Annotated in this window: 401 protein-coding genes, 4 tRNA genes, 1 other RNA gene, 5 pseudogenes and 2 riboswitches; of the genes and pseudogenes, 255 read left to right on the top strand and 156 right to left on the bottom strand. The window is 64.5% G+C overall.

The genetic code is table 11. From position 1 onward, the window contains the following. Positions 1 to 39 precede the first annotated feature (39 nt). The 3 genes from ASF98_RS24495 to ASF98_RS03045 all read right to left on the bottom strand — a co-directional run bounded on the left by ASF98_RS24495 (position 40) and on the right by ASF98_RS03045 (position 2,808). Positions 40 to 894, bottom strand: coding sequence for an IS3 family transposase (locus ASF98_RS24495; RefSeq protein ID WP_055797177.1), 855 nt, complete (start codon positions 892 to 894; stop codon positions 40 to 42). Further along, the gene (locus ASF98_RS24490) at positions 891 to 1,217 is read right to left on the bottom strand and encodes a helix-turn-helix domain-containing protein (protein WP_200939284.1); all 327 of its coding nucleotides are present in this window, start codon (positions 1,215 to 1,217) and stop codon (positions 891 to 893) included. Before ASF98_RS24490 ends, ASF98_RS24495 begins: the two co-directional genes overlap by 4 nt. A 373-nt stretch (positions 1,218 to 1,590) precedes the next feature. After that, a complete protein-coding gene (locus tag ASF98_RS03045; RefSeq protein WP_055797173.1) occupies positions 1,591 to 2,808 on the bottom strand; it encodes a pyridoxal phosphate-dependent aminotransferase in 1,218 nt (405 codons plus the stop codon). Between the two features lie 275 nt (positions 2,809 to 3,083). Between ASF98_RS03045 and ASF98_RS03040 the strand changes: the two genes are divergently transcribed. The 9 genes from ASF98_RS03040 (at position 3,084) to rplL (ending at position 9,110) form a co-directional block, all read left to right on the top strand. Further along, positions 3,084 to 3,156 (top strand) — tRNA-Trp (locus ASF98_RS03040). A gap of 80 nt (positions 3,157 to 3,236) precedes the next feature. Continuing rightward, entirely contained in the window at positions 3,237 to 3,521 is a 285-nt protein-coding gene (secE, locus tag ASF98_RS03035; RefSeq protein WP_028269597.1) for a preprotein translocase subunit SecE, read from the top strand. Positions 3,522 to 3,636: 115 nt separating this feature from the next. After that, the gene (gene nusG, locus ASF98_RS03030) at positions 3,637 to 4,473 is read left to right on the top strand and encodes a transcription termination/antitermination protein NusG (protein WP_055797165.1); all 837 of its coding nucleotides are present in this window, start codon (positions 3,637 to 3,639) and stop codon (positions 4,471 to 4,473) included. A 131-nt stretch (positions 4,474 to 4,604) separates the two neighbouring features. Continuing rightward, positions 4,605 to 5,036 (top strand): 50S ribosomal protein L11, encoded by a 432-nt coding sequence (gene rplK / locus ASF98_RS03025; protein ID WP_003803853.1) that lies wholly within the window; start codon positions 4,605 to 4,607, stop codon positions 5,034 to 5,036. A gap of 198 nt (positions 5,037 to 5,234) precedes the next feature. Then, the gene (gene rplA / locus ASF98_RS03020; RefSeq protein WP_011692825.1) at positions 5,235 to 5,942 is read left to right on the top strand and encodes a 50S ribosomal protein L1; all 708 of its coding nucleotides are present in this window, start codon (positions 5,235 to 5,237) and stop codon (positions 5,940 to 5,942) included. A gap of 161 nt (positions 5,943 to 6,103) precedes the next feature. After that, entirely contained in the window at positions 6,104 to 6,514 is a 411-nt protein-coding gene (locus ASF98_RS03015; RefSeq protein ID WP_235505581.1) for a hypothetical protein, read from the top strand. A gap of 140 nt (positions 6,515 to 6,654) precedes the next feature. Then, complete coding sequence (locus ASF98_RS03010; protein ID WP_055797162.1) at positions 6,655 to 7,767, top strand: GNAT family N-acetyltransferase; 1,113 nt, start codon at positions 6,655 to 6,657, stop codon at positions 7,765 to 7,767. A 299-nt stretch (positions 7,768 to 8,066) separates the two neighbouring features. Next, positions 8,067 to 8,657, top strand: coding sequence for a 50S ribosomal protein L10 (gene rplJ, locus ASF98_RS03005; RefSeq protein WP_028269591.1), 591 nt, complete (start codon positions 8,067 to 8,069; stop codon positions 8,655 to 8,657). Positions 8,658 to 8,735: 78 nt separating this feature from the next. Beyond that, a complete protein-coding gene (rplL, locus tag ASF98_RS03000; RefSeq protein ID WP_028269590.1) occupies positions 8,736 to 9,110 on the top strand; it encodes a 50S ribosomal protein L7/L12 in 375 nt (124 codons plus the stop codon). A gap of 335 nt (positions 9,111 to 9,445) precedes the next feature. On the opposite strand, the gene ASF98_RS02995 is transcribed toward rplL, so the two are convergent. Together ASF98_RS02995 and ASF98_RS02990 are read right to left on the bottom strand one after the other, a co-directional pair. Beyond that, complete coding sequence (locus ASF98_RS02995; protein WP_055797159.1) at positions 9,446 to 9,952, bottom strand: aminoacyl-tRNA deacylase; 507 nt, start codon at positions 9,950 to 9,952, stop codon at positions 9,446 to 9,448. A 2-nt stretch (positions 9,953 to 9,954) separates the two neighbouring features. Continuing rightward, positions 9,955 to 11,154, bottom strand: coding sequence for an acetyl-CoA C-acetyltransferase (locus ASF98_RS02990; RefSeq protein ID WP_055797156.1), 1,200 nt, complete (start codon positions 11,152 to 11,154; stop codon positions 9,955 to 9,957). Positions 11,155 to 11,359: 205 nt separating this feature from the next. Between ASF98_RS02990 and ASF98_RS02985 the strand changes: the two genes are divergently transcribed. The 8 genes from ASF98_RS02985 to ASF98_RS24985 all read left to right on the top strand — a co-directional run bounded on the left by ASF98_RS02985 (position 11,360) and on the right by ASF98_RS24985 (position 24,769). Continuing rightward, positions 11,360 to 11,821, top strand: coding sequence for a hypothetical protein (locus ASF98_RS02985; RefSeq protein WP_055797153.1), 462 nt, complete (start codon positions 11,360 to 11,362; stop codon positions 11,819 to 11,821). A gap of 302 nt (positions 11,822 to 12,123) precedes the next feature. Then, positions 12,124 to 15,639 (top strand): DNA-directed RNA polymerase subunit beta, encoded by a 3,516-nt coding sequence (gene rpoB, locus ASF98_RS02980; RefSeq protein WP_028269585.1) that lies wholly within the window; start codon positions 12,124 to 12,126, stop codon positions 15,637 to 15,639. Between the two features lie 93 nt (positions 15,640 to 15,732). Continuing rightward, positions 15,733 to 19,632: a DNA-directed RNA polymerase subunit beta' gene (locus ASF98_RS02975; protein WP_011692815.1), complete on the top strand. Its 3,900-nt coding sequence runs from the start codon at positions 15,733 to 15,735 to the stop codon at positions 19,630 to 19,632. A 382-nt stretch (positions 19,633 to 20,014) separates the two neighbouring features. After that, positions 20,015 to 20,389 (top strand): 30S ribosomal protein S12, encoded by a 375-nt coding sequence (gene rpsL, locus ASF98_RS02970; RefSeq protein WP_009358312.1) that lies wholly within the window; start codon positions 20,015 to 20,017, stop codon positions 20,387 to 20,389. Between the two features lies 1 nt (position 20,390). Beyond that, complete coding sequence (gene rpsG, locus ASF98_RS02965; RefSeq protein WP_026531948.1) at positions 20,391 to 20,861, top strand: 30S ribosomal protein S7; 471 nt, start codon at positions 20,391 to 20,393, stop codon at positions 20,859 to 20,861. Between the two features lie 69 nt (positions 20,862 to 20,930). Continuing rightward, entirely contained in the window at positions 20,931 to 23,045 is a 2,115-nt protein-coding gene (gene fusA / locus ASF98_RS02960) for an elongation factor G (protein WP_055797150.1), read from the top strand. A 231-nt stretch (positions 23,046 to 23,276) separates the two neighbouring features. Then, entirely contained in the window at positions 23,277 to 24,467 is a 1,191-nt protein-coding gene (gene tuf / locus ASF98_RS02955) for an elongation factor Tu (protein WP_055797147.1), read from the top strand. Positions 24,468 to 24,643: 176 nt separating this feature from the next. Next, positions 24,644 to 24,769, top strand: a complete 126-nt coding sequence (locus ASF98_RS24985; RefSeq protein WP_268760402.1) for a hypothetical protein — start codon at positions 24,644 to 24,646, stop codon at positions 24,767 to 24,769. Between the two features lie 8 nt (positions 24,770 to 24,777). Here the strand turns inward: ASF98_RS24985 and ASF98_RS02950 are convergent, their stop codons facing one another. Next, positions 24,778 to 26,205: a GH1 family beta-glucosidase gene (locus ASF98_RS02950; RefSeq protein WP_055797145.1), complete on the bottom strand. Its 1,428-nt coding sequence runs from the start codon at positions 26,203 to 26,205 to the stop codon at positions 24,778 to 24,780. A 411-nt stretch (positions 26,206 to 26,616) separates the two neighbouring features. Between ASF98_RS02950 and rpsJ the strand changes: the two genes are divergently transcribed. The 29 genes and pseudogenes from rpsJ (at position 26,617) to map (ending at position 45,844) form a co-directional block, all read left to right on the top strand. Then, positions 26,617 to 26,925, top strand: a complete 309-nt coding sequence (rpsJ, locus tag ASF98_RS02945; protein WP_003803825.1) for a 30S ribosomal protein S10 — start codon at positions 26,617 to 26,619, stop codon at positions 26,923 to 26,925. A gap of 17 nt (positions 26,926 to 26,942) precedes the next feature. Continuing rightward, positions 26,943 to 27,593 (top strand): 50S ribosomal protein L3, encoded by a 651-nt coding sequence (gene rplC, locus ASF98_RS02940; RefSeq protein ID WP_011692809.1) that lies wholly within the window; start codon positions 26,943 to 26,945, stop codon positions 27,591 to 27,593. Positions 27,594 to 27,597: 4 nt separating this feature from the next. Continuing rightward, positions 27,598 to 28,215: a 50S ribosomal protein L4 gene (gene rplD, locus ASF98_RS02935; RefSeq protein WP_028269581.1), complete on the top strand. Its 618-nt coding sequence runs from the start codon at positions 27,598 to 27,600 to the stop codon at positions 28,213 to 28,215. After that, entirely contained in the window at positions 28,212 to 28,517 is a 306-nt protein-coding gene (gene rplW, locus ASF98_RS02930) for a 50S ribosomal protein L23 (protein WP_018773664.1), read from the top strand. Before rplD ends, rplW begins: the two co-directional genes overlap by 4 nt. A 29-nt stretch (positions 28,518 to 28,546) precedes the next feature. Further along, positions 28,547 to 29,386 carry a 50S ribosomal protein L2 gene (gene rplB, locus ASF98_RS02925; RefSeq protein WP_028269580.1) on the top strand — a complete coding sequence of 280 codons (840 nt, stop codon included), beginning with the start codon at positions 28,547 to 28,549 and terminating at the stop codon, positions 29,384 to 29,386. A gap of 12 nt (positions 29,387 to 29,398) precedes the next feature. Further along, positions 29,399 to 29,680, top strand: coding sequence for a 30S ribosomal protein S19 (rpsS, locus tag ASF98_RS02920; protein ID WP_011692805.1), 282 nt, complete (start codon positions 29,399 to 29,401; stop codon positions 29,678 to 29,680). Positions 29,681 to 29,718: 38 nt separating this feature from the next. Next, positions 29,719 to 30,084, top strand: a complete 366-nt coding sequence (rplV, locus tag ASF98_RS02915; protein WP_003803798.1) for a 50S ribosomal protein L22 — start codon at positions 29,719 to 29,721, stop codon at positions 30,082 to 30,084. Beyond that, entirely contained in the window at positions 30,085 to 30,930 is an 846-nt protein-coding gene (rpsC, locus tag ASF98_RS02910) for a 30S ribosomal protein S3 (RefSeq protein WP_055797143.1), read from the top strand. After that, positions 30,931 to 31,347 carry a 50S ribosomal protein L16 gene (gene rplP, locus ASF98_RS02905; RefSeq protein ID WP_011692803.1) on the top strand — a complete coding sequence of 139 codons (417 nt, stop codon included), beginning with the start codon at positions 30,931 to 30,933 and terminating at the stop codon, positions 31,345 to 31,347. It begins immediately after the preceding gene. A gap of 2 nt (positions 31,348 to 31,349) precedes the next feature. Next, on the top strand, positions 31,350 to 31,679 hold the full coding sequence (gene rpmC, locus ASF98_RS25060) for a 50S ribosomal protein L29 (RefSeq protein ID WP_011692802.1): 330 nt from the start codon (positions 31,350 to 31,352) through the stop codon (positions 31,677 to 31,679). Then, positions 31,676 to 31,984, top strand: a complete 309-nt coding sequence (gene rpsQ, locus ASF98_RS02895; RefSeq protein ID WP_051628707.1) for a 30S ribosomal protein S17 — start codon at positions 31,676 to 31,678, stop codon at positions 31,982 to 31,984. The genes rpmC and rpsQ overlap by 4 nt, the downstream gene beginning before the upstream one ends. 369 nt (positions 31,985 to 32,353) lie before the next feature. Further along, positions 32,354 to 32,722, top strand: coding sequence for a 50S ribosomal protein L14 (rplN, locus tag ASF98_RS02890; protein WP_003803789.1), 369 nt, complete (start codon positions 32,354 to 32,356; stop codon positions 32,720 to 32,722). A gap of 3 nt (positions 32,723 to 32,725) precedes the next feature. Then, entirely contained in the window at positions 32,726 to 33,085 is a 360-nt protein-coding gene (rplX, locus tag ASF98_RS02885) for a 50S ribosomal protein L24 (RefSeq protein ID WP_055797140.1), read from the top strand. Beyond that, positions 33,085 to 33,666, top strand: coding sequence for a 50S ribosomal protein L5 (rplE, locus tag ASF98_RS02880; protein ID WP_011692799.1), 582 nt, complete (start codon positions 33,085 to 33,087; stop codon positions 33,664 to 33,666). Before rplX ends, rplE begins: the two co-directional genes overlap by 1 nt. A gap of 86 nt (positions 33,667 to 33,752) precedes the next feature. Next, entirely contained in the window at positions 33,753 to 34,151 is a 399-nt protein-coding gene (gene rpsH / locus ASF98_RS02875) for a 30S ribosomal protein S8 (protein ID WP_011692798.1), read from the top strand. An 18-nt stretch (positions 34,152 to 34,169) separates the two neighbouring features. Continuing rightward, on the top strand, positions 34,170 to 34,706 hold the full coding sequence (gene rplF / locus ASF98_RS02870; RefSeq protein ID WP_028269576.1) for a 50S ribosomal protein L6: 537 nt from the start codon (positions 34,170 to 34,172) through the stop codon (positions 34,704 to 34,706). Between the two features lie 2 nt (positions 34,707 to 34,708). Further along, positions 34,709 to 35,092 carry a 50S ribosomal protein L18 gene (gene rplR / locus ASF98_RS02865; RefSeq protein ID WP_028269575.1) on the top strand — a complete coding sequence of 128 codons (384 nt, stop codon included), beginning with the start codon at positions 34,709 to 34,711 and terminating at the stop codon, positions 35,090 to 35,092. 26 nt (positions 35,093 to 35,118) lie between these two features. Next, positions 35,119 to 35,799 carry a 30S ribosomal protein S5 gene (gene rpsE, locus ASF98_RS02860; protein WP_197024890.1) on the top strand — a complete coding sequence of 227 codons (681 nt, stop codon included), beginning with the start codon at positions 35,119 to 35,121 and terminating at the stop codon, positions 35,797 to 35,799. Between the two features lie 3 nt (positions 35,800 to 35,802). Further along, entirely contained in the window at positions 35,803 to 36,009 is a 207-nt protein-coding gene (gene rpmD / locus ASF98_RS02855) for a 50S ribosomal protein L30 (protein ID WP_028269574.1), read from the top strand. Beyond that, positions 36,010 to 36,504: a 50S ribosomal protein L15 gene (gene rplO / locus ASF98_RS02850; RefSeq protein ID WP_055797137.1), complete on the top strand. Its 495-nt coding sequence runs from the start codon at positions 36,010 to 36,012 to the stop codon at positions 36,502 to 36,504. A gap of 187 nt (positions 36,505 to 36,691) precedes the next feature. Then, positions 36,692 to 38,002: a preprotein translocase subunit SecY gene (secY, locus tag ASF98_RS02845; RefSeq protein ID WP_028269572.1), complete on the top strand. Its 1,311-nt coding sequence runs from the start codon at positions 36,692 to 36,694 to the stop codon at positions 38,000 to 38,002. A 5-nt stretch (positions 38,003 to 38,007) separates the two neighbouring features. Further along, positions 38,008 to 38,428 (top strand): annotated as a pseudogene (locus ASF98_RS25055) (nucleoside monophosphate kinase); the annotation flags it as partial. After that, positions 38,426 to 38,874, top strand: a pseudogene (locus ASF98_RS02835) (nucleoside monophosphate kinase); the annotation flags it as partial. The pseudogenes ASF98_RS25055 and ASF98_RS02835, both read left to right, overlap by 3 nt. Positions 38,875 to 39,209: 335 nt before the next feature. Beyond that, complete coding sequence (locus ASF98_RS02830; RefSeq protein WP_055797131.1) at positions 39,210 to 40,244, top strand: 3-oxoacyl-ACP synthase III family protein; 1,035 nt, start codon at positions 39,210 to 39,212, stop codon at positions 40,242 to 40,244. A 53-nt stretch (positions 40,245 to 40,297) separates the two neighbouring features. Then, positions 40,298 to 41,071, top strand: coding sequence for a glycosyltransferase family A protein (locus tag ASF98_RS02825; RefSeq protein WP_235505580.1), 774 nt, complete (start codon positions 40,298 to 40,300; stop codon positions 41,069 to 41,071). Continuing rightward, on the top strand, positions 41,068 to 42,285 hold the full coding sequence (locus ASF98_RS02820) for a cytochrome P450 (RefSeq protein ID WP_235505579.1): 1,218 nt from the start codon (positions 41,068 to 41,070) through the stop codon (positions 42,283 to 42,285). The genes ASF98_RS02825 and ASF98_RS02820 overlap by 4 nt, the downstream gene beginning before the upstream one ends. Further along, positions 42,275 to 44,071, top strand: a complete 1,797-nt coding sequence (locus ASF98_RS02815; RefSeq protein WP_055797125.1) for a class I adenylate-forming enzyme family protein — start codon at positions 42,275 to 42,277, stop codon at positions 44,069 to 44,071. The genes ASF98_RS02820 and ASF98_RS02815 overlap by 11 nt, the downstream gene beginning before the upstream one ends. Further along, on the top strand, positions 44,068 to 44,979 hold the full coding sequence (locus tag ASF98_RS02810) for an NAD-dependent epimerase/dehydratase family protein (RefSeq protein WP_055797123.1): 912 nt from the start codon (positions 44,068 to 44,070) through the stop codon (positions 44,977 to 44,979). Before ASF98_RS02815 ends, ASF98_RS02810 begins: the two co-directional genes overlap by 4 nt. Before the next feature lie 37 nt (positions 44,980 to 45,016). Beyond that, on the top strand, positions 45,017 to 45,844 hold the full coding sequence (map, locus tag ASF98_RS02805; RefSeq protein ID WP_055797120.1) for a type I methionyl aminopeptidase: 828 nt from the start codon (positions 45,017 to 45,019) through the stop codon (positions 45,842 to 45,844). A 208-nt stretch (positions 45,845 to 46,052) separates the two neighbouring features. Here map and ASF98_RS02800 read toward each other — a convergent pair whose 3' ends face one another. The 3 genes from ASF98_RS02800 to ASF98_RS02790 form a co-directional block, all read right to left on the bottom strand. Then, entirely contained in the window at positions 46,053 to 47,399 is a 1,347-nt protein-coding gene (locus tag ASF98_RS02800) for an ABC transporter substrate-binding protein (RefSeq protein WP_055797118.1), read from the bottom strand. 131 nt (positions 47,400 to 47,530) lie between these two features. Then, positions 47,531 to 48,385: a carbohydrate ABC transporter permease gene (locus ASF98_RS02795; protein ID WP_055797115.1), complete on the bottom strand. Its 855-nt coding sequence runs from the start codon at positions 48,383 to 48,385 to the stop codon at positions 47,531 to 47,533. Then, positions 48,382 to 49,332 carry a carbohydrate ABC transporter permease gene (locus tag ASF98_RS02790; protein ID WP_200939282.1) on the bottom strand — a complete coding sequence of 317 codons (951 nt, stop codon included), beginning with the start codon at positions 49,330 to 49,332 and terminating at the stop codon, positions 48,382 to 48,384. The genes ASF98_RS02795 and ASF98_RS02790 overlap by 4 nt, the downstream gene beginning before the upstream one ends. A gap of 255 nt (positions 49,333 to 49,587) precedes the next feature. Between ASF98_RS02790 and ASF98_RS02785 the strand changes: the two genes are divergently transcribed. The 8 genes from ASF98_RS02785 to truA all read left to right on the top strand — a co-directional run bounded on the left by ASF98_RS02785 (position 49,588) and on the right by truA (position 55,022). Next, positions 49,588 to 50,595, top strand: coding sequence for a P1 family peptidase (locus ASF98_RS02785; RefSeq protein WP_055797112.1), 1,008 nt, complete (start codon positions 49,588 to 49,590; stop codon positions 50,593 to 50,595). Between the two features lie 153 nt (positions 50,596 to 50,748). Continuing rightward, positions 50,749 to 50,970, top strand: coding sequence for a translation initiation factor IF-1 (gene infA / locus ASF98_RS02780; protein WP_009358723.1), 222 nt, complete (start codon positions 50,749 to 50,751; stop codon positions 50,968 to 50,970). A 69-nt stretch (positions 50,971 to 51,039) separates the two neighbouring features. Further along, positions 51,040 to 51,153 (top strand): 50S ribosomal protein L36, encoded by a 114-nt coding sequence (gene rpmJ, locus ASF98_RS02775; RefSeq protein ID WP_009358722.1) that lies wholly within the window; start codon positions 51,040 to 51,042, stop codon positions 51,151 to 51,153. A 181-nt stretch (positions 51,154 to 51,334) separates the two neighbouring features. After that, complete coding sequence (gene rpsM, locus ASF98_RS02770; RefSeq protein ID WP_003803743.1) at positions 51,335 to 51,709, top strand: 30S ribosomal protein S13; 375 nt, start codon at positions 51,335 to 51,337, stop codon at positions 51,707 to 51,709. Positions 51,710 to 51,760: 51 nt separating this feature from the next. Continuing rightward, on the top strand, positions 51,761 to 52,162 hold the full coding sequence (rpsK, locus tag ASF98_RS02765) for a 30S ribosomal protein S11 (RefSeq protein ID WP_011692779.1): 402 nt from the start codon (positions 51,761 to 51,763) through the stop codon (positions 52,160 to 52,162). A 132-nt stretch (positions 52,163 to 52,294) separates the two neighbouring features. Beyond that, entirely contained in the window at positions 52,295 to 53,305 is a 1,011-nt protein-coding gene (locus ASF98_RS02760) for a DNA-directed RNA polymerase subunit alpha (RefSeq protein WP_011692778.1), read from the top strand. A gap of 77 nt (positions 53,306 to 53,382) precedes the next feature. Beyond that, entirely contained in the window at positions 53,383 to 54,099 is a 717-nt protein-coding gene (gene rplQ / locus ASF98_RS02755; protein WP_055797109.1) for a 50S ribosomal protein L17, sunset domain variant, read from the top strand. A 32-nt stretch (positions 54,100 to 54,131) separates the two neighbouring features. After that, a complete protein-coding gene (truA, locus tag ASF98_RS02750; protein WP_200939281.1) occupies positions 54,132 to 55,022 on the top strand; it encodes a tRNA pseudouridine(38-40) synthase TruA in 891 nt (296 codons plus the stop codon). Positions 55,023 to 55,030: 8 nt separating this feature from the next. Here the strand turns inward: truA and ASF98_RS02745 are convergent, their stop codons facing one another. Continuing rightward, positions 55,031 to 56,716, bottom strand: coding sequence for a sensor histidine kinase (locus ASF98_RS02745; RefSeq protein WP_235505578.1), 1,686 nt, complete (start codon positions 56,714 to 56,716; stop codon positions 55,031 to 55,033). A gap of 277 nt (positions 56,717 to 56,993) precedes the next feature. Here ASF98_RS02745 and ASF98_RS02740 point away from each other — a divergent pair, with 277 nt between their 5' ends. After that, positions 56,994 to 57,806, top strand: coding sequence for a response regulator transcription factor (locus ASF98_RS02740; protein WP_055797315.1), 813 nt, complete (start codon positions 56,994 to 56,996; stop codon positions 57,804 to 57,806). Between the two features lie 45 nt (positions 57,807 to 57,851). Here the strand turns inward: ASF98_RS02740 and ASF98_RS02735 are convergent, their stop codons facing one another. From ASF98_RS02735 to ASF98_RS02650, 18 genes are all read right to left on the bottom strand, one after another. Beyond that, positions 57,852 to 58,322 (bottom strand): hypothetical protein, encoded by a 471-nt coding sequence (locus ASF98_RS02735; RefSeq protein WP_055797103.1) that lies wholly within the window; start codon positions 58,320 to 58,322, stop codon positions 57,852 to 57,854. Positions 58,323 to 58,431: 109 nt separating this feature from the next. After that, positions 58,432 to 59,316, bottom strand: a complete 885-nt coding sequence (locus ASF98_RS02730) for a type II secretion system F family protein (RefSeq protein ID WP_055797313.1) — start codon at positions 59,314 to 59,316, stop codon at positions 58,432 to 58,434. A 7-nt stretch (positions 59,317 to 59,323) separates the two neighbouring features. Next, the gene (locus tag ASF98_RS02725) at positions 59,324 to 60,256 is read right to left on the bottom strand and encodes a type II secretion system F family protein (RefSeq protein WP_055797100.1); all 933 of its coding nucleotides are present in this window, start codon (positions 60,254 to 60,256) and stop codon (positions 59,324 to 59,326) included. Positions 60,257 to 60,264: 8 nt separating this feature from the next. Beyond that, on the bottom strand, positions 60,265 to 61,899 hold the full coding sequence (locus tag ASF98_RS02720) for a CpaF family protein (RefSeq protein WP_235505577.1): 1,635 nt from the start codon (positions 61,897 to 61,899) through the stop codon (positions 60,265 to 60,267). Next, positions 61,900 to 63,096: an AAA family ATPase gene (locus ASF98_RS02715; protein WP_055797096.1), complete on the bottom strand. Its 1,197-nt coding sequence runs from the start codon at positions 63,094 to 63,096 to the stop codon at positions 61,900 to 61,902. Next, entirely contained in the window at positions 63,093 to 63,872 is a 780-nt protein-coding gene (gene cpaB / locus ASF98_RS02710) for a Flp pilus assembly protein CpaB (RefSeq protein WP_055797094.1), read from the bottom strand. The genes ASF98_RS02715 and cpaB (ASF98_RS02710) overlap by 4 nt, the downstream gene beginning before the upstream one ends. A 40-nt stretch (positions 63,873 to 63,912) precedes the next feature. After that, the gene (locus tag ASF98_RS02705) at positions 63,913 to 64,956 is read right to left on the bottom strand and encodes a pilus assembly protein TadG-related protein (RefSeq protein WP_055797091.1); all 1,044 of its coding nucleotides are present in this window, start codon (positions 64,954 to 64,956) and stop codon (positions 63,913 to 63,915) included. Continuing rightward, positions 64,944 to 65,333 carry a TadE/TadG family type IV pilus assembly protein gene (locus ASF98_RS02700; protein ID WP_055797088.1) on the bottom strand — a complete coding sequence of 130 codons (390 nt, stop codon included), beginning with the start codon at positions 65,331 to 65,333 and terminating at the stop codon, positions 64,944 to 64,946. Before ASF98_RS02700 ends, ASF98_RS02705 begins: the two co-directional genes overlap by 13 nt. 120 nt (positions 65,334 to 65,453) lie before the next feature. Then, positions 65,454 to 65,693, bottom strand: a complete 240-nt coding sequence (locus ASF98_RS02695; RefSeq protein ID WP_200939280.1) for a Flp family type IVb pilin — start codon at positions 65,691 to 65,693, stop codon at positions 65,454 to 65,456. 401 nt (positions 65,694 to 66,094) lie between these two features. After that, a complete protein-coding gene (locus ASF98_RS02690) occupies positions 66,095 to 66,973 on the bottom strand; it encodes a type II secretion system F family protein (RefSeq protein WP_055797085.1) in 879 nt (292 codons plus the stop codon). Positions 66,974 to 66,984: 11 nt separating this feature from the next. Next, the gene (locus tag ASF98_RS02685; RefSeq protein ID WP_055797082.1) at positions 66,985 to 67,926 is read right to left on the bottom strand and encodes a type II secretion system F family protein; all 942 of its coding nucleotides are present in this window, start codon (positions 67,924 to 67,926) and stop codon (positions 66,985 to 66,987) included. A 3-nt stretch (positions 67,927 to 67,929) separates the two neighbouring features. Then, positions 67,930 to 69,417: a CpaF family protein gene (locus ASF98_RS02680; protein ID WP_055797079.1), complete on the bottom strand. Its 1,488-nt coding sequence runs from the start codon at positions 69,415 to 69,417 to the stop codon at positions 67,930 to 67,932. Next, entirely contained in the window at positions 69,414 to 70,613 is a 1,200-nt protein-coding gene (locus tag ASF98_RS02675) for an AAA family ATPase (RefSeq protein ID WP_055797075.1), read from the bottom strand. The genes ASF98_RS02680 and ASF98_RS02675 overlap by 4 nt, the downstream gene beginning before the upstream one ends. Next, the gene (gene cpaB / locus ASF98_RS02670) at positions 70,613 to 71,380 is read right to left on the bottom strand and encodes a Flp pilus assembly protein CpaB (protein WP_055797072.1); all 768 of its coding nucleotides are present in this window, start codon (positions 71,378 to 71,380) and stop codon (positions 70,613 to 70,615) included. Before cpaB (ASF98_RS02670) ends, ASF98_RS02675 begins: the two co-directional genes overlap by 1 nt. Before the next feature lie 58 nt (positions 71,381 to 71,438). Next, the gene (locus ASF98_RS02665) at positions 71,439 to 72,473 is read right to left on the bottom strand and encodes a TadE/TadG family type IV pilus assembly protein (protein WP_055797069.1); all 1,035 of its coding nucleotides are present in this window, start codon (positions 72,471 to 72,473) and stop codon (positions 71,439 to 71,441) included. Beyond that, positions 72,461 to 72,868, bottom strand: a complete 408-nt coding sequence (locus ASF98_RS02660) for a TadE/TadG family type IV pilus assembly protein (protein ID WP_055797066.1) — start codon at positions 72,866 to 72,868, stop codon at positions 72,461 to 72,463. Before ASF98_RS02660 ends, ASF98_RS02665 begins: the two co-directional genes overlap by 13 nt. 125 nt (positions 72,869 to 72,993) lie before the next feature. Beyond that, positions 72,994 to 73,188, bottom strand: coding sequence for a Flp family type IVb pilin (locus tag ASF98_RS02655; RefSeq protein ID WP_235505576.1), 195 nt, complete (start codon positions 73,186 to 73,188; stop codon positions 72,994 to 72,996). Positions 73,189 to 73,412: 224 nt separating this feature from the next. Further along, positions 73,413 to 74,096 (bottom strand): prepilin peptidase, encoded by a 684-nt coding sequence (locus ASF98_RS02650; protein WP_055797059.1) that lies wholly within the window; start codon positions 74,094 to 74,096, stop codon positions 73,413 to 73,415. A gap of 334 nt (positions 74,097 to 74,430) precedes the next feature. Between ASF98_RS02650 and rplM the strand changes: the two genes are divergently transcribed. The 3 genes from rplM to glmM all read left to right on the top strand — a co-directional run bounded on the left by rplM (position 74,431) and on the right by glmM (position 76,942). After that, the gene (rplM, locus tag ASF98_RS02645) at positions 74,431 to 74,874 is read left to right on the top strand and encodes a 50S ribosomal protein L13 (protein ID WP_011692756.1); all 444 of its coding nucleotides are present in this window, start codon (positions 74,431 to 74,433) and stop codon (positions 74,872 to 74,874) included. A gap of 37 nt (positions 74,875 to 74,911) precedes the next feature. Next, on the top strand, positions 74,912 to 75,421 hold the full coding sequence (rpsI, locus tag ASF98_RS02640) for a 30S ribosomal protein S9 (protein ID WP_055797056.1): 510 nt from the start codon (positions 74,912 to 74,914) through the stop codon (positions 75,419 to 75,421). A gap of 162 nt (positions 75,422 to 75,583) precedes the next feature. Beyond that, complete coding sequence (glmM, locus tag ASF98_RS02635) at positions 75,584 to 76,942, top strand: phosphoglucosamine mutase (RefSeq protein WP_055797052.1); 1,359 nt, start codon at positions 75,584 to 75,586, stop codon at positions 76,940 to 76,942. Between the two features lie 73 nt (positions 76,943 to 77,015). On the opposite strand, the gene mscL is transcribed toward glmM, so the two are convergent. Beyond that, on the bottom strand, positions 77,016 to 77,411 hold the full coding sequence (gene mscL, locus ASF98_RS02630; RefSeq protein WP_055797049.1) for a large conductance mechanosensitive channel protein MscL: 396 nt from the start codon (positions 77,409 to 77,411) through the stop codon (positions 77,016 to 77,018). 225 nt (positions 77,412 to 77,636) lie between these two features. Between mscL and ASF98_RS02625 the strand changes: the two genes are divergently transcribed. Beyond that, positions 77,637 to 78,563 (top strand): hypothetical protein, encoded by a 927-nt coding sequence (locus tag ASF98_RS02625; RefSeq protein ID WP_055797045.1) that lies wholly within the window; start codon positions 77,637 to 77,639, stop codon positions 78,561 to 78,563. 90 nt (positions 78,564 to 78,653) lie between these two features. On the opposite strand, the gene ASF98_RS02620 is transcribed toward ASF98_RS02625, so the two are convergent. Both ASF98_RS02620 and coaA read right to left on the bottom strand, forming a co-directional pair. Beyond that, positions 78,654 to 79,589 carry a M15 family metallopeptidase gene (locus tag ASF98_RS02620; RefSeq protein WP_055797043.1) on the bottom strand — a complete coding sequence of 312 codons (936 nt, stop codon included), beginning with the start codon at positions 79,587 to 79,589 and terminating at the stop codon, positions 78,654 to 78,656. A gap of 5 nt (positions 79,590 to 79,594) precedes the next feature. After that, positions 79,595 to 80,560, bottom strand: a complete 966-nt coding sequence (coaA, locus tag ASF98_RS02615) for a type I pantothenate kinase (RefSeq protein ID WP_082506671.1) — start codon at positions 80,558 to 80,560, stop codon at positions 79,595 to 79,597. A gap of 134 nt (positions 80,561 to 80,694) precedes the next feature. Between coaA and glmS the strand changes: the two genes are divergently transcribed. The 8 genes from glmS to ASF98_RS02575 all read left to right on the top strand — a co-directional run bounded on the left by glmS (position 80,695) and on the right by ASF98_RS02575 (position 93,414). Then, complete coding sequence (gene glmS / locus ASF98_RS02610; protein ID WP_055797038.1) at positions 80,695 to 82,587, top strand: glutamine--fructose-6-phosphate transaminase (isomerizing); 1,893 nt, start codon at positions 80,695 to 80,697, stop codon at positions 82,585 to 82,587. A 5-nt stretch (positions 82,588 to 82,592) separates the two neighbouring features. Next, on the top strand, positions 82,593 to 82,940 hold the full coding sequence (locus ASF98_RS02605) for a holo-ACP synthase (RefSeq protein WP_011692749.1): 348 nt from the start codon (positions 82,593 to 82,595) through the stop codon (positions 82,938 to 82,940). 54 nt (positions 82,941 to 82,994) lie between these two features. After that, positions 82,995 to 84,521: an NAD(P)H-hydrate dehydratase gene (locus tag ASF98_RS02600; protein ID WP_055797034.1), complete on the top strand. Its 1,527-nt coding sequence runs from the start codon at positions 82,995 to 82,997 to the stop codon at positions 84,519 to 84,521. Between the two features lie 89 nt (positions 84,522 to 84,610). Continuing rightward, entirely contained in the window at positions 84,611 to 86,863 is a 2,253-nt protein-coding gene (gene glgX, locus ASF98_RS02595; protein WP_055797032.1) for a glycogen debranching protein GlgX, read from the top strand. Further along, entirely contained in the window at positions 86,860 to 89,205 is a 2,346-nt protein-coding gene (gene treY / locus ASF98_RS02590; protein WP_055797029.1) for a malto-oligosyltrehalose synthase, read from the top strand. The genes glgX and treY overlap by 4 nt, the downstream gene beginning before the upstream one ends. Continuing rightward, entirely contained in the window at positions 89,205 to 90,959 is a 1,755-nt protein-coding gene (gene treZ / locus ASF98_RS02585; protein ID WP_055797026.1) for a malto-oligosyltrehalose trehalohydrolase, read from the top strand. The genes treY and treZ overlap by 1 nt, the downstream gene beginning before the upstream one ends. A gap of 125 nt (positions 90,960 to 91,084) precedes the next feature. Continuing rightward, positions 91,085 to 92,122 carry an L-glyceraldehyde 3-phosphate reductase gene (gene mgrA, locus ASF98_RS02580; RefSeq protein ID WP_055797024.1) on the top strand — a complete coding sequence of 346 codons (1,038 nt, stop codon included), beginning with the start codon at positions 91,085 to 91,087 and terminating at the stop codon, positions 92,120 to 92,122. Positions 92,123 to 92,328: 206 nt separating this feature from the next. Beyond that, positions 92,329 to 93,414 carry an inositol-3-phosphate synthase gene (locus ASF98_RS02575; protein ID WP_055797022.1) on the top strand — a complete coding sequence of 362 codons (1,086 nt, stop codon included), beginning with the start codon at positions 92,329 to 92,331 and terminating at the stop codon, positions 93,412 to 93,414. 87 nt (positions 93,415 to 93,501) lie between these two features. Here ASF98_RS02575 and ASF98_RS02570 read toward each other — a convergent pair whose 3' ends face one another. Continuing rightward, positions 93,502 to 94,125: a MerR family transcriptional regulator gene (locus tag ASF98_RS02570; protein WP_055797020.1), complete on the bottom strand. Its 624-nt coding sequence runs from the start codon at positions 94,123 to 94,125 to the stop codon at positions 93,502 to 93,504. 101 nt (positions 94,126 to 94,226) lie between these two features. Here ASF98_RS02570 and ASF98_RS02565 point away from each other — a divergent pair, with 101 nt between their 5' ends. Further along, a complete protein-coding gene (locus ASF98_RS02565) occupies positions 94,227 to 94,736 on the top strand; it encodes a DUF2306 domain-containing protein (RefSeq protein ID WP_055797017.1) in 510 nt (169 codons plus the stop codon). Positions 94,737 to 94,781: 45 nt separating this feature from the next. Here ASF98_RS02565 and ASF98_RS02560 read toward each other — a convergent pair whose 3' ends face one another. The 3 genes from ASF98_RS02560 to mshA all read right to left on the bottom strand — a co-directional run bounded on the left by ASF98_RS02560 (position 94,782) and on the right by mshA (position 98,977). After that, positions 94,782 to 95,741 (bottom strand): DUF559 domain-containing protein, encoded by a 960-nt coding sequence (locus ASF98_RS02560; RefSeq protein ID WP_055797016.1) that lies wholly within the window; start codon positions 95,739 to 95,741, stop codon positions 94,782 to 94,784. 210 nt (positions 95,742 to 95,951) lie between these two features. Continuing rightward, positions 95,952 to 97,649 carry a formate--tetrahydrofolate ligase gene (locus ASF98_RS02555; RefSeq protein WP_055797013.1) on the bottom strand — a complete coding sequence of 566 codons (1,698 nt, stop codon included), beginning with the start codon at positions 97,647 to 97,649 and terminating at the stop codon, positions 95,952 to 95,954. Between the two features lie 62 nt (positions 97,650 to 97,711). Further along, the gene (gene mshA, locus ASF98_RS02550; RefSeq protein WP_055797010.1) at positions 97,712 to 98,977 is read right to left on the bottom strand and encodes a D-inositol-3-phosphate glycosyltransferase; all 1,266 of its coding nucleotides are present in this window, start codon (positions 98,975 to 98,977) and stop codon (positions 97,712 to 97,714) included. A gap of 132 nt (positions 98,978 to 99,109) precedes the next feature. Here mshA and ASF98_RS02545 point away from each other — a divergent pair, with 132 nt between their 5' ends. Continuing rightward, positions 99,110 to 99,646, top strand: coding sequence for a GNAT family N-acetyltransferase (locus ASF98_RS02545; RefSeq protein WP_200939279.1), 537 nt, complete (start codon positions 99,110 to 99,112; stop codon positions 99,644 to 99,646). A gap of 28 nt (positions 99,647 to 99,674) precedes the next feature. On the opposite strand, the gene ASF98_RS02540 is transcribed toward ASF98_RS02545, so the two are convergent. Further along, positions 99,675 to 101,057 carry a 6-phospho-beta-glucosidase gene (locus ASF98_RS02540; RefSeq protein WP_055797008.1) on the bottom strand — a complete coding sequence of 461 codons (1,383 nt, stop codon included), beginning with the start codon at positions 101,055 to 101,057 and terminating at the stop codon, positions 99,675 to 99,677. Between the two features lie 94 nt (positions 101,058 to 101,151). Between ASF98_RS02540 and ASF98_RS02535 the strand changes: the two genes are divergently transcribed. Next, positions 101,152 to 102,243: a PfkB family carbohydrate kinase gene (locus tag ASF98_RS02535; protein WP_055797006.1), complete on the top strand. Its 1,092-nt coding sequence runs from the start codon at positions 101,152 to 101,154 to the stop codon at positions 102,241 to 102,243. 33 nt (positions 102,244 to 102,276) lie between these two features. Here ASF98_RS02535 and ASF98_RS02530 read toward each other — a convergent pair whose 3' ends face one another. Continuing rightward, entirely contained in the window at positions 102,277 to 103,014 is a 738-nt protein-coding gene (locus tag ASF98_RS02530; RefSeq protein WP_055797000.1) for a VOC family protein, read from the bottom strand. 94 nt (positions 103,015 to 103,108) lie between these two features. On the opposite strand from ASF98_RS02530, the gene alr reads away from it, so the two are divergent. The 5 genes from alr to tsaD are packed head-to-tail and all read left to right on the top strand — an operon-like array spanning position 103,109 to position 107,223. Further along, the gene (gene alr, locus ASF98_RS02525; RefSeq protein ID WP_055796994.1) at positions 103,109 to 104,347 is read left to right on the top strand and encodes an alanine racemase; all 1,239 of its coding nucleotides are present in this window, start codon (positions 103,109 to 103,111) and stop codon (positions 104,345 to 104,347) included. After that, complete coding sequence (tsaE, locus tag ASF98_RS02520) at positions 104,344 to 104,907, top strand: tRNA (adenosine(37)-N6)-threonylcarbamoyltransferase complex ATPase subunit type 1 TsaE (RefSeq protein WP_055796991.1); 564 nt, start codon at positions 104,344 to 104,346, stop codon at positions 104,905 to 104,907. The genes alr and tsaE overlap by 4 nt, the downstream gene beginning before the upstream one ends. Continuing rightward, the gene (gene tsaB / locus ASF98_RS02515) at positions 104,907 to 105,578 is read left to right on the top strand and encodes a tRNA (adenosine(37)-N6)-threonylcarbamoyltransferase complex dimerization subunit type 1 TsaB (protein WP_055796989.1); all 672 of its coding nucleotides are present in this window, start codon (positions 104,907 to 104,909) and stop codon (positions 105,576 to 105,578) included. The genes tsaE and tsaB overlap by 1 nt, the downstream gene beginning before the upstream one ends. Before the next feature lie 53 nt (positions 105,579 to 105,631). Further along, a complete protein-coding gene (gene rimI, locus ASF98_RS02510; protein ID WP_055797303.1) occupies positions 105,632 to 106,135 on the top strand; it encodes a ribosomal protein S18-alanine N-acetyltransferase in 504 nt (167 codons plus the stop codon). Beyond that, the gene (gene tsaD, locus ASF98_RS02505; RefSeq protein WP_055796986.1) at positions 106,132 to 107,223 is read left to right on the top strand and encodes a tRNA (adenosine(37)-N6)-threonylcarbamoyltransferase complex transferase subunit TsaD; all 1,092 of its coding nucleotides are present in this window, start codon (positions 106,132 to 106,134) and stop codon (positions 107,221 to 107,223) included. The genes rimI and tsaD overlap by 4 nt, the downstream gene beginning before the upstream one ends. Positions 107,224 to 107,251: 28 nt before the next feature. Here tsaD and ASF98_RS02500 read toward each other — a convergent pair whose 3' ends face one another. Beyond that, positions 107,252 to 108,403, bottom strand: a complete 1,152-nt coding sequence (locus ASF98_RS02500; protein WP_055796983.1) for a glutamate--cysteine ligase — start codon at positions 108,401 to 108,403, stop codon at positions 107,252 to 107,254. 408 nt (positions 108,404 to 108,811) lie between these two features. Between ASF98_RS02500 and ASF98_RS02495 the strand changes: the two genes are divergently transcribed. Together ASF98_RS02495 and ASF98_RS02490 are read left to right on the top strand one after the other, a co-directional pair. Beyond that, a complete protein-coding gene (locus ASF98_RS02495) occupies positions 108,812 to 110,242 on the top strand; it encodes a glycoside hydrolase family 3 N-terminal domain-containing protein (protein WP_055796980.1) in 1,431 nt (476 codons plus the stop codon). A gap of 57 nt (positions 110,243 to 110,299) precedes the next feature. Then, entirely contained in the window at positions 110,300 to 111,130 is an 831-nt protein-coding gene (locus tag ASF98_RS02490) for a shikimate 5-dehydrogenase (protein ID WP_268760399.1), read from the top strand. Between the two features lie 39 nt (positions 111,131 to 111,169). Here the strand turns inward: ASF98_RS02490 and ASF98_RS02485 are convergent, their stop codons facing one another. Continuing rightward, a complete protein-coding gene (locus tag ASF98_RS02485; protein WP_055796976.1) occupies positions 111,170 to 112,399 on the bottom strand; it encodes a class I SAM-dependent methyltransferase in 1,230 nt (409 codons plus the stop codon). Positions 112,400 to 112,466: 67 nt separating this feature from the next. Between ASF98_RS02485 and ASF98_RS02480 the strand changes: the two genes are divergently transcribed. The 6 genes from ASF98_RS02480 to ASF98_RS02455 all read left to right on the top strand — a co-directional run bounded on the left by ASF98_RS02480 (position 112,467) and on the right by ASF98_RS02455 (position 118,488). Beyond that, positions 112,467 to 112,865, top strand: a complete 399-nt coding sequence (locus tag ASF98_RS02480) for a hypothetical protein (protein WP_055796973.1) — start codon at positions 112,467 to 112,469, stop codon at positions 112,863 to 112,865. 206 nt (positions 112,866 to 113,071) lie between these two features. Then, positions 113,072 to 113,368, top strand: coding sequence for a co-chaperone GroES (gene groES / locus ASF98_RS02475; RefSeq protein ID WP_028275747.1), 297 nt, complete (start codon positions 113,072 to 113,074; stop codon positions 113,366 to 113,368). 84 nt (positions 113,369 to 113,452) lie between these two features. Beyond that, complete coding sequence (gene groL, locus ASF98_RS02470) at positions 113,453 to 115,063, top strand: chaperonin GroEL (protein ID WP_055796970.1); 1,611 nt, start codon at positions 113,453 to 113,455, stop codon at positions 115,061 to 115,063. Between the two features lie 232 nt (positions 115,064 to 115,295). Continuing rightward, on the top strand, positions 115,296 to 116,936 hold the full coding sequence (locus ASF98_RS02465) for a response regulator transcription factor (RefSeq protein ID WP_055797301.1): 1,641 nt from the start codon (positions 115,296 to 115,298) through the stop codon (positions 116,934 to 116,936). A 92-nt stretch (positions 116,937 to 117,028) separates the two neighbouring features. Beyond that, positions 117,029 to 117,376 carry a hypothetical protein gene (locus ASF98_RS02460; protein ID WP_055796967.1) on the top strand — a complete coding sequence of 116 codons (348 nt, stop codon included), beginning with the start codon at positions 117,029 to 117,031 and terminating at the stop codon, positions 117,374 to 117,376. Beyond that, positions 117,373 to 118,488: a flavin-containing monooxygenase gene (locus tag ASF98_RS02455; protein ID WP_055796964.1), complete on the top strand. Its 1,116-nt coding sequence runs from the start codon at positions 117,373 to 117,375 to the stop codon at positions 118,486 to 118,488. Before ASF98_RS02460 ends, ASF98_RS02455 begins: the two co-directional genes overlap by 4 nt. A gap of 47 nt (positions 118,489 to 118,535) precedes the next feature. Here the strand turns inward: ASF98_RS02455 and ASF98_RS02450 are convergent, their stop codons facing one another. Further along, positions 118,536 to 119,504: a DUF389 domain-containing protein gene (locus ASF98_RS02450; protein ID WP_055796962.1), complete on the bottom strand. Its 969-nt coding sequence runs from the start codon at positions 119,502 to 119,504 to the stop codon at positions 118,536 to 118,538. Positions 119,505 to 119,717: 213 nt separating this feature from the next. On the opposite strand from ASF98_RS02450, the gene ASF98_RS02445 reads away from it, so the two are divergent. The 4 genes from ASF98_RS02445 (at position 119,718) to ASF98_RS02430 (ending at position 127,515) form a co-directional block, all read left to right on the top strand. Then, positions 119,718 to 121,766 (top strand): acyltransferase family protein, encoded by a 2,049-nt coding sequence (locus ASF98_RS02445; protein ID WP_055796959.1) that lies wholly within the window; start codon positions 119,718 to 119,720, stop codon positions 121,764 to 121,766. 2 nt (positions 121,767 to 121,768) lie between these two features. Beyond that, complete coding sequence (locus tag ASF98_RS02440) at positions 121,769 to 123,832, top strand: acyltransferase family protein (RefSeq protein WP_055796952.1); 2,064 nt, start codon at positions 121,769 to 121,771, stop codon at positions 123,830 to 123,832. Positions 123,833 to 124,042: 210 nt separating this feature from the next. Next, a complete protein-coding gene (gene guaB, locus ASF98_RS02435; protein ID WP_055796949.1) occupies positions 124,043 to 125,554 on the top strand; it encodes an IMP dehydrogenase in 1,512 nt (503 codons plus the stop codon). Between the two features lie 101 nt (positions 125,555 to 125,655). Beyond that, on the top strand, positions 125,656 to 127,515 hold the full coding sequence (locus ASF98_RS02430; RefSeq protein ID WP_055796946.1) for an ABC transporter ATP-binding protein: 1,860 nt from the start codon (positions 125,656 to 125,658) through the stop codon (positions 127,513 to 127,515). 18 nt (positions 127,516 to 127,533) lie between these two features. Here ASF98_RS02430 and ASF98_RS02425 read toward each other — a convergent pair whose 3' ends face one another. From ASF98_RS02425 to ASF98_RS02415, 3 genes are all read right to left on the bottom strand, one after another. Further along, entirely contained in the window at positions 127,534 to 128,034 is a 501-nt protein-coding gene (locus ASF98_RS02425) for a hypothetical protein (protein WP_055796945.1), read from the bottom strand. After that, positions 128,031 to 128,651, bottom strand: a complete 621-nt coding sequence (locus tag ASF98_RS02420) for a hypothetical protein (RefSeq protein WP_156372249.1) — start codon at positions 128,649 to 128,651, stop codon at positions 128,031 to 128,033. The genes ASF98_RS02425 and ASF98_RS02420 overlap by 4 nt, the downstream gene beginning before the upstream one ends. Positions 128,652 to 128,892: 241 nt before the next feature. Next, entirely contained in the window at positions 128,893 to 130,821 is a 1,929-nt protein-coding gene (locus tag ASF98_RS02415; RefSeq protein ID WP_055796939.1) for a S8 family serine peptidase, read from the bottom strand. A gap of 217 nt (positions 130,822 to 131,038) precedes the next feature. Here ASF98_RS02415 and ASF98_RS02410 point away from each other — a divergent pair, with 217 nt between their 5' ends. From ASF98_RS02410 to ASF98_RS02380, 7 genes are all read left to right on the top strand, one after another. After that, a complete protein-coding gene (locus ASF98_RS02410) occupies positions 131,039 to 132,175 on the top strand; it encodes a GuaB3 family IMP dehydrogenase-related protein (protein WP_055796931.1) in 1,137 nt (378 codons plus the stop codon). Between the two features lie 144 nt (positions 132,176 to 132,319). Further along, positions 132,320 to 134,071, top strand: a complete 1,752-nt coding sequence (locus tag ASF98_RS02405; RefSeq protein ID WP_055796928.1) for a glycerol-3-phosphate dehydrogenase/oxidase — start codon at positions 132,320 to 132,322, stop codon at positions 134,069 to 134,071. A gap of 51 nt (positions 134,072 to 134,122) precedes the next feature. Beyond that, positions 134,123 to 134,611 (top strand): PTS sugar transporter subunit IIA, encoded by a 489-nt coding sequence (locus ASF98_RS02400; protein WP_055796925.1) that lies wholly within the window; start codon positions 134,123 to 134,125, stop codon positions 134,609 to 134,611. A 125-nt stretch (positions 134,612 to 134,736) separates the two neighbouring features. Further along, on the top strand, positions 134,737 to 135,618 hold the full coding sequence (locus tag ASF98_RS02395) for an SURF1 family protein (RefSeq protein ID WP_055796922.1): 882 nt from the start codon (positions 134,737 to 134,739) through the stop codon (positions 135,616 to 135,618). Next, entirely contained in the window at positions 135,615 to 136,142 is a 528-nt protein-coding gene (locus ASF98_RS02390; RefSeq protein WP_055796919.1) for a DUF3817 domain-containing protein, read from the top strand. Before ASF98_RS02395 ends, ASF98_RS02390 begins: the two co-directional genes overlap by 4 nt. Before the next feature lie 97 nt (positions 136,143 to 136,239). Further along, positions 136,240 to 137,829, top strand: a complete 1,590-nt coding sequence (guaA, locus tag ASF98_RS02385) for a glutamine-hydrolyzing GMP synthase (RefSeq protein ID WP_055796918.1) — start codon at positions 136,240 to 136,242, stop codon at positions 137,827 to 137,829. 130 nt (positions 137,830 to 137,959) lie between these two features. Next, positions 137,960 to 142,240, top strand: coding sequence for an AAA family ATPase (locus ASF98_RS02380; RefSeq protein WP_055796914.1), 4,281 nt, complete (start codon positions 137,960 to 137,962; stop codon positions 142,238 to 142,240). 38 nt (positions 142,241 to 142,278) lie between these two features. On the opposite strand, the gene cpaB (ASF98_RS02375) is transcribed toward ASF98_RS02380, so the two are convergent. The 3 genes from cpaB (ASF98_RS02375) to ASF98_RS02365 form a co-directional block, all read right to left on the bottom strand. Next, positions 142,279 to 143,007 carry an RcpC/CpaB family pilus assembly protein gene (gene cpaB / locus ASF98_RS02375; protein WP_082506670.1) on the bottom strand — a complete coding sequence of 243 codons (729 nt, stop codon included), beginning with the start codon at positions 143,005 to 143,007 and terminating at the stop codon, positions 142,279 to 142,281. A 145-nt stretch (positions 143,008 to 143,152) separates the two neighbouring features. Continuing rightward, positions 143,153 to 143,392 carry an FmdB family zinc ribbon protein gene (locus ASF98_RS02370; RefSeq protein ID WP_055796912.1) on the bottom strand — a complete coding sequence of 80 codons (240 nt, stop codon included), beginning with the start codon at positions 143,390 to 143,392 and terminating at the stop codon, positions 143,153 to 143,155. A gap of 138 nt (positions 143,393 to 143,530) precedes the next feature. Further along, positions 143,531 to 144,127, bottom strand: coding sequence for a 5-formyltetrahydrofolate cyclo-ligase (locus ASF98_RS02365; RefSeq protein WP_156372248.1), 597 nt, complete (start codon positions 144,125 to 144,127; stop codon positions 143,531 to 143,533). 112 nt (positions 144,128 to 144,239) lie between these two features. On the opposite strand from ASF98_RS02365, the gene galU reads away from it, so the two are divergent. The 5 genes from galU to ASF98_RS23980 all read left to right on the top strand — a co-directional run bounded on the left by galU (position 144,240) and on the right by ASF98_RS23980 (position 147,749). Beyond that, positions 144,240 to 145,145, top strand: coding sequence for a UTP--glucose-1-phosphate uridylyltransferase GalU (gene galU, locus ASF98_RS02360; protein ID WP_055796911.1), 906 nt, complete (start codon positions 144,240 to 144,242; stop codon positions 145,143 to 145,145). A 6-nt stretch (positions 145,146 to 145,151) separates the two neighbouring features. Beyond that, positions 145,152 to 145,769 carry a GNAT family N-acetyltransferase gene (locus tag ASF98_RS02355; protein ID WP_055796909.1) on the top strand — a complete coding sequence of 206 codons (618 nt, stop codon included), beginning with the start codon at positions 145,152 to 145,154 and terminating at the stop codon, positions 145,767 to 145,769. 143 nt (positions 145,770 to 145,912) lie between these two features. Beyond that, a complete protein-coding gene (locus ASF98_RS02350) occupies positions 145,913 to 146,878 on the top strand; it encodes a hypothetical protein (protein WP_235505574.1) in 966 nt (321 codons plus the stop codon). Positions 146,879 to 147,081: 203 nt separating this feature from the next. Beyond that, a tRNA-Ala gene (locus ASF98_RS02345) sits at positions 147,082 to 147,157 on the top strand. Between the two features lie 382 nt (positions 147,158 to 147,539). Further along, a complete protein-coding gene (locus ASF98_RS23980) occupies positions 147,540 to 147,749 on the top strand; it encodes a hypothetical protein (RefSeq protein WP_156372247.1) in 210 nt (69 codons plus the stop codon). 243 nt (positions 147,750 to 147,992) lie between these two features. Here the strand turns inward: ASF98_RS23980 and ASF98_RS25115 are convergent. The 14 genes and pseudogenes from ASF98_RS25115 to ASF98_RS02275 form a co-directional block, all read right to left on the bottom strand. Then, a pseudogene (locus ASF98_RS25115) lies at positions 147,993 to 148,823 on the bottom strand (recombinase family protein); the annotation flags it as partial. A 26-nt stretch (positions 148,824 to 148,849) separates the two neighbouring features. Next, positions 148,850 to 149,497 (bottom strand): ImmA/IrrE family metallo-endopeptidase, encoded by a 648-nt coding sequence (locus ASF98_RS02325; protein WP_055796896.1) that lies wholly within the window; start codon positions 149,495 to 149,497, stop codon positions 148,850 to 148,852. 32 nt (positions 149,498 to 149,529) lie between these two features. Next, positions 149,530 to 149,913: a helix-turn-helix domain-containing protein gene (locus ASF98_RS02320; RefSeq protein WP_055797293.1), complete on the bottom strand. Its 384-nt coding sequence runs from the start codon at positions 149,911 to 149,913 to the stop codon at positions 149,530 to 149,532. 124 nt (positions 149,914 to 150,037) lie between these two features. Continuing rightward, positions 150,038 to 150,622, bottom strand: a complete 585-nt coding sequence (locus ASF98_RS02315) for an antirestriction protein ArdA (RefSeq protein ID WP_055796894.1) — start codon at positions 150,620 to 150,622, stop codon at positions 150,038 to 150,040. 102 nt (positions 150,623 to 150,724) lie between these two features. Further along, positions 150,725 to 151,042 (bottom strand): hypothetical protein, encoded by a 318-nt coding sequence (locus ASF98_RS02310; RefSeq protein WP_055796891.1) that lies wholly within the window; start codon positions 151,040 to 151,042, stop codon positions 150,725 to 150,727. An 86-nt stretch (positions 151,043 to 151,128) separates the two neighbouring features. Further along, complete coding sequence (locus tag ASF98_RS02305; RefSeq protein WP_200939278.1) at positions 151,129 to 152,118, bottom strand: DNA-methyltransferase; 990 nt, start codon at positions 152,116 to 152,118, stop codon at positions 151,129 to 151,131. Between the two features lies 1 nt (position 152,119). Next, positions 152,120 to 153,094 (bottom strand): replication-relaxation family protein, encoded by a 975-nt coding sequence (locus ASF98_RS02300; RefSeq protein WP_055796885.1) that lies wholly within the window; start codon positions 153,092 to 153,094, stop codon positions 152,120 to 152,122. Continuing rightward, positions 153,091 to 155,265 carry a type IV secretory system conjugative DNA transfer family protein gene (locus tag ASF98_RS02295; RefSeq protein WP_055796882.1) on the bottom strand — a complete coding sequence of 725 codons (2,175 nt, stop codon included), beginning with the start codon at positions 155,263 to 155,265 and terminating at the stop codon, positions 153,091 to 153,093. Before ASF98_RS02295 ends, ASF98_RS02300 begins: the two co-directional genes overlap by 4 nt. Beyond that, on the bottom strand, positions 155,258 to 155,464 hold the full coding sequence (locus ASF98_RS23965) for a hypothetical protein (protein WP_156372246.1): 207 nt from the start codon (positions 155,462 to 155,464) through the stop codon (positions 155,258 to 155,260). Before ASF98_RS23965 ends, ASF98_RS02295 begins: the two co-directional genes overlap by 8 nt. Before the next feature lie 181 nt (positions 155,465 to 155,645). Next, positions 155,646 to 155,822 (bottom strand): hypothetical protein, encoded by a 177-nt coding sequence (locus ASF98_RS23960; RefSeq protein WP_156372245.1) that lies wholly within the window; start codon positions 155,820 to 155,822, stop codon positions 155,646 to 155,648. A gap of 26 nt (positions 155,823 to 155,848) precedes the next feature. Next, positions 155,849 to 156,376, bottom strand: coding sequence for a hypothetical protein (locus tag ASF98_RS02290; RefSeq protein WP_055796879.1), 528 nt, complete (start codon positions 156,374 to 156,376; stop codon positions 155,849 to 155,851). A 67-nt stretch (positions 156,377 to 156,443) separates the two neighbouring features. Beyond that, positions 156,444 to 156,647: a hypothetical protein gene (locus ASF98_RS02285; RefSeq protein WP_055796877.1), complete on the bottom strand. Its 204-nt coding sequence runs from the start codon at positions 156,645 to 156,647 to the stop codon at positions 156,444 to 156,446. Between the two features lie 2 nt (positions 156,648 to 156,649). Continuing rightward, positions 156,650 to 156,895, bottom strand: a complete 246-nt coding sequence (locus ASF98_RS02280; protein ID WP_055796875.1) for a hypothetical protein — start codon at positions 156,893 to 156,895, stop codon at positions 156,650 to 156,652. A 12-nt stretch (positions 156,896 to 156,907) separates the two neighbouring features. After that, the gene (locus tag ASF98_RS02275) at positions 156,908 to 157,216 is read right to left on the bottom strand and encodes a hypothetical protein (protein ID WP_055796872.1); all 309 of its coding nucleotides are present in this window, start codon (positions 157,214 to 157,216) and stop codon (positions 156,908 to 156,910) included. A 318-nt stretch (positions 157,217 to 157,534) separates the two neighbouring features. On the opposite strand from ASF98_RS02275, the gene ASF98_RS23955 reads away from it, so the two are divergent. From ASF98_RS23955 to ASF98_RS02215, 14 genes are all read left to right on the top strand, one after another. After that, positions 157,535 to 157,714: a hypothetical protein gene (locus ASF98_RS23955; RefSeq protein WP_156372244.1), complete on the top strand. Its 180-nt coding sequence runs from the start codon at positions 157,535 to 157,537 to the stop codon at positions 157,712 to 157,714. Between the two features lie 78 nt (positions 157,715 to 157,792). After that, complete coding sequence (locus ASF98_RS02270) at positions 157,793 to 158,323, top strand: DUF6879 family protein (RefSeq protein ID WP_055796870.1); 531 nt, start codon at positions 157,793 to 157,795, stop codon at positions 158,321 to 158,323. Continuing rightward, positions 158,299 to 159,150 (top strand): helix-turn-helix domain-containing protein, encoded by an 852-nt coding sequence (locus ASF98_RS02265; protein WP_082506669.1) that lies wholly within the window; start codon positions 158,299 to 158,301, stop codon positions 159,148 to 159,150. Before ASF98_RS02270 ends, ASF98_RS02265 begins: the two co-directional genes overlap by 25 nt. Positions 159,151 to 159,524: 374 nt before the next feature. Further along, positions 159,525 to 161,093 carry a type I restriction-modification system subunit M gene (locus tag ASF98_RS02260; RefSeq protein ID WP_055796864.1) on the top strand — a complete coding sequence of 523 codons (1,569 nt, stop codon included), beginning with the start codon at positions 159,525 to 159,527 and terminating at the stop codon, positions 161,091 to 161,093. Beyond that, positions 161,090 to 162,262 carry a restriction endonuclease subunit S gene (locus ASF98_RS02255; protein ID WP_055796861.1) on the top strand — a complete coding sequence of 391 codons (1,173 nt, stop codon included), beginning with the start codon at positions 161,090 to 161,092 and terminating at the stop codon, positions 162,260 to 162,262. Before ASF98_RS02260 ends, ASF98_RS02255 begins: the two co-directional genes overlap by 4 nt. After that, a complete protein-coding gene (locus ASF98_RS02250) occupies positions 162,259 to 165,303 on the top strand; it encodes a type I restriction endonuclease subunit R (protein ID WP_055796858.1) in 3,045 nt (1,014 codons plus the stop codon). Before ASF98_RS02255 ends, ASF98_RS02250 begins: the two co-directional genes overlap by 4 nt. Then, positions 165,303 to 167,186, top strand: a complete 1,884-nt coding sequence (locus ASF98_RS02245; RefSeq protein ID WP_055796855.1) for a KAP family P-loop NTPase fold protein — start codon at positions 165,303 to 165,305, stop codon at positions 167,184 to 167,186. The genes ASF98_RS02250 and ASF98_RS02245 overlap by 1 nt, the downstream gene beginning before the upstream one ends. 361 nt (positions 167,187 to 167,547) lie before the next feature. Continuing rightward, entirely contained in the window at positions 167,548 to 168,021 is a 474-nt protein-coding gene (locus ASF98_RS24480) for a hypothetical protein (RefSeq protein ID WP_200939277.1), read from the top strand. Positions 168,022 to 168,189: 168 nt separating this feature from the next. Beyond that, complete coding sequence (locus ASF98_RS02235; RefSeq protein ID WP_200939276.1) at positions 168,190 to 169,320, top strand: hypothetical protein; 1,131 nt, start codon at positions 168,190 to 168,192, stop codon at positions 169,318 to 169,320. Beyond that, complete coding sequence (locus tag ASF98_RS23560) at positions 169,317 to 170,090, top strand: TatD family hydrolase (RefSeq protein ID WP_082506668.1); 774 nt, start codon at positions 169,317 to 169,319, stop codon at positions 170,088 to 170,090. The genes ASF98_RS02235 and ASF98_RS23560 overlap by 4 nt, the downstream gene beginning before the upstream one ends. 249 nt (positions 170,091 to 170,339) lie before the next feature. Then, a complete protein-coding gene (locus tag ASF98_RS02230) occupies positions 170,340 to 171,947 on the top strand; it encodes an ATP-dependent nuclease (protein WP_055796847.1) in 1,608 nt (535 codons plus the stop codon). Then, positions 171,937 to 173,046, top strand: coding sequence for a UvrD-helicase domain-containing protein (locus tag ASF98_RS02225; RefSeq protein ID WP_055796844.1), 1,110 nt, complete (start codon positions 171,937 to 171,939; stop codon positions 173,044 to 173,046). The genes ASF98_RS02230 and ASF98_RS02225 overlap by 11 nt, the downstream gene beginning before the upstream one ends. Positions 173,047 to 173,647: 601 nt before the next feature. Next, positions 173,648 to 175,240, top strand: coding sequence for an ABC-F family ATP-binding cassette domain-containing protein (locus tag ASF98_RS02220; protein WP_055796842.1), 1,593 nt, complete (start codon positions 173,648 to 173,650; stop codon positions 175,238 to 175,240). Between the two features lie 179 nt (positions 175,241 to 175,419). Then, positions 175,420 to 176,259 (top strand): S1 family peptidase, encoded by an 840-nt coding sequence (locus tag ASF98_RS02215; RefSeq protein WP_055796840.1) that lies wholly within the window; start codon positions 175,420 to 175,422, stop codon positions 176,257 to 176,259. Here ASF98_RS02215 and ASF98_RS02210 read toward each other — a convergent pair. Continuing rightward, positions 176,240 to 176,605, bottom strand: coding sequence for a hypothetical protein (locus ASF98_RS02210; RefSeq protein WP_055796836.1), 366 nt, complete (start codon positions 176,603 to 176,605; stop codon positions 176,240 to 176,242). The genes ASF98_RS02215 and ASF98_RS02210 overlap by 20 nt on opposite strands. 152 nt (positions 176,606 to 176,757) lie before the next feature. On the opposite strand from ASF98_RS02210, the gene ASF98_RS02205 reads away from it, so the two are divergent. Continuing rightward, positions 176,758 to 179,460: a PEP/pyruvate-binding domain-containing protein gene (locus tag ASF98_RS02205; protein ID WP_055796834.1), complete on the top strand. Its 2,703-nt coding sequence runs from the start codon at positions 176,758 to 176,760 to the stop codon at positions 179,458 to 179,460. Here the strand turns inward: ASF98_RS02205 and zapE are convergent. Genes zapE through ASF98_RS02190 form a run of 3 tightly spaced genes read right to left on the bottom strand, consistent with a single transcriptional unit; the run spans position 179,457 to position 181,447 of the window. Then, on the bottom strand, positions 179,457 to 179,930 hold the full coding sequence (gene zapE, locus ASF98_RS02200; protein ID WP_055796832.1) for an AFG1/ZapE family ATPase: 474 nt from the start codon (positions 179,928 to 179,930) through the stop codon (positions 179,457 to 179,459). The two genes, ASF98_RS02205 and zapE, sit on opposite strands and share 4 nt — an antisense overlap. Before the next feature lie 11 nt (positions 179,931 to 179,941). Next, positions 179,942 to 180,937 carry a magnesium/cobalt transporter CorA gene (gene corA / locus ASF98_RS02195; protein WP_055796829.1) on the bottom strand — a complete coding sequence of 332 codons (996 nt, stop codon included), beginning with the start codon at positions 180,935 to 180,937 and terminating at the stop codon, positions 179,942 to 179,944. Between the two features lie 15 nt (positions 180,938 to 180,952). Then, positions 180,953 to 181,447, bottom strand: coding sequence for an Lrp/AsnC family transcriptional regulator (locus tag ASF98_RS02190; RefSeq protein ID WP_055796827.1), 495 nt, complete (start codon positions 181,445 to 181,447; stop codon positions 180,953 to 180,955). 178 nt (positions 181,448 to 181,625) lie between these two features. Between ASF98_RS02190 and ASF98_RS02185 the strand changes: the two genes are divergently transcribed. The 3 genes from ASF98_RS02185 to ASF98_RS02175 all read left to right on the top strand — a co-directional run bounded on the left by ASF98_RS02185 (position 181,626) and on the right by ASF98_RS02175 (position 183,988). Continuing rightward, positions 181,626 to 182,867, top strand: a complete 1,242-nt coding sequence (locus tag ASF98_RS02185) for an MFS transporter (RefSeq protein WP_055796825.1) — start codon at positions 181,626 to 181,628, stop codon at positions 182,865 to 182,867. 153 nt (positions 182,868 to 183,020) lie between these two features. Next, the gene (locus ASF98_RS02180; RefSeq protein ID WP_235505573.1) at positions 183,021 to 183,752 is read left to right on the top strand and encodes an ArsR/SmtB family transcription factor; all 732 of its coding nucleotides are present in this window, start codon (positions 183,021 to 183,023) and stop codon (positions 183,750 to 183,752) included. Further along, positions 183,749 to 183,988, top strand: coding sequence for a hypothetical protein (locus ASF98_RS02175; protein WP_055796820.1), 240 nt, complete (start codon positions 183,749 to 183,751; stop codon positions 183,986 to 183,988). The genes ASF98_RS02180 and ASF98_RS02175 overlap by 4 nt, the downstream gene beginning before the upstream one ends. Positions 183,989 to 184,092: 104 nt before the next feature. Here ASF98_RS02175 and ASF98_RS02170 read toward each other — a convergent pair whose 3' ends face one another. Further along, entirely contained in the window at positions 184,093 to 184,596 is a 504-nt protein-coding gene (locus ASF98_RS02170; protein WP_055796818.1) for an Lrp/AsnC family transcriptional regulator, read from the bottom strand. 133 nt (positions 184,597 to 184,729) lie between these two features. Between ASF98_RS02170 and ASF98_RS02165 the strand changes: the two genes are divergently transcribed. Next, complete coding sequence (locus ASF98_RS02165) at positions 184,730 to 185,893, top strand: trans-sulfuration enzyme family protein (protein ID WP_055796815.1); 1,164 nt, start codon at positions 184,730 to 184,732, stop codon at positions 185,891 to 185,893. Here ASF98_RS02165 and ASF98_RS02160 read toward each other — a convergent pair. After that, a complete protein-coding gene (locus ASF98_RS02160; RefSeq protein WP_055797287.1) occupies positions 185,890 to 187,179 on the bottom strand; it encodes an MFS transporter in 1,290 nt (429 codons plus the stop codon). The two genes, ASF98_RS02165 and ASF98_RS02160, sit on opposite strands and share 4 nt — an antisense overlap. A gap of 97 nt (positions 187,180 to 187,276) precedes the next feature. Between ASF98_RS02160 and ASF98_RS02155 the strand changes: the two genes are divergently transcribed. Next, positions 187,277 to 188,260, top strand: coding sequence for a LysR family transcriptional regulator (locus ASF98_RS02155; protein WP_055796812.1), 984 nt, complete (start codon positions 187,277 to 187,279; stop codon positions 188,258 to 188,260). A 76-nt stretch (positions 188,261 to 188,336) separates the two neighbouring features. On the opposite strand, the gene ASF98_RS02150 is transcribed toward ASF98_RS02155, so the two are convergent. Next, positions 188,337 to 189,386: a nitronate monooxygenase gene (locus ASF98_RS02150; RefSeq protein ID WP_055796809.1), complete on the bottom strand. Its 1,050-nt coding sequence runs from the start codon at positions 189,384 to 189,386 to the stop codon at positions 188,337 to 188,339. Positions 189,387 to 189,422: 36 nt separating this feature from the next. Here ASF98_RS02150 and ASF98_RS02145 point away from each other — a divergent pair, with 36 nt between their 5' ends. Then, entirely contained in the window at positions 189,423 to 190,421 is a 999-nt protein-coding gene (locus ASF98_RS02145) for an N-acetylglucosamine kinase (protein ID WP_442854024.1), read from the top strand. A 34-nt stretch (positions 190,422 to 190,455) separates the two neighbouring features. Here the strand turns inward: ASF98_RS02145 and ASF98_RS02140 are convergent, their stop codons facing one another. Further along, complete coding sequence (locus tag ASF98_RS02140) at positions 190,456 to 191,517, bottom strand: pirin family protein (protein WP_055796805.1); 1,062 nt, start codon at positions 191,515 to 191,517, stop codon at positions 190,456 to 190,458. A gap of 414 nt (positions 191,518 to 191,931) precedes the next feature. Here ASF98_RS02140 and rsgA (ASF98_RS02135) point away from each other — a divergent pair, with 414 nt between their 5' ends. The 7 genes from rsgA (ASF98_RS02135) to ASF98_RS02105 all read left to right on the top strand — a co-directional run bounded on the left by rsgA (ASF98_RS02135) (position 191,932) and on the right by ASF98_RS02105 (position 199,167). Continuing rightward, entirely contained in the window at positions 191,932 to 193,050 is a 1,119-nt protein-coding gene (gene rsgA / locus ASF98_RS02135) for a ribosome small subunit-dependent GTPase A (protein WP_055796802.1), read from the top strand. 247 nt (positions 193,051 to 193,297) lie between these two features. Further along, entirely contained in the window at positions 193,298 to 194,398 is a 1,101-nt protein-coding gene (locus ASF98_RS02130) for an ABC transporter ATP-binding protein (protein ID WP_055796798.1), read from the top strand. Further along, positions 194,398 to 195,108 (top strand): ABC transporter permease, encoded by a 711-nt coding sequence (locus ASF98_RS02125; protein WP_055796795.1) that lies wholly within the window; start codon positions 194,398 to 194,400, stop codon positions 195,106 to 195,108. The genes ASF98_RS02130 and ASF98_RS02125 overlap by 1 nt, the downstream gene beginning before the upstream one ends. Next, on the top strand, positions 195,105 to 195,851 hold the full coding sequence (locus ASF98_RS02120) for an ABC transporter permease (protein WP_055796792.1): 747 nt from the start codon (positions 195,105 to 195,107) through the stop codon (positions 195,849 to 195,851). The genes ASF98_RS02125 and ASF98_RS02120 overlap by 4 nt, the downstream gene beginning before the upstream one ends. Next, complete coding sequence (locus ASF98_RS02115; RefSeq protein ID WP_055796789.1) at positions 195,848 to 196,804, top strand: ABC transporter substrate-binding protein; 957 nt, start codon at positions 195,848 to 195,850, stop codon at positions 196,802 to 196,804. Before ASF98_RS02120 ends, ASF98_RS02115 begins: the two co-directional genes overlap by 4 nt. Positions 196,805 to 196,990: 186 nt before the next feature. Further along, positions 196,991 to 198,211, top strand: coding sequence for a pyridoxal phosphate-dependent aminotransferase (locus tag ASF98_RS02110; RefSeq protein WP_028269467.1), 1,221 nt, complete (start codon positions 196,991 to 196,993; stop codon positions 198,209 to 198,211). 101 nt (positions 198,212 to 198,312) lie between these two features. After that, positions 198,313 to 199,167 (top strand): polyphosphate kinase 2 family protein, encoded by an 855-nt coding sequence (locus ASF98_RS02105; RefSeq protein WP_055796786.1) that lies wholly within the window; start codon positions 198,313 to 198,315, stop codon positions 199,165 to 199,167. Positions 199,168 to 199,173: 6 nt separating this feature from the next. Here the strand turns inward: ASF98_RS02105 and ASF98_RS02100 are convergent, their stop codons facing one another. Beyond that, the gene (locus tag ASF98_RS02100; protein ID WP_055796783.1) at positions 199,174 to 199,404 is read right to left on the bottom strand and encodes an exodeoxyribonuclease VII small subunit; all 231 of its coding nucleotides are present in this window, start codon (positions 199,402 to 199,404) and stop codon (positions 199,174 to 199,176) included. A gap of 65 nt (positions 199,405 to 199,469) precedes the next feature. Further along, positions 199,470 to 200,756, bottom strand: a complete 1,287-nt coding sequence (gene xseA / locus ASF98_RS02095) for an exodeoxyribonuclease VII large subunit (RefSeq protein ID WP_055796780.1) — start codon at positions 200,754 to 200,756, stop codon at positions 199,470 to 199,472. Between the two features lie 185 nt (positions 200,757 to 200,941). On the opposite strand from xseA, the gene ASF98_RS02090 reads away from it, so the two are divergent. Then, a complete protein-coding gene (locus ASF98_RS02090; protein ID WP_055796777.1) occupies positions 200,942 to 201,811 on the top strand; it encodes a hypothetical protein in 870 nt (289 codons plus the stop codon). 9 nt (positions 201,812 to 201,820) lie between these two features. Next, positions 201,821 to 202,900: a 4-hydroxy-3-methylbut-2-enyl diphosphate reductase gene (locus tag ASF98_RS02085; RefSeq protein ID WP_028269462.1), complete on the top strand. Its 1,080-nt coding sequence runs from the start codon at positions 201,821 to 201,823 to the stop codon at positions 202,898 to 202,900. Positions 202,901 to 202,957: 57 nt separating this feature from the next. On the opposite strand, the gene ASF98_RS02080 is transcribed toward ASF98_RS02085, so the two are convergent. Further along, positions 202,958 to 204,169: a DNA recombination protein RmuC gene (locus tag ASF98_RS02080; protein ID WP_055796774.1), complete on the bottom strand. Its 1,212-nt coding sequence runs from the start codon at positions 204,167 to 204,169 to the stop codon at positions 202,958 to 202,960. A gap of 114 nt (positions 204,170 to 204,283) precedes the next feature. On the opposite strand from ASF98_RS02080, the gene ychF reads away from it, so the two are divergent. The 4 genes from ychF to ASF98_RS02060 all read left to right on the top strand — a co-directional run bounded on the left by ychF (position 204,284) and on the right by ASF98_RS02060 (position 210,287). After that, positions 204,284 to 205,369, top strand: a complete 1,086-nt coding sequence (ychF, locus tag ASF98_RS02075; RefSeq protein ID WP_055797285.1) for a redox-regulated ATPase YchF — start codon at positions 204,284 to 204,286, stop codon at positions 205,367 to 205,369. 320 nt (positions 205,370 to 205,689) lie between these two features. Next, positions 205,690 to 207,468 carry an ABC transporter family substrate-binding protein gene (locus ASF98_RS02070; RefSeq protein ID WP_055796771.1) on the top strand — a complete coding sequence of 593 codons (1,779 nt, stop codon included), beginning with the start codon at positions 205,690 to 205,692 and terminating at the stop codon, positions 207,466 to 207,468. 180 nt (positions 207,469 to 207,648) lie between these two features. After that, entirely contained in the window at positions 207,649 to 209,190 is a 1,542-nt protein-coding gene (locus ASF98_RS02065) for an ABC transporter permease (protein ID WP_055796769.1), read from the top strand. Then, positions 209,187 to 210,287, top strand: coding sequence for an ABC transporter permease (locus ASF98_RS02060; protein WP_055796766.1), 1,101 nt, complete (start codon positions 209,187 to 209,189; stop codon positions 210,285 to 210,287). Before ASF98_RS02065 ends, ASF98_RS02060 begins: the two co-directional genes overlap by 4 nt. A gap of 24 nt (positions 210,288 to 210,311) precedes the next feature. Here the strand turns inward: ASF98_RS02060 and ASF98_RS02055 are convergent, their stop codons facing one another. Then, complete coding sequence (locus tag ASF98_RS02055) at positions 210,312 to 210,941, bottom strand: PH domain-containing protein (protein WP_055796763.1); 630 nt, start codon at positions 210,939 to 210,941, stop codon at positions 210,312 to 210,314. Between the two features lie 77 nt (positions 210,942 to 211,018). Here ASF98_RS02055 and ASF98_RS02050 point away from each other — a divergent pair, with 77 nt between their 5' ends. The 5 genes from ASF98_RS02050 (at position 211,019) to ASF98_RS02030 (ending at position 218,512) form a co-directional block, all read left to right on the top strand. Next, a complete protein-coding gene (locus ASF98_RS02050) occupies positions 211,019 to 212,854 on the top strand; it encodes an ABC transporter ATP-binding protein (RefSeq protein WP_055796759.1) in 1,836 nt (611 codons plus the stop codon). Between the two features lie 238 nt (positions 212,855 to 213,092). Further along, positions 213,093 to 214,781, top strand: a complete 1,689-nt coding sequence (locus ASF98_RS02045; RefSeq protein ID WP_055796751.1) for a peptide ABC transporter substrate-binding protein — start codon at positions 213,093 to 213,095, stop codon at positions 214,779 to 214,781. Between the two features lie 134 nt (positions 214,782 to 214,915). Continuing rightward, entirely contained in the window at positions 214,916 to 215,845 is a 930-nt protein-coding gene (locus ASF98_RS02040) for an ABC transporter permease (RefSeq protein WP_028269452.1), read from the top strand. Next, the gene (locus ASF98_RS02035; protein ID WP_055796748.1) at positions 215,835 to 216,785 is read left to right on the top strand and encodes an ABC transporter permease; all 951 of its coding nucleotides are present in this window, start codon (positions 215,835 to 215,837) and stop codon (positions 216,783 to 216,785) included. The genes ASF98_RS02040 and ASF98_RS02035 overlap by 11 nt, the downstream gene beginning before the upstream one ends. A gap of 11 nt (positions 216,786 to 216,796) precedes the next feature. After that, entirely contained in the window at positions 216,797 to 218,512 is a 1,716-nt protein-coding gene (locus ASF98_RS02030) for an ABC transporter ATP-binding protein (RefSeq protein ID WP_055797282.1), read from the top strand. A 149-nt stretch (positions 218,513 to 218,661) separates the two neighbouring features. Here the strand turns inward: ASF98_RS02030 and ASF98_RS02025 are convergent, their stop codons facing one another. Next, a complete protein-coding gene (locus tag ASF98_RS02025; protein ID WP_442854023.1) occupies positions 218,662 to 219,408 on the bottom strand; it encodes an SGNH/GDSL hydrolase family protein in 747 nt (248 codons plus the stop codon). A gap of 472 nt (positions 219,409 to 219,880) precedes the next feature. Here ASF98_RS02025 and typA point away from each other — a divergent pair, with 472 nt between their 5' ends. Further along, a complete protein-coding gene (typA, locus tag ASF98_RS02020) occupies positions 219,881 to 221,809 on the top strand; it encodes a translational GTPase TypA (RefSeq protein WP_055796742.1) in 1,929 nt (642 codons plus the stop codon). Positions 221,810 to 221,857: 48 nt separating this feature from the next. After that, positions 221,858 to 222,220, top strand: a complete 363-nt coding sequence (locus ASF98_RS02015; protein ID WP_055796739.1) for a hypothetical protein — start codon at positions 221,858 to 221,860, stop codon at positions 222,218 to 222,220. Between the two features lie 18 nt (positions 222,221 to 222,238). Here ASF98_RS02015 and ASF98_RS02010 read toward each other — a convergent pair whose 3' ends face one another. Continuing rightward, complete coding sequence (locus ASF98_RS02010; RefSeq protein ID WP_055796736.1) at positions 222,239 to 222,484, bottom strand: putative acetyltransferase; 246 nt, start codon at positions 222,482 to 222,484, stop codon at positions 222,239 to 222,241. A 169-nt stretch (positions 222,485 to 222,653) separates the two neighbouring features. Between ASF98_RS02010 and fdxA the strand changes: the two genes are divergently transcribed. The 3 genes from fdxA to ASF98_RS01995 all read left to right on the top strand — a co-directional run bounded on the left by fdxA (position 222,654) and on the right by ASF98_RS01995 (position 225,681). Continuing rightward, positions 222,654 to 222,980 (top strand): ferredoxin, encoded by a 327-nt coding sequence (gene fdxA, locus ASF98_RS02005; protein WP_055796733.1) that lies wholly within the window; start codon positions 222,654 to 222,656, stop codon positions 222,978 to 222,980. A 10-nt stretch (positions 222,981 to 222,990) separates the two neighbouring features. Beyond that, a complete protein-coding gene (dapC, locus tag ASF98_RS02000) occupies positions 222,991 to 224,139 on the top strand; it encodes a succinyldiaminopimelate transaminase (RefSeq protein ID WP_055796732.1) in 1,149 nt (382 codons plus the stop codon). Positions 224,140 to 224,397: 258 nt separating this feature from the next. Continuing rightward, complete coding sequence (locus tag ASF98_RS01995; RefSeq protein ID WP_028269443.1) at positions 224,398 to 225,681, top strand: citrate synthase; 1,284 nt, start codon at positions 224,398 to 224,400, stop codon at positions 225,679 to 225,681. Between the two features lie 72 nt (positions 225,682 to 225,753). Here the strand turns inward: ASF98_RS01995 and galE are convergent, their stop codons facing one another. Then, a complete protein-coding gene (galE, locus tag ASF98_RS01990; RefSeq protein ID WP_055796729.1) occupies positions 225,754 to 226,767 on the bottom strand; it encodes a UDP-glucose 4-epimerase GalE in 1,014 nt (337 codons plus the stop codon). Between the two features lie 81 nt (positions 226,768 to 226,848). Here galE and ASF98_RS01985 point away from each other — a divergent pair, with 81 nt between their 5' ends. Both ASF98_RS01985 and ASF98_RS01980 read left to right on the top strand, forming a co-directional pair. Beyond that, the gene (locus ASF98_RS01985; RefSeq protein WP_055796726.1) at positions 226,849 to 227,487 is read left to right on the top strand and encodes a TetR/AcrR family transcriptional regulator; all 639 of its coding nucleotides are present in this window, start codon (positions 226,849 to 226,851) and stop codon (positions 227,485 to 227,487) included. Between the two features lie 58 nt (positions 227,488 to 227,545). After that, positions 227,546 to 228,157, top strand: coding sequence for a hypothetical protein (locus ASF98_RS01980; protein WP_055796723.1), 612 nt, complete (start codon positions 227,546 to 227,548; stop codon positions 228,155 to 228,157). 10 nt (positions 228,158 to 228,167) lie between these two features. Here ASF98_RS01980 and ASF98_RS01975 read toward each other — a convergent pair whose 3' ends face one another. Beyond that, a complete protein-coding gene (locus ASF98_RS01975; protein ID WP_055796720.1) occupies positions 228,168 to 229,019 on the bottom strand; it encodes a hypothetical protein in 852 nt (283 codons plus the stop codon). 55 nt (positions 229,020 to 229,074) lie between these two features. Continuing rightward, positions 229,075 to 230,106, bottom strand: a complete 1,032-nt coding sequence (dapD, locus tag ASF98_RS01970) for a 2,3,4,5-tetrahydropyridine-2,6-dicarboxylate N-succinyltransferase (protein WP_055796717.1) — start codon at positions 230,104 to 230,106, stop codon at positions 229,075 to 229,077. Between the two features lie 50 nt (positions 230,107 to 230,156). On the opposite strand from dapD, the gene dapE reads away from it, so the two are divergent. Beyond that, on the top strand, positions 230,157 to 231,281 hold the full coding sequence (gene dapE, locus ASF98_RS01965; protein WP_055796715.1) for a succinyl-diaminopimelate desuccinylase: 1,125 nt from the start codon (positions 230,157 to 230,159) through the stop codon (positions 231,279 to 231,281). A 77-nt stretch (positions 231,282 to 231,358) separates the two neighbouring features. Here dapE and ASF98_RS01960 read toward each other — a convergent pair whose 3' ends face one another. The 4 genes from ASF98_RS01960 to ASF98_RS01945 all read right to left on the bottom strand — a co-directional run bounded on the left by ASF98_RS01960 (position 231,359) and on the right by ASF98_RS01945 (position 234,653). Continuing rightward, complete coding sequence (locus ASF98_RS01960; protein WP_055796711.1) at positions 231,359 to 232,198, bottom strand: amino acid ABC transporter permease; 840 nt, start codon at positions 232,196 to 232,198, stop codon at positions 231,359 to 231,361. After that, positions 232,195 to 232,845, bottom strand: a complete 651-nt coding sequence (locus ASF98_RS01955; RefSeq protein ID WP_055796710.1) for an amino acid ABC transporter permease — start codon at positions 232,843 to 232,845, stop codon at positions 232,195 to 232,197. Before ASF98_RS01955 ends, ASF98_RS01960 begins: the two co-directional genes overlap by 4 nt. Positions 232,846 to 232,940: 95 nt before the next feature. Next, positions 232,941 to 233,828 (bottom strand): glutamate ABC transporter substrate-binding protein, encoded by an 888-nt coding sequence (locus tag ASF98_RS01950; RefSeq protein WP_055796707.1) that lies wholly within the window; start codon positions 233,826 to 233,828, stop codon positions 232,941 to 232,943. A gap of 69 nt (positions 233,829 to 233,897) precedes the next feature. Further along, the gene (locus ASF98_RS01945; protein ID WP_028269433.1) at positions 233,898 to 234,653 is read right to left on the bottom strand and encodes an amino acid ABC transporter ATP-binding protein; all 756 of its coding nucleotides are present in this window, start codon (positions 234,651 to 234,653) and stop codon (positions 233,898 to 233,900) included. Positions 234,654 to 234,817: 164 nt separating this feature from the next. Here ASF98_RS01945 and ASF98_RS01940 point away from each other — a divergent pair, with 164 nt between their 5' ends. The 4 genes from ASF98_RS01940 to ASF98_RS01925 all read left to right on the top strand — a co-directional run bounded on the left by ASF98_RS01940 (position 234,818) and on the right by ASF98_RS01925 (position 237,729). Beyond that, complete coding sequence (locus tag ASF98_RS01940) at positions 234,818 to 235,645, top strand: TIGR00730 family Rossman fold protein (RefSeq protein WP_055796704.1); 828 nt, start codon at positions 234,818 to 234,820, stop codon at positions 235,643 to 235,645. 23 nt (positions 235,646 to 235,668) lie between these two features. Then, a complete protein-coding gene (locus ASF98_RS01935) occupies positions 235,669 to 236,028 on the top strand; it encodes a DivIVA domain-containing protein (protein WP_055796701.1) in 360 nt (119 codons plus the stop codon). Further along, positions 236,025 to 237,308 carry a hypothetical protein gene (locus ASF98_RS01930; protein WP_156372241.1) on the top strand — a complete coding sequence of 428 codons (1,284 nt, stop codon included), beginning with the start codon at positions 236,025 to 236,027 and terminating at the stop codon, positions 237,306 to 237,308. Before ASF98_RS01935 ends, ASF98_RS01930 begins: the two co-directional genes overlap by 4 nt. A 253-nt stretch (positions 237,309 to 237,561) precedes the next feature. Then, positions 237,562 to 237,729: a DUF3117 domain-containing protein gene (locus tag ASF98_RS01925; protein ID WP_009357720.1), complete on the top strand. Its 168-nt coding sequence runs from the start codon at positions 237,562 to 237,564 to the stop codon at positions 237,727 to 237,729. Positions 237,730 to 237,775: 46 nt separating this feature from the next. On the opposite strand, the gene ASF98_RS01920 is transcribed toward ASF98_RS01925, so the two are convergent. Further along, positions 237,776 to 238,408, bottom strand: a complete 633-nt coding sequence (locus ASF98_RS01920) for an O-methyltransferase (protein WP_055796698.1) — start codon at positions 238,406 to 238,408, stop codon at positions 237,776 to 237,778. A 300-nt stretch (positions 238,409 to 238,708) separates the two neighbouring features. Between ASF98_RS01920 and sigE the strand changes: the two genes are divergently transcribed. The 3 genes from sigE to ASF98_RS01905 all read left to right on the top strand — a co-directional run bounded on the left by sigE (position 238,709) and on the right by ASF98_RS01905 (position 240,906). Continuing rightward, the gene (gene sigE / locus ASF98_RS01915; protein ID WP_055796695.1) at positions 238,709 to 239,338 is read left to right on the top strand and encodes an RNA polymerase sigma factor SigE; all 630 of its coding nucleotides are present in this window, start codon (positions 238,709 to 238,711) and stop codon (positions 239,336 to 239,338) included. 8 nt (positions 239,339 to 239,346) lie between these two features. After that, a complete protein-coding gene (locus ASF98_RS01910; RefSeq protein WP_055796693.1) occupies positions 239,347 to 240,423 on the top strand; it encodes a hypothetical protein in 1,077 nt (358 codons plus the stop codon). 81 nt (positions 240,424 to 240,504) lie between these two features. Next, the gene (locus ASF98_RS01905) at positions 240,505 to 240,906 is read left to right on the top strand and encodes a protein translocase TatA (RefSeq protein ID WP_028269426.1); all 402 of its coding nucleotides are present in this window, start codon (positions 240,505 to 240,507) and stop codon (positions 240,904 to 240,906) included. Between the two features lie 43 nt (positions 240,907 to 240,949). Here ASF98_RS01905 and ASF98_RS01900 read toward each other — a convergent pair whose 3' ends face one another. Genes ASF98_RS01900 through ASF98_RS01890 form a run of 3 tightly spaced genes read right to left on the bottom strand, consistent with a single transcriptional unit; the run spans position 240,950 to position 244,069 of the window. Next, on the bottom strand, positions 240,950 to 242,077 hold the full coding sequence (locus tag ASF98_RS01900) for an Mrp/NBP35 family ATP-binding protein (RefSeq protein WP_055796690.1): 1,128 nt from the start codon (positions 242,075 to 242,077) through the stop codon (positions 240,950 to 240,952). 11 nt (positions 242,078 to 242,088) lie between these two features. Next, a complete protein-coding gene (locus ASF98_RS01895) occupies positions 242,089 to 242,805 on the bottom strand; it encodes a DUF1003 domain-containing protein (protein WP_055796687.1) in 717 nt (238 codons plus the stop codon). After that, entirely contained in the window at positions 242,786 to 244,069 is a 1,284-nt protein-coding gene (locus tag ASF98_RS01890) for a magnesium transporter MgtE N-terminal domain-containing protein (protein WP_055796684.1), read from the bottom strand. The genes ASF98_RS01895 and ASF98_RS01890 overlap by 20 nt, the downstream gene beginning before the upstream one ends. Positions 244,070 to 244,145: 76 nt before the next feature. Between ASF98_RS01890 and ASF98_RS01885 the strand changes: the two genes are divergently transcribed. Next, entirely contained in the window at positions 244,146 to 245,027 is an 882-nt protein-coding gene (locus ASF98_RS01885) for a general stress protein (RefSeq protein WP_200939275.1), read from the top strand. A 74-nt stretch (positions 245,028 to 245,101) separates the two neighbouring features. Here ASF98_RS01885 and ASF98_RS01880 read toward each other — a convergent pair whose 3' ends face one another. Next, a complete protein-coding gene (locus tag ASF98_RS01880; RefSeq protein ID WP_055796679.1) occupies positions 245,102 to 246,688 on the bottom strand; it encodes an aminopeptidase P family protein in 1,587 nt (528 codons plus the stop codon). 85 nt (positions 246,689 to 246,773) lie between these two features. Between ASF98_RS01880 and ASF98_RS01875 the strand changes: the two genes are divergently transcribed. Further along, the gene (locus ASF98_RS01875) at positions 246,774 to 247,622 is read left to right on the top strand and encodes a PHP domain-containing protein (protein ID WP_055796676.1); all 849 of its coding nucleotides are present in this window, start codon (positions 246,774 to 246,776) and stop codon (positions 247,620 to 247,622) included. Positions 247,623 to 247,681: 59 nt separating this feature from the next. On the opposite strand, the gene ASF98_RS01870 is transcribed toward ASF98_RS01875, so the two are convergent. The 3 genes from ASF98_RS01870 to ASF98_RS01860 form a co-directional block, all read right to left on the bottom strand. Beyond that, on the bottom strand, positions 247,682 to 248,554 hold the full coding sequence (locus ASF98_RS01870; RefSeq protein ID WP_055796673.1) for a DNA-methyltransferase: 873 nt from the start codon (positions 248,552 to 248,554) through the stop codon (positions 247,682 to 247,684). An 8-nt stretch (positions 248,555 to 248,562) separates the two neighbouring features. Continuing rightward, positions 248,563 to 250,335: a DEAD/DEAH box helicase gene (locus tag ASF98_RS01865; RefSeq protein ID WP_055796670.1), complete on the bottom strand. Its 1,773-nt coding sequence runs from the start codon at positions 250,333 to 250,335 to the stop codon at positions 248,563 to 248,565. 299 nt (positions 250,336 to 250,634) lie between these two features. Then, a complete protein-coding gene (locus ASF98_RS01860) occupies positions 250,635 to 252,107 on the bottom strand; it encodes an RNB domain-containing ribonuclease (protein WP_055796668.1) in 1,473 nt (490 codons plus the stop codon). A gap of 41 nt (positions 252,108 to 252,148) precedes the next feature. Between ASF98_RS01860 and ASF98_RS01855 the strand changes: the two genes are divergently transcribed. After that, entirely contained in the window at positions 252,149 to 252,823 is a 675-nt protein-coding gene (locus tag ASF98_RS01855) for a ferritin-like domain-containing protein (protein WP_055796665.1), read from the top strand. Here ASF98_RS01855 and thiE read toward each other — a convergent pair whose 3' ends face one another. Beyond that, positions 252,824 to 253,504, bottom strand: a complete 681-nt coding sequence (thiE, locus tag ASF98_RS01850; protein WP_055796663.1) for a thiamine phosphate synthase — start codon at positions 253,502 to 253,504, stop codon at positions 252,824 to 252,826. Positions 253,505 to 253,530: 26 nt separating this feature from the next. Further along, positions 253,531 to 253,650, top strand: a riboswitch (TPP riboswitch). Between thiE and thiO the strand changes: the two genes are divergently transcribed. The 4 genes from thiO to ASF98_RS01830 all read left to right on the top strand — a co-directional run bounded on the left by thiO (position 253,643) and on the right by ASF98_RS01830 (position 256,727). Then, the gene (gene thiO / locus ASF98_RS01845; RefSeq protein WP_055796659.1) at positions 253,643 to 254,974 is read left to right on the top strand and encodes a glycine oxidase ThiO; all 1,332 of its coding nucleotides are present in this window, start codon (positions 253,643 to 253,645) and stop codon (positions 254,972 to 254,974) included. Its footprint overlaps the riboswitch before it by 8 nt. Continuing rightward, the gene (thiS, locus tag ASF98_RS01840) at positions 254,971 to 255,207 is read left to right on the top strand and encodes a sulfur carrier protein ThiS (protein ID WP_055796656.1); all 237 of its coding nucleotides are present in this window, start codon (positions 254,971 to 254,973) and stop codon (positions 255,205 to 255,207) included. The genes thiO and thiS overlap by 4 nt, the downstream gene beginning before the upstream one ends. A 5-nt stretch (positions 255,208 to 255,212) precedes the next feature. Continuing rightward, positions 255,213 to 256,034, top strand: coding sequence for a thiazole synthase (locus ASF98_RS01835; RefSeq protein ID WP_268760396.1), 822 nt, complete (start codon positions 255,213 to 255,215; stop codon positions 256,032 to 256,034). Between the two features lie 27 nt (positions 256,035 to 256,061). Next, entirely contained in the window at positions 256,062 to 256,727 is a 666-nt protein-coding gene (locus ASF98_RS01830) for a 4a-hydroxytetrahydrobiopterin dehydratase (RefSeq protein WP_055796652.1), read from the top strand. Between the two features lie 6 nt (positions 256,728 to 256,733). Here ASF98_RS01830 and ASF98_RS01825 read toward each other — a convergent pair whose 3' ends face one another. Genes ASF98_RS01825 through ASF98_RS01815 form a run of 3 tightly spaced genes read right to left on the bottom strand, consistent with a single transcriptional unit; the run spans position 256,734 to position 258,028 of the window. Then, positions 256,734 to 257,036: a hypothetical protein gene (locus ASF98_RS01825; protein WP_055796649.1), complete on the bottom strand. Its 303-nt coding sequence runs from the start codon at positions 257,034 to 257,036 to the stop codon at positions 256,734 to 256,736. Positions 257,037 to 257,083: 47 nt separating this feature from the next. Continuing rightward, positions 257,084 to 257,308: a DUF3107 domain-containing protein gene (locus ASF98_RS01820; protein ID WP_055796646.1), complete on the bottom strand. Its 225-nt coding sequence runs from the start codon at positions 257,306 to 257,308 to the stop codon at positions 257,084 to 257,086. 51 nt (positions 257,309 to 257,359) lie between these two features. Next, on the bottom strand, positions 257,360 to 258,028 hold the full coding sequence (locus ASF98_RS01815; protein ID WP_055796643.1) for a TetR/AcrR family transcriptional regulator: 669 nt from the start codon (positions 258,026 to 258,028) through the stop codon (positions 257,360 to 257,362). 84 nt (positions 258,029 to 258,112) lie between these two features. Here ASF98_RS01815 and moeB point away from each other — a divergent pair, with 84 nt between their 5' ends. Next, positions 258,113 to 259,312, top strand: coding sequence for a molybdopterin-synthase adenylyltransferase MoeB (gene moeB, locus ASF98_RS01810; RefSeq protein WP_055796641.1), 1,200 nt, complete (start codon positions 258,113 to 258,115; stop codon positions 259,310 to 259,312). Between the two features lie 3 nt (positions 259,313 to 259,315). Beyond that, the gene (locus ASF98_RS01805) at positions 259,316 to 260,347 is read left to right on the top strand and encodes an SDR family NAD(P)-dependent oxidoreductase (RefSeq protein WP_055796637.1); all 1,032 of its coding nucleotides are present in this window, start codon (positions 259,316 to 259,318) and stop codon (positions 260,345 to 260,347) included. Between the two features lie 75 nt (positions 260,348 to 260,422). Here ASF98_RS01805 and ASF98_RS01800 read toward each other — a convergent pair whose 3' ends face one another. Next, on the bottom strand, positions 260,423 to 261,763 hold the full coding sequence (locus ASF98_RS01800; protein ID WP_055796634.1) for a glutamyl-tRNA reductase: 1,341 nt from the start codon (positions 261,761 to 261,763) through the stop codon (positions 260,423 to 260,425). 158 nt (positions 261,764 to 261,921) lie between these two features. Between ASF98_RS01800 and hemE the strand changes: the two genes are divergently transcribed. The 10 genes from hemE (at position 261,922) to hemL (ending at position 272,980) form a co-directional block, all read left to right on the top strand. Next, positions 261,922 to 263,043, top strand: coding sequence for a uroporphyrinogen decarboxylase (gene hemE / locus ASF98_RS01795; protein ID WP_055796631.1), 1,122 nt, complete (start codon positions 261,922 to 261,924; stop codon positions 263,041 to 263,043). Continuing rightward, positions 263,044 to 264,498: a protoporphyrinogen oxidase gene (hemG, locus tag ASF98_RS01790; protein ID WP_055796628.1), complete on the top strand. Its 1,455-nt coding sequence runs from the start codon at positions 263,044 to 263,046 to the stop codon at positions 264,496 to 264,498. It abuts the gene before it with no gap. A 66-nt stretch (positions 264,499 to 264,564) separates the two neighbouring features. Continuing rightward, entirely contained in the window at positions 264,565 to 265,512 is a 948-nt protein-coding gene (locus tag ASF98_RS23950) for a hypothetical protein (RefSeq protein WP_156372240.1), read from the top strand. A 100-nt stretch (positions 265,513 to 265,612) separates the two neighbouring features. Then, positions 265,613 to 266,338, top strand: coding sequence for a hydrogen peroxide-dependent heme synthase (gene hemQ / locus ASF98_RS01785; protein ID WP_055796626.1), 726 nt, complete (start codon positions 265,613 to 265,615; stop codon positions 266,336 to 266,338). Beyond that, complete coding sequence (locus tag ASF98_RS01780) at positions 266,335 to 267,624, top strand: ferrochelatase (RefSeq protein WP_055796623.1); 1,290 nt, start codon at positions 266,335 to 266,337, stop codon at positions 267,622 to 267,624. Before hemQ ends, ASF98_RS01780 begins: the two co-directional genes overlap by 4 nt. Further along, a complete protein-coding gene (gene hemC, locus ASF98_RS01775; RefSeq protein WP_055796620.1) occupies positions 267,621 to 268,619 on the top strand; it encodes a hydroxymethylbilane synthase in 999 nt (332 codons plus the stop codon). Before ASF98_RS01780 ends, hemC begins: the two co-directional genes overlap by 4 nt. An 18-nt stretch (positions 268,620 to 268,637) precedes the next feature. Then, complete coding sequence (locus tag ASF98_RS01770) at positions 268,638 to 269,567, top strand: uroporphyrinogen-III synthase (RefSeq protein WP_082506664.1); 930 nt, start codon at positions 268,638 to 268,640, stop codon at positions 269,565 to 269,567. Next, entirely contained in the window at positions 269,564 to 270,547 is a 984-nt protein-coding gene (hemB, locus tag ASF98_RS01765) for a porphobilinogen synthase (RefSeq protein ID WP_055796618.1), read from the top strand. The genes ASF98_RS01770 and hemB overlap by 4 nt, the downstream gene beginning before the upstream one ends. Next, positions 270,544 to 271,623 carry an LLM class flavin-dependent oxidoreductase gene (locus ASF98_RS01760; RefSeq protein WP_055796615.1) on the top strand — a complete coding sequence of 360 codons (1,080 nt, stop codon included), beginning with the start codon at positions 270,544 to 270,546 and terminating at the stop codon, positions 271,621 to 271,623. Before hemB ends, ASF98_RS01760 begins: the two co-directional genes overlap by 4 nt. Before the next feature lie 13 nt (positions 271,624 to 271,636). Beyond that, positions 271,637 to 272,980 (top strand): glutamate-1-semialdehyde 2,1-aminomutase, encoded by a 1,344-nt coding sequence (gene hemL, locus ASF98_RS01755; RefSeq protein WP_055796612.1) that lies wholly within the window; start codon positions 271,637 to 271,639, stop codon positions 272,978 to 272,980. A 105-nt stretch (positions 272,981 to 273,085) separates the two neighbouring features. On the opposite strand, the gene ASF98_RS01750 is transcribed toward hemL, so the two are convergent. The 4 genes from ASF98_RS01750 to ASF98_RS01735 all read right to left on the bottom strand — a co-directional run bounded on the left by ASF98_RS01750 (position 273,086) and on the right by ASF98_RS01735 (position 276,907). Next, positions 273,086 to 273,928, bottom strand: coding sequence for a MetQ/NlpA family ABC transporter substrate-binding protein (locus ASF98_RS01750; protein WP_055796611.1), 843 nt, complete (start codon positions 273,926 to 273,928; stop codon positions 273,086 to 273,088). A 159-nt stretch (positions 273,929 to 274,087) separates the two neighbouring features. Continuing rightward, entirely contained in the window at positions 274,088 to 274,759 is a 672-nt protein-coding gene (locus ASF98_RS01745) for a methionine ABC transporter permease (protein ID WP_028272597.1), read from the bottom strand. Continuing rightward, positions 274,756 to 275,850, bottom strand: coding sequence for a methionine ABC transporter ATP-binding protein (locus ASF98_RS01740; protein WP_055796606.1), 1,095 nt, complete (start codon positions 275,848 to 275,850; stop codon positions 274,756 to 274,758). The genes ASF98_RS01745 and ASF98_RS01740 overlap by 4 nt, the downstream gene beginning before the upstream one ends. Before the next feature lie 298 nt (positions 275,851 to 276,148). Continuing rightward, complete coding sequence (locus ASF98_RS01735) at positions 276,149 to 276,907, bottom strand: 3'-5' exonuclease (protein ID WP_055796603.1); 759 nt, start codon at positions 276,905 to 276,907, stop codon at positions 276,149 to 276,151. 125 nt (positions 276,908 to 277,032) lie between these two features. Between ASF98_RS01735 and ASF98_RS01730 the strand changes: the two genes are divergently transcribed. From ASF98_RS01730 to ASF98_RS01720, 3 genes are all read left to right on the top strand, one after another. Then, the gene (locus ASF98_RS01730) at positions 277,033 to 277,449 is read left to right on the top strand and encodes an MGMT family protein (protein ID WP_055796600.1); all 417 of its coding nucleotides are present in this window, start codon (positions 277,033 to 277,035) and stop codon (positions 277,447 to 277,449) included. 80 nt (positions 277,450 to 277,529) lie between these two features. Continuing rightward, positions 277,530 to 280,919, top strand: coding sequence for an ATP-dependent helicase (locus ASF98_RS01725; protein WP_055797271.1), 3,390 nt, complete (start codon positions 277,530 to 277,532; stop codon positions 280,917 to 280,919). Then, complete coding sequence (locus ASF98_RS01720) at positions 280,916 to 284,467, top strand: ATP-dependent helicase (protein WP_055796597.1); 3,552 nt, start codon at positions 280,916 to 280,918, stop codon at positions 284,465 to 284,467. Before ASF98_RS01725 ends, ASF98_RS01720 begins: the two co-directional genes overlap by 4 nt. Here ASF98_RS01720 and ASF98_RS01715 read toward each other — a convergent pair. Then, entirely contained in the window at positions 284,439 to 285,674 is a 1,236-nt protein-coding gene (locus tag ASF98_RS01715; RefSeq protein ID WP_055796594.1) for a macrolide 2'-phosphotransferase, read from the bottom strand. The genes ASF98_RS01720 and ASF98_RS01715 overlap by 29 nt on opposite strands. A 278-nt stretch (positions 285,675 to 285,952) precedes the next feature. On the opposite strand from ASF98_RS01715, the gene nudC reads away from it, so the two are divergent. The 3 genes from nudC (at position 285,953) to ASF98_RS01700 (ending at position 289,814) form a co-directional block, all read left to right on the top strand. Next, entirely contained in the window at positions 285,953 to 286,930 is a 978-nt protein-coding gene (nudC, locus tag ASF98_RS01710; protein WP_235505571.1) for an NAD(+) diphosphatase, read from the top strand. A gap of 68 nt (positions 286,931 to 286,998) precedes the next feature. Next, complete coding sequence (locus tag ASF98_RS01705; RefSeq protein ID WP_442854022.1) at positions 286,999 to 289,179, top strand: ATP-dependent DNA helicase UvrD2; 2,181 nt, start codon at positions 286,999 to 287,001, stop codon at positions 289,177 to 289,179. Continuing rightward, positions 289,179 to 289,814: a M48 metallopeptidase family protein gene (locus ASF98_RS01700; RefSeq protein ID WP_055796589.1), complete on the top strand. Its 636-nt coding sequence runs from the start codon at positions 289,179 to 289,181 to the stop codon at positions 289,812 to 289,814. Before ASF98_RS01705 ends, ASF98_RS01700 begins: the two co-directional genes overlap by 1 nt. 20 nt (positions 289,815 to 289,834) lie before the next feature. On the opposite strand, the gene ASF98_RS01695 is transcribed toward ASF98_RS01700, so the two are convergent. Beyond that, positions 289,835 to 291,277: a zinc-dependent metalloprotease gene (locus ASF98_RS01695; RefSeq protein ID WP_055796586.1), complete on the bottom strand. Its 1,443-nt coding sequence runs from the start codon at positions 291,275 to 291,277 to the stop codon at positions 289,835 to 289,837. 219 nt (positions 291,278 to 291,496) lie between these two features. Here ASF98_RS01695 and ASF98_RS01690 point away from each other — a divergent pair, with 219 nt between their 5' ends. The 5 genes from ASF98_RS01690 (at position 291,497) to ASF98_RS01670 (ending at position 297,678) form a co-directional block, all read left to right on the top strand. Beyond that, entirely contained in the window at positions 291,497 to 292,660 is a 1,164-nt protein-coding gene (locus ASF98_RS01690; protein WP_055796583.1) for a YlbL family protein, read from the top strand. A gap of 148 nt (positions 292,661 to 292,808) precedes the next feature. Beyond that, complete coding sequence (locus ASF98_RS01685; protein ID WP_200939274.1) at positions 292,809 to 295,814, top strand: UPF0182 family membrane protein; 3,006 nt, start codon at positions 292,809 to 292,811, stop codon at positions 295,812 to 295,814. A 308-nt stretch (positions 295,815 to 296,122) separates the two neighbouring features. Further along, positions 296,123 to 296,196, top strand: a tRNA-Met gene (locus ASF98_RS01680). A gap of 123 nt (positions 296,197 to 296,319) precedes the next feature. Next, positions 296,320 to 296,396: transfer RNA gene (locus tag ASF98_RS01675), tRNA-Met, on the top strand. Between the two features lie 343 nt (positions 296,397 to 296,739). After that, positions 296,740 to 297,678 carry a cytochrome b/b6 domain-containing protein gene (locus ASF98_RS01670; protein ID WP_055796577.1) on the top strand — a complete coding sequence of 313 codons (939 nt, stop codon included), beginning with the start codon at positions 296,740 to 296,742 and terminating at the stop codon, positions 297,676 to 297,678. A gap of 49 nt (positions 297,679 to 297,727) precedes the next feature. Here ASF98_RS01670 and ASF98_RS01665 read toward each other — a convergent pair whose 3' ends face one another. Continuing rightward, positions 297,728 to 299,152: a cryptochrome/photolyase family protein gene (locus ASF98_RS01665; RefSeq protein ID WP_055796574.1), complete on the bottom strand. Its 1,425-nt coding sequence runs from the start codon at positions 299,150 to 299,152 to the stop codon at positions 297,728 to 297,730. 461 nt (positions 299,153 to 299,613) lie between these two features. On the opposite strand from ASF98_RS01665, the gene ASF98_RS01660 reads away from it, so the two are divergent. Further along, entirely contained in the window at positions 299,614 to 300,528 is a 915-nt protein-coding gene (locus tag ASF98_RS01660) for a hypothetical protein (RefSeq protein ID WP_055796572.1), read from the top strand. A gap of 74 nt (positions 300,529 to 300,602) precedes the next feature. On the opposite strand, the gene ASF98_RS01655 is transcribed toward ASF98_RS01660, so the two are convergent. Then, on the bottom strand, positions 300,603 to 301,394 hold the full coding sequence (locus ASF98_RS01655; RefSeq protein WP_055797264.1) for a PspA/IM30 family protein: 792 nt from the start codon (positions 301,392 to 301,394) through the stop codon (positions 300,603 to 300,605). Positions 301,395 to 301,504: 110 nt separating this feature from the next. Next, positions 301,505 to 303,550, bottom strand: a complete 2,046-nt coding sequence (locus tag ASF98_RS01650; RefSeq protein WP_055796568.1) for a TPM domain-containing protein — start codon at positions 303,548 to 303,550, stop codon at positions 301,505 to 301,507. Between the two features lie 298 nt (positions 303,551 to 303,848). Here ASF98_RS01650 and ASF98_RS01645 point away from each other — a divergent pair, with 298 nt between their 5' ends. From ASF98_RS01645 to ASF98_RS01620, 6 genes are all read left to right on the top strand, one after another. Further along, entirely contained in the window at positions 303,849 to 305,555 is a 1,707-nt protein-coding gene (locus tag ASF98_RS01645; RefSeq protein ID WP_055796565.1) for a S1C family serine protease, read from the top strand. Positions 305,556 to 305,877: 322 nt separating this feature from the next. Continuing rightward, entirely contained in the window at positions 305,878 to 306,678 is an 801-nt protein-coding gene (locus tag ASF98_RS01640) for an electron transfer flavoprotein subunit beta/FixA family protein (protein ID WP_055796563.1), read from the top strand. A gap of 13 nt (positions 306,679 to 306,691) precedes the next feature. Then, complete coding sequence (locus ASF98_RS01635) at positions 306,692 to 307,645, top strand: electron transfer flavoprotein subunit alpha/FixB family protein (protein ID WP_055796560.1); 954 nt, start codon at positions 306,692 to 306,694, stop codon at positions 307,643 to 307,645. A 4-nt stretch (positions 307,646 to 307,649) separates the two neighbouring features. After that, entirely contained in the window at positions 307,650 to 308,426 is a 777-nt protein-coding gene (locus tag ASF98_RS01630) for a PIG-L deacetylase family protein (protein WP_055796557.1), read from the top strand. A 73-nt stretch (positions 308,427 to 308,499) separates the two neighbouring features. Further along, the gene (locus ASF98_RS01625) at positions 308,500 to 309,033 is read left to right on the top strand and encodes a gluconokinase (protein WP_055796554.1); all 534 of its coding nucleotides are present in this window, start codon (positions 308,500 to 308,502) and stop codon (positions 309,031 to 309,033) included. Between the two features lie 47 nt (positions 309,034 to 309,080). Continuing rightward, positions 309,081 to 310,475 (top strand): GntT/GntP/DsdX family permease, encoded by a 1,395-nt coding sequence (locus tag ASF98_RS01620; RefSeq protein WP_055796551.1) that lies wholly within the window; start codon positions 309,081 to 309,083, stop codon positions 310,473 to 310,475. A gap of 191 nt (positions 310,476 to 310,666) precedes the next feature. On the opposite strand, the gene ASF98_RS01615 is transcribed toward ASF98_RS01620, so the two are convergent. From ASF98_RS01615 to ASF98_RS01600, 4 genes are all read right to left on the bottom strand, one after another. After that, positions 310,667 to 311,527, bottom strand: coding sequence for an anti-sigma factor (locus ASF98_RS01615; protein WP_055796548.1), 861 nt, complete (start codon positions 311,525 to 311,527; stop codon positions 310,667 to 310,669). A 1-nt stretch (position 311,528) separates the two neighbouring features. After that, positions 311,529 to 312,134 (bottom strand): sigma-70 family RNA polymerase sigma factor, encoded by a 606-nt coding sequence (locus ASF98_RS01610; protein WP_055796546.1) that lies wholly within the window; start codon positions 312,132 to 312,134, stop codon positions 311,529 to 311,531. Between the two features lie 269 nt (positions 312,135 to 312,403). Next, positions 312,404 to 312,871: a tRNA (cytidine(34)-2'-O)-methyltransferase gene (locus ASF98_RS01605; protein ID WP_055796543.1), complete on the bottom strand. Its 468-nt coding sequence runs from the start codon at positions 312,869 to 312,871 to the stop codon at positions 312,404 to 312,406. Between the two features lie 95 nt (positions 312,872 to 312,966). Then, positions 312,967 to 313,911 carry a J domain-containing protein gene (locus ASF98_RS01600; RefSeq protein ID WP_055796540.1) on the bottom strand — a complete coding sequence of 315 codons (945 nt, stop codon included), beginning with the start codon at positions 313,909 to 313,911 and terminating at the stop codon, positions 312,967 to 312,969. A gap of 124 nt (positions 313,912 to 314,035) precedes the next feature. Here ASF98_RS01600 and ASF98_RS01595 point away from each other — a divergent pair, with 124 nt between their 5' ends. Both ASF98_RS01595 and ASF98_RS01590 read left to right on the top strand, forming a co-directional pair. Further along, entirely contained in the window at positions 314,036 to 314,944 is a 909-nt protein-coding gene (locus ASF98_RS01595) for a diacylglycerol/lipid kinase family protein (RefSeq protein ID WP_055796538.1), read from the top strand. Between the two features lie 90 nt (positions 314,945 to 315,034). Continuing rightward, positions 315,035 to 315,745 carry a hypothetical protein gene (locus ASF98_RS01590; protein ID WP_326948934.1) on the top strand — a complete coding sequence of 237 codons (711 nt, stop codon included), beginning with the start codon at positions 315,035 to 315,037 and terminating at the stop codon, positions 315,743 to 315,745. A gap of 10 nt (positions 315,746 to 315,755) precedes the next feature. Here the strand turns inward: ASF98_RS01590 and ASF98_RS01585 are convergent, their stop codons facing one another. Next, positions 315,756 to 316,175, bottom strand: coding sequence for a hypothetical protein (locus ASF98_RS01585; RefSeq protein WP_055796535.1), 420 nt, complete (start codon positions 316,173 to 316,175; stop codon positions 315,756 to 315,758). An 89-nt stretch (positions 316,176 to 316,264) separates the two neighbouring features. Between ASF98_RS01585 and ASF98_RS01580 the strand changes: the two genes are divergently transcribed. Beyond that, positions 316,265 to 316,927: a helix-turn-helix transcriptional regulator gene (locus ASF98_RS01580; RefSeq protein WP_055796532.1), complete on the top strand. Its 663-nt coding sequence runs from the start codon at positions 316,265 to 316,267 to the stop codon at positions 316,925 to 316,927. On the opposite strand, the gene ASF98_RS01575 is transcribed toward ASF98_RS01580, so the two are convergent. Continuing rightward, positions 316,914 to 317,792 (bottom strand): DMT family transporter, encoded by an 879-nt coding sequence (locus ASF98_RS01575; RefSeq protein ID WP_055796529.1) that lies wholly within the window; start codon positions 317,790 to 317,792, stop codon positions 316,914 to 316,916. The two genes, ASF98_RS01580 and ASF98_RS01575, sit on opposite strands and share 14 nt — an antisense overlap. A 57-nt stretch (positions 317,793 to 317,849) precedes the next feature. Between ASF98_RS01575 and ASF98_RS01570 the strand changes: the two genes are divergently transcribed. Beyond that, positions 317,850 to 319,079 carry a cysteine desulfurase family protein gene (locus tag ASF98_RS01570; protein ID WP_055796526.1) on the top strand — a complete coding sequence of 410 codons (1,230 nt, stop codon included), beginning with the start codon at positions 317,850 to 317,852 and terminating at the stop codon, positions 319,077 to 319,079. Here the strand turns inward: ASF98_RS01570 and ASF98_RS01565 are convergent. After that, positions 319,058 to 320,308 carry an NAD(P)/FAD-dependent oxidoreductase gene (locus ASF98_RS01565; RefSeq protein ID WP_055796524.1) on the bottom strand — a complete coding sequence of 417 codons (1,251 nt, stop codon included), beginning with the start codon at positions 320,306 to 320,308 and terminating at the stop codon, positions 319,058 to 319,060. The genes ASF98_RS01570 and ASF98_RS01565 overlap by 22 nt on opposite strands. Positions 320,309 to 320,543: 235 nt before the next feature. Between ASF98_RS01565 and mnmA the strand changes: the two genes are divergently transcribed. Both mnmA and ASF98_RS01555 read left to right on the top strand, forming a co-directional pair. After that, positions 320,544 to 321,683: a tRNA 2-thiouridine(34) synthase MnmA gene (gene mnmA / locus ASF98_RS01560; protein WP_055796522.1), complete on the top strand. Its 1,140-nt coding sequence runs from the start codon at positions 320,544 to 320,546 to the stop codon at positions 321,681 to 321,683. An 82-nt stretch (positions 321,684 to 321,765) separates the two neighbouring features. Continuing rightward, the gene (locus ASF98_RS01555; RefSeq protein ID WP_235505570.1) at positions 321,766 to 323,460 is read left to right on the top strand and encodes a hypothetical protein; all 1,695 of its coding nucleotides are present in this window, start codon (positions 321,766 to 321,768) and stop codon (positions 323,458 to 323,460) included. 43 nt (positions 323,461 to 323,503) lie between these two features. Here the strand turns inward: ASF98_RS01555 and ASF98_RS01550 are convergent, their stop codons facing one another. Beyond that, positions 323,504 to 324,331 (bottom strand): caspase family protein, encoded by an 828-nt coding sequence (locus ASF98_RS01550; RefSeq protein WP_055796516.1) that lies wholly within the window; start codon positions 324,329 to 324,331, stop codon positions 323,504 to 323,506. Between the two features lie 297 nt (positions 324,332 to 324,628). Here ASF98_RS01550 and ASF98_RS01545 point away from each other — a divergent pair, with 297 nt between their 5' ends. The 6 genes from ASF98_RS01545 (at position 324,629) to ASF98_RS01520 (ending at position 331,809) form a co-directional block, all read left to right on the top strand. Further along, the gene (locus ASF98_RS01545) at positions 324,629 to 326,263 is read left to right on the top strand and encodes an ABC transporter substrate-binding protein (RefSeq protein ID WP_055796513.1); all 1,635 of its coding nucleotides are present in this window, start codon (positions 324,629 to 324,631) and stop codon (positions 326,261 to 326,263) included. A gap of 131 nt (positions 326,264 to 326,394) precedes the next feature. Next, positions 326,395 to 327,486: an ABC transporter permease gene (locus tag ASF98_RS01540; protein WP_055796509.1), complete on the top strand. Its 1,092-nt coding sequence runs from the start codon at positions 326,395 to 326,397 to the stop codon at positions 327,484 to 327,486. Position 327,487: 1 nt separating this feature from the next. After that, on the top strand, positions 327,488 to 328,510 hold the full coding sequence (locus ASF98_RS01535; RefSeq protein ID WP_055796506.1) for an ABC transporter permease: 1,023 nt from the start codon (positions 327,488 to 327,490) through the stop codon (positions 328,508 to 328,510). Next, entirely contained in the window at positions 328,507 to 330,201 is a 1,695-nt protein-coding gene (locus tag ASF98_RS01530) for an ABC transporter ATP-binding protein (RefSeq protein ID WP_055796503.1), read from the top strand. Before ASF98_RS01535 ends, ASF98_RS01530 begins: the two co-directional genes overlap by 4 nt. 135 nt (positions 330,202 to 330,336) lie before the next feature. Beyond that, the gene (locus ASF98_RS01525) at positions 330,337 to 330,780 is read left to right on the top strand and encodes a chorismate mutase (RefSeq protein ID WP_055796502.1); all 444 of its coding nucleotides are present in this window, start codon (positions 330,337 to 330,339) and stop codon (positions 330,778 to 330,780) included. 3 nt (positions 330,781 to 330,783) lie between these two features. Continuing rightward, positions 330,784 to 331,809: a hypothetical protein gene (locus tag ASF98_RS01520; protein WP_055796498.1), complete on the top strand. Its 1,026-nt coding sequence runs from the start codon at positions 330,784 to 330,786 to the stop codon at positions 331,807 to 331,809. Here ASF98_RS01520 and ASF98_RS01515 read toward each other — a convergent pair. Genes ASF98_RS01515 through ASF98_RS01490 form a run of 6 tightly spaced genes read right to left on the bottom strand, consistent with a single transcriptional unit; the run spans position 331,806 to position 337,966 of the window. Then, positions 331,806 to 332,519 (bottom strand): DUF4166 domain-containing protein, encoded by a 714-nt coding sequence (locus ASF98_RS01515; RefSeq protein ID WP_055796497.1) that lies wholly within the window; start codon positions 332,517 to 332,519, stop codon positions 331,806 to 331,808. The genes ASF98_RS01520 and ASF98_RS01515 overlap by 4 nt on opposite strands. A 28-nt stretch (positions 332,520 to 332,547) precedes the next feature. Beyond that, a complete protein-coding gene (locus ASF98_RS01510; protein WP_055796494.1) occupies positions 332,548 to 333,840 on the bottom strand; it encodes a DUF58 domain-containing protein in 1,293 nt (430 codons plus the stop codon). Positions 333,841 to 333,844: 4 nt separating this feature from the next. Then, a complete protein-coding gene (locus tag ASF98_RS01505; RefSeq protein ID WP_235505569.1) occupies positions 333,845 to 334,873 on the bottom strand; it encodes an AAA family ATPase in 1,029 nt (342 codons plus the stop codon). Beyond that, complete coding sequence (locus ASF98_RS01500; protein ID WP_055796491.1) at positions 334,870 to 336,102, bottom strand: DUF4350 domain-containing protein; 1,233 nt, start codon at positions 336,100 to 336,102, stop codon at positions 334,870 to 334,872. The genes ASF98_RS01505 and ASF98_RS01500 overlap by 4 nt, the downstream gene beginning before the upstream one ends. Next, positions 336,099 to 336,782 (bottom strand): DUF4129 domain-containing protein, encoded by a 684-nt coding sequence (locus ASF98_RS01495; protein ID WP_055796489.1) that lies wholly within the window; start codon positions 336,780 to 336,782, stop codon positions 336,099 to 336,101. The genes ASF98_RS01500 and ASF98_RS01495 overlap by 4 nt, the downstream gene beginning before the upstream one ends. Continuing rightward, the gene (locus ASF98_RS01490; protein ID WP_235505568.1) at positions 336,779 to 337,966 is read right to left on the bottom strand and encodes a DUF7847 domain-containing protein; all 1,188 of its coding nucleotides are present in this window, start codon (positions 337,964 to 337,966) and stop codon (positions 336,779 to 336,781) included. Before ASF98_RS01490 ends, ASF98_RS01495 begins: the two co-directional genes overlap by 4 nt. 498 nt (positions 337,967 to 338,464) lie before the next feature. On the opposite strand from ASF98_RS01490, the gene mtrA reads away from it, so the two are divergent. The 7 genes from mtrA to secA all read left to right on the top strand — a co-directional run bounded on the left by mtrA (position 338,465) and on the right by secA (position 348,839). Next, a complete protein-coding gene (gene mtrA / locus ASF98_RS01485; RefSeq protein ID WP_011692552.1) occupies positions 338,465 to 339,139 on the top strand; it encodes an MtrAB system response regulator MtrA in 675 nt (224 codons plus the stop codon). A gap of 97 nt (positions 339,140 to 339,236) precedes the next feature. Continuing rightward, positions 339,237 to 341,096 (top strand): MtrAB system histidine kinase MtrB, encoded by a 1,860-nt coding sequence (gene mtrB, locus ASF98_RS01480; protein WP_055797256.1) that lies wholly within the window; start codon positions 339,237 to 339,239, stop codon positions 341,094 to 341,096. Then, positions 341,093 to 342,814 (top strand): LpqB family beta-propeller domain-containing protein, encoded by a 1,722-nt coding sequence (locus tag ASF98_RS01475; protein WP_055796486.1) that lies wholly within the window; start codon positions 341,093 to 341,095, stop codon positions 342,812 to 342,814. Before mtrB ends, ASF98_RS01475 begins: the two co-directional genes overlap by 4 nt. Positions 342,815 to 342,888: 74 nt before the next feature. Beyond that, a complete protein-coding gene (locus ASF98_RS01470; RefSeq protein WP_200939272.1) occupies positions 342,889 to 343,827 on the top strand; it encodes a ComF family protein in 939 nt (312 codons plus the stop codon). Positions 343,828 to 344,004: 177 nt separating this feature from the next. After that, positions 344,005 to 344,730 carry a ribosome hibernation-promoting factor, HPF/YfiA family gene (hpf, locus tag ASF98_RS01465; protein WP_028270189.1) on the top strand — a complete coding sequence of 242 codons (726 nt, stop codon included), beginning with the start codon at positions 344,005 to 344,007 and terminating at the stop codon, positions 344,728 to 344,730. Positions 344,731 to 344,779: 49 nt separating this feature from the next. Continuing rightward, on the top strand, positions 344,780 to 346,027 hold the full coding sequence (locus ASF98_RS01460; RefSeq protein ID WP_055796482.1) for a winged helix-turn-helix domain-containing protein: 1,248 nt from the start codon (positions 344,780 to 344,782) through the stop codon (positions 346,025 to 346,027). 70 nt (positions 346,028 to 346,097) lie between these two features. After that, positions 346,098 to 348,839: a preprotein translocase subunit SecA gene (gene secA / locus ASF98_RS01455; RefSeq protein WP_055796480.1), complete on the top strand. Its 2,742-nt coding sequence runs from the start codon at positions 346,098 to 346,100 to the stop codon at positions 348,837 to 348,839. Positions 348,840 to 348,968: 129 nt separating this feature from the next. Here the strand turns inward: secA and ASF98_RS01450 are convergent, their stop codons facing one another. Continuing rightward, entirely contained in the window at positions 348,969 to 349,421 is a 453-nt protein-coding gene (locus ASF98_RS01450; RefSeq protein ID WP_235505567.1) for an Rv3235 family protein, read from the bottom strand. A gap of 61 nt (positions 349,422 to 349,482) precedes the next feature. Then, positions 349,483 to 350,244: a LysM peptidoglycan-binding domain-containing protein gene (locus ASF98_RS01445; protein ID WP_055796477.1), complete on the bottom strand. Its 762-nt coding sequence runs from the start codon at positions 350,242 to 350,244 to the stop codon at positions 349,483 to 349,485. Positions 350,245 to 350,401: 157 nt separating this feature from the next. Here ASF98_RS01445 and ASF98_RS01440 point away from each other — a divergent pair, with 157 nt between their 5' ends. After that, complete coding sequence (locus ASF98_RS01440; RefSeq protein WP_055796475.1) at positions 350,402 to 350,974, top strand: hypothetical protein; 573 nt, start codon at positions 350,402 to 350,404, stop codon at positions 350,972 to 350,974. A 63-nt stretch (positions 350,975 to 351,037) separates the two neighbouring features. Here ASF98_RS01440 and ASF98_RS01435 read toward each other — a convergent pair. Further along, a pseudogene (locus tag ASF98_RS01435) lies at positions 351,038 to 351,142 on the bottom strand (helix-turn-helix domain-containing protein); the annotation flags it as partial. Positions 351,143 to 351,483: 341 nt separating this feature from the next. Here ASF98_RS01435 and ASF98_RS01430 point away from each other — a divergent pair. The 5 genes from ASF98_RS01430 (at position 351,484) to ASF98_RS01405 (ending at position 357,217) form a co-directional block, all read left to right on the top strand. After that, positions 351,484 to 351,711: a hypothetical protein gene (locus tag ASF98_RS01430; protein ID WP_055796472.1), complete on the top strand. Its 228-nt coding sequence runs from the start codon at positions 351,484 to 351,486 to the stop codon at positions 351,709 to 351,711. A 320-nt stretch (positions 351,712 to 352,031) separates the two neighbouring features. Then, positions 352,032 to 352,241 carry a hypothetical protein gene (locus ASF98_RS01425; RefSeq protein WP_156372239.1) on the top strand — a complete coding sequence of 70 codons (210 nt, stop codon included), beginning with the start codon at positions 352,032 to 352,034 and terminating at the stop codon, positions 352,239 to 352,241. A gap of 760 nt (positions 352,242 to 353,001) precedes the next feature. Continuing rightward, positions 353,002 to 354,102 carry a tyrosine-type recombinase/integrase gene (locus ASF98_RS01415; RefSeq protein ID WP_055796465.1) on the top strand — a complete coding sequence of 367 codons (1,101 nt, stop codon included), beginning with the start codon at positions 353,002 to 353,004 and terminating at the stop codon, positions 354,100 to 354,102. Between the two features lie 533 nt (positions 354,103 to 354,635). Beyond that, positions 354,636 to 356,609, top strand: a complete 1,974-nt coding sequence (locus ASF98_RS01410; protein WP_055796461.1) for a tyrosine-type recombinase/integrase — start codon at positions 354,636 to 354,638, stop codon at positions 356,607 to 356,609. Continuing rightward, complete coding sequence (locus ASF98_RS01405) at positions 356,606 to 357,217, top strand: DUF6262 family protein (RefSeq protein WP_055796458.1); 612 nt, start codon at positions 356,606 to 356,608, stop codon at positions 357,215 to 357,217. Before ASF98_RS01410 ends, ASF98_RS01405 begins: the two co-directional genes overlap by 4 nt. On the opposite strand, the gene ASF98_RS01400 is transcribed toward ASF98_RS01405, so the two are convergent. Continuing rightward, entirely contained in the window at positions 357,214 to 357,453 is a 240-nt protein-coding gene (locus ASF98_RS01400; protein ID WP_055796455.1) for a helix-turn-helix domain-containing protein, read from the bottom strand. The genes ASF98_RS01405 and ASF98_RS01400 overlap by 4 nt on opposite strands. A gap of 138 nt (positions 357,454 to 357,591) precedes the next feature. Then, positions 357,592 to 357,708, bottom strand: a pseudogene (locus ASF98_RS23555) (helix-turn-helix domain-containing protein); the annotation flags it as partial. A gap of 153 nt (positions 357,709 to 357,861) precedes the next feature. On the opposite strand from ASF98_RS23555, the gene ASF98_RS01390 reads away from it, so the two are divergent. Genes ASF98_RS01390 through ASF98_RS01375 form a run of 4 tightly spaced genes read left to right on the top strand, consistent with a single transcriptional unit; the run spans position 357,862 to position 366,228 of the window. Continuing rightward, the gene (locus ASF98_RS01390; RefSeq protein ID WP_055796449.1) at positions 357,862 to 358,506 is read left to right on the top strand and encodes a hypothetical protein; all 645 of its coding nucleotides are present in this window, start codon (positions 357,862 to 357,864) and stop codon (positions 358,504 to 358,506) included. Then, complete coding sequence (locus ASF98_RS01385) at positions 358,503 to 359,813, top strand: AAA family ATPase (RefSeq protein ID WP_055796447.1); 1,311 nt, start codon at positions 358,503 to 358,505, stop codon at positions 359,811 to 359,813. The genes ASF98_RS01390 and ASF98_RS01385 overlap by 4 nt, the downstream gene beginning before the upstream one ends. Positions 359,814 to 359,870: 57 nt before the next feature. After that, a complete protein-coding gene (locus ASF98_RS01380) occupies positions 359,871 to 364,724 on the top strand; it encodes an NAD-glutamate dehydrogenase (protein ID WP_055796444.1) in 4,854 nt (1,617 codons plus the stop codon). A gap of 34 nt (positions 364,725 to 364,758) precedes the next feature. Next, positions 364,759 to 366,228, top strand: a complete 1,470-nt coding sequence (locus ASF98_RS01375; protein WP_028270180.1) for a sensor histidine kinase — start codon at positions 364,759 to 364,761, stop codon at positions 366,226 to 366,228. A 101-nt stretch (positions 366,229 to 366,329) separates the two neighbouring features. On the opposite strand, the gene ASF98_RS01370 is transcribed toward ASF98_RS01375, so the two are convergent. After that, positions 366,330 to 366,578 (bottom strand): WhiB family transcriptional regulator, encoded by a 249-nt coding sequence (locus tag ASF98_RS01370; RefSeq protein ID WP_003804966.1) that lies wholly within the window; start codon positions 366,576 to 366,578, stop codon positions 366,330 to 366,332. A gap of 374 nt (positions 366,579 to 366,952) precedes the next feature. Between ASF98_RS01370 and ASF98_RS01365 the strand changes: the two genes are divergently transcribed. Beyond that, positions 366,953 to 367,324 (top strand): hypothetical protein, encoded by a 372-nt coding sequence (locus ASF98_RS01365; RefSeq protein ID WP_055797247.1) that lies wholly within the window; start codon positions 366,953 to 366,955, stop codon positions 367,322 to 367,324. Here ASF98_RS01365 and ASF98_RS01360 read toward each other — a convergent pair. Next, the gene (locus ASF98_RS01360) at positions 367,281 to 371,342 is read right to left on the bottom strand and encodes an FtsK/SpoIIIE domain-containing protein (protein ID WP_055796441.1); all 4,062 of its coding nucleotides are present in this window, start codon (positions 371,340 to 371,342) and stop codon (positions 367,281 to 367,283) included. The genes ASF98_RS01365 and ASF98_RS01360 overlap by 44 nt on opposite strands. A 199-nt stretch (positions 371,343 to 371,541) precedes the next feature. On the opposite strand from ASF98_RS01360, the gene glf reads away from it, so the two are divergent. The 5 genes from glf (at position 371,542) to ASF98_RS01335 (ending at position 378,598) form a co-directional block, all read left to right on the top strand. Next, positions 371,542 to 372,729: a UDP-galactopyranose mutase gene (gene glf, locus ASF98_RS01355; protein WP_055796436.1), complete on the top strand. Its 1,188-nt coding sequence runs from the start codon at positions 371,542 to 371,544 to the stop codon at positions 372,727 to 372,729. Then, on the top strand, positions 372,726 to 374,741 hold the full coding sequence (locus tag ASF98_RS01350) for a glycosyltransferase (RefSeq protein WP_055796434.1): 2,016 nt from the start codon (positions 372,726 to 372,728) through the stop codon (positions 374,739 to 374,741). Before glf ends, ASF98_RS01350 begins: the two co-directional genes overlap by 4 nt. Next, positions 374,738 to 375,619, top strand: coding sequence for an ABC transporter permease (locus ASF98_RS01345; protein WP_055796431.1), 882 nt, complete (start codon positions 374,738 to 374,740; stop codon positions 375,617 to 375,619). Before ASF98_RS01350 ends, ASF98_RS01345 begins: the two co-directional genes overlap by 4 nt. Then, positions 375,620 to 376,345 (top strand): ABC transporter ATP-binding protein, encoded by a 726-nt coding sequence (locus ASF98_RS01340; RefSeq protein WP_055796428.1) that lies wholly within the window; start codon positions 375,620 to 375,622, stop codon positions 376,343 to 376,345. Between the two features lie 108 nt (positions 376,346 to 376,453). Next, positions 376,454 to 378,598 (top strand): acyltransferase family protein, encoded by a 2,145-nt coding sequence (locus tag ASF98_RS01335; protein WP_055796424.1) that lies wholly within the window; start codon positions 376,454 to 376,456, stop codon positions 378,596 to 378,598. Positions 378,599 to 378,602: 4 nt separating this feature from the next. Here the strand turns inward: ASF98_RS01335 and ASF98_RS01330 are convergent, their stop codons facing one another. Next, complete coding sequence (locus tag ASF98_RS01330) at positions 378,603 to 380,600, bottom strand: DUF6541 family protein (RefSeq protein WP_055796422.1); 1,998 nt, start codon at positions 380,598 to 380,600, stop codon at positions 378,603 to 378,605. Positions 380,601 to 380,656: 56 nt separating this feature from the next. Beyond that, complete coding sequence (rfbA, locus tag ASF98_RS01325; protein WP_055796419.1) at positions 380,657 to 381,520, bottom strand: glucose-1-phosphate thymidylyltransferase RfbA; 864 nt, start codon at positions 381,518 to 381,520, stop codon at positions 380,657 to 380,659. Between the two features lie 83 nt (positions 381,521 to 381,603). On the opposite strand from rfbA, the gene ASF98_RS01320 reads away from it, so the two are divergent. Next, the gene (locus ASF98_RS01320) at positions 381,604 to 382,686 is read left to right on the top strand and encodes an acyltransferase family protein (protein WP_055796415.1); all 1,083 of its coding nucleotides are present in this window, start codon (positions 381,604 to 381,606) and stop codon (positions 382,684 to 382,686) included. Here ASF98_RS01320 and ASF98_RS01315 read toward each other — a convergent pair. The 7 genes from ASF98_RS01315 to ASF98_RS01285 form a co-directional block, all read right to left on the bottom strand. After that, positions 382,683 to 383,633 carry a hypothetical protein gene (locus tag ASF98_RS01315; protein WP_055796412.1) on the bottom strand — a complete coding sequence of 317 codons (951 nt, stop codon included), beginning with the start codon at positions 383,631 to 383,633 and terminating at the stop codon, positions 382,683 to 382,685. The genes ASF98_RS01320 and ASF98_RS01315 overlap by 4 nt on opposite strands. Next, on the bottom strand, positions 383,618 to 384,400 hold the full coding sequence (locus tag ASF98_RS01310) for a hypothetical protein (RefSeq protein ID WP_156372238.1): 783 nt from the start codon (positions 384,398 to 384,400) through the stop codon (positions 383,618 to 383,620). The genes ASF98_RS01315 and ASF98_RS01310 overlap by 16 nt, the downstream gene beginning before the upstream one ends. A gap of 268 nt (positions 384,401 to 384,668) precedes the next feature. Next, a complete protein-coding gene (locus tag ASF98_RS01305) occupies positions 384,669 to 385,568 on the bottom strand; it encodes a glycosyltransferase (RefSeq protein ID WP_055796406.1) in 900 nt (299 codons plus the stop codon). Between the two features lie 12 nt (positions 385,569 to 385,580). After that, a complete protein-coding gene (locus tag ASF98_RS01300; protein ID WP_055796403.1) occupies positions 385,581 to 386,675 on the bottom strand; it encodes an NAD-dependent epimerase/dehydratase family protein in 1,095 nt (364 codons plus the stop codon). A gap of 25 nt (positions 386,676 to 386,700) precedes the next feature. Then, positions 386,701 to 387,588, bottom strand: coding sequence for a glycosyltransferase (locus ASF98_RS01295; protein WP_055796400.1), 888 nt, complete (start codon positions 387,586 to 387,588; stop codon positions 386,701 to 386,703). Positions 387,589 to 387,591: 3 nt separating this feature from the next. Next, a complete protein-coding gene (locus ASF98_RS01290; RefSeq protein WP_055796398.1) occupies positions 387,592 to 388,035 on the bottom strand; it encodes a DUF2304 domain-containing protein in 444 nt (147 codons plus the stop codon). Between the two features lie 3 nt (positions 388,036 to 388,038). Then, positions 388,039 to 388,788, bottom strand: coding sequence for a glycosyltransferase family 2 protein (locus ASF98_RS01285; protein WP_043437974.1), 750 nt, complete (start codon positions 388,786 to 388,788; stop codon positions 388,039 to 388,041). A gap of 147 nt (positions 388,789 to 388,935) precedes the next feature. On the opposite strand from ASF98_RS01285, the gene ASF98_RS01280 reads away from it, so the two are divergent. Genes ASF98_RS01280 through ASF98_RS01265 form a run of 4 tightly spaced genes read left to right on the top strand, consistent with a single transcriptional unit; the run spans position 388,936 to position 393,187 of the window. Beyond that, positions 388,936 to 389,706, top strand: a complete 771-nt coding sequence (locus ASF98_RS01280; protein WP_055796395.1) for a glycosyltransferase — start codon at positions 388,936 to 388,938, stop codon at positions 389,704 to 389,706. 50 nt (positions 389,707 to 389,756) lie between these two features. Next, the gene (gene rfbB, locus ASF98_RS01275; RefSeq protein ID WP_055796392.1) at positions 389,757 to 390,755 is read left to right on the top strand and encodes a dTDP-glucose 4,6-dehydratase; all 999 of its coding nucleotides are present in this window, start codon (positions 389,757 to 389,759) and stop codon (positions 390,753 to 390,755) included. A 3-nt stretch (positions 390,756 to 390,758) separates the two neighbouring features. Continuing rightward, positions 390,759 to 392,183: a sugar nucleotide-binding protein gene (locus tag ASF98_RS01270; RefSeq protein ID WP_055796389.1), complete on the top strand. Its 1,425-nt coding sequence runs from the start codon at positions 390,759 to 390,761 to the stop codon at positions 392,181 to 392,183. 11 nt (positions 392,184 to 392,194) lie between these two features. Continuing rightward, complete coding sequence (locus ASF98_RS01265) at positions 392,195 to 393,187, top strand: glycosyltransferase (protein WP_055796386.1); 993 nt, start codon at positions 392,195 to 392,197, stop codon at positions 393,185 to 393,187. Between the two features lie 8 nt (positions 393,188 to 393,195). On the opposite strand, the gene ASF98_RS01260 is transcribed toward ASF98_RS01265, so the two are convergent. Together ASF98_RS01260 and ASF98_RS01255 are read right to left on the bottom strand one after the other, a co-directional pair. After that, the gene (locus ASF98_RS01260) at positions 393,196 to 394,458 is read right to left on the bottom strand and encodes a lipopolysaccharide biosynthesis protein (RefSeq protein ID WP_156372237.1); all 1,263 of its coding nucleotides are present in this window, start codon (positions 394,456 to 394,458) and stop codon (positions 393,196 to 393,198) included. 119 nt (positions 394,459 to 394,577) lie between these two features. Further along, positions 394,578 to 397,004 (bottom strand): GH25 family lysozyme, encoded by a 2,427-nt coding sequence (locus ASF98_RS01255; protein ID WP_442854021.1) that lies wholly within the window; start codon positions 397,002 to 397,004, stop codon positions 394,578 to 394,580. Positions 397,005 to 397,364: 360 nt separating this feature from the next. On the opposite strand from ASF98_RS01255, the gene ASF98_RS01250 reads away from it, so the two are divergent. The 13 genes from ASF98_RS01250 (at position 397,365) to ssrA (ending at position 407,633) form a co-directional block, all read left to right on the top strand. After that, a complete protein-coding gene (locus ASF98_RS01250) occupies positions 397,365 to 398,588 on the top strand; it encodes a CpaF family protein (RefSeq protein ID WP_055796378.1) in 1,224 nt (407 codons plus the stop codon). After that, positions 398,588 to 399,442, top strand: coding sequence for a type II secretion system F family protein (locus tag ASF98_RS01245; RefSeq protein ID WP_055796375.1), 855 nt, complete (start codon positions 398,588 to 398,590; stop codon positions 399,440 to 399,442). The genes ASF98_RS01250 and ASF98_RS01245 overlap by 1 nt, the downstream gene beginning before the upstream one ends. After that, positions 399,439 to 400,380 carry a type II secretion system F family protein gene (locus tag ASF98_RS01240; RefSeq protein WP_055796372.1) on the top strand — a complete coding sequence of 314 codons (942 nt, stop codon included), beginning with the start codon at positions 399,439 to 399,441 and terminating at the stop codon, positions 400,378 to 400,380. The genes ASF98_RS01245 and ASF98_RS01240 overlap by 4 nt, the downstream gene beginning before the upstream one ends. 65 nt (positions 400,381 to 400,445) lie before the next feature. Next, on the top strand, positions 400,446 to 400,697 hold the full coding sequence (locus ASF98_RS01235) for a hypothetical protein (protein ID WP_055796368.1): 252 nt from the start codon (positions 400,446 to 400,448) through the stop codon (positions 400,695 to 400,697). A gap of 105 nt (positions 400,698 to 400,802) precedes the next feature. Continuing rightward, complete coding sequence (locus ASF98_RS01230) at positions 400,803 to 401,147, top strand: TadE family protein (RefSeq protein ID WP_055797244.1); 345 nt, start codon at positions 400,803 to 400,805, stop codon at positions 401,145 to 401,147. Beyond that, entirely contained in the window at positions 401,128 to 401,625 is a 498-nt protein-coding gene (locus ASF98_RS01225; protein WP_082506661.1) for a hypothetical protein, read from the top strand. Before ASF98_RS01230 ends, ASF98_RS01225 begins: the two co-directional genes overlap by 20 nt. A gap of 44 nt (positions 401,626 to 401,669) precedes the next feature. Then, complete coding sequence (locus ASF98_RS01220; RefSeq protein WP_055796364.1) at positions 401,670 to 402,083, top strand: pilus assembly protein TadG-related protein; 414 nt, start codon at positions 401,670 to 401,672, stop codon at positions 402,081 to 402,083. A 54-nt stretch (positions 402,084 to 402,137) separates the two neighbouring features. Beyond that, the gene (prfB, locus tag ASF98_RS01215) at positions 402,138 to 403,253 is read left to right on the top strand and encodes a peptide chain release factor 2 (RefSeq protein WP_055796362.1); all 1,116 of its coding nucleotides are present in this window, start codon (positions 402,138 to 402,140) and stop codon (positions 403,251 to 403,253) included. A 188-nt stretch (positions 403,254 to 403,441) separates the two neighbouring features. Continuing rightward, a complete protein-coding gene (gene ftsE / locus ASF98_RS01210) occupies positions 403,442 to 404,239 on the top strand; it encodes a cell division ATP-binding protein FtsE (RefSeq protein ID WP_055796358.1) in 798 nt (265 codons plus the stop codon). Next, on the top strand, positions 404,236 to 405,150 hold the full coding sequence (gene ftsX, locus ASF98_RS01205) for a permease-like cell division protein FtsX (RefSeq protein WP_028270151.1): 915 nt from the start codon (positions 404,236 to 404,238) through the stop codon (positions 405,148 to 405,150). The genes ftsE and ftsX overlap by 4 nt, the downstream gene beginning before the upstream one ends. Before the next feature lie 27 nt (positions 405,151 to 405,177). Beyond that, complete coding sequence (locus ASF98_RS01200; RefSeq protein ID WP_055796355.1) at positions 405,178 to 406,566, top strand: M23 family metallopeptidase; 1,389 nt, start codon at positions 405,178 to 405,180, stop codon at positions 406,564 to 406,566. Positions 406,567 to 406,657: 91 nt separating this feature from the next. Continuing rightward, entirely contained in the window at positions 406,658 to 407,128 is a 471-nt protein-coding gene (smpB, locus tag ASF98_RS01195; RefSeq protein ID WP_055796353.1) for an SsrA-binding protein SmpB, read from the top strand. Between the two features lie 136 nt (positions 407,129 to 407,264). Next, positions 407,265 to 407,633: a transfer-messenger RNA gene (gene ssrA / locus ASF98_RS23550) on the top strand. A 114-nt stretch (positions 407,634 to 407,747) separates the two neighbouring features. On the opposite strand, the gene ASF98_RS24980 is transcribed toward ssrA, so the two are convergent. The 11 genes from ASF98_RS24980 to ASF98_RS01145 all read right to left on the bottom strand — a co-directional run bounded on the left by ASF98_RS24980 (position 407,748) and on the right by ASF98_RS01145 (position 416,527). Further along, positions 407,748 to 407,882: a hypothetical protein gene (locus ASF98_RS24980; protein ID WP_268760395.1), complete on the bottom strand. Its 135-nt coding sequence runs from the start codon at positions 407,880 to 407,882 to the stop codon at positions 407,748 to 407,750. 79 nt (positions 407,883 to 407,961) lie between these two features. Next, positions 407,962 to 408,333, bottom strand: a complete 372-nt coding sequence (locus tag ASF98_RS01190) for a hypothetical protein (protein WP_055796350.1) — start codon at positions 408,331 to 408,333, stop codon at positions 407,962 to 407,964. Positions 408,334 to 408,428: 95 nt separating this feature from the next. Beyond that, positions 408,429 to 408,797 (bottom strand): fluoride efflux transporter FluC, encoded by a 369-nt coding sequence (locus ASF98_RS01185; protein ID WP_055796348.1) that lies wholly within the window; start codon positions 408,795 to 408,797, stop codon positions 408,429 to 408,431. Continuing rightward, entirely contained in the window at positions 408,794 to 409,210 is a 417-nt protein-coding gene (locus ASF98_RS01180; protein ID WP_055796344.1) for a fluoride efflux transporter FluC, read from the bottom strand. Before ASF98_RS01180 ends, ASF98_RS01185 begins: the two co-directional genes overlap by 4 nt. A gap of 15 nt (positions 409,211 to 409,225) precedes the next feature. After that, the gene (locus tag ASF98_RS01175) at positions 409,226 to 409,939 is read right to left on the bottom strand and encodes a metal-dependent transcriptional regulator (protein ID WP_055796341.1); all 714 of its coding nucleotides are present in this window, start codon (positions 409,937 to 409,939) and stop codon (positions 409,226 to 409,228) included. Between the two features lie 31 nt (positions 409,940 to 409,970). Continuing rightward, positions 409,971 to 410,744: a class I SAM-dependent methyltransferase gene (locus ASF98_RS01170; protein ID WP_055796339.1), complete on the bottom strand. Its 774-nt coding sequence runs from the start codon at positions 410,742 to 410,744 to the stop codon at positions 409,971 to 409,973. Positions 410,745 to 410,835: 91 nt separating this feature from the next. Then, complete coding sequence (locus ASF98_RS01165) at positions 410,836 to 412,248, bottom strand: aminotransferase class V-fold PLP-dependent enzyme (RefSeq protein WP_055796337.1); 1,413 nt, start codon at positions 412,246 to 412,248, stop codon at positions 410,836 to 410,838. 35 nt (positions 412,249 to 412,283) lie between these two features. Continuing rightward, positions 412,284 to 412,397, bottom strand: a riboswitch (SAM riboswitch). Positions 412,398 to 412,613: 216 nt separating this feature from the next. Next, positions 412,614 to 413,426, bottom strand: a complete 813-nt coding sequence (gene hisN, locus ASF98_RS01160; protein ID WP_055796334.1) for a histidinol-phosphatase — start codon at positions 413,424 to 413,426, stop codon at positions 412,614 to 412,616. A gap of 64 nt (positions 413,427 to 413,490) precedes the next feature. Beyond that, positions 413,491 to 414,606: a ribosome small subunit-dependent GTPase A gene (gene rsgA, locus ASF98_RS01155; protein ID WP_055796331.1), complete on the bottom strand. Its 1,116-nt coding sequence runs from the start codon at positions 414,604 to 414,606 to the stop codon at positions 413,491 to 413,493. Then, complete coding sequence (gene aroA, locus ASF98_RS01150; protein ID WP_055796329.1) at positions 414,596 to 415,972, bottom strand: 3-phosphoshikimate 1-carboxyvinyltransferase; 1,377 nt, start codon at positions 415,970 to 415,972, stop codon at positions 414,596 to 414,598. The genes rsgA (ASF98_RS01155) and aroA overlap by 11 nt, the downstream gene beginning before the upstream one ends. 6 nt (positions 415,973 to 415,978) lie before the next feature. Continuing rightward, positions 415,979 to 416,527, bottom strand: a complete 549-nt coding sequence (locus tag ASF98_RS01145) for a DoxX family protein (protein WP_055796325.1) — start codon at positions 416,525 to 416,527, stop codon at positions 415,979 to 415,981. A gap of 359 nt (positions 416,528 to 416,886) precedes the next feature. Here ASF98_RS01145 and ASF98_RS01140 point away from each other — a divergent pair, with 359 nt between their 5' ends. Further along, positions 416,887 to 417,678 carry a sigma-70 family RNA polymerase sigma factor gene (locus tag ASF98_RS01140; protein ID WP_156372236.1) on the top strand — a complete coding sequence of 264 codons (792 nt, stop codon included), beginning with the start codon at positions 416,887 to 416,889 and terminating at the stop codon, positions 417,676 to 417,678. Beyond that, positions 417,675 to 417,935, top strand: a complete 261-nt coding sequence (rsrA, locus tag ASF98_RS01135; RefSeq protein WP_028270137.1) for a mycothiol system anti-sigma-R factor — start codon at positions 417,675 to 417,677, stop codon at positions 417,933 to 417,935. The genes ASF98_RS01140 and rsrA overlap by 4 nt, the downstream gene beginning before the upstream one ends. A 123-nt stretch (positions 417,936 to 418,058) precedes the next feature. Here rsrA and ASF98_RS25110 read toward each other — a convergent pair whose 3' ends face one another. From ASF98_RS25110 to ASF98_RS01110, 6 genes are all read right to left on the bottom strand, one after another. Then, the gene (locus ASF98_RS25110; protein ID WP_369299106.1) at positions 418,059 to 418,133 is read right to left on the bottom strand and encodes a 50S ribosomal protein bL37; all 75 of its coding nucleotides are present in this window, start codon (positions 418,131 to 418,133) and stop codon (positions 418,059 to 418,061) included. An 83-nt stretch (positions 418,134 to 418,216) separates the two neighbouring features. Next, entirely contained in the window at positions 418,217 to 418,840 is a 624-nt protein-coding gene (locus ASF98_RS01130; protein ID WP_055796322.1) for a PadR family transcriptional regulator, read from the bottom strand. Continuing rightward, positions 418,841 to 419,668, bottom strand: coding sequence for a DUF4097 family beta strand repeat-containing protein (locus ASF98_RS01125; protein WP_055796319.1), 828 nt, complete (start codon positions 419,666 to 419,668; stop codon positions 418,841 to 418,843). Between the two features lie 77 nt (positions 419,669 to 419,745). After that, entirely contained in the window at positions 419,746 to 421,005 is a 1,260-nt protein-coding gene (locus ASF98_RS01120; RefSeq protein ID WP_055796315.1) for a serine hydrolase domain-containing protein, read from the bottom strand. Between the two features lie 137 nt (positions 421,006 to 421,142). Beyond that, positions 421,143 to 421,742: a GDSL-type esterase/lipase family protein gene (locus tag ASF98_RS01115; protein ID WP_055796312.1), complete on the bottom strand. Its 600-nt coding sequence runs from the start codon at positions 421,740 to 421,742 to the stop codon at positions 421,143 to 421,145. A 191-nt stretch (positions 421,743 to 421,933) separates the two neighbouring features. Continuing rightward, positions 421,934 to 425,743, bottom strand: a complete 3,810-nt coding sequence (locus tag ASF98_RS01110; RefSeq protein WP_055796309.1) for a multifunctional oxoglutarate decarboxylase/oxoglutarate dehydrogenase thiamine pyrophosphate-binding subunit/dihydrolipoyllysine-residue succinyltransferase subunit — start codon at positions 425,741 to 425,743, stop codon at positions 421,934 to 421,936. 330 nt (positions 425,744 to 426,073) lie between these two features. On the opposite strand from ASF98_RS01110, the gene ASF98_RS01105 reads away from it, so the two are divergent. From ASF98_RS01105 to ASF98_RS01080, 6 genes are all read left to right on the top strand, one after another. Then, on the top strand, positions 426,074 to 427,555 hold the full coding sequence (locus tag ASF98_RS01105; RefSeq protein WP_055796306.1) for a GuaB1 family IMP dehydrogenase-related protein: 1,482 nt from the start codon (positions 426,074 to 426,076) through the stop codon (positions 427,553 to 427,555). 329 nt (positions 427,556 to 427,884) lie between these two features. Further along, on the top strand, positions 427,885 to 429,222 hold the full coding sequence (locus ASF98_RS01100; protein ID WP_055797234.1) for a hemolysin family protein: 1,338 nt from the start codon (positions 427,885 to 427,887) through the stop codon (positions 429,220 to 429,222). Further along, the gene (locus tag ASF98_RS01095; RefSeq protein ID WP_055796304.1) at positions 429,219 to 430,289 is read left to right on the top strand and encodes a hemolysin family protein; all 1,071 of its coding nucleotides are present in this window, start codon (positions 429,219 to 429,221) and stop codon (positions 430,287 to 430,289) included. The genes ASF98_RS01100 and ASF98_RS01095 overlap by 4 nt, the downstream gene beginning before the upstream one ends. 124 nt (positions 430,290 to 430,413) lie before the next feature. Continuing rightward, positions 430,414 to 431,376, top strand: coding sequence for a metal ABC transporter solute-binding protein, Zn/Mn family (locus ASF98_RS01090; protein ID WP_235505566.1), 963 nt, complete (start codon positions 430,414 to 430,416; stop codon positions 431,374 to 431,376). Positions 431,377 to 431,483: 107 nt separating this feature from the next. Continuing rightward, positions 431,484 to 432,299 carry a metal ABC transporter ATP-binding protein gene (locus ASF98_RS01085; RefSeq protein WP_082506660.1) on the top strand — a complete coding sequence of 272 codons (816 nt, stop codon included), beginning with the start codon at positions 431,484 to 431,486 and terminating at the stop codon, positions 432,297 to 432,299. Beyond that, positions 432,300 to 433,178, top strand: coding sequence for a metal ABC transporter permease (locus ASF98_RS01080; protein ID WP_055796297.1), 879 nt, complete (start codon positions 432,300 to 432,302; stop codon positions 433,176 to 433,178). It begins immediately after the preceding gene. A 52-nt stretch (positions 433,179 to 433,230) separates the two neighbouring features. Here ASF98_RS01080 and ASF98_RS01075 read toward each other — a convergent pair whose 3' ends face one another. Further along, positions 433,231 to 433,695, bottom strand: a complete 465-nt coding sequence (locus ASF98_RS01075) for a Fur family transcriptional regulator (RefSeq protein ID WP_055797229.1) — start codon at positions 433,693 to 433,695, stop codon at positions 433,231 to 433,233. A gap of 119 nt (positions 433,696 to 433,814) precedes the next feature. On the opposite strand from ASF98_RS01075, the gene ASF98_RS01070 reads away from it, so the two are divergent. Continuing rightward, entirely contained in the window at positions 433,815 to 434,471 is a 657-nt protein-coding gene (locus ASF98_RS01070; protein WP_055796295.1) for an MBL fold metallo-hydrolase, read from the top strand. Here the strand turns inward: ASF98_RS01070 and ASF98_RS01065 are convergent. Further along, entirely contained in the window at positions 434,468 to 435,562 is a 1,095-nt protein-coding gene (locus tag ASF98_RS01065) for a PLP-dependent cysteine synthase family protein (protein ID WP_055796292.1), read from the bottom strand. The two genes, ASF98_RS01070 and ASF98_RS01065, sit on opposite strands and share 4 nt — an antisense overlap. A gap of 112 nt (positions 435,563 to 435,674) precedes the next feature. Between ASF98_RS01065 and ASF98_RS01060 the strand changes: the two genes are divergently transcribed. The 3 genes from ASF98_RS01060 to ASF98_RS01050 all read left to right on the top strand — a co-directional run bounded on the left by ASF98_RS01060 (position 435,675) and on the right by ASF98_RS01050 (position 438,219). Further along, on the top strand, positions 435,675 to 436,511 hold the full coding sequence (locus ASF98_RS01060) for a sulfurtransferase (RefSeq protein ID WP_055796289.1): 837 nt from the start codon (positions 435,675 to 435,677) through the stop codon (positions 436,509 to 436,511). A gap of 92 nt (positions 436,512 to 436,603) precedes the next feature. After that, positions 436,604 to 437,794: an NAD(P)-dependent alcohol dehydrogenase gene (locus tag ASF98_RS01055; RefSeq protein ID WP_055796287.1), complete on the top strand. Its 1,191-nt coding sequence runs from the start codon at positions 436,604 to 436,606 to the stop codon at positions 437,792 to 437,794. Further along, entirely contained in the window at positions 437,791 to 438,219 is a 429-nt protein-coding gene (locus ASF98_RS01050; RefSeq protein ID WP_055796284.1) for an HIT family protein, read from the top strand. Before ASF98_RS01055 ends, ASF98_RS01050 begins: the two co-directional genes overlap by 4 nt. A 61-nt stretch (positions 438,220 to 438,280) precedes the next feature. Here ASF98_RS01050 and hrpA read toward each other — a convergent pair whose 3' ends face one another. Then, positions 438,281 to 442,297 carry an ATP-dependent RNA helicase HrpA gene (gene hrpA / locus ASF98_RS01045; RefSeq protein WP_055796280.1) on the bottom strand — a complete coding sequence of 1,339 codons (4,017 nt, stop codon included), beginning with the start codon at positions 442,295 to 442,297 and terminating at the stop codon, positions 438,281 to 438,283. Positions 442,298 to 442,474: 177 nt separating this feature from the next. Next, on the bottom strand, positions 442,475 to 442,642 hold the full coding sequence (locus ASF98_RS24475; RefSeq protein ID WP_200939271.1) for a hypothetical protein: 168 nt from the start codon (positions 442,640 to 442,642) through the stop codon (positions 442,475 to 442,477). Positions 442,643 to 442,690 lie beyond the last annotated feature (48 nt).

The raw sequence follows: 442,690 nt of genomic DNA, 5'->3' as shown, positions 1-442,690 counted from the left end.
TGAAGTGGTCCCCGATAGTTGGACTGGCTAAATGGGATTCTAGGCCGCACGGGTCTGGGCACGGTATTGCACCGGACTCAGACCCTTGAGCTTTGTAGAGATTCTTTCGTTGTTGTACCAGTGGATGTACTCGTTCACTGCTGTTGCCAGGGCGTCGGTGCTGATGAACCGGACGTGGTGGAAGAGTTCTTCTTTGAGGTGGCCGAAGAAGTTCTCCATGACGGCGTTGTCGTAGCAGTTGCCCTTGCGGGACATTGACTGGGCAGCGCCTGCACCCGCCAGGAGGGTCCGCCATGAGACGTGCTGGTATTGGACGCCCTGGTCTGAATGCACCAGCGGCTGCTGGCCCGGTTCAAGACAGGCGAGGGCACTGCGGAGCGAACTGTTGGTCAGTTCCAGGTTCGGCGAGCTGCCAACGGAATAGGAGATGATCTGCCGGTCGAAGAGGTCCATGACCGGGGAGAGGTAGAGCTTCCGGTCCCCGACGCTGAATTCGGTCACGTCGGTCACCCACTTCTGGTTCGGGGCATCGGCCTCGAACTGTCGATCCAGCAGGTTCGGGGCAATCCTGCCCTGTGCGCCCGGGTAAGAGTTGTAGCGCTTCCTGCGCCGGACCTTGCAGAACAGCTGAAGTGAGCGCATCAGTTTCAGCACGGTCTTCTTCGCGACCGTCCACCCTTGCTTGACTAGCTCCGCGTGGACCCGCCGGTGCCCGTACCGGCCATGGTTCGTTCCAAAGATCTCCGTAACCGCCGCTTTGAGCTTCTCTTTCGGGTCCGGCCCCTGGAGACGGGCCTGGTGATAGAAGAACGTTGACCGGGCCAGCCCGGCGACGTCCAACAGGACCGGGAGAGGGTAGCCAGCCTTGAGGGAAACGACGGCCTGGACCTTCACCGTCGTCCCTGATCCCTCAAGGCCCGCAGTTTTCCCAGATACGCCACCTCCGCGCGGAGCCGCTCGTTCTCCCGGCGCAACCGTTCCAGCTCGGTTAACTCAGCCGGTGGAGGGGGAGCTGCGGACTTCGCGGGCCTGCCTTTGGTCTTGGGACGCAAGGCCTCCGCACCATCACGGCGATACGCCCGGACCCACTTTTGCAGCAACTGACGCGAGGACAAGCCGGCCTCCACCGCCAGGTCCGGGCCGGTCTCACCCGCGAGGAACCGTTCGACCAACGCCAGCTTGAACTCAAACGAGTACGACTTTGCCGGTTTGCTCACCAGCACTCCTTGCCCATGAATCCTCCACCGCCCATACAGTGCCCTTACCGGCACAGAAGGCGCATCCAGCAACCGGGCCGCCGCCCGATACCCAACGCCCTTCTCAAACCACGCTACCGCCGCCACACGCTGGACCTCAGACAAAGAACTATATGCACGCATAAAAACTGCTCCCCGGAAGTCGGAACTGAATTTCTCAGTCCAACTTCCGGGAAGCAGTTCATACACGCTGGACCTCAGACAAAGAACTATATGCACGCATAAAAACTGCTCCCCGGAAGTCGGAACTGAATTTCTCAGTCCAACTTCCGGGAAGCAGTTCAGAAAGTGAGAGAGCGTCTGTAGTTTTCCTGCGAAAAGTGAGAGAGGGTGCCTACTTGGCCTTGCCGAGGAAGCTCTGGAGCCGCGCCACACCGGTGGCCAGGTCGTCGTCACCAAGGGCGTAGGAGAGGCGCAGGAAGCCCGAGGGGCCGAAAGCCTCGCCCGGCACGACCGCAACCTCAACCTCGTCCAGGATGAGCGCAGCGAGCTCGGCGGAAGTCTGCGGGCGGGCGGTCCCGTTCGCCGTCTCGAATTCCTTGCCCAGCAGACCGCGGACGTCCGCGTAGACGTAAAAGGCGCCCTTCGGCGTCGGGCATTCCACCCCGTCAATGGCGTTCAGGCCGGCGACAATCGCCTTCCGGCGGCGGTCGAAGGCCACCTTCATCTCGTCCACCGCGGTGAGCGGGCCGGAGACGGCCGCAAGTGCAGCAACCTGCGGGATGTTGGACACGTTTGAGGTGGCGTGCGACTGCAGGTTGGTGGCCGCCTTGATGACGTCCGCCGGGCCGATCATCCAGCCCACGCGCCAGCCGGTCATGGCGTAGGTCTTGGCCACCCCGTTCAGGATGACCACCTTGTCGCCGAGTTCCGGAACGGCCGTGGCAATGGACGTGAAGGGAACGCCGTCGTAGGTGAGGTGTTCGTAGATTTCGTCGGTGACCACCCACAGCCCCTTGGAGGCTGCCCACAATCCGATTTCGCGGACCTGCTCAGGCGGGTACACCGAACCGGTGGGGTTGGACGGCGAGACGAACAGCAGGATCTTGGTGCGCTCGGTCAGGGCGGCTTCGAGCTGCTCCACGGTGACGAGGTAGTCCTGTTCCGGGCCCGCGAAGACCTCCACGGGCACGCCGCCGGCCAGCCGGATGGCTTCCGGGTACGTGGTCCAGAACGGCGTGGGAACAATGACCTCATCGCCCGGATCGACCAGCGTGGCGAAGGTGTTGTACACGGCCTGCTTGCCGCCGTTGGTGACCAGGACCTGTGACGCCTCGGCCTTGTAGCCGGAATCCCGCAGCGTCTTGTCCGCAATGGCCTGCTTGAGCTCCGGGAGCCCGCCGGCGGGGGAGTAACGGTGGTACTTGGGCTGGCTGGCGGCCTCAATTGCGGCCTGAACGATGTAACCGGGTGTCGGGAAGTCGGGTTCCCCGGCGCCGAAGCCGATGACCGGCCGTCCGGCTGCCTTGAGTGCCTTGGCCTTGGCATCAACGGCCAGGGTGGCGGATTCGGCGATAGCGGAAATGCGTTGGGAAACGCGGGCGGCAGGCATGGCGGGGTCCATTCTTCGCTTGCAGCTCGATGGCTGGATGTGGGATTCGACGAGATCTACTCTATGCTGTTCAGCGGATCGTTCAGCGTGACGGCCAGGAATGTGACCGTGTCCCGGTCGGCAGGCCCTGGCAGCCGCGAAGAGGGTCCGAAATGAGGCTGGTTCGACGTAAGCGCAGTTGTTGCGTAGACTAGTTCTCCGGTGTTGAAAACACGATGATGGCCTGCGCCCCGTGAAGTTTGCGGGAAGTATGGTGTGATTGGTTTTCGATCCATAGGGTAGTGGCGCAATTGGTAGCGCAGCGGTCTCCAAAACCGCAGGTTGCAGGTTCGAGTCCTGTCTGCCCTGCGCAAGCGGTTCCGGCGGTTAGCCGGAACCAGCGCAGCAACCATGGTTCAGTTCAGAGCCGGGTATCCGACTTTGCGAGGATGAGTGAGGACCAGGTGACCGAAACAGCTGCAAGCAGCTCCAAGGGCCGCCCCGCCAAGAATGCCGCCAAGGCCGGCTTCTTCGCTCGCATCGCACTCTTCGTCCGCCAGGTCATCGGCGAACTGAAGAAGGTCGTAGCACCCACCCGCAAGGAACTGATCAATTACACGCTCGTGGTGCTGGTGTTCGTGATCATCATGATGCTCATTGTTACCGTCCTGGACTTGGCTTTCGGGACCGGAGTGAGCTGGGTCTTCGGCGGCACAGGCCCCGCGGACCGCTAAGGCGATCCGTCCGCAGACTGCGTGGAATGCTCCGGGAATCCGGAAGCATTCACGGGGTGTGCGGAATTGAGCCATTTAAATAGGCATGTTAGGCAATGAGGAAGCAGGAGACCAAGTGTCTGAGCAGGAGCTCGAGGTAACTGAGACTGAGCTGGATGGGTCCACGGACAGCACAACAGACGCCGCGGCGGTAGCCGGGGAAGAGTCAGAGGTTGAGTCTGCTGCGCCCGATTCCGCAGACGATTCCTCTGAGGCCGACGCTGACGACGCCGAAGCAGACGAAGACTCTGACGAAGCCGGCTCCGAGGACGATGAGGCCGACGCCCTGGCCGCCGCGGCCGCCAAGGCTGAGGTTGATCCCGCCGAGGAATTCAAGGCCAAGCTGCGCCGCCAGGAAGGCGACTGGTACGTCATCCACTCCTACGCGGGTTACGAAAACCGCGTCAAGGCCAATCTTGAGACCCGCATCCAGACCCTGGACATGGAAGATTACATCTTCGAAATCCAGGTCCCGATGGAAGAAGTCGTTGAGATCAAAAACGCTCAGCGCAAGGTCATCAACCGCGTCCGCATCCCGGGCTACGTGCTGGTCCGCATGGACCTGACTGACGCCTCCTGGGGTGCCGTCCGGCACACCCCCGGCGTCACCGGCTTCGTGGGCAACGCCCACAACCCGGTCCCGCTGCGGCTCGATGAGGTCTTCTCCATGCTCGCCCCCGTCTTCGAAGAAGAGCAGGCCGAGAAGGGCAAGCCGATCAAGCACGCCGCCACTCCCGTGGACGTCGACTTCGAAGTCGGCGAGTCCGTCATCGTCAAGGAAGGTCCCTTCGAGACCCTCCCCGCCACGATCTCCGAGATCAAGATCGATTCGCAGACCCTCGTGGTGCTGGTCTCCATCTTCGAACGCGAGACCCCGGTCACCCTGGCGTTCAACCAGGTCACCAAGATCTAGCAACACCCCACCAGAATTCGCTCAGGGCTGCCCGCTTAGCAGCCGTGAGCGGCCGGTCGCCTCGCCATGGCGGCCACCAACCTGAGGCACGCTCCTGTGTCCCAGGACGAAATTGAGAGAAGGACCCTACATTGGCTCCCAAGAAGAAGGTCACCGGCCTCATCAAGCTGCAGATCCAGGCAGGTGCCGCTAACCCGGCCCCGCCGATCGGTCCTGCGCTTGGCCAGCACGGTGTCAACATCATGGAATTCTGCAAGGCGTACAACGCTGCGACGGAAGCCCAGCGCGGCAACGTTATTCCTGTTGAAATCACGGTCTACGAAGACCGCTCGTTCACGTTCATCACCAAGACCCCGCCGGCTGCAGAGCTCATCAAAAAGGCTGCAGGCGTCGCCAAGGGTTCAGCTACCCCGCACACCGTCAAGGTTGCCAAGCTGACCCAGGCCCAGGTCAACGAGATCGCTTCCACCAAGATGGAAGACCTCAACGCCACCAGCCTCGAAGGCGCAGCGAAGATCATCGCCGGCACCGCCCGCTCCATGGGTATCACCGTCGAGGGTTAATTCCCCACCGCTGATGCGGCGTCGGCATTCGGACACGTAAGAAACCGATGACGACGGCGGACAGCACCGCCGGGCAACCGGCACCACCTAAACATTGAAATGTTGGACATCCGGTCCGGACAAGACCGTTCGGGATTCCAACTGTGGCAGGGCCCAGCGCGGTCCGCAGACCACAACTGCACAAGGAGAATAAGCAGCATGGCAAAGCGCAGCAAAGCATATGAGGCAGCCGCCGCCAAGATCGACGCGGAGAAGTTCTACGCGCCGTTCGAGGCAGTGACGCTCGCCAAGGACACCAACCCGTCCAAGTTCGACGCCACCGTAGAGGTCGCTTTCCGCCTGGGCGTAGACCCTCGCAAGGCTGACCAGATGGTCCGCGGCACGGTCAACCTGCCCCACGGCACCGGTAAGGTTGCCCGCGTCCTCGTCTTCGCAACGGGCGACAAGGCAGAGGCAGCAATCGCTGCCGGCGCCGACTTCGTTGGTTCCGATGACCTGATCGAAAAGATCGCAGCCGGCTGGACCGACTTCGACGCCGCCGTCGCCACCCCTGACCTCATGGGCAAGGTTGGCCGCCTTGGTAAGGTCCTGGGTCCTCGTAACCTGATGCCGAACCCGAAGACCGGCACCGTGACCCCCGACGTCACCAAGGCTGTCAACGACATCAAGGGCGGCAAGATCGACTTCCGCGTCGACAAGCACTCCAACCTGCACTTCATCATCGGCAAGGTTTCCTTCGACGCCATCAAGCTGGCCGAGAACTACGCAGCAGCACTGGAAGAGGTCCTTCGCCTGAAGCCGTCCGCTTCCAAGGGCCGCTACATCCAGAAGGCCACCGTGGCTACCACGTTCGGCCCGGGCATCTCCGTTGACCCCAACGTCACCAAGGTCCTGACCGAGGTCTAATCCTCAGCAGTTCCGCATGAAAGACCGTCCCGCAGTTGCGGGGCGGTCTTTCTGCGTCTCCACCTCTTTTCGCTCGGCGGAACCTCCGTTGGCTGAGAGGCCGCCCCCGGTTAGGCTGTCCCCGTGAATGCAGCGCCGTACTCGCCGTCCTGATGTCCCGTATGAGCACGGATACGCCAGTGGGCGCCCTCAACTACGACGAGGAAACCTGGGACGTGACCCGCGTCCGCCACGTGGAGACCACGTGGAAGAAGGCCGGCCTGAGCTCCTTGGTGGCAAGTGCCCGGCATCTGGGAACGGGAGAGCTGGCCGCTTACACAGTCCTCCAAGTGTCGGACGGGAAGCCGTGGCTGGCCAACCAGGACGATACCCTCGTGGCCGGCCACCACCGCGGGCACCGCCTGGGAATGCTGGTCAAGATCCTCAACATCCGGCGGCTGCTCGCCGGCTATCCCCAGGTGGAGCGAACTGTCACGTTCAACGCCGCGGAAAACGATCACATGCTGTCCATCAATGTAGTGCTCGGCTTCCGGCCCGCGGGGTACGACGGCGAATGGCAGAAGACGCTGTGACCGGCCTGCCGATCACCGCCGTCGCCGACGGCATGGAACGCCAGCGAAAACCGGCATATGCTGGCGATTAATATTTCGCTTGGATTCAAGCCCGCCGGCTTTGAAGGTGAGTGGCAGAAACGACTGGAATGACGCCCTCTATGGTTAAAGACGTACGGATCGAACAACTCTGGATTCCCGATTCCCTCGACGGGCCCGACAGCGACGATTTCCTGGCCGCCGTCGAAGTGAGCCGGAAGGTGCGGATGCAGACATGGGGGAGTGACGATCTGGCCTACACCCCGCTGGAAAAGCTCCTGGAACTTGCCGACCCGTATGAACGCCAGATCATCCTCGTTGCCAGGGTGGACGGCGAAATTGTGGGCACGGCAGACATCGCCCTGCCTCTGGCCGATAACCTGGACCTCGCGGAATTCACGCTGGACATCCTGCCCGAGTTCCAGCGCCAGGGAGTGGGACGCCAGTTGCTGGAAGCGGCAGAGCAGTTTGCCCGAGCCGAAGGCCGGACGTCGATCCTGATCGACACCAACCATCCTGGCGTCTCGTTGAACAGCGCGGTCGATGACCAGTTGGTCCCGGGCTCCGGCCTGGGCTTCGTTCCGATGGGAAGCCGGGAAGTGGAGTTTGCCCGCAAGACCGGCTACACCCTGCAGCACATCGAGCAGTTCAGCTCGTGCCTGCTGCCGCTTGACACCAAGCTGGTCGCGGAGCTGGCGGACGAAGCGGAGCAGGCCAATGCGGGCCGCTACCGGCTGCATCACTGGACGGACCGGTGCCCGGACCAGTGGCTGGAGGGGGTGGCCGCCCTCGAAAACCAGGCAGGCGAGGACACTGAACCGTCGTCAAGGACCGAAGAGCAGATGGTGTTCGACGGCGCCATGATCAGGAAGGCGGAAGAAGCCACCATTGCGCAGGGCCGGCGCACGGTGGTCACCGCCGTCGAACATATCGCCACCGGGATGCTGGTGGGGCTGACCACCATCAGCGTTCTTTCCCAGCGGCAGGACGTCGTGTTCCAGGACGACACGGTGGTGATGCAGGAACACCGGGGCAACAAGCTGGGCCTGCTGATCAAGGTGGCAAACATGGAACGGCTCACCGAGCAGTTCCCCGATGCCAGGGTTATCTACACCTGGAACGCTCCGGAGAACCGATACCTGCTCAAGGTCAACCAGCAGCTGGGGTTCACAACGGCAGGAGTCACGGGGATCTGGCAGAAGGACCTCCCGGACCTCGGGCCCAGCAGCAGCTGAGCTGCCCGATTTGGAGTACGGGCCGCCTTGCCCGTAAGCTTGAACTACCAAAGACCGTCGGTTGTTGGAAATCCACTCTCCTGAGCATCGCTCAATTCTGCAGTTGTGTGCGGGAGAGCCAGTGGGTTTCCGGACGAAGGACCCTGAACATAGGGCGGCCGGCGCAGGTGAACGAAGCAAGGCTCCGCGGTTTGAACTGTGTTGAGCCAAGCCCCGTGCATCTGCGCGGGGCGTTTTTTAGTTTTAGCTCACCTTGAGCGGGGACCCGGAATACCGGCACTATCCCCGGAAGGAGGGTTATGGCAACGCCTGCAAAGGTTTCAGCAGTAGCTGAGATCACAAACGATTTCAAGGAATCGAACGCCGCTGTCCTGACCGAATACCGTGGGCTCACTGTTGCACAGCTCAAGCAGCTGCGTGTTTCTCTCGGCCAGGACACCAAGTTCTCGGTCGTCAAGAACACCCTGACCGCCATTGCAGCCAAGGAAGCTGGTGTCGAAGCATTCGACGGCCAGCTCGCCGGCCCCACTGCAATCGCGTTCATCAAGGGTGACGCAGTTGCGGCTGCCAAGAGCCTGACGGATTTTGCCAAGACCAACAAGCAGCTGGTTATCAAGACCGGTTACTTCGAGGGCAAGGCACTGAACGCCAGCGAAGTTGCTGCCCTGGCAGCACTCGAGTCCCGCGAGCTGCAGCTCGCCAAGGTTGCAGGCATCCTCAAGGCTCCTGCTGCCGCTGCTGCACGCATCATCGACGCCCTGCGCCTCAAGCTTGAAGAAGAGAACGGTGCACCGGCAGCTGCCGAAGCGCCCGCCGCTGAAGAAGCACCGGCCGCAGAAGCAGCAGAGACCGAAGCTCCGGCCGAAGCCGCAGCCACCGAAGAGAACTAACTCTCTTTTAGACCAGACTCCGGTGCGAGGACAACGGCCCAGGCCGCCAAGCACCACCTATAGGAAGGACGCCACACCATGGCGAAGCTCACCAACGAAGAGCTCATTGAAGCTTTCAAGGAACTGACCATCATCGAGCTCTCCGAGTTCGTCAAGCTCTTCGAAGAGACCTTCGAAGTTACCGCTGCTGCTGTTGCCGTTGCTGGCCCCGCTGCCGGTGCTGCTGAAGAAGCTGAAGAGAAGACTGAATTCGACGTCGTTCTCGAATCTGCTGGCGACAAGAAGATCGCAGTGATCAAGGAAGTTCGCGCAATCACTTCCCTGGGCCTCAAGGAAGCTAAGGACGTTGTTGACAGCGCTCCGAAGGCCGTCCTCGAAGGCGTCACCAAGGAAGCTGCCGAGAAGGCCAAGGAGCAGCTCGAAGCTGCCGGCGCCACCGTTACCCTCAAGTAACTCACGCTGCTTCACGGAAACCCCGTCCACTCCGGTGGGCGGGGTTTTCTGCGTCCGGGGCCGCACTAACAGCCCCCACGAACAGCCCCTACGAACGGCCCGCACCAACAACCGGTGAAGTTCAAAAACAGACACCAACGACGCCGACGCTGCCGGCAACAAGATCGGCATCGCCCAGGCCTCCGCCCTCATCAAGGCTATGCGGGCTGAATGCGGCGCAGCGAACACGCGCACCCTTGACGCGGCGCTGTTCAGTCTGAGCGACTGGCGGCTGGTGGTCAACGGCCAACCGTTGACGGTCATTCCCTCAGTGGTGCGAATCCTCAGCAACACACCTAGGCAGGGTCGCTGATGTCCGCGACCACGGCGCCCAGCGCCGTGGTCAGGGCGTCGGCATCCACGAAGGCGCTGTAGCCGTGCTGCCCGGCCCCCATGGAAATCCTCCGCCCCGCGATTGTCGCGTCCGCGTAGACGGGCCACGCCCTGGTGCTCCCCAGCGGGGTGATGGTGCCGCGTTCATAGCCGGTGGCTTCCAGCGCGACATCCGCCGGCGGGAGCGAGAGCTTGTTGACGCCCACCAGCCCCCTCAGTTTGGGCCAGGAGATCTGCCGGTCGCCGGGTACCAGGGCAAACAGGAAACTGCCGTCCTTGTGCTTGACCACCAGGGACTTCACAATGTCCGCTGGCGTAATGCCCAGGATGCCAGCGGCCTCCTCAAGGCTCTTCGCTGCGAGCCGCTCCACTATTTCGACGTCGAGCCCGCGCGCAGCGGCGTCGCGCAGGAAGCGCTCCCTGCCGACGCCGCTGTCAGCGTTGCCCGCCGCGTCCGCGGAAGAGGCCACGTTCAGTCCCGGTACAGCAGGAGGGCTTCGCCCTGCCCGCCGCCGCCGCACAGGGATACGGCGGCCTTTCCCGTGCCGCGGCGTTTCAGTTCATGGGCGGCATGCCCGGCCAAGCGCGCACCGGACGCTCCAATCGGGTGGCCCAGGGCGATGGCGCCGCCGTGGATGTTGCACTTCTCCAGCGGGTACTTGAGGTCCTTGAGGGACTGGACTGCCACCGAACCGAAGGCTTCGTTGATCTCAATGAAGTCGAGGTCCTCGGTGGTCCACCCCGCCCGGTCGAGGGCATTCCTGATCGCATTGGAAGGCTGCGAATGCAGCGAGTTGTCCGGCCCCGCGACCTGGCCCGGCTTGCCGACAACCGCCAGGTAGTCCAGGCCGTGGTCTTCCGCGAATTTCCGCGTGGTCAGCACCAGTGCCGAAGCCCCGTCGGAGAGGGGAGAAGAGTTGCCGGCCGTGATGGTGCCGTCGCTGACGAAGGCCGCGCGCAAACCGGCCAGCGACTCGACCGTCGTGTTGGGGCGCACGCCTTCGTCTTCTGAGACGACAATGGGATCGCCCTTGCGCTGCTTGACGCTGATGGGAGCGATCTCGTCGTCGAAGACGCCGTTCTTGGCCGCCAGCGCGGCACGCTGGTGCGACTGGGCCGCCACGTTGTCCTGGGACGCCCGGTCGATGCCGAGGACCAGGTTCTTGCTTTCGGTGGACAGTCCCATGGACTGTCCGTCGAAGGCATCCGTCAGGCCGTCATGCGCTGCCACGTCCAGTGCCTGGACGGTCCCGTAGGTCCAGCCCTGCCGGGAACCCGGCAGGATGTGCGGGGCCCGGGTCATTGATTCCTGCCCGCCGGCGACGACGACGGCGGCATCACCGCTGCGGATCATGCGGGCGGCGTCGATGACGGCCGTCAGGCCGGAAAGGCACACCTTATTAATGGTGACAGTGGGGACATTCCAGCCGATGCCGGCGCCGATGGCGCTCTGCCGTGCCGGGTTCTGGCCGGCTCCTGCCTGCAGCACCTGGCCCATGATGACCGCATCCACCTTGTCGGCGCCGACGCCGCTTGCGGCGAGGGCCGCCTTGATGGCATGCGCCCCGAGTTCCACCGCCGTGAAGCTGGCCAACTGGCCGTTGAGGCGGCCCTGCGGCGTACGTGCCGCAGCGAGGATGACAACATCGTTGTTGTCTGGGGAGTTGCTCATGGTTATCTCTTCCGATCTGTGACGATGTAGGCCAAGGCTATCGTGAGCCGGATCACCTATCCATTAAACGCCTTCGGTGCGGGGTCCATTCCACCCCTCATGGGGACTGCTGCCCATCCGGCCGACGTGCGGTACAGGAAACGGCTGCGTAGGGTGGACGGCGACGACAAACGCACAACGGCAGCAAAACACAGGGAGCAGTATCTTGAAAAAAATCCTCGCGATGGCAGCCGTGGCAAGCTTTGCAGGACTCACCGCTTGCAGCGTCTCCACTCCCGCGCCGGAAAGCACGACGTCGTCCAGTGCCGCGGCTTCTCCCGCACCTTCACAGGTATCGCCGTCGCGCCCTTCCGAAGCATCCGATCCCGGAGTTCTCGGCGTGAAAGAGGCCTGTGAGAAGTTCAACTCCCTCTACGTGCAGTACCGGGCGGCCGGGAGGGATTCCAATGCCCAGGAGGACGTCTACCTGGCGGCGGCCGACGCCAAGGACAGAGTGTCCGGAAACCTGAAGGGGCTGTTCACATCGATGGCTGTCCTCGCCCTGGACCAGGCCTCGGAGATCGAAACCGGCGACCCGGTTAGCCAGGCCGCCAAGGACGCCATCCGGGATGCCGTGTTTGCCAACGCCGGCGCCTGCACCGCCGAGGGCGTGACCCTCACGCTGTAGAACCCAACTAGGTGCCTCCGGCAACGGTGCTTGCAATAACCGAGGAAGTGGGGTAGACACGCGCGCCGCTTTGCCGTATCGTAGATATTTGCGTCTTCCCTGTTTACCTTCAGCCTTCATATAGCGGTGGGCTTTGCCTAGCAGCTGTTCCATCGACGTGCCGTCCGAGACGTGCACCAACATGAACAGCCTGGGCCCCGGGTCATATAGCGGAACCGGACTGGTAGCGCTGCGGAGTCATTCTGCAGGGCTTGCAACGGGGGAGATCTGAAAACGCCTGAAGGTCTGTGGAAGGATCCCTCTTGGTCGCCTCGAGCACCTCTAATGTAAACAACGCTACCGCTATCAATGCCGACAGCACCGATGGTGCCACTCGCCGGCTCTCATTCGCAAAGATTCACGAACCTCTTGACGTTCCGAATCTGCTTGCCCTGCAAACGGACAGCTTCGACTGGCTGGTCGGAAACGAACGCTGGCAGGCACGCGTTGCGAAGGCCGTCGAAGAAGGCGACCTCAGCGTCGCCACTAGCTCCGGTCTGTCTGACATCTTTGAAGAGATCTCCCCGATCGAGGATTTCCAGGGCACCATGTCCCTGAGCTTCTCCGACCCGGAGTTCGCTGATCCCAAATACACCATGGCCGAGTGCAAGGACCGGGACGCTACGTACTCGGCTCCGCTGTACGTTAAAGCCGAATTCATGAACAACAACACGGGCGAAATCAAGCAGCAGACCGTGTTCATGGGTGACTTCCCGCTGATGACCGAGAAGGGCACCTTCGTCGTCAACGGCACCGAGCGTGTCGTTGTCTCCCAGCTGGTCCGTTCCCCGGGCGCCTACTTCGAGCGCACCGCTGACAAAACCAGCGACAAGGACATCTTCACTGCGAAGATCATCCCGTCCCGCGGTGCCTGGTTCGAGCTCGAGATCGACAAGCGCGACCAGGTCGGCGTTCGCCTTGACCGCAAGCGCAAGCAGTCCGTCACGGTGCTGCTGAAAGCCCTCGGCTGGACCGAAGGCCAGATCCTCGAAGAGTTCGGCCAGTACGACTCCATGCGCGCAACGCTGGAGAAGGACGCCACGGAAACCCGCGAAGACGCCTTGCTGGACATCTACCGGAAGCTGCGACCGGGCGAGCCGCCCACCGTCGAGGCTGCCCAGTCCCTGCTGGACAACCTGTACTTCAACTCCAAGCGCTACGATCTGGCCAAGGTCGGCCGTTACAAGATCAACCGCAAGCTTGGCATCGACCGCTCCCTTGGCGACAAGGAAGCTTCGGTCCTGCACGTTGAAGACATCGTTGCGATGATCAAGTTCCTGGTTGCACTGCACGCCGGCGAGAAGACCCTCACGGGCAAGCGCGACGGCCAGGACCACGAGCTGCGCGTCGAGATCGATGACATCGACCACTTCGGCAACCGCCGCATCCGCGCCGTCGGCGAGCTCATCGAGAACCAGGTCCGCACCGGCCTGTCCCGTATGGAGCGCGTCGTCCGCGAGCGTATGACCACGCAGGACGTCGAGGCGATCACGCCGCAGACACTGATCAACATCCGCCCCGTTGTGGCAGCCATCAAGGAGTTCTTCGGAACTTCCCAGCTGTCCCAGTTCATGGACCAGAACAACCCGCTGTCGGGTCTGACCCACAAGCGCCGTCTGTCCGCGCTTGGCCCGGGTGGTCTGTCCCGTGACCGTGCAGGCATGGAAGTCCGAGACGTTCACCCGTCCCACTACGGACGTATGTGCCCCATCGAAACCCCTGAAGGCCCGAACATTGGTCTGATCGGTTCGCTGGCTTCCTACGGCCGCATCAACCCGTTCGGCTTCATCGAGACGCCTTACCGCCTCGTGTCCGAAGGTGTCGTTTCCGATGAGGTCCAGTACCTGACGGCCGACGACGAAGCAGAGGTCCTGATCGCACAGGCCAACGCTCCGCTGGACGAGAACAAGAAGTTCGCCGAAGAGACCGTCCTGGTCCGTGCCCGTGGTGGTGGAGGCGAGCCCGTGCTCGTTCCCGCCGCCGAGGTCGAGTTTATGGACGTTTCCCCGCGCCAGATGGTGTCCGTGGCTACGGCGCTGATCCCGTTCCTCGAGCATGACGATGCTAACCGCGCACTCATGGGTGCCAACATGCAGCGCCAGGCTGTGCCGCTGGTCCGTTCCGAGGCGCCGTTCGTCGGCACCGGCATGGAGCGCGCCGCTGCTGTCGACGCCGGTGACGTTGTCATCGCGAAGAAGGCCGGTGTGGTCACCGAGGTGTCCGCTGAACTCGTCATCATGCTCAACGACGACGGCACGGAAACCAACTACCGCATCAACAAGTTCGCCCGTTCCAACCAGGGCAACTGCTACAACCACCGTGTCCTGGTGAGCGAAGGCCAGCGCCTGGAGGTCGGCGGCATCATCGCTGACGGCCCGGCAACGGACCAGGGTGAACTCGCCCTCGGTAAGAACCTGCTCGTGGCATTCATGTCATGGGAAGGCCACAACTTCGAGGACGCCATCATCCTCTCGCAGCGCATCGTTGCCGAGGACGTCCTTTCCTCCATCCACATCGAGGAGCACGAGATCGATGCCCGCGACACCAAGCTTGGTGCCGAGGAAATCACCCGTGACATCCCCAACGTGTCCGAGGAAGTCCTTGCAGGCCTGGACGAGCGCGGCATCATCCACATCGGTGCCGAAGTTGAAGCCGGCGACATCCTGGTCGGAAAGGTCACCCCGAAGGGTGAAACCGAACTGACCCCGGAAGAGCGCCTGCTGCGCGCCATCTTCGGCGAGAAGTCCCGCGAAGTCCGCGACACGTCCCTGAAGGTTCCGCACGGCGAGTCCGGCACCGTCATCGGCGTCCGCGTCTTCGACCGCGACAACGACGACGAACTGCCCCCGGGCGTCAACCAGCTGGTCCGCGTCTACGTGGCCGCCAAGCGCAAGATCACCGACGGCGACAAGCTCGCCGGCCGTCACGGCAACAAGGGCGTTATCTCCAAGATCCTTCCGATCGAGGACATGCCCTTCCTTGCCGACGGCACCCCCGTTGATATCGTCCTGAACCCGCTGGGTGTTCCGGGCCGTATGAACGTCGGCCAGGTGCTCGAAACGCACCTCGGCTGGGTTGCCAAGACCGGTTGGAAGATCGAAGGCGAGCCCGAGTGGGTCAAGCAGCTGCCGAACCTGCCGCGCGAGAGTGGTTCAACCACTGTTGCAACGCCGGTCTTCGACGGTGCGCGTGAAGAAGAAATCACGGGCCTGCTCGACTCCACCAACGTGACCCGCGACGGCGACCGCCTGATCAACTCCTCGGGCAAGACCCGCCTGTTTGACGGCCGCTCCGGCGAGCCGTTCCCGGATCCGATCTCGGTCGGCTACATGTACATCCTGAAGCTCCACCACCTGGTGGACGACAAGATCCACGCGCGCTCCACCGGCCCGTACTCCATGATCACGCAGCAGCCGCTGGGTGGTAAGGCACAGTTCGGTGGCCAGCGCTTCGGTGAAATGGAAGTGTGGGCGCTCGAAGCTTACGGCGCCGCGTACACTCTCCAGGAACTCCTCACGATCAAGTCGGATGATATCCACGGTCGTGTGAAGGTCTACGAAGCCATCGTCAAGGGCGAGAACATCCCCGAGCCGGGCGTTCCTGAGTCCTTCAAGGTCTTGATCAAGGAAATGCAGTCGCTGTGCCTGAACGTGGAAGTGCTTTCCACGGACGGAACCACAATTGAAATGCGTGACTCTGATGACGCAGTCTTCACGGCTGCGGAAGAACTGGGCATCGATCTGTCTCGTGCAGAGCCCAGTTCCGTAGAAGAGGTCTAGCAGTACGACGGCGGGTGACTGCCCGCCGTCGTACTCCCTCTTCCCGTAACCCAAGACTTCAGAATTTAGAGAACAAGAGAGAACAGGGACCATATGTCCAGCGAATCCTCCTTCGGCCTCATGCAGATCGGCCTCGCCACCGCGGAAGACATCCGTGGCTGGTCTTACGGCGAGGTTAAGAAGCCGGAAACCATCAACTACCGCACGCTCAAGCCCGAGAAGGACGGCCTCTTCTGCGAGAAGATCTTCGGCCCGTCCCGCGACTGGGAATGCTACTGCGGCAAGTACAAGCGCGTGCGCTTCAAGGGCATCATCTGCGAGCGGTGTGGCGTTGAAGTCACCCGCGCCAAGGTCCGCCGTGAGCGCATGGGCCACATCGAGCTGGCCGCACCGGTCACGCACATCTGGTACTTCAAGGGTGTTCCGTCCCGCCTGGGCTACCTCCTTGACCTTGCACCGAAGGACCTCGAAAAGGTCATCTACTTCGCTGCCTACATGATCACGAGCGTCGACACCGACAGCCGCCACGAAGAACTGCCCAACCTCCAGGTTGAGCACGACATCGAGAAGAAGCAGCTGGTCGACAACCGCGACTCGGACATCGCCACGATCGCCCGCGACCTCGAGAACGAGCTTGCCCGTCTCGAAGGCGAAGGCGCCAAGGCTGCCGACAAGAAGAAGGCCCGCGACTCCGCGGACCGTCAGATGGCCAACGTGCGTAAGCGTGCCGACGCCGACATCGAGCGCCTTGAGCAGGTCTGGGACCGTTTCAAGAACCTGAAGGTCGCAGACCTCGAAGGCGATGAAGGCCTCTACCGCGAACTGCGTGACCGCTACGGCATGTACTTCGAAGGCTCCATGGGTGCCGAAGCCATCAAGAAGCGTCTTGAGAACTTCGACATGCAGGCCGAGTCGGACCTCCTGCGCGACATCATTGCCAACGGCAAGGGCCAGCGCAAGACCCGTGCCCTGAAGCGCCTGAAGGTGGTCAACGCATTCCTGACCACCAACAACAGCCCGCTCGGCATGGTGCTGGACGCCGTCCCGGTGATCCCGCCGGAACTGCGCCCGATGGTCCAGCTGGACGGTGGCCGCTTCGCGACCTCCGACCTCAACGACCTCTACCGTCGTGTGATCAACCGCAACAACCGACTCAAGCGCCTGCTTGACCTCGGTGCTCCGGAGATCATCGTCAACAACGAGAAGCGCATGCTTCAGGAAGCTGTTGACAGCCTCTTCGACAACGGCCGACGTGGCCGTCCGGTAACGGGTCCGGGCAACCGTCCGCTGAAGTCCCTGAGCGACATGCTCAAGGGCAAGCAGGGTCGTTTCCGCCAGAACCTGCTCGGCAAGCGCGTTGACTACTCCGGCCGTTCGGTCATCGTCGTCGGCCCGCAGCTGAAGCTGCACCAGTGTGGTCTGCCCAAGCAGATGGCCCTGGAGCTCTTCAAGCCGTTCGTGATGAAGCGCCTGGTTGACCTCAACCACGCCCAGAACATCAAGTCGGCAAAGCGCATGGTCGAGCGTTACCGTCCGCAGGTTTGGGACGTGCTGGAAGAGATCATCACCGAACACCCGGTGCTGCTCAACCGTGCACCTACCCTGCACCGCCTCGGCATCCAGGCCTTCGAACCGCAGCTTGTGGAAGGCAAGGCAATCCAGCTTCACCCGCTGGTTTGTGGCGCCTTCAACGCTGACTTCGACGGCGACCAGATGGCAGTCCACCTGCCGCTGAGCCCCGAAGCCCAGGCTGAAGCCCGCATCCTGATGCTGTCCTCCAACAACATCCTGAAGCCGTCTGACGGCCGCCCGGTGACCCTTCCTTCGCAGGATATGATCATCGGCCTCTACCACCTGACCACCAAGCGTGTCGGTTCAGCTGGCGAAGGCCGCATCTTCTCCTCGGTTTCGGAAGCCATCATGGCGTTCGACCTGCACGAGCTGCACCTGAACTCCCAAGTCAAGATCCGTCTTGAGGGCTTTGTTCCTTACGCCGGCTGGGAAGCTCCGGAAGGCTGGGAGCCGGGTCAGACCGCGCTCGTCCAGACCTCCCTGGGCCAGGTCATCTTCAACCAGACCCTCCCCGAGGACTACCCGTGGGTTGAGGCTGTTGCCGACAAGGGCGAACTGTCCCGCATCGTCAACGACCTCGCCGAGCGTTACCCGAAGGTTGTTACCGCGGCAACGCTGGACAACCTGAAGGATGCCGGTTTCTACTGGGCCACCCGCTCAGGCGTTACCGTCGCCATCTCCGACATCGAGGTTCCGGCCGAGAAGCCGGTCATCCTCGCCGGTTACGAAGAGCGGGCTGCCAAGATCCAGGGACAGTACGACAAGGGCCTGATCGACGACGACGAGCGTCGCCAGGAACTGATCGAGATCTGGAACAAGGCAACCAACGAAATCGCACAGGTCATGCGTGACAACCTGTCGCCGATGAACACCATCAACCGCATGGTTTCCTCCGGTGCACGTGGTAACTGGATGCAGGTCCGTCAGATCGCGGGTATCCGTGGCCTGGTGGCCAACCCTAAGGGTGAGATCATCCCGCGTCCGATCAAGTCCTCCTACCGCGAGGGCTTGTCGGTGCTGGAATACTTCATCGCCACGCACGGTGCCCGTAAGGGTCTGGCTGACACCGCGCTGCGTACCGCCAACTCGGGTTACCTGACCCGTCGTCTGGTGGACGTCTCGCAGGACGTCATCGTCCGTGAAGAGGACTGCGGCACCGAACGCGGCCTCGTCACCCCGATTGCCGTGGCTGATGCCAACGGTGAGCTGGTGCTGGACGAGAACGTTGAGAACAGCGCGTACGCCCGTACCCTGGCCGTGGATGTCGTTGACTCCAAGGGCAAGGTCCTGGCTGCCGGCGGCACCGACTGCGGCGACGTCGTCATTGCCGAACTGTTCGCAGCCGGCATCACCGAGGTCAAGGTCCGCTCCGTACTCACCTGTGAGTCCAGCGTCGGCACCTGCGCCCTGTGCTACGGCCGTTCGCTGGCCACCGGCAAGACCGTGGACATCGGTGAGGCAGTGGGCATCATCGCCGCACAGTCCATCGGTGAGCCCGGTACCCAGCTGACCATGCGTACGTTCCACACCGGTGGTGCTGTTTCCGCCAGCGGCGGCGACGACATCACCCAGGGTCTGCCCCGTATCCAGGAGCTTTTCGAAGCACGTACTCCGAAGGGTGTCGCACCGATTGCAGAAGCAGCCGGCCGCATCGCCATCGAAGAGTCCGAGCGCCAGATGCGCCTGGTCATCACTCCGGACGACGGCAGTGAAGAGATCGCTTACCCGGTCCTTCGCCGCTCACGCCTCCTGATTGAAGACGGCCAGCACGTCGCGGTGGGCCAGAAGCTCATCAACGGTCCGGTCGACCCCAAGCAGGTTCTGCGCATCATGGGCCCCCGTGCTGCACAGAAGTTCCTGGTGGACGAGGTCCAGGGCGTGTACCGCAGCCAGGGCATCGGCATCCACGACAAGCACGTCGAGGTTATCGTCCGCCAGATGCTGCGCCGCGTCACGGTCATCGAATCGGGTGAATCCGACCTGCTCCCCGGTGAGCTGGCGGAGCGCAGCCGCTTCGAAGACGCCAACCGCCGCGTGGTGTCCGAGGGCAAGACTCCGGCTTCCGGACGTCCTGAGCTCATGGGTATCACCAAGGCATCCCTGGCCACCGAGTCCTGGCTGTCGGCAGCTTCCTTCCAGGAGACCACCCGCGTCCTGACGCAGGCGGCCATGGAAGGCAAGAGCGACCCGCTGCTCGGCCTCAAGGAAAACGTCATCATCGGTAAGCTCATCCCCGCCGGCACGGGTCTCCCGCGCTACACGGAGGTCACGGTGGAGCCGACTGAAGAAGCAAAGGCAAACCTGTTCACAGGTCCCAGCGCATTCAGCGACTTCTCCTATGACACCCTGGGCGGCGACGGAGCTCCCGAGTTCCACGCGATCCCGCTGGATGACTACGATCTCGGCAGCGACTTCCGCTAGCCGGCAGTCATAGCCTGATCAAGGGATGGTCCCGCACCGCAAGGTGGGGGACCATCCCCGTTTAACCCGCCGATTAAGGCTTGGCGGCCGTCCATGTTAGACTGGATACCAATTGTTATTGTGGCAGTGGATGAGTGCGCCGGCTGAGCTGAAAGGCTAAGCCAGAGCGACGTTTCCGGTTTGCAGGGTTCTTGTGCAACGTATGCCACATTTTTGCATGCCTAGGGACCGATCAGGACGCAAGTCCGGGTCCCGGTCTGCGATCCGACTATTAAGGCTTCGCCTCAGCTGCTCTGGAGATTCTTCAAAGCTCGGGCGGCGGGGCAAAGCAAAAGGAGAGCGGCTGTCAGCGGCCGCTCCGGATAAAACGGAGAACACGAGAGTGCCTACGATTAACCAGTTGGTCCGTAAGGGCCGCACGCCTAAGGTCTCAAAGACCAAGGCTCCCGCGCTTAAGGGCAGCCCGATGCGCCGCGGTGTTTGCACCCGCGTCTACACCACCACCCCGAAGAAGCCGAACTCGGCTCTGCGTAAGGTTGCACGCGTGCGCCTTAACGGTGGCGTTGAGGTTACCGCTTACATCCCCGGTGTAGGCCACAACCTCCAGGAGCACTCCATTGTGCTCGTCCGTGGCGGTCGTGTGAAGGACCTCCCGGGTGTCCGTTACAAGATCGTCCGTGGCGCCCTCGATACCCAGGGTGTGAAGAACCGTAAGCAGGCCCGCAGCCGCTACGGCGCAAAGATGGAGAAGAAGTAATATGCCTCGCAAGGGTCCGGCCCCCAAGCGGCCGCTAGTACTAGATCCCGTTTACGGCTCCCCGCTGGTCACCCAGCTGATCAACAAGGTGCTGGTAGACGGCAAGAAGTCCACCGCTGAGCGCATCGTTTACGGTGCCCTCGAAGGCGCCCGCGCCAAGTCCGGCGGCGACCCCGTAGCAGCACTCAAGAAGGCCATGGACAACGTCAAGCCTTCCCTTGAGGTCCGCTCACGCCGCGTCGGTGGCGCAACCTACCAGGTTCCGGTTGAGGTCAAGCCGGGCCGCTCCACGGCACTTGCCCTTCGCTGGCTGGTTGGCTACTCCAAGGCCCGCCGCGAAAAGACGATGACCGAGCGTCTCCAGAACGAAATCCTGGATGCCTCGAACGGTCTCGGTGCCGCTGTGAAGCGTCGCGAAGACACCCACAAGATGGCCGAGTCCAACAAGGCCTTCGCACACTACCGCTGGTAATACTTCCCGGACGCCGCCGGCTCACTCGAGCCGGCGGCGAACGTGCAGTCCATCCGAAAGGGAGACACCGTGGCACAGGACGTGCTTACCGACCTTAGTAAGGTCCGCAATATCGGCATCATGGCCCACATTGATGCCGGCAAGACCACCACCACCGAGCGCATTCTGTTCTACACAGGTGTGAACCACAAGATCGGCGAAACGCACGACGGCGCTTCGACCACCGACTGGATGGAACAGGAAAAGGAACGCGGCATCACCATCACGTCTGCCGCCGTGACCTGCTTCTGGGAAAACAACCAGATCAACATCATCGACACCCCCGGCCACGTGGACTTCACGGTTGAGGTTGAGCGCTCCCTGCGCGTCCTCGACGGTGCAGTTGCCGTGTTCGACGGCAAGGAAGGCGTGGAGCCGCAGTCCGAGACTGTCTGGCGCCAGGCTGACAAGTACAACGTCCCGCGTATCTGCTTCGTCAACAAGATGGACAAGCTGGGCGCTGACTTCTACTTCACCGTAGACACCATCATCAGCCGCCTCGGTGCCAAGCCGCTCGTCATGCAGCTGCCGATCGGTTCCGAGAACGACTTCATCGGCGTCGTCGACCTGCTCTACATGCGCGCACTGGTTTGGCCCGGCGATGCCAAGGGCGACGTCACCATGGGTGCCAAGTACGAGATCCGCGAGATCCCGGCTGACCTCAAGGAAAAGGCCGAAGAGTACCGCGCAACGCTCATTGAGACTGTTGCAGAGGCCTCCGAAGAACTCATGGAGAAGTACCTTGAGGGCGAAGAGATCTCCATCGACGAGCTCAAGGCCGGCATCCGCAAGATGACGATCAACTCGGAGATCTACCCGGTCTTCTGTGGTTCCGCATTCAAGAACCGTGGCGTTCAGCCGATGCTGGATGCCGTGGTTGACTACCTGCCGAACCCGCTCGACGTCCCTCCGATGATCGGTCACGATCCTCGCGACGAAGAGAAGGAACTCACTCGCAAGCCGTCCTCTGAAGAGCCGTTCTCCGCACTGGCATTCAAGATCGCCGCGCACCCGTTCTTCGGCCAGCTCACCTTCATCCGCGTGTACTCCGGTCACGTGGAAGCAGGCGCTCAGGTGGTCAACTCCACCAAGGGCAAGAAGGAGCGCATCGGCAAGCTGTTCCAGATGCACGCCAACAAGGAAATGCCCGTTGAGGGCGCTACCGCCGGCCACATCTACGCAGCCATCGGTCTGAAGGACACCACCACGGGTGACACCCTGTGCGATTCCGCCAACCAGATCGTCCTCGAGTCCATGAGCTTCCCGGAGCCCGTGATCTCGGTTGCTATCGAGCCGAACACCAAGGGTGACCAGGAGAAGCTCTCCACGGCCATCCAGAAGCTCTCCGCTGAGGACCCGACCTTCCAGGTCTCCCTCAACGAAGACACCGGTCAGACCATCATCGCCGGCATGGGCGAGCTTCACCTGGACATCCTGGTGGACCGCATGCGCCGCGAATTCAAGGTCGAGGCAAACGTTGGCAAGCCGCAGGTTGCTTACCGCGAAACCATCAAGCGTGCTGTAGAGCGTCACGACTACACGCACAAGAAGCAGACCGGTGGTTCGGGCCAGTTCGCAAAGATCCAGATCGCGATCGAGCCGCTGGACACGTCCGAAGGCGAGATGTACGAGTTCGAGAACAAGGTCACCGGTGGCCGCGTTCCGCGCGAATACATCCCGTCGGTTGACGCCGGTATCCAGGATGCACTGAACGACGGCGTCCTGGCCGGTTACCCGGTTGTCGGCATCAAGGCCACGCTGATTGACGGCGCGTACCACGATGTTGACTCCTCGGAAATGGCGTTCAAGATCGCCGGCCGTATGGCTTTCAAGGAAGCCGCACGCAAGGCGAACCCTGTCCTGCTCGAACCGCTGATGGATGTCGAGGTCCGCACCCCTGAGGAATACATGGGTGAAGTTATCGGTGACCTCAACTCCCGCCGTGGCCAGATGCAGTCCATGGAAGATGCCCAGGGCGTCAAGGTCATCCGTGCGCACGTCCCGCTGTCCGGCATGTTCGGCTACATCGGTGACCTGCGCTCGAAGACCCAGGGCCGCGCTGTGTACTCCATGACGTTCAACAGCTACGCCGAGGTCCCGAAGGCAGTCGCCGACGAGATCATCCAGAAGAACCGCGGCGAGTAGTCCACTGGACTTTCAAAGCGACAAACTCGGGTGCGTTTCCATTTTCGGAAACTAGCCCTGTGCAGGTGGCCGGCTTCCGGCCATCTGCACGAACAGGCTCGAGGGACTAGTATTAGTTCCTGAATCTGCAATTTCACCAATCCAAAGCCCCCCAAGTAGACTTACTGAAGTTTCGGCCGCGACAAGCGCGACCGGAGGGTAAGTCATTTGAAAACGTTCTAGGAGGAACCTGTGGCAAAGGCAAAGTTCGAGCGGACTAAGCCGCACGTTAACATCGGTACCATTGGTCACGTTGACCACGGTAAGACGACGTTGACGGCCGCCATTTCCAAGGTGCTGTACGACAAGTACCCGACTCTCAACGAGCAGCGCGACTTCGCGTCTATTGACTCTGCTCCCGAAGAGCGTCAGCGCGGCATTACCATCAACATCTCCCACGTTGAGTACCAGACCGAGAAGCGCCACTACGCACACGTAGACGCTCCGGGTCACGCTGACTACATCAAGAACATGATCACCGGTGCTGCGCAGATGGACGGTGCAATCCTCGTGGTTGCCGCCACTGACGGCCCGATGGCCCAGACTCGCGAGCACGTCCTGCTCGCCCGCCAGGTTGGCGTTCCCTACCTGCTGGTTGCACTGAACAAGTCGGACATGGTCGATGACGAAGAGCTCCTCGACCTCGTCGAAATGGAAGTTCGCGAGCTGCTTTCGGCTCAGGGCTTCGATGGCGATGAGGCTCCGGTTGTTCGCGTTTCCGGTCTGAAGGCACTCGAAGGCGACCCGGTTTGGGTCAAGTCCGTCGAGGACCTCATGGAAGCTGTCGACGAGTCCGTTCCGGACCCCGTACGTGACCGTGACAAGCCGTTCCTCATGCCGATCGAAGACGTCTTCACGATCACCGGCCGTGGCACCGTTGTAACGGGCCGCGCCGAGCGTGGAACCCTCGCGATCAACTCTGAGGTCGAGATCGTCGGCATCCGTCCGGTCCAGAAGACCACGGTTACCGGTATCGAGATGTTCCACAAGCAGCTCGACGAAGCATGGGCCGGCGAGAACTGTGGCCTGCTGCTCCGCGGTCTGAAGCGTGATGACGTAGAGCGTGGCCAGGTTGTCGTCAAGCCGGGTTCAATCACCCCGCACACCGACTTCGAGGCTAACGTCTACATCCTCTCCAAGGACGAAGGCGGACGTCACAACCCGTTCTACTCCAACTACCGCCCGCAGTTCTACTTCCGCACCACGGACGTAACCGGCGTTATCACCCTGCCGGAAGGCACGGAAATGGTTATGCCTGGCGACAACACTGAGATGACCGTTGCGCTCATCCAGCCCATCGCTATGGAAGAGGGCCTCGGCTTCGCTATCCGCGAAGGCGGCCGCACCGTTGGTTCGGGACGCGTCACCAAGATCATCAAGTAGTAATACTGGATGATCAGGGATCGGAAGGCCTGACGGCCGTCTGAGACTTATCAACAGCCCCGCTGCGTATTTACGCGGCGGGGCTGTTTTTTGCCCCCATGACGTTGCCGCGGCAGCCCGACGGACCGTTCGTCGTCCGGCCTTGGTAGGGTTGCTGACAACGAAAGGACAGCATCATGGAATGGTTAATTTTCCTTCTGGTCGCCGCGGCGGTCGTGGCCGGCGTGTTTTGGGCGAAGAAGCACTTCCGCCAGGAAATCGAGCGGGCAAAGCGCATCAACCGGGCCAACAAGAACAAGTAGGCCTGAACTCAGGCCTTTCGCGCCCTGCTGAGAGCCTGGAACCAGTAGAAGGATTCCTTGGGCGTACGCTCCAGCGTGTCAAAATCCACGTGGACCAGCCCGAATCGCTGTGAGTAGCCGGCGGCCCACTCAAAGTTGTCCAGCAAAGTCCACACGTAGTAGCCCAGCAGTTTTACGTCCTCGGCGAGGCCGCCGGGTGCCGTGGCGGCCAGTGCATGGTTCAGGTGGCCGGCCAGGTAGTCGATCCGGTTGGTGTCCGGAATGGGACCGGAGACATGTTCCGGTTCCGGGAAACTTGCGCCGCTCTCGGTGATGTACAGCGGGGGCAGGGCGTCGCCGTACCGGTCCTTCATCTCGCGCAGCAGCACGCCGATGTGGTCGGGGGCCACGGGCCAGCCGAAGCCGGTCAGGTCATACTCGGGGAACGCCGCCAAATGGAAGGGCACCCGGGCCATCGCTTCGGCCGTGCCGGCAGGGCTGTCGGCCGGCCCCCGTCCCGTGGCGACCTTGACCGGGTAGTAGTAGTTGAGGCCGTAGAAGTCGATGGGCTGGTGGATGTTCCTGAGGTCCGCATCCTTGGCCCCGGACAGGATCCGGAACCACGGCCTGGCGAGCAGCGGCGGCTTCGGATACTTGCCCAGAAGGATGGGGTCGGCATACACCCGGTTCAGCATCAGGTCGAAAACCTTGGCCAGCAGCCTGTCGGTGAGCTTGCCCGACGCCGGACGCACCGGGGAGTGCAGGTTGGTTACCCCGACGGTCCCCGCAACACCGGCTGCGCGCAGGGCCTGCACGGCAAGTCCGTGGCCCAGCAACTGGTGGTGCACTGCCGGCAGTGCATCAAAGAGCAGGTCGTGGCCGGGAGCATGCACACCCAGGGCGTAGCCGTTGAGCGTCACGGAAACCGGTTCGTTCAGCGTGACCCATTGCGCCACGCGATCCCCGTACCGTTCACCGGCCGCGGCGCTGTATTCGGCGAAGCGTTCCGCCGTTGAGCGGTTCAGCCAACCGCCACTGTGCTCCAGCGGCAGGGGAGTGTCCCAGTGGTACAGAGTGGCCATCGGTGAGATGCCGGCGTCGAGCAGCTGATCGATCAGCCGGTCATAGAAGTCCAGTCCCTGGCTGTTGAAGGCGCCGCGGCCGTCAGGCTGGATCCGGGGCCAGGAAATGGAGAAGCGGTAGGAGTCAATGCCCAGGTCACGCATCAGGGCGACGTCTTCGCCTGATCGGTTGTAATGGTCGCAGGCGACGGCAGGGGAGTGGCCGTCCATGATGCTGCCAGGTTTCTCGGCGAAGGCGTCCCAGCCGGAGGGTCCGCGCCCGTCGGCCTTGAGGGATCCTTCAATTTGGAACGCGGCTGCGGCTACACCCAGAACGAAATCCGGGTCCAGCCGCTCGGCCAGGCTCTGCAACGCCGCAGAGTTCTGCACAGTCATGCCCCTATCATCCATTCGACGGTTGCTGAAGGCAATGACCCGGGAGGCGGGGAGCGCACCCTGCCTTGGATAGCGTGATTCGCTTCTGCCCGCAAAATCCGGCATACTAGATGAGTTGTTCAAGCGCTCCTTCGCGTCCCGATCCGGATAATGCCGGGTGTCAGGGTCCAAGTAGGAGCCCAAACATAACCCACTCCCCATGGAACTGCGGACGAGTACGCGTGCACAGCGCGACACGCCCGACCGCGGGGGTCGGTTACGCCGGCAGGTTGAGGAACCCGGATTCTTCCGGATTCAGCTTGTGCGGCGGGTGGTAGTTACGACTTCGAATGCTTCGGCAGCCACACAACGCGTAAGTAAACAGGGCAGCCCCAAACAGGGGAAGCACAGACTGAAAGAGAGTCAGGCGACATGGCGGGACAAAAAATCCGCATCCGGCTGAAGTCATATGACCACGAGGTCATTGACGTTTCAGCACGGAAGATCGTTGAGACGGTCACGCGCGCAGGCGCAACGGTAGTTGGCCCCGTGCCGCTGCCGACGGAGAAGAACGTGTACTGCGTTATCCGCTCTCCGCACAAGTACAAGGACAGCCGCGAGCACTTTGAAATGCGCACGCACAAGCGTCTGATCGACATCATCGACCCCACGCCGAAGGCTGTTGACTCGCTTATGCGTCTCGACCTGCCCGCCGACGTGAACATCGAAATCAAGCTGTAGGGAGGTGCTGAGAGACTATGACCGCAACCCGTAACGTAAAGGGCCTGCTGGGCACGAAGCTCGGCATGACCCAGGTCTGGGACGAGAACAACAAGCTCATCCCCGTCACTGTTGTCCAGGCTGACTCAAACGTCATCACCCAGCTGCGTAACGCAGACGTTGATGGCTACGTCGCCGTTCAGATCGGCTACGGCCAGATCGATCCCCGCAAGGTCACCAAGCCGCTGGCTGGTCACTTTGAAAAGGCAGGCGTCACGCCTCGCCGCCACGTTGTCGAACTTCGTACCGCAGATGCTGCTGAGTACGAGCTGGGCCAGGAGCTCTCTGTTGAGGTCTTCGAAGCCGGACAGAAGATCGACGTCGTTGGCACCACCAAGGGTAAGGGCTTCGCCGGTGTTATGAAGCGTCACGGCTTCCACGGCGTTGGAGCTTCCCACGGTGCACACAAGAACCACCGTAAGCCCGGTTCAATCGGTGGCGCATCCACCCCGAGCCGCGTCTTCAAGGGCATGAAAATGGCCGGCCGTATGGGCGCCGTTCGTCACACCACGCTGAACCTCACGGTTCACGCAGTTGACGTCGAGAAGTCGCTGCTCCTCATCAAGGGCGCCGTTCCCGGCGCCCGCGGCCAGGTCGTCCTCGTACGCACCGCCGTGAAGGGAGCCTAGTTCAATGACTAGCACTGTCAAGGTTGACCTGCCTGCAGAGATCTTCGACGTACAGACCAACGTGCCGCTGCTGCACCAGGTCGTCGTTGCACAGCTCGCTGCTGCTCGCCAGGGTACCCACAAGACCAAGACCCGCGCTGAAGTTTCCGGTGCAGGCCGTAAGCCGTTCAAGCAGAAGGGCACCGGCCGCGCCCGTCAGGGTTCAATCCGTGCTCCTCACATGACCGGTGGTGGCGTTGTCCACGGCCCGACCCCGCGTGACTACAGCCAGCGGACCCCCAAGAAGATGATTGCTGCTGCACTGCGCGGCGCATTGTCTGACCGCGCCCGTAACGGCCGCATCCACGTTGTCGCTGAACTGGTAACCGGCACCAAGCCGTCCTCCAGCGCCGCACTGGCAACGCTGCGCGGCGTGTCCGAGCGCAAGAACCTGCTCGTTGTCATCGAGCGCGCCAACGATGTTGCTGCACTGTCCGTGCGCAACCTCGCAGATGTTCACGTTCTGTACGCAGACCAGCTGAACACCTACGACGTGCTCGTCTCTGACGACGTAGTCTTCACCAAGGCTGCCTACGAGGCATTCGTTGCCGCCAAGGCAAAGAACGAGGAGGATGCCAAGTGAGTGCAGCCACCATCAAGGACCCGCGCGACGTCGTGCTTGCACCCGTCGTATCGGAAAAGAGCTACGGCCTGATCGATGAGGGAAAGTACACCTTCCTGGTGGACCCCCGCTCGAACAAGACCGAGATCAAGCTGGCCGTGGAGAAGATTTTCTCCGTCAAGGTCGAATCGATCAACACCATCAACCGTGCCGGTAAGCGCAAGCGCACCAAATTCGGCTGGGGTACCCGCAAGAACACCAAGCGTGCAATTGTGAGCCTCAAAGAAGGCACAATCGACATCTTCGGCGGTCCGCTCTCGTAGCGGAGACCACTTTAACGAGGAAATAAATTATGGGAATCCGTAAATATAAGCCGACTACCCCGGGCCGTCGCGGCTCGAGCGTAGCGGACTTCACTGAAATCACGCGGTCGACGCCGGAAAAGTCGTTGGTACGTCCCCTCCCGAAAAAGGGTGGCCGTAACAACACCGGTAAGATCACGACCCGTCACAAGGGTGGTGGCCACAAGCGCCAGTACCGTCTGATCGACTTCCGTCGCCACGACAAAGACGGCGTCAACGCCCGCGTTGCCGAAATCGAGTACGATCCGAACCGCACGGCTCGCATCGCCCTCCTGCACTACGTTGATGGCACCAAGCGTTACATCATCGCCCCGAACAAGCTGTCCCAGGGTGACGTAGTTGAAGCAGGTGCCAGTGCTGACATCAAGCCCGGCAACAACCTGCCGCTGCTCAACATCCCGGTCGGTACCGTAATCCACGCAGTTGAACTGCGTCCGGGTGGCGGCGCCAAGATGGGCCGCTCCGCCGGCGCATCGATCCAGCTCGTTGCAAAGGAAGGCCGCTTCGCCCAGCTGCGTCTGCCTTCCGGCGAAATCCGCAACGTTGACGTGCGCTGCCGCGCAACGATCGGCGAGGTCGGCAACGCCGAGCAGTCGAACATCAACTGGGGCAAGGCCGGCCGCATGCGCTGGAAGGGCGTTCGCCCGACCGTCCGTGGTGTCGCGATGAACCCGGTTGACCACCCGCATGGTGGTGGCGAGGGTAAGACGTCCGGTGGACGTCACCCCGTCAACCCGAACGGTAAGCGCGAAGGCCGCACCCGCCGTCCAAACAAAGAGAGCGACAAGCTTATTGTTCGTCGCCGTCGTACTGGCAAGAACAAGCGATAGGAGCCTGGACACATGCCACGCAGCCTGAAAAAAGGTCCTTTCGTTGACCAGCACCTCTTTGTAAAGGTGGACAGGGAAAACGAAAAGGGCACCAAGAACGTCATCAAGACCTGGTCCCGCCGTTCGATGATCATCCCCGACATGCTCGGGCACACGATCGCCGTTCACGACGGACGCAAGCACATTCCGGTGTTTGTCACCGAGTCGATGGTCGGGCACAAGCTCGGCGAATTCGCTCCCACGCGGACATTCCGCGGCCATGTCAAGGACGACCGTAAGGGCAAGCGCCGCTAGGCGCCTGCACTTACGTCAAAGACGAGAGAAGGAAAGCAATGGAAGCCAAGGCAATTGCGCGTCACATCCGCGTAACGCCTATGAAGGCCCGGCGCGTCGTCAACCTTGTTCGTGGTAAGCAAGCGAACGAGGCTCTGGCAATTCTGAAGTTTGCCCCCCAGGCAGCTTCTGAGCCGGTATTCAAGGTAGTTCAGTCGGCAATCTCCAACGCCCGGGTCCTCGCGGACCGCGACGGCGTGGCGTTTGACGAAGGTGACCTCATCATCAGCGAAGCGTTTGTTGATGAAGGCCCGACCATGAAGCGGTTCCAGCCGCGAGCCCAGGGTCGTGCATTTCAGATCAAGAAGCGCACGAGCCACATCACCGTGGTAGTCGCTACCCCGGAGAAAGAGGAGGCTCGCTAAGTGGGACAGAAAGTTAACCCGCACGGGTTCCGACTCGGCATCACCACCGATCACGTATCGCACTGGTTTGCTGACAGCACCAAGGCCGGCCAGCGGTACAAGGACTTCGTTCGCGAAGACATCCGTATCCGCCAGCTCATGTCCACGGGCATGGAGCGCGCCGGTATCGCCAAGGTTGAAATCGAGCGCACCCGCGACCGTGTCCGTGTGGATATCCACACGGCACGTCCGGGCATCGTCATCGGCCGCCGCGGTGCTGAAGCAGACCGCATCCGCGGCGAGCTCGAAAAGCTCACCGGCAAGCAGGTTCAGCTGAACATCCTCGAGGTCAAGAACCCCGAGATGGAAGCACAGCTTGTTGCCCAGGGCGTTGCAGAGCAGCTGACTTCCCGCGTGGCATTCCGCCGTGCAATGAAGAAGGCAATGCAGTCCGCACAGCGCGCTGGTGCCAAGGGCATCCGTATCGCTTGCTCCGGTCGACTGGGTGGCGCTGAAATGTCCCGCTCGGAGTTCTACCGCGAAGGCCGTGTGCCCCTGCACACCCTCCGCGCGAACATCGACTACGGCTTCTACGAAGCCAAGACCACCTTCGGCCGCATCGGCGTGAAGGTCTGGATCTACAAGGGTGACGTCACCTCCAAGGAACTGGCTCAGCAGGCAGCTGCTGCTCCGTCCCGCGGCCGTGGTGCCAGCGATCGCCCGGGCCGCCCGGGTGGCGCTGACCGTGGTGACCGCCGCCGTCGTACCGACCGTCCGGCAGCCGAGGCAGCACCTGCTGCCGAAGCTCCGGCAGCTGAAGCAGCTTCTGCCGCGCCGGCACAGGCAGTAGAAGGAGGACAGGCTTAAATGCTTATCCCACGTCGAGTCAAGCACCGTAAGCAGCACCACCCGGGTCGTTCCGGCGCTGCCACGGGCGGCACCAAGGTCTCCTTCGGCGAGTGGGGTATCCAGGCTCTGAGCCCGGCATACGTCACCAACCGTCAGATCGAGTCTGCCCGTATCGCGATGACCCGCCACATCAAGCGTGGCGGCAAGGTCTGGATCAACATCTACCCGGACCGTCCGCTGACGAAGAAGCCTGCTGAAACCCGCATGGGTTCCGGTAAGGGTTCTCCGGAATGGTGGGTCTCAAACGTCAAGCCGGGCCGGGTTCTCTTCGAACTCTCCGGTGTCAGTGAAGAGGTAGCTCGCGAGGCACTGCGCCTGGCAATCCACAAGCTGCCGTTGAAGGCACGCATTGTGCGTCGCGAAGGTGGTGAGTAGAAATGGCAGTAGGATCCAAGGAACTTGCATCCGCGCAGCTGGACGGTTTCGACAACGAGCGTCTCGTTGAAGAACTCCGCAAGGCTAAGGAAGAGCTGTTCAACCTGCGTTTCCAGTCCGCCACCGGTCAGCTGGAGAATCACGGTCGTCTGCGCGCGGTAAAGAAGGACATCGCCCGCATCTACACCGTTCTCCGTGAGCGCGAGCTGGGCATTCGTGCCGAGGTTGCCGCACCGGTTGTGGAAGCCAAGGAAGAAAAGAAGTCCAAGAAGGCTGCAACCAAGAAGGCTGACAAGGCTGAAACGGTTGAGACCGAGGAGGACGCCAAGTGAGTGAAAAGGACGAGAACGTGACGGAAACTGTTTCCGACGCAGCCAAGGCTGACGAGCGCGGTTACCGTAAGACGAAGCGCGGCTACGTCGTCTCGGACAAGATGGAAAAGACCATCGTTGTCCAGGTCGAAGACCGCGTGAAGCACGCCCTCTACGGCAAGGTCATCCGCCGCAACGCCAAGATCAAGGCACACGACGAAGAGAACAGCGCCGGCATCGGCGACCTCGTGCTCCTCGCCGAGACCCGGCCGCTCTCCGCTACCAAGCGGTGGCGTCTGGTCGAGATCCTCGAGAAGGCCAAGTAGCACCTGCAGAAATGCAAGAAACCCCCGTTCCCTTTATGGGAGCGGGGGTTTCTCCGTGTGCGGGCCTGCCTGCGCCGGCGCCCGGGCTGTGATATGGGGATTCGCCCAAAACGTGCTAAGATTTTGAGTTTGTATGGCGCCGTTCGTGCGCCGTCATCAACCTCGTAAACAATCGTGCCACGGCATAGTGCCCCCTTGCGCCCCGATCCGTCGGAATCGCCTGGGAAGCAAATGTTTTTGGCACGGGAGTTTAGGCCTGGTCTGGCAAAATCCAGGCAGGTCAAGAGACACCCCGATCAACCGTTCCGCAAGGCTCATTCCGTAGGAAGATTTTCGGTCTGAGAACCAGCGCGACGCAAGGAGTAAATAGTGATTCAGCAGGAGTCGCGACTCAAGGTCGCCGACAACACGGGTGCTAAGGAAATCCTTACCATTCGCGTTCTCGGTGGATCTGGCCGTCGCTACGCAGGCATTGGCGACGTCATCGTCGCTACCGTCAAGGACGCAATTCCGGGCGGCAACGTAAAGAAGGGCGATGTCGTCAAGGCTGTCATCGTCCGTACCAAGAAGGAACGCCGCCGTGCGGATGGTTCCTACATCAAGTTTGACGAGAACGCAGCTGTGATCCTGAAGAACGACGGTGACCCCCGCGGTACCCGTATCTTCGGACCGGTTGGTCGTGAACTTCGTGACAAGAAGTTCATGAAGATCGTTTCTCTGGCTCCGGAGGTGCTCTAGTCCATGGCTAAGATCAAAAAGGGTGACCTCGTTCAGGTCATCACTGGCGCCAAGGCTGAGCGCGGCGGCGACAAGGGCAAGCAGGGCAAGGTTCTGCGCGTATTCCCGGATACCAACCGCGTGTTGGTTGAAGGCATTAACCGCGTAACCAAGCACACCAAGGTCGGTCAGTCGCAGCGCGGCACCAAGACCGGTGGCATCGAGGTCGTTGAGGCTTCCATCCACATCTCCAACGTGGCCCTGGTTGACCCCTCCACCAAGAAGCCCACTCGCGTCGGTTTCCGTACCGAGACCGTTGAGCGCAACGGCAAGCAGCGTGAAGTGCGCGTACGCGTGGCCAAGAGCTCCGGGAAGGACATCTAATGACTGAGACTCTCGAGACTCCGGCAAGCAAGATCGTTCCTCGTCTGAAGACCAAGTACGCGGATTCCATCAAGAGCACGCTCATCGAGGAATTCAAGTACGAAAACGTCAACCAGGTTCCCCGTCTGGTCAAGGTCGTTGTGAACATGGGTGTTGGAGATGCCGCCAAGGACTCCAAGCTGATCGACGGCGCTGTCCGCGATCTCACCCTGATCACCGGTCAGAAGCCGCAGGTAACCAAGGCCCGCAAGTCGATCGCACAGTTCAAGCTGCGCGAAGGCATGCCCATCGGTGCACACGCAACTCTGCGTGGAGACCGCATGTGGGAATTCCTGGACCGTCTGGTAACGCTGGCACTGCCGCGTATCCGTGACTTCCGGGGCCTCAGCGGCAAGCAGTTTGATGGCAACGGCAACTACACCTTCGGTCTGACCGAGCAGGTTATGTTCCACGAGATCGACCAGGATTCCATCGACCGCGTTCGCGGTATGGACATCACCGTCGTGACCACTGCCAAGACCGACGACGAAGGCCGCGCGCTGCTCAAGGCGCTTGGTTTCCCGTTCAAGACCGAAGCTTAATCTAGCTACATAGAAGGTCCGGCCTTGCCGCGTCCCCACGGGGATGGCAGGGCGGAAACCGTTATGAGGAAGGGCAAGAGCCCAACATGACCATGACAGATCCCGTCGCAGACATGCTTACGCGTCTGCGCAACGCAAACTCGGCATACCACGACACCGTGACTATGCCGTACAGCAAGCTCAAGGCACGCGTTGCCGACATCCTGAAGGCTGAAGGTTACATCGCCTCCTGGAAAGAAGAAGACGCTGAGGTTGGCAAGAAGCTGACCCTCGAGCTCAAGTTCGGTCCGAACCGCGAGCGTTCAATCGCTGGCGTTCGTCGTATTTCCAAGCCGGGACTCCGTGTTTACGCGAAGTCCACCAACCTGCCGCACGTGCTCGGTGGCCTGGGTGTCGCAATCCTGTCCACCTCTTCCGGCCTCTTGACTGACAAGCAGGCCGGCAAGAAGGGCGTGGGCGGCGAAGTCCTCGCTTACGTCTGGTAACGGGAAAGGAAGAGAATAATGTCACGTATTGGACGTCTCCCCATCACCGTTCCTGCCGGCGTTGAGGTCAAGGTTGACGGCTCTGTCGTCAGCGTCAAGGGTTCCAAAGGCGAGCTGAGCCACACTGTGGCCAGCCCGATCGAGGTCACCCTGGAAGATGGCACCCTGACTGTCGCCCGCCCGAACGACGAGCGCGCCTCACGTTCGCTGCACGGCCTGACCCGCACCCTGATCGCCAACATGATCCAGGGTGTCACCGCAGGCTACGAGAAGAAGCTTGAGATTGTCGGTACCGGTTACCGCGTCCAGGCCAAGGGTTCTGACCTGGAGTTCGCTCTGGGCTACAGCCACCCGGTCAACGTCTCGGCACCGAACGGCATCACCTTTGCAGTAGAGACCCCGACCAAGCTCTCTGTTTCAGGTATCTCCAAGCAGCAGGTCGGCGAGGTTGCTGCCAACATTCGCAAGCTGCGGAAGCCGGACCCCTATAAGGGCAAGGGCATCCGCTACGCCGGCGAAGTCATCCGCCGCAAGGTCGGAAAGGCTGGTAAGTAACCATGGCCATCTCAATTAACAAGAAGCGTACGAACAAGAGCAAGTCTGCCCAGCGCAGCCGCCGCCAGCTTCGTATCCGCAAGCGCATCTCCGGTACGGCTGTACGCCCGCGTCTGGTCGTCAACCGTTCCGCACGCCACGTATTCGTCCAGGTTGTCGATGACAGCAAGGGCCTGACCGTAGCGAGCGCGTCCACTCTGGAAGCCGACCTTCGTGCATTCGACGGTGACAAGACCGCCAAGGCCAAGCGCGTTGGCGAGCTCGTCGCCGAGCGTGCCAAGGCTGCCGGTATCGAAGCAGTTGTCTTCGACCGCGGTGGTAACAAGTACCACGGCCGGATCGCCGCCGTCGCTGACGGCGCACGTGAAGGTGGGCTGTCACTGTGACCGAAAATAACGAAAAGGACATTCAGGTGACTGAAGCTGTAGCTGCTCCGGCAACTGAGACCGCTGCGCCTGCTACCACTGACGACCGCCGTGGTGGCGCTCGTCGTGGCGAGCGTGGCGACCGCGGCCAGGGCCGTGGCGACCGTGGTGGCCGTGGTGGCCGCGATGGTGGCCGCGAAGCCGAAAAGAGCCAGTTCGTAGAGCGCGTTGTAACCATCAACCGCGTTTCCAAGGTCGTCAAGGGTGGTCGTCGCTTCAGCTTCACCGCACTCGTCGTCGTCGGTGACGGCAACGGTATGGTCGGCGTCGGCTACGGCAAGGCCAAGGAAGTTCCCGCCGCCATCGCGAAGGGCGTTGAAGAGGCCAAGAAGTCCTTCTTCCGCGTTCCCCGCATCGGCAGCACCATCCCGCACCGCGTTCAGGGTGAAGCCGCTGCAGGCGTCGTTATGCTGCGTCCGGCTTCCGCCGGTACCGGTGTTATCGCCGGTGGTCCGGTCCGTGCAGTACTGGAGTGCGTGGGCATCCACGACATCCTCTCCAAGTCGCTCGGTTCCTCCAACGCCATCAACATCGTTCACGCGACCGTTGATGCACTGAAGCGCCTCGAAGAGCCGGCAGCAGTGGCAGCACGCCGCGGCCTCCCGCTCGACGAGATCGCTCCGGCCGCAATGGTGAAGGCACTCATGAACCAGAAGGCAGGTGTCTGAGTCGTGGCTAAGAACCTGATTCCCTCCGACACTCAGTTGGAGATCACTCAGATCAAGTCCGCCATTGGCGGCAAGCAGAACCAGCGCGACACCCTTCGGTCCCTCGGCCTGAAGCGGATCGGACACACCGTTGTCCGCACCGCCGATGCCGTGACCGTCGGAATGCTCAACACGGTTCCGCACCTGGTAAAGGTAGAGGAGGCGAAGTAAATGGCAGAGAAGAACACCGCCGAAAAGGCACAGGGCGCCGCTGCTGACAAGCAGAACGCACTGAAGGTTCACCACCTGCGTCCCGCCCCGGGTGCCAAGACCGCCAAGACCCGTGTTGGTCGTGGTGAAGGTTCCAAGGGTAAGACCGCTGGTCGCGGTACCAAGGGTACGAAGGCCCGCTACCAGATCAAGGCTGGCTTTGCCGGCGGCCAGCTGCCGCTGCACATGCGCCTGCCGAAGCTGCGCGGCTTCAAGAACCCGTTCCGGGTTGAGTTCCAGGTTGTAAACCTGGACAAGCTCAACGAGCTGTTCCCGGAAGGTGGCGCAGTCACCGTGGAGAACCTGGTCGAAAAGGGTGCCGTTCGCAAGAACCAGCCCGTCAAGGTGCTGGGCACCGGCGACATCACCGTCAAGGTTGACGTCACCGCCCACGCATTCTCGGCCAGCGCCGCAGAAAAGATTGCAGCAGCAGGCGGAAGCACCACCGCCCTCTAACAAGAGGCGGCGGAGCATACGCTCGTTGTAGGAACTCCCGGTACCCGGGGCTTCGGCCCTGCGTACCGGGAGTTTTTTCTCATTTGGACCCTCACCGATTATTCGCACGGCGCATCAACCCGTTAGACTCGGTTGTTGGGTTTATTGACCTATCTCACACGACTTTATTTACACATCAGGAGGACGCTTGCTTAGCGCATTTGGCCGGGCCTTTCGCACGCCTGATCTGCGACGCAAGTTGTTGTTCACGCTGGGAATCATCACAATCTTCCGCTTGGGTGCCTTCATCCCCTCGCCTGGTGTGAACTACCAGAATGTCCAGCAATGCTTGCAGAGCGGTCAGACCTCGGGCGGGATCTACCAGCTCGTCAATCTGTTTAGCGGCGGTGCGTTGCTACAGGTGTCCATCTTCGCCCTGGGCATCATGCCGTACATCACGGCGAGCATCATCGTCCAGCTGCTGCGCGTGGTCATTCCCCGCTTCCAGGAGCTGTACGAAGAGGGCGCGTCGGGGCAGTCCAAGCTGACGCAGTACACGCGTTACCTGACCATCGCACTGGGCCTGCTGAACGCCACGACGCTGGTGTCGCTGGCACGTTCCGGCCAGTTGCTGCCCAACTGCCAGTTGGACATCATCCCGGATGCGAGCGTCATCACCACGATCCTGATCATCATCACCTTGACGGCCGGCACCGGCCTGATCATGTGGATGGGCGAGCTCGTCACGGAGAAGGGCGTGGGCAACGGCATGTCGCTGCTCATCTTCACCTCGATCGCTGCCAGCTTCCCGACCTCCCTTGGTGCCATCTGGACCTCACAGGGTCCGGGCACCTTCTTCATGGTCCTGGCCATCGGCCTGCTGACCGTGGCCCTGGTGGTCTTCGTGGAGCAGTCCCAGCGCCGCATTCCGGTGCAGTACGCCAAGCGAATGATCGGCCGGCGCACTGTGGGCGGCACGAGCACGTACATCCCCATCAAGGTGAACATGGCCGGCGTCGTGCCCGTCATCTTTGCATCCTCGATGCTGTACCTGCCGGGCCTGATCTCACAGTTCAACCAGCCCAAGCAGGGCGAACAGATGGCACCGTGGGTTGAGTGGATCAACAACAACCTCACCCGTGGTGACCACCCCATCTACATGGCACTTTATTTCGCCATGATTGTTTTCTTCACCTACTTCTATGTCGCAATCACTTTCAATCCTGAAGAGGTTTCCGACAACATGAAGAAGTACGGCGGCTTCATCCCGGGTATCCGGGCCGGTAAGCCGACGGCGGACTATCTGCAGTACGTCCTTTCCAGGATCACCCTGCCCGGCGCCCTCTACCTGGGCTTCGTGGCATTGATCCCGCTGGTCGCCTTGGTCCTGATCAATGCCAACCAGAACTTCCCGTTCGGTGGAACCTCGATCCTGATCATGGTGGGCGTGGGCCTGGAAACGGTCAAGCAGATTGACGCGCAGCTACAACAACGTCACTACGAAGGGCTTTTGCGATGACGAGAATGCTGATTATTGGACCTCCGGGTTCAGGCAAGGGAACGCAGGCAGATCGGATCTCCGAGCGCCTCGGCGTCGTTGCGATCTCCACCGGCGATATCTTCCGCGCCAACGTCAAGGGTGAGACGCCGCTGGGCGTCGAGGCCAAGAAGTACATGGATGCCGGCGATTTCGTGCCGGACAGCGTCACCAACAAGATGGTGCGCGACCGCCTGAGCGAGGACGGGCGTCGAGGCCAAGAAGTACATGGATGCCGGCGATTTCGTGCCGGACAGCGTCACCAACAAGATGGTGCGCGACCGCCTGAGCGAGGACGACGTCGACGGCGGCTTCCTGCTGGACGGTTACCCGCGCACCACCGCGCAGGTGGACTACCTCGATGAGATCCTCGCCAACGGTGAGCAGAAGCTGGACGTCGTCCTGCAGACGCCGCTGGGCGTCGAGGCCAAGAAGTACATGGATGCCGGCGATTTCGTGCCGGACAGCGTCACCAACAAGATGGTGCGCGACCGCCTGAGCGAGGACGACGTCGAGAACGGCTTCCTGCTGGACGGTTACCCGCGCACCACCGCGCAGGTGGACTACCTCGATGAGATCCTCGCCAACGGTGAGCAGAAGCTGGACGTCGTCCTGCAGCTGACCGCCGATGACGAGGAACTGGTGCACCGCCTCCTGGGCCGTGCCAAGGAGACCGGCCGGAGCGACGACAATGAAGCCGTCATCCGCCACCGYCTGGACCTCTACCACGAGCAGACTGAAGCCGTTGTGGCCAAGTATGCCGAGCGCGGCATCCTGACCCAGGTTGACGGCATCGGCGGCATCGACGAGGTCACCGACCGCGTCATGCAGGCCATCAAGGCAGCACAGGCAGCNAGACTGAAGCCGTTGTGGCCAAGTATGCCGAGCGCGGCATCCTGACCCAGGTTGACGGCATCGGCGGCATCGACGAGGTCACCGACCGCGTCATGCAGGCCATCAAGGCAGCACAGGCAGCCTGATCCAGGATTTGCCGGAGGTCGGCGGCTGACTGCAGACCCGGCTTGCCTCCAGTGCCTTGAAGGGCGCGTCCCGTACTATCGAGTACGGGACGCGCCCTTCCTTGTTTGGAGGGGTGATTTGGGGGTGGCGCCGCGGGCCGGTGACGCCGTCAAGCACCCAGGACCGGAGCCGGATGTCACCGGACGCATTGTCTGTGGGGAGATATTGCATGAACCAGAACCTTCCGGGGGCGGCGAGAATCGCCGGCCTCGAAGTCTATGTGCCGCCGGGCCGGCTGGGCACCGCGCAGCTGGAGCAGCAGCTCGCTGCCGCCAGCCCCGGTTTCCGCGTCCCGAAGGGACTGATCGGCCGGCTGACCGGCATCCGCACAAGATCTGTGATGGCAGCGACCGAGCAGGCCTCCGACCTAGCGGCAGTAGCCGCTGCGAAACTGCTGGCGGCCCGAGGACTCCAGGCCGCCGACGTCGACCTCCTCCTATTTGCGTCGGCCAGCCAGGACATGGTGGAACCGGCCACCGGGCACATGGTGGCCGCAAAACTTGGCATGGGCTGCCCGGTGATGGACATTAAGAACGCCTGCAACAGCCTGCTCAACGGCCTGGAAGTAGCCGATGCCCTGATCGGCTCCGGACGTTACCGGCGCGTGCTCCTGGTCAGCGGGGAGTCGCCCTCCAGGGCCGTTCGGTGGTCCGTCCCGGACCAGGAGACTTTCGCCGCGGCCTTCCCGGGTTACACCATGAGCGACGCCGGCTGCGCGCTGCTGCTGGAACCGGCAGACCCCGACGACGACGCCGCGTCCCGGGTGCTGGGCACGGGGTTCGCCGCGAAGAGCAGCCACTGGGCCGTGGGAACGCTCGGCACCGGCGGCTCCGTCGCACCGAGGGACCTCGAAGCGACCTATTTCAACATGGACGGCGAAAAGCTCAAAGATGCCTTCCTGGACCTGGGGCGGGGAGTCCTGGACGAGACCCTGGAGCGGCTGGGCCTGGCATGGACGGACTTCGCAGTGGTGTGCGTCCACCAGGTGAGTGCGCCGTACCGGGACATCTTCGCCCGAGGGGCTGGCGTGCCGCCCGACAAGCTCGTCAGGACCGTGGAGGAGTACGGCAACATGGCCTCGGTCAGCCTGCCCCTGCAGCTGAAGGTGGCACAGGACCTGGGCCGGTGCGGACCTGGCGACCTGGTGGCGCTGGTGGGTCTGGCCGGCGGCGTGAGCCTGGGCATCGCCGTGGTGCGGCTGTGAGGGGACCGGAGATTGGCCCGGTTCCAGATCGGGTGCCCGAAGGCCAACCCCGGGTGCCCGGTAACGAAACCCCGGTGCGGGCGCTGTGTATCGCGATGCCGGCACTCAACGAGGAAAAGCTGATCGGCCAGTCACTGCAGGCGCTAGCCGCCCAGCTTCACAAAGACTTCACGCTCGTGGTGGTGGACAACGGGTCCACGGACGCCACCAGGTCAATCGTCGTCGACTTTGCCCGGCTACACCCGGCCATGGATATCCGCCTGGTCCATGAGCCGCAGAAGGGTACCGGCGCCGCCGCGGACACCGGCATGCGTTTCGGCGCCCTGAACGGTGCCCGGTGGCTGGCGCGCACCGACTCGGACTGCCTCCCGGCCGCTGACTGGACACTGCGCATCATGGAAGCGTTCGACGACGGCCTGGAGATGATTGCCGGCCAGCTGAACCCGCGGCTTGATGAAGGCTTGGCCCGGAACAGCCGCTGGCTGATGCTCCTGGCCGTCGAGGTCGCGTCGTTCTTCGGCCGCATCCGCCCGGGAAACAAGGGGGAGGGCTACCTTGGCCCCTACCAGATGCTGCCCGGGTGCAACATGGCCATCACCGCAGAGCTGTATCTGCGCTCGGGCGGTTTCCCGCGGACCAGCATCGAGGAGCTGCACGAGGACCGTGCGCTTTCCAACCGGGTCCGCAGGCTCACGCGCTCCTATGCCCTCCGGCGCAACGTGGTGGTGTTCGGCTCCTCCCGCCGGGTTCAAGCCTGGGGCCTGCCCAACACCCTCGCCTGGTACGCGGACCACCGGTTCCGCCCGGACCACGTGGACATCCGGTGAGTGGTGTTTCGGAACGCGCGCTGACCGAAAGGTCGTCCGCCGCCGGCGCCCTGGCCGTGTGGGAGCGGCGGCTCCACGTCGGCGCCCATCCTGTGGCCTACCCGCTGATCCGCGGGCTGGGGAAGCTCCGGCCCGTAGTTCGGCTGCCCGGGCTGGGGGTACTCGTCAGCGACGCCTCCCTGGTCAGGGAAGTGCTGATGGACGCCGGCTACTCGAAGTCCGGCGCCAGGGCCTCCGGCGCGCTGTGGACCCCGGTGGTGGGTCCCCGTGCGCTGTTGAACATGCACGGGGAAGAGCACCTTGAACTGCGGCGCCGCCTCAACGGCCTGTTCACGCCCAGGGCCGTTGAAGCCATCGTCTCTCCGGCGGGCGAGCGGCTGCGCGAGCGGCTGGCTGCAGGGCTGGAGCATGGCGGCTCGGTGGAGTTCGTCGGGCTGGTCAAGGAACTGTCCGGTGGAGTGATCAGCAGGCTGCTGGGCGTCCCGGACGATGCGCCCGGCCGCCTCCCGGACAGCGACCTCTTCACCCTGGGCACCTCCATCACCTCGCTGGTGCGGTTGGGACGGCCACGGCTGACGCCGGCTCAGGTCGCACAGGCGAAGGCCGCCGTCGAAATTCTGGCCGGACCCGTACGGAGCGCCTACCGCAGCGACGACCCCTCCACTTTTCCGGGCCGCCTCCGAGTCCTGGGACTCGGGGAGGACGAAGCGGTGGGTATTGTCAGTGCCTTTGTGATCGCCGGGACCGAAACCCTGGTGTCCTACGTACCGCGGCTCGCCGCCATGCTGTTCGACTACGGCAGGCTGCCCGCGCTGGCAGCCGACCGCAGCGGCCTCCCGGACGCCGTCAACGAGGGCCTGCGGTACACGGCGCCGTCGCCGATGATGCTGCGTGAGGCCACAACGGCCGGGCGGCTGGGCGGAGTCCGGATCAGCCCGGGGGACCGGATCCTGCTGTCGACGGTGCACGCCGTCAAGAGCCTGGGCGCTTTCGACCCGGCAACGCCGATCCCGCCGGCGGCCCGTCAGCTGTGGTTCGGGGCGGGAGCCCACTTCTGCATCGGTATGCCGCTGGCGATGGCCGAAATCAACTGCGCATTGAGCGTTCTGCTGGACGAGTACGCCCGCGGTGCGTGGCGCATCCGCTCGCGGGCCGTCAGCCGGAACGTGCTCATTCCGCACTACAAGTCCCTGGAGCTGACCCGTGCGAACTGACCTGCCGGATGACCTCATCGCCGCGGTATACGACGCCGCCGCCAAGTACCCGGACCACCCGGCCATCACCGCACCCGGCAAACGCAGCGGAAAGCCGGGGAAGACCATCAGCTACCGGGACCTTGCCGCCGGGATTGAATCCACCGCAGAGGGCCTGCGGCGCGAGGGATTCGGTCCGGGGGAGCGCCTGCTGTTTTCCGTGCGGCCGGGGCCGGCGGCGTTCACGCTTGCCTTGGCTGCCGTCCGGGCCGGCGGGGCCATCGTGTTCATCGATCCCGGGGTTGGTCCCGAACTTTTCCGGAACAGGACGGCGCTCGCATCGCCGCGGTGGGCTGCCTCCGAATCGCTGCTTTATGCGCTCAGCGCGCCCGGGCCGCAGCGGCGCCTTGCCCGGCGGCGCGGCCTGCTGCTGCCGGACTACCCAGCGATGAAGGTCCGGCACTTCCACTCCGGTCCCTGGCTTCCTGGGGTCCCGTTCACGTCCACCAACATCCGTGCCCTGTCCCGAAATGCTTCCCGTAACAGTAAGTACGACGGCGGCGTCCGCAGCGGCGCTGCTCGATACGGCGGCGCTGCTCAATACGGCGGCGCTGACGACGGCGGCAGGCCGGACGGTCTCCCGCCGGTTGAAGCCGCGCCGGGGCAGGAAGCGGTCATCATTTTCACGTCCGGCACCACCGGGAAGCCCAAGGGCGTGGTGCACAGCCGCGGGACCCTGGCGGCCGGCTTTGGCCAGCTGAGCACACGCTGCACGTTCGCGGCCGGTGACCGCATCCACTCGGAACAGCTGATGATGGGCTTGCCGGCCCTGATCGCCGGTGCCCACTGGACGATGCCGTCGTACGGGTTGTCCGCCACCATCGATCCGCTGCGGTTCGCGGCCGAGCTGGGCTCCTCGCCCGGGCATAAGGCGGCATCCCACGTGTTCCTGGTGCCTGCGCAGCTGGCCCCGATCCTTGACGCCGTGGAATCAGGACAGTTGGTGTGGCCGGAGACCCTGAAAACGGTGATGCTGGGTGCCGCGCCCGTGCTGGCCCCGTTCCTGTCGCGGGCTGCCGGACTCCTGCCCGGAGTGCGCTTCCATTGCATCTACGGGATGACCGAAGTCCTGCCCATCGCGATCGCGGAAGGGCACGAGAAACTGGACTTCGCGTCCGGACGCACCGCGGAATTCCGGACCGCGGACGGCTCCGGCGAGGGCGACTACCTCGGCGGCCCGCTTCCGGGCGTGCGCTTCCGGGTGGCTGAGGACCATGAGCTGATCGTCTCCGGGCCCAACATGTGCCTGGGTTACCTCGGCGAGGACACCATGGACGAGCACGCCACCGGCGACCTCGTGCGCGTGGACCACGGCCCGGCCGGCTCGTCCGGTACGCCGAGGCTCGTCCTGCTGGGGCGCAAGAAGGACATGATCATCCGCGGCAAGACCAACATCTACCCGGGCCTGTACGAGCCGGTGATTGCCGGCATCGACGGCGTGGCCCAGGCCGCCATGATCGGCGTCCCTGATCGCATCGGCGACGAAGCGGTGTGGCTCGCCGTCGAACCGCACCAGGGACAGGATCAGGCGGCGCTGCTGCGGACCCTCCACCGCGAACTTCCCCGGCTCATCGACGAATCGGCCCTGCCCGACCGGATTGAGGTCATGCCCAGGCTGCCGGCGTCCGGCCGGCACCGCAAGCCGGACCGCGTGGCCCTGCGGGCGTTGTTCGCGGACCGCCCGCCGGAAGCGAGCCCGCCGGAAGGCACCCCGCCGCGAGCCCGGCCCTCGGGAGGGACGCCATGAGGATCGCCGTGACCGGGGCCAGCGGTTTCGTTGGCGGAGCCGTTGCCGAAGCTGCCGGGGAACGCGGCTGGGAGGTGGTCCGCTACGGCCGGCGCCGGCTCCCCGGCGTAACGGTGTGGGACCTCAGCGCGGGGCCGCTGTCCAACCCGCCGGAAGTGGACGCCGTCGTGCATTCCGGAGCGCACGTGGCGGACTGGGGGCCGCCGCAGCTGTTCCACCGCGTCAATGTACACGGGACCGAGGCCGTTGCGGCTACTTTTCCCCGTGCGCGGCTGGTCCACATTTCCAGTTCCAGCGTCTATCCGTGGTGGCAGCCGTGCGTCGACCGGCCGGAGGACGCGGTGGCGGGCCGGTACCTGAACGCCTACGCCAGTTCAAAGGCCCTTGCGGAGGCAGCGGCAGCGAGGCACGGCAATGCGCTGATCCTCCGGCCGCACGGCGTCTACGGCCCGGGCGACCGGACCCTCCTGCCCCGCCTCATGAGCAACGTGAACAATAACAGGTTGCTCAGCGTCGGAGGTCCCAATGTCCTGCACCAGCTGACATCCATCGGCAACCTGGCCCGGGCAGCGCTCGCCGCCTGCACCTCGGACGCCACCGGTCCCGTCAACGTGGCAGACCACCGGCCCGTGGCCTTGGGCGGAGTCCTGCGGGAAGTGCTGGACGCCACTGGCCGGTCCGACGTCGAACTCGGCTTTATCCCCATGCGCGCGGCGATGACGATTGCGGCGTCGCTCGAGGCGATGGCCGGCGTGACACGCAGGCCGCCGCGGCTGACGCGCTATGCCGTTAGCCAGCTCGGCTTCGAGCGTACCTACTGCACACGCCGTCTGCGGGACGAGCTGGGAGTGGACCCTGTCCCGAGCAGCTTCGCAAGTGCGGGAGAATGGATCAGAGACCTGGGATGAACGCATCCCGCCAGCGAGACGAAGCACTGAGGTATAAATGGCATTCGGACAGCCCCGGATTGAATACAAGACCAACGCCCAAATGCGCATCATGCATGAGGCCGGCCTGGTCCTGAGCCGCGCGCTGGATGCCGCCGTGGCCGCCGCAGTCCCCGGTGCCACCACGGCCCAGCTGGACGCGGTATTCCGCGCAGTCCTGGACGAGGCGGGCGCCAAGTCCAACTTCCTCGGCTACCACGGGTTCCCGGCCACCATCTGCACCTCGGTCAACGAGGAAGTCGTCCACGGCATCCCGGGCAGCCGCGTGCTGAACGACGGCGACATCATCTCGATCGACGGCGGCGCCATTGTGGACGGCTGGCACTCCGACTCCGCCCGCACCGTGATTGTCGGGACCCCGGACCCGGAAGACGTCCGGTTGTCCGAAGTCACCGAGGAAGCCATGTGGCGTGGCATTGCCGCACTGGCCACCGGAAAGTTCGTGGGCGATATCGGGAACGCCGTGGACGACTACGTCTCTTCCGTCCCCGGCAAGCCGCTGGGCATCCTGGAGGACTACGTGGGCCACGGCATCGGGTCCGAAATGCACATGGCGCCTGACGTATTGAACTACCGCACCAGCCACCGCGGCCCCAAGATCCGCCCGGGACTGTGCCTTGCCATTGAGCCCATGCTGGTCCGCGGCAGCATTGAGACCGCCGTGCTCGAGGACGACTGGACCGTAGTCACCACCGACGGCAAGCGCTCCTGCCAGTGGGAGCACTCCGTCGCCGTGCATGAAAAGGGCATCTGGGTTCTTTCAGCGCCCGACGGCGGTGCGGAGCGGCTTGCGCCGCTGGGCGTGGTTCCGGTCCCGATCCCGTAGGCCCCCGGCACACGGCGACGCGACCGCAGCGACGCGCAAAGTTCCCTGCGACGCGCAAATTCACCTGCGACGGGCGAATTCACCAGCGACGCGCAAATTTCCCTGCGACGCAGAAAATCCCTGGCGCACCCGGAATTTCGGGTGCGCCAGGGATTTTGCGTATCGCAGGACTTTTTGCGCGTCGAGACCGCGCGTCCGGAAAGGTGCGTCAGCTCTTGAGCTTGGGCTTGACGTCCTTGGTGTAGATGCCCTCCAGCGTGGACTTCAGTGCGGTCATGGTGGCCTTCACGTCGCCCTGCTGGGTGAGGATCTTCGCCGCGGCCTTGGCCATCTCCTGGTCGGCACCCGGCAGGAACACCCGTGCGTTGTCCTGGACCTTGGTGGCCGCGAGCTGGTCCATGGCCGTCTTGATCTGCGGGGTCTTGGCCAGCACCGAGGTCATGTCGGCGGAGACCCGGGTGGGCATGTAGCCGGTGGCCGCTGAGAATTCCGCAGTGTTTTCCGGCTCGGTCATGAACTTCAGGAACGTGCCTGCTGCGAGCTGCACTTCCTTGCTCACGCCGCTGGGGATGCCCAGGCCTGCGCCGCCCGTGGGGCACACACCGCTTTCCACCTTGGGGCCGCCCGGCAAGAAGCCGACGCCCACGTTGAACTTGGCGGACTTCAGGACACCGAGCAGGGACCCGGTGGAGGAGATGGTGGAGGAAGTGATCCCGGCGGCGAAGTCGTCCGCCGCCTCCTTCGAGGAGACTCCGGCCCAGCCGTCCTTGTAGATGGAGTCCTGGGCCCACTGCAGTGCCTCGACGGATTCCGCCGAGTCGCAGTTGATGGTCCATTCATTGGACCAGCTGCCGCCCCAGCCCCAGAGGTTGTTCTGCAGGGTCCAGCCCGCGTAGCCCGCCAGTGCCGGGTAGATGTAGGCGTACTGCGCGCCCGAGCTGGCCTTCAGCTTCGGGGCCCATTCGGCGAACTCCTGCCAGGTCTTGGGCGCGCGGTCAGGCAGGCCGGCAGCCTTGAAGTGGTCCTTGTTGTAGTAGAAAAGCGGTGTGGAACGGCCGTAGGGGAGGGCCCACTGCTTGTCGTCGTACTGGTAGTCGGCCACGAGGGACTTCTGGAAATCGTCCACCTTGATGTCCAGCTGCTTGACCAGGCCGTCCAGGGGGATGATGTTGCCGTTGGTGAAGTAGCGGAACCACCAGACGTCCGAAAGCACCACAACGCCGGGCAGTGCCTCCTTGGCCGCCTGTGAGGTCTGAAACTTCTGGGCGATTTCCTCATAGTTGGCGCCTGCCGTCACCAGGTTCACCTTGATGTCCGGGAACTTGGCGTGGAATTTCGCGATGATGGACTTCTCCACGTCCTGGGACTTACCCGGGTGGCTGGTCCAGAAGTCGATCGAGGCGGCGGGCTTCACTCCGCTGAAGTCGATTTCGGCGGCTTCGCTCGCGGGGGTTGTTCCGCCGGTGGACGGGCCGCCGCAGGCTGCCAGCGCAGCGGCGCCGGCTCCTGCACCGGCAAGCCCCAGGAAATGCCTGCGGTCAAGATTCATACCCATTGTGGATCCTCTCAAGGTGATTGCTCATGCTGACTCGTTGTACGGGTTGGATGACAGGTGGTGCGGGGAAAGCTGTTGTTGACCGCCAAAGGGATGCGGCCTTGGCGGGGGATGCGCCCGGGACTGCGGCCCTAGCCGGTGACGCTGCCCTGGGTAAGGCCGGCCACGATGTAGCGCTGGAGTGCCGCGAACACCACCAGGATGGGGACGATCACCAGCACCGCGCCCGCCATGAGGATGCCCCAGCCGGAACCGTTGCCCTCGGAGTTCTGCAGCAGCGTGAGGCCCACAGGCAGCGTCATGGTTTCCGGGCGGTCCGTGATGATGAGCGGCCAGATGTAGTCGTTCCACTCGCTGACGACGGTGACCAGGGCAACCGTGGCGATTGAGGGGACGGACACCGGGACCACGATCCGCCAGAGCCGCCGCCAGTGGCCGGCGCCGTCGATTTCCGCGGATTCCAGGATGGATGCCGGCAGCGTCATGAAGTGCTGCCGCAGCAGGAAGGTGCCGAAGGCGGTTCCCAGGCCGGGCAGGATGATGCCCCAGAGGGTGTTCTTTCCACCCATCCCGGCGATGAGGATGTAGTTCGGCAGGATTGACACCTGCGGCGGGACCATCAGGGCCACGAGGATGAGCACGAAGATGGCGTTCTTGAACGGGAAGCGGACGAACACCAGGGCGTAGGCCGTGAGGATGGCCAGCAGCACCTTGATGGTGGCGCCCACCAGCGTGACGATGGTGCTGTTCAGGAAGAACTGTGCGAACGGCACCGTTGTCATGGCGATGTTGTAGTTCTCCAGGTTCACGCTTTCCGGGAGGATCTTCAGGTCCATGGTGATGATCTCGCCGGGCTGCTTGAACGAACTCAGGATCATCCAGAGCAGCGGCAGGAACACCACCAGGGTGGCCAGGATCAGCGGAATGTACCCGCCGGCAATCGTTTGGACAATGTTGGCGCGGGAGAATGGCCGGTGCGTGCTCATGAGTAGTGCACCTTCCGTTCGACGAACCGCAGCTGCAGCACGGTGATGATCAGCAGGATGGCGAAGAGCACCACCGAGATGGAGGCCGAATACCCGGCCCGGTTGAAGGCGCCGAACGCCTGGAGGTAGGCCTCGTAGATCAGCGTGCTGGTGCCGTTGCCCAGGGGCGTCATGATCCTGATCAGGTCGAACGCCTGCAGCGAGCTGAGCATGGTGGTGATCAGCAGGAAGAACGTGGTGGGGGAGAGCAGCGGGACGGACATGCTCAGGAAACGCCGGAACCCGTCGGCGCCGTCCAGGGAAGCGGCCTCCATCACGTCCTGCGGCAACGACTGGAGCCCCGCGAGGTACACCACCGCGCAGTACCCCAGGTTCTTCCAGACGTACACGATGATCACCATGACCAGCGACAGCTGCGGATCGTTGATCCATTGCGGGCTTTGCTGGCCCAGTCCCCGGAGCACCCAGGCGAGGACGCCGTACCCGGGGTCGAAGATGAACAGCCACACCAGGCCCACGCCCACGCCGCTGAGCACATACGGGGCAAACACTGCGGAACGGGCAAAGGTGGTGCCGCGGACCTTGGAGTTCAGAGCCAACGCAATCAGCAGCCCCAGCACCATCGATCCGCCCACGGTGACGAGGGTGAAGACAGCGGTGGTCCCGAGCACCTTGGCGGCATCGGCACTGGTGAAGAAGGTGACGTAGTTGTCCAGCCCCACCACGGTGGCCGACGCCGATCCCAGCGTCCAGTCCAGCGTGGAGTAGTAGATGTTGTTGATGAGCGGGAGGTACGTGAAGACCCCGATCAGCACAAGGTTGGGCAGTGCGAGGGCCAGGAAAACGAAGAAGTCCCGGCGGGTCCTGCCGGACCATTTCGGCCGGCGCCGCAGGGCCGGACCGGCTTCCGCGACGGCGGCGGGCCGGTCAGTCAGTTGTCGTGTCATTCGGTCTCTAACGGATCCGGGCCCGCGGATGGCAGGCCAATGGGCGTGGGGGTAGCTTCACTTCACCACAAGGTTGGTGGGCAGAATCCCGCACTAGCCCTCGTCAGAGGATTGTTAGTCAAGGCTTCCTTGCCCGTTAACGCCGTGTTGCTGGCAGTATTGCATAACGTTTGTTTTGGAGGCCGGAGTTGCTCCCGCGGGTCGCCGAACTTTTGGGAGCGGACACTCGCTTCCGCGCAGGCGCACAATGGAGCCATGGGAGCAATTACCGATGTCCCCGGAATCCGGGTTGGCCACACGCAGAAAATCACGTCAATAGAGGCGTCCGACGGCGGCGCGTCCGACGCCGGCTGGCTCACCGGGGTGACCGTGGTGCTGCCGCCGCCCGGCACCGTGGGTTCCGTTGACGTCCGCGGCGGAGGCCCGGGCACCCATGAGACGGATTCCCTGGACCCCACCACACTCTCGCAGCGCGTGGACGCCGTGGTGCTCACCGGCGGCAGCGCCTACGGGCTGGTGGCCGCGCACGGTGCCAAGCGCTGGTGCGAGGAAGACGGCCGCGGCTTGCCGGTGCCGGGCGGACTCGTGCCGATCGTTCCGGCCGCCGCCATCTTCGACCTCGGCCGCGGCGGTGACTTCACCGCCCGCCCTGACGAGGAGATGGGCTATGCGGCAACTGCCGCCGCTGCCGCCCAAAAGGACGGTCACGACGTCGAACGCGGCAACGTGGGGGCCGGCACAGGAGCCGTCCTCGGGCGGGGGAAATACAAAGGGGGAGTGGGCACAGCGTCCATCACCTTGGACAACGGGGTTGTGATCGGCGCGATCGCCGTGGTCAATGCCGTGGGGTTGCCCGTGGGTGTTCGTTCGGCGGCTGGCGATTTCGACAAGGTCAATCACCCCGATGCCGAAGCCCAGCCACTCAACACAACACTCGTCGTCGTCGCTACGAATGCCGTGCTGAACAAGGCCGAGTGCAAGCGGACCGCCTCCGCCTGCCATGCCGGACTGGCCCGGGCGCTGAATCCTTCCCATACCCTCGCGGACGGCGACACCGTGTTCGCGCTGGCGACGGGCGCCGTCGAACTTGACCGCAGCACCGACGCTGCCCGGACGTTCAGCCTCATCACGCTCCAGAGCGCGGCAGCCGACGTCGTGACCGAAGCCATCCTGGACGGGGTATCCCGGGCTGAAGGCGTCACAACCCCGGCGGGGGAATTTGCTGCGTACGGCCCGGTAGTGCGCTACCATGGTCCGATTTAACATTCCTGCCAAGATGGCGTAGTGTTGTCTGTTGGTTGTCTGCCCTGTTTGTGCCCTTTTGCGGTCGGAAGGCAGAAGCCAATCAATCAAAAACGTTCGCAGTCATGTCCGGTGCCAACCGGAAGGCTGTGACAACAACAGTTAGCGGAGGGTATGGCCAAGAAGGACGGGGTCATTGAGATCGAGGGCGTTGTGACTGAGGCGCTGCCTAACGCGATGTTTCGCGTTGAGCTCACCAACAAGCACATCGTTCTGGCGCACATCTCTGGAAAAATGCGCCAGCACTACATCAGGATTCTCCCTGAGGACCGGGTAGTGGTGGAGCTGAGCCCGTACGACCTGACACGTGGTCGTATCGTCTACCGCTACAAGTAAACACTGGGCGGCCAGAGCATTAGCCGAAGGCCGGGCCAGTAGACCAACTGCAACACGCAAAGGAACGCCATGAAGGTCAAGCCGAGCGTCAAGCAGATCTGCGAAAAGTGCAAAGTGATCCGCCGTAATGGCCGGGTCATGGTGATCTGCGAGAACCCGCGCCACAAGCAGCGCCAGGGCTAATTTCCTTCACGGGAAATCCTGGGTTGCTAACCCACGCAAGTAAATAAAGGCAGCACAAGCTGAACTGGGACATAAGCTCGAAAGAGCCCGGACAGCTAACCCCCGGTCGGAGGCTGGGGCCGCACTGAAAGTGCGGGTGTACTGCCTACGACCTCCGGTTTATACAAGGAGTACCGCCACTATGGCTCGTCTCGCTGGCGTAGACATTCCCCGCGAAAAGCGGCTGGAAATTGCGCTTACTTACATCTACGGCGTGGGCAAGACCCGTGCACACGAAACCCTGGCTGCTACCGGCATCAGCGCTGACGTTCGGGTCAAGGACCTGACCGACGCACAGCTGGTTGAGCTGCGTGACTACATTGAAGGCAACTACAAGGTTGAGGGTGACCTTCGCCGCGAAGTGGCCGCTGATATTCGCCGCAAGGTTGAAATCGGCAGCTACGAAGGCCTGCGTCACCGCAAGGGCCTGCCCGTACGCGGACAGCGTACGAAGACCAACGCACGTACCCGCAAGGGTCCGAAGCGTACCGTCGCCGGCAAGAAGAAGGCTCGTTAATCCCTGAGGGATTAACGCGTCTTCCCCAATAAACTTTCTGTAGGAGAAATAATGCCCCCGAAGACTCGTGGCGCGGTTCGCAAGCCGCGTAAGAAGGACAAGAAGAATATCGCGCTGGGCCAGGCGCACATCAAGAGCACCTTTAACAACACCATCGTTTCCATCACGGATCCGAACGGTGCTGTCATCTCCTGGGCTTCAGCCGGTGAGGTTGGCTTCAAGGGCTCACGTAAGTCCACCCCGTTCGCTGCCCAGATGGCTGCCGAAGCTGCTGCAAAGCGCGCCCAGGAGCACGGCCTGAAGAAGGTTGACGTGTTCGTCAAGGGACCGGGTTCGGGCCGCGAAACCGCAATCCGCTCGCTGCAGGCCGCCGGCCTGGAGGTTGGCTCCATTCAGGACGTCACCCCCGCCGCGCACAACGGCTGCCGCCCGCCGAAGCGCCGCCGCGTCTAAGACGTATTCAGCAGTTGGAGCTTGCCCGGACCTTCACGGGTCCGGGCAGGCCCAGCCGCGTTAAGTCTTCAGACCGAATTTCCACCACCTGTGTTGCGTCATATAGCGGATGCTCGCCGAAAGGAAACCTAAGTGCTCATTGCACAGCGCCCCACCCTCTCTGAAGAGGTCGTCTCCGAAAACCGCTCCCGTTTCATCATTGAACCGCTGGAGCCGGGCTTTGGATACACTCTCGGAAACTCCCTCCGCCGTACCCTGCTCTCCTCCATCCCGGGCGCTGCTGTAACCAGCATCCGGATCGATGGCGTGCTGCACGAGTTCACCACGGTTCCGGGTGTCAAGGAAGATGTCACCGAGATCATCCTGAACATCAAGAACCTGTCGGTTTCCTCCGAGCACGACGAGCCGGTTGTTGCTTACCTGCGCAAGCAGGGCCCGGGAGTCGTCACCGCCGCGGACATCGCTCCGCCGGCCGGCGTCGAATTCCACAACCCGGATCTGCACATTGCCACGCTGAACTCGAAGGGCAAGTTCGAACTCGAACTGACCATCGAGCGCGGCCGCGGCTACGTTTCGGCAGCTCAGAACAAGTCCGGCGACTCCGAGATCGGCCGCATCCCGGTCGACTCGATCTACTCGCCGGTGCTGAAGGTTACTTTCCGCGTGGAAGCCACCCGTGTTGAGCAGCGCACTGACTTCGACAAGCTGATTGTTGACGTCGAGACCAAGCAGGCCATCGCCCCGCGCGATGCCGTTGCTTCCGCAGGCACCACCTTGGTGGAACTGTTCGGTCTAGCCCGCGAGCTGAACACCGCAGCTGAAGGTATCGAGATTGGCCCGTCGCCGACTGACGCTGCCCTGGCAGCCGACATGGCCCTGCCGATCGAGGATCTGGACCTCACCGTCCGTTCCTACAACTGCCTCAAGCGTGAGGGCATCCACACCGTGGGTGAACTCGTTGCCCGCTCCGAGGCCGACCTGATGGACATCCGTAACTTCGGTGCGAAGTCCATCGACGAGGTCAAGGCCAAGCTGGTTGAACTGGGCCTGTCCCTCAAGGACTCGCCTCCCGGTTTCGACCTGGCAGCTCGCGCCGCAGCCATCGAAGAGGACGACGCCGCTTTCAGCGACGACGAGCTCTAACAAGCAGATCTTGGCCGGCTGGCTGGATGCACCACGTTGTGCGCAGCCCACCGGCTTCCATATGAGGAGAAACAATTATGCCTACCCCCACTAAGGGTCCGCGCCTCGGAGGCGGCCCGGCTCACGAGCGTCTTATGCTCGCGAACCTGGCAGCAGCACTGTTCGAGCACAAGCGGATCACCACCACGGTGACCAAGGCCAAGCGCCTGAAGCCGTACGCAGAGCGCCTGGTGACTTTCGCCAAGCGCGGCGACCTCGCTTCCCGCCGTCGTGTACTCGGCCTGATCAGCAACAAGGGCGTCGTCCACGAGCTGTTCACCGACATTGCACAGGCAGTGGAGAACCGCGATGGCGGCTACACCCGCATCACCAAGATCGGCAACCGCAAGGGCGACAACGCTCCCATGGCTGTCATCGAACTGGTTCTCGAGCCGGTTTCCGCAAAGCAGGCTGTAGTGGCTGAAGCTACTGCTGCTGCCAAGCGCGATGCAGACAAGGCTGCTCCGGCTGCCGAAGCTGTTGAGACTGAAGAGGCTGCTCCGGCTGCCGAAGCTGTTGAGACCGAAGCTGCTGAAGCCAAGTACGCCGGCTCGCACCCCGCCACGGCTGACAACGAAGCTCCCGAGGGCTTCCCCGTCAAGGGCAACGAGGACTCCATGAAGTTCCACGTTCCCGGCTCACGCTGGTACGACGCCACCACCGCTGAAGTATGGTTCGACTCTGCCGAGTCCGCCGCAGCAGCAGGCTTCGCACCTGCCGGTGGCGACGCTGCGCAGGCAGTCGAAGCTGAGTAATCAGGCTCTGACGCCGCAGTAGACTTATGTCTATGAACCACCAAAAACCCGCTGCCCCCGTTTTGGGGGGCGGCGGGTTTTTGCGTATCCGTTTGGATTTGGCGTACGACGGCGGCCCCTTCAGCGGGTGGGCAGTGCAGCCCGGCCTGCTGACCGTCCAGGGGGTGTTGGAGGATGCCCTGGCCCTCCTGGTCCGGCGCAAGGTGCGGGTGACAGTGGCCGGCCGCACCGACGCCGGTGTGCACGCCCGCGGCCAGGTGGTCCACCTGGACCTCACCGAAGGTGAGTGGCAGGGCCTGAACCGCGGCGTTGAGCTGGATCCCGCCGTCGCCCTCCTGCGGCGCCTTCGCGGGGCACTGAGCAGGGGCCTTGGCGACCTCACCGGCGCCATCGAGGTGCACAGCGTCACCCTGGCTCCCGAGGGGTTCGACGCACGGTTCTCGGCGCTGTGGCGCCGGTACAGCTACCGCATCGCCGACGGCCCGGCGCTGTGGGACCCGCTGGGCAGGTACTCCACCCTCTGGCACAAGGAGCAACTCGACGTGTCGCTGTTGAACGAGGGCGCGTCCAAGCTCCTGGGGCTGCAGAACTTCCGTTCCTACTGCAAGCCCCGGGAAGGATCCACCACCATCCGTGAACTGCAGCGGTTCGAATTCGCGCGGGGGAGCGACGGCGTCATAGTCGCCACCGTGCAGGCTGACGCGTTCTGCCACAACATGGTGCGGGCGCTGGTGGGGTCGGCCCTGTACGTCGGTTCAGGTGCAGAGAAACCGGAGTGGCTTTATGAGCGGCTGCTTGAGCAGAAACGCGATGCAAAGTCCGTGCTGTCCGCCCCGCACCCCCTGGTGCTCGAAGAAGTGGCCTATCCCTCGGACAGCGAACTGCTGGCCCGGGCCGAACTGACCAGGGCGCTCCGGAAGTAGTCCGGCCGCTAGTAGGCCGGGGAAGGATCTTCCGCCGGCAGGACAACAGTGAAACTGCTGCCCTCGCCAGGCCGGCTGGTGCACGTAATCGAGCCGTGGTGCAGATCCACGATGGCCTTCGTGATGGATAGCCCCAGTCCGACGCCGGGGATGCCGGACTGCAGGACTTCGCGGCTGCGGAAGAACCTGTTGAACACCTGCGCCGCATCGGCCGAAGTCATGCCCATCCCGGTGTCGTCCACGCGCAGGTACACCTGCTCGGCTTCTGCCCGGGCCGTGACCCGGACCGTCCCGCCGTCGGGGGAGTATTTGATGGCGTTGGATAGGAGGTTGTCCAGGACCTGGCCGAGCCGGAGCGGGTCCACCTGCGCCCACAAAGGTACCGGCACGTCGGCGAGCAGTGACACCTTTGCGGCAGCGGCATGTTCCTGCGCCGAGCCAACGCAGAAATCCACCAGCCCGGACAAATCGGTCCTTCGCGGATGCACCGGCAGCGACGCTGAGGCCGACAGCAGCAAATCCGACACGAGGGTGAGGAGCCGTTCCGTATTGCGCTGGGCCACCTCCAGCCGTTGAGCGGCCAGGGGCGGGAGCCCGTGTTCGCCGTCGAGCACCAGGTCGAGGTTCCCGATCACGGAATTCAGCGGAGTGCGCAGTTCATGGGTCACGTTGGACAGGAAGTCATCCTTCGCCGCCATCGCCTCCACCAGGCCGGTCACGTCATTGAACACCACCACGGCGCCGTTGAATTCGCCGTCGTCATTCCGGAGCGATCTGGCCGCCGTCGAAATGGCCCGGCGCTGCGGGCCCTCGCCGAACCAGACCAGGTAATCAGCAAAAGACTCACCCTGGGTAGCCCGGTAAACGGGACGTTTATCCGGGGCCAATGGTGATTTTCCGTCCTGGCTGAAGAGTGTCAGTTGCTCCTCAATTCTTGACACCGCTAATGCACCCGGAAGACCTTCCGGGGACGCCGCGGCTTCCAGCTGGGATTGCCGGACATTTGTCAGCAGGCGGTCACCGTTGGCATTCACGGCAACAATGCCGACGTCGACCGTTTCCAGGATTGTGTCCAGCAGCTTTTCGCGCTCTTTGCTCTCTTCAAAGAGCGCGCGCATTTCACGGTCCGTGGCCTCCAAAACGCGCTGCTGGAGCCTCAGGTTCACGCTGGCGAAACGGATGGCAATGGACACCGTGAGCATCATGAGCGGCAATAGCAGGGCCGATGTCACATCGGCTACTGAAACGCCCGGCAGCCGGGAGAACAGGGGAGGCAGGGAGATCAACAGGGGGCCGCAGAAGCTCAGGAAAAGGCTGCTCCGGGCAGGCAGCGAAGAGGCGGACACCCAGATCACCGGGAAAATCGCCAGGACACCGAGGCCCGGAACGCCTGGCGGCACACCGATGCGAGTCAGCCAGATGGCGATGAAATCAAACATGGGAATGAAGAGCGGAACGTACGGACCGAACTTTTCCCAAGGCAGCAGGACGCACGCCAGGAAAAGGAGGGCGTGCATCCCCAAGGACATCAGGAAGACTCCGTTGCCGAATACGCCGGGCCACGCAAAGTAGGCCGCAATAGCCACGGCAAAGACCACAAAGGAAAGCGGCAACTGACACAGGATCACCTGGGTACGAGGCCCCAGGGCACGGAAGAAGCGGTCGGCGCTGGGAGCCAGCGATGTCTCAGCCACGCAGGTGCGCCCTGGTCCCCGCCCTGAGCAAACCTCCGCCGGACCATCCACCGTGGCCGGGCGAATGCAGGTGACGAGTGGTGGCGAACATGGGCCCGGCCCTTTCTTGGACGTCATTGTTTACTGTGAAGTCATGCTAATTGACATTCATACTTCTGCCACGGAAAAAGAACCGCCAATAAGCGAGATTTCTTGTAGCGTAGTCCCTTGGGGGGTGTAACAGGCATTTGCGATGGGCAGGTGCCTGCATGGGGTCTGGGGATTTATGGGGTTGACCATGAGCGATCTGGGAGTAGCTGTGGTTGTCGAGGACGACAAGGACATACGTAACTTGTTGGAATCGGTCTTCCTTCAAGCGGGGTTTGAGGTGCACACAGCCTCGGACGGCCGCGAAGGCGTGGAATTGGTTCGACATCAAAAGGCGAATATTGTCACGTTGGATGTGGGGCTGCCAGACATCGACGGCTATGAAGTGCTGCGACGTATCCGGCAGTTCAGTGATGCCTACGTGGTGATGCTGACCGGCCGGAGCGAAGAGCCCGACATGTTGACCGGCCTGCACTCGGGCGCGGATGACTACATCACCAAGCCATTCCGTCCGTTGGAGCTCCGAGCGAGGGTGGCGGCCATGATGCGGCGGCCGCGGTACGGCGACGCACAACGGCAGGACGGTCTACGACAGGACGCACAACCGCAGGCGGCACCGGCGAAACCGGCACCGCATGCCCAACCCGGCACTGTGCACGGAACCGGACCCAGGGATGTCCTGGAGCACCGGGACCTCAGGCTCAGCCCCCGGACACGGTCTGCCGAACTGGCCGGCAAGGAACTGGAGCTGACGCGCAGCGAGTTTGTCCTCCTGGAGGAACTCCTGCGGGCCGGCGGCGGTGTGTGCACGCGGGCCGATCTGGTGAAGGTGGTCCGCGGGGACTACTACCAGGACGACACGTACATCAGCGAGGCTGACGAGCGTGCCGTGGAAGTCCACATCGGGAACCTCCGGAAGAAACTCCACGAGGACGCCCATACCCCGCAATTGCTGCAGACCGTGCGGGGCGTGGGGTACCGGCTGGGAGCCGGCAAGCTCTAGCCCGGCAGCCTACCGGGGGACCGGCGGCTACCAACGGCCCGGCAGCTACTCGGCCGAGTGGCCTGCCGGGAGGTAGCTTTGGCGAAGCTGGGCAACGGTTTCGTGGCCAAGGTCTGCGATGAGGGCCAGCATTGACTTGCCCTTGTCCCAGCACCCTGAGCGGATGATGGCCTCGACGTCTTCGGCCAGGCGGGCCAGCCGAAGGCCTCCCACCATCGCGGAGCCGATCTTTAGGCTGATCGCGGCGTCGAGGGCATTGGTGCGGTCCTGGCCGGAGATCGCGTTCGTCAGGTTCAGATAGCGCTGGTCCCAGATCTCGATGTAGTCAAGGGCAAACTTCCTTGCCACGGCAGGCTGGGCCAGCTGGCTTTCGAGGTCCTGCAGCACCAGGAGGTCCACGAGCGGGATTTCCTCAAAAGCCAGGCTGGCGTCAGTGCCCGGGGCAGCCGAGGCCGAGTAAAGGGTGCAGATGTGGTCCGCACCTTCGTCTTCGGTACAGCTGCCTGAAATGGACATATGACAACGCTACTTCCTGAATCTGTCAATTCGCTCGACCTAGGCAGATATTGTGCAAACCTTGAGTCTCTTGGGGTAACAGGCGGTGACTGGTGCCACTTTGGGCACCCTATTGACCACTGAATGTGACAACGGTGTTGATGACGGCGGGGCCCAAAATTGCGATGAACAGGACCGGAAAGATGAAGAACAGCAGCGGGAACAGGATCATCACCGGCAGTTTCATCGCTTTTTCCTCGGCGCGTTGCCGTCGCTTCACCCTCATGACCTTCGCCTGAATCCGCAGGACGCGGCTGATGGCGATGCCGTAGGTGTCAGCCTGGACGATCGCCTGGACGAAGCTGCGCAACTCGGGGAGGTTGGTCCGCTCAGCCAGTGCGATGTAGGACTCCCGCCGGCTGCGTCCCACCTGCATGTCCTGCAGCGTGCGGATGATTTCCTCGGCCAGCGGTCCCTTGCCGTTTTCTCCTGCCCGGGCCATGGCGCCCTCGAAGCCGAGGCCGGCTTCCACGGAGATCAGCATCTGGTCCAGGGTGTTGGCGAGTTCCAGCTGCATGGCCTTCTGGCGCTCCATGCCCTTGCTGTAGAGGAGCAGGTCCGGGATGAAGTAGCCCAGGAAGAGGAGAAACAGGCCAACGAGTTTGATCATCGGTTTGGGACTGCTCATGCTGATGAGGATGAAGAGGGAGGCCCCCACGAGTCCGAGGACGGGCTTTGCTGCGAGGATGCGCCCCAGAGGCCAGGCAGCGGGCCGGCCGGCAAGGGAGAGCAGACGGTCGAGTTTGCGGACATAGGCGGCGGGTGTCAGGCCATAGCCGATCCTGTCGAGCAGCCGGCCCTGGGTCTTTTCCGGGACGTCGGCGGCCCTCCTGCCGCGGTTGAGGATAGCTACTGTTGCGGTCCGGGACTTGCGGTCCACGGACAGGACGGACCACGTCAAGTAGCCGACGGGGAGGCAGACCAGGAGGAGCGAGGAGAGCACCACGGGGTTCATGTGCACCTCAGAATTTCAGATCGATGATTTTGCGCATCCACAGGCTGCCGATGGTCATGAGAACCACGGACCCGGCGATCATTGCCCAGCCCAGCGGATGGGTGAACATCGCATCCATGTAGCCGGGGTTCACCGCCATCAGCATCAGCACGATGCCGATGGGCATGGCAATCAGGATGTAGGCGGAGAACTTGCCCTCCGCAGCGAGGGCTTTGATATGGCCCTTGATCTCGGACCTTTCCCGGATCGTTTCATTGACCTGATCCAGGACCTCGGCCAGGTTACCGCCCACTTCGCGGTTGATCTGGATGGCCTGCGCGATCCAAACGAAGTCCTCGTTCTTCATGCGTTCCGAGGTGTCCGTCAGGGAGGCCAGCAGATCGCGGCCCAAGCTGGTCTCGGTGATAACCCGGCGCATCTCTTCCGAGGTGGGGCTTTGGGACTCGGCAGCTGCGGCATCGATGGCGCGGAGGATGCTGTGGCCGGCCCGCAGCCCGCCGGCGAGGAGCTGGAGGGTGTCGCCGAGCTGCTGGTCGAACTTTGTCCGCCGCTTTCCGGCCAGGAAGCCGAGCACCAGGTGACCCACGAAGGGGGCGAGGATGATGAGCAGGACGGACAGGGCGGGCACACCGATCACCAGGCCCACCAGGGCGCCCACAATTGCACCGGCGATCACCAGGACAATGAATTCGGCCTGGCTGAGCCGGACCCCGGCCGTTTCCAGTGCCTCCCGGTTGTAGAGGCGGACATTCCGGGAGGCCAGGAACCGGTCCAGGGCGCCGACGGTGATGTTTGCCAGGCGTGTCAGCCGTGAGGGCGGATCAAAGGCGAACGGCCGGCGCCGGCTGAGCGCGATCTCCGGAGCACCGGGTATCAGTATTGCCACACCCAGCAGCAGCGGTGCGAGGAACAGGAGCGCGGCTCCAAGGGTCATCAGCACGGCGCCCCCTAGGCCATTCCGTGGCCGGAGGGGGCCGCGTGGCCGCCGTGCCGGCCAGGGCCGGCGGGCCCGCTCTGCCCGGCAGGCCCGCCAGTTCCGGGACCCGCGGGCGTGGCGAAAACGGCGGGCGAGACATGGATTCCGAGGTCCTCGAAGCGGTCGATGAAGCGCGGGCGGATGCCCGTAGCAACCGGTCGTCCGAGGAAGCGGCCCTGGGCGTCGACGCCGGCCGAGTAGTCGAAAACGAAGGCGTCTTGCAGGGTCACGATGTCGCCTTCCATGCCCTGCACCTCGGTCACGTGGGTGATGCGGCGGCTGCCGTCCCGCAGACGTGAAATCTGGACGATCAGGTTCACGGCCGAGGCTATCTGTTCCCGGATGGCCCGCAGCGGCAGGTCCATGCCAGCCATCAGCACCAGGGTTTCCAGGCGCGCCACGGCGTCACGCGGGGAATTGGAGTGCACGGTGGACAGGGAACCGTCGTGGCCGGTGTTCATGGCCTGGAGCATGTCCAGCGACTCGCCGCCGCGGACCTCACCCACCACGATGCGGTCCGGGCGCATACGGAGCGAGTTCCTCAGCAGTTCGCGGATGGTCACTTCGCCCTTGCCCTCGGTGTTGGGCGGACGGCTTTCCAACCGGACCACATGTTCCTGCTGGATCTGCAGCTCCACGGCGTCCTCGATGGTGACGATCCGTTCGTCCGAGGGCAGGAACGACGAGAGCACGTTCAACAGCGTGGTTTTCCCCGTGCCCGTTCCGCCCGAGACGATGATGTTGAGCTTGGCCTTGACGCAGGCATTGAGGAGCTCCGCCATTTCCGGCGTCAAGGTTCCGTAGTCGATCAGGTTCCGGACAGTGAGAGGCACCTTGCTGAACTTTCGGATGGTCAGCGACGATCCGCCCACGGCCAGCGGCGGGATCACCGCGTTGACGCGGGAGCCGTCCTCCAGCCGGGCATCCACCAGCGGTGAGGACTCGTCAATGCGGCGGCCCACCTTGGACACGATGCGCTCGATCACCTTCCGCAGGTGTTCTTCCGAGCTGAAGCGGGAATCGGCCAGCGTGAGGTGACCCTTGCGTTCCACATAGATCTGGTCCATCCGGTTGACCATGATTTCAGTGACGGCGGGGTCGTCCAGCAGCCGCTGCAGGGGGCCGTAGCCCAGCACGTCGTCGGCAACGTCCTGTACCAAGCGCGTCCGTTCCTCGGAGGAGAGCGGCACCTGTTCGGCGTCGATGATGCGGGTGAGCTCCTCACGCGCAGACGTCCGGAGCTCCAGTTCGGTGATGGCCGAGTCGTTGAAGCGGGCACCCATGCGCTCGAACAGAGCCGTGGCCGCCCTCTCCTTCAGCGCGGCGAAGGCGTCCACGGGCTGCTGGGCTTTCGGTTTCGCCTCTTCCGCATGGTCCGTCCCGGCGGAAGGTACGACGACGGCGGCAGCCGGTGCCGCCGTCGTCGTCCGTTTGTCCGTCCGCACCGGTGCCCACGGTTCCGGTGGCGGGGCCGGCAGTTCCGGGCGTTCCCGCTCCAGCGTTGCGGTGGCGGTGCGGGAGGATGGCGACGACGCGGAAGCGGCCTGGGTGAGTGACGGCGCCTGCGACTTCGCTTGTACCGCACTGATGCGTTCTGAAAGTTTCATCTAGACCACTACCCTTCGGTGCAGTTTGCGTTGGGATTTGGCCCGCCAGGCGGGGTTGAAGCGGTCGACGAGCTGGTTCAGGCTCTTGGTTGCCGGGTCCTTGGCCGATTCCTGGAGGACGGGGATGCCGCGGTTGGTGGAAAGGGCGACGGCGCGGGAGCGCGGAATGCTGACGTCGACGGGCGCGCCGATGGTCGATTCGAGGTCCTGGACGGTCAGGCCCAGCTTGGAATCGGCCATGTTCAGCACCACGTGCCGGGTCTCAGGGAGGATCTCCAGCTGGCGCAGCACGTCCAGGCCCGAACGCAGGCCGCGGACGCTGGGAATGTCCATCCCGCTCACCCACACCACATCCGTGCACTGCTCCATGGCGGCCAGCCCGATTTCGGGAAGGCCCGGGGCTGTGTCCACCACAACGTACTGGAACTGCTCGGATAACTGTTCCAGCAGCCGGCTCACCTGTTCCGGGGTGATCTCGTCCGCATCGACGGGCGTAGGCGGAGCGCACACGGCGTAGATGCCGCCGGGGTGGACCGTCAGGAAAGCCTTCAGGACCAGTGAGTCCTGGCTCGCCGCGGGGGACACCGCGTCCGTGACCGTGTGCTGCGGGTCGAGGTAGAGCCCTGAGGCGACGTCGCCGAACTGCAGGTCCAGGTCCACGATCACCACACTCATCGGGGCGATCTTGCCCAGGCCGATGGCGATGTTGGTAGCGATGGTGGTTTTGCCCACCCCGCCCTTGGGGGAGAAGACGCCGATGACAAGGCCTTTGTTGGATTCCGTCATTGGCGGGACGGCCTGAACCCGGTACCTGCTGGCGAACGATTGGTTGGCGCGTTCCAGGAGGACCCGGATCTGGGCGGGATCGGAGCCGGGGGAGAGGATGTCCCTGATGCCGGCGCGCATTGCCTGCAGGATGAAGTCCGGGTCCGGTTCGGCGGCGAGGATGACGCTGAGTTCCGGGAACCGGACGTTCATCACCGTTGCAAACCGGAGGGCTTCATCCACGGGGACGTCGGGTCCCAGGATGAGCACTTCGGGCAGTTCCTGGTTGAGGGCTGCAAACAGGTCGTTGGGATCGGCGGGCAGCAGGCTAGTGAAGAAGGTCTGCACGCCGCCTTGGAGACCGCCGGCAACGGCCTGGCGGAGGCGGCCGTCGAAATCGGCGTCCGGAGTGATGAGTGTGAAGCGGCTCATTTGTAGACGTCCGGCCGGATCATGATGCGCGGGCCGTTGTCCTCGGCGTCGAGCGGCTCGCGGCTGAGCCAGATGGACGAGAAATCGGTCATTTCCGAGGCGAAAACGATCTTTGCCGCGTTGATGTCGTTGACCGCCACGGTGATCATCAGCGAGCCGGTCGGAAGGTTCACGTCGCGAGGATTGGGTTCGGCACCGGCGCTCGCCGACGGTGCCGGGTTTGCGGCTGCTCCCTCGGGCGCACGCTGCACGGCGGTGACCAGGACCTTATGGATGGACAGCTGGGTAGTTTCCTTGTCGGCTTTCGACTCGATGCCGCCGGAGCGCATGGTGATGAAGATGCCCACGTGGTCGCCGGGCTGGAGGCGCCCGCCCACCACACGCTGCGGCTCCAGCTGGAAGGAGACTTCCTGGAGACCGGCCGGTACCTTGACCGAACCGGAGGTCTGGAGGTCTTCGGGGTCGACGAGCTTCTCCGCCAGCAACTGTTCGCCCGGGACGAGGTCAGCGGCGGCTACCTTTCCGTCGGAATCGTCCAGGGTTTCCAGAGCGGATTTTGCGACGGCGGTGCCCGGCACCTGCTCGAGGGCCACGGAGGCTTTCACTGTGTCCACGGTTGCGCCGGCGGGGATGGCCTTGGTGACCACGAGAACGCCCACCGGGTCCAGGTCCTTGACGGCGCGCTGGTCAGCACCCTGGGCGTACGTGACGACGAGGACTGCCCCGACGATGGCTAGGAGGACTGCCACCACTCCTGCCAACAAACGTGACTTCACTGACTGCTCCTGTGCTTATGGAAATGCGGGGTGGACGAAACTATTTGCTGAAGGCAACGACGGTCGCGCCGTCGGGGTTGACGGGGCCGAGCGTGTAGCCGTCGGCCAGGGAAACATACTTGACGAAGGTTCCGATGATGCCGCGGCACGGTTCCTTGCACTCAAGGTTGGCGGGGACGTCAGGGGTCCGGTTGCGAAAGGTGTACGGAAGGCCCGAGCTGCCAACTTTCCATCCGGCAACTTTGAACGCGGCGAAAGTGGTCAGTCCGTAGATAGCGTTGGTACCGGTTCCGGTGACGGAATTGAAGATCGGCAGCAACACGAAGACGTCTTTGTTGGCGGTCATGTCCGCCGCCCAGCCGTTCAACGTGGCCTCGCAATTTGGCGGCGCATTGTTGCCGGTATCTCCTCCGGCGGTGCTCTTGGCGATGTCGATGAAGGCGCCGCACTGGCCGGTATCTTGTTTGAGGCCACCGAAACCACCCTCAACGAAGGCGCCCGATGGACCGTAATTGCAGTCGATGTTGGCGTTTTTTCCATGCAACTGGAGTAGCTGCATGATGTTCGTGCTGTTGCGAACCTGGCAGATGGACACGGTGATCGGAAAGGGTGTGGTGCCCTTCTCGGGGCTGCCCCACACCACTGTTGAAGGGGCATTGACTTCGGCGGAGTCCATGCCCAGCACACGGGCGAAGAAGAGCGAAACTTCGTTGGGAGATTTGCCGGCTTCCTGCGCTCCGGCTGTGACTGTGACGGTGCGATTGGTCGCACTGAGCGCTATGGATTTGATGTGGCTGAGGCCGTCGTTGGCGTTGCTGTTGGTGAGGGTCGCTGCCAGGGTTGACGTAGCGGAGCAGTCGGGATCAGTGGCGCTCTTCGCGCATTTTTGGGCGATGGCCAGCGCTGCCGCGTCGGCACCGTTGCGAAGCTGCGTCCGCTCGGCGTAGAGCATTCCGACGTCTACGGCGATCGCTCCGAAGCCTAGAAGCACCACCAACAAAATGGCGACCAGGACGCTCACGGCGCCGCGTTCGCCGTCGTGGTTGTTGTTCTGTTGTCCGTTCCGGGGGGTCAGCCTCCGCATAGCATGGCTCCCTTACCGGTCATGGGAAACGGGCCGGCGATGCCGGTCATGGTGGAGAGGTTGTAGCTGATGGTGACGGTGATGCGGTTACCCGGTGCGCAACTTGTGGTGCCGGTGTCGAGATTCTTGAAGACGATGTTCGTGTCCTTCAGCCCGGGCTGAAGCGATACCGCAGTATCCCTCGCAGCCTTGTTGGCATCAGAGATTTTGTTGGAGATGGCCATGACGCGCACGCCTTCGCGGGCGGCGGCGGAGAGAGAAGCCTGGGCGTTGTAGGCCCGGCTGAACTCCATGATGCCTAGGAGCAGCATGACGAGGACAGGCGCCAGGATCGCAAATTCGACCGCAACGGCTCCGCGCTCGGATGCCCTGGACATGGTGGTGCCTTTCCGTTCAGGCCAATGGGGTGGTGGTGACAGCCAAAGTGGCGGCGGCTTGGGTGCCGCCGCCACTTTGGGTTGACGCGCCTGGGGCGCGTCGGGGTTCGAGGAGGAGGGTTACGGGGCGGCCGGGGCGGCGCAGGTGCCGAGGCCGGCCTCGGCACCTGCGGTGTAGGCGCCGCCGCTGATCGAACATGACATTTGAGTGAACAGGTCGGTCAACGTTCCGCCGAGAATGGTGACGGCGACGATGATGACGACGGCGATGAGGGCCACCATGATGCCGTACTCGACGGCGGTGGCGCCGGTTTCGTCACGGCGGAGGCGGGTCATGAGGTTGGTGTAGAGAGAAAGCACGGGGACTCCTGAGCGAGTTTGGGTGGGCTGGTCCTGCACCAGCTCTGCTAGAAAGTTAGCAATCGCTACACTTCTTTTGGCGGGATCTTGGAGCATCCTGCGCTAAGCCTGCCCGACTTATGCCTAGGCCGCGCTAATCCTGCACCGAAACTGCGCAACCACTTGGATCGCTGCAACCATCGAAACGCAAAAAAGGACTCCCCCGGCGGCCTCTTGGCCGGGGGGAGTCCTTGGTGCAAGTGAGTGATGCGCTGATCTTTTTTCCCACGAAGGCCCTGAACGAGCACTCACACGCGCTCAGGGCCTTCGCCCGGTGCGAGATCCTGCTCCTCGCTGCCGGGTGGCAACGGACTCCTCGGTTCTGGGTGCCGAGGAGATCCGGGTCTGTGCATCCTGGCAGCTCAGCCCAGGGTTTCCATGATGTTGATGGCGGCCGGGCCCAGAAGGACGATGAAAAGCACCGGGAAAATGAAGACGAGCAGCGGGAAAAGGACTTTCACCGGGAGCTTCATTGCCTTTTCTTCCGCCCGTTGCCTCCGCTTGACTCGTGCTTGTTTCGCTTGTGTGCGAAGGACTTTAGCGAGGCCAATACCGTACTTGTCCGCCTGCACAACAGCGCGGACGAAGCTCCGGAGATCGGACACTGATGACCTATCGGCCATTGCTTGATAGGCCTCCTGGCGGGGGCGCCCCACTTGCATGTCCTGAAGCGTCCGCATGAGCTCTTGGGCCAGGGGCCCGTCGCCGTATTCGGCGGCCCTTCCCATGGCAGCTTCGAAGCCAAGGCCCGCCTCGACCGAGATCAGCATTTGGTCGAGCGTGTTCGGAAGTTCGAGCATTATGGCTTCCTGGCGCTTGATGCCCTTGTTATAGACCAGAAGGTCAGGGACGAAATACGCGAGCACGGTGATGAAGATCCCAATACCCACATTCTGCAGACTGGGTGAGTTGCGAAACATGAGAATCCCGAGCACTGCCCCGACCAACGCCAGCACGGGCTTTGCAATAATGAGCTTTTCCAGAGGCATGGACTCGGGACGGCCTGCCAGCGCCAACCAGCGGTCCAGCTTCGCCTCATAACTTCCCGGAGTCAGTCTCTTTGAAATGCCTAGCAACATCGGCGCACGTTGCACGGCAACGTTTCCACTTTGCGTGAAACCTTGCCCCAGATTCGTTTGGACGGCCAGCGCGCCACGTCGGTCCAGGGTGACCAGAACCCACGTGAAATAGGCCAACGGCAGCACAACTGCTGCGATGATCAACCAAGCTATTGGAGTCATGGCATTTCTCCCTAGAACTTAATCTTTACGGTGCGGCTCATCCAGAACCCGCCGATGATGAACATGACCACGCTGACGACCATCATCGTTATGCCGACTGGTCCTTCGACAAAGACACTCATGTAGCCCGGATTAATGAAAGTCAGCATGATTGCCACTGCAACTGGCATGGCCATCAGGACCACTGCAGACATCTTGCCCTCTGCGCTCAATGAACGAACCTGGCCCTTGATTTCGCTGCGCTCACGAATCGTGCCTGCCACCTGTTCGAGGACTTCGGCGAGGTCGCCACCGACCTCCCTGTTGATCTGGATGGCTTGAGCGATCCACCGGAAGTCTTCGCTGTCCATCCGGTCGGCGGTTTCTTCCAAGGCCTGGCGTGCGTCCTTGCCGATGCGAGTCTCGTTCACAATGCGTCGCAGTTCTTCGGACGTTGGCGCCTCGGATTCGAGACCCGCCGCTTCCATGGAGCGCATGACGCTGTGACCCGCCCGCAGGCCGCCGATCAGCATCTGGATGGTGTCGATGAGCTGGGACTCAAACTTGCCGCGGCGTTTGTCCGTGCGAAGTGCAAGAGCCAAGCGAGCGGCGAAGGGTGTTCCCACACCGAGCAGGATTCCGATGACGGGATTGGTCACCAAGGTCCCCAGCAAGCCGGCCAAGAACGCCGCGACTGTAACCATCACAGTGAAATCGGCCGGAGCCATCTTAACCCCTGCGTTGTAAAGAATGTCCCGGTTGTACGGCCCTCCGGACTTCCCCAGGACACCCCCCATACCGTCTACGACGGATTGTGAAACTCTGCTGAATGATGACTGCTCGGGATTGGCGTCAGGGCGCCTGCGGTCTGCCGGAATGGCGCCGAAACGTGGCTTGAGAACCACAAAGTACAGCACCATTAGCGATCCAAAGCAAAGAACAATGGCCGTGATGAAGAGGGCTGGAGACTCCACGGCTTATCGCCTCCCCGCTGGCATTGGCGCCATCGCGGCCCCAAATACTGCGGGCGACACGGAGATTCCGAGTTCCGAGAAACGATCCAGGAACCGCGGGCGTATTCCGGTGGATACCGGCCTGCCGAGGAAACGTCCTTGCGGATCCATTCCCGCGGCGTAGTCGAACAGGAACACGTCCTGCAACGTGACTATGTCGCCTTCCATTCCTTGCACCTCCGTTACATGAGTCACCCGGCGGCTTCCATCGCGGAGTCTCGTGACCTGGATGATGAGATCGACAGCCGAGGATACCTGTTCGCGGATGGCGCGGAGAGGCAAATCCATCCCGGCCATCAGGACGAGGGTCTCAAGACGTGCTACGGCGTCGCGCGGCGAGTTAGCGTGAACGGTGGACAATGAACCGTCGTGGCCTGTGTTCATGGCCTGCAGCATATCCAGGGATTCCCCGCTACGAACTTCGCCAACGATGATGCGGTCAGGGCGCATACGGAGTGAATTTCGAACAAGTTCCCGGATGCCGATGGCGCCCTTACCTTCAATGTTGGGAGGCCGGCTCTCCAAACGGACGACGTGCTCCTGCTGGAGCTGAAGTTCGACAGCATCTTCGATGGTCACGATCCGGTCTTCCTCCGGAATGAAGGACGACAGCACATTGAGCAGCGTGGTCTTGCCTGTGCCCGTTCCGCCAGAGACGATGATGTTCAATCGCGCCCGGACACAGGCACTCAGTAGTTCCGCCATCTCAACTGTTATCGATCCCCACTCAATAAGGTTCCTGACGGTCAGCGGTACGTGACTGAATTTTCGAATCGTGAGCGAAGGTCCATTCACAGCCAGAGGGGGGATGATCGCGTTGACGCGCGAGCCGTCCTCCAACCGTGCATCCACCAGTGGCGACGACTCGTCGATGCGGCGTCCCACCTTGGACACAATCCGCTCGATGACCTTCCGCAGATGATCATCGGAGCTGAACTGCGAACCTGTCAGCGTGAGATGACCGTTCCGCTCGATATAGATCTGGTCGTAGCGATTGACCATGATTTCAGTCACCGACGGATCTTCAAGCAGCCGCTGAAGCGGGCCAAGGCCCATCACCTCATCCGCGATTTCCCGGATGAGACGGCGACGTTCCTCCGGCGACAGCGGGACCTGTTCCTCGTCGATGACCGCGGACAGCTCTTCGACGGCAGAGGCTCGGAGCTCTTCTTCGGACGACGAGGAGGAGTCGCCGAAGCGTGTTCCCATCCTCTCGAAGAGGGCCAGTGCCGCCCGCTGCTTGAGTCCAGCCAAGGCATCCACAACGGGTGGGGCCGGATTGGCGTTCAGTGCGGCTAGCGGTGACGCAGAGGGTGCACGTACGGGCGCCGCCGAGGGTTCTGCAAACGGCGCCGATAGGCGAGGCGTCTCCTCTGAACCGCCGGCAGATGCCTCCGGCGAGACTGAAGAAACGTCGTTCTGTGACCTGGAGAGGCGATCTGACAGTCTCACGATACAACCACCCTTCGGTGAAGTTTGTTGTGGGTGGAGGACACCCATTGTGGATCAAAGCGGTCCACCAGCTTCTTGAGGCCTTTCGACGCCGAATCCCTCGTGGTGGCTTGCAGCACCGGAACCCCGCGGTTGGTTGAAAACGGAAGAGTTTTTGAGCGGGGCACTACAGCATCAATGGGTACACCGATAGTGGCCTCGACGTCCTGCACACTGAGCCCGCTTTTGCGGTCGGCAAAATTGAGCACCGTGTGCCGGTTCTGCGGCAACAGTTGCAGCTCCTTCAAAACACTGAAGCACTTGCGCAGGCCCCGGACGCTAGGAACGTCCATCCCGCAGACCCAGACGCCGTCCGTGGCCTGTTCGAGGGTGGCGAGGACGTGTTCGCCCAGGCCCGGTGCGGTGTCTACGACAACGTATTTGAACTCGCTGGCTAACTGGTTGATGAGCCGGCTCACGTGATCGGCGGTGATGTAGTCGGATTCCGCAGGCGTTCGTGGTGCGCAGAGAGCGTAGATGCCGGCCGGGTGCACTGTAAGGAAGGCTTTGAGAACCATGGAATCCTGTGAAGCCACGCCATGAACGGCCTCGGTGATGCAGTGCTCAGGTTCCAGCAGTAGCCCCGACGCAACATCGCCGAATTGCAGGTCCAAGTCGACGATCACCACCCCCATGGGTGCCACCTTGCCCAGGCCGATGGCCAGGTTAGTGGCGACCGTTGTTTTACCGACGCCACCCTTGGGCGACATAACGGCTATCACGCGGCCTCGCTCCTGTCCCGATTCTGCGGCCGGGGCCATCCCCCGGCGACGACTGGCAGCGGCCAGGCAGGCCCGCTCCAGGAGCACACGCAGATCGTTGACAACGATTTCCGGGGTAACGACGTCCCGGATCCCGGAATGCATGGCGCGAAGCACCAAGTCCGGAGTCGGTTCGGCAACAAGGAGCAGGCTGACCTCCGGGTATTGGAGATCGAAGACGGTCGCCAGCTTCAGCGCGTCCTCCGGCGCGACGCCGGGGCCGAGAATAAGCACCTCGGGTGGCGCGCCGTTGAGCTGATTGAACACGTCATCCGGGCCTCCGGACAGGACGTCCGGTGTGAGGGTCTGCAACTCGCCGTGTAGTGCACCGGTGATGGCCTGGCGAACGCGCCCCTCAAAATCGCGAACCGCCGTGATGGCCACAAATCGGCTCATTAGTACAGCCCTCCAAAGGTTGTTACCGGTGGGTCGCTCTTGGTGGAGGTGTCAGTCTGCTTGGCCAGCCAGATAGTGCCGAACTCGGCTCCGTAAACCAGTTTCGCCGCCTCGGCATCGCTCCTGGCCACGGTCACGAAAGCGGAACCGTTCGGCATCGCTACGCCACTGTCCGTAGAACCGGAGTTCTTCTCGGTTTCAGGTGCGGCCTTCTGGACCGCGGTGACCAGGACGTCATGGAACAGGAGGCCGGTGGACTGCTTCCATCCCTTGACCTCGGCGGGGACGTTTGCGTCGGCCGGCATGGCGTCGTCGGACTTGAAGGAGGTGTAGACAGTCACTTTATCGCCGGCTTCAAGTCGACCACCCAGGATGCGTTCGGGTGCCAGTAGGAAGGTAACTTCTTCCAGACCGTCAGGAACCGGTACGGTCCCGGGGACGAGATCCCGGGGATCGACGAGCCGCGCTGCGAGGAGCTGCTCACCGGGCTCCAGGCCAATAGAGGTGATCTTCCCCTTGTAATCGCTCAGGCTTTCGACGGCGCCATCGGGTACAGCGGCCTGGGGTATCGCCTCCAGCTGGACTTTGTTGTTCAAGTCCTCCGCTTTGGTGCCGGCGGGAATGGATTCTTTAACCACTAAGACATTAACGGGTTCGAGACCTTGCGCTGCCCTGTTGTCGGCTCCCTGAACGTACACAACTAGCAGTACGGTTCCGGTGATTGCCAACAGCAGTGCTGCGATGCCTCCCAGTAGGCGTGATTTCACTTCACTAGCTCCTTATCGATTTATTGGTGCGACGGTTCGCGTACGGAGTACTCAGTGGCTATTCCGAAAGCCAGACTGAAGTTGCTCCGTAGTTGGGGGTTCCACCGCTCGTTGACAGGCCCTCTGCAAGGGAAACGTAGCGGGTGAAAAAGCCCTGTATGCCGCGGCAATTGCCGGTGCACGAGGGCGCTGCGGGATCCAGGTTGGTGAGTGATGGACCGCCGCCAAACTTGTATCCGGTAACTTGAAATGCGATGAACCCGACCAGGCCGTAGGTAGCGTGTTGCCCATTGCCGGTCGCGGTGCTGAATATCGGGATAAGGACGGGTTCCTCCATGAGGCTGGCGATTATTCCTGTGCATTCGCTCGGGAAGTCATTGCCGGGGTCATTGCCGACTTCGGATTCGGCGATGTTGATGTCCGCCGAGCATCCGGTGTCCCGGTCCAGCCAGCCGAAGCCACCCTCGGCATAACCGTTTTGAGGTGCGCACCCTGGGTAGTCCGGGGTGTTTTCGTCGTAACGGAGCAGGATGTGGGTGGGGATAGGGTCCCCAGTGAAGCTTTCGGTTGCGTTCAACTCCGCCAGCTGACTTGGCGAGAGGTACTTCTTGAAGACACACTGGCTGATGGTCCATGGCAAAGTGGTTGCCTCAGATGGAGCTCCCCAGGAAGCCTCGGCTGCCGCATGAATGACAGCTGTTTCATTGCCCAGCACACGGGCGAAGAACAATGCGAAACTGTCGTCCGTGGATCCTGACGCCTGAGCGTTGGTCTCGACGCGAACGGTTGTGGCATTTGGTTGCGTCACGGAAAACACCCCGCTGGAACCGTCATTGGCGTTGTCGTCCGCCAAGCGGTTGGCCGGCGCTGTCATAGCGGTCGAGCAGTTGACTCCGTTGGCGCAGTCGTTGGCAATCGCGAGGGCTGTTGCGTCCGCGCCGTTCTGCAACTGGGCTTTTTCTGCGTACATGGCGCCGACATCCACTGCCAACGCGGCGAACCCGAGAAGTGCCACCATCGAGAACGCAACGATGACTGCAGTAGCGCCTCGTTCATCCGTATGCTGCTTTGACCGTCGAATCAGCCACCGCATCTCATCACCCCTACGCCTGTTAGTGTCATGGGAAAGAGGCCTGGTGAGCCGAACCAGCCGGCGTCCAGGAAGCCGGACATCGACGGCAAGGTGACGCTGGTGGTTACCGTGACATCCGCGTCCGGGCCGCAACTGCTCGCATTGTCTGCGACTGTGACGCCAAGACCATCGAGCGAGGGTGCCGCGGCCAATGCCGTACCTGTTACGTCAAGACCCGGTTTGTTGTATTTGATGGCTGCATGCCGCGCGCCTTCGCGGGCAGCCTGTGTCAACGAATTCTGGACGTTGAAGACCCGCCCGAATTCCATGGTGCCAATGAGGATCAAAAGCAGTAGAGGGAGGACAATTGCCATCTCAACGGCTACTGCGCCGCGCTCTTTCTGTTTCGGTTTCAAGACCGTCTCCCGGACTTAAGATCCCCAATGAGCTGCTTGCCCGTGGGGCGTCTGGCTAATAAGAGCTGAATGGCTCTGGCGCGGATCACTTGACCCGCGCCAGAGCCAATTGACTATGTGTCGAATTAGAGGTCGCCTTCGACTGCAACGAAGAGATCATTGATGCCGATGCCCAGAGCAGCGGCGCCGACGGCGACGATGACTGCGATGAGCGCAACCATGAGGCCGTACTCCACCATCGTTGCGCCCTTCTCTTCACCTGCGAGGCGGTTCTTGACTCCGGCGACAAAAGCGACCAGGGAGACCATTACTGAGTTCATTTTCGTGTTCCTTTTTGTGAGTGCTGAATTGGCTTCGAATTCCCCGCTCCCCCAAGAAGGTGTTGCTGGAACTTCGATACACAAAGGAATACAGGAGTCACAAATAGCCCCACAATGAGTGGATGTACTCGTCTTTTAGACATCAGAATCTGCTGTCTACTTGCTGTTACACCGCTTTACGCCGACCGCCCAAGTACGCCGCTACTTGGTGTACTCGGAAACGGTTATCGGGGGAATGCGGAGGGCAGGACGATCGGCCCGATTTCGGTTCCCCACAACACCGCTAGGACGCAGCCCATGAACATGGACGGACCGAAGGGAACTGAGGTTTTCCGCCCCGCAAATCCGCCTGTAACAAGGAGAACACTGGTAACAGCGCCCACAATAAAACCAAGGGCTATGCCCAGTATCAGGTGGCCTATCGAGAGGTAGCCCAAGTACAAACCAAGTGGTGCTGAGAGCTTTACGTCGCCCATACCCATTCCGCGGGGGGAAATGAGGGCCAAAATCAGGTAAAGCACGAAAGTTACGGCGCATCCGATGGCTGCAACCACCAGATTTCCCCATCGCTGGTTCATGCCGGCGTCCAAGAGCAGCAGCACGAGTCCTATTCCGAGCGTGGGAACAACGATCCTGTTGGGTAATAGCTTGTGCTGCAGGTCGATCCGGGAGAGCGCAAGTCCAGCTGCGCAGAGGAATAGGTAGGCGGGCAGCGCCCAAGACCAGCCGAACCGCCAGGCCATCGCTCCGAACAGCACCCCGGTGGCAACTGCGCCGGCCATACCGTGCCAGCGGACGTGCCCCAACTCGATACCGGGCACCATCCGGCGCGTGACGAGTAGGGCAGCGGGTGCCACGGCGAGGCCCAGGAGGGCGCAGGAGATTACCAACAGGGCGGCCGGGGGCATTTGAGTCAACGGGGCACCTAAGCTCGGAGTTGTTCATGATCCACGGCGCCGGACCCGAGCATCAGGACCGGCGCAGGCTGGCTACCTAGAGCCTATTTTGACCAGTGGCCTCTACACCCGCTATTCTTGATAGTCGTTGTGCGTGTCCTTTCTCGATGATGCGTGCCCGCTGAGAATCCGGTTGCAGGATAACTACTCCTCGGGCACATTCGAGACTTCTGGACCACTGGATTCTTGGAGCCCTCACCTCTGTTCCGGTAGCGCATAGATAGTAGGTGCACACGCTTACGTGACACCTAAACAAGAACGCCAGAACAAGAACGAGGCAAACACCGTGCGTACGTACACCCCGAAGCCCGGCGATATCAACCGCCAGTGGCACGTCATTGACGCCACCGACGTTGTCCTTGGTCGTCTCGCCAGCCAGACCGCAATCCTGCTGCGCGGCAAGCACAAGGCCACCTTTGCTCCCCACATGGACATGGGCGACTTCGTCATCATCATCAACGCAGAGAAGGTTGCCCTCACCGGCGCCAAGCTCGAGCAGAAGCGCGCTTACCGCCACTCCGGCTACCCGGGCGGCCTGACCTCCGTCAACTACGCGGAGCTGCTGGAATCCAACCCGGTTCGCGCCGTGGAGAAGGCCATCAAGGGCATGCTCCCGAAGAACTCCCTTGCTGCACAGCAGCTGGGCAAGCTGAAGGTTTACCGCGGTGCAGAGCACCCGCACGCCGCCCAGCAGCCCAAGACTTTCGAAATTTCCCAGGTCGCCCAGTAGTCCTGGCCACCAACAACTTATCTATACAAGGAGAATCGTGGCTCAGAACGAAGAACTGACCACCGAGGCCGTTCCGGCTGAGGAAAACCTGACCAGCTACACCTCGGAAAGCGGTCCTGCGGAAGCAGAAGCGCCGAAGAAGGAACGCCCGGCACTGACCGTTGCCGGCGCAGCTGTTGGCCGCCGCAAGGAAGCCGTCGCCCGCGTCCGCATCGTCCCCGGCTCCGGCAAGTGGACCATCAACGGCCGCGACCTGGCGAACTACTTCCCGAACAAGCTGCACCAGCAGGACGTCAACGAGCCCTTCAAGATCCTCGATCTTGACGGTGCCTACGACGTCATTGCCCGCATCCACGGTGGCGGCATCTCCGGCCAGGCCGGTGCACTGCGCCTCGGCATCGCCCGTTCACTGAACGAGATCGACACCGAGAACAACCGCGCCACCCTGAAGAAGGCCGGCTACCTGCGTCGTGACGCCCGCGTCATCGAGCGCAAGAAGGCTGGTCTCAAGAAGGCCCGTAAGGCTCAGCAGTACTCCAAGCGCTAAACCCGCTTATCGGAAGCCCGTCCCGCCACTCGGCGGGGCGGGCTTTCGCCGTTAAACGCCGTTGCGGCTTAGGTCAGGAAGGCGGGCGACACGGCGAGGCAACCATCGCCGTGGAACCAGCCAAAGACAGCCCCGGCCGGACCATCGTCTAAACTTGACCCGATGTCTAGATTATTTGGAACAGATGGTGTCCGGGGCCTGGCTAACGGCCTGCTCACAGCAGAGCTGGCGATGCAGCTGGCGCAAGCCGCCGCCGTCGTACTCGGCCACGAACGCACCATCAACGGCACCCGGCCGCGCGCCGTGGTGGCCCGCGATCCGCGTGCCAGCGGCGAGTTCATCTCGGCGGCCGTCTCCGCGGGACTCTCCAGTTCCGGCATCGACGTCTACGACGCCGGCGTCCTCCCCACCCCTGCCGCCGCCTATCTGGTGGCCGACCTCAACGCCGACTTCGGCGTCATGATCTCCGCCTCCCACAACCCGGCGCCGGACAACGGCATCAAATTCTTCGCACGGGGCGGCCAGAAGCTGCCAGACGAGGTGGAAGATGCCATCGAGGCGCAGATGGGCAAAGATCCTGTCAGGCCCACAGGCAGCGACGTAGGCCGCATCCAGACCTTCTCAGACGCCGAGGACCGCTACATCGTGCACCTCCTCGGGACCCTGCCGCACCGCCTCGACGGGCTGAAAGTGGTCCTCGACTGCGCCCACGGTGCAGCCAGCGGCTGTTCACCGCAGCTCTTTAACGACGCCGGCGCCGAGATCGTGGTCATCGGCGCTGAGCCGGACGGCCTGAACATCAACGACGGCGTGGGCTCAACCCACCTCGGTGCCCTAAAGAAGGCAGTGGTGGAACACGGTGCCGACCTGGGCATCGCCCACGACGGCGACGCCGACAGGTGCCTTGCCATCGACCATGAAGGCAACGAGGTGGACGGTGACCAGATCATGGCCATCCTCGCCCTCGCGCTGAAGGAATCCGGCAAGCTCAAGGACAACGTCCTGGTGGCCACCGTCATGAGCAACCTCGGCTTGAAGATCGCCCTCCGCAACGCAGGCATCAGCATCCGCGAAACGGCAGTGGGGGACCGCTACGTTCTCGAGGAAATGCGCGACGGCGGCTACAACCTCGGCGGTGAGCAGTCCGGCCACGTGATCTTCGCCGATCATGCCACCACGGGCGACGGCCTCCTGACCGGACTGCAGCTGGCAGCCCAGGTGGCCCTTACGGGCAAGCCCTTGAAAGAGCTCGCCACAGTGATGACCAAGCTTCCTCAGCTGATGATCAACGTCAAGAACGTGGACAAGGCCCGTGCCGGCACCGATGAGGGTGTCCTGGCCGCCGTCGCTGAAGCTTCCGCAGAACTCGGCGAGACCGGCCGCGTGCTCCTGCGGCCGTCGGGAACCGAAGCCCTGGTGCGCGTCATGGTGGAAGCTGCCGACATGCCCACCGCCGAGCGCATCTGCAAGCACCTCGCCGCCGTGGTGGAAGAGCGCCTGGCAGTAGCGCCGGCCGCCTAACTCAGACCCGGAGAAACAAAAAAGTGGTCCGCCTCCAGCCGGAGGCGGACCACTTTTTGTTATGTCCTGGATGCTAGGCCCGGGTGCTGCCGCTCCGGAGGGAATCACGGATTTCGGTGAGGAGTGCGATCTGGGGGTCCTCAGCGGCCTCTTCCTTGACCTCGGTACCAATACCGAGCCGGCGATTGCGGCGTTCGATCATGTGGTTCATCGGCATGATCACCACGAAGTAGATGGCTGAGGCGATGAGCAGGAACGAAATGATGGAGGATATGACGGAGCCATACATGAACCCCTCCCACTGCATCTCTTCAATGCCCTTGGCACTGAACAGGCGGCCGATCAGCGGAGTGAGCAAGCCTTCAACGATAGAGGTCACGACGGCGCTGAAGGCGGCACCCATGACCACTGCGACGGCAAGGTCTACGACGTTGCCCTTCATGATGAAATTCTTGAATCCGGTCAACATAGGACCAAAGCTAGCGCGGCGTTGTGAACACGGTGTGACAAGAAGGTAATTTCACGGGACGTGTCGGGCGTCACCTCGGGAGTGGGCAGCTACCTCACGCTCACCGAGTAGTCATCGTCACGAAGGGCCGGGCCCTCGCTGAAGATGGCCCTTGTCCCGGACGCTAGGTGCCGTAGACTCGCGGGTGCCGAAGGACGGTCGATGCTCGTGTGAGGACGGACGGAAATGGTGCACCACCGACTGAAGAAGCATGACTGTACTCTTCACACCGCTGATGTCGTCGACCGACTGGGACTCCTCGTGCCATGCGTCGCGGAGGAGGAAGTCGGACCGGTGCGGCCGGCCAAGTTGGCGGACTGGATCTCCGTGGAGGCCGAGGACGAACCCGAGATCGCCAAACACCGCTGGCTGGTGGAACTGGACGACGGGGTTGGTCTTCTCGTTCGCCCCGATCACGACGACCTGGCGGAGCTGTTGGGAGAGCAGGTCGGTGTCCGCTCGGTTGTCCAGCTCGACCGCGAAGTGCTAGCCGTTGACGCGCCCCGGTTGTGTGCCGATGGACTGCGCGCAGCCGTTATGCAGGCCGTCGCTGCCGCCAACAGGAGGGCCCATGACCCGCATCCCGCGGGTCAGCCGGGCGCCCCAGTCGGAGACGGGGTCACCCCGCCCGCCCCAGCCGCCACGGCTCAGACAACACAGCCGGCACAGACCGTGGAACCTCCCGAAGACGACGATCTGTGCCGGCTGGTCTCCGGGGACGCCCACAGCGACGGTCGGAAAGTTCAAATATGGGTCAACCGGAACGGCATCCTCATCCTGACCGCCGGCACCATCCCGCACGGCCCCCTGGACCACAGCGAGAATCCACTCTTTCAGCGTGCCACCGTTACGTCAGCTCGTGCGTCCGAACTTGCAAAGCGCCATGCAGGGAGATGGATTCCTTATTCCTCCCTCAGCGAGGTCCGGCTGCTCCGCCCCGGGCTGGTGCGGCGGCGCTGGAGAGCTACCGTCGTCGAGCGAAGTGGCGTTTCTGCCTCGTTGAGCTGGCGAGGTACCCGTCCACACGCCCTGCTATTCGGGGTCTACGTCGTCGCCGGGCGCGGCCGCGGACCGGTGGACGGGCCGCCCAAAAAGGACGAGCCGGGTAAGTAGGAGGCGTTGGTCGTTTACGGGATTTCTCACGATGCGTCGCCGTCATCCACAGCCGGCGTAACGGGGTTGCGGCGGCACCAGAAGCCAGCCCTACAAATACCCCGGTGCCGCTTCCAGCCCGAAGTACTCCTCCAGCGTCGCGATGCCCTTGGCGGCCATGTCCGTTGCCGCCTCCACACCGATGTACCGCAGGTGCCAGGACTCGTAGTAGTAGCCCGTGATCTGGTGGAACATCCACGGATACCGCACCACGAAGCCGAAGCGGTGGGCGTTGGCCTTCGCCCATACCGCGGCCGGCTGTTCGGCGAAACACGGCTGGAAGCCGCACGCCCCGCCGCCGTCGCCGATGTCAAAGGCCCAGCCTGTCTGGTGCTCCGAGAACCCGGGCCTGGCTGAAGCCGTGTCCGCCTCGGCCTGACCCCGAGACGCCACATAGCTGTTGTAGGTTGCCACCTGCGTGCCGTAGGACCGGTAGCCGCTCGCCAGCGTCATGGTGACGCCGTCTCCCGCAGCCGTTGCGAACATTTGCTCCGCGGCGGCGGCCGTCGTGCTGTTCAACTGCGCCGACTCGCCCGAAACAGCCAGTGCGATGTTCGGCTGGATCAGATCCGCCGGGACGTAGTCTGCGGGGGAGAGCGGCCGGTGCTTGTTGACGACCAGCCATGGGCTGGCGGGATCCGTCAAGGAGTGCTGCTGGGCCAGTCCGGCCGCGGGCGACGTGGGCGTCGGGGCGGCGCTGGGAGCCGGGGCCGCAGCCGTTCCCGGTTCGGTGGCGGCAGCGCTCGTCTCCGGCCCTGCCGACGTGGACCCAGCGGACGACGGCGTTGCCGCCTGCGAGGCTGAGGCGGAAGTTGCGGACGGGGAGGACGACGACGGCGGCCGGGTTCCGCCGTCGGGCGTGCAGGCTGCCAAAGCGGTCAGCCCGGCGCCGGCGGCCAGAAGCCTTGCGACAGCCCGCCGGCTCGGCGCCGCGGAAACAGGAACGGATTCAGCAGCCCCAAGAACCGCAGAACAGTTGTGGCACACCTGTGCTAGACCTTCCGCAGCAGCATGCGGCGGATGGAGTGGTCCGCTTCCTTGGTGAGCACCAGCTGCGCCCGGCCCCGCGTGGGAAGGACGTTTTCCTCGAGGTTGGGCTCGTTGATGCGCTTCCAGATGTCGCGGGCGGTAGTCTCGGCTTCCTCGTCGGACAGCGTGGCATAGCGGTGGAAGTAGGACTCCGGCTGGGCGAAGGCGGTGGTGCGCAGCTTGCGGAACCGGTCCACATACCATTCCTCGATGTAGGAGGTCTTGGCGTCCACATAGATGGAGAAGTCGAAGAAGTCGCTCAGCGCCAGCCCCTGCTTGCCGTCGTGGCGGGGACGGGCGGGGGCCAGGACGTTCAGGCCCTCCACGATCAGCACGTCCGGCCGGCGGACCACCACTTCCTTGCCGGGCACGATGTCGTACGTGACGTGGGAGTACCAGGGAGCCCTGACCTCTTCGGCGCCGCCCTTGATCTCACTGACAAAGCGGAGGAGCGCGCGGCGGTCGTACGACTCCGGAAAGCCCTTCCGCTCCAGGAGGTGCCGGCGCTTGAGCTCGGCCAGGGGATATAGGAAGCCGTCAGTGGTGATGAGCTCCACGTTGGGTGTCCCGGGCCAGCGGCGGAGCATCTCACGGAGCACGCGCGCAATGGTGGACTTGCCCACGGCCACCGAGCCGGCCACGCCGATCACAAAGGGCGTGCGCTGCGTCTGTTCGCCGAGGAAGGTGGTGGTGGCGGCGTGCAGCTGGCCCGCGGCCTCCACATAGAGGTGAAGCAGCCGGGACAGCGGCAAATAGACTTCGCGGACTTCCTTCATGTCCAGCGGATCACCGAGCCCTCTGAGACGGACCACGTCCTCTTCGTTCAGAGGTTGTTCCATCTGGGCTGCGAGCCGGGACCAGGTCTGCCTGTCCAGCTCCACGAACGGGGAGACGCCCTCTCCATTCGCTTCATTGCGTTGCAAAGTCACCCTAGAGATTCTGCCCTCCGCGACGCTGAGAGCGAAATGGAGGGCGTCGCATCCGCTGTAACGGGGCCTGGGAACAGCGTCGCCGGGGCCTCGCCAGACCTCAGCGGACCCCTACTCCATATAAGCTTGGCTCTATGTGTGGAATCGTAGGATACGTAGGCCATTCGTCAGGCCGGGTAAATGTTGGCCATAGCGCGTTGGACGTTGTCCTTGAGGGACTCCGCCGCCTGGAGTACCGGGGGTATGACTCCGCGGGTGTCGCCGTGGTGGCGGACGGAACCATTTCGTCCCGCAAGAAGTCCGGAAAGCTGAGCAACCTGCTCGCGGAACTGGAAGCGAATCCGCTGCCCGATTCCGTCACCGGAATCGGACACACCCGCTGGGCCACGCACGGCGGCCCCACGGACCAGAACGCGCACCCGCACCTTTCCGACGGCGGCAAGCTGGCCCTGATCCACAACGGCATCATCGAAAACTTCGCCGAGCTCAAGCTGGAACTGCTTGAAAAAGGCACTGTGTTCGCGTCCGAGACCGACACCGAGGTGGCCGCGGCCCTGCTGGGCGACATCTTCCGGAACCAGTTGAATGGCGACGCCTCCAACGGCGGCCTGACCAAGGCCATGCAGCTTGCCTGCCAGCGACTTGAGGGCGCCTTTACGCTGCTGGCCGTGCACGCTGACCAGCCCGACGTCGTCGTCGCCGCCCGGCGCAATTCGCCGCTCGTGGTGGGCCTGGGCGACGGGGAGAACTTCCTCGGATCCGACGTCTCCGGCTTCATCGACTACACCCGCCGGGCCGTGGAGCTGGGCCAGGACCAGATCGTGACCATCACCGCGGACACCGTGGAGATCACCGACTTCTTCGGTGCCCCGGCCCAGGGCAAGGAATACCACGTTGACTGGGACCCGGCCTCGGCCGAGAAGGGCGGCTACCCGTCCTTCATGGAGAAGGAAATCCACGACCAGCCCGACGCCGTCGCCAACACCCTGCTGGGCCGCTCGGACCTCGACGGCAAGCTGACACTCGATGAAATGCGCATCGACCCGGAGCACCTGAAGAAGATCAACAAGATCATCGTGCTCGCCTGCGGCACCTCTGCGTACTCCGGCCAGGTGGCCAAGTACGCCATCGAGCACTGGTGCCGCATCGCCACCGAGGTGGAGCTCTCCCACGAGTTCCGCTACCGCGACCCGATCGTGGACGAGAACACCCTGATTGTGTCCATCTCGCAGTCCGGCGAGACCATGGACACCCTGATGGCCGTCCGCTACGCCAAGGAACAGGGCGCCAAGACCCTCTCCATCTGCAACACCAACGGCTCCACCATCCCGCGCGAATCCGACGCCGTGCTGTACACGCACGCAGGCCCGGAGATCGCCGTCGCGTCCACCAAGGCCTTCCTGGCCCAGATCACCGCCGCGTACCTGCTGGGCCTGTATTTGGCACAACTGCGCGGCAACAAGTTCCAGGGCGAGATCAAGGACATCCTGGCCGACCTCGCCAAGGTCCCGGCGAAGATCCAGCAGGTCCTGGATCACGTGGACGAGATCAAGGAACTGGCCCGGTCCATGGCGGACGCCAAATCCGTGCTGTTCCTGGGCCGCCACGTCGGGTTCCCGGTGGCCATGGAAGGCGCGCTCAAGCTCAAGGAACTGGCGTACATCCACGCCGAGGGCTTTGCCGCCGGCGAGCTCAAGCACGGCCCCATCGCCCTGATCGAGGAGGGCCAGCCGGTGTTCGTGGTGGTCCCGTCCCCGCGCGGCCGGAACTCGCTGCACGCCAAGGTGGTCTCCAACATCCAGGAGGTCCGGGCCCGTGGCGCGAAGACCATCGTGATCGCCGAGGAAGGCGACGAAGCGGTCAAGGCCTACGCCGAGCACGTCTTCTACATCCCGGAGACGCCCACGCTCCTGGCACCGCTGCTGGCCACCGTGCCGCTGCAGATCTTCGCCCTCGAACTCGCCACGGCCAAGGGTTACGACGTGGACCAGCCACGCAACCTGGCCAAGAGCGTGACCGTAGAATAAGCCGCATGATTGTTGGCATTGGCGTAGACGTCGTAGACATTGAACGGTTCGGCCGGCAGCTGGAACGGACCCCCGGGCTCCGTGACAGGCTGTTCGTTCCGGCCGAGCGAGAGCTGAACACCCGCTCCTTGGCCGCGCGCTTTGCGGCCAAGGAAGCCGTGGCCAAGGTATTGGGCGCACCGGCGGGCATGAACTGGCAGGACTGCTGGATCGGCCTTGACCAGAACGGGCCCACCATCCAGGTCAAAGGCACCGTGCTGGCTGTTGCCGAGTCGAAGGGCGTCAAACGCTGGCACCTTTCGATGAGCCACGACGGCGGAATCGCCACGGCGACCGTCCTCGCGGAAGGCTGACGCGGACTTTCACCTGACAGCCCTGCCGCGGACCCTGCACCGATTGGACTGAATATGATCAGCGCCTACACCGGAACCCAAATACGGGAGGCCGAAAAGCGGTTCTTTCAGGCAAGCCTGAGATCCGGCACGGGCGCTGTTCTTATGCAACGCGCAGCCTATGGGCTCGCCAACGCCGTGGTCCGTGAGCTTGTTTCGCGGGGGATCCGCCCCTACGGCGCCAGCGTTGCAGTCCTGGCCGGCAAGGGCAACAACGGGGGAGACGGGCTATTCGCCGCCGCTTTCCTGGCTGCCCGCGGAATGCGTACGACGGCGGTGCTCACGGCCGGCGACGCCCATCCCGACGGCCTGGCCGCCTTTGAACGCGCCGGCGGCCGTACCCTGATCCTCACCGACCACAACGCGGGCGAGCTGGCAGCGGCGGCTGGCGGCGCCGACGTCGTGATTGATGCGGTGCTGGGGACCGGCGCCCAAGGAGGCCTTCGCGGCGCCACGGCGTCCCTGGTCGAGAAGATGAACGGCGGGGCCCACGGATTTGTGGTGGCCTGCGACATTCCCAGCGGCGTGAACGCGGACACCGGCGAGTCCTATGACCCGGTTCTTCCGGCGGATATCACCGTGACTTTCGGCGGCGCGAAGGCGGGCTTGCTTGCCGATCCCGGGGCCGACTATGCCGGACGCGTGCTGGTCATCCCCATCGGCATCGAAACCGAACTGCCGCTGCCGGTGCTGCGTCGCCTGGAATCCGCCGACCTTGCCCGCCTGCTGCCCCCGCCGGCGCGCCGCTCCCACAAGTACACCCGCGGTGTCCTGGGGATCGTTGCCGGCTCACAGCAATACCCGGGGGCCGCCGTGCTCGCCTGCCGGGGCGCCCTCGCGGCCGGGGCCGGCATGGTCCGGTACCTCGGCCCGCCCGAGGCAACCCGGCTCGTCCGGCAGGCATGCCCGGAGGTGGTGTGCGGGCCGGACGCCGTTGCTGACGCCCACGTCCAGGCATGGCTGGTTGGCCCGGGGATCGCCGACGGAGACGACGACCAGCTGCGCCGTGCGCGCGACGCCGTGGAGACCGGACTGCCCGTGGCTGCCGACGCCGGCGCGCTGCCGGCCCTGCCCGACGTCCTGCCACCGCATGTGGTGCTGACACCGCACGGCGGCGAGCTGGCCCGGCTCCTACAGCGCTACGGGATCGACCTGGGGCGGCAGGGCGTTGACGGCGCCACGCTCGATGCCGTGCGGCAGGCGTCCGAACGAACCGGAGCCACCGTCCTGCTGAAGGGCGCCACCACACTGGTGGCCCCGCCGTCGGGCCCGGTTTTCAGCCAGGCGGAAGCCTCGCCGTGGATGGCCACCGCCGGAAGCGGCGATGTGCTGGCCGGGATCCTCGGCTCCCTGCTCGCCCAGCATTCGGACGACGAGGACAAATTTGACGCGTGCGGGATCTCCGCGGAACAGCGCTGGGCGGCCATCGGCGCCATGGCGGCGAGCGTGCACGGCCGCGCCGGCACCCTCGCCTCGGGCGGCGGACCCGTCACCGCCGGTGCCATCGCAAGCTACCTGCCCGAGGTGATGCGGACTTTGTAATCATTTGGCGCAAGACGCAGGAAAAATAATAGTAATCCTACTTACTAGTAGTCTGTCTAGAGATTTATTCGTTCGCACGAGGAGTACACATGGAAGTCTGGCCCGGATCGGCATACCCCCTGGGAGCCACTTTTAACGGCACTGGCACGAACTTTGCGCTGTTCAGCGAAAGGGCCGACAAGGTGGAACTGTGCCTCTTCGACGACAAGGGCGCGGAAACCCGGATCGAGCTCCTCGAAGTGGACGGCTACGTCTGGCACTGCTACCTGCCGCACATCCAGCCGGGACAGAAGTACGGATACCGCGTCCACGGAGCCTACGATCCCGACTCCGGAAACCGGTTCAATCCGAACAAGCTGCTGCTGGATCCCTACGCAAAGGCCGTGCACGGCCAGATCGACTGGGACCCCGCCCTGTTCTCCTACAACATGGGCGATCCCGATTCCCGCAACGACGCCGATTCCGCCCCGCACATGATGATGGGCGTGGTGATCAACCCCTTCTTCGACTGGGACGGCGACCACCTGCCCCGTGTCCCGTACCACAAGTCCGTGATCTACGAGGCCCACGTCAAGGGCCTGACGCAGCTGCACCCCGAGGTGCCGGAGGACCAGCGCGGCACCTACGCCGGCGTCGCCCACCCTTCCGTCATCTCCCACCTGCAGAAGCTGGGAGTCACGGCGATCGAGCTGATGCCGGTGCACCAGTTCGTCAACGACGGCATCCTGGAAGACAAGGGACTCAACAACTACTGGGGCTACAACACCATCGGTTTCTTTGCCCCGCACAACAGCTACAGCTCCACCGGTGACACCGGAATGCAGGTCCAGGACTTCAAGGCCATGGTCCGCTCGCTGCACCAGGCCGGCATCGAAGTGATCCTCGACGTCGTGTACAACCACACTGCAGAAGGCAACCACCTGGGCCCCACCCTGTCCTTCAAGGGCATCGACAACGCCGCCTACTACCGTCTCATGGACGGCGACGAGAAGCACTACATGGACTACACGGGCACCGGCAACTCGCTCAACGTCCGCCACCCCCACTCCCTGCAGCTCTTGATGGATTCCCTGCGTTACTGGGTCACGGAAATGCACGTGGACGGCTTCCGATTCGACCTCGCCTCCACCCTGGCGCGCGAATTCTATGACGTTGACAAGCTGTCCACCTTCTTCGAACTCATCCAGCAGGACCCGGTAGTGTCCCAGGTCAAGCTGATCGCCGAGCCGTGGGACGTTGGCCCCGGCGGCTACCAGGTGGGCAACTTCCCGCCGCAGTGGACGGAATGGAACGGCAAGTACCGCGACACCGTCCGCGACTTCTGGCGCGGAGAGCCGGCAACGCTCGGCGAATTCGCCTCCAGGATCACCGGCTCCGCCGATCTCTACGAGCACTCCGGCCGCCGTCCGGTCGCCTCGATCAACTTCGTCACCGCCCATGACGGCTTCACCCTGCAGGACCTGGTGTCCTACAACGAGAAGCACAATGAAGCCAACGGGGAAGACAACAACGACGGCGAATCGCACAACCGCTCGTGGAACTGCGGCGCCGAAGGCCCCACCGACGATCCCAAGGTACTGGGCCTCCGCGCCCGGCAGCAGCGCAACTTCATCGCGTCGCTGCTGCTCTCGCAGGGTGTGCCCATGATCCTGCACGGCGACGAACTGGGCCGCACCCAGCAAGGCAACAACAACGGCTACTGCCAGGACTCCGAACTGACCTGGATCAACTGGGACAACGTGGACCAGCCGCTGGTGGAATTCACGGCTGCCGTGAACGCCCTCCGGCACAAGCACCCCACCTTCCGGCGCAGCCGCTTCTTCGACGGCAGGCCGGTCCTCCGCGGCGAGGGCGAACGGCTTCCGGACATTGAATGGCTGGACGTTGACGGCTCCACCATGAAGCCCGAAGACTGGGACAGCGGCTTCGGCCGCTCGGTGGGCATGTTCCTCAACGGCGACGGAATCCGCGGCCGGGACGAACGCGGCCGCCGCATCACCGACGTCAACTTCGTGCTCTACTTCAACGCGCACGACGACGAAGTGAAGTTCACGCTGCCGTCCGACGAATACGCTCCCGCCTGGGACATCATCATCGACACCGCGGGACACAACGCCGACACCGAACCGGTTGAAGCCGGAGACGCACTGCCCGTTGCCGCCAAGTCCCTCGTGGTACTCCGCGCCCACAGCGTTCCGGAGACCGAACCGGACCACTCGGTGGCGGCATCGTTGGCGGCGCTGTCGCAGACCAGCACCAGCGAGACCGAGTCGCTGACCACCCCGGCCCTCCCCGAACCCTCGCAGACCAGGAGGATAAAGGCGAAGGGCAAGGATTCATGAAGACACCGGTCTCCACCTACCGGCTCCAGATCCGCCCCTCCTTTACCCTCCAGGACGCTGCGGCCCAGGTCCCCTACCTGAAGTCGCTGGGCGTGGACTGGATCTACCTGTCCCCGATCCTGACGGCTGAGAAGGGGTCGGACCACGGGTACGACGTCACGGACCCGTCCACGGTGGACCCCGACCGTGGCGGGCCCGAAGGTCTCGACGCGGTGTCCCGGGCTGCCCGGGCCGCCGGCATGGGCGTGCTCGTGGACATTGTGCCCAACCATGTCGGGGTGGCGTCGCCTTACCAGAACCCCTGGTGGTGGTCCCTCCTCAAGGAAGGACGGAAGTCCCGTTATGCGGAAGCGTTCGACGTCGACTGGGACTTTGCCGGCGGACGCATCCGGCTCCCTGTGCTGGGGAGCGACGACGAACTGGACAAGCTGGAAGTCCGCGAGGGCGAGCTCCGCTACTACGACCACCGGTTCCCGCTGGCGGACGGCAGCTACACCGAAGGGGACGACCCCCGCGACGTCCACGCCCGCCAGAACTACGAACTGGTGGGCTGGCGCCGCGCGGACAACGAGCTCAACTACCGCCGCTTTTTCGCCGTCAACACGCTGGCCGGAATCCGGGTGGAAGTCCCCCGGGTGTTCGACGAAGCCCATGCCGAAGTGGTCCGCTGGTTCCGCGAAGGGCTGGCGGACGGGCTCCGGATCGACCACCCGGACGGGCTGGCCGACCCGGAGGGCTACCTGCGGCGGCTCCGCGAAGCGACCGGCGGCAGGTACCTGCTGATCGAGAAGATCCTGGAACCAGGGGAGGAGCTGCCGGCTTCCTTTGAGTGCGAAGGCACCACCGGCTACGACGCCTTGGCGGACGTGGACCGGCTCTTCGTGGACCCTTCGGCGCAGGCGCCCCTTGACCGGCTCGACGGCAGGCTCCGCGGCGGAGAACCGGCGGACTACGAGGAGATGATCCGCGGAACCAAGCGCCGGATCACCGACGGCATCCTGCACTCGGAGGTCCTTCGGCTGGCGCGGCTTCTTCCGGCCGGAACAGTTTTGGATGGTGAGCAGGCCGCTGATGCGATCTCCGAGATCATCGCCGCCTTCCCCGTGTACCGGACGTACCTCCCGTACGGCGAGGAAGTCCTCAAGGAAGCCTGCAGCCTGGCTACGCGTAACCGGCCCGACCTCGCACCTGCGGTGGACCTGCTGCAGCCGCTGCTGCTGGATGCCGGTTCGGCGCTGGCGCAGCGCTTCCAGCAGACCTCCGGCATGGTGATGGCCAAGGGTGTGGAGGACACCGCGTTCTTCCGCTACACCCGGCTGGGCACCCTGACCGAGGTGGGTGCCGATCCCACCGAGTTCGCCATTGACCCGGCGGAATTCCACCACCGGATGGCGCGGCGCGAAGCCGAACTGCCGCTGTCCATGACCACGCTCAGCACCCACGACACCAAGCGCAGCGAGGACACCCGGGCACGGATTTCCGTGATCTCCGAGTTCGCGACCGAATGGGAGCAGGTTCTGGCCAAGCTGCAGGAACTGGCCCCATTGCCTGACGGGCCGTTGGCCAGCCTGCTGTGGCAGGCCATCGCCGGGGCGTGGCCTGCCTCCCGGGAACGCCTGCAGCAATACGCCACCAAGGCCGCCCGCGAGGCCGGCAATTCCACCGACTGGCTGGACCCGAACGAGGCCTTCGAGCAGAAACTGGCTGCCGCCGTCGACGCCGCGTTCGACAACCCGGAAGTGCGTGCGGAACTGGAGGCCTTTGTGGCTCTCCTGGAACCTTACGGCGCCGCGAACGCGCTGTCCGCGAAACTGGTGCAGCTGACCATGCCCGGCGTCCCCGACGTGTACCAGGGCACCGAGTTCTGGGACCGCTCGCTCACTGATCCGGACAACCGCCGTACCGTCGACTTTGCCGCGCGGCAGCGGGCGCTGAACGCGCTCGACGCCGGCGAGCGTCCGGCGTCGTACCGGGACGACTCCGCCAAGCTGATGGTGACCTCACGGGCGCTCAGGCTGCGGCGGGACCGGCCTGAGCTCTTCACGGGCTACACGGCAATCACCGCTTCCGGGCCGGCCGCGGAGCACGTGGTGGCATTCAGTCGCGGCGCCGGTGAGTCTGCCGGCGCCCTGACGCTGGCCACCAGGCTGCCGCGCAGGCTGGAACAGTCCGGCGGCTGGCAGGACACGTCGGTGGAGCTCCCGGCAGCCGTGACAGACGAACTGACGGGCAACAGCTTCGGGCCCGGGCCGGTCCGCGTTGCGGAAATCCTGGCCGGCTACCCCGTTGCACTGCTCGTTCCTCCAGCTGCTCCTGCCACCCACGGATCGGAGAACCACTGATGACGATGCCCGCGAGCGGAAGCGGACGCTTCGACATCTGGGCCCCCGATGTCACCGCCATCACCTTGCTGGCTGACGGCACGGCGTACCCCATGAGCCAGCGCGACGGGGGCTGGTGGACGGCCCCGGACGCCCCGGCTGACGGGGACGTGTTCTACGGTTACCTGCCGGGGACGGAAACCACCCCGGTGCCGGACCCCCGGTCCCGCCGCCAGCCTGAGGGCGTCCACTCCCTGTCCCGTACCTTCGACCCGTCCGCCCATGAGTGGGCGGACGGGGACTGGGTAGGGCGGGAGCTCCGGGGTGCCGTCATCTACGAACTGCACATCGGCACCTTCACGCCCGAAGGAACGCTGGAGGCTGCAGCCGGAAAGCTTGGCTACCTCAAGGACCTCGGCGTCGACTTCGTGGAGCTCCTGCCGGTCAACGGCTTCAACGGCACCCACAACTGGGGCTACGACGGAGTCCTCTGGTACACCGTCCATGAGGGCTACGGCGGCCCGGCGGCGTACCAGCGCTTCGTGGACGCCGCCCACGGCGCAGGCCTGGGCGTCATCCAGGACGTGGTGTACAACCACCTTGGTCCCAGCGGGAACTATCTTCCCAAGTTCGGGCCCTACCTGAAGTCGGGGGAAGGCAACACCTGGGGTGACTCGGTCAACCTGGACGGGAACGGATCCGACGAGGTCCGCCGCTACATCCTCGACAACGCAGCCATGTGGCTCCGGGACTACCACGTTGACGGGCTGCGGATCGACGCCGTGCACGCCTTCAAGGACGAGCGCGCGGTCCACCTCCTCGAGGAATTCGGTGCCCTGGGTGACGGGGTGGCCGCGGAAACCGGCCGGCCGATCACCATGATCGCGGAGTCGGACCTCAACAACCCGCGCCTGCTGTACCCCCGCGATGTCAACGGTTACGGGCTGGAGGGCCAGTGGAGCGACGACTTCCACCACGCCGTCCACGTGAACATCAGCGGCGAGACCGAAGGGTACTACAGCGACTTCGACTCACTGGGCGCCCTGGCCAAGGTCCTGCGCGAGGGCTTCTTCCACGACGGCAGCTACTCCAGCTTCCGCGGCCGGCACCACGGACGGCCCATCAACACGTCGCTCGTGCACCCCGCCGCCCTGGTGGTGTGCAGCCAGAACCACGACCAGATCGGCAACCGCGCCACGGGCGACAGGCTCTCCCAGTCGCTGTCCTACGGCCAGCTGGCACTGGCCGCTGTCCTCACTCTGACGTCGCCCTTCACCCCCATGCTCTTTATGGGGGAGGAATACGGTGCCACCACGCCCTGGCAGTTCTTCACCTCCCACCCGGAGCCGGAGCTGGGCAAGGCGACGGCGGAAGGCCGCATCAAGGAGTTCGAGCGCATGGGGTGGGATCCCGCCGTCGTGCCCGACCCCCAGGATCCGGAGACCTTCAACCGGTCGAAACTGAACTGGGCCGAGGCCGCCGAGGGTGACCATGCCCGCCTCCTGGACCTCTACCGTGCGCTGACCGCGCTGCGCCGGACCACTCCGGAACTGGCCGGCCTGGAATTCACGGACACCGTGGTGGACTACAGCGAGGACGAGCGCTGGCTGCGGTTCCGGCGCGGCGACGTTCAAGTGGCCCTGAACTTCTCGGAGCAGGCGGTCAAGGTCGGGGAGACTGCGGGCTCGGTGCTGCTCGCCACCGATGAGGCTACGGCTTTGGACGGCGGGTCGCTGGTGCTGGCTCCGTGGAGCGCGGCCATCCTGAAGGGCTAACGCGCTTCTGTTGCCGATTGTTCGTTGTTGTGCCGCGGGCTGTCTATGGACTGTTTCTGTCAGCCCGCGGCGTAACAACGGACTTGTTGGCTGTAGCGTGCATCACAGCTGGCAGGATTGCAGGTATGACTTATTCTGCAGCGGACAACCGCTATGAATCCATGCCCTACCGCCGCGTGGGACGCAGCGGCCTCAAACTTCCGGCCATTTCCCTTGGCCTTTGGCACAACTTCGGCGACGACAAACGCTTCGATGAGCAGCGCGCCATCCTCCGCCGCGCCTTCGACCTCGGCGTCAACCACTTTGACCTGGCCAACAACTACGGCCCGCCGGACGGCTCGGCGGAAACGAATTTCGGCCGCCACCTGCAGGACGACTTCAAGCCGTACCGCGACGAGCTGGTCATCTCCACCAAGGCCGGCTACTACATGTGGCCGGGCCCGTACGGCGAGTGGGGATCCCGCAAATACCTGATCTCCAGCCTGGACCAGTCGCTGCAGCGCATGGGCCTGGACTACGTGGACATCTTCTACAGCCACCGCCCCGATCCGGAAACCCCCATGGAGGAAACCATGGGGGCGCTGGACTACGCCGTACGCTCCGGCAAGGCCCTGTACGCGGGCATCTCCTCGTACACCCCCGAGCAGACCCTCGAGGCCGCCCGGATCCTGAAGGAGCTCGGCACCCCGCTGCTCATCCACCAGCCCAGCTACTCGATGCTGAACCGCTGGACCGAGAACGGCGCCCCCAACCTGTACGAGGCGCTGGACCAGGTGGGCGCAGGTTCCATTGCGTTCTCCCCGCTCGCCCAGGGCATGCTGACGGACCGCTACCTGAACGGCATCCCGGCCGATTCGCGTGCCGCCAAGGAACGGTTCCTGTCTGAGTCGGCCCTCACCGAGGACAAGCTGGACAGGGTCCGCGGGCTTAGCAAGATCGCCGCCGGCCGCGGGCAGTCGCTGGCTCAGATGGCCATCGCCTGGATCCTCCGCGACCAGCCCAAGGGGTCGCCTGTAACGTCCGCGCTGGTGGGCGCGTCCAGCGTCAAGCAGCTGGAAGACACGCTGTCCGCCATCAACAACCTGGCGTTCTCCCAGGAGGAGCTGAAAGCGATCGACGAGTTCGCCGTCGAGTCCGACATCAACCTCTGGGCCCAGAAGTAGCGCCCGCCTAACTGAGCCGCGCCTAACACAGCCGCGAATAACAAAGGCGCGCGTAACAGAGCCGCCGGGGCCGGCCGGGAACAACTCCGGCCCCGGCGGCGTTGGCTACAATGCAAGGGCGCCCAATGGCGCCGTGCCCATCAGCCGCCGTCGCACATCAGAGTGCAGCCGCGCCGGGCACTGAAGTTTGTTCTCAAAGGAGTTCCGTGTCTTCAAATCCGATTCGTGTCGCCATTGTTGGCGTAGGTAACTGCGCTGCTTCCCTGGTCCAGGGTGTCCATTACTACCGGGATGCCGACCCCCAGGCCACGATCCCCGGTCTGATGCACGTGGAGTTCGGCAAGTACCACGTCAATGACGTTGAATTCGTGGCAGCCTTCGATGTGGACGGCAAGAAGGTCGGCGTCGACCTCGCCGACGCCATCCTGGCCAGCGAAAACAACACCATCAAGATCGCCGACGTTCCCCCCACCGGTGTAACGGTCCAGCGCGGCCACACCCTGGACGGCCTCGGCAAGTACTACCTCGAGACCATCGAGCAGTCCCCAGCAGAGCCGGTCGACGTTGTCCAGGCCCTCAAGGACGCCAAGGTCGACGTGATGGTCTGCTACCTGCCCGTTGGTTCGCAGGAAGCCGCCGAGTTCTACGCCCAGGCTGCAATCGATGCGGGCGTGGCCTTCGTCAACGCCCTGCCGGTGTTTTTGGCCGGCACCAAGGAGTGGGCCGACAAGTTCACCGCCGCCGGTGTTCCGATCGTGGGCGACGACATCAAGAGCCAGATCGGTGCCACCATCACACACCGCGTCATGGCCAAGCTGTTCGAAGACCGCGGCGTCACGCTGGACCGCACCTACCAGCTCAACGTCGGCGGCAACATGGACTTCAAGAACATGCTGGAGCGCGACCGCCTCGAGTCCAAGAAGATTTCCAAGACCCAGGCCGTCACCTCCAACGTCGAAGCCGAACTGGCTGCCAAGGACGTGCACATCGGCCCGTCCGACTACGTCCAGTGGCTCGATGACCGCAAGTGGGCCTTCGTCCGCCTCGAAGGCCGCAACTTCGGCGACGCCCCGGTGTCGCTGGAATACAAGCTGGAGGTCTGGGACTCACCCAACTCCGCCGGCGTGATCATCGACGCCATCCGTGCGGCCAAGATCGGCCTGGACCGCGGCATTGGCGGCCCGCTGCTCTCCGCGTCCAGCTACTTCATGAAGTCCCCGCCGGAGCAGTTCAACGACGACCTCGCCCGTGAAAAGGTCGAGGCCTTCATCCGCGGAGACCTGGAGCGCTAAGCACGTTCCTCCGCCCGGTGACGCTCTCTCACTTTTGGTGGGTTTTGGCGCGGCGCTCTCTCACTCTTGGTGGGGGAGCGCCGTGCTTTAAGCGTCCTGTTCGTACCGTCGGATCGCGTGGCTGGCCTGGGCAAGGGCCAGGAGCCTTAGCAATAGCTGGCTGTGCATGTGCATGCCGACGGCGGCCGTGAGAATAAGCTCATCGACGCTGTCCGGGGCCGTCGTGGCCGCAATGTCGACCCCGGCGACGTCGTCCATGGCCTTGCTGTAAGTGTCCAGGAGCTCGCCGGGCACCCGGATGTTGACGCTCTCCATCAGCTCCAGATGGGCATTCAGTGCGTTCCGGGCGTCACTTGGGGAATCGGGCCAGCCCCTGAGACGCACGACGGCGTCAGCCGGCCGAGTGCCGACCTCGCCACTAACCGTGGCGTAGGAGTCCAACTCAAGCACCACGCGCTGAACCGCCGCCAAGAGCTCAAGGCGCGAGGCGCCGTCGTCGGCCATTCTGAGGATGCCGCGAATCTGTTCGATGTTCAGTCCGACTATCCGGCGGAGCGCCTGGATCAAATCGAGGCGCTCGACGTGCTGCGCTGAATATTGAGCGCGCGTTGCGTGGACGGCCGCTCCCGGCGGCAGGAGGCCCTCGCGCAAGTAGTACTTGATGCTTGCGGCCGAGACTCCCGACTGCTCGCTCAATTCCTTCAGCTGCATTCCGGACATCCTTCCTGCGAGGGCCGGAAGCCATTGGATAGCAGACCCGGCACCAACTATCCTGATGTACACGCATTGGATAGTGGCTCTATCCTAAAGCCATGGAGCACTGGAATGTACTGCTTGTCAGCCATGTCATTGCCGCGCTGTTCGTCCTCGTCATCGGCCCCTTTCAAATCTTCCGAAGCCGCCGTGACCGCATCCACCGCACCATGGGCTACCTGTGGGTGGCCGCCATGTACTACGTCTGCGTCAGTAGTTTCTGGATTGTGACTGCCGGACATTTCACCTGGCTGCACGGGCTGTCGGCGTTCACCATCGTGACGGTGTCCCTTGGCCTCGTCAGCGCCATCCGCCGCAACATCCCATCGCACTTGGGCAACATGATCGGGAGCTACATCGGCATTGCAGTGGCGTTCGTCTTTGCCGTTGCCGTGCCGGGAAGGTCCATTCCGCGGCTCCTCGCCGAGGACCCGGGCACCGCGGCATATGTTGCCGGTCTGGTGGTCCTGAGTGTGGTGGTCATGTTCGTTTCGCTCAAGCGCGGCGGCCGTGCGGGTAAGGCGGCCCCGTCGAAGGATGGAACGCTCTCTCACTCCCTGCGTGCTTAGAACCGACCCTCTCTCACTTTCGGTGGGTTTGGGCGCGACGCTCTCTCACCCGACGTCAGCGAAACCGGCTGCCTGGGGGTGATCCAGCCACGCGGTTCGCAGCGTCCGCTTAATCTTTCCGATGGCGCGCTGGAAGCCGTCTGCAAGATCATCCTTGTCGAATATCAGGACAGTCCAACCGGCCGATTCGAAGGCCTTGTTTCGCCGCCGGTCACTAAAGGACTGGGCGTCAAGAAGGTGATGTTCGCCGTCGTACTGGATGGCGACCCGCCGGCACCGATAGCCGAGATCAGCGCTTGGGGACACGGCGTCAGCATCACGCAATGACAACTGCAGATCCGGTTCGGGAAGACCGGCATCGGCCATGGCCAGCCGGAGCAGGGATTCGGGGGCAGAGTCGGCGCCGACCCGCATGAGATCCAACGCTTCGCGGGCACGCACGACACCCTGCAGGTTTGGGTGGCGGCCTACCAGAGCACGGAGTCCGTCCAGGGTGTCATAGGGCTGGGTCCGATTCTCGAAGGGCTCCCGCGGGATGCGGATCAGCTGGTCGCCCATGCACACCAGTTCATTTACTGACAGTTGCCGCGCCAGATCGAGCCAGGTCCGCGACCTGGTGCTGATGCTGATGCCGTCGATCGACTCGATTTCATCCTCCCGGGCCAAGACGGTATGACCGACTACGCCCTTGCGGCGCACTGAGGGCAGAGACCGAGGTTTGCTCAAATGCAGCTCCGTTGAGTCGGCCAGCCAAGGCGGCAGCAGCTGGCACCGCAGCCGTGCTGCGGTGACATGGGAGATCCATGCGCCGGGAGATGCGGCAGACAGCGCCCGCGCCGCCGCTTCCAGTTCAAAACTCCAGTTCGAGGGGCGGTAGAGTCCGCGCCCAACATGGACCACGTCTTTTCGTCGCAGCCTGTCCGCTGATACTCCAGCGGCCCGCGCCGAGTCCACTGTGAACGGAGCGGTTGCCAACAGCCCAGGCAAATTGTTGCGCTTACTCATGCTGGCATTGTGTCCTGGAAGTCGATATTGCCGCAGAAGATATCCACAAGTGGTCCCCGGGCGCCGGGAAGTGCGAGAGGGTTTGGGGAAAGGCGCCGGGAAGTGCGAGAGGGTTTGGGGAAAGGCGCCGGGAAGTGAGAGAGGGTTTGGGGAAAGGCGCCGGGAAGTGAGAGAGCGTTTGGGGAAAGGCGCCGGGAAGTGAGAGAGGGTTTAGAAGAGGCCGAGGGGCTTACCCGTATCGTCCACGTCCATCCGCAGGGCTGCCGGGACCTTCGGCAGTCCGGGCATGGTCATCACCGCGCCCGTCAGCGCCACGATGAAACCGGCCCCGGTCTTGGGAATGAGGTCCCGCACATGGACCGTGAACCCTTTAGGCGCACCCAGCCGGGTGGCGTCGTCGCTGAACGAGTACTGCGTTTTGGCCATGCACACTGGCATGCCCGCCCAGCCGTTCTTCTCGATTTCGGCCAGGCGCTTGAGCGCGGGGACGGAGAAGTCCACGCCGTCTGCCCCGTACATTTCCTGCACGATGGTGCGGATCTTGTCCTCCACGGACAGCTCCAGCGGATACAGGTGCCGGAAACTGTGCGGAGCATCCAGCGCGGCAAGCACCTTGGCCGCGAGGTCGTCGCCGCCGTCCCCGCCCCCGCCGCGGCCCCAGACGTCCGCCACAGCAGCCTGCACACCTTCGCCGGCGCACCATTCCAGCAGCCAGTCGAGCTCCTCCTCGGTATCCGTGGTGAACTTGTTGACGGCAACCACGGGAGTGATTCCGAACTTCTCGACGTTGCGGATGTGCCGCCGGAGGTTGGCCGTGCCGGCCGCCAGCGCCTCCGCGTTGGGCTCCTTCAGCCGGTCCTTGGCCACCCCGCCGTGCATCTTCAGTGCGCGGACGGTTGCCACGAGCACGACGGCGGACGGAGCCACGTCTGCCACCCTCGCCTTGATGTCCATGAACTTTTCAGCCCCCAGGTCGGCGCCGAAGCCGGCTTCGGTGACCACGATGTCCGCGAGCCGGCGGGCGGTCTGGGTGGCGATCAGTGAGTTGCAGCCGTGCGCGATGTTGGCGAACGGCCCGCCGTGCACTAACGCCGGAGTGCCGGCGATGGTCTGCACGAGGTTGGGCTTCAGGGCATCCTTCAGCAGCATGGTGAGTGCACCCTGGACGCCCAGGTCCGCCACCGTGACGGGCTCACGGTCATAGGTGTAGCCGAAGGTGATGCGGCCCAGCCTGGCACGGAGATCGGCAATGTCCGTGGCCAGGCAGAAGACGGCCATGATCTCGGACGCCGCGGTGATGTCGAAGCTGTCCTGCCGTGGTGTCCCCTGGGACGGGCCGCCCAAACCGATCACCACTTCGCGGAGCGAGCGGTCGTTCATGTCCAGGACCCGCTTGAAAGTCATCCGGCGGGGATCGATGTTGAGCTCGTTGCCCTGGAAAATATGGTTGTCCACCAGGGCCATGAGCGCGTTGTTCGCCGAGGTGATGGCGTGGAAGTCCCCGGTGAAGTGCAGGTTGATTTCCTCCATCGGGAGCACCTGCGAGTAGCCGCCGCCGGTTGCTCCGCCCTTCATGCCAAGGACGGGCCCCAGGGACGGCTCACGCAGCGCGATCACCACCTTCTTGCCCGCCCGCGCCAGGGAATCCGCCAGGCCCACGGTGGTGGTGGACTTTCCCTCGCCCGCAGGTGTGGGGGACATCGCCGAAACCAGCACCACCTTGCCCGGCAGCCGGTCGGGCGCCCCTCCCGGCACCAGTAGCTTCGCCGGATCGATCTTTGCCTTGTACCGGCCGTGGAGTTCCAGGGCATCGGTGCTGATGCCGGCCGCGGCGGCGATTTCCTCGATGGGCCGCATGGTGGCGCGCTGGGCGATTTCCAGGTCACTCATGACGTTGTTGTCAGACATCGTTGTCCTTCAGTTCGTGGCTGCAGGCAAAGCCGTTCGGGGGTCCCTCCCGGCACTCCCGGCTAAGGCGTGTGGCCCGCCGGAATTCTGTGATTATCAATGTACTGGTCGACGGCGGCGTGGTAGCTTTCCAGCGTGATCGCGGCGGTTCGCTGCCAGCCGAAGCCCTGGGCCTGCACGGCTGCCGCGCGGCCCATGTCCTCCCGCGTGGCGGGGTCGTCGTAGAGCGCCTCCAGCACATCGGCCCAGTCTGCGGCTTTGTGGCCGTCCACCAGCAGCCCGGTCCGTCCCTCGAAGATGGCCCGGGATAGTCCGCCCACGCGGGTTGCCACCACGGGTGTCCCGCAGGCCTGGGCTTCCAGCGCCACCAGCCCGAAGGACTCGCTGTACGAGGGCATCACCACGACGTCCGCCGAGCGGAACCAGTTGGCAAGCGCAGGTGCGTTCACCGGCGGATGGTGCGTGACGACGTCGTCCATTCCGGCGTCGCTGATCAGCGATTTCAGGTCGAAGTCCTTGGCCCCGCTGAGGGCGCCCAAAATGGTGACCTGCAGGTCGATGTCCGGGCGGCGGGAGCGGAGCAAGGCTGCTGCCTTGACGAGGATCTGCGGGCCTTTGAGCCGCTGGATCCGGCCGGCGAAGAGCAGATGGAACTTGCCGGCGGGCACACCGAGCCGTGCGCGGGAACGGGTCCGGAAGGCCGGGGTGAACACTGTCAGGTCCACGCCCGGGGGAGCGACGTCGATGTGGTCGAAGTCTGCATTGTAATGGGAGACAAGCTCGGCGGCTTCGGCCGGGGTGTTGGCGATCAGCCGGGTGGCGCCGTCGACAATCCGGTGTTCGCCGTCCTCGCGCCGCCGCGGTTCGGGTGTCTCGCCGGAGTGCAGGAGCAGGTTCTTGACCTTGGCCATCGTGTGCATGGTGTGCACCAGCGGCACCCCCCACAGCCGCGAAAGCTCCAGCCCGGCGACGCCGGAGACCCAGTAGTGCGAATGGATGAGGTCGTACCGGCCGTGCGGCTGGCGCTGCCGGATCCGCTCAACTTCCTCCACCATGCTGTGCAGCAGCTCCGGTAGTTCCTCCTTGGGCAGCTTCCGCGGCGGGCCCGAGATCACATTGTGAACGCACACCCCGGGGTCCGGGTGTTCGACGGCGGGCTGCCCCGACGACGTGGACCGCGTGAAGATTTCCACTTCCACACCGCTGGCGGCCAGCGCCGACGCGAGCGCCCGCACGTACACGTTCATGCCGCCGGCGTCACCGGAACCGGGCTGTTCCATGGGCGAGGTGTGCAGGGAGAGGAATGCGACACGGCGGATCAGAGTCACGGCTCTCCCTTCGGCTGGCGGAACTGCATCCGATAAAACAGTACTCCTGAAGTGCCCCGGCCTTCACAGTGGACCGCATGCCGTGCGGCCCTTCTGAACACCAGCCGCAGCCCTCCTGATAACGTGGCGGCTGTGAGCCCAACCGCAGACGCAACCGCAGACTCAGCCGGCACCGCAACCGGTATCGAAATCCGCCCGGCCACCGCGGCCGACTGGCCCGGCATGTGGACGATCCTGGAACCCGTCATCCGGGCCGGCGACACCTTCACCTGGGACCGCGGCACCACGGAGGACGAAGCCCGGACCCGTTGGTTCAAGGACGCTCCGGGCCAGGCATTCGTGGCTGTCCAGGACGGTGTAGTGCTGGGCACCGGTGAGCTGCACGCCAACCAGGGCGGAGGAGGCAGCCACGTGGCCAACGCCGGCTACATGGTCCACCCGGACCACGCCGGCAAGGGGCTGGCCAAGGCGCTCTGCGCTTACTCCCTGGACGCGGCCCGCGCGGCCGGCTTCCGCGCCATGCAGTTCAACGCCGTGGTGGAGAGCAACGTCCGCGCGGTGTCGGCCTGGCAGGGCATGGGGTTCGAAGTCCTGACCACCATCCCGGAGGCTTTCAACCACCCGACGCTGGGCTACGTGGGCCTCAAGGTGATGTACCGCAAGCTGTAGGACCCGCCGCTTTCCGGGCTTCCCGGTTTCAGGATCCGGTGCGCCACAGGCGCCGGAGCGCGGGGAAGGCCGCCTCGTACCCGTCCAACAGTTCGACGGCGAGCTCCCCGGAATCGATGAGCGGGTGGAGCGCGAACGCCCGGACGGCGTCGTCACGGCGGCCGCGCACCGCCGCGGACACCGTCAGCCGCTCCACCTCCTTGACCCGCTGCATGAGAGCCAGTTGGGCGTCCGCCGGACGGTCCTGCGGCACCGGCACCGCGCCGTCGGACGTCACCACGCAGGGAACCTCGACGACGGCGTCCGCCGGCAGCCCGGGAACCGCACCGGCGTTCGGGGTGTTCAGGATCAGCTCGGCGGCCCTGCCGCCCGTCCCGCCGGACAGGGCACGCATCACACCGAGGGCAACGCGCTCGTATCCGCCGCCGGCGAGGTCGTCCTCGTCACGCTGTTCGCCGGCCTCGCGCGCCTCGGCCAGGTAGCCTTCTTCGCGCGAGCGGCGGGCCGCGTCCCACAGTTCGTAGGCCCGGGACCCGGCGGCGGCCAGCGCGGGGTACAGCCCGGACTGCTGTTCGTGGATCGATTCGCCGCGGGTCTGACGCATGGTGCGGATGGCACCGACGGCCCGCTGCGTGTCGTAGTAGTAATACAGGTACTCGTTGGGCAGGCAGCCCAGGGACTGGAGGAACGGCTGTGGAAAGAGCCTGCCCTCCTCGAAGCCGGACAGCGCCTGCGCGTCCGCCAGCAGTCCGGGAAGCAGATCCTGACCGCCGGACTCCAGCCGGTACAGCCAGCCCAGATGGTTGAGCCCGTAGTAGCCCACGCCGTCGAGCTTTCCCTCAGGCAGCGGGGCGCCGGCCGCCCGGGCCGCCCGGTGAACCAGAGCGCCGGCCGAATCGCAGATGCCGATCACCCTGCTGCCCAGCACCGGGACCAGCGCCTGGGTGACCATTCCGGCGGGGTTGGTGAAGTTGACCAGCCAGGCTTCCGGGCAGCGCCGCTTCATTTCGCGGGCCAGTTCCAGCATCCCGGGGATGGACCGCAGCGCGTAGGAGATTCCGCCGGCGCCCGTGGTTTCCTGGCCCAGGAGGCCGAGGCCGAGGGGCACACGTTCGTCGGCTATCCGGCCCGCCGTTCCGCCCGGGCGGATGGCAGCGAACACCATGTCGGTGCCGTCAAGGCCATCGGCCAGCGAGGTGGTGGTGCTGACCGCAGGGCCGGGGTGGCCGGATGAAGGAGCCCCGCCGGAAGGACCCATCGATGACAGGACCGCCTTGATGGCGGCCAGCCGCAGGGGATCGACGTCGAAGAGCACAAGCTCGCGCACCAGCCCTGCGAAGGGGCTGGACGTGAGCGCCCGGTACACCAGCGGGACACGGAACCCGCCGCCACCGGCAATCATGAGCCGCATACCACGCAGTCTATTCGGCCACCGGGCGCACGCCTCGCGGTGCGCCGCGGCGGGGCACTTTGCAGGGGTGGCGCGAGGGCGTAGTCTGCCGAACATGGACGCGATACCAGAGCGCCGGTTCGACCCGCTCGCCGCCGTCCGCACGCCCGCGGACGGGAGCTTCGATCTGCTCCTGACCGGGACGGTTTTCCAGGACATCATCTTCACCGGCCTACCCCACGCGCCTGAGCCGGGGACCGAGATCTGGAGCGAGGGCATGGGCAGTTGCCCCGGCGGTGTGGCCAACCAGGCCATCGCCGCCGCGCGCCTGGGCCTGCGCACCGGACTGGCGGCCGCCTTCGGTGACGACGGCTATGGGGACTACAACTGGAAGATCCTGGCCGCCCAGGAGCACGTGGACCTGTCCCTCTCCAAGCGCATCCCCGGCTGGCACTCACCCGTGACGGTCTCGCTCAGCGTTCAGCACGACCGCTCCATGGTGACCCACGGCCACCCTGCACCGGTCACCTCATCGGAACTGATCGGCACACCGCCCGCCGCGCTCGCCGCCGTCGCCGACCTGGACGAGGAACTGGCCCCGTGGGCCATTGCCGCCAACAGCGCGGGGGTAAAACTTTTTGGCGACGTCGGCTGGGACGCCACCGGCAAATGGTCCTCCGCCCGGCTGGACAACCTGCAGTATTTCCATGCATTCATGCCCAACCAGCGCGAGGCCATGGCCTTCACCGGCCGGGACACACCATGGGCGGCACTGTATGCGCTCGCTGACCGGGTTCCGGTGGCCGTGGTGACCCTGGGGCCGCAGGGTGCCATGGCCGTGGACTCCGAGACGGGCGAGGAGGAATGGGTGCCGTCCCTGCCGGTCTCTGCCTATGACCCCACCGGTGCAGGCGACTGCTTCGGCGCGGCCTTCATCGTGGGCAGCCTGGCGTGCTGGCCGCTCGCTGACCGGCTCCGGTTCGCCAACCTGTGCGCGTCCCTGGCGGTCCAGGAAGTGGGCGGTTCCCTGGCAGCGCCCGGCTGGGGCGACATCGCCGACTGGTGGAAGCGGGCCAACGCCAGGCCGGAACGGCAGAGCAGCCAGTGGCTGCGGCGCTTCAGCTTCCTGGAGGAAATCGTGCGCGACGTTCCCCCGCAGGCATTGCGCCGGGCCACTGCCACGATCGCCCACCTCTCCGACGCGTAGGGCGTATCTCCTGGACGAGCGGCGAGCCGGGGCTCAGCCCGGGGTGAGGACGCAGAACTCGTTGCCCTCCGGGTCGGCGAGGCACACCCATGGCACATCGCCCTGGCCGACGTCGGCATCAGCGGCACCCAGGGCCCGCAGCCGGGCCACCTCTGCCGCCTGATCGTCACCGGGATACGGCATCAGGTCGAGATGGACACGGTTCCATACGGTCTCCACGCCGGACGTGCGAAGTAATTCCAGGTACGGCCCGACACCCTTGGCCGAACGCAGCCTCGCATGATCGTCGGTCAGCTCATGCAGGGTCCAGTCCGTAGCCTCGCTCCAGAACCGGGCCATGGCCCGCGGATCCGCGCAGTTGACCACCACTGTGGCGATGGGCCCGGTGTCCCGGTAGATCGGTCGCGGCTCCAGCACACAGAACACATTGCCCTCCGGGTCGGCCAGAACCGTCCACGGCACATCGCCCTGGCCCACGTCGGCGGGCGTGGCACCCAGCGCCAACAGGTGCGCGACCAGCTCCTTGTGATGGGCTGCAGAGGTGGTGGCGAGATCAAGATGCGCGCGGTATTTCACTGTCTCGGGGTCCGGGACGCTGACCACATCGACGCAGACGGCGGCGGCGTCCGGCCAGGTGAAGCCCACGGGTTCAACATTGGTCACACCGGGCCCCTCGCTGGAAACGCCCCAGCCGAGCGCCTCCGCCCAAAACCGGCCGAGGGCTGAGTCATTCCGGGCCTTGAAATTCACTTGAACAAGTCGCAGTGCCATACCGCACGACCCTATACCCGGGTGACGGAGCCGACAGTGGAGGCACGCCTGGCCAAATTAAGCCACCCGCCGCGGCGCCACTAGAATCACTAGGGTGACCTACCCAGCAGCAACCGGCGACTTCCGGCCCGTCCCGGACTCAGCGCCAGGCTCCGCCAGTGAAAGCCCCGCCAGCGAGCGTTCAGCAGTGATCGACCTGGACGCCATCCGGCACAACGTCCGCCACCTGGCAGCCGTTGCCTCACCGGCGCAGGTCATGGCCGTGGTGAAAGCGGATGCCTACGGGCACGGTGCCGTTCCGGTGGCCCGGGCAGCGCTCGACGCCGGGGCGCAGTGGCTCGGCGTTGCGCACATCTCCGAGGCGCTTGCCCTGCGCGCCGCCGGCATTGAGGCGCCGCTTCTCGCGTGGCTGCATACGCCGGACAGCAACTTCGGTGCCGCCGTCGCCGCCGGAATCGACATCGGCTGCTCCGGCTGGGAACTGGAGAAGATTGTCCTGGCGGCCCGCGAGCAGGAACGGCCGGCACGGGTCCACCTGAAGGTGGACACCGGCCTGGGCCGCAACGGCGCGACGCTGGAAGCCTGGGACAGCCTGGTGGGCGAAGCGATGGAATACCAGGACGAAGGCCTTCTCCGTGTGGTGGGTATCTTCTCCCACCTTGCTGTGGCGGACGAACCGGACCGCCCGGAAACGGACCAGCAGCTGCAGGCCTTCCGCGAAGTCCTGGCCATCGCCGAGGACGCCGGAGTGGACCCCGAAGTCCGCCACCTGGCCAACACCCCGGCCACGCTTTCCCGCCCCGACACACACTTCGACCTGGTCCGGGTGGGCCTGGGTATCTACGGGCTATCACCGTTTGACGGCCAGTCGCCGGCCGAACTGGGGCTGCGCCCGGCCATGACCGTCCGCACCAAGGTGTCGCACTGCAAGGACGTCCCGGCAGGCCAGGGTGTTTCCTACGGACTCAACTACCGCACCTCCGGCACCAGCACCCTGGGACTGATCCCGCTTGGATACGCCGACGGCGTGCCGCGCGTTGCCACCGGCGGCCCCGTCCGGGTGGAGGGCCGGAACTACCCGGTGGTGGGCAGGATCGCCATGGACCAGATGGTGATCGACCTGGGACCCCGCGGCTTGGCATCCGGCGGACCCAGCCTGCTGGGTGCCGAGGCGGTCCTCTTCGGCGACGGCGCCGACGGCGGCCCGACGGCGGACGACTGGGCCCGCGCCGCCGGCACCATCAACTACGAGATCGTGACGCGGATCAGCCCGCGCGTCCCGAGGCGGTACGTCAACGAAAATCCGGCAGACCGGCCGGGTGCATCACGATGAGCGATCCGCAGTGGGAGCTGTCCCTCTCGGTGCAGACCGCCGAGGAAACCCATGCCCTGGCGGCCGCCCTTGGTGCCGTTCTTGAGGCCGGCGACCTGGTGGTCCTGACGGGCGAGCTCGGCGCCGGGAAGACCACCTTCACCCAGGGGCTCGGCGAGGGCCTGGGTGTCCGGGCCGGCATCATTTCGCCCACGTTCGTCCTGGTCCGCATCCATCCCAATCTTCCGGACGGGCCGCATCCCGGCGGACCAGACCTGGTGCACGTTGATGCGTACCGGCTCGAAAGCGCCGCCGAAATCGATGACATCGACCTCGAAAACACGCTCGACAGCACCGTAACGGTGGTGGAGTGGGGCCGCGGACGCGTGGAGCACCTTAGCGACAGCCTGCTCGACGTCGAACTGCACCGGCCGCTGGTGAGCTCACCAGACTCCGAGGACGGTGTGCTGGACTTCGATACGGACGACGACGACGAACCCCGCACCATCGTGATCCGCGGCTTCGGCCCGCGCTGGGCTGAGCAGCCCCTGCTGCCTGCCGCCTTGAAAGGGAATGACTGATGCTGATCCTTGCCATCGACACGTCAGCCGTGGCCAGTGCCGCCCTGGTTTCGGACGATGCGCCCGAAGGGGTGCTGGCGAGTTTCTCCACCGAGGACACCCGCAGCCATGCCGAAGTGCTGGCTCCGGGCATCGGCGACATGCTCGCCGACGCAGGGGTGACGGGTGCGGACATCGACGCGATTGTGGCCGGTGTTGGCCCGGGGCCGTTCACGGGGCTGCGGTCCGGGATTGCCACCGCACGGACCCTGTCCTATGTGTGGGGCAAACCCCTGTACGGCCTGATGAGCCTGGACGCCATGGCGCTGGAGGTGGCTGAATCGACATCAGCAGTGCCGGAATTCCTGGTGGCAACGGATGCCCGGCGCAAAGAGGTGTACTGGGCCCGCTATTCACTCGCCGACGGCCAGCTGCCCCTGCTGGTTGACGGCCCGCACGTGGGGTTCGCGGCCGGGCTGCCCGACCTGCCGGCCTACGGAGCCGGCGCAGGCATCTACGAGGATGTCCTCCGTGCTGATCCGGACTTCAGCTCGGAGCAGCCCGACGCCCTTTACCTGGGCCAGTTCGCACTGGCACGGCTGGCCGCGGGGGAGCAACTGCCGGACTCCACCCCGTTGTACCTCCGCGAGTCCGACGCCCAGGTCCCGGGCCTCCGGAAGCGTGCGCTGTGAACGGGACGGCAGGAATCACCGGAGTGGTCCCGAACGGCGTGACATTGCGGGCCATGAGCGGTGCGGATATCCCTGCGGTGCACACCCTCGAATGCAGGTTGTTCCCGGTGGATGCCTGGCCGCTCCAGATGTTCCATGACGAACTGGCACAGGCCGAAACCCGCCACTACCTGGTGGCCGAGGCTGCCGGCGAAATCGTGGGCTACGCCGGTCTGATGTGCATCGAACCGATCGCGGACGTGCAGACCATCGCCGTCGTGCCGGAGTGTGAAGGCAGGGGGATCGGCTCGGCCCTGCTGACCGAGCTCATCGCCGAAAGCCGGCGGCGCCGGGCGGCGGACGTGCTGCTGGAAGTCAGGGCGGACAACCCCCGGGCCCAGCAGCTTTACCGCCGCTTCGGCTTCGAACAGATCCACGTCCGCCCACGGTATTACCGGGACGGGGTGGACGCCCTGATCATGCGCCTCCAACTCCCGGACTCCGGCCTTCTGGCAGGACCGGAGTCCACTAATGCGACCCCCGACCACTTGACGGCCACGGAGGCAGACACACCATGAACCGAACGCAACCCCTCGTCCTGGGCATCGAATCCTCCTGCGATGAGACAGGCGTGGGAATCGTGCGCGGAACGGCCCTGCTCAGCAACACAGTGTCCTCCTCCATGGAGGAACACGTCCGCTTCGGCGGGGTTATCCCCGAGATCGCGTCGCGCGCACACCTGGACGCCTTCGTGCCCACGTTGCAGGCGTCCCTCGCAGAGGCCGGAGTAAGACTCGACGACGTCGACGCGATCGCCGTCACCTCCGGTCCGGGCCTGGCCGGGGCGCTGATGGTGGGCGTGTGCGCCGCGAAGGCGCTCGCTGTGGCCACCGGCAAGCCGCTGTATGCCATCAACCACCTGGTGGCCCATGTCGGCGTCGGCCTCTTGCAGGCGGGGAACAGCCTGCCGGAGAACATCTTGCCTGAGAATTTGGGCGCCCTCCTGGTGTCCGGCGGCCACACCGAAATCCTCCGGATCAGGAGCATCACCGACGACGTCGAGCTGCTGGGTTCCACCATCGACGACGCCGCCGGGGAAGCTTACGACAAGGTGGCCCGGCTTCTGGGCCTCGGCTACCCGGGCGGACCGGCCATCGACAAACTTGCCCGGACCGGCAACGCCAAGGCCATCCGGTTCCCGCGCGGGCTGACGCAGCCCAAATACATGGGCACCGCGGACGAACCCGGCCCGCACCGCTACGACTGGTCGTTCAGCGGACTGAAGACCGCCGTCGCCCGCTGCGTGGAACAGTTTGAAGCCCGCGGCGAGGAGGTCCCGGTCGCGGACGTCGCGGCCGCGTTCCAGGAGGCTGTGGTGGACGTGATCACGTCCAAGGCGGTGCTTGCCTGCCGGGAATACGGCATCACCGAGCTGCTGCTGGGCGGCGGAGTTGCCGCGAACTCACGGCTGCGCCAGCTCACCGAGCAGCGGTGCAGTGCGGCCGGGATCCGGCTGACCGTCCCGCCGCTGGATCTGTGCACGGATAACGGTGCCATGGTGGCCGCCCTCGGGGCCCAGCTGGTCATGGCCGGCATCGAGCCCAGTGGCATCAGTTTCGCCCCGGATTCGTCCATGCCGGTCACGGCGGTATCGCTTCCCGCCTAAAACCCCTCAAGGGGCAACGCAGGGGGATTCAGGCGGTGGGGCCGTTCCGCATCTGTTTGACGAGGTCCAGCACCACGGCCTGGAGGTTGCCGCCGTTTTCTGCCGCAACACGGCGCTGCCGCTGGTATCCGGCACCGCGGCTGATGATCTTTTCGACGTCGGCAAGCTCGTCCGAGCAGCCGAGTTTCGCGGCCACGGGCGCGAGCCGGTTCAGCGTTTCGAGCAGGTGCTCGGTGACCAGCCGCTCGTTGCCCTGGGCGTCGAGGATGATGATCGCATCGAGGCCGTACCGGGCCGCACGCCACTTGTTTTCCTGGAGGTGCCAGGGCGGCATGGTGGGAATGGTGCCGCCGTTGTCCAGGATGGTGGAGAATTCGTCCACCAGGCACTGGGTCAGGGCCGCGATTGCGCCGACTTCCTCCAGAGTGGCCAGGCCGTCGCAGATGCGCATCTCGATGGTGCCCAGGTTGGGGACCGGGCGGATGTCCCAGCGGATCTCCGAGATGGTGTCGATCACTCCGGTGGTGAACATGTCCTGGACATAGGATTCGTAGTCTGCCCAGGTGGAGAACTGGAACGGCAGGCCCGCGGTAGGCAGCTGCTGGAACATGAGCGCGCGGTGGGACGCGTAGCCGGTGTCCTCGCCGCCCCAGAAGGGACTCGAGGCTGAGAGCGCCTGGAAATGGGGGAAGTAGTTCAGCAGTCCGTCCAGCACCGGCAGGACCTTGTCGCGGCTGTCCAGGCCCACGTGGACGTGTACGCCGTAGATCACCATCTGGCGCCCCCACCACTGGGTGCGGTCGATGAGCTTGGCATACCGTGCTTTGTCCGTGACCGGCTGCAGCTGCGGAGGGCTGAAAGGATGGCTTCCGGCACAGAAGAGCTCGACACCCATGGGATCGGTGACTTCCCGCACGGCGGCGAGCGAACTGCTGAGGTCCGCCTTGGCCTGCGCCACCGTCTCGCAGATACCGGTGACGAGCTCCACCGTGTTCAGCAGGAGTTCCTGTTTGATGTGTGGGTGTTCGTCGTCCTCGTTGAGCTCGGGATGGTTGGCGGCCACACCGCGGAGCACCTCATTGGCTACCGAGGCCAGTTCGCCGGTCTGGGCATTGACCAGTGCGAGCTCCCATTCCACACCAAGAGTTGATTGCCTGGATGAAGCGAAATCAATCTTCATGTGGTCCCTTCACTGTTCCGCCGTCCGTTGCCGAAGCAGCCAGAGGGCGGGCAACGGGTGGTTCAAGTCTAGTGCAGGGGTAGCATCGAGATGATGGCTTGGTTTCAAGGACGCAGTGACAGTTTTCACACAAGGACTTTCCACAAAACAGCGACGACGCTGGCGGTGACGGCGGCAATGCTTGCCACCGCCGCCTGTACAGGCGCACCTTCCCCCTCCTCCGGACCGCAGTCCGGAACGCCATCGTCAACGGCACCGGCACCGGCGTCAGGCAGTGCCCTGCGTTCCGCGCCCGCGTCGGGGAGCCCGGCAGCGCCCAGGCCTTCAACCCCCGCCCCCGGAGAACGCCAGCTGGGTTGGGGACCGCAGCAGAAGGACGAAGACGCTGCCCGCGCCGCCGTCGCAAAAATGAGCGTCGAACAGAAAGCCGGGCAGGTGCTGATGCCCTTCTTCACCGGAACCGACTTTGCTGCCCACGCCGCCACCATGGAAAAGCTGCACCTGGGTGGATCAATCGTCATGGGTGACAACGTGCCGCGGTCTGCCGACGGAACCGTGGACACCGCCGCGATGGCCTCGGGGATAAGCCTCCTGCAGAAGGCGGCCAAGGCGGACGGGCGCACCTGGCCGGCCGTGATCGGCGTGGACCAGGAAGGCGGCGTTGTCGCCCGGCTGCGCGCACCCTTGACCGAGTGGCCGGCCCCCATGAGCTACGGCGCCGCCGGAAACGTCGGGCTCGCTACGGACGCCGGCAGGGCGCTCGCCGCGGAGCTTGCCGGGCTCGGCTTCACCGCGGACTTCGCGCCGGCCACGGATGTCACGGCCGGACCGCTGGACCCGACCATCGGGGCCAGGGCCATGTCCGGCAACCCTGATGCTGCGGCCAGCCTCGGCGTCGGTTTTGCCCGGGGAATGCTGGCGGGCGGGCTCCTGCCCTCCGCCAAGCACTTCCCCGGGCACGGCTCCGTGGCCGTCGATTCGCACGAGAACCTGCCGGTGCAGAAGGCAACAGTGGCGGAACTCCGGGCGAAGGACTGGAAACCGTTCCAGGCTGCCATCGACGCGGGCCTGCCCATGATCATGACCGGCCACATCTCCGTGCCCGCCCTGGAGCCGGGCGTGCCCGCGTCCTTGTCCAAAGCGAGCTACGCCGCCCTCCGAGGCATGGGTTTCAAGGGTGTGGCCGTGACGGATGCGCTCAACATGGGCGCGGTGCACAAGCAGTTCCCCGGAGAGTCCGCCGCACCGCTGGCACTGGCTGCCGGGGCGGACCTGCTGCTGATGCCCGGAGACGTCGCAGCCGCCCACGCAGCCGTGGTGGGCGCCGCCCAGACCGGCGCGCTGCCGGTGTCCCGCCTCGACGAGGCAGCCCTGCGGGTGGTGACCATGATGATGTGGCGCGCCCGCACCCCTGCGTCCCCGGCTGCCGCGCCCGGAAGCGGCTCCGCCCTTTCCCAGCGGGTGTCCGCAGCAGCAGTCACCGTCCTGGCCGGGCCCTGCCATGGGCCGATGGTGCCCGGCAGCGTCCGGGTGGCCGGCGGCAATGAACAGGACCGCGCGCGTTTCGCCCAGGCCGCCGGTGCGGCAGGCATTACGCTTGGCGCCGGACCGCTCGTGACGCTGATCGGCTATGAAGGGCCCCCGGCCCAAGGCGACGTCGTCGTGGCGCTCGATGCGCCGTGGCCGCTGGCCGGATCGGCGGCCCCCGCCAAAGTGGCCCTCTACGGCCGCAGCCAGGAAGCCTTCAACGCCCTGGTGGCCGTCCTCGCGGGCAAGGCGCCTGCACCCGGAAAGCTGCCCGCCGCCGTCGGACCTTTTGCGCCCGGAAGCGGCTGCTGACGCACCGTTCCGTGGCGTAACAGTGCTGTCCGGGCTCCGGGGGCGTTTAATGGACCCGTGCCAATTCTGAATAAAGACATGACCCTGTGCATCTCGCTCTCGGCCCGCCCGAGCAACAACGGGACCCGCTTCCACAACCATCTGTATGAGCAGCTGGGCCTGAACTGGATCTACAAGGCCTTCGCGCCCACGGACCTTGCCCAGGCGATTGCCGGGGTCCGTGGACTTGGCATCCGGGGCTGCGCGGTGTCCATGCCGTACAAGGAAGACGTCATTGCGCTGGTGGACGTGATGGACCCCTCGGCCAAGGCCATCGATTCGGTCAACACCATCGTGAACGACGGCGGCAAGCTCACGGCCTACAACACGGATTACACGGCGATCGAGCAGCTGCTGCAGCGCAACGCCGTCCCGGCGAACTACTCGGTGCTGCTCAAGGGCTCCGGCGGCATGGCCAAAGCCACGGCCGCCGCCCTCCGAGATGCAGGCTTCCGCGACGTCACCATCGTTGCCCGCAACGAGGCGTCAGGAAAGCCGCTCGCGGACCTCTACGGCTTCAAATGGAGCGCCGAACTGCCCGCGGCGGACGCCGGCAGCACTGCGGACATGATCATCAATGTGACACCCGTTGGAATGGCCGGCGGTCCCGACGCCGACTCGCTGTCCTTCCCGCCGGAGGCGGTGGATGCCGCGAAGGTGGTGTTCGACGTCGTCGCGCTGCCGGCCGAGACGCCCCTCGTCAAGGCTGCCCGGGCTGCCGGGAAGACGGTCATCACCGGCGCCGAAGTGGCCACCATCCAGGCCCTGGAGCAGTTTGTGCTGTACACCGGCGTCCGGCCCACGGACGAGCAGGTCCGCGCGGCCGAAGACTTCATGCGCGCCCAGTAACAGGCCATGCCCAGGCATGCCCGGTAACCGTGCAGCAGGCTACCTGGGCTGCACCGGCTCCACCGAAATGGCCACCCGGTCCTCGCCGATCCTGGTGAGGACCAGGGTGGCTGTCTTTTTGCCCTTTGACCCCTTGCCTCCGGCGAGGAGCTGCTTGCGGAGTTCCTCCGGCGTGACCGACGTGCCCCGTTTCTTGATGTCCAGCACACCGATGTTGTGCTGCTTCACCCAGGCCTTGAGGGCCTTGACGTTGAACGGCATCACCTCCAGGACCTTGTAGGCCCTGGCAAACGGGGTGTCCACGAGCTCCGGTGCGCAGATGTAGGCAATGTGTTCGTCCACGAGGTGGCCGTTCAGCCGCGCCGCGACATCCGCCACGAGCCCGGCCCGGATGACGGCCCCGTCGGGCTCGTACAGGTACCCCTCCACCGGACCCACGGGGGCCACCGGTCCGCCGTCGAACCCTTCCGCGCTGGTGATTTCGGCAGCGCCCTGCGGGCCCAGAAGCAGGGCGGCCCGCCGGATGCCGGGGCGGCTGACCGCATTGAACCACAGTGTCACTTCGGTGACGTCGCCGCCTACCGAGACCCACTGTGCCTCGCAACCGGCAGGGACGGATTCGTGCGGCATGCCGGGGCCCATCTTCACGCCTACCGCGCGCCCGGATGCGGCGAGGGATTCCACGAAGGACAGCGGCGGCGAGAACTCCTCCGGATCCCAGATCCGGCGCGTGCCCGAGGTGGAGGTGGTGCGGCGGGCGGGGTCCAGCCAGACGCCGCCCACGCCGTCGAGCGGGACGGAGGTGGCATCGGAGTGAACCACGCTGGCGTGGGGGAAGGGAATCAGGTTCATGGTGGCGCAGGCGGCAGTGGTTTCGTCCATTTCCACTGCCGTGACCCGGATGTCCATGGAGGCCAGCGCCATGGCATCGGCGCCCAGCCCGCAGCCGAGATCGGCCACGTGCTCGATTCCCGCGGAGGCGAACCGTTCGGCATGCCGGGCGGCGACATTGAGGCGGGTGGCCTGTTCAAGGCCCGCCTGGGTGAAGATCATCTGCCGGGCGAATTCGCCGAATTTGGCCTCAGCCTTGGTCCGCAGCCTGGACTGGGTGAGGACTGCCGAGACGAGCGCGGGGGAGTGGCCGGCTTTCCGGAGCGACTCATTGAGCCGGAACGCATCGTCCTCCCGGTACGGCCCCAGCGACGCCAGCAGCTCCCAGCCTTCGCTGGTCAGGAGCGGGGCGATCAGGTCCTGCGGTGCGTCAGCCATGTCATCAAGCCTAATCGAGAAGACTCATCGGGCAGCCCGGCACCCCTGTACGGCTAGGGTTGGAGGCATGGAAGACAGCGCAGGGCCGCAGCCACCCGTAGAAGATCAACGCAATGACCACCACCAGCAGACGGGCCTTGCCAGGTACGCCCGCCCCGCGCTGATCGCCGGTGCCGCCATCGCCGTCGTCTGCCTGGCGCTCCTGGTGATCATCTTCTTCCTGGACTCCTTCAACGCAACCGTGTACTCGGTGGGCGGCAAGAACATCCAGGACGACACCGACGAGGCGCGGCAAATCCGCGAGTCGTACGCGGCTGTCCGCGCAGGAGGCCTCGTGTTCCTGGTCGCCTCGGTCGCCACGGCGCTCGCCGCCGCCGTCGTGCTGTACCGGAACCGCAACGTTACGAACGGCGACGACACGGACGACGGCGACGACGTCGACTTTGAGGACCTGGCGGGTCGCTAGGCGTTCACCGCGGACGAAATTCTGGCACTCGCCTTGACCGAGTGCTAACGACTTACATAGAGTCGTCATTAGCACTCTCCCTAGGAGGGTGCTAATACATGAAGAACTGCCAGCCACGCTGCTGCCGGCACCGCGACGACGGTTTGTATGCATAGGCGCAACAGTTTTCCAGTCCATGAATTTGCTGACGAAAAGGAGAGGTCCGAGTGTCGGTCTCTATTAAGCCTCTTGAGGATCGTATTGTTGTCCGCCCGCTCGAAGCCGAGCAGACCACGGCTTCCGGCCTGGTTATCCCGGACTCCGCACAGGAGAAGCCGCAGGAAGGCGAAGTTGTTGCAGTAGGCCCCGGCCGCTTCGACGACAACGGCAACCGCGTTCCGGTCGACGTCGCCGTCGGCGATGTTGTTATTTACTCCAAGTACGGCGGAACCGAAGTCAAGACCGGCGGCACCGAGTACCTCGTGCTGTCCGCCCGCGACGTTCTGGCGATCGTCGTAAAGTAACTCTTTGACCCCGCGCCGCCGATCCGTCTGATTCATTTCTGACTGGTCAGCGGCGCGGGGTTTCTGTCTCGAAAGGACACAACCATGGCAAAGCAGCTTGCGTTTAACGACGCTGCCCGCCGGTCGCTTGAAGCCGGCATCGATAAGCTCGCCAACACTGTCAAGGTGACGCTTGGCCCGCGCGGCCGCAACGTCGTGCTGGACAAGAAGTGGGGCGCTCCCACCATTACGAACGACGGCGTGACCATCGCCCGCGAAGTCGAACTGGATGACCCGTTCGAAAACCTTGGCGCTCAGCTGGCCAAGGAAGTCGCCACCAAGACCAACGACGTCGCCGGCGACGGCACCACCACCGCCACCGTCCTGGCGCAGGCACTGGTCAAGGAAGGCCTGCGCAACGTTGCAGCCGGCGCCGCTCCGGGCCAGATCAAGCGCGGCATCGAGGTCTCGGTTGAGGCCGTCGCAGCACGCCTGCTCGAGAACGCCCGTCCCGTTGAGGGCTCCCAGGTTGCGAACGTTGCAGCCATCTCCGCCCAGAGTGATGAGATCGGCGAGCTCCTGGCCGAGGCTTTCGGCAAGGTCGGCAAGGATGGTGTGATCACCATCGAGGAGTCCTCCACCACGCAGACCGAACTGGTCCTCACCGAGGGCATGCAGTTCGACAAGGGCTACCTGTCCCCGTACTTCGTCACCGACGCGGAACGCCAGGAAGCAGTACTCGAAGACGCCCTCATCCTGATCAACCAGGGCAAGATCTCCTCGGTGCAGGACTTCCTGCCGCTGCTGGAAAAGGCGCTGCAGAGCTCCAAGCCGCTGTTCATCATTGCCGAGGACGTTGAAGGCGAAGCCCTCTCCACCCTGATCGTCAACCGCATCCGCGGCACCCTGAACGTTGTTGCCGTCAAGGCTCCCGGCTTCGGCGACCGCCGCAAGGCCATGCTGCAGGACATCGCGACGCTCACCGGCGCACAGGTTGTTTCCCCGGAACTCGGCCTGAGCCTGGACTCCGTTGGCCTCGAGGTGCTCGGCACGGCCCGCCGCATCACGGTCACCAAGGACAACACCACCATCGTTGACGGCGCCGGATCGGCCGAGGATGTTGCGGCACGCGTTGCCCAGCTGCGGGCCGAGCTGACCCGCACCGACTCGGACTGGGACAAGGAAAAGCTCCAGGAGCGCCTGGCCAAGCTGGCCGGCGGCATCGGCGTGATCAAGGTTGGCGCAGCCACCGAGGTTGAGCTGAAGGAAAAGAAGCACCGCATCGAGGACGCTGTGTCCTCCACCCGCGCTGCCCTCGAAGAAGGCATCGTAGCCGGTGGCGGTTCCGCCCTCATCCACGCCCTGAAGGCACTGGACGAGGATCCGTCGGTCACCGCGCTCGAAGGTGACGCAGCAGCCGCTGTGGGCATCGTGCGCCGCGCCCTGGTCCAGCCTGTGCGCTGGATCGCCCAGAACGCCGGCTTCGACGGCTATGTCGTCGCTGCCAAGGTCGCGGAATCCGCCATCCACCACGGCTTCAACGCCAAGACCGGCGAGTACGAAGACCTCATCGCAGCAGGCGTCATCGACCCCGTCAAGGTGACGCGCGCAGCCCTCCGCAACGCGGCTTCCATCGCAGCGCTGGTTCTCACCACCGAGACCCTCGTTGTCGAAAAGCCGGCCGACGAGGACGAGCACGCAGGCCACAAGCACTAGCTTGCAGGCGGTGCTGTGCTTTACTAGCGCAGCAAAAAGGCCGGTCCGGCCGGGCGGTTTCCAGGAACCGCTCACGCCGGGCCGGCTTTTTCGCGCCCGTTTGAACCCCCTGGCATCCTGTCTTACACCTCTTTTCACCCCGGTCCGGGGCTTGCTGCCGGAGCTTGTGCACCCTGCACCCCCGGCGTACCGTGGCGCTTAGATGGAGCTCGGAAGGGTGCGGGGAGGCATCATGGCAACGTCCGAAGCCGGCCTGGACAGGGGCCGTTCCGCCTTCGAGGAGCATCGCTGGACCGATGCCGTCGAGCACTTCCTCGATGCCGACCAGAGCGGGGGGCTCCCCGCGCCGGACCTCGAGCGCCTGGCCACCGTGGAAATCCTGACCGGCAAAACCGACGCCGGAATCGACACCCTCACCCGTGCGCACGAGGAGTACCTCGTCGTCGGCGACGTGGCGGGCGCGGCCCGTTGCGCCGGGTGGATCGGCATACACCTGATGAACGCGGGCCAGCCGGCCCGCAGCACGGGATGGTTCGCCCGCGCCGGACGGCTGGTGGCTGAGCTGAACGAACCCTGCGCAGTGGAGGGCCTGCTGCTGATGCCCACGGCACTGGGCATGCTGTTCGGAAGTAACCCCGAAGGTGCCCGCAGGGTGTTCACGGACGCCCTGGCCATCGGGGAGAAGTTCCAGGACCGGGACCTCATCTCGCTTTCGTTGCTGGGAACGGGCCAGGCCTGCGTGGCGCTCGGTGACGTCAGCACCGGCGTCGGGCTCCTTGATGAGGTGATGGTCGCGGTAACCGCCGGGGAGCTCTCGCCGGTCCCCTCCGGGATCATCTACTGCGCCGTCATCGGCACCTGCCATTTGGCCTTCGATCTGCGCCGCGCCCTGGAGTGGACGGCCGCACTGGACCGGTGGTGCGGCGGACGGCCGGACATGGTCCTGTTCAGCGGCCAGTGCCAGAGCCACCGCGCCGACCTGTACCGGCTGCACGGGGCCTGGGATGACGCCGTCAGCGCCGCCAAGGACGCGCAGCGGCTGTCTGCGGCGGGGGATTACCAGGCCCTCTACGGCGGCTACTACCAGCAGGGCGAAGTGGAACGGCTGAGGGGTGAGTTCGCGGCGGCAGAGGAATGCTACCGGCAGGCGGCGCGCAGCGGCTATGAGCCCCAGCCGGGACTCGCGCTGCTCAAGCTGGCCCGTGGAGAGTTCCCCGCCGCGCAGACCCTCATCCGCAGGGCAGCCGACGCTGCCGACCTGGCCACACGCCGCCACTTGCTGCCGGCGCTCGTGGAAATAGAACTGGCCGCGGGGGACACGGCCGCTGCGCGGCGGGCCGCCGACGAACTGGCCTCCGTGGCGCAGGACTGCGGGATGCCGATGCTGCAGGCTGCCTCCTGCCAGGCCGGCGGGGCCGTCCTGCTCGCCGAAGGAGAACCCGCCCTGGCGCAGCCGGTCCTGCGACGGGGGTGGATGCTCTGGCGGGAACTGGGCGTTCCGTTCGAAGCTGCGCGCTGCCGCACCCTTGTGGGCCAAGCCTGCCGCGCATCCGGCGACGACGATTCGGCGGTGATGGACTTCGAAGCGGCACACGCGGAATTCCTTGCCCTCGGCGCCGCCCCCGCCGCTGCCTGGGCAGCGTCGCTCCAGGACACTCCGGCGCATGACGCGCAGCCCGGACCCCTCACACCGCGTGAACTCGAAGTGCTCCGGCTCGTGGCCTCCGGGATGGCCAATCGGGCGATCGCCGGGGAGCTCTACCTGAGTGAAAAGACCGTGGCCCGGCATGTCAGCAACATATTGCTCAAGCTTGGGCTGCAGTCCAGGGTGGCCGCCACAAAGTACGCCTACGACCACGGGCTCACAGCGTAAGCCGGGGCTGCATATAACTGCCCAGCCTGCCCGCTGAAACTTACATATTTCTGCCGACGCGGAGCGCAAGGTCGCGGACCTAGTGTCGAACTATGAACCTTCCCGTCCTGGCCGGCACGCTCTCGACCGTGCTGTTCGCCCTTGGCCTGCTGCCGATGCTTCTCAAGGCAGCGCGGACCCGTGATTTGGCGTCCTATAGCCTCAGCAGCCTGGTCCTGAGCAATGTGGCCAACGCTGTCCATTCCGTGTATGTCTTCCACCTCCCGGCCGGCCCGATCTGGCTGCTTCACGCGCTCTACGTGCTGGCCTCCGCGCTGATGCTGGTGTGGTGGCTGCGCTACCAGGCTGAACGGTGCGGTCCGGAGCCACGGCGTCCGCGAAGTGACCGGGACGGTTCATTGAATGAACCCATAGCGGTTGAACAGGAGGCACTGCAATGAGCAACAATAACGACGACGGGGCGGTAGTCGAAGTGCTCGACACCCTGGTCATCGGAGGGGGCCAGTCCGGCCTGGCCATCGGCCACTACCTCAAACGCCAGGACCGGAAATTCCTCATCCTGGATGCGAATCCGAGAATCGGTGACGCCTGGCGGCAGCGCTGGGACACCCTGCGGCTGTTCACGCCGGCCAAGTACGACGGCCTTCCCGGCCTGCCGCTTCCGGGAGACAGGTTGTCCTTTCCCGGCAAAGACGACCTCGCCGACTACCTTGAAGGCTACGCCGCCACCTTTGACCTTCCGGTGCGTACCGGGATCCGGGTCGAGAGGCTATGGCGGGAAGAGGGGCGGTTCGTCGCGGTCTCCGGCGGCCGCCGCTGGGAAGCCGGCAACGTCGTTGTGGCGACCGGCTGCACGCAGGCGCCCAGGCTGCCGGACTTTGCGTCCGGGCTGGATCCGTCCATCGTCCAGCTGCACTCCAGCGAATACCGGAATCCTGGCCAGCTCCGCCAAGGACGCGTCCTCGTCGTGGGGCTGGGGAACTCGGGGGCCGAAATTGCCCTGGAAGTGAGCAGGACGCACCCCACGGTGGTCGCAGGGAAGCCGAGCGGAGAGCTGCCCGCGCGCCACGGCAGGAACGCCGCACGCTTCGCCCTGCCAGTGGTGCGGTTCCTGGGGGTCCACGTGCTCACCGTCGACAATCCGCTGGGGCGTAAGGCTGCACAGCACAAACTGGCGCATGCCGACCCCCTGATCAGGACCAAACGCAAGGACCTTGCTGCCGCGGGCGTCGACATTGTGCCCCGGGTGACCGGAGTGCAGGACGGACGGCCTGTTGTGGCGGGCAGCCCCCTCGATGGGGTGTCCAACGTGATCTGGTGCACCGGCTACCGCGAGTCCTTCGACTGGATTGAACCGCAGGTGTTCGACGACGGCGGGCGGCCCCGGCAGCACCGCGGCGTGGCCACGGACCTGCCGGGCCTGTTCTTCCTCGGCGAGGAATTCATGTACGCCGCGACGTCGGCCACCCTCATCGGTGCATGCCGGGACGCCCGGTATCTGGCGGGAAAGATCCCGGCTGCAGCCTCGTTGACCTCGCCGTCGTTCACCTAGAGCCCTGCCCTGACGCCGTCGCTGGCCTTGGCTCGGGGGCTCGGGGACTAGCTCCGGGCGCGCAGCGCCTGCCGCCTCAGCCTCCGGGCCATTCCGTCCGGCAGGCGTTTGGTGATGAGGCGGTAGAAAATGAGCACGGCAAGCGCCGATACCACAATGCCCACAAGGTTGAGCAGCAGCTGCAGGGCGGACCCCGCCGCTTTCTGGTACTCGCCGAGGACGAGCGCCACGGCCACGAACCCTGCGGCGGGAACGGTGGTCACGGAAATGAAGACACCGATCAGGGCGGCCGAGCGCCGGCTGATGACGGAGAGCATCCCGGCAGCACCGGCCAGCACGGCAACGATCAGCGAATAGGGCCCGGGATGGTAGATGAACTCGACGGCGGACCCGGTGTCGAGGGTGTTGGCGGGGAAGAGCCCCAGCGGCACGGACAGCCAGGCGGTCAGTGCAGCCAGGAGCATGGCCACGGGAAAGCCGACCCCCAACGCCAGCGCGGCACTGCGTCCCAGTTTCCATTTGCGCTGGGCTATGGCGACGGCAAGTGCTGCGAGCGGTCCGAATTCCGGTCCCACGGCCATGGCCCCGACGATGGCGATGGTGGAATTCGTGACAATCCCGATCGCGGCCAGCTGTGTCGCAAGGACCAGGAACGCCAGATAGCTCCACGTGAGCCGCGAATCCTCGCCCGTCTGGCGCGTCACCTCGTCCCAGATCATGGCGTCGGCCCCGTCTCCCGGCGCTGCGGCTTCAGCCCGGTCGGCGCGCCGGGAAAGCATGAGTTCCGGCATAGAGATGGCAATGGAGCCAAGTTCCTGCACCTTCAGGACATGCAGCTTTTCCAGCAGCTCCTCCACTGCTTCCCTGGCCACGTGGACCACCACGACGTCGCCCGCCGGCTGGATGGACGCGCCCTTGTGCACGGCAACTTCCGCCGCGCCGGTCTGCTGGGTGCAGCTTTCCACCACCAGGTCGGAAAGCTCAGCGGGAATGCAAATACGCACCTGAACGATCACTATTGCCACTCCTCGCGTTTCCGGGTTCCAGCATCCCGCCTCGTCACCAGCCTAGTTTCCCGGCCGTCATCCGAAGGCGCCTTCCTCTGGAAACTCCCAGCTTGGAGTGCCTTAATGGAAGGCGGGGGTCCTTTTCGCCTGCTTCGGCGATTGGCGATGAAAGTTACGAATCGGTAACATGGATGCTTTGGCTATCCGCTTGAGGGGTTTTCTATGTCTGTGGCGAGAGCCCTAGCCTCGCCGCGCCGCAGTGGCGCCGGAGCTGAACCGAGCCGAAAATCAAAGTTCCGGCCTGAAATTCAGGGCCTGCGATCCTTGGCTGTGCTGATGGTTGTTAGCTATCACGTCTGGTTCGGGCGGGTATCCGGCGGCGTGGACGTGTTCCTGCTGATCTCGGCCTTCCTGATGACGCTGCAGTTTGTGGGCCGGTACGAGCAGGGGCGGCCGATGGCGCTGTTCAGGCACTGGCTGCACCTGTTCCGGCGCCTCTTGCCTGCGGCGGTCACCGTCCTGGTCGCTGTCCTCGCCGCGAGCTTCATCCTCCTGCCACGCACGCGCTGGCTGGATATCATCGCCCAGGGCTGGGCCTCCCTTTTCTATGTGGAGAACTGGCTCCTGCAGTCGCAGGCCACCGATTACTACGCCACCGACCACAGCCTGGCCAGCCCGTTCCAGCACTTCTGGTCCCTCTCCATCCAGGGGCAGGTCTTCATCCTCTGGCCGCTGATCTTTGCCGCCGCAGCGCTCGTGGCCAAACGGTACCGGCTGCACTACCGCATCCTGCTGTGCTACATCTTTGCCGCAATATTCCTGGTGTCGCTGGTCTACTCGATCATCTTCACTGTCACCAACCAGGCCCAGGCCTATTTCGATACCGGGGCGCGGCTGTGGGAATTCGCCCTGGGCACGCTGGTGGCTCTCATCCTGCCCGGCCTCCGGATTCCCCGGGCCGGACGCATCGCCCTTGGCTGGTTCGGTATCGCTGCAATGCTGAGCTGCGGCATCCTGCTCAACGTCCAGGCGGCCTTTCCCGGAGTGGCCGCCCTGTGGCCCACGCTCGCTGCTGCCTGCGTCATCGCTGCCGGGCAAACCGGCAGCAGGTTCGGTGTTGACAGGATCCTGAGCGCCGGGCCGCTTGTCCGCCTCGGGGACAACTCCTATGCCCTGTACCTGTGGCACTGGCCCGTCCTTGTCATCGCACTTGCCGCCACCGGCCGGGACCACGCCGGGCCGCTGTCCGGGGCCCTCATCATCGTCGTGTCGATGGGCCTTGCCTACCTCACCACCAGGTTCATCGAGAAACCGTGGCGTGAGTGGAAATGGCCCGAGGTCAAGCGTCGCCGGGCAGTCATCGCCGTCGCCGCCGCGGTAGCCACTGCCGCCGTTCCGCTCGCCGGGTGGCAGTTCCAAATCACCAGCGCCACGGCCGCCGCCGCCAGCCAGGCGTGGGCCAACAACCCGGGGGCACGGGTGCTGGACCCCGAGTACGTAGATGCCGCCGACAAGTCCGCTCCGCTGCATCCCAGCCTCACGACCGTGGCCGAGGAATGGCCGAAATTCCAAGGCGGCTGCACCACCAACGACGCCGAACTCATCAACGTCTGCTCCAACGGCAAAGACGACGCAGACAAAACCATCATGGTCATCGGCAACTCCCACGCCCACGTCTGGTCCACGCCTTTGCTGAACCTTGCAGACAAATACGGCTGGAAAGTGGAAGCCATCACCAAGGGCTACTGCCCGGTGACGGAGACCGACGCGCCTGAGCTTTCCGACGGGTGCGTCGACTTCAACAAGGAGACCCAGAAGAAGCTCCTGGAGATGAAGCCGGACCTTGTGGTCACCACCAGCACGCGGACGGACCCGAACCCGAACAAGACGGAATTCATGGACCCCGCGTGGCTTCCGGAGATTAAGGAAATCAACGACGCCGGGATTCCCGTCGTCGCGCTCCGCGACACGCCCCGCATGCCCGAGGCCGTTCCGGACTGCCTGGAGCAGCACCAGGACGACTATGCGGCGTGCGCCGCCAAGACGGCCGAGAGCTATCAGCCGGCGTCCCCCGCCGCGGAAATAGCGGGACAGGTGCCCGCCACGAAGTTCCTCGACTTCACCCGGTTCTTCTGCCCGGACGACACATGCCCGGCGGTCATCGGCAACGTCATGGTCTACAAAGACGACAACCACGTCACCAAAACGTACATGGACAGCATCACCCCCTACTTCGAGAAGGAGTTTCTGGCAGCAACCGGCTGGAACTAAGAATGACGACGCCCCCCGCAAAGCAACCGACGAACACTACGAACAGCACACACAAGGCAGCAGGGAAGGGGTACCGCCCAGAAGTCCAGGGGCTCCGGGCACTCGCCGTCCTGATGGTGGTCACCTACCACGTCTGGCTGGGCCGGGTGTCCGGCGGTGTGGACATCTTCCTGCTGATCTCCGCGTTCCTGCTCACCCTCTCGTTCGTGCGTAAAGTGGAAAGCGGCAGCCCCCTCAAACTGGTCAGCCACTGGCTGCACCTGTTCAAACGGCTGCTGCCGGCCGCCGTCGTCGTTATCCTCGGTGTCCTGACGGGCACGTGGGCCATCCTTCCCCAAAGCCGCTGGCCGGACGTCCTGGAGCAGGCGTGGGCCTCCCTGCTCTACCGGCAGAACTGGCTGCTCGCGGACTCGGCGGTTGACTACTACGCCCAGGACCACTCGGGCGCGAGCCCGCTCCAGCATTTCTGGTCACTCTCCATTCAGGGGCAGGTCTTTATCCTGTGGCCCCTGGTGTTTGCCGGAACAGCCGCACTGCACCGCGTCCTGCGCCGGCCGGCGGTCAGCTACCGCCTGCTGCTGGCCCTTGCCTTCGGCGTAATCTTCGCGGCGTCGCTGGCCTATTCCATTGACCAGACCGCCACGAACCAGGCCTATGCCTACTTCGACACCCGGACCCGGCTGTGGGAGTTCGCGCTGGGCTCCCTCCTCGCCCTGGCCCTGCCTTACCTGAAGCCGGGAAAGCTGCTTCGCGTCATCCTGGGGTGGGCCGGCGTGGCGGCCATGGTGTTCTGCGGCCTCCTGCTGACCGTGGACCGGTCCTTCCCGGGGTTTGTGGCGCTGTGGCCCACGCTGGCGGCCGCGGCAATCATCGTGGCCGGCCAGAGCGGCAGCCGCTTCGGTGCGGACCGACTCCTGACCTGGAAACCCCTCGTGAAGCTGGGCGACAACTCCTACGCGCTGTACCTCTGGCACTGGCCGCTGCTAGTCCTCGCCCTCGCCGGCACCGGAGTTGTCTCGCCCAACCTCGTCCAAGGCCTGGCTATCGTGGCGGCCTCCGTGGTGATGGCCGGCCTCACCACGCGATTTGTGGAAAAGCCCCTGCGCGAATGGCACTGGCCCCAGCGGCGGATCTGGCGGAACGCCGTCGTGATCGTGGCGTGCGGAGCGCTGCTCGCCGGGCCGGTCTCCCTCTGGCAGACCAAGCTGACAGCAGAGGAAGCCGCGGCCGCCGCGCAGCCAAGGGAACTGACTCCCGGTGCGGCCGCCCTGGCACCCGAAAATATGGGCAAACCGACGCCCGAAGCGAAGATCATCCCGGCGCCGGCAGCCATGAAGAACGAGTGGGCGGATATTGACGGCCTCTGCACCGACGGGAATGTGCCTAGCGATCCGCTGCTCTCCGGCTGCCTGCAGAACAGCAAGCCCGAGGTTGTCACCAAGCGGATCGTGGTGCTTGGCGATTCGCACGCGCAGCAGTACATGGCGGCGCTGGGCCCGATCGCCAAAGAACACGGCTGGGAAGTGGTCACGCTGCTCAAGGGCAACTGCCGATTCGGTGCTGAATCCCCAGAGCGCGACGCCGAATGCAATGCGTTCAACAAGGCCAGCGCGGAATATGTGCTCGAGCACAAGCCGGACGCGGTGTTCACCGTGGCGTCACTGACGCACGTAGAGGCGCCGTTCGAAACTGAAGTTCCCGGCTACCTCGAGGGCATCAAACCTTTCACCGACGCCGGAATGGACGTCGTGGGGGTCCGGGACAACCCGCGGTTTGGGTCCAACATGCCGGAGTGCGTGCAGAAGAGGGGCGCCGCCGCGGAGGAGTGCAATCCGCCCCTCAGTGAATCGCTCGCGGACTCGTCGCCCCTGGACGCCTACCGCGGCAAGGTGGACAGGCTCCACCTGATGGACCTGAGCGACTTCATCTGCGCGGACGGAATCTGTCCGGCGGTGGTGGGTAATGTATACGTCTACAAGGATGACAACCACCTCACCAAGACATACGTGCAGAGCATGATTCCCATGTTCGAGCAGCGGTTGCTGGCCGCCACCGGCTGGACCTGACGCCAGAGGCCCGGGCCCGCGCGGAGCCGGGCGTGCGGTTCCTCACATTACCGCCGCGGAATATGGGGATCGCCGCCGAGGTTCTAGAATTTATTCAATACTTCCGCACGAACGCACCACCATCTGCACAGGCCAGTCCCGTAATGACGGGCTGGTCATCAGCTGCAACCCCTACCCGTGAACCCCAGAAATAAGGTAAGAGGCGCACTCATGACCCAGCCCGAACACAACCCGTTCGGCTTTATCGGACTGACCTACGACGACGTCCTGCTCCTGCCCGGGCACACCGACGTCATCCCGTCGGAAGCGGACACCTCCTCCCGCATCTCCAAGCGCATCTCCGTCCAGACCCCGCTGCTTTCCGCGGCCATGGACACCGTCACCGAGTCGCGAATGGCGATCGCCATGGCCCGCCAGGGTGGCCTGGGCGTGGTTCACCGCAACCTGTCGATCCAGGACCAGGCCGACCAGGTTGACCGTGTGAAGCGCAGCGAATCCGGGATGATCACCAACCCGCTGACCATCGGACCGGAAGCGACGCTGGCCGAACTGGACGAGATCTGCTCGCAGTACCGCGTCTCCGGCCTGCCGGTGGTGGACGAGGGCATGCGGCTCCTGGGCATCGTGACCAACCGCGACACCCGCTTTGTGCCGGAAGCCGATTTCCCCATCCGCCTCGTCAGCGACGTCATGACCAAGATGCCCCTGGTCACCGGGCACGTCGGCATCAGCCGCGAGGAAGCCTCGCACAAGCTCGCCACCAACAAGATCGAAAAGCTTCCGCTGGTTGACGATCAGGGCCGGCTCAAGGGCCTGATCACCACCAAGGACTTCACCAAGGCCGAGCAGTACCCGCTGGCCACCAAGGACGATGAAGGCCGGCTCCGCGTGGGCGCCGCCATCGGCTTCTTCGGCGACGGCTGGGAACGCGCCATGACCCTCATCGACGCCGGCGTGGACGCACTGTTCGTGGACACTGCCAACGGACACTCCCAGGGCGTGCTGGACATGATCCGCCGCCTGAAGTCCGATCCTGTCGCTGCCCATGTGGACATCATCGGCGGCCAGGCCGCCACCCGTGAAGGCGCCCAGGCGCTGATCGACGCCGGTGCAGACGGCATCAAGGTAGGCGTGGGGCCGGGATCCATCTGCACCACGCGTGTTGTGGCCGGCGTGGGCGTTCCCCAGATCACCGCCATTTACGAGTCCGCGAAGGCCGCCATCCCGGCCGGCGTTCCGCTGATTGCCGACGGCGGCCTCCAGTATTCGGGCGACATCGGCAAGGCGCTGGTTGCCGGCGCCGACACCGTGATGCTCGGCTCCCTGCTGGCCGGCTGCGACGAGTCACCGGGTGAGCTCATTTTCGTGAACGGCAAGCAGTTCAAGAGCTACCGCGGCATGGGGTCCCTCGGGGCCATGCAGACCCGTGGCAAGAACACGTCCTACTCCAAGGACCGTTACTTCCAGGCCGATGTCTCCGGTGACGACAAGCTGATCCCGGAAGGCATCGAAGGCCGCGTGGCTTACCGCGGCCCGCTGGCATCCGTTGCGTACCAGCTGGTGGGCGGCCTCCGCCAGACCATGTTCTACACCGGCGCTCCGACGGTTGCCGAGCTGAAGGCACGTGGCAAGTTCGTCCGCATCACCCCGGCCGGCCTCAAGGAATCGCACCCGCACGACATCCAGATGACAGTGGAAGCGCCCAACTACGGTTCGCGCTAATCCCAGGCGCACCGGTGGTTGAGCTCGTAGAAACCGGATTTCGACAAGCTCAACCACCGGGCGGGACAAGCTCAATCAGCCCACCACACTAGGCTGGAGCCATGTCCGAACCACGCCACCCCGCCGAACTAAACCCGAAAAGGGAACCCCAGCGGCGGCTGGCCCTCAGGCCCTATGCGCGGGCCGTGGCTCAGGTGCTGCGGGTCAGCTTCCGGGCCTCTCCTGCCGCCGTCGTGATGAAGGTGGTGGGCTCGCTCATCTCGGCACTGCTGCCCCTGGTCACCACTTACTTTGCGGCGCTGACCACCACCGCCCTGGCAGCCGCGTACGCCGGCGATGCCGCCGCCGGCCAGCAGGCGATTGTCTATGTCATCATCACCGCCGCACTGGGCCTGTTCTGGGGTGCCTTCAGCAGCGTGGACCGGTATATCCAGCAGCTCATGAGCTTCAGGGTGGGTGCCATCGTGGGGGACCTTATGTACGAGCGGTTCCTGGCACTCGAGTTCTGGCGGTACGACGACAAGGAAACGGTGGACCTGTACGACCGCGCCAAGCGGTTTTCCGATTCCTATGCCCGGGTCCTTGACCGGATCGCCGCGATCTTCACGCAGCTGGTCTCGGTGATCCTGGCCGTCGGGGCGCTCCTGCTGGTCAGCTGGTGGATCGCCGTGATTGTCCTGGTGGCCATCGTCCCGAGCGTCTACCTGCAGTTCAAACTCTCCCGTGAACAGATTGCCCACTGGAACACGCAGGTGGACTCCCGGCGGCAACGCCGGATGATTGAAACAAACCTCCTGCGTCCGCAGCACATTGCCGAGATGCGCCTGTACGGAATCGTCGGGTACCTCATGGGGCTTCGCTCCCTGCTCCGGGACGCCGATGAGAAACGGCGGCTCGACTTCCAGAAGCGCTATATCCCCAAGCAGTTGGCGGCGGACGCCCTGCAGTACGGCGCCGAGGTTGTTTCGCTGATCTGGGTGGTGGGCCAGATCATCGCCCGCGCCCAGCCGGTGGGGCAGTTCCTTTACGTCCAGCAGATTGTCAGCAGGGCGCTGTCCACGGCCAACAACCTCGTATCCTCGTTGAGCTCCATCGACGAGGACCTGGCGAACCTCAAAGACTACGAACTCTTCATGGCAATGCCTGTGCACACGGACCACGCCCCGCCGCTGCTGCAGGCTCCGAAAACCGTGGAGCTGCGGGATATCCGGTTCACCTACACAGGCAGCGACATTGAAGTGATACGCGGCATCAGCATGACCATCCGCGAGGGCCAGCACATCGCCATCGTGGGGGAGAACGGTGCCGGGAAGTCAACGCTGATCCGGATTCTGGCGGGACTTTACCACCCCGATTCCGGCCAGGTATTGCTCGACGGCGTCGACCTCGCCGCCGTCGACGTCAAGTCCTGGCACCGCCATCTCGCGGTCCTCAGCCAGGAATTCCTCAAGTATGAGTTCGCCACGGCAGCAGAGAACATTCTCTTTGGTGACATAGATTCGCCGCGGGACGAACACCGGATCCGGCGGGCGGCGTCCGACGCCGAGGCCCTCGAGTTCATCAATAAACTGCCGAACGGCCTGGACAACCACGTCAGCAACTGGATGGAGGATCCGCGGGGCCGGAAGGGAAGCGGTTTGAGCGGCGGCCAGTGGCAGCGGCTGGCGATGGCCCGGAACTTCTACCGGAACGCGTCCTTCATGGTGATGGACGAACCGACGTCGGCGATTGACGCCCTCGCCGAGCACCGGATCTTCACCAGGCTTTTCGCCGACCGCAGCAGCACCATCATCGCAATCAGCCACCGGCTCGCCACCATCGAGAAGGCTGACATCGTGTACATGCTGGAGGACGGCCGGATCGTGGAACAGGGTACGCACCGCGAGCTCGTGGCCCTCCGGGGCCGGTATTTCCGGATGTTCGAATCCCAGCTCACCGTGGACGAAGCCGAGGGCATCTGACCGGTGCGCCGGGCGGCCTCAGCGGCGTTCCAGCCACCGGGCGTACAGTTCGGCACTGTTCGTCATGAGCCGGCGGGTATATGCCAGCCCTGCGGCCACGCCCAGCGGCAGCGTCATGAGCATGCCCAGGATGGGTAGCGTCTCCGGCCAGCCGCCCTTGGGAGTGAACAGCACAAGGGCAGCAATGCCCAATGCGCCGGCGATCAGGAAGGTCCGTATCATGCCGGGCGTGATCCGGATTCCCTGCTCCACCCGGGGGATGTCCGAAGCAGGCTTTGGAGCCTTGCGCGTAAACCGCGGCCACACTGTGACGACCCAACCCAAGGACGCGAAGACTGCACCGAGGATTGCCATAAAGAGTCCCAGTTCCGGGCTTTGCCCAAGGACCAGTGCGAGTCCGGCGTGCACTGCTCCCGAGATCGCAAGCACTGCGGGATACCACCAGGCGGAGAAAACCCAGGACCGGCGCTGGGCGAGGCCGAAGGCCGTCGCACGGGGATCCGTGGCCATGCCGGTCATGCCGGCACCGACAGGAGCGCGCGGACTGCCGCCCCGGGCTGTTCCCCGGCCGCAAGATCCCTCACCGTCAGCTGCCCGCTGTCGTCGAGCGGCGGTGCGGCCAGCTGGAGGACACCGTTTTCGAGAACCTTAATGTTTGCGATGGCAGGCTCAGCCGCGCCGTCGTAGCGGCGGGAGGTTACGATCCCGCCGGACGGCGCAGTGGCTTCCGCGACGGCGTCGTTAATGGTGGCCTCCACCATGTCCATGATGGCCGCGCCTTCATTCATTGGCAGGCACACGTACTCACTCAGGGGACGCAGGAAGAGTGCCACCCGGCCAACCGGGGAGTCTGCTATGTAAGCCGGCGCCACCGCGTCCGGCCCAACCCTGGTGATGTCGAACCACGGCGTTGCGGAGCTGAAGACCCGGGCGAGGTGGCGGGCGGGGCCGTGAAGGCTGATCTTCTCACCATCAACCGAGGCGGTATCCCTGACGTTCAGGGTGCCGACACCGGCCCGGACCAGGTCGTGGTCGTCGGGCAGGTCCGCCAGCCCCAGCGCCCGGCGGGTCAATCGCGTGCCGGGTCCCGGCTCGAAGGCGAGTTGACCGTGCCCGAAGCTGTTCGATGTCAGCACCGTAAAAGCCTGGCGCCATAGTTTCCCCCAAATTGTTCCTGCCGGTGATACCCGCCTGCGATGCGTCAGTTCAAACTATTCCATGATCCGACGCCACGCGATGGGGACTTGTCCCCGGAGTTCGTTATCGGCGTCTGACGGCAGTACCAGACGGCCAGTCCGGGGTATGTCACGCAGGAACCGCCGGCGGCGCAAGATTGCGCAGCCGGCGGTTCCCTCACTACTGGTTCCCGGGTGGGGGCTAGGAGGTGGTCACCGACGTGTCATCAAGGAAGAAATACGTCGACAGCGTTGAATCCTCGACGCCCAGGAAGCGCAGGGTCACGCTCGTCCCCTTGTAGGCGGAAAGATCAAGCTGCTTCTGGACATAGCCGGTGGACTCGTTGAGGTTGGAGTACGTGGCCAGCGTGGTGGTGGTGCCGCCGCTGATCACTTGGACTTTCAGGGTGTCATAGGCCGAACTGGCTGTCGTTTCGTCCGACTGTACTTTCAGGTAAAAGGACAGCGACGCGGCAGACACGGTGGAAGGGACGGCGAATGCCTGGTCGAGCTTGTAGGAGGTTGCCTGGCCCCAGCCGTTGAGTCCCGCGAAACGGGAACCCGTCCGGGCATTCGTGCCGGTCTCAAACGTGTCGGCGTGGTCGGAGGTCCAGGACACTGCGCCCTCTTCGAAACCCGGGTTCAGCAGGAGGTTGCCCGACGGCGGGGGAGTGGTACCGCCCAGCAGGCCCATGGTCTTGGTCGCGTCCGAGAGTCCCGCGCCGCAGCCGGTGGTGCAGCCGCCCGGCATGGCCCGGGTTCCCTGCTTGAGGGTGGATTCAACCTGGGCCGGGGTGAGCGAGGACGTCTTGGATTTCATCAGCGCGGCGAGCCCGGCCACGTGCGGAGCGGCCATGGACGTGCCCTGGTAGTTGGCGTAGCCCGCGGAGGACGGTGTGGTGGTGCCGGTGTTGATGGTGGAGAGGATTCCTCCGCCGGTAACCCTGACGTCGCCGCCCGGCGCTGTCAGGTCAACCGAAGCGCCGTAGTTGGAGTAGTAGGAGAGGGTGCCGCTCGGATTGCTTGCAGCCACGCTCACAACGCTGTTGCAGTTGGCGGGACGGAAACCGGAAGCATCCTGGTTGCTGTTTCCGGCCGCCACCACCACCGTGGCCCCGCGCGAGACGGCCGAGTCGATGGCGGCCTGGTAGGTGCTGCCGCAGGCGCCGGAACCACCCAGGCTCATGTTGATGACCTTGGCGGGGTTGGCGTTGGCCGGGATGCCCGAGACGGTGCCGCCTGCAGACCAGATGATTGCATCGGCAATGTCAGAGAGGGAACCGCCGCACTTTGCCAGCACACGGACCGGCACCACTTTGGCGTTAGGAGCGACGCCCGCCACTCCGGTGGCGTTGCCCGTCACCGCGGCCACGGTGCCGGCGACGTGCGTTCCGTGCCAGGAACTGTTGCCGGCCGTCGTCTGGCCGCACTCGCCGGCGGCGTACCAGTCGCCCTGGTCCTGGGCGGAGGCGTCCCGTCCGTTCCCGTCCCGTGCCGCGGTGGCGTCCGAGACAAAGTCATAACCGGGGAGCACATTCGCATCCAGGTCGGGGTGGGCGGTGATGCCGGTGTCGATTACGGCCACCGTCACACCGGTTCCGGTTGCAACGTCCCACGCTCCGGGAATCCGCATGCCGTTCGTGGCGGTGAAGTCCCACTGTTCGCCGTACCGCGGATCGTTGGGCGTGAGCGCCACGGTCATCCGGGCGTCAGGCTCGACGGATTCGACTGAGCCCGACGCGGCAATTTCGGCCATGAAGTCCTCGGCGGCCTGCCCGGACAGGGCCTTGTCCGCCTCGATCAGCGTTCCGCCGGTGGCCAGGGTGCGGACTTCCTTCACTGTCACGCCCTGTGACTTGGCGGCCTTGCCCCAGGCGTTGGCGCGGCCGTTCGGTGTGGCATTCGCCGCACTCTCCTTGTAGTCCACGATGAACTTCGTATAGGCCTCGCCGGCGGCCACGTCCTGCACCGGAGAACTCTGGACCGCGGCTGGCGCGGGTGCCGACCCGTCCCCGGCTTCGGTCATGGCGAAGACCGGTGAACTGGCGAAGGCCAGGGTGCCGACTGCTGCGGCGAGCGACAGGGCCAGGATGCGGTGGCGCCTGATGGATGCACTAGCTGATCTTCCCAAGGGAACTTCTTTCTCGGATCGGGCACAGGGTGGCCCGGATGATGGAGTGATGGATGGTCACGTAGTGGATCAGGTGGTAACCGAGAGTAAACGTAGGCGTATTTTCTAAGCTTGTAAACAGTTGACAAAAGTAGTCAATAAAGTGTGGACTATCAGTTTCGAGGGCCGTCGCGGGAGTCGCCCCGCCGTATCCCGCGTGGTCAAGTAAAGTGGTCACGTGACTTATGAGATTGAGATTGGCCGTGGCAAGCGTGGGCGTCGTGCCTACTCCCTGGATGACATCGCGATCGTCCCCAACCGTCGGACGCGTGATCCCAAGGACGTCTCGGTCGCGTGGCAGATAGATGCCTACAAGTTCGACATGCCCGTCATTGCGGCTCCCATGGATTCAGCGATGTCGCCCGAGACCGCCATTGCGCTGGGCCGCCTCGGCGGACTCGGCGTGCTGGACCTGGAAGGGCTGTGGACCCGGTATGAGGACCCCCAGTCCGTCCTCGACCAGATCGGGGCACTGGAGGACGAGACCAACAGCCCCGCCGTCACCCGACGGATGCAGGAGCTGTACCAGGCGCCCATCCAGCCGGAGCTGATCACCTCCCGCCTGGCCGAAATCCGCGCAGCCGGCGTGACCGTTGCAGGTTCACTCACGCCACAGCGCACCCAGGAACACTACAAAACCGTCGTCGCCGCCGGCGTGGACATTTTCGTCATCAGGGGTACCACCGTTTCCGCAGAGCACGTCTCCAAGGATCACGAGCCGCTGAACCTCAAGCAGTTCATCTACGAGCTCGATGTCCCGGTGATCGTGGGCGGCGCTGCCGGCTACACGCCCGCGCTGCACCTGATGCGCACCGGTGCTGCCGGTGTGCTGGTGGGCTTCGGCGGCGGAGCCACCACCACCACACGCCGGGCGCTGGGCATCCATTCGCCGATGGCCTCCGCCATCTCCGACGTCGCTGCCGCCCGCCGTGACTACATGGACGAGTCCGGCGGCCGTTATGTCCACGTCATTGCCGACGGCGGCATGGGATCCTCCGGCGATATCGTCAAGGCCATCGCCATGGGTGCCGACGCCGTTATGCTCGGCAGTGCGCTTGCCCGCGCCGAAGAGGCGCCGGGCAAGGGCTGGCACTGGGGCCAGGAGGCCCACCACCTGGAGCTCCCGCGCGGCGACAGGGTCAACGTCGGCACCGTCGGCCCACTCGAGGAGGTCCTCTTCGGTCCCGGCCACCACACCAACGGCACGTCCAACCTGATCGGCGCGCTTCGCCGCTCGATGGCCACCACCGGCTATTCGGACCTGAAGGAATTCCAGCGGGTCGACGTCGTAGTATCCCCCTACTCGGGCAACTGACGCACCATCCTGCTGACGGCACTATGGGTGCCGGTCCCGGGGCCCGGGACCGGCACCCATAGCGCCGCCAGCGGGGCCTGCCCATCCGCATGCCTAGGAAGTAGTCTGGTGAACAACGAGGTTTGATGCGGATGGAGGCGTGAAATGAACAGTTCTTCCGGAGGTTCGTCCTTTGCCCAAGGGGCGCTCGGCCCCGCAGCCCGGGAGGCGTCGCTGGCGGCGCTCAAGGCAACAATGGAGCCGGGCAAGGAACTCGACATCCTCATCGTCGGCGGTGGCATCGTGGGCACCGGCGCCGCCCTGGATGCCGTGACCCGCGGCCTGAGCGTGGGAATCGTGGAGGCCAGCGACTGGGCGGCGGGCACGTCCTCGCGCTCCTCCAAGCTCATTCACGGCGGCCTGCGCTACCTCGAGATGCTGGACTTCGGGCTGGTCAAGGAAGCGCTTCATGAACGCGGCCTGCTGCTGTCGGAGATCGCCCCCCACCTGGCCCGGCCGGTACCTTTCCTCTACCCCCTGACCAAGCCCTTCCTCGAGCGGCCCTATGTCGGCGCCGGAATTGCCCTCTACGACGTCATGTCCATTTCCAGCGGCCACCAGCGGGGCGTGCCCTTCCACAAGCACCTGAGCCGCCGCGGGACGCTGCGTGCTGCGCCCAGCCTGAAGGACGACGCCTTCGTCGGGTCCATCCGCTACTACGACGGCCAAGTCGACGACGCCAAATACGTGGCCAACCTCATCCGTACAGCGGCGTATTACGGCGCCCATGCGGTCAACCAGACAGCTGTGGTCGACTTCCTGCGAGAAGGCGAGCGGGTGGTGGGCGCCAAGGTGGTCAACCGCGAGGACGGCTCCACTTTCAGTATCCGGGCCAAACAGGTCATCAACGCCACCGGCGTGTGGACCGATGAAACCCAGGCCATGGTGACGGACCGCGGGCAGTTGAAGGTGCGTGCGTCCAAGGGCATCCACCTCGTGGTGCCGCGCGACCGGTTCCAGTCCACCGTCGGCCTGATCCTGCGGACCGAGAAGTCGGTGCTGTTCGTGATCCCGTGGGGCCGGCACTGGATCATCGGCACCACCGACACCGACTGGCACCTGGACAAGGCGCACCCGGCAGCATCCAGCAAGGACATCGATTACATCCTTGAACACGTCAACAAGGTGCTGAAGCGGCCGTTGACCAGGGAGGACGTGGAAGGTGTCTACGCCGGGCTGCGTCCGCTGCTTGCCGGGGAGAACGACTCGACCGCCAAGCTGTCCCGCGAGCACGTGGTGGCCCACCCGGTGCCGGGCCTTGTCGTGGTGGCTGGCGGAAAATGGACCACGTACCGCGTCATGGCCAAGGACGCCGTCGATGAAGCAACGAGGAGCATGGACGAACGTGTAGCCCCTAGTTGCACCGATACGATTCCGCTGCTCGGTGCCAGCGGGTTCAAGGCGGCGTGGAACCGCCGGAACCGGACGGCGGAAGAGTACGGCGTGCACGTGGCCCGGATCGAGCACCTGCTCAACCGCTACGGATCGATGGCCACGGAGGTCCTGGCGCTCATCAAGGAGAACCCGGCACTGGCTGAACCCCTGCCGGGCGCCGACGACTACCTGCAGGCCGAGGCCGTCTATGCGGCAACGCACGAAGGCGCACGTCATGTACACGACGTTTTGACACGCAGGACGCGTATTTCCATCGAGTCCTGGGACCGGGGTGTGTCCGCTGTCCCGGTAGTCGCTAAGCTGATGGGAGAAATTCTTGGCTGGAGCGATGCGCAGCGCGAAAGCGAAATCAAGCATTACCTTGCCCGGGTGGAAGCTGAACGGCTGAGCCAGGAGCAGCCCGACGATGAATCTGCCGACGCCGCGCGCCTGGGTGTGGAGGACATCGTCCCGCTGCGCTGACACAAGGCGGATGCCTGACCCGCGCCTCCTGCCTCACTGAAGGGACAACTCTTGGCGGAACCACTGGACCGGTACGATGCCGAACTCACCACACCGGAAATGGTGATTCTTGAGCTTGATGCCAAGGACAAGACGGATGCAGCGACCCAGCTTGCCGAACGGCTCTACGCGGCCGGGCGCGTCTCGGACCTCGACGGCTTCCTGAAGCACGTCAATGCCCGGGAGCACCAGCTGGCAACGGGCCTGCCCGGCGGAGTCGGACTGCCGCATGCCCGCAGCGAGTTCGTGTCCCGGACCTCGATTGCCGTTGGCATCACCAAGTACGGACGGGCCCTGGACTTCGGGGCCGCTGACGGGCCGGCAACGGTGATCCTGTTGATTGCGACGCCGGCAAGTTCCTTCTCGGACCACCTTGAAGTACTTGCCACGCTGGCCCGCTCGCTGTCCAAGGAGTCGTTCCGGGAATCCCTTCGCCGGGCCTACGACCCCGAAGTGATCGCCGAACTCATCAACTCCAGCCTGGTGTTCTTCGACCACTAGAAAGTGGGGCAGGCTGCCCAAACTGCGCGGACGTACACTTGAGGCCCCGCTGCGAGGGGCCTCTAGTGTCCGCTCGCGCAACCTGCGGTTCGTTGTTCTACACAAGGACGAAGTACGGTTAATGTGTGTTGAAAACTGCCCTCAAACCCCGCTGGATCGCAGGCCTGGTGTTTGCGATCGTCATTTCAGGGGTTTTTGTGCTGCTAAGCCAGTGGCAATTCGGCCGGTCAACCCAGCCGGAAGCGCCCGTTTCGACCGGGACCGAAGAGAGCAAGCCGCTCACCACGGTGCTGCAGCCGGGTGACTTCTTCCATGGCTCCGTGGCGGACCAAATGGTCACAGCCAAAGGAGCCTACGATCCCGACAAGCAAGTGCTGGTCCCGGGACGACTTTACGACGGCGCCACGGGTTACTGGGTGGTGTCGGCGTTTTCCGTCCAGGACGCCCCCGTCCTCAACGGCGCCGGGGCATCGCCCCAAACGTGGATCCCGGTGGCCCGCGGATGGGTGGCCGACCCCGCGGAAGCAGGCGCGCCGCCGTCGGGAACTATTGAACTGACCGGACGGCTCCTGCCGTCCGAAGCTCCGCTGCCGAACACCGCCCCCGAACCCGGACGCGCCACGGCAGTATCCGTAGCGGAACTGATCAATGCCTGGGAAATCAGCAGCTATCCGGGGTTTGTGGCAGCCACTTCCGAGATAACCGGAGGCTCCGACGTCGGCCCCGCGGCTGTCAGTGGTGAGCTGAAACCATTGCGCATCGGTCCGCAGCCCCCGGCCCAGCAGGTGAACTGGCTCAACCTGTTCTACTCCGTGGAGTGGATCGTTTTCGCCGGCTTCGCGTTGTTCATCTGGTGGCGCATGGTGAAGGACGACTACCGCCGCGACCTTGAAGACGAGCTCGACGACGAACACGACGCGGACGCCGACGTCGAGCCTCCGCCGGCGGAGCCCCGCGCCGGCACACCAGAAAATTCCAGCCCGTCTGAACAAAAGGTACAGCCATGATCGATCCCAAGCCGGCCATCCAGCCACAGCCTACCGAGACCAGCGGAGCAGGCACCGCAAAAACGGGCACGGTGAAGAAGCGCAGGTTCGGCGGGACGGAAGCCCAGATCCGGTCCGCGCTCAAGTTCTACAAGGTCCTGGCCTACATGACGGGCGGGATGCTGCTGCTGCTCTGCGCCGAACTGGTTGCGCGGTACGCCTTCGGCCAGTACCTGTTCGCCGGCGGAACCAACGCCGTGACGGGCCAGCCGTTTGGCTTCGGGTTCGCCGATGCCGAGCCGCAGGGCGTCCTCGGGGGAGTGAACCTCTCCGTGGCGGTGCTCATTGTGCACGGCTGGATGTACGTCGTGTACTTGATGTCCAACTTCCGCCTGTGGTCGCTGATGCGGTGGCCGTTCGCGAAACTGATCATCCTCGCACTGGGCGGTGTGGTTCCGTTCCTGTCCTTCTTTGTGGAGAAGAAGTTCCACGCAGAGGTGGAAGCGGAACTCGCAGCGAATCCCCAGGCGTCCAAGCGCTACTGACCCGCGCCGGTGTGAGATCCCTAACGCCGGGGTGGTTTTACGCCGCGGACAGCCGTCTCAACGTGCGACCGGGCAAGCGCCCAAGTAGTCTAGGACGGTGACTACTCCCACTGCATCCCAGACTTCCCAGAAGCCGGTGCTGGTTGTTGACTACGGTGCCCAGTACGCGCAGCTGATTGCCCGCCGCGTCCGGGAAGCAAACGTGTACTCGGAAGTGGTTCCGCACACGTACAGCACCGAGCAGCTCCTGGCTAAGAACCCCGCTGCCATCATCCTGTCGGGTGGCCCTTCCAGCGTCTACGCGGAAGGTGCTCCAAGTGTGGGTGCCGACCTCTTTGAAGCCGGGATCCCCGTCTTTGGCATTTGCTACGGCTTCCAGGCCATGGCCAACGCCCTGGGTGGAAAGGTCGACAAGACCGGACTGCGTGAGTACGGTTCCACGCAAACCACCATCCTGGGTGAGGGCCGCTCGGTCCTCGAAGGAATGCCGCAGCACCAGAACACGTGGATGAGCCATGGTGACTCCGTGCACGAGGCGCCTGAGGGCTTCGAAGTGCTCGCGACGACGGCGGGCGCCGAGGTTGCCGCCTTCGCCAACGAAGAGAAATGCCTCTACGGCGTGCAGTGGCACCCCGAGGTGAAGCACTCGGCCTTCGGCCAGCAGGTGCTCGAGAACTTCCTGTTCAAGGGCGCCAAGCTGGAACCGAACTGGACCACGGGGAACATCCTCGAGGAACAGGTGGACCGCATCCGCAAGCAGATCGGCGACGCCAGGGTCATTTGCGGCCTTTCCGGCGGCGTGGATTCGGCTGTCGCGGCTGCCCTGGTCCAGCGTGCCGTGGGCGACCAGCTGACTTGCGTGTTCGTGGACCACGGTCTGCTGCGCGAGGGCGAGGCCGAGCAGGTTGAGCGCGACTTCGTGGCAGCCACGGGCGTCAAGCTCTACGTTGCCAATGAGCAGGAGCGGTTCCAGGCGGCACTGGCCGGGGTCAGCGATCCGGAGACCAAGCGCAAGATCATCGGCCGCGAGTTCATTCGCGCCTTCGAAGAAGCCGAACTGGCCATCATCGCCGAAGCCGCTGCGCACGGCGAAAAGATCAAGTTCCTCGTCCAGGGCACCCTGTACCCCGACGTCGTCGAATCCGGCGGCGGAGAGGGTGCTGCGAACATCAAGAGCCACCACAACGTGGGCGGCCTGCCGGAAGACCTGCAGTTCGAACTTGTTGAGCCGCTGCGTGCACTGTTCAAGGACGAGGTCCGCGCCGTGGGCGCCCAGCTCGGACTGCCGCAGGAAATCGTCGGCCGCCAGCCTTTCCCCGGCCCGGGACTCGGCATCCGCATCGTCGGCGAAGTGACCAAGGAACGCCTTGACCTGCTGCGCAAGGCTGATGCCATCGCCCGTGCCGAGCTGACCGCAGCCGGCCTGGACAACGAGGTATGGCAGATGCCGGTGGTGCTGCTGGCGGACGTCCGCAGCGTCGGCGTCATGGGTGACGGCCGTACATACGGCCACCCGATCGTTCTCCGTCCCGTGTCGTCCGAAGACGCCATGACTGCCGACTGGTCACGGCTTCCGTACGACCTGCTGGCGAAAATCTCAAACCGCATCACCAATGAGGTGGAAGGCGTCAACCGTGTAGTGCTCGACGTGACCAGCAAGCCGCCGGGAACCATCGAGTGGGAATAGCAGTGTGAGTGGCCGGTCTCAGCGATGAGGCCGGCCACGTTGCTTTATTCTCGCTAAATCCGGCTCAATTTTGGCCCGCTCCAGTGTTGCGGACTCTCACTGGGCCCTGATTCGGGCTACGCTCGAAAGTATGCCGGTATGGTCCAGGGCGTCACGTGCAAGCGCAGAAAAGAAGGCAGTAGTGTCAGTTGGTCAAGGCCTCCCAGAGGGCTCCGAGGAGCTCAGGAAGTGGCTGTCCGGGCTTAAGCCGGTCACCGGAGCAGACACAATGCTTCGTTTCACCAAGACCCCGGAAGGCTCCATCGACCTCACGCATGCGCATCCGTCCGGACTTGCGCAGCTCATGGCGGGGCGGCGCACGCGCCTGTCCACGCTGATCCGCGACCATGACCAGTACGTGGTGGCTGCCCGGGCGTCGCGCAACCTCCGCTCCAAGATTTTCGAGCTCAGCAACGACCGCGGCATCGACGCCGGCTATTTTTCGGCCGGCACGGTGTCCTGGACGTCGGCTGTGGGCGGAAAGCCGCAGCGGGTGTCCGCCCCGGTGATGCTCACCGCCATTTCGCTGACCGTCCGTCCTGGCGAGGACGACTACGAACTCCAGTTGACCGAGCAGGCGCAGATCAACCCGGCGCTCATCCGGCACCTGAAGACCATCCACGGCATTGTTTTCGACGTCAACGCCGTGACCCGGATGGCCTACAGCACGGCCCGGTTCGACCCCCTGCCGGTCCTGGACCGACTGGGCACGCTCATCAAACCCATCCACGGGGCCGAGGTGGAGCACAACCTGCTCGTGTCAACGTTCGCGGACCTGTCCGGGAACCTCGAGGACCCGTGGATCAACCAGAACAACGCCCTCGTCGCTGCCCTGGCCCGTGCCGCCGCCGGCGAGGCCGTGGACGTGGCTGAATTGGCGGAGGACCGCTTCCAGGACATCGACCAGCGGGACCCGGCCCAGGAACTGCTGCTTCTTGACGCCGATTCGGACCAGCAGTACGTGGTGGACGCCGTGCGTGCCGGGGACTCCCTCCTTGTCAGCAGCCCGCCGGGAACGGGCCAGACCCAGACCGCCATCAACACCATCGGTGCCCTGGTGGACGAGGGCAAGACTGTCCTTGTGGTGGGTGACCGCCGCGCCAGCCTCAGCGAGATCGGGGCCCAGCTTGAGACGCTGGGCCTGGAGTCCATCCTGTTTGCGCTGTCCGGAACGGTCACGCCGCTGCAGCTCAAGGGACAGCTGGTGCGGTCCATTATGCGGAACGAAAAGTCCCTTCAGCCCCAGCTGGAAAACCTGCACACCACCCTTGCGGAGCACCGCCACGCCCTCATGGACCATGTGGACTCGCTGCACAACGTCCGGCAGCGCTGGGGCTGCTCGCCCTATCAGGCCATGCAGTCGCTTGCTGAGCTGACGTCCATCCAGCCCGCTCCCGCCACCACAGTGCGCCTCAAGCGAAGTGTCCTCGACAACATTCGTGACCGTGAGGAACTGGCCGGCCGCCTTCACCGCGCGGCCGAACTGGGCAGTTTCAGCCGGGCCGCAACTGCCAGCCCCTGGCACGGCGCGCGGCTCCTGACCCGCAAGGAAACCGAGGAAGCGCAGGAAGTTGCGCGTTCGGTTGAGAAGAACCTCCCCGTGCTGCGTCACCGGATGAACGAAGTGGCCGAGCACGCACAGATCCGCCTCGGTGCGACCTTCTCCGAATGGGGCGCCCAGCTCGAGTTGCTGATGGCGGTCAGGGAGAGCCTGGACAAGTTCACCCCGGACATCTTCGACCGGCCGGTCCATGACCTCATCTCCGCGACCGCCACCTCCCCGTGGCGCCGCGAACGCAATATCGAGATGCCGTCCATGCAGCGTTCCCGCCTCCGCCGCGTAGCCAAGGAATACGTCCGTCCCGGCGTGCACATCGCCGACCTCCACAGCTCCTTGGTGCTTGTCCAGGAGCAGCGGGCGCTGTGGGCGGACTACGCCACCACGCAGCGTCATCCGGCAGTGCCTTCCGGCCTTGGCGAAGTGAACGTGATGTACCGCAGCCTGGAGCGCGAGCTGGCCCAGCTGGGTGCTGCCGTGAAGCACACGGCAGCAGGCGGGGACCTCCAGAACACTCCGTACGAGGAATTGATGGAACGCCTGGAGCGGCTTGTAGCCGACACCCGGACGCTCAAGACCCTCCCGGAGCGCACGCTGCTCATCGAGAACATGCGCGAGCACGGGCTCGGGGAACTGCTCGCCGACCTGGCAGATCGCGAAGTGCCCGCGGAATCCGTTGCATCGGAGCTGGAACTTGCCTGGTGGCAGTCGGCCCTTGAAGCAATGATCAGCGGCGACGACTACCTGGCGATGTCCGACGGCGACGCCCTGCGCCAGCTCGAAGCCGAATACCGTTTGGCGGACAATGCCCATATCGCCAGCGGGGCTGCCCGGCTGCGGTGGACGCTGTCAGAGCGGTGGCGCGCCGGTATTGCCGAGAACCCGCGGCAGGCGGACCTGCTCCGGAGCCTCCTTAAGGACGGCCGGGTCACGTTGGCCGCCCTCACGGCGCAGGCCCCGGCACTGGTTCCCATGCTGGTTCCCGTGTGGTCCGTGAGCCCCTACCTCATGACCGGACTGCTGCCGGCGGAGCAGAAGTTCGACGCCGTGGTCATCCTCGATGCCGAAGCGACCTCCCTCCAGGCAGTCCTTCCGGCCATCGCCCGGGCCAGGCAGGTCATTGCCTTTGGCGACGACAAAATCGCAAGCCCACGCACCTTCACGGTGGGCGTCGAGCGGCTGGCTGCCGGCGAGACGGCCCATCAGGCGGTCGAGAGTGCATACACGGCCTTGTCCTCGGTGCTGCCGACCCGGCGCCTGACCTCCGCCTACAGGGCGGTTGACGAGGAGCTCGTGCTGCAGCTGAGCAAGAGTTTCTACGACGGCCGCCTTCACCGGCTCCCTGAGGGGCAGACGGCCACCGGGCTTGACCGTGCGTTGCTCGTGGAATACCTGCCGGATGGCACCGGCCTTCCGAGCGCCGACCAGGAAGGCGTGGAATCCGCCGTGGCCGAGGTGAACCGGGTGGTGGGCCTCGTTTTTGAGCATGCACGCCTGCGCCCGCGGACCTCCCTCGCAGTGGTCACGGCCAGCCTCCGCCACGCCGCCCGGATCGGCGAGGCCATCCGCCTTCAGCTGCCCAACTACCCGCTGCTGGCGAGCTTCTTCAGCGCGGGACCCGAATCCTTCCGCGTGGTGGACCTGGAACGGGCCCAGGGCCTGGTCCGGGACCACGTGATCTTCTCGCCGGGTTATGGCCGGACGCCGCACGGCCGCGCGCTGCACAATTTCGGTCCGTTGTCCGCCGAGGGCGGCCGGGCGAAATTCGCACTCGCCATGACCCGTGCCCGGCGCTCCCTGCATGTGCTGACGTGCTTCAAGCCGGAGGACCTGGACGTCACCCGCCTCAGCCACGGCGCCCTCGACTTCTATGAACTGCTCAACCGCGAGATTGCTGGCAACACTGATCTGGGGACGCCGGCGTCCCGCGCTGCAGCGAGCGAGCAGGCGCTCGGGGCCGACCCCCTGGTGGCAGACCTGGGTGACAGGCTGCGTGCCCGGGGAGCACGGGTCTGGCACCAATACGACGGTGTGCTTGACGTGGCCGCGGCCGCGGACCCGGTGCATTCCATCGGCCATGACGAAGCCGACATCCCCCGGCCGGTGGCCATCGAGTCCGACGGAACTGAGCAGTACCGGCGGATGAGCGTTCGTGAACGGAGCAGGCTCCGCCCTCAGCTGCTGGAACGATTGGGCTGGCGCTACATGCCCTTGTGGACCATCGAGGTGTTTACGGACCCGTCCGCTTGCGCCGACCGGATCGGCGGTTACCTGGGGCTGGAGAAGCCGGCTCTCACCGGCTTCACGTCCTCCTCGCAGGCATTCTTCGAGGACGACGTGGACAACCTGACCCTGAACAGCGCCGACCGGCGCAGCGGGGCCGCAGAGGAAGCCGATTCCGGCAGCGGCGACTCCGGCAACGGTGGCAGCGGAGAGCCGGGCGCTTCCGGCGAATCCGCCGCTCCGGACCGGCACTCGGTATCCTTGGAACAGGGCGGCACCGACCCGGAGGAGTCCTTCAGGACCCGCACCAAGGCAGAGGAAAGTATCAAGGACAACGGCATGGACACGAACAACAGCGCAGCGGATAGCCAAGGGGCTACGCACCGTGAGGCGGACAATTCGGCGCCTGGCAGGACAGCGCCCGAGAGGGTAGCGCCCGACAGGACCCCGCAGACGGCCGGCGCCGGCGTTCCTTCAGGAGTGCTGCCCAACAAGGCTTCCGAGGATGACCCGAAGCGCTGGGGCGATCAGGGCTCTGACTACGACCATGATGCCTGGTTGCAGGAACAGAAACCGCCGCACTGGGGTTGACTTCCCGTAGGCCGGGGAGCGTGCCGGTCCGAGCGTAGCTAGCCCGGTGCTCCCACCATGACGAAGAAGAGTTTGCCCTGCGTTGAGGAGCCGGCGAGCCGGCGCGCCTGGTCCGGATCCGCTGCAACCACGATGAGCCCCTCGGTTTCGCCGGTGCCCAGCCATTGTCCGGTTTGCCCGCCCTGCCCGGACGTCCAGAGCACGGGCACCGAGGCCGCCAGCACCTGCGATTCGGCTGCTTTGCCGTAGTCGGTGCCGTTCGTCATGACGATGTTGACGAGCTGGCCGGGTGCCACGAGCTGGATGGACGAAGGGTCCGCCATTCTCAGGGGCACGGCGGCCGATCCCGGGGGAGTGCCGGCCAGCAGGCCCGGCCCGAGCAACTGCGTATCGGAGATCAGCTGACCTTTGCGCAGCGGTGCAGCCAGCTGCTTGCCCACAATGGCGGCGCTGTCAGCGTAGCTTCCCGCGGGCATCATCCCTGGCGGCACCTCGACCAGCACCACTTCATTGCTTGAGAGGGCGGTTCCAGCGGGAAGGTCACGGGTGGAGGCCAGCGCAGTGACGGTGTGGGCGGGTGCCGGTGTCAGTTGCTGGACGGAAATGCCGGCAGCGGCGCACAGCAGAAGCGCGACGACCAGCCTGCGATGGCGGTTGAGCCATGACGGGAAGCGCCGCAGGCCGGAGGGGCGCTGACGGCCGGGATGTCCGGACCGAAAGCTCTGCCGCGGCGATGAAGGTCCGTTGGTGCGGAACGTGGATGGCATGCCCTGAGGCTACGGAGGCGCCGCCTCGCGGCGACAGCCCGGGGACGCCGTATGTGGAAAACCGACATCAGCAGCGCACCATGAGTAGCGGATCGGCCCTCTTCGCGCTTATGCGCGAGATTCGGGAGCGGACGCCGAGTCTAAGTCAGCTTGCAGCTGCGGCAGCGGGAACGGCCGCCGGAGCGGGAGAGACGCTGCTGCCCTTGCTGTCACGTGAGTCGGTCCGGTAGAAGCCGGAACCCTTGAAGACGACGCCGACGCTGTTGAACTTCTTGCGCAGGGTCCCCTCACATTCGGGGCAGGAGGTGAGGGAGCTGTCGGTAAACGACTGCACGATCTCGAAGGCGTGGCTGCAGTCCTTGCAGGCGTATGCATACGTGGGCACTGGTAATCCTCCTCTGGGACAAACGAGCAGGTCCCGTGCTGCCTGGCAGGAATCACCGCCGATAGTTCCTCGGCAGGTTCCTTCCCTTAGCAGTCGCAGGGCCTGAGTGCCAATTCTATCATCCGCTGCGAGCCGGCTTCACATCAGCTGCGCGAGGCGTGACGGTGTGACTGCCACCGGGATTTTGCGGTCGAAGGATTCGGCGGGGATGCTGCCGGCCGGAAGGACTTCGTCGTCAAAGACCACAGCAGCCGCGGGCACCGGCAGGCCCTCATGTTCGAGACCGGCGAGGAACTTGTCGTAGTAGCCCCCACCCTGTCCGATCCGGTTACCCGACAGGTCCACTGCTGTGGCGGGGACGAAGATCCCGGCCGCGTCGCGCATGGCCTCGATGCCGTGCTGTTCTCCGACGGGCTCGTCGATGGGGGCGTAACTGCTGCGGACGAAGTCGGTCGCCGGGGTCCAGTAGACCCAGGAGAGCGTGCGGTTCGGGCGGCAGACCGGCAGCAGAACGCGGTGCCCTGTTCCGTGAAGCCCGGCAATGAGCGGCAACGTGGGGGGCTCGAATCCCACGCCCAGGTACACGGCAAAAGTGCTTCGTTCACCGGCGGCAACCATGGTGGCCCACTGAAGTCCGTGACGGGCGATACCTGCTCCGGCGGCTTCAAGGCCGACGGGAGGGACGGTTGCACGCCGGATTCGGTGGGCTGAGCGGATCTCGTCCTTGGATGGCATCAACGCCCGTCCTTCCATGTCAGGAGGCCCGCCTGCGGAGGCCCTGGTGAAGGCCATCCCGGGCGGTTAGTGCAATTACCCAATGTTTGGTCCCTGACGCTAGATTAGTCCAGTGACTACCACCAATACTTCCGTCCGCAAGGCTGTCATTCCTGCTGCGGGACTCGGCACCAGGTTCCTACCGGCCACCAAGGCCATGCCCAAGGAAATGCTGCCGGTCGTGGACAAGCCCGCGATCCAGTATGTCGTCGAAGAGGCCGTCAACGTTGGCCTCACCGACATCCTGATGATCACCGGCCGGAACAAACGCGCCCTCGAAGACCACTTCGACCGGGTCCCGTCGCTGGAGGCGACCCTCGAAGCAAAGGGCGACACCACCAAGCTCGAAGCCATCCAGGCCGCCAGCAACCTCGGCGATATCCACTACGTCCGCCAGGGCGACCCCATGGGCCTCGGCCACGCAGTGTTGCGCGCCAAGCAGCATGTCGGATACGAACCCTTCGCGGTGCTTCTCGGCGATGACCTGATCGATGCGCGGGACGAACTGCTCAGCAAGATGATCGAAGTCCAGGCCAAGACCGGCGGCTCGGTGGTCGCGCTGATTGAAGTGGAACCGTCCCAGATCAGCGCGTACGGTTGTGCCGACATCGACGAAACCGACATGAACGGTTTCGTGCGGATCCGGAAGCTCGTGGAAAAGCCCGACGCCGCGGAAGCACCGTCCAACCTGGCCGTCATCGGCCGTTACGTCCTCCACCCCGCTGTCTTCGATGTCCTCGAACGCACCGAACCGGGCAGGGGCGGGGAAATCCAGCTGACGGACGCCCTCCAGGAACTTGCTGCAGGGGACGGCGAAGGATACGGCGTCTACGGTGTGGTGTTCCGCGGCCGCCGCTACGACACAGGCGACAAGCTCAGCTACCTCAAGGCCTGCGTCCAGCTGGCCTGCGACAGCGACGACCTCGGCCCCGGGCTGCGCGAGTGGCTGCCGGAATTCACCTCTTCCCTCGCCAAGTAACGTCCCATGCGGGGCAGCATCTGGCCGGCGACGCTGGAATGCGGCGACATTGTGCTGCGCCCCATCCGGTACCGGGACCGCAAGGAATGGATGGCGGTCCGTTCCCGCAATTCTGAATGGCTGGCTCCCTGGGAGGCCTCGAACCCGGCCCCCGGAGGGGCTCTGCCGGACTACCGGCAGATGGTCAGGTCCCTCAATGCCCAGGCCGCGCAGGCCACGGCGCTGCCTTTCGTGATTACGGAGCGTGTTCCGGGCCGTCGGGATCCAGTCATCGTTGGACAACTGACGGTGTCCTCCATCATCTGGGGATCGGCGATGATGGCCACGCTTGGATACTGGGTGGACAAGTCCTGTGCCGGCCGGGGAATTGCTCCCACGGCTGTTGCGATGGCCACTGACTACTGCTTTGGCAGCCTCGGCCTGCACCGGATGGAAATCAATATCCGGCCTGAAAACGGGCCCAGCCTCCGGGTTGTTGAGAAGCTGGGTTTCCGGGACGAAGGCTACCGGCCGCGGTTCCTGCACATCAACGGCCAATGGGCGGACCACCGCTCGTTCGCCCTGACGTCCGAGGAAGTTCCCGAAGGGCTGCTGGCCAGGTGGTTGAGAAGCCGCCCGGCCTGACCAACACGCTGGCCCGCTGCCGGAGTCACCCCGAGGTTGTTCTCCTGTGTTTTTCGTCATAAATCCATTGAATTGCCAGCTGCCCTGCGACACACCGGAGCTAATGCCAGAGCTGTCGGCCAATTACTCATACGGTTTTGAATGTGGACTTCCCCCTTAGCAGCTCAGTGATCCTTGTTGTCGCTGTCGCGCTCTGGATTGTGTGGGTGGCCCCGTATGTTCTGAGAAACCGCCAGCATCAGCTCCAGCCCGCAGCCGAGCTGATGTCCGAAATCAACTTCGCCGAACCCGCAGACCCCCAAGCCGGAAACGTCATGAAAATGGCCGCCCAGCAGGAGAACTCAATGGAAACCAAGCAGGCCACCGGATCCGCGCAGGGATCCCGGACACCCGCCGCCAGCCCGGGTGCGGCGACGGCGCGCCCGGGCGCACTGAGGATCCGGTACGGACGATGTGCGCTCGCGCTGGTGGGGCTGGTGTCCCTGCTCACCGGGTTCGTGGCAGGCGTCTTCCTCATGTTCGGGATGGGCTCGTCCTGGTTGCCTGTCGGGGCCCTCTTGGCTGCTGTAGCGTCCGTCGTCTGGCTCCGGCGGCTGGCGGTGCGGGACCGGCGCGCCAGAATGAACGCGGCATTCCGTGCAGCCATGACTGCCCCGGAGCGGCAGATGCGGGTAGCCGTACCGCGTCCCAGCCGGGAACCGGCCGTGGACGCCCCGGAAAGCCCACTTTTCGACGCCGAAGCGGGAAACAAGCCAAAGGTGAAGCCGCTGACGGCCCAGGAACTGCGTGAAGCTGCCCTCGCCGAAGCCAGGGCCTCGGGCGACACCGCCCTAAGGACTGCCGCCGCACCAGGGTCGGCCGTCAACACGGACGCCAAATGGGAGCCTGTGGACGTTCCCAAGCCCACTTACGTGGAAGCAGCCAAGGCAGAACGGGCTGCCCCGGAGCCGCTGGACCTGCCCGAAGCTCCGAAAGCCGTAGGCAAACCGTCCCTCAAGCAGGGCCCGGCCGCCGCCCCGGCGGCCAGCGGAAGCGCTCCCAAGACCCTGACCAAGGCTCAGAGCGCCCTGAGCAACCTGGACGACGTCCTGCAGCGCCGCCGCGCCTAGCCGGCCTCTCCGCCCCGGACAGCCGATTGCTGCCCGGGGCTTTTTTATGCCCAGGCCACGCGGATGGTGGCCGGGACCTGGTTCCCGAGCGCCGGTACGGAAGTGAGACATTCGGGAGCTGGCTGGCGAAGCGCGCCGATAGTTTGTAGCCTAGGGACACCGGTTTGCCTGTTCCCGGAGTTTCCGAGGGCATGGCACGGCCCGGGGCTATAGCTCAGTTGGTAGAGCGCTTCGTTCGCATCGAAGAGGTCAGGGGTTCGAATCCCCTTAGCTCCACCATAGATGTCTTAGTCGAACCATCGACCGAAAAAAGACGAACCATTTGAATACCATCTGACGCCTCCGAAATTCGGGGGCGTCTTTTGATTGGCACCCCTGTCGCTTCGTCGCCCAGATCGGCGCGTGTGGCCGCCCAGGCGGTTTCTGCGGTGTAGATTCCGGCGAACGGTTCGGCCATCTCCGTGGTCACGTCACCGATTTCATCGACGTAGATTTTCTCGAAGAAGGACTGATTCATCAGGCGGCGAACAGCGTCGGTGGCCGAGCAGTAAAGCCCGGCTGGTTCTTCGATGAGCTTGAGTGCTTTTTTCAGTACCGCCCCGCCGACGGTTAGTTCTGCCGATATGTTGGCCATCGAATCTTGTGCTTTTCTCTTCTGGGTGTGGATCTCGTGAAGTTTCATGCGAATCTTGTACTGCGGAAGCAGGCCGTCGGCAGCGAGATCGATCAAGCGTTCTTCTTTTACCTCAAGCTCCTTGAGCTGTCTGGTGACCTTTGCGTGGATGTCACGAACACCGCCCTGTTCGTCGGCGAGTGCCTGATCGATCCGATCGTGGATATCTGCCAGGAATGTGTTGGGCAGATTGAGTGACGTGTAATGAATTTCGAGGGCCTCTTCAATGCGATACACGGGTAGGTATGGGAGATCGCATGTGCCCTCTTTTCGCTGTCGACAGACGTAGTACTGGTACGTTCCGCCTTGCCCGATGGCTTCCGTGTAGATCATGCGGCTCGTCTGGCCCCGGTCGCGACACCGTCGGCAAAACAACATGCCTTTGGCGAAATGGTGATGAACTCGGTCGCGTTGGCCGCGACGGCTTCGGAGGTCCATGACTTCCTGCACTTGCTCAAAGAGTTCCTGGCCGATGATCGGTTCGTGCCGACCCGGGAAGATGTCGCCCTTGTATGTGACATAGCCGCAGTAGTACGGGTCTTTGAGCATCTGGTGGAGCTTGCTGGGCGCGATTGGCTTTTCCGGTGCACGTGCCGACGCCCGAGAAGTGAGACCCATGTCGCCCATTACGGCTTCGAGCCGTTCGAGGGTGTAGTCACCCGTGGCGTAGAGCTCCCAGGCCTTGAGAATTAGCGGTGCTCGCTTCGAGTCAAGTTCGACGGTGTTGACTTGCCGCCCGTCGATATCTTTTCGAACGTTGAGGTAGCCCAGTTTGGCTCGGCCGATCGTGCCGCCGTTGACGGCCTTATTACGCATCTTGATCTTGATGTCTTCGCCGCTGAGCTGGTTCTGTACTTGGTTCATGATGTCGGTGACGGCTTCCATGGCTTCGGCATAGGTGCCTTCGCCGAAGTCTTCCCGAGCGGACAGAAGCCGGACGCCAAGCTTATCGAGGTGTCGTTTGGTTATGGCAGCGTCAACGAAGTTACGGAACGCACGAGATCTGGCATAGACGATCACGTAGTCGACATCGCGGTTGTCCTGCAGGTAGTTCAGCATCGACTGGAAGACGGGACGCTTTTCAATAGTCTGAGCTGAGACGCCCGGCTCAACAAACTCCTGGACAATCTCCGCACCAAGTGCCCCCGCTTTCTGCTCACAGATATCGCGCTGGGTGGCGATCGAGTTGCCGTCCTTATCGATGTCGATGGCAGTCTCGGTCTGTTTCTTGCTGGAGACACGCAGGTAGAGAACGGCTTTTCGTGGGCGCATGGCCTCGAGGTCGTCGATCGTCATGATCAAACTCCTTGTAGCTGGGTGGGGTTGTTCATGCGGTACTGCCATGAACGCGAGAAGGGGGCGCTCGCTGGCAAGCAGCGGGGCGCTGGTTCAGCGATGCCCGTCTGCCGGAGCCGGACAAGAATGGCGACTTCGGATACCTGGAAGTGGTTGGCCAGATCGGATGGCTTCTGCATTCCGCCGTAGTAGGCGCGTTTGAGCAAGATCTTTGGGACGAGAAGGCATCCGGCGAAGTAGTCGGCCGCGTGCTCAGCTTGCGCTGCGGCCGTGAGATCTTTGGAACCCAGATAGAGCCCGTCGGCCCGGTTGTGGTCGATGATGTGTTTGTATTCGTGAGCCAGCGTGAATCGTTGACGGCTGTAGTTTTCGTGCTTGTTGAGCTGAATGATCCAGGCGTTGCCGTTCCAGAAGCTGGCTCCGGAGACGGGTGCTTCGACGAGTTCAATCTCTATCTTGGGCAGTTCGGCGATGAACTCGACCGGGATAGGGCCATCACCAATATTGTGCAGCTGGAGTAATCGGATGGCCTGATGTTCGGCGACTTGTTTTGCCTCGGCAAGCGAGTGAACGTCGCGGTTTGGAATGAGAGATCGGAGAGTGGACAGGACGCTTCGATCAAATGGGGTTGGGTTGATTTCGTTAGTCATGGCTTTTCTCCTTTCGCTGAGAAGTTGGTGGGTTACTCGTCCTCGCCTGGAGCGGGGCCGGTGTTTATGTTGAGGCCGTGCCGGGCGGCGACGTCGCGGAAGTGAGCTTCGATTTCACGAACGGCGCCTTCTGGCATGTCTTTGAATTTGGTGCGCAGGTATGGCTGCAAGGTGGGAAGATCTGATCCGCGCAAGACGCGGGATTCGGCGAGAAGATTGGTCAACGGGATCTGAAGCACGTCGGCGATTGAGCGGAGGTTGTCCATGCGGGGGCTGGTGATTTGCCCGAGTTCCAACCTGGTGATGGTTCCCTTTGCAACGTCTGCCCGCCGGGCGACTTCGCTGGCAGACAGGCCGAGTTCCTGCCGTCGTTCCCGGATGGCATCCGCCAGTTGTTGTATGTCGTGGTCTTGCATTTCGTTGGTCTCCAATTTCTGTTCGTAGTATGAGCCGATCGTTCATTTCGTTCAACGATTTAAGCGAATTCCACAACAGAAGTTTCGTCAAGAAAGGAAGTGCTGCCTTATTCTTCGGATATTGTCAGATGCGGCTATTAAATACGTAGATGCCGGAGTCTGATTCGACACTGTAAATCTCGCCATTGAGGCGCATGTCTTCGGCCATCGCCTCGGCGTCGATCTTGACGTATGGCTGGAGCGATTCTGGCAAGTATTTTTCGACCTCGTCACGCCATCCGAGATCGTCAATCATCTGCTCGGCGTAAGCAGTGAGACTGTCGAATTCGCCCAAATAGGCGTCGTCGAAGTGGTGCCAGTCTTCGGGATCAAGGCCGGTGTAGTCGACCCAAGCGGTGAAGGCTTCGCCGTGCTGCTCGATGCCTTCGGCTAAGGCGGCGACGTCTTCGATGCGTTCATACTCACTGAGTCGTTTGTTGCCGAAGCCCTCATAGTCGTGAATGGCCCATTCTTCCGGTGCCGGCTCCGTGGACCGGGCGAGGATGGCGGTGATCTTCTCGTGGATGGCATCGGCTCCGATGGTGGCGTCAATCCAATCGCCGAGCAGCCGGCCGTTGTTGTAGTCGGCCAGCGACGCGACGTAGATCGCCGGTGTGGTGCGTTGATTCTCGCGTTCCGGGTCTGCCCCGGGTAGTTGTTCGTGGTTCATGAGTTGCCTCCTTTCGCTTATGTGGTGTGATGTCCAGCAGGAGCAGCGGAGGGAGTTTAGTGGAACTCCGCTCACGCTGGCTCCTGCCGGGGGTGGCTCGAACTAGCGCCCACGCGTCGTTCGGGGCTTCACCGTTGCCTGGTCGTTGCCGAACAGGCTGGCGATAGCCTCGCGACGGGCAGCTGCCTCACGCTCGATTTCTGCCATGGCAGACTCGGCCTGAGAGACCAGATCGGTGTTTTCCTTGACGAGCGCAATGTGCGCCGCCAAAGCCTTCCGGATCTCCTCGGTAATAGTGCTGCCGCGCAGCTGAGCAATGAGCGTCAGCTGGATGTGGATGTCCGGTTCGAGCCGGACGGCCAGCGTCTTCACGCTGCCTTGGTTGTGACGGTCGATGCCGTCAACCGGTGGTGTCGTCATGACAACTCCTCGGTGCTTGCGGTCGGCGAGGTTTCGGAATGAAACCTGACTCACCGATCCGCATAACACCGACGAGCGTCACCGGTTCAGGCAGCCGGCGAGGCCCTGGCTGAGCTGATCCGGTTGAAAGCTTCATGAGCGAAGTTGCTATTGAGCTCGACGCCAATCCACTGCCGGTGCAGGCGTTCGGCAACAACGGCTGTCGTGCCCGAGCCCATAAATGGGTCCAGGACAGTACCTGGCTCCGTCCCGCCCCGGTGTCCGCAGGTTGGTGCGAGGGCGAGTCGAGTGGCTGTTTCCCCCATCCGTCGAATGGCGCGGGTGTGCGGCTTGCGACATGTCCTGCAGCGCGCTTCGGGCGCCCCGGCCTGGATACAGTGTCTGGCTAAGGATTCGGGGAATGTGGCGTGGTGGCTTCCCTTTCCTGCCGAAGTCGAGATTGTCCAGACGTCCCCCGGGTTTTTTCCGAGGGGGTGCCCGACAACGCCCCGCGCCTTCATCTTCACCAGGCCGGTGATGGAGTCGGAGTTGGGGCCACGCCAGCGGTCGGCGGTTGGACGCCGAGACCGGTTCCCTGGCGGCGATCCTGGTTTGGAGACGTGGGGAACACGAATGCTATCCAGATCGAAGAAGTAGCGTGACTCCTTGGCAAAAACGTAGATCACCTCATGGGTGGCTGTGAGCCGGTCGCGAACGCTGGTTGGCATTGGGTTTGGCTTGGCCCAGACAATCTTGTTACGCAGAATCCAGCCGTCCTCCTGCAATAGCCGGGCGAGGCGCTCCGGGGCCAGTGCCAGGCTTTTGGGAGGGGCGCCCTGACGTGCATGGGTGGTATAGGTGTCGCCCAGATTGAGCCATAATGTTCCGGTTGGGACGAGGACGCGGTGGACTTCGCGGCATACCTCACGGAGGATGGCCGCCCAAGTATCAACCGACTCTTCCAACCCGAGCTGGCCCGGAGCGTCGTAGTCGCGCAGCCGGAAATACGGTGGACTGGTCAGACACATGTCGACGGAATCGGTCGGCATTCTTTGTAGTGTTTGCAAGGCGTCGCCGACGAGGAGTCTGTTGGTCAAACTAGTCATGGTGCAGCCCCTGCACCACGGCCGCGGCGGCGTCCTGAAGCGACTGAACCCGGTACATGCCAGCGTTGAGACGGCTGTTCCGTTCGAGGGAATCTTGAAGCGACTTTCGGCGTCTTTGGGCGGTGGTTTCACGGTAGGCGTCCATGGCCCAAATAACCTGCGGGAAACCGCCGTATTGGTGTTGTTCGATTCCCGTGCTGCGGTAGTCCTCATAGGTCAGGGACTTCCCGAGCAGCGTCGGCAGGCTTTCATGCCCGAGGTCGACTTCGATGAAGAATGCGCTGACATCCTCGTCACCGACGGCGGCTGCCAGCTCGACGTAGAGGTCGGGTCGCAGCACCTGGGCGATCCCATAGTTGTCTGCGTATGTGCGAGTGGCAGTGTGTTCGGGGTCGAGTTTGACCACCTCAGCTCCGTGAGCCGCGGCGGTCTCGAAGATGCCTATGGCCATGTCCGCGATCGCCAAGGTGTGGTCGAGGAAGCGGGCTGATGGCTCATCGAACCTCTTGCGGGCCCGGGACGATGCCACGCCGCGTTGAAGGCGGTCGCCCGCCGTGTCCACATAGTAGACAAGGCCCTCGGAGCCTGCCCGGATGCCGCCGATGCGGCGGTCCAAGATGCCAAGGATGCGGAGTGTGCGCAGCCGGGCCAATACTCGGCGGCAGGTTCGAGAGGCAGACGTCGCCGACGCATGATCCGTAAAGTGCAGCGACTGGAGGTGCCTGGCTGTCAGGAATCGGTAGCGGTCGACGGATGTCAGGATGGCCTGGTCGCGTTCGCTGAGGTGCGCCTGGATCTCCCGCAGTCGTCGGCTGCTGATGCGTGGTCCGGCGTGTGCTCCGGTGCCCCGAGTAGCACCGGTATTCGTCGCCCCTGTTGCCCCCTCCTCGCCGCTGACCTGCATAGATGAGGGTAGTTGGCTCGACGCGGTCGGGTAGCCGGTCGGAAGGGTCTTTTTGTCGTTCATGGGGTGCTCCTGCGACGGCGTCCGCCCGAGTCCCGTTGATCCTGCGGGAGCTCCAAGATATCCAGGAGTCCTTGTTCAATGGCGTCGGTGGCCTGGCCGTACTGGCGGCGGCTGCGGGCCTGAATGTCAGGCACGTTGGCCGTCGTCTTCGGCGTGGTGATCGTCTTGCCCGATGCCCAGTCGGTGACGGTTCCCTGGTTGACGAGCTGCGCGTAGACATGGCGAGCCGGCAGGGCGGTGAAATCCTCGGGGTCGAGTCCCGGGGCCATCGTGGCGGCGGCGCGGGCGTCCTTTGTCGCCAGTTGGAAGAAGATGCGGGAGCGGCAGTTCGCTTCGAAGGCTGAGCGCATGGCCATCGGTAGCTGGTCCAAGTACTGGTGGGCGACGTGGAATGCCGCGCCTAGGCTTCGAGAGGTGGCCAGGGCATCGCCGATATCTGTAGGCAGACGTAGGTAATCCTGCACTTCATCGAGGTAAACCATGACCGTGTCACGATCCTTGGGGTCGGTGGCGGCACGTTCCTGGATGGCCTGCCACAGCTCAGCAACCACCAGGGCGCCGAGCAATTCGGCAGCCTGTGGACCGAGCACACCCTTTTGAAGCGGCACGAGCAGAATCTTCCGTTCGGTCAGGACTTGCCGGATGTTGAACCGTGGGCTGCGCTGTGCCAGAACGTGCCGCAGGTGCGGATCCAATAACGGGCGGAGCTTGTTCATCAGTGGTGCCGTGACCTGGGCACTGGCCTCCGGCGTGAGCTGGTCGAACCAGCGCCAGAACGGTCCTGCCGAAAATGGGTCGCTGCGGGCAATGTGCTGCGTGACGGAGCGTCGGAAACCGGGGTTGGTCAGTAGCACCGGCAGCATGGCCAGACTGGCGTCACGGCGGCTGGCCAGCGCCAACAGGCAGTGCCGGAGGATGTCCGATGACCGTGGACCCAACGCTTCCGCCCCGTAGAGCGCTTTGAATGTGCCGAAGATCTGGTCGGCGACGAGTGCCGGTGATCTTCCGTGGAGATCGAGTGGATTGATGCCGACCGGTTCGATGTCGAGCGGGTCGAGGAGCACGATGTCATCCCGGCGCGATGCCGGTACGACGGCCAGGACATCTCGGATCAAGTCCTTGGGCTCGACCACGACCAAGCCTCGTCCGGCCAGCATGTCGTCGTGGATCATGTTCAGCAGCAGCGAGCTTTTGCCGACGCCGGTTGGCCCCATCAGCCAGAGGTGGCGCCGGCTGTCGTCAGCGGTAATCCCGAGCATCGTGTCGGTAGCACCCGGCGCCGTAGCTTGGGCTACTACTCGGTGATTGTCCCCGGTTGTGAATGACGGGCGTATCGGGCGGGGATGGATCGGAGGCAGCCCAGGGTATGGGATATCGACAGCGCCGACCGGCCAGCCACTGAGCAAGCCAACTTCTGCGACAGACAGCCGCTGCGCGGGCGTGAAGAATGCCCACTCCGAAGCGGGAGTGTTCAGCTTCTGCGCCTTTTCCCGGTGTTCGCGCAGCCGCAGCCCAGCAGTCCGCAGTGTCCCGAACGAGCTGACGACACGTTTGATCAGGATCGCGCGGCGGGCTTCGTCGGCGGCGTAAACGCCGATGCGGATAACGGCAGCGAAACCGTGGTCCGATTGCTTGAGCTGGATTTGCTTGGCGACCTGCGGGCGACGCTCTCGCTGAATGCCCGTGAATGCCTGAGATGCAATTCCCTGGTCCACCCGTGGCAGCCGGTCAGGTACCAACTGAGGTGCCAGTCGTGGGCCGAGAACGATTTGCACGACCAACAGTTCCTTGCCGTGCAATCCTGCCAGACTGGCCAGAATTGACCGGGTGCTACCCTCGTTGTCCTGTGACTCCAGCGGGCGGATCGGCTGGTTGATAGTGAGGCGGTGGGCGAAGGTTGCATGACCTCGTCCGGTGGCGTCGGCAGCAACGATGGTGCCAGGCACTATCTGTTCGATGTCGCGGCGGAGGGTTATTTCGTGACGGCGCTGGGAGCCAACCAGGAAGCGGATGCCGTTTTTGGCAGCACGGGCTTCCAAGATGATCTGGGGCGCGTGGACTTGTGAGGCCCATTGGCGGAGCAGGTTCAGGGTACGCGTCGTGTCCAGAGGATGCGGCCAGTAGATCTCCTGCCAGACGAGCTGACGTAGTAGAGATTCCTCGCTAGTCATGACGGTCTCCCCGCGGGCGCTGATTTGTCTCGTGCTGGCGCTGGGCTTCGCGTTCGGCTTCGGCCTGAGCCATGGCGATGACAGCCCGGCTGAGCTTGCGTAAGTCTGGTTTGTCGCGTTGCACTCCGTAGACGAGTACGTGGCGCTCCTGGCGCGGACGGGCGTCGCGACGGCGACGTGGTTGATTTTGTGTAGGCATGGTGATTTCCCTCCTTTCAGTCAGCGTTGTGGTCGGTGATGCAGACGATCGTTCAACATATTGAACGTGGTCTGTGGGTTAGTATGCGTTCAATTGGTTGAACGATCAACCACTTTGGCGCAAACCACAACACCGACTGGAACGGGCCGAACTACAGGCGTAGCGGCGATGCGATTTGCGTCTAGAAACGGCGTGAGCGCCAGATGCGGATCACGATGATGGCGATCCAAGCCAAGGCGATGACGCCGGTGATCACAACCAGGATTGGCCAGATCGATTGGATGATTTGAGCGGCGCAGTAAATGGCAATGGACGCTAGGAGCACGGCCATGCATGCACCAACCAGACGGTCAAACATGGCGGTCTTCTCCTTAGGGTTCCCCGTCATCGCTGGCGCTCGATCTCCAGGAAAATGCCGCAGTCCAGGCCGTGATAGGCACAGTCCAGGGCGAATTGGAGTTGATCGCCCACATAGCTCTTGGTGATCGCATAGTGCATCACCTGGCCGATTGCGTCGGCCTGGTAGAGCTGCCATTCCAGAGTTTCGGGACCGTAGCCCGCCCGCTCGAGGCGGCACATCAGTCGCCGCGCCAATTCAAACTCGTCCGGCGAGTTGAAACCCAAGCCCATCTCAACATGACCCATGTCGTGCAGGAACCGGTACGCGTAGTTCCCTTCCTCATTGATGAACACCACACGACTGGAGTTCTCGTTGCTCACCGGGAGTGGCGCTTTGGTTCTAGTTGACACTTCAAAGGCCGTCTTCAGTGCCTTGTAGGTGTTTGGAGCGTCGTCTGTCGGCCGCCAATCGAAGCCGACGCGTGACGCGATATTGGAAGCCTCCAACAGAACATGGTTACTGAGGTTCTTCTGGGCCAAGGTGAGCTCGGTGCTGGAGATGATTTTCCGCATGGCAAATAGCCCCTCTCTGAGGTGTGCGAGATGAAGATCGCGAGCGGTCGCTCTTAGGAGTGTTCCGCTATCGGCGGTGGCGGCGCATGGCCCGCAGCGCGTGGTGATAGGACGCGTCTAGCCGGGCGACTGTTTCGTCAGCTTCCCGCTTGATACGGGCGATCTGGGCCTGACGGGACGGCATTCGGTTGTTCCAGAAGTCGGCGGCGACAAGATATGCGATTAGTGCAGTCACGCAAATGGCGATGATGATGCAAAGGAAAGCTTCCATCGCTATCGCAGAACCTTGGGCCATGTCTCAAGGGCCGTGAGTGCCATCGCTGATATTTGCTGTGAAACCAAACGCAGGTGCCGGGACGTGGCCGGTGAGTCAGCGTTGACGGCCTTTGCGACGGTATCAAGCTCGTCCACCAGCGAAGTGACACGCCCGACAAAAAATCGCACCGCAGCTTCGTGCTGCAGAACCGCCGGCTCGGCGTGCCGTTCGGACGTGAATGGGTTGGCAAATTCGTGCTTCATGGGATTCCCTCTCTACCGCTGGAACCGGCGGACTTCCAGCGCCGCATACTCGGCGTAGGAATCCGCAATGAAATTGAGGCGTTCCGCCGTGCGCGGGTCGCCATCGGACTGAAACTGGGCTTCGCGGCTGAGCATTGCGGTCAGCTGCATACCCGTCGCGGCCACGTATCCAGCCGCCTGGACTCGGGTAGCGGTGACGAGACCGTTGGCGATCTCGGTATTCTGCCGGCGCTGCAAGCCTTTGCCTTCGGAACGGGAGAAGCCCTCCGGGGCTGAGTATGGGGAGATGTTGCCACCGGGGCGGCGGATGAGGTCGGACATGTTTTGCTCCATTTCTAATGGACTTGTGATCTGGAGACCTGCCAGATGCAAACGAGGGTGAAGCCCGTGGCACTTCGACAAGCCTTGCGAGAAATAGGTAGCTCGATCAAAACGCGGAATGATTAGAATTCCAATTACCATTGGAGCTTGTAGCTCTTCTTGGAACAATAAAATTGCTGACATCCGAATTTAGGAGAGGATAATTCCATTGAGGCTGGCGGGTCGGTTCGGATATTCGGATGCCTCGAATACCGTTGACGGCTTCGCTGGCCGGATGTATACCTAGAGATGCAGGTGATCAGCAAGGAGGAGAGATCGATGGAAGTAATTGCCAAGTCAAATTGTGGTGGCAAGAATTGCCCCACAATTTACCGAAAGGATGCAGAAACAATAATTGTCCAGGGCTACATCGCGGAAGGTCTTTTTGGCGAACCATTGCCGGACGGCGAACAGGCTGTCGCCATTCCAGTAAGTCTGCTAGCGGGCCTCAAACTGTGAAAACTATGGCGAGCGAAGAGTGGCCATTTAGGCCCTGTGTGGCTCGCCCGCGTATCTTCGCCTTACCAAGGGGAGCCCATGCCTGACAGCGATCCATTCGACTCATTTCAGCGCGAAGCATTCCGCGTTGAGCAGTTCCCCACCTATGACGTGCCGGAGGAGATGACGGCGCTGGACATGTTCGCGAGGTCGGGAGCCGTACCGAGCGAGTTCAATAGCGACTGGGCATTGATGGTAGCCGACGCCAAACGTCGAGGAGGCGTCGTGCGCCGCTTGCGGGTCGTGTCGGATCCGTTAACGCAGTACGAATTGTTCGAAGTCTTGGCCGGGTACAGGCCAAGCGTCGCTGCCGGCGAGGATATTCGGATAGTAGTTCGCGGCACCGATGAGCGGATCCCAACCTTTGACTATTGGCAATACGATGAAGAAACCGTCGAGTGGATGGACTACTCGGCCACAGGTGCTTACATGGGCTCGCGGTCGAGCCTCGTCGCCGAGGCTGAAAGATCAAGATTGGTGGCGGCGCGAAAGTTGTTTGATGAATGCCCTACCGTCGAGCAGTTTTGCCGGTCTCGGGAGCTTGAATGGCATCCGAACCAGGGGGACTAAATCCGGCACTGATTCATTTTGGCGCAATGGTGCGTTCGGTTCGCCTTCATTCACGGATGCGCGGAGAGGATTTGGCTCGGGCCGTGCACGTTTCGCAGGCCACGATTTCGAAGATTGAGACAGGAAAGTACAGAATTCTCGAACCGACCGAGCTAAAGCAGCTGATACTCGCATTGGCGTGTGATGACGTAACAGGACATCAGCTCAGACAGCAGTGGAGTCTTGCCCAGCTGGATCCGTCCAGCTTTTCGTTCATGGTCAACCACGGAGCTGACACCGTACAACGCCGGCTCGCCAGCCTGGAAGCAACGGCCCACGAGATCTTTACCTACGAATGCGCCGTATTCCCTGGATTGCTTCAAACTCGGCCCTATGCTGAAGCGCTCTTCGTCGATATCGGGCACTCTCCGAATGCCGCCACTCGACTTGCGCAGGCCCGGATGGAGCGCCAATACATCCTGTCGCAACCAAAAAGGTTCACCTTCGTCATGTCGGAGGCTGCCCTGTACTCACTTCATGGCACGGCAGACAAGCAGGTTCTCGCCGACCAAATTTCCCATGCAACACGACTCTCATGGCAACGGAACATTGAGATAAGAATATTGACGGCGAGACGGGGTGTACCCTCGGTCGCGGCGAATCCTTTCATGATTATTGACTCCAGATATGTAAGTGCCGAAGCTGCCATTAGCGAGCAAGAAACGACAAATACCGTAGAAGTCATTGAATACCACAATGTCTTTCGCAGGCTCTACGAGGCTGCTCTTGACCGAGAAGCCTCCCGTGAGCTGATGGAATCCGCAGTTAAAGATGGCGACACACAATAGGCGGGAGACGTGGACACTCCAGATCATTGCGATTCGAATCTGCCTGAGTTCATCGTTTCTAAAGAATACTCGATTATGAATATGTCAGGTATTTATTTAGAACGCCGTCAACAAATTCACTTGAGTCTTTCAATTCCTACTCATACGGCCGCGCACGCAGGTCGAAGCTTAAAATATGTCTAATATTGTGTTATAAATAAGGCAGATGATGCGCCTTGTTTAGAGATGACTCACCAAGACGAAAATCACCCCCATGCCGCCGTAGAGAGCACCGCGCTGCTCCCCGGAGATGTCAGTGGCGGCTGCTAAGTTGAGAGCATCACCCCAGAGGGACCAACATAAGCGCGCCGTGCGCAAGGAGTACACATACCGAGATGGCTGGAACAACCAAGGAAGCGCAACGCGCGGAGCTACACAAGACGATCTGGCGGATCGCGAACGACCTGCGCGGAAGCGTCGATGGTTGGGACTTCAAGAGCTACGTGCTCGGGATCCTCTTCTACCGCTATATCTCAGAGAACCTCACGGCCTACATTAACGAGGGCGAGCGGCAGGCGGGTCACCCGGACTTCGATTACGCAGCACTACCGGACTCCGAGGCTGAGTTTGGGCGCAAAGAGACAGTCGCGGAGAAGGGTGTCTACATCCTCCCCTCTGAGCTCTTCGCCAACGTACGTAAGCGCGCTGCGAACGATGAGAACCTCAACGAGACGCTCGCAAATGTATTCAAGAACATCGAGGGCTCTGCCGTCGGCACCGACTCAGAGGATGACCTAAAAGGTCTGTTCGACGATCTCGACGTCAATTCGGCTAAGCTCGGCCACTCGGTGGTCAAGCGGAATGAGAAGCTCGTGAAGCTCCTTGATGCCATCGGTGATCTTACATTGGGCGATTTCTCGGACCATACCATCGACGCGTTCGGGGATGCGTACGAGTACCTCATGCAGATGTACGCATCGGCTGCGGGTAAGTCCGGTGGTGAGTACTACACCCCGCAAGAGGTCTCAGAGCTACTCGCCCGCCTCACAGTGGTAGGCAAAACATCAGTGAACAAGGTATATGACCCTGCCTGCGGCTCAGGCTCTCTACTCTTGAAATTCGCCAAGGTTCTTGGCAAGGACAACGTCCGCCAGGGCTTTTACGGCCAAGAGATCAACTTGACCACGTACAACCTGGCGCGGATCAACATGTTCCTCCACGATGTCAACTACGAGAAGTTCGACCTAGCCCACGGCGACACATTGACCGACCCCGCTCACTGGGACGACGAGCCATTCGAAGCGATCGTCTCGAATCCGCCCTACTCTATCCAGTGGGCTGGCGATTCTGACCCATTGCTCATCAACGACCCGCGATTCACTCCAGCTGGTGTACTTGCCCCCAAGTCCAAAGCCGACTTGGCATTCACGATGCATATCCTCTCTTGGCTCGCTGTGAACGGTACTGCTGCGATTGTCGAGTTCCCAGGCGTCCTCTACCGCGGCGGAGCAGAGCAGAAGATCCGTCAATACCTCATCGACAACAACTACGTCGACGCCGTCATTCAGCTCCCGCAAGACCTCTTCTTCGGCACCACGATCGCGACCTGCATCATCGTGCTGAAGAAGTCGAAAAAGGACAACGCCGTCCTCTTCATCGATGCCTCTGCCGAGTTCGTTCGTGGCGGCAGCAAAAACAAGCTAACTGATCCTAACCAGCAGAGGGTTCTCGACGCCTTCACAGCCCGTACGGACGTTGATCACTTCGCACGCCTTGTGCTCAACAAAGAGATCGCCCAAAACAGCTACAACCTCGCGGTCTCGTCTCATGTCGACGGGAAGGATACCCGTGAGATCGTCGACATCTCTGAACTCAACGCCGAGATCGCCCGTATCGTCGACCGCCAGCAAGAACTGCGCTCTGCTATTGACGTCATCGTCGCAGATTTGGAGTCCGCGTCGTGAGCAAGATCGACGATCTGATCGCAACGCTATGTCCTAATGGTGTTGAGTTTCAGCCACTAAGTGAAATTTTTGAAACGAGGAACGGATACACCCCTTCGAAGGCCAATGCCTCGAACTGGATTGATGGCACGATCCCCTGGTTTCGAATGGAGGACATTCGAGAGAACGGCCTCGTGCTCGATGATGCCATTCAGCGCATTCCGGAGTCTGCAGTAAAGGGAGGCCGATTATTCCCTGCGAACTCGATCATCGTTGCCACGTCTGCCACGATCGGTGAACACGCCCTGGTCACCGTCCCGTTCATGTCCAATCAGAGGTTCACCGTGCTTTGGCCGAAACCCGATTACTCAACGCTGCTCGACATGAAGTTTGTCTTTTACTACTGCTTCATATTGGACGACTGGTGCCGGAAGAATACGACAACGTCCAGTTTTTCTTCAGTCGACATGTCTGGCTTCAAACGCTTCAGGTTTCCAATCCCACCGATCGACATACAGCGAGAAATCGTGAGGACCTTGGATCAGTTTTCTCTGTTGGAGACAGAGCTGGAGACGGAACTAGATGCTCGGAAGCGCCAATATATCCACTACCGCGATTCGCTCTTAACCTTTGAGTCGGGGACACAGTGGGTCACAATAGCGGAGGTATCAACCAACCTGGACTCGAAGCGGCGGCCGGTGACGAGGTCCGCACGAGACGCTGGTATCTATCCGTACTATGGCGCATCTGGCGTCGTTGACCGCGTCAGTGATTACATTTTCGACGGTGACTATTTGCTTGTTTCAGAAGACGGGGCGAACCTCTTGGCGCGCTCAACACCAATTGCATTCTCTATTTCCGGTAAGACTTGGGTCAACAACCACGCGCATGTGCTGGAGTTCCCGACCTATGCGGAACGGCGATTCGTGGAGTTCTACCTGAACTCAATCGATCTGAGCTCATACGTAACCGGAGGTGCTCAGCCAAAGCTAAACCAGGCAAACTTGAACCGCATTCCTATTCCCTGGCCTGACAGAGCACAAAAGGAGCGGATCGTTTCGATCCTTGATAATTTTGACGCGCTCGTCAATAGCCCAAGCTTCGGGCTTCCCGCTGAGCTCGCTGCCCGTCGTCAGCAGCACGAGTACTACCGTGATCGGCTTATGGCTTTTGAGGAGACGTCCTCATGAACGAAACAAGCCCGAGGAAGTATGACCCGATCGCGGTCAGCAACGAGAGCACTGTCGTCGCGGAGTACATTCCAGACGGCGCAAGTGAGGCGGCATATCAGTCTGAGGCAGACCTAGAGCGTGAACTCGTCAAGCTCCTCCAATCTCAGGCCTACGAGTACTTGCCTATTACAAGCGAACCTCAGCTCGTCGACAACCTACGCACGCGGCTAGAGATGTTGAACGAAATGACCTTCAGTGACGCCGAATGGGAGCGGTTCTTCACGGAACGGGTCGTCGGCGCCAATGACGGGATCGCCGAGAAAACGGTGCGTCTCCAGGATGACCATGTGCAGCTCCTGCGACGCGATGACGGCTCGACAAAGAACATCCTCCTCATTGACAAGGCGAACATTCACAACAACCGACTGCAGGTCATCAACCAGTACGAGATCGGGCAGGGCGAGGGCGGTGCTGCGCGATCCACACGCTACGACGCGACCGTACTCGTCAACGGTCTTCCAATGGTCCACATCGAGCTGAAGCGTCGTGGTGTCGATATCCGCGAAGCGTTCAACCAGATTGACCGCTACCAGCGCGACAGCTTTTGGGCTGGGTCTGGCCTGTTCGAGTATGTCCAGCTGTTCGTCATTAGTAACGGGACCCTGACGAAGTATTACTCCAACACGACCCGTCGTCAGCATTTGGCCGATGCCGCCGGCTTGAAGAAGGCGCGTAAGACGTCGAACTCGTTTGAATTCACATCGTGGTGGGCCGACGCTCAGAACAAGCCGATCCAGGACCTGACGGCGTTTGCAAAGACCTTCTTCGCAAAGCACACCCTGTTGAACATCCTCACCAAATACTGCGTCCTGACTTCAGACCGCATGCTGCTCGTAATGCGCCCGTATCAGATTGTGGCCACCGAGCGGATCCTGCAGAAGATTGACATCTCCACGAACTACAAGCAGCTAGGTTCTGTGGCGGCGGGCGGCTATGTGTGGCATACCACAGGCTCGGGCAAGACGCTGACGAGCTTCAAGACCGCTCAGCTCGTATCCAAACTCCCGAGCGTAAACAAGGTTCTGTTCGTCGTGGACCGCAAGGACCTGGACTATCAGACGATGCGCGAGTACGACCGGTTCGAGAAGGGCGCAGCCAACTCCAACACCTCGACGTCAGTTCTTAAGAAACAGCTTGAGAACCCGCAGGCACGGATCATCATCACAACGATCCAGAAACTTGCGACGTTCATTAAGGCGAACACGGGCCACGAGATCTACTCGGGCCATATTGTGATCATCTTCGACGAATGCCACCGTTCACAGTTCGGTGACATGCATACCGCGATTACGAAGGCGTTCAAGCAATACAACCTCTTTGGATTCACTGGCACGCCAATCTTCGCCGCAAATTCCGGCAGCGGTGGCAACCCGCAGCTAAAGACTACCGAGCAGGCTTTTGGCGACAAGTTGCACACCTACACCATCGTTGACGCGATCACCGATAAAAATGTTCTGCCGTTCCGCATTGACTACGTCAACACCATCAAGCTGCCGGAAGGTCTCACGGACAAACAGGTGTCCGCCATCGATACGGAGCAGGCACTGCTTGCTCCGGAGCGGCTGCGGCAGGTCACCGCCTACATACTTGAGCACTTCGACCAGAAAACTAAACGCGCTCAGCACTACTCGCTCGCTGGCAAGCGCGTGCATGGTTTCAATGCTTTATTTGCGACCGCCTCGATTGAGGCCGCCAAGCGCTACTACAATCAGTTCTTCATACAGCAACGTGACCTTCCGCCGGCTCGTCAGCTAAAGGTTGGTCTGATCTACTCCTACGCAGCGAACGAAGCAGTGGAGGACGGCGCGCTCGACGAGGAGGGCTTCGAAACGACCGCCCTTGATGCATCGTCGCGCGACTTCCTGGAGGACGCAATCCAGGACTACAACGACATGTTCGGCACCAGCTTTGACACCTCCGCTGACAAGTTCCAGAACTACTACAAGGACCTCTCGCTGCGCCTCAAGCAACGCGAGATCGATGTCGTCATCGTCGTAAACATGTTCCTCACCGGGTTCGACGCCACGACGCTAAACACGTTGTTCGTGGACAAGAATCTGCGAGCCCACGGTCTCATACAGGCCTATTCGCGAACAAACCGCATCCTCAACTCAGTCAAGACCTACGGCAACATCATCACCTTCCGCGATCTCGAGGAAGAGACCAACGATGCCATCGCGCTCTTTGGTAACAAGAATGCCCAGGGCATCGTAATCCTCAAGCCATACGGCGAATACTACGACGAGTACGCCGATAAGGTCACTGAGCTATTGGATGACTTCCCGCTCGGTACGCCGATCGTTGGCGAGGCGGCCCAGAAGGCGTTTATCGCCCTCTTCGGCACCATCCTCCGGCTCCAGAACATCCTGACGTCCTTTGACGACTTTGCCGGCCAAGAGATTCTGACGGCTCGACAAGGCCAGGACTACCGCAGCGTTTACCTCGACCTTTACGCAGAGTTCCGCCGTGACAAGGACTCGGACAAGGAGTCGATAAATGATGACGTGGTCTTTGAGATCGAGCTAATCAAACAGGTTGAAATCAACGTTGATTACATCCTCATGCTCGTGCAAAAGTACCGCAACGAGCGCGGTGACGGCGACGACAAGGAAATCCGGGCCGAGATTTCGCGCGCCGTCGATGCCAGCCCGAGCCTGCGCAACAAGAAGGACCTTATTGAAGCCTTCGTCGACTCTGTGTCGGCTACCGGCGAAATCGACGAAGAGTGGCGCGCTTTCATCGCCGGCCGCAAAGAGGCCGAACTGGACGCGATCATCGAATCCGAGAGCCTGCGACCGGACGAGACCCGCGTGTTTGTCGAGACGGCATTCCGCGACGGCAGCATCCAAACGACGGGAACAGCGATCACAAAGGTACTCCCTCCAGCCTCTCGATTCTCAGCCAAGGGCGGTCATGGTGAGAAGAAGCAGCGCGTGCTTGAGAAGCTAGGCGCCTTCTTCGAGCGGTTCTTCGGTCTTAGTTCGGGAGGTTCTAACTAATGGCAAACCCATTCCCACTTTTGTCAGATGAGCCAGCCATCCAGGATCTGCTGGCATTCCGTGCAGTCGCCGAGACTGTTGCCGATGCTTTGTTCGACGACGCACTCGATCCTGTCGCTGTCGGCCTCTCGGGTGCATGGGGCAGCGGCAAGACCAGCGTCCTGGAACTAGTTAAGTCCGAAATCGAAGATCGATCCTTGACCGCGGACGGCAAGGTGTTGGTAATTCCAACGCAGCCCTGGGGTTACGATCCTGCAGTTGGCCCCAAAGAGAGTCTCATAGCCGAGGTTCTTGCCGCACTAAATGGTGAGTTCGACACCGAGGACCCGATTGGCAAGGCGGGTCTCGAGGCCTTCAAGAAACTCGTAAAGAAGGTCAATTGGTCGAAAGCGGTCAAGATGGCCACCCGCACTGCCATCACGATGCAGCTCCCCAACGTCGATGATGTCTTCGATCTTGTCAGCGATGACCCGGAGAGCCTCGAAACTGAAAAGGGGATGGCGGCATTCCGGAAGGATTTCGAAGAGCTCCTCGCCGATCCTGCCCTTCAACACCTGTCTCGGGTGGTCGTGCTTGTTGACGACCTTGATCGGTGCTTACCTGACACAGTCGTCGAAACACTTGAGGCCATCCGACTCTTCCTATCTGCCAAGGGCATGTCATTCGTTATTGCGGCAGACGAGGACCGTGTTGCCGAAGCTATTCAGCAGAAGTTTGGCACCCGCCCTGGTGGTCCAGAAGACGAAGATCCAGCGAAGCTTTATCTACACAAAATTGTCCAGACTACTATTCCCCTGCCCGCCCTAAGTCGTTTTGACACCGAGGCATACCTCTTTCTCCTACTGGCGAAGAGTGACGGCGAGATTGATGGTGCTACGTACGAGGAACTCGTTGCCAAATGTGACGACCTCCGAATTGACGGTGGCAGTCTTGATGGCATTGAAGTGCAGGAAGGCGGCGCGCTCGCCGAACATCTGATTACGGCTGCTCGTCTGACGCCAATTCTTTACGAGAAGTTCCATGGGAACCCGCGCCGCATCAAGCGCTTCCTGAATGACCTGAATGTCCGTCGAGCTATTTCGAGCCGCCGAGGGTTCACCCTGAAGGCTGACGAGGTGGCCAAGCTGATGGTGCTCGAGCGAATCCTGACCGATGACTTTCATACTGTCCTTGATTGGCTGGCATCTAATCAGTTGCGCGACAAGCTTGAAGCCCTTGAACTCGCCGCCAATGGCACGGCTCCCGCGAACGATACCGAGACCACCGCGACTGGCGAAGAAACTCCCGCTAAAGGCAGGCGCGCGTCAACCACGAAGTCCGACGAAAAGACTCCTGTCACATCGCGAGACGATACCTTCTCGGACACGCTCCGACGTTGGGCGAAACTTCCCCCAACCCTGGATGCCACAGCAATATCTGGTTACCTCTATCTGGCGGCATCGTTTGCGAAGATCGAAGTCATCGATACTGGCTTGCCGGAACGGCTTCGCGACCTGGCCGCCGCGCTGACCTCAAGTCTCAAACTTGATCGTGCGGGCGTCACTGACGCAACGCTCAGGGCTTTGCCCGAACCCGACGCCCATGCATTGGTGAGGCACCTTGGACGCCGCACCCGTGATCAGCCAAGCATCCAGAAGTTCACGGTGGAAAGTCTCCTTCGTATGGCACAGGAACAACCTGTCACCCTGCCAAACGTCATTACAGCGCTCAAGGGACTGCCTGCTGCCGACGTCGAACCCGCCACCATCGTCAAGCTACGGCCGCTCGATGCGACATCATTCCAACCTGTACTCGACATCTGGAAGGCATCAACAGACGACGCGCAGCTACACGCAGCAATCAGAGTTGTTGAGGGAAGCTGGAGCAAAATCAATGGGAACTAGCGGCTCATTTGGGGGAAGCGGCGGCAAGGACGCTAGTGATCTGCGCGATAACATCGCCGACTGGCTTGACGGGCCTGGATTGCCTGGATCATCAGATGGTGAGGACGCGGGGGGTTCTAATGAATCCGGCAACCCTGGCGAGTCATTGCCATCCACACTTCCCGCGCAGGGCCCCGGAATAGACCTTGGGCCAGCCCTGCGCGTACTCCTTCGTCCGCGTGGAGGCAGTAGCGGAGGAGGCGACGGCCCCGGTTCCGGCGGTGGCGGCAGTCGCGGTGGCGGTGGAGGCCGATCCTCGGGTGGCGCCACGCGCTCTGTCGGGCGAGTGTCGCGAGCGGCCGGCCGAGCTGGTCGCCTCGCTTTGGCGTACTCATCTGCTAATCGCGAAGTTCTGCAGCAGGCTGGGCTCAACTATGACGACTTAAGGGCGCTTGGTGATCCCGTAGCAATCGGCATCAAGATCGTCGAGGCCGCATTCGGGGCCCCGGCAGATAGCACCATTGCAGACGCCGAGGAGCGTGACATCGTCGCCGATGTCGTCGCCTGGATTCTTGAGCACCCCATTGATCAACCGCCGACGCCAGAAGAAGTCGTACGGAAGTCAATCGAGACGACCATCGCTGAGACTGCACTGACGGAGGTTTCGTCCACCATCTATGCAAAGGACGTCAGCTACGAGAAACGCCACGGCGTCGAACGACAGATCCGAGATGTGGCCGCCGAGTATGCGGCGCAGGCATCTCTAAATCCCACTGGCGCAACCGAACAAGAGATGGCGCAGGCCATCGAGACTGGAATCCGGGATATCGGAAAGATCTTCGGAGTGCAGGCATGACCCGGATACTACCTGACCATCTCTGACGCTAACGCTGAGGCAGCTCGACAAAACGGCGGCTATGACGAAACGTTCCTGTGGACACGAGATGGACGATCAACATTTGTTGGATCAGTCGACCCTCATCTGGGCGGACTCGGAGCTGTTAATCCGCTGAATGTGGATCTGGTGCGGATTGCACTAGCTGTTTTCGGCGCCGACAGATCTGTGCTCCGCGAGGGTGCAGGATCGAGCTGGAACACCCGCGATTTCGATATCACAGTCGAGGTTAATGATCCCACCGCATGGACCTTGCATACCCAGCAGCTCAGTCAGCTTGTTGGATTCCTGTCTGGCGACCGCTGGGTTTTTCAGTTTGCGCAAGCCACACCTCCTGAGGAGGCTGTACTGCCCCTCGACGAGCAACATTTCGACCGTACGGTACTCCTGAGTGGTGGCGCCGACTCGGCTGTCGGCGCACTGCTGTCAGCGATAGAGCTGGGTGAAGGCAAATCCCATGCCCTGGTCTCGCAGTTCAGCTCGACAGCACTCTCGCCTATTCAACAGAACATCGTGTCCTCCATCGGAGGACTTGCGCCGGGAGTGCGGCAAGTTCACCACCAATTCAGACTCCACCGTGGCTCAAAGCGGCTCGACGGCACGACATTCCGAGATGAGCCTTCTAGCCGATCGCGTTCATTGTTATTCCTCGCCCTCGGGCTGGCCGTCGCTGAGCGAGCCAGCTCAAAGCTATGGATCCCCGAGAACGGCTTTGCATCTCTTAACCCTCCTCTTGGCGCTGATCGTCGCGGGAGCCTCTCCACGCACACAACCCACCCCCGGTTCCTTCGTGAATTGGGCGAATTGATGCGAAGCGTCGGAGGCCACGGAGAGATTGAAAATCCCTTCGAGGGCCTCACCAAAGGGGAGATGTTTGATCGGGTCGCGGATGCGATTGGTACCGACGCGGCATCGGCGTATCTCTCTGCAACCAACTCTTGCTCACACACGGATGGGCGCTATAGCGGTGCGCCAGCAGGCTCCTCTTGTGGGGTGTGCTTTGGCTGCCTTGTAAGAAAGTCATCGTTTGCTGCCTCAGGAGTGCCGGACAAGACGACCTACCTCGTCGATGACACTAGCGGCCAGTTCAGCGCATTCGTCAAACAGAAGTCCATCGTGGAACCCATGCGCGACTTTGCCCGTCGCGGCATCCGTCCACGTGACGTGATGACTATGTCATTGCCCCAAGATTATGCCGCAAAGGATGCACTTACACTCTGCCAGCGAGGCATCGAAGAGCTCAGGAGTATCCTCGGATGACCAGATCACTTCCGCCGCTTGATCTTCACGCGCATGTCAGCTCAATGACCAGCGCCGCCGACCTTGAGCGACTAGGCGCTGTCGTTTTTGCGGCCACCAGAACACTCGACGAATACAAGAGTGTCAAAGACCGGAACGATCAGGTCACCATCTGGGGGGTGGGCTGTCACCCTGGCATCGCCGAAGCACAAAGCGCCTACGATCCGTCCAAGTTCGCAGAACTCATTTCCTCGAGTGCGTATGTCAGTGAGGTTGGACTTGATGGTCGATCCAGAGTACCGATGGCAGACCAAGACAGGGTCTTCCGGTCGATCCTCACACATCTACAGGAAACCCCAAGAATTCTGTCCGTTCATAGCTCAGGCGCTACGGGACGAACGCTTGAAGCCTTAGAAGACATAAGAGTTAAGGGTGCAGTACTCCACTGGTGGCGAGGCACAGGGGCCCAGACAAAACGAGCCCTCGATCTTGGTTGCCGATTCTCTGTCAACGCCGCCAACATGCAACATGCTGACGATCTAGCAATGATCCCGCTTGATCGACTCCTAGTTGAGACTGATCATCCATCCGGAGACCGCAGTTCTTCGTCTCCCAGGCAGCCGGGCGCTATTGCCGATGTCGAAACAGCGCTCGCAAGGGTCTATGGAACTACTGCCGAAAAAATACGCCAACAAGCCTGGGCCAACTTCGCCCATCTTGTCGATGAGGTCGGAGTTCTATCAATGCTGCCGAATCCGGTGCAGCGCATGCTTGCCGTCGCCAAACTGTAAGCCACGCCGTGGCCGGGGAATGCCGAAACAAACGTATCAGTCCCGGGCACCATCGACTCTAAGCGGCGTTGACCCAACATGATTGTGGTCTAGGCGTGGCGTGCGTTGGTAGTCAACTTGCTGACCGTACCATGGCTGAGGTTAGGGAATTCTACGATGAAAAGATCGGGGGCAAGACGTCGTAGCTGCCATGTCTTGTTCATTATCCCCTTGACCGATTCGCAGCTGCTGTCACAATAAGGGGGAATTATGATTAGCAAACTACTTATCCGCAACTTCAAGAAATGGGACAAGCTAGAGCTTCCGCTCAATAACGATGTCAACATCCTCGTTGGTGACAACGACACCGGGAAATCGACGATCCTGCAGGCGATCGAAATGGTGCTTACGGGCAGGGTCGGTGGCCGGGCTATCGAGCAAGAAATCGCTCCATACTGGTTCTCTAAGCAGTGTGTTCAGGACTACCTCAAAGCATCCGCGAATGACCCAACGGCGCCACTTCCTGAGATCGTAATCGAAGCCTATTTTCATGAGAGCCCAGAATTAGTAGCTCTGGTCGGCAGGAACAACTTGCTTGGCGTAAAACGGCCAGGCTTTCAGCTACTCATAACATTCGATCCCGACTACGCGCTGGAGCTTCATGCAACCCTGGTTGCGGAACCGGACCTGGTCTCCCTGCCTGTTGAGTACTACAAGGTCGAGCGCCGTGACTTCGCAGGCGAACGTGCGCCGCTTCGGAACCAGCCGGTCAAGACAGCCATGATCGATACTAGCGGCGTCCGGCTATACTCCGGCGTGGATTACTATCTGCGTCACATTATCTCGGCGAACCTCTCCGACAAAGAACGAGCGGGTCTGGCGCTGTCCTATCGCACCTACCGCGAGAACCTTTCGAAATCCGATGCCGTGACGGCGGCGAATGGCGTGCTATCGGAGTCGGACAACACGCTAAGAAAGAGGACAGTCACGCTCGGGCTGGACACCTCCGCCCGCGCATCCTGGGAGACGGATGTCATTCCCCACTTCGATGAGATCCCATTTCATGCAGCGGGTCAGGGTGAACAGTCAGCGTTCAAGATGCTGCTTGCTTTGGATAAGCATGCCAGGGACAAACATGTCGTTCTGGTTGAGGAACCAGAAAACCATCTCTCCTTCGGAAACTTGAATGAGCTGCTCAATCGCATTCAGGATCGTGGGAAGAACCAGCAGTTGATCCTGACTACTCACAGCTCACTCGTCCTCAACAAGCTCGGACTCGATAAACTGACCCTTCTTGCCGACGGATCACATACTCGCTTCAACGATCTGTCTGACGATACTCGCGACCATTTCTTGAAGCTCGCCGGCTATGACACGCTCAGGCTCCTCCTTGCCCGCGCGACCATACTCGTAGAAGGCCCTTCGGATGAATTGATAGTCCAGAAAGCGTATGAACAGCGCTTCGGCCACGCGCCCATCGACGACGGTATCGACATCATCAGCGTGCAGCTTACATTCAAGCGCTTCTTGGAGCTCGGCGAAAAGCTTGGCCGGAGGATTGCCGTCATCACCGATCTCGACTCTGATACAGATCAAGATACGGCACGGAAACGCTTCGAGGACTTCGAAAAGACGGACGGCAACATTCGAGGCTTTGTTGGTGAGGTTGAAGGCGGACGAACACTGGAGCCACAGCTCTTTGCCTCGGCCGGGTTGACCACACTGAACAGCATCTTCGAAACCGCATTTACCGATGACAATGCCATGGTAGAACATATGACTAAAGCGAAGACGGACTCAGCCCTGGCACTGCTTCTGACACCTGAAAAGATTGTGTTCCCAAGCTTCATCAACGACGCCATTGACCATGTCAGGTAGGGTTATCGTCGCAGCCGCCGGATCGGGCAAGACAGCAGAAATCATCAAGGCCGCACTCGCTCAGCCCATCACCAGTCGCGTACTAATAACCACCTACACTATTGATAATCTCGGTGAGATCCGACAACGAATTATCAAAGAGACTGGCACGATTCCGCCCAATATTATCCTGCTTGGATGGTTCAGCTTTCTTCTCAAGCATGGAGTAAAGCCGTTCCAGTATCCAACCTTCAAAGCTAACTATCTTCAAGGTCTTCACTTCGATAAACGGCCAGGATATCCAAAGAAGAGCAACATCTATCAGTACTATGTTGACCCAAAAGGCGCCGTTTACAGGGACTTTGCTTCAGAGCTTGCGCTTCTGCTTGATGACGCATCAAACGGTGAGGTCTTCGAACGAATCGGGTCGATCTTTGACCACATCTTCATTGATGAAGTCCAAGACATGTCAGCTCGCGACTTCGAATTCATTGAGCGGCTTCTTACGAGCAGAGCTGATGTGACGATGGTCGGCGATCCTCGCCAGGGTACGTTTTCGACCACAAACGCTCGGACCAATAAGAAGCTGACCAAATCGAAGGTGGGCGACTGGTTTGCTCAGCTGGCAACCAAGAGGCTTGCAAAGGTCGAGCCCCTCGCTCACAGCTATCGCTGCAACCAAATGATCTGTGATTACGGAGATTTTATTTACGAAGGACGTGGATTCAGCGCAACCGAATCACGTCAAACCAAGACGACCGCTCATGATGGGATCTTCATAGTGCACCCCGACGATGTTGAGGCCTACGTGGCCATCCACCCTGTCAGAGCTCTGCGATACTGGGCAAAAACGCCAACGGGTGGCCTACCGGCCAAGAATTTTGGAGAAGTAAAAGGGTTAACCTTTAATCGCGTCCTCATTTTCCCGACTGCAGGCATTGGTGACTTCGTAAGGACGCGAAAAGAGATGGCAGCCGATACACAAGCTAAGTTCTACGTTGCTGTCACTCGGGCGAGGCACAGTGTGGCAATTGTTCTTGATTCGCCAGGGTCCAGCGGCATCGAGAGATGGACGCCCCCTACTTCTGCAGACATCGCGCTAGTCAGCGAGCAGAACTAACAACTAGGAAGCTGGTGCGGGCCTTGATCCGTCTTGATCGCCTTGAAACGGAGCGACCGGATGGTCCCACGGGCGGCGTAGGGAGATGTCCTGAAGGATGAGGAGTTTGCGGATTGTATCGGCGGAGACGTCATAGGCGTGGCCGACAGCAGCCAGAGAGTGTCCTGCTTGGTAAAGTTCGGCTGCTTCTCCCGCCTGGTGGGCGGTGAGTCCTTGGTTACGAATCGGGACACCGCCTTCGCGCAGGAGTTGGACAACGCTGGTCTTGGAGATGGAGTAGGCGTCTGCCAGCCGGCGCGATGACCAACCTTGAAGGTAACGGTCGGTCAGTTCGCTCAGCTCTCCGGAAGTGAGTCGATGGACCAGTTTGACAGAAGACTTTCGCGGAGCATGTGGCCATACTTCGGTAGAGGTGGCCCTGGCTTTTTCGGCTAGAATCTTGTCGAAACGGGCATCATAGTGGCGACCCCTGTTGGAGTACCCACGCAGAAGCTCCACAGAATAAGCTCCCTGATCCGGCGCCAGCGCCGGATCAGGGAGCTTTCTTATTGCCGGTCCGGCAACACGCGCCCACGAACCACCCCTCGAGAGGACAGCAGCAATGAGCCTTGTCCGGCTGCATGACGTCAGCGTGCGATTCGATAACACCCAGATTTTGCGGGAGGCATACTTCCGCCTCGAACCGGGTGACAGGGTGGGGCTCATCGGCAAGAACGGTTCCGGCAAGACCACCATGCTCCAACTGATCCTTGACCGGATCTCACCGGAGTCCGGCACTGTCACTGTGGATCCGGGAACAAGGATCGGCTACTTTTCGCAGTTCTCCGAACTAAACGGGGAATCAACCATCACCGACGTCCTGGACGGGCTGTTCTCTGACATCAAGGCAGTGGAAGCTGAACTGGCGTCCATCGATTCGGCCATCGGCGGGGACCCGGCCGGCGCAGAACTTGACCGGCTGATCGCCCGGCAGGCCGAACTTTTCGAAGACATGGACCGCCTCGACGGCTGGGACTACCCCCGGCGGATCGACAAGGTCCTGACGACGCTGGGCTTCAGCGACGCCCACAGGGTGTGCGCCATTGATGAACTGTCCGGCGGCTGGCGCAACCGGGCCGCGCTGGCAAAGATCCTCCTTGAGGACCCGGATGTGCTGCTGCTGGATGAGCCCACCAACTTCCTGGATGTGGCCGGCGTCGAATGGCTTGAAAGCTGGTTCCGGGACTTCAAGGGTGCAGCAGTCATCGTCTCGCACGACCGGAAGTTCCTCGACGCCGTCGTCACCCGGATCATCGAAGTGGAAAACTTCCACCTGCACGAGTACCCGGGCAATTTCGGCGAATACATCGTGCAGAAGCAATTCCGCCTCAAATCCCTGGAACAGCAGTTTGTGCACGAATCCGAACTGCTGGCCTTCGAGGCTGAAGGGATCGCCGACCGCCGCGAGGCCGCCAAGGCCGCCAGCCGCGGGCTGGGAAACCAACTGGCCAAGATCAAGAAATCACGTACACCCCGCCCGGTGGACCAGATCGTCACCGAGATCTACGGCGGCCTGCACGTCAAGGACGTCCTCTGCCGGGTGGAGGGGCTGGCCAAGTCCTACGGAGACAGGGCACTCTTCAACGACCTTGGCTTCGAGATCAGGCGCGGGAACCGGATCGTCGTGCTCGGCGCGAACGGCAGCGGCAAATCCACCCTCCTGAAAGTGCTGACGGGCGAGGAAGAAGCAGACGCCGGCGTTGTCTCCTGGGCAAAAGGCCCCGGTTTCGTGTCCTACAACCGGATGCTTGAAGAGCTCGACGACGCCGACACCGTTTCGCACGCAGTCAACGCCCTGCCGGACAGCCTGGCTTTCAGCGCCACCAGGAAGTCTGTCAACCGGTTCCTGGCGATGTTCCAGTTCTCCGAAGCGGATCTCAAGCAGAAGATCGGGAATCTCTCCGGCGGCCAGAAAGCCCGCGTCGCGATGGCACAGTGCCTGCTGTCCGGCGCGTCGGTCCTGTTGCTGGACGAACCCACCAACCACCTGGACCTGTCCAGCACCCAGGTCATGGAACGGGCGCTGATGCATTTTCCGGGTGCCGTGGTGGTGGTCAGCCATGATCGGTTCTTCAGTGAAAAGATCGCCAACCGCTACCTGGTCTTCGGTGCCGACGCGGCACTGCCCGGTGAGGTCGAGGTGCGGGCAGCGTAGCCGTCACCGCCCGGTACCTGACCGCCCGCATCCAATCGCGCTTGACGGCCGCTTGCGGGGAGGAGCAGAGTTATGGTGCTGCGACTGGGGGCAGATGTGTGATCTCCGGGGACCTGGGTTGTTCACGGTTCCTTCACCACATCCGCGAATAGCTTCAGGCAATGATGAGGAGCAACCTCATGCGCAACAGAATCCCCCCGCAGACCACGCCCCGCGACGGCGGAATATCTCACCCAGTTTCCGAACGGCGGCACCGGCGCGTCGTGGCGCGGCTGCTGTCGGCTCTTGTTGCGGCAGTCCTCACCGCCGCAACGGCCACGCCGGCCCAAGCCGTTTACAACGGGAGCAGGGCGGACTCGGACGACTATGCGTGGGCCGTCAAGGTCCAGCTGGCCTACCCGGAAGGAATTGCTTCCTGTACCGGGTCCCTGATCAAGAAAGACACTGTGGTCACGGCGGCGCACTGCATTAGCAACAACGGACGCAGCCCCTCCGCCATCGACGTGACATTCCACTTCGGCCAGAAACGCTCCGCATACACCGTCGGCGTGGCAAGTGCCGTTGCCTCGCCGCACTACAACCCCGCCCTGATCAAGGACGACATTGCCCTGCTTTTCCTGCAGTCTGCCGTCTCCGAGCCCACCATTGAGCTCGCCTCCACGCCGGCTCCCGTCGGGGCGGAAGTGACCGTGGCCGGTTACGGCTGCACCGGTGACCCGTTCAACGCTGCTGAACCGTGCGACCCGGCGCGCCGGCTTATGGAAACCCAGCTCACGGCGGTCCCTGCAGAGTCTTGCCCGGACATTGCGGGACCCTGGCAGTTCTGCACGTTTTCGCCGCACACCACGGCCAACCGTGGCGACAGCGGTGGTCCCGTCATCTGGTCCGACCACGGTGAACAGAAGCTGGTGGGTGTAACGAACGCCATCGAACTGCCGCCGTCCCCGGCCTACCTGAACCTGTCGGCCTCGGTTCCGTACGAGCTGGACTGGATCAAGGCTACCGCCGGCCTGCGCTGACCGTCTTGAGGACGCCGCGAACCGACATTCCCACAGCACATACCACCGGAACCAGCCCCAGCAGAACGGTGAGCGTGTTGGCGCGGAACACCACCCTGCCCTGCGCGTTCTTCGTGTAGGCGCCCAGCGGGAGGACGAAGCCGCCGCCTCCGCCGCCTTCCGCGCCGCCAGCACCTGTTGAACTGCCTGCGCCGGAGGTGCCGGAGTCACCGCCCCCACCGAACCCGAAGGACACCAGCGCCACGGGAACGAGTTCCTCACCGCCGACCAGCACCGGAGCGCCGTAAGCCCTCGCCACACCCACGTTCCTGAATGCCTCCACGAGGGAGGAAAATGCATCAGCCATGGATCCACAGTAAGGACCAGGGCCAGGCAGCGGAAGGGCCTCGGGTCAGCTCCCCACCCGGACGTCAAGCCATGGCCTGACGCCACTCCACGTGCCAGTATGTTGTGAATCAGGGGCTGCATGGCCCCCGCCGGACAGGAGGCGCCGCGGTCATGGGCTACATCGATGATTTCAGTGAGGTCGGCAGGAACGACGTCGCGACGGCGGGCGGCAAGGGCGCCGGACTCGGCGAACTGGTTCGGGCGGGCCTTCCCGTACCGCCGGGATTCCTGCTCAACACGGCCGCCTATGAGCTGTTCGTCCGGAGCAACGAGCTGGCCGAACGCATCCAGGAGTACGCCGCCTTGCCGCCCTCCGCGAGCGCCAAGGACTACGAGGACGCTTCGGCACAGATCCGGGGGCTGTTCGCCGGTGGAACGATGCCGGACGCGATAGCAGCCGAACTCCGCGACGCCTATCACCAGCTGAGGCCTGGCACGGAGCTGAGCCCCGGCACGGACTCCCGCCCAGCCCTTGGCGAAGCTGCGGAACCTGCGGTAGCGGTTCGGTCTTCCGCCACGGCCGAAGACCTCGCCTCGGCCAGTTTCGCGGGCCAGCAGGACACCTATCTCAACGTGCGGGGCGCCGACGCCCTCATGGAGTCGGTCATCCACTGCTGGTCTTCCCTTTGGACCTCCCGCGCGATGGCCTACCGTTCCCGGGAGGGCATCCGGCCGGACCAGGTCCGGTTGGCAGTCGTGGTCCAGCAAATGGTGGACGCGGACGCCGCGGGCGTCATGTTCACCGCCAACCCCGCCACCGGACGCCGCGACCAGATCGTGATCGGTGCCGCCTGGGGGCTGGGCGAATCCGTGGTGAGCGGAGCCGTTTCCACCGATGACATCGTCGTCGACGCCGCGACAGGGACGGTGGTTTCCCGGCGGACAGCCGACAAGGAGGTCATGACGGTCTACGCCGGCCGGGGCACGCGGGAGGAGCCCGTACCGGTTTCCCGCAGGCATCAACCGGTGCTGGACGATGCCGCGGCGGCCACCCTGGCGGGCTACGGGGCCCGCATCGCCCGGCACTTCGCTTCCCCGCAGGACATCGAGTGGGGCCGGGTGCGCGGCGAATTCTTCATCCTGCAGTCCCGGCCTATCACTGCGCTGCCCGAGCCCGCCGGGGAAACGCCGCGCGACTGGAGCGTGCCCTACCCCAAGGGGCTGTACTTCCGGGCCAGCATCGTGGAGCAGCTGCCCGATCCGCTCTCGCCCCTGTTTGCGGACCTGATCGACGGCTCGGTCTCGCGGTCCCTGAACGCCCTGATGGACGAGGCGTTCGGCAAAAGCAGCCTCCGCACAGGCGATCTGGGCCTTCCCGCCATCAACGGCTACGCCTATTACTACTACCGCACGGCGGCTTTATGGCGGCTGATGGGAAAGACGCCGGCCCTTGTCCGCGCCCTCATCCGGGGCGAAGCCCACATGGGCGTCCAAGGCTGGCGTGACTATTCGCACCCGCGCTACGTGCGTGTGGTGGAGTCCTGGTCGGCAAAGCCCGTCGCCGACCTCACCGGGCAGGAGCTCCTCGAGGGGGTGTCGGCCCTCCTGGATGCCGGAACCGTGTACTACACAGCTGTCCAGTCCATCATTCCGATCGCGACGTCGAGCGAACTGGCCTTCCAGAAGTTCTACGACAAGTTTGTCCGGCAGGACGGCGATCCGCCGGCGCCGGCGTTCCTGCTCGGCTACGACAGCGAACCCATCCGGGCGGAAAAAGCACTCTTCGACCTGGCGGCCTGGTCGCGCACAGTCCCGGGGCTCGCAGCGGCCATCCTGGGGACGCCGACCAAATCCCTCGCCCGGGCGCAGGTTTCGGGCACGCCTCCGGTGGAGATGGATCCAGGGCTGTGGGGGCAGTGGGAACACCGGTTCCAGCTCCACCTGGACCACTTCGGACACACGGTCTACAACCTCGACTTCGTCAATCCCGTGCCGGCGGACGACCCGTCCCCCCTGCTGGACACACTGAAGTTCTACCTGCGCGGGCAGGGCAACGACCCTCACCGCCGGCAGGCGCTCGCTGCCGGCCGGCGGGAGGACAGCACCGAAACAATACTTTCCCGGCTGCACCCGGCCCGCAGGTCCGTCTTTGTGCGTTTGCTCCGGTGGGCGCAGGAGGCGGCGCCGATCCGCGAGGACGCACTCGCCGACGTCGGACTCGGTTGGCCCCTGATGCGGCGCATGTTGCGGGAACTGGGGCAGCGGCTGGCAGCCGCCGGACTCATCGCCGACCCGGGCGATGTGTTCTGGCTTCGGCACGGGGAACTCAGCAGCGCCGTCGAATTCGGCCTTGCCGCTGCCAGCAGCCCGGCGGCAATCACCGGTGCCGACCAGCCGGTCCTCGCGGAGGCAGTCGCGGAGCGCCAAATGCGGTGGCGGGGTCAGCGCAATGCGTCAGCGCCGCAGATGCTGCCCGAGATTCGGTGGCTCCAGAGGTCCCTCGCCGGGATGATGCCGGAAGGGTCCCAGGACCAGGAAGGGAACACCATCAAAGGCGTGGGCGCCAGCCAAGGGCGGGTCAGCGCTCCGGCCCGCGTGCTGGCCGGTCCCGAAGACTTCTCCCGGATGCAGCCGGGGGAGGTTCTGGTGGCCCGCATCACCACTCCCGCCTGGACCCCGCTGTTTGCCATGGCTTCCGCCGTGGTCACGGACGTTGGCGGGCCGCTGAGCCACGGCTCCATTGTGGCCAGGGAGTACGGCATCCCGGCAGTGCTGGGCACCGGGGTGGCGACCCGCCGGATCGCCAGCGGACAGCAGATAGAGGTCGACGGCGGCGCCGGCACCGTGACGCTCGTTCCGCCCGGGCGGGACTAGCTTCCGGACGAAGGCCCTTCCGGCAGTTCTTCGTCGGATTCAACACGAAGCAGGACGGACAGTGGGCTGTCGGCGCCGAAATCCGGGAGTGCCGCGCTGACAAGGAACAAGGTGACGTCCGCGGCAAACAGCAGGTCCATCACGCCAAGGAACAGGTGCCACTCCGGCGTTCCGCCGGCAACGGCCTGGGCGGGGATGCCGTCCACTACCCACTCGCCGAACCGGGCAGCCAGCGCAGCAAAGTCCCGGGCAGACGCCGGGCCGCCGGTGAGTTCGCGGAAGCCGATCCACAAGAGGTCGCCTTCAGCGCTCTTCACAGCCAGCGGCCTGCCGGCCACGTCAATGGTTCGCCGCTGGCCGGGCGCAGGTTCAAACAACCCGAACGTGCCCAGCTGGCGGGCCGTGCCGGGAATGAGCAACCTGCCCTGCCGGTATTCGGGCTGCTGTCCGGCATCGAATGCATCCGACATACCAGTGGCTCCTAGAGCCAGCCCTTCCGCTTGAAAATGGCGTACATCAGCGCGGCCGTCGCCGCCATCATGGAGATCGCCAAGGGATACCCGAGCGTCCAGTGGAGTTCCGGCATATGGTCGAAGTTCATGCCGTAGACGCCGGCCACGAAGGACGGTGCGAAGAAGATTGCCGCCCACGAGGAGATCTTCTTGACCTGCTCGTTCTGCTGGGCGCTTGCCTCGTTCTGCCGGTTGGCGGTCAGGGTGCCGTCCAGGGTGAGCGCATTCTGGAGGATGTCCCGGAAGGTGTCGGCGCGTGAAATCAGCCGCTCCACGTGGTCCTCGACGTCACGGAGATGGTGCTGCAGCTCCGTGTTGACTTCGTACTTGTCGAACCCGCGCCGGAGCAGCTGCATCATTCCGGGCAGCGGATGGATGGCCCGCTGGAACTGGATCACTTCGCGGGCAAGCTCGTAAATGCGCCGGGAGACGGCGGAGTCCCCGCTGAACAGCTGGTCCTCGATCTCGTCGATATCGTTTTCCAGGCCTGCAACCACGGGAACGTAGTCGTCCACCACCCTGTCCATCAGGGCGTAGAGCACGGCTTCGGGACCGTGGGACAGGAGTTCCGGCCGGCTCTCCAGCCGCTGCCGTACCTGGGCCACACCGGCTGTCTCCGCGTGCCGGACCGTGATCACGAAGTTCTTGCCCGTGAAGACATGCAGTTCGCCGAACTCCACCGTTTCCGTTTCATCGAGGTACCGCGCGGGGCGGAGCACGGTAAAGAGGACGTCATCATAGCGTTCCAGCTTGGGACGCTGGTGGGCCGAAATGGCATCCTCCACCGCGAGCAGGTGGAGGCCGAACTCCTCAGCCACTGCAGACATTTCAGCCTCGGTGGGCCGGTACAGCCCGATCCAGGCCATGCCGCCATGGTCCGCCAGCGTCTCAAAGGTCTGCTCAAGGTTGTACGGCTCTGCGGTCCGGTGGCCGTCCACGTACACGGCGTTGTCAATGATGGTCACGAGCCATTATCCCAGTCACTTGCGTGGCGCCGCCTCAGCCCGGCTCTGCGCGAGCCGGCTGATGAGCGGTTCCGTCCGGTAGGGGATGTGCGTATGCAGCGCCAGGACGGTCTCCGTACGGATCACGCCCTTGATCCTGAGGATCGAGCGGAGCGCTGTTTGCAGGTTGTGGGTATCTGTTGCCACCACCCGGCACCAGACGTCGCCGCGCCCGGAGATCTCGTGGACCTCCAGGACCTGCGGAATCAGGCGCAAGGCGCCCACCACGCCGTCAAGTTCCCGGTGGCTGACTTCGATCGTCACGAAAGCGACGACGTCGTACCCCACCGCCTCGAGGTCAATTTCCCGTCCGCCGTCGTGCAGAAGGCCGGAACGGAGCATCCGGCGGACCCGCGACTGCGCAGTGTTGCGGGCGATGCCCAGGGATTCGCTGAGTTCGCCGATCTGGACCCGGGGATCACGAATCAGTTCGAGCAGGATTCTCAAATCCGTATTGTCCAGGCTGTTCAAATCATCACTCCGGGTTATATCCACTAGGCATCATTGACTATTTTGATCAATCTTGGCACGAATCTTGATAGCCAGGGTCATGAATGGCCCATTCTGTAGGTAACAATTTCTTTCGTCCGGCCCGCGGTATTCCCACAAGGAACGGCCCGGGGCAGGCACTGCAGGCAAAGGCACGCACATGACTGTCTTCAGCGAACTCCGCATGCGTCCGGCTACCGCCGGAGGCTGGGCATGGGACGCTTCCACTACGGCCAGGCTGGTCATGGCCGGCGTGGTGATCTTCACGCTCCTTGTTGGCGCGAACTTGGCAACCCCGCTGTACCCGTTGCTGCAGGCGAATCTTGGCATCGGGTCCTTCGGAATCACCGTGGCCTTTTCCACCTACGTCCTGGCCCTGGTGTCCACTCTCATGCTGGCCGGGCACTGGTCGGATCACATCGGCCGCCGGGCGGCGCTGCTCCTCGCCGTGGTCGTCGGCCTGTTCGGCGGAATGATCTTTGCCAACGCGGACAGCCTGGCGATGCTGTCCGCCGGGCGCGCCTTCCAGGGTGTCGCCGTTGCCCTCGCCACCGGCGCCAGTTCCGCAGCGCTGCGCGAGCTGCTACCCACGCGCCCCGACTGGGCTTCACGCTTCACCCTGCTGGCATCCGCCGGGGGAGTGGCCGCCGGTCCGGCCATCGGCGGAATCCTGTCCCTCCTGCCGGGACCGACCTCCACGCCGTACTACCTTCATTCGGTGGTCCTCATCGCCATGCTGGTGCCCCTTTACCTGCTCAAGGCGCGGCCGGCCATCACTTCCGTTGCGGGACCGCAGCCGCTGAAGGTACTGGCGCCCCGCCGCCCCTCCGTTTCGCGTGAAGCCCGGGGTGCCTTCTGGCTGGCCTCCGCCGTGGGGTTCCTGAGTTTTTCCGTTTTCGGTTTTTGCTTGTCGCTGGCTCCCGGCTACTTTGCCCAGATCGTCGGCGCCGACTCGCGCCCGCTCATCGGCGTGCTCGCCGGATTGACCCTCGGCGCTTCCGCCCTCAGCCAGTTGCTTGCCGTCCGCGGGAGGTTTGTGGTGCCGGCCGGTCTGGCCGGGCTGGCAGTGTCGGTGCTCCTGATTGCCGCTGCCGCCGCCTGGGCAAGCCCGTGGCTGCTCATTGCTGCGAGCCTCGCCGCGGGTGTTGGCCAGGGGGTGGCCTTCCGGACCGTGTTCAATGATGTGGCCGGAAAAGTGGAGGCCTCCCGCCATGCGCAGATCATCAGCACCGTTTACGTGATCACCTATCTCGGCAGTGCGCTCCCGGTGATCGGGCTGGGACTTGCGACGGCGGCCTACGGGCTGCAGGCGGCAGTGGCCGGCTTCGTGGTGCTCTGCGCGGTCCTGGCCTTCGCCCTGTCTGCCGTGACGCTGGCTGCTGCAGTCCGCCAGCCGGCCTGAGCAGCAGCAGTCCGCCAGCCGGCCTGAATGGCCGCGTGCCACGCATCCGCGGCCATGGAGACGCTGCATGGCATAGTTGCAAAGGAACGCTTGCAAAGGATCCGTTGCAAAGAAACCCTTGCAAAGATTTGTTTGCAAGCGTAATTTTGACCTATGAAGAGTTCACCCGATGCGGCATCAGCTGCAGCCACCACCGCTGAAGGCGCAACGGACCCGGACCTGCCGGCCGGGCAGGATCTACCGTTCCCGGTTCGCCGCGTCGACACCGCATCGCTGAAGGCGCTCGCGCACCCATTGCGCGTGCAGATACTCGAGATGCTCTCCCGCTACGGGGCCCAGACGGCCTGCAGCCTGGGCGAACTGCTCAACGAGTCCAGCGGGTCCACGAGCTACCACCTTCGCCAGCTGGCGAAGCACGACTTCGTCCGTGAAGTGGAAGGCAAAGGCACGGCGCGGGAGCGCTGGTGGGAACGCCCCCGCGGAGCCATCCAGATCACGTCGCCGGAGTTGGCGACGTCCCCGGCGACCGAGGAAGCCTCCCGGCTGGTCACCCGCGAGTTTGAACACAGCAGGCAGGCCGTCCTTGCGGACTTCATGGCGCACGGCAGCGAAAGCCTTGATGCCGAATGGCTTCACGCCGCCCTGATCAGCACGGCAAATGCGAGGCTCACGGCGGACCAGCTGGCGAGGTACACCGGCGCCCTGGAAGCCTACGGCCACCGCCTGCTCGAGGACATCAGGAACGAGGGCGAGCAGGAAGGCGCCCGCCCGGTCCAAATCCATCTCAATGCCTTCCCCATCCTCGGCGTTCCCGCATCGGCCGGCAGCCGGGGCCGTAGTTCACGCAATCAACAACCAGCAAGTCCTGAAAGGAACGTGCCATGAGCGCATTGTCCGCCACCGGTTCAACTGCCTGCGGCCCATACCGCCGGCCCACCGTTGTCGAGTCGGCTGCGGCCGCGTTGGGCGCCGCACTGGTCCGCTGGGCCGAGCGCCGGCGGGTTATTCTCTCTGACTGGGCAGTCCATGAGCGCGAGGCAGCGCTCCGCCGGGAGCAGCTGGATGTGCTGCGCAGTGACATCATGGGCGCCGCGCATTCCGGGCTCTACATCTGGCACTGAGGCCAAGGCCGACGCCGGCAAAACAGGCGCTCGGTGGCAGGCGCCGGGGACCTGGGGCCCCGAAACAGGCGCTCGGAGACAGGCGCCAGGAACCTAAGGCCGGCTCAGTCGGGCAGCGGCCCGTGGTTGCCCGGGATGTGCTCGAACACCAGCGTGGTCTCGGTGTGGCCCACCACGGGATCGGTTGCGAGGTTGTCCAGGACCCAGTCGCGCAGGTCTTCAGTGGTCGCCACGGCAATGTGCAGCAGGTAGTCCACCGAACCCGAGGTGTGGAAGGTGGACAGCACGGCCGGAAGCCGGGGCACCCTTGACGTGAACCGGTCGATTTGTTCGCGGTCGTGGGCGCGGAGCCGCACAGCGATGAGTGCCTGGACGGACCGGCCGATGGCGGACAGGCTCAGTTTCGCTTCGAATCCCTGGATGATGCCGCGTTCGGACAGCGCTCGCGTGCGCATGAGCGCCGTGGACGGGGCAATGCCCACGAGCTCGGCCAGCTGCTTGTTTGAGATCCGGGCGTCGTCCACGAGAGCCGCCAGCAGCCGCTCGTCGATGGCGTCCAGCGGCTCGGTTCCGGCCCCGAGCCGAATATTCTTCGCACCGGTACTCACAGCGCCTCCTCAAAGTGTTATGAGTTCATCATAAACTCCGGTTTCCGACAGTTCCATTCGTTTGGCCTGTGAAACTCCGAATTATTGCCAGATACTTGCCGGATTCAATGGCGAATAATTCAAAAGGAGTCCCGTGCTTTCTCCCGATTCACTGGCTGTCCATGCAGGCCGGAGCGGCCTGACCGAACAAGGCGTGCATGCCGTGCCGATCGACCTGTCAACAACTGCACCGCTTCCTTCAGTCCACGACGGAGGGCAGGCGTACGAACACATGGCCACCGGCGGGATGCATCTGGAAGGCCAGAGTACGGTCTACCAGCGCCTGTGGAACCCCACCGTGGCCCGCTTTGAGCAGGGTGTGGCCCTCCTCGAGGGCGCCCCGGAAGCAGTGGCCTTCGCCACCGGAATGGCGGCCCTGTCGGCCGTCCTCCTCGCAACGGTGGCTGCCGGAAACAAGCACGTGGTGGCGGTCCGGCCCCTGTACGGCGGGAGCGACCACATCCTGGCTTCGGGCCTCCTCGGCACCGAAGTGACGTTCACGACGGCGGGCGGGGTGCGGGCGGCACTGCGTCCGGATACGGGACTGGTGATTGTGGAGACACCCGCCAACCCCAGCCTGGAGCTCGTGGACATCGCGCAGCTAGCCCGTGACGCTGACGGCGTCCCGGTTCTGGTGGACAACACTTTCGCCAGCCCGGTCCTCCAGCAGCCCCTGGCTCACGGCGCCGCCCTGGTGCTTCACAGCGCCACCAAGTTCCTGGGCGGACACGGGGATGCCATGGGCGGGGTGGTGGCGGCTTCGCCGGAGTGGACCACCAGGCTGCGCCAGGTCCGTGCGGTGACCGGCGGCATCCTGACTCCCTGGCCGGCCTACCTGCTGCACCGCGGCCTGGCCACACTCCCGGTACGCGTCCGGGCGCAGCAGGCAACCGCACACAAGGTTGCCGCAGCCCTTGCCGGGCACGGACTGGTGAAGGCGGTCTATTACCCGGGGCTCCCGGAGTGCGACCCGATGGGCCTGGTGGGGACGCAGATGTCGGGCCCAGGTTCGCTGCTGGCGTTCGAACTGGGCAGTGCCGAACACGCAGAGAGAATCCCGGCGGCGGTCCGGATGATCACCCACGCCGTGTCCCTGGGTGGCATCGACACCCTCATCCAGCATCCGGCCGGCCTGACGCACCGGCCCGTTGCCTCCGACGCGAAGCCCCATGCCAGCCTGCTCCGGTTGTCTGTGGGGCTGGAGGACGGCGCGGACATAGTCGAAGACCTCGTGCAGGCGATCGAGGGCACGCGCTAGCCGGCCTGCTTCCCGTCCCCGGGGCCCTGCTGCCCGGGGCCCCTCTGTACGGCGCCCTGCTCTCCGGGGCCGGACGCTGGGTGTACGACGGCGGTGATCACCGCCGCCGTGCACGCCAGCCCGATGACGGTCAGGGCCAGCGCCGTCCAGCCGAACGACTGGAAAACCAGGCCGCCGGCCCACCCGATGGCACTGGAGCCAAGGTAGTAGGCCAGGTTGTACAGGGAGGAAGCTTGCGCACGGCCCGTTGTGGCGATTCCTCCGGTCCAGCCTGCCCCGATGCTGTGAGCCGCAAAGAATCCTCCGGTAAACACCAGCAGGCCGGCGAGGATCAGCACCAGCACCTGCGTCAGTGTCAGCGCAAGGCCCGCGGCCATCAGCAGGATGCCGCCCAGCAGGATGGTCCGGCGGCCGAACCTCAGCGTGAGCCCGCCAGCCAGCCGCGAGGTCACCGTCCCGGAAAGGTACGCCACGAAAATCAGGCTGATCACGGTGGCCGGCAGCCCGAACGGGTCGCCGGACAACCGGAACCCGAGGTAGTTGTACACCGCTACGAACCCGCCCATGAGCAGGAACGCCTGCACATACAGGGCCAGTAGGCGGGGATTGCGCAGATGGCCACCCAGCGTCCTCGCCGCCCCGCGGAATCCGCTGGCACGTGCGGCCGTGAAGCCGCGGGCCTTCGGCACCAGGACCAGGAACAGGACGGCAGCGGCCGCGGCAAGGCCGGACACGGCCAATGCTGCCGCCCGCCAACCCCAGAGTTCTCCCACGGGACCTGCAACGAGCCGTCCCGCCAGCCCGCCCAGCGTGGTTCCTGCGACGTAGGTCCCGGCGGCGAGGGCGGCGTGCGCCTTGTGGACCTCCTCGTTCAGGTAGGCAATCGCGATGGCCGGTATCCCGCCCAGTGCCATGCCCTCGAGCAATCTGAGGCCCAGGAGGATGGGAAAAGTGGCGGCCAGCGGAGCCAGCAGGCCAAGGACGGTCGCGGCCGAGATGCCCAGGGTCATGGCCCGGACGCGGCCGATCCGATCTGCCAGGAATGACCACGGGATGACGGTGATGGCGAGCCCCACCGTGGCCAGCGAGATGGTGAGCGCCGCTTCGGCCGCCGTGATCCGCAGGTCCGTGGCCATGATCGGCAGCACAGCCTGGGTGGAGTAAAGCTGCGCGAAAGTTGCCACCCCGGCGAACGCCAGGGCCGCCAGCAGCCGTCGGTAGGCTGCCGAGCCTTTCGGGTGGCCCGCCCACGGCCCGGATTGTGACGTGTCCTGCGTTGACAGCATGTGCATAATGCCAGCCTAAATCGGCTGATGGCATGCTTCCAATGCATGATTTACATAGAATAGATGCTGAAAACGGATCAGTCTTTGGGAGGCCCCGATGGACATCGAGCACAAACAGCTGTCGCAGCTGCTGCCGTTGCTTCCGGTCCTGTCCGAACTGGGGCGGACGCAGCACGTCACTGAAACAGCGGAACTGCTCGGCATACCGCAGTCCACCGTCAGCCGGGCCCTCGCCCGCGCCAGCGCAGTCGTGGGCACTGAACTGCTGATCCGCGACGGCAGGGGAGTCCGGCTGACGCCGGCGGCCAAGGCGTTGCTGCCCTACATCGACGCGGCCCTCAACGAGTTCCGCACCGGGCTGGACCTGGTGCGGCACGAATCCGAGGTGGTGCGAGGCCGGATCGCCGTCGCGTTCCAGCACACCTTCGGCGAGGCGACGCTGCCGTTGCTGATCAATGCCTTCCGCCAACGCCACCCGCAGACCGCCTTCGACTTCAGCCAGGGGGCACGTGACGGCTGCCTGGCCGAACTCGCGGCCGGGACTGCTGATCTTGCCCTGACGGCACCCGTCGCCGCGGCGGGCCGGGGCGTCGGCTCAGCCGCCCTGTACCGGGAGCCGCTGCGGCTGGTGGTGCACCATGAACACCCCCTGGCCGGCCGGAAGAGCGCCCGGCTCGCGGACATCAGACAGGACCCGTTCGTGGCGATGGGGCACGGCTACGGCATGCGCTCGCTGACGGACGCGCTGTTCCGCGAAGCCGGGTTCCGCCCGCGCATTGCCTTCGAAAGCCAGGATTCCCATACCGTCCGCGGGCTGGTGTCCGCGGGGCTGGGCGTCAGCATCCTCCCGCCCGGCGGGCTGGCTCCGGGCCGGACGGTCAGCCCGCACACCGGCAACCTCGGCTGGGTTGAGGTTCCATTGGAGTCCGGACTGGCGTTCCGTGAAATCGGGCTGGCGTGGCGCGAACGGCGAGGCGGCCAGGAGGCCGAGCCGGACCAGGTCAGGCTGTTCCGGGAACTGGTCCTGACCGAGGGGCCGGAACTGCTGGCAGGACTCATTCGGGCACGTTCGGAGGTCTGACCGGCCCGGGATTGGTGGATGCGCAGTCCGCACATTGACTTCACCGCCGCGGATACGATCCCGCCGTGCAGGAAGGTCAGGAAAGCGAGGATCCCGCGAGCAGGCCGGCCATGATCACCGGGACCGGACGGGCTGCCGCCTGCCGCCATCCGGTTCCCGCCCAAAGGTTCAGCCTCTCCGGATCGCCCGCTGCTGCCGCCGCCGCGCGGATCGGCGCGGTGAGATGGTGGATGGCAGGGTACCCCTCCGGTGCGTCACCGTGGTCCCGGACGAAGGCATTGACCAGGGCCCGCGCCTGCCTGCCGGTGAACGCACGGGTCATTCGTGTCCCGCTAAAATCGCGGCTGGCGAGGGAGTCCTTGTGAAGCTGGCGCGCGCCGCTTTCGTCACTGCGCAGAAAGGCCGTGCCCAGCTGGGCCGCGGTGGCGCCGGCGGCCAGCACCGCGTCGACCCCGGCGGAATCCATGATCCCGCCGGCCGCCACCAGGGGAACGTCGACGGCGGTGCGCACCGCCGTGAGCAGCTCAGCCGTGGTCGCGGGGCCAGGGGAGTCCGTCGGGCCCGCCGGGGCCAGGAAAGCCCCGCTGTGGCCGCCGGCGCTCCAATGCTGGACCACCAAGATGTCCGCTCCCCGCTCCACGGCAAGCAGTGCTTCGGCCGCGCTGGTGACAGTGGCAAGCAGGGTTGACCCTGCACGCTTGAGCGCCTGAACTTCGGCCGGTTCCGGGAGGCCGAACGTGAAGCTGACAAACTCCACGGGATCCGCCAGCAGGGCGTCGATCTTGTCCCGCCATGCATCATCGTCGTCGAGCCGCAGCGCGGGAAGTGATACTCCGTAGCGCCGGGCGTCCGTCTCGAGGCTCCGCCGGTAGTCCTCAAGCTGCCGCCGGACGCCGGCGGGCGGATCGAGCTGGGACCGGTCGGGGACGAAGAGGTTCATGCCGAAAGGCGCCCCGGCAGACCGGACCTCGCGCATGTCGGATTCCATCGCCGCCGCGGTCTTGTAACCCGCCGCCAGGAAGCCCACACCGCCCGCCAGATGCACGGACTCCACGAACCGGGGCGTCGATGTGCCCCCGGCCATTGGCGCCGCAATGATCCGTGTACCGAAAATGGCGCTCGTCATGCCCTGCTCCCTCTAACGACTCAGTAGTCTGTTCACGTGACTAATTCTGACAACTTGCCAGCAACGGATTCTGTTCCTTCCACCGGCGGGCTCCAGGCAGCGCCGGGCGCGGCGCCGTCGGTAGCGGGTCCCGCCGGCGGGACTGCCGCAGTGCCCGGCGCCGTGATCGGCCTGGACATTGGCGGAACCAAGACGCGCGGCGTCCGCTTCGAAAACGGCCAGGCCGTGGCCGATGAATCGGTCGGCAGCTCAAACGTTCAGAATGTCAGCCGCGAAGAAGCGGCACGCCACCTGGCAGAGCTGTTCGCCAAGATCGGCGGCGGGGCTGTTGCGCAGGTCTACGCCGGGGCGGGCGGAATCGACACGGACGAGGACGCAGCCGCGCTTGCGGCCCTGATCGCTCCCCATGTTCCCGGCGCGAAGATCACGGTAGTCCACGACTCCCGGCTGTTGCTGGCCGCCGGCGGGGCGAGCACCGGCGTTGCCGTCATTGCCGGCACCGGCTCCGCAGCCTGGGGCAAGAATGCCAGCGGCGAGGAAGCCCGTGCCGGCGGCTGGGGTTACCTGCTCGGGGACGAAGGCAGCGGCTACTGGCTGGGCCGTGAGGCGGTCCGGCACAGCCTCCGCCGCATGAACCAGGGCCTGGAACCCGACGAACTCACCACGGCACTCCTGCAGTCCTGCGCGATCGATGACCCCAACAAGCTCATTGCCCTTTTCCATTCGCCGGATACGGGCCGCCGCTACTGGGCGCAGCGGGCCCGCCTCATTGTGGAGGCGGCGGACGCGGGGCACGCGCCCAGTCAGGCGCTTGTTGAACAGGCAGGCCGGGATCTCGCCGCGCTGGCCGCCCAGGCTCTGCGGAAACTGGGAATCAAGGGACCGGTAATCCTGGGCAGCGGGCTCGGCATGAACGTGGCGAGGCTTCAGGAGTCCTTCAAGCGCAGCCTTGCCGCTGAGGGAGTGACCGAAGTCCGGGTCCTGGAGCAGGATCCCGTGTTCGGAGTCCTGCAACTGGTGGCCGAACAAGGCTAGCCTTCGGGACATCGTGCCTTGCGCGGGCCCGTTGTCAGGAACGGGTGCGCGGCCGGAGCCGGACGCCCGGCAACGGGGGAGCAGGAATGCGCCCGGCCTCGGCTCCCGCATCCGGCCCGTGTCCATGGACCAGCCCGAACCGGGAACCCTCGGATTCCTGGTCCGCCAGATCTGCCTGGTCCTCCCAGTCCTGGCGTGCCTGGGCCACTTCATCGTGGGTCCTGCCCACGAAGTTCCACCACATCAACAGCTCCTCCTGAAACGGTTCCCCGCCCAGCAGGATGAAGCGCGTGCCCGGGGCCGCCTCGATTTCCAGCAGGCTGCGGCCGGTGCCGAGGTAGCCTAGCGGACCTGCCGGCACATCCAGACCGTCGAGGGTGATGCCGCCGTCGAGCACCAGCACCGCGTGCTCGAACTCCGGGTCCAGCGGCAGCGTAACGGATCCGGCGCAGAAGATGTCCGCACCGATGATCGGGGAATACATCGTGGCCGGCGACTCCACTCCGGCGAAGGTTCCCACCATCACTGTTGCTGTGAAACCGTCTCCGGCCACTTCCGGAAGGTCGCGGTGCTGCTCGAAAGCCGGCGCCCGGTGGCGCTCGCCGTCCGGAAGGGCCACCCACAACTGGAGGCCCCGCTGCAGCGGCAGTTCCATGCCGGCGTCGGCCGTCCCGCCGTCGTTCGACCCCGTGCCGGAAGCCCGGCCAGGCAGCACAGCGAACTCGGAGTGGGAGACCCCGTGGCCCGCGGTCATGATGTTGAGCTCGCCCGGACGCACGATGACGTCGCTGCCCACGCTGTCACGGTGCCTGATGTTGCCTGCGAGCGGCCACGTCACGGTCTGCAGGCCGGTGTGCGGGTGCGGCAGCACGGACATGGCGACCCGGTCCGGACCGAAACTGTCCAGGAAGCACCAGGCACCCACCGTGGGGAGGCCTCGCTGCGGAAGGGTACGGAAGACGTTCATGGCCCGGACCCCGCCGAGCGGGACTTCCCGGGCCGGCCACAACTGCAGGCACGGCCCGGTCCCGGCAGATCCTCCGGGCTGTCCTGCCGGGCACAGTTCTTCCTTAGGGCTTACTTCGAGGTTCGTCACAGGATCAACTCTAGGCTGAAGGGCAGAATACGGGCAGGCCGGACTTCGGAGCCGGAACCCCTAGCCAATCCGTGGCCGGACGGCTTACCCTTGAAACGCCGCCGGCGAAAGCGTCCGGCGATGCGGACGGACTGGCTTCGGACTGACATCGGACTGGCTTCGACAGTTGGCATGGCAGAAACGGGGAGGTGGAGACGATGACTGCAATATTCCTGCGCGCCCAGCGCGCCAGCAATGTCATTATTCCTGCCCCGGCAAAACGCACGTCCTGACCCGCAACGGCTGAATCAAGCAACGGAGTCTGTGCCAACGGGGCCTCAGCAGAGGTTTCCATTGAAAACAACCCCAGGTCACACGCTGACCGTAGAAGATTCAACAACACAAAATCCAACAACCACCAACTCGACTCCACCGATGGCCGGTCCCGTGCACTACGGCTTCACAGCCCGGACGGCAGCACTTTTTGACGCCCATCCCATGCCCGGCGGGGAGGAACCAGGGCGGGTAGTCCGCGTGGACCGGAACAGGGTCCTGGTCGCAGCGGCAGCGGAGCTGTGGCACCTGCCCTACCCGGCGCGCGGCGAGGTGCCCGCGACCGGTGACTGGGTGTGGCTCGGTGCCAACGCAGCAGGGGAGCCCGCCGTCATCGGTGTGCTGCCCCGCGAGTCGGCGCTGAGCCGCAAACGCGCCTTCGAGGCGTCATCGGAATCACAGGTCCTTGGCGCCAACGTAGACGTCGTGGGAGTGGTGGTCCCCGTGGACCGGCCCCTCACCCACAACCGGCTGGAGCGGACGCTCGTGGCGGCGTGGGATTCGGGGGCCACCCCGCTGGTGATCATCACCAAAGCAGATCTTGCCGACATAGCGGACGACGTCGTCGGAAAAGTCATCCTGCAGGCGGCAGGCGTTGCTGTGGTCACCACCTCGGCGGAACAGGGCGACGGCCTCGACGAAGTGCTCGCACACGTGCCGGCCGGCGGAACGCTCGTGCTGCTGGGACCCTCGGGTGCCGGAAAGTCCACGCTGATCAACGCCCTTGCCGGGCACCATGTCCAGGACGTCGGGCCGGTACGGTCAGGCGACGGCAAGGGCAGGCACACCACCACGGCGCGCGAGCTCGTTCCGTTGCCGGGAGGAGCGGTGCTGATGGACACACCGGGCGTCCGCGGCTTTGGGCTCTTCGACGCGGACGACGGGATGGATGAGATGTTCGGCGACCTCGAAGGGCTGTTCGGCCGCTGCCGCTTCGCCGACTGCGCCCACGACCGGGAACCGGGTTGCGCTGTTCAGGCAGCGCTCGCCGACGGAGCCCTTGAGATGCGCCGGTGGGAAAGCTACCTCAAGCTCCAGCGCGAGTTGGCGGCGCTCAACCGCCGGCACGACGCGGCAGCCCGGCGGGCCTACCAGCGGGAGTGGCACCAAAAGGTGGTGGTGGCAGGCAAGAGCCAACGGGCAGCCGAGCGGTACGGGCAGGAAATGGCCCGCGACCGCGCTGGCGGGGACGGAAAGCGGGGCAAACGGAAACGCAGTTGACGCACGCCGGATGACCCGTGGCGGAGGGGTGGCGGCAGGGAGGACTGAGCGCGGGATCACAGTCCGGCGCCGCCACCCATCCAAACGGCGTAGGTTACCGAATGCTTACGGTAGCCGCGGCACCGCTGACTTTGAACGGGCCGCTGGTTACGCTGTGTATTACCTGCTTTACAGCCGAATATCAGCAACCTTATGATCTTTGGCCTGACCGTCCGATGTTGCCGCCAACAGTTAGGTAAGCCGGGAAATGGCTGAAGCCATGATCGAATTCCAGAGCGTCACCAAGCAGTACCAGAGCGGGCAGCCGGCCGTGGACAACCTCACCATGTCCATCGACAAAGGCTCCATCACGGTTTTTGTGGGTCCGTCCGGCTGCGGGAAGACCACCTCGCTGCGGATGATCAACCGCATGGTGGAGCCCACATCGGGCACCATCACTGTGGACGGGAAGGACGTCACGTCAGTGCCCGCCGCGCAACTGAGGCGGTCCATGGGGTACGTGATGCAGTCCTCCGGGCTGATGCCGCACCGCTCAGTGCTGGACAACATCGCAACGGTTCCGCGGCTGAACGGGGTTTCCAAAACTGAGTCCCGCAAGCGCGCAGAGGAACTGCTCGACGTCGTCGGGCTGGCTTCGGTGCTGGGAAAACGGTACCCGTCCCAGCTGTCCGGCGGCCAGCAGCAGCGGGTCGGCGTCGCCCGGGCGCTCGCGGCAGATCCTCCGGTGCTGTTGATGGACGAACCGTTCAGCGCGGTGGATCCCGTGGTGCGCGACGAGCTGCAGCAGGAGCTCCTCCGGCTGCAGCGGGACCTGGCCAAGACCATCGTTTTTGTCACGCATGACATTGACGAAGCCACCGTGCTTGGAGACAAGGTCGCTGTTTTCGCCACGGGCGGCAAGCTGGCGCAGTACGCGACGCCGGAGGAAATACTCCGTGCCCCCGCCAACGACTTCGTGGCCTCCTTCGTGGGCAAGGACAGGGGGTTCCGCCATCTGGCGTTCAGCCCGTCCGACGCCGTTATCCTCCATGACGTGCCTACGGTCAGTCACAGCGCCCTTGAGTCCGGAACTGCCGGACTGGAGGGCAGCGATTGGGCGCTCGTGGTGGATGCGGATTCCCGTCCGATGGGCTGGACAAGTCCCGGTGCCGGTTCCTCGCTCATCCCCGGCGGCTCGCTGTTCCGGAAAGGGGAGACGCTTCGGCGGGCCCTGGACTCGGCGCTGTCATCGCCGTCGGGGCTGGGCGTCGCCGTTGACGCCGACGGCAAACTTGCCGGTGTCCTCCGCGCGGATGAAGTCCTTGCGGTCATTGAATCTGCCCGGCTGGTCCGGCAGGGTGCCCTCTGATGGAATGGTTCCTGGCCAACAGCGGGAGGGTGTTCGAACTTGCAGGCCAGCACCTGGTGCTGGCCATCCTGCCCATGGTGTTCGGGTTGCTGCTCTCCATTCCGCTGGCACAGTTTGCCCGGCAAAACAGGACCCTGCGTTCCGTGGTGGTCACGGCGACGTCCCTGCTCTACACGGTCCCGTCCCTTGCCTTGTTCATCATCCTGCCGTCAATCCTGGGGACAAGGGTCCTGGATCCGCTGAACGTGATCGTCGCCCTGACTATTTACGCGGTGGCGCTGCTGGTGCGGGCCGCACTCGACGCCTTCGACTCCGTGGATGAAGACCTCCGCCAGGCGGCTGTTGCGATGGGGTTCAAGCCTGCTGCGCGTTTCCTGCAGATTGATCTGCCGTTGTCCCTTCCGGTGCTGTTCGCCGGCCTGAGGGTTGTGTCCGTCAGCAACATTTCGCTGGTGAGCGTGGCCGCCCTCCTCGGCATCGGAAACCTGGGGATGCTTTTCACCTCCGGCCTCCAACGGGGCTTTATTACCGAGGTGCTTGTCGGGATCATTGCCATCCTGGTGCTTGCGCTGGTGATGGATGCCGTCCTGGTTCTCCTGGAACGGCTCCTGACGCCGTGGACCAGGGCTGTGGCCAAAACAGAAAAGGCCGGTCTCCCCTCGGCGGCCGAGCGGCTGTCGGATGTCCGGACCGGGGGTGCGTCCGCATGAGCAACGTCTTCACCGACACTTTTGCGTGGCTGGGCGATCCCCTGCACTGGACGGGAAGCACCGGCATTCCCGTACGGCTGGCTGAGCACCTCCAGTACACAGGTCTCGTGATGCTCATCGCCACGGCGATAGCGGTCCCCATCGGACTCTATGTCGGCCACACCGGCCGCGGCCGGGTGGCGGTTGTCGCGCTGGCCGGGGCGCTCCGGGCACTGCCGACCCTAGGCCTGTTGACGCTCTTCGTCCTCCTGGCCGGCATCGGACTAATGCCTCCGATCTGGGCGCTCGTGATTCTGACCGTACCTCCGCTACTGGCAGGCACGTACGCCGGGATTGCCAGCGTGGACCGGAACGTCGTGGATGCGGCCCGCGCCATGGGCATGACCGAATTGCAGGTGCTGTTCCGGGCAGAGTTTCCGAATGCCCTGGCCGTGATGTTCGGCGGCTTCAGGACCGGCGTGCTCCAGGTGATTGCCACCGTTTCAGTGGTGGCGTATATCAACCTTGGCGGCCTGGGCCGGTACCTCTTCGACGGCCTGGTGCTCTCCGATTTTCCGCAGATGCTCGGCGGCTCGTTGCTGATAGCAGCACTGGCCATTGCCGTCGATCTGCTGCTCGCTGTTTTCCAGAGGCTGTTCCTGTCCCGGGGATCCTCTGCCATGCCACGCCGGAGCCAGCAGGCACCGGCTGATCTCACAGACCCCGTGCCCGCGGAGCCTGTTGTTCAAGGAGGTAGATCATGAAGGAAACCCACCCTAGTATTCTGGGTCGCCGCGCATTCGGCGGCCTGGCCGCCGGCGTCGGACTGGCCCTGGCGCTGTCCGCATGCGGCGGCGGATCGGATCCGCTGAAGAGCGCGCCCGCCACGGGCGGTTCGGGCTCAGGTTCCGCGCTGGTGATCGGATCTGCGGACTTCCCGGAAAGCCAGATCATCGCGGAGGTGTATGCCGGTGCGTTGAACGCAGCCGGCGTCACCGCAAGCACCAAGCCCAACATCGGCTCGCGGGAGGTGTACTTCAAAGCGGTCCAGGACGGCTCCGTGGACATCATCCCCGATTACAGCGGCAACCTCCTGCTGCATGTGAACAAGGAAGCCACCGAGGTCTCGGCGGAAGACATCTTCAAGGCGCTTCCGGCCAAGCTGCCGGAGGGTCTCGCGGTCCTGGAGCCTTCCAAGGCCGAGGACAAGGACGCCATGGTAGTGACGAAGGCGACGGCGGAAAAGTACCAGCTCAAGTCCATCGAAGACCTCGCCAAGGTCTGCAGCGAACTGGTGGTGGGAGCTCCGGCCACCTTCGCCGAGCGCGCCTACGGCTTGCCCGGGCTGAAGAAGAACTACAGCTGCGAACCCAAGAAGCTGGAACCGTTCAGCGACGGTGGCGGCCCCATCACCGTCAAGGCACTGCTGGAGGATCAGGTCCAGGTCGCCGACATCTACACCACCACCCCGGCCATTGCCGACAACGACCTGGTGGTCCTGGACGACCCGAAGAACAACTTCATCGCCCAGCAGGTACTGCCGCTGTACAACAAGGCCAAGATGACGGACAAGGCCAAGGAAGCGCTCAACTCGGTGTCCAAGATCCTCACCACGGAGGACCTGATCAACCTCAACCGTGCCGTCAGCGGCACCCAGAAGCAGAACCCGAAGGATGCAGCAGCGGCCTGGCTCAAGGACAAGGGACTGGTCAAGTAACACCGGTTAGTAGCTCCCGCTAATTAGCCCAGGCCCGACGGCGCCTGCCGGACTTCACATGTCCGGCAGGCGCCGTCGTCGTTCCTTGACGCGGTGCCGCCCTTGACGCCGGACCGACCGCCGGCTTTCTGCTTGTGTGAGTCAAGTCTCAGCTGAAGTACATCCTCCATATGGCATATTTGATGGATGGCAGAATTCAAGCAGTCCACCAAGCTTCATAATGTCCTCTACGACATCCGTGGACCGATTCTTCAGGCCGCCCAGCAAATGGAGGCAGAGGGTCACCGCATCCTCAAACTGAACATCGGAAACCCGGCCCCGTTTGGGTTTGAAGCGCCGGACGCCATCCTGGTGGACATGATCCGCCACCTGCCGCACGCCCAGGGCTACAGTGACTCCCGCGGCATATTCTCCGCCCGGACCGCAGTGTCGCAGTACTACCAGACCCGCGGCATCCAGAACATCCACGTGGACGACATCTACCTCGGCAACGGCGTCAGCGAACTCATCACCATGTCGCTCATGGCCCTCCTCGACGACGGCGACGAGGTTCTCATCCCCACCCCCGACTACCCGCTGTGGACCGCCTCGGTGGCACTGGCCAGCGGACGGCCGGTGCATTACCTCTGCGACGAGGAGTCCGGCTGGCAGCCGGACCTGGAGGACCTCGAATCCAAGATCACCCCGCGGACCAAGGGAATCGTGGTGATCAACCCGAACAACCCCACCGGCGCGGTGTATCCCGAGGAAACCCTCAAGAAGATCGTGGCCCTGGCTGAAAAGCACGGGCTGGTGCTTTTCGCGGATGAGATCTACGAGAAGATCCTGTACGAGGACGCCGTCCATGTGAACCTGGCAGGCCTTACCGGCGACGACGTTCTGTGCCTGACCTTCAGCGGGCTGTCCAAGGCGTACCGTGTCTGCGGATACCGGGCCGGCTGGATGGCGATATCCGGGCCGAAGAAGGATGCCGCCGACTACCTCGAAGGCATCAGCCTGCTCGCCAACATGCGATTGTGTGCCAACGTGCCTGCCCAACATGCCATCCAGACTGCACTGGGCGGATACCAGAGCATCAACGATCTGATCCTGCCCGGCGGGCGACTGCTGGAACAGCGGAACAAAGCTTATGACATGCTCAACGCCATCCCCGGCGTCAGCACCCAGCAGGCCAGGGGAGCGCTGTACCTGTTCCCGAAACTGGATCCGGAGGTCTTCCATATCCGCGACGACGAAAAATTCGTCCTGGACCTGCTCCGTGAGCAGAAGATCCTCGTTTCCCACGGACGCGCCTTCAACTGGGTACGGCCGGATCACTTCCGGATGGTCACGCTGCCCAACGTGAAGGACATCGAAGAGGCAGTCGGCCGCATGGGGGACTTCCTGAGCCGGTACCAGGGGAACTAGCCTGATGGCAGCAGTCGCCCCGTGGATAGCGGGCGGCTGCGGCCGGACGGGCGCAAGGAAGCGGCCCTCCGGACCGGCGGCACATCGGCGGAAGGCTTCTCATGGCAAACATCGAAACGTTCGACGAACACCCGTCAGGGACCTTGGCGGCTGGTGACGGGTTCAAGCTGGCGGATGTGGACCCTGATTCCACTCCGGGATATCCCGGTGGCAAATCCGACGGCCGGGCACTCCTTGAAGAACTCGACGGCAAACTTGCGACCCTCCAGGAGCAGCTGTTCGCCGAAGCCAAGTTCGGTGGCACCAAGCGCGTCCTGCTGATCCTCCAGGCCATGGACACGGCGGGCAAGGGCGGCATCGTGGCCCACGTGGTGGGTGCCATGGACCCCCAAGGGGTGCAGCTCAAGGCGTTCAAGGCGCCCACGGACGAGGAAAAATCCTACGACTTCCTCTGGCGGATCGAGAAGGAAGTCCCGGCGGCCGGCATGGTGGGCGTATTCGACCGCTCGCACTATGAGGATGTGCTCATCCACCGCGTCCACGGCTGGGCCTCGCCGGAGGAGCTGGAGCGACGCTACACGGCGATCAACGAGTTTGAAGCCCGGCTTGCCGGCTCCGGCACCCGAATCGTCAAGGTGATGCTGAATATCAGCCGGGACGAACAGAAAGCCCGCCTGCTTGCACGGCTGGACGATCCATCAAAGCACTGGAAATACAGCAGCGGCGACCTCAAGGAGCGCGTCTTCTGGGACGACTACATGGCTGCCTACCAGGCGGCATTCGACAAGACGCACACCGAGGTTGCCCCCTGGCACGTGGTCCCGGCGAACAAGAAGTGGTACGCCCGCATCGCCGTGCAGCAGCTGCTGCTCCAGGCGATGGAAGACCTCAATCTTCAGTGGCCCGCAGCTGAGTTCGACGTGGCCCTGGAACGGAGCCTGGTGGAAAGGTCCTGACGGGCCCTACGACTCGGGCCCGGCCTGGTTGCGGGCTGCGGCCAGCCGCTTTCGGGCCCCTTCCAGCCACTCCTCGCAGCGCCTGGCAAGGGCTTCGCCGCGCTCCCACAGGGCGAGTGAGTCCTCCAGGCTGGCGCCGCCTGCTTCCAGCTTGCCCACGACGGCCACGAGTTGCTCGCGGGCTTCCTCGTAGCTGAGCGCTTCGATATCCGCGTTCGGTTTCTGTTCTGCTGCCATTGTGGTGCTCCCTGCTGGTTGTCAGTGGATGGACGGGGGCCGGTACACATCCGGCGTGGGCTGGTTCAGCCGTCGGATACCTGGTGGCCGCCCGTGGACCGGGCGGAAAAGCTGCCGCCGGCCACCCGGACGAATAGGTCGGCACCCTCCGGGGCCTGAGACGGGTGCCGGACTACTGCCGGCTGCGCGTCCGCTGCCTGGTCTGTGCCGGCAACCTGCACCACGGCGTAGCCCCGGTCCAGCGTCTGTTGCGGCGAGAGGGAGCGGACCTGGTTGCGGAGATGCACGATCTGGTCGGCTGCCCTCAGCACCGCCGTGCTGATGGCTGCACGGGAGCGGCTGCTGAGCCGCGCCACATCCTCGGCGCGTGCACTGACCATGGTCTCCGGTGCGGCCAGGACCGGCCGTGAATGCAGGGAAGCCAGCCGGTCGGATTCCCGCTCCACGAGCCGGTTAACTCCGCGCCGGAGCTGGTCCCGTGCCTGCCGGACCCTGGCGAGTTCTTCCACGACGTCGGGAACGATTCTCTTCGCGGCGTCCGTGGGCGTCGAGGCCCGCAGATCGGCGACGTCGTCGAGGATGGGGCGGTCAGCCTCGTGGCCGATCGCGCTGACCACCGGCGTGGACGCATTGGACACTGCCCTGATCAGGTCCTCGTTGCTGAAGGGGAGGAGGTCCTCGAGTGCGCCGCCGCCGCGGGTGATGACGATGACGTCGACGTGCGGGTCAGCATCGAGTTCCCGCAGCGCGGCCATGATCTGGGAAACAGCAGTGTTTCCCTGGACGGCAACTTCGCGGACCTCGAATTCGACCGCGGGCCATCGGAGGGCGGCATTGCGCAGCACGTCCTTCTTGGCGTCGGAATCGCGTCCGGTGATCAGTCCGATCCGGTGGGGGAGGATGGGCAGGCGTTTCTTCCGGGAATCCGCAAAGAGTCCTTCAAGGGAAAGCGCATGGCGGAGCCGCTCAATACGCGCCAGCAAGTCGCCCAGCCCCACCGGGCGGATGTCCTTCACGGACATGTTGAGGCGTCCGGTCTTGAGCCAGAACTCGGCCTTCAGGAGCGCCACCACCCTGGACCCGCGTTCCAGGGGAACCTCCTGGCGATCCAGCACAGTCGACCAGATGGAGGCGGGCAGGGAGATTTCGGCGTCGACATCCCGGAGCGTCATGAAAGCACTGCCACCACGGCGGTTCAGCTCAATGACCTGACCTTCGACCCACGCCGACGGCGTCCGGTCGATATGGGCCTTGAGCTTCTGGGACAACAGCTGCAGGGGCCAGGGGTTGTCCGGACTCGTTTCAGCAGCCGTCGCAGGAACCGTGGTGGCCGCGGGCATGTTGTCAGGCATGGGCGGGCCGTGACGGGGAGGGAGCCTTGGGCATGGGAATCCTTTGCAGGTGGCGGTGCATCAAAACGGAATGGCATCAAACCGAATCAACTCTATCCATAGCTTTACCACTGTCCGCCGACATTTTTGCTTCCCGGCCGGCGCCCCTAGGATGGCAGTACCGCCAACCACAACCGAGGAATCCCTTGCGCACTTTTGTCTCCGCTGCCGCCGTCATCCTTGGACTGCTGCTGGCCGCCGTCTCCGTTCCTGCCATCTGGGTGGACCGGAACATTGTGCAGGAGGATGGCTTTGTCTCCCTCGCCGCACCGCTGGGCAAGGACACCGTCTTCCAGCAGAGGCTGGCCTCCGCGGCTGTTGCGAGCATTGACCCGGACGGCCAGATTCCTGAACCGTTCGCCGATCTGGTGCAGCCGATCCTGGACTCCGCCGCCAAATCCCTGACGACGCTCCCCGGCTATCCTGCGGCCTGGGAAGAAACGCTGAGGAAGAGCCACCGGCTTAACTTCCCGGCTGCAGGGGCCGGATCGGCAGCAGCTGACCCGTCCACGTCCCTCACCCTGGATGTGGCGCCCTTGGTTGGCCTGCTGACCAAGCAGATTTCGGAGGCCACCAACATTCCGATTGAAGCGCCCGACCAGACGCGCATCGACATCGGGCAGCCGAGCCACCGTCAACTCGTTGACCAGGTTGCGGCCTATGCCCCCATGGGTTACGCGTTGGCTGCCGGCTCGGCCATTGCCCTGCTGCTGGCCCTCATCGCCGCCCGCCGGCGCTGGATTGTGCTGGTAGGGACGGGAGCGGGGGCGTTGGTGCTGGCCGCGGCGTGGAAAGTCGGATCTGATGCGGCCGGCCTTGCGGTAGGCGGGACGGCCAGCGGGAACGAGGTGGCGGACATCTTCAAGAGTGAATTCGTGGCGGCATCCTCGGAGCGGTTCGGACAATGGATCCTGGTGGCTCTCATCGCCGGCGCCGTCCTCATTGTGGCCGGCGTCATTCTCCGCGTCGTTGCGCGCGCCGTGGCCGGCGCCGGACGTGACCCGCGTTCCCGGTAGCATTGAACAATGACCACCTCAGCAGTCTCCATTCCCATGCCGTCAATTCCACGCAGGCGCCGTTCGCCTGAAGACGTGCTGGCTGCAGCCCCGGTCTCAGGTCCCAAAAAGGTGCTCCTCGCGGCTCCCCGCGGCTACTGCGCCGGCGTGGACCGCGCCGTCATCGCCGTGGAGAAGGCACTGGAACACTATGGTCCGCCCGTCTACGTGCGGAAGCAGATTGTCCACAACGTCCACGTCGTGAGTTCGCTTGAGGAGAAGGGCGCCATCTTCGTTGACGAGACCGATGAGGTCCCCGAAGGCGCCCTGGTAATTTTTTCGGCCCACGGAGTATCGCCCGCGGTCGTGCAGTCGGCCGAGGACCGCGGCCTGCGTACCATTGACGCCACCTGCCCGCTGGTGACCAAAGTCCACCGCGAAGCTGTCCGTTTCGCCAAGGACGACTTTGACATCCTCCTCATCGGCCACGACGGTCACGAGGAAGTTGAAGGAACCGCCGGCGAAGCCCCCGACCACATCCAGATCATCAATGGTCCGCACGAAGTCGACAAAGTTACCGTGCGGGATCCGGAAAAGGTCATCTGGCTGTCACAGACCACGCTGAGCGTGGATGAAACGATGGAAACCGTCCGTCTCCTCAAGGAACGGTTCCCGACACTGCAGGATCCGCCCAGCGACGATATCTGCTACGCCACCACCAACAGGCAGGTAGCCATCAAGAAGATCTCCCCGCAGGCCGATCTGGTCATTGTGGTGGGCTCCGCCAACTCCTCCAACTCCGTCCGCCTCGTGGAGGTTGCACTGGAATACGGCGCCAAGGCGTCCTACCGCGTCGACTTCGCCAACGAAGTGGACGAGGCCTGGTTCGAAGGCGTCGCCACGGTGGGCGTCACGTCGGGCGCGTCCGTTCCGGAAGTGCTGGTCAAGGATGTGCTCCGGCTCCTGGCGGACTACGGCTACGGTGCCGTGGAAGAAGTGGTCACCGCGGAGGAAGACCTGCTCTTCTCGCTGCCCAAGGAGCTGCGCGCAACGCTTAAGAAGTCGGGCGACGTGACCCGTGCCCTCGGCGGACGCGGAGCGCGGAACTAACTCCTTCGCGGCCCAGGGCCATGCGGTCTCAGCGGAGACCGGACGGCCCGGCCGCGGCTAGGCGGCCGACTCCTCAGACTGAAGTTCGGGAGCCGCCACCGACCGGGGAGTCACCTCGATCGCAGGCGGTGTGGTCAGCCCCTCGGCTTCAAGGGCGTTGAGTTTCCGCGCCGTCGGAAGAACGCGCGCTTCCAGCGTTCCGACCATTGAGTTGTAGCGGTCAACGGAAGTCTTCAGCGACGAACCCAGCTTGGTCACGTTTTCGCCCAGTGTGCCCATCCGCTCGTAGAGCTGCCGCGCCAACTCAAAGAGCTCCCGGGCGCTGTCTGTGAGCACATCCTGGCGCCAGGTGAACGCCACTGACTTCAGCACGGCCAACAAGGTGCCGGGGGATGCCAGCACCACATTCTTATTCAAGGCGTAGTCAAGAAGGCCGGCGTCCGCTGCCAGCGCGGCCGCCAGGATGGATTCGGCCGGCAGGAAGCAGATGACGAGTTCCGGCGAATTGCCCGGGATCTCCCAATACTTCTTGTTGCTCAGGGCGTCCACATGGGATTTCAGGGCCTTGGCGTGGGCTGCCAGCAACGCGTTCTGGCCGTTGAGGGCGGACCCCTGCTGCTGGCGTCCCGCTGAAGGTCCCAGGTCCTGGGCCTCAAGGTAGGACCCCAGGGGAACCTTGGCGTCCACCACCAGCTGCTTCCCGCCCGGGAGCTGGACCACGAGGTCGGGGCGGACGGCGTTCCCCGCTCCGGCGGTGTGCTGCTGCTCGTGGAAATCCACGTGGCGGAGCATGCCGGCGGCTTCCACGACCCGGCGCAGCTGGACCTCACCCCACTGGCCGCGGGCGCTATTCGACCGAAGGGCGGACTCCAGGGCGTGGGTTGAGCGCAAGAGCTGCTCGTCGGAAAGCCGGGCCTCCTGAAGTTGCTGGGCAAGCTGCCCGTACTGCTCCAGCCGGTCGCGTTCCAACAGGGACACCTGCTGCTGGACCGCCGTCAGCTTTTCCGCCACCGGTGCAAGCGCCCGAAGGACGCTGCCGTCCTGGTTCCGCGACTCGCCCAGCTCCCGGTTCTGTGCCGACAAGAGGCGCCGCTCGGCGTCGGCCGCCGCGAACTGGGCGCTGACCTCCGAAAGGCGCGCCGAGACGCCGTCGAAGTCCTGTTCCAGGGCCACGCTCCGCCGCCGGAGCGCCACGTAGGTGAAGGCGGCGCCGATCACGGCGCCGAGAATTAGCATCAGCAGGGCAAGTATCAGTGCAAAAGCGTCCATGTGTTCACTTTGGCATGGGCCACCGACATTTTTGGCGCAGACGCACGCCGCCTGCGGAGGCCGGGAACGGACCGCCGCATGGTTCGCGCCCGGTTACCGGTAGAATTAGTGCTCGTGGCTCTTACTATTGGCATCGTCGGACTGCCCAACGTCGGCAAATCAACCCTTTTCAACGCACTGACCCGTAATCAGGTGCTGGCTGCGAACTATCCGTTCGCCACCATCGAGCCGAACGTCGGTGTGGTCAACCTGCCGGACCCGCGGCTCGCCAAGCTGGCCGCTGTCTTCGGATCCCAGCGCCTGCTGCCCGCTCCCGTGTCGTTCGTCGATATCGCCGGGATCGTCAAGGGTGCGTCGGAGGGCGAAGGCCTGGGCAACAAGTTCCTCGCCAACATCCGCGAGGCCGAGGCCATCGCGCAGGTTGTCCGCGTGTTCGATGACCCGGACGTCATCCACGTTGACGGCAAGGTGGATCCGCGCTCGGATATGGAGACCATCAACACCGAACTGATCCTGGCTGACCTCCAGACCATCGAAAATGCGATTCCCCGGATCGAAAAAGAAGTCAAGATCAAGAAGCGCGACGCGGCCGAACTGGCCGCGATCAAGGCGGCGCAGGCCGTGCTTGAACGTGGCGACACCATCTTCTCCTCGATCAAGAGCGACAAGCTCGAGATGGAGCACCTCAAGGAGCTCGGCCTGCTGACCGCCAAGCCCTTCATCTACGTTTTCAACTCGGACGAGGGAATCCTGGGCGACCCCGCGAAGCAGGAAGAACTGCGCGCCATGGTTGCTCCGGCGGACGCCGTCTTCCTCGACGCCAAGCTGGAATCCGACCTCGTGGAACTGGACGAGGAAGAAGCCCGCGAGATGCTCGAGATGAACGGCCAGGACGAATCAGGCCTCGACCAGCTGGCCCGCGTCGGCTTCCACACGCTGGGACTGCAGACCTACCTGACGGCCGGTCCCAAAGAAACCCGCGCCTGGACCATCCACCAGGGCGACACCGCCCCGCAGGCCGCCGGCGTCATCCACTCCGATTTCCAGCGCGGCTTCATCAAGGCCGAAGTTGTGTCTTTCGACGACCTCATCGAGGCCGGATCCATGGCCGAGGCCAAAGCCCGCGGCAAGGTCCGTATCGAAGGCAAGGAATATGTAATGGCCGACGGCGACGTGGTGGAGTTCCGCTTCAACGTGTAGCAGGTGCCCGCAGAGTCAGTAATTGAGCATTAACGGTGAAAGCCCCGATTCCCTTGAATCGGGGCTTTTGTCGTGGTTGGACCGGTTCCTGTGCTGGTTTTCCCGCGCTGACTTATCCGGTGATAAACCGCGTCCGCAAATCCATTGTTGCAGCTCGGTAACAACCTTTACCCATGGGCAACTTTGGTCCCATTGGCTTTCTTTTCGGGTCTAGGCTACTGCTCATGTGAGACTAGCCACATTCTTACTGGGGGAATGGGCGGTCTGGCCGGCGCCTACAGCGGCGGTCTTTTCAACACCACAGAAACATAGGAGGCGGAATGCGCTTAGGTCGTATTTCCAAAGCGGTAGGCGTCGCGGCAGCTGCCGCGCTAGCTCTCAGCGCCTGCGCCGGCAACAGCGGCGGGACCACCCCGTCCAGCGCTACTGCCGGCAAACAGGGTGGCTCAGCCACGGTGGTCGAGGTGAACGCGTTCAACACGTTCAACCCGAATACTGCCGACGGCAACACGGACATCAACTCGAAGATCAGTTATGCCACCCACTCGGGTTTCTACTACATCGACAACCAGCTGAACGTTGTACGCAACGAGAAATTCGGCAAGATGGAAAAGACTTCCGATGACCCGCTAACGATCAAGTACACCGTCAACGAGGGCGTGAAGTGGTCCGACGGCACACCCGTGACGGCGGCCGACCTCCTGCTGCAGTGGGCGGCTTTCTCCGGCTACTACGATGATGCCGACTCCGAGGCCAAGACGGGCACGCAGTACTTCTCCTACGCGGGTGACCCCACCGGCCTCAAGCTCACCGACTTCCCGGAGCTCGGTGACGACAACCGCTCCATGACGATCAAGTACTCCAAGCCCTTCGCTGACTGGGAAACCGTTCTTGGCGGACCGGGCATCGACATTGCGGCGCATGTGCTGGCCAAGAAGGCTGGCCTGAGCGACGCTAAGGCGCTCGTGGACTACCTGAAGGAAAAGCCCAAGGGCGATCCCAAGGCTCCGAAGCCGGCCGATGAGAAATTGAAGGCCATGGCTGACCTCTGGAACACCGGCTTCGACACGAAGACCCTGCCGTCCGATCCCAGCCTTTTCCTTTCCAACGGTCCGTACATCGTCAAGAGCGTCACCCAGGACCAGTCCCTCACCATGGTCCGCAACAAGGACTACAACTGGGGACCGGAAGCGAGCCTGGACGAAATCACCGTCCGCTACATCGGTTCAGCTCCGGCGCAGGTGCAGGCACTGAAGAACGGCGAAGCTGACATCATTGCTCCGCAGGCCTCGGCAGACACGATCGAGCAGCTGAAGGCCCTCGAAAGCCAGGGCGTCACGGTGGAACAGGGCAACCAGCTCTCCTACGACCACATCGACCTGAACTACTCGGGTCCGTTTGCCGAGAAGAGTGTCCGCGAAGCATTCATGAAGACGGTCCCGCGCAAGGACATCGTCGACAAGATCGTCAAGAAGCTCGACCCGGAAGCCAAGCCGCTGGATTCGCAGCTCTTCGTTCCGGCGCAGGCAGCTTACGCGGAATCAGCCAAGAACAACGGTTCTTCCGCTTACCAGGACGTGGACATTGACGGCGCCAAGGCACTCCTTGCCGGCAAGACGCCGGAGGTCCGCATCATGTACAACAAGGACAACCCCAACCGTGTTGACGCCTTCTCCCTGATCCGCGAATCGGCCACCAAGGCCGGCTTCAAGATCGTTGACGGCGGACTGGGTGCGTCCGACTGGGGCAAGGCCCTCGGCGACGGCAGCTACGATGCCACCATCTTCGGCTGGACCAACCCGGGTGTCGGCGTATCCGGCGTGCCGCAGATTTTCCGCAGCGGCAACGGGTCCAACTTCAACCAGTTCGCCGATCCGGAAGCGGACAAGCTGATGGATGAGCTCATCGTCACCACCGACCGCAGCAAGCAGGACGAGCTGACCACGCAGATCGACAAGAAGATCTGGGAGTCCGCCTACGGCCTTCCGCTCTTCCAGTCCGTCGGAGTGGACGCCTACAGCGACCGCATCACGGGCGTGAAGTTCATGCCGAACCAGACCGGTGTCTGGTGGAACTTCTGGGAATGGGCTGAGAAGTAGAGCCCCCGCTCAGCGAGTGAACAGCAGGAGAAGGCGCCGGGACAAATGCACCAACGTCCCGGCGCCTTCTCCGGCACCACCGGCATTCTGCCGGGTTTCCGCGCACCTCAGTCGGGAATCCGGACAGATTCTGCGATGGGCCCGGCGAGATCCCGGGCCCGGATATAGAGGCTTTCCACCATGGTGACGTACATCGTCAGGCGGCTGATCACTGCCGCACTCATTCTTCTCGGAGCTTCATTCCTCGTGTACCTCCTGACAGCGTCGTCAGGGGATCCACTGGAGGAATTCCGCGCCAGCAGCGCCCCGAACAAACAACAGCTCATGGACTCCCGCAGCCAGCTCCTTGACCTGGATACGCCCGCCCCGCTCAGGTACTTCAAATGGCTCAGCGGAGCGGCCAGGTGCCTGGTTCCCTTCGGCGGTTCCTGCGACCTCGGCAAGAACATTGCGGGACAGCCAATCACCGAAGCCCTGGGTTTCGCGCTGGTGCAAACCCTGACACTCGTCACCGGCGCCACGATCCTCGCCATCCTCATCGGTATTGCCCTCGGTATTATTACGGCACTGCGGCAGTACAGCGCCCTGGACTACGGCGTGACGTTCATGGCCTTCCTGTTTTTCTCCCTCCCGATCTTCTGGGTTGCAGTGCTGTTGAAGGAATACGGGGCCATCGGTTTCAACGATTTTCTCCGCAATCCCGAAATACCGCTGCCGGTGGCATTGGGCATCGGCGCCGTCGCGGGCCTGATCGTTGCCGTTGCCGTGGGCGGAGCGGCCCGCCGCAGGCTTGTCTCGGGCGGCATCGTGTTCCTTGCAGTCAGCCTCATCCTGATCTACTTCTCCCTGGTCCAGTGGTTCCGGAATCCCGGCCTTGGTCCGGTGGTCATTGCGATTGCCGGGGTTGGCATCGCCTTCGCCGTGACACTCCTGGTGGCAGGACTCAAAAACAGGAAGGCGCTCCAGGCATCGCTCATCGTGGTGGCACTCGGCGTCGTCGCATACTTCGCTGTCCAGCCGCTTCTCAACCAGGCGACGGCGGTCATGATCGTGTTGCTGGGCATCGCCACAATCGGGGTGGGCGTGGGAACGGGCTTCCTGATGGGCGGCTACGACCGCGGCCAGTCGATGCGGGCTGCCGGCATCACTGCCTTCCTGGTGGGCGGACTCATCCTGATGGACCGCTTCATGCAAGCCTGGCCCAGCTACTTCAGCAACAGCCGGGTCCGGGGCAGGCCGATCGCAACCATCGGTGCGGGCACCCCTAATATCCAAGGTGACTTCTGGGTCCTGACCCTGGACACTTTCACCCACCTGATTCTTCCCACCATGGCCCTCATCCTTGTTTCGCTGGCAAGCTACACGCGGTTCACCAGGTCCTCGATGCTGGAAATCATGAATATGGACTACATCCGGACGGCCCGGGCCAAGGGGCTCTCCGAAAGGTCCGTGGTGATGGGCCACGCGTTCCGTAATGCGCTGATTCCGATCGCAACGATCGTGGCGTTTGATATCGGGGCGCTCATAGGCGGTGCCGTCATCACGGAGACCGTGTTCTCCGTCCGCGGCATGGGGTTCCTTTTCCTGGACGGCATCATGCACACTGACCCGAACCCCGTGATGGGAGTCTTCGTCTGCGTGGCTGTAACCGCTATGGTGTTCAACCTGATTGCAGACCTTGCGTATTCCGCACTCGATCCCCGCGTAAGGATTAAGGCATGAGCCAGCCAACCCAGCAGGAAGAATTCCTCGCCGAGCACGCACATTCCAGGCAGCCGGGCTCATCCTACGAGCCGGAGGCGAAGGGGCTGAGCCAGGGGCAGATTGTCCGCAAGCGGTTCCTGGGGCACACCGGAGCCCTCGTCGGCCTGTTCATTTTCGCCGTCATCTTCCTGATGGCCTTCACGTCTGTGGGCTGGGCCGGGATCCCGGGCTGGTGGAAATATGACCACCTGGATGTCTCGCCGCTGGTCAACGACGGCGTTCCGACGGCGTCGCTGTGGCCGCCTGCCTGGGGCGAACACCCGTTCGGGCAGGACAGGATCGGCCGGGACCTGTTCGCCATGACCATGCGCGGAGCACAGCAGTCCATCATCATCATGCTCCTGATCGGGACGATCGCCGGCCTGCTGGGCACGGTAGTGGGCGGACTGTCCGGATACTTCCGGGGCTGGGTGGAAGCGGTGCTGATGCGGATCACCGACGTCATCATCATCATCCCGGTGCTGCTCCTCGCCGCCGTCGTGGCTCAGAGCGTCAACCGCAGGGACCAAGGCGGCTGGTTTTCGGGATTCGCTGCCAGCAACGGCATCCTGATCCTGGGAATCTTCCTGGGCCTCGTCAGCTGGGTAGGCCTGGCCCGGCTGATGCGCGGTGAGTTCCTCACCCTGCGCGAACGCGAGTTTGTTGATGCAGCCCGCATCTCGGGAGCCAGCAATGCGCGGATCATTTTCAAGCACATCCTGCCCAACGCCATCGGTGTGCTGATCGTTAACGTGACGCTGACAATGTCCGCTGCCATCCTCCTGGAAACGGCCCTGAGCTACCTCGGTGTCGGCGTGAAATCCCCGGACACTTCGCTGGGCCTGCTCATCTCGCAAAACCAGGAGGCATTCTCCACCCGGCCATGGCTGTTCTGGTTCCCTGGCATTTTCATTGTCCTGATCTGCCTGAGCATCAACTTCATCGGCGACGGTCTCCGGGACGCATTCGATCCAAGGCAGAAGAAGTTCAACGCCAAGAAGGCCAGGGACACTCAGCAGTCCGGGGAACCGGCCAAGGCGCCGGCTGCCGCAGCCGACGGGTCTGCGGGCGACTGAATGCGGCCTGTCCGGGCATCCGCCCTAAGGAACTGCAACGGCCCAGTAGCTGGCGGCCAGCAGCACGGCGGTGGCTGCAACCGCCGGCCAGCGGAACGTCACCCTGACGGCCGTCGTTTCGGCATTTCCTGCGTCCAGGGAGCCAGCTTCGACCAGCTGTTCCCAGCGTCCGCGGACCAGCCGGGCCGCCTGGCCGGAATCAGTGGTTTTCAGGTCGCCGGGGCGCACGGACTTTCCCGGCCCGTACGTGGCGGAAGGAAGGCCCTTGAGATCCTCAGGACGGGCGTTCCGGCCGCCCCAGATGCCCGGCGCCGGTGCAGCCCAGGAAACGTAGCTCCCGGCCGGCGTGACCAGCGTCAAGGCGTACCGGGTATCAACATTGACCAGGGCAGCCCAGGGGACGTTAACGGAGCGGAACGGATTCTCCAAGGTGATGCCGGCGTCGTGAACCACCACCGAAGGCATCCAGAACAGCAGCCAGCCGAGAAAGCCGATCAGCAGCAGCGGGCCTGCCCCCAGGAGGGCGGCCGGGCCTCCGGCGGCCGCGGTGACGACGAGGCCAAGCGCCGCGACCAGCCAGGAGAGCCACGCGAACCATTTGTTCGTCGGGGCTTTGAATACTTCAACATTTCCGGCGTGCGGCACACTGCTCATGCCCCTAATAATTCAGGATTCCAGGCCGCAGCACTAATCTCCTGTGCAGTGGCGGCCCGGGCGGAAGGGAACCCGTCATGACTGACAACATCACCCCCCACCAGGACACCGCCCCGGGGCAGGAACCCGCCAAGGGCGCTGTTGTACTCGAGGTCCGCGACCTCAGCGTGGACTTTGGAGTGGACAAGAAATGGGTGCCCGCGGCCATCGGCCTGAACTATGAGGTCAGGGCCGGCGAAGTCCTGGCCATCGTGGGGGAGTCCGGTTCGGGCAAGAGCGCCAGTTCCATGGCCCTCCTGGGCCTCCTGCCCAGTAACAGCCGGGTATCCGGCAGCGTCCGCCTCTCCGGCAAAGAGCTCCTCGGTGCCAGCGCGGCCAACATCCGGGAAGTCCGCGGCAAGGACGTGGCCGTGATCTTCCAGGAGCCCATGACCGCACTCAACCCGGTCTACACGGTCGGGGCGCAGATCGTGGAGACAGTGCGGCTGCATAACGAAGTTTCACCCGAACAGGCCAAGGAACGTGCCCTGCGGATGCTGGAACTGGTGGAACTACCGGACCCGGAGAAGGCGTTCAAGTCCTACCCGCACCAGCTGTCGGGCGGCCAGCGGCAACGGGCCATGATTGCGCAGTCGCTGTCCTGCGACCCCAAGCTGTTGATTGCCGACGAGCCCACCACGGCCTTGGATGTCACTGTCCAGGCCGAGATCCTGGACCTCATGCGCAATCTGCGGAACAAGCTGGACAGCGCGATTGTGCTGATCACCCACGACATGGGCGTGGTGGCGGACCTCGCCGACCGGATCGCCGTCATGCGGCGGGGCCTGATTGTCGAAACCGGAACGGCCGAGCAGGTCTTCCGGAACCCCCGGCACGAATACACGCAGGCATTGCTGGCGGCGGTGCCGCACCTTGGCCAGGGCGGAGCGGAGCACGGCGAAGAAGTCGACGTTACCGCCGCGCTGGCGGCCGCCACCCACGCCGAGCTGGAATCGGTGGAGCATGACGAACTGGTTCGGCGCGAGCGGGAGAACGCTGCGGCGCTGGCTGCTGCTGCCGCGGAACGGCCCCAGGGCGAGCCGGTCCTCGAACTGACTGATGTGGCCATCGAATACCCCAAACAGGGCCGCGTGCCTGCCTTCAGGGCCGTGGAGGGTGCAAACCTCGTGATCTACCCGGGCCAGGTGGTGGGACTCGTAGGCGAATCGGGCTCCGGTAAGACCACAATCGGCCGCGCAGCCGTGGGGTTGCTTCCCGTCGCAGCAGGCACCATGCGGGTGGTGGGCCAGGACATTTCAGCCGCCAAGAAGAACGGCAGGCAGCTGCACCATGTCCGGCGGCACATCGGCATGGTGTTCCAGGACCCGTCGTCGTCGTTGAATCCGCGCCTTCCGATCGGCGAGAGCATCGGCGAACCCATGTTCCTTGCCGGGGAGGCCAAGGGAAGCGGGCTGCAGAAGCGGATCGAGGCGCTCCTTGACCAGGTCGAGCTGCCCAGGAGTTACCGCAACCGGTATCCGCACGAGCTGTCCGGCGGCCAGAAGCAGCGCGTGGGCATCGCCCGGGCACTGTCGCTCAAGCCGAAGCTGATGGTTGCGGACGAACCGACGTCGGCACTTGACGTGTCGGTGCAGGCAAAAGTACTTGAATTGTTCCAGAACCTCCAGAAAGACCTCGGCTTCGCCTGCCTGTTCGTGACGCACGACCTGGCGGTGGTCGACGTGCTGGCCGACCGCATCTGCGTGATGCAGCGGGGCAGAATCGTTGAGCAGGGCACTCGGGACCAAATTCTCCGGAATCCGCAGGAACCCTACACGCAGCGCCTGCTCGCCGCGGTGCCCCTTCCGGACCCCGAAAAACAGCGTGAGCGACGGGAGCTACGGGCACAGCTGCTGGCGAGTGGAGTGGAGTAAGATCCGTCACATCAGGTGTAGGCTACCACTGAGTAACGTGTGACTTGAAATACGCCAGTGTTGACGCTAGTGGTCAAATTGTGACCGGGTTACAGTTTGGCAACAGAGTTCCAACATCTGGACATTTTGGGGTTAGGCTACTCACTTATGTATGCCACGTCACAGGACACCTCTGTGCCCGGCCTGCGGGGAAGCACAAGACTTTCCCTTCTCACTCCCACAACTCATAGGAGGCGGAATGCGTTTTTCGCGCACTTCCAAAGCACTGGGCATGGTTGCCATCGCGGCCCTTGCCCTGACCGGATGCGGTGCCGGCGGCGGCTCCACGAACGGTGGCAGCAGCCAGGCTGCCGGCGATCCCAACAAGGTCATCACGGCGTACAGCAATGAGCCGCAGAAGCCCCTGATGCCCGCCGATACCGGCGAAGTCTACGGTGGCCGCGTCGTCGAGCTTCTGTTCGAAGGCCTGCGGAGCTACGACCCGAGCGGCAAGTCAGTCGACGCCCTGGCCGAGTCCATTGAGTCCCCGGACGGCCAGAACTACACCATCAAGGTCAAGTCCGGCAGCAAGTTCACCAACGGCGAGGAAGTCACCGCCAAGAGCTTCGTTGACGCCTGGAACTTTGCCGCTTTGAGCACCAACGCCCAGAGCAACAGCAGCTTCTTCGAATCCATCGAAGGCTATGACGCGGTCAGCGCCACCAAGACGGAGAAGGGTGCGGATGGCAAGGACACCGACGTTCCGGCCCCCACCGCACAGACCCTCTCAGGCCTGGCCCTGAAGGACGATTCCACCATCACGGTCAAGCTGACCCAGCCTGAAGCAGACTGGCCGCTGCGCCTTGGCTACTCCGCTTTCATGCCGCTGCCTGCTGACGCCATCAAGGACCCGAAGAAGTTCGGCGAGAACCCTGTGGGCAACGGCCCGTACAAGATGGCCAAGGAAGGTGCCTGGCAGCACGACAGCCAGATCGAACTGGTCAAGAACGCTGACTACCAGGGTGCACGTGCTGCCAAGAACGGCGGCGTGACCTTCAAGTTCTACACCGACCCGGCTCCGGCTTACACCGACATCCAGGGCAACAACCTCGATGTCACGGACGTCCTGCCGACGGACGCCCTCAAGACCTACGCCACGGACTTCCCTGAGAACCACCTCAACAAGCCGTACGCAGGCAACTCCACCCTGAACATCCCGGGCTACCTGCCCGAGTTCCAGGGCGAAGCAGGCAAGCTCCGCCGCCAGGCGCTGTCCATGGCCATCAACCGCGAAGAGATCACTAAGGTCATCTTCTCCGGCACCCGTATCCCGGCCAAGGACTTCACCTCACCGGCTGTTGACGGCTACAACGAAAATGTTGCCGGATCCGAGGTCCTGAAGTTCGACGCCGCCAAGGCGAAGGACCTGTGGACCAAGGCTGACGCCATCAGCCCGTGGCCCGCTGACAAGACCCTGCAGCTTGCCTACAACACCGACGGCGGCAACAAGGAATGGATCGACGCCGTTGCCAACAACTTCAAGAACAACCTGGGAATCAAGGCCGAAGGCCAGCCGTTCGCCAAGTTCGCTGAAATCCTGAAGCTGCGCACCGCCAAGGACCTTCCCGGCCTGACCCGCGCCGGCTGGCAGGCTGACTACCCGTCGCTGTACAACTTCCTCGGCCCGCTCCTGAAGACCGGTGCCAGCGCCAACTACGAGGGCTACACGAACCCCGAGTTCGACAAGCTCCTCACCGAAGGCTTGGGCGCCAAGTCCACGGACGACGCCAACAAGAAGTTCACGGAAGCACAGGAGATCCTCTTCGAGGAACTCCCCAACCTGCCGCTGTGGTACTCCGCACGCCAGGCCGTCTGGAGCCAGAACGTCAGCAACGTTGACGCTGGCTGGAACGGTGTTCTGCAGTACTGGGCCATCACCGCCAAGTAGTCCGCAGAATAAATCCACGTCAAAAAGCTAATGGGGGTTCGGCCACAAAGCCGGGCCCCCATAGCCTTGGAACCGGCACGAAAGCTGTCCTACATGATCCCCCTTAGCCCCACAAACGCTCAGGAGACGCTGCTGTGATCCAGTACATCCTCCGGCGCCTGCTGCAGATCATTCCGGTGTTCATCGGAACCACCCTGCTCGTCTACTTCATGGTTTTCGCCCTCCCCGGTGACCCGATCCGGGCACTGTTCGGCGACCGGCCGCCCAGCGAAGCGGTCATCGCGCAGCTCCGCCAGCAGTACAACCTCGACCAGCCGTTCTGGGTGCAGTACGGGCTCTTCCTCAAGAACCTGTTCACCTTCAACCTCGGCGTCGACTTCACCGGCCAGCCCATTGCGGCGTCCCTCGGCCGGATTTTCCCGGTCACCGTCATGCTGGCCGTCGAAGCCCTCATCATCCAGACTGTCTTTGGCGTGACTTTCGGCCTCATTGCCGGACTGCGCAAGGGGAAATTCTTCGACGCCACCGTGCTCGTCGCATCCCTCGTGGTCATCGCCATCCCCACTTTCGTACTCGGCTTCGTCCTCCAGCTGCTGATCGGTGTGCAGCTCGGCTGGGCCAAGCCCACCGTTGGAGCCAACGCGGACTGGGGCAACCTGATCCTGCCGGCCACCGTACTGGGCCTGGTTTCGTTCGCCTACGTCCTGCGGCTGACGCGCGCATCGGTGGTCGAAAACATGAACGCCGACTATGTGCGCACCGCCACCGCCAAGGGCCTTTCGCGGCCCCGCGTCGTGGTCACGCACATCCTGCGCAACTCCATGATTCCGGTCATCACCTACCTGGGCGCCAGCCTCGGCGGCCTGATGGGCGGTGCCATCGTCACGGAGAGCATCTTCAATGTCCCGGGAGTTGGCCAGAAGCTGTTCCAGGCCGTTATCCGCAGCGAAGGCCCCACCGTCGTCGCGATTGTCAGCGTCCTGGTGCTTGTCTTCGTTATTGCCAACCTGTTGGTCGATTTGCTGTACGCCTGGCTTGATCCGAGGATCCGTTATGAAAACTAATCGCGAAATCGAGCACTTTGTTGCCCCCGTGGAGGAGACCCCCCTGCTGGCAACGGACTCGCTCAAAGCAGACCAGGCTCCGCTGAGCCTCTGGGCCGACGCCTGGCGCAAGCTCCGCCGTCGCCCGCTGTTCATTATTTCCGCCGTGATGATCGCGCTGATCATCATTGTGGCGCTCTTTCCGGGCCTCTTCACCCAGGTGGCACCGAACGACAACTGCCAGCTGGCGAACTCCGACGGCGCTCCCGGGGCAGGGCATCCGCTCGGCTACACCTTCCAGGGCTGCGACGTGTACTCCCGCATCATCCACGGCACCCAGGCGTCGCTGATGGTGGGCGTCTTCTCTGTGATCTGCGTCCTCCTCATCGGTGTCACCCTCGGCGCCATCGCGGGTTTCTATGGCGGCTGGCTCGACGCCGTCATCGCCCGGCTTGGCGACATCTTCTTTGCCATTCCGCTGATTCTGGGCGCCCTGGTGGTCTCGCAGCTTCCGTTCATGCGCGATAACCGCGGCGTCTGGACCGTGGTGATGATCCTGGTGGTCCTCAGCTGGCCGCAGATGGCCCGCATCACTCGCGGCGCGGTCATTGAAGTGCGTAATGCCGACTTCGTCACGGCGGCCCGCTCGCTGGGCGTCTCGCGCTTTGGTTCGCTCGTCCGGCACGTGCTGCCGAATGCACTCGCGCCGATCATCGTCCTGGCCACCATGGAACTCGGTGTTTTCATCGTGGCGGAAGCCACGCTGTCCTTCATCGGCATCGGCCTGCCGGGAAGCATCATGTCCTGGGGTAACGACATCGCCTCCGCCAGGTCTTCAGTCCGGACCAACCCGGCCATCCTGCTGTATCCGGCCGTCGCGCTGTCCATCACCGTCCTGAGCTTCATCATGCTCGGCGACGCCCTGCGCGACGCACTCGATCCGAAAAGCCGTCAACGATGAACGAGGCAATCATGACAACTTCCGACGTCAGAATCAGTGAGGCGGGCCAGGCGGACACGCCGCTGCTGGAAATCCGCGACCTCGCCATTTCCTTCAAGACCGGGTCCGGTGAGGTACAGGCCGTCCGGAACGCCCACCTGACCATCATGCCGGGCGAAACCGTCGCGATTGTGGGGGAGTCCGGCTCCGGGAAGTCGACCACAGCGCTGGCCGCTATCGGGTTGCTTCCCGGCAACGGCAGGGTTTCCGGCGGGCAGATCCTGCTCGACGGCGAAGACATTTCCCATGCCTCGGAAAAGCGCATGATCGAGCTGCGCGGCAACACGATCGGCATGGTCCCGCAGGACCCGATGTCCAACCTCAACCCGGTCTGGAAGATCGGCTACCAGGTCAAGGAAACGCTGCGGGCAAACGGGCGTCCCAGCGGACCCGCCGACGTTGCGAAGGTTCTCGCCGAGGCAGGCCTTCCCGACGCCGAACGGCGGGCCAAGCAGTACCCGCACGAGTTCTCCGGCGGCATGCGCCAGCGCGCGCTGATCGCCATCGGCCTCTCCTGCCAGCCGCGGCTGCTGATCGCCGACGAGCCCACCTCCGCGCTCGACGTGACGGTGCAGCGCCAGATCCTCGATCACCTGGAAAAGATGACCTCGGAACTGGGCACTTCGGTGCTCCTCATCACCCACGACCTGGGCCTGGCCGCCGAACGCGCGGACAAGGTGGTGGTGATGTACCGGGGCAACGTGGTGGAAGCCGGTCCGTCGCTCGAACTGCTGCAGAACCCGCAGCACCCGTACACGCAGCGCCTGGTGGCCTCGGCGCCGTCGCTGGCCTCTCGGCGCATCCAGGTGGCCAAGGAGCTCGGCGTCGAAACGGACGAGCTGCTCGCTCCCGCCGAGGCGGTCGTCGTCGAGCCGACCATGACCGAAGACGTGCTCCAGATCCAGAACCTCCGCAAGGTCTTCAAACTGCGCTCCGGCTTCGGGAAGTCCACCGACTTCGCTGCCGTCGACGACGTTTCCTTCAGCGTCAAGCGCGGGACGACGACGGCGATCGTGGGGGAGTCGGGTTCCGGCAAGTCCACAGTGGCGCAGATGGTGCTGAACCTCCTGCAGCCGACGTCCGGAAAGATCGTGTTCGACGGCGTGGATACCTCCACGCTGAACAGCAAGCAGATCTTTGCGTTCCGCCGCCGCGTGCAGCCGATCTTCCAGGATCCCTACGGCTCCCTTGACCCGATGTACAACATCTTCCGGACCATCGAGGAGCCGCTGCGTACCCACAAGATCGGGGACAAAGCCAGCCGCGAGAAGAAGGTCCGCGAGCTCCTGGACCAGGTGGCACTGCCGCAGTCCACCATGCAGCGTTATCCGAACGAACTGTCCGGCGGACAGCGGCAGCGCGTGGCCATCGCCCGTGCCTTGGCACTCGACCCGGAAGTGATCATCTGCGACGAGGCGGTTTCCGCGCTCGACGTCCTGGTCCAGGCGCAGGTGCTGAACCTGCTTGCCGAGCTGCAGTCCAGGCTGGGCCTGACCTACCTGTTCATCACCCACGACCTTGCCGTGGTCCGGCAGATCGCGGACCACGTGTGCGTGATGGAGAAGGGCAAGCTGGTTGAGACCGGTTCCACGGACGATGTGTTCGACGCTCCGCAACAGGACTACACGAAGGCATTACTCCATGCCATCCCGGGTGCGCGGCTGATGCTGCCGCCGGAAGTTGCCTGAGCAAAACCAGAGCAAATGTTCCCTGAGCAGGGTGCATCACGAAAGGAGCCGGTATCCGCCCCCGGGGCGGATACCGGCTCCTTTTTGTGCTGAATTCTCCGGGTGCCGATGCGACTCTGTGCAGAAGGGTCAGGAGGGTTGGGCTCCGCTCACCCGACCGGCAATGACGAGGTGGCCGGCACAGCGGGCGCCTCAAGTCCCAGTTCCTTCAACCTTGCGGCCAGGATGGTGCCCAGTGCCTTGTGGCCCACACTGTTCATGTGCACGCCGTCGGCCAGTTCCTTGGCCAGGTCGTACTTAGTCAACCAATCGCCAGCGCTGACGAAAGGAATGGCATGTTTGGCTGCCACCGTACCGAGCAGCGCGTCCACCTGTGACCGCCGCCCGCCGCCGTAGTTGATTCCCCGGGCCAGGGTGCCGATCATGGCAAACTTCGACCCCGGGTAGCGTTGCTTGAGCGAGGAGATCAGGCGTTCGGCATTCGCCACGATCTGGGCATCCGTGGCGCCGCGGGCCGCATCGTTTCCGCCGCCCTGGATGACCACCAGGGCGGGTGATCCATAGGGGAGCTTCCAGTCGCCGCGCTGCAGTGCATCGATGTAGTTGCCGGTTTTACCGTTCGCAGCAACAAAGCCGGTGCCGCCGCGGCCGCAGAAGAAGACGTTGTAACCCATGGCAGCCAGGCCCTGGCGGGGCCACCCGGCTTCGGGCTCGGACTGGGAGTCCCCGATCAGGACTGCGGTGCGCTTGATGTTGGCGACGATGACTTCGTTGCGGCCGTTTGCGGGGTTCAGGTAGACCGACCCGGGTGCCATCGATGCCGGATCGGATTCCGGGGCAAGCCGGGCCTTCCCCGCCGAGCCGGCGGCGACCGGTTCGCCCGGTGCTGCAGCCACCGGCGCGGCCGCCGATTTCCGCGGAACGGACTGGCCGGATGCTGACGCGGATGGCTGCGACGCTGCCGCACTGGCGGCCGGTGCGGCAGATTCAGGGGCCGCGCCTGGTGTCTGTGGTGCCTGCCCGCAGCCCGCCATCAGAACGCCGGCGGCGATCATAGGTGCGACCAAGCGGGTCAGAACTGAAGCGTTTCGCATCTATGGTCTCCGGGCTTTGCGTGCTGTTACCTCCGTAATGATGGGGCATCGCAACAGGAATATCCAGTAACTTAAGCCACTATTCGTCCCATTCAGATGACGATCCAGTAACGGGGCCTGAAGGACCCCATTTTGGGGTTTTTAGGCCAATAAATGACCTAGCGCTTAGAATGGTAGAAGGTGCCCTGTGCCAAAGGGTCTCATCCGTCGTGCGTTCCGGTTGGAAATGTCGCGATACCACAGCTGACTTCACCACTGAATCGAGCAATAACGCATGTCTGAAACCACCACCAACACCGCGGTAGCCACTGCATCGCGCAGTGACCTGCGCAACGTCGCGATCGTGGCCCACGTTGACCACGGCAAGACCACACTGGTCGACGCCATGCTCAAGCAGACCAACTCCTTTGCCGAGCACAACCACCTCGAAGACCGCGTCATGGACTCCGGTGACCTTGAACGCGAAAAGGGCATCACCATCCTGGCCAAGAACACCACCGTGGCCTACAACGGACCGTCCTCGCAGGGCGAGACCATCACGATCAACGTGATCGACACCCCGGGCCACGCCGACTTCGGCGGCGAGGTGGAGCGCGGCCTGTCCATGGTTGACGGCGTTGTGCTCCTCGTCGATGCTTCCGAGGGCCCCCTGCCCCAGACCCGTTTCGTGCTCCGCAAGGCCCTTGCCGCGCACCTGCCGGTGATCCTGCTGGTCAACAAGACCGACCGCCCCGACGCGCGGATCGACGAAGTGGTCCACGAGTCCATGGACCTGCTCCTGGGCCTGGCCTCCGACCTCGCCGACGAAGTTCCGGACCTGGACCTGGACAAGATCCTCGAAGTCCCCGTCGTCTACGCCGCCGCCAAGGTTGGCCGCGCCTCCCTTGAGCAGCCGGCTGACGGCACCGCTCCGGAGAACGAGGACCTTGAACCGCTGTTCAAGACCATCATCGAGCACATCCCGGCACCGACGTACAACCCGAACGGTGTCCTCCAGGCGCACGTCACCAACCTGGATGCCTCCCCGTTCCTGGGCCGCCTGGCTCTGCTGCGCATCTACAACGGCACCCTGCGCAAGGGCCAGACCGTTGCCTGGGCACGTGCCAACGGCGAGCTGAAGAACGTCAAGATCACCGAACTGCTGGCCACCAAGGCCCTCGACCGCGTGCCGGCCGAGTCCGCTGGCCCGGGCGAGATTGTGGCCGTCGCCGGCATTGAGGACATCACCATCGGTGAGACCCTGACCGACGCCGACAACCCGCAGCCGCTGCCGCTGATCACCGTGGACGATCCCGCGATCTCCATGACCATCGGTATCAACACTTCGCCGCTCGCCGGCAAGGTCAAGGGCGCCAAGGTCACCGCACGCCAGGTGAAGGACCGCCTCGACAAGGAACTGATCGGTAACGTCTCCATCAAGGTCCTCCCCACCGAGCGTCCCGACGCCTGGGAAGTCCAGGGCCGTGGCGAGCTGGCCCTGGCCATCCTCGTCGAGCAGATGCGTCGCGAAGGCTTCGAGCTGACGGTCGGCAAGCCCCAGGTGGTCACCAAGACCATCGACGGCAAGATCCACGAGCCGATGGAGCACATGACCATCGACGTGCCGGAAGAATACCTCGGCGCCGTCACCCAGCTCATGGCAGCCCGCAAGGGCCGCATGACCAACATGGCCAACCACGGCACCGGCTGGTGCCGCATGGAGTTCATCGTTCCGGCCCGCGGCCTGATCGGTTTCCGCACCAAGTTCCTCACGGACACCCGCGGCGCCGGCATCGCTGCCTCCATCTCCGAGGGCTACGAGCCCTGGGCCGGCCCGATCGAATACCGCACCAACGGTTCGATGATCGCCGACCGCGCCGGTGTTGTGACGCCCTTCGCCATGATCAACCTGCAGGAACGCGGCTCCTTCTTCGTGAAGCCCACGTCCGAGGTCTACGAGGGCATGATCGTGGGCGAGAACTCCCGCGCCGACGACATGGACGTCAACATCACCAAGGAAAAGAAGCTCACCAACATGCGTGCCGCTTCCTCCGACACCTTCGAGAACCTGACGCCCCCGCGCGACCTGACCCTCGAAGAGTCCCTCGAATTCGCCCGCGAAGACGAGTGCGTCGAGGTTACCCCGGAGTCAATCCGGATCCGCAAGGTCATCCTGGACACCAACGAGCGCGCCAAGGCCAACCGCGCCCGCGCCAAGGTCTGATCCGGGCACGTTCCGGTCATCACCTTCGTGAACAATAGAGCTGCCGGCATGGCAGGCGGCATCGCCGCCGCCGTGCCGGCAGCTCTTTTTGTTGCCGCGGCCGGCACGGCACTGCACCGCCAGCAGTTGCTGCTTTCCGGCGTCGTCCTTCCCTGGGGCGCAGTGGCAGCGCTGGTGCTTCTCGGCTCGGTCCAGCTGCTCCTCGGGGCGGTCTTCCGGTCGGTGATCCCGACGGCGGCCTGCGGCGTGCTGTGCTACGTCCTGGCGGGCCTGTGGTCGACGTTGGAGCCCGGCAAGCGGCTGATCGCGGGGGACTTTCCCGGGTACACGTGGATCTACGGCATCGCCGGCGTAACCGTGCTGATGCTCGTCTGGTGCCGGCGCTACCGGACGCTCAGGCCGCCGGCCTGACGGCGCGCGTGCTGGAGGCTAAGGTGCGGCGCGCGGGGCACGCCGCGCCGGCGCCGGCGGCACCTGTTTCGCTGCCACCACCAGGGCCAAAGGGATTACGACGTCGGTCCGCCGGGTGCGGACGGTGCATTCCTCGGCGTTGAGTCCCACCAGGTCGCCCAAAGCATCCGTCATGCCCTCCGGGATCTTGTAACGGACCACCACCCTTGTGCCCAGCGGCGCGCCTTCCAGGAACTGCCGGGGAGCGGGGATCTGCGGATTCACCACTCCATCCTAGGACCCCGCGCTAGTATGACGCGGGCAATGTATGACGCGCCGCTAGGTTCGCGGGAACAGCCTGATAGATAATAGGCTCAGAAGTCAGCAGTCCGGCGCTCAGGCCGGAAATGATCACCGGCGGAATGCCGGAAACCAACGTGGAGAGGCAAGGGACGTGACGTACGTAATCGCGCAGCCGTGTGTAGATGTCAAGGACAAGGCATGTATTGAAGAATGCCCCGTCGATTGCATCTACGAGGGTGAGCGGTCCCTCTACATCCACCCCGATGAATGTGTCGACTGCGGTGCCTGCGAACCTGTCTGCCCCGTCGAGGCCATTTACTACGAGGATGACACCCCGGACGAGTGGGCCGACTACTACAAGGCCAACGTTGAGTTCTTTGACGACCTCGGCTCGCCCGGCGGCGCTGCAAAGGTCGGCAACACCCACACCGACCACCCAATGATTGCTGCCCTGCCGCCGCAGAACCAGGACCACTGAGGCGCTTGGCGTGACATCCGCAGTACGCAGCTTCGGCCTCAGCCTGCCCGATTACCCGTGGGAGGCCATGGGACCGTATCTTGCCAAGGCTGCGGAGCACCCGGGCGGGGTGGTCAATCTTTCCATCGGCACCCCGGTGGACCCCACGCCGGCCCTGATCCAGGAGGCGCTTCAGGGCGCCGCCGACGCACCCGGGTACCCCACGGTGCACGGCACGCCGGCGCTCCGCACCGCTATTGCAGACTGGTTTGCCCGCCGCCGCGGCGTCCCCGGGCTGGATCCCCGCGATGTGATGCCAACCGTCGGGTCCAAGGAGCTGGTGGCATGGCTGCCGTTCCTTTTGGGACTGAAGCCGGGCGACGTCGTCGTCCGTCCTACGGTTGCCTACCCCACCTACGACATCGGAGCGACCTTCGCCGGCGCCGAACAGATCGCCGCTGACGACCTCGACGAACTGGATGACGAGACGCGTCAGCGCGTCCGGCTCGTCTGGGTAAATTCGCCGGCCAACCCCACCGGAAGCGTCCGTGACGCGGCGTCATTGAAACGGATCGTCGACCAGGCCCGCGGGCTCGGCGCCATGGTGGCTTCCGACGAGTGCTACGCGGAGCTTGGCTGGGGGGAGTGGGACGTCCAGCGCGGCGGCAGCCCGGTGCCCAGCATTCTGGACCCGCGCGTGGCCGGCGGCTCGCATGACGGCCTGCTGGCGGTTTACTCCTTGAGCAAGCAGTCGAACCTGGCGGGATACCGTGCGGCGTTCGTGGCCGGCGACCCGGTGATTATGGCCAACCTGGTCAACAGCCGCAAGCACGCAGGCATGATCGTGCCGTACCCGGTGCAGGAAGCCATGCGGGTGGCGCTGGGCGACGACGCCCACGTTCAGGCGCAGAAGGACCTTTACCGCGGCCGGCGGGAACGGCTAGTGCCGGCGCTCGAGGCGTTCGGGCTGACCATCCACGAATCGCAGGCGGGGCTGTACCTGTGGTGCAGCGCCGGCGAAGCCACCTGGGACACCGTGGGCAGGCTGGCCGGGCTGGGGATCGTGGTGGGCCCCGGCGTGTTCTACGGCGATGCCGGCAACGGGTTCGTTCGCGTTGCGCTGACGGCCGCGGATGAGCGGATCGACACGGCTGTAGCCAGGCTGAGCACCGGCTCGTAGCCGCCACGAACCCGCCACGGGTCCGTAACAATGATGTGACACGCAACACAACGGGGGCCTTTTTGGGGCATTTCGGCACTATCGGATTAGTGTCACCTTGCCTGGAGCGGTACTTTTTAACTGACTATCAATGGTGGCTTTCTACAAGAAGGCAGCCCGGCCGTTGGAAACCCTGCCACGCAGGCTCCTCGGGCGGCTCCACCGGATGTTGGATCAAGCTTTCTACAGAGAGGCCCTGACGCCTCATGAGGAGACTCCATGACTGAGACCACCAGCGCAACCCTGCGCCATGCGGGCGGCGAACTCGAACTCCCGCGCATCAAGGTTGTAGAAGGAAACGAAGGCTATGACGTTTCCAAACTGCTGAAGCAGACAGGCGCCGTTGCCTTTGACCCGGGGTTCATGAACACTGCGGCCACCACTTCGGCGATCACCTACATCGACGGCGACGCCGGCATCCTGCGCTACCGCGGTTACCCGATCGAGCAACTCGCCCAGCACTCGAGCTTCCTTGAAGTTTCCTACCTGCTCATCTACGGCAACCTGCCGAACGCCACCGAGCTGGAAGCCTTTGACCAGCGGATCCGCCACCACACCTTGCTGCACGAAGAGCTCAAAGGCTTCTTCAGCGGCTTCCCGCGGGACGCCCACCCGATGCCCGTGCTGTCCTCGGCCGTGTCCGCGCTCTCCACGTTCTACCAGGACTCGCTGGACCCGTTCAACGCTGAGCAGGTGGAGGTCTCCACGTACCGGCTCCTGGCCAAGATGCCGGTCATCGCCGCCTACGCCCTGAAGAAGAGCATCGGCCAGCCGATGCTCTACCCGGACAACTCCCACAACCTCGTGGAGAACTTCCTGCGCCTGAGCTTCGGCCTTCCGGCCGAGCAGTACGAGGTTGACCCGATAGTCGCCAAGGCACTGGACCTGCTCCTCATCCTGCACGCCGACCACGAGCAGAACTGCTCGACCTCCACGGTCCGGCTTGTCGGCTCGTCCAACGCCAACCTCTTCGCCTCCGTTTCGGCAGGCATCAACGCCCTCTTTGGCCCCGCCCACGGCGGCGCCAACGAGGCCGTGCTGAAGATGCTCCGCCAGATCCAGGCCGACGGCACCAAGCCTGAGGACTACATGGAGAAGGTCAAGAACAAGGAAGACGGCGTCCGCCTCATGGGCTTCGGACACCGCGTCTACAAGAACTACGATCCGCGGGCCAGGATCGTCAAGGACACCGCACACGAGATCCTCACCAAGCTCGGCGGCAACGACGAACTCCTGGAGATCGCCCTGCGCCTCGAAGAGAAGGCGCTCAATGATGACTACTTCATCCAGCGCAAGCTCTACCCGAACGTGGACTTCTACACCGGCCTGATTTACAAGGCCATGGGCTTCCCGGAGAAGATGTTCACGGTGCTGTTCGCCATCGGCCGCCTGCCCGGCTGGATTGCCCAGTGGCGCGAAATGATCAGCGACCCCAACACCAAGATCGGCCGTCCGCGCCAGCTCTACACAGGTGAGCCGGAGCGCAACTACCCGGCCAGCTAGCCGCTGGACAAAGAACGACGCCGGCTACGCACCTTAGGTGCGTAGCCGGCGTCGTTTTTTCATGGCACTGGCCTAGGAGTTGTAGCCCAGCGGGTTGTTCTTCTGCCAGCGCCAGTGGTCCTCGCACATCTGGTCCACGGTCTTGGTGGTGGACCAGCTCAGGTCGGCCAAGGCGGAGGTGGCATCGGCCCAGAAAGCGGGGAGATCGCCCGCCCGGCGGCCGGTGATCTCGTAGGGAAGGTCGTGGCCCACGGCCTTTTCGAAAGAACGCAGTACCTCCAGCACCGACGATCCCTTTCCGGAGCCAAGGTTCCAACGGAACACGCCTGTGCGGTCAGCCACGTGGTTCAGCGCTGCAACGTGGCCTTCGGCAAGGTCCACGACGTGGATGTAGTCACGCAGGCACGTGCCGTCAGGGGTGTCGTAGTCGCCGCCGAACACCATCAGCTTTTCGCGTCGGCCCACGGCGACCTGGGCGATGAACGGCACCAGGTTGTTGGGGATGCCCTGGGGGTCTTCGCCGATCCGGCCGGACGGGTGTGCACCCACCGGGTTGAAGTACCGCAGGAGCGCGATGTGCCACCGGCTGTCCGCGGCGCCGAGGTCCGACAGGATGTCCTCGATCTGTTCCTTGGTCCGGCCGTACGGGTTGTTTGCGCCGATTTCCATCTTTTCGACGTACGGAATGGGGTTGTGCTCGCCATACACCGTGGCTGAGGAGCTGAACACGAGGGAACGGACGTCGTACCGGTCCATCACCCGGATCAGGTTCAGTGTGCCCACCAGGTTGTTGTAGTAATACTTCAGCGGCTCCCGGACGGATTCTCCCACCGCTTTGAGGCCGGCGAAGTGGATCACCGCGTCGATCCGGTCCCGGGCGAAGACGGCATCGACAGCCGGCTCGTCCACGAGGTCGACGTTGTGGAACACCGCTTCCTTGCCGCTGAGCTCGGCAACGCGTCGCAGCGACTCCTCGCTTGAATTGACCAGGTTGTCGATGACCACCACCTCATGGCCGGCTTCCTGCAGGGACAGAACTGTGTGCGACCCGATGTAGCCGGTGCCGCCCGTAACCAGAATTCTCATGGGCTCAACGCTATCCCACTTCGCCAGGCTTCCGCCCGTGTTGCCCACAACTTGGCGGCACAACTGTGCTAAATAATAAGGGTGCCCAAAATCGTTGATGCCGCAGCCCGGCGACAGGAAGTTGTCGAAGCAGTTTTCAGGATCATCGCGACGGACGGGCTGGAACGGGCCTCACTGCGCGAAGTGGCTGACGAAGCCGGGCTGGCGGTGGGTTCCGTCCGCCACTACTTCTCCAGCAGCGACGAGCTCCTGGCCCATTCCTTCGGCGTTGCGGTCGACAGGATCACCGGCAGGCTGGACGAGGCCCGGGAGAACCTCACCCGGCTGGTCCCCGGCACTGCGGAGCACCGGGACGGAGTGTTAACCCTGCTGGGCCAGTTCCTTCCCCTGGATGAGGAACGGGCGGTGGACGCGTGCGTCTGGATGGCGTTCAAAAACGCAGCCCGGATCAAGCCCTTCCTTGCCGCCGAGGCCGACCGCAGCCACCGGGCCGTGGCCGCCGTTGTCGGTTGGCTGGTCATGGAACTGCGGGCGCCCGGGGAGGCAATGGACGGCGACGGCCACCTGGGCCTGGTGACCGAAGCGGAGCGGCTGCTGGCTACCTTGGACGGACTGACGATGCATGCTTTGCTGCAGCCGGAATGGATGACTGCCGAAATGTGCAGGGACGTCCTGTCGTCCCACCTGCACAGCCTTGGACAGTCTGAAACCAGCCATTAACGTCAGTAGTCAACAGGATTAGACTGGGACAGTAAACAAGCCAAGGGAGGCCATTCGGATGCACCAAACAGGCGGTCCTGGCTGGCGAATCACCATGGACACTTCAGGTCCCATGCTCATCGCACTTTACGTTCGCGACGCCGCCGGCCTCGACAGTGCCGGGCGTCCGGCACTGTGTCACATGGCACCGAAGATCCGTCCGGTGGACCACACCAACCTCACGTCCGAAGTGGGCGGGATCAGCGCGCTGAAGACTGAATGGGAGGCCTGGTGGGAGCAACTGCTCAAGGCGCACCCGCAAATGACCCCCGACGTGACGCCTCCGGACTTTGAGGCTTTTGGCAACTCTCCGGCACTCCAGCGCGTGCTGCAGGCGCATTTCGGTTCGGCGCTGACGTGGGCGCGGGAGCGCCGCGCAGAATACGCGGAGCTGGAAGCCGAACGGGAGGCCAGCGGCGCCCCGCAGCTCTTGGGCGACATGGTGGAGGACCGGCTGCTGGAGGTGGGCCGCGGTTCGCGGGACTTCAACCTGACCATCGTCGAACTTCCATTGACGGAACCCCGGGCCTGGTACCTCGAGCCGGACAAGATCATCATGAGCAAGGAACTGCTCTCCCAGCCTGAGGTGTTCCGAAGCTACGTCCAGCCCGTCGTGGAACTGCTCGTCTGAGGCTCTAGCGTCAGGGAGTCCCGGTAGCGACCGTGACCCTGACCTGACCGGACAGGGCCTCCGAAGGCTGCCAGCCGTTCCTGGACGCCCGGTCCCAGCTGCGGCCCTCGACGCCGACCGCCGTCACGGACAGCGACTTCGCGTTGGCCACGGCCCACTGCGCCACAGCCCAGGCCTGGCTGCCGCTCGCCTCCAGCACGACGGTGCTGCCGTCGGCCGTCGCCGGGATGTTCCCGAATGCCGCTGCCACTTCGTCAACGACGGCCTGGACATCACCGGCTTCCTCGGGCGATTTGAGGGTGCAGTCGAGTGCTGCGGCAGACTGGCCGGTCAGGGCGGAGGCGAAGACCCTTCCCATGTCCTCGTGTTCGGCGTAGGCCTGCGGGTACGCCGAACGCTGGACCTGCTGGGCGGCGGCGGTGATTTCCAGCGACTCGTACTCCGGGATCTTCACCAGGGCGTCGTAGAACGCACCGCTCGAATAATAAGGGTCCATCACCTGTTCCTCGGTGCCCCAGCCCTGCGAGGGACGCTGCTGGAACAGCCCGCGGGAATCCGGCCCGGCATGGTCGCCGTGCCCGATGTTGCGCAGCTTGGATTCCTGCATGGCGGTGGCCAGGGCGATACTCGCCGCCCGCGGCGGCAGCCCCCGGCGCACCGCGACCGCCGTTATCAGGGCCGCGTTGGCCGCCTGGTCGGTGGCCAAGTCGGCTTTGCGGGACCCTACGACGGCGGTGCACTTTTCGGCAATCAGCGTTTCCGAGCGTTGAATAAAGGCCACGGCCGTGTAAACGCCGCCGGCAATAAGTGCCAGAGCCAGCCCCAGGACTAGCAGGCGGCGCAGGCCACGTCTCCGTGACACGAAGTTACTCCCTCACGCCCTGGACGGGCCGGTTGACTTCTGCGGGCGGACGGAATCAGTTGGCGTGGAGTGCCTCATTGAGTTCCACGGTCTGGCCCTTGCGGGGGAGTACCTCCACCGCGCCGGTCGAGGAATTCCGGCGGAACAGCAGGTTGGGCACGCCGGAGAGCTCAACGGCCTTCACCACCCGGGTGGTGTCCTCGCCGTCGGCATCCTTGGGCCCGACCACGCGGACGCGGGTCCCGGCCGTGACGTACAGGCCGGCTTCCACCACCGAGTCGTCGCCGATGCTGATTCCGACGCCGGAGTTGGCGCCCAGCAGCACACGTTCGCCGAGGGAGATCTTTTCCTTGCCGCCGCCCGAGAGGGTGCCCATGATGGAGGCCCCGCCGCCGACGTCAGTGCCGTCACCGGTTACAACGCCTGCAGAAATGCGGCCTTCCACCATGGAGGTGCCCAGGGTGCCAGCGTTGAAGTTCACGAAGCCCTCGTGCATGACCGTGGTGCCTTCGGCGAGGTAGGCGCCAAGGCGGACGCGGTCGGCGTCGGCGATCCTGACCCCTGCGGGCACCACGTAGTCCACCATGCGCGGGAACTTGTCCACGCCGTAGACAGTCACGGCTCCGCGTTTACGCAGCTTGGCCCGGGTCAGCTCGAAGCCGTCTACGGCGGCCGGGCCGAAGTTCGTCCAGACGACATTGGGGAGCTTGCCGAAGATGCCGTCCAGGTTGATGGTGTTGGGCTGGACCAGCCGGTGCGAAAGCAGGTGCAGTCGGAGGTAGGCGTCCGCGGTGTCGGCGGGGGCTTCGTCAAGGTGAACCTGGACGAAAACAACCTGCTGCTCGGTGCCGCGGTCGGCGTCGCTGCCGGCTGCGGCGATCTCGGCAAGCACGGGATCCGCGCTCTCCACATTCCGGAGGCTGTCCGCTGCGGTTCCGAGGGACGGCGCGGGGAACCAGACGTCAAGCACGGTGGCCTCGCCGTTGCGGGTGGAAATGGTGGCCACACCGTAGCCGTAGGCGGAGCGGGCGTCGGCGGACGCGGAATTGTCAGCGGGCACGGCGGAAGCAGCAGCGGTTTCAGTCATGCCCCCAGTCTATCGAGAGGGAGGCTCAGGTCTCGAACTAGACTGTCATCGTGACTGCTCAAACTGCCTCTGTCCGCCTGGATCTCCGCCAGGACGTCGCCCTCCTCACCGCTGCGCTTATCGACATCAACAGTGTCTCGGCCAACGAGAAGGAGCTGGCCGACGCCGTCGAACATGCCCTGCGGAAGATTCCGCAGCTTACCGTGGTCCGCGACGGCGACTCCATCATTGCCCGGACCGCACTTGGCCGCACTGAGCGCGTCATCCTGGCCGGACACCTGGATACGGTGCCACTCCCCACCACCGAAGGGGCCCTCGGCACCGTCCCCTCGTTCTGGCCGTCCGGCGCGCCGGGGGAAGGGCTGCTGTACGGCCGCGGCACTACGGACATGAAGGGCGGCGTCGCGGTGCAGCTGGCGCTGGCGGCCACAATGTTCGACGGCGGCGCGGAACCGGGCAAGGACGTCACCTTCGTGTTCTACGACCACGAGGAAGTGGAAGCGGCGAAGAGCGGCCTCGGGCGGCTGGTGCGCAACCACGGCGGCCTCCTGGACGGCGACTTTGCCATCCTGCTCGAGCCGACGCACGGAACGGTGGAGGGCGGGTGCAACGGCACCATGCGGTTCGAGGCAACCACCATTGGTGAAGCAGCACACTCCGCCCGGGCCTGGATGGGAAGCAACGCCATCCATGCCGCCGCACCCATCCTCGCGAGGCTCGCAGCCTACGAACCGGCCACCATCAACGTGGACGGCCTGGACTACCGGGAAAGCCTCAACGCGGTGAAGATCAACGGAGGCACGGCCGGCAACGTCATCCCTGACCGCTGCGTGGTGGAAATCAACTACCGCTTCGCTCCGGACAAGACTCCGGATCAAGCCGAAGCCCACGTCCGCGAACTCCTCGACGGGTTCGATGTGGTCAAGACCGACAGCGCGGCCGGTGCGCGGCCGGGGCTGAACCATCCGGCTGCCGCATCCTTCGTGGCCGCTGTCGGTGCCGAGCCCAAGCCGAAGTACGGCTGGACCGACGTCGCGCGTTTCAGCGAGCTGGGTATTCCCGCGGTCAACTTCGGCCCGGGCGATCCCTTGCTGGCGCATAAGGACAACGAGCACGTTGACGCTGACGCAGTCCGCGAATGCCTGAGGGCGCTCCGGACGTGGCTGGCCAACTAGGCGGAAAACGTCCCTGCCAAAGCAGGAAGGCCCTGATCCTTTGATCAGGGCCTTCCTGGTTCTCGCGTTCGATACTGCTATTTCACTTCGGCTTCAATCGGCTCAGGCTCCGCTTTGGCCACGCCGCCGGCGGCCTTCTTGGAGCCGCGGCGTTCGATCCAGACTGCGATGCGCGAAACGCAGATGTTGATCGCAATGTAGATCGCAGCGGCCACAAAGAAGATCGGGAACAGGAACTGCGTTCCCAGGAAGTCGGCCATGACCTGCACTGCCCGGAGCAGCTCACCGTACGCGACGATGTAACCCAGGGACGTATCCTTCAGCAGCACCACGAGCTGGGCCACGAGCGAAGGCATCATCCGGCGGACGGCCTGCGGCAGCTCAATGATCATGCGGGACTGGAAACTTGTCAGGCCAATGGTCAGGCCAGCTTCACGTTGCCCCTTGGGCAGGGACTGGATGCCGGCGCGGATAATCTCCGCAAAGACAGCCGCGTTGTAGAGGACCAGGCCGGCCACCACTGCGATGAATTGGTTGGTGCCAAAGACCAGCAGGACGAAGAACATCATCAGGACCACTGGCATGCCGCGCAGGAATTCCAGCACGATCCGGGTGGGAATCCGGATCGCGGCGAGGTCGGAAATCCGAAGCAGGCACACCAACAGTCCCAGAGGGAACGCAATGACGGCGGCAACAGCGGCAGCGCTGAGGGTGGCGCCGATGCCGTTGCCGAGCAGCGTCCAGACGTCCGCGCGGGTGAAGATGGCCCAGCGGCGTCCCTCGAAGATGCCCTGCTGCGCCAGCGTACTGACGATCCACGCCAACAGGCCAAGGATCAGCAGGGACCCGACTACGGAACCGATCAGTGAGACCCGGCGGGCCTTTGGCCCCGGGACGTCGTACAGAACTGAGCTCATCGGGCGATCGCCACCTTTCGTTCGACGGTGCTCGCCAGGATGCCCAGCGGAACAGTGATCAGCAGGTAGAAGAATGCCACTCCGAGGAGAACGGCCAGGACCTGGTCGCCATTGGAATTGGCCAGCTGGCGGCCGTAACCGAACAGCTCCAGAACGAAGAAGGCGCCGGCAACGGAGGAGTTTTTCACGAGCGCGATCAGGATGTTGATCAACGGCGGGATCACCGTCCGCAGTGCCTGCGGGAGAATGATCAGGGAAAGCACCTGGCCGAATTTCATGCCAATGCTGCGTGCTGCTTCGGCCTGGCCGACGGGAACGCTGTTGACACCGGAGCGTACGGCTTCCGCGATGAAGGCCGCAGTGTAGGCACTCAGGGCAATGATGGCCGCCACCTCAAACTGCTCGAATTTCACGCCGAGCCGGGGCAGGACGATCGCGGCAAAGAAGAAAGCAATGGTCAGGGGGGTGTTCCGCAGGATCTCCACATAGGCCATGCTGAAGCCGCGGAGGGCAGCAACAGGGGAAACACGGGCTGCGGCCAGCACGGTTCCCAGCAGGAGGGCGATGACTCCGGACACGGCGGACAGGAACAGGGTTCGGAGAAAGCCTTCCCAGTAAAGTGGCAGGTTTTCGATGATGACGTCCATAACATCCTTTGGCTGTGTGTCGCGGACGGGAGCGAAGATGGGAGCGGCGGTTGCCGGAGGCGCGGTACGCGGACTCCGGCAACCGCCGGCGTTACTTAGTAACGGTTGATGGCCGGAAGTTCCGGAGCCGTCTTGATGACGGCGCCGGCGGTGGCTTCCCATGCCTTCTTGTAGGAGCCGTCCTTCGCGAATTCTTCCAGCTGGTCGTTGATCCAGTTGCGGAAGACGGTGTCGTCCTTCTTCAGGCCGATGCCGTAGGGCTCCTTGGTGAAGGTCTCATCCGAGGCCAGCTTGAAGGCGTCAGGTTCCTTGTCCACGAAGCCGGCAAGGATCACGTTGTCGGTGGTGATGGCTTCCACCTGCTTGTTGCGCAGCGGTTCGAGGCAGGCAGAGTATGTGGCTGCGGGAACGAGTTCTGCTCCGTACTTCTCCACGATGGTGCCGGCAGGGGTGGAACCGGTCACGGAACAGACCTTCTTGCCCTTGACGTCCTCGGGCTTCTTGATGGTGTCGTTGTCCTTGTTAACCATGAGCGCCTGGCCGGCCTCGTAGTACGGCCCGGCAAAGCTAACGACCTGCTTGCGCTTGTCGTTGATGGTGTACGTGGCGATGACCAGATCCACCTTGCCCTGTTCGATGAAGGGCTCGCGGTTGGCCGAGACAGTCTCCGACCATTCGATCTTGTCCGCAGCAATGCCCAGCTTGGCGGCAATCAGCTTGCCCATCTCGACGTCAAAACCGATGGGCTTGCCGTCAAGGCCGACCTGGCCGAACAGCGGCTGGTCGAACTTGGTGCCGATCTTGATGGTGCCGGCAGAGGAGAGCTTCGCCATGGTGCTGCCAGCTGCGAAGGTGGGCTTCTCGGCGACCGTGGGGTTGCTGGTGGTGCCGGTGCCGCCGCCGCCGCAAGCGCTCAATGTCAGAGCGAGGGCTGCTGATGCTGCAACCACAAAGGACTTTCGTCGGGTCAAAAATGCCTTCATGACATTACCTTTCATTGGCGGCCACTGTGGTGGCCTGGGTGCGAACTGAGTAGGTGCGGTCTCGGGGAATCAGTGGGTGAGGAGCTTCGAGAGGAAGTCCTTGGCGCGGTTGCTCTGCGGGTTCGTGAAGAACTCCTCAGGCGTCGCGTCCTCGACGATCTGGCCGTCGGCCATGAACACCACGCGGTCGGCGGCTTTGCGGGCGAAGCCCATCTCGTGGGTGACCACGATCATGGTCATGCCTTCCTTGGCCAGCTGGATCATGACGTCAAGGACTTCATTGATCATTTCCGGGTCAAGCGCGGAAGTGGGCTCATCGAAGAGCATGACCTTCGGCTTCATGGCAAGGGCCCGGGCAATCGCCACGCGCTGCTGCTGGCCGCCGGAAAGCTGCGCCGGGAGCTTGGGTGCCTGGTGTCCCACGCCGACACGCTCCAGGAGCGCCATGGCGTCCTTGTCCGCCTGCGCCTTGGGCACACCCTTGACCTTGATGGGCCCCAGGGTGACGTTTTCCAGGATCGTTTTGTGGGCGAAGAGGTTGAAGGACTGGAACACCATGCCGACGTCGGCACGCAGCTTGGCGAGTTCCTTGCCTTCCTCCGGGAGCTCCTTGCCGTCGATGGCAATCTTGCCGTCGTCGATGGTCTCCAGGCGGTTGATGGCCCGGCAGAGTGTGGACTTACCGGAACCGGAGGGTCCGATGACCACAACAACTTCGCCCTTGCGGACGTTCAGGTTGATGTCCTTGAGTACGTGCAGCTGGCCGTAGTGCTTATTCACGGCTTTCAGGGAGACGAGAGCTTCGCCGGGCACTTGAGTAGTCATAAGAGAGAATCTAGCGAACATTAGCGGGATATGACGGCAATCACTCCAACTTCCTGCAGATCGTGATTCAAGAGATACCTGCAGGTCAGGGCCCCGGGTAGCCTCTGCAACAGGATCGGACGCGCCGGACAGTCTGGCTTGGAGAACCGCGCTAGCCTTGGTGGATGAGTACCGATCCGCAGCCTTCTCCAACTCCAGTACCTCCCATTGCCACCCGTCACAAGGGTCCGCTGGAGCTGCGTCGAAAGCAGGCGGCAGTGGAGATGTCGGACCAGCACCTGCTGGACACGAAGGGGCCCGGCCAGTTTGTCCACACTGACCCGTGGCGGGTCCTCAGAATCCAGAGTGAGTTCGTGGAAGGCTTCGGTGCGCTCGCGGACCTCGGGCCTGCCGTCAGCGTGTTCGGCTCCGCACGCACCAAGCCGGGCTCCGTCTATTACGAACTGGGCGTTGAGGTGGGCCGCAAACTGGCCGAAGCCGGGGTGGCCGTCATTACCGGCGGCGGACCGGGCTCCATGGAGGCTGCCAACAAAGGCGCCGTCCAGGGCAACGGTGTATCCGTGGGTCTCGGTATTGAGCTTCCGTTCGAGCAGGGACTCAACCAGTGGGTGGACCTCGGGATCAACTTCCGCTACTTCTTCGCACGGAAAACCATGTTCGTGAAGTATGCCCAGGGATTCATTGTGCTGCCTGGCGGCCTGGGCACCCTGGACGAACTCTTCGAGGCGATGGTTTTGGTCCAGACGCGGAAGGTCACGTCCTTCCCCATAGTCCTCCTGGGCACCGCTTTCTGGGGGCCCATGCTCGACTGGATCAGGGGCACCCTGGTGGAAGACGGCATGATTTCGGAGAAGGACCTCGGCCTAATCCAGGTAGTCGATGAGCCGGCGCACGCGGTGGACCTCGTTATCCACGGTGCCATCCGGCCGCCGCAAGGCAGCGGCACGGGCAACGGCACTGGCGGGCCGAACGGCAACCAGCGGCCGGAATAGCGGCCGCGCCGGCGTCTGGCACGATGGATCCTGTGAGTTTCTTCCTGATCTTCCTCGCCATCGCACTGATCGGCGCCGCGCTGTTCTTCGGAGCAGATTTTACGTCCGGCATATTCCGGCGCCGGCATTCCGGAGGCCCCGCGCTGTTGGACGGATTCGACGAGCCCGTGGCCTCACTGCCGCCGGTGCTGCTTCCTGCCGACGCCGCACCGGCCGACGTCGACCGGATCCGTTTTGCTTTGGGCCTGCGAGGCTACCGCATGGACCAGGTTGACCAGGTGCTGGATGAACTCCGTGACCAGTTGGCCGCCAAGGACCGCGAAATTGAGCGGTTGCGGGCGGAACTGCGCGCGCCGGCACAGTCGGGGGAGAGCAGGCCTTGAGCAGACCGGGCACTTCCGCGGACCGGGCGGGGCCGGACCGAACCCTGGGACTGAACGGCCTGGTGCGAACCAAAGTTGCGTCCGCCGCCGCGCATGCCGGCACGTGGCGGTGGTGGGCACAGGTGGCAGGCGTCTACGTTGCTGCGCGGATCGTCAGTGCCTGTATCTTCATGGCGGCCGCCCTGCACCAAGGCGTCAACCCGTGGTTCCCCGCGGAACCCGACTACTGGAACTTCATCAATATCTGGGATGCCCGCTGGTATGGCGAGGTGCTCCGGAACGGATATCCTAGCCAGCTCCCCGTGGACGAAAGCGGAAACGTCCAGGAGAACGCCTGGGCTTTCTACGGGCTGTTTCCGATGCTGGGGCGGGCGTTGTCGGCCATGACTGGCCTGGACCCCGCACTGGCCCTCACATTCATCGCAATGGCATCCGGGCTGGGGGCCGCCCTGGTGGTGTACTGCCTCTTCCGGCAGAAAACCGGCCACCGCACGGCCATGTGGGCAGTGGTTTTCTTTTCCACCTTCCCCGTCGCCGCCGTGCTGCAGGTTCCCTATGCCGAATCGCTGAACCTCCTGCTGCTGGCGTCGGCACTCCTCCTGGTGATGCAACGGCGGTACCTGTGGGCCATGCCGGTAGTGATCCTCATGTGTCTTTCCAGGCCAACGGGGGTTCCGTTCGCAGCGATGGTGTGCGGGCTGCTCGCGTACCGGCTGTGGCTGCGGAACCGTGCCGCCGCCCCGGGCAGTCCGGCGGCACAGCACAGTGGTCGGGACCTCGCGGCGTTGGCGGGCCTCGCTGCAGTCAGCGGTCTCAGTGCCCTGATCTGGCCTGCCATCGCGTGGGCAGTGACCGGCGATCCGGCCGCCTATACCAATACGGAAACCGTCTGGCGCGGCCACGACCTCGTGCCGTTCAAGCCCTGGTTCGACACCGGGATCCAGCTTTTTGGACCTGTGCTGGGTGTCCTGGCTCCCTTTGTCTTTGTCGCCGTCTTCGGGCTTGCCATGACGTCCCCGCCCGTGGTGGCGCTGGGTGCTGAGCTGCGGCTCTGGTGCGTCTGCTACATGGGCTATCTGCTCGTCTTCCTGCACCCCCAGACCAGCACTTTCCGCATGCTGCTGCCGCTGTTTCCGCTGGCCTTGGGTGCAGCCCTGCTATCCCGATCCCGGGCCTACCGCGGGACTGTGGTCACCATGTTCGTGCTGCTCCAGATTGTCTGGATCGTCTGGCTGTGGGCCTGGGCCGAACTGCCCGGCGGGGGAGACTATCCGCCGTGAGACGTCCGTGAGCCGGTCCGCGGAACTATGACGCACGGCACAGTCGGCCGCAATTTTCCAAGCGATGAAGAAAATCCATCAATTAGCTACAGGCGGGTAATTACAGGATAATAGGGGTTAAGCATGAACAAATTGCATTCACAACTGTTCAGTCATGGCGGTAGCTGCTAGGCCGCCATGGGGCTTGATTGACGACGCGGCCACAGCCCGCCCGGGCTGGTAGGTCCTGGGACTATTGGAGGGGATTTTCCTCATGGCGGCTATGAAACCACGCACCGGCGACGGCCCTATGGAAGTAACCAAAGAGGGCCGCAGCTTGATTATGCGTGTGCCGCTCGAAGGCGGGGGGCGGCTTGTGGTCGAACTCAACGCGGCGGAGGCGGCAAACCTTAAGGAATGCCTCGTCGGCGTTACCGAATAGATTTGCTGGGGCGGGGTCCGCGGCCGTAAAGGCTGCGGGCCCCGCCTTATTTTTTAACCGCTACCAGCAGCCCGTCGCCGGTGGGCAGCATTGCCGAAGCCAGGCGGTCGTCGTCGCGGATGGATTTGCCCACCTGGCGCAGCACCACCGTGGTGGAATCCCGGGCAGCCGGGTTGGCCACGCGGTCCTTGTCCAAGGCGTCGTTGATAATCAGCAGCCCGCCGCGCTTGAGCAGCCGGACGGCTTGTTCGACGTACCCGGGGATGCCCGGCTTGTCCGCGTCAACGAACACGAGGTCGTACGCGCTGTCGGTCAGCCGCGGCAGGACGTCGCCGGCGCGGCCGGAAATAGTGCGGGTGCGGTTGGCGGGGCTTCCCGCTTCCTGGAATGCCTCCCGCGCGGCCCTGAGGTGTTCAACGTCCACATCGATGGTGGTCAGGACCGCCTGGGGTCCGAGCCCGCGGAGCAGGCAGACGCCGGACACGCCTGCACCGGTTCCGATTTCCACCGCTGTCTGTGCCTTGGATGCCGCAGCCAATACGGTAAGCACCGCACCCACGCCCGGTCCCACCGGAGTCACGCCCAGCTCAAAGGAACGCTCCCGAGCGTGCAGCAGTACTTCATCCTCGGCAGGCAGATCTTCTGCATAGGACCAGCTCGTGGACTTATCGGCGCTCATGAGGATTCGCTTTCTGGGCGGCAAGGGGATTGTTCCTATCAGCGTACTGTGTCAGGGGGTGCCGGGCCCGGAGGTGGCGAGTCGGCAGGCTGTGGCTTCCGGCCGATGTGACGGGAACCACCCTGTTCCGGGGTCCGGAGGCGCGGGGCGTTCCGCCCAAGGCTGAAGCCCTGCAATAGTCAGGAAATTCCCAGCCAACTTTGAAATGATTGGAATCCGCTCATCCAGGAGGTGATCGGCGCCGAAGCACTGGTGTCAGCACCATCCAGGCGTTAGTTCCATCCATGAGGGGAGTGGACGATGTCAGCATCAGTTGTGGCACCTGTCCCGGCAATTGAAGATTCAGTGGCCCAGCCGGACACCGAGTGGGTCAGGCCAAGCTGGGAGGAAGTGGTCACGAACCACTCCGCCAAGGTCTACCGCCTTGCCTACCGCTTAACCGGCAACAAGTACGACGCCGAGGACCTCACCCAGGAGGTGTTCGTCCGGGTTTTCCGGTCGCTGGAGAACTTCAAGCCCGGTACGCTCGACGGTTGGCTGCACCGGATCACCACCAACCTCTTCCTGGACCAGGCGCGGCGCAAGAGCCGCATCCGCTTCGATGCCCTCGCTGACGACGCCGAATCGCGGCTGCCAGGCCGCGAGCCCGGTCCGGAACAGAGCTTTGAATTCAACAACCTGGACCTCGACGTGCAGGCCGCCCTCGAAGAACTGCCGCCTGACTTCCGGGCCGCCGTCGTACTTTGTGACCTTGAGGGCCTGTCCTACGACGAGGTGGCCGAGGCCCTCGGCGTCAAGCTCGGAACCGTGCGGTCCCGCATCCACCGCGGCCGCACCATGCTCCGGGAAAAGCTGGCACACCGTGATCCCCGGACCAGGCAATCCCTCAAGCCGCGGCTCAAGCTGCCGCGCATCGCCGGCATCCTCTGATCGGCTCCATGGGTCAGCTGAGAAACCTGCTGCGGGGCCTGGGAGGCAACTGTACGCGCGGAATCCTGCCGCGCAGCAAGCGCGGCCGCAGCTCAAAGCACATAGAATCCTGCCCGGAATGCACGTCGCTCCAGTGGCGTGAGCGCCAGTATCTTGAGCGCCTGCGCAGCGCGGCCATCCCCGCTGCAAGCGAGGACTTCACTGCCAGGCTGTTAGCCAGGACGCAGCAGCTCGCGTCCGCGCCGGGCGGTACGGCCGCCGGCCATGCCGTGCGCCGAAGCACGCCCGCAGGGTTCCCGGCGCTCCGCGCACTGGGCCTGGCAGCGGGCGGGGCCCTGGCCGCGGCCGGAGTGGTCACCGGCGCTGCCTACTTCGTGGCCGGTGACCCCCGGCCCGTCGCCGATGGCAGCCCTGCAGCGTGGTCCCGGCAGCACGAGGCCGCTTTCGGACTTCAACCGCCGGCCGGCAGCGCTTCCCCCGGGTCCGCCGGCATGCTGACATCCACAGACCTTGAGGGACTCCGCACGCAGGGATGGTCGTGCCCGGAGCTTCGCGACATGGGGTTCCACGTCCTTTGGGCGCGGCATGAAACCGTCGCCGGACAGGCAGTCCTGGAACTGCGGCTCACTGACGGGACACACTTTGCCACAGTCCTCGAACAGCACTGGCAGCCGGGACCCGCTGACGGCGCACAACCAACCGTGCCGCTGTCATCGCCCACGAACATCCTGACCGGCCGTCCTGCCGAGGTCGACGGATTCGTGCGTGCGCCTGGGGGTGCTGCGGCCGGCAGTGCGGCAGGCGGGGCGGTATGGATCAATGCTTCTGCCCCGTGGCGGGCCATTTACCAGGCTCCGGGCGTGACCTTCACCTACATCTCGGATCTGCCTGCTGACTCCGCCGATGATGGCGTGGCAGAACTGGTTCGCTCGGGTTCCACCACCTCAATGCGCAGCCCCGAGGTCCCCGCGACCGGAACGGCCGGCAACGCCGCGCCCGGCACGGAAAGCGTGCCTGCCGGGGAAGGCCTGCCCGCCAGGCTGCAGCGCGGCCTGGGGCGCATCGTGGAGCTTCTTACGCCATGAGCCGGCCGCCCGGAGCAGCCGCCGCTGTGCGCTCCGCGTCAGAATCGTCACCACTGTGCCGGAGAGGGTAATCTTCCTAAGGTGTTTGGAATCAACGGTCCGGAGTTTCTTCTTCTGCTGATCATCGGGGTCCTGGTGATCGGCCCCAGCCGGCTGCCTGAATACACCCAGAAACTGGCGAACCTGGTCAAGGAAGTCCGCCGGATGGCGTCCGGCGCACGGGAGCAGATCAAGGACGAAGTCGGCATCGACATCGACGAGGTCGACTGGAAGAAATACGACCCCCGCCAGTACGATCCCCGCCGGATCATCAAGGAAGCCCTGCTCGACGACGACACCAAGCCTGTCAGTGCCGGGGCGCCGGCTGCGGTCGCGGCCGTTGCCTCTGCCTCCGCGGCATCCTATGCGGAAGAGCGGCCGGCGCGCGTCATCGAACGGCTGCCCGAGGGCGAGCCTGCCCCTTTCGATTCCGAGGCCACGTAGGGCCCGGATTTCGACAGGCCCAATCACCCGGGGACAGGCTCCATCACCGGGGCTGGAGGCCCAGCTTCATACCCGTCAGGCCCCGCGGCCTTGCCGCCAGCTTGTCCGCTATCCCCGTCAGCGCCCTGGCCGCAGGGGTCTCGGGACGGCCCAGCACGATCGGTTCGCCGGCGTCGCCGCCCTCGCGCAACAGGATATCCAGGGGAATCTGGCCCAAAAGCGGCACATCCGCGCCGACGGTCGCGGTCAGGCGCTCGGCGAGGACAGCGCCGCCGCCGCTGCCAAACAGTTCCATCCTGCCGCCGTCGGGCATTTCCAGGTAGGACATGTTCTCCACAATCCCGGCCACGGACTGGCCCGTCTGGGTGGCGATGGCACCAGCCCGCTCGGCGACGTCGGCGGCAGCGGCCTGCGGTGTGGTCACCACCAGGATCTGCGCCTTCGGAAGCAGCTGCGCCACGGAGATGGCGATGTCCCCCGTGCCCGGAGGCAGGTCGAGGAACAGCGCGTCCAGGTCGCCGAAATAGACGTCGGTGAGGAACTGCTCAAGGGCTCGATGGAGCATCGGCCCGCGCCACGCCACCGGCTGGTTGCCCTTGACGAACATGCCGATGGAAATAACCTTCACCCCGTACGCGACCGGCGGCAGGATCATGTCATCCACGCGGGTGGGGGCCTGGTCGATGCCCATCAGCGCGGGGACCGAGAACCCGTACACGTCGGCGTCGATGATGCCGACGCGCAGCCCCTGGGCAGCCATGGCGCAGGCGAGATTCACCGTGACGGAGGACTTGCCCACCCCGCCCTTGCCGCTGGCAACAGCAAACACCTTCGTGAGGGATCCGGGCTGGTTGAACGGGATGCCGCGCTGGCCGCCCGGTCCGCGGAGTTTTTCCTTCAACGCGTCCCGCTGCTCCTGCGTCATCACTCTGAGCTCGACGTCGACCGCCGTCACTCCGGGGACCGCGGACAGCGCGGCCTCGGAGTCTGCGGTGATGGTGCCGCGCAGCGGACAACCGGAAATGGTGAGCAGCACGACGAGCCGGACCCGGCCGTCGTCGGCGATGTCCACGGACTCCACCATGCCAAGTTCGGTGATGGGGCGCCGCAGTTCGGGGTCGATGACAGTGGCCAGTGCAGCGTCCACTGCCTGGGCCAGGGGGGTGCTCATGCAGTCAGTGCTCAGCTTTCGGGGGAATTGAGGTGCGCGGGAGTGCCAGGGTGGTCCGGCTTGACCTTGGGGATCTGCTGGGTCCGCGGGTTGCGCTGTTTGTCGCGGCGTTCCTTCAGCTTCTCCTTGAGTTTGTCCTTCGGCGACTCGTGGCTGCCGGCGCCGGACGGATCATGGGTGCGGAGTTCCTCCTGCGCCTCCAGCATGTCCTCGAGCAGGCTGCGCAGCTCGGCGCGGACGTAGTCGCGGGTGGCGACCTCGCGGAGCGCGATGCGCAGGGAGGCCAGCTCCCTGGTGAGGTACTCGGTGTCGGAGAGGTTGCGTTCAGCGCGCTGCCGGTCCTGCTGGAGGGACACGCGGTCGCGGTCATCCTGCCGGTTCTGGGCCAACAGCAGCAGCGGGGCCGCATAGGAGGCCTGGAGCGACAGCATCAGAGTAAGCAGGGTGTAGCCCAGGGCCTGCGAGTCGAACTGCCAGGCCTCGGGCGCGAAAGTATTCCAGACCAGCCAGAAGACGCAGAAGATCGTCATGTAGACCAGGAAGGTCGGCGTGCCCATAAAACGGGCAAAGCCTTCCGTGGCGTGGCCGAACGCGTCGGGATTCGGCGAAAACTTGGGAAGAATGCGCTGGCGCCCGCTGAGCGGCGTATCCAGGCCAGCGGATGTCTTGGCTCCGGGACGGTGGGAGGAGTTCCGGGGTGAGCTGAGATCAGCCAATGCGGCCTCCAAGTTTCCTTATCGGGGCGTCATCATCGTGGGCGCGCCAGTCGTCCGGCAGCAGGTGGTCAAGCACGTCATCAACAGTCACCGCCCCCACGAGGCGTCCGTCCTCGTTGACGACCGGGAGTGAGTTCAGGTTGTAGGTGGCCAGGGTGCGGGCCACCTCGCTGATGTGGGCCTGGTCCGACACAGGTTCCAGGTTCTTGTCCACCAGATTTCCGAGCGGTTCGGGCGGCGGGTAGCGAAGGAGCTGCTGGATGTGGACCACGCCAAGGAACCGCCCTGTGGGCGTTTCCAGCGGCGGACGGGCAATGAAGATCGACGACGCGAGCGCCGGTGAGAGCTCCTCGCGCCGGACGTGGGCCAGGGCTTCGGCCACCGTGGCCTCGGGAGGGAGGATCACCGGGACAGGCGTCATGAGTCCGCCGGCGGTGTCCTCGTCGTACTCCAGGAGGCGCCGGACGTCCTCGGCCCCTTCGGGTTCCATGAGCTGGAGCAGTTCCTCTGCCTGTGCCGAGGGGAGTTCGGCGAGGAGGTCGGCGGCGTCGTCCGGATCCATCTCTTCGAGGACGTCGGCGGCGCGGTTGACGTCGAGGGCGGAGAGGATTTCCACCTGGTCGCCTTCGGGCATCTCCTGCAGGACGTCGGCGAGCCGTTCATCCTGAAGTTCGCTGGCCACTTCGAAGCGGCGTTTGTCGCTCATCTCCTGCAGCGCTTCGGCGAAGTCGGCCGGTTTCAGGTCCTCGTGCGTGGCCACGAACTGGGTGGCGGCCTGGGGCTCCGTCCTGGCGCCCTGCAGGGCATCCGCCCAGTCGATGATCATGGTCTCGTTGCGGCGGAGCCGGCTCAGCGGCGAGAGGGAGTGGCCGCGGCGCACGAACAGTTTGCTGACGAACCAGTCGCCGGAACGGTGCCGGTCCATGGCGATGTCCTCGATGGTGGCGTCGCCGCTGCCGTCCGCCAGGGTCACGCGGCGGTCGAACATTTCGGCCACCACCAGGGTTTCGGCGCCGCGCTGTTCGAAGCGGCGCAGGTTCACCAGGCCGGTGCAGATGACCTGGGTCTGGTCGATTGAGGTAATCCTGGTCATGGGGACGAACACCCGCTTCTTGCCGGGTACTTCCACCACGATGCCCACCACGTGGGGGGCGCCCCGGGTGCCGCGGGAGAGCACCACGACATCGCGCAGCCTGCCCAGCCGGTCGCCCAGGGGGTCGAAGACATCCAGTCCGAGAAGGCGCGCAACAAACACCCGCGAAAGATTTGTGCTCACTTGTACAGGCTACCGAGTCTGCTCTCTTTTAGCTGAATTTCAGCCTGCTCACAGCCGGATGGGCAAGAATGGAGGTATGTCAAACATTTTTGGTGCTCCCAAGGCCGGTGTCCCGAACGGGCCGGATGAATTCCGCACGGTTCCGGCCGGGGACACCGTCGGTTCGTATACCTCCTACTTGGACGCCCAGAAGGCGGTGGACTACCTCGCGGACCAGCAGTTCCCCGTCCAGCTGGTGTCCATCGTGGGCAACGACCTGAAAATGGTGGAGCGCGTCACCGGGCGGCTGAGCTACCCCCGGGTCGCTCTGTCGGGCGCATTGAGCGGTATGTGGTTCGGCTTGTTTGTCGGCGTGATGTTGTCCTTCTTCTCGCCGACCGGCGGCTACTTCTCGATTGTGACCTCGGTGCTCATGGGGGCGGCGTTCTTTATGCTCTTCGGCATTGTCACCTACGCAACGCAGCGCGGGAAGCGTGACTTCACGTCAACGAGCCAGGTGGTGGCCACGAACTACGACGTCGTGGTGGCTTTCGAGGCTTCCCACGAGGCACGGCGCATGCTGCAGCAGCTGCCCATGACCCCGTCGGACGCGTCTGCAGGGTCTGCTCCCTATGGCCAGGGGGGCTATCAGAACCAGCCGTCCCAGCAGCCCGGGCACCAGCACGGCCCGCAGCAGGGGCCCCAGCGGCCCGCGGGTTGGAACGACCCCTACGGTCAGAGGACCCCGGAGGCAGGGAACCAGCCGCCGGCGGGCGCCCATGCGGCATCCGGAGCGGTCAGCCAAGGGCCGCAGCCCGCGTCCGAGGAACACCCCCAGCACGTGGCCGCGCCGACGCCCGCGGTGCGCTACCCGGACCTCCCTGACGGCCGGCCGCAGTACGGGGTGCGCGTGACCGACGCGCCTACGCCTGAAGGCGGCGCCAAACATGAGCCCGCCGAGGGCAACACGCAGCCATAACGCGAACACCAAAGGCCTCCGTCCGGACGATCCGGACGGAGGCCTTTGTGTTTCCGATTTACGGCTTTCCGGGGCTACGCGTGGTCGGCTTCCTGGTAGATGCCCGCCATCCAGGACTCGACGTCGTCGGCCTTTCGGGGGAGGGCGGCGCTGAGGTTAACGGGACCGTCGGCCGTCATCAGGATGTCATCCTCGATCCGGACGCCGATGCCGCGGTACTCCGCGGGAATCGCGAGATCCTCGTTCTTGAAGTACAGGCCGGGTTCGATGGTGAACACCATGCCCGGAGTGAGGACGCCGTCCAGGTAAAGCTCACGCTTGGCCTGGGCGCAGTCATGCACGTCGAGGCCCAGGTGGTGGCTGGTGCCGTGCGGCATCCAGCGGCGGTGCTGCTGGCCCTCGGTGCTGATGGCCTCCTCGACGGACACGGGCAGCAGGCCCCATTCGGCAAGGCGTTCGGCCAGGACCGTGGTGGCGGCTGTGTGGATGTCACGGAACTTGGTGCCGGGGCGGGCTGCGGCGAAGCCGGCGTCCGCGGCGTCCAGGACGGCTTCGTACACCTTCCGCTGGATGTCGCTGAACGTGCCGTTGGCGGGCAGGGTGCGGGTGACGTCGGCGGTGTAGAGGGAATCAGCCTCAACACCTGCGTCCAGCAGCAGCAGTTCGCCGGCGTTGACCTTTCCCGTGTTCCGCGTCCAGTGCAGCACAGTGGCGTTGTTGCCCGAAGCCGCGATCGTGTCATAGCCGAGCTCGTTGCCCTCTTCCCGGGCACGGGCGAAGAAAGCGCCTTCGACTACCCGCTCGCCGCGCTGATGCGTCAGTGCGCGGGGCAGCGCCTTGACCACCTCGGCAAACCCTTCCACCGTGGCGGCCACGGCAATTTTCATCTGCTCGATTTCCCACGGGTCCTTGAGCAGGCGGAGCTCGGAGAGGGCTTCCGTGAGCTTCTCGTCGAGGGCATCCAGCACGCCCAGGTCCAGGTTGTCCGGGTCCTTGGCCGTGTTGTAGCGGGCCGTGTCCACGAGGGCGTCGATGTTGTCATCCACCTTGCGCACCAGCCGGATGGAAATGCCGCCGATTTCGGGGGCGCCCACGTTCTTGGTGATGGCGAGTTCGAGCTGGTCGATGTGCGCCGTGGCGAGGCCCAGCCTCCGCTCGAACTCCGCGAGCGTGGGGCGGGCGCCGATCCAGAATTCGCCGGAGCGGGAGTCTGCATAGAACTGTTCGGTGTCCCGGCCGGCCAGGGGCCGGAAGTACAGCGTGGCGCGGTGGTTCCCGCCGTCGTCGCCCGTACCTTCCGGCACCGGTTCCAGAATGAGCACGGCGTCGGGCTCGTGGTCCAGGCCCAGGCCGGTCAGGTGCGCAAAACCGGAGTGGGGGCGGAAACGGTAGTCGCAGTCATTGGAGCGGACCTTCAGGGGCCCGGCGGGGACCACCAGGCGTTCGCCCTTGAACAGGCCCGAAATGGCGCGACGCCGGGCCGCGGCGTGGTCGGCCACGGCATCCCGATCGGGGAGCTCATGTGCCGAGGGCGCCCAGTTGCTGGCCATAAAGGCCTTGAAGGCGTCGGAGCTGGGCCGCTGCGAGCGGTTGTTGACGCGCTCTTCGAGGGGCTGGGTGGCTGTAGTTTCACCGTTGTAGGTGTTGTCTGCATCGTTCACGGTCCCATCGTCTCACCAGCCGCGTGGCCGGGGCCACCGCACACTGCACCGGCCACCCACGGCAGGCATCTACTAGGCTGGGCAGGTGAAGATTGATCTGCATGCGCACTCGAACGTTTCCGACGGCACGGAGGCGCCCGCAGCGGTGATGGCGTCCGCCGCGGCCGCAGGCCTGGACGTGGTGGCCCTGACCGACCACGATTCCACTGACGGCTGGGCCGAGGCGTCCCTCGCGGCCCGGGCCGAGGGGATTGCGCTCGTGCCCGGCATGGAAGTGTCCTGCCGGACCGAGGAAGGCATCAGCGTCCATCTCCTCAGTTATCTCCATGACCCGTCGCACCCGGGCCTGCTGGAGGAAATCACCAAGGCCAAGGACGCGCGCCTCACCCGGGCCGAACGCATGGTCACCCTCCTGGCCGAGGACTACCCGCTGAGCTGGGACGACGTCATCCACCACGTAGCACCCGGCGCAACGCTCGGCCGGCCGCACATCGCCGACGCCCTGGTGGCCGCCGGAGTGGTCGCGGACAGGACCGAAGCCTTCGCCTCGATCCTGACCTCCCATTCCCGGTATTACGTCCAGCACTACGCCCCGGCTCCGGCCGTCGCCGTGGCCCTGGTCCGGGCGGCGGGCGGCGTGCCGGTGTTCGCCCACCCGGTGGCGTCCGCACGCGGCCGCGTGGTGGGCAGGCGCACCTACCTGGAAATGATCGACGCAGGCCTGGCCGGATTGGAGATCGAGCACCGCGACAACCCGGAAGACGGCCGGGCCTACCTCCGGGCGCTTGCGGAGGAGCATGGCCTGCTGGTCACGGGCTCCTCCGACTACCACGGCACCGGCAAGCCGAACCTGCTGGGCGAGAACCTGACCTCGCCCGAGGTCTTGGCGAGGATCGAAGAGCAGGCGACCGGAACCGCCGTCGTACGTCCTTGAACTGTATGCCAACTGACTGGCAGTTAGCGCTGTGAAATCGGCGGATGACGACGTGCGAGTCAGTTGGGCGGGAAGGACGTGAACGTCGCGTGGGCGCTGAGGCGCTTGGCCATCACGTCGATGGCGGGCTGGTTCTGGTCCACGCAGACGAATTTCCGGCCGAGCTTGGCGGCCACCGCACCCAGGGTGCCGGAGCCCGCGAAGAAGTCCAGGCACCAGTCGCCCGGCCGGCTTGAAGCGGCCACGACGCGGCGGATCAGGCCCTCGGGCTTCTGCGTCGGGTAGCCGGTCTTTTCCTTGCCGGTGGGGGAGACGATGGTGTGCCACCAGACGTCCGTGGGCAGCTTGCCGAGCTCCCGCTTTTCCGGAGTCACCAGCCCCGGCGCCATGTATGGTTCGCGGTCCACTTCAGCGCTGTCGAAGTGATACTTGGCCGGGTTTTTGACGTACACCAGGATGTTGTCGTGCTTGGTGGGCCAGCGGAACTTGGCACGGGCGCCGTAGTCGTATGCCCAGATGATTTCGTTCAGGAAGCATTCGCGGCCAAAGATGGCGTCCAGCATCACCTTGGCGTAATGCACTTCCCGGTAGTCCAGGTGAAGGTAGAGGGTGCCGTCGTCGGCCAGCAGCCGCCACGCTTCCACGAGCCTCGGTTCCAGGAACGACCAGTAGTCACTGAAGGCGTCGTCGTATTTGTGCAGGGCGCCTTTGATCGTGTCATAGGAGCGGCCCTTGAAACCCACGCGGTCGCCGCCGCCGTCCGCGTTCCGCACCATGGTGGTCTGCTGCCGGCTCTGGGCGCGGCCGGTGTTGAACGGCGGGTCGACGTAGATGAGTGTGAAGGCGCCGTCCGGCAGCGTGGGGAGGTACTCGGCGTTATCCGCGTGTACCACCAGGTTGCTGCCGTCCGGCGCCCAGACGGTGTCAGTCATTGAGGGGTTTAGGCCTCAGTGTTGCCGTGGTGCGCGCCGTCCTGCGCTGCAGTTCCGCCGCCCACAACTTCGCCGTTGCGGCGGCGCGTGCGGGTGCGGCGGCGGGCGCGGGTGGCCCGGTCAACCTCGGCGGGCGCCGCAGCTGCCACCGCAGCTGCCACCGGAGCTGCCACCGGGGCCGCCTCGGCAGCGGGAGCGGCTGCTGAACTGCTGTCGGAGGAACGACGGCGGCGGTCACCTGAGCGTGAGCCCTCGCGTCCGGCGCTGTCCCGGCTGCCGCCGGCGTCGCTGCGGCGGGAATCGCGTCCGCCGGAGCGGCTGCCGTCCCGTCCGCCGCCGGTGCTTCCGCCACGGGCGGTGTCCCGTCCGCCGTCCCTTGCGCTGCCGCGCCCGGGTTTCTTGCCGGTCTCGCCCAGGTCCTCGAGGACTTCGGCGTCGACGCCGGCAAGGACGCGCTTGTCGCGGGGCAGGCGGCCCTTGGTGCCTTCGGGGATGTCCAGCTCTTCGTAGAGGTGCGGCGAGGAGGAGTAGGTTTCCACCGGCTCCGGGTAGCTCAGGCCAAGGGCCTTGTTGATGAGGCCCCAGCGCGGCATGTCGTCCCAGTCCACGAACGTCACGGCGGTGCCCTTGTTTCCGGCGCGGCCGGTGCGGCCGACGCGGTGCAGGTAGATCTTTTCGTCCTCGACGCACTGGTAGTTGATCACATGCGTGACGTCGTCGACGTCGATGCCGCGGGCGGCGACGTCGGTGGCCACCAGGACGTCGACCTTGTTGTTCCGGAAGGCGCGCAGCGCCTGCTCGCGGGCGCCCTGGCCGAGGTCGCCGTGAATGGCGGCCGCGGCGAAACCGCGGTCCACCAGTTCCTCGGCCACCTTGGCGGCGGTGCGCTTGGTCTTCGTGAAGATGATCGTGCGGCCGCGTCCCCGGGCCTGCAGGATGCGGGCGACGACCTCGACCTTGTCCATGCTGTGGGCACGGTAGATCAGCTGGCGGATGTCGCGCTTGGTGAGGCCCTCGTCGTCCGGATCAGCAGCACGGATGTGGGTGGGCTGGGTCATGTAGCGGCGCGCCATGGCGATGACCGGGCCGGGCATGGTGGCCGAGAACAACAGGGTCTGGCGGACGGCCGGGGTTCCCGCGATCAGCGTCTCGACGTCCGGCAGGAAGCCGAGGTCCAGCATTTCGTCGGCTTCGTCGAGGATGACGATTTTGACGTTCTTCAGGCTCAGGTGCTTCTGCTTGTAAAGGTCGATCAGCCGCCCGGGGGTGCCGACAACAACCTCGACGCCCTTCTGCAGCGCCTCCACCTGGGGCTCGTAGGCACGGCCGCCGTAAATGGTGGCAATGCGGGCATTGCGCTTGCGGGCAGCGTTTTCGAGGTCCTTGGCAACCTGGACAGCGAGTTCGCGGGTGGGCACAATCACCAGCGCCTGCGGCGCGCCCGGGACTGCCAGCTTATCGAATCCGGGGTCGTCGCGTCCCACCACGCGCTGCAGCGCGGGGATGCCGAAGCCGAGGGTCTTGCCGGTGCCCGTCTTCGCCTGGCCGATGATGTCGTGGCCGGCGAGGGCCACGGGCAGGGTCATCGCCTGGATGGGGAAGGGGTGGGTGATTCCGGCGTCGGCCAGGGACTCGACGATGTCGGCGCGGACGTTGTAGTCGGCGAAGGTTTTTTCTTCAATCTCGTGCGGTTTTTCGTCCGAGATGATGGTCTCTTCCGGCTCGATCGATTCGGTGCCGGTGTCGTCGGTCAGAAGTTGGTGCGTGTGCAATTCACTCACAGGGGAGTTTCCTTATTCATTTGGGCATTGGCGCTGCTTGCTCAACGGGGCCGGCCGCAAGGCCGTTCCGGAGCACGCTCAGGCGCGCAAGCAAATCCAGTGGAAGCCGATCGCGGGCTATCTAAATGCTGGCACTGGGGACCAACGGGTGTATCTCAAGATCGCGTAGGGGCGGGCTTGTTGAATTCAAAAATCATGGAAATCAACGACCGGGCATCCATTACTACCCCTTCAGTCTAGCTGTTGAGCGCAACCATCCCCGACTGACGCCCCGGGCACGGCCCACAGCCAATCCACAATCACTCCACCAACTCCAGCCGGATCGCGCGTGTGTCGATGTCCGAGGAGATCAGCCTGACCCGGACCGTGGTGCCGGATTCAAGTTCGCCGGGGCACCTGGCGGTCACTGCCGGGTCCGCGATCTGGATGATGCCGGACGGTCCGTTCCCGTTTCCGTTGCCGCCGTTTCCGTTTGTCTTGCCCGGTTTCGAACCGGAGATGACCACGGCGTCGAACTCCTGCCCGATGTGGTTGACAAGGAGGGCGGCCTCCACCGTGTCCAGGGCCAGCCGCTCCATCCTTGCTGCCAGCTGGTCCGAGGCCGCCATGATCTCCGGCAGGGACGGCAGGGCGTCACGGGCCCAGCCGGGGACAGCAGTGCGGTTGCTCAGCGCCTCGCAGATCACCAGGACAAAACGGTCTATCAGCCGCCGCAGCGGGGCCGTGGTGTGCGCGTAGGCAGCTCCGATTGCCGACTGGATGGCGTCCTTCGGCACTGTGCCGTCAAAGGGCGTATAGCCGGCGCCCCGGAACAACATGCCGGCGGAATGCAGGATGGCCAGCTGCCTGGGGTCCGTGGGATCAAGGGAGCGCAGGTACTCCCCGTAGCTCGCCCGGCCGTCCCAGGGCTTTCCGAGCGCGTTCGTCTGCCGTTTGAAGTGCAGGAGCGAGCGTTCGTCGGGCGAAGGCATGGTCCGCAGGATCCCCACTTTGCCTTCCAGCATCAGGTCCGCCGCAGCCATGCCGGTCATGAGGGAGATCTGGGCGTTCCAGTCCTCCACCGGAAGGGACGGAGCAGCGACAATGCGGTAGCCGCCGTCGGGCAGCTGTTCAATGTCCTGTTCCGGCATGTTCAGGCTTGCTCCGCCGCGCAGCCTTTCCAGTTCCACCCGCTTGAGCCCCACTTCCTTGAGCAGCTGCAGGACGGGGGCGGCAGTGCCGGCGTCGAGTTCGGCCTGGACGCCCTTGTAGCTGAGCTTGGCACGGCTCCGGATTTTGGCACGGCGCACCAGCACTGACTGCACGCGGGCCCCCGCGTCCAGGCCGAACTCCCAGACGAAAGCGGAGCACATTTGTCCGGCCAGCAGGCTGCCCGCCTGTTCGCTGATGACTTCCGGGTGAAGCGGAATCCGGCCGTCCGGGGCGTAGAACGTCTGCCCCCGGCGGCGTGTTTCGGCGTCCAGCGCCCCGCCGGGTGCCACAAAGGACGGCACATCGGCGATGGCGTAGAAAACCTTGTACCCGTCGCCTGACCGCTCGATGAACAGGGCCTGGTCCAGGTCCGTGGACGACGCCGGATCTATGGTCACAAAGCCCACATCCGTGAGGTCCAGGTCCGGCATCTTGTGTTCCGCAATGGCCGCCAGCGCATCCTGGAGGACTTCATCAGGAAACGGCCCCGGCAGCTCCAACTCCGTACGGAGCGCGTTCAGCGCGTCGGCCAGCCGGTTGGTCTGTTCGTGGACACTTGGAGTCAGGCGATGATGGGACACGAAAGTCAGGTTAGCTCCATTTCCGCCATTAGTCTTGGACGATGAGCTCAACCCCGGCTGACACTGCTCGCTACAACCGCTTCGTCGCGGACCTGTTCGGAATGATGGCCTACGGCGAGCTTTCGGCCTTTGAACGGTTTGCCGCGGACGCACGGTATTCGCCCACCCTCCACGACCGGGCGGTGCTCGGCAGGATTGCCGTAGTGGAGTTCCGGCACTACGAACTGGTGAACGCCCGGCTCGAGGCCAGGGGGATCGACGCCGAGGACGCCATGCTGCCTTTCCAGCCAGCCGTGGACTACTTCCACTCGCGGACACGCCCGGCCGACTGGTACGAATCGCTCATGAAGGCCTACGTCATCGACACGGTCTCTGCCGACTTCTACCGGGCCATCTCACAATACGTCGACGCCGAAACGCGGGAACTCATCGAACAGATCCAGGCCTCCGATGAAACGACGGAGGTTCTCCGCGACCGGCTCAAGGGCGCCCTCGCCGATGATCCCAGGCTCGCCTCCAGGCTGGCGCTGTGGGGCAGGCGGCTGCTGGGCGAAGCCCTGACCCAGGCGCAGCGCGTCAGCTACGAGCATGCGTTCCTGGGAAGCCTGATCGGCGGCGAGGACACCGTCGAGGCGAAAGACCTGGTCAGCGGCCTGATCGCCGGGCTGGCGGAAAACCACTCCAAGCGGATGACGCAGCTCGGACTGACCGGATAGTCAGGATGCGCCGGTGTCGAGCGCTTCGAGCAGTGATCGCGCGGCCGCGGCGGGATCGTCAGCCTCGGTGATGGCGCGGACCACCACAATCCGCTGCGCCCCTGCAGCCACCACCTGCTCAACGTTGCCCAGGTCAATGCCGCCGATAGCGAACCACGGGAGCGTCGTCCCGGCGGCCGCTTCTTTGCCGGCGGCGCTTGCCGCGTAGCGGAGCAGGTCGAGGCCGACGGCGGCCCGCCCCGGCTTCGTGGGGGTGGCCCAGACCGGCCCCACGCAGAAGTAGTCCAGTCCTCCGGTACCGCGGGATGCGGCCATGGCGGCGTCGATCTGCCCGGTGCTGTGCGTTGACAGGCCGATGACGGCTTCGTTGCCGAGGAACGTCCGGGCCGCCGCCAGCGGAAGATCCTTCTGTCCGATGTGGAGCACGGGTGCGCCGGAGAGCGAGGCGAGGTCCGCGCGGTCGTTGACCGACCACAGGCGCCCGTGGCGGCGCGCAGCGGACTCCAGCACAGCAAGAAGTTCGAGCTCTTCGGCTGCCTCCAGGTTCTTGTCGCGGAGCTGGATGATGTCGACGCCACCGGCGTAGGCGGCATCTACGAAGTCGTCGAAATCGCCGCGGTCCGTGCGGGCGTCAGTGCAGAGGTACAGGCGGGCATCGGTGAGGAGAGCTTGCTCGGTCATGGCACCAGCCTAGTTCCCCTAAACTGGGGGAGTACCGCGGGAGCCCGCAGCAGCTGTCACAAAGCTGCAGGGCTGAGAGGGCGTCAGAGCCGACCGCTTGACCTGATCCGGTTAGTACCGGCGTAGGGAAGGATGACTATGGCCCCGCATACCCCAGCAGGCAGCCCCGCCGCGCGCAGCCGCGACATCAGCGCCGACGTCGCCGTGGTTGGCGGCGGAATCATCGGCCATGGCATCGCCTGGGAGGCCCGGCAGTCGGGCCGGTCCGTGGTGCTCATCGATGACGCGCCCGGTACGGGAGCGAGCTGGGCCGCCGCCGGCATGCTGGCACCGGTCAGCGAACTCCACTACCAGGAGGAGGACCTCCTGGAGCTCATGCTGCACTCCTCCGGGCTGTGGCCCGCGTTTGCGGCGAGCCTTGAAACCGAGGGGGTTCCCGGGGAATCCGGCAGCGGCGGCCCGGACACCGGCTACCTCACGACGTCGACCCTCGCCGTGGGGGCCGACGCCGCCGACCGCCGCGCGCTCGCCGACCTGCGCGGCGTCCAGCTGTCGAGCGGCCTCACCGTGGAACCGCTGACCGTCAGGGAAGCGCGGGCCCGGGAGCCGTTGCTGAGTCCCGGGATCTCCTGTGCCTTCGACATCCCGGCGGACCACCAGGTGGATCCCCGCAAGCTCCTCGCCCTCATCGCGGAGTCGCTGGCAGGTTCCGCCGTCCGCCGGCGGGCGGCCGGCCTGCTGTGGGAGGACGGGCGGGTCAGCGGTGTCAGCCTGGCCGGGGGAGGTGCAGTGCACGCAGCGGAGACGATTATTGCCAACGGGCTGGAGTCTGCGTCCCTCGGCGGGCTGCCCGCGGGACTGAAGCTGCCCCTCCGCCCGGTGTACGGGGACATCCTGCGCCTGCGGGTCCCCGCCTACCTGAGGCCGCTGCTGACATCCACCGTTCGCGGCATGGTCCATGGGGTTCCCGTCTACATCGTGCCCCGGCAGGACGGAACCGTGGTGATCGGGGCCACGCAGCGTGAAGACGCCCTCCCGGGGGCAGACGCTGCGGACCTTGGAGCCGGACACGCAACGCCGATCCGTTCAGCCGTTTCAGCCGGCGGCGTCTACCAGCTGCTCCGTGACGCGCAGGTGCTGGTTCCGGCCGTCGCCGAACTGGAACTCCTGGAGGCCACGGCAAGGGCGCGTCCGGGAACGCCGGACAACGCGCCGCTGCTGGGGCGCGTAGCCGTTGCGGGAACCGGCAAGGACGTCGAAGGGCTGATCATTGCCACCGGTTTCTTTCGCCACGGTGTCCTGCTCACTCCTGCGGCAGCGTCCATCTGCAGGCAGCTCATGGACGGCACCGCCGACGTCCGCTGGGCGCCTTTCCGGCCCGACCGGTTTTCCGGCCTTTCGCCAACACCGGCAACACCGGCAACGCCACCGAACATCGTCACAATTGACCCGAACAAGGAAACAGCATGAACATCACACTGAACGGCACCGTCCATGCGGTGGACGACGGCGCGTCTGTCACCACCCTCATCAGCCAGGTTACTGGCAGGAACCTCGCCCCCAACGGGCAGGCCGCAGACGGCCGGAAGCTGGGCGTCGCAGTGGCCCGGAATTCCGAGGTGGTGCCGCGCAGCCAGTGGTTCGTCACGGCGCTCGCCGAGGGCGACGACGTCGAACTCGTTACCGCGGTACAGGGAGGTTGAGCATCATGGCAGGAACTACGGTTGCCGGCGTGGCAGGGACGGCACGGCACGCGGCGGCGGACCCCTTCATCGTGGACGGTGTCCACCTGGGATCGCGGCTGATCATGGGAACCGGCGGCGCGCCCAGCCTGGACGGTCTGGGGGCGGCGCTGATCGCCTCGGGCACGGAGCTGACCACCGTGGCCATGCGCCGCTATTCCCCGGCGGAAACAGGTTCGCTGTTCCAGCTCCTGGTGGACCACAACATCAGGGTCCTGCCCAATACGGCCGGCTGCTTCACCGCACGGGACGCCGTCATGACGGCGGAACTGGCGCGGGAAGCGCTGGAAACGGACTGGGTGAAGCTTGAAGTGATTGCCGACGAGCACACCCTCCTGCCGGACGCTGTGGAACTCGTGGATGCCACAGAGCAACTGGTCAACCGCGGGTTCAAGGTATTCGCCTACACGAATGACGACCCCGTGCTGGCCCTGCGGCTGGAGAACCTCGGAGCCACGGCCGTGATGCCGCTTGGATCGCCCATCGGCACCGGCCTGGGCATCCTGAACCCGCACAACATCGAACTCATCGTTTCCAGGGCATCCGTTCCCGTGGTGCTGGACGCCGGCATCGGTACGGCGTCCGACGCGGCCCTCGCCATGGAACTGGGCTGCGACGCGGTGCTGCTGGCGACCGCAGTGACCCGGGCGCAGAACCCGGCGATGATGGGGGAGGCCTTCAAACACGCTGTCATCGCCGGTAGGCTGGCGAAGGCGGCCGGCCGGATTCCGCGCCGCGAACACGCCCTTGCCTCGTCCGCCATGGAGGGCCGGGCGGAGTTCCTGTAGCAGTCCGAACCAGGCAAGGAGCCAGCGGTGACCGGCAAGGAAGACGTTCTGACGCGAGCCCGGATCGACGCCGCCCTGGCGGACCTTCCCGACTGGAGGTACCGGCTGGGAGGCCTGGTTACCGTTTTCAAGACGCCGACGGCGGCCGGAGCGCTCGAGCTGATTGCCGCCGTCGGGCGCCTCGCCGAGGAGCAAAACCACCACCCGGACCTGGACTGGCGCTACAACAGGGTGTTCATCCGCTTCACCTCGCACGACGCCGGCTCGGAGGTGACGGAGCGTGACGTCACCGCTGCAGCGGCCGTGAGCCTGGCAGCCGCTGCTGCGTCGGCGGCCGCTGAGCCCGGCCTGTACCGGACAGTGGAGATCGCCATAGACACTGCGAACCCGGACGAGATTTCCGAGGTGTGGCGGACTGCCCTTGGCTACCGGAAAGGCAGGTACGGCGACCTGGTCGACCCCTACGGCCGCGGCCCGGGGGTCTGGTTCCAGGAAACGCCCACCCCGAACGAGAACCGCTTCCACCTGGACATCCACCGGAGCAAAGCGGAATCCGGCCCGGCACTGGAGAAAACCGAAGCCACCGGGGCCTTAATGAACCGTGACCACGCACCCAACTGGGTGGTGGTCACGGATGCGCAGGGAAACCGACTGTGCCTCTGCACCGAGGAAGGGCACGAACCGGATCTGTAGCCCTGGCTAGAGTCTCAGGGCTGCTGTCAGCTGCTTTGTGTCATGCAGGGTACGCTTCCGGCCCAGGTACACCGCGGCAGCGAGTGCCGCCCCGGTGCCCAGCACCATGGGCAGCACCCAGGGAATCCACGTCAGGCCGGGCTGGTAACCAAGCCCCGCTGCCATGAAGATGATCCAGCTCAGCATCCCCACGGCAAGGGAAACGCCCGGCGGCATGGCGATGCCGTACTTCGCATGGCGCCGGTCGTTGGCCCAGACAACAAGGCCTGTGGCAGCGGTGACCAGGGCCACGATTACCAGGGAAAGCATTTTCGGCGAACTCCTTGCTGCAGAGCGGGTTGGTCTATGTGGGGTGCCTAGAGCTGGCCGAACCCGACGCGGCGGGCTTCCTCTGCCCCGATTTCAACGTAACCCAGGACGTTGGCGGGAACGATGACCACGCGGCCCTTGTCGTCAGCCAGGCGAAGCTCGGAACCCTTGGCGATGGCTTCCTCGACGAGCTTGGCAACAGCGTCAGCATCCTGAGCCGATTCCAGCACAATTTCGCGGCCGATGTTCTGAATGCCGATCTTTACTTCCACAGCGAGGCCTCCCAGCCAATCAAAGTTCTAAAGGTGTTCTCTATTTGTAGTCTAGGTTTCCTTGGGAAAGCGGGAGATTCCGCGCCAAGCTAAACGATAGATCAGGTCACTGGCCACATCGAGGTCCAGGTTTCCGTCAGTTTCGAGCCAATAGCGCGCGCTGACCTGCGCCATTCCGGCGAGTCCACGACCCAGCAGCTGGGCCTCCAGCATGGGGAGCTTCGTGTCCTCGGCGATGACCCGCGCAATGGCATCGGCAAAAGCCTTGTTGAAAGTTTCGAGCCTGGAACTGACGTCGCTGTCATTAATCAGGTCCGATTCAAAGACCAGGCGGTGCGCCTGGTCGTCGCTGGCAATAAAGCGGTAATACGCCCGCATGACCGCCTGGACGCGTTCGTCATTGTCATCGGTGGAATTCAGGGCGCCCATCATCAGCTCGGTCAGGGAACTGAGATGGCTGTCCAACAGGGCAAGGTAAAGCTCGCGCTTGGAGGGAAAGTGCTGGTACAGCACCGGCTTGCTGACGTGCGCCGTTTCCGCGATCTCGTCCATGGCCGCACCGTGGTAGCCGTTGGCCACAAATACTTCCTGCGCGGCGGCCAGCAGCTGGGCGCGTCGTTCGTCACGCGGGAGCCGCGCTGAACGCGCACCGCCGGCCCGCGTCTGTCCCGCGGCTGCCTTCCCGGCCTGTGTCCGATCAACCGGTGCATGATGAACCACTGTTGGCCTTCTTTCGATTGCAGTTACCTACACTTTACGCGCGGGTAATATGACCTGGCGGTATCTTCGGGCATACATTGAAGTATGGCTTCCACGTTCACCGCAACTGCTGTCCCTGCAACCCTGGATCCGCTCGTGGAACCGGCGGATGCCCTGACCGCCGAAGAGGTGGAGCGCTACTCCCGCCACCTCATCATTCCCGAAATCGGCACGCTGGGCCAACGCAGGCTCAAGAACGCCAAGGTCTTGGTCATCGGAGCCGGCGGCCTGGGCTCGCCGGCGCTCCTTTACCTTGCCGCTGCAGGCGTGGGAACCCTGGGAATCATCGACGACGACGCCGTTGACCTGAGCAACCTGCAGCGTCAGGTCATCCACGGGGTTGCGGACGTGGGCAGGCCCAAGATCGAGTCAGCCCGCGACTCCATTGCCGCGCTGAACCCCTTGGTGGATGTTCGGCTCCACAATGTCAGGCTGGACGCCTCGAACGCACTGGAGCTGTTCGCAGGCTATGACCTCATCCTGGATGGCGCCGACAACTTCGCCACACGCTACCTGGTCAACGATGCCGCCGCCATCCTCGGCAAGCCCTACGTATGGGGCTCCATTTTCCGTTTCGACGGCCAGGTCAGCGTGTTCTGGGAGAAGCACGGCCCCACCTACCGCGACCTCTACCCGGAGGCGCCGCCGGCCGGCTCGGTGCCTTCCTGCGGCGAAGGCGGCGTGTTCGGGATGCTGTGCGCGGCCGTCGGCTCGCTCATGGTGACCGAGGCAGTGAAGCTGATCACCGGCGTCGGGCGCTCCATGCTGGGACGTGTGGCGCTGTTCGACGCCCTCGGCGGCAGCTGGCGCGAGATCAAGGTGGCACGGGACCCGGCGGCTGAACGCATCACGGAACTCACGGACTATGAGGCATTCTGCGGAATAGCTCCGGAGGCTGAAACGGCCAAGGAAAACACCGTGACGGCCACTCAGCTGGCCACCATGCTGGCCTCGCGCAAAGCCGGCCTGAAGGACTTCGAACTCGTGGACGTCCGCGAGCCCGGCGAGCATGACATCGTCAGCATTGACGGCTCCGTCCTGATCCCGCAGGGCAGGATCCTGGCGGGGGAGGCGTGGGCCGAGCTGCCCCAGGACAAGGACATTGTGTTCCACTGCAAGGCCGGGACGCGCTCAGCGGCCGTCCTGGCGGCGGCGCGCAAGGCAGGCTACCAGCGGGTCAGCCACCTCGACGGCGGCATCCTTGCCTGGGTACGGGAAGTGGAGCCGGCCAAGCCGGTTTACTGAGCAATGAACCAGGACACCAGCAGGACGCCGCAACGTAAAACCGGTTCCGGCTTCGGCAAGGAGTCGACCGCCGCTGAGGTCGTTGCCGGCATCGACCTGACCGGCAGGACTGCCATCGTCACGGGCGGATACGCCGGACTCGGACTGGAGACGGTCCGGGCACTAGTGTCCGCCGGCGCCGAGGTGCTGGTGGGCGCACGGAGGCCCGGCCATGCGCGGGAAATGCTGGAAGCGGCCGGAATACCCTTCGGACTGCCTGCCGGAGCAGAAGGCGGAGCCGTTAGTGTCGGGGCGCTGGACCTGGCGGATCTGGCCAGCGTGAAAAGCTTTGCAGACGGGTTCCTGTCCGCGGCGTCCGGGGACCCAGCCGCAGGCCTGGACATCCTCATCAACAACGCAGCCATCATGGCCAGCCCCGAGCGGCGCGTCGGTCGCGGCTGGGAGTCGCAGTTCGCCACCAACCATCTGGGACACTTTGCCCTGACCAACCTGCTGTGGCCCGCGCTGGCGGCCGGCCAGGGCGCGCGCGTGGTCTCGCTGTCGTCCACCGGGCATAAGCTCTCGCCCATCCGTTTCGACGACATCAACTTCGACACCGGCTACGACAAATGGAAAGCCTACGGCCAGGCCAAGACGGCCAACTCCCTCTTCGCCGTGCACCTGGACTTCCTCGGAAGGGACTCCGGCGTTCGGGCATTCGCCGTGCATCCCGGCGGCATCATGACGGAACTGCAGCGCCACCTGCCGCGCGAGGAGATGGTGGCCGCCGGCTGGATGGACCAGGACGGCAACGTCGATGCCAGGTTCAAGACCCCGGCACAGGGCGCCGCAACCACAGTGTGGGCCGCCACGTCCCCGGCGTTGCAGGGCATGGGCGGGGTCTACTGCGAGGACTGCGACATCGCCGAACCCACCCGGACGGGGAGTCCTGAAGCCCGGATCAGGGGAGTGGAGGCGCACGCGGTGGATCCGTCGGATGCTGCGCGCTTGTGGACGCTCTCGGCGGAGATGACCGGGATCAACGCCTTCGGCTGACATCTTGCCGCCCGGTTGGCTCGGCGTTTGGCTCTGCGTCGGGCGCGTGCGCCGGGGCGGGCCGGAAGCCTGAGGCTAGGCGGTTTCCCGCCGGAGGTCGGCGGACGCCGGGCCGGCCTGGCCGTGGTCCACCGGGCATTCGGCAGCCGGGGCAGCGGCGGGCTGCTCAACGGTGATGCCGTACAGCGCGTCAAGGGCCGCAATGTACTGTTCCTGCTGGCCGTTGGAGGCAAGCTCCCGCGCGCGGACCGTGGGAACGTGCAACAGCTGCTTGACCATCCGGCGCAGGGCGAACTCGACTTCCTCAGCGGCGGCCGTGCAGCCGTGGCGTGCCCGGACCTTCTCCATTTCGGCGTCGAGGACGTTCATGGTGTGGCGGCGCAGCGCGACAATCGCCGAGTCCACGGACCTGGCCTCGCGCTCCTGCTCAAACGCTGCAGCCGCGCCGGTAACGATGCCGCTGGCCTGTGCCAGCGATTCGGCCTGCTCCTGGGGGGCAGCGAGCCGCACGGACTCGAGCGTCAGCAGCTCCACGCCGTCGAGCTCTCCCACGGCGGGATCGAAATCATGGGTGAGCGCCAGGTCGATGGCGATCAGAGTCTGGGGTGAGCCGGCGCGAACGCGGGCGAGTTCATCCGCTTCGACGCGGGTATCGGAGCCGCTGCACCCGATCATGACGTCCGCTGCGGCCACCGCGGAGGGAAGCGAATCGGCGTCGAGGGCCTTGCCGCCGCGCGTGGCGACGAAGGCTTCGGCGCGTCCGGAGGAGGAAAAGACGGAAATATCGGTGCATCCGCGTTCGCGGAGCAATGACATGGTGGCGCCGGCGTAGGCGCCGGTCCCGAAGACCACGGCCTTCTTGGTGGACCAGTCGGGGTTTTCCGAAAGGTCAGTGGCGAGATCCAGTGCCACCGAGACAATGGACAGTCCGCGCGATCCCAGGGCCGTCTGCGCACCGACATCCTTGGCGGTCTTGGATGCTGCCTGAAAGAGGCGGACGAGCCCTGAGCTGGCAGTGCCTTCATGCTGGGCGGTGATGAGCGCCCGGCGAACCTGCCCCGCGATTTCGCGTTCGCCCACCACAGCCGAGTCCAAGCCGGAGCTCACGGCGAAAAGGTGTTGGCTGACTTCGCTGCCGGTGCGCGTATTGAATGAGCGGGACACCAGTTGCTCGTTGAGTCCGGTGCGTTCACTGATCTGGGCAACGAGGGCGGCCCGTGCGGCTTCCACGTCATCCGGATGGGGCGCTTCACCATAAATTTCGAAGCGGTTGCAGGTGGCAAGCACCACCGCACCCGTCACTGCCGGCGACCCGGAGAGTGCGGATGTAGCAAGCTCGGAAGCACCGGTGCTCAGTTGAGCAACGGTCTCGAGGTCGATGTCGGCGTGTGTAGCCACCAATGAAAAAAGAACCACAGCATCACAATCATAGCTTTTACGTCGCGGCGTAGAACAACAAAGCACCGTGGTGAACCCCACGGCGGCCTGTGATTCCTGCCACGGAGGGCCGTGGCCGGCCCCGGATGACAGCCTGTCGTTATCTTTTCGGCGCGACTTTAGGGACAATCGAAATCATGACTTCAAGCGCTGCAACGTCCAACGGAACGGTCTCCGACGCCCCGTTCACCGATGCCACCCTGGATGCAGGACACCCGCTGATGGACGGCCGCACGGCTGATTCGCCGCTCATCACCGCCTACCGCGGCGGTAAGCCGTCCCGTCGACCCGTCTGGTTCATGCGGCAGGCCGGCCGTTCCCTGCCGGAATACCTGAAGGTGCGCGAAGGCGTGGCCATGCTGGATTCCTGCCTGCGTCCCGAGCTGGCCTCCGAGATCACGCTGCAGCCCGTGCGCCGGCACGACGTCGACGCCGCAATTTTCTTCTCGGACATCGTGATTCCGTTGAAACTGGCCGGGGTGGGCGTGGACATCGTTCCGGGCGTTGGTCCGGTCCTGGACAAGCCGGTCCGCACTGCCGAGGACGTCGCGGCACTCCCGCAGCTGACCTGGGAAGCGCTGGAGCCGATCCGGGAAGCCGTCCGCCTTACCGTTGCGCAGCTGGGCAAAACGCCGCTGATCGGTTTCGCGGGTGCGCCCTTTACCCTCGCCGCGTACATGGTTGAGGGCAAGCCCTCCCGCGACCACCTCGGCCCGCGCACGATGATGCACGCCGACCCCGAAACCTGGACTGCCCTGGCCAACTGGGCTGCCGACGCCTCAGGCATGTTCCTTCGCGCCCAGCTGGAAGCCGGCGCTTCTGCAGGCCAGCTGTTCGACTCCTGGGCGGGCTCGCTGGGGCTGGCCGACTACGAGCGCTTCGTGGCCCCGGCCTCTGCCCGTGCGCTGGACCACGTCCGGCACCTCGGTGCACCGCTGATCCACTTCGGCACCGGAACCTCCGAGCTCCTGGTGGCCATGCGCGACGTCGGCGTCGACGTTGTGGGCGTTGACTACCGGCTGCCGCTGGACGAAGCCAACCGCCGGCTGGGCGGCACCGTCCCGCTGCAGGGCAACATCGACCCCGCCCTGCTGTCAGCTCCGTGGGCAGTCCTCGAAGCGCACGTGCGGGAGGTCATCCGGGCCGGATCCTCCGCCCCCGGCCACGTCCTGAACCTGGGCCACGGCGTGCCGCCGGAGACCGACCCCGACGTCCTGACGCGCGTCGTCGAACTCATTCACTCGATTTCCCCGGAGTAAATGGTGAGCGCAGCCACGCCGGAAGCGTCCGTTACTACGGCCGTGGTGGTGGGAGGCGGCGTTTCCGGCCTGCTCGCCGCCCTTGAGCTTGCCAAAGCCGGCAGGCACGTCACCGTCCTGGAAGCCAGCGAAGCCTGGGGTGGCTGCGTGGGCAGCCATGTGGTGGGCGGCCTGACGCTGGACAGCGGAGCCGAGTCCTTCGCCACCCGCACAAACGCCGTTGCGGACCTCGCGGCAGAACTCGGCATCGCCGGCAATATCGTGGCGCCCCATCCCGGCGGTGCCTGGGTCCAGCTCCCCGAAGGCGCCCGTGAACTCCCCAAAACCGGCGTCCTGGGCATTCCGGCCAACCCGTGGGACCCCGAAGTGCGGCGGACGCTGGGACTGGCCGGCTCCCTCCGGGCTTCCCTGGACAGGCTCCTGCCGGCTTCCGCGGGGACCCGCGCGGGCATCACCAGTGTCTCGGCCCTGGTCAGGCAGCGGATGGGCCGCCGCGTTCTGGAACGGCTGGTCGAGCCGGTGGTGGGCGGCGTGCATTCCGCAGATCCCGCGCTCCTCGACGTGGACATGGTGGCGCCCGGGCTCCGCGACGGAATCAAGGCCCACGGCTCCCTGGCCGCCGCTGTCGCGGCCCAGCGCCGGGGGATCCCGGCGCAGGGCGCCAAGGCGGGATCCGCCGTCGCCGGCCTCCACGGCGGCATGCACACCATGATCAGCGCCCTCGTGGCGGAGCTGCGCCGGCGCGGCGTGACGCTCCTGACCGGAACCCCGGCAGAGTCTGTGGCCAGGACAGCTGACGGTTGGCGGGTTTCGGCGGGGGAACAAACGTACGACACCGGCCTGCTGGTAGTTGCCCTTGATGGCCCGTCCGCCGTCGGGCTGCTGCAGGATGCCGTGCCTGACCTGGCCGGGCATCGTCCGGCTGCCGGTCCGGACGTAAAGCTTGTGACACTTGTTGTTGACCTTCCGGAACTGGACCGCCGGCCGCGCGGAACGGGCATCCTGGTGGCTCCGCAGACACCCGGCATCGAGGCCAAGGCCTTGACCCACGCCACCGCCAAATGGGACTGGCTGGCGGCCGCGGCGGGGCCGGGGACCCACGTCGTCCGGCTGTCATACGGCCGGGGTGAGCGCCTCCCTGCAGAGGGTGCCATCGCACCTGTCGGAGCCGGCTCCCGCGAGGGTGACCGTGCCCTGCTTGATGCGGCCTTACGGGATGCGTCGGCACTGCTGACAGTGCCTGTCACGGCCGATGACGTGCTTGATTGGGATGTCGTCAGCTGGGGCGGTGTTTTGCCGTTCGCAGCCGTGGGCCATCGGCAGCGGGTGGCGGAAGTCCGCAGGGTCTGCGCTGCTGACGGAAGCCTCGTGATGGTGGGCGGGTGGTTGGCGGGCAACGGCCTGGCAGCGGTTGTGGCCGACACCAAAAAACAGGTCGCGGACAGCCTCCACTAGCCCGCGGGTACCGCGTTCAGGGCTTCTTTGCAAGTTTCAAATGGCACGAATTTCTGGCTAGGGTCGATGACTATGGTCATTCAGAAGTCCGAAGAAACTCGAACGCTGACTGGTTTCCATGGGGGTCTTCGGCGCGGCACGGCAGCAGCGGCGCTCGGAGCGGTACTAGTCCTTTCCGCAGGTGTTCCTGCATCCAACGCTGTATCCCTGGTCCCGGCTCCGGACACCACAGACGGCGCTGACGCCGCCACGACGGCTTCCGTGGAAGCGGGTGCTCTCCCGCTGGATATCTGGGCATCCGTGGTCCTGGGACCCAAAGGCGATCCAGCCCGCCCGCCCGCACCGGGCACCGGCAAGCAGACGCCGCCCGGACAACGGTCGCAGCCGTCGCCGTCGCCGTCTCCGACGACCGACCCGGTGACGCCTTCACCGTCGCCCGACCCGGAGACGCCGTCGCCGTCACCGGACCCGGAGACGCCGTCACCGTCTCCCTCCGAAAGCGGTGCGCCGTCGGGCACGCCAGCACCGGCTCCCGCGAGCGGGGCTGCAGGCCCGTCCACCGGTCCGGCACAGGCGCCGGCCGCGCCTGTTCCCGCCACCGGAGCGGCTCCTGCTGGTACTCCCGGGGCGCCAAGCCCGTCGCTGCCCGGAAGTGCCGCACCGGCCGCTCCGGGAACGGCACTAACCGCTCCCGGCACGTCCGCGAAAGTGCCGGCGACTGGCGTAACGATGCCGGCGACCGGCAGCCGGGCGGGAGGGTCCGCGACCACTGCTCCGGCGTCGGCTTGGACAACCACGAACAGGTACGGTCCTGCCAACATGGCCATATTGACGTCGGCAGGCGTCATGCCGCTGTCCGGACCCGGCTACGGTGTCTCGAGCGCACCGGTGATGCGGTCTGCCGTGAGCGTCTCGCCGATGGGCGACTTGTCGCCCCAGGTCTGGTGGGGTGCCGGGCTGGTCGCGCTGGCCTGCGCCGCCGGGGTGGCCTACGTGCGGATGCGCCGGATCTGAGTCAGTTGCGGGTTGTAGGACCTGTGAAATTAAGCACTTCTACACGTTGTAGAACAGTTCGGTTTCGACTTAGGCGGCACCGAAGGGCAGACTGGTAACTATGAGCCACACTTCTGCCGAATCTGTCAGTAAAACCGAATCAGTAGCCGGAAAATCAGCAGCCGAAGAAACAGAGCAGTTCTTCACCCTCTGGACGGTTTTCAAGCGCTCCTCGAACGTCCAGCGCAGCGGCGATGCTGCCATCGAATTCGAAGCGCTGCTGGGCCGCCTTGCGGATGCCGGGGTAGTCCACCGCGGCAGCTACGACGTTTCGGGCATGCGTGCAGATGCGGACATTATGGTGTGGCTCCACGGCCCCAAGCCCGAGGCGCTGCAGCAGGCCGTCCGCGAGATCCGCCGCAGCAGCCTCTTTGCCGGCACTGAGATCGCCTGGTCCGCCATGGGTGTGCACCGCGAGGCCGAATTCGCCAAGAACCACACGCCCGCGTTCTCCCGCGGCGTGGAACCCGCCGAGTGGCTCTGCGTTTACCCGTTCGTCCGCTCCTACGAGTGGTACCTCCTGCCCGACGCCGAGCGCGGCGCCATGCTGCGCGACCACGGAATGCTGGGCCGCGACTTCCCGCAGGTCATCTCCAACACCGTTTCGTCCTTCGCCCTGGGCGACTGGGAATGGATCCTCGGCCTCGAGGCCCCCGAGCTGGTGGACCTCGTTGACCTGATGCGCCACCTGCGCGCCACCGAGGCCCGGCACCACGTCCGTGAAGAAATCCCGTTCTACACCGGCCGGCGGGTCACCGCCGGGGAGATCGCCGAGGTCCTCGCATGAGCCCGCTCGAATCTCAGGAAGCGCCTGGCTCGGCAGCCACCAGCACCGCCGTCAACCCGGTCACCGAAGCCGGCCGGATGGCGCCAAAGGAGTACGACGCCGTCCTCCTCGCCTCGTTCGGCGGCCCCGAAGGCCAGGACGACGTCATCCCGTTCCTGCGCAACGTCACCCGTGGCCGCGGCATCCCGGACGAACGGCTCGAAGAGGTCTCGCACCACTACCGGGCCAATGGCGGCATCAGCCCGATCAACCAGCAGAACCGTGCCCTCAAGGCCGGTATCGAAGCCGAACTTTCCGCCCGCGGCATCGACTTGCCCGTCTTCTGGGGTAACCGGAACTGGGACCCTTACATCCCGCAGACCCTGCAGGACGTGTACGACGCCGGCCACCGCAAGGTCCTGATGGTCACCACGAGCGCCTACTCGTGCTACTCCAGCTGCCGCCAGTACCGCGAAGATATCGGCCTTGCGCTGACCTCCACCGGCCTGGACGGAAAGCTGGAAGTGGACAAGGTCCGCCAGTACTTCGACCACCCCGGCTTCGTGGAACCGTTCATCGAAGGCACCGCCGCCGGCCTGGCCGACGTCCGCGCCCAGCTGGCCGCCGCCGGCACCCCGGCCGCACCCGTTCACATCCTGTTCGCCACCCACTCCATTCCCACGCGTGACGCCGAAGCCGCCGGACGTTCCGAGGACGAGCCGCGCCAGTTCGCTGAGGGCTCGGCCTATGTGGCCCAGCACCTGGCATCCGGCGCCGAGGTGATCCGCCGGGTCGAGGAGGAAACCGGTGACACCGCCCCGTGGTCGCTCGTTTACCAGTCCCGCTCCGGCGCCCCGCACGTTCCGTGGCTCGAACCGGACATCAACGACGCCATCGAGGAACTCGCCGGCCAGGGCGTCAAGGGAATCGTAATAGTGCCCCTTGGCTTCGTCAGCGACCACATGGAGGTTGTCTGGGACCTGGACACCGAAGCGCTGGAGACCTGCCGGAACCACGGCCTCGCAGCAACCCGGGTGCCCACCCCCGGCACGCACCGCAAGTTCGTGGGCGGCATCGTGGACCTGATCTGTGAGCGCACTGCCGCGAACAACATTGCCGACAGGCCCCACCTGACCGACCTCGGCCCCTGGTACGACGTCTGCCGCCCGGGCTGCTGCGCCAACTTCCGGGGCGAGAAGCCCACCATCGCAGGAGCGGACACCACCGTCGGAACGGGCCACGACACCTACCCCTCGGACCCTGCTGCCGCCCCGGCTGCACAGGCGGCGGGACAGGAATCGCTGTGACAGTCCGCATCGGGACGCGCGCCAGCAAGCTGGCGCTCACCCAGACCCAGCAGACGGCGGACCAGCTTGCCGCCATTGGCGGTTTCCCCGTGGAACTCGTGCACATCAGGACCGACGGGGACGTCCTGACCGGCTCGCTCTCGCAGATGGGCGGCACAGGTGTGTTCGTTGCTGCCTTGCGCGATGCGCTGCTGCGGGACCAGTGCGATGTTGCCGTGCACTCGCTCAAGGACCTGCCCACCGGAGCCGCTCCCGGACTGACCCTCGCTGCAACGCCAAAGCGCGTGGACGTCCGCGACGTGCTCTGTGCACGCAACGGTTTCAAACTGGCCGACCTGCCGCAGGGCGCCCGGGTGGGTACCGGTTCCCCGCGCCGGGCAGCGCAGCTCCGCGCCGCCCGTCCAGACCTGGACGTCGTTGACATCCGTGGCAACGTGGACACCCGGCTGGGCCGTGTCCCCGGCCTGCCGGGCAACTCGACCGACGCCGTGGTGGACGGGAAATCCTGCGACCTCGACGCCGTCGTGCTTGCGGCTGCCGGCCTTGAGCGCATCGGCCGGCTGGACACCATCAGCGAATACCTCGAAACGGATGTGATGCTTCCGGCCGCCGGCCAGGGCTCACTGGCCATCGAATGCCGCACCGCTGATGCGCCGCGGAAAGCCGGGTCCACCGAGGGCTCCCAGGGGCCGCTGGCGCAGGCGCTGGCAGCGCTCGATGACACCGACACCAGGCTGGCGGTCACGGCCGAGCGGGCACTCCTGGCCCGGCTGGAGGCAGGCTGCGCGGCTCCGGTGGGTGCCTACGCGTTCCGCAAGGGAAGCATGCTGTACCTGGAGGCCGCGGTCTGCGCTGTCGACGGGAAAGCCTCCGTCCGCGACAAGCGGGCAACAGACGGGCTCACCGAGGTGGGCGCCACGCTTCTCGGCATCGAACTTGCCGAGGTGCTGCTGGCGGCCGGCGCAGCCGACATCGCGGACCTTGCCGCTTCCTGAACCGGCGGAGCCCGCCACATGATGGGACGACGCAGTGCCCGCCGCGCTGAGGGCGACCCAGGGCCGCGGGTGCTGGAGGGTGCCCGCGTCCTGGTCACCCGCAGCCCGGACCGGGCAGCGGCCCTCCTCGCCGCCCTGCGGGAAACCGGCGCCGAGCCGCTACTGCTCCCGCTGATCGATTTTGAACGGGCCAGGGACCTGCATTCCCTGGAAGTCGCCTTCGACGCGCTGGGGGCAGGCGCCTACAGCTGGCTGGTGATCAGCAGTGTGACCACCGTCCAGGCGCTCGAGGAACTCGCCCGGGAACGGGGCAGCACGCTGAGCCGATGGCTGCCCGGCTCCGTCCAGGTGGCCACCATCGGGCCCGCCACGCGGCGTGAACTTGAATCACGCGGGGTCACGGTCGACCTTGCGCCTGCCCGGCTTCAGTCCGGCGTCGGGCTCCTGGACATCTGGCCGCAGGACCAGGGCAGCGTGTTCCTTCCGCAGGCGGACATCGCGGACGGCAGGCTGGCCGACGGGTTGGAAGCACTCGGTGCCAGCGTCCAGGCAGTGACTGCCTACCACACGGTGGATTACCCGGCGGATCCGGCCCGTAGCTTCACAACGGAGGCATCCGCCGCCGTCGCTCAGCCCGGAACTGAGGTGCTTACTCCGGCCGAAGCGAAAACCGAGCTTGCCGCCGGGCGGCTGCACGCCGTCGTCGCCGCTTCACCCAGCGCCGCCCGCCGGATCCATGCGGGGCTGTCGCCCCTGGGTGACTGCCGGTTCGTGGCGATCGGGCGTTCGACGGCAGCTGAGGCCGCATCGCTGGGGCTGCCGGTGGCCGCCGTCGCCGAGGAGCCAACAGCGTCCGGCCTGGTGTCCGCCGTCGTGCAAGCGCTGGCACCAGGACATTCCACACCACCACCGCCCGCCCCTGAGACCCCCGTGAAGGACAGAACATGAGCTTCCCGACCCATCGCCCCCGCCGGCTCCGCACCACCCCGGCCATGCGCCGGATGACGGCCGAACACAGGCTGGCGGCGCCCGAACTGATCCTTCCCGCGTTCATCCGGGAGGGGCTCACGGAACCCAACCCCATCGCGTCCATGCCCGGCGTGGTGCAGCACACCACCGATTCCCTGAAGAGGGCTGCGGCCGAGGCCGTGGAGCTGGGCGTCGGCGGTATCATGCTATTCGGCATTCCGGCCGAACGCGATGCGCGCGGCACGGCATCCCTGGACCCCGACGGCGTCCTCAACAAGGCGATCCGGGACGTCCGCACGGAGGTGGGCGATGACCTGGTGGTCATGAGCGACGTCTGCCTGGACGAATTCACGGACCACGGCCACTGTGGCGTCCTCGACTCCGACGGGTACGTGGACAACGACGCAACGCTGGAAATCTACGCGGCGATGGCCGTAGCGCAGGCTGATGCCGGGGCGCACATGCTGGGCCCGTCGGGAATGATGGACGGGCAGATCGGCGTGATCCGGCAGGCACTGGAGGACGCCGGACACACAAATACGGCTGTGGTGGCGTACGCCGCGAAATACGCCTCCGCGTTCTACGGCCCCTTCCGCGAAGCTGTGGATTCGCAGCTCAAGGGGGACCGGCGCACGTACCAGATGGACGCCGCCAACCGCCGCGAAGCCATCCTCGAGGTGGAGCTGGACCTGGCCGAAGGCGCCGACCTGGTCATGGTCAAGCCCGCCATGAGCTACCTCGACATCCTCGCCGACGTCGCCGCCATGAGCACCGTGCCCGTGGCCGCCTACCAGATCTCGGGGGAATACTCCATGATCGAGGCGGCCGCCGCCAACGGCTGGATAGACCGCCGTGCCGCCATCACCGAATCGGTCCTCGGCATCAAACGGGCCGGAGCCAACATGGTCCTGACCTACTGGGCGTCCGAGCTCGCCGGCTGGCTGAAGGAGTCGAAATGAGCGACAGCCCCACTGCCCCCGTCGGCCCGGGGAAGGTCCTGCTCGGGCTGAACACGTTCGGCGACGTCGGGTCCTACCCCGACGGGCATCCGGTGCCTCATGCGCTAGTGCTGCGCCAGCTGCTGGAACAGGCAGAGCTGGCGGACGACGTCGGACTCCACGCCTTTGGTGTGGGGGAGCACCACCGCCGGGACTTCGCCGTCTCGGCCCCCGAGGTGTTCCTGGCCGCCGCCGCGGCCCGGACCAAGCACATCCGGCTGGGGTCCGCGGTGACCGTGCTGAGTTCGGACGACCCGATCCGCGTCTTCCAGCGTTTCTCCACGGTGGATGCCATCTCCAACGGCCGCGCCGAAGTCATGCTGGGCCGCGGGTCCTTCGTCGAATCGTTTCCGCTGTTCGGCCTGGACCTTGCCGACTACGAGGTCCTGTTCGAGGAAAAGCTGGAACTCTTTGACAAGGTCCGTGCACAGAAGCCCGTTCACTGGGAAGGGCGCACCCGTCCGGCCATCAACGGGCTGAGCGTCTATCCGCCGCTGGAGCACCACCTCCTGCCGGCCTGGATCGGCGTGGGCGGAACCCCGGAGTCGGTGCTGCGCTGCGCGGAATACGGCTACCCCATCATTTTCGCGATCATCGGCGGGGAACCCCGGTCGTTCGCGCCGCTGGCCAACCTCTACCGCGAGGCCATGGCCAAGTACGGGCATCCGATGCAGCAGGTGGCCACGCACTCGCCCGGGCATGTGGCCGAAACGGACGAGGAAGCCCGCGAGGAGTTCTTCCCGCACTGGCTGGAGCTGCGGAACAGGATCGGCGCGGAACGCGGCTGGGGCCCGGGCGGACGGCGGGAATTCGATGCCATGTGCACCCCCGAAGGCGCGCTCTACGTGGGATCGCCGGAAACGGTGGCGCGGAAGATCGTCCTGCTCAAGCAGAACCTGGGCGTGGACCGCTTCGACTTCAAGTACAGCAGCGGCTCCCTGCCCCACAAGGCCATGATGCGGTCCATTGAGCTGCTGGGCACCGAGGTGGCGCCCCGTGTGGCCAAGCTCCTGTCCGGGCATGCACCCGCAAACTGAAAGAATAGGAACCATGACTTCCAGCTCGCCTCGCAATGAGGAACTCTTCGACCGTGCACGCCAGCTCATGCCGGGCGGCGTCAACTCTCCCGTCCGGGCCTTCGGTTCCGTGGGCGGGACTCCGCGGTTCATGGTGTCCGCCAAGGGCCCGTACCTGACGGACGCGGACGGTGCCGAGTACGTGGACCTGGTGTGCTCCTGGGGTCCCGCGCTGCTGGGGCACGCCCACCCCGCCGTGCTCGAAGCAGTCCACGCCGCCGTGGACCGCGGGCTCTCGTTCGGTGCCTCCACCCCGGACGAAGCCAACCTTGCCGCGATCGTCAGGGAACGCGTCCCCGCCGCCGAACGCGTCCGGATGGTGTCCACCGGCACCGAAGCCACCATGACCGCCGTCCGCCTGGCCCGCGGCTTCACCGGCCGCGACCTGATTATCAAGTTTGCCGGCTGCTACCACGGCCACCTCGACGGACTCCTTGCCGCGGCCGGATCCGGCGTGGCCACCCTGGCGCTGCCCGGTTCCGCCGGCGTCACCGCGGCCACCGCCGCCGAAACCCTGGTGCTGCCGTACAACGACCTCGCCGCCGTGGAGGCCGCGTTCGCCGCGCACGGCAGCAACATCGCCGCCGTCATCACGGAGGCGGCTCCGGCCAACATGGGAGTGGTCACGCCCGGCGAGGGGTTCAACGCCGGACTATCGCGGATCACCCGCGACCACGGTGCCCTGCTCATCGTGGACGAAGTCCTGACCGGCTTCCGTACGGGCTACTCGGGCTACTGGGGCCTCACCGGCGGCGCGGCCGGCGCCGCCGAGCCGTGGAGCCCTGACCTGCTGACCTTCGGCAAGGTCATCGGCGGCGGCATGCCGACGGCGGCCCTCGGCGGCCGTGCCGACATCATGGACTACCTCGCGCCGCTCGGCCCCGTGTACCAGGCGGGAACGCTGTCCGGAAACCCGGTGGCCATGGCCGCCGGCGTTGCCACACTGACCCACGCCACCCCCGAGGTCTACTCGTTTATCGATGCACGCTCCCTGGAGCTTTCCGGGGCGCTGTCCTCGGCCTTGGACGCCGCCGGCGTGGACCACTCCATCCAGCGGGCAGGAAACCTCTTCTCGGTGGCCTTTGGCACGTCGGCCCGGGGCGTCCACAACTATGGCGACGCCCAGGGCCAGGAAGTGTTCCGCTACGCGCCGTTCTTCCACTCGATGCTGGACTCCGGCGTCTACCTGCCGCCGTCGGTCTTCGAAGCGTGGTTCCTGTCCGCGGCACACGACGACGCCGCCATGAACCGGATCTTCGAGGCGCTCCCTGCGGCGGCCCGCGCTGCTGCGTCGGCAGAGGTGCCTGCCGGGCTGTAACGGCTCACAACAGAAATCCCCGCCTCCCGGACGAATCCCCGCTAAAAGCGAAGGGGAAACGTCCGGGAGGCGGGGATTTCTTGCTAATGCTGTGAAGCGGAAGGCTTAGAAGGCCACCGTCACGTCACCGTTGGGCCATTCCTTTTCGATGAAGGCCTTGACCTCGGGGGAGTGCAGGAGCTCGTCCAGCTTCTTAATGCGGACGTCATCCTTGGAGTCTTCACGCCAGGCCAGGAAGTTGGCGTAGGGGTTGTTTTCCACGGACTCCACGGCGAGGGCGTCCTTGGTGCTGAGACCGGCCTTCAGGATGAAGTTGCCGTTGATCAGGGCCAGGTCCACGGACGGGTCCTTGAGGTCGTTGATCAGGAGTTCGGGCTGGTTCTCCGAGAACTTCAGCTTCTTGGGGTTCTGCTCGTCGGTGAGGGTCAGCACCGAGGAATCGTCCTTGATGTCCTTGACGAGGCCGGCAACCTGGAGGACCTTCAGCGCCCGGACCTGGTTGGAGGGGTCGTTGGTGATGGCGACCTTGGCGCCTTCCTTGATGTCCTTGATGTCCTTGACCTTCTCGGAGAAGGCGGCGTAAGGCTCGATGTGGACGCCTTCGCCGTGGCCGAACTTGTAGCCCTTGGTCTTGACCTGGTCTTCGTACCAGGGGAGGTGCTGGTAGTAGTTGGCGTCCAGCGAACCGTCGCTCAGGGCGGTGTTCGGAGTCTGGTAGTCCTCGATCTCCTTGATGTCCAGCTTCAGGCCGGCCTTGGGCGCGAGGTCCTCGTTGAGGAATTCCAGGATCTTGGCCTGCGGGACCGGGCTTGCACCGACGGTCAGGGTGGCGGGCTTGGCCGGGTCAAGGGCCGTGGTTTCGGCGCTGGGGCTGGAGGAACCGCCGCAGGCCGTCAGGGCCAGTGCGGTGACGATACCGGTGGCCAGGAGGGAGAGTGATTTACGCATCGAATGCGTTCCTTTCGAATTGCTGGGAGTTCGACGGCGGGCTTGCGCCCGGCGCCGTCTCCGGCACAGATGCAGCGGGCGGCTACCTGCTGCGGTGAAGATTGCCGTGCCCGTTGGACGACGGCTGGTTGGTGGTGTTGGCCCGGCGGTGGTGCAGGCCTAGCGGTGGTCGAGGCTACGGGCGATCTGCTCGCCGACCAGCTGGATGACCTGAACGAGGACGATGATCAGGACGATGGTGACGATCATGACCGTGACATCGAATCGCTGGAAGCCGTAGTTGTACGCCAGCTTCCCGAGTCCGCCGCCGCCCACCAGGCCGGCCATGGCCGAGTATCCAACCAGCGTGACCACGGTGGTGGTTGTGGCGGCTACCAGGGCCGGGAGCGATTCGCGCAGCATCACCTTGTTGATGACCTGCATTTTGGTGGAACCCATGACCTGGGCGGCGTCGATCTTGCCATGGTGGACGTCCCGGAGGCATGTCTCCACCAGGCGGGCAAAGAAGGGGATGGTGCCAATGGACAGCGAGACTGACGCCGCAATGGGCCCAAGGCTCGTGCCGGTCAGCAGGCGGGCCAGCGGAATGAGCGCAACCATCAGGATGGCGAACGGGATGGACCGGGTGATGTTGACGATGACGTCGCTCATAATCCGGTTGGTGACGGGCATCGGGCGCAGTCCGCCCGGCGCCGTGACGTGTAGGAAGACGCCCAGGGGCAGGCCCACCAGCACAGTGAAGAAGGCCGAAATTCCGACCATCTGCAGTGTTTCAACGATGGCTTCGGGCAGCGCCTTCGCGAGGACGGGGTTGCTGAAGATGTCGTTCATGAGTTCCTTCCCGCCGCGTCGCCCAATTGAGTTTTATCCAAATCAGCATCATCCAGATCCACAGCGTCAAGATCCACGGCGTCGCTGGCTGTTGTTTTCGTCCCCGCCAGTTTGGCGCCTATTCCGCGCTGGTGGAGGTAGGCGAGGACGGCGTCGTAATCCGCATTCTCGGCGAGCTGCACACGGAGGTGCCCGAACTGCTGGCCGCCCAGCGTCTCGACGCTGCCGGCGAGGACATTGAGGTCGATGTCGAAGTGCCGTGCAACACCGGTGAGGACAGGTTCTTTGGCGTTGTCACCGGCGAACAGGATTTCCAGGACCGGTCCGCCCTGCAGCGCACCCTTAAGGGGCTCTGAGGCCGGGAGCGGCAGGAGTGCCTTGGCCAGCTTGCTCTCGAGATCCCCGGCCACGTCTTTGAGCGCCCCGTGCTCGATGATGCGGCCCTTGGACAGGAGGGACACCGAGTCGCAGACACGCTTCACGACGTTCATTTCGTGCGTGATGATGAGGACGGTGAGCTGCAAACGCTTTGTGAGGTCCTGGATCAGGTCGAGGATTTCATCAGTGGTCGCAGGGTCCAGGGCAGAGGTGGGCTCATCGCACAACAGGACGTCGGGCTCGGCGGCAAGTGCCCGGGCGATGCCGACGCGCTGGCGCTGCCCGCCGGAAAGTTGGGAGGGGTAGGCGTTTTCAAACCCTTCCAGGCCCACGAGGGACAGCAAGTCAGCAACCTTGGCCCGGATCTTGTCCTTCGGCGTCTTGACCAGCTCCAGGGGATGCGCCACGTTGCCGGCCGCAGTGCGGGAGTCCATGAGGTTCGCATGCTGGAACACCATGCCGATGCGGCGCCGGGCAGCACGGATTTCGGAGTCCCTGACGGAGCTTAGTTCCGTGCCGTCAATGCTGACGGACCCCGACGTCGGACGATCCAGCAGCGTCAGGCAACGCACCAGGGTCGATTTCCCGGCGCCTGAATGGCCAATGATTCCGTGAATGGAACCTTTGGGAACGGAAAGGGTGACACCGTCGAGGGCCACCACTTCCTTCTTCCCCTGGCGGTAGACCTTTCGCAGGTCGGTAACTGTGATCATTTATCCTCAGGAGGTTGGCCTCGGGCAGGGCATAGCACAAGCACGCTTTTGAACTTAATTATGTCAGCGGTGCCCTTGGCGAGTCACTTCCGCAGTTTCTTCGGCGCATTGACTTTGCTGCCGCATTAAGTTCCGACGCAACCCCAATGCCGCGTTGCTCGTGCGGCCGTGCTGTGACAGACAAAAATTGCACCGGCCGCCTGCGCCGGCCAGTGACCCTGCCGGGAACTGTGATCCTCGTCCCAGACTGTGGCCTTTTCCCTGGAGGGCCGGGCTTGTCCGGGTTTTGTACGGCCGGTTAGAAGTCGCCCCCGCTGGCGTCTTCGGGCGGGAGGACCGGCCATTCGCCTTCGATCACGGCGGCGGGCTTGGTCTTGCGGAGATACGTCTGGAAGTCCGCTGCCTGGCTGGCCGCCCAGCCCACCTGCAGCTGATGGAGCTGACCGGCGGCCATCCGGAGTTTCGGGAACTTACCGGCCATGGCGTCCAGCATCCGGAGCGTCGCGAGGGCGTCCGCTGCGGACGTGTGGGCGTTGTCGAGGTTGACCTCGTATTCTTCGCAGAGTGCTGTCAGCGTCCTCTTACCCTTGCGGTACCGGTCCACCTGCTTGTTCATGATGTAGGGATCCAGGACGGGGAAGCGGTCCAGTTGCGGAATGCCGTAGCGGGCCGACTCGGCTGCCAGCACCGTGAAGTCATAGCTTGCGTTGAACGCAATAACCGGGACACCGTCGTCGAACAATCCCTGCAGCACCGAGGCGAGTTCGCGGGTCACTTCCGCGGCCGGGCGTCCCTCCTGGCGGGCCCGTTCGGTGGTCACGCCGTGCACCTCGCTGGCTTCGGCGGGGATCTCGATTCCGGGATCCGCGAGCCACTCATGCTCCTTGATGACGCTTCCATCGGCATCCACCACGGTGACCGATGCCGTGACGATCCTGGCGGCACGCGAGTTGCGGCCGGTGGTCTCCAAGTCGAAGGCGGCCCGGGGACGCGTGTCCCACGTGCCGGTGGTGGTGCTGCCAGTGGTGGTGCTGATGCTGGTGTTCCTAGTGCTCATACTTCAAAACTACCTGCTGCCTCTGACAGTTTTGCGCCAGGCTGCGGGCGTGCCGCCCGTCGGCGGGCTGGCTGCCTCGCGGTCGGGGCGCCTCGCGGGTGCCGGGGAACCGCTACGCTGGATTCATGCGCACGGAGTATGTCGAGGCGGTACTGTCCGTGGTTCAACTCGTCCCTACGGGATCAGTTGTGGCGTATGGCGACGTATCCGAGCTCCTCGGTTCCGGCGGTGCGCGGCAGGTGGGCGCGGTCATGAGCCACCACGGCAGCTCCGTCCCCTGGTGGCGGGTCCTGAGGGCGAGCGGTGAAGCACCGCGGGGGCTCGAGGCCGAGGCCCTGACGTACTACCTCCAGGAAGGAACCCCGCTCCTGGGCCGCTACCTGGACTTCGTCCGGAGCGGCGAAGGACGGTGGCGCGTGGACCTTGCGGAGGCGCGGTGGGCGCCCTTGGACAGTGACTTCGACCTCATCGACCTGATTGCCGAACGGCTGGAGCGGCGGCTCCATAAAATGTCCGCCCCGAATGATGAAATGACTGTGTGACACTTACTAACGACTCCCCGGAGATCCAGGCAGGGCTCCGGATCCAGTCCGGCCAGCGAGCAGACGGGCAAACAGGCCAGATAACAGTCGGCAGGCCCGCTGGAACGGCAGCCGGACTGAGGCTCCTTCCGCCAAAGCAGGTCCTCAACGTCGTTCCGGTTTTGTCACCGGACCAGCAGGCGGCCGTGGACGTCCCGCACGGGTCCGGTCCGGTCCTGGTACCGGGTGCCCCGGGTACGGGAAAGTCCACCGTACTCATTGAAGTTGCCGTGCGCCGGGCCGAGCGCGACGGCGTGGATCCGGAAAGAATGCTTGTGCTGGCGCCGAGCCGCCTCGCAGCCGACTCCCTCAGAGACCGCTTCACGGCCCGGCTCAACCGCAGCCTCAGCACGACGCCGGCACGCACCTGGGCATCGTATGCCTTCGATCTGATCCGGCGTGCCAAAGCAGAAGGCATCCTTCCGCTGCCGCGACCGCCGCGGCTCCTGTCAGGACCCGAGCAGGACCTCATCATCAAGGAACTGCTTGAAGGCCACGCCCTTCCAGGCCTTGAACTGCCCTGGCCCGAAGACCTGGGCGCCGCACTGGAAACCCGTGGCTTCCGCCACGAGGTACGTCAGCTCTTTGACCGGATCATTGAGTCCGGCCGGACGCCCGATGACCTGGTGCGGCTGGCCGGGCAGTGCAACCGTCCGGACTGGATCGCTGCCGCCGCGCTGTACGCCGAGTACCGCGACGTACTGGACCTGCGCATGCCGGAGGCCTTCGACCCCGCGGGAATCATCACGGCCGCACGCCAGATCTTCCAGGACGCCCCCGAATTCCTGGCCGCCGAGCGGGACCGCCTGCAGCTGATTCTCGTGGACGACATCCAGGAAGCCAACCCGGCCGTGTTCGAGCTGCTGGCCGACATTGCGGCAGGCAAGGATGTCTACGTGACGTCGTCCCCGGACACCGTTGTCCAGGGATTCCGCGGCGCCAGGCCCGACCTCACGGCTGAATTGCCGCGCCTGCTGGCTCCTGCCGGCGCACCTGGAGAGGGGCTCCGGGATACTGCCGCGGGGGACACGGTCCTGGAACGCCCGCTCCGGGTGACACACCGCCACGCTCCCGCCGTCGCCCAGGCGTGGCTTGAGGTGGCGGCACGCATCTCTCAACGCGCCGGTGGCCGCTCGGCCCGCAGGCTGGAAAGCGCCGAAGCCGCATGCGGCCAGCAGCAGGATGGCCTCAAGCACCACGGTGTTGCCCCTGTCCGGGGCGATGTGGAGGGCCACGTCCTTCCGTCTCCGGTCCAGGAGCTGCGCTATGTTGCGCAGCGCATCCTTGATGCGCACCTGAACCAGGGCCGCGAGCTCGGCGACATCGCGGTGATCGTGCGGAACGGCGGGCAGCTGAACCAGCTGCAGCGCCACCTCGCCGGCCACGGCATTCCCGTGCGGGTTCCCGTGGCCGAATCTGCGGTCCGGGACGAAGTCGCAGTCCGGCCGCTGCTTGATGCCTATGCGGTGGCGCTGGATCCTGCGGCGCTGACCCCGGAATCGGCTGTGGCGCTGCTGACGTCCCGGATCGGCGGAGCGACTTCCATCGAGTTGCGCCGCCTGCGCCAGTCCCTGCGCCGAGAGGAGATCCTTGGCGGGGGAGGCCGCACCAGTGATGCCCTGCTCGTCGAGTCGCTGCTGGAACCCGGCGCGCTGGCCACCACTGGTATCGAAGGCCGCTCTGCCCGCCGTGTCGCGCGCATGATCGAAGCCGGGCGCCTGGCGGCCCGGGCCCCGGGCGGCAACGCCGAAACGGTGCTTTGGGCGCTCTGGAACTCCACCGGGCTCGCCGCACGCTGGACTGACGCGGCACTGGCCGGCGGCGCAGCGGGGGCCAGGGCAGACCGCGACCTTGACGCCATGATGGCCCTGTTCCACACCGCCGAACGCTATGTAGACCAGTTGCCAGGGTCAGGCCCGGATCAGTTCCTGGAGTATCTGCTCAGCCAGGAGCTGCCCATGGACACCCTGGCAGCCCGGGCGCAGCTGGAAGACGCCGTGGAACTCATGACGCCGGCGAGTGCTGCCGGACGTGAATGGCCCGTCGTCATTATTTCCGGCCTGCAGGAAGGAGTGTGGCCCAACACCAGGCTCCGCGGAGAGCTCCTGGGCAGCACGCTCTTCGCTGACGCCGTTGAACACGGGGTGGAACACGCCCTGCAGTTGGGGCCCATCAGCAGGCTGCGGGAAATCCGGTACGACGAACTCCGCAGCTTCTCCACGGCAGTCTCCCGGGCACGGGACGTGCTCATCTGCACGGCTGTGTCGTCAGAGGACGAACAGCCCTCGTCCTTCCTCGACTACGTGGCGCCGCTGCGTCCCGGGCAGGATCGGCGGACATTCACCCCGGTGGAACGGCCCATGACCCTCCGTGCCCTCGTGGCCGAACTTCGGCAGCACGCGCAACTGGACGGGAGGTCCGCCGCCGAATCCCTCGAAGCCGTCAGGGTCCTTGCGCGGCTGGCGGTGGCGGAGCCATCCGTGCCCGGCGCCGATCCCGACTCCTGGTGGGGGCTCGCGCCGCTGTCTTCGGCGGAACGGATTGTTCCGGCCGGAGGAACAGTGTTCGTCTCGCCGTCCAAGGTGGAGACGGTCCAAAAGTCTCCGCTTGACTGGTTCATCCAGGCTGCCGGCGGAGAAGCCGCCACCGACTTTGCCAGGAGCCTGGGCACGCTGGTCCACGCCATCGCACAGGACCTGCCGGATTCTTCGGGATCGGAATACGTTGCGGAGCTCGTCCGGCGATGGCCCGCGCTGGGCATGAAGGACAACTGGGAAGGCAAGCTGGATTTTCAGCGCGCCGAGGGCATGGTCCGGAAACTGGCCCAATACATCCTGGTCATGCGCAGTGAAGGCAGGAGCCTTGTCGGTGCCGAACGGGACTTCGAAGTGAAACTGGCGGACATCGTGGACGTGCCGCAGCCGGGACTGCCGGGAACAGCCGCCGACCCTGAGACCAGGTCCGCCGTTCTCCGCGGACAAGTTGACCGGCTGGAAATCGACTCCGAAGGGCGGCTGGTGATCGTTGACCTCAAGACCGGCAAGCGCCAGCCGTCGAAAGCTGATCTCGCGCGCCATCCACAGCTGGGTTCCTACCAGGCCGCGGTACTGGCCGGCGGATTCATGGAACCCGGCACAGCGGCCGCTGACGTTCAACCGGTGGCGCTTCAACCGGGCGACGTTCAGCCGGGCGGGGCCGTGCTTGCCCAGCTTGGCACGAGCAACAAGGGCCCTGGTATCCAGGTCCAGGAGCCGCTGGACAGCTCCGACAACAACTGGGCCCTCGACATGGTGAACGAGGCCGCACGGCTTATGTCCGGCAGCGTTTTTGAAGCCCGCCACGATCCGGCCAAGTCCGGCCATGGTGGCCACGGCTGCCGGCTGCCGGAGGTCTGTCCCCTTTGCCTTCGCGGAAAGCAGGTTACTGAATGACAACGCCCCCTGACGCGCCGGCGCCGCGGTTTTCCCCTGAGGAGCTGACTGCCATGCTGGGCGAACGCAACAGCCCCACCGCAGAGCAGTCCGCCATCATTTCGTCGCCACTCACGCCGCGCTTGGTCATTGCAGGTGCCGGATCCGGCAAGACCGCCACCATGGCAGACCGCGTTGTGTGGCTGGTTGCCAATGGATGGGTCAGGCCGGAAGAAGTCCTGGGGGTGACGTTCACTCGCAAGGCGGCCGGTGAGCTGGCCAGCCGGATCCGGGCCAAGCTGGCGGCTCTGCAGCGGATTGCCGCGGAGGACACGGAGCACAGGATTTTTCCGGCCGGCCTGCTCAGCGAGGATGCCCTGGAACCCAAGGTTTCCACTTATCACTCCTACGCCAGCGGCATCGTGTCCGACTACGGTCTCCGGCTCGGTGTCGAACGTGACGTTGTCCTGCTGGGCGGAGCCCAGGCCTGGCAGCTGGCCAGCGAAGTTGTTGAGGCTTTCGACGGCGAATACGAGCACTTCCGTGCTGCCAAGTCCACGCTGGTGAAAGCCGTCATCCAGCTTGCCGGCGAGTGCGCCGAACACCTGCGGGATCCCGCCGAGGTGCAGGAATGGCTGATGGGGCGCGTCGCGGAATTCGAAGCCCTGCCCTATGTGGCCGGAGCCAAGAAGAACCCCACCCAGGCCGCCGGAGAACTCGGGGCCATGCTGCGCACCAGGGCCAGCGTCGCCGAGATGGTGGGAAGGTACGCGGACGCGAAGCGGGTCCGGGGCGCGCTGGACTTCGGCGACCTCGTGGCCCTCGCTGCGCGGGTCGCCAGCGAGATCCCGCTGGCCGCCGAAGTGGAACGCCAGCGGTTTAAAGTGGTGCTGCTCGACGAATTCCAGGACACCTCGCATGCCCAGCTCGTGCTGTTCTCCAGGCTCTTCGGCGGCGGCCATGCGGTGACAGCCGTGGGTGACCCGAACCAGTCCATCTACGGTTTCCGGGGGGCGTCTGCCGGCCAGCTGTTCCATTTTGTTCGTGAATTCCCCGTCCGGGTCGAGGATTCTTTCGCTGTGGCACCCACTTCCTACCTGACGACCGCGTGGCGCAACGGACGCAACATCCTGTCCGCCGCCAATGTCATTTCGGCGCCACTTAGCGCCGCGGCCATTCAAGCCGGGCCTGCGGGGGAGCGGGACGCGGCGGACTCCGTGGAGGTTCCGCCGCTGCAGCCCAGCCCCGCGGCGGCCCAGGGAAAGGTTGTCATCGGACGCTTTGCGACGGACGAAGACGAGGCTAGGGCCATCGCGGCGGATGTCCTGCGGTACCGCGTCACGGATTTCGAAGACAACGACGGAACAGACCGGATACCTCCGGCGATGGCCGTTCTCTGCCGCCGTCGCGCTCAGATGGAATGTATCCGGCGTGAGTTCGAAGTGCGCGGAATCCCCTACGAAATTGTGGGCCTCGGCGGACTCCTGGACACCCCGGAGATTGTTGACCTGGTGGCCACGCTGCGGGTGCTCGCTGATCCGGGCCGTTCGGACTCGCTCATGCGCCTTCTGGCCGGAGCGCGCTGGCGGATAGGGCCGGCCGACCTCATGGCCTTCCGGGACTGGTCTTCGTTCCTTGCACGCCGCCGGGGGCACCCGGGGCAGGGCGCCGATGAAGGTGATGATTCCGACGCCGCCGTCATCGAAAGCGACATCACCGATGCGGCAAGCCTGGTGGAAGCCTTGGACTGGCTGCCGCGGGACGGCTGGACGTCGGCGCATGGCCGGACGCTGAGCCCGGAGGCCCTCAACCGACTGCACACCCTCTCGGCCGAGCTCCGGCAGCTCCGGGGATTCATGGGTGACGACCTCACCACCCTGCTGGGCGAGGTGGAACGGGCCATGCTCCTGGATATCGAGGTGGCGGCCCGTCCCGGCATCAGCATCCATCAGGCCCGGAGGAACCTGGACGCATTCCATGATGCCGCGGCAGGATTCCTCCACACCTCCCACCGGGTAGACGTCCTGGCTTTCCTGGCGTGGCTGGAGGCCGCGGCCGCGGAGGAAGGCGGGCTGGACGTCGCCGCTCCGGACGTCAACCATGAAGCCGTCCAGCTGCTGACGGTGCACGCGTCCAAGGGCCTGGAGTGGGACGTCGTGTTCGTTCCCGGCCTGAACGCGGGAGCGTTTCCCAGCAGCCGCGATTCACGCTGGAGCAGCGGCAGCGCCGCCCTGCCCTGGCCGCTGCGGGGTGACCGCGCCGACCTGCCGCAATGGGACCTGGACCAACCGGACCAAAAAGGCTGGCTGGACGCAGAAAAAGACTTCAAGGCGGATGTCCAGGCGCACGGCGAAGCAGAGGAACGCAGGCTGGCCTACGTGGCTTACACCCGGGCGAAATACGTGCTGTGGGTGTCGAGCGCGGCCTGGGTCGGCTCCCGGGCCGGTATGGCGGAGATGTCGCCGTTCCTTTCCGAGCTGGGGCCCCTCGCTGGTGTCGCGACACGCATCGGCGGTCCGGACGGGGCGGCCCAGGAGCCTGCCGGAGGTCCGGCGGAAGATGCGCCGGAACATGCCGCCGTCGTGCATCCCGCGTCGGTGGAGGAGTCATCACTGCCGGCGGAAAGCCCGCTGACCCAGGACCTGGAACTGGCGCTGTGGCCGTACGACCCGCTGGAAGGGCCTGCCGATCCGCGCACCGGGACCAGGCTGCGGCTGGTTCCAGGGCGGCGGGCGGCGATGGAAACGGCCGCCGGAAGGGTCCGCGAGGCCATGGCCGCGGGACCCGCGTGGGACGCTGAGGGTCTTTCAGCGGGGGAGGGTTCCCGTCAGCTCCGGAGCGTTGCGGCCAACTGGGCGCAGGAGGCGGCCCTGTTGCTGGAGCGCCGCTTTCGCAGGGCTGCAGTGCAGGACGTCCACTTGCCCGGCCACATCTCTGCGTCAACCTTTGTGGACCTGGGCGATGATCCGGGATCAGTCCTTGCACGGCTGCGGCGCCCCGTTCCCAGGGAACCAGGCATGTCAGCCCGCAAGGGCACGGCTTTCCACGCCTGGGTCGAAGAGTACTTCGGCAAGGCAGGCATGCTGGAACTGGACGAGGCGCCGGGCTCGGACAACCATATTGACGAGGCGTACGGGCTGGACTCCATGGTGGAGACGTTCCGGAACTCTGAGTGGGCGCACCGTGCCCCGGCCCATGTGGAGGTTCCGGTGGAAACGCGCATCGGAGACGTTGTGGTGCGTGGCCGGATCGATGCCGTGTTCCGGGACGCCGACGGGCGTTGGGACCTGGTGGACTGGAAAACAGGCCGCCGTCCCGCCGCCGGGCAGCTGAAGGTGAAAGCCGTCCAGCTGGCCGTCTACCGGCTCGCCTGGGCCCGGCTCAAGGGAGTGCCCCTCGACAATGTCCGGGCCGCTTTCTACTACGTGGGGGAAAATCAGGTGGTCCGCCCCCACGACCTCGGGACGGCGGAACAGTTGGAGGACATCGTTACTGCGGCCCTCGGCGGAACCACCGCACTGGCGAAAGCGTCCGGCTCGGCTAGTGGGACTTTGCGTCCACAATCGTAATGGCGGCGGTGGACGTGTCGTCCGCTGCCGGCGGGGCATGGGGCGTGGTTTCCCCATCTGCGCCGGCAGCCTGTCCGGCTCCGCCGCCCTTGGCTGGCGGACCGGAGGCGTCGGTGGTGGCGGGCTGTTCGGCCGGGATCGGTGATACATGGACCGAAGGCATGGCCCCGGCACCGGCCGGTTGGACCTGCGGGAGGGCTTCGACATGCACGGACGGTCTGTCCAGCGGAACGGGTTCCACGTGCACGGCGGGGACAACCTGCGGCAAGGGTTCCACGCTGATGGGCTGACCGCCGTGCTCGGCGATGTCTTCGGCAAGCGAGGCCAGCATTTCTTCAGCTTCGCCGATCATGGACTCGTTTCCGGCTGCCAGGCCCTTGACCAGGTACTGGGCCAGCGCGAACTCGGCGGAGAGCGCCGCGCGGCGCAGCAGGTGGGCGTCCGGCGCATCCCTGCGGCCGGACGTGTAGTGGCTCAGCACGGCGTCCACGAAGCCCTGTTCGTTGGAGGCCACGAGCCAGGCCATGTCGTCGGCGGGGTCACCGATGCGCAAATCGGTCCATCCCGTCACAGCCGTCACACGGTCTCCGTCAACGAGGATGTTGTCCTCATGCAGGTCGCCGTGGACAACACAGGGATTGAAACGCCACAGCGAGACGTCTTCCAGTGCATGTTCCCAACGGCGCAGGAGCACGGGAGGGATCTTCCCTGTGGTGGCAGCCTGGTCGAGTTCGTTGAGCCTGCGCTGCCGGAACTCATTGGGTGTGTAGCTGGGGAGGTCGGCATTGCTGACCAAAGTCCGCGGAAGGTCGTGAATGGCGGCCAGTGCCGCACCTATTTCCTTCGCCAGACCTTCCGGTCCGGCTGTCAGTTCTTCGACGCTGCGGGTGGTGCCTGCCAGATGCGAATACACAAAGGTGCTGAGTGCACCCTGCCGAACGGTGCCTGCCACCGTGGGCATCAGAAAAGGCAGTTCGGCCCTGATTCCGGGAGCAAACGCGCGGAGCACCATGAACTCCGTTTCCAGTCGGGCGCTGGCCTCGGCGTGGCGGGGAGAGCGTACCCGCCACTGCTTCCCCTCGGAGTCCAGGAGGAGGGCCGAATCAAAGTCCGCCGGATCGTCGGGCGCGGAACTCACGGCGGTGGGCGTCAGTCCGGGGACTGCCGCAGTTGCTACAGCTGCCAGCTCGATCGGTTTTCTTCTCACCCGTCCACGGTAGATTGACTGGCGCCCAAGATGGCGATGTACCACGGCGAGTCTTCAGATCGTGACGAATCCCCTTGCCAAACCAGTGTTCGGAACGCTGCAACGGGGGTCCGTTGCGGCCGGAGCAAATGTCAATTGTCAGCCGGAGTCAGTACGGTGGGTACATGAGTCTTGCGGAGTCACCGGCATCCCAAAATGAGGCAGAGCAAAATAGGGGAGCGGAAGGTGCGGCCCCGGGCGGTACGCCTCCTTTGAAGCGGCTGCCGGCGAACCACCTTATGGACACTGTCCTCCCCGTCCGTCCCGCCCTCGTTGACAGGGGATCCGGCGCCAGGATGAAGCCGGGCATGGTGGACTCCGTGGTCAACTCCGGCCGGGCGCTGGCCATGGTCCTCTCACACCGCCAGGCTTTAGTGTGCGGCGACAGCCTCCTGCTGACGGACGCCGCCGGACTAGCGGCGAGCCTCGGCGAGGCCGGAACCCCGCCGGCCATGACCATCTACCTCGGTTCCGCCCTCGCCGGCTCGCACCTGGACGAAGGTACGGAAATCGTCCTATTTGTCCTGGAGGAGCCTTTTGAGGTCCGGGCGGAGCAGTTCGAACGCGGCATCGCCGGAATACCGTCGGATGCCGTCTGGACGGGATTCCGGGACGTGGCGGCCCGCCTGAATGCCACCGACACCGCCCTCTTCATCGAAGCCAGCGCGATCGCCAACTGGCATGCCACGCACGTTCATTGTCCGCGGTGCGGCGCCGCGACGCTCGTTGAGGCAGGAGGTTGGGTCCGCAGGTGTCCTGCCGACAACTCCGAGCACTACCCCCGGACAGATCCGGCTATCATCGTGACGGTGGTCGGCCCGGATGACCGGCTCCTGCTGGGTGGCGGCGGGCCCCTCGACGCGAAGAACTATTCCACCCTGGCCGGGTTCGTGGAGCCGGGCGAGTCGCTGGAGCAGGCAGTCGTCCGGGAAATCCAGGAAGAAGTGGGCGTGCGGATCACCGCCACCCAGTATCTGGGGTCCCAGTCCTGGCCCTTCCCCGCCTCGCTGATGCTGGGGTTCACCGCCAGGACACAGGACACCGAAGCAATGCCCGACGGCGTGGAGGTCACCCGTGCGCGGTGGTTCAGCCGTGCGGAGCTTCAGGCCGCGGTGCTGAGCGGGGAAATTGTCATTTCCAGCAGACTGTCCATTGCCCGGTCCTTGATTGAGCACTGGTATGGCGGCATCATCCAGGACCGTCATGCCGACGAATGACGTCCCCGCACAGCGGACCTCCGCGTGACACCATCGATCGACCCAGCACCAAGTGACATGAGCAGCAAGTGACAACTGACAATTTTGAACGCACCGCCGAGGGCGACACCGCTTCCGCCGAGCCCGCTGCGCAGGACAACCGGTCCCTGGAAGACCGCATTCTGGGCGGACTGGACGACGAGCAGCGGGAAGTCGCGAGCACACTGAACGGGCCCCTGTGCGTGCTCGCGGGTGCAGGCACCGGCAAGACGCGCGCCATCACCCACCGGATTGCCTATGGCGTGCACTCAGGCGTCTACAGCCCGCAGAGGCTGCTGGCCGTGACCTTCACCGCGCGCGCTGCGGCGGAGATGCGGAGCAGGCTCCGCGATCTCGGCGTAGGCAACGTCCAGGCAAGGACTTTCCACGCCGCCGCACTGAGGCAGCTGCAGTTCTTTTGGCCGCAGGCCGTCGGCGGTGCGCTGCCAAACCTCCTGGACCACAAGGCGCAGATGATCGCCGAAGCCGCCCGCCGCCTGAGGCTCAGCACGGACCGGGCATCCATCAGGGATTTGGCTTCAGAGATCGAGTGGGCCAAGGTGTCCATGCTGACGCCGGCGAACTACCTCGAGAACGCGCAGGACCGCGGCAACCCCGGGGGATTCGACCTCACGGCTGTGGCCCGGGTGTTCCAGTCCTATGAGGACGTCAAGACGGACCGCAACGTCATCGATTTCGAGGACGTCCTGCTGATCACTGTCGGGATCCTGCAGGAGGACCCGAAGGTGGCAGCCACCGTCCGCGAACAGTACCGGCATTTCGTGGTGGACGAGTACCAGGACGTTTCGCCGTTGCAGCAGCGGCTCTTGGAACTCTGGCTGGGCGGACGCGACGAACTGTGCGTCGTGGGCGACGCCAGCCAGACCATCTATTCGTTCACCGGAGCCTCCCCCAAGCACCTGCTCGGTTTCAAGGCCATGTATCCCGGTGCAAACGTCGTCAAGCTGATCAGGGATTACCGCTCCACGCCACAGGTGGTCAAACTGGCCAATGACCTTCTCGCGGGCCGGCGCAGCGGAGGCCCCGTAGCGGACGCCGCCTGGGCGGCTCCGCTCAAACTGGTCGCACAGCGGCAGCCCGGACCGCCGCCCCAGTTCACGGAGTGCGCGGACGACGAAGCCGAGGCTGCCACCGTTGCGATCAAGATCCGGGAACTGCTCGACGCCGGCACCCCGGCCAGCGAGATCGCCGTGCTGTTCCGCACCAACGGGCAGTCGGAGGCCTATGAACAGGCACTGGCTTCAGCCGGAATCGGCTATCAGCTGCGCGGGGGAGAGCGGTTCTTCGCCCGCAAGGAAGTCCGGGATGCAATCCTCCAACTCAGGGCCGCCACCCGTGCAGCTGCCGAAACCTCCGAACCCGAGCCATTGGGCCAGCTGGTCCGGGACATCGTGGCATCCCTTGGCTACACGGCGTCCGCCCCGCACAACGGCGGAGCGCTGCGGGAACGCTGGGAATCGCTGGCCGCGCTGGTTGCGCTGGCCGATGAGCTGGTACTCAGCCGGGGTCCGCAGTTCACCCTCTCGGATTTTGTCAACGAACTGCAGGAACGATCGCTGGCCCAGCATGCCCCGACCGTGCAAGGGGTGACCCTGGCGTCGCTGCACGCCGCCAAGGGCCTCGAGTGGGACGCGGTCTTCCTCGTGGGGCTCTGCGAAGGACTTATGCCAATCTCGTTCGCCGACTCCCCGGAAGACGTGGACGAGGAACGCCGGCTGCTCTACGTGGGGATCACCAGGGCGCGCGAGCACCTGTCCCTCTCTTGGTCGTTGGCCCGGACTCCCGGCGGAAGGGCCAACCGGAAGCCGTCCCGCTTTTTGGACGGCCTTCGGCCGGACTCGGTGGCCAGTTCGACGGCGCGCGGCAAGGGGCCCGCGCCGCGGCGGAAGGCGGCATCCCCGGCGATGTGCCGGGTCTGCGGAAGCATGCTGTCCACGGGTGCTGAACGCAAGGTGGGCCGTTGCAGCCAGTGCCCGCCGAGCTACGAGGAACAGACCTTCGACGCGCTGCGCCAGTGGCGGAAGGACGTGGCCCTGGCCGCCGAGGTTCCGGCGTTCGTGGTGTTCACTGATGCGACCTTGACTGCAATCGCCGAGGCGCGGCCGGCGTCCCTCGAAGAATTGGGCCAGCTGGCCGGAATCGGGCCCTCGAAACTGGAGAAGTACGGCGAAGCCGTGCTCGAAGTCCTCACGGAAAGCAGCAGCGCCTGATGGCCGGCGGCGCCCCGCCCCGGGCGATTCCGCTGACTACCCCCGACGGCGCGCCGGTGGTCGTCCGCCGCTCGGCCCGCCGTCGCCGGACCGTGGCAGCGTTCTGGGAGAACGGAACAGCCGTGGTGGCCATCCCGGCGCACTTCACCAAGGGCCAGGAAAGCGAATGGGTCCACCGGATGCTGGAGAAGCTCCGGTTACAGGGAGTCCGGCGGTCGCGCGGGGAGGGGCGGCGCAGGCCGGCCACGGATGCCGCGCTGGCCGCACACGCGGCCGAACTGTCGGCGAAGTACCTTGGCGGACGCTCCGTCCCGTCTTCCGTGCGGTGGGTCAGCAACCAGAACTCGCGCTGGGGTTCCGCGACTCCCGCCGACGGGACCATCAGGCTCTCGGACAAACTGCGGACGATGCCGCAGTGGGTCATCGACTATGTGCTCCTGCACGAACTGGCGCATCTGCTTGTGGCCGGCCACAACGCCGCGTTCTGGCGACTCCTGGAGGCTTACCCCGAAACCCAGCGGGCCAAGGCGTTTCTTGAAGGCGTAGCATTCGCAACGTCGCGGGGAATGTCACCGGACGTCGATGGACAAAGCTCGAGCACTGACGAAACCCACGGTCCGTCAGTGCTCGGCTAGCTGACCTCAAAGCCGGCGGGTCAGGCCTTCGGCGTCCCGCCGTCGTCGTCCTTGCCGGAGCCGGGACCGCCGCCGGTGTCGTTGTCGTCGGAGGTCTTTTCGTCCTCGGCCGGTTCGTCGAATCCGCCGTTCAACAGTTTCTGCAGCGCGTCGTCCACCTCGGTGTCGCTCGCTTCGGCGAGCTTGCGCCGTGCACTGAACCCCTGGGGATCGTCCAGGTCCTCGCCGGTGGGCAGGAGGTCGGGGTGCTGCCAAATGGCATCCCGTCCCTCGGTGCCACGTTCTGCCCTGAGGGAAGCCCACAGCGCGGCGGCCTCGCGCAGGCGGCGGGGACGCAGCTCCAGTCCCACCAGGGACGAGAAGGCGTGCTCGGCCGGGCCGCCCGTGGCACGGCGGCGCCGCACTGTCTCGCGCAGCGCCGAGGCAGAGGGCAGGAACTTCTCGGTGGCGGCTGCGGTCAGCTCGTCCACCCAGCCTTCGACCAGGGCCAGCGCCGTTTCGAGTTTCTCCAGTGCTTGTTCCTGGGCGGGGGTCCGCTGGGGCATAAATACGCCCTGCGACAGCGCCTCCTGGATGCCTTCGGGGTTGCTGGGGTCGATCTCCCGGGCCAGTTCCTCGATCTTGGACGTGTCAATGTGGATGCCCCGGGCGTAGGCCTCGATGGCTCCCAGGAGGTGGCCGCGGAGCCAGGGCACCTGGACGAAGAGCCGGGCATGCGCCGCTTCCCGCACCGCAAGGAAAAGCCGGATGTCGTTCTCGGGCAAGCTCAGGCCCTCGCCGAACTTGGCCACGTTGGCCGGGAGGAGGGCCATTTCGAGGTCGGCCAGCGGAACCCCGATGTCCGTTGAACTCACCACTTCCGCGGACAGGGCACCGATGGCCTGGCCGAGCTGCATGCCGAAGATGGCGCCGCCCATGTTCTGCAGCATGGAGGAAGCCCCGCCCATCATGGACTTCATTTCCTCGGGCATCTGCTCGGTCATGGCGGTGGACAGCGCATTGGCAATGCTGTTCGCCACCGGCTCAGTGAGCCGCTTCCAGGTGCCGAGCGTCTCCTCGACCCACTCGGCGCGGGACCAGGCCCGGCCGATCAGGCCGGTGGCGGGGAGCTCAGTGACCTGGTCAAGCCACAACTCGGCCAGGCGCAGTGCCTCATCGATTTCACGGGACTGTTGGGCCGTGACAGAGGGGTCGGAGCCGCTTGCGGCAACCCGCCGCGCATTGTCGTGGGCGAGCTGCCAGTTCACGGGCCCTTCGGAGGGCGCGCTCATCATGGCCTGCACCTGCGAGAACATCTGGGCCAACAGGTTCGGATCGTCCGGAAGCCCTGCGGCCTTGGCCAGTTCAGCGGGGTCTATGTCACCCATGCCCTTGCCACCCATGAGGTTTTGTAGCATTTCCGCAAGCGGATCCTTAGGGGTGTCGTCGTCCCCATTGGACGGATTGAGTGGGTTGGAGGTCATGATCCCGCCGATCGTCGGTGTGACTGTTGATCACCTTCACGGTACCCCGGGGCCTTGGCGGCTGTCTGCCGAATCCGGCCCCGTTCGCTGTCGGCAAAGAGCGGTGCCGCCCGCTCAACGCGTAGTGTTAGTCATCGGAATATTTGCAGGCTGCCGTCAGTGCGATCCGGTTCAGCCACAGGGCCGCGTCCGAGGGCGCAGGTACGGAGAGGTCCTTCATTGACAATCACTCAGGGCGACCAGGTTCCAGGGGATCCTGCGGAACCGGGAAACGGCAGCGGGACTACCCGCGGCAGGCTTTCCCGCCGGCCGACGTCCCGCCGTGCCAAAGCAAGCGACAACCGCTACCCCGCGATGGTGGCTTCCGGTTTGATGGCTCTTGCGCTGGGCATCACCGCCGCCAGCCTTCCCGTACCGTACGTCGTTGAATCACCGGGACCCACCTTCAACACCCTGGCCAACGACAACGGCAAGCCGGTCATCAGCGTGACCGGCCGCGAAACGTTTCCGGCCAAGGGGAACCTGGACCTCACCACTGTCTATGTCGACGGCGGCCCCAACGGCCCGGTCAGCGTCTTCGAAGCTTTTTCAGCCTGGCTGGACAAATCCAAGGCGGTCTATCCGGAGGAGCTTATCTTCCCCACCGGGGTGACGAAGGAGGAGTCCCAGCAGGAGAGCGCAGTGGCCATGACCACTTCCCAGGAGAACGCCACGGCTTCCGCACTGAAGGAACTCGATATTCCTTTCGAACAGAAACTGCGGGTGGCAGACCTCGCGGATCAGTCGGCGTCCGCCGGCAAGCTCCAGGCCGGCGATGTCTTCGCCAGCGTGAATGGCAAACCCGTGGCCTCGCTCAGCGTCGTGCAGGAGGAACTCGCCGCCGGAAAGGGAAAGCCCGCCACGGTCGTTGTCACGCGTGACGGGGCGCAGGTCACGGAGACCATCACCCCCATGAAGAACGCCGCCGGAAAATTCATCCTCGGCGTGCTGCTGCAGTACGAATTCAAGTTCCCTTTTGACGTCAAGATTTCCCTCGAGAAGGTGGGCGGCCCCAGCGCGGGCATGATGTTCGCCCTGGGCATCATCGACACCATCACCCCGGGGGACCTGACCGGCGGTAAACACATCGCCGGGACGGGCACCATCACGCCCGACGGCGTCGTGGGATCCATCGGCGGGATCGGGCAAAAGATGTACGGGGCCAGGGAGGACGGCGCGGAGGTGTTCCTTGCGCCGGCTGCCAACTGCGGGGAAGTGGTGGGACACATTCCGGACGGGTTGCAGGTGGTCAAAGTCGAGAACCTGGCCGAGGCCAGGGAAGCAGTTGCCGTGATCGGTTCAGGCGGCGACACATCCGGACTTCCCTCGTGCACCAGCAACTAGACTAATTACAGGAACTAAGCACCACCGCCACTCGTGGCACTAATGACTGTCGTTCACCTCACGTCCGGGGTGTGCCGGCGGTCCGAGCAGCACGCACCCTGAGTTTTGACAAAACCAGTAACTGACGACCAGCTATGAGGTACCGAGTTTGTCCCGTCCCGCCAGCTCCACTCCGCCCGGAAGACCCCAGCCAAGGCGAGGTGCCTTGACGCCGACGTTGATCGTCGTAGCACTGGTTGTGGTCGGATTCATCTTCTTCGCCAATGTTTGGACCGATGTTCTCTGGTACCAGCAGCTTGGGTTCTTCGAAGTCTTCCTCACGGAGAACCTGGCACGCATCATCATCTTCCTGGTCGCCTTCGCGCTCATGTTCGCTGCGATGTTCTATGCCATCCGGATCGCCTACCACGCCCGTCCCGTCTACGCCCCGGATTCGGAGATCAGGGACAACCTGAACCGCTACCAGGCGCAGCTCGAACCGGTCCGCCGGGTAGTCATGATCGGCCTGCCGATACTCTTCGGCCTGTTCGCCGGAAGCGCCGCCGCCAGCCAGTGGCAGAAAGTGCTGCTCTTCCTGAACCAGGAACCGTTCGGGCAGAACGACCCGCAGTTCAACCTCGACATCAGCTTCTACCTGATGACCCTGCCGTTCCTCGGCTTCGTCACAGGCTTCCTCATCAGCGTGGTGGTGGTCGCCGGCATCGCGGGAATCCTCACGCACTATCTCTACGGCAGCATCCGGATCATGGAACGCGGCATCTTCACCAGCCGGGCTGCCCAGATCCACCTTGCCGTGACGGGCGCTGCCTTCCTGCTGCTCCTCGGAGTGAACTTCTGGCTGGACCGCTACTCCGCGGTGCAGAACAGCAACGGACGCTGGTCCGGCGCCCTGTACACGGATGTCAACGCCGTCATCCCCACCAAGTCCATCCTGGCTGTCGCCGCCGCGCTGGTGGCCATCCTGTTCATCGTTGCTGCCATAATCGGCAAATGGCGCCTGCCCGTCATCGGCACGGCCATGCTGGTCATTACGTCCATCCTTGCCGGCGGTGTCTACCCGTGGGTCATCCAGCAGTTCCAGGTGCGCCCGTCCGAACAGACCCTTGAGAAGCCGTTCATCGAGCGGAACATCAGCATGACCCGTGCAGCCTACGGCCTGGATAAAATCCAGGAGGACCGGTACAACGCCACCACCACCGCCACTACCGGTGCCCTGGCGCCGGATGCACAAACCACTGCGAATATCCGGCTCCTGGATCCAAACCTGATTTCGGACGCGTTCTCCCAGCTTGAGCAGTACCGGCCCTACTACCAGTTCCCGAGCGCACTCAACGTGGACCGGTACGAAGTCGACGGCAAGGTCCAGGACACCGTGATTGCCGTCCGTGAACTGAATCCGGACGGCCTCAGCGCCAACCAGCAGTCCTGGCTGAACCGGCACGTCGTCTACACGCACGGCTATGGCGTGGTCGCGGCCAAGGGCAACAAGTTCACCGCGGACGGCAAGCCCGAATTCCTTCAGGCCGGAATTCCGTCCAATGGTGTCCTCGGCAACGACACGACCTACCAGCCCCGGATCTACTTCGGCGAGAACTCGCCGGAATACTCGATCGTCGGAGCCCCGAAGGGCTCGCCGAACCGCGAGCAGGACCGTCCCGCCGGCAAGGAAGGCGACGGCGAAACGCAGTACACCTTCACCGGCAACGGCGGACCGAACGTCGGCAGCTTCTTCAACAAGGTCCTTTACGCCATCAAGTTCCAGTCCTCCGATCTCCTGCTGTCCGACGGCGTGAATGCCGAGTCGCAGATCCTCTACGACCGCAACCCGCGGGACCGCGTCGAAAAGGTCGCCCCGTACCTCACGGTGGACGGCAACGCGTACCCGGCTGTTGTGGACGGCCGGGTGAAGTGGATCGTGGACGGCTACACCACCAGCCAGTACTTCCCCTATTCGCAGCAGGAACAGCTGTCGTCGGCCACCGCCGATTCCCAGACGACGGCGGGCCGCACCGTCGCCCTGCCCAACAGTTCGGTGAACTACATCCGCAACTCCGTCAAGGCAACTGTTGACGCCTACGACGGTTCCGTGACGCTGTACGCCTGGGACGACCAGGACCCGGTGCTGAAGGCCTGGCAGAACGTCTTCCCGACATCCTTGAAGCCCTTCTCGGAGATGTCCGGGGCCCTTATGAGCCACGTCCGCTACCCGGAGGACCTGTTCAAGGTCCAGCGCGAACTGCTGGGCCGCTACCACGTCACCCAGGCGGACAACTTCTACACGAACAACGACGCTTGGTCCGTGCCTAACGATCCCACTGTCAAGGAGGAGGTCAAGCAGCCGCCGTTCTACATGTCGCTGCAGATGCCGGACCAGGACAAGCCCGCTTTCCAGCTCACGTCGTCGTTCATTCCCCAGGTGGTCAACGGCACCGCGCGCAACGTGCTTTATGGCTTCCTGGCCGCGGATTCCGACGCCGGCAACCAGAAGGGCGTGAAAGCGGAAAGCTACGGCCAGCTCAGGCTCCTGCAGATCCCGCCGGAAGCCCAGGTTCCCGGCCCCGGCCAGGCCCAGAACAAGTTCAACTCGGATCCCACCGTGTCCCAGGCCTTGAACCTGCTCCGGCAGGGCGCGTCTGACGTCCTCAACGGCAACCTCCTTACTCTCCCCGTGGGCGGTGGCTTGCTGTACGTGCAGCCTGTGTACCTGCGGTCCACGGGCGAAACGTCCTATCCAACGCTGCAGCGTGTGCTGGTGGCGTTCGGCGACAAGATCGGCTTTGCCCCAACGCTTGACCAGGCGTTGAACCAGTTGTTCGGCGGGGACTCCGGCGCCTCGGCTGGTGATTCAGACAACAACGGGCAGACTCCTCCTGCCACCGGAGGCGGAACGCCGCCCGCCACCGGCGGTACCGACGCCAAGGCGGAGCTGAAGGCTGCGCTGGACGAGGCCAACGCTGCCATCAAGGCGGGCCAGGAGGCCCTCGCGAAGGGTGATTTCGCCGCCTACGGAGAGCAGCAGAAGAAGTTGTCCGCGGCACTGCAGAAGGCGATCGACGCCGAAGCGAAACTCGGCGCAGCAAGTGCTTCACCCACTCCGGCTCCCACGGCTGCCCCCTCAGCTGCGGCGACGCCGTCGCCCTCTCCAAGCAACTGACCAGGCGCCTGCAGGCTCCCGATAGCCTGCAGGCCCGCACAGGCCGGCTTTCCCCCTCCGCGAGGACGGGGAAGCCGGCCTGTGCCGTATTGGCCGGGTCAGGCAGGGCGGCGGTCAGGCAGGGCGGCGGTCAGGCAGGGCGGCGGGACGGCAGGGCGGCGGGACGGCAGGGCGGCGGGACGGCAGGGCGGCGGGACGGCAGGGCGGCGGGACGGCAGCTTCTGAGCGGCGCCGTCCGGTGCCGAGACGCAGATCACGTCACCTCAATTTGGTCTGAAGTTCACCGGCGGGTAGTGTTGTTCTTGCGACGCGGGGTGGAGCAGTTCGGTAGCTCGCTGGGCTCATAACCCAGAGGTCACAGGTTCAAATCCTGTCCCCGCAACTGAAGGAAAGGTCCGGAATTCCCGAGAGGGAATCCGGGCCTTTTGCTTTGCCCCGTTCTTGGGGAGCGGCGCCGGGGAGTGGTCGGAGCGGCCGTAAAAGTAGGGTAGTGTTGTTCTTGCGACGCGGGGTGGAGCAGTTCGGTAGCTCGCTGGGCTCATAACCCAGAGGTCACAGGTTCAAATCCTGTCCCCGCAACCATGGAAGAGGCCCTGACCGGCAGCAATGCCGGTCAGGGCCTCTTTTCTTTGTCTCCAGGTCACCAACTACTAGCATTTCCTAGTATTCTCATTCGCGGGGGCTATGTCCTGCGGTGCCAAGTGGCTGGTCAACGACGATCACCGCATGGGCAGGCCGTCGCCGCCTGGGAACGGATCGTATGTTGCGGGGGATGACCGCCGGCCCGTACGGGTTCGCTCTTCCGCTGTTCATGATCCAAGCTATTAAGGCGAACTTAACCCGGCCGCCGCTCCCGCTGGTGCACCCGGCAGGGGCGGATCCGCCTACGTCACTAGTCGATCATTCTCGAGAGGAATGCTGTTCGATGTCACTACCGACCAAGAAGAAGTCCGGAACTGCAAAGAGTAAATGGGCCAAGCTGTACTGGGCAGTGCCGGCCGCGCTCGTTGCCCTTCTTCTCGTGGTGCTTCTCGCGAAGTGGATCACCGGACTTGCCGGCGTCAAGGACTTCCTGGCGGCCTACCCCGGCCATTCAGAGCTCCCTGAGGGAACTCCCGCGGGCTTCCCGGCCTGGCTGGCGTGGCAACACTTCCTCAACGGCTTCTTCCTGCTGCTCATCATCCGCTCCGGCTGGCAGGTGCGGACGCAGACTCGTCCCGCTGCCTACTGGACACGGAACAACAAGGGCATGATCCGCACCAGGAATGCGCCGACGAAGATCAGCCTCGCCCTGTGGTTCCACCTCGTCCTGGACGCGCTGTGGATCCTCAACGGCATCGTGTTCGCCGTCCTGATTTTCGCCACCGGCCAGTGGGTGCGGATCGTGCCCACCAGCTGGGATGTCTTCCCCAACGCCCTCTCGGCGGCGCTGCAGTACGCATCCCTGAACTGGCCCACGGAGAACGGTTGGGTCAACTACAACGCCCTCCAGCTGCTCACGTACTTCATCACGGTCTTCGTCGCGGCGCCCCTGGCGTTCGTCACAGGCCTCAGGATGTCCTCGGCCTGGCCCAAGAACGCCAAGGCGCTGAACAAGGCCTACCCGATCGAGGCCGCCCGTGCCGTGCACTTCCCGGTGATGATCTACTTTGTCGCCTTCATCGTTGTCCACGTGTTCCTGGTGCTCGCCACCGGCGCGCTCCGGAACCTCAACCACATGTACGGCGGCAGCGACGACGTCAGCTGGGTCGGCTTCGGCATCTTTGCCGCGTCTGTCGCCGTCATGGTCGCTGCGTGGTTCCTGGCCCGGCCGCTCTTCCTGAGTCCCATTGCATCCTTGATGGGCAAGGTCAGCAGTCGCTGACGGACCTGCTGGCCGGCCGCAAACCGGGGTCGCTGAAGGCGGCCCCGGCTCAGCTGTCCTTGAGCCTCTGGTAGGTCTCCAGAGCACGCTCGCGTGACTCCGGCAGGCCCACCACGGGCTCCGGATACCCGGCAGCCTGTTCCGGAGACTTCCAGGGTTCGTGGATCGTTTTATCATCCATCCCGGCGATTTCCGGAATGAACTCCCGCAGGTAACGGGCCGCTGCGTCGAACTTCTTGCTTTGCGTCACGGGGTTGAAGATCCGGAAATACGGGGAAGCATCCGCTCCTGATCCGGCCACCCATTGCCAGTTGGCCGGATTACTGGCTGAATCGGCGTCCACCAGGGTGTCCCAGAACCATGCTTCGCCCAGCCTCCAGTCGGCGAGCAGGTTCTTCACCAGGAACGAGGCGGCGGCCATGCGGACGCGGTTGTGCATCCAGCCGGTCTGCCACAGCTGCCGCATTCCGGCATCCACCAACGGATAGCCCGTCCGGCCTTGCTGCCAGGCTTCCAGTTCAGCGTCCGACGGCGTTTGCCACTCGAAGCGGTCGAAGTCGGGTCGGTAGTTCCGTGTGGCCAGCTCCGGGTTCTCATAGAGCAGCTGCCAGCAAAACTCGCGCCAGCCCAGTTCGGACCGGAAGATCCCGACGTCGGTGGTGGCCTGGTGCGGTAAGCGCTCACGGAGCGCGTGCCAGACGCGGAAGGGACTGATTTCACCAAATCGAAGGTGGGGGGAAAGGCGGCTGGTGCCTTCGACTCCCGGCCGGTCCCGGCCGGTTCCGTACTCCTCGACAGGGCCATCAAGGAAGTCGTGCAGGCGGCTGTGCGCGCCGGCTTCACCGGGCGTCCACGCCTCCGCGAGTCCCGCGCTCCAGTCCGGTGTCCGGGGGAGCAGCCCCCAGCCGTCCAGATCGTCGCTGTGGGGGAGCGCCCCGTCGTCGTTCCGCGCCGGTTGGGGCAGCTTGCCGGGGGCGCCGGACGGCATCCGCGGCTCACCGCTTTCGAGGCAGGCGCGCCAGAAGGGCGTGAAAACCTTGTAGGGTCCGCCGGATCCGGTACGGATGGTCCACGGCTCGAACATGAGGCTGGCCTGGAAGCTCGCGGCATCAAGGCCTTCGTCCCCGGCCCAGGCCTTAATGCCGGCATCGATGCTGCGTTCGGGTCCGCCGTACCTGCGGTTCCACCTCAGGTGTGAGGCTCCGGTGCCTGCCGTCAGCTCCTGGATGATTCCCGCTGCGCTCCCGCGCCGAAGGACCAGCCGGGAGCCGGCGGCCTCCAGTCCGGCAGCCAGGGACGCCAGCGAATGGTGCAGCCACCACTTGGCTGCACCGCCGAGGGCGCGCACCCCCGGCGATTCTTCATCCAGGATGTACACGACAGTCACGGGGTGGCCCAGGGCTGCCGCGTCGGCCAGCGCCGGATTGTCATCCAGGCGAAGGTCATCACGAAGCCAGACAATGGTGGAAGGCATGCTTCCACGGTACACGCCGCACCACGCTGTTTACTGGCCGGTAACCTGGCCGTAGACTCGCTCCTGCCGTCCGTTGCGTTCATTCTCCGCAGGGACGGTTCCGTTCGGATCGGGCTTTTCCTGTTGACAACGGCATACGGCTGGAGGCTGCCGCGTGCCGGCCACCTGTTCGCCGCAATGATGCCGCGCGCAGGAAAAAGGATGACCAATGAAGCTATTCCTTGCAGCGGCCAAAGAGGCGGGAGCGGTCAGAGCGGCACACTGCCGGCGGCCCGCCACCCGGGCTCTCCTGGCGGGTCTCGCCGCCGCAATCTCAGTTTCGGCATTGATCGCCCCCACCGCCCACGCCGCGCCGTCTGGCGGCGATGCGTGGGTGGTAAGCGTCGGGGATTCCTATATTTCGGGGGAGGCAGGCCGCTGGGCGGGCAACTCGAGCGATCCTGCCCAGGCAGACGCCCTGGGTGACGCCGCCTTCCGGCGCCAAAACGGCCACGTCCTGGAACTCTTCAGGGGAATTCAAACCGGGGCTCGACTTCTACACCGACGCTGCCGGGAACAGCGGACAGGCTCTGGAACTTCAGCGCTTCGCATCATCCCACCGGGTCAGGATGGTAGTGATTTCGATCGGCGGCAACGACCTGGGTTTTGCCGGCATCATCGCCACGTGTGTCTCCAAGTTCATGACCAGCCCGTGGTGGGCACCGAGTTACTGCAAGGACTCCACCACGGTGGCCACCAACTTCTCGGCCGCCAACAGGGCGGCTGTGGCAGGCCGGATCGGCACCTCGCTTGCCAACGTGGCCAAGGCCATGGGCAGTGCAGGCTACGCGCCCGGTGAGTACAGCCTGGTGGTGCAGAACTACGTCTCGCCCCTGCCGCGGAGTTCCGGCATCGCCTATTCCGAAACAGGCTTCAGCCGGCAAAGCACCTACGGCTGCGGCTTCTGGAACGCGGACTTGGATTGGGCTGCGGGGGCCGCCGTGCCAGCCATCAACTCCACCATTTCAGCCGGCATCGCTGCTTCCGGTGTGGCCGGCGTTCACACGCTCAATGTGTCCGCGCTCTTCAGCGGCCATGAACTGTGCGCCGATACGACGAAGAAGCTGAACAACACCGCTCTGGCTGACTGGCGGAGCGCCGGCGCCGCGGACATCAGTGAGTGGATCAACGAGATCCGGACGGCGAGCACTGCCTTCAGCGACTACTACATCCAGGAATCACTGCACCCCAACTACTGGGGCCAGCTGGCCCTGCGCAACTGCCTGCGCCAGGTCTACAACGGCGGCGACGTCCGTTCCGGGAGCTGTACGGCGGGGGCGGGGCTGACGTCGGGAGGCGAACCGGCGGTGAACTTGAGCCAGACGCACACGCCGTAGCTGACAACGGAAAGGCCGGGGTCCCATCAGGGAACCCGGCCTTTCTGGCGTCCGGTCCGGAACCGGATCAGCTACTAGAGCTTGTCGAAATCAGCCTCTTCAACAGTGGAGTCCGCAGCCGAAGCGTTGGCCGACGAACCAATGGCAGGCTTCGCGCCGCCGGACTTCAGAGCCGCGAGCCGTGCTTCGATCTCGGTCTGCTCGCCGAGGTCTTCGAGCTGGTTGAACTGTGCATCGAGGCTGGATGCGGCGAGTTCCTGCTGCCCGCGGACCTTGGCCTCTTCGCGGCGGATCTTCTCTTCGAAGCGGCCTACCTCGCTGGTGGGATCCATGAAGTCGATGCTCTTGAGCGCGTCGTGGACCTGGGACTGTGCAGCGGCGGTCTTGGATCGGGCCACCAGCTCATTGCGCTTGCTGGTCAGCTCGTTGAGCTTGCCCTTCATCTGGTCAAGACCGGTCTTGAGCTTGTCCACAACCTCGGTCTGCGAGGCGATGCTGGGCTCGGCAGCCTTTGCCTCGTTCTCGGCCGCCATCTGGCGCTGGATGGCCACCTTGGCAAGGTTGTCGAACTTCTGGGCGTCCACTGCGTCGCCGCTGCTCCGGTACTCGTCGGCCTTGCGGGACGCTGCCAGGGCCTTGTTGCCCCAGTCCTGGGCGTTCTTGACGTCCTCGTTGTAGTCGTCCTGGAGCATCCGCAGATTGCCGATGGTCTGCGCCACGGCAGATTCAGCTTCAGCAATGTTGTTCGTGTAATCCCGGACCATCTGGTCCAGCATCTTCTGCGGATCTTCGGCCTGGTCCAGCAAGGAGTTAATGTTCGCCTTTGCCAGCTGCGCCATACGGCCGAAAATGGACTGCTTAACCATGGTGTTGCCTTTCATCCTGCTCAGTGGTCGCCACTGAATTCAGTGAACAGTTGATGTACCGCTTCTATCCGGCGGCCAGGGAAACGGCCGCCGCCTAGTCTGTGGATCGGCTAGAAGCTGCCGGAGTCCCCGCCGCCGAAATCGCCGCCGCCAAAGTCCCCGCCTCCGCCGCCGAAATCGCCGCCGCCCCAGCCGCCGCCGTCGCTGTGACCGCCGCCCCAGCCGCCGCCGCTGCCTCCGTTGAGGATGGAATTGATGAGGATGCCGCCGAGGATGGCACCGCCGAGTCCGCCACCGCCTCCGCCACCGAACATGCCGCCGCGGCCGTAGCCCTGGTTTGCGTAGCCGAAGCTGTCCACATCGCCCTGGGCGAGCTGTGCGGCCTGGGCTGCCAGGGCGTGGGCCTGCTGAGCGTACGTCAGCGCCGTGACCGGATCATTGCGGGAGATGGACAAGGCATAATCCAGGTTCCGCTGGGCTTCGGCCAGGCGGGTACGCGCTTCGGTCCCGACTCCGCCGCGACGCGCCGTGATGTAGTCCGAGGTGGCGCTGATCTGCGCCTGCGCCGACATGATGGTCTGCTGCAACGAAGCCTGTGCGCGGCGGGCCTGTTCCTGCTGGTCCCGGATGCCCGTCAGGGACTGGTCCAGCGACTGATGGGCCGTTTCCACCCGCTCCAACGTGGCAATCGGATCGATCTTGCCGCCCTGGATTTCCGCCTTGACCTGCGCCAGGGCTGCTTCCACTCCGGCCACCGGCCCGGCAAGTTCCGGATGGGCTCCGGACTGGATCATCGCCTTGGCCTGCGCGAGGTCCTGTGACGTGTCAACCACAGCGGCCTCGAGGCTGTTGCGGGCCTCGTCCAAGCTACCGGAGACCTTCGTGATGGCATCGATCAACACTTTTGTCTGGTGCAGGCTCTCTTCCGCAGCACGGACGGCCACTGCAGCCAGGCTGCCTTCTCCGGAGGCCAGCTTGTCCTGGGCCGTGGACGTGGCGTTCTGCACGAAAGCCAGCCGCTCCTTGGCCTGGCCGATGTTGTCCGAGACCTGGACAAGGGCGCTGTCCGCGTATTTGGCCCGCAAGGTTGTCAGGGTCTGTTCAGCCGTGGCGATCCGGGCGTCGGCTTCCTGGGCGCCGGCGTTCACCGCGGCAAGGGCCTGCGGGGCGTTCTTCTCAAGTTCACGGAGCGAATCGAAGTCTGCCTTTTGTTCCTGGAGTGAGGCAAGGGCAGCCTCGGAACGGCGGATAATTTCGCCGAGCCAGCTCCGCTGCTGCTCTTCGGTGTCCGGGATGTGGTCGTCGAGCTGCTGCTGCAGTTTGAACGACTCGGACATGTGGCCCTTGGCTTCCTGCAGGGCCTTGGTGAAGTTCCCGACGGCGGCATCGCCGTACTGTGCCTGGGCGAAGCCCAGTTCCTGCTCGCTCGAGTTAATGGCGTTATCGGCCTCAATAAGCAGCGAACCGCTCTTTTTGCGCAGCTCGTCCACGCTCAGGGAGGCCAGCGGGTCAAGCTCCGCACCCTGCGGGCCATAGCTGGCACTGGACGCAAGGGCTGCCTTCTTCCGGCGGTTCCTGAAGTACAGGTACGCGCCCGCGCCACCCGCCACGACGACACCCGTGCCGACCAGTACGGCCGCTCCGGCGCCATCGCCTGAGGAAACGGTGCCGCTGCCGCCGCCTGCCGCGTCTCCGATGGCCGCAGCGGTGTCGATGGCTGCCTGGGCATAGTCCTTCTTGCCGCCGGCCAGGTTCGCCGTCACGGCATTCTGGCTGATGTTGGACTGCTTGGACTTAATGGGGCTTGCCGAGTTCAGTACAAAGCTGAATTTACCCTCTTCCGCTATCGCCAGAATGGCATCGGCCCTGCCCATGCTCTTGTTCGTTGCCACTTTCTGGGCCCACGCCGCGGGATCGGCCGGGTTTGTGAAAGAGTCCACAGTCACCACGTAGAGGTTGTACTTGTGGTCTTTCAGGAGCTTCTGGATTGCTTCCTGAACTTCGGCCTTACGTCCTCCGAGAACATTGGCGTTGTCCACGATGTTCGAGCCGGACGGAATGGTCACCGGGTCTTCGGCCCAGGCTGAGGTGGCGGGAACCGCCAGCAACCCGGCAAGGCCGATCACGGCGAGGAGACGTTTGAAATTAGACCGCATGTGCAACCCTTCAGCACTTCTGCGACTGATTCGGCCGAGCCAGTCGTCACAGAATGCAGCAGCGCCCCCACGCATGTGTAAAGCCGCAGGTCGCTGTGGCAATTCCATTTGATTCTATGGTGCACCAAATTGCCCGTCCACAACGGGGAATATGCCACCAGCGAAAAGCGCTGAAAGCACCTGCCGGACCTGCAAAAAATGGACTCGGACGGCGTTCAGCAACCTCCCAGCCAACGTCCGCCTTAGCTCCAGTCTGAGGGTCCATAGTTAAAGGCAGACAAGGATGAAAGGAAGTCTAATGACTGAGAACCCAGCACAGGGTGGATCGCCTGAGAACAGGGGTACGGAAAAGCCCGGGGAGGGCTGGCCGGCGCAGCCTGCTCACGCGGACACGCAACCGCTGGATGCAGAGCCCCGGCAGCAGTCCGCGCTGCAGCCGCAGGCACCGGCGCGGCCAGCCGGAGACTCAGTCCAAGGAAACCCTGATGCGCAGCGCAACCCGAGCGCCCAGGACAACCCGACTATCCGGCTCGACCGGGCACAGTCCGACGATCGAAATGCGCACTTCCGTGACGGTCAGCCACATTCAGGCGGGGACGGTGCACCGCAGCCCGTCTATCCGCAGCACCAGCCTTTCTACGGCCAGCAGGCGGGCCCTTCCGCCCCGTATGACGCCCACCAGGGACACAGCAACTACTCCGGTGCCGGCGCCCCGCAGGGCAGCGGCCCCTACCAGGCCAGCCACCAGCACCCGGGCAGCATGTACGCCTCCGATCCTGCAAGCACCCCGAAGCGGAAAGCGGCCTTTGGCGTGGGAACCCTGGTGGCCAGCATTCTTGCCGCCGGCCTGGTGGGCGGCGGAGTGGTGGCGGCCAGCGATGCTTTCCTCAGCAACGGCTCCACGTCAGCCGTCAGCAGCGCCGGCGGCCAGCCCAGCACCGTGATCGTCAACAACAAAGATGACGTGAACGTCATTACCGCCGCTTCGCTGAAGGCTTCCCCGAGCGTGGTGACCATCAAAGCGACGAGCGGCAGCGACGGCGGCACCGGTTCGGGAATCATCCTCGACGACGACGGTCATATCCTGACCAATACCCACGTTGTGACCCTTGACGGCAAGACGGCCAGCGCCACCATCGAAGTCCGGACGAGTGACGGCAGGGTGCTCACCGCGAAAATCGTTGGCACGGACCCCCTCAGCGACCTTGCAGTGATCAAGGTGGACAACGCCTCGGGGCTGACGCCGGCAACCCTTGGTGACTCCAGCAAGCTGAACGTTGGTGACACCGCCATTGCCATCGGCTCGCCCCTGGGCCTGACGGGAACGGTCACCGACGGTATCGTCTCCACGCTGAACCGGACCATCAGCGTGGCCTCATCGGCAGCGCCCAAGGAAGGCGCGGATGATTCCCAAAGCGACGGCGAAGGCGGCTTCCAGTTTGCCCCGCCGGACGGCGGCCAAAGCCAGAACTCCGCGAACCAGGGATCCATCTCCCTTAACGTGATCCAGACCGACGCCGCCATTAACCCCGGCAACTCCGGCGGCGCCCTGGTCAACAGCAAGGGTGAGGTCATCGGTGTGAACGTGGCCATTGCCTCGGCGGGCGGCGATTCCAGCTCGAGCACCAGCGGCAACATCGGCGTGGGCTTCAGTGTTCCGATCAATAACGCCAAGCGTGTTGCCCAGGAGATCATTGACAACGGCAAAGCCACGCACGGCCAGTTCGGCGTCAGTGTGAAGTCGAAGTCGTCCACGTCCTCAAGCTCGTCCTTCTCGGTGGGTGCGGAAGTGGCCACCGTGGAGTCAGGCTCCGCCGCCGCCAAGGCCGGCCTGAAAGTGGGCGACGTCGTGACGAAATTCAACGACCTCGTCATCAGCGATCCCAACCAGTTGACCGCAGCGGTTCGGGAGCAGCCGGCGGGCGCGACCGTGAAGGTCACGTTCCAGCGCGGCGGCCAGCAACAGCAGGTGGACGTGACACTCGGAGCGGCAGCGGAGCAGTAACTGCCGGCGTCGCGTCCGGCAGCGGGGCACGTATTCACCCGACAGCGGAGGCGGGGGCACCTGCATGGTGCCCCCGCCTCCGCTGCTCGGCCGTCGCGGTCCTGCGCCCGCCGTCGCGGTCCTGCGCCCGCCGTCGCGGTCCTGCGCCCGCCTGCCGCGGTCCTGCGCCGGCCTGACACAGGCCTTAACGGGACGGCGCGGGCGCCCCGCTATATGGTTAGCTTGGTTCTACCCGCACCCCGGGGGAGATCCGCGGCCATAACCTCACCCGGCTGGCTATCCACAAGCATGGAAGGCTGCTGTACAGAAAGTGGAAGAGACATTGAAGATCATCGTTCTGGTCAAGCATGTACCAGACGCGCAATTGGACCGTCACCTCAGCGCCGAGGACAACACCACGGACCGCGCCGATAGCATCCTGTCCGAGCTGGACGAATACGCCCTGGAAGCCGCGCTGCAGCTGACAGAAGCCCGCGGCGGAGCAAAGGCCGGCAACCAGGTCATCGCTTTGAGCATGGGTCCCGCCGGCGCCGTCAATGCCATCAAGAAGTCCCTCCAGATCGGCGCCACCGAGGGCGTCCACCTCCGCGACGACGCGCTGGCCGGATCCGATGCAGCCGCGACGTCACTGGCACTGGCTGCAGCCGTCCGCCACCTTGGAGCAGACAGCCCCGTGGACCTGGTCCTGACCGGCATGGCGTCCACCGACGGCGAGACCTCCCTCGTTCCGGCGCAGCTGGCAGAGCGGCTCGGGCTCCCGCAGGTCACGTTCGCCTCCGAACTGGAAGTGGACGGCGGCCGCGTCATCGCCCGGCGCGACAGCGACACGCACTATGACACCATCGAGGCACCGCTGCCCGCCGTCGTCTCGGTTACCGACCAGATCAACGAGCCGCGCTTCCCGAACTTCAAGGGAATCATCGCTGCAAAGCGCAAGACCATCACTACGCTCTCGCTCGCGGAGATCGGCGTCGACCCCGCACAGGTGGGCAAGGCCGGTTCCTGGACCGCTGTGCAGACGGCAGCCGCCCGCCCGCCGCGCACCGCCGGCACCATCATCACCGACGAAGGCGACGCCGGCATCAAGCTGGTCGAGTTCCTGGCCGCCCAGAAGCTGCTCTAAGAGGATTCCAGACATGGCAAAAGTACTTGTATTCATTGACAACCCCGGCCAGGCGCTCAAGAAGAGCAGCCTGGAACTGCTGACGATCGCCCGTACGCTCGGTGAAACGGCAGTCGCCGTCAACGGAACGCTGAACGACGACGTCGCCGGCGCCTTCGGTTCACACGGCGCCGCCGCCATCTTCCGGCCCTCGTCCGACGACCTTGACGCTTACCTGGTGGGCCCCAAGGCTGCATTCCTGGCCGGGGCCGTCGCGGCCTCGGGTGCCACAACAGTGCTCCTGGAGAACTCGTTTGACGGGAAGGAGATCGCAGCCCGGCTGGGCATCAAGCTTGGCGCCGGCGTCATCACCGACGTCGTGGCAGTGGACCCGGACGGCACGGCGCACAAGTCGGTGCTGGCGGGCTCCTACACGACCACGGCCAAGGCCACTACGGCAGTCTGCGTGCTGACAGTAAAGCCGAACAGCGTAACGCCGGAACCCGCAGGCGCAGCAGCAAGCCCGGAGGTACTCACGGTCGACGTGCCGGAGTCCGCCTCGGCCGGCGCTGCCCGGATTACCGGCCGCACGGACAAGCCGGCCAGTGGCCGTCCGGACCTCACCGAGGCCCGGATTGTGGTGGCAGGCGGACGCGGCGTCGACGGCGATTTCGGTCCGGTTGAGGAACTGGCCGACGCCCTCGGTGCCGCTGTTGGTGCGTCCCGCGCCGCAACAGACGCCGGCTGGATCGGCCACGATGCGCAGGTGGGCCAGACCGGCAAGACGGTTTCCCCGCAGCTCTACATTTCCGCCGGCATCTCCGGCGCCATCCAGCAGAAGGCCGGCATGCAGACCGCCAAGGTCATTGTTGCCGTCAACAAGGATGCCGAATCACCGGTCTTCGAGATCGCCGATTTCGGCATCATCGGAGACCTCTTCCAGGTCCTTCCGCAGGCAACCGAAGAGATCAAGAAGCGCAAAGGCTGATGAGTTGAGCATCAACGCTACGGCTCAGAGCCCGTTCAACCCGGACCACCACCGGGTTGAGCGGGTCCTTTGTTTTACCGCCCACCCGGACGATATCGACTTCGGCGCAGCCGGGACGATCGCTGCCTGGACCGCGGCAGGAGTTGAGGTCAGTTACTGCATCATGACCGACGGCGACGCCGGCGGTTTCGACCCGGCGCAGCGCGACCAGATCGTGGCCATGCGGGCGGAGGAACAACGCCGGGCCGCTGCGCTGGTCGGGGTGACCGACATCCATTATCTCCACGAGCGGGACGGCTACCTGGAACCGACGCACGAGGTGATGAGGGGAGTGGTGAAGCTGATCCGGGAGATCCGGCCCGACGTCGTGCTTTCCATGCATCCCGAACGCAACTGGAACCGCATCCAGAAGAGCCATCCGGACCACCTCGCCGTGGGCGAGGCCGTAACGCGCGCCGTCTATCCGGCCCTGGAAAACCCCTTCGCGTACCCGGACCTGGCCGAGGCGGGCCTTGAAGCCTACAAGCTGCCGTGGCTCTGGCTGTTTGCCGGGCCCGAGGAGCGGGACAACCATTTTGTGGACGTCACGGCACACGTCGAGGAGAAGCTGGCGGCGATCCATGTTCATGCCAGCCAGCACCCGGACCTGGAGGCCATGGACCGCACAGTCCGCGCCCTCATGCTGGGTACCGGCTCGCGGGCCGGTTTGGCCGACGGGCGCAGTGCCGAGGCGTTCCATGTCGTCACAATCAACGGTTCCGGGACCATCGCCGGGTTCTAGGGTTGTCCGGGTGTAACCCGTGTCATATGCTGGCCTCTGTTTAAATCATATTTATTCAGGAAGGCAGACTTTGATGGCGAAGACTGCGCAGCAGCCGGTACTGGTGATCATGGGTGTCTCAGGATCCGGTAAATCAACTGTGGCCGGCCTCTTGGCCGGCAAGCTCGGATGGGACCTGGCGGAAGGCGACGACCTGCACCCGGCGTCGAACGTCGCAAAAATGCAGGCCGGTGAGCCGCTGACCGATGAGGACAGATGGCCGTGGCTGGAATCCATCGCCGAATGGATCCGGGCGCACACGCAGGACGGAACCCCCGGCGTCGTCACCTGTTCCGCGCTAAAAAAGCGCTACCGGGACGCCCTGCGCGGTGAGGGCGTGGTGTTCGTCTTCCTGCAGGGAAGCAAGGAAAAGATCTCCGACCGCCTGGCATCGCGGCACGGGCACTTCATGCCTCCCGCGCTGCTCGAATCGCAGTTTGATGCGCTGGAAGAGCCGACGGCGGACGAAAACCACATTTCCCTGTGCGTATCGGCCACACCGTCGGAAGAAGCCCAGGAAATCATCGAGCGGCTCAACCTGGACGCGGCAGACGCCGCGACCCCATAGACCAGCGTTACGCACTTAGGAACCATACTTTGAATTCTCAAATAGCAATGCAGCTGCCTGCTGCCGTCGAGGGCTGGACCGGCCACGACACGCAGCTTCTGGTGGTCGCCGCAATCGGCATCGCACTCATTGTGGTGCTGATCGCCAAACTCAAGCTGCACCCCTTCCTTGCGCTTGTCCTCGGCTCCGCCTTCGTGGGCCTTGCCTCGGGCGTTGAACTTGCCAAGGTCATCTCCAACTTCGAAGACGGCGTGGGCGGCGTCCTGAAGGAAGTCGGCCTGCTGATCGCCCTCGGGGCGATGCTCGGCAAGCTTCTGGCCGACTCCGGCGGCGCCAACCGCGTGGTGGACACCCTGCTGGACAAGGCCAGCGGCAATAAGGTGGTCTGGTCCGTCACCCTGGTGGCAGTCATCATCGGCCTGCCGATGTTCTTCGAAATCGGACTTGTGCTGCTGCTCCCGGTGATCGTCCTGGTCACGCAGCGTTCCAAGATGCCACTCATGCGCATCGCCATTCCCGCCTTGGCCGGGCTCTCGGTGCTGCACGGACTGGTGCCGCCGCACCCCGGACCCCTGATCGCGATCAGCGCCGTCAAAGCAGAGCTCGGCACCACCCTCGCCCTGGGAATCCTCGTTGCCATCCCCACGGTCATTATCTGCGGACCGCTGTTCTCACGCCTCGCCGCAAAATGGGTTCCGGTGGGTGCGCCCGCCGTGGCCGGCGGCATCGATACCCAGCATGGCGCGGACATGGAAGGCGTCAAGCGCCAGCCCACGTTCCTTGTCACCCTGCTGACCATCATCTTCCCGGTGGTGCTGATGCTACTCAAAGCCGTGGTGGACATCGTCTGGCCTGATCCCAAGACTGCACCGCCGGTCCGGATCTTCTTTGACTTCGTTGGCCAGCCCCTGGTTGCCATGACACTGGCCGTGCTGCTGGCGATCATCACTTTCGGTTACGCCGTGGGATTCACCGGCAGCCGCATCACGTCCAAGGTCGGCGCCAGCCTCGGCCCCATCGCGGCAATTCTGCTGATCGTGGGTGCCGGCGGCGGCTTCAAGCAGACCCTGATCGGGGCCGGCGTCGGCGATGCCGTCAAGAAGTGGGCCGAAGGCACCAACATGTCGGTCCTGGTGCTGGGCTTCATCGTGGCCGTCGCACTGCGGCTGGCCACCGGCTCCGCCACCGTAGCGACGGTGACGGCAGCCGGCATCGTGGCTCCGCTGGCCAGTTCACTGACCCCGACCCATGCCGCACTGCTGGCCCTGGCCATCGGCGCGGGCTCGCTCTTCCTCTCCCACGTCAACGACGCAGGCTTCTGGCTGGTCAAGGAGCTCTTCGGACTGACCGTCGGGCAGACCTTCAAGACGTGGTCCGTCATGGAGACGCTGATCTCCGTTGTCGGCTTCGGCTTCGTGATGCTGCTGTCGCTGATAATTTAGCGGCGCGATTCATCGGAACCGCGGCTCAGGCGAGCCGCGCCGCCGCGCAGGCCTTGATCCCTTCGAAAAGGAAGGGATCAAGGCCTGCGCGGCTTTTGTCGTTAGGGCTTTGTGGTTAAAGTGCCGCGGCCTGCCGGTGCACGCCGGAAGGCGGGCACCGGCAGGCCGGTGATGACGACGGCGGTGGCAGGCTACGCGCCGAGAGGGGCCGCTGCGACTGTCGGCAACGTTGGCGAAGCCGAGCCGCCCACCGGTTCAACGGTGATGCCCAGCGCGGCCGCGGAATGGATGCCCTTCACCACGGCGGGCTTGGACAACGCCTCTGCGTCCATGAGCCCCTGCGAAACCGGAGCGGAGCCGTCCTTGGGGATCAGCCACATCTGGTACACCTTGCCGGACGGAGGAGCCGGCACCCCGTTCATCTTGACCACCACTGCGTCCTTGGAAGACGAGATGGAAACCGTGGCCGTTCCTCCGCCACTGACGTCGACGGTTGCCTGCCGCACATCCTGGGCCTGGAGCACCTGGTTCAGCGGATCGTTCTGGTTTGCCACATAGGCTCCCACTCCGACGCCGCCCAGCGCGATGACAGCGGCAGCGGCCACCCCGATAAACCAGTTACGGAGCCCGGGAGCCCGGCGTCGTTCTTCACGGCGCTGACGGGCGGCACCGAGTTCGTCAGTGCCAGGCGCCTGGCCCGGTTCCTGCGCATGCCCGTGGACTATGGGGGTGGAAACCGGGACGATGCCGGGCTGCGCCGGAAGCTGGGCCACAATGCGGTCGAACAGCCCAGCGGGCGGTTCCTCCTCCGCAGTGAAGGTGAAGGCCAGCGTTTCGCGTGCCTGCCGGACGCGTTCGTCGAACGCGTCCCGTTCCGGCCCCGGCGCGGCTGAGATGTATTCCTCAATGGCGGCCCGTTCAGCGGGGGTCACAGCGTCCAGGGCATACACTTCGGCGAGTTCCACGGCACGGCCGGAAGCCAGGTCTGTGGCGATATCGTGGGCAAACATCCCGGGCGGACGGCTGCTGTTCGGTTGGTTCACGTCGGTCATCTCAACTCACCCCCAGACAGGTCTTCAAGCGGATCAGCCCATCGCGGATGCGGGACTTGATGGTGGGTACGGCGGCGTTTAGTTTCTCCGCGACTTCGCGGTACGTTAGTCCGCCGTAGTAGGCCAGCCGGACGGATTGCTGTTGCGTCTCGGTGAGGGTATCCAGGCACTTGACAACGGCTTCTGCTTCCAGCCTGCTGCCGACCTCATCGGAAACGGAGTCATGATCAATGTCCTGGCTGCTCGCGCCGTATTTGGCTTCCCTGTCAGTGGACGACTGGGAGGAGCGGACCTTGTCCACGGCACGCCGGTGCGAGATCGTCATCAGCCACGCCAGCGGACTGCCGGCCTCAGGATTGAATTTCGCCGCGTTCTGCCAGACCTGCAGGAAGACTTCCTGAGTGGTGTCCTCGCTGAGCTCGGGATCGATCAGCACGCGGCGTGCCATGCCGAAGACGCGCCGGGAAGTCAGTTCATAGAATTCCGCGAACGCCCCCTGGTCACCGTTGGCGATGAGTGCCAGCAGCTCACCGAGCCGCCGGTTCACTTCGACGGGAGTGCCCGGGGAAGCAGTGGCTTCGGGGTTTGGGGCGTTGGGAGTTTCCATTACCCCCAAGCATAAGTCGATTTCTGGCGAACGCTTGGCACCGGGATCGCTCGGAACGTCGCCGTGGGCGGTGCGACTGTTCCGGGCCGGGGACCTGCGGACCTGCACTGTAGTCACCTGCCGCTCCTCGATCCTGTAGGGGCCCGGGTTGGCCTTCACAGGTTATTCGGAGTGCAGGCGCGGATGGATGGGCGGAGGAGTGCCACTAATTGCAGGCCGGCCGGTCGGGGCGGCGGCAGTGCCCTGGGCAGTGGTCGGGGCGAGCCGGGCTAGAGCTTGGCGCCGGCGAAGCCGTTCTGGCGCCAGGCTTCAAAAACCGCAATGGACGCCGCGTTCGCGAGGTTCAGGGACCGAAGCGAGGGAAGCATCGGCAGCCGCACCCGCGACGTCACGTGCGGGTCGTGCTTGACATCCTCCGGCAGTCCCACGGATTCCTGGCCAAAGAGGAGCACATCGCCGGGCAGGTAGCTGATGTCCGTGTAGGAAGTTTCGCCATCGGACGTGAACGCGTAGACGCGCTCGGGCTGCAAAGCTTTCCAGGCAGCGTCGAGGTCTTTATGCACCGTCACGACGGCGAGGTCGTGATAGTCCAGGCCGGCCCGGCGCAGCTTGGCGTCGGAAAAGTCGAAGCCCAGCGGCTCCACCAGGTGCAGCTCGGCACCGGTGATGGCAGCCAGCCGGATTGCATTGCCGGTGTTGCCGGGAATTTCGGGGGAGTGGAAGAGGATGCGAAACACCGTCCCATCCTAGCGACCGCCCGCCCCGTCCGCTGTCCGTCCCGCCCGTCCCCCGGATGTCCGTTACATGCAGGCCAGCCCGTGCAAGGCAGCCGTCAGTGCATCCCGCGGAGCAGCCTGGCGAGGGCGGGGACGTTGACGGTATTCGGGGCGGGCCCGGAGCTCAGGAACTCCTTGAGTCCCCGGACCAGTCCGGCCCCGTTGACCACCTGTACCGTTTCATGACCGCGGGGTGATCGCCGGTGGTGGTCGATCACCGGCTCATGGAGGTTGCCGTCCGGACTGTGGATGACGGTCCATCCCGTCACGTTAAGCTCCGGGAAGATGTCCTGCATGCGCCGGACGATGTGCGCCAGCTGCGGCGGAGCAATGGCCCGGCCGCCGTGCGTCAGGGTGCTGCCGTTCCAGGCGTACGCACCCTTGGGCAACAGCATGGATCCGATCAGCGCGAGCCGGTAGCCGGACAGCAGTGCGTGATCGATGTGGCTGTTGTCCGCCGGTGACTGCAGCCCGTTGATCAGCCGTGCGGCGGGAATGGCAGGGAGGATCTGCCTGCTGATCAGCTGAACGGTCCGCATTTCCCGCTGGATACGGGCTTCCGCACCGAAAATGCCCCGCTTCCGCGGCATGCCGTGGACCTGCCGGGCGGCAATCTCCGCGGGGATCAGCGGAACGCTGCCGGACTCCCGGTCCTCGAACGGAGGGACGTAGACCGGAGCGTCGCCTGCCGTGTTGCGCGGACTGTTGGGCCGGTGGACGGTTGCCGACGCCCGGCTCCCGGCAGCGGGCGCGTCGAAATGGGCGCCTTCCGCCGGCGTCGCGCCAGTTCCATGGGCGTACGAGCGGTCGTAGGCGGCCCGCCGCTTCGGATCAATCAGCGTCTCGTAGGCAAGCGTCACCTGCCGGAAAACGGCGGCGTCGCCGCCGTGGTCGGGATGTGCCCGCCTGGCAGCCTTGCGGTAGGCCACCTTGATCTCTTTGTCCGTCGCCGTCACGGGAAGGCGAAGGACCTGGTAATGGGAGCTGCTGCCCTGGGTCAAGCACTGATCCTTATCTTGTCGGTTCCAGTCCACTCAGGCAGTCCGGTCCGCCCAGTTTAACCGTGTACAGCCTCAACGTCCGCGCCGGCGGCTCTGGTTCCCGGCCACTGGCATAATTCAGCGCATGATCATTGCAGTGGCCATCAACCCGCGTGCTTCGTTCGGCGGTACCCGGCACACGGGAGAGGCCGTTGTGGCCTTCTTCCGCGCTGCCGGGGCACATGTGATCGTGCTGAGAAAGGCCAGCTATGACCGGCTCGCGGCTGCCGTGGTTGAGGCCCTGGACTCGGGCTGCGACGCTCTGGTTGTCGTGGGCGGCGACGGAATGGTCCATCTGGGGATCAACGCCCTCGCCGGACTTGCCGTGCCCTACGGAACGGTGCCGCTGGGTATCGTTCCCAGCGGTACGGGCAACGACATGGCGCGGGCCCTGAGCCTCCCGTTGAACGATGCAACGGCCGCCTGTGAACGGATCCTGGCTGCACTCGACGGTGGCGGGCGCCTTATTGATGCAGGGCGCGTCACGGGGAATGGCGCAACCAGATGGTTCGCCGGAGTGGTTTCCGCCGGCTTCGACGCCGCCGTGAACGAACGCGCCAACGCGTGGCGCTGGCCCCGCGGCAGGAGCAGGTACAACCTGGCCATGCTCCGTGAACTGGCCACGTTCAAAGCCGTGGACTACACCGTGACAGCCGACGGCGAAACCTGGCGGCAGGGGGCCATGCTCATTTCGGTGGCGAACGGCCAGTCCATCGGGGGCGGCATGAAGGTGACCCCCGACGCCGTGCTCGACGACGGGTTCCTGGACCTGTTCATCGTGAAGCCGCTGTCCAGGGTGCGCTTCCTGGCAGTCTTCCCGAAAGTCTTTTCCGGCCGCCATACCGGGCACCGGGCAGTGCACATCAGGCAAGTGCGCCGTGTTGAGCTCTCCGCCGCGAACGTTGTTGCGTACGCCGACGGCGAGCGGGTCGGCCCGTTGCCGCTGACCATCGAGGTGGTGCCCGGGGCCATCAGGGTGCTGGCCGTGCCGTGACGGCATACCGGCCGGAGCGTCTAAACTCTTGCGGAGGACCGGCCGGAACAGCGCCGCCGGCAGAGCGTATGTGGGGGCCGTGTGCAATCGATGGGCAGGGGACACGCTGCGAACCGTTCGTACACTCTGACCGGGGTGATCCGGCGGATGGCGCGGCCGCTGACCCTGGCAGTGGTGCTGGCCGGCGCGGGCGGCTGCAGTGTGGGCGTCCCGGATCCTGCAGCCCCGAGCGCTGTCCAGACCACGCCATCGCTGGCAACGCCCACCATTACGCCGGGCCACGATGCGGCGGCCGTGGCCGCGAAGGACCTTCCGTTTACTGCCGGGGACTCCCTTGCCCCAGGAGTCGCCGTCGGCCTTTCGGACGGGCTCCGTGAGGCGCCGGGCTGGAAGCCGGTCAAGGAGGACGTGGCCGGGGAGAACCGCTACGTCAAAGCCGACGGATGCGTTGTGTCGGCCAGGGTCCGCGTGAATCAGGGCTCACTGGCCGTTACCGGAGATGACAAGGCCTCCACCGCTGAACTGTTTCGGTATCTGGATCCCACCGTGGTCCCCGGCTACCTGAAGACCGACACCCTGCGCTGGGGCGGCGAACCGGGCAAACCCGGGCCGATGGTTGAAGTGCTGGCTTACGACGGCGTATCGGCGCCAGGCGGAAGGTCGGCAGCGGTGCTGGCCAGGCTTTTTGGCAAAGCGGGGTCGTCTGTTTACATTTCACTCGTGTGCCCGGACTCCGCTGCGCTCGCAGTGGCCCGGGCTGACGTGGCGGAACGCCTGGTTGTCGTTCCGCCAACGGACTGAGCCGTTCCCGCTAGGCCTTGCGGGAACTCCGGGGTGCCAGCCGGTTGAGGGCCAGGGCGGCCACGAGCAGCCCAAAATCGCGAAGTGCGACGTCGAAGAAGCTGCCCAGGAGCAGCAGGTTGATGATGATTCCCAGCAGCCACACGGCCACCAGCATCGATCCGAAGCGTGGCCGGAGCGCCACCGCTATACCGGCAACAACCTCCACGACACCAACGATGTACATGATGGTCTGGGCCGGCAACGGAACCACGGCTGTGGCCACGGGGGCCAGATACATGGTCCAGTCGGCGAGCAGGTTGGTGAACTTGTCGAGGCCGAAAATGACCGGGGCGACCGTGAAGACCGTGCGAAGCAGCAGGAAGGCCTGCCTGCCCGGCTCGGAGGCCAGGCTGCGGGAGGGCGTGGTCAGCACCGAGGATGATTTCATGGCTTGCTCCTTCTAAAAGTAGGTAACATAATTTTAGAAAGAGATCCTGAATTAAGCAATGAATCTTGTTTTTAGAGTTAGGGTGTTCCATGCGCAGACTTCCCTGGGCCCGCCGGATCGCGGCCGTGGCATCGCTTGGTGATGAGAACCGCAGGAGACTCTTCGGATTCGTCTCGTCGTCCTCCGGGGCGGTAGGACGGGACGAAGCGGCCGCCGCCCTGGAGATCCCGCGAAGTACGGCATCGTTCCAGTTGGACAGGCTGGTGCAGGACGGCGTGCTTACCGTTGAGTTCCGCAAGCTCGGCGGGAAGGCCGGACCCGGCTCTGGCCGGCCGGCGAAGCTGTACCGGCCGGCCCAGCCGGAACTGAGTGCTTCCGTGCCCGACCGTAACTATGACCTGGCCGGTGAACTCATGGCCGCCGCGATCGAACGGTCCAGTGCCGCCGGCGAGCCCGTCCGGGACGCGCTGCTGGCCACCTCCTACGCGAAGGGCCTGGAAATGGCGGAGGGGAGTCACAGCCTCGAGGAATTCCTCTCCGCGGAAGGGTACCTGCCGGATCCGGACGGTGCGGGCGGCTTCGCACTGCGCAACTGCCCGTTTCACCGGCTTGCGGACGGCCATGCCGACGTGGTCTGTGCCATGAACGGAGCGTTCCTCACCGGCGCGGCTGCCGGCTGCGGTGTTGCCGAGGACCGCATCGTGGGGAACAAGGCCGCCGGCCAGTGCTGCGCCAGGATTACGCCGCCCTGATTTCCGCGGGTTTCCGGGGCCGGCCTGCCAGCAGCACACCGGCTACGACAAGCATGCCCCCGACGATCTGGGGCAGGCTGACCGGAATGCCCATCATCACCGTGATGGCCGCCGTGAACACAACGATCAGGTTCAGGTAATTGCCGGCGGTGGCGGGCGCCGTCGTTTTGAGTGCGAGGTTCCAGCACAGGTACGCCCCCAGCGAAGGGAAGGCAGCGATGTAGGCGATCGACCATCCTTCGGCTGCGGTAGCAGGGAAACCGGCGCCCGCGGCGAGTGCCACCGGACCCAGCAGGACCGTGGCCATCACCACCTGAACGGCTGTGGCCGCGATGGCCGGCAAGCCCAGCCGCCGGGAAATAATGGTGTAGAAACCCCACACAACAATCGCCCCGATCATCAGCAGTTCACCGAAATTGAAGGTAATGCTGAACACCCGGAGCAGTTCGCCCCGGGTCAGGACCAGGAGCACCCCGGTGAGACCCAGGGCGATGCCCAGCCAGCCGAAGAGGCCGGGCTTTTCACCGAGCATGAAGATGGCCATCACCACGATGAGCGCCGGATTGGCAGCCGTGATCAGCGAAGCGTTGAGAGCGGACGTGTGCTGGAGGGCGGTGTAGAGCAGCAGGGTGTAGCAGCCCATGCCCAGCACGCTCAGGAGCAGCAGTACCCGCCAGCGGCCAAGGACGGCGCGCCAGTCGGGACGTTCCACAAAATGGGCCAGCGCCACGAGTGGAAGGGCGGCCAGCGCCCATCTCCAGAAGGTGAGTTCCAGCGGCGTCATGGTGTTCACGGCTGCCTGCCCCACCGCAAGGTTGCCGGACCAGAACAGGGTGGCCAGCACCAGGTAAATCGAGGCTTTCACCGCTCGAATCTACCCCGGTGCCGGGGCAGGCAGGGTTGCCGCGGCTAGAATTGGCTTGTGTCCGTCTACCTCGATCATGCCGCCACCACGCCCATCGCCGCCGAGGCCCTGGCGGTACTCACCCGCGAACTGGCCAGGACCGGCAACCCGTCGTCGCTGCACGGATCCGGCCGCCGGGCACGACGATCTGTGGAGGACGCCCGCGAGGCAATAGCCGCAGCAGCCGGGGCCCACCCGTCGGAAGTCATCTTCACCTCGGGCGGCACGGAGGCCGACAACCTGGCTGTGAAGGGCCTTTACTGGGCCCGCCGCGCTGAGAAGCCGGAGCGCACGCGGATCCTGTGCTCCGCCGTCGAACATCATGCTGTCCTGGACACGGTGGAGTGGCTGGAACGGCACGAGGGCGCCGAGGTCACGTGGCTGCCCGTGGATTCCGACGGCGTAGTGGTCCTGGATGCGCTGAGGTCGGAGCTCTCCCGGAACCCGGAGACCATCGCCCTCGTCTCGGTGATGTGGGCAAACAACGAGGTTGGCACCATCCAGCCGGTGCATGAGGTGGTTGCGGCGGCCCATGCCGTGGGCGTTCCGGTGCATTCGGACGCAGTCCAGGCCTTTGGGTCATTGCCGGTGGACTTCCGGGCGAGCGGGCTGGACGCCATGTCCATCTCCGGCCACAAGATCGGCGGCCCGGTGGGGGTCGGTGCCCTGCTGCTGGGCCGCGCCGTCAAGCTAACGCCGGTGTTGCACGGCGGAGGGCAGGAACGCGACGTGCGTTCGGGCACGCTGGACACGGCGTCTATCGCCGCCTTCGCCGCAGCTGCCGAAGCCGTGACCAAAGACCTCCCCGGGGAAGCGGCCCGCATCGCCGGGCTGCGGGACAGGCTGATCGCCGGCGTGCGGGCCGCCGTTCCCGACGCCGTCCTCCGTGGAGCGCCGGGCGATGGACGCTTGCCCGGCAACGCGCACTTCACCTTCCCGGGCTGCGAGGGTGACTCCCTGCTCTTCCTGCTGGACCTTGCCGGCGTCGAATCGTCCACGGGTTCGGCCTGCACCGCCGGCGTGCCACGGCCCTCGCACGTCCTGCTGGCCATGGGGCTCGATGAGGACACCGCACGCGGCGCGCAGCGTTTCTCCCTGGGGCACGCGTCCACAGAGTCCGACGTCGACGCCCTCCTGGCGGCACTGCCGGGCGCCTACGACCGGGCCCGCCAGGCAGGCATGGCCGGGCACGAATCGACCATCCAGACCGCCGCCACAGTGGCCCGTCAGTCGTCCGCCAGGAGCTGATCCAGCGCGACGCCGGGATCTGCCAGACGGCCCGGCCCGATGGTCTCCCGGCTGGAGATCAGTGCCTTGATGGCTTTTTGCGTGCGGGGAACGTTGACGTTCATCCCTGCCACCACGCGGCCCTCATGCTGCCAGAATGCGATGAATTCCCTGCCCTGCAGTGACCCGCGGATAACCGGTTCGGCGGCCGCCGCCAGGGTGGGGAAGCCCGAGTACTCCATGCTGAGGTCGTACTGGTCGGTGTAGAAGTACGGAATCGTGTCCAGAGTTGCGCCCTGGCCAAGCATCGATTTGGCCGCGATCTTTCCGCCGCTGAGCGCATTGTGCCAATGCTCGCTGCGGTGGTGCTGCCCCGTGAACGGGTGCAGGGCGTTTGCCACGTCCCCGGCGGCGAAGATATCCGGGACGCTGGTCCGCAGGGAGGCGTCCGTCAGTATCCCGTTGTCAAGGACCAGTCCTGCCTGCTCCGCGAGCCGGGTGTCCGGTGCCACGCCCACGGCAATCACCACGACGTCGGCCTGCAATACGTCGCCCGAGCCGGTGACCACGCCGGTGACGCGGCCGGAGTCGCCGCGTAGCTCGGATGCGGTTGCGCCCGGGCGGAACCGGACACCGTGTGCTTCATGAACGGAGCGGAAAAACCCGCCCAGTTCAGGTCCGATGGCGGAGGCCAGCGGGACATCCTCGAGTCCGAGCAGCGTCACGTGGTTGCCGTAGCTGATGGCAGCAGCCGACAGTTCCATCCCGATCCAGCCCGAGCCGACCATCACCACGTTCCGTCCGCCCGGCGATAACTGTTCCCGGAGGCGGCGGCTGTCATCCAGGGTCCGGAACATGGTGACGCCGTCCAGCCCGCTCCCCGGCAGGGAAAGGCGACGGGGGAGGGCGCCCGTAGCCAGCAGGAGCGCATCGTAGTCGAGGGACTCGCCGCTGCTGAGATGTACTGAGTGCGAGCCGGGGTCGACGGCGGCGACGGTCACGCTGAGTCGGAGGTCGACGTCGTTCTCTGCATACCAGGCCTCGGGAGCCACGGGGAGCGCGTCCTCGCCGGCTTTGCCCAGCAGGTACTCCTTGGAAAGCGGCGGACGAAGGTATGGGTGGTGCAGTTCGGAGCCAATGAGGCTGATCCTGCCGGCAAACCCCTCGCTGCGCAGGGTGCGGGCAGCGGTGGCGCCAGCCAGCCCCGCGCCCGCTATGACGATGCTTTCGGTGGTGTGCTCGACAGCCATGACGCCGCTCGATTCCCTGGAGGGCCGACCCTGTCGGCGGGCCGCTTCTAAAAATACTATTCCTGACAATAGAATCCGCAGCTGTGGGCGTCAAGGGGTCGCGGGGGCGATTTCGGGTCCCCCTTGGGCGAGGCAGTAGAATAGTGGGGCATGCAGTGTATCCGGCCGCGTTCTGTGCGCCGGCCCGGTACCAGCTGCGGCCGCACCATCACACCTTCCCCTAGAGAAAGCCAGCATGCGAGTTCTTGCAGCCATGAGCGGCGGAGTCGATTCCGCCGTTGCCGCCGCCCGCGCCGTCGAGGCAGGACACGACGTCGTCGGCGTCCACCTGGCGCTGTCCAGGATGCCCGGAACGCTCCGTACCGGAAGCCGCGGGTGCTGCACGATCGAAGACTCCCGCGACGCCTGGCGCGCCTGCGACGTCCTGGGTATCCCGTACTACGTCTGGGACTTCTCGGAGCGGTTCAAGGAGGACGTGGTCCAGGACTTCATCGACGAATATGCCGCCGGACGCACTCCGAACCCCTGCATGCGCTGCAATGAACGCATTAAGTTTGCGGCGCTGCTGGAAAAGGCCATCGCACTGGGCTTCGACGCCGTCTGCACCGGCCACTATGCCAAGGTGATCACCGACGCCGACGGAAACCCGGAACTCCACCGCGCGGCCGACTGGGCCAAGGACCAGAGCTACGTGCTCGGCGTCCTCACCCACGAACAGCTCAAGCACTCCATGTTCCCGCTGGCGGACACCCCCTCGAAAGCCGAAGTGCGCGCCGAGGCCGAACGCCGCGGGCTGTCAGTGGCCAACAAGCCGGACAGCCACGACATCTGCTTCATTCCGGACGGTGACACCGCGGGGTGGCTTGCGGAGAAGATCGACATGACCACGGGCGACATCGTTGATGAAACCGGGTCCAAGGTGGGCGAGCACCCCGGTGCCAACGCGTTCACCGTAGGCCAGCGCCGCGGTCTCAAGCTGGGCACGCCCGCCGCCGACGGCAAGCCCCGCTTCGTCCTGGAGATCCGGCCCAAGGAAAACAAGGTGGTGGTGGGCCCCGAGGCGCTCCTGGCCATCGACGAGATCCGCGGCATCAAAGTATCGTGGGCCGGCCTGCCGATTGCGGAAATCGCCACCGGCGACGAGTTCGACTGCCACGCCCAGGTCAGGGCCCACGGCGATCCCGTTCCCGCAACCGCCCATACGGAACTGCTGACGGACGACGGCGGCGCGGAGCGGACGAACCTTGTGGTCACGCTGACCACCCCGTTGCGCGGAGTGGCCCCCGGACAGACAGTGGTGCTCTACCAGGGAAGCCGGGTCCTGGGGCAGGCCACCATTGACGCAGCGCGTTCGCTGCAGCGCGCGGCGCTTTAATCGGAATCGGGTGCCCGCGGCGGTTTGCCGTAGTCAATCACCCCTGCTCCCGCAATAATTGAGGCCTGGGGAACCAGGCTTCATGCAGGCAACCGCTTCACGGGTGGGCTGCAAAGTTGAGGAAAGCGGGCCCGGTATGGTCTCTGCAGCGCTTGGCATCGGTCACGGCCTCGAAATGGTCGCGCTGACGGCCCTTGCCGAGGGCCCCTTCACCCGCAAGTCAGGAAAGCCGCTCACCACCAGCATTCGGGTGCCGGTGGAGAGGGTGGTCAACGGCCCGGCCGGCGCACGCCTGGCGCTGCGCGTGCGGGCTCCCGGGGCTGACGGTCCGCGGCCCATTTCCCTGTCCGTGGACCGCAACGAATGGTGCATCGACGACCAGGACGCACCCGCCGGGCTGGAAGAGTTGCTGACCGACAGCCGGTTTCTTGCACAGCACGTCTATGCGGTGGCGACTGCAACACTTCAGGCATTTGAAGTCACCCTGGGGCGCCGGATGGGCTGGGCCTCGGGCCACCGGCTGCTCATCAGCGTGTATGACAAGATCCCCTACGCCTCCACTGGCTACGACCGCGAGCGCGGTTTGATCCGTTTTGGGCACCGAACCGACGACCGTTCCACGCGTTCCGTCCCGTTGGCGCTCTATCATGACCTCGTCGCCCATGAGGTGACGCACGCGATCCTGGACGGTTACCGGCGCCAGTGGACAGACAGCGATGCCTTGCTCGACGGCTACGCGCTGCACGAATGCATTGCCGACCTGGTGGCCATGCTGAGCGTGTTTTCCTCGCCTGAGCGGGTGGAACAACAGTTGTCAGTGGCTGTTCCGGGACCGGACGGGAAGCCCGGAGCCGTACCCGCCCGGAACATGGAGAAGGAAGTCCTGGCCTCCGGGCTGTTCGGACTGGCCGACGGGCTGTTTTCGCGGGGCGCCGCCAGGCGGCCCCTCGACGTGGACGTGCCCTTCGAATGGCGGCTGGATCCCGAACCCCACCGGCGGGGCGAGATTGCGGTGAAGGGGGTGCTGGACGCCGTCGTGAGGCTCTGGCTACAGCGGCTGGACAGGCCGGGCGGCCGCTCCAGCCGGTACCAGGTGGCGGAAGCGGGGGCGCATCTTGGGCATCAGATGCTGGGCATGGTGCTGCGGGGGCTCGCCTACATGCCGCCGGTGGACCCTGGCTGGGAGGACCTGCTGCGGGGAATCCTCGCAGCTGACGCCGTTTTGGTGCCGACGGACATGATGGGATACCGGCAGGCCGTGCGCGACGCCTTTTGGGACATTGACCTTTCCACGGAGCCCGACGAACTGCTGGACGGCCTTAAGCATCTTCGCGATTTGCGCTACCCGGTCCGGTTGTCTGCCCTGGCTGCCGATCCCGAGGAGGTCAACCGCTTCATGTGGGAGAACCCGCGGTTGATCGAGGCTGCGGGCATCGATCAGGACACGAGCATCGTGGTGAACCGGGTGCGCCCAAGTACCCGGGTGGGGCCGGACGGTTTCGTTGTCTCCGAAATCGGCGCGTCCTACGTGCAGTCAGTCACATTGTCCAAAACCGAAGCAAGGAACAAGCTTGGCCTCCGGGTGGACAGTGACTACTACACCGTCCGCGGCGGGGGTCTGCTGCGGTTTGATGAGGGGGGACGGCTCTGTTTCGCAGCCCTCAAGCCGGTCATGGACGCGGAGTGGCAGCAGGAGAAACTGGAAACCGTCAAAAGGGAAGCCGGGATAAAAATGCCGGCAGCAACCTTCCACCCGGAGGACGAGCGCCGGGAGTGAGCCGCCGTCAGCTTCCCGCGCCGCGGTCAGCTTCCGGCCTGCATCAGCTTCCCCACGGGGCCTTCCGTGCGGGCGTCGAGCCTTCCAGCTGGGCCACCTGGTCGAAGCCGCCGGCCCTGAGGCCTTTGCTGACCAGCTTGAGGATGTCCGCCCGGCCCAGGGCGCCGTCGCCGGTGACCGCCTTGATGAAGTTGTACGTGAAGGCTCCGTTGTACCGGCCATCCAGGAATGCGTCGGCGGCGGTCTGATCTGCCCGGCAGGCGGCCAAAAGAACGGGTTTGACGCCCCGGCCGGCCTTCACCAGATCACGCAGTGCCCGCGTGTCGCTGAACTCCGTGGCAGCAACGCCGCGGGGGGTCGGTGCCGGCAGGAAGCGGGGCCGCCGCCCGGGCAGGAGGTCCAGTGATTTCAGGCCCGTGCCGCTGTGGCAGGTATCCAGCACAACATCCATCAGCACGCCGTCCGGCAAGCGGGCAAAGAGGGTGAACAGTTCGTCATCCGAGATGACGGTGGCCGGATCCCACGAGTCGCCGGTGTTGTTGATGTCGAAGCAGGCGAAGGCTTCATCCAGCCGGTCGGCTTCGTCGTTGCTGGTGTCTGGAATCTGCGTTCCGTGGCTGGAGAAGGTGAAGACGATGTGCCGGAGTTCGCCGGCGGCCGCGCGGTCCATCATCGAATCCAGCTGCGCCATCACCTGGCTCTTCGTGGCCTGGGAATCCAGCAACAGCGAGATGTCCGACTCGGCGAACCCATACCCGGTTTGCAGCAGTGCGGCGAGGTCCCGGGCGTCATTGACGCAGCCCTGCAGCCAGCTGGATTTCGGCAGGTGTTCAAATTCGTTGATCCCCACACAGAGGGCGGCTTTGCTCATGATGTGTTCCCTTCAGCCGGGTAGGGCAACTCTATTCCCGGGAAGGAGACTCTTCAATGGCAATTTCTTAGGGCACTCACTCATCGTTCCGTCGGAGGCTGATCAGGCCGGAATGCTGAAGAAAACGATAGTTTTGACCCAATCAGGTAAATTTTGTGTCTCAACTCACAGGTTGTAACGATTCACCGCGCTCCGGTCTGATTGAATCGTGTGATCAGGACAACGTCCCGCCCACCGAGTCCAACTGATCCAGTTGCGCGGCGGCACGCGTGTACTCATCGAACAGAAAGTCCACAGATGGCAATGAACAAAAAGGCCCTGCACAGCGCTATCGCGCTCGCGGGTGTTTCCGCGTTTGCACTGACAGCCTGCACAGGTCCGTCCGGCGGCGGCGGAACTTCCACCGGCGGTGCCGGAGGCGGAACCATCACCTACGGCACCACCGATAAGGTCGTTACCCTCGATCCTGCGGGGTCCTACGATGCCGGTTCCTTCATGGTGATGAACCAGATCTACCCGTTCCTCCTGAACGCCAAGCCGGGCACGGCGGACGCTACGCCCGACATCGCGGAGTCCGCGGAATTCACCAGCCCCACGGAATACACCGTGAAGCTCAAGTCGGACCTCAAATTTGCCAACGGGCACGCACTCACATCCTCGGACGTGAAGTTCTCCATCGACCGCGTCGTCAGCATCGCTGACCCGAACGGTCCGGCTTCGCTCCTGGGCAACCTGGAGTCGGTCACCGCCAAGGACGACTCCACTGTTGTCTTCAAGCTGAAGGCCGGCAACGACCAGGTCTTCCCGGGCGTTCTTGCGGCCAACTCCGGACCGATCGTCGACGAAGAGGTCTTCCCGGCCGACAAGCTGATGACGGACGATGAAATCGTCAAGGGCAAACCGTTCGCCGGCCCCTATACGATCGACAGCTACAAGAAGAACGAGCTTGTCAGCCTCAAGGTCAACCCGGATTACAAGGGCCTGCTCGGCAAGCCCGCGAACGACGGCGCCACCATCAAGTACTACGCCGACTCAAACAACCTCAAGTTGGACGTCCAGCAGGGGAACATTGATGTCGCCGGACGCAGCTTGACCGCAACTGACGCCGCGGACCTGGAGAAGGACTCCAAGGTCAAGGTTCACAAGGGCCCCGGTGGAGAGCTGCGCTACATCGTGTTCAACTTCGACACCATGCCGTTCGGTGCCAAGGCTGCCGACGCAGATCCCGCCAAGGCCCTCGCCGTCCGCCAGGCCATGGCCAACGTCGTTGACCGCGACGCCATCGCAACCCAGGTCTACAAGGGCACTTACCTGCCGGCGTACTCTGTGGTGCCCGACGGCTTCGTTGGCGCGATCCAGCCACTGAAGGAAATGTACGGCGACGGCAGCGGCAAGCCCAGCCTGGACAAGGCCAAGAAGGCCTTCGCCGATGCAGGAGTCACCGCACCGGTGAACATCAAGCTGCAGTACAACCCGGACCACTACGGCAAGTCATCCGGCGACGAGTACGCGATGATCAAGGAGCAGCTGGAAAAGTCCGGACTGTTCAAGGTTGACCTGCAGTCCACCGAGTGGGTCACCTACTCCAAGGACCGCACTGCTGACGCCTACCCGGTGTACCAGCTCGGCTGGTTCCCCGATTACTCGGACGCGGACAACTACCTGACCCCGTTCTTCGTTCCGGGCAACTTCCTCAAGAACCACTACGAAAATGCATCCGTCACCGAGCTGATCAAGACCCAGCTCACCACCGTTGACAAGGCAGAGCGCGAAAAGGTGCTGGGCGAAGCCCAGACGGCCGTGGCCAAGGATCTTTCCACGCTGCCGCTGCTGCAGGGCGCCCAGCTCATGGTCGCCGGAAAGGATGTCAAGGGTGTCGAAAAGACCCTGGACGCATCCTTCAAGACCCGGCTTGGCGTAATTTCCAAGTAGGTCCAGTTCTCCATCCGGTCCTGGCCAGCAGAGGAGGCGGGGCGCCCGTGCGGCGTCCCGCCTTTCGTGCTGGAGCAGGGCAACAGATTTCGGGGCCCACGAAGCCGCCGGAAGCACACATTTAGGTACCAATGACAACACTGATTGAGGCGCCGCCAACCGACGCCGACGGCCTGCTGCCGTCAAAAAAGAAATCGTCCGGCGGGGGACTGGGCCAATACATCCTGATCAGGTTCCTCTTGATCTTTCCTACGATTTTCATCCTCGTGACGCTGGTGTTCTTCCTGATGCGCATCACCGGCGATCCCATCACTGCGGCCATGGGCGGCCGGCTGCCGCCTGAGCAGCTGGCGGAGCGGATCACCGCCGCAGGCTATGACCGTCCGATCCTCGTGCAGTATTTCGAGTACCTGGGACATCTGGCCACGGGCAACTTCGGCACCACCCTCTCGGACAACCGCCAGGTCACGGAAATGCTGGCCACCTACGGCTCTGCCACTCTGGAACTGACCATCAACGCATTGCTGGTGGCCCTGCTGGTGGGTATTCCGCTGGGCATGGTCGCCGCGTACCGGAGGGACCACGCCCCCGACGCTGTACTTCGCGTTTTCGCCATCGTCTGCTACGGCACTCCTGTGTTCTTCGCCGGCATGCTCCTGAAACTCACTTTCGCCGTGTGGCTCGGGTGGCTCCCCGTGGCTGGTCGCGCCAAGACCTCCAGCGAACTGGAGCTCACCTCCCTGCAGTCGCCGACAGGCATCTACTGGCTGGATGCCATCCGCAGTGGCAACATGGCAGCACTGGGTGACGTCATGGCGCACGCGGTCCTGCCTGCCGTCGCCCTGGGCCTGCTGACCGCAGGCATCTTCCTGCGGCTGGTCCGCACTAACGTGATCGGAACCCTGGGCCGGGACTACGTGGAGGCCGGGCGCTCCCGCGGCGTCAGCGAATTCCGGCTGGTCACCAAGCACGCTTACAAGCCTGCGCTGATCCCCATCATCACCGTGATGGGCCTGCAAATAGCAGTGATGCTCGGAGGCGCCGTGCTGACGGAAACAACCTTTGAATGGAAAGGGCTTGGATTCCAGCTGGCCACCTACCTCACGGCACGCGACTTCGTTGCGGTCCAGGGCATCGTGGTCCTCCTCGCCGTCATCGTGGCCGTGACCAACTTCATCGTGGACATTGTTGCCGCGCTGATCGACCCCCGCGTGAGGTACTGACATGAGCACCCCAACAACTGTTGAACCCGCAGCGGATCCCCGCGCTTCGCTCTTCCGCCGGCTGCCGGTCATCTCGCACTTCAACAAGAGCGTGGGCCTGCAACGCGGAATGCTGGTGGCAGGACTCGTCCTGACCAGTGCATTTGTGCTGACGGCCATATTCGCGCCACTCCTGGCTCCCTACGGGTACGCCCAGCTTTCGGACGCGGACGGCAACTTCCCCGCCCAGGAGGCGCCCGGTGGAAAGCACCTGCTGGGGACCACGGTGGGCGGCTACGATGTTTTGTCCCGGGTTATCTGGGGAACGCAGACGGCCATCATGGTGATCGTTGTGGCCGTCCTGATGTCGATCTTCATCGGCGTCATCCTGGGACTCGTCAGCGGCTACATCGGCGGCTGGCTGGACCGGATCCTTGTTGTCATCGCGGACGCCATCTACGCCTTCCCCTCGCTGCTGGTCGCAATCGTCATGGCAATCGTCATCAGCGGCGGCCAGTCCAGCCTGCTGGGCGGCATCATGGCCGCGGCAATCTCCATTACCGTGGTCTTCATTCCTCAGTACTTCCGGGTGATCCGGTCCGAGACCATCCGTCTCAAGGCCGAACCCTTCGTGGAATCCGCCAAGGTAGTGGGTGCTTCGAACATCCGCATCATGAGCCGGCACATCTATAAGAACGCCACGCGCACCCTGCCGCTGATCTTCACGCTGAATGCCTCCGAAGCAATCCTCACGATGGCAGGCCTGGGCTTCCTGGGCTTTGGCATCGAACCCAGCTCCGCCGCGGAATGGGGCTTCGACCTGAAGCAGGCGCTGGCCGACACCACGTCCGGCATCTGGTGGACGGGCGTGTTCCCGGGCCTCGCAATGGTGCTGACCGTCGTCGGCCTCACCCTCATGGGTGAGAGCATCAACGACCTCAACGATCCGCGGCTGCGCGGACGCAAGAAGGCCGCTTCCGGCAAGGGCGGGCCCGATTCGGGCGCAGCCGGGGCAGGAATCCAAGCAGAAGTGAGCAGTTCATGACCATCAACATCGACAAGCACGGCACAGGCCCGGTCCTGGATATTGACCACTTGAAGGTCACTTTCGCTACCGATGCCGGGGACGTCTATGCCGTCAAGGACGTCAGCCTTGAGGTCAACCCGGGCGAAGTGGTGGCGATCGTCGGTGAGTCAGGCTCCGGCAAGACCGTTACCGCCAAGACAATCCTCGGCCTCCTCCCGGAGACCGCCATCAGCTCCGGTGCGGTGCTGATCAACGGGAACAACGTCATCAGTGTCAGCGCCGCCAAGCTGCGGCAGATCCGCGGCCGGGACGTCGCCATGGTCTTCCAGGAACCGTCCACCGCCCTGAACCCCGTCTTCACCGTGGGATGGCAGATCGCAGAAGGCATCCGTGCCCATGCGCAGGGCAAGGGCGGCAAAGTGTCGGCCAGGGAGGCCAAATCCCGCGCCATCGAGGCCCTCCGGAAAGTGGGCATCCCGGACCCCGAAAACCGGGTGGACTACTATCCCCACCAGTTTTCCGGAGGCCAGAAGCAGCGCGTCGTCATTGCGGCCGCACTGGCACTTAATCCGGGGCTGATCGTCGCCGATGAACCAACAACAGCCTTGGACGTTACGGTCCAGGCTGAGATCCTCCAGCTGCTCAGGGACCTGCGGGACACGTACGGCACCTCGATCGTGCTCATCACCCACAACATGGGGGTGGTGGCCGATCTCGCCGACCGGGTGGTGGTGATGTACCAGGGCGACGTCGTCGAGGAGGCAACCGCCAAGGTGCTGTTCGCTGAGCCGAAACAGGAGTACACACGGAAGCTTCTGGCGGCTGTGCCGCACCTAGGCAGGAACTCCGCTTCCGAGGGAATGACGACGCGGGCCCACCAGGGTGGCAAAGTCCTGGTGGAAGCCAAGGGCCTGACCATTGAGTACCCCGGCAGGCTGGGCACTCCCGCTTTCAAGGCCGTAGACGGCGTGAGCTTTACCCTGTCCGAGGGTGAGGTCTTCGGCCTGGTCGGTGAATCGGGATCCGGCAAAACCACCATCGGACGCGCCATCGCCGGCCTCAACCGCACCACCGGCGGCAGCCTGAAGGTGCTGGACTACGAAATGCTGAACCTCAAGGAACGGACGTTCAAGCCCCTCCGTAAGGAGATCGGCTTCGTTTTCCAGGACCCGGCGGCGTCCTTCAACCCGCAACTAACCATCGGTGACTGCGTTGCCGAGCCGCTCATCATCCACAGCAATCCCACGCCGGCACAGGCGCGGAAACGCGTTGGTGAGCTGCTCGAATCGGTGCAGCTGCCGGCGTCGTATGCTGACCGGTTCCCGCACGAACTGTCCGGCGGACAGCGGCAGCGGGCGTCGCTGGCCAGGGCCCTCATCCTGAACCCGAAGCTGCTGATTGCCGACGAACCCACTTCGGCGCTGGACGTTTCCGTCCAGGCTGTGGTGCTGGAACTGTTCAAGGACATCCAGGCGGAATTCGGCTTCGCCGCGCTGTTCATCAGCCACGACCTCGCGGTCGTCGACATCCTGTCCCACTGGGTCGGCGTGCTCTACAAGGGCAAGCTCGTGGAGCAGGGGCTAGGCACGCAGGTGATGGGCGCCCCCCAGCACGACTACACGCGCCGGCTGATCGCGTCGCTGCCCGTCCCTGATCCGGACGAACAGGCCAAGCGCCGGGAAGCCAACCGCGCGCTGCTGGCCCGTTAGTTCCGCTCCGTGTTGGAAATGCCCGCCGTCCGTTCCGGACGGCGGGCATTTCCGTCCCCGGCAGCCTCCCGCGGGAACGTTGCGAGGACGCTTAACAGCCACGGGGAATTGGCGGGGTGCCCATAGACTGGGACCATGACCGAGCAGAACCAAGATCTTCCAGACGCCGAATCCTACGACCCCTCAGCCAGCTCGTTGGCCGGACAAGTCGACCAATCGGTCATGGCGGAACTACTGTCCATCCGGTCCAGTATCGACAACATCGACGCCACGCTCGTGTTCCTCCTCGCCGAACGGTTCAAGGCCACGCAGAAGGTCGGTTTCCTCAAGGCGGCGCACAGGCTGCCTGCCGGGGACCCGGGCCGGGAGACTGCCCAGATTGCGCGGCTGCGCCGCCTGGCCGAGGAGGCCCACCTGGATCCGGCATTTGCCGAGAAATTCCTGAACTTCATCATCGGCGAGGTCATCCGGCACCACGAAGCCATTGCCGAAGACCACCAGGCCGCCGGGAACAACGGGTCCGCTGCCGGCCGGCCGCTGCTTTCCCCGCCCGCCCCGTCCACCGCCGTCGACGCCTAGGCCATGCCGGAATCGCAAGTAACTGCCACTGCCCTGGGCCCGTGGCCCGGTGACGATCCTTTGGAGGCGACGCGGATCGTCCGCGGCGAACTCGGGAACCCGCACCTGCCGTTCCTCGTGGAGCTTCCGGACCGCGGCGTCGGCTCCGATGCCCTCGGCCGGACCGCGTCACTCCTGGTGGACCTGGCCGTCGACGTCCAGCCCCACGGATGGCGGATCGTGGATCGTCCGGGGAAAGACCTCATGCGGGCGAAGTCTGCGTTGTCAACGGACATCAACGTCCTTGCCGACGTTGCCGGGACGGAAGAAAGCCCGGCCCGCGACTTCAAGGTCCACCTGCGAGGACCGCTGAGCCTGGCCGCAGGCCTCCACCTCCACAACGGCGAACGGGTGTTGCTCGACTACGGCGCCCGACGCGATATCGCCGCATCGCTGGCAGCCGGCGTCGGTGATTTACTGGCCCGCGTCGGTACGGCTGTGCCCGGGGCGCGGCTGGTGGTCCAGATCGATGAACCTGATATTGCGGCGGTCCTCGCCGGCACCATTCCCACATCCAGCGGCTACCGGACCCTGCGGGCTGTTCCGGGGCAGGAAGTGACAGAGGCGTGGCGCCTGGTCATCGATGCGGCCAAGGCAGCCGGTGCCGTCGAAACGGTGATCGCGGTTGCCGAAGTTGAGGCGCCCTTCGACCGCATTCTTTCGTCGGGTGCAGATGGGATAGCCGTCCCGCTCAAGGCGCTCACCTCCCGCCAGTGGGAACAGCTCGCCGGTGCGGTCGAGGCCGGCAAGAGCCTGTGGGCCGGGGTGCTCGCGGTGGGCAACCGGTCCGCCGCACTGCCGCGGGTGCAGGAAGCCGTGGAGAACGTGTGGCGTCCGTGGCGCCAGCTGGGCCTTCCCGCCTCCTCGCTCGGCTCCATCCGGGTGACGCCGTCCGAGGGGCTGGCCGGGCACACGCCGTCGTCTGCCACCGCCGTGCTGACCCGCCTCACCCAGGTGGCGGACGGGCTCAACCAGCTGGCCCTCGGCTAAACGCGGCTCTCCCACCGGTCCGGCCGGGCGTAGCCCGGGAGATGGCCCTGCCCCGCGCTTTGGCCGGGGTAGGAGCGAAGGCGGTAGTCGAAGCTCCCCGCATACACCAGGACGAGACCCAGCTGCGGCTGGATCACCTTGACCTGGATCCGGTGCTTGCCGTTTTCGCCCTCCGCCGGTTCCCACCACTGCTCCGCGTACGCCTTGGCATCCAAGGCCGCCGGCAGCGGGATGCGCAGGGCACCCAGGAACAGCCGGGACGATTCGGAGACGCCGCGGAGCCTGCCTTCGGCCGTCACGCTCAGGTTGAGGTCAGTGACCAGGCGCCGGTAGCGGCCGACATAGTCCACCAGCCCCGGCTTGCTCCGGGAGTCGTCAAAGCTGGTGGTGTCATGGAACAACCGCGTGCGGCCCGGAAACTGGATCTCGCGTCTGGCGGTGAGGCTCGACCGGCCGAACGGATCCAGGTGCGCGTGGTTTTCGATCCGGAAGGGAATTCGCTCACCGTATTCCGGGAAGAAGGCTTCTTCCCCGCTGGTCAGCCGCAGCAGCGGACGGAGCCACTGCTGCCGGCACCCCACAACGTCGAAGACACCCTCCCCTACGCCGTAGCGTCCTGAGCCGGGAGCAAGCGAAAAGTACTCCTGGAGCTCGGGTTGCAGCCGGGCGAAGTCGCTGCCCAGGGCGCGTTCATAGATAGGCGTGGTCACGTAGGCCTCCTGGTTTTCGACACATCTTTCATAGTCTGCCCGCGGCTTTGAGCCGGATATAGGCGTCCGCCAGTGCGGGCGGCAGCTGGTGGGGTTCGGCGTCCACCACTTCCACCCCCATCTGGCGCAGCTGGATGGCAACTGCCTCGCGTTCCAGCAGTGCCCGTTCGGCGGCTGCCGCCCGGAACACCTGTGCCGCCGTCGTGCGTTCCTTTTGCATGGTACCGAGCATGGGGTCCCGCACGGAGGCAACTACCACAACATGCTGCTGCGCCAGCTGGGAGGCCATCGGCAGCAGTCCCTCTTCCGGTGCGCCGCTGTCCAGCGGTGTCAGCAGCACCACCAGCGAACGGTGCGCCGATAATTGCCGGATCTGGCCCGGGACCTGGCTCCAGTCCAGCTCAATGAGTTCCGGTTCCAGCGGGGCCATGGCCTGCACGAGCTGTCCCAGCAGGTTTCCTTTCGACGCGGAGCCTGCCCGTCCCCGCGTCCGGCGGTCGAAGGCGAAGAAATCCACACGGTCGCCGCCGCGTTCGGCAAGGACTGCCAGCAGCAGGGCGGCCTCAATTCCGGTATCGAGCCTGGGTTCATCGTCGATCCTCGCAGCCGCCGTCCGGGAGGTGTCCAGCATGATGACCACGCGACGGTCCCGTTCGGGACGCCACGTACGGACGACGACGGCGGACCGTCTCGCCGTGGCGCGCCAGTCAATCGAGCGCACGTCGTCACCACGGACGTAGTCGCGGAGGGAATCGAATTCGGTGCCGGCACCCCTGATCTGGACCGCCGCCTTTCCGTCGAGCTCGCGCAGTTTGCGGAGCTTGGACGGTAGATGGCGCCGTGAGTGGAACGGCGGGAGCACCCGCACGGCGCCGGGACACGGGAGGGTCCGCTGCCGTGCGGCCAGCCACAGCGGGCCGAAGGCGCGGAGGGTCACATGGGGTGCCTTCAGGTCGCCGCGCCGGGCAGGTTTCAGCAGCACCTTCAGGCGCCGCCGTTCGCCGGCCGGAACGTCGGTGATTTGGCGCGGATTCTGCGCACCGGCGGACGGCTGCCAGGCGTCCCGCACGAGGCCGCGGAGCCGGCGCGGACCGGTGTTCCCAATGGTCAGGACGGATTCGCAGCTGCCTGTCAGCGTGACGTTCCCCGGAAGAGTGCGATCCAACGTGATCTTCCGCAGCGGCGCGGCCAGGGCAAGGTCCAGCAGCAGGAGTGCGCCCAGGACCAGGCAGACCAGCAGGACCGTTCCCCAGCCGGGAAACAGCATCACGGGCAACAGCCCCGCCAGGGCCAGAAGTACGAACCGTCCGGAAATGGCCATGGCGTCAGCGGGGCACGGGCACAGTTGCCAGGATGCTGGCGAGGACCCCGTCAACATGCACGCCGTCCATCTGCGCTTCCGGCTGCAGGGCAACACGGTGCCGCAGGCAGGGGAGGGCCAGCGCCTTCACATCGTCCGGTGTCACGAACTGCCGCCCGGACAGCCAGGCCCATGCACGGGCGGCACTCAGCAGGGCGGTGGCGCCGCGCGGCGACACTCCGAGCTGGAAGGAAGGGGCAGCGCGGGTGGCCCTGGCGACGTCAACGATGTAGGCGGCAACTTCGGGCGCCACCACCACGGCAGCCACTGCCTGTCGGGCCTCCTCCAGCTCGGCCGCACCCGCGACCGCGCGCACGCCGGCGGCGGCCAGGTTCCTGGAGTCGAAGCCGGCCGCGTGCCGGCGGATGACCTCGATTTCATCGGCGCGTCCCGGCAACGGCATGGCCAGTTTCAGCAGGAAGCGGTCCAGCTGGGCTTCCGGGAGGGGATAGGTGCCCTCGTACTCCACCGGGTTCTGCGTGGCTGCCACGATGAACGGAACGGGAAGCAGCCGGGAGACGCCGTCTGCCGAAACCTGGCGTTCCTCCATGGCCTCCAGCAGGGACGCCTGCGTTTTCGGCGGTGTCCTGTTGATCTCATCGGCGAGAAGGATGTTGGTGAACACAGGGCCCTCGCGGAAGCTGAATTCCGAGGTCCGGGAGTCAAAGACCAGCGAGCCGGTGATGTCGCCGGGCATGAGGTCGGGTGTGAACTGTACGCGTTTGGTGTCCAGGCTCAGGGCGGCGGAAAGTGTCCGGACAAGCAGGGTCTTGGCCACACCCGGAACGCCCTCCAGCAGGACATGACCGCGGCACAGCAATGCGATCAGCATTCCGGTGACGGTTGCGTCCTGGCCGACGACCGCCTTGGCCACCTCGTGTCGCACGTTGAGGAGGGCCTGGCGGACGGGATCGCTGCCGGGCGCTGCCTCCGCCGTTGCCAAGGCCGGACCGCCGGGGCCGCCCTGTGTGAATCCGTTGGTCTGCTCACTCATTGGGCGGTTACCTCTTTCTCTAGTGATTCCAGCTGCTGGGCCCAGTGGACCAGCTCGCTCTCCGTGCGCGGGCGGCCTTCCAGCACGCGGGCTGTCTCCTCGCGGGTTCGCCCAAGGTGCCGTGCGGCGGCGTCGACAATTGCCGTTGACTCAGCATCCGGTCCCAGCCGGAGGACCCGGGCGAGGCGGACCAGCGTACCGGCCCTAAGGCTGTCAGCAGCCCTGTCCACGGCGTGGGCGTCGTGGTACAGCCGGGCGCGGCCCTCAGCAGTCTCAACGGCCTTGACCACCACCGGCAGCGGCTCGAAGACCAGCGGTCCCAGCCGCCGGCCCCGCCAGGCCATTGCCAGCACGGCCACCAGCGCCAGCCAGGGGCCGATGAAGGCGACCCACGGCGCGGCAAGTTGGTCCAGGGTCTTGGGTGTGTCCTCCTCGGCCACGTCCGCAAGCCCGGGAAGGTACCAAACCAGGTTGTCCGAGGCCCCCAGCGTCCTCAGCGTCAATGCCGCATTGCCGTGTTCATCGAGCAGGCGGTTACTGAGTATTTGCGTGCTGCCCAGCACCACCAGACTGCCGTCGTCACTGGAGGCATACAGTCCGCCCAGGCCCTCCGTGGGCTCGTAGCAGGCGCGGGCGGCCTTGTACAGGTACGCGGACTCCGCTGTGATGGCCCCGGCGGCCGCGGGATCGTCGAGCCCGCAGCCGGGTTCCAAGGTTGCCACTCCGGACGGCACCACTCCGGCGGGGCGGATTTCGCCGTCGAGTGCGCTGAGCGTGCTGAGGCGGGGCGTGACCACCACCAGCCTGTCCGTGGCCTCCCGCAACGCCTGTAGCTGCACGGGGTCCAGGTAACCGTTTCGATCGTAGAGGAACAAGGTGGTGCCGGTGCTGTCTTCGAAGGCGCCGGCCCCGGCGGCATCCTCCAGCGCGGACATCGTTGCCCCGAAGTTATCGGTCTGGCGAACGTCCACACCCCGGCTCCGCAGTACCTCGGCCGCCGCCCGCGCCCCGTCAGGAGCTGCGTTGCGCGTGGACAGGGGGAAACTGTCGCCGCGGGGCGAGAGCTGCGCCATGATCGTCAGCCCCACGCCAACGGAGAAGACGAGGATAAGCAGCGTCCACGTCCGGTGACGGCGGAACCATGCGGCGAAGGTGTGGACCGGGCGATCACCGTCGGCCGTGCCTCCACCGCGTACCGGCCGGTTCGGCGATTCGAGGACGGGCGTCATCGCGGCAGCGCCAGACGGTCCGCGGCCGGCTGGCCGAAGTCGGGCTTTGCTGCATCCAGGAGCTGATCCAGCGCAACTATGACGGCATGGTCGCTGCCCGTGGCGTCGGCACCGCCGTACCGGACAGCGTCGAAGATGCCGGCCGCGTGCCGGAGTTCGGCGGCATGGCTGCCGAACGCCCCGGCCAGCTGGCCGGCCACCTCGTCCGCCGTCCGGCCGGGCAGGGGATCGATGACCGTGCGGTCTTCGGCAGACCGGACCATGGCGCGGAACTGTTCGACGACGGCGGTGCGCCACTCGGAGCGCGCTGCGGCTGCGGCCGCGCGCCGGCGGTACTCGGCCGGGCTGACGGAAGGATCGGCATCGACGTCGTCCCCGGCGGGGCGCCGGCGCCGGGCGTTCAATCTTGGGCGCGCGAGAAGGACAGCGACGGCGATGAGAACCAGAATTGTCACTCCGATGGCCGGTACTGCAACTCCGCTGTCAATGGCAGGGTCGCCGCTGCCAAGGGATCGCAGCCAATCGGTGAACTGCCGCCACAGATCGGTGAGCCAGTCAGGCTGCGCGTCCTGGTAGGCGGGTTTGGAGAGCTCCTCGATGGCCCACCTGCGGGCCTCATCAGCGCCAGGTTCCACGGGAGGCGCGGGAGAGACGGCCTCGTAAAAGCCTGGCCGGGTCATCCGGCGCCCGGCGGCGGATTGGTTGGGTGCTGGCCGTAGCCCGGCGGCGGGTTGTATCCAGGCGGGGGTCCGTAGCTCTGCGGCGGGCTATAAGGGGACTGTCCGTACGGCGGCTGTGCGTAAGGGGACGGTCCGTACGGCGGCTGTGCGTAAGGGGACGGTCCGTACGGCGGCTGGGGCCAGGTGCCGGAGGGAGGACGCCCCGCAGAGTTTGCTTCCGGGGCCACACCGCGCCCGGGAACGCCGTCGGCGTCGTTGCCCGCTTCGAGCTGCCGCTGGAGGGCGAGGTCCAGGCCCTCCTTGCGCATCCGGAGGTCAAAATAAAGTAGGCCCATCACAGAGGTCTGGAAAGCGTAGCCGACCGCCCCGACCACCGCGGTGACGATGATCGCAGCGATCCCGAGACCCGCGTCGAGGGCGCGCTGGCCGTCGTCGTCGCCGTGCGGCGCGATGACGGAGGAGAGCCCGCCGGAAGCAATCCCAAGGGGGACCAGCACAATCTGGCTGATGATGCCGATCAGGAGGGAAATGACCAAAACGATGCCGAAGATGCGCCACCAGTTGTGTCGGGTCAGCTGCCAGGACCTCCGCAGGCCGTCAAGAACGTCCAACTCTTCGACGACGATCGCCGCGGGCGCCAGGAGGAGCCGGATGGAGAGCCACAGGACGATCAGCATGGAACCGAGGAACAGCGGGACGAGGATCAGCGCCGAGGCTCCGCGCATGCCATCAATCAGGAGTACGACTGCGCCGACCAGAACGACGCCCAGGGTGATGCCGGCGAGGATCTGCAGCCCGCCATACGCCAGCAACGATCCGATCCTGGACCGCGACAGCTTCCACATCTCCTTGAATCCTGTGCGCCAGTTCAGGACCGACCGGGCCACGGGTACCGCCATCACACCCTGCAGCACAATGGAGATAAAGAAGGACAAGAGTCCCAGCAGGGCGGCGCCGATGAGGAGGCCGAAGCCCAGTCCGAGCATCTCGGGGGGAGCCATGCCGGACACCCACATCGCGATCGACTGTCCCCGTGATTGAGTCTCTGCGGTAACGACCGCGCTGACGACGGTTGCCAGGGTTTGTGCAAGAAGTGCCGCGCCCAGCATCGCCCCGGCGTTCCGCCTGATGGTCTGAAACGATCCATCCAGGATCTCGCCGAACATCAGGGGCCGAAGGGGCACGATGCCGGGCTTCGGCGGGGCGACGTATCCAGGCTGAACGTATCCGGGCTGACCGTACGCCTGCTGACCATACCCCGGCGGCGGAGCCGGCTGCGTCCCGGGATGGGGGGAGCCCCACTGCGGCTGGCCGCCGTAAGCGGGCGGCGGTGCGTTCCACTGTGCGGGGGCATCCCAGGGGAGTGGCTGTACCGGCTGCTGCTGGCCCTCCCGGGGCCGCGCGTTCGGATCCTGCTCTGACAACCTGTTCCTCCCCAAAAGACGCTGTCCGCGAGCCGCCCGGCCACAACTTCCGCCCGGCGCTCCGGACCAGCGGTGTCCTGCACCGTCCGGCCCGCTCCCAGCCTATAGTTTTGCCTGCATGCCTCATAGCTTCCGGCTGATTCTTCCCGCTGTGGCGGCGGTCCGCCGTCCGAAGCGCGCCCGGTACGGCGGTTGCCCGCGCCATGCCGTGTCGGCCCTCAACGGGACAAAGCCCATTCAATAGGCGAATATATAACTATGAAGGCACGCATTCTGGTAGTGGACGATGACGAAGCGCTGGCCGAGATGATCGGGATTGTCCTGCGCAATGACGGCTTTGAGCCCGTCTTTTGCGCGGACGGCGGGCAGGCGCTGGAAGTCTTCCGTTCCTCGAAGCCTGATCTCGTGCTGCTCGACCTGATGCTTCCGGGCATGGACGGGATCGAAGTGTGCCGGCAGATCCGCGCCGAGTCGGATTCACCTATTGTCATGCTGACCGCGAAGTCGGATACCTCGGACGTGGTCCGCGGCCTGGAATCGGGTGCGGACGACTACGTTCCCAAACCGTTCAAGCCGGCGGAATTGGTGGCCCGTGTCAGGGCCCGGCTCCGCCCCGGCGACCAGAAGGCACCCGAAACGCTGCGCATCGCAGACATCACCATTGATGTGGCCGGCCACCTGGTGAGCCGGAACGACGAACGCATCTCGCTGACGCCCCTCGAGTTCGACCTGCTCGTTGCCCTTGCCCGTAAACCCTGGCAGGTTTTCACCCGCGAACTGCTGCTGGAGCAGGTCTGGGGATACCGGCACGCGGCAGACACCCGCCTAGTGAACGTCCACGTCCAGCGGCTGAGGTCAAAGATCGAGCGAGACCCCGAAGCCCCCGAAGTAGTTTTGACGGTCCGTGGTGTCGGCTATAAAGCAGGTTCCTGAACCGCCAAGCGGCGAAGCCGGCCATGAGCCGGAGGTAGCCCGCCCGCAAAAGACGGAACACACCCACGTCCACAGCGCTCCGGAACATACCGACGCCATCGCGGGTGTGCTCTCCGGGTTGCCGTTCCGCGCCCGGATCTGGGTCCGCCGCGCCCGGATCGTGGGATTGCGGGTCTCGCGGCTCGTCCGGACCGGGCTGATCAGGCTCCTGCCCGGTGTCCGATTCCTGCTGCGGGCGCTCCACAGGCGCTGGCGCCGGTCCTTGCAGTTCCGGACGGTCCTCACCACGCTTCTGCTGTCGATCGGTTCCTTCGCAGTTGTTGGCGCCTACCTGTCGAACCAGATCGCCAACAACCTGTTCCAGGAGCGGTTGACGCAGGCTGAGTCGGAGACGCTCTATAACGTCAAACAGGTCCAGGACACCTTCGACGGCGCCCAGGTCACCGACCAGTCGAGCGTCATTACGCTTGTCTACAACACTTTGAATGCCGTGGAGGGGCGCGGAAACGTGATCCAGCGGCGGTACGTGTTTGAGGCGATGCCCGAGCAGACCAAGCCCCGCAACCGCTGGGTTGAATCGCGGGCCTCGGACCAGCTGACCATCAGCGTGATTCCGCCGGAGCTGCGGAAGGCAGTTCAGGAGTCCGGAAAGGACCAGTTCTGGGCATCCACGGAGTTCCCTGTGGGAACGGAAGACCGGCCGGGCATCGCCGTGGGCAACAAGGTCACGTTCAACGGCACCGTGTACGAGCTGTACCTTATTTACGACCTCAACACTGCGCAAAAGACCCTCGACGAAATACAGAACGTCCTCCTGGCCGGCGGCGCGGTCCTCGTTCTCATCATCGGTGCCATTGCCTGGTACGTGACGCGCAACGTCGTCAGCCCGGTCAGCCACGCCGCAGTGGTGTCGGAAAAGCTGGCGGCCGGGCAGCTCCAGGAACGAATGGTGGTCAAAGGCGAGGACGAGGTGGCGCGGCTGGGCGCATCGTTCAATCACATGGCCGCCAGCCTGCAGGAACAGATCACGCAGCTGGCCACCTTGTCGCAGATGCAGCAGCGCTTCGTCTCGGATGTGTCCCACGAGCTTCGCACGCCGCTCACCACTGTGCGGATGGCAGCAGAGGTCCTGTACGACGCGCGGCACGATTTCGATCCCATCAACAAGCGCTCGGCGGAACTGCTCTACAACCAGGTGGAACGCTTCCAGTCCCTCCTTGCTGACCTGCTTGAGATTTCACGCTTCGATGCGGGCGTGGCAGTACTCGACGCCGAACCCACCGACATCCTTCAGCTCGTGGCCAACGTCGTGGAAGACGCGGGGCCGGTCGCGGCTGAGTACGGTTCGGAGGTCACCATCAATTCGCGGGAAGAGAGCATCGTGGTGGAGATGGATGACCGGCGCATCGAGCGGATTCTGCGCAACCTGGTGCTGAACGCGCTGGAGCACAGCGAAGGCAAGCCGGTCAGTATTTCCGTCGCTGCTAACGACACCGCCGTGGCGGTAGCCGTCCGCGACCACGGTATCGGCATGACACAGTCGGAAGCCGCCAGGGTGTTTGACCGTTTCTGGCGTGCGGACCCTGCCCGGGCGCGCACCACGGGCGGCAGCGGGCTGGGCCTGTCCATTGCCGCGGAGGACACGAAACTCCACAACGGGTGGCTCCAGGCTTGGGGCAGCAAGGGGACGGGAGCGAACTTCCGGCTGACGCTGCCGCTTCGGCAGGGCGAAGCCATCACCAAATCGCCGCTTCAACTGGAACCGGCCGACGTCGAATTGCCGGGCGGCTCGGGGCAGGGCACCATGCTGCTGTTTGGAACCGTTGCTTTCCCGGAGGGAGCAGGAGCCGACGCCGGTCCTGCCGGGCCCACAGGGCAGGCAGCGCCTCAGCTGGCCGTGCCGTCGGCAGCTGCTCCGGGGTTCAAGCATGGCGAGGGCCGGGAAGAAGCAAAATGACCCGTATCCCAGGGCGGTTTGGCACGGTGGCCGCGGCCTTAATGACTGTATTGCTCCTGCTGTTAACCTCCTGCGCCCAGATTCCGCGCTCGGGGCCCGTGGGGAAAAGCACCGACGAGAGCGCGGGCAAGCCAAACAACGCGCCCGTCTTTTTTCCGGTTGCGCCGCGCGAAGGCGCCGGACCTGAATCCGTCATTGAAGACTTCTACCTCGCTGGCAGCGGCTACGAGGACGACTACGCCGTGGCGAGGGAATACCTCACTCAGGCAGCCTCCGTTGCGTGGAAACCGGACCAGCGCACCCTGGTCTTCCGCTCAACCAGAGTGGTCCGCACCGGGGTGGAAAACGTCTACAACTACGAACTGGACGTTGCCTACTCGGTTGATGCGGACGGGATTGCCACACAGTTTCCCGAGGGCACCAAGGAGAAGATTCCGGTCACGCTGACTCAGGTGGACGGCCAGTGGCGCATCTCCGCCATCCCGGACGGGATCGCCATCCCGGAGCAGACATTCAAAGTGATATACGGCGCCTACCCCATCTATTTCTACGATCCCAGCTTCACTTATGCCGTGCCCGACGTCCGATGGTTCAACAAGAAGAAAACGGTCAAGGCGATGACCAGCGCCTTGCTGAGCGGTCCGGCTCCCTACCTCAAGGGAGCCGTGGTCAGTGCCTTCCCGTCCGGGATGAAACTGACGCGGGAGTCCGTTCCGGTCGTCTCCGGCGCAGCGCAGGTTGACCTGTCAGCTAAGGAACTCGTGGAGGCTTCCAACGAGGACAGGTTGCGGATGCAGACACAGCTGGCTCTCTCCTTCCGCGGCCAGCCGGATGTCGTCAACGTCGAACTGCGCGCGAACCAGGACCTTGTCCGGGTCGAGGACAACGGGTCCGTGCTGCCTCCTGTCCGGGACAAGAACGTGCCGGCCCGCCAGATCGCGGTGAGCGACGGCCAGCTGGTTCGATATGAGAACAACCGGATCTCGCCGCTCCCGGATATCCAGTCGGTGGGGGCCCTCGGCCCGGTTTCCCCTGCCGAATCGCCGGTATCGCAGTCGGCGGCGTTCCTCAACGGCAGCCGGACCACGTTGTATTCCATCTTGCCGGGGCAGCCTGCGCGGGCCCTGACCACCCGCACCACCCTGACCCGCCCGTCGTTCGGCCAGCAGGATTGGGTCTGGACGGCCGGTCCCGGCGCCAATGGGGCAACGGAAGTACTCGCCTTCCGGCCCACCGGAATTCCGGAAGGCGCCAACATTCCTAGCGTCACGCTGGCCCCTGCCTGGCTGGCCGGACGCACCGTCAAAGAATTCCGCATATCGCGTGAAGGCGTCCGGGCGCTCGTGATTTCTGAGCAAAACGGAAGAACCCGGGTGCAGGTGACGGGAATCGTCCGGAGTGCAGACGGCACCCCCCGCGACCTCACGGCCCCGACCACCCTCCTGACCGACCGCGATCCGGACCGTGGCGTGTGGGTCAGTGACACTACCGTCGCGGTCATGAAAGCATCGGCAACTGACAACGTAACGCCCGAATTGCTGTCCCTGGCGGCGTCACAGCCCCAGCAGCTGGCACCCTGGCCCGGGCTTACGGCCATCAGTGCCGGCAACGGCCCGGAGGAAATCTTCGGGCAGTCCGCCGACGGCATATTCCAGCGCCTAGGAAACGGCTGGTCGCCCCAGCTGAAGGGGCCGGTGGACCCGTCATTCCCCGGCTAAGACCGGCAAGCCCTGTCCACATATGCGCCGATTCCACATAGGCGGACAGGAGACTTCCGGTGGAGCCGCCCGCCATGGAGCCTTTGCATGTGGAGAGAAACCCGGACCCCGATCTTGAACCGCCGGCGCCCACCGCGGCAAAGCACCGCAGCGACTACTCACAATGGTGGCCGCGGGCTGCGGACGGTGCAGCGAACGCTGGCCGCGAGCTACTGGCGCTGGCGGCCCCGGTTGAATGCGTCTGTTGCGGGACGGAGGACTTCGCGCTGTGCGGACCCTGCGAGCGGGCGGTGCGTATCCTCACCAGGACCCCGTTCCGGGCTGAGGGGCAGGCTCCTGCCCTCATGGACGTGAACGGTTCGGTGATCCTCCCCGTCGTGGCCGCCGGTATTTATCGCGAGGAACTTGCACAGGCCGTGCTGTCGTTCAAGAAACATGGCCAGGGGCAGCTCGGATCGGTGTTGTCCAAGGCGCTTAGTCGAGCCATCAACGGGGCCGGCGGAACACTGCGGGGATACTGCCTGATACCCGTTCCCACCACCAACAGCGCGTTCAGGAAGCGGGGCTTCAGCCCCGTGCACCTCCTGCTGCGGAATCTGGACCGCAGCGGGAGCCTCGGCGCCGGTAACCTAGCCGACGCACTCCGCAAGAGCCGTGCCTTTACGCAAGGGCCGTCTGCTGCCAATAATGACCTGTCCGGACGCCTCCGGGCGCTGGTTCAAGCCCACCCGATGGCCGGAGGCCAAAAGGGACTGGGGCGGGGCGCCCGCGCCAAACGTGTCCGGGGGTCCATGCGGGCAAGATCCTCGCCGCTCGCGCCGGACATCCGGGGACGCCCCTGCATCATCGTGGATGATGTCCTCACCACCGGGGCCACACTGGCGGAAGCAGCGCGTGCCGTCCACCGGGCGGGAGGCGTGGTGGTGGGTGCCGTCGTGCTGGCGGCGACACGCCCGCCCGACGCCGCCGAACCATCAGCCGTTCCCGGTGCCCCAGCAGGGACTGGCGGCTGACATTGAAAAAAATAAATGAAGAAAAGGTGAATAACGGGTAGCGATGAACTAACGTCGGTTGTGGGTACCAAGATCAGTTGTACCTGTCGATAGCGGCTCGGAAAGGGGCTCGACTGTCAGTCAGATCGGCCCCGGGAAGTGCCGCCGTCGTGTCACCGAAGTCATTTGGAGGGCACCATGGAGTTCATGATCAGCGGACGGAATTTGACGGTTTCAGACCGCTTCCGCGAATACGCCGACGAGAAGATCTCAAAGATCGCATCGCTGGGAGACAAGGTCCAACGGGTGGACGCGAAGGTCTCCAAGGAGACCAAGGCCCGCCAGACCGCAGACTTGCTCACAGTTGAGCTGACCGTCTTGGGCCGCGGCCCCGTCATTCGTGCAGAGGCAAGCGCCGCCGACAAGTTCGCCGCGTTCGATCTCGCTTACAACAAGCTTCTTGAGCGCCTACGCCGGGCCAAGGATCGCAAGAAGGTCCACCATGGGCGGCACACACCCAAGGCCGTCCGCGAGGCGACTGCCAGCCTTGAGCCGGCAAGCACCACCGAGCCTCTGTATGTAGAGGCCATCAACCACCAGGAGCCCCAGGCTGCACCCGTTGAAAAGTCGCCCTACGAGGTCGACAATGACATCCCTGCAGGAGATTCACCGGTCCTGATCCGCCGCAAGGTGTTCCCGGCGGCGTCCCTCACACTCGACGATGCCGTCGACAACATGGAGCTCGTGGGCCACGACTTCTACCTCTTCGTGGATAAGGAAACCAAAGCGCCGTCCGTGGTGTACCGGCGCGACGGGTGGACCTACGGCGTCATCAGCCTGGACCAGACGTGCGAACCGGGCGAAGCAGCCGTCGAGGAAAAGATCCTCGCCTACCGCTCGGAGGATGAACCTGCGCGCCCTTGAGCCGCGAGTCCGCCTAAGCTGGTGTTGACCAGCCAACGGAAGGACTGACATGGGCGCATCGCTGAGCCTTATCCAGGCGCGGCGGATCGCTTTGGCAGCCCAGGGATTGGACAAAGGACGGCCCGCCGGACCCGTGAGTGCACGGGCGGTGGGCCGTACCTTTGACCGGCTCCACCTGGTCCAGATTGACTCCGTCAACGTTCTCGCCCGCAGCCACTACCTGCCTTTCTTTTCCCGGCTCGGAAACTATGACCGCGCCATTCTGCACCGGATGGCCTCAACGCATCCGCGCAGAATGACGGAGTACTGGGCACACGAAGCGAGCTTCATCCGGCCGGACCATTTTCCGGACCTGCTGCTGTGGCAGAACCGGAAATGGGTCGGCGCATCCGGCATGGATCCCGAACTTCGCACGGACGTAGCCGAAAAGGTCCTCGCAGTACTGGCCAATAGCAAGCCCCTGACCGCCGCTGAACTCACCGCAGGGATCGGGCATGTCGAAGACCGTCGGACGGACAACTGGGGGTGGAACTGGAACGCGGTCAAGCGTGTCCTGGAGCACCTTTTCGAGGAAGGACTTGTCTCGGCCTCCTCCCGGACCGAACAGTTCGAACGCCGCTACACGCTGTCCGCCAAGGTGTACACCGCGTTGGACGGCGGGGGCGCGCAGGACGCCGATCCCGCGGGAGCGATGGACCGGCTCATCGAGGCCGCTGCAAGGGCCCATGGCATCGGCACCGTGCGCTGCTTCGCCGACTACTTCCGCACGCCGATGAAGGCTGCCGCCATCGCGGTGGAGCACCTGGTCGACGGGGGCAGACTTGAGCCGGTATCGGTCCGGGGCTGGGACCGGCCGGTTTACCGGTATGTTGACGCCCGGTTGCCCCGCGCGGCAACCGGGCGGGCGCTTCTGAGCCCTTTTGACTCGCTTGTCTTTGAGCGTCGGCGGCTGGAAGAGCTCTTCGGCTTCCACTTCAGGATCGAGATCTACACTCCGGAGGCCAAGCGACGCTTCGGGTACTACGTCCTCCCGTTCCTGCTTCGGGACGGCATCGTGGCTCGTGTGGACCTCAAAGCCGACAGGCCGGCCGGCCTGCTCCTCGCGAGGGCGGCGCACGCCGAACCGGGTGCTCCAGCCGACACCGCCGTTGAACTTGCCCTGGAGCTCCGCCTCATGGCCGAATGGCTGGGGCTTGACGGCGTGGTTGTCTCGCCGGTCGGCGACCTTGCCGCTTCCCTTGCTGAGGCCGTCGCTGCCCACGAAACCGGACTATCCGCTCTCAGGGAACAGGCGTAACGTGCCGTGCGTGTCTCCCGTAGACTGAACACGCCAGAATTCGGCAGCTTGAGACTGGGAGCAACTTCACGTGGCATCACTTATCGAAAAACTTCTCCGTACGGGTGACAAAAAAACCCTGAGGCAATTGAGGAACTATGCCGATTCCATCAATGCCCTGGAGAGCTCTTTCAAGACCTTCACGGACGCCGAACTGCGTGAAGAAACCGGACGGCTCCGGGAACGCCACCAGGACGGCGAAAAGCTCGACGATCTCTTGCCGGAGGCTTTCGCCGCCGTCCGCGAAGCTTCCTCCCGCACCCTGGGAATGCGGCACTTCGACGTTCAGCTGATGGGCGGCGCAGCCCTGCATCTGGGCAACATTGCCGAAATGAAGACCGGCGAAGGAAAGACTCTCGTGGCCACCGCTCCGGCCTACCTCAACGCCCTGGCCGGCAATGGCGTTCACGTCATCACCGTGAACGACTACCTCGCTGAATACCAGTCCGACCTCATGGGCCGCGTCTACCGCTTCCTTGGCCTGAGCAGCGGCTGCATCCTGTCCAACCAGGACCCTGCAGTGCGCCGCGAACAATACGCCGCGGACATCACCTACGGGACCAACAACGAATTCGGTTTTGACTACCTGCGCGACAACATGGCCTGGGACAAGTCAGAACTGGTCCAGCGCGGCCACCACTTCGCCATCGTTGACGAAGTGGACTCCATCCTCATCGACGAGGCCCGTACCCCGCTCATCATTTCCGGTCCGGCCCAAGGCGACACGAACCGCTGGTACAGCGAATTCGCCAAGGTGGTCCTCCGGCTCCAGGCCGACACCGACTATGAGGTCGACGAGAAGAAGCGCACCGTGGGTGTGCTCGAAGCCGGAATCGAAAAGGTCGAGGACTACCTCGGCATCCACAATCTCTATGAGTCCGCCAACACCCCGCTGATCGGCTTCCTGAACAACGCCATCAAGGCCAAGGAGCTCTTCAAGCGGGACAAGGACTACGTCATCCTCGACGGCGAAGTCCTGATCGTCGACGAACACACCGGCCGCATCCTGGCCGGCCGCCGTTACAACGAGGGAATGCACCAGGCGATCGAGGCCAAGGAAGGCGTCGAAATCAAGGCCGAGAACCAGACGCTGGCCACCGTCACGCTGCAGAACTACTTCCGCATGTACAACAAGCTTTCGGGCATGACCGGCACAGCCGAAACCGAAGCCGCGGAGTTCATGGGCACCTACAAGCTCGGAGTGGTGGCGATCCCCACCAACCGGGACATGCAGCGCATCGATCAGTCGGACCTGGTCTACAAGAACGAAGCGGTCAAGTTCGACGCCGTCGTCAAGGACATCGCTGAGCGCCACGAAAAGGGCCAGCCCGTCCTCGTGGGAACCACCAGCGTTGAGAAGAGCGAATACCTCTCAAGGCTGCTGGCCAAGGAAGGCATCCGGCACGAGGTACTGAACGCGAAGAACCACGCCCGTGAAGCCGCGATCGTCGCGCAGGCCGGCCGTAAGGGAGCCGTGACTGTCGCCACGAACATGGCCGGTCGCGGTACCGACATCATGCTGGGCGGAAACGCCGAATTCACTGCCGTCGCCGAACTGGCCGCCAAAGGCCTGGATCCGGAAGAAAACTCGGAAGAGTACGAAGCGGCCTGGCCTGCGGCGCTCGAAGCGGCCAAACAAGCAGTCAAGGACGAGCACGAAGAAGTGCTTAACCTCGGTGGACTCTACGTCCTGGGCACCGAACGCCACGAGTCGCGCCGGATCGACAACCAGCTCCGCGGCCGTTCCGGACGTCAGGGCGACCCCGGTGAGTCACGGTTCTACCTGTCCCTCACGGATGACCTAATGCGTTTGTTCAATTCGGGCGCGGCCGAACGGCTCATGAACAGTTCGGTGCCGGACGACGTTGCACTGGAATCGAAACTGGTGTCCCGTGCCATTGCATCTGCGCAGGGCCAGGTTGAAGGCCGTAACGCGGAACAGCGCAAAAACGTGCTGAAGTACGACGACGTCCTCAACCGCCAGCGTGAAGCAATCTACGGCGACCGCCGGCGCATCCTCGAGGGAGACGACCTGCACGAGAAAGTGCAGTTCTTCATCGAGGACACCATCACTGCCCTCATCGACGCAGCAACCACCGAAGGCACCGGCGACGACTGGGACTTCAACCAGCTCTGGACGAACCTGAAGACGCTCTACCCCGTCAGCGTTACATCCCACGACGTTATCGACGAGGCCGGCGGCAAGTCCCGCATAACAGTGGACTTCCTGAAGGAAGAGATTCTTTCCGACGCCCGCCTGGTCTACCAGGCCAGGGAACAGGTCATCGGATCCGAGAGCATGCGCGAACTGGAACGCCGGGTGGTCCTGTCTGTGATCGGCCGGAAGTGGCAGGAGCATCTCTACGAGATGGACTACCTGAAGGAAGGCATCGGCCTTCGGGCGATGGCCCAGCGTGATCCCCTGGTGGAGTACCAGCGCGAGGGTTTCATCATGTTCCAGGCCATGATGGAGGCCATCCGTGAGGAAAGCGTCGGATTCCTGTTCAACCTTGAGGTCGAGGTGACTCCTGCGGAAGACGTGGTGGTAGCCGACGGCGCCGGGGAACACACGGAGCACCATGAGCCGCAGATCCGTGCGGCCGGCCTGGAGGCTCCGGAGAAGCCCGCGCAGTTGCAGTACACCGCACCGGGAGAAGACGGCGCCAGCCAGACGCGTGTCGAGGGAAGGACCTCCGGACGTTCGGGAAATCCGGCCAAGGCCGCTGCCCAGGACGGCACCCGGAAGCCCGCTCCGAAAAAGAAGAAGCGCTAGGAAATGACGGCTGCCGAAGCAGCCGCACCTTGAAGACGGATGAGGACCGGAACAACTGTTCCGGTCCTCATCCGTCTTCGCGCAGGTGTGGAGGGGTGGCTTGTGCGGCGGCGCCTTCACGAAGAACAGTCAGCCGATCTCCAGCGCGGTGATGCGCCACACCTGATTGCTGCGCTCGAGCCTCACTGCCACTGCACGGACCCGTAGTTCATCCACCACGACGGCACTTGCCTCGTAGATCCCAGCGGCGACTTGGCAGGCGCGGACCGACCGGACGGCCGGATTGCGGTGCAGTCGCCCTGCTGTCGGAGACGGCCCGGCCGCAAGCCGTCGGGTGAGTGCGGCACGGTGCTGCAGTGATGCCAGGCAACGTTGGTCAAGCCTGCGTGAGAGCTGCTGGATAGGACGCGTTCCTGCCAGCACCTCGATGGCGGCCTGCACCGTCCCTCGGGCAATGGCACAGATTTCCCTGTTCTCATCCACCGTCTGGAGGGCACGCCGGCTCTCGGTGGCTTGAACCCGGCTACGCTCGGCGGATCGTTCCGCCTGCGGCAGTGTGGGGACCAGATGCAATGCGCTCATGACGTTTTCCTCTGTTTGATGGCGGATACCTAAAAGTTCCACGTGTGGCTTTGCTGCGGATTCAGGACCTGGACGGAGGCCGGAGTACCTGTCCCGGGAGAAGGACATCGGGGTTTTCACCCAGGACGGCCCTGTTCGCCTCGTACCAGCGAGGCCATTCCAGGGCGATGTCGCGATCAGAAGCGGGGGAGCCCAGCTGGTTGGCCGCAATGGTCCAAAGCGAGTCACCGGCCACCACGGTGACCGATCCGTCCTCGTCAACCGGCTGTTGGCGGGCAGCCCGTACAGGTTGTGCCGACAATGGACCCGGGCTGACGACGGGCGCATGCGGTTTCCACCTCGGATCAGTGCCGCCGAGACCGGGGTGAGGTGCTGACGCCGCGTGTTCGGTGGGCATCCACACTGCTGCAGTGGCCGGAGGGGAGGCTGGACTCCACTGGGGGTCAGCGGTCACCATGCCGGCGTGGGCAAGCGGTGCTCCCAGCAGCTGAAGTCCCACTGCGGCGAGGGCGAGGCGGCGCATGAAGGAGGGACTGTATTTTCCGGTGATCTCCGCAGCCCGGCGGCTTCCGGCGCGTTCCAGGCCGGCGGAAGTTAGTGCAATCAACATCGACAGAATCCACCAGGCGACAACGATGAGTCCCGTTGTGTTGACGACAAATCCGAGCAGGTCTTCGAAAGCCAGTGACTGGTCCCTGGCAGATGATCGCTCCCATCGCTCCGTCAGCGAGGCTCCTGTTGCCGCCAGGAGGAGCCCGAGAAGCAGGATCGTCACCGCCAGCATTGCGTCCGAGCGGAGCAGCCTGCCGCGTGAAACCTCCATGATCCTACTCCTCACGTCATTTGATGTTGTTTGATGTTATTTGATCTAGTTGAACCAAGTTTGAACTTAGTTGACGGCTTTTGTCCAGTGATTTGTTTTTCGTCGCATGGGCCGGCCGCGAATTGACCGGGGGACGGCGCGCGCCTAGATTGGCGGCATGCGTTGGGACGCCTTGTTTGAGGACATGGAGGCACAACTGGCCTCAGTTGGCCGGCTGGAGCTCGAATCGGAAATCGCCGAGCGGTCGCGGGCAGATGTCGCGGGCGTGGAACTGGCGGACAGGTTGCGCGGTTCCCTGGGGCTCAGGGTGGCGGTGCACCTGGGATCCGGAGCCGTGTTCGAGGGCGCCTTGAGTCACGTGGGGGGAGAGAGCCTGGTACTCAACGATCATCATCAGCAGGTGCTGGTGCCCTTTGCGGCAGTTTCCCGGTACCACGGCCTGGGGAGGCTGGTGATGGCGGAGCCGCCGTCCGTCCGGCGAAAGCTGGGGCTGGCCAGTGCCCTTCGCGGCCTGGGGCGCGACAGGGCTGATCTGTCGGTTGTTCTCATCGGCGACGCACAGGGCGCGGCGGGACTGAGTGGTGTTATTGATCGCGTGGGGCGGGACTATTTCGATCTGGCCATGACCCGGTCCGGAGAGGTCCGCCGCGCCGCCAACGTCAGCCAGGTTGCCTCGGTGCCTTTTTCCTCGCTTGGTGCACTACGTTCAATACGCGGAGCGGAGCTCTGAACGCACTCCCTGGCGGCGGAAGATGCACGCGCGCCCGGTCCCGGCTCAGACCGGCGTCCCTGCTCAGAGTGACTTGGACTTGGCTTCCTGGATCATGCGCTCGGCTTCCGCGTACCGCTCTTCGATGTACTGTTCCAGCATCTTTTCTTCCACGCGCCACTGTCCGCGGTTATCTTGCCTCGATTACCGCTGTAGGAATTGTTTGTTTGAGCACCTCGCTCTTCGTTCCTAACTCTTTTCGCAGTCCATGTGAGGATGGCGGCGGGTGGCCTGATAGGCGCCATCTCCAAACGCGGCGCCTGGGGCCCGCCCGCCGTTCATCCGGTGTGCCCCTCTTGAGGCCATTCCCGGCGTCCCGTTTGGCGAAGGGTGACCGGGAACCATCGACTTCGTCGTGTAGGTCGGGGACACTGATGCAATAGCGCAGGTGCGTAGCAGCTTGAATAAGACCAGGACGGTCTGGCGGCCAGGTTCCCATCCGATGGGTCTGCGACTTGGAGGGAGTGACGATGGGCAGGATTTGGAATAAGAAAACCCCCATTCTGTCTCTGATCCTGTTCGGGATCGTAGATGTCAGTTCGTTCATTGCGGTTTCAGGTGACAGCCGCTTTGGCTACTGGCCACCGATGATCTTGTTAGTAGCCATTCTCCTTACGATCTTTAACAACTTCAGAATCGATCGTCTGGAAGCGCAGCACCTGGATGCAAGCAAAGAAGGCGGCGACGAGGCCAGATAGACAAGGTCATGGATCCTTCCTGAACAGTGTGCCCGTGGAACGTTGGATTCAATTTCACACCCCCGCTGCCACGAGTCCCGTAAGCCGAACCCTTACCGCAACGGTCCCTCCGCTATGAACTGCTCAGCGGGCCTATGCATCCCGTCCCGAACCGTTTCCCGGTTCCTCGAACGGACCGTGGCGAATCAGGAACCCGCCACCAACAGCTACGGACTCCTGGGGCAAAGCCACCGCCTCGGGAGCCAAGTTGCGATCAATCCTGGCAGTACGCTAGAGGATATAAAGACACCCGCCACCGGCCGCATTTAGGGAACATGGAGATGCATAAAGCAACCCCCTACATCATCGGCATTCTCGGAATCATGGTCGCTCTCGGCGGACTCATTATTGCCCTTCTTCCTGACGGCAAGGTGCTGCCCGGCATACTTTTCATAGTGCTTGGGTTGTTTCAATCCGGTACGACATTTTGGAAGCATCGAAGGCAGAAGTCGTTAGAGAGAGCAAACGATAAAAATCTTGGAAGCGACTGACACCCATGTGCTGAATATCGGGGGTGTCTGAACGCACGACGTGGCTCAGCATCGTCTCGTAAGGGATGTCGGAACTTTGAGCGGGACGCCGCCAGAGCGAACGGGGCTGCCGCTAGTGGCCTCTAAGCTACCTGGCCGCTTCCCGCCTCCTTCAATCTCTGAGAGGCGCGTTCGTGCTCCACAACCTCCTCGGGACGGAACATGGTCGCGAGGCCTGTCCCTATGAGCAGGGAAAATGGCCGCGGAGAGAGGAACTGGCTGGGTCCGTCCATGAGAGCCAAAACAAAAGTCGTAGCCATGAGTGGGGTCAGGACCACCATCATGACGAGGTACCAGCGGGCGGGCGCAAACACCACCGGCGACCCCTTGACGTGACCTCGGACAAGGTGCGCTACGCCGCCGCAGGCTCCCAGGATAACAACAGCGGCGCCCCCCAGCGGAAGACGTCGTCTCCCTCGTGATTTCCGAAGACGGCCAGCGCTGACGCACTTAGAGTCAGCAAACCGGAGATCCATGCTGTGTCAATCGTTGCCGCTTCGCCCAGATAAAGGGTGCGTTTGTGGAACCCTTACCGGGCGCTGGCGGTCCGACAAATAGGGCCAAATTGGCCTGGACGGGACGCCGCAGAATACCGACCCCTTACCGGGCAGTATTGCGCAGGAACGAAGACGCGAGTGAGGGGTTGCAGTTTGATAATCGTTAATCCTCTGGCCTAGCAGTAGCTGTCTTTTGCCCTGCTTGAACAGGATAGCTTCCGTTTGTGCGAATTTTTCAAGCGGTTCAAGTGACGGTCGAGAAAGATGCGAACGTGTGGGTTGTGGTGGATGACCGCTTCCGTTTGAGTGAGGAATGCCGCGGCTACGCGTTGTGGCTATTCCATTCCGGGCGGGCGGTGAACACCCAGAAGGCTTACCAACTGAGACTGGCGAGGTTCCTGTCCTGGTGCGCAGAGACCGGCACGGCATGGACTGGGCTCCGCTTCCATCAGCTTGCGGCTTACAAAGCGTGTCTTGAAGGCCCCTCTGCCAACGGCGGTCGGCTTTCTGGAAAGACGGTCAATGCCCATCTGACGGCCGTAATGGTGTTCTTGCGCTACGCCGTGGCGCAGGGGTTCGCGACTGACCACCTCCGGGCGACCGTCGAAGGAGGCCGCCCTGGAGTGGCTTCTCTGAAGCTAGCAGGGCAGTGGAAGACGGCTCCGGCAAGGCTGGTAAAGGCCCGAGAGATCAAACGACGGCCCGTGGTTCTGACCCCGACACAAGCCGACTGTATTTTGGAGGCGGTCGATCGGCCGCGGGACAGGCTCCTGGTGCTGCTCATGTTGCGTTGCGGTCTGCGTGCCGGTGAAGCGCTCGGTCTGAGGCTGGAAGACATGCATATGCTGCCCGACTCCGGCCATCTGGGCTGCACAATTCCAGGACCCCACGTCCATATCGAAAGGCGTAGCAACCCGAACGGGGCCTGGGCCAAGTCACCGTATGAGCGAGATGTCCCCGTGCCGGCTGATGTTTGCGAGGTGCATTCGGCCTACATGGCGCAGAGATACAGTTCCCTTGGCCGCGACCAGCCCGACGCAGTGTTTCTGGCTGCGACCGGTCAGAGCCCGGTGCCGCTGGGCTACTCGGGGCTTCACAGCATGCTCAAGGCTATCGGGAAGGCCACGGGTTTGCCGGTCAGGGCGCATCAGTTCCGTCATACGGCAGCCACCGGATGGGCGAGGGCCAAGGTCGACCCGGATGTCATCATGGCGTTGTTGGGCCACAGGTCTTTGGCGTCGACGTCCATTTATCTGCACCCTGCACAGGATGAGCTTCGCGGCGCTGTTGAAGGAACGCTGCCCGGCCGGGAGGAACAGCAGTGACCGCCGCCGCTGAGTTCCTGCGCCGTGAATCACCGGTGCCTGAGGCCGGTTCATACCTCGCCTTTCTGGAATCCATGCTGCAACACCCCTGGCGTTCAGGGGAATGGGACGCCCAGTTATGGCTGTTCGCTGCGGACCCGGATAATCCGCTAACCGGAATCTATGCCTGCCCCACGCCCGGGTGCCCGCGGGTCGCAAGCGTCACAGGTCGCCTCTGCCTTTCCTGCCTGGGCGGTGAACCAGGTGCTGAACCTGCGCCGACCCGGCGCCGTGCCTTGGACCCGAACCCGCCGCGATGCATAGTCGGCTCAGCCGGGCAGGGCTGCCGGGCCATGGGCATGATCAAGGGACTCTGCCACCGGCATTACGCACGCTGGCATCACAGCTCCGACAACGGACAGCAACGGCCCACCATCGAGGACTTCGCAGTGGCGGAGAAAGAGATGTTTCCTCCCGGCAAGGCGTGCGCATCCCGGGGGTGTAGGGAGGAATCGAACCAGCGCGCGTCCGGTCTGTGTCTGTGGCACCACGCAATGTTCCGGAAACTCGCCAAACTCGGTGTCGACCACGAAGCCTTCATCACCGTCGAACGTCCCCTCGATATCCGCTACCACCGTCACGAGTTCTCCTTCATCGATCTGCCACCGATCCTTCGCACGGAGTTGCTGCTCGTCCTCCAGGAACGCGACCGGAACTCATACCGGATCCTCCCTGCCACGATTCGCAGAATCGTCCGCGTTGGCATGGAAACCCGCGCCCGCTCCATCCACAGGCTGCTGGACGCCGAACAGGCCCGGCCACGCCCCGACGCCGGCGTCGTCGGCTTCCTCCGGCACGCCGGCCTGCTCACCGCCCGCTGGCGCTACCGTCACTCGGGCCGGGACATGCGCTCTGAGGACGTCTGGGACGCCGCGGTCATCGGCCTCCGCAAGGACCGGACAACCCGCACAATCTGCTCCAAGGGCACTCTCGATTTCCGCCCCATCAGCGTGAACTGGCTGCGCCAGGCAGCCAAGGAATACTCCCGCCACTTCGACCTCGCAGCCGATCAGGTCCGCGACGTCATCCGCACCGTCCAGGTCGCCTCGGACGCCCTGGCACGCCGACCACACGGAACCCGGCCAGAACAGCTGACGCGGGCCGACGCGCACGCGGTCGTGGACGCATACCGCCACCTCACCGGGCCCGACGGCGAACCCCGCACGGACTCGGTCAAGTACGACTACTTCAAGCTCTTCCAGCGGATGCTACGCGATGGAGGCGACCTGGAAATCCTGGCCCAGGTCAGCGCCCGATTCATGTTCATCACCGCCGAGTCCCTGCCGACGGCAGGGCCGCACAAGAACCCCGGGAAAGCGATCCCGGACCACATCATCAGGATCCTTGATGCGAACCTGGAACTGCTCGCCGTGGACGCGGCCTATGCCGCTCCGGCCGGACGAACCCGGGCCTTCCAGAACCTCATGCTGCAGACGATTTACCAACTGCTGCGGGACCTCGGCCGGCGGCCGACTGAGATCTACTCGCTTCGGCGCGACACCCTGCGGGAAACCGATGACGGCCAGCCATACATCATTTACGACAGCCATAAAACGGCCGAATACGGGCTTGAACTTCCCATCCACCGCTCCACGGCCCGTGTCATTCAGACTTGGCAGAACGCGCTCGGGACAATCGAGAACATCCACCCCGACGCCGCCGGTTACTTGTTCCCGTCGCCAAGGCTCTACGGTCCCCAGTCCAGGACCCACATCACGCCCACCGGCTTCCACACCAACTACTGGCGCTGGATCGACAGGATTCGGAACCTGCCCGAAGTCCAGGACGACCCGGCAAGACCAGCCGACTTCCTCACTCGCTCCCGGATGGGCCTCTACAACTGGCGCCACACCTACGCCCAACGGCTCAGCGACAACAGCACCCCTCCCGACGTCATCAAAGAACTGATGAACCACAAAAGCTTCACCACCTCCACCGGATACATCAAGATCACCAGGGAACGACAGCGTCAGGCCATCGAGACCGTCAACAGCACCACCATCGACCGCCGGGGACTGCTCCACGGCCCCAAAGACTATGCAGCCTATGTCCGGGAATCCGTCTCAACACCCCTCGGGCTCTGCACCGAACCGAGCAACGTCAAAGCAGCCGGACAATCCTGCCCTGTCCGCAACAAATGCGGCGGATGCCAGTACTACCGAGCCAACCTCTCCCACCTGCCCCAGATCGACGCCCACATCGTCGCCCTCACCGCCGACTTGGCCTCAGCCGGGGACATCGCCGAACCCTGGGTCCACCAGTCACTCAAAGAGGAGATCAGCTCCTATAAGCGAATGCGCACCGCACTCCTGAAGGAAAAATCCAGGCTTACTCCTGAAGACAGGGCGGCGATCGACGATGCCGTCACGCTGCTGCAGCAGATCCCTGCCTCAGCGCCGCCTCCCACCGTGGGAGAAGGGCGCCGAATGCTGCCAGTGACCCCCGTCAGCAACGGCAACCGAACGTGAGCGAAAAACGGCAGGCAGCAGTTGCCGAGCTCATTGCGGCCAAGAAAAGGGAAAGTAAAGCTAAACAGGCCAGCGTCCGGAAAGCGGTCGCGAAGCTAATCAATGGCCCGGAACTCTTCACCGTTTCCTCAGTAGCCCGGGCAGCCGGGGTCAGCCGCTGGCTGATCTACAACAACCCCGAGCTCAAAACTGCGGTCAGCCGCGCCGCCGCCCAACAACGCGCAGCATGGGCCCAAGGACACGAGCAAAAAGGGATGACCCCAAAAGGCGCCGTGACTGAACTCCTCCGGCTCCAGGAGCGGCTCGCGACCGTCACCCGGCAACGCGATGACTACAAACGTGCAGTACGCGCCAATCTCGCCGAAGCACTGGCCGGGCGGACGCCGGAACAGATGGCGAACTACATCCAGGAGCTGGAAAACGAGCTCACGGCCGAGCGTGAGAACGCTGACAAGGCCCGCACCGCTATCTCAATGCTCGAAGCCACAGTTGAGGACCTGAACGACCAGCTGCGCGCCGCGCAGTCCATCAACAGGACCATGATGAAACACCGGAACGAGACCGCACCCGTCATAAAGCTCGAGGCCCGAACACCTGAAAAGCGTTAGAGCTCGTCCGGCACAGGTCGGCTCTCAACAGACTGCGCACGGACATACTCAGCGGTCTTCTCATAACCCCGGGCTATGTACTCCTCCAAAAGGCGCGACTCAACCCGCCACTGGCCACGACCCCCGACCTGGATCGCAGGCAACTCACCCGACCGCACCAGGGCATACGCCTGCGCCGAGGAAATATTCAGGATCTCGGAAACATCGGCCAACGCCAGAAACCGCTTCTCAGCCACAACACATCACGCCCCAAACACTACCCAAGCCAGCCCAACGTTCCTCACGAAACGAACATAAACAATTCCCTATCATCAGGCCCTACACCCTGGAATTCCGGGTAAGGAACGCTCGAAGCCGACAAGTTGCCCAAGATAACCGCGTCCGCCCACCTGGATGGCTTTGAGTTCGCCGCTACGCACGAGCGCATAGGCCGCCGGGGAGTTGATCTGCAGCTGTTCTGCTACGTCTGCAAGGGTGAGGAATCGGGGCATGTTTCTATTTTGCCACCATTGGCGTCGGGTGGTGCTGTTATCCACAGTTTGGCGTTGTTTGGTCTTTTGACTTTCGATCAGGCCCATTTGCCGTAACAATGAGGTAGTCCGGCGCATCAGCCAGTCCGCCGGCACCGACGGGGGGAACAGTACGTGAGTTCAGGTACGACGGCCATTGCAGTCAGGCTCAAAAAGCCGTCTTGGAAAGATCCGAGGCTGCTTCTCGGGTTCCTGCTGGTCCTGGCCTCCGTGGCCGGTGTTGTGTCATTGGTCGGGGCCGCCGACCAGACCACCGAGGTGTTTGCGGCAAAAGGTCAGATCGCCGTCGGCGAGAAAGTCACTGCTGAAAACGTCAACCGTGTGAAGGTCAGGCTCGGCGACGTGGAATCCCACTACGTCACCGCAGAGGCCGGACTTCCCGAGGGCATGGTTGCCGTGCAGCAGATCGGTCCGGACCAGTTGGTTCCTCGGGGAAGCCTCGGCAAGCCCGATGCGCTGAACCGTAAGCCGGTCGCAATTACTGTCGACGAAGCCCTGCCGGAGCAGGCCGCAGCAGGGTCACGGGTTGACGTCTGGGTGGCCCTGCCTGATGCCCGCAACGGCTTCAGCGAACCGAAGTTGTTGCTTCCAGGGGCTGAGATCGCCGAAGTTACCCCGGGCTCGACCACGTTGGGATCTTCCCGCTCCACGGTGGTCATGGTCCTTGTCACTGACGAGCAGATGCCAAGGCTGCTTGGTGCCCAGGCGAACAAGGCGAGGATTTCCGTGGTCTGGAACCCGGGCGGCGGAACATCATGAGTATCCCCGTCGTCACGGTCGGTCAGTCCCGGGAGGATCTGGTCGGCGGCCTCGAACGCCTCCATGGACCGGTCACTGTGGTGAGGAGATGCTCGGAGCTGACAGAACTGCTGGCCGCCTGCCAGAGCGGCCTCGCCCGTGCAGCCGTTGTCGCGGAGGGGAGTGACGAACTGACGGCCTCGCTTGTTGACCGGCTCACAGCCGTGGGCGTCGTCGTCATCGCATTGACGGACAGTACGGAAGAAACGGTGAGGCTGACGGCGATCGGTGTCACGGCAGCGCCTGCGGGGGTTGACTCGGCAGCACTTGCAGGCAGGATTTCGGGCGCGGTTGCCCGGTGGGCCAGTCCCGCGCCGTTTCAGGTGAGGGACAGCGGATTCGCGGACACCGGTGCCGCCATCCGGACCGTGCCGGAGGAAATCGATGCCGTCCCGGGAGAGCCGTCCGGTAGCGGACAAGTCATCACCGTCTGGGGTCCCGCGGGTTCTCCCGGCCGGACTCTGGTGGCCGTCAACGTGGCCGGTGAACTCGCCGCGGCCGGCAATTCAGTGCTTCTGATTGACGCTGACAGCTATGGAGCCAGCGTCGCGGGCATGCTGGGACTGCTGGATGAATCCGCAGGTCTAGCCCAGGCGTGCCGGCTGGCCGACCTGGGGCAACTGGATGCCGGCGCGCTGCTGAAGATTGCCACACCCGTCGTCCTCAAATCCGGGATGCTCCGGATTCTGACAGGCATCACACGCGCGGATCGCTGGACCGAATTGCGCGCAACAGCCCTGGGTGTCGTCTTTGAGAGGGCCCGGGAGGTCGCGGATTTCGTCGTGGTGGACACCAGCTTCTGCCTCGAAGCGGACGAGGAACTCAGTTTTGACACCATGGCTCCACGCAGGAATGCCGCCACGCTGCGGAGCCTCGAGCTCGCGGACACCGTTTATGCCGTGGGATCGGCCGACTCGATCGGCGTGCCGCGGCTCGTCCGCGGTCTTGCTGAACTTGAGGCAGCGGTTCCCCAGGCGTCACCGAAGGTGGTCCTGAACAAGGTGCGCGCCGCTGCCGCCGGACGTTTCCCTGAGCGCCAGCTGCGCGAGGCGTGGGAAAGGTACGGGCCGTCAGAAGGGATCACCGCGTTCCTCCCGGCAGACGGCGCAGCAAGTGACGCGGCGCTCCTCGCCGGGAGTCTTCTGCTGGAGGCCGCACCCGACTCGGGGCTGCGTCAGGCCATCGCCGACCTGGTTTGTGCACCTGCCCAGCAAAAACGCCGATCCTCTGTCTTTTCTTCCACAGCGAAGAGGCACCTAAAGGGCTAGGCTCGCCATAAGGGCTGCAATGAGGCAGCTATGAACTTGTGATGGAGGCGTTTGTCGATGTCGTCTGGCTCCAATGTGGAGGATCAGTCCGTTTTGCTCGGAGCCCGTGAAGGGTACTTCGGAGACTATTACGAGCACCTTGCGGAGGAGGATTCCCGGGCCTATTCGCCGGATGTCCTGGCCGCCCGCGCCGAGACCCACCGCGAAGTTGCCGCTGTCCGTGTACCGGGCACGGCCAATATCAGGATCGTGGACGAGTCGGACTGCAGCGTCGTGTATATCGTCACGGACGACATGCCGTTTCTCGTGGACTCCGTCAACGCCGAGCTCGTTCGCCAGAACTCGGCAATCCACCTTGTCCTCCACCCGCTGTTCGTCGTCACCCGCAACCGCGCAACCTCCCGGCTGACGAAGGTGGACAGGGTTCCGTCCAGCATCGGCATCTCCAGCGGCGACACTGCCGCAATGCCAAGCCTGTCGCACCTGATTGCCCAGGGTGACAACGCCTCGCACATGGAGTCCTGGATCGCCGTCGAAATCGGCCTTGCCAGCGAGGAAGCGCAGGGGCGGCTCATCGAAGGCATTGAGCGCGTGCTCGGTGATGTGCGGGCCGCCGTTGAAGACTGGCCCAAGATGCGCAACAAGGCCCTCCAAATCGCCCAGGACCTGGACAACGTGGCCAATGCTTCCCAGATCGAGGAACTTCGCCAGGCCCAGGACCTCCTCCGGTGGCTCGATGACGGAAACTTCACCTTCCTTGGCTACCGCGAATATGACCTGGTCAACGAGTCCGGTGAGGACGTCCTGGAACTGCGGGAGGAAAGCGGACTCGGACTGCTCCGCAGCGGCGCGGACGGGCACCACGTCCAGCACCTCACCGTCGCCGGCCGGAGGAAAGCGCGGGAAAAGCGCGCTCTGGTGATCACCAAAGCCAACTCCCGCTCCACAGTGCACCGTCCGGCATACCTCGACTACATCGGCGTGAAGAGCTTCGACGCCGCCGGCAACGTCAACGGCGAGCAGCGGTTCATCGGCCTCTTCGCCACCAGCGCCTACGCGGGCTCGGTCCGGAACATTCCGATTGTTCGCGAGAAGGTCGAAGCCGTCCTGCGCAGCGCCGGCTTCCCGCCGCACTCCCATTCGGGCAAAGACCTGCTGGGTATCCTTGAAACCTACCCCCGCGATGAGCTGTTCCAGATCGAGGTTTCCGACCTCGCAGCGACGGCAACAGGCATTCAAAGGCTGCAGGAGCGCCGGCGCACCCGCTTGTTCCTTAGGCCCGACATCTACGGCCGGTTCATGTCCGCACTCGTGTACCTTCCCCGTGACCGCTACACCACCAACGTGCGCCTCCGCATCGAGCAGGAGCTCCGCGAGACCTTTCACGCCGTCTCCATTGATTACGAAGCCAGGATGACCGAATCGGCGCTGGCCAGGCTCTTCTTCCGAATCCGGCTCCCGAAGGACGCAGACGTCAGCGACGTCAATGTCGAGGAACTGGAGAAGAGGCTTGTCCGTGCCGCGCGTTCGTGGAGCGAAGGCATCACGGAAGTGCTGCGTGCCAGTGGCGCCAACGGCGACAACAAGGCGATTGCCTCTGCCTGGGCCGAGGCCTTCCCGGCCAGCTACCGCGTGGACTACGAGGTCGAAGATGCGCTGACGGACATTGCGCGCTTCGAGAAGTACGGGTCGGCCGCCGAGCCGGCTGAAAAAGGACGGCTTGAGAAGCCCGGGGTACACGTGTACCTGCCCGAGGGCGCAGGGGCCACGCTCGAAGAGGACGCACGCGTCAAGCTCTACATGCTGGAGCCGAAGAGCCTCAGCCAGATCCTGCCGTTTTTTCACAACCTGGGGCTCGAAGTGCTCGATGAGCGGCCGTTCGAAATCGAGACGGCCGACAAACGGGATTTCTTCCTGTATGACCTGGGCCTGAAGTACCCCTCCGGTGTTGCTCCCCTCGCGACGGGCCAGTTGTTGGCGGACGCTTTCGGCGCCGCCGTCTCCGGCGACGTCGAGTCGGACAGCTTCGACCGCCTCGTCCTGCGCGAGCGCATGCCGTGGCGCCAGATTGTGGTCCTCCGCGCCTATGCGAAATACATGCGTCAGATGGGCAACACAAACTCGTTCGGATTCATTGCTGACACGCTCCTGGCAAATCCTGACGTGACACGTTCGCTCGTGGCCCTGTTCGCGGCACGCTTCGACCCTGCCCTCGAGGACGACGTCCGGGCGGAGCGCCAAGCCAGCGTCCGTACGGAGCTGGCAGCCGCCATTGAACAGGTTGCAACCCTGGACGCCGACCGGGTGCTCCGGACTTTTGCGAACCTCATCGAGGCCACGCTCCGGACGAACTTCTATCAGCAGAAGCCCTACCTGAGCTTCAAGCTGAATCCGGCCGCAATCGACGGACTGGCTTTCCCGCGACCCATGTTTGAAATCTGGGTGTACTCGCCCAGGGTGGAGGGCGTGCACCTCCGCTTCGGCAAGGTGGCCCGCGGCGGGCTGCGCTGGTCCGACCGGCGTGAGGACTTCCGGACCGAAATCCTTGGCCTTGTTAAGGCGCAGACGGTAAAGAACGCCGTCATTGTGCCCACCGGCGCCAAGGGCGGATTCTTCGCCAAGCAGCTTCCGGATCCTGCCGCCGACAGGACCGCGTGGATGGCGGAGGGCGTGGAGAGCTACAAGACTTTCATCCGCGGCCTGCTGGACCTGACGGACAACCTGATCACCACTCCGGACGGCGAAGCTGTGGTTCCGCCGGCCGACGTCGTCCGCTACGACGACAACGACAACTACCTCGTTGTCGCAGCAGACAAGGGAACCGCAACGTTTTCAGACATCGCCAACGGGCTCTCGACGGAATACGGCTTCTGGCTCGGGGATGCCTTTGCCTCAGGCGGATCCGTGGGTTACGACCATAAGGCCATGGGGATCACCGCCCGGGGCGCGTGGGAATCGGTCAAGCGCCACTTCAGCGAACTCGACCTTGATACCCAGTCGGAGCCGTTCACCGTGGTGGGCGTCGGTGACATGTCCGGGGACGTCTTTGGCAACGGCATGCTGCTGTCGAAACACATCCGGCTTCTGGCCGCGTTCGACCACCGCCACATCTTCCTGGATCCGAACCCCGACGAGTCGGCGTCCTACGAAGAGCGGCTGCGGCTCTTCAACCTGCCCCGGTCCTCCTGGGATGACTACGACAAGGCCCTCATCAGCGAGGGCGGTGGCGTGTACGGACGGCAGGCCAAGTCGATTCCGGTCTCCGACCAGGTGCGGGCAGCCCTGGGACTTCCGGACGGCACCTCTGAGCTGAGCCCGCCGGAGCTCCTTCGCGCCATTCTCCTGGCGCCCGCCGATCTGCTGTACAACGGCGGCATCGGAACCTACGTCAAGGCAAGCACCGAAACGCACGCCGAGGTGGGGGACAAGGCCAACGACGCCATCCGCGTTGACGGGCGTGACCTCCGCGTCAAGGTGGTCGGAGAAGGCGGAAACCTGGGCATGACCCAGCGCGGGCGCATTGAGGCCGCACTTCAGGGTGTCATCCTGAATACGGACGCCATTGACAACTCGGCCGGAGTCGACTGCTCGGACCACGAGGTCAACATCAAGATCTTCGTCGACCGGATGGTCGCCGCGGGCAAGCTCGAGTCCGCCGAGCGGGCCGATTTCCTGGCGTCCATGACGGATGAAGTCGGCCGGCTCGTGCTCGAAGACAACATTGACCAGAACATCCTGCTCCTCAATGACCGAATCCGGGTGGCGGAGTGGAGCCCCAGCTATGAACGGCTGATGGACTGGCTGGAGAAGTCGGCCGACCTCAAGCGCGAGCTCGAAGCACTGCCCACAACCGCGACCCTTCGGGAACGCCTGGCCCAGGGGCAGGGGCTGACCTCGCCGGAACTCTCGGTGCTGGCGGCCTACGCCAAGATCGAACTCGCAACGGCACTGCGTGAGAGCGATCTCGCCGACGATCCGTGGTTCAGGCAGACCCTGCGGTCCTATTTCCCGAAGCAGCTGAGGGAGAGGTTCGACGTCGAGCTCGACAGCCATCCGCTGCGGCGCGAGATCATCGCCACTGTCGTGGCCAACGACATGATCAACCTTGGCGGCATCACGTTTGCATTCCGCACCATCGAAGAGACGTCAGCCAACGAAGCCGCGGTGGCCAAGGCGTTTGTGGCCCTCCGCGAAATCTACGAGCTGGACATCATGGTCGGCGAGCTCAATGAACTGCCGGCCTCCTTCCCCACCGAGCACTGGAGCACTGTCCACCTGGACATCCGCCGGCTCCTGGACCGGGCTGTCCGCTGGGTGATCGGCCAGGGCAGCGCTTCCCGGCCGATCTCCGAAATCGTGGCTGAATTCAAGCCTCTGATGGATCCGATGCGGGCCCGGCTCCTCGATTACCTGCGGGGCGACGACCGTGCCCGGGTGGCTGCGTGGCTGGAAAAGGCCCGGAGCTGGGAACTTCCGGAGGACCTCGCCCATCGCTGGGCCGAGCTGTTCGAAAGCTTTGTGCTGCTGGACATCGCCAAGATCGCCCACATCAACGCGGAGCCGGTGGAAAGCATCGCACACGTGTATTACACGGTGTTCGACCGCTTCCACGTGGATTCCCTCCTGGAACGCATCACCAAGCTCCCGCGGCGTGACCGCTGGCAGGCGCTGGCCCGTGCCGCCTTGCGTGACGACCTCTACTCCACCATTTCGGATATTACGACGTCGGTGCTTGAGTCGACGTCGCCCGGGACCCCTGCGGAGGACCGGGTACTGAAGTGGGAAGGCCTGAATGCCGAACAGCTCGACCGTGCCAGGAGCATGTTTGAGGAGGTCAACTCGCTCGAAGCGGACGATATGGCGTCACTGTCGGTAGCATTGAGGCTCTTGAGGTCAATCGTCCGGCGCTAGGGATCCGTTCCTTAGCGTCGAATCTGGAGGTGTAGTGGCAATCTTTACGGACCCCATCAGGGAACACGCTGATTTTGGGCCGGGGGATGCCGAGTGGCTTCACCTCCTGGTGGGCGACTGGCAGATGGTCGCCGACCTCGCCTTCGCTGACCTTGCCTTGTGGTTTCCGCATCCTGAGTTCGGCTACGTGGCCTTGGCCCACGTCCGCCCCTCCACCACGCACACGGTGTTCCACACCGACTTCGTGGGGGAGGGGATCAGGTCGGACCTGCAGCCGCTGGTTGATAAGGCGTGGAGCAGCCGGACCATTGAGCGCTCGAGTGAGACCAACTGGAGCAGCGACATGGCTCTCCGCGTCGAGGCTGTCCCCATGGTCAGGAATGGCCGGACGCTCGCCGTTGTGACAACACACATGGACCTGTCCAGTTCGCGGATGCCGTCCAGGCTTGAACTGACGTACAGGCAGTGCGCCTATGACCTTCTCCGGATGGGAACGCTCGGACTGTGGCCCGACTTTGCCTCGCCCACCGGATCCCGCCGCGGCGCCCCGCGCGTGGGAGACGGCCTGATCCGGCTCGACGCAGACGGGATTGTGCAGTACGCCAGCCCCAACGGCGTCTCCGCATTCAGGCGCCTGGGGGACGGTGAATCCCTCGAAGGCAGGTCGCTCGCCGAGGTCACGGCGGGTCTGCTGCGGGACCGCCGCATGGTGGATGAAACGCTGCCGCTTGTGGTCACCGGCCGGATGCCGTGGCGGAGCGAAATCGAATCCCGCGGAGTCAGCCTCTCGCTCCGGGCCATCCCCTTGCGCGATGAGCAGCAAAGGTTCGGGGCCCTGGTGCTCTGCCGCGACGTCTCCGAGCTCCGGCGCCGTGAAATGGAGCTTGTGACCAAGGACGCCACCATTCGGGAGATCCACCACCGGGTTAAGAACAACCTTCAGACTGTTGCGGCATTGCTGCGCATGCAGTCGCGCCGGATGGTCAGTGATGAGGCCAAGCAGGGCCTGGAGCAGGCGATGCGGAGAGTCGCAACGATTGCCTTGGTCCATGAGACGCTGTCCCAGGGACTGACGCAAAGCGTTGACTTCGATGAGCTGATCGGCCGCCAGTTCCGCCTGTCCGCCGAAGTGGCCTCGCCGTCGCAGCAGGTCAAGACTGCCAGGTCCGGGCTGTTTGGTGAACTGCCCAGCGACTTCGCCACCCCGCTTGCCCTGGTTATCAACGAACTGGTGACCAACGCCGTCGAGCACGGCCTGGAGGGGCGAACCGGAACTGTCTGGCTTCTGGCCGACCGATCGGAAGGCGACGACGGCGACGAGTTCCTGACCGTGACCGTGGCCGATGACGGTGTCGGGCTTCCGGAAACTCCACATGTTGAAGGCCTGGGACTGCAGATCGTTAGGACCCTCGTCACCAGCGAGCTGGGCGGCAGCATCCAGTGGAAACCCCGCGAGGGCGGCGGCACCGCCGTGCAGATCGTCCTGAACCTGCAAAAACGGTGACGGTGGAACCCTAAAGACCTTCAACCCTTAAATGGGAAGCGGCCGCGGACTCTGAAGTCCGCGGCCGCTTCGTTTTGGCCGGAGGCCGGAAATCCAAACGGTCAGGAGGCCCGACGGGCGCGTGCAGCGCGGCGCTTGAGGGCCCGACGCTCGTCTTCGCTCATTCCGCCCCAGACGCCGGCGTCCTGGCCCGATTCGAGGGCCCACTGGAGGCAGGTGTCCACCACCGGGCAGCGGCGGCACACACTCTTGGCCTCCTCGATCTGCAGGAGAGCAGGCCCGGTGTTTCCTACTGGGAAGAACAGCTCCGGGTCCTTGTCGAGGCACGCTGCGCGGTTACGCCAATCCATGCTGATCAGTCACTCCATTCCTGGGAACTCGTTTTTAGCCACTTGTGAAAATATTCACTAGAGGCAACATAAGAAAGGGACCCAGCCGGGTCCCCTTGGTCATCTGAATTAAGCGTGTCATGTTAACGCTGTGTAAACAAGGGGTAATCGTCCACGAAGTGCCTTATAAGCGTGAGCGATACGTCACATAGCTCGCCAGCGCTCTCCCCGGAGTCGACTATGTCCGGTATGGTGCCAGTGTGTCAAGACCCCCAGAGGACCACTCCGACGCCAGCCCCGAGCCCCGCTTGCCTGGCGACGCTGACGATTCGGTTGCTTCCCCGCGCCCTGTTTCCCCGGAAGTTCGGGCCACCCGGCCGCCGCCGGTCACCGTCCTGTCCCTGATCGTGGCCGCTGAAGCAACGGCACTTCTCGCGGCAGCGGGCTGGTATGCAATTCAGCTGATCACAGGAGCGCCCGTTCTTTCGTTTTGGGGTGCTGTGTTTACCCTGGCGCTCCTGCTGTCATTTTCGGCCTGGCTTTACGCCGTTGCCTATTTTCTCTTCCGGGGATTCCGCTGGCCGCGGGCGGGGGCTTTGGTGGCCCAGCTGTTTGTTCTGACGATCGGATTTCCGACGCTCACCGGCGGTTACACTGCCGCGGGATTCGCGATGCTGGTTCCGGCGGTCATTGCCGTGGTCCTGCTCTTTAACAAGCGCGTGATCAGTTTTGCTTCACGTGCCGGCGGGGCGCCTCCGGCGTTGTGACCCCGGGGCCCGGTCCGGCCGCCAACTGAACGGGCACTGCCCGGCCCTCGGCAATGATGACGGCCCTTCCTGCCGGCGAGTTGGCTTCCACCTCAAAGCGAATGCCGAAGAAATCGCCGTCGTTGATGTGACGCGGCGCGATCAGGATTCCGGCCCCCTGGCCGCGGGCATGTGCAGCCAGCGGAACCCGCTGGCTGAGTGAAGGGCTGAACCCCGCAGTCAGGATTAACCTCAAACCAAAACCATGCAGGGCCTCGAGATGCCGGTGCGCTTCCGGTGTCAGCATGTCCGCATCGTCCACGAGGAGAACCCAGTCCTTGTTGAGCGTGCCCGCGTCGGCGCTTGCCAGCACATCGGCCCAGTAGATGGCGGCTGTATCTTCCGGGCCGGGGCGGAGCCACCCTGGAGCATCAGCGTTAAGCTCCGGGATGGCTGCAAGAAGGGAACTCTTGCCGGAAGACGGGCCTCCCAGAACCGGCAGGACGCCTCCCGGCGGAAGACGGACTGCAGCCGGGACAAGTTCATCACCGCCGATCCCGACTATTATCTTGCGGCTTCTGTAATCGTTTCCGGCTGCAGCTGCTGTGCTGGCCGGCGGCGCGGAAACGCTCGGGACACGTGCCAAGACATCCGCAACGCTCAGGCGCCTGGGCAGCGCCTCAATTCTGAAGGGCCTGACGGCCGGTTCCTTGCCCCTGCCAGCGCATGTAGTCGACGTAGGAGGGGCTGCGTAAAACTGGGCCGCAGAGGCCGGGCTGCCCGCCAACGGGCCGAACATCACTGCCCGTCCGCGGATTAGCGCTACGTCCGGGAGCCGGGGCCAGGCAAGCCGGCCCTCTTCGGTGGAGCCAGTCGGGAAGTAGGCCCGGCTAGGGATGGACGCGAAGTATCGGGCTGTTACCACCTCCCGGTCTCCGGCAATGAGCACCGTCACGCCTGCCCTGGCACCGTCCCGGACGATGTCCTGGACTAGGTCTTCCGCCCAGGCCAGCGGGCCGGCACGGAACGATGAGGCCCATGAGCCCCAGCCGGCAAGCACCAGGACAATCGGTGGCGGCAGTGACTCCGCCCGGCGACTGAGCCGCAGTGACAGCTCGAGGGCAACACGTTCCAGGATCCGGACGGCCCGGCGGAGTTCGTGAAGGCCGGCCGCCGCGCCCACCCGCGGCTGGGAGCGGACGGAGCTGAACGCATTTCCAGCATCGAGCAGGTAGATATGCGATTCGATGTCATGTTCGATCAGTTGCTGCAGTACCAGATCCAGGGCTTCGTCCACCCCGCTGGCCGTTCCGCCGACCAAGGCCAAGTGACCATGGTTGGCTGGCTGCCACGTCAGCAGAGAGACCCGCTGCCGGTCCGGCTCGTCCAGCAGGCCGAGCTGTACGGACCAGATGCCGGGATCGGGTCCGCCTTCTCTGCCGGGGTCGGGGAGCAGCACGTTCTTTGGCAGCGGTATCGCCACGGGGCGGCGGGGTGCTGAACCGCCCAGACCGTCCCAGAGTTCCACCAGCGACTCCACAATGGGACCGGCCGCCCGGGCTGGCGAAAGCGGGAACCCCGGGTCGGCATTCTCTTCCTGGCCGGTCGCAGACACCACAAGAGCCTCGGCCGCAGGGCGAACCCGGACCGGGGATGATCTCACTGCTGCTGCGGCGCCCGCTAGGGTTGCCGCCTGGAACTCGACTGGATCCTCCGTCCCGCGGGCGAGGTAGGCGCGCCCGGGGTTGGCCACCGAAATGCCGGCGGCAAGCCGTGAATTGATGATGTCCACCGATTCCATGTCCGACTGGACGCGCAGGGCAATGCTTGTGGTGACGTTGGCGCGGATGTCTGCCGTGAGTGCGCCCTGGGGCCGCTGCGTTGCCATGATCAGGTGCAGGCCCAGCGACCGTCCGACGGCTGCGATCCTCATCAGCTCCTTCAGTGCGTCGGGAGCATCTTCAACGAGCATGCGGAATTCGTCAATAATGAGGACCAACTGGGGGAGCGGCCCGGCCGGGGAGCCAACGGACCGATAGCCGGCCAAGTCCGGAGCCTGAGCGGCGGACAGCAATTCCTCCCGGTACCGGATTTCCGCTCGCAGGGAGATTAGCGCGCGGTCCAGTTCATTTCTGGTGAGGTCGGTGAGCATGCCCACACAATGGGGCAGGCCTGTCAGCGGTCCCAGGCCCGAACCGCCTTTGAAGTCGAAAAAGAGGAAGTTGATCCGGTCCGGCGGGTAGCTGAGTGCCAGTCCGGCGGTCAGGCTCCGGAGTAGTTCGGATTTTCCGGACCCGGTGGTTCCTGCCACCAGAAAATGCGGGCCGTCCGACTCAAGGTCCAGCACGCGGGGCCCGGATGCAGTCATCCCGATGGGAACGCAGAGTCCGGGCCTGCTGTTGCCGGCAACCCAACGGGCTGATGCGTTCGCTGCGGCACCAGGGAGGACGTCAGCGAGCGAGCAACTCTGCGGCACGACCGGTGTGGAGTTCGGGCTGCGCTCAAGCCGCACGGCCATGTTCCGGCAATATCGGTCGAAGACTCCCTCCGGGACGAGGTCGGGCAGGAAGTCCCTCGCCGCGCCCCCAATCCGTAACCTGGCGGTGGCTCCTCCAAGTTCGACAACCGCGCCCGACTCGGGGCCGCCGTCCTCTGGGCCGCTATCGAGTGTGCAGTCAACAACGTGCCAGCCCCGGCTGATGGCGGCGGAAGCCATGCCGTGGGATCCGGACTGGCCGTGGGAATCACCGGTAAGTATCAGCACGCCGCGTTCCCGCACCCGGTCGATACAGCGCTCCAGAACCTCCGCGGTTGTCCGGTGATTGGACGAAAGCATGACCGGCGTAAGGTACCTGGCGGTCAGCGGCAGGGAGTCGGGTGACCCATGCACAACGACCCGGGTCCGGGCGGCCGACCTGAAACTTGTGAGCTGCATCAGCATGAACCTGACCATCCCGGCGACGTCCTGCCGCGCTCCGCGGACAAACGTAAGGTCCAAAAGCTGAAGGACGGTCGGCATGAGGCCCGCCTCCGGCGCCACGAAATCCGGGTCCGCCGGGTCCAACCTGATGTTTGCCCGTTGCTCGGCCAGCCCGAGGCGGAGCCCAATATCGTCGGGTACGGCTGTCCCGTCCCACCGGCCGTTGTGTTCCGATCGCCCCCTGAGGGCGAGCTCGGCCGCGGACGGTGCGGATCGGCGTCGTCGTTCCCTGTCTTCTTCAACGGCGGCAGCCACCAATGCCTTCAGCCGCTGCCGCTGGCGGCGGCCGGCGAGCATGGGAACCAGCAGAGAGACAGCAGAAACGGCCGTAAAGGCCAGAAACATCCACATCCCGGTGATGACAGCCAGGCCCACACCAATGAGTAGCGGCAGGACCGCCGCGAGGAGGAGAATTCCCCTGTTGCCGCCTTCCGGCCTGTGCGGAATCTTCAGAGGATCAGCCACACTGGATCCGGCAGCCTCCCACTCCGGCAGTCGTCCGGCCGGACCAGGGCCGAACACGATGGACAGCGTCGAATTCCCGCAGCTGATGAGCGAGTTCGTAGAGACAGCGGCCTGCCCCACCCGCTTGCCGTCCACAAAGGTCCCGTTGACGCTGTCCAGATCGGTGATGGTGACGGCCGTGTCAGTAATGTCCAGCCTGGCGTGCTCACGGGAGAGGGCGGCATCGGGGATGGCGATTTCCGTGCCGCTCCGGCCGAGCCGATACCTACCGCGCTTTAGTGGCAGCACTGTCCCCGCCGCCGGACCGCTGTGTACGGCAACAAGCAGCGTCGAGGCCCTTCGCCCGCCGTTTTCCGGAGGGCGCTCCCCGGCGCCGTCAACGATGACGGCCCCGGTAACCAGTGGCGGTTCACCTACGACCAAGCGGCACAACGGATAGCCGGACACTGAGAGTTCACGGGCACCGTATTCCTGCGTTATGGCCTGCTGCAACATGAGCCCGGAGCCTCCCGGCGGGACCTCGATAATCAGTTCGAGCGGAGGTCCCGGACTGGCGGCATGGGGCCCGCGGACCAGGGTGCAGTGGAGCGTCATCAGGTGCTTTCCCTTGGGAAGGAGGCGGCTTTCTGCCCAAGCTACCGCCGGACAGGACCGCGGGGCATCGCCCCCGGCTCACTATGTGGATAAGCCCGGCCCATGCCCGGGAATCACTGGTGTCGTCGTAGTCTCGGGTAGGCTAGAGCAGCAGCCAATGCACAACATTGGGCTGCCCGCATTCGAATCAGGAGATTTTGTGACCGCTGACCTCGTCATCGTAGGGTCGGGCTTTTTCGGCCTGACAATCGCAGAACAGGCCGCCACTGAGCTTGGCTTGAAGGTCGTTGTCCTCGACCGCCGCCACCACATCGGCGGCAATGCCTACAGCGAAAAGGAAGAGCAGACCGGCATCGAAGTGCACCGCTACGGTGCCCACCTGTTCCACACGTCCAACGAGCGTGTCTGGGAGTACGTCAACCGGTTTACGACGTTCACGAATTACGTGCACAAGGTCTACGGAGTCCACAAAGGCGAGGTGTACTCGCTGCCGATCAACCTGGCCACGATCAACCAGTTCTTCCGCGCAAACCTCACGCCGGGACAGGCCCAGGCCCTCATCAAGGAGCAGGCCGGCGAGCTCGCGGGCACCGATCCCCAGAACCTGAACGACAAAGGCATCCAGCTGATTGGCCGGCCTCTGTACGAGGCGTTCATCAAGCACTACACCGGCAAGCAGTGGCAGACGGATCCGAAGGACCTGCCCGCGGGGATCATCTCCCGCCTCCCGGTGCGCTACAACTACGACAACCGCTACTTCAACGACAAGTACGAGGGGCTGCCGACCAACGGCTACACCGCGTGGATCGAGAAGATGGCGGAGCACCCGAACATCGAGGTCAGGCTCAACACCGACTTCTTCGATGAGTCGCATGAGTACAGCAAGACCAAGGTCGTCGGCAACATCCCGGTGATCTACACGGGGCCGGTGGACCGGTACTTCGACTTCGCGGAAGGCGACCTGTCCTGGCGGACCATCGACTTCGAGGAAGAAGTCCTCGAAGTGGGCGACTTCCAGGGAACGTCGGTGGTCAACTACAACGACGACGACGTCCCCTACACCCGCATCATCGAACCCCGCCACTTCCACCCCGAGCGCGACTACCAGACGGAAAAGACCGTCATCATGCGGGAGTTCTCCCGCGCGGCGGAGAAGGGCGATGAGCCCTATTACCCGATCAACACTGCCGCCGACCGCGAACGCCTGCTGAAGTACCGCGACCTCGCGGCTGCGGAGAGCGATGTGCTGTTCGGTGGCCGCCTGGGCACGTACAAGTACCTCGACATGCACATGGCGATCGGCTCAGCCCTGACCATGTTTGACAACCAGATCCGGCCGCATTTTGAGAGTGGCGCAAAGCTTGAAAGCGGAGGCGTAGACGCATGAGTGTCTCAACCGAAAGCCCGAAGGGCACCGACAGCGTGGAGTCAAGCGAACAGCGTTGGGATACGCTTCAGCGCGTCATCCTGCCGAGCTCCAGCCAGATGGACACGGTGCCGCTGTACATGGACATGGGCACTGCCACCGGCATCCAGTTGCCCACCGTCGGTGACCGCGACGGAAAGGCCAGCAAGCCGCAGGCCTTCAGCAGCCCCACGAAGGAAGCCCACGTCGAGGACTTCCTTTCCCGGTTCTCCACGTCCGTGCGCTCCGGAGAACGGGTCTCCTTCGGCAGCTACTTCAACGCGTTTCCTGCCAGCTACTGGCGGCGGTGGACCACTGTCGAGAAAATCCGCCTCCACGTCCGCACCCAGGGCACCGGGTCTGTCATCGTCTACAAGTCCAACGCCCGCGGATCGCTGCAGCGCGTGGACACCCGCAGGGTTGAAGGAATTTCGGAAAACTTCTTCGATCTGTCCCTCGCGCCCTTCGGCGACGGCGGCTGGTACTGGTTCGACCTCGTGGCCGGCACGGAACCCCTCGTCATGCTGGACGCGGAATGGCAGGGACCGGCAGCCGAGAGCCATGCCGGTTCTGTGACGCTGCAGATCACGACGCTGAACAAGACCGACTTCTGCCTTAATAACCTGAGGCTCCTTGCCGAGAACGGCGAGGCGCTGGAGCACGTCCAGGAAATCCTGATCGTCGACCAGGGATCGCAGAAGGTCGCGGACGCGGAAGGCTTCGACGAGGTCCAGGATTCCCTGCAGGGGAAACTGCGGATTATCAACCAGTCCAACCTCGGCGGCTCCGGCGGGTTTGCCCGCGGGATGTTCGAGGCGGTGGAGAACGGCAGCGACTATGTCCTGCTGATGGATGACGACGTCGTCGTGGAGCCCGAAAGCATCATCCGCCTGTTGACCTTCGCGGACCGCTGCAAGACCCCGACCATCGTCGGCGGGCACATGTTCGACCTCTATAACCGGACGGTTCTGCACACGTTCGGCGAGATCGTGAACCCCTACCGCTTCCAGCCCTCGCTGCCCAGCGAGGAAATGATCCTCGGGCACGACTTCATGTCGTCGAACCTCCGCCAGACGTCCTGGCTGCACCGCCGCTGTGACGTGGACTATAACGGCTGGTGGATGTGCCTGATCCCCACGAAGGTAATCCGCGAAATCGGGCTCTCCCTTCCGCTGTTCATCAAGTGGGACGACTCCGAATACGGGCTTCGGGCTAAGGCCCACGGGTTCCCTACGGTTTCCCTGCCCGGCTCGGCCGTCTGGCATGTCTCCTGGATCGACAAGGACGACCTGGTGGGCTGGCAGGCTTACTTCCACGCCCGCAACCGCGTCATTGCGGCACTCCTGCACAGCCCCTATGAACATGGCGGACGCGTTGTCCGGGAATCCCAGTACATCGACGTCAAGCACATGGTGTCGATGCAGTACGCCACGGCCCAGGGCCGCGGCTGGGCGCTCGAGGACATCCTTAAGGGCCCCGAAGCCCTGCGGGACCTGCTCCCGACCAAGCTGCCGCAGATCCGGGAAATGATGTCCGGCTATTCGGATTCAGTGATCCGCCCCGACCCGGATGAATTTCCTGCACCCAAGATGGACAAGCCCCCTCGCCGGGGACACGGGATCTCGCAGCCGTCCAAGGTGTCGCTGCTGCCGTGGGCCGCAAAGACCGTCATCAGGCAGCTTGCCACTCCGGTTAGCGGCTCCAGCGCCGAACGGCCGCAGGCGACAGTTGCGCACCAGGACAACCGCTGGTGGCGGATGGCGCAGTACGACAGCGCAGTGGTGTCCAATGCCGAAGGAACCGGTGCGTCCTGGTACCGCCGCGATCCGAAAAAGCTTCGGAAGATGCTGGCTGAAAGCGCACGCCTGCACGCTGAACTCCTGAAGGACTGGCCGACGCTCAGCAAGAAGTACAAGGCTGCAATGAACGACCTCACGTCGATTGAGTCCTGGAGGAAGACGTTCGAGCAGCACACTCAGAACGAGATCAAGTGAGCGCCACCACTCCTGGGGAACTAACCACGCCCGGACTGGGCGGCGGCCTGCGGGATCTTCGCCAGTCGGGCTTCCTGCTGAAACTCCTGGTGCGGAAGGAACTTAAGGTCCGCTACCGGGGCTCTGTTCTTGGACTCCTGTGGTCCTACGTGAAGCCCGGTGTGCAATTCATTGTCTTTTACGTCGCTTTGGGGGTGTTCCTCGGACTTGAACGAAGTCCGAGGAACCCCGAGGGGTTGTCCAACTACGCCGTGTACCTGTTTTCGGGCATTGTCCTGATCAACTTCTTCTCCGAGGCGCTGGGTAACGCCGCCCGGTCGATAGTTAACAACGGCAACTTGATCAAAAAGATCTACCTCCCGCGCGAGCTCTTCCCCGTTGCGTCCGTCTGGGTGTCAGGTGTCCACTTTTTCCCGCAACTTGTGGTGCTCGTCGCGGGCTGCGTCATTGCAGGATGGCATCCGGACGTGTTCCAGCTCCTGGCCGCCGTCGCCGGCTTCCTGATCGTCGGCCTGCTGGCAACCGGCCTGGGGCTGTTGTTCGGCGCAGCCAATGTCTACTTCCGCGATTCCGAAAACCTCGTGGACATGCTGCTGATGGTGGCCACCTGGGCGTCGCCGGTGATGTATGCGTGGACCATGGTGCAGGAGAAGCTTGGCGCCGCGGCTTTTGCGGTCTACCAAGCCAACCCGGTGACAATCGGCGTCGAACTGTTCCACTATGCTTTTTGGTTCCCGACGACGGACGGTTCCGCGGCCGTTCCACCGAACCTGTTCAGCCTCTGGACACCGGTCGGACTGGGCATCGCCTTGTTGGTCCTCTTCCTGGGCCAACTTACCTTTCGGCGGCTTGAAGGCCGCTTTGCGCAGGAGCTGTGAGTGGTCAACGCAATCGAAGTCTCTGACATCAGCAAGCAGTTCGTGCTGCGCCACACACGGTCAATCAAGGAAGCCGTCGTCTGGCTCGCCAAAGGACGCAAGGGCGACCTGTCCGAGAAGTTCCATGCACTCAAGAATGTCTCCGTGGAGGTAAAAACGGGCGAGACGGTGGCTCTCCTCGGACTGAACGGCTCGGGGAAGTCCACGCTTCTGAAGCACATTTCAGGCGTGATGCTGCCCGACTCCGGCACGGTGCGGACCAGGGGCCGAGTAGCCGGCCTCATTGAAGTGGGCGCGGGATTCCACCCGGATCTTTCGGGCCGCGACAACGTGTTCCTCAACGGTGCCATCCTGGGCATGACCGAGCAACAGGTCAACGACCGGTTCGACGACATTGTCGAGTTTTCCGAGATCGGCCAGTTCATCGACACCGAAGTGAAATTCTACTCCTCGGGCATGTATCTGAGGCTGGCGTTTTCCGTGGCGGTCCACACCGACCCGGAAGTGTTCCTCATCGACGAGATCCTTGCCGTCGGTGACGAGCCTTTCCAACGGAAATGCATCAACAAGATCCAGGAACTGGCACGGAACGGCAAGACACTCGTGGTAGTCAGCCACGACCTCGATCTTGTTTCCCGTATCTGTGCCCGCGGAATCCTGCTGGAGCACGGCGTCGTAAAGTTTGACGGTTCAATCCACGACGCCGTGGCGCTGCTGCGCTCCTAGCCAGCGTTCCGGCGCCGCCGTCGCCTGCCAGTCACGGCAACAATCCGTCCTGTACGGATAGTCCAGCAACGGAGCGGACAACTATCGCTCTCAACCGGAAGGATAGTTGTGCCCGCTCTGCCTGCGCCCGCATCCATTGCTGCGCCGCCAGCCCCGAACCGTCCCGCACCCCGGCGCGACATCCAGGGGCTCCGCACGGTGGCCGTGGGGCTGGTGATCATTTACCACATCTGGCCGGCGGCGCTGCCCGGCGGCTTCGTCGGCGTGGACGTATTCTTCGTGATCTCGGGTTTCCTTATTGTGGGGTCGCTCGTCCGCGAAATTGAAGCCACCGGACGAATCGCACTCAGGTCTTTCTACGCCAAACGGATCAGGCGGCTGCTCCCGGCCGCCAGCCTGGTCCTGGTGGCAACGCTGGCGGGGATGGTCCTTCTGCTCCCGCAGAGCCGCTGGCAGTCGATCTCGTTTGACGTGATTATGGCCGCCCTGCAGGTTCAGAACTGGAACCAGGCCTTCGGCTCCGGCAGCTACGAAGGAGCCACGGCCCTCGTCTCTCCGGTCCAGCACTACTGGTCGCTGGCCGTCGAAGAGCAGTTCTACGTTGTTATTCCGCTCTGCCTGATCGCTGCGGCGGCGTGGGCAACAAGGACCGGCATGTCGAAGAAGTCGCTGTGCCTTTACCTGCTGGTTGCACTGTCCGCGGCGTCATTCCTCCACAGCGCCTTCTTCTCGGTATCCGACCACGACGTCGCCTATTTCGCCACCACCACCCGTATGTGGGAACTCGGGCTGGGCGGTATCCTCGCGCTCGTTCTGCCGCGGTTCCAGCCGGGGGAGCGGTTGCGAATGCTCCTCGGATGGGCCGGGCTGCTGGGCGTTTTGTGCTGCGCCTTCACGTTCTCCACGTCCATGGCCTTCCCGGGTTATGTCGCACTACTCCCCGTTGCGGCCACCGTTTTGGTTCTGGCGGCAGGCCCGACGGCGGCAGGCACCCACTCGGCGGCGGCCGCCTCGGTAACGATGCAGGGCAGCAGTCGCTTCAGTGCGTCCACGCTGCTCTCAACCGGCCCGGCGAAGTTCGTCGGGGACATCTCCTATTCCCTTTACCTGTGGCACTGGCCTGTCGTGGTCCTGTATGTCTTCCATCTGGGAAGGGCGCCGGGGATCCTGCACGGCTCTGCAATGGCCGCCATCAGCCTGGTAGCGGCAGTGGTGTCTTACTACTTCGTCGAGCAAAAGTTCCGCCACGACGGTGGGCACCGTGCCGTCGAGGTCCCCGTCCGAGGCTTGAGGCACGGGGGCCATCGCAAGGCTTTTGTCCTGGCCGCCGGGCTGGTTGCAGCGACCACACTGACGGCACTGGCTCCCTGGGGAATCGTTGAGGCGAAATCGCAGCAGCTGGACGGGGCCCTGAACCTGCGTCAGTACCCGGGAGCAATGGCGCTCGATGCTGACCGGCCGGCGGCGGTGCCTTCTGGACTCGCAGTGCGGCCGGATCCAGCCGTGGCGATGAAGGATGTTCCCTTGACGGGCGGGAACGAATGCGGAGCGTTCGATCCGGCGAAAATGGGGGAGGAGAAGTGCCGCTACGGCAGTGCGGACGCAGGGAAGACCATGATCGTCGTTGGAGACTCGCACGCGGCGCAACTGGTGGATCCCTTGCTGCTGGTGGGGGAGCAGTCCGGCTGGAACGTCCACGCGATGGTCCGGAACGGCTGCCCGTTCTCCCTGGCTCCGCCGGAATCCGCAGACACGGTCTTCCACAACTGTTCCAACCAGAACCGGGAGACGCTGGGCCGGATCCTGCGCCTGAAACCTGACCTGGTCGTGGTCTCGGGCATGACGCCCGCAGGCTACGAACGCGCCCTTAAGTGGGGGTGGAAGGACCCGGAAGCCCTGATCTCGGGCTATGCGGGTCTGCTGAAGCCGCTCCGGGACGCCGGAATCAGGGTCGCGGTCGTGATGGACATTCCGTATCCCGAGTTCGCCGCGCCGGACTGTGTGCAGGCTAACGGCAGCGGGTCCGATGCCTGCGTCATCCAGCAGCCTGTCGGGGACCGCCCGGTCGATCCCTTATTTGCGGCTGCCGCGAGGGTTCCCGGTGTGGATGTGGTCGACCTGTACCCGTACTTCTGCACCGACGGCCGGTGCCCATCCGTCATCGGCAACGTGATGGTCTATCGGGACAACCACATGACCAACAGCTATGCCAGGACGCTCGCATCGCCGCTGGCGAGGATGCTCCGGCTCTAAAGCGTCAGTAGCAGGCGGTCACTTCAAACAGCTTGGCGTCACCGTGGCGGGCCAGCAGCTCAAACCCGGGCGTCGCGTCGGGTATCTGCAGCCCTACAAAACCGTGGTTTCCGCCGTGTACTTCCCGCGTTCCAAAATCGAGAACATAGCGGACGTTGTCCGCGCGGGCGGCGTCGCAAACGGAAGGATCGGTGCCAGCCTCCCGCAACTTGTCGTTCAGCAGCTCAGTGGCCTTCGTGTACGTGGTGAGCGTGTGCTTGGACGTCGTGTTGCGGTCGGCAATCGCGAAGGCCATTGCGCCTCCGGTCCAAGGGTTCACGGCGATGGTTGCATCCGCCGGGACGATGTCGTCCAGCTCGTCGATCAGGGCCATCTCGTCTGAACTGACCAGGGCGGAGTCCGGGGTTGTCGAGTAATTGACCTTCGCCGACTGGATGGAAGCGCCAAGCGGCACAGTTTGGGCGGCCAGGACCAGGCCAAGGAGTGCCAGCGGCACCACAGCGGACACCACGAGGCGGGATTTCCGGATTCCGGCAGGGACGAGCTTCAGCGAGTCACGGTGCGTCACCCAGACGTGCTGAAGCTTTCCGACAAGCCAGCCCGCGCCGGCAGCTGCCAGCGGGACTGCGGCGACCGGCAGAAGGGCCGCAAGGCGGTAACTGTCGTTGTACCAGACACCGGTCAGCGTATTGCGCAGCCACCCGTTCGGTCCGGCTGAGACCACAATGAACAGGGCCGCTATGACGGCGAACGAACCAAGCAGCCAGATCCGCTTGTGACGGCGGCACAGGACCACCACGCCGGTGATCAGCAGGATGCTGACAGCCCAGGCGGGCGGACGCTGCATCGCGGAGTTGGTGAGGATCTCACCCACAGCCTGGCCGGGTGTCTGGAACGGAAGCCAGGTCGCCGCCGCCGCAGGCGGACGAATGTACTTCCACATGACCGCGACTACGCCGAGAATTCCGAGCAGTCCAGCCCCCATGAGGAGGGTCCCCCTGTGGCCGTGACCATTCCTGTACCGTGCCAGCGAGAACGCGACAAAGGACACCAGAAGGATGGGGATCGACAACGCCAGCAGGGACATGAGCCCGTTTGGATGCGCCAGGGCGACTCCGATTGCGGCCACGGGGGCCAGGACGAACCGGGCCATCCCCATGTGGCCCGGAGCATCGCTGACGCCAAAGAATATGCTGACGCTTGCCAACGCGGCCGGAATCAAGCTGACGGACAGGAAGTTCGGGTAAAGCACCCCGAAGTCCAGCAACAGCAACGGGAATGATCCAAACCCGGCGGCCAGCACGCCCGCGGCGGCAACGGCGTAGGCGTTTGGTCCGATGACTGTCCGCGCCAGGAACATGCAGCCGGCGGTCCAGACGGCCGCGGCAACACACAGGTTGACGATGTTGACTGCGACGCTGATCTGGGCGCCGGTCATTTGGACCAGGAGGGATGCCAGCCCGTGCCACGCGGCAGGGTAGAAATAGGGCGGGCTGTCGCCGCTGGTCATGCCGGAAAGGGTCAAGGACGAAGCGTTGCCCGAATCCAGGATGTACCGGATCGCATTGAGGTGAAAGACGTTATCGAACGTCTGGGAGATGTTCTCCGGCCTGCCGAAAGCCCGGTGAAGTTGCAGGGCAATGGCAATCGAGCCTGCGAGGAAGCCTACGGCAGCCACGATGTCCGCTTTACCGGGCTTACGCAGTGCCCGGCGTGCGCGGGGTGATGCGCCGGTCCCGGCGCCGCGACTACGGATCTTGCGGACTCCGAAGAGCAGGCCTGAGACCAGAACGGTGGTGACGGCAACCGGGAGGGGCGACCAGCCGATCCCCAGATACGGTGCCGCGATGGCAGTGACCGCTACGAGGCTGACGGTCAAAACCGGTGCCAGTGCCAAGTAGGACCAACGCTGCAGCCCGAGTCCGGCAAGCACCAGCGTGCCTGGCGCAAACAGCAAAAGCAGGCACGCCAGAACGACGGGCACGGTAGCAAACCAACTCATTGAGACTCCACTCGAAAATACGACGGCGGTAGTCCCGCCAGCTGGCCGGAGACGCCCTAGTTCTCCAAGAGGCCCAGGAGGTAGCTTCCGTAGCCGCTCTTGACCAGCGGTTCAGCGCGTTCGCGGAGTTCGTCGTCGGTCAGGAAACCCTGGCGCCAGGCGATTTCTTCGGGGGCGCCGATTTTGAGTCCCTGCCGATTTTCAACCGTACGGATGAAGTTCGAGGCGTCGCTGAGGTCATTGAATGTTCCGGTGTCCAGCCATGCTGTACCGCGAGGGAGGATCTCCACCTGAAGATCACCGCGCTCCAGGTAGGCGCGGTTCACGTCGGTGATCTCGAGCTCGCCGCGAGGGGAGGGCTTGAGGTTCCGGGCAATGTCGATGACGTCGTTGTCATAGAAATACAGTCCGGGAACGGCGTAGTGGCTGCGCGGCTTTTCCGGTTTCTCCTCCAGGGAGAGGGCTTTGCCGTCGTCGTCGAACTCAACGACACCATAGGCTTTCGGATCATTGACCCAGTAACCGAACACCGCACCGCCCTTGATGTCGGCGTGGCGCCGGAGCTGGGTGCCCATGCCCTGGCCGTAGAAGATGTTGTCGCCGAGCACCAGGGCGACCGTTTCGTCGCCGATGTGGTCTGCGCCAAGGATGAATGCCTGTGCCAGGCCGTCAGGAGAGGGCTGCTGCACGTAAGTAAGGTTGATGCCGAACTGCGAGCCGTCTCCGAGCAGCCGCTTAAACTGATCTGCATCGTGGGGAGTGGTGATGATGAGAATGTCGCGAATGCCGGCGAGAATGAGCGTGGACAGCGGATAGTAGATCATTGGCTTGTCGTAAACAGGGACAAGCTGCTTGCTGATGCCAAGAGTAATCGGGTGCAGCCGGGACCCAGTTCCGCCGGCCAAAATAATTCCACGCATGGTCCCCATCCTCCCGTACCGAAGGCCGAGACGCCAAACGCTGTAGAATGGACCGTCTGCCGACACCCAAAGGAAGCAAAGGTTTGAGCACTCTCACTCTGAAACCCAAGGCCGTTCCGGCGCCCCAACTGGGGCGGGCACTCGACCCCAGGGGAAACAGCCTCAACCTTATCCGGCTTGTCCTTGCACTTGCGGTGCTGTTCGCGCACAGCTGGCACATCGTTGGTGCCGGCAATGGGCCGACATTCCAAGGGGAGAACCTGGGCGGGTGGGCTGTCGCCGGGTTCTTTGGCATCAGCGGCTATCTGATCACTGCCAGCAGGTTCAGCAACCGGATTGGTCCGTACCTGGTACACCGGGTGGCCAGGATCTTCCCGGCTTTCATCGTGTGCCTGGTCATGATGGCTTTTGTGTTCGCACCGATTGCCTACGTGGTTCAGCGCGGAAACCTGCTGGGGTTCATGTCCACACCCACCACGCCGCTGAACTCGATATTCGCAAACCTCTCGCTCCGTATTGTCAGCTACGACATCGCGGGCACGCCTGCAGCGGTCCCGTACCCGGGCGCCTGGAACGGGTCGCTCTGGACGCTGTATTTCGAGTTTATGTGCTACCTGCTCGTGGCCTTCCTCGGCTTCCTGCCGATCGTCAAGAAGACCCCGTGGCCCGTCATTGCCGCGTTTGGACTCAGCGTTGTGCTGTGGGCAAATATCGGCGTGCTCAAGCCCTACATGCAGTCCAACCTGGACTTTGAACTGGCGGCCCGGCTGATTCCGTACTTCCTGGGCGGCGCTGTTGTTCAGGTGCTGAGCTCCCGTCTTGGCATCCACAGGGTGGCAGGTCCCGTGGCTGTCGCGGTAGCTGCCGCCTTGATTCTCTGGGTTCCCGGGTTCGGTGGGCAGCTCGCGGCGCCGTTCATTGCATACGGACTGCTGTGGATTTCCACCTGGTTGCCGCAGCCTGCGGTGGTCGCCAAGAATGACGTCTCCTATGGAGCGTATATTTACGCGTTTCCTGTTCAGCAGCTGCTCGCGGTTTTCGGCGCCTACCACTGGGGCGTCTGGTGGTTCACCATCGCTGCGACGCTGTGCACTATTCCGTTGGCGGCCGCCAGCTGGCTGTTCATTGAACGACCTGTAATGCGACGGGCGAAGAAGAGCGTCTAAGGCTGTTGCCTTTCAACTGGCTGGTGCCGGTACCGCTCCTGGCTGCCCGTTCCCACGGAACGTGATGCCGGCTGGAAGCCGGCAAGGCGTATCAGCCGCCCTTCGAGTCCCTTCCCGATCAGGTGCTCGCGGACGGGTTCGTAGAGTTCCGGGTCGACGATCACCGAGACAGCTGGATCGTCCATGAGGAGTTGGGCAATGATTTCAGGTGCGCGGCTGTAGTCCTTATAGATTGCGCCGATCGCCGGGCTCATTGCCGTGGTCTTTGACGTGGAGTTTCCACGCAAAGTCCAGTGCCACCGGGCCGCAAGTACCCTGTCCATCGTGCCCTGCGCCACGATGTAGATGGTTTCTTCCGGTTGCGGCTGGCGTGCGCTGGCCAGGAGCCGAGCAACGTAGTCCGGCGTTGCCTTCAGCCGTGCTGTTTGCTTTTCCATTTCGGCTACTGCCCGCGCAGTCGGCGGCAGCCCGGCGTCGGCCAGGCCCGTCGCCGAGAACCCGAAGAACTGGGTTGCCGCCAAAGCCAGGACGCATAAGGCTGCGGTCAGACGCTTGTCGTTTCCCGGGGCGGACCCGGACGACGGCGGTGGCAGGATGGACGCTACTGCGGCCACAGCCACCGGCCACGCGAACAGCAGCACGGCAATCAAGTACTTGTAGAAGTAGTAGGAAACAGCGCCACCGCCCGCGCTTTGCGAGATGGCGAGCCAGAGACAGAGCCCGATGGGAACAAAGAGCCCGAACGATGCCAAGGCAGCTCCGCGCCGTTCGGCTATGAGCGACGGGCTGGTTGCGGCAACTGCGCTGTTGGCGAATCCGAGGGTCACCGCGAACGTGATGACAGCGAGGGCCGTCCCGAAGTCGGGAAGTTCGATTCCTCCGGTGAGGCCGAGTATTTGCTGGCTCTGCTGCACCAGCGGGGATAGCTGGACTACCGGAAGCAGCACTCCTGCGCTTGCCAACGCTGCAACGACGACGGCCGGCACCCACCATGACCGAGGATAGGTCCCCGGCCGCCGAAGGACATGCCAGAACCAGCCAATGAAAACGACGGCAACGAGGCTGACCAGCATGACCCAGTTGTTGGCGACGCCGACGAGCCCCGCGCCAAGGCGGCCGGACGCCGCCGGATCCCGGGCAGGGCACAGAGCCCGGCCATGACCAGCACAACCGTCACCACACAGACGGCGGCCTGGAGGTTAACAAAGGAAATCAACTCGGCGTCAAGGGAGCCGCTATCGGGCCGGACGAGGTCAGCGAACGTTGCCAGCAGGGCATGAAACCCCTGCGGATACTCCGCGAAGCCCCAAGCGCCCCCGGAGGAAGGACCGGGGATAGTCGGGATGACGCCGCCATGGCTGCGGATCATGAAGTAAATGTTGAAGTGCGACTGGTAGTCCCATTTGTCTGTCATAAGCGACAAAGCATCCTGGGCCGACCTGACCGCCAGCATGGTCCCGAGCGAGCTGGCGGCGAGCCCTCCGGCCAGGAACGGAACAGCGTCGATCCATTTCACCCTCGGCACCAGGCGCCGGAGTCTCGGCCGGGCTGGCTTCGTCGAAAGAATCCACCATGAAATCGTCCCGGCAGTCACTGCCATCAGCAGCGTGCCGTGGTCGATTCCGAGGACGCGTTCCGGGACCCACCAAGTGAGAGGCGCGAACCCCATGGCCAGGAGGCCGTTGAGGAGCAGCCGGAGGGATAACCGTTTCACCGTTGGAAGGAGTAGAACAAGTCCAGCTGCGAAAACCAGGCCCAGGATTCCGTCCAGCTGGCCGTTCAGACGGAGAACGATTATCATCGACGCCGCCGCGACAAATGCACCTGGCCCACGGAGTGACCGAAACCACTTTCCCCGCTTCGGGTGAGCGCATACCGCGAACTCCCGGGCAGCCCGGCGCGGAAGCGGAGTCTCCTGCTGCAACGCTGACCTCACGGACCTGTCCCCAATCGTAGTTGTCCGGCGTGCCGTGCTACTGAACCTAGCGGACGCGTCGTTTGCCGGCCCGGCCCGCGATGCCGTCCGCAATCCCGGCCATGGCGGAGGACAACCGTTCCCACCGGTTCGGGGCCAGTAACGTCACGATCGCCAAGTGCCGGTAGTCGGCCAGGAAGCCCTTGATGGCCCACCAAAGGTGTTGGCGTCCGTATTTTCTGGCGAGCAGGATACGGTTCCTGAACAGGTAGTAATAGCGCCACGAGGCTGCGGTCCGCACCTTGACCGGCCGGCCCCGCAGGGTAAGGTCCGAACCGAACAGGCGGGCCTGCGTCATGGTTCCCAGTGAGTGGCCAAGGGCTGCTTTCGGAGCAATCACGGTCTTGAACCCGGCTGACTGGGTGCGCAGGAAATATTCGGTGTCCACGCCGTCGATGAACAGGTCGCTTTGCAGGATCCCGAGATCCTCAATGATGGGAACCGGCAGAAGCAGACCCGACTGGATCGGTTCGCCCCCCAGTTGCACGCCGTTCACGACGCCGGCGCGCCGCGTAGGGAGGCCCCTGATGGAGGCCGGAGCGACCATGCCGACTCGGACTCCGGCCTGCTCAGCGGCACGTGCCGATTCCTCGAGGGCGGCGACGTAGCCGCCGTCGAGCAAGCTGTCCTGATCCATGGTGAGGATGAAAGCAGGCCGTTCTGCGGAAGCCAGAGCCACGGCGATCCCGGCGTTCAGCGCCGCAGCGATGCCTGAGTTTTCGGCGAGCCGCTCGACCGTGCAGCCGAGATCCTGAAGCTGCCCAAGGATCCGGCCGGGGTCCTGGGAGCTACCGTCGTCAACGACCACTACATGGTTGACTTGGGCCAGCAGGGCTGCGGCGTTGGCCAGGACGTTCTCGTCGGCGTTGAACAGGCTGACAACCGCAGTAGTCGCGTTGGACGACATTCGCTCGCCGGATCAGGCAGGCTTGACGTCTGGCTGCGCGTCAATCCACGTGGCCAGCAGTTCGATTCCCTGGGCAAGGTTGTACTTCGGCGTCCAGCCCAGCACCTTTTCGGCGGCCGTGATGTCAGCCCATGCGTGCCTCACATCGCCCTGCCTGTATTGGCCGGTCACGTGCGACTCGGGAGCGTTGTAGTGCTCTGCGATCAGCTTGGCAGCGGTGCCGATGGTCTGGAACTCACCAGATCCGATGTCCATCGGTTCGCCCTGGACAGTGGGGGAGACCGCACCGGCAACAATGGCCGACGCAACGTCGTCGATCAGGATGAAGTCACGGCGCACCTCGCCGTCCTCGTAGAGGGGGATGGACTTGCCGCCCATCGCCATCCGGCAGAAGAGGCTCATGATGCCGGTGTACGGGTTGATCAGCGACTGGCCCGGACCGTATACGTTTTGCAGGCGGAGGATCACGGTCTCCACGCCGTAGGACTTTGCCCATGCCTGCAGGACATTTTCCTGGGCAAGCTTCGTGGCGCCATAGACGCTCACAGGAGCCGGGAACGTCTCGGACGCCTTCATTGCGACAGGCGAGGCACCCGGGAAATCCCACTGTGCCTTGTCGAGGGTTTCGCTTGTCCGCTGACCAGGGTAAAAGAGCCGGCCCTCGGCGTCCTTCCAGGCACCTTCGCCGTACACCGCTCGGCTGGACGACAAAACAATCCGGCGGGGAAGCTTGCCGTGGCGGTTGAGGCCGTCGAGGAGCTGGGACGTGCCAACAACGTTGACGAGAGTGTGCCGGGTGGACTCTTCCAAGGACTGGCCGGTTCCGGTTTCCGCCGCCAGGTGGATGACGACGTCGGGAGTGACGTCCTGGAGGACGGCGTCCCAGGTCTTCGCCTCTGTTACATCCGCAACGACCAGTTCGGCTGCCTGGTTCAGCTGCTCGGGACGCTCGCCCGTGGCGTGGATCTGCGGGTGGAGATTGTCGACGACCACAACGCGGTCGAACTCGCTGACGAGGGCATCGGAGATGGCGCAGCCGATGAACCCGGCGCCGCCGGTGACCAGGACGGTGCCGCCGGGACGGGCGGAAGTTGAAGAGGAAGTCACTTGGGACCTTTCGTAGCGAACGGCGTTACTTGCCGAAGGTGTGGCGGACCAGGGCCTTTACGGCGGAGGAGTTCTTGCTGAGCACTGCCTTGGGCAGCAGGGATGCCGCATGCGCACGCGACGTGAACCTCAGGCGTGCCGAGCGGGCAGCCCGATTCCATCCGAGCTCCTGTGCCTGCGCAGCGGCTACAGCGAAATACTCCCGCTCTCCGGCGAACCGGGAACCGTCCACAAGCTTGGTGGACGAGGCGCTGTTTGAGTGCCTGCGGTACTGGAAGCAGACGGTCGGCTCGATCAGGAGCTGGTCACCGTTGTAGATCATGTCCATGATCAGGGCGAGATCCTGGATGATCGGGAAGCCGTCCCGGAAGTCCACCTGCCGGATTTTGTCCGTCCGGAAGGCCAGTGACGGCCAGTAGAGCCAGTCACCGTGCATCAGGTTGGAGGCGATGGCCTCGCCGGAGACGAGCTGGCGCCCGCCGCCCCTGGGCTTGATGAGCTTCTGCTTGACGGTGTCCACGAGGGTGACCACCACCTGCCCCGCTTCGTCTATGACCTGGACGCCAGGCTGGATCAAGGCCGCCCCGGGGTAACGCTTGTGGGCATCAAGGATGGTGGAGACGTAATTCGGCAGAAGGACGTCATCGCAGCCAAGGATCACCAGCACTTCTTCGGTGGCCATGGCCACGCAGGTCCGGTAGTTCTCGGTGATTCCTGCGTTCTGGTCCTTACGGATGTACTTGACGCGGGGATCGGTGATTCCGGCCATGAAGTCTTTGATCTCATGGCCGGGGTACGCGTCGTCCACGACCGTGAGGAGCCAGTCATCGCTGTCTTGGGCCAGGACACTGTTGACGGTTTCCTTCATGTAATCCGGATCGCCCCAGTAGGGAATGAAAATATCCAGCGGCATGTGTTAATCCGAACCTTTATGTTGTGTGTCGGGCTTCGCCGCGTGGGGTCCGGCGGTGTCTGGGGTTGTTGCCAGCGAATCTGAGGGCACCTGAGAGTCAGTGGTGGCCGCAGTGCTGAGGGCCTCCACTTGAACCCGCAGGATAGCCACTTCCTCGGCCAGGGTCCGTGTCTCGTCTTCGACGACTGAGATTTCCCACGAGAGGTGGAGGCACACGCCCAGCAGCATGAGGATGCTCATGGCGAAGAGCAGGTTGGAAGGCAGCTGGACGCCGACGAACTCCGCCACGATGTTGAGCAGGCGGGGAAAGGCAGCAAGGACAAGTGTGGCGACGCCGACGATCAGCCAGAGGGCGGCGTACTTTTCCCGGAGTTTCTTCCGGCGGAGCATTTCGACAACAAGGCCAACAATGGCCAAGGCAAGCAGGAAGGCAGCAATGTTTCCCATGCTTTAGGCTCCCGATGCTTGCGGAGCTGGTACAGCCAGATGGGACCGTTTCCGGGTCAGGGCAAACAACAGGGCGAACACCGATCTTCCGAGGTATATGGCGGCCTTGGCCGGATTGTGGCTGGGCTTTCCGCCCTGCCGGGCACGCATTTCCACGGGCACCTGCGTCACGGTGCAACCGGAGCGGATAGCGACCACGAGGGAGTCGATGGTGTCGCCCAGGTATTCGGCCGGATAGTGGTCAAGGTATTGGTCAACGGCGCGTACGTTGGCGGCGCGGAATCCGCTGGTCACATCGGTGAGGCGGGTCTTGGCCAGCCCGGAAATTACCTTGGCGAGCAGCTGCATGGCCCACTTCCGCGGGCCCGTGACCTTGTAGTCCCCGCGGTCCGCGAACCGTGCGCCGATTGAGATGTCTGCATGGGCAAGTCCTGCGAGGACTTCGTCGATGCTCCGCGGGTCGTGCTGGCCGTCGGAATCCACCTGGATCACTTGGCGGTAGCCGCAGCGGCGTGCGTACTTGAAGCCTGCCCGCATGGCGCCGCCGACGCCAAGATTGAAAGGAAGGTTAAGCACCGTTGCACCGGCCTCGGCGGCAACGGCTGCAGTGTTGTCGGTGGATCCGTCGTTGACGACTAGGACGTCGTACCGGGAGTCTGTGTTCAGCACTTCCCGCACGGTATTACCGACGGCTTCCGATTCATTCCAGGCAGGCATGATGACCAGAACGCGCGGATTGGGGGTGGATTCCATGGTGTCCAAACTATATCAATTCCATGATTCGGGTCGGCGGCGGCGCCGCGGGGGAGAGGCCCAAGTAGTACAGCCTAAGATGGGACGGGCCCTCCGGACGTCACCCGGCGAGCCACGGAACTATCTCGGGCAGGCGGAAGGACCAGATTGAGAACAGATCCTACGGACGTCCCGGGCACCACAGGCAACGGGGAAACGAGGGTAAGTGTCTGCCTCGCGAGCTACCGGGGCGGGCGCTACATCAGGGAGCAGCTCGAATCCATCCTTGCCCAGCTCGGCCCGGACGATGAGTTGGTAATCGTAGACGACGCCTCACCTGACGACACTGTCGAGCAAATCCGGACCTTCCACGACGTACGGATCCGCCTGATTGAAGCGGCTGTGAACCAAGGTTACGTCCGGTCATTTGAACAGGCCGCCCTGGCATCGAAGGGACAATACATTCTGCTCGCCGACCAGGATGACGTCTGGGTGCCGGGCAGGCTTGACCTCATGCTTGGTGCGCTTCAGACATCAAGGGTGGTGGCGTCCAATTTCGACGTGCTCGGAGGCGGCCCCCGTCCGAACATCCCGCGGCTCCGGGGCGAGGACAGCCGGCGACATGCATCAAATATCCTCGGAATCCTTGTGGGATACCGGGCTTATTACGGCTGCGGTATGGGTTTCCGGCGCGACATGCTCTCGGTGTTCACGCCCGTTCCCCGCTACGTAAACGAGTCCCACGACCTATGGCTGGCCATCTGCGGAAACCTGGCCGGCTCCATGCGGCACTTGGACGGGTCAACGTTGCTGCGCAGGATCCACGATGACAACGCCACGCCGCGGAGCTGGCGCTCACTGCCTGTGATCCTTCGCGCACGCATCATGCTGCTCCGTTGCATCGGGCAGGCATGGCGCCGCCTTCACCGGCCGTCCTGATGCGTGCCGTCCTGATTAGGACGGCATTGCTCAACCGGTAAGCTGGCTGAATGCAGAAACTCCTTGTCACCGGCGGTGCCGGCTTCATCGGTTCCAATTTTGTCCACTACGTTCTTGAGAACACTGATGATCACGTCACTGTCCTGGACAAGCTGACGTACGCAGGCAACCTGGAATCCCTGAGTGGGCTTCCGGAGGAGCGCTTCCGCTTCGTGCAGGGCGACATTTGCGACGCCGCACTGGTCGACACGCTCGTGGAAGAAGCCGACGTCGTGGTCCACTACGCCGCCGAGTCCCACAACGACAACTCTCTGCATGACCCGCGCCCGTTCCTGGACACGAACATCATCGGCACCTACACGCTGATCGAGGCCGCCCGGAAGCATAACAAGCGTTTCCACCACATCTCCACCGACGAGGTCTACGGCGACCTGGAACTCGATGACCCGGAACGGTTCACGGAAGAGACACCGTACAACCCCTCGAGCCCGTATTCCTCGACAAAGGCCGGCTCCGACCTGCTGGTCCGTGCCTGGGTGCGCTCCTTCGGGCTGCAGGCGACCATCAGCAACTGCTCCAACAACTACGGCCCGTACCAGCACGTGGAGAAGTTCATCCCGCGCCAGATCACCAACGTGATCGACGGGATCCGGCCCAAGCTCTACGGCAAGGGCGAGAACGTCCGCGACTGGATCCACGCCAACGACCACTCCTCGGCCGTGCTGGCCATCATCGCCAAGGGAAAAATCGGCGAGACCTACCTGATCGGCGCCGACGGCGAGAAGAACAACAAGGACGTCGTCGAGCTCATCCTCAAGCACATGGGCCAGTCCCCGGACGCCTACGACCACGTCGTGGACCGCCCCGGCCACGACCTGCGCTACGCCATCGACTCCGCCAAGCTCCGCGACGAGCTCGGCTGGGAACCGAAATTCTCCAACTTCGACGCCGGCATCGAAGACACCATCGCCTGGTACCGCGAGAACGAAAACTGGTGGCGCCCGCAGAAGGCCCAGACCGAAGCCAAGTACAAGGAACAGGGCCAGTAGACGATGTCGATCGAGTTCTCCAAGAAGCTGACCGCGCACGAAACCCCGATCCCCGGCGTCGTTCTCTACGACCTGCCGGTCCACGGTGACAACCGAGGCTGGTTCAAGGAAAACTGGCAGCGGGAGAAAATGGTGGCCCTCGGGCTGCCGGACTTCCGCCCGGTGCAGAACAACATTTCGTTCAACGAAAAAGCCGGCACCACCCGCGGCATCCACGCCGAACCGTGGGACAAGTTCATTTCCGTGGCCACCGGCAAGATCTTCGGCGCCTGGGTGGACCTCCGCGAAGGGCCGTCCTTTGGGGCCGTCTTCACAACTGAACTGGACCCGAGCCAGGCAATCTTCATCCCCCGCGGCGTGGGCAACGCCTTCCAGACTCTGGAAGACAACACCGCCTACACCTACCTGGTTAACGACCACTGGTCCGCGGACGCCCAGGGGCAGTACACGTTCCTGAACCTCGCGGACGAGACGGCCGGAATCGCCTGGCCCGTCCCGCTGGAGGAGGCTGAGCTTTCCGACAAGGACAAGGCCCACCCCCGCCTCGCGGACGTCGTGCCGATGCCGGCGAAGAAGACCCTCGTGGTCGGTGCCGACGGTCAGCTCGGCAAAGCACTGCGGGAACTGTACGACGGCGACGCGACCGTCGAGTTCGCCGGCCGCGCCGGATTCGATCTGGGCAGCGAAGCTTCCTTCACGGAGCGGAACTGGAAGAACTACTCAACCATCATCAACGCCGCCGCCTACACGGCCGTCGACACCGCGGAAACCGCGGAAGGCCGGGCAGCTGCCTGGGCCGTCAACGTCGCCGCCGTTTCACGGCTGGCCCGCACCGCCGTCGAACATGACCTCACTCTGGTCCATGTCTCCTCGGACTACGTCTTTGACGGCGTACGCGAGAGCCACGACGAAACTGAGCCCTTCACACCGCTGGGCGTCTACGGCCAGACCAAGGCGGCCGGCGACGCCGTCGTCAGCGTGGTTCCCCGCCACTACATCGTGCGGACCAGCTGGGTCATCGGTGAAGGCAACAACTTCGTCCGCACCATGGCATCCCTTGCCGGCCGCGGCATCGAACCGTCCGTGGTCAACGACCAGATCGGCCGGCTCAGCTTCACCGAAGACATCGCTGCAGGCATCCAGCACCTCCTGGAGTCGGGCGCCGACTACGGCACCTACAACCTGAGCAATGACGGCGAACCGCAGTCGTGGGCCGACATCGCCGCGGACGTGTACGAGCTCTCGGGACAGCCGCGCACCGCTGTTACCGGTGTCAGCACCGAAGAGTACTTCAAAGGCAAGGCCGCCGCGCCCCGGCCGCTGAACAGCGTGTTGGACCTGACCAAAATCAAGAACTCGGGTTTCAAGCCGAGGCCTTCCCGGGACGTTCTGGAAACGTACCTCGGCCGTCGGACGGCCGCGGAATAGCGGTCCGATCCATGCGCTTCGATTCGACGACCTTCGGTGTGGTCGCCCTGGCGGCGTACCAGCCGGACTGGGAACTGTTCAGGACCCAGCTTCGATCCATCCAGAACCAGACACACTCGCAGTTCCAATGCCTCATTTCGGCGGACGGCGGCTTCGCCGAAGTTCGTGACTTCGTGGACCGTGAACTCGGCGGCGACGAGCGGTTTCGGGTTCTCGGGTTCGAGGACAGGCTTGGGTTCTACGGCAACTTCGAACGCGTCCTGCAGCATGTTCCTGCCGAAGCAGCATGGGTCGCGTTGTCGGACCAGGACGACTCCTGGTATCCGTCGAAGATTGAATCGATGCTGCCGCATTTGAACGACGTCAGCCTTGTGGCCGCGCAGGCACGCGTTGTCCGGCTGCCCGCCAACGAGGTGGTGACCGAATCAACGCAGCGCAAAAATGTCGGTCTGGATGCGCTCCTTGCCCAGAACCAGGTGACAGGAAGCCTTTGCGTTTTCCGCCGGGACCTTCTTGACCTGGCGCTGCCATTCCCCCGTTTGAACACCATCTCGCAGGTACATGACCACTGGCTGGCCGTCTGCGCCAAAGCAACCGGCGGTGCGCTCGTTGTCGAAGACGTTGTCCAGGACTATGTCCAGCACGGCGGCAATGTCCTCGGCGAGGTCGGCGGCCGGAAGAGCATCGCCAAGTCCTTCGAACATGTAACTGCCCTTTCCCGGAAATTTCAGGGGAGCAGCAGCCCGCTCGCCATGCTCAGGACGGCCAACGACCTGAGCTTCGGATGGCGACGGGTCATGGCTGATGCCCTGCGGGAACGCGTTGCTGCGGGCACTCCCGGACTGGAGAGTGGCGTGGCTGTATTCGAAACAGGCCACGGCTGGGTGCCTACCTCGCGTGCGCTTGTCTCGGGCCTGCGAAGCGGCGACATTGCCTTGCCGTGCTTCGTCGAGTTTGTAGCCGGCGTTCCGGTTGAACTCTTCACTAAGGGGCGCCGGAAGTAACTGCCGGCCTAGTGTGGCTGTTCCGCGGTTGGGACCGGCGGTTGGACGAGGTGCTTGAGGCTGTCACGGACCACCATGATCTGGTAGCCGGCGACGACAAGTTCGGCGAGGCCGACCGCCCAGGCGACGCCGGGGGCGCCGTAGAAGATGCCGAGGATGAACATCATCGGAACATTGAAGGCTGCGCCGATGGCTGTCGACTTCGCCAGGGCGGCTCCCTTGCCAAGCGGAATGAGGCAGGCGAGTCCCACCACCTGGGCCACAATGACGCCAGCCAGGATCAGTCCAAAGGGGATGCTGAGGCTATAGTCGATAGTGATGACTCCGCTGGAGAACAGCGGGCTCGCCCATGGGGTGAGGAGCGCCAGGAGGACTCCGGCAAGCAGGCCGACTATCGGGGCAATCCTGGCCACGGTGCGGATCCGATGGGAGCTTTTGGCCGGTCCGGCCTCCGGAATCCACCCCTGAATCACCTGGAGGATGGGACCGAACCCGGCGACAGCAAAGCGGAAAAGCTTGTCCGCCAGGGCGTATTGGGGGAGTGCGGCAGCAACCACTTGGCCCACCGCGAGCAGCGGCAGGTTGCTGTTGAGGCTTCCCGTGCCCGCTGCGATCACGCCGTATTTCTGGTCGCGGAGGCGTTTCATGGCGGGGACGATGCGGAGATCCGCCTTCACGGGATGCCCTGCGCGTGAGAGTGCGCCGCCCGCGCCAATGACGACTGCCAGCAGGTTGAAGACCAGCAGTGCCAGCACAAATATGACCGGCTGTGGGAAGAACTGGATCAGCACAACGCCGGCCACGATGCCCAGCCCCTGGGGGAGCACGTCACAGAGGAACAGCTTCCACGGTTTTGCCTGGCCGATGAAGAACCACGAGGCACCGACGAACGGCAGAACGTAGGCCACTGACGCCAGGGCTGCCACCGGGGGATCGATTTTGCCCATCAGCAGCATTACGAAGTACATCACGGGCGCGGCGAACAGGAAGAGATAGGCCCTGCTGACCAGGGAGTCGAGGAACATTTGTGGGCGCTCCCGCTCGGGGAGTGATGCCACGAGGGCGGCCCCGACGGTTCCCCAGCCGAAGGCGACAGCGATCCCGAAAATTGCTGCCGTGGCCTGGGCCAATGCCAGTTCGCCCCAGGTCTCCTTGCCCAACGTGGAAATAACGAACGGGATGGCGAGCAGATTGATGACGGTAGAGAACACGAGCGATGTTGCGAAACCGCCAAAACGGCGGAACAAAGCGGGTGCAGCTTTCGAAGCCACGCGAGATCTCCGATCCTATGGGTCCAAGCATGTGGCCCATGCGAGTCGGCTTTAGGCCAGTTTGAATCCTACCTCGCGTGCTGCGGCGCCCAGGAACCGTGCCGCTCCAACCCCCCGTCTCAGTACGAGATGTTTTTGCAGCCCAGCAGCGAGTTGCCGGTGGTGAACGGCGAGGCCGCGATGGCGTACGTGCAGATTCGGTAGTTGCCGCGCTGGCTAATTGCCTTCTTAGCCGTGTACCCGTGGTTGCCGCTGATCCCGAGTATCTGGTTCACGTCCGGCCGCGGCTGGTTGGCCATCACCGCGAAGTTGGTGGTGCTTCCGTCCGGCGCTGTGACATAGGTGTGAACGCTCAGGGATTCCGTCGGCACGTCGCGGTCCACGGTCCAGCCTGCAGCAACGACAGAGGCAACGCCATTAACCGTTTCGATCCCCACCGAGTCCAGGTAGCCGATCGGGCTGGCGCTGAAGCCGGCGTCGATATAGCCGCAGCCGAGGAGGGGGTTGCCGGGGGAGACCGGGCTGAGGGCTATGGCGTAGGTGCACACCCTGTACTTGCCGGGACCTTTGATGGGGAGGTCGGCTTCATAGCCGTGATCGCCCGGCACGCCGAGAACCTTGTTGACGTCAGCGCGGGGCTTTGACGCCGTGAACTCATGCAGTGTGCTGGTGCCGTCGGGTGCCAGGACGTAGGCGTGCACCGGGATCTGGGCGGAAGTGTTCCCGTAGTCGATCGCCCACCCGCGGACGCTGAGGGATGCCTGGGTGCTGGTCTTCTTGACGCTGACCGCATCGAGGGTGCCTACGGGCGTCGTGCCCGGAGCGATGCTAACGGACCGGCAGCCAAGTTCCGAGTGGAGGTAAAGGCCGATCGCATAGGCGCAGAGCTTGTAGTTGCCCGCCTTCTTGATGTCGATATTGGTTTCGAAACCGTGGTTGGAGCCGACGGAATATATCCGGTCCACATCCGGCCGCGAAGTATTTGCAGGGATCTTGTAGAGCGTGCTGCTCCCGTCCGGGCCGTAGAGGTAGGCATGAACTTCGGCGGTAACCGAGGGACGGCTCATGTCCACGGCCCAGCCCCGTACCTTCAGCGACTCCTTGTCCGGAGACCGCTGTTCGGACACTTCGTCCAGGCTGCCGATTGGCGGTTCGGCACCGTCCACCGTGAGCGACTTGCAGCCTATGCCGGGGTTGATGAACTTGCCGATGGCGTAGACACAGATGGTGTATTTTCCGGAAACCTTAATCGGAATCTGGTTGTCGAAGCCGTGGTAATCGCCCAGACCGAGAACCTGATTGACGTCGGGCCGGTACGTTGTTGCCGGGAACTCATACAGGGTCTTCGTCCCGTTCGGTGCCGTCACGTAGGCATGCACTTCCGTGGTGGCGCCCGGCAATGCCCGGTCCAGTGCCCACCCCCGAATCTTCAGGGCGGTAGTGGTGCCGGTGCGCTCGATCGTAGCCGTGTCGAACGAGCCTTGAGGCCGCGTGCCCGTGAACAGCGAAAGGGAAGCATAGTCGCCGTTCCAGACGTTCGAATCGCCGGCGAAGGGTCCTGTGCTGCTGTACTGCCACATGCTGTAGGTGTCCCAGCTGGACGGAACCGGTCCGGCATCGTTCGTGGCGGAACTCGGGTAGGCGGCGATCCACAGCGGGTAATCGGCGAAACCTGCCGCGTCTGCCGTGCACTGTTTCCACCATGAGGTATTGGTATAAATCATGGGGAGCCGCCCGGTCAGGGCCAGCATGGTGTTGCCGAAGTCCCGCACCCAGCTGGTCAGCTGCGCCGGTGACATTCCGTAGCAGGTGTTGCCAAAGTAGAACCCGTTGATGGTCCGTCCCTCATAAGGGTTGAATTCGAAATCCAGGACGGGAGGGAGGGTGTAGCCGTCGGGGCTCCAGCCGCCGCCGTTCTGAACGAAGTAACGGGCCTGGTCGGCCCCTGAGGACCAGTTCGGGATGGCGAAGTGATAGGCGCCGCGGATCATACCGACGTTCCGCGAGCCGTTGTACTGGGAGCTGTACGAGGGGTTGGTGTAGTAGTTCCCCTCGGATGCTTTGACGTAGGCGAACCTGACACCCATGTTCCATTGCTGCAGCCAGTCAACGCTGGACTGGTAGGCGCTGACGTCCAGTCCCTTGACGCCGAACGTCGGGGACCACGTGCCCTGGGTTTCGAGTGATTGCGTCGTCAATGACTTGGTGCCCTGCAACAGTTTGGCGGAGCCTGTGACGCGTGCGGACCGCTGGCCCATCTCCGCCCCTCCGGGACCGACGGCCGTCGCCATGGCTGCGCGGCCGGCGTCTGAGTTCGGGTCCGGAACAGTGGCGGTGGGTTCTGCTGTGGTGCCCGATTCGGCAGTGGCGACGGCGGGGGCGGGCGACGCTGCCTGTGTCCCGACCGCCGCCGGAGCGGGAGATGCAATAGAAGAAGCCGCCGGTGCCGGCGATGCGGTTTCCGTAGGAGCGGCCGAGGTTGCCGTCGGTTCCGGTTCAACGGCGTTGGCCGGAACGGCAAGCCCCGGACCCGTCAGCAAGGCCATAGCCAGCAGTAGCGACCCCAACCGGATGCAATGGTTGGGTGGGAAGGGTGCTGGGTTCCGCTTCATTTTTCGCTCCGGAATAATGACATGCCCCGAAGAACAGGTCATAGATCGCATCTACAGCTGAATCCCGCAGGAAGAACCGAACTGTGAGATATGTCTGACTTAACGCGCCTACCATAACACCAGTGTGCATGGAGCGACTAGTGATTCTGGTGTTACCAATGTGAATCAGATTTCACGCGAATTGTCGCTTTATCCACAGCTTTGCTGATGTGACTTGGCTGACATGTGCAAGTCCCTTAGCTTTAACGCAGTTGTACTGCCTCAGTCGGGGGCGGCAGTCGTATTGGGGAACTCATGGATGCTGTTCGAATTGTGGAGGACGAGGTCCGCGAACTGATCCGGCGCCGCGGCCTTGACCCGCTTCGGCAGGCCGGCGAGGTCAGACGCCTGGTCGAAGCGGCGGTCAGCGACTATGACGAGCGTGCGCTCATGGGACCGCTTCCGCCGATCGGCCCCTTGGACACCGCCCGCCGGCACGTTTACGACGCCGTCGCAGGTTTCGGCGCGTTGCAGCCCCTGCTGGATGACCCCGCCATCGAAGAAATTTGGATCAACGCACCGAGCGAAATTTACGTGGCGCGGAACGGCGAATCTGAACTCACGTCCCTTAGTCTCTCGGATCAGCAGGTCCGGGACCTTGTGGAACGTATGCTGAAAAGCTCAGGCCGCCGCCTCGATATGTCCTCGCCGTTCGTGGATGCCGCCCTCCCGGACGGATCCCGGCTACACGTTGTTATCCCGGATGTCACGCGGCGCCACTGGGCGGTCAACATCCGAAAGTTTGTGGTCAAGGCAAGCCGGCTCGACCACCTCGTGGAGCTCGGCACCCTTACTCCCCAGTCGGCCCGGTTCCTGGGTGCCGCAGTAGCCAGCGGGCTCAACATACTGGTGTCGGGGGCTACGCAAGCCGGGAAAACCACCATGCTGAACTGCCTGGCTGCCAGCATTGGGGCACGTGAGCGAGTCATCACGGTCGAGGAAATCTTTGAACTGCAGTTTCCCTTGCGTGATGTTGTCGGATTGCAGTGCCGGCAGCCGAACCTTGAGGGGGAAGGAGAGATCCCGCTGCGAAGGCTTGTCAAGGAAGCGCTGAGGATGCGGCCGGACCGCCTGGTTGTTGGCGAAGTCCGCGAGGCGGAAAGCCTGGATATGCTCATCGCGCTCAACTCCGGTATGCCCGGCATGTGTACTGTGCATGCGAACTCCGCGCACGACGCCGTTACCAAGCTGTGCACTCTTCCGCTGCTGGCCGGTGACAACATCTCCAGTGCGTTCGTAGTGCCGACGGTCGCCTCATGCATTGATCTGGTGGTCCACTGCAGCCGCCATGCGAGCGGCCGCCGCCAGGTGACGGAGATCCTCTCCCTTGGCAGGCGGGTTGAGAATGGCATCATCGAGTCGTCGATGGTTTTCTCGATGGTCGACGGCCAGCTGCAGCCCAGGGCCAACTCCATGCCCGCCGTCGAGAAGTTCGCCGCTGCGGGATTCGACGTTGCGGCACTGCTGGAGGTTCGCTGATGGCCCCCGTGCTGGGCGTGGTTCTCGGTGCAGGCCTGTTCCTTATCTGGTGGTCGGCATGGGAACAGCCCCAGTCCGTCAAACGCACTCCCCGCTCCAGTCGGCTCAGGGACCTGCTGCGGGCAGCAGGAATCGAAAACGTCTCCGGGCTGGGTTTGGTAGCTACGTGTCTTGGCCTCGGGGCATTCGTCAGTCTGGTGTTCTTCGCCGTGACCAGGTCCTGGCCCATCTCTGCCTGCTTCGGCCTGTTTGGCGGCTGGCTCCCGATGGCAGTTGTCAGGTGGCGCGCCCGTAAACGCACGGCGACACTGCGTCAGCTCTGGCCGGATGTTGTTGACCACCTTCGTTCCGCAATCAGGGCAGGGTTGTCCCTGCCGGAGGCGCTGATCCAACTGGGTGACAAGGGTCCCGAGGAACTGCGGCACGTCTTTCGTGATTTTGGATCCGACTACCGCGCCGGCGGCCAGTTCGATCCGGCCCTCAACAGGCTCAAAGAACGGCTTGCTGATCCCGTCGCGGATCGGATTGTCGAAGCCCTGAGGCTCACGCGCGAAGTGGGCGGCTCCGACCTGGGCCGGCTGTTGGGAACCCTGGGCGAATTCCTGCGGGAAAGCGCACGGACCAGAAGCGAGCTCGAAGCCCGGCAGTCCTGGACGGTGAATGCGGCCCGGCTTGCAGTGGCTGCTCCGTGGATTGTCATGGTCCTGCTGGCCACCAGACCCGAAGCGGTCGCCGCCTACAACACGGCGATGGGGGCTGCGGTGCTCCTCGGCGGGCTGGTCGTGTCCGCCATCTGCTACTCCGTCATGCTGCGCATCGGGGCCCTTCCCGAGGACGAGCGGGTGCTCAGATGACGTCGCCCGCGGCCGCTGCCGTGATCTACGGTCTCCTGCTCGGAGCCGGACTCTGGCTTCTGGTTGTACGGCTGCCATTCATGCGGCCCATGAGCTTTTCGGAGCGCATTGAACCGCAACTCAAGTCCCAGAACCTGGAGTCCAGGCTGCTCATGGCCCCTGCGGACAACCTCACGCCCTTCGGTCCCCTCGAACGCATCCTGCGCCCGATGCTGAAAGACGCGCACTCGTTCCTCACCCGGTTCAACCTGGGGTCCTCGGCGTTGAGCCGCAGGCTGGCGCAGGCAGGAATCCGCAAGTCTGTCGTCGACTTCAGGGCAGAGCAGCTGCTGTGGGCTGTCCTGGCGTTCGTCGTTGCCACGGGCCTGGTGCTAGTCGGAGTGGCCGCAGGACAGTTCAATCCGTTCCTCGCTGTTGTGGTCATCCTCGGCAGCGCCCTTGGCGGATTCCTGTTCAGGGACTACTGGCTTGGCGCCCAGATCAGCAGGCGGGAAAAGCGGATGATGGCCGAGTTCCCGAGCCTCGCCGAGCTGATGGCACTTGCCGTTAGCGCTGGCGAAAGTGCCTCGGGCGCCCTGGACAGGGTCTGCAGGACATCGCATGGCGAACTCGCCGGCGAATTTGAGCTGGTCCTTGGGGAAACCCGGGCCGGAAAACCGCTGGTCGAAGCGTTGCAGCGGTTCTCGGCACGGACCGACCTGGGGCCTTTGGTGCGATTCGTTGACGGGATCATCGTGGCAGTGGAGCGGGGGACACCCCTTGCTGATGTCCTCAGGGCCCAGGCGCAGGATGTTCGCGACACCGCCAAACGTGAGCTGATGGAATCGGCCGGAAAGAAGGAGATCGCCATGATGGTCCCGCTGGTTTTTGGCATACTCCCGTTGACGGTCATCTTTGCCGTGTTTCCCGGCCTCGCCGCCATCAGCCTCGGACTATGACTGAATCAAAATCGCCCGGATCGCCGGACAAGAACTCCAGCCCGAACCCACAGAATGGAATCTCGATGAAACACCTAGGAATCCGCGCCCTGGCCCTCATCCACCCCATCGTCCTGCTGCTCCGGACAGCGGCAGCGTTCGTCGAGAACAGCAGCCGTGGGCCTGCCCGGGGCGCGGACCATCCGGAACGAGGGGACGTACCGGGCTGGGTAATGATCACGTTGATGTCGGCAGTGCTCGTGGCTGCACTGCTGGCCCTGGCCGGACCTGCCCTCGAAGGGCTGTTCAACCAGGCCATGAACAAGGTCGGAAACTAGCAGATGCCCCCGGCGGTCGCGGCGGCGGACGATCCGGCTTGCCGGACATCGGAGAACCCGGCTGATCGCGATGCTACGTCCCCGCGGGAACGTGGCTCCGCCGTTGTGGACTTCGTTCTAGTCGGCGGGCTTCTCACGATGTTCTTCCTGGCAATCATCCAGCTGACGCTGGTGCTGCATGTCCGCAACACGCTGATCGACGCTGCGGCTTCGGGGGCCAGATACGGCACGCTCGCCGACCGGAACGCGGCCGACGCGAGGGACCGCACCAGCGAGCTCATCGGAATGGCGCTCAACGCGGACTTCGCTAAAGACGTGACCACCTCGGAGGTCACCTATCAGGGAATCCGCGCCCTCGAAGTCACGGTCAGGGCGCCGTTGCCGGTGATCGGGCTGATCGGTCCCCGGGAGGCTCTGGAGGTGAGAGGCCATGCTGCCGTCCAGCCGTAGGACCGCGGCCAGGCTGATCTTGGCCGGGAGCGGGGAAGCCTTGCCCGGGAGCGGGGAAGCCACCTCTGACGAGCGCGGGAGCGCCGTCGTCGAATTCACCTTCCTCGCCCTTCTCCTGATGGTGCCCCTCGTGTATTTCATCATTACCGTGGGGCAGATCCAGGGCGGCGCCTTCGCTGTCGTCGGCGCGGCCGACCAGGCAGCCAAGGTGTATGTTGCCCAGCCCGACGCAGAAAGCGGCCGTCTTGCAGCCGAGCAGGCCGTCATGCTTGCCCTGGCGGACTACGGACACACGGCGGACAACGCGAGCATGGACGCGAGCTGCCAGCCCTCGGACTGCCTCGCCCCGGGCTCGACCGTCACCGTCACCGTCCACCTCACAGTGCCGCTGCCTTTTGTACCGTTCAGCGACTCGATGCAGCTCAATGCAAGCCGGCTAGACGCCTCCGCCACGCAGATTGTGGGGCGATTCCGATAGCGTCCCAACACCGTGACACTGAACCAAGCCGGGAAGACGGGCAGATGATGGTCCTGATCATCGGCTACGTGCTTCTGGCGCTCCTGGTAACCACCGCAGTCATGGCGGCCTCTTCGCTCTACCTTGAACACAAGAAGCTGCTGTCCGCGGCAGACGGGGCATCGGTGGCAGCGGCCGACAGCTACACGCTGGGCCAGGTCGAGACAGGCGGAGGTAGCCCGTCCGCGGTCCTCAACGGCGGGCGGGTGCGCAGCGTCGCCGCTGACTACCTAAGCCGGAACGGCGCCTTTGCCAGGTTCGACGGCCTAGCCGTCGCGCCGGACACCGGGAGCCCCGACGGTTCTACCGCCGTCGTTGTGCTGAGCGCTGAGGTGCATCCTCCAATCGTGAACTTCCTCATTCCGGACGGGATCAGGATTGAGGCCACCTCCACAGCGCGCTCCCGACTGGTCCGGTAGCGCCGCAGAGCCGGTGCCGGGCGGCTAGGAACCATAGCGTAGGCTTTAACAACCATGGCTCAAATAGATTTTTCCGCAGAAATCCGCGCTTTGCGCGCCACCTACACCTCCATCGAAAACGTCTCGAATGTCGAGGAGCTGAAGGAAGACATCGCTGAACTGAGCGAGCGCGCAGGCGAGCCCAACCTCTGGGACGACCCGGCGGCTGCACAGAAGATCACCTCCAGGCTCTCCCACCGGCAGAGCGAACTCGAACGGCTCAACAAGCTCGTTTCCCGGATTGACGACCTGGAGGTCCTGGTGGAACTCGGCCAGGACGAGGACGACGCCGATTCCATGGGCGAGGCGGCCGCCGAGCTCGAGTCCATCCGGAAGTCCCTGAAGGACCTTGAAGTGGTGACGCTGCTGTCCGGCGAATTCGACGAACGCGAAGCAGTGGTCACCATCCGTGCCGGCGCCGGCGGAGTTGATGCCGCGGACTTCGCCGAAATGCTGCTCCGGATGTACCTGCGCTGGGCGGAACGCCACGGCTACCCGACCACCATTATGGACACCTCCTACGCCGAGGAAGCCGGGCTAAAGTCGGCCACCTTCGAGGTCAACGCACCCTATGCTTACGGCACGCTCAGCGTGGAAGCCGGCACCCACCGCCTGGTCCGGATCAGCCCCTTCGACAACCAGGGCCGCCGCCAGACGTCGTTCGCGGCCGTGGAAGTGATTCCGCTGATCGAGCAGACGGACTCCATCGAGATCCCGGACAACGAAATCCGCGTGGATGTCTTCCGTTCCTCCGGCCCCGGCGGCCAGTCCGTAAACACCACGGACTCGGCGGTGCGCCTGACGCACATCCCCACCGGCACCGTGGTCTCGATGCAGAACGAGAAGTCCCAGTTGCAGAACCGTGCGGCGGCCCTCCGCGTGCTGCAGTCCCGGCTCCTGCTGCTCAAGAAGGAGCAGGAAGACGCGGAAAAGAAGGCCTTCGCCGGCGACGTCAAGGCCTCATGGGGCGACCAGATGCGCTCCTACGTCCTGAACCCCTACCAGATGGTCAAGGACCTCCGGACCGAGCACGAAGTGGGCAACACCTCCGCAGTGTTCGACGGCGAAATCGACGACTTCATCGACGCCGGCATCCGCTGGCGGACAGATAACCGCAACGCCGCCAACTAGGGTCGGGACCGGCGGGGGTGCTCCATTCGGTGGCTGAAATCCTGCGACACGCCAGGTAACTCCAGCTTTTCTGCAGGTGCCGGTGCGTATAGTCGAGGAGCCGGAGCTCTACTTCCCCCAAAAGAAAGCCCGTGCACCGGCTGCAGTACGGGGCTCCATAAGCCATGTCCTGCAGGGTTCTTAGGGCAATGATCCGTTTCGAGAATGTCACCAAGGTCTACGACCAGAAAGCCCGGCCTGCGCTGGACTCTGTCAACCTTGAAATTGACCGTGGTGAGTTTGCGTTCCTTGTGGGCGCCTCCGGTTCCGGCAAATCAACCTTCCTCCGACTGGTGCTTAAGGAAGACCGGGCCACGTCCGGCGCCGTGTATGTCGCCGGCCAGAATGTGGCGAACATTTCAAGCTGGCGTGTTCCGCGGCTGCGCCGCGGGATCGGCGTCGTATTCCAGGACTTCCGGCTCCTTCCGCAAAAAAACGTCTTCGCGAACGTCGCCTTCGCCATGCAGGTCATCGGCAAGAGCCGCAGCATCATCCGGGACACTGTTCCCGAAGTACTCAAGACGGTGGGCCTGGAAGGCAAGGAGCACCGCATGCCGCACGAGCTCTCCGGCGGTGAACAGCAGCGTGTGGCGATCGCCCGTGCCGTGGTCAACCGCCCGGGGATCCTCCTGGCGGATGAGCCCACCGGAAACCTTGACCCCACGACGTCGATGGGAATTATGGGCGTCCTGGACAAGATCAACCAGAACGGCACCACAGTGGTTATGGCAACGCACGACGACGACATCGTCAATGAGATGCGCAAACGTGTGGTGGAACTAAGGAACGGTATCGTCATCCGCGACGAAGCACGGGCACTGTACACGTCGATGATGCCGGTTGTGGGGCAGTCCCGCCGTTTCAAAGACGCCAGCGGACGCCCGGACGGGTCTGCAGCGGACCCGGGTGACGGGCCAGTTTCCTCCCAGCCGGGGGAGGAACTGTGAGGCTGGCTTTCATCCTCAGCGAGATCGGCAGCGGCCTGAGGCGCAACCTGTCCATGGTGGTCTCGGTCATCCTGGTCACCTTCGTGTCGCTGACCTTCGTCGGCGCCGCCGGCATGCTGCAGCTCCAGATCAACCAGATGAAGGGCTACTGGTACGACAAGGTCCAGGTGGCAATCTTCCTCTGCGGTGACGGCTCGACGGCGGCTGGCTGCGCCACCGGGACAGCCACGCCGGAGCAGCAGGAAAACCTGCGCACCCTGCTGGAATCACCCGCCGTGGCCCAGTACATCAACGACTTCCAGTTTGAGTCCAAGGACGACGCCTACAAGCACTTCAAGGAGCAGTTCTCCAACTCACCGATCGTTGACTCGGTGACACCCGACCAGCTGCCTGCCTCCTTCCGGATCAACATGAAGGATCCGGAGAAATACCAGATCATCAGTGAGACCTTCTCCTCGCAGCCCGGCGTTGAGACGGTCATCGACCAACGCCAGGTCCTGGAACGGCTCTTCTCGGTGATGAACGCGGCTTCCCTGGTCGCCGTCATCATCGCCGGCGTGATGATCGTCTGCGCCATCCTGCTCATCGCCACCACCATCCGGCTGTCCGCCTTCAGCAGGCGCCGGGAGACCGGAATCATGCGGCTGGTGGGCGCCTCCAAGACCGTGATTCAGCTGCCGTTCATCCTCGAAGGCGTCATCGCCGCCGTGATCGGAGCGGCGCTGGCCTCGGGCACGCTCTGGGCCGTGGCCCATTTCTTCCTCGGCGAATACATGTCAAAGCAGTATCCGGACACGGCGTTCATCTCGCCGGCGCAGACCCTGATCCTGGCTCCGGCACTGCTCGGCCTGGGCGCAACTTTGGCTGGAATTTCGTCTCTCTTGACCTTACGTAGATATTTGCGGGTCTAGGCTGTGCATACCAACGAAGGAATGACCATGACAGATCTGGACCGCAAGGCCCGCCGGCGCCGGACCGCGGGACGGGGAAGCCGCATCATCAGCGCTGCCCTCGCACTGCTCCTGGCCGCGAGCCTGGGCGCCTCCACCCCTGTGGCCTTCGCGGACGAATTGGAAGACAAGCAGGCGGCGCTGGAAGCCGAGGCAGCCCGGGTGCAGCAGTCCCTCGAGTTTGTGGATGCCAAGATTGCCAAGGCAGCCGGCGACCTGGTGATCTACCAGGGCCAGCTCCCGGCCGCACAGCAGGCATTGCTCGAAGCCCAGGGCCGGGTTGCGAGTGCCGTCAAGGAAGTCGAGGCACTGGCTGCGCGGGTGGATCTGGCGCAGCAGAACAAGGCCAAGATCACGCAGCAGCTCGAGACCGACAAGAAGAAGATCGCCGACACCAAGAAACTCATCGGTCAGATCGCCACCCAGGCCTACAAGTCCGGCGGGGTTCCCTCGAACCTCACGCTCTTCTTTGGCTCCAAGGGCGGCGGCAGCCTGACGGACACCATGGACCTGGCAGACCAGGCCATGCGGAGCCAGAACTCCGCCATGGACAAGCTCTCCCAGCAGAACGCAACGAACGTCAATTCGGAGGCGCGGCTGCAGGCGGTTGAGGCGGAGATCAAGGACCTCAAGGCCAAGGCGGATGCCGCGCTGGCCCGGGAAAAGGCCGCCCGGGATGAAGCCGCCGCCAAGAAGGAGCAGGTGGACAAGCTGATCGCTGACACCACCCGCATCAACAACGAACTCCAGGCGGCAAAGCCGGGCATCCAAAGCCAACTCTCCAAGGTACAGGCAGCCCAGGATGCCGTGGCTGCGGAAATCGTCGAACGTGACCGGAAGCTGCGCGAAGCGTGGGAGGCCGAACAGCGCCGCATCGCCGAGGCCGCCGCCGCGGCGGCCAGGGCAGCCGGCCAGGCAGCCCAGCCCTACGTTCCGCAGGTCGGGCCGCCTTCGGCCTTCGGCCTGCGGCACCCATTCTCGGCCGACGTCCCCATCACCTCAGGTTTCGGCTGGCGTGCGACGCCGCCCGGCACGGTCGACTTCTACGGCTCCGGCGGATACATGCACACCGGCATCGACTTTGGTGCCAGCTGCGGGACCCCGGTCTACGCCCCGGCGGCCGGCACGATCGTATCCGCGGGGTGGAGCAACGACGGCGGCGGCAACAACGTGAAGATCTCGCATGGCGTTGTCCAAGGCAACTCGCTGACCACTATTTACTACCACAACAGCAGCGTGGTCGTTTCGTTGGGCCAGCAGGTCAGCCAGGGGCAGCTCATCGCCTATTCGGGAACAACGGGTAACTCAACCGGCTGCCATTCACACTTCGAGACGTGGCTCAACGGCCAGGCCGTCGATCCGATGATCCTGCTCTGACAGGCAGGCCCTGCGGCTGCCGTAGAATTAAATAGCCCCGAGCCTCAACGGTCGGGGCAACCATCCAGACCAAGAGCTGAGGAGTTCCACCGTGCCGAAAGAAAGTGGCCGTAAGGTAGTGGCCACCAACCGGAAGGCCCGGCATGACTACCACGTCCTCGACACCTACGAGGCGGGCATTGCCCTGATGGGGACAGAAGTGAAGTCCCTTCGCGAGGGCCACGCCTCCATGGTTGACGGGTTCTGCACGTTCTACAACGACGAGCTGTGGATGGAGGGAATCCATATCCCCGAATACAACCAGGGGAGTTGGACGAACCACTCCGCCCGGAGACGGCGCAAACTGTTGTTGCACCGCGAGGAACTAACCAAGATCTCGCACAAGGTCCGCGAATCAGGCTTCACCATCGTGCCGCTCCAGCTCTACTTCCTGGACGGCAAAGCGAAAGTGGAGATCGGCGTCGCCCGCGGTAAGAAGGAATACGACAAGCGGCAGACGCTCCGCGAGCAGCAGGACAAGCGCGAAGCGCTGCGCATCATGCGCGAAAAGAACCGCAGCTGAACCTGGCGGCGGAGCGGCTGCGAACGTCGGGGAATGATTCCCGGCGGCAGTGCGTTATGATAGATAGTCCGGGAAGGAACGGCGTGGATTCGGCAAAGAATCCGCAAGGAACCTGACCGGTTTGGTAACAAAATACGGGGATGATCGGTTTCGACGATGTTAGTCGCGACAGGTGAAGCGGGCCGAGGATGCAGAATTATCTCGTAAACGCTGTCTGCAAAACAATAAGTGCCAAACAAACGCGCACTGACTTCGCTCTCGCTGCCTAAGCAGTAAGACAGTCCGTCAGCCCGGGATTGCTATCGTCCCGGATCCTGGCGTCATTAAGATAGCCACTGCTGTTTACCTTCGTCATTGGGGTGAATGGGACTCTTAAATGACTGGGCCCGGATCAGCTACTCGTTTGCAGGATAGCTGGGGCCGAGAAAATCCGACGCAAACTGCGCCCGGAGAAGCCCTGACAACACGACATCGGACGGGGGTTCAATTCCCCCCATCTCCACCATCGGGACAGCGGCAACGCGGTCCCACCCCGTGCAAAAGGCCGGAAGCGTAAGCTTCCGGCCTTTTGTTTTCGGCACCGATCTGGCATTCTCCAGCGGCCGTCCGCGGCCCCGGGTCAGCGCTTCTTGATGTGCGCGACGGGGTCCACGTGGGTGTCCAGCTCATGCTTGGACTTCTTTTCGGCCCTCTTTTGCTTGATGGACTTGTCCGACTTCTTGGTAACCTGCCGGTGCGGCGATTTGTCAGGCATGTCGCCCTCCCTAACGTCGGGGCCCTCGAATAGGCCCCGTGCTTGTAAGGTACGCCTGTTTTGTCCCGAATGTAACTGGTCAGGAACCCGGCACTTCAACGTCGACGATGCCGACGAACCGGCTCCCGATGCCCTCGTATTCGCTACGGACCAGACCCGGCAGGACCGGGGGCAGGTCCGACGGCGCGTGATGGACGCAGCAGACGTACGTGAACGGCGGCCACCATTTCTTGGGCCGGGCGGCTTCCGAGAAACCGCAGACCGCGCAGGTCAGCTGGACCCAGACTGGCCGCTTGCCGGTCCGGTTTGCCTTGGACTGGACGAGCCAGGCCGGGGGATTGTCCAGGAGTTCGGACAGTTCGCCGTCCGACAGCCTGGCGGGGATACCGTGACGGTGTGCCATTTCCAGCGGGATGTCGAGGATTTGAGCTGCTTCACGTCGCGTAACCATCGTTTAACGATACGGGATGCGGAGCCGCTCCACGTTCACGACGGCGGGACTCCGGCGCAGAGGCCGGGTCTCCACACGCTGTCGGCCGGCAAGCCTCAGCCAGAGATGGCAATGCCCGCGGCGGCGGCGCTGAGCCCGGCCACGAGGTTGACCGTGACGTTCAGGGCAGCCGCAATGTACCGCACCTCACTGACCAGCCGGATGGTGGCAGTGGTCCAGGAACTGAAGGTTGTCAGCCCGCCGGCCAGCCCGGTGGCGATCGCCGCATGCCATTCCCCGCCGAGCCCCAGCCTGCCGGTAACGCCCAGTGAAAGGCCGATGATCAGCGACCCGATGACATTGACCACCAGGGTAGCCCAGGGCCAGTGCCGGCGGTCGCCCGTGCGGTGCGCGAAGTACGTGTCGATGGAGAACCTGAGCAGGCCTCCTGCAACGCCGAAAATTCCTACCAGCAGCGCTGTCATGATCCACCTGTCCGGTCGCTCAGGGCCTTGCCTGCTTTCCAGCCCGCGGCGGCCGCACCGAGACCCAGAACCAGCGAGAGGCCGAGATAGATCAGCCAGGTCACGTGCTGCCCGGAACGTGCCTCCTGGTTAACGGAAAAGACCACGGCGGAGAAAGTGGTGAACGAGCCCAGCAGCCCCGGCCCAATCCCCGCCCGCAGCCAGAATGCTGTCCTGGGGCGTGCCATCCACACCGTGGTGAGCGCGGCAAGGACAAAGCTTCCGCAAACGTTGATGGCCAAGGTGGTCCACGGGATCGCGCCAGGGGGTTCGGGAAGGAGGACGCCCAGGCCGTAGCGGAGTTCCGTCCCCACGAGAGCCCCGAGAGCCACTGCCGTCCAGGCCCGCCAGCCAGCGCTTCTGAGGGCCTTCATTCAGGCGGCACGCATTCAGGCGTCCGCCAGCCGGCATCCGGCGTGGCGTGAATCGCTGTATACCCACAGCGCTGACGACACCTCATCGGCGAGGTCGAATTCGCGGCCGGCTCCGGCAGCGCCGATCCGGACCACCAGTGCGCCGCCGAAGGGTTTCCGGCCAAGCACTTCGATGTCGGCATCGAGATCGATCTCCTGCGCGGAAAGATAGCGCAGGAGTTCGGGGTTGTCGTCGCTGATCCGGGTGATCCGGCCTGTGTGGCCGTCGTCGAGTTCGCTCATCCGATGGGCGTGCGGCATATGGACCGTGCCGTCCGCTGCCGGGATGGGGTCACCATGCGGGTCGCGCAGCGGATCGCCGAGCTTGCGGGCCATCCGCTCGATGAAGGTATCCGACACTGCGTGTTCCAGGAGTTCGGCTTCGTCGTGGACTTCATCCCAGCTGTAGCCGAGTTCCTGGACGAGGTAGGTCTCAATCAGGCGGTGACGCCGGACCATCGAGAGCGCGAGGCGGATTCCGTCCGCCGTGAGTGTGATGGCGCTGTACGGCTTGTGGTCAACCAGGCCCTGGTCCTTGAGTTTGCGGACCATCTCCGAGACCGAGGAGTTTGCGACGCCGAGCCGCTGGGCCAGTTGCGAGGACGTGATGGGCTTGTCCTGCCACTCCGTAAAGGAGTAGATGACCTTGACGTAGTCCTCGATGGAGGAGGAGGGCGCGCTGGTCTTCACGAGTCCAAGCCTACCGCTTTGGCTGCGGCACTCATGCTTTGAACGCCCGCCAGGTCTGGGTGAGGTAGGGAAGTCCGATGGTGTCCGCCGGGGAATGGCCCAGGTGCTCGTGGAGGTACCAGTCCAGGTTGTGGCGGACTTTCGCGCGCGTACTTTCGCCGGCCGCGAGGTAATAGCTGCGGGACTTTGCCAGCTCGACGATGTCTCCGGTGGTCACAGGGTCTTCCCAGCGTGTCAGGTGGCTCTCAAGCCCGGCAAACTCCGGGCCGATTGCGGGACGGAAGTCCGGTTTGTGCACGTCCCCTGCATGCATGATCCGGGAGAGGCGGTGGACCCACGGGACGGACGTATCCAGCTGGTTCCACACCAGTCCCAGCACGCCGGCAGGGCGGAGGATGCGGGACAGTTCGGTGCTCGCCAGGAGAGGATCGCACCAGTGCCAGGCCTGGGCAACAACGACGACATCGAACGCCGCGTCCGGGAGTCCGGTTGCCTCCGCTGTGCCCTCCGTCGCAGGAACTCCCGGCAGGACGAGACGCAGTTGGGCGAGCATGTCCGGTGAAGGATCCACCGCGGAGACTGCCAGCCCGCGCTGCACCAGCAATGCGGTGTACTTGCCCGTCCCCGCCCCGATGTCAGCGGCGTCGGACACTCCGGCTATCCCGCCGACGCTATCGATCAGCCAGTCCGCAGAGTCGCCAGGGTAGCTTGGGCGGACACGGTCGTAGTGTTCACCGCCGTCCTGGAAGCTTTGGCCGAGCTCGTACCGGCGCTGGTGGTGCAGTTTGGGGCCTCCCCGTGCCACGTGCAATCTCCTTCGGGCAGGCTGGAATTCTTACCCCTCGAATTTACCGCACAGACCGTGGCCTCGGCCTTCGGCCCTCAAGCCCCGATCCTCAGTCGTCGGTGCAGGGCGCCGCGCCGGCGGTGCCAGGGGTATTGGGCGCCCATTCCGGGTAGCTGCGGGTGTCGTTGGCCGGCACCCAGCGGCCGGCGTCCACAACGTAGTCCCAGCCCAGGCCCGTGCGGCGGAGTTCCTCGATGCCGGCGAGCAGGCGCTGGGCGTCCTCCAGCCGGGAGCCGACGCCGAAGCTTGCACGGAGCGAGCCTGAGGGCAGTCCCAGCCGCTTGAGCAGCGGGTGGGCGCAGAAGCGGCCGTCCCGCAGGCCCACGCCGTGTTCGGCGGAGAGGTATGCCGCAACAAGGCCGGCGTCGTAGCCGGCGACGGAGAAGTTGACCACCCCGATGGTGTCAACGGTGTCGCTGAAGATCTGGTGCACGGTGACGCCGTCGATTCTCTGCAGCCCCTCCACGAGGAAGGACCGGATGGCGGTCTCGTGGGCGTGCCACAGCTCCTGGTCCAAAGCACCGATGACCTGCGTGGCCCGGGCAAGGGTGGCGGCCCCGAGCACGTTCGGCGAGCCACCCTCATGCCGTGCCGGTCCCGTGGCCCAGCTGACGGAATCCAGCCGGGCCTCGCGGACCGCTCCGCCGCCTGCCAGGTGGGGAGTCCCGGCGTCGAGCCAGTCCGGCCGGCCCACGAGGACGCCGGAGCCGAAGGGTGCATACAGCTTGTGACCCGAGAAGGCGAGGTAGTCGACGTCGTCCGCTGCGATGTCGATGCGGCGGTGCGGGGCCAGCTGCGCCGCGTCCACCACAATCCTTGCGCCATGTTCGTGCGCAAGTGCGGCCAGTTCACGGATCGGAAGGATTTCGCCGGTGACATTGGAGGCGCCGGTGACGGCCAGCAGGCTGATGTCACCCTGCCGGAGTTCAGCGCGCAGGCTCTCCAGGGTTGCCTTCAGGGTGGACGCGGCAACCACGCTGCGGTGCGGCACGCCCTGCCAGGGGAGCAGGTTGGCGTGGTGCTCGATGTCCAGGTACAGCACTTCACCGGTGTGGCGGCCGTCCGCCACCGGCAGGCAGCCCGCCAGCAGGTTCAGGGAGTCGGTGGTGTTCCTGGTGAAAATGACGGAATCGTCCGGCCTGCCGCCCACGAAGCCGCGGACGATATTCCGCGCGTTTTCGTACACGGACGTGCTGATCTGCGAGGCGTAGCCCGCGCCTCGGTGCACGCTGGCGTAGTACGGCAGGATCTCGTTGAGGTAGGCCGAGACGACGGACAGTGCCGGTGCCGACGCGCCGTAGTCCAGGTTCGCGTAGCGGACGTGGCCGCCCTGGATCAGCGGAGCCTGGATCTCCGCGCCGGTGACGGCCGAGAGGGGGCGCCGGGCGACGCTGAACCGTTCATCCAGGCGGGCTGGGGCGGGGGCGGTTCCGGGGTTTGCGGGGAACGTGGCAGTAGTCATGGGGACCTCACTGTAAAGGGACCCCTCACTCCGGGGATCCGCGCTTGCCGGGTCCGTTCCGGACCGGCCTGGTCGTCACCCGGGGCACCCCACCGCGAATGGAGGGTTGCCGGCCAGCAAACCGGGGTTTAGCGCTGGCACTCGTGACCTGTTTCGAGATTAGGACATTGACGGCGCCGCGGGAAAGTTGCGGCATTTATTAAGCACTTTGTTACGCGCGGCGGAAGAATGGCGTTGCGGCCGAACAAACGACGGCGGACGCACCCTTGGGAGGGGCGTCCGCCGTCGTTTATTCGGCACTGCGTTGATGCCGCACTGCGTTGATCTGCTGCCCTCTTCCTAGCAACCGGGGGGTGCGCTGCGTGTCAGAGGAGGTCGTCGAGGTCCGGGTTCAGGCGCTTGAGGACCTCCGAATGGAGGATCGAGTTGGTGGCGAGGGCATTCCCGCCGAAGGGGCCGTCCACTCCCTCCAGCGAAGTGAAGCGGCCGCCGGCTTCGGTGACAATGGGCACCAGGGCGGCCATGTCGTAGAGGTTCAGTTCCGGCTCGCAGGCGATGTCCACGGACCCTTCGGCCACCATGCAATAAGACCAGAAGTCGCCGTAGGCCCGGGTCCGCCAGACGTCCTCCGTGAGGCCCAGGAATTCATCCAGGTTGCCGCGTTCCTTCCAGCCGCTAAGGCTCGAGTAGGAGAGGGAGGCGTCCGAGAGCTTGGACACGTTCGAAACCTTCAGCCGGGTGGCTGCCGCAAGCGACCGTCCCATGTAGGCGCCAGCCCCTTTCGCGGCCCACCAGCGCTTTCCCAGCGCCGGTGCGCTGACCAGCCCGACCACCGGCTCGCCCTCATCTACGAGGGCGATCAGGGTGGCCCACACCGGCACGCCGCGCACGAAGTTCTTGGTGCCGTCGATCGGATCGATGATCCAGCGGCGGGAACCGTGCCCGGAACTGCCGAATTCTTCGCCGAGGACGGCATCCCGCGGGCGGGAACGGGACAGCTGGCCGCGGATGGACTCTTCAGCTGCTTTGTCAGCATCCGTGACCGGGGTCAGGTCCGGTTTGGTTTCAATCTGAAGGTCCAGCGCCTTGAAGCGGCTCATGGTCTGGGAGTCGACAGAGTCAGCCAGTACATGGGCGAGGCGCAGGTCGTCGTTGTAGCTCGAAGCGGGTTGGGTCATGGTTCCAAACTACCGTCTCTGTGGCCGGCCGGGCGGGATGTCAGGTCCTTGGCCCCTCCGCCTGCTACGAAACGATGCCGAGTTCCTTCGCTTCCTGCGCTTCCATCCGGGGATCGGTGCCGAGCAACCGCCGCAGGGACGCGAGACGCGCCGCGCCGGACGGCCCTGCGTGTCCTTCGGCCACCCAGGTGTCCACGCCGCAGTTGACGGCGGATGCATCATGCTTGCAGCCGCGTTCGCAGGCATCCGTGCCGGGTTCGAGGTCGGGGAACGAACGCAGGATCCGGTCCGGATCGACGTGGGCAAGGCCGAACGACCGGATACCCGGGGTGTCAATAATCCAGCTTCCGGCGGGCGCGTCACTGATCCGCAGGGCCAGTGCCGACGACGACGTGTGCCGTCCCCGTCCGGTGACGGCGTTGACTCCTCCGGTGGCCCGCTCAGCGCCGGTCAGGGCATTGACCATGGTGGACTTCCCCACGCCCGAATGCCCAAGCATGACGGTGACCTTGCCGTCGAGGTGTGCACGGAGCTGCGAGACGGCGTCGCTGTCGAGGCGCGCGGACAGCCCGTCGTCCGAGCGGGCATCGATGCCGGAGGCGGCGGCGTCGGCGGTCCGGCTGATGATGACCGGGAAATCAAGGTGCCGGTAGTTGGACAGGAGCTCGGTGGGATCCTTGACGTCTGCTTTGGTGACCAGCAGCAGCGGCTCGATGCCGGCGTCGTAGGCCGCCACCAGGGCGCGGTCGATAAATCCTGTGCGCGGTTCCGGATTGGCGGCGGCGACCACCACCACGAGCTGGTCCGCATTCGCCACGACCGCCCGCTCAATCGGATCCGTGTCGTCGGCGCTGCGCCGCAAAAGGGTGCGCCGGTCCTGGATCTTCACGAGCCGGGCAAGGGTGTCGGGCTCTCCGGAAACATCACCCACCAGGGACACGAAGTCCCCGGCCACTACCGGCGAACGGCGCAGCTCGCGTGCCCGCGCGGCGACCACGATGCGTTCGTTGCCGCTGTCTTCGCCCACCACTGCCGTGTAGCGCCCGCGGTCCACCGTGATGATCCGGCCGGTCACGGCGTCGTCATGGCTGGGCCGGTCCTTGGTCCGTGGACGCGTACCTTTCTTGTTGGGACGGACCCGGATATCGGACTCGTCCCATGTACCGGTGCTACGCCCCACTGGCCTGTTCCGTCTGCCGGCCCGGCTGTGGTGTCAGCATGGCTTCCCACAGCTGCGGGAAGTCGGGCATCGTCTTGGACGTGGTGCCGATGTCTTCAACCTCGACGCCGGGAACGGCAAGGCCGAGGATGGCCCCGGCGGTGGCCATCCGGTGGTCCGCGTAGCTGTGAACTGTTCCGCCGTGGAGCTTTGCGGGCCGGATTATCAGGCCGTCGGCGGTTTCCTCAGCGTCCCCGCCCAGGCGGTTGATTTCCGTGACGAGTGCGGCAAGCCTGTCGGTCTCGTGGCCGCGGAGGTGCGCTATGCCGGTCAGCCGCGACGGGGTTGTTGCCAATGCGCACAACGCTGCCACGGTCGGTGCCAGTTCGCTGGTGTCGGCGAAGTCCGCGCCCTTGATTTCCGGTCCGCCCGTAACGGTGAGTGTCCCGTCGGTCAGCGTGACCGTGGCACCCATGGCAGCCAGGATGCTGCGCCAAAGGTCACCGACCTGTGTTGTGGGCGCGGGCCAGTTGGGGATGCGGACGGTACCGCCGGTTGCCAGCGCCGCGGCGAGGAAGGGGCCCGCGTTGGAAAGATCCTGTTCAATGCGGCGGTCGAAGGCCCGGATCGAGCCCGGTGCCACCACCCAGTGGTTGGGGACGGAATCGTCGACCGACACGCCGACTTCGCGCAGTACGGCCACGGTCATATTGATGTGGTCGAGGCTGGGGACCGGCTTGCCCGCGTGCTCAAGGTGCAGGCCCTCGGTGAAACGCGCTCCCACAAGGAGCAGCGCCGACACAAACTGCGATGAGGCGCTTGCATCAATCACCAGGTGGCCGCCGCGCACTTCGCCAGTGCCGGCCACCGCGAAGGGAAGCGATGACGGCCGGGTTCCGTCGGCGGCCCGGACATCGACGCCGAGGGCTGCCAGCGCCTCGATGATGGTGCCCATCGGCCGCTTGCGGGCGTGCGGGTCGCCGTCGAAGACTGTGGCGCCGCTGCGGAGGGCGGCCACAGGGGGAACGAAGCGCATCACCGTACCCGCGAGTCCGCAGTCGATGGCGGCATCCGCCGCCGTCGCGTCCGGGGCGAGGGGAGTGATTTCAAGGTCGGGCCCGAATGAGCCGTCCCCCGGGACTTCCCGGATTCCGGCACCCAATTGGCGGAGTGCCTGGATCATTAAGGCCGAATCGCGGGAGTGCAGGGGTGCACGGAGGCGGGACGGCCCGTCGGCCAAGGCAGCAAGGACCAAGTACCTGTTGGTGAGGGACTTCGAACCGGGGACGGTGACTGTGGCGTTGACCGGCGCTTCGGCGAACGGTGCGGGCCAGGTGTCGTCCGCAACCGGCGCGGACGGTACTGGGGCGGGGGCAGTGCCTGTCATTCGTGCCTATGCTTTCACGGCGTGGTCCACGGCCTTGCGGACTGCTTTTTCGGCCTTATTGAGATTCTTGCTGGTGGTCTTCCGGGCGTCTGCAGCCAGGTGGCTGGCACCCTTGCGGGCGTCGGCGGCCAGATGCTCGGCCCGCCAGGCCAGGCTCGGCTTGCCCGCGGTGTCCACGGACGCAAGCAGTACGCCGCCGGTGAGCGTGACGTTTTTCAGGAGCTGGGTCCGCCGCGCGTCCCGGCCTTCCTTGGTGGTGATGTCGGCGCTGCGCCACTCGACGAAGGCGTTCAGCGCTGAAATGACGGCGAGTACGGAGGCTGCGAGCCGGGCCGACTTGCCCATGGCGAACAGCACGCCAGCGCCCACTTGAGTGCCTCCAATGACGCGTGCCAGTACTTTTTCGTTGGTGGCGAACGGGAGGGAATCCGCTGCCCGGCGCAACAGCGGCGACAGCTGCGTCGCAGTGTCATCCGCGTTCTTTAGCTTGTCCAGGCCGGCGAGAACGAAACTGGAGGCCAGCATGGGCCGGGCGAGAATGCGGACTAACGACATGAATTTCCTCCTGGGTGGACGAGCCGCGGAACATCTGCGGGGGAACCGGTTCTAGTCTTGCACTTTTGCGGAATATTTGCCCGCCGGCAGTGGTTATGGAAAGCAGGTCCCGATGAGTCACGGGCTGTGCTTGGCCACGGCCTAAGGTGCTTGCGGACGCCGGGCGGCTGAACGCTGAATGCGTTCGCACGGGCGCCTCCAGGATGGACGCCGACACAAGGACACAGAGCGGAGATGAAGCTTTGACATTGGTTAGGGACAGCGCGGAACTCCTTGCGCCGCTTGAGTTCTCGGGGCGTGATGAGGCTGGCGGGCACCCGCCGGTGGGCCCGGGACGTGTCACAGTAGACTTGAAGGCAATGAGCACCATTGATCCGGCCGTTGCGGCCATATACGAGGCTGCCGGTAACGAGGCCAAAAACAACAGCAGGCATCCGGCGGACGCCGGGGCCAGCGCGGACGCTGCAGCCAGCGCGGACACCGGGACAAGCCCGGACGGCGCGCGGTCCGCGGAGGCGGAGGTCGACGTCGTGTCCGAGACCCCCGAGCAGCGCAGGCTGCGGTTTGAACGCGACGCCATGCAGTACGTCGACCAGCTGTATTCGGCCGCCATGAGGATGGCACGGAATCCCGCCGACGCTGAGGACCTGGTGCAGGAGGCCTACACCAAGGCTTTCTCGGCGTTCCATCAGTACAAACCGGGAACCAACCTCAAGGCGTGGCTCTACCGGATCCTCACAAACACGTACATCAACCTCTACCGCAAGAGGCAGCGTGAGCCGCTGCAGTCGAACTCGGACACCATTGAGGACTGGCAGTTGGCGCGGGCGGAATCGCACACTTCGTCCGGCCTGCGTTCTGCCGAAGCGGAAGCGCTGGACCACCTTCCGGATTCCGATGTGAAGCGGGCGCTGCAGGCGATTCCGGAGGAATTCCGCCTCGCGGTGTACTTTGCCGACGTGGAGGGGTTCGCGTACAAGGAAATCTCAGACATCATGAACACCCCCATCGGCACTGTGATGTCCCGGCTTCACCGCGGCCGCAAGATGCTGCGCGACATGCTTGCGGACTACGCCGCAGAGCGGGGTTTCAAAGCCGCAACCGATTCCGGTGCCGCGGCCGAAAGCACAACACAGGAGAACAGGAAATGAGCGACTGCCAGGGACTGGGCGATTGCGACGATGCCCGGATGCAACGTATTTACGAATATCTGGACGGTGCGCTGACACACAGCGACATCGCCGAGATCAAGGATCACCTGGACGGTTGCCCGGAGTGCCTTGAAGAGTACGATCTCGAGTGCGTCATCCGCAAGGTGGTCAAACGCTCCTGTACGGAAGCCGCCCCGGAGAACCTGAAGAACGCCATCCTGGACCGGATCCATTCGATCCGTCCTGTCGAGGCCTAGCTCCGCCCGAAACCCGGCCGGACGGCAGCTGACCCCGATTTCACGGCATTAACGGCGAAGGGCCCCGGAAACCATGTGGTTTCCGGGGCCCTCTGCTTTAAAGCTCATGTTCCAAACCGTAGCTTAGGTGTTGGGGCGCTTCCCGTGGTTCGCGCCGCCACGCTTACGGTCACGACGTTTACGTGCACGCTTGCTCATAGCTGGCCTCCTTAATCTTGGTACTCAAAAGAGCTGCCCTCAAGTCTCCCACATCACGCGACGGCCCGCGAACCGGGGCCCGCTCAATGACTGCCGGCGTTCAGCGAGTTGCGGATCGATATTTCGGCCTGGTCCAGCACCGTCCGGATCGTCTCGAGCGTGACGCCGCTGATTGGTGCAGCGCTGGCCTTTACCCGAAGCTCCACACGCAGGTTGTCCCTGAACGACTGCACCAGCATTTCCGCCTCTTTGAGCGTGCGGTCGCCTTCGGGCGTGTGCCGGGTACCGCGGTCCGGGAACCCTGCGGAACGCGCAGACGACCGCGCGGCCTCGGCAGTGGCGGCAAGGTCGGCCCGGAGCCCGCGCATGTTGACGCGGATATCCTCCCGCAGATTGTCGGCCAGCCGGCGCACTGAGGCGGAAATGTCATTCTCCACGCCGGCCAGTTCGTCCCTGCGCCGGTTGAGCTCCACCAGGCCTGCGGGGGTGATGCGGTAGTTGGTGCGTCGCCCCTCGGCTTCCGTGGCCACAAGCCCTTCTTCTTCCAATTTGCCGAGCCGCGGATAGATCGTCCCGGCACTGGGGGAGTAGGTCCCCCCAAAGCGTTCGCTGAGGGCTTTGATGAGTTCGTAGCCGTGTTTGGGGCCCGACTCCAGGAGGGAAAGCAGGTAGAGGCGAAGCGCGCCATGGGCGAAGACCGGAGGCATCTAGGCGTCCGTTTCGGTGTCCGCGGGCGACAGGCTGTGGATGATGGACGTCTTTCCGGAGACGGAGTTGGTTCGCACAATCATCAGCTGCGCGTCCGGGCCGGCGATCGTCTGGACCTTGCCGCCCGGATGGACGTACTTCTGGTCGTCGATGACTACGGTGCCGCCGGCGGACTTGGCCACGACATCGACTCCGACGTCCTGGGGAAGCCGGACGGTCAGGTCGCCCGACACCGAATTGGCCCCGAAGTCGTGGGTGAAGCCGCGGAGGTCGAAGCTCATGTCGCCGCTGACGGTGTTGGCGCGGATGTTGCTGAACCGGCCGGACGCGGTGACCTCCCCGGAAACGCTCTTGGCGGTTAGGACGCCCTCGTGGTTCCGGGCGATGACTTCGCCGCTGACCGTGTTGACGTGGAGTTCGCCGCTGGTGCCGTCCGCCATGACGGATCCGGAGACGGTGTTGAGCTTGGTGTGGCCGCTGATCCCGGAGACGAGGCCGTCCCCGCTGACCGTGCCGGCCTCCACTTCCACGCCCGCCGGCAACGCAATGCTGATGACCACGGAGTTGGTGCTGCTGTTGTTGACCGTGTCCATCAGGTTCTTGAACCAGCCCTGGGCGCCCTGCAGTTGGTGCCGAACCTCGAGTCGCCCGTTGACCAGGGTGACCGTCAGCGGATCCCCGTGGATTTCGGATACTTCGATCCGCGTGACATCCTCGGCGTGGGTGACCACATCGAACCGTCCCCGGATGATTCCGAGCTTGAGTGACCTGACGCCGTCGACGTCGATCGTCTGCGGACCGGTGACGGTCCAGGTGTTCTCGTCCACTGCGCCTCCATATTGCGATATATCGTGAATATGATTTGACGATATATCGCGTCTTGCCCAAAAGCAATAGACGCCGGCTAGCGGTAGATCTTTCCGATGAGGGTCCGGGCAGTCATGGTGGCCGGATCCCGGCCATCCGGCGTCGGGGCCAGGTTCGTCCAGACGACAAGGGTGACCTGGGCGGCAGGGTCATGGCCTGCAAAGGTGTTGAAGCCGGGCAGTTCGCCGGTGTGCCCGAAGAGTTTCCCGAATTTGGCGATCCCCAGCCCGTAGAGAGCCCCTCCAGGGTCGTCGGCCTTGACCGGCTGGGGACTGTCCAGCCGCAGTTTCTGCAGGGCGGGCCCCAGGAGCTTTCCGCTGCCGAGTGCCTCTGCCCACGTTGCCAGGTCTTCCGCGGTCGAAATTCCGGACCCGGCGGCCCAGGCCCACGAGGGGTTCATGGCTGTCTGGTCCGTGGGCAGGAGCGTTCCGTCAGCGGCAGCCTTTTGCATGTCCGCGGGGAGGGCAGGGTCGTTGAGCGTCAGCACGTTGTTCCCGTACATGTACCCCTGCGGATGCGGTTCCGGAATGGCGTTGGATGATTGCTCCGGAAATACGGATCCGGTCAGTCCCAGCGGTGTGAACAGCCTGTCCCGGAACGCCGCAGTGAGCGGCTTGCCGTCCAGGGCTTCCGCGATCAGGCCGAGCAGCACCGTGTTGGTGTTGGAATAGTGGAAGCCCTCGCCCGGAGCGAAATACGGCGGATGGCGGAAAGCAACGGCGAGCAGTTCTTCGGGGGGCCATGCCTTTCCGGGATCGGCATCGAGGACCTGGTTTACTTCCAGTGCCTCGGTGTAGTTGTAGAGTCCGCTGCGCATCGTCAGCAACTGTTCGATGGTGATGTTGGCGCCGTTCGGCACGTCCGGACGGTAGTCCGCCACCGGGTCGTCGAGCTCTATCTTCCCTTCCTGGACCAGCTGCAGGATGACAGTGGTGGTACAGGTCTTTGTGACGGAGCCGATCCGGACGTGGTCCGCCGGCGTCACGGGATCGGTTCCGCCGAAGCTACGCACGCCGTATGCGTACGTGACGTTCCCAGCTGGGGTCCGCAGGAGCATTACCGCGCCGGGGACGCGCAGTTCCCGGGCGGCATCCCTGAAGGTCTGTTCCAGCGCCGCCTGGTCGAACTCCTGCAGCGCGCCGTTGGACGAAGCTGCCGGGGAGGAGGCTGCGGTGGAGGGGGAAGGCGAAGACGGGGCAGGAGCCGGGCCCGCACTGCAACCTGCCACAGCAAGCATCAGCGCTACGGCCAGCGCTGCCGGGGCGGGGGAGCCCTTGGGGATTCCGGGAACGTTCATGGACCCACAACCTTATGTCGACGGCGTTATGGGCCCATTGGGTCACGGGCGGGACTGGGGTGTCAAGCACCCCGAGCACGTGCGCATCTGTTTCGATGCAGCAGCCCGAGCGGGCAACGCCGCCCGGGCTTCCGGATTTACTCCGGGGCAGCGATACCGAGCCACTGGAACCAGCCGCGGTGCAGCACCAGCCAGGCCATCAGCCCGTAGCCGGCCTGTCCCGGCGTTCCGCCGTTGGCTGCCAGATCCTGCCGCCACTGCTCATGGTTGAGCAACGGGGAGAAGGTGTCCACGTACAAGTGCTTGCGCCGCGTGGTGACATCGGCGAAGGCCGTATTCAGTTCCCCCAGCCGGCGGTTCTGCGAGGGGTCAAGTGACGGCGGCGGACCCACCACAAAGACTTCGATCTTGTTCTGGGACGCGGAGTCCAGGATATTGGCAAGGTTCAGGCGGCTGCGGGCCGTGGACAGGCCAAACTCGAGGTCACGCCCGCTCAGGCCGATCACGAGCCGGTTTTCGTGGTTGTTGCCGAAGCGGCGGCCGGCCTCGTCGAGCCAGCGGGCGGCCAGGCCCTCGGTGCCTTCCTGCGGGCAGGGGAGGGGATAGCACTCAACGGTGATGCCGTCCTGCGGAGTGCGGGCCAGCACGCGGCCCAGCCAGCCGAGCGCACGGGGATCGCCCAGGCCGGCCAACAGTTCATCTCCAACAGCCGCAATCCGCAGCTTCCTGTCTTCCACGACTACCTCTTTACCTCAATATGCAATTGGTTCAGCGTTCCATGGAAAGGGGCTGCCAGCCAACTCCGCGACCCGCGTTGGGGAGCACCGGCGTCGGTCAGCACCTGCGTCGGGCAGCGCCGCCCCTTCCATTAAGCAGCGCTGCCCGGCCGGAGTCGTGAATGTCGAGTTCCGGCCGGGCAGCGTCCAAGCTACTTCCGTGCGAACGCCTGCTTGAGGAGGGCGTCCTGCTCCGCAGCGTGCCGCTTCATGGAACCGGCGGCCGTGGAGGCCGAAGCCGGACGGGATACCAGCTTGACCCGGCGGTCGAGCGCCTCGGGCAGGTTAAGGCCCATGAACGGCCACGGCCCCTGGTTGGCCGGTTCGTCCTGTGCCCACACCACGTCGGCGTTGGGGTACTTGGCGAGCTCGGCCGCGATTTCAGCGGCGGGCAGCGGGTAGAGCTGCTCGACGCGGACGATCGCCGTGGTCTTGTCGCCGGTCTTCTGCCGCGTGGACAGGAGATCGTAGTACAGGCGGCCGGACACCAGCAGCACGCGCTCAACGGCATCCGCCTGCAGTTGCTCGTGCTCTCCGATGACAGGCTTGAAGGCGCCGGTGGTGAAGTCCTCCACGGAAGACGCTGCGGCCTTCAGGCGGAGCAGCTGCTTCGGCGTGAAGATGATGAGCGGCTTCCACGGCCGGCTGTACGCCTGGCGGCGCAGCAGGTGGAAGTGCGAGGCCGACGTCGTGGGGTTGGCCACGATCATGTTTTCTTCGGCGCACATCTGCAGGAACCGCTCGATCCGGGCGGATGAGTGGTCAGGGCCCTGGCCCTCGTAGCCGTGGGGCAGCATGAGCACCAGCGAGGAGCGCTGGCCCCATTTCTGCTCGGCCGAGGAGATGAACTCGTCGATGATGGTCTGCGCACCGTTGACGAAGTCACCGAACTGCGCTTCCCACAGCACCAGGGCGTCAGGGCGTTCGACGGAGTAGCCGTATTCGAAGCCCATTGCAGCGTATTCGGACAGCAGGGAGTCGTAGATCCACAGCTTGGCCTGGTCATCGGAGAGGTTGCCCAGCGGCAGCCACTCATTGCCGTTGGCGCGGTCGTGGAACACGGCGTGGCGCTGCACGAAGGTGCCGCGGCGGGAGTCCTGGCCGGCGAGCCGGACGGGAACGCCTTCCATGATCAGCGAGCCGAAGGCGGCGATCTCGCCAAAGCCCCAGTCGATGCCGCCTTCGCGGGACATCTGTTCGCGCTTCTCCAGCAACTGCTTGAGCTTGGCGTGGACCGTGAAGCCCTCAGGAATCTCGATGTGGGCCTTGCCGATGCGCGCCAGGGTCTCCGGGGAGATTGCGGTGGACGCCGGCGCGTTGATGCCGGAGTCGGACTGCTGGGCGCTCGGCCGTTCGATGTCGGACACGGCGGCGGAATCGGCGGTGATGATCGGGATCGGAGAGGTCTGCGCGGCGTGGGTCTCAGCGAAGACGCGTTCCAGGCGTTCCTGGTAGTCGCGGAGCAGCTGCTCGGCTTCTTCCTCGGTGATGTCTCCGCGGCCGATCAGCGATTCGGTGTACAGCTTGCGTACAGAACGCTTGGCTTCGATCAGGTTGTACATCAGCGGCTGGGTCATCGAGGGGTCGTCGCCCTCGTTGTGCCCGCGGCGCCGGTAGCAGACCATGTCGATGACAACGTCCTTGTGGAAGCGCTGGCGGAACTCGTAGGCGAGCTGGCCGATGCGGACCACGGCCTCCGGGTCATCGCCGTTCACGTGGAACACCGGAGCCTGGATCATCTTGGCGACGTCCGTGGAGTAGGTGGAGGAACGCGACGAGGAGGGGGCGGTGGTGAAGCCCACCTGGTTGTTGACGACCACGTGGATGGTTCCGCCGGTGCGGTATCCGCGCAGCTGGGAGAGGTTGAGCGTTTCCGCCACCACGCCCTGGCCCGCGAAGGCAGCGTCGCCGTGCACCATGATGGGGAGCACGGGGAAGGCCTCGCCCTGGTCCAGGCGGTCCTGCTTGGCGCGGACGATGCCTTCGAGGACGGAGTCCACTGCCTCGAGGTGCGAGGGGTTGGCGGCGAGGTAGACCTTCGTCTCCTTGCCGTTGTCCGAGGTGAACGTGCCCTCGGTGCCGAGGTGGTACTTGACGTCGCCGGAGCCCTGCACGGAGCGCGGGTCCTGCGTGCCTTCGAATTCGCGGAAGACCTGGGCGTAGGTCTTGCCGGCGATGTTGGTGAGCACGTTCAGGCGGCCGCGGTGGGCCATACCGATCGCCACTTCGTCGAGATCGTCGTCGGCTGCATCGGAGATGATGGCGTCCAGCAGCGGGATCAGCGATTCGCCGCCTTCGAGCGAGAACCGCTTCTGGCCCACGAACTTGGTCTGCAGGAACGTTTCGAAGGCTTCCGCGGCATTGAGCTTGGACACGATGCGCAGCTGCTCTTCGCGGCTGGGCTTGGAGTACGGGTGCTCCAGCTGGTCCTGGAACCACTTGCGCTCGGCCGGGTCCTGGATGTGCATGTATTCGATGCCGGTGGTGCGGCAGTAGGCGTCACGGAGCACGCCGAGGATATCGCGGAACGCCAGCATGGGCTTGCCGCCGAAGCCGCCGGTGGGCCACTCGCGGTCGAGGTCCCACAGGGTCAGGCCGTAGGTGAGGACGTCCAGGTCCGGGTGCTTCCGCTGTACGTATTCCAGCGGATCGGTGTCCGCCATGAGGTGGCCGCGGACGCGGTAGGAGTGGATCAGCTGCTGGATCCGGGCGACCTTGTTGATTTCGTCGGCCGGGTCCACCTGCAGGTCCGGGCTCCAGCGCACTGGCTCGTACGGGATGCGCAGGGACTCGAAGATCTCGTCGTAGAAGTTCTGCGCACCGAGCAGGAGCTGGTGCACGAGCTTCAGGAACTCGCCGCTGCCGGCACCCTGGATGACGCGGTGGTCATAGGTGGAGGTCAGCGTGAGGACCTTGCTGATGGCGTTGTGCGCGATGATCTTCTCGCTGGCGCCCTGGAACTCGGCCGGGTAATCCAGTGCGCCGACGCCGATGATGGCAGCCTGGCCCTTGGAGAGGCGGGGCACGGAGTGCACGGTGCCGATGCCGCCCGGGTTGGTGAGGGAGACCGTGGTGCCGGAGTGGTCATCGGCGGTCAGCTTGCCGTTGCGGGCGCGCTTGATCAGGTCTTCGTAGGTGTGCCAGAACTCGGAGAAGTTGAGGGTCTCCGCCTTCTTGATGTTCGGCACCATAAGCAGGCGCGTGCCGTCCGGCTTGGGCATGTCGATGGCGATGCCGAAGTTCACGTGTGCCGGCTGGACCGCGACGGGCTTGCCGTCCACTTCGTCGTAGTAGACGTTCATCGACGGGAACTGGGAAAGTGCGCGGATGACGGCATAGCCGATCAGGTGCGTGAAAGAGACCTTGCCGCCGCGGGCCCGGGCCAGGTTGGAGTTGATGACCACACGGTTGTCGATCAGCAGCTTCGCGGGAATCGCGCGGACGCTGGTCGCGGTGGGAACTTCCAGGCTGGTGACCATGTTGGAAGCGATGGCCTTGGCCGGTCCGCGGAGAACGGAGACAACGTCCTCTTCGGGAGCCGTGGGAGCCTTGACGTTCTTCGGCAGCTGGGCGGGGATGGGCGGAGTGCCTGCGGATTCGGGCTTCTTTGCGCCGTCGCGGGCAACAGTGGCGGGTGCTTTCTTCGCCGGGGCTGCGGGAGCCTGGGCGGAAGCGGTCGGGGCGGCAGCGGCCGGTTTGGCGGCGGCTGCCGGCGTCGGTGCCGGTGCGGCCGGAGCGGGAGCTACAACTGGAAGTTCGCGGGTTGAGGGATCTGCGGGCGCCGGTGCACCGGAGGTCCCGTTGGAAGACGAGCTGTCACCGGCGTCGAAGGATTCGAACAGGGGCCACCACTTGGCATCTACCGTGTTCTTGTCCTGCTGGTAACGCTCGTACAGTTCGTCAACGAGCCACTCGTTTCCGCCAAATTCCTCTGGTAGACGGTGGCTAGGCTGCTCTGGCACTTGAAATACGCCTCTTCCATGAGTTTGATTTCCCTCTGGTCGCCTTCGGTGCCTCAGCACAACAATCGAACCAGTCTCTGCGTCCTGTGAACCCAGACCTTTGCCAGTCTAGTGACGATCCTTGGTTAACTGCCAATAAGGGTGACCCAAATCATGTAGCGGCGAAACTATTGCGCGAATAAGCTGCCGGAGCCTCCGCCCGAGCTGTCCCGCCGCCGTCACCGGAGCCCCTCCCGGAGCATTCCTTGGAGGCGTCCCCGGGGCCGTCCCGCTGGGGGCGCTCTCTCGCCTAGACTCGCACTGAGTATCCCTTTTCGACGAGGAGCAGCCGTGCGTTTTTTGAGTGAACCGTCCACCGACCTGACCTACTCGGACGCCTTCCTGGTGCCCTCGCGTTCGGACGTCACGTCGCGGCTGGATGTGGACCTCGCGGCCGATGACGGCACCGGGTCCTCCATCCCGCTGGTGGTGGCCAACATGACGGCGGTGACGGGAAAGCGCATGGCCGAGACCATGGCCCGCCGCGGCGGGCTGGCTGTCCTGCCGCAGGACGTTCCGCTTGATGTGCTGCGCGATGTCACCGCCTGGATTAAGTCGCGCCACACGGTGTTTGAAACTCCGGTCAGCCTGCTGGCTTCGGAAACCGTCATCGACGCCCTCCATCTGATGGGCAAGCGGCCGCACGGTGCTGTGGTGGTGGTGGACGACGCCGGCAGGGTTGCCGGCGTGGTCCGCGCTGCGGACTGCGAGGGGCAGGACCGTTTTGCCTCCCTCGCGTCGATCATGCGGCAGGCGCTGGTGCTGGGCGCCGGCGCGTTGGGCCCGGGGAACCCGGCCGCGGGCGGAACCGGCTCCGATACCCGTGACGCTTCCCTGCGGAAGGCCTTCGAGGCGATGGACGCCGCGGGCACGGATTTCGCCCCGGTCCACCAAGACGGCACCCTAGCAGGAGTCCTCACCCGCAAGGGTGCCCTTCGTTCCACTATCTACCGGCCCCTGCTGGACGCGGCGGGGAAGCTGAAGGTGGCTGCCGCCGTCGGAATCAACGGTGACGTGGCGGGCCGGGCGGCGGAACTGCTGGCCGCCGGCGTCGACGTCCTTGTCATCGACACCGCACACGGTCACCAGCAAAAGATGTTCGACGCCCTGGCGGCTGTCCGCGGGCTTGATCCCGCCGTACCCATCGTGGCCGGCAACGTCGTGACAGCGGATGCAACCCGGGAACTGATCCACGCCGGCGCGAACATCGTCAAGGTCGGCGTCGGTCCGGGGGCCATGTGCACCACGCGCATGATGACGGCCGTCGGCCGTCCCCAGCTCTCCGCGGTGCTGGAGTGCGCCGCCGCTGCGCGCGCCGCAGGTGGGCGGATCTGGGCCGACGGCGGCGTGCGGTATCCGCGGGACGTGGCCCTGGCGCTGGCGGCCGGGGCAAGCCAGGTCATGATCGGTTCGTGGTTTGCGGGAACCCACGAAAGCCCGGGGGACTTGCAGTCGGACGCGAACGGCCGCCTATATAAGGAGAGCTTCGGCATGGCCTCGGCCAGGGCTGTGCAGAACCGGAACCAGCGCGAGGGCGCTTTTGAAAAGGACCGCAAGGCGCTCTTCGAAGAGGGCATCTCCACGTCACGCATGTACCTGGACCCCGCGCGGCCGGGCGTGGAGGACCTTGTTGACATGATCACCGCAGGGCTCCGCAGCTCCATGAGCTACGCCGGCGCAGTGGACCTCGCCGGATTCCGTGAGCGTGCCGTGGCGGGAATCCAGTCCGCGGCCGGTTACGAGGAGGGCCGGCCTGTTCCGCAAAGCTGGTGACGAATAGCCCTTCGGAAGAGCGGCCCGGCGGCGCCGCACCTACCCTGTCTGCCGCATCTGCTCCTGTAGACTGAAATTCTTATGGACAGTAAATCTAGGTGCCGGCCTGGGTGCTGTCAGCGGAGCATGAACACGAGCTCCCCGCAGTCCACCCACAGAGCCGGCAAACCCCGTTCACGTGCCCATCATTCTGCAGCAGTCCACGCCGCAGCCTTCCAGGAAACAGGGTCGGCGCCGTCCGACCATCCTCCGCCGGGCGGTTTCCCCGGCAACACCTCCCTTTCTTCAGCCGCTACGTGGCCGGCATCTTCGCCGGAGGCAAACCGCTGATGGAATGGTTACTACTTGGAGCAGGCATCCTGCTCATCCTTGGCACGGGTTTCTTCGTCGCCGTTGAGTTTTCCCTCGTCGCTTTGGACCAGGCCACGGTCCAGCGGGCCGTCGACAGCGGCGACGCTGCGGCCGTGCCGCTGCTCAAATGCCTCAAATCACTGTCCACCCAACTATCCAGCTGCCAGCTCGGGATCACCATGACCACCCTGCTGACCGGCTACGTCATGGAACCGTCCGTCGGAAAGCTGCTGGAAGGTCCGTTGGCCGCGGCCGGTGTTCCGGAAGCCGCAGCTGCTTCTGTTTCGTTGGTGATGGCCATGACCATCGCCACCCTTGGATCCATGCTGATCGGCGAGCTGGTGCCCAAAAACATGGCCATCGCCCTGTCCCTGCCCATCGGCAAGGCCGTGGCCCGTCCGCAGCTGGTCTTCACCGCCGTCTTCAAGCCGGCCATCATCGTGCTCAACGGCTTCTCCAACAAAGTGCTGAATGTCTTCGGACTCGAAGCCAAGGAAGAGATCTCCGGCGCCCGGACCCCGGCCGAACTGGCATCCCTGGTGCGGCGCTCCGCCGCCATGGGAACACTTGACCCGGGAACGGCCAACTTCATCGCCCGGACGCTGAAGTTCTCCGGCCGCACTGCGGCCGACGTGATGACCCCGCGGATCCGGGTGGAGACCATTGCCGCCGGGCAGCCGGTTTCGGACATTGTCGACGCCGCACGGCGGACCGGGTATTCACGCTTCCCGGTCATTGGTGAGTCCGCCGATGACATCCGCGGCCTTGTCCACGTCAAGAAGGCAATCGCCGTCCCCTCGGACCGGCGCGCCAACCTTGAGGCAGGCGCCATCATGACGGACGTCCTCAGGGTTCCCGAAACCATCCACCTGGATGCCCTGCTGGCGGAACTCCGTGAAGGAAACATGCAACTGGCGGTAGTGCTGGACGAATACGGCGGCACTGCCGGCATCGCCACCCTGGAGGACCTCGTGGAGGAAATTGTCGGGGAGGTGGCGGATGAACACGACAAGGTACGTCCCGGACTGCTGCAGAGTGCGTCGGGCGACTGGTACTTCCCCGGGCTCCTGCGCCCGGATGAACTCTCGGAACAGATTCCCGGACTGACGGTTCCTGACGAGTCGGCCTACGAAACAGTGGGCGGCTACGTGATGAGCCAGCTCGGCCGGATCGCCGCAGTGGGGGACAAGGTGGACGTCGGCGGAGGCACGTTGAGTGTGACCCGCATGGACGGACGCCGGATCGACCGGATCTGCTTCAAGCCTTCTCCGGTCCGCGGCGAAGAGCACGCGGCCGGCCAGGGAGGCACGGCATGAGCGACTGGGTAGGAATTCTCTGGCTGGTGGTCCTGCTATTCGGCAACGCCTTTTTCGTTGCGGCCGAGTTCGCGGTGATGTCCGCGCGGCGGAGCCAGATCGAGCCGCTGGCGGAGGCCGGCTCCGTGCGGGCGCAGACGACACTGCGGGCCATGGAAAACGTGTCCCTCATGCTCGCGTGCGCCCAGTTGGGCATCACGGTCTGCTCCTTGCTGATCCTGCAGGTGGCCGAACCGGCCATCCACCACCTGATGGCGGTTCCCCTTGAAGCCGTCGGCATGCCGATGGAACTCGCTGACATTGTGGCGTTCACCGTGGCCCTGCTGGTAGTGACCTTCCTGCACGTGACCTTCGGCGAGATGGTGCCCAAGAACATCTCGGTGTCCGTTGCGGACAAGGCTGCCCTGCTGCTGGCGCCGCCGCTGATGTTCATTGCACGGCTGGTGAACCCGGTGATTGCAGCTCTCAACTGGTCCGCCAACCACATCCTGCGCCTGATGCGGATTGAGCCCAAGGACGAGGTCAACTCCTCGTTCACTTTGGAGGAAGTCCAGTCGATCGTGCAGGAATCCACGCGGCACGGGCTCGTGGATGACGACGCCGGCCTGATCACCGGTGCGCTTGAATTCTCCGAGCACACGGCGTCGCGCATCATGGTTCCGCTCGACAAGCTGGTCATGATGAAGTCGCCCACCACTCCGGTGGAGTTCGAAAAAGCCGTCAGCCGCACCGGATTCTCCCGGTTCCCGATGATGGACGAGGACGGCATGCTTTCGGGCTACCTTCACATCAAGGATGTGTTGTCCATCCCGGAAGCCGGATACGAGCACCCGATTGCCGAGAGCAGGATCAGGTCCCTGGCGAATCTCGCCATGGATGACGAGATCGAAAAAGCCATGTCCGTGATGCAGCGCACCGGGTCGCACCTGGCGCGCGTCATCGGACCGGATGGCAACACCAAGGGCGTGTTGTTCCTGGAAGACGTGATCGAGCAGCTCGTGGGCGAGATCCGTGATGCCACGCAGGCGAAGGGCATCCGCCGGCTCGGCCAGCCGGACGGCGAGTAGCTCCCGCGCCGGATGCCGTAGCCCTAAATAGGAATCATTCCTATTTAGGGCTACACTCGTCTTGTTGCTAATGCTCCTGATTCTCATGTGGCAAGTTTCCGATAACCAGATCCGAGGTCCTTCCGTGCGCCGTTCCGCAGCCCTTTCCGCCACCGCCCTTGCCGGCCTGAGCCTGCTGCTGTCAGCCTGCAGTACGACGTCGGGCGGCCCGCAGGCGGATCCCGGCACCATCGACGTGGTCACCTCAACGAACGTGTACGGCGACATCGTCAAGGAAATCGGCGGCGACAAAGTGAACGTCAAGGCACTGATCACCAAGGCGAGCCAGGACCCGCATTCCTACGAAGCCACCACCCAGGACAAGCTGGCGGTCTCAAAGGCCCGGCTGGTCGTTGAAAACGGCGGCGGCTACGACGACTTCATGCACAAGCTGGCGGACGACAGCAACCTGGGCCACGAGAACATCATCAGCGCAGTCGAGGTTTCCGGGCTTGCCCCGGCAGAAGAGCCGTCGGCGGCGTCCACGGCCGCGGACGACGAGCACGGACACTCCCATGACGGAACATTCAACGAACACGTCTGGTACAGCCTGGGTGCCATGACCAAGCTGGCCGACGCCGTCGAAGCCAAGCTCGCAGCGCTTGAGCCGGCATCCGCCTCGACCTTCCAGGCCAACGCCGCCTCGTTCAAAGAGGAGATCGCCGGGCTAAACGCCCAGGCCGCCGGACTTGCCGCGACGTCGGCCGAGGCGCCCGTAGCCGTGACTGAACCGGTGCCGCTGTACCTGCTCGAGGCTGCAGGACTCGTGAACAAGACCCCTGCCGACTACACGGCCGCCATCGAGGAAGGCTCCGATGTGCCGCCTGCGGTCCTCAAGCAAGCCACGGAACTCGCCGGTTCGAAAGACATCAAGTTCCTGGCGTACAACACACAGACGGAGAGTCCGCAGACGCAGGCCCTCAAGAAAGCAGCCGAGAGCGCCGGCGTCCCGGTGCTGGACTTCAGCGAAACGCTTCCCGAGGGGAAGACGTACGTACAGTGGATGAGCGGCAACGTGGACAACATCAAACAGGCCCTGGGCAAGTAGCCCGCTGGGATTATTCCCCCCCGGGAAGCCGTGCTGAAGCATCCACGGACCGGCAGTCCTAAGATGGTGGGGGCGCTTCGCCCCGTATGAATCGAGGATAAAGAACGTTGAAACCGGTAGTGAGCCTCCGCGGAGCCACCCTGAAGTTCGGCAAACGGACATTGTGGGAGGACCTGGACCTCGATATCAATCCCGGCGAGTTCTTTGCCGTCCTCGGCCCGAACGGCAGCGGCAAGACCACGTTCCTGAAGGTCCTGCTGGGACTGCAGGAACTCCATTCCGGGACGGCAACGCTGGGCGGCCGTCCGGTGGAACGCGGCAGCAACCTGATCGGCTACATTCCGCAGCAGAAATCCTTCGCCCCGGACACGCCCCTGCGTGCGCGGGACCTGGTGGGGCTGGGCGTTGACGGCCACCGCTGGGGACTGCGGCTCGGTGCAGCAAAGGCCAACCGCAGGATCGATGAACTCCTGGACCTGGTGGGCGCCGCGGACTATGCCAACGTTCCGGTAGGCCAGCTCTCCGGCGGCGAACAGCAGCGACTAAGGGTTGCCCAGTCGCTGGCCGCCGATCCGCAGATACTGCTCTGTGACGAGCCGCTGCTTTCCCTTGACCTTCAGCACCAGCAGGCCGTCAGCGCACTTATCAACGAGCAATGCCGCACGCAGGACAGTGCCGTGGTCTTCGTAACGCACGAGATCAATCCGATCATCGATTACGTGGACCGCGTGCTCTACCTTGCCGGGGGCCGTTTCCGGGTAGGCAAGCCGGCAGAAGTGATGACTACCGAAGTGCTCTCCGGGCTCTACGGCAGCCGGGTCGAAGTCATCCGTGCCAACGGCAGGATGATCGTGGTGGGGCTCCCGGAGGGGGCCACGCACCACCACGAGGACGCGCATTCGGTGGCGGGGGAGGTGGGCTAAGTGGATTTCGACAGCATCCTGGGTTCCATCTTCAATTTCGACAACTACGGCGAGCTCCTGGCCCTGGTCCAGAACTCCATCTGGGCAGGAGCGCTGCTCGGACTGCTGGGCGGCCTGATCGGAACCTTCGTGATGAAACGGGACCTCGCATTCGCCGTCCACGGAATCTCCGAGCTTTCATTCGCAGGTGCCGCCTTTGCGCTGCTGATCGGAGCCGACATCGTTTTCGGATCCCTCATCGGTTCGGTGCTGGCGGCGCTGCTGCTGGGAGTGATGGGGGTCCGGGCACGGGACAAGAACTCCATTATCGGCGTCATCATGCCCTTCGGCCTGGGCCTGGGCATCCTCTTTCTTTCCCTTTACGAAGGGCGGGCATCAAACAAGTTCGGTCTCCTGACGGGACAGATCGTATCCGTGGATACAGTTCAGCTGCAGGTGCTGGCCACGGCGGCCCTCGTGGTGATGCTGGCGCTGGTGGCCATCTGGCGTCCGCTCACGTTTGCCAGCGTGGACCCGGAAGTGGCGGAAGCGCGGGGTGTGCCCGTCCGGACACTCGGCATCGGCTTCATGGTGCTGCTGGGCATTAGTGTGGCGCTGTCCATCCAGGTGGTGGGGGCGCTCCTGGTGCTCGCGTTGCTGATCACTCCGGCCGCCGCGGCGCTTCGCGTGACCTCCTCGCCCCGGCTGGTGGTGATGCTCAGCGTGGCCTTCGCGGTGACGGCTACTGTGGGCGGCATCCTGCTTGCCCTGGGCGGGCGGATCCCCATCAGTCCGTACGTGACCACGCTGTCATTCCTGATCTACGTCGTCTGCCGGATCATCGGCGGCGTCCGGGCGGGCCGCGGCCTCAACGGTCGCGTCCTGCCGGCAGGGGCATAAGCCTCCTAGGCCGGCGCCTCCCAGGCTGCGACAGCGGCTGCGACGGCGCCCCTTAGCCTGCGGCGGATTTCCGGGCCGTGCAGTCCGGGCACAGGCCGAAGATCTCCACGGTGTGGGCCACTTCGGTGTAACCGTGTTCCGCGGCCGTCCGCGCAGCCCAGGTTTCCACGGCGGGAGCTTCCACTTCCACAGCCTTGCCGCAGTTGCGGCACAGCAGGTGGTGGTGGTGCCCGGTGACGGCGCACCTCCGGTAGACGGCCTCGCCCTCGCCGTTGCGCAGGACATCCACCAGCCCGTCGTCGGCGAGCGACTGCAGGATCCGGTAGGCAGTGGCCAGGGACACGGAAGTGCCCTGGTTCTGCAGGATCCGGTAGAGCTCCTGGGTGCTGACAAAGTCGTCCAGCTCATCCAGGGCGGCGCTGACGGCCACTCGCTGCTTGGTGACACGCTGCTCCCGGCCGCCGGCGGAAGCCGGTGCGGACAGCTTTGTGGCGTCGGCCTTGGCGCCGTGGGCCATGGAATAACTCGCTTCCCTCAGGGGTGGTGCAATGTCCAAGATTACCAGCCGGGACCTGATGGACGGGTGCGTGGGCGGGTTCATGGACACTCCCGCGCAGGCCGCCCTAGGCTGGCTCCATGAAGTTGACTAAATACACCCACGCCTGTGTCCGGCTCGAAAAGGACGGGCAGGTGCTGGTGCTCGATCCCGGCACGTTCTCCGAAACCGGCAAGGCCCTCGATGCCGCGGGGGCGGTCCTCGTCACCCATGAACATGGCGACCATATTGATGTTCCTGCCGTGGTCTCAGCCCTGCGGGGCAATGCGTCGCTCCTGGTCTTTGCCCCCGGGGGAGTAGCCGCCAAGCTGCGGACCGAGGCGCCGTTTGCGGAGTCCCGGATCCGGGACGTCGAGCCCGGGTCGACGTTCACCGCGGTGGGATTCGACGTTCAGACGTTCGGCGGACAGCACGCGCTGATCCACCCCCAGATCCCCGTGGTGGCCAACATCGGGTACCTGATTGACTCCAACGTGTACCACCCGGGCGACTCGTTCGTGATTCCGGACGGCATTGGAGTCCGGACCCTCCTGGTCCCGGTCCACGCGCCCTGGAACAAAGTTGGTGAGGTGGTGGATTTCGTCATCGGAGTCCGGGCCGCCAAGGCATTCCCCATCCACGACGCACTGCTCAATGAGACCGGACTAGGCCTCATCGAAGGTCACGTGAAGCGGCTGGGAGCCAAATACGGCACCGAGTACATCCACCTCTCCAGCGGAGACTCGGTGGAGGTTTAAGCCCGCCAGGTTCCGGTTTCGAAGAATTCCTTGACGGCGGCCTCATGCGGCCTGGGATCCAGCCCCCGGGCCTGCAGCCACTCCTCGTTGTAGTAGCTGCCGGCGTACCGGTCTCCGGCGTCGCACATCAGCGAGACCACGCTGCCGCGCCGGCCCTCCGAGACCATCCCGGCGATCAGCTGCCACACACCCCAGAGGTTGGTCCCGGTAGACGGGCCCGCGTGCAGCCCGGCCAGGTCCCACAGGTGCCGCATGGCGGCCACCGATGCCGCATCGGGCACCTGAATCATGTGGTCGATGACGGCGGGCACAAAGCTGGGTTCCATCCGCGGCCGGCCGATGCCCTCGATGCGGGAGGGCATGCCGGTGCTGAACCCGGCCACGCCGTCCCTCCACCCAGGGTAGAAGGCGGAGTTCTCCGGGTCCACGACGGCGAGCTCCGTGCCGTGGCGGTGATACCGCAGGTACCGGCCGATGGTGGCGCTGGTGCCGCCGGTGCCTGCGCCCACCACGATCCACCGCGGGACCGGGTGCTCTTCCAGGGCCAGCTGCTGGAAGATGGACTCGGCGATGTTGTTGTTCCCCCGCCAGTCCGTGGCCCGCTCGGCATAGGTGAACTGGTCCATGTAGTGGCCGCGTGTGGTCCGGGCGACTTCCTCGGCGGCGGAGTAAACCTCCGAGGCGTGTTCCACCAGGAGGCAGGACCCGCCGAACTGCTCGATCAGGGCAATTTTTTCGGGGCTGGTGGTGCGGGTCATGACGGCGACGAACGGCAGTCCGAGGAGCTGGGCGAAGTAGGCCTCGGAGACCGCCGTGCTGCCGCTGGAAGCCTCCACGATGGTGGTGTCTTCCCGGATCCAGCCGTTGACCAGGCCGAACAGGAACAGTGAACGGGCCAGCCGGTGCTTCAGGCTGCCGGAGCGGTGCGTGGATTCGTCCTTCAGGTACAGCTGGACTCCCCAGTGCTCCGGCAACGGGACGGAGTATAGGTGTGTGTCCGCTGATCTGTTGTTCTCGGCGTTGATCCTGCGGACGGCTTCATCCGCCCACGCCCGGTCCTGCTTGCCCGCACGGCTACCCACTGTGTTCACCGATTCAGCCTACCCGGGACCGGAGGCGTCCACGGCTACAGTTGGAACCGGCTGCCCGCCCGCGTCTGCGGACCAGGCCGGACAGCCTGTCATCCGAACCAAAGGAGATTTGATGAACCCCCTGATGGACGTGTCCGCGCTGAACCACCGGATGACCTCCGGCAAGCGCACCGTTCTGCTGGATGTGCGTTGGGCGCTGGGCGACCCCCACGGCCGTGAGCACTACCTTGAGGCGCATATTCCGGGCGCCGTCTACGTGGACCTGCCCACGAGGCTGGCCGGGCCGGCGGACCCCGCGCAGGGACGGCATCCCTTGCCGCCGCTGCAGCAGTTCCAGGAATCGGCGCGATGCTGGGGCATCCGGGACAACGACGTCGTGGTTGCCTATGACGACACGGGCGGCACTGCCGCCGCCAGGCTGTGGTGGATGCTGCGCAACGCGGGGATGTCCACCGTTTTCCTGCTCGACGGCGGCCTGTCCGCCTGGCGGGCGGCCGGATACGCCGTGGAAGGCGGCCTTGAGCAGGCTTCGCTGGGCGACGTCACGCTCACCGACGGTGCCATGCCCGTCATCGATGCGCCGCAGGCTGCGCAGTGGCCGGAACGGGGTGTCCTGCTGGACGCACGGGCGGGCGAACGATACCGCGGGGAGGTCGAGCCGGTGGATCCGCGGGCAGGGCACATTCCGGGGGCCGTGAGTGCCCCCACGGCCGGGAACATTGGAGGCGACGGACGGTTTTTGCCGCCGGAGGAGCTGCGCGAGCGGTTTACGGCCTTGGGCGTGCGGCCGGATGTGCCCACCGCTGTGTACTGCGGCTCGGGCGTGACGGCCGCGCACGAAATCGCTGCCCTGGAAATCGCCGGGTTCCCCGCGGCGCTGTACCCGGGCTCGTTTTCGCAGTGGTCCAATGATTCCGCCAACGAGGTGGCCACGGGAGCGGCCCCGTAGGCCTGGTCCGATTGGGACGCCGGCCTGGTCCGATTGGAACGCCGGCCTGGTCCGATTGGAACGCCGGCCGGGGGCGGGGGTAGCGTCGGAGCATGACCCCCGGACGCCCCGTACCGCCGCCCCTCGCCAAGCCGCTCCCCGGCACCCCGCCCCTCCCCGGCACCCCGCCGCTCCGGGACGCAAGCCAGACCGCGCCGCCTGCGCTCCCGCGGCTGGCCGCGGCCTACGGGGCCAAAGCAAGCGACAGCGGCCTGGTCCCGCTCACCGTCGCCCGCCGGGCCCCGAAGGACGACGACGTCGAGATCGCCATTGAGTTTTGCGGCCTCTGCCATTCGGACGTGCACGCGACGCGCGGCGAGTGGGGGTCGCAGAAGTACCCTCTGGTGCCCGGCCACGAAATCGTCGGCCGGGTCAGCCGCGTGGGTGCCGCCGTCGACGATTTCGCGCCGGGTGACCTCGTGGGCGTGGGCTGCCTGGTGGACTCCTGCCGTGAATGCGAAAGCTGCCTGGACGGCCTGGAGCAGTACTGCGAAAACGGCATGACCGGAACCTACGGTGCACCGGACGCCCGCAACGGGGACGCCATCACCCAGGGCGGCTACGCCACCTCGGTGGTGGTGGACCGCCGCTACGTGCTGCGGGTTCCCGAAAACCTCGACCCGGCGGCCGTCGCGCCGCTGCTCTGCGCCGGCATCACCACCTATTCCCCGCTGCGGCACTTCGACGTCGAGCCCGGCGACGTTGTGGGTGTGGTGGGACTGGGCGGACTGGGCCACATGGCGGTGAAGCTCGCCAAGGCCATGGGGGCCGAAGTTGTGGTGTTCACCACCTCGGCATCGAAGGTCGCCGCGGCGCGGGAGCTTGGTGCCGACGGCGTCGTCCTGTCACGCGACGAAGCGGCCATGGCGGCCGCCGGCCGGAGCATCGACGTCATCATCGACACGGTGGCAGCGCCGCATGACCTCAACCCCTACTTCCGGACCCTCCGCCGGGACGGCGCGCTCTTCCAGCTGGGCCTGCCCTCTGGAGTCATGCCACCTGTCAATCCGGGGGCGCTGATCCGGCGCCGGATCGCCTACGCGGGTTCGCTGATCGGCGGCATCGCCGAGACCCAGGAGATGCTGGACTTCTGTGCGGAACACAACGTTGTCTCCGACGTCGAGGTGGTGGGTGCCGATCAGCTGAACGAGGCATATGACCGCATGGTGGCCGGAGACGTCAAGTATCGTTTTGTCCTGGACACCAGCACCCTCGGAACCCCTTCGGAAAAGGCAGACGCATGAGCACCGTTTTCACCAAGATCATCAACGGCGAGATCCCCGGACGCTTCGTCTGGCGCGAGCCGGACGTGGTGGCGTTCCTGACCATGGGACCGCTCGCCGACGGACACACCCTGGTGGTTCCCACGGAGGAAGTGGACCGTTGGACGGACGCCCCGCCCGCGCTGCTGACACGGGTGATGGAAGTTGCGCAGAAGATCGGCGCCGTCCAGGTGGATGTCTTTGATGCCGCACGGGCAGGGCTCATCGTGGCCGGCTACGAGGTCAACCACCTCCACGTCCATGTGTGGCCGTCCAACTCCATGGCCGACTACGACTTCGGCTCGGTGGACCAGAACCCCGACGCCGCACAGCTCGACGCCAACGCGGAGAAGCTGCGCGAAGGGCTCCGCCAGGCCGGCCACGGCGATCACGTTCCCGCGGCCTGAGAGCTCCGGCGCGATTCCGGTTTTGGTCCGGACTGGCGCCGGCGTGGTTCCCTTACGGGGGCTACGCCGGGGCCAGTGCCTTATTCAGGACCGCCCGGATCCGCTTCTCGGAGACGGAATAGGCCGTTCCGAGCTCGACGGCGAAAAGGCTCACCCGCAGCTCTTCGATCATCCAGCGCACCTGCGTTAACTCGGCCCCGGCCCGGCGACCCGGCAGCAGCGCCGACACGGCATCGTCGTAGTCGTCCTCCAAGGCCTGGACCGCGGCCATGTGCAAGGCGTCCCGCTGGACATTGCCGGGCAGCTTCTCCAACCGCTTCTCGATCGCGGCCAGATAGCGCGGCAACTGGCTGAGCTGGGCGTAGCCGGTGCGTGCCACAAAGCCGGGGAAGACGAGCTGTTCGAGCTGGCTCCTGACATCGTTGAGCGCGCTGATCAGAGCCAGGCTGGTGGTCCCCTTGAGCTGCTTTTCGATCCGGCGCGTGCTGGCGAGGATGCGTTCGACGACCGCGGTGACAGTGAACACTGTGTCGATGAGCTCGGCCCGGACCTGCTCGTACAGGGCTTTGAAGGACGCCTCGTCCCACGGCAGTTCGGCCGGCGTGAGCTTGTCGATCGCGGCCAGCGCGCAGTCCGCGATCAGGGCCGACACCGAGCCGTGCGGATTCTGGCTGAACGTCAGTTTCTCGGTGTTGTTCAGGTGCTCCAGGACATACCGGTCCGGCGCGGGCACCTTGAGCGCAAGCAGGCGGATGACGCCGCCGCGCATGGCCAGCTCCTGTTCGGAAGCGGTCTGGAACAGCCGGAGGGCAACCGATGCGCCTTCATCCACCAAGGCGGGGTAACCGGTGACAGTGTGTCCTTTGACCATGCCCTGGACCTGGCGCTGCACGGTTCCGAAGGTCCAGTCCGTCAGCCCGGATTTCTCTGCGAAGCCGGGTGTTGCGGCACCGTCCGGGGACGGGGTGAAGCCTCCGGCGTTCTTCGGGGCCTGCGCGGACTGCCCCCGCTGTGCGCCCTTCGGGCCTTTGGGGGCCGTCGTCACCGGGGTGGCGCCCAACGACTCGGCGATCGCCCGCCTCGTGGCCGGAGCAAGCCGTTCCTGCAGTTCTGCCAGGTCCTTGCCCTCATCCAGCGTCGTGCCCTGGGAATCGACCACGCGGAAGCTCACGCGAAGGTGGGACGGCACGGCAGCCCAGTTCCATGAACCCGGCGGGATGACCTGTCCCCGGATCCGCCGCAGGACCAGCTCAAGCGAGGGCTCCAGCTCGTCGGCCGCAGGATCGAAATCGGCTTCGAGGGCGGCAACGGCCTGCCGGGCGACGTCCGGGGCGGGAACGAAGTTCTTGCGGACCTGCTTCGGCAGCGACTTGATCAGGGCAGTAACGAGCTCCACCCGCTGGCCCGGAATGAGCCAGCGGAACGCGGCGTCGTCCAGCTGGTTCAGGAAGAGCACGGGCACTTCGGCCGTGACGCCGTCGGAGGGGTTGGGCGGGGAACCCGGCGCGACGGGGTGGAACTCGTAGCTGAGCGGCAGTTCGAAGCCCTTGTGCAGCAGGGTCTTCGGGTAGGCCGAATCGTCAAGGGCCGAGGCGTCCTCGCTGATCAGCAGGGACTGGTCGAAGTCGAGCAGGGTGGGATCCTGCTGCCGTGCGTCCTTCCACCACTTGTCGAAGTGCCGTTCGGATACGACGTCCTTACCGATCCGGGCGTCGTAGAACTCGAACAGCGTCTCGTCGTCCACCAGGATGTCCCGGCGCCGCATCCGGGCCTCGAGCTCCTCGACTTCATGGAGCAGTGCCCGGTTGCGGTGGAAGAACTTGTGGTGGGTCTGCCAGTCGCCCTCAACCAGGGCGTGCCGGATGAACAGCTCGCGGCAGAGCTCCGGATCCACTTTGCCGTAGTTGATGCGCCGGCTCGGGATGATGGGCACACCGTAGAGAGTGACCTTCTCGTGGGCCATCACCGAGCCCATCTTCTTGGACCAGTGTGGCTCGCTGTAGCTGCGCTTGACCAGGTCCGGGGCCACCTGTTCGGCCCATAGCGGATCGAACTTCGCGGCCACCCTGGCCCACAGCCGGCTCGTTTCCACCAGTTCGGCTGCCATGACGAACGTGGGTGACTTCTTGAACAGCGCCGAGCCCGGGAAGACCGCAAAACGGCTGCCGCGGGCCCCGGCGTACTCTCGCTTGCGCTCGTCGAGGATGCCGATGTGGCTGAGCAGGCCGGAGAGAAGGCTGATGTGGATGCCCTCATGGTTGCCCACGGGATCGGCCAGGCGCTTGTTGTCCAGGCTGATGCCCAGCGGGCGGGCGAGCTGGCGGAGCTGGGCGAAGAGGTCCTGCCACTCACGGACGCGCAGGTAGTTGATGAACTCGGCGCGGCAGAGCCGGCGGAAGGCCGTGGAGGACAGCTCCTGCTGCTTCTCCTGGAGGTAGTTCCAGAGGTTCAGGAAGCCGGTGAAGTCCGAGTTTTCGTCCCGGAACCGCGCATGCTTCTCCGCGGCGAGCTGCTGTTTGTCCGTCGGACGCTCGCGCGGGTCCTGGATGGTGAGCGCGGCGGCCAAGATCATGACCTCGCGGACGCACCCGCGCTTGCCGGACTCGACGATCATCCGGCCGAGCCTCGGGTCGACGGGAAGCTGGGCAAGTTGCTGACCGACTGCGGTCAGCCCGCCGCCGCCGTTCCTGCCGGCGGCGGGCCGACGGCCGGGCAGTCCGCCGGCGTCGCCCTTCTCCTCCTGCGGACGCGCGGCGCTCAGGGCGCCCAGCTCGCGCAGGAGCGTGACGCCGTCGTTGATGGCGCGCGAATCCGGCGGCTCCACAAACGGGAAGTTCTCCACGTCCTTCGGCCCCCGGGCCACACCCATGGCGGTCATCTGCAGGATGACGGCCGCGAGGTTGGTGCGCAGGATTTCGGGGTCCGTGAACTGCGGCCGGGATTCGTAGTCCTCTTCCGAATACAGCCGGATGGCGATGCCGTCTGACACGCGGCCGCACCGGCCGGAGCGCTGGTTGGCCGAGGCCTGGGACACGCGTTCGATGGGCAGCCGCTGCACCTTGGTCCGGTGCGAGTACCGGGAGATGCGTGCGGTTCCGGTGTCCACGACGTACTTGATGCCGGGCACCGTGAGCGACGTTTCGGCGACGTTGGTGGCCAGCACGATCCGCCGTTTGCTGCCGGGATGGAAAACCTTGTGCTGCTCCTGCAGGCTCAGCCGGGCGAAGAGCGGCAGCACCTCGGTGCCGGCCAGCCGCCGGTTGGACTGGATGCGGGCGTTGAGGGCCTCGGCGGCATCGCGGATTTCGCGCTCGCCGGAGAAGAAGATCAGGATGTCGCCCGGGGCTTCGAGGGCCAGTTCGTCGACGGCGTCGCAGACGGCGTCGAGCGGGTCGCGGTCCTCCTCGAGTTCGTCGTCGGAGGCGGCTACCGCGTCGTCGTCATCGCCGGATACTGCGCCGCCCGCCGGCTGGGACAACGGCCGGTACCGGATTTCCACCGGGAACGTCCGTCCGGAGACCTCGATGATGGGGGAGGGATCCTCCTCGGTGCCGAAGTGCTTGGCGAAGCGTTCCGGATCGATGGTGGCGGAGGTGATGATGATCTTCAGGTCGGGGCGCTGCGGCAGGATCCGCTTGAGGTACCCGAGGATGAAGTCGATGTTGAGGCTGCGCTCGTGGGCTTCGTCGATGATGATGGCGTTGTACCTGCGCAGCAGCTTGTCGCGCTGGATTTCGGCCAGCAGGATGCCGTCGGTCATGAGCTTGACCTTGGTGTTGCGGCTGACCTCGCCGGTGAAGCGGACCTGGAAGCCCACTTCCTGGCCGATCTCGACGCCCAGTTCCTCGGCAATACGCTCGGCCACCGTGCGTGCAGCCAGCCGGCGCGGCTGGGTGTGGCCGATCAGTCCGTTGTCGCCCAGGCCCAGTTCCAGGCACATCTTGGGAATCTGGGTGGTCTTGCCGGAGCCGGTCTCGCCGGCAATGATCGTCACCTGGTTGGCCGCGATGGCGGCCATCAGGTCCTCGCGGCGCTCGGAAACCGGCAGCTCGGCGGGGTAGGAAATATGAAAAGTCATGGCTGGAGACAGTCTACTGCGGCGGGCCCGCCCGCTGCGTTCCAGTGCCGGCAGATAGGTTCCTGGCGTTGGCGGTAGAGGGACCCGGCTCATTATTGAGCCGGGTCCCTGTTGTTGTATCCCGCATTTGAGTCGGCGCCGGTCCGGAGCAGAATCCGGATCCGGATGGTGCGGCGCTCAGTAGTTCCGCAGGGTGTAGCTGATGCTCGGAAGGTCCAGCGCTGCCCAGTCGCGCTCTGAACGTTCGGGAGGGGTGTGGCCCCGTCCGTCCCTGAGGAGTGCGGCGATGGTGGCCGAGAGGATGACGAGCAACAGGACGATGAGTGCAACTCCGATGGTTTCCATGCCTCTATGTTTCTCCCGTTGCCGGCAACAAAACAGTGGCAGAAATGA

Origin of the sequence: Arthrobacter sp. Leaf337 (genome assembly GCF_001423745.1) — a bacterium.
In the GTDB taxonomy this organism is placed as follows: domain Bacteria; phylum Actinomycetota; class Actinomycetes; order Actinomycetales; family Micrococcaceae; genus Arthrobacter.
The sequence above is the reverse complement of the archived record's forward strand: the minus strand, read 5'-3'. Positions and strand labels throughout refer to the sequence as shown.

Coding starts and splice junctions, on each gene's coding strand:
- ASF98_RS03045 (WP_055797173.1), bottom strand. CDS start 2,808: ATGCCTGCCGCCCGCGTTTCCCAACGCATTTCCGCTATCGCCGAATCC.
- secE (WP_028269597.1), top strand. CDS start 3,237: ATGAGTGAGGACCAGGTGACCGAAACAGCTGCAAGCAGCTCCAAGGGC.
- rplA (WP_011692825.1), top strand. CDS start 5,235: ATGGCAAAGCGCAGCAAAGCATATGAGGCAGCCGCCGCCAAGATCGAC.
- ASF98_RS03015 (WP_235505581.1), top strand. CDS start 6,104: ATGAGCACGGATACGCCAGTGGGCGCCCTCAACTACGACGAGGAAACC.
- ASF98_RS03010 (WP_055797162.1), top strand. CDS start 6,655: ATGGTTAAAGACGTACGGATCGAACAACTCTGGATTCCCGATTCCCTC.
- rplJ (WP_028269591.1), top strand. CDS start 8,067: ATGGCAACGCCTGCAAAGGTTTCAGCAGTAGCTGAGATCACAAACGAT.
- rplL (WP_028269590.1), top strand. CDS start 8,736: ATGGCGAAGCTCACCAACGAAGAGCTCATTGAAGCTTTCAAGGAACTG.
- ASF98_RS02990 (WP_055797156.1), bottom strand. CDS start 11,154: ATGAGCAACTCCCCAGACAACAACGATGTTGTCATCCTCGCTGCGGCA.
- ASF98_RS02975 (WP_011692815.1), top strand. CDS start 15,733: ATGTCCAGCGAATCCTCCTTCGGCCTCATGCAGATCGGCCTCGCCACC.
- rpsG (WP_026531948.1), top strand. CDS start 20,391: ATGCCTCGCAAGGGTCCGGCCCCCAAGCGGCCGCTAGTACTAGATCCC.
- ASF98_RS24985 (WP_268760402.1), top strand. CDS start 24,644: ATGGAATGGTTAATTTTCCTTCTGGTCGCCGCGGCGGTCGTGGCCGGC.
- ASF98_RS02950 (WP_055797145.1), bottom strand. CDS start 26,205: ATGACTGTGCAGAACTCTGCGGCGTTGCAGAGCCTGGCCGAGCGGCTG.
- rpsJ (WP_003803825.1), top strand. CDS start 26,617: ATGGCGGGACAAAAAATCCGCATCCGGCTGAAGTCATATGACCACGAG.
- rplC (WP_011692809.1), top strand. CDS start 26,943: ATGACCGCAACCCGTAACGTAAAGGGCCTGCTGGGCACGAAGCTCGGC.
- rplD (WP_028269581.1), top strand. CDS start 27,598: ATGACTAGCACTGTCAAGGTTGACCTGCCTGCAGAGATCTTCGACGTA.
- rplB (WP_028269580.1), top strand. CDS start 28,547: ATGGGAATCCGTAAATATAAGCCGACTACCCCGGGCCGTCGCGGCTCG.
- rpsS (WP_011692805.1), top strand. CDS start 29,399: ATGCCACGCAGCCTGAAAAAAGGTCCTTTCGTTGACCAGCACCTCTTT.
- rplV (WP_003803798.1), top strand. CDS start 29,719: ATGGAAGCCAAGGCAATTGCGCGTCACATCCGCGTAACGCCTATGAAG.
- rplP (WP_011692803.1), top strand. CDS start 30,931: ATGCTTATCCCACGTCGAGTCAAGCACCGTAAGCAGCACCACCCGGGT.
- rpmC (WP_011692802.1), top strand. CDS start 31,350: ATGGCAGTAGGATCCAAGGAACTTGCATCCGCGCAGCTGGACGGTTTC.
- rplX (WP_055797140.1), top strand. CDS start 32,726: ATGGCTAAGATCAAAAAGGGTGACCTCGTTCAGGTCATCACTGGCGCC.
- rplE (WP_011692799.1), top strand. CDS start 33,085: ATGACTGAGACTCTCGAGACTCCGGCAAGCAAGATCGTTCCTCGTCTG.
- rpsH (WP_011692798.1), top strand. CDS start 33,753: ATGACCATGACAGATCCCGTCGCAGACATGCTTACGCGTCTGCGCAAC.
- rplF (WP_028269576.1), top strand. CDS start 34,170: ATGTCACGTATTGGACGTCTCCCCATCACCGTTCCTGCCGGCGTTGAG.
- rplR (WP_028269575.1), top strand. CDS start 34,709: ATGGCCATCTCAATTAACAAGAAGCGTACGAACAAGAGCAAGTCTGCC.
- rplO (WP_055797137.1), top strand. CDS start 36,010: ATGGCAGAGAAGAACACCGCCGAAAAGGCACAGGGCGCCGCTGCTGAC.
- ASF98_RS02830 (WP_055797131.1), top strand. CDS start 39,210: ATGAACCAGAACCTTCCGGGGGCGGCGAGAATCGCCGGCCTCGAAGTC.
- ASF98_RS02810 (WP_055797123.1), top strand. CDS start 44,068: ATGAGGATCGCCGTGACCGGGGCCAGCGGTTTCGTTGGCGGAGCCGTT.
- map (WP_055797120.1), top strand. CDS start 45,017: ATGGCATTCGGACAGCCCCGGATTGAATACAAGACCAACGCCCAAATG.
- ASF98_RS02800 (WP_055797118.1), bottom strand. CDS start 47,399: ATGGGTATGAATCTTGACCGCAGGCATTTCCTGGGGCTTGCCGGTGCA.
- ASF98_RS02795 (WP_055797115.1), bottom strand. CDS start 48,385: ATGAGCACGCACCGGCCATTCTCCCGCGCCAACATTGTCCAAACGATT.
- ASF98_RS02790 (WP_200939282.1), bottom strand. CDS start 49,332: ATGACACGACAACTGACTGACCGGCCCGCCGCCGTCGCGGAAGCCGGT.
- ASF98_RS02785 (WP_055797112.1), top strand. CDS start 49,588: ATGGGAGCAATTACCGATGTCCCCGGAATCCGGGTTGGCCACACGCAG.
- infA (WP_009358723.1), top strand. CDS start 50,749: ATGGCCAAGAAGGACGGGGTCATTGAGATCGAGGGCGTTGTGACTGAG.
- rpmJ (WP_009358722.1), top strand. CDS start 51,040: ATGAAGGTCAAGCCGAGCGTCAAGCAGATCTGCGAAAAGTGCAAAGTG.
- rpsM (WP_003803743.1), top strand. CDS start 51,335: ATGGCTCGTCTCGCTGGCGTAGACATTCCCCGCGAAAAGCGGCTGGAA.
- rpsK (WP_011692779.1), top strand. CDS start 51,761: ATGCCCCCGAAGACTCGTGGCGCGGTTCGCAAGCCGCGTAAGAAGGAC.
- rplQ (WP_055797109.1), top strand. CDS start 53,383: ATGCCTACCCCCACTAAGGGTCCGCGCCTCGGAGGCGGCCCGGCTCAC.
- truA (WP_200939281.1), top strand. CDS start 54,132: ATGAACCACCAAAAACCCGCTGCCCCCGTTTTGGGGGGCGGCGGGTTT.
- ASF98_RS02740 (WP_055797315.1), top strand. CDS start 56,994: ATGAGCGATCTGGGAGTAGCTGTGGTTGTCGAGGACGACAAGGACATA.
- ASF98_RS02735 (WP_055797103.1), bottom strand. CDS start 58,322: ATGTCCATTTCAGGCAGCTGTACCGAAGACGAAGGTGCGGACCACATC.
- ASF98_RS02730 (WP_055797313.1), bottom strand. CDS start 59,316: ATGAACCCCGTGGTGCTCTCCTCGCTCCTCCTGGTCTGCCTCCCCGTC.
- ASF98_RS02720 (WP_235505577.1), bottom strand. CDS start 61,899: ATGAAACTTTCAGAACGCATCAGTGCGGTACAAGCGAAGTCGCAGGCG.
- ASF98_RS02715 (WP_055797096.1), bottom strand. CDS start 63,096: ATGAGCCGCTTCACACTCATCACTCCGGACGCCGATTTCGACGGCCGC.
- ASF98_RS02705 (WP_055797091.1), bottom strand. CDS start 64,956: ATGCGGAGGCTGACCCCCCGGAACGGACAACAGAACAACAACCACGAC.
- ASF98_RS02700 (WP_055797088.1), bottom strand. CDS start 65,333: ATGTCCAGGGCATCCGAGCGCGGAGCCGTTGCGGTCGAATTTGCGATC.
- ASF98_RS02690 (WP_055797085.1), bottom strand. CDS start 66,973: ATGACTCCAATAGCTTGGTTGATCATCGCAGCAGTTGTGCTGCCGTTG.
- ASF98_RS02675 (WP_055797075.1), bottom strand. CDS start 70,613: ATGAGCCGATTTGTGGCCATCACGGCGGTTCGCGATTTTGAGGGGCGC.
- ASF98_RS02665 (WP_055797069.1), bottom strand. CDS start 72,473: ATGCGGTGGCTGATTCGACGGTCAAAGCAGCATACGGATGAACGAGGC.
- ASF98_RS02655 (WP_235505576.1), bottom strand. CDS start 73,188: ATGAACTCAGTAATGGTCTCCCTGGTCGCTTTTGTCGCCGGAGTCAAG.
- ASF98_RS02650 (WP_055797059.1), bottom strand. CDS start 74,096: ATGCCCCCGGCCGCCCTGTTGGTAATCTCCTGCGCCCTCCTGGGCCTC.
- glmM (WP_055797052.1), top strand. CDS start 75,584: ATGTCTAGATTATTTGGAACAGATGGTGTCCGGGGCCTGGCTAACGGC.
- mscL (WP_055797049.1), bottom strand. CDS start 77,411: ATGTTGACCGGATTCAAGAATTTCATCATGAAGGGCAACGTCGTAGAC.
- ASF98_RS02625 (WP_055797045.1), top strand. CDS start 77,637: ATGGTGCACCACCGACTGAAGAAGCATGACTGTACTCTTCACACCGCT.
- glmS (WP_055797038.1), top strand. CDS start 80,695: ATGTGTGGAATCGTAGGATACGTAGGCCATTCGTCAGGCCGGGTAAAT.
- ASF98_RS02605 (WP_011692749.1), top strand. CDS start 82,593: ATGATTGTTGGCATTGGCGTAGACGTCGTAGACATTGAACGGTTCGGC.
- ASF98_RS02600 (WP_055797034.1), top strand. CDS start 82,995: ATGATCAGCGCCTACACCGGAACCCAAATACGGGAGGCCGAAAAGCGG.
- glgX (WP_055797032.1), top strand. CDS start 84,611: ATGGAAGTCTGGCCCGGATCGGCATACCCCCTGGGAGCCACTTTTAAC.
- treY (WP_055797029.1), top strand. CDS start 86,860: ATGAAGACACCGGTCTCCACCTACCGGCTCCAGATCCGCCCCTCCTTT.
- treZ (WP_055797026.1), top strand. CDS start 89,205: ATGACGATGCCCGCGAGCGGAAGCGGACGCTTCGACATCTGGGCCCCC.
- mgrA (WP_055797024.1), top strand. CDS start 91,085: ATGACTTATTCTGCAGCGGACAACCGCTATGAATCCATGCCCTACCGC.
- ASF98_RS02570 (WP_055797020.1), bottom strand. CDS start 94,125: ATGCAGCTGAAGGAATTGAGCGAGCAGTCGGGAGTCTCGGCCGCAAGC.
- ASF98_RS02565 (WP_055797017.1), top strand. CDS start 94,227: ATGGAGCACTGGAATGTACTGCTTGTCAGCCATGTCATTGCCGCGCTG.
- ASF98_RS02560 (WP_055797016.1), bottom strand. CDS start 95,741: ATGAGTAAGCGCAACAATTTGCCTGGGCTGTTGGCAACCGCTCCGTTC.
- ASF98_RS02555 (WP_055797013.1), bottom strand. CDS start 97,649: ATGTCTGACAACAACGTCATGAGTGACCTGGAAATCGCCCAGCGCGCC.
- ASF98_RS02540 (WP_055797008.1), bottom strand. CDS start 101,057: ATGCGGCTCATGATTGCCGGTGGCGGCGGGTTCCGTGTCCCGCTGGTG.
- ASF98_RS02535 (WP_055797006.1), top strand. CDS start 101,152: ATGGACGCGATACCAGAGCGCCGGTTCGACCCGCTCGCCGCCGTCCGC.
- ASF98_RS02530 (WP_055797000.1), bottom strand. CDS start 103,014: ATGGCACTGCGACTTGTTCAAGTGAATTTCAAGGCCCGGAATGACTCA.
- tsaE (WP_055796991.1), top strand. CDS start 104,344: ATGAGCGATCCGCAGTGGGAGCTGTCCCTCTCGGTGCAGACCGCCGAG.
- tsaB (WP_055796989.1), top strand. CDS start 104,907: ATGCTGATCCTTGCCATCGACACGTCAGCCGTGGCCAGTGCCGCCCTG.
- rimI (WP_055797303.1), top strand. CDS start 105,632: ATGAGCGGTGCGGATATCCCTGCGGTGCACACCCTCGAATGCAGGTTG.
- tsaD (WP_055796986.1), top strand. CDS start 106,132: ATGAACCGAACGCAACCCCTCGTCCTGGGCATCGAATCCTCCTGCGAT.
- ASF98_RS02500 (WP_055796983.1), bottom strand. CDS start 108,403: ATGAAGATTGATTTCGCTTCATCCAGGCAATCAACTCTTGGTGTGGAA.
- ASF98_RS02495 (WP_055796980.1), top strand. CDS start 108,812: ATGAGCGTCGAACAGAAAGCCGGGCAGGTGCTGATGCCCTTCTTCACC.
- ASF98_RS02485 (WP_055796976.1), bottom strand. CDS start 112,399: ATGGCTGACGCACCGCAGGACCTGATCGCCCCGCTCCTGACCAGCGAA.
- ASF98_RS02480 (WP_055796973.1), top strand. CDS start 112,467: ATGGAAGACAGCGCAGGGCCGCAGCCACCCGTAGAAGATCAACGCAAT.
- groL (WP_055796970.1), top strand. CDS start 113,453: ATGGCAAAGCAGCTTGCGTTTAACGACGCTGCCCGCCGGTCGCTTGAA.
- ASF98_RS02465 (WP_055797301.1), top strand. CDS start 115,296: ATGGCAACGTCCGAAGCCGGCCTGGACAGGGGCCGTTCCGCCTTCGAG.
- ASF98_RS02460 (WP_055796967.1), top strand. CDS start 117,029: ATGAACCTTCCCGTCCTGGCCGGCACGCTCTCGACCGTGCTGTTCGCC.
- ASF98_RS02455 (WP_055796964.1), top strand. CDS start 117,373: ATGAGCAACAATAACGACGACGGGGCGGTAGTCGAAGTGCTCGACACC.
- ASF98_RS02445 (WP_055796959.1), top strand. CDS start 119,718: ATGTCTGTGGCGAGAGCCCTAGCCTCGCCGCGCCGCAGTGGCGCCGGA.
- ASF98_RS02440 (WP_055796952.1), top strand. CDS start 121,769: ATGACGACGCCCCCCGCAAAGCAACCGACGAACACTACGAACAGCACA.
- guaB (WP_055796949.1), top strand. CDS start 124,043: ATGACCCAGCCCGAACACAACCCGTTCGGCTTTATCGGACTGACCTAC.
- ASF98_RS02430 (WP_055796946.1), top strand. CDS start 125,656: ATGTCCGAACCACGCCACCCCGCCGAACTAAACCCGAAAAGGGAACCC.
- ASF98_RS02425 (WP_055796945.1), bottom strand. CDS start 128,034: ATGACCGGCATGGCCACGGATCCCCGTGCGACGGCCTTCGGCCTCGCC.
- ASF98_RS02405 (WP_055796928.1), top strand. CDS start 132,320: ATGAACAGTTCTTCCGGAGGTTCGTCCTTTGCCCAAGGGGCGCTCGGC.
- ASF98_RS02390 (WP_055796919.1), top strand. CDS start 135,615: ATGATCGATCCCAAGCCGGCCATCCAGCCACAGCCTACCGAGACCAGC.
- ASF98_RS02380 (WP_055796914.1), top strand. CDS start 137,960: ATGCCGGTATGGTCCAGGGCGTCACGTGCAAGCGCAGAAAAGAAGGCA.
- cpaB (WP_082506670.1), bottom strand. CDS start 143,007: ATGCCATCCACGTTCCGCACCAACGGACCTTCATCGCCGCGGCAGAGC.
- ASF98_RS02365 (WP_156372248.1), bottom strand. CDS start 144,127: ATGCCATCCAAGGACGAGATCCGCTCAGCCCACCGAATCCGGCGTGCA.
- ASF98_RS02355 (WP_055796909.1), top strand. CDS start 145,152: ATGCGGGGCAGCATCTGGCCGGCGACGCTGGAATGCGGCGACATTGTG.
- ASF98_RS02325 (WP_055796896.1), bottom strand. CDS start 149,497: ATGACTAACGAAATCAACCCAACCCCATTTGATCGAAGCGTCCTGTCC.
- ASF98_RS02320 (WP_055797293.1), bottom strand. CDS start 149,913: ATGCAAGACCACGACATACAACAACTGGCGGATGCCATCCGGGAACGA.
- ASF98_RS02315 (WP_055796894.1), bottom strand. CDS start 150,622: ATGAACCACGAACAACTACCCGGGGCAGACCCGGAACGCGAGAATCAA.
- ASF98_RS02310 (WP_055796891.1), bottom strand. CDS start 151,042: ATGACGACACCACCGGTTGACGGCATCGACCGTCACAACCAAGGCAGC.
- ASF98_RS02300 (WP_055796885.1), bottom strand. CDS start 153,094: ATGAACGACAAAAAGACCCTTCCGACCGGCTACCCGACCGCGTCGAGC.
- ASF98_RS02295 (WP_055796882.1), bottom strand. CDS start 155,265: ATGACTAGCGAGGAATCTCTACTACGTCAGCTCGTCTGGCAGGAGATC.
- ASF98_RS23965 (WP_156372246.1), bottom strand. CDS start 155,464: ATGCCTACACAAAATCAACCACGTCGCCGTCGCGACGCCCGTCCGCGC.
- ASF98_RS23960 (WP_156372245.1), bottom strand. CDS start 155,822: ATGTTTGACCGTCTGGTTGGTGCATGCATGGCCGTGCTCCTAGCGTCC.
- ASF98_RS02290 (WP_055796879.1), bottom strand. CDS start 156,376: ATGCGGAAAATCATCTCCAGCACCGAGCTCACCTTGGCCCAGAAGAAC.
- ASF98_RS02285 (WP_055796877.1), bottom strand. CDS start 156,647: ATGGAAGCTTTCCTTTGCATCATCATCGCCATTTGCGTGACTGCACTA.
- ASF98_RS02280 (WP_055796875.1), bottom strand. CDS start 156,895: ATGAAGCACGAATTTGCCAACCCATTCACGTCCGAACGGCACGCCGAG.
- ASF98_RS02275 (WP_055796872.1), bottom strand. CDS start 157,216: ATGTCCGACCTCATCCGCCGCCCCGGTGGCAACATCTCCCCATACTCA.
- ASF98_RS23955 (WP_156372244.1), top strand. CDS start 157,535: ATGGAAGTAATTGCCAAGTCAAATTGTGGTGGCAAGAATTGCCCCACA.
- ASF98_RS02270 (WP_055796870.1), top strand. CDS start 157,793: ATGCCTGACAGCGATCCATTCGACTCATTTCAGCGCGAAGCATTCCGC.
- ASF98_RS02265 (WP_082506669.1), top strand. CDS start 158,299: ATGGCATCCGAACCAGGGGGACTAAATCCGGCACTGATTCATTTTGGC.
- ASF98_RS02260 (WP_055796864.1), top strand. CDS start 159,525: ATGGCTGGAACAACCAAGGAAGCGCAACGCGCGGAGCTACACAAGACG.
- ASF98_RS02250 (WP_055796858.1), top strand. CDS start 162,259: ATGAACGAAACAAGCCCGAGGAAGTATGACCCGATCGCGGTCAGCAAC.
- ASF98_RS02245 (WP_055796855.1), top strand. CDS start 165,303: ATGGCAAACCCATTCCCACTTTTGTCAGATGAGCCAGCCATCCAGGAT.
- ASF98_RS23560 (WP_082506668.1), top strand. CDS start 169,317: ATGACCAGATCACTTCCGCCGCTTGATCTTCACGCGCATGTCAGCTCA.
- ASF98_RS02230 (WP_055796847.1), top strand. CDS start 170,340: ATGATTAGCAAACTACTTATCCGCAACTTCAAGAAATGGGACAAGCTA.
- ASF98_RS02225 (WP_055796844.1), top strand. CDS start 171,937: ATGTCAGGTAGGGTTATCGTCGCAGCCGCCGGATCGGGCAAGACAGCA.
- ASF98_RS02220 (WP_055796842.1), top strand. CDS start 173,648: ATGAGCCTTGTCCGGCTGCATGACGTCAGCGTGCGATTCGATAACACC.
- ASF98_RS02215 (WP_055796840.1), top strand. CDS start 175,420: ATGCGCAACAGAATCCCCCCGCAGACCACGCCCCGCGACGGCGGAATA.
- ASF98_RS02210 (WP_055796836.1), bottom strand. CDS start 176,605: ATGGCTGATGCATTTTCCTCCCTCGTGGAGGCATTCAGGAACGTGGGT.
- ASF98_RS02205 (WP_055796834.1), top strand. CDS start 176,758: ATGGGCTACATCGATGATTTCAGTGAGGTCGGCAGGAACGACGTCGCG.
- zapE (WP_055796832.1), bottom strand. CDS start 179,930: ATGTCGGATGCATTCGATGCCGGACAGCAGCCCGAATACCGGCAGGGC.
- ASF98_RS02185 (WP_055796825.1), top strand. CDS start 181,626: ATGACTGTCTTCAGCGAACTCCGCATGCGTCCGGCTACCGCCGGAGGC.
- ASF98_RS02180 (WP_235505573.1), top strand. CDS start 183,021: ATGAAGAGTTCACCCGATGCGGCATCAGCTGCAGCCACCACCGCTGAA.
- ASF98_RS02175 (WP_055796820.1), top strand. CDS start 183,749: ATGAGCGCATTGTCCGCCACCGGTTCAACTGCCTGCGGCCCATACCGC.
- ASF98_RS02160 (WP_055797287.1), bottom strand. CDS start 187,179: ATGCTGTCAACGCAGGACACGTCACAATCCGGGCCGTGGGCGGGCCAC.
- ASF98_RS02155 (WP_055796812.1), top strand. CDS start 187,277: ATGGACATCGAGCACAAACAGCTGTCGCAGCTGCTGCCGTTGCTTCCG.
- ASF98_RS02150 (WP_055796809.1), bottom strand. CDS start 189,386: ATGACGAGCGCCATTTTCGGTACACGGATCATTGCGGCGCCAATGGCC.
- rsgA (WP_055796802.1), top strand. CDS start 191,932: ATGGCCGGTCCCGTGCACTACGGCTTCACAGCCCGGACGGCAGCACTT.
- ASF98_RS02130 (WP_055796798.1), top strand. CDS start 193,298: ATGGCTGAAGCCATGATCGAATTCCAGAGCGTCACCAAGCAGTACCAG.
- ASF98_RS02125 (WP_055796795.1), top strand. CDS start 194,398: ATGGAATGGTTCCTGGCCAACAGCGGGAGGGTGTTCGAACTTGCAGGC.
- ASF98_RS02120 (WP_055796792.1), top strand. CDS start 195,105: ATGAGCAACGTCTTCACCGACACTTTTGCGTGGCTGGGCGATCCCCTG.
- ASF98_RS02115 (WP_055796789.1), top strand. CDS start 195,848: ATGAAGGAAACCCACCCTAGTATTCTGGGTCGCCGCGCATTCGGCGGC.
- ASF98_RS02110 (WP_028269467.1), top strand. CDS start 196,991: ATGGCAGAATTCAAGCAGTCCACCAAGCTTCATAATGTCCTCTACGAC.
- ASF98_RS02105 (WP_055796786.1), top strand. CDS start 198,313: ATGGCAAACATCGAAACGTTCGACGAACACCCGTCAGGGACCTTGGCG.
- ASF98_RS02100 (WP_055796783.1), bottom strand. CDS start 199,404: ATGGCAGCAGAACAGAAACCGAACGCGGATATCGAAGCGCTCAGCTAC.
- xseA (WP_055796780.1), bottom strand. CDS start 200,756: ATGCCTGACAACATGCCCGCGGCCACCACGGTTCCTGCGACGGCTGCT.
- ASF98_RS02085 (WP_028269462.1), top strand. CDS start 201,821: ATGACCACCTCAGCAGTCTCCATTCCCATGCCGTCAATTCCACGCAGG.
- ASF98_RS02080 (WP_055796774.1), bottom strand. CDS start 204,169: ATGGACGCTTTTGCACTGATACTTGCCCTGCTGATGCTAATTCTCGGC.
- ASF98_RS02070 (WP_055796771.1), top strand. CDS start 205,690: ATGCGCTTAGGTCGTATTTCCAAAGCGGTAGGCGTCGCGGCAGCTGCC.
- ASF98_RS02065 (WP_055796769.1), top strand. CDS start 207,649: ATGGTGACGTACATCGTCAGGCGGCTGATCACTGCCGCACTCATTCTT.
- ASF98_RS02060 (WP_055796766.1), top strand. CDS start 209,187: ATGAGCCAGCCAACCCAGCAGGAAGAATTCCTCGCCGAGCACGCACAT.
- ASF98_RS02055 (WP_055796763.1), bottom strand. CDS start 210,941: ATGAGCAGTGTGCCGCACGCCGGAAATGTTGAAGTATTCAAAGCCCCG.
- ASF98_RS02050 (WP_055796759.1), top strand. CDS start 211,019: ATGACTGACAACATCACCCCCCACCAGGACACCGCCCCGGGGCAGGAA.
- ASF98_RS02045 (WP_055796751.1), top strand. CDS start 213,093: ATGCGTTTTTCGCGCACTTCCAAAGCACTGGGCATGGTTGCCATCGCG.
- ASF98_RS02035 (WP_055796748.1), top strand. CDS start 215,835: ATGAAAACTAATCGCGAAATCGAGCACTTTGTTGCCCCCGTGGAGGAG.
- ASF98_RS02030 (WP_055797282.1), top strand. CDS start 216,797: ATGACAACTTCCGACGTCAGAATCAGTGAGGCGGGCCAGGCGGACACG.
- typA (WP_055796742.1), top strand. CDS start 219,881: ATGTCTGAAACCACCACCAACACCGCGGTAGCCACTGCATCGCGCAGT.
- ASF98_RS02015 (WP_055796739.1), top strand. CDS start 221,858: ATGGCAGGCGGCATCGCCGCCGCCGTGCCGGCAGCTCTTTTTGTTGCC.
- ASF98_RS01995 (WP_028269443.1), top strand. CDS start 224,398: ATGACTGAGACCACCAGCGCAACCCTGCGCCATGCGGGCGGCGAACTC.
- galE (WP_055796729.1), bottom strand. CDS start 226,767: ATGAGAATTCTGGTTACGGGCGGCACCGGCTACATCGGGTCGCACACA.
- ASF98_RS01980 (WP_055796723.1), top strand. CDS start 227,546: ATGCACCAAACAGGCGGTCCTGGCTGGCGAATCACCATGGACACTTCA.
- dapD (WP_055796717.1), bottom strand. CDS start 230,106: ATGACTGAAACCGCTGCTGCTTCCGCCGTGCCCGCTGACAATTCCGCG.
- ASF98_RS01960 (WP_055796711.1), bottom strand. CDS start 232,198: ATGAGCTCAGTTCTGTACGACGTCCCGGGGCCAAAGGCCCGCCGGGTC.
- ASF98_RS01955 (WP_055796710.1), bottom strand. CDS start 232,845: ATGGACGTCATCATCGAAAACCTGCCACTTTACTGGGAAGGCTTTCTC.
- ASF98_RS01950 (WP_055796707.1), bottom strand. CDS start 233,828: ATGAAGGCATTTTTGACCCGACGAAAGTCCTTTGTGGTTGCAGCATCA.
- ASF98_RS01945 (WP_028269433.1), bottom strand. CDS start 234,653: ATGACTACTCAAGTGCCCGGCGAAGCTCTCGTCTCCCTGAAAGCCGTG.
- ASF98_RS01940 (WP_055796704.1), top strand. CDS start 234,818: ATGAGTACCGATCCGCAGCCTTCTCCAACTCCAGTACCTCCCATTGCC.
- ASF98_RS01935 (WP_055796701.1), top strand. CDS start 235,669: ATGGATCCTGTGAGTTTCTTCCTGATCTTCCTCGCCATCGCACTGATC.
- ASF98_RS01925 (WP_009357720.1), top strand. CDS start 237,562: ATGGCGGCTATGAAACCACGCACCGGCGACGGCCCTATGGAAGTAACC.
- ASF98_RS01920 (WP_055796698.1), bottom strand. CDS start 238,408: ATGAGCGCCGATAAGTCCACGAGCTGGTCCTATGCAGAAGATCTGCCT.
- sigE (WP_055796695.1), top strand. CDS start 238,709: ATGTCAGCATCAGTTGTGGCACCTGTCCCGGCAATTGAAGATTCAGTG.
- ASF98_RS01910 (WP_055796693.1), top strand. CDS start 239,347: ATGGGTCAGCTGAGAAACCTGCTGCGGGGCCTGGGAGGCAACTGTACG.
- ASF98_RS01900 (WP_055796690.1), bottom strand. CDS start 242,077: ATGAGCACCCCCCTGGCCCAGGCAGTGGACGCTGCACTGGCCACTGTC.
- ASF98_RS01885 (WP_200939275.1), top strand. CDS start 244,146: ATGTCAAACATTTTTGGTGCTCCCAAGGCCGGTGTCCCGAACGGGCCG.
- ASF98_RS01870 (WP_055796673.1), bottom strand. CDS start 248,554: ATGACTGACACCGTCTGGGCGCCGGACGGCAGCAACCTGGTGGTACAC.
- ASF98_RS01855 (WP_055796665.1), top strand. CDS start 252,149: ATGAGCTCAACCCCGGCTGACACTGCTCGCTACAACCGCTTCGTCGCG.
- thiE (WP_055796663.1), bottom strand. CDS start 253,504: ATGACCGAGCAAGCTCTCCTCACCGATGCCCGCCTGTACCTCTGCACT.
- thiO (WP_055796659.1), top strand. CDS start 253,643: ATGGCCCCGCATACCCCAGCAGGCAGCCCCGCCGCGCGCAGCCGCGAC.
- thiS (WP_055796656.1), top strand. CDS start 254,971: ATGAACATCACACTGAACGGCACCGTCCATGCGGTGGACGACGGCGCG.
- ASF98_RS01835 (WP_268760396.1), top strand. CDS start 255,213: ATGGCAGGAACTACGGTTGCCGGCGTGGCAGGGACGGCACGGCACGCG.
- ASF98_RS01825 (WP_055796649.1), bottom strand. CDS start 257,036: ATGCTTTCCCTGGTAATCGTGGCCCTGGTCACCGCTGCCACAGGCCTT.
- moeB (WP_055796641.1), top strand. CDS start 258,113: ATGGCTTCCACGTTCACCGCAACTGCTGTCCCTGCAACCCTGGATCCG.
- ASF98_RS01805 (WP_055796637.1), top strand. CDS start 259,316: ATGAACCAGGACACCAGCAGGACGCCGCAACGTAAAACCGGTTCCGGC.
- hemE (WP_055796631.1), top strand. CDS start 261,922: ATGACTTCAAGCGCTGCAACGTCCAACGGAACGGTCTCCGACGCCCCG.
- hemG (WP_055796628.1), top strand. CDS start 263,044: ATGGTGAGCGCAGCCACGCCGGAAGCGTCCGTTACTACGGCCGTGGTG.
- ASF98_RS23950 (WP_156372240.1), top strand. CDS start 264,565: ATGACTATGGTCATTCAGAAGTCCGAAGAAACTCGAACGCTGACTGGT.
- hemQ (WP_055796626.1), top strand. CDS start 265,613: ATGAGCCACACTTCTGCCGAATCTGTCAGTAAAACCGAATCAGTAGCC.
- ASF98_RS01780 (WP_055796623.1), top strand. CDS start 266,335: ATGAGCCCGCTCGAATCTCAGGAAGCGCCTGGCTCGGCAGCCACCAGC.
- ASF98_RS01770 (WP_082506664.1), top strand. CDS start 268,638: ATGATGGGACGACGCAGTGCCCGCCGCGCTGAGGGCGACCCAGGGCCG.
- hemB (WP_055796618.1), top strand. CDS start 269,564: ATGAGCTTCCCGACCCATCGCCCCCGCCGGCTCCGCACCACCCCGGCC.
- ASF98_RS01760 (WP_055796615.1), top strand. CDS start 270,544: ATGAGCGACAGCCCCACTGCCCCCGTCGGCCCGGGGAAGGTCCTGCTC.
- hemL (WP_055796612.1), top strand. CDS start 271,637: ATGACTTCCAGCTCGCCTCGCAATGAGGAACTCTTCGACCGTGCACGC.
- ASF98_RS01750 (WP_055796611.1), bottom strand. CDS start 273,928: ATGCGTAAATCACTCTCCCTCCTGGCCACCGGTATCGTCACCGCACTG.
- ASF98_RS01745 (WP_028272597.1), bottom strand. CDS start 274,759: ATGAACGACATCTTCAGCAACCCCGTCCTCGCGAAGGCGCTGCCCGAA.
- ASF98_RS01740 (WP_055796606.1), bottom strand. CDS start 275,850: ATGATCACAGTTACCGACCTGCGAAAGGTCTACCGCCAGGGGAAGAAG.
- ASF98_RS01735 (WP_055796603.1), bottom strand. CDS start 276,907: ATGAGCACTAGGAACACCAGCATCAGCACCACCACTGGCAGCACCACC.
- ASF98_RS01730 (WP_055796600.1), top strand. CDS start 277,033: ATGCGCACGGAGTATGTCGAGGCGGTACTGTCCGTGGTTCAACTCGTC.
- ASF98_RS01720 (WP_055796597.1), top strand. CDS start 280,916: ATGACAACGCCCCCTGACGCGCCGGCGCCGCGGTTTTCCCCTGAGGAG.
- nudC (WP_235505571.1), top strand. CDS start 285,953: ATGGACACTGTCCTCCCCGTCCGTCCCGCCCTCGTTGACAGGGGATCC.
- ASF98_RS01700 (WP_055796589.1), top strand. CDS start 289,179: ATGGCCGGCGGCGCCCCGCCCCGGGCGATTCCGCTGACTACCCCCGAC.
- ASF98_RS01695 (WP_055796586.1), bottom strand. CDS start 291,277: ATGACCTCCAACCCACTCAATCCGTCCAATGGGGACGACGACACCCCT.
- ASF98_RS01670 (WP_055796577.1), top strand. CDS start 296,740: ATGTCACTACCGACCAAGAAGAAGTCCGGAACTGCAAAGAGTAAATGG.
- ASF98_RS01665 (WP_055796574.1), bottom strand. CDS start 299,152: ATGCCTTCCACCATTGTCTGGCTTCGTGATGACCTTCGCCTGGATGAC.
- ASF98_RS01655 (WP_055797264.1), bottom strand. CDS start 301,394: ATGGTTAAGCAGTCCATTTTCGGCCGTATGGCGCAGCTGGCAAAGGCG.
- ASF98_RS01650 (WP_055796568.1), bottom strand. CDS start 303,550: ATGCGGTCTAATTTCAAACGTCTCCTCGCCGTGATCGGCCTTGCCGGG.
- ASF98_RS01645 (WP_055796565.1), top strand. CDS start 303,849: ATGACTGAGAACCCAGCACAGGGTGGATCGCCTGAGAACAGGGGTACG.
- ASF98_RS01635 (WP_055796560.1), top strand. CDS start 306,692: ATGGCAAAAGTACTTGTATTCATTGACAACCCCGGCCAGGCGCTCAAG.
- ASF98_RS01625 (WP_055796554.1), top strand. CDS start 308,500: ATGGCGAAGACTGCGCAGCAGCCGGTACTGGTGATCATGGGTGTCTCA.
- ASF98_RS01620 (WP_055796551.1), top strand. CDS start 309,081: ATGCAGCTGCCTGCTGCCGTCGAGGGCTGGACCGGCCACGACACGCAG.
- ASF98_RS01615 (WP_055796548.1), bottom strand. CDS start 311,527: ATGACCGACGTGAACCAACCGAACAGCAGCCGTCCGCCCGGGATGTTT.
- ASF98_RS01610 (WP_055796546.1), bottom strand. CDS start 312,134: ATGGAAACTCCCAACGCCCCAAACCCCGAAGCCACTGCTTCCCCGGGC.
- ASF98_RS01595 (WP_055796538.1), top strand. CDS start 314,036: ATGATCATTGCAGTGGCCATCAACCCGCGTGCTTCGTTCGGCGGTACC.
- ASF98_RS01590 (WP_326948934.1), top strand. CDS start 315,035: ATGGGCAGGGGACACGCTGCGAACCGTTCGTACACTCTGACCGGGGTG.
- ASF98_RS01585 (WP_055796535.1), bottom strand. CDS start 316,175: ATGAAATCATCCTCGGTGCTGACCACGCCCTCCCGCAGCCTGGCCTCC.
- ASF98_RS01580 (WP_055796532.1), top strand. CDS start 316,265: ATGCGCAGACTTCCCTGGGCCCGCCGGATCGCGGCCGTGGCATCGCTT.
- ASF98_RS01565 (WP_055796524.1), bottom strand. CDS start 320,308: ATGGCTGTCGAGCACACCACCGAAAGCATCGTCATAGCGGGCGCGGGG.
- mnmA (WP_055796522.1), top strand. CDS start 320,544: ATGCGAGTTCTTGCAGCCATGAGCGGCGGAGTCGATTCCGCCGTTGCC.
- ASF98_RS01555 (WP_235505570.1), top strand. CDS start 321,766: ATGCAGGCAACCGCTTCACGGGTGGGCTGCAAAGTTGAGGAAAGCGGG.
- ASF98_RS01550 (WP_055796516.1), bottom strand. CDS start 324,331: ATGAGCAAAGCCGCCCTCTGTGTGGGGATCAACGAATTTGAACACCTG.
- ASF98_RS01545 (WP_055796513.1), top strand. CDS start 324,629: ATGGCAATGAACAAAAAGGCCCTGCACAGCGCTATCGCGCTCGCGGGT.
- ASF98_RS01540 (WP_055796509.1), top strand. CDS start 326,395: ATGACAACACTGATTGAGGCGCCGCCAACCGACGCCGACGGCCTGCTG.
- ASF98_RS01535 (WP_055796506.1), top strand. CDS start 327,488: ATGAGCACCCCAACAACTGTTGAACCCGCAGCGGATCCCCGCGCTTCG.
- ASF98_RS01530 (WP_055796503.1), top strand. CDS start 328,507: ATGACCATCAACATCGACAAGCACGGCACAGGCCCGGTCCTGGATATT.
- ASF98_RS01525 (WP_055796502.1), top strand. CDS start 330,337: ATGACCGAGCAGAACCAAGATCTTCCAGACGCCGAATCCTACGACCCC.
- ASF98_RS01520 (WP_055796498.1), top strand. CDS start 330,784: ATGCCGGAATCGCAAGTAACTGCCACTGCCCTGGGCCCGTGGCCCGGT.
- ASF98_RS01510 (WP_055796494.1), bottom strand. CDS start 333,840: ATGGCCATTTCCGGACGGTTCGTACTTCTGGCCCTGGCGGGGCTGTTG.
- ASF98_RS01505 (WP_235505569.1), bottom strand. CDS start 334,873: ATGAGTGAGCAGACCAACGGATTCACACAGGGCGGCCCCGGCGGTCCG.
- ASF98_RS01500 (WP_055796491.1), bottom strand. CDS start 336,102: ATGACGCCCGTCCTCGAATCGCCGAACCGGCCGGTACGCGGTGGAGGC.
- ASF98_RS01495 (WP_055796489.1), bottom strand. CDS start 336,782: ATGACCCGGCCAGGCTTTTACGAGGCCGTCTCTCCCGCGCCTCCCGTG.
- mtrA (WP_011692552.1), top strand. CDS start 338,465: ATGAAGGCACGCATTCTGGTAGTGGACGATGACGAAGCGCTGGCCGAG.
- ASF98_RS01475 (WP_055796486.1), top strand. CDS start 341,093: ATGACCCGTATCCCAGGGCGGTTTGGCACGGTGGCCGCGGCCTTAATG.
- ASF98_RS01470 (WP_200939272.1), top strand. CDS start 342,889: ATGGAGCCTTTGCATGTGGAGAGAAACCCGGACCCCGATCTTGAACCG.
- hpf (WP_028270189.1), top strand. CDS start 344,005: ATGGAGTTCATGATCAGCGGACGGAATTTGACGGTTTCAGACCGCTTC.
- ASF98_RS01460 (WP_055796482.1), top strand. CDS start 344,780: ATGGGCGCATCGCTGAGCCTTATCCAGGCGCGGCGGATCGCTTTGGCA.
- ASF98_RS01450 (WP_235505567.1), bottom strand. CDS start 349,421: ATGAGCGCATTGCATCTGGTCCCCACACTGCCGCAGGCGGAACGATCC.
- ASF98_RS01445 (WP_055796477.1), bottom strand. CDS start 350,244: ATGGAGGTTTCACGCGGCAGGCTGCTCCGCTCGGACGCAATGCTGGCG.
- ASF98_RS01440 (WP_055796475.1), top strand. CDS start 350,402: ATGCGTTGGGACGCCTTGTTTGAGGACATGGAGGCACAACTGGCCTCA.
- ASF98_RS01430 (WP_055796472.1), top strand. CDS start 351,484: ATGGGCAGGATTTGGAATAAGAAAACCCCCATTCTGTCTCTGATCCTG.
- ASF98_RS01425 (WP_156372239.1), top strand. CDS start 352,032: ATGCATAAAGCAACCCCCTACATCATCGGCATTCTCGGAATCATGGTC.
- ASF98_RS01410 (WP_055796461.1), top strand. CDS start 354,636: ATGTTCCGGAAACTCGCCAAACTCGGTGTCGACCACGAAGCCTTCATC.
- ASF98_RS01385 (WP_055796447.1), top strand. CDS start 358,503: ATGAGTATCCCCGTCGTCACGGTCGGTCAGTCCCGGGAGGATCTGGTC.
- ASF98_RS01380 (WP_055796444.1), top strand. CDS start 359,871: ATGTCGTCTGGCTCCAATGTGGAGGATCAGTCCGTTTTGCTCGGAGCC.
- ASF98_RS01370 (WP_003804966.1), bottom strand. CDS start 366,578: ATGGATTGGCGTAACCGCGCAGCGTGCCTCGACAAGGACCCGGAGCTG.
- ASF98_RS01360 (WP_055796441.1), bottom strand. CDS start 371,342: ATGACGCTCCACTGCACCCTGGTCCGCGGGCCCCATGCCGCCAGTCCG.
- ASF98_RS01350 (WP_055796434.1), top strand. CDS start 372,726: ATGAGTGTCTCAACCGAAAGCCCGAAGGGCACCGACAGCGTGGAGTCA.
- ASF98_RS01330 (WP_055796422.1), bottom strand. CDS start 380,600: ATGAGTTGGTTTGCTACCGTGCCCGTCGTTCTGGCGTGCCTGCTTTTG.
- rfbA (WP_055796419.1), bottom strand. CDS start 381,520: ATGCGTGGAATTATTTTGGCCGGCGGAACTGGGTCCCGGCTGCACCCG.
- ASF98_RS01305 (WP_055796406.1), bottom strand. CDS start 385,568: ATGTCGTCCAACGCGACTACTGCGGTTGTCAGCCTGTTCAACGCCGAC.
- ASF98_RS01295 (WP_055796400.1), bottom strand. CDS start 387,588: ATGCCGCTGGATATTTTCATTCCCTACTGGGGCGATCCGGATTACATG.
- ASF98_RS01290 (WP_055796398.1), bottom strand. CDS start 388,035: ATGGGAAACATTGCTGCCTTCCTGCTTGCCTTGGCCATTGTTGGCCTT.
- ASF98_RS01285 (WP_043437974.1), bottom strand. CDS start 388,788: ATGGAATCCACCCCCAATCCGCGCGTTCTGGTCATCATGCCTGCCTGG.
- rfbB (WP_055796392.1), top strand. CDS start 389,757: ATGCAGAAACTCCTTGTCACCGGCGGTGCCGGCTTCATCGGTTCCAAT.
- ASF98_RS01270 (WP_055796389.1), top strand. CDS start 390,759: ATGTCGATCGAGTTCTCCAAGAAGCTGACCGCGCACGAAACCCCGATC.
- ASF98_RS01265 (WP_055796386.1), top strand. CDS start 392,195: ATGCGCTTCGATTCGACGACCTTCGGTGTGGTCGCCCTGGCGGCGTAC.
- ASF98_RS01255 (WP_442854021.1), bottom strand. CDS start 397,004: ATGGCCTTGCTGACGGGTCCGGGGCTTGCCGTTCCGGCCAACGCCGTT.
- ASF98_RS01250 (WP_055796378.1), top strand. CDS start 397,365: ATGGATGCTGTTCGAATTGTGGAGGACGAGGTCCGCGAACTGATCCGG.
- ASF98_RS01245 (WP_055796375.1), top strand. CDS start 398,588: ATGGCCCCCGTGCTGGGCGTGGTTCTCGGTGCAGGCCTGTTCCTTATC.
- ASF98_RS01240 (WP_055796372.1), top strand. CDS start 399,439: ATGACGTCGCCCGCGGCCGCTGCCGTGATCTACGGTCTCCTGCTCGGA.
- ASF98_RS01235 (WP_055796368.1), top strand. CDS start 400,446: ATGAAACACCTAGGAATCCGCGCCCTGGCCCTCATCCACCCCATCGTC.
- ASF98_RS01225 (WP_082506661.1), top strand. CDS start 401,128: ATGCTGCCGTCCAGCCGTAGGACCGCGGCCAGGCTGATCTTGGCCGGG.
- ASF98_RS01220 (WP_055796364.1), top strand. CDS start 401,670: ATGATGGTCCTGATCATCGGCTACGTGCTTCTGGCGCTCCTGGTAACC.
- prfB (WP_055796362.1), top strand. CDS start 402,138: ATGGCTCAAATAGATTTTTCCGCAGAAATCCGCGCTTTGCGCGCCACC.
- ftsE (WP_055796358.1), top strand. CDS start 403,442: ATGATCCGTTTCGAGAATGTCACCAAGGTCTACGACCAGAAAGCCCGG.
- ASF98_RS01200 (WP_055796355.1), top strand. CDS start 405,178: ATGACAGATCTGGACCGCAAGGCCCGCCGGCGCCGGACCGCGGGACGG.
- ASF98_RS24980 (WP_268760395.1), bottom strand. CDS start 407,882: ATGCCTGACAAATCGCCGCACCGGCAGGTTACCAAGAAGTCGGACAAG.
- ASF98_RS01190 (WP_055796350.1), bottom strand. CDS start 408,333: ATGGTTACGCGACGTGAAGCAGCTCAAATCCTCGACATCCCGCTGGAA.
- ASF98_RS01185 (WP_055796348.1), bottom strand. CDS start 408,797: ATGACAGCGCTGCTGGTAGGAATTTTCGGCGTTGCAGGAGGCCTGCTC.
- ASF98_RS01180 (WP_055796344.1), bottom strand. CDS start 409,210: ATGAAGGCCCTCAGAAGCGCTGGCTGGCGGGCCTGGACGGCAGTGGCT.
- ASF98_RS01165 (WP_055796337.1), bottom strand. CDS start 412,248: ATGACTACTGCCACGTTCCCCGCAAACCCCGGAACCGCCCCCGCCCCA.
- hisN (WP_055796334.1), bottom strand. CDS start 413,426: ATGACCCAACCCGCTTCGAGCTACAACGACGACCTGCGCCTCGCCCAT.
- aroA (WP_055796329.1), bottom strand. CDS start 415,972: ATGACAGGCACTGCCCCCGCCCCAGTACCGTCCGCGCCGGTTGCGGAC.
- ASF98_RS01145 (WP_055796325.1), bottom strand. CDS start 416,527: ATGTCGTTAGTCCGCATTCTCGCCCGGCCCATGCTGGCCTCCAGTTTC.
- ASF98_RS01140 (WP_156372236.1), top strand. CDS start 416,887: ATGAGCACCATTGATCCGGCCGTTGCGGCCATATACGAGGCTGCCGGT.
- rsrA (WP_028270137.1), top strand. CDS start 417,675: ATGAGCGACTGCCAGGGACTGGGCGATTGCGACGATGCCCGGATGCAA.
- ASF98_RS01130 (WP_055796322.1), bottom strand. CDS start 418,840: ATGCCTCCGGTCTTCGCCCATGGCGCGCTTCGCCTCTACCTGCTTTCC.
- ASF98_RS01120 (WP_055796315.1), bottom strand. CDS start 421,005: ATGAACGTTCCCGGAATCCCCAAGGGCTCCCCCGCCCCGGCAGCGCTG.
- ASF98_RS01100 (WP_055797234.1), top strand. CDS start 427,885: ATGGAATGGTTACTACTTGGAGCAGGCATCCTGCTCATCCTTGGCACG.
- ASF98_RS01095 (WP_055796304.1), top strand. CDS start 429,219: ATGAGCGACTGGGTAGGAATTCTCTGGCTGGTGGTCCTGCTATTCGGC.
- ASF98_RS01075 (WP_055797229.1), bottom strand. CDS start 433,695: ATGGCCCACGGCGCCAAGGCCGACGCCACAAAGCTGTCCGCACCGGCT.
- ASF98_RS01070 (WP_055796295.1), top strand. CDS start 433,815: ATGAAGTTGACTAAATACACCCACGCCTGTGTCCGGCTCGAAAAGGAC.
- ASF98_RS01060 (WP_055796289.1), top strand. CDS start 435,675: ATGAACCCCCTGATGGACGTGTCCGCGCTGAACCACCGGATGACCTCC.
- ASF98_RS01055 (WP_055796287.1), top strand. CDS start 436,604: ATGACCCCCGGACGCCCCGTACCGCCGCCCCTCGCCAAGCCGCTCCCC.
- ASF98_RS01050 (WP_055796284.1), top strand. CDS start 437,791: ATGAGCACCGTTTTCACCAAGATCATCAACGGCGAGATCCCCGGACGC.
- hrpA (WP_055796280.1), bottom strand. CDS start 442,297: ATGACTTTTCATATTTCCTACCCCGCCGAGCTGCCGGTTTCCGAGCGC.
- ASF98_RS24475 (WP_200939271.1), bottom strand. CDS start 442,642: ATGGAAACCATCGGAGTTGCACTCATCGTCCTGTTGCTCGTCATCCTC.